This window comes from Agrobacterium sp. 10MFCol1.1 (genome assembly GCF_000381165.1).
In the GTDB taxonomy this organism is placed as follows: domain Bacteria; phylum Pseudomonadota; class Alphaproteobacteria; order Rhizobiales; family Rhizobiaceae; genus Agrobacterium; species Agrobacterium tumefaciens.
Genome location: NZ_KB906076.1, coordinates 1 through 411,302, shown reverse-complemented (window position 1 = coordinate 411,302; position 411,302 = coordinate 1). Strand labels below are relative to the sequence as shown.

Genomic DNA, 411,302 nt, shown 5'->3' with positions numbered 1-411,302 from the left:
TATCATGCCCTTCCCTCTCATCTGGCGAAGCCAAGGTGAATCTGATTGTAGCTTATGGCGCTGTCAACGGCTGACCATGACGCGACGAAAAGTGCTTTGGAGTGAGAAAGCTAAAGCCGAAGGGTGTGTTCCATCACCCGCCCCCTCCCTACCCTTGCAACCCGGCCCAGCCGGTCCGGTCGGGGGCTGATTGTTTGAGCCAGTGTCGCATTTCTAACTGGCTGGCAGAGCGACAGATGACATTTTAACTTTGCACGATTCGCGACATTTCAACCTTGCCGCCACATGTATGTAGCGGGGTACATTCTATTTTGAAGTGCGACTTACGAATGATGCCAATGGGTTGTCACTCGTAAGGAAAGCGCGATGGACCGTACCTCCTCTCATATTGATCTGGATGAACGACGCAAGATCACCCGCTGTACTGGCAATCAGCGCCCGGTATGTTCAGAGGCTGATTGGTCGTAACTACCGGCGCTGCCTCGATCAGACACAAGGCAATTGGTCGCCCGTCGAACAGTAAAATCGCGACCGGCGTCCGTGATTACGCCGCCCCGACGCGGTTGCCGATCGCAAGCAGTTCGGGCATTGGGAATGCGACCTGATCCAGTTCCGAAAGAAGTTTGGGAAAGCCAATGTGACATCACTCGTTGAACGTGCCAGCCGCTTTGCGATCTTTCTGCGCAACAACGATCGGCAGTCTCGACCGGTCATGAACGGCCTTGTGCAAGCACTTCAGGCCCTGCCCCACCTCGCCCGTCGTTGCATCACGTTCAACCGTGGTACGAAGTTGACCGACTGGCCTTACCTCCAGGCGAGCATAGGACCCAAACCTGATTCTGCGATCCACAATCGCCATGGCACAAAGGCACGGTCGAAAATTCCAACAGACGAGCCCGTAAATGGCTTTCGAGAGAGGTCGATCCGCTCTCCGTCAGAGATGCCGACGTTATCGAGATCTGCAATCGGCTCAAGACCACACCACGCAAGCGCTTGGGATTCCTACCTGGAACCCGCACTTGATGGGACGCGGACCGCACGCCCAGATGTCGGTCGCCGAAACTCAACCGGCATCGTTGGCCGGCGGCACTTGCGAAAGCAGGCGGGCCATTGCGTCCGTGATTGAATGATCATCATACGGCTTTGAAAAGAAACGGCTGCCCACCGGTAGACTGCTCTCCTCAAGGATTGCCGCGCCGGATGCGACTATCAGTTTCACAGGTGGCCATCGATCCCTGATATAGTGGGACAACTTGATACCGTCCATTGTCCCGGGCATCTGAACGTCGGTAAACACCAGATCGATGTCATTTCTCGACTCAAGGATGCGAATTGCCTCGTCGGCATTGCAAGCTTCCAAAGCTTCGTAGCCTGCGGCAAGAACCAGATCGGCTGCCCCCATTCGAATGATCGTGTTGTCTTCGACAATCAGGACGACCGCTTTACCATTTTTCATCGCTCACTCTGTGAATAGGAGTTGGAAGCTTCGACAGCTTCGGTAATGTCGCGCGTCTGAACCCTCGGGCTCATACGGCTGCTGACAGATCAATTCGTGAACCCGCATTTTCCCGGTGCCGTATTGTGACGACCGTGCCCGGATCGGCATCGCTTAGAAGGATTTCGCCCGTCAAATTCTTAACGAGCGCCTCCACTATGCCTGTTCCCAGTCCGGCCTTAGGTGCGCCACTTCCCGCCGGCATGCCGATGCCGTTATCGGAAATGGTCAGGGTCCAGTCTTTGTCTGAGGCACGATAGTCAATAAGGATCAGGCCGGTTCGCTCATTGGGAAAGGCGTGTTTAAGGGCGTTGATGACCAATTCCGTGACGATAAGGCCCAAGCTCACGGAAACGTCCGCCTCAACCGCGCTGTCATCTACGATCACCTGTATCGAAAGCCTATCAGGATCGGCGATCATAGACGCTCCGAGGCTTTGGCAAAGCTGGGTCAGATAGGCGCGGACTTGTACATCGCCGCTTTGGGCTGTGGCAAGCTGCCTTTGCACCGATGCGATCGACATGACCCGCAGATGGGCGTTGTGGAGATGCCCTCGTACCTCCTCCGACTGTACCCGACGCGCGCTCTGCATCAAAACACTTGCTATGATCTGGAGACTATTGGCGACCCTGTGCTGCACCTCCTGCAGCAGGATCGCTTTGTCGCGAACCAGATCGTCCTTCAATCGTGCCTCGGCGCGCGCCTCGGTGACGTCGGTTACGGACAACAGAAGGCGGATATGATCGATGTCGCCGTCATCAAGCGTCCGGGCATTGACCACCAGTTGGCGCGTCGCGTGATCTGGCCGCCTGAGTTCGATCTCGTAGGCTTCAATCTTGGCGCTTCCGGAAACCGTTGCTCGAAGCAGCGACGTGAGCTTGGGCATCGCCCATTCACCGTCTCCAATATCCCGGAGGGTTCTGCCTGAAATTGTAACAGGATCTATCGCGAACGTCCTGCAAAATGACGCGCTCGCTGCAATGACCGTCAGGTCATCGGTCAGGAAGAGCAAAGGTTCGCTGGAATATAACACGAGGGCAAGTGTGCTTGCCGCTTCGAAATGCACTGAAGGGATGTTCGGCATGGAGAGGCCCTCAAGGGCCGGAGACTCGCGAAGCAAGTCATGACTCGGCAAAACAGCCGAGAGGCCGCAAAGGCCAAATCGACAAACCAATTATAGCATGACTGATGGGCAATCCCGTCATACTAAATATGGCAACACAAATGATTTTGTCCTCAATGAAATGCCTCATGCTCTTTTCCGGACGAGGTTGAGTGATCCGGCCCGATAGGGAACGGTTTCGCATAGGTCTTCCTGCCGTCTTGAAAAGCTTAACTAGAGCGCTTGCAACGGTTTGATCGCTCGAATTCCGATGAATGCGCACCTGGTCCTCAATGATCGACAAACGAGATTTTCAAGGAACGATGATGACATACACTATCCAAATGCTGGATCATCACCCCGACTTGCTGCGGAGCGCTGCAGATTTGATGCAGGAAATGCAGGCTTATTATAAAGTGCCCTGCCCATCCTGCGATGAAGTTCTCCAAGGGTTGGTGGAAAGACCGGACGCTGCGGAAATCATTGTCGCGATCGACCAGGGGTGCGTGGTCGGATTTGCTGCATTCAGCGCCATCTATCCTGGCCCATACCTGCAACCAGGCCTCTTCCTCAAAGAGCTTTATGTCCGCAGCGCCTATCGTGGGCGCGGCATCGGGCGGGAACTCATTGCGCAGCTTGCACAGCTGGCACTGGAGCGCCGGCTGTCAAGAATAGACTGGACCGCAGATGCAAATGATCAGCACCTGCTGGGCTTCTATGACAACATTGGCGGAGAGCGAAAACCGGACAAGATTTTTTATCGGCTCGATGGTGATGCCCTGAAGCGTATCGCCTCCTGAGGTGGCGATGATCCCGAACAGGTCAGGGCCTATAAACTAGGCGAAAGTCCCGGATGACGGTATCTATCCTACTGCGCAAGATCGGAGGTTGGCCCAAACAGACGCCTGAAGCCGTCCCGACCCGACCCGAGTTTGGTCCTCCGTATGAAACCTTCCAGAAGATTCTTGGAATACCTGGACGCCAGATGAGCTGCACGCTCGCCTTGGATACTGGAAATCAGAGTGGTATGTCGTGGGTGGCACACGCCTTTTTTAGCGCCATCTGCATCGCCGCCACAGTCATCTTCTGGCTCGGCAAACGAGTCCTGAGCCTAATCTTTCGTTAGACCGGCCTCTTCGTACAGCCATTGTTCAAAAAGACGCATCGATTGGCTTGTGGGAATGTTGCCCGGCTTGGTGAACCAGTATCCATGGTCACTCCGGAAGCCAAACCCGCCGGGGTTGACAAGGCGGCCGGCAACAAGTTCATCGGCAATCAGGCCATGCGGGATAAGCGCCATCCCCTGCCCTGCCAGTGCCGCGCGGATAACCATTGTATAATAGCCGAAACGCATCGTGTGGCGAACCTCCAGCCCGTGCAATCCATTCGCCTGCACGAAGAATGGCCAATGGAACGGGGTCTGTGGATGCTCCAGCATGACACCGCGCGCCGCGGCTTCGATGGTCCCGGGATTGCCAAGCTTTTCCCAGTAGGATGCGGCGCTGACCAGGCGAATGTCATTGCCGAAAAGATATGTACCGTCCTCATCTGGAGCTGGACTCACTAGGAAGCGCACGCTTCCATCTGGAATCTCGGTCTGTGTTTTTGACACGAAGGTCGTAAACTGCACTTCGATTTCAGGATGGGCCTCAGTAAATTGAACAAAGCGCGGTAAGAGCCAGCGGTCGCCGAAGATCGGCGGCACCTGAAGACGAAGAACACGCGGCCCTGGTTTGAGGCGAGCGACCTTTAGAGCCGCATCTTCCATTGCCTTGATCGCGGTGCGGGCATGCTCGATGTAAATGGCGCCCAACTCGGTTGGAACCATGCCGTTCGGCGTGCGCTGGAAAGCCGGACCACCGATGAGTTCTTCCAATCCGATCAATTGCTTGCTGACTGCGCTTTGCGAGAGCGCGAGTGGCTCTGCGGCCGCACTTGTCGAGCCGCGTTCGGCCACGGCCAGAAGAACCTGTAGCGCCGTCATGGAGGGAAATTGCTTGCGGCCAGACATACGCGCACCTCGCCCTTTCAGTCGATTTCAGACTAATCCTCTGCGCTAAATCTGACTAGTCGTTTTTGTCATAGGCAAGCGAATTAACTTCGCTTGCCTTAATTCCTGGCAAATAGGAGCATTGCCTCAATATTAAACAAAAAAGGGAACTATCATGTCCGAGCCGACCCAGCTCTGGGGTGGACGCTTTAAGTCCGGCCCCTCGGAAGCACTTGCCAATCTTTCCCGCTCGCACCCCTCTTACTTCCGGCTTTACCGCGAGGACCTTGCCGGTTCGCGTGCCCATGCATCCGAATTGAAGCGCGCAGGCGTGCTGGATGAGGCAGAGTTCGCCACGATCCGTGAAACGCTCGACCATATCGAGACCGATGTTGCAAAAGGGAGCGAAAAACCTATCGCTGCCGATGAAGACATTCACACCTTCCTCGAACGCCTGCTGATGCAGCGTCTCGGCGTGCTGGGGGGCAAGCTGCGCGCCGGGCGCTCGCGCAACGACCAGACCTCCAACAATACCCGCCTGTATCTTCGCCGCATGGCGCGGGAGCTGTCCCGCGGCATTGTCGAAATCGAACTGGCGCTGGTCTCGCAAGCCGCACGGCACACGGAAACGGTGATGCCCGGTTTTACGCATCTGCAGCCTGCCCAACCCGTCGTGCTCGGCCATCATCTCATGGCGCATGCACAGAGCCTGCTTCGCGACCTGGAGCGCTTCGAGGATTTCGACCGGCGTTTCGACCGTTCGCCGCTGGGTGCCGCCGCACTGGCTGGTTCGGGCATCGCCTGCCGCCCCGATCTGTCGGCGATCGAGCTTGGTTATACTGCAGCCTGTGAGAATTCCATCGACGCGGTTTCGGCACGCGATCATGTGGCCGAATTCCTGTTCATCTGCTCGCTGGTGGCCATCAGCCTGTCACGCCTTGCGGAGGAAATCTGCATCTGGAGTTCCAAGCAGTTCAGCTGGGCCAGGCTGCATGATTCCTACTCAACCGGCTCCTCCATCATGCCGCAGAAAAAGAACCCGGATATCGCCGAACTGACCCGCGGCATGAGCGGCACGCTTATCGGCAACATCGCCGGTTTCCTGGCAACAATGAAGGCAATGCCGCTTGCCTACAATCGTGACCTCGCAGAAGACAAGCGCGCACTCTTTGAAAGCATCGACATTCTCGAACTCATCCTGCCTGCTTTCGCAGGCATGGTAGAAACGATGGAATTCGATGTGGTCAAGCTGCGCGACGAAGCGCCCAAGGGATTTACCCTGGCAACAGAGGTTGCGGACTGGCTTGTGTCGCAAAACGTTCCGTTCGCGCAGGCGCATGACATCACCGGCGCTGTGGTCCGCTATTGCGAAGAGCAAGGCCACGACCTTGGCAGTCTGAGCGAGGAAGACCTGCCCAGAATCGACGCGCGCCTCGCACCCGCTGTCCTCAAGGCGATCACATTGGAAGGCGCGCTTGCCAGCCGCACCGGCTTTGGGTCGACAGCGCCGGTCAGGGTCCGCGAGCAGATCGAACGCTTCACCGCTGCGCTGGAAGCAAGGAAGACATTCGCTGCCAGCACGCTGAATATTTCCGGCCACGACGCGGCCTCAAGACGCGAACGAGGTGCACGATGAGCATGTCCGACACCCATCCCGCACCCCACGACCAGAAATACGAGATCGCCCACCTGACGCTCGTTCCCAAACGCCATACAGGGCGCATGGTCGCGGCAGCACTCGTTCTTCTTGCTCTCGCAGCGCTTGTCCGTGCCTTTAGTGTTGGCCAGATCGAGTGGAGCTATGTTCGTGACTTCATCTTTGCACCGGCGATCCTGCAGGGGCTGCAGAGCACGCTGATCATGACCGTGGCCGCCATGACGCTCGGCATCGTGCTTGGTGTGATTATCGCCCTGATGCGCGTATCGGGAAATCCGGTACTCTCCTCAATCGCAGTTGGCTATGTCTGGATCTTCCGGGGCGCGCCAGCGCTGCTGCAACTGATGATCTGGTTCAACCTAGCGCTGATTTTCCCGACCATGGGTATTCCGGGCCTGTTCGAGGTCCGCACGGTTGACATCATGACACCGTTCGTTGCGGCCATGCTGGGCCTTGGTATCTCCCAAGGCGCCTATACGTCCGAAGTTGTGCGCAGCGGCCTCCTGTCTGTGGATAGCGGACAATATGAAGCAGCCCGCTCCATCGGCATGACTCAGATGATGATGTTGCGCCGCATCGTGCTTCCGCAGGCCATGCGCGTCATGGTTCCGCCGATAGGAAACGAGGTGATTGGCATGGTCAAGCTTACCTCGCTTGCAAGCGTCATCCAGTATTCGGAAATCCTGCACAATGCGCAGATCATCTACTTCGCCAACACCCGGGTGCTGGAATTGTTGCTGGTTGCCAGCTTCTGGTATCTCGCCGTCGTCTCCGTCCTGTCGGTGATCCAGCACTATATCGAGCAGTATTTCGGCCGCGGCAGCAAAGCCGTCAGCGCATCGATGTGAGGGGGATGAGATGAGCAAGGAAATCGTTGTAAAGGCCGTTGACGTCACCAAGCTTTATGGGACTTTCACGGCGCTTGACAAGGTCAGTCTGGAAATCGCCAAGGGAGAGGTCTGCTGCGTCATCGGCCCTTCCGGGTCGGGAAAGAGCACCTTTCTGCGTTGCATCAATCAGCTCGAAAAAATGAACGCCGGCGCAATCTGGGTCAATGATGAACTGGTCGGCTATCGCCGCGAAGGCAACAACCTGCACGAAATAAGCGATGTGGAAATGTCACGGCAGCGCCGCCGCGTCGGAATGGTATTCCAGCGCTTCAACCTGTTTCCGCACAAAACCGCGCTGGAAAACGTCATTGAAGGTCCGGTCCAGGTTCTGCGTGAGCCGGTAGCCGATGTCCGCAAGCGCGCACAAGATCTGCTCGTCCGCGTGGGATTGGGCGACAAGGCCGGACATTATCCCTCGCAATTGTCCGGCGGTCAGCAGCAGCGCGTGGCAATTGCCCGCGCGATGTGCATGCGCCCCGAACTGATCCTGTTCGACGAACCGACGTCCGCGCTTGACCCGGAACTCGTCTCGGAAGTCCTGGATGTGATGAAGGATCTCGCCGCAAGCGGCATGACCATGATCGTGGTGACGCACGAACTTGGCTTTGCCCGCAACGTTGCAAACACCGTCGCTTTCATGGAGGCGGGCAAAATGGTCGAGGTCGGTCCTGCTTCTGAAGTTCTCGGTACGCCGAAAAGCCCTCGTACGACGGAGTTTATCAGGGCTGTTCACAGCTGAAATCGATCGGGCCCGTCAGTCAGGCAGGCCCGCGCTACACGCCTAAGCCAACCCAGTCAGCTTATAAAAAGGGGAATTCACATGAAAACAGCTCTTATCACCGTCGCCGTCCTAGTCGCCTCTACGGTTGTGCATGCCGAAGGCTTGCCGGACCGCATCAAGTCTGCGGGCAAGGTTGTCGTCGCAAACCAGCCCAACTATCCGCCGATGGAATACAAGGACCCGGCGACCAACACGCTGGTGGGGATCGATATCGATCTTGGCGTGGCGCTTGGCAAGCAGCTTGGCACCACAGTCGAATGGGCTGATATCGGCTTCGAACAGATGATCTCGTCACTCCAGACGGGCCGCGTTGATCTCATTCACAGCGGCATGAGCGATCTTCCGAAGCGTCGCGATACGCTCGACTTTGTCGATTACATGAAATCCGGTGCGCAGTTCTACACCTCAGCGGCGCGCAAGGAGGAGTTCAAGACCCCGGCCGACTTCTGCGGCAAGACCGTGGGCATGAGCCGCCGGACGTCCTTCCCGGATGAAACTGCAAAATGGAGCGTGGCAAATTGCGAGGCCAAGGGGCTTGCCGCCATCAAGGTGGTCGGCACGGAGGGCTCGGCGGATGCGCGCGCTCAGCTGAAGCAGGGCCGCCTGGATGGTGCGGTTCAGGGCTCGGAAACCCTGCCCTACCTGCTGACACTGGAAAAGGACACCTATGCCATCGTCGGCGAGCCCATCACCACCGTTTACCAGGGTATCGCTTTCTCCAAGAAGGACACTGCATTGCGCGATGCCTATGCAGGCGCCCTCAAGGCGCTCATGATCTCAGGCGAGTACAAGGCGATCTTCGCAAAGCACGGACTGGAAGGCACGTTGCTGGACGGCATCTACATCAACGGTGAAGCTGCCAAATAAACGGCAGAACGTCGGTTACAAATTCACCCGGCCGCGTTGGTTTCGCGGCCGGAAGTTCTCCCGTGTTGATCTTGCGGGCCTTCCCTTGTTCCAGAGTTTCACTATGACCCGTCCTGTCGCCAACACGCCAATTGACAAGCTCGCGCAATTCGTCTCAGCGCTTGACCACGATGCCATCCCCGCCAGTGTGGTTGCAAAGGTGAAGGTTCACATCGCCGACACCCTGGCGGCCGCCATCGCCGGTGCCCGCTCCGGCGAATTTGCAATCACGCACCAGGCGATGCACCCGAAGGGCGCGACGCGACTTTGGGGGACAGGCCTATCCGGCTCGCCGCGAGATGCAGCGCTGATAAATGGTGTCGCGGCCCATGCCTTCGAACTGGATGATGCGGGCGGCTGCGATCATTCGGGCGCGGTGATCATGCCCGCCGTCTTTTCGGCACTGCATGAAGTGGCTCGGCCCGTGGACGGCAAGCGGATGATCGCCGCCGTTGTCGCCGGCTATGATGCGGGACGCCGCATCCTTGAAGCGACCGGCGGCTATGACGCCCACAATGGACTTGGTTGGCATTCCACCGGCACCTGTGGCACCGTTGCTGCTGCTGCTGCCGTCTCAAACCTGCTCGGACTCGATGCGTCGGCTACTCGAGACGCTATGACCCTGGCGACAAGTTTCTCCTCTGGTCTTTGGGCCTTTATTCATGACGGTTCGCAGGCAAAGAAGCTGCATGCCGGTCGGGCGGCGGAAGGCGGCCTGGTCGCAGCCTTGCTCGCCGCCAAAGGCTTTGCCGGACCCTCACGGGTGTTTGATGAGGTATGGGGTGGCTTCTTCACCTCGTTCAACAGGTCAGCCTGCGAGCCTGACCTCTTGTCGGAAGGGCTCGGCGATGTCTGGAAGGTCAACCGGGCGGTGCTAAAACCCTACGCGTCCTGCCGAGGCGCGCATTCCGCCGTCGATGCGCTCGACGACCTACTCGCCGAAACCGATCGCGCGCCTGAAGTGATCGCCCGGATCGGCCTTCGCATGAGCGGCATGCTGGCGAATATGTGTGGCGCAAAGGTCGCGGGCGCCATGGCGCCGACCCAGATGAGCCTGCCTTACGCGCTTGCCGCCCGATGCGCCTTCGGCACTGCGGGCCTTCAGGCCTATACAGAGGAGCGACGCAAGCATCTGGAGGTGCAGGCGATGATGGACCGCATCGACATTTACGTTGATCCATCGATGAATGCCATGGCAGAGCCTGTGGTGACACTGACCTTCCGTGATGGCCTTGTTGTCGAGCGGATGGTACCGCGCGCCACCGGCTCTGCCGAGCGACCAATGCCCGCTTCCGCCGTTGCAGCGAAATTCCGAGAACTGACTGCCATGAGCCTGCCGGAAGACCGGGTGGAGACTCTCTGGCAGATGCTCGGCAAGCTTGAGCAGATAAACGATTGTACGGAGATCGAGGCACAGATGTCCGGGCATGCCGAAACACGTCCCACCTTCCGCTGAAAGGCAGGTCCATGACCTTCGATATGACACCACGTCCCCTCAACCCGGCAGCGAAGGCACAGGAAATGACCTGGCCGAACGGCGCAAGGAGCGCGCTGTTCATCGGTTTTGATGTCGATGCCGAGACCGCCTGGATCGGCAATAATCCATCCAATGTCGATCGCATGGTCACCACCTCGCATGGTGGTTATGATGCCCGCGTCGGCATAGCCCGGATCCTTGGCCTGATGGACGAGCTTGGTCTGAAGGCCACTTTCTTCACACCCGGCTGGACAGCGCTTGCGCATCGGGCAGAATGCGAGGCCATGGTGGCAGCCGGCCACGAGATCGGTCATCACGGATATCTGCACACGCTGCCTGATCGCACCAGGCTCGATGATGCCATGGAGGAAATCGACCGCGGCTTCGAGGCATTGCAGTCGGCGCTCGGGGTTCGTCCTGTCGGCTACCGCGCACCATCTGGCGAAAATTTTCCCGAGCTCCTTGCCTACCTGAAAAAGTCAGGCATCCGCTATTCCAGTTCCTTCCGGGACGACATTTTGCCCTACCGTCACGCGGCAAGCGGTGGCGTTCCAGGCCCGGTCGAAATCCCTGTCAACTATGCGTTCGACGACTGGAATTTCGGCATGACCAGTCGAACCAGTCCGCGCGCGATCTTCGGGCGCGACACGATCCTGCCGCTCTGGATTGACGAGTTCGAGGCAACCCATGCCTGGGGCGGGGTGACCACGCTCGTTCTTCATCCGCAAGTATCCGGCCGACCGATGCGCTGGCACCTGCTGCGCGACTTTCTGAAGCATGTGATTGCCAAAGGCGATGTGTGGATCGCGACCGGCCGCGAAATCACCCACCATTTCGAGGCCCAGGAAGCGGCCCGTCTGTAAATTCCACTGATCAAAAAAGGAAATATGCCCATGGCTTTCGATGAAGATGCACTCATGCGCCTGCGCGCGCGTTATGGCGAAGGCCACGGCGGAACCATTCACGATCCCGAGTTCCGCGCCGTAGCCGACCGTATTTTTTCGGCAAGCGGTACACGCGCCGCGCCCTATAGCGGCATACCAACGTTGCTCGACGCCGCCTATCGGGCGATCGATCCCGTTCAGCCCGATGTTGATGATCTCGACGTCGCCTTGATCGGGGTACCGATGGACCTTGGCGTCACCAATCGGCCGGGTTCGCGCTTTGGGCCACGCGCCTTGCGATCAATCGAACGGGTCGGGCCTTACAATCATGTCCTCAAAACCGCGCCACTGTTCGAGATGAAGGTGGCTGATATCGGTGATGTGCCGTTTCGCAGCCGCTACCGACTTGAGATGAGCCATGAGGATATCGAGGCTTATTTCACAAGGGTCGTACAGGCAGGCGTCATCCCGCTCTCGGTTGGCGGCGACCATTCGATCACTCATCCGATCCTGAAAGCCGTCGGCCGGGACCGTCCCGTTGGCATGATTCACATTGATGCGCATTGCGACACCGGCGGTGCCTATGATCTTACCAAATTCCACCACGGCGGCCCATTCCGCAACGCGGTTCTCGACGGCGTGCTCGATCCCACCCGCGTGGTGCAGATCGGCATTCGCGGTGCGGCGGAGTATCTCTGGGAATTTTCCTACGAGAGCGGCATGACCGTGATCCATGCTGAAGATCTTGGCAGGATGGGCATTGACGCCATCATCGAAAAGGCGCGCGCAGTGGTTGGCGATGGCCCGACCTATTTGTCCTTCGATATCGATAGCCTCGATCCGGCCTTCGCGCCGGGCACTGGGACGCCAGAAATCGGGGGGCTCACCAGCCGGCAGGCGCTCGACATACTTCACGGACTGAAGGGCGTGAATTTCGTCGGTGGCGACGTCGTTGAGGTCGCTCCACAATATGACACAAACACCAATACCGCCCATATCGGCGCCCAAATGCTCTTTGAGATCCTTAGTTTGATCCGCCTCAGCCCGGCGATTGCCTCAGGCAAATGAAACTGCACCTAGGCGGTCTGCCAACCAACGCCTGAGAAAGCTTAAACGCCTTGAACCGTCGACCTGGACATTATCGGAGCCACAACGCGACACGAGGAGCAAGCCGCAGGACAAGATATTCCCGTGTGTATCACTGGGAATAGCTAGGAGCGTACGGTGGCCAGCTCACAGACGCGAAGTTCAAAAATACAGAGCCCGCTCGCGCGAGCGCGGGCTCTCCCGTTTCGACGTAGGTGGCCAGGATGCAGATAGTGACCTCATCAGGCTGCTAGCATGACGCGTGGCGGAAAATAGCTTTAATCGGCCAGACGTGGCGGTGAATAGATCGCATCCTCGTAATTTCGTGAGGGGTGGATGCCAAATACCTGCGCGACATCCTCGATGCAGAAGAGGCGGAACCCAATGGGCGGAGACGGTTTGCGAATGAGAGCCATACCACATGCTCTTCTCTCATGTCAGCCATTGATCCGCATCAATGTATTCCTTTGATCAATTTCACTACTTTAGAAACATCTTGAAAAATGGGATAGCTTTTTATGTCCAGAGCCTTCGACAAGCTCATCAAGAAGCTCGAAAAGCTAGAGGCACAAATGAGTATTGTGTGCGATCTGGAGATCCCTTCAGAAGCTCGACAGAAAATATTAAGTGACCTGCTCGAGCAGCACCGCTTGATTGGAAATGAGCTCATGGAAAATGGCTTTCGAGAAAAGCTGGACGGTAGCGAAGAACTTACTGCACGGATCTTTGGCAACGGCTCAGCCCTATCGAAGGGTGATCAGTGACCCTTACCGAAGCCGCACCGCCGGTGCTCTGCGCATCCCCGCTGGTCGGAATGACGTCTACGGCCGTCAAGGTTGTGCACTCGATTTCGCTGCCATTACTGCCAATGTGCTTCGGCGCCTGGCTCTCGCTTGCGACTGGACCCGTCCGCTTCTGGGCTACCTTGCTGCTGGCCACGGCTGGTACGAGCATATAGGGTGGTTTGCCAATCTTGCCGATTTCTTGCCTTGATCAGACCAATACGCGCCGCACCGTCCAACCTTGGAAACGAATGAAGCGGCTTAACGCTTCGGTCCCCCGCCTTTTCAGAACCGATCCTCATCCTGATCCAGGAGTTCGCGCAGGCTCACTGCCAGTTCGCGGGCAGTGTAGGGTTTTTTAAGCCAGCTTCCCTTCGCGGCCAAATGTCGCCCGGCAATGGCCGGCTCCGCATAACCCGACGTAAACAAGACCTTGATGTCCGGCCGCAAAGCACGGGCAAGTTCCGCAAGCTCGTCGCCCGCCATGCCACCTGGCATCACGATGTCTGAAAAAAGAAGTGCAATATCGGAATGATGCTCAAGCAGCTCGAGCGCCTCAACACCGTTGGCCGCTTCCACAACGCCGTAGCCCAGAGCGGCGAGCCTCATGACCGCGACGCGTCGGACGCGAGCATCGTCCTCCACAACGAGAATCCTCTCTCTGCCCCCGGATCCAATTGTGGCTGGGAAGTCCGTGATATCGTTCTCCGGCGGATTGGCGTTATCCAGAGCTGCTGGAAGAAAGATCCGGACAGTCGTCCCCTGCCCCGCCTCGCTGTAAATCTGAACGTTGCCACCCGACTGTTTGGCGAAGCCATAAACCATGCTCAATCCCAAGCCTGTGCCGGCTCCAACTTCCTTGGTGGTAAAAAAAGGTTCGAATGCCTTCTGTTTAACCTCCGGCGTCATACCCGCTCCCGTATCTGTGACGGATATCTGCACGTAGTTGCCAGGTTTTATACTTGGGTACATCTCTGCATAGTCTATATCAAGTTTGACGCGCGCAACCTCTATTATCAGCATTCCACCCTTTGGCATGGCATCGCGCGCATTGATAGCGAGGTTTAAAAGAGCGCTCTGCAGCTGCGAACTGTCCACCAGAGCCTCGGTCTCTGAACCCGCTATAATCGTTTTGAATTCGATCGCCTCACCAAGTGTTCTTCGCATCAAATCGGAAAACGCGCCTATGAGTTCGGCAATGTCAGACTGTCGCGGGTTGAGCGGCTGCCGACGGCCAAAGGCCAGAAGCTGGCTCGTCAATCTTGCACCGTCTTCAGCAGCACCCTGCGCTTCCCGAAGGAAATGCCGGATAGTCTTGTCGGTGAGCCTGCTTTCAGCCATTTCGAGGTTACCGCTTATGACGGTGAGAAGGTTGTTAAAGTCATGAGCCAGGCCGCCCGTCAGTTGACCGACCGCTTCCATTTTTTGCGCCTGGCGCAATTCCTCCTCGATTTTCTGTCGGCTGGTCAGATCGCGTATGAAGCCCGTAAAAATACGATCGCCGTTGGCGATTGCCTCCCCCACTGAAAGCTCCATGGGAAAACGCGAGCCATCCTTTCTTTGTCCGGTCACTACACGTCCATAGCCGATGACGCGTCTTTCCCCGGTCGACAAATAGCGTGCGATATATCCGTCATGCGCTGCCCGGTCCGGGTCCGGCATCAGCATCCTGACATTGTGGCCGACAACCTCATTTGTATCATAGCCGAAGAGCCGCTCAGCCGCAGCGCTGAAGGACGAAATGATACCTCCTTCGTCGATGACAACCATCGCGTCGGGAACAGTTTCCAAAATGGAAAGAAGGTGCGCCTCGCGCCGGGCCAGTTCGTCCTGCATTCTTTTCAAATCCGTCACATCATTGTTGGTCTGCACAATGACCGGTGGCTGCTCGCCACCAAACTCTACGAATACCCATCTCGTCGCGATCAGGAGCTTGTGACCGTCCTTATGGTAATGAACGACTTCGCCACTCCATGATCCCTGGTGGGAAACGCGTTGCCGCAGTTCAGGCAGCGGCAAAGGGAACTGGGTGGAAAGAAGATCGTGGACGATCTTTCCAATCGCCTCCATTCTATTCCATCCGTAAAGATGCTCGCAGCCTGTGGTCCAGCCCGTGATCTTTCCGTCCATTCCATGAACTACGATGCTGGCACCATCCAGCAGGGTGATAACGGACTGAAGCTGCAGCTTTCCTCCCTCTTCCGGTCGCAAAATTTCAGGCATCGTTATCTCGTTGAGCGACGCTTGCTAGTGGCGGTGCCGTCCACCATGAACGACCAGTTTCTGCCGCACGTCGGAATAATCATCACCGTCACCGGCTAATTGTGCAAGGAGAAGCGGCTTGTCGATCATGATTGTTTGACGCGCGCCAGCATTTTCAATCCGAAGGACGCCCCTGTTGATAAGCTTCGTGAAGGTGCGTGAAACGGTTTCGATCGTAAGCCCGAGATAATCGGCAACATCCTGACGACACATGGGGAGTTCGATCGTTTTTTCCCACTCTCCCCGCCGCGCTTTACGTTCCAGAAACGTCATAAGAAACGTGCACAGTCTTTCTTCAGCACTTTTGCATGACAGCAGCACCATCTGTTGTTGGGCGACAGCCATTTCGTCTGAAACCAGCGCAAACATTTCCAGTCGCAGGATTTGATTGTTGCCGACGGCTTTTTCGAAATGCCTGCAGGTAACCCTGCGCAGCGTTGCAGAGGACACTGCTTCCGCGCTGTAGATGTAACGGTTTCGGATAGATATGCCGAGAATATTGCCGGCAAAGAGAAAACCGGTGATGATACGGCGACCATCTGCTATAATTTTGAATATTCGCAATACGCCGTCCGTGACTTCGAAGACATGTTCGGCTTCGTCCCCTTCAATGAATAGCGACCGTCCGGCCGCCAGATGCTCTACAGGCTGATTGCGAAAAATATCCCGCAGGCAATGCACCTCATCTGCTGGTGTCAAAATCTGACGGGTAAGAGTGCGATATTCGCCTGTACTGTACATGATGACCTCCATCTCTTTGCGATGGAGTTAAACCAAGTAAAATAACTGGTTGATGCCGCAAGGATGACAAACAGTGTTAATCTGTGACAAATTGTAACGCGAGATCAGAGGATGGCACAGAAGAACGGCCATTTGCTTGTTGTCGATGATGATGCGCGGGTGCGCCAACTGCTTACGCGTTTTTTCGACGGAGAAGGATATCACGTCAGCGCAGCGGCTGACGGTGTCCAGATGAGGGCACATCTGAAACACAATGAAATCGATGCTATCCTCCTTGACCTCAATCTCCCGGGTGCTCAGGATGGTCTTGATCTCGCTCGAGAAGTCCGGCTGAATTCGGATGTGCCAATCATCATGCTCTCCGGCCGAGACGACGTGGTGGACCGCATCGTCGGTATTGAGATCGGCGCTGACGACTATATTGCCAAACCGTTCCATCTTCGCGAAGTGCATGCGAGGCTGAAGTCAATCCTGCGGCGCCGTCTGCCGCGCGGTTCGCCGCGCCGCAATGAAATTTTTTACTTCGATGGCTGGACGCTTGATGTGCCCTGCCGAAATCTCCTGTCGCGGGAAGGAACACAAATTGACCTGACGACAGGTGAATTTGACATGCTTGTCACCTTTGCCAAGAATCCTGGGCGTGTTCTGACCCGCGATTTTCTGTTGGAGGAGACGCGAGCACGCCGTCGGGAAGCATTCGACCGGTCCATCGACGCGCAGGTCGCGCGTCTGCGCCGGAAAATAGAAACAAACAGTAAGCATCCAAGCATCATCAAGTCCGTTCGCGGCGTCGGTTACGTCTTTTCCGCGTCGATGGAAGAGGCACCCTCATCGGCAGTACGAAGATCATAAATCAAGCCGTCACCCGAACCTGGTCGTTTGGATGGGTCGCTGACGAGCGACCAGCCTTTAGGTCCTGCAGGCCAGAAATGAATGCGCTGACATTTCAGCTCTCTGGCTTTTTCCTTGACCTCATCAAACAGCAGCCGCGAAACACCTTGTTCGTCAAACAGGCTGAAGGAAGCAAAGACCGGAACCTCCATTTGTGGGGATTGCCGGCGATCGGTGACAAATACAAAGCAGACGCCGCGTATCACTCCCGCCCTGTCGGTTACAGTGAGCCAATTGCGCCGTTTCTGATCAGTGTCGGTTTCAGCCTGCCATTCCTGAAACGAAACCGACGAGAAGAGATGCTGGATAACGGCATAAGCGCGAGCGACGTTGGAAAGGGTGAGCAAACCGACCTCGTAGTCTCCTGACATTTCTGATCTCCCAAGTAATCGTTCCGATCTTCCGGTACCGGGGATTTTTCACATTGATGGTGATCAACAGCCTTCGACGCATGCATGCATTTACTGGAACAACCACTTGGCGAAACCACCGTGGATTGCGCTATGTCAAGGCAAAGTGTGTGCGATCACCGATAGATTGGAATGGCTGAAGGATAACCGAGGAAGGCGCCTCGCCATTTTGACAATGCAATGGCTGGCAGAGCTGGCGATATGCCCACGGAGAGTCCGCATGAATGACCCCCTCCTTCTTACCTTCAATACCGGCTCCTCAACAGTGAAGATCGGTATTTTCAAACTGGAGCAGCAAACACCGAAACGTATCGGCAAGGCAGTGGTTGATATTTCCGATAGACCATTGACGCTCGATCTGGCGAAAGGACCGGCGCGTCTTAATCTACCCTTGAAAACCGGCGCTGATGACGATCTTGCCGCGCTGATGAAGGAGGTGTTTTGCACGCTGGCAGCCCACTTCGATCTCGACAATGTGGTGGCCGCCGGTCACCGTATCGTGCACGGCGGCAACCTTTTCGACGGTCCGGCCCGGATCAACGATCAAACCATGGAACGGATGCGATCACTCGTGGACATGGCGCCGCTGCATCAGCCGCAGGCGTTGCGACTGGTTCGGGCAGTGACGCACCTGCAACCGAAACTCTTGCAGACGGCCTCCTTCGACACGACTTTTCATTCAACGCAGACCGACCTTGTACGACGCTTCGCCATTCCCCGCGCCTTTCACGACCAGGGCATAAAGCGCTACGGCTTTCACGGGCTTTCCTTCCGTTACGTGGCGCGAGCTCTGACCGAAAGGGCGCCCGAGATCGCCGACGGAAAGGTAATAATCGCCCATCTCGGGAGCGGCGCAAGTCTTTGCGCCATCGAGCGCGGCAAAAGCTGTGATACGAGTATGGGCTTTTCCACCCTCGACGGCATTCCCATGGCGAAGCGTCCCGGTGCAATCGATCCAGGGGTGCTGCTTCATTTAATTGGGCCGCTGGGGAAAACGCGAGCAGAACTCGAAGATATACTTTACCACAGGTCCGGTCTTCTCGGCGTTTCGGGCCTTAGCGGCGACACCCGTGAGCTTCTCAAGGACAATAGTAGGCAAGCTCGCGAAGCGATCGAGCTTTTCATACTCAGGGTCGCCGGCGAGATCGGTCGTCTGACTTCAACACTTGGCGGGCTGAACGGGCTGGTCTTCACCGCCGGCATTGGCGAGAACCAGCCGGATATCCGCGCCGGGATCGCAAGCCGGCTGCTCTGGCTGGGCGCCGAGCTTGACGAGCACGCCAATCGGCGCAACGCGCTGGCGATCAGCACTCAGGCAAGCCGCATTGCCATCCATGTCATCCCCACAGACGAAGAGCAGATGATTGCCGAGGAGTGCCTCTCCATTTTCTCACCGGGCGGATGACGTCCTCCGCACGTCGCAAACTGAACTGAATTTCAAGGAGCAGTACCATGCAGCCCGAAAATGTTTCGATGACAACTTGCGAGATCACCTCTCAGGAACTCGCGCTTGTGGATCGCTACTGGCGCGCCGCCAATTACCTCTCAATCGGCCAGATATACCTGCTCGACAATCCGCTTCTGCGCGAGCCGCTGCGGGCAGAGCACATCAAGCCGCGCCTGCTCGGCCACTGGGGCACGACGCCTGGTCTAAATTTCATTTACACCCATCTCAACCGTGTCATCCGCAACCGCGATCTCGATATGATCTATGTCTGCGGTCCCGGTCATGGGGGCCCTGGCATGGTGGCAAGCACCTATCTCGAAGGAAGCTACAGCGAAATCTACCCGCAGATTTCCGAGGACGCTGCGGGCATGAGGAAACTTTTCAGGCAGTTCTCGTTTCCAGGCGGCATACCAAGCCATGCCGCTCCGGAAACACCCGGCTCCATTCACGAGGGCGGCGAGCTCGGTTATGCTCTGGTGCATGCCTATGGCGCGGCCTTTGACAATCCGGAGCTGATCGTCACCTGTGTTGTGGGTGATGGAGAGGCCGAGACCGGAGCGCTCGCGGCAAGCTGGCATTCCAGCAAATTCCTGAACCCCTCGCGCGACGGGGCGGTGCTGCCCATTCTGCATCTTAACGGCTACAAGATCGCCAGTCCAACCCTGCTCGCCCGCATGAGCGATACGGAACTCGACCATCTCTTCCGGGGTTACGGCTATGAGCCATTCTTTGTCGAAGGACATGAACCGGAAAAGATGCACCGGCAAATGGCGGCCGCTCTCGATCAGGCCATCGACCGCATCCGCGCCATTCAGGCTGATGCCCGTGGCGGGGGACTGGATGGCCTGCCGCGCTGGCCGATGATCTTATTGCGCAGTCCCAAGGGCTGGACAGGACCCAAGGAAGTAGACGGCAAGAAGGTCGAAGACTTCTGGCGTGCCCATCAGGTGCCGGTCGCCAATTGCCGCGAGAATGAAGGCCACCGCAGGATCCTCGAAGATTGGATGCGCAGTTACCATCCCGATGATCTTTTCGACGCGAACGGCCGGCTGAAAGAGGAGCTGCGCGCCCTTTCTCCGGTGGGCACACGGCGCATGGGTGCCAATCCGCATGCAAATGGTGGCATTTTGCGCAAGGAGCTTCGCGTACCGGATATCCGCGATTATGCGGTCCCGGTGGAAAAACGTGGCGCGCTTATGATCCAGACGACAGAAATCCTCGGCAGATATCTGCGCGATATTCTCAAGCTTAACCGTACTGACGCCAACTTCCGCATCTTCGGACCGGATGAAACGGAATCGAACCGCCTCGGAGCGGTCTTCGACGCCACAAGCCGGGTCTGGATGCAGGAAATCAAGCCTTACGATGTCCACCTGTCACGCGACGGACGGGTGATGGAGGTGCTTTCCGAACATCTGTGCCACGGCTGGCTGGAAGGTTATCTCCTCACCGGCCGGCATGGCTTCTTTTCCTGTTACGAAGCCTTTATCCACATTGTCGATTCAATGTTCAACCAGCATGCCAAGTGGCTGAAGGTCGCTCGTGAACTGCCTTGGCGCAAGCCGGTCTCCTCTCTAAACTATCTGCTCACCTCGCATGTCTGGCGGCAGGACCACAATGGCTTTTCCCATCAGGACCCTGGCTTCATCGACCTCGTCGCCAACAAGAAAGCCGATATCGTCCGCATCTATTTGCCGCCGGACGCCAACACCCTGCTCTGGGTCGGCGACCATTGTCTGAGGACATGGAACCGCATCAACGTCATCGTAGCCGGCAAGCAACCGGAACCACAATGGCTGACCATCGATGAGGCGGTGAAGCATTGCGAGGCCGGTATCGGCATATGGGACTGGGCTGGTAATGAGGATGGTGTCATAGCACCCGACGTCGTGATGGCCTGCGCCGGCGACGTGCCGACGATGGAAACGCTGGCCGCCGTGACCCTGCTACGGCAGGCGATACCCGAACTGAAGATCCGCGTCGTCAATGTCGTTGACCTGATGACGCTTCAATCGCAGGAACAACACCCGCACGGGCTGTCGGATGAGGAATTTGACCGCCTTTTCACCACAGATCGGCCGGTCATCTTCGCCTATCACGGCTATCCATATCTGATCCATCGGCTCACGTACAAGCGTACCAACCACCAAAATATCCATGTCCGCGGTTTCATCGAAGAGGGGACAACCACGACGCCCTTCGATATGACGGTTCTGAACGAACTCGACCGGTTCCACCTCGCCCTTTCGGCAATCGATCGTGTGCCAGGCCTCAGGAATAAGGCTGCAGGCGTTGTGGGAATGCTCGAGGCAAAACTTGCGGAACATACACGTTACGTCCGGGAATATGGCGAAGACATGCCAGAAATCCGCAACTGGACCTGGCAAGGCTGAGGTTGCGGGCAAGACAACGCCGCCCGCGCGACAGTCGGTATCATAGACAATTCCGTGACATCCATCGTGGAGGGCCATAATGCGCAATCACTCCCTTGCCGATATATTGAAGCGACTACGTCCAGCGCTAGTCGTCACCTCGCTCGGGGGACTTGCAACTGCCCTCATCGGGATGCTTGGTGGTTTCAATGTTGTCTACGATACCGCGCTGATAGCTACGACCATTCTTGTGATCCTTGCGCTTACGGGACAGATTTTCGTCAGCCTTCGGCGAAAGGAATTCGGACTCGATACGATCGCGCTGTTATCAATGAGCTCGGCATTGATTTTCGGCGAACATCTGGCTGCCGCCGTCGTCGCCCTGATGTATTCCGGCGGTCAATATCTGGAAAGCATCGCCGAAGGTCGCGCGCGGCGGGAGATGACTGCGCTTCTCCAGCGGGCACCCCGATTGGCAACGCGGCGCCGGGGCGAAAATCTGGAAGAAATCACCATCGAGGCGGTCGAAACTGGCGATCGGCTTGTTGTGCGAAGGGGCGACATTGTGCCTGCTGACGGTGCGCTTGCAGAAGACGCCGTTCTGGACGAGGCGGCACTCACCGGCGAAGCCTTACCCGTCAACAGAAAACGCGGACAGCCTGTCATGAGCGGGTCTGCCAATGCTGGCAACCTCTTCGAAATGATTGTCACCAAACCGGCAAGCGAAAGCACCTACGCCGGAATCATCCGGCTGGTCGAGGCTGCTCACAACAGCAAGGCACATATGTCGCGTCTGGCTGACCGCTACGCCCTTGCCTTTCTCCTGACGACGCTTTCGATAGCGGGTCTTGCATGGCTACTGACTGGTGATCCGGTTCGTGCGGTCGCCGTGCTGGTCGTGGCGACCCCATGCCCTCTCATCCTGGCCGTACCTATTGCCTGGACGGCAGGCATGTCGCGCTCAGCGAGTGTTGGGCTAATCGTAAAAGGGGCCGATATTCTTGAAAAGCTTGGGCAAGTGCGAACACTCATTCTTGACAAGACTGGAACTCTGACCGACGGTCGGCCGCATCTTGCAGTCATTAATGCATTAGCGGATGAAAACGATCTGCTCCGGCTGACTGCCTCTCTCGATCAGGGCTCCAACCATGCGGCGGCGCGCGCGGTGGTTGCGGTCGCCCTTGACCGCGGCCTTGCATTGACGCCGCCCACGCACGTGTCGGAAAAACCGGGCGAAGGGATTTCAGGTACGATTGGATGCACGCAGGTTTCCATAGGAGGGCTGAACTATATTGCTTCGAAGGTAGCCGATGTGCCAACTCTCGGTCAGGCCGAAGTGATGACCGCCGCGATTGCTGTCGATGGAAAATTTGCCGGCACACTGCTTTTTAGCGACGCGCTACGCGAGGGCGCTGGAGAAGCCCTGGTCGATCTTAAGCGGCTCGGGGTGAACCGAATGATTCTTGCGACCGGCGATCGTGCCGATGTGGCGCGTAGCGTAGCCAAGGATTTACCCCTCGATGAAATCCGGGCCGAACTTACGCCATTGCAAAAGATCGAACTGGTGCAAAAGGAAGTCCGCCAAGCGCCTACCATGATGGTTGGCGACGGGGTAAACGATGCGCCGGCACTCGCTGCGGCGGATATCGGACTGGCCATGGGCGTGCATGGATCGGCAGCAGCAGTTGAAGCAGCGGATGCGGTTCTGCTTGCCGAACGGCTGGAACGCATCGGCGACGGCGTACGAATCGCAAGAGACTGCCGGCGGATTGCGATGCAGAGCGTCGTGGCCGGAATCGGGCTATCCGTAGCCGCCATGACCGCTGCATCGTTCGGGTATCTCAGACCAGTCGAGGGCGCAATTGTCCAGGAAGTGATTGACGTCGCGGTCGTCCTTAATGCGTTGCGCGCCCTTCGAATAAGAAGATGGTTAATCCGAGCAAAGGCGCCCATAGTCGCGGTATAGTATTACACGCAAGCGTAATTCTCTCCGGCAGATCCGATAGCGCTATCGGGCGAAAAAGACCGGCAACTGGCATTCGTCCAATATCGATGCCGTGACGCCCCCGAAAATCCGCTCCCGCAGTCGCGAATGGCCATAGGCCCCCATGACGATAATGTCGCTACCGATCTCCCGTGCGCGCTGCTGGATAACGGCTTCGGTACTTCTTTCAGCACTCGCCAGTTGTTCGACGATGGTCTTAACGTTGTGGCGAGAAAGAAAGGTAGCGATATCTGCACCCGGTTCTCCGCCATTGAAGAGATAGGACCCATCCGGGTCAACCAGAACGATATGAACCGCATCCGCACGCACCAGCATAGGCAAAGCCTCCTTGGCCGCGCGTGCTGCCTCGGGCCGGGAATTCCAGGCCAGCAGCACTCTTTTGGGCTTCAGGCTTGTTCTGCCTTGAGTTGCCATAAACATCAGCGGGCTGCGAGCATCGAATATCGTTGCAGCCATTACCGTTTTACGAAGGTCGATATCTTTACGTATACCATTACCGGCGACGACGATATCGGCACACATGGCCCGCATGCAGAGATTGTTTTCAATGATAAAACGGTCTTCATAAAGTTGATCTACGTCGTAGGTGACGCCATTTATGTTGCAAAGGTTCTCCGCCTCCTTCCTGATTTTCATCAGTTCATCAATTTCGTTTTGCCGCTCCTCTAGCCAGACCGTCGTAACGGGATAGTCGGCGGTAACGGGCGAGAGCGCCGCGCCGAGGACGAGAATGGAGAGATGGCTGTCTAGTTCGCGAGCAAGGTCGATCGCCTGACTGATATCTGCCGCGGCATCATGTGCACCGATGACAGCAAGTATGGTTTTCACGGACATGGACATGGCTCCTTCATATTGATGATCAATTCGATGAGTAGAGTGTGCATAAAGGATTGCAGACCCGCGATGATCTTCGTCAATCACGAGTGAGAAATTCCAAATCCCCTATCGATCTTCACAACGTGCCTACCGTAACGATCTAGAGCCTGGAGAGGGTGAATAGTTCCGTTGATCCCTGTCAATGCGGATCTGATTGCAGTGCGGTTCAATCGAGACGCTCAATGAAGCGCCGCAAAATGTTGAAACGACGTCACGTCGCCGTTTCAACCGTCACTTTCTTCAACTTGAGGAGAAATATCATGGCTGTGGCCCAAACCAAACTTCCGGCGAAGACCGACGAAGCGCCGGTGAAACCGGCGGGAACTTTCTGGCCCCCACTCGAAACGCTTCGCTCCGAGATCGATCGCCTTTTCGACGGTTTCGTACCCACATCAAGGCATGCGCCCGACCGCTCCTTATTCGGCGGGGTTTTTCCAAGCCTGAAAGGATGGAGCGCCTCGCCGGCGGTCGACCTCGTCGAAAAAGATGAGGCCTACGAGGTCATTGCCGAATGCCCCGGCCTCGATGCAAAGAACATTGAGGTCAAGCTTTCAAACGGACTGTTGACGATCCGTGGTGAAAAGCAGGAAGACAAAGAAGACAAACAAAAAGAATATCATCTTTCAGAACGTCGCTACGGCTCCTTCCAGCGAAGCTTTTCCGTGCCGGTAAACGTCGATGTCGACAAGGTGGCGGCGACGTTTGAAAACGGCCTTCTCAAGATCAATCTGCCGAAAAGTGCAGAAGTAAAGAAGAACGAAAAGACGATCGAGATCAAGGCTGCCTGATTTCGACAAGGACAGCAAGATGACTTAAGGCGCGTACCGAGCGCGCCATTTTTCCAGTTCCGATTGTCCGTCACGACAAGAGGCTTTTCTCAATCTAGCTAATCGGGATTGAGGATATCTTTGTCGTGCGCGGCAGAGACGAGCTTTCTAAGCGTCTCCCGGCATCGCGCGCCGCCAAGGAACCGTTGGCTTCGATGCGGCGAGCAATTGCTACGTCGACCCGCTGCAGGAGGCATTGTCGATCCGACCAAGGTCGTGGAGGTCGCACTGGAAAGTGGGGTATAGGTCACCAGTATCCTTTTGCTGACCAATGCACAATGACGGAAACTCCCGAAGCGCTGGCGCCACAACTGCCCGCCCCGGTCGTTTAGGCGCGAGTGTTTGTGAGGTGGTCACATGTCATACAATCCCCGAATTACCTTCCATGGCGCAGCTGGCACGGTAACAGGCTCCTGCTTTCTTCTTGAAAGCGGCGACGAACGTGTGCTGATCGATTGCGGGCTGTTTCAGGGATCCAAAACGGAAAAAGAACTCAACTACCGACCCTTCCCATTCGCGCCTGTGGAATTAACGGCCGTCATTCTCACCCACGCCCACATAGACCATACAGGGCTCGTGCCGAAGCTCGTGAAGGAAGGGTACGGTGGTCCAATCTATAGTACCGCTGCGACACTTGATCTGTGTGCGGTTATGCTGCTGGATTCAGGCCATATCCAGGAAATGGAAGTCGATCAGCTCAATCGGCGGAACGAACGCCGTGGTCGAAAACCGGTTGAGCCGATCTATACAGCAACGGACGCGGCCGCTGCCCTCATCCAGATGCGTGCACACCCAATGGAACAGTGGATGGTGCTTTCGCCAGGATGTCGGTTCCGTTTCTGGAAGGCCGGACATCTTCTCGGCTCCGCCTCTGTTGAAATCGAAGTCGGAGACGGGCAGGATCGTCAGCGCATCCTATTCTCCGGCGATATAGGGCCGCAGCACAAACTTTTCCATACCGCTCCAGAGGGTCCGTCAGGGCTGGACTATCTGGTGTGCGAGAGCACTTATGGCGATGTTGACAGACATGATCCCTCCATAGCGCAAAGGCGGATAATGCTGCGCGACGAAGTTTGCCTTGCCGCGCGTCATCACAATGGCGCACTTCTCATTCCTTCGTTTGCCGTCGAACGCACGCAGGAGCTCCTGGCAGATCTTGTCAGCCTGCTGGACAGGGGCGCTATCGCCAAATGCCCGATAATTATAGATTCACCACTGGCAACGCGCGCTACCGAAGTGTTTATTCGTCATGCCCGTGAGCTTGAAAATGGCGATCTTCTCGTGCGTGCGCTCAGCTCCCGGCAAATTCGCTTCACGGAAACCGCAGAGCAATCCAAATCCATAGACAACTTGAAAGGTTTCCACATCGTGATTGCTGCAAGCGGCATGTGCGAGGCAGGCCGCATTCGCCATCGTCTGAAGAACTGGTTGTGGCGTGAGGAAGCGACGGTTCTGCTGGTCGGCTATCAGGCGTCAGGCACGTTGGGCCGGATTTTGGAGGAAAAGGCATCCAGGGTCCGTATCCAGGGTGAGGAGATCGTCGTGCGAGCGAGCATCCGCAAACTCGACGTCTATAGCGGTCACGCTGACGGGCCGGAGCTGGCGGCTTGGGTGGCTGCCCGGTTGCCTGTGAAACAGGGCGTTTTCCTCGTCCACGGCGAGCGCCCTGCCATTGCCGGTCTCAATACGCGTCTCGCGACAATGGACCCGTCGCTCAAAATCATCGAACCCGAGTTGGACACAACCTACCACCTCACATCCGATGGCACCCTTGCCACCTACACGCGGCAAGGATTGCCGCGGATTAAACCGGTACGGGTTGGATGCCGGGACTGGCGCAACGAGTTTCAATCTCTGATTCTGGACCTGCAGGACCAGCTGGAAAAGGCAGCCGACGAAAAACGAAGGGGCGTCATCCTCCGCAAGATAAGACGCACTCTTGATGAAGCTGGCCCGCAGAGTGCATCGGACTAAAAGGAAATCGTCCAGCGCGATCTCTTCTGGTTTCTTACTTAATTCCAGAGGCACGCCACTCACCATTTTACCGGAAATGCGCCACAAAAAGGAGCTTCCCGATAGGTGCGTTACGTGAGATTCGTTTCGATCAAAACCAGCGTTGCATCTCCTTCAAAAGGTTTGGCCACAAACCCTGCTCCTGCTCAAGCCGAACCGCATCATGATGCTCGCGACGTTCGATTGACTGCAATGTGCGGACGCCTTTTGCTCTGGCCTCATCGGCAACATACCGAAGCAACTCCGATGCAACGCCCCCTGTTCTTGTATTGCGCATTCACTGCAATGGCGACCTCCGCTTTCAACCCCGACGCATCACAGGCCATCATCGCCGACGCAATGAGGATATTTGTATCGCCAGCGAAAACCAGATAATTCTCTGTCGAACGATGGTCGAAGCGGGTCATCGCGACAAGACGTTCGTGACTTACTTTACCGATGCCGCCGAAAAAGCGGAAGCGGAAATCCTGCGGTGTTACAAGGGAGAACAATTCCCGCAGACGCTCCTCATCATTATGTGGCACAGAGCGATATGAAGGGACAGACCCGTCCGGGTGACCAGATCAACACCGTCCTCGACCAGGCCTTCTGCGCTGGACTGGCCAGATCTGCGTACATTTTCCTCTTCCGTTTGCATCTCGATAATGACCTTGAGCGCGTGGGTGCTGGCCGCACGGCTGAACGTGTCATAGGCACCAGGAATGTCGTCAAGCCTGAAATGATGAGTAATCAATTTCTTCACGTCGACCTTGCCGGACGCCAAGGTCCACAGCAGCATTGGGGTGGCAACGGTAACGACCAGCCGCGTGGTGCGGTGATCTCCTGGCAAAACTCGAATGTGGCGGGCACGCCAACGGCCTCGATCACAGGATCGACGCCCTTGCCGTCGGTCAGGTCAAGAATACGTGCTGCTGCGTCGGGATCAACGGCACTGATGGTCCGGGTCGCACCGACTTGTCTGGCCGTCTCAAGCCGGTGATCGTCTAGATCAACATAACAATCTCGGCAGGTGTATAGAATGGTGCCGTCAAGAGCGCTGCCAATCCGATCGGCACAACGCCGACGATCGCCATCGTATTGTCGGGTTGAACCTTGCCGTTGAGGACGCCGCATTTAAATTCCGTTGGAAGGATGTCACTTAACGTGACAAGGGCGTCTTCATCTGCACCTGGTGAGTTGGGATAAAGACCGCTCTCGGCATGCGGAATACGGACGTATTCTGCGTGCGTGCCATCGATCGTATTGCCCAATATCCAGCCGCCGGTGGCACAATGCGAATACGTTCCCCGTCGGCAACAGTTCACACTGGCCACACTACGAATTGCAGGAAATAAGCACCCGGTCGCACTTTTTGAATTGCGATACAGCAGAGCCCACATCCACGATGATACCGACACCCTCATGCCCAGGGATGTGGCCCAGTGCACACTTTGGAACGTCACCTTTGAGGATATGCAAGGTCAGTGCCGCAAATCGTCGTTCTAGTCATTCTCACCAGCGCATCGGTTGCGGTGCGAAGGGCGGGAATCGGCCTTTCGATGAGCGCCTTCTGACCTGGTCCTTGAAAAACGAGCGCTTTCATCTTCTTTTCCTCTTGATAAGAAGCTGCGCTGGTCGTCTGTCGGCGCCCGAATGCGCCAATTCCCTTTTTTTAGGTATTATCGCGCCAGAAAGAGCGGCCGCCTGGTGTTTTCGATCATAGTGCGCGTGACGCCGCCGAAAATACGTTCGCGCAGCCGGGAGTGGCCGTATGCGCCCATGACGATGAGACTTGACTGCAAGCGCTCCGCATAGGTTTCGATCGTCTCGGCTATCGTCCGGCCTTCGCTCTTTATGCTTTCAATCGAAGCACTAATCTGCTGATGAGATAGATACGATCGCAATCCTGGCGCCAGCTCCCGATCGTCGTCAGGATCGACGACAATGATCTCGACAGACCGCGCCCTTTTCAAAAAGGGAACGCTCGCCCGAACGGCCGCAGCTGTTTCCGGCGCATCAGACCAGGCAATCAGAACGGAGTTCTTGTCCCAAGAAAGGCTGCGCAAGGGATCGACCAAAATCGGTACACCGGCGTGAAAAAGAGCTCCGTCAAGGATGGCATCACGCACGCCAGGATCGTTTAGAATATCCGGGCCGATCGCAACAGCGTCGGCGAATTGCGCTCGATACCCGACAACATTGTCCAGATTGAATATTTCGGTATAGGCTTCCTCAATATCAAACGAAGAAATCTTGCCTTTCAGATAATTTTCGAGAGCAAATACTTGCCGTGCCAGCCTGTCTTGGTCGGCCTGCCGCTCGTCTAACCACGCTGCTGACACGCTCTCCATATGGGCACCGACGGGGGGTGGTGAAGCAATGCCGATCAACAGCACGGAAAGATGGCTTTCCATCGCATCGGCCAAATTGAAATCCATGTTTGACTCGGGCGAGGCAGGCTCACCTGTCGTGATCTGCAATAGCGTAGCGAAGCTCATTTTGTTCCTCCTGAACTTTCACTTCAGGATGAAGCAGTTGCGGTGAGATAGCCTTGATCCTCGTCAATGGACCATTCGATGAAATTCCGGTGGGAAAGGGTAACCTGTGAGCGACACCGCTAGCCAGCACGCGAAAATTCTGCCGTGCCCGCAGTCCTGCGGTGCAGGTGTGGCCTAGTGCAAGTCACCCGTACATTTTGGAAACGGTGCGACATGGAAAAGAAGCGCCAAAGTGCACACGGGTTAAAAAGTCACGCAATCATTCGCGACAAAATAAACGCCTGACGCCGCCAAAGCTGGACTTCCTGCAGCCTAAACCCTGTTCAGGCATCGACGTATGACTACAGAATTACCTTCCGATCGAATACACCACGCAAGGCTTGCACTCGATCGACAGCCGCTTCTTTTTGATCTTTCCATTTGATCTCATGCCTGAGATTATCCAGCCCTTCTCGACGTGGACTTCCGCCGCATCGTGAGAAATATCTGTGTTCCAGTTGATCGTGATGAACTTAAGCTTGGCGGGCTCATCATCAGCCGTCAGCTTCGCACTGACACTCGTTTCGGCAAAGGCCGCTAAGTATCAGCGGTCGCTTTACGCATTCTGCTTCAACTACCCAACTCGATCCGACACGTTGATGTTTGTCTCACGATGGAATGGTCTAGTTCGTCTATTGGTTCACCGAGCCTTCAACGTCCCTTACCGCATCGGCAAAGCATTTTTGCATTTTGTGCCGTATCAAATTACGTGTATCCGAAAGCCCGAGGATCGCCAGATCGCTTTCCAGTTTTTTCAAGACACCCTCGTCGCCCCGTGCAAAATCAGCTTCGATAATGTCCTCAAGACAACGCGCGATATCGCGACCGAGCAGCGTGGCCACCCAACTCGCCAGCATTTTGTCACGCCTAGCGCGAATTCTGAACGGTTTCTCAGCCATCAGGACATATTGCCTCTCTGCAGCTCTCTCGCGTTCATCGTAGATCGTCATGGTACGTTTCTCCCCAAATCGCGGCCTTCGTGATCACCCGAATCTGGCCGATTGCGCAGAAAGTGCGGCAGAAATCTCGACCCGTCGGCGCCCAAAGCAACAAACGCCCCATGTACTCGCCGACAAAACTGCTGCGGACAGGTCAGTGCACAAAATCCAGCGTCGCCTATTGCGACAAAACACGCTCCGGCTGGCCCTCTCTCGCCTCTCTACCACTCAAAGTCACGATATCCAGTGCGAAAAAGACGTGTGGAGAGGTTCCTCGACGAGGTTCAGATCGAGGTTTCAGGGCGCCGGGTTCCCACCAGTCAAAGTGTCCCGCAAGCAACTCCCAGGCATGTAAGCGTTCCCGAACTGGAGGGTCTTCGTCTGGCAACTCCCGAAAAGACGCGTCGACTATCACGCTCGCCCATTGATGCGCACCTTCCGGCGTGTCGATCTGCAAACAGGCACGCGGGTTTGACCGAAGGAATTCAAGTTTCTTTCCTGGCATTGTAAACGCGTAAAGGCTGTTTCCTGAATAGGCGTAATATATCGGAACAACGTAAGGGATATTATCCCTCGCACACGCCATTCGCGCCAGCCTCTGGACTGCGATCACGGCGAGACACTCGTTGTGCGTCATTTCTCGGACCAGCATCGCTTCCCTCCCGTACTCAGAAATGGAGCTTGCATCTGAAGATGTACAAACGTCGCTCCGCCACGCGGGAAATCCCGCGTCCGAAGTACTTTTTCCGTTTCTACATTTTCATCTCGGTGCAGCGTATCCATTAGTAAATAGAAATATCAGCCATCCGCCATTGACCTTTATCAATCGCAGAACCTTATGACGACGCAGAGCCCGTAAATCAGCACGGAACATTGACCCCTTTTTCTATCCGATTTTCGCCTCCTGTGGGCGATGAGGTTTGATCGCCGAGCGCTGGACGGGTTCCATAGTTGTGCCAGGTGCGTGCTGGCCACCCCAATCCAGCAGGATCAATTTGCGATATCGATTTGAGTTGTCCTTTGGCCACGATTGACCGGAGGAAGAACGCGCCACGCTCAGGTTAAACAGGGAGCCGAGTCTGCTGCCCTTTGGAGAAGCAACACTATTCACCGTGAAGCAGACCATCTGTTCAGCAAACAATTCCGAAATGCGTCGCGAATAACTGGGGTTTTATCGCAAACGCGGGTTCAGTTGATGTCGTCAGGAATAAATCCACCCGTCTGCCGCTGCCACAGCCGCGCGAAAAGACCATTGGTTTCAATTAACTCCCCCGGCGGGCCTTCCTCTATTATGCGGCCGTTTTCGAGCACGACGATGCGGTCCATGCTGGAGATGGTCGATAGGCGGTGGGCAATGGCGATAACCGTCTTGCCTTGCATCACAAGATCAAGTTTCTCCTGAATCGCGGCTTCGGATTCACTGTCGAGGGCCGAAGTTGCTTCATCGAGGATCAGGATCGGAGCGTTTTTCAGGAGAACGCGGGCGATCGCGACACGCTGGCGTTGGCCGCCGGACAGCTTGATGCCGCGGTCACCGACGTAAGCGTCGTAGCCCTTGCGGCCATCGCTATCGGAGAGTTCTGTTATGAAGGTGTCGGCAGCAGCCATTCTGGCGACATCTTCCACCTCCTGCGCGCTCGCCTCCGGCCGCCCATAGCGGATATTATCGCCGACCGAACGATGCAGCAGCGACACATCCTGGGCTATAACGCCAATCACGCGGCGCAGACTTGATTGTGTGACCGAGCGAATATCCTTGTCGTCGATCAGGATCGCGCCGTCCTGGATATCGTAGAAGCGCAGCAGGAGATTGGCGAGTGTGGTCTTGCCAGCCCCCGATAGCCCGACGAGTCCAACCTTTTCACCGGGACGGATCGTCAGCGAGAGATCATCGATAACCGGCTTGCCAGTCTTGTAGGCGAAACGGACGTTCTCGAAACGGATTTCGCCATGGCGAATGGTAAGATCCGCTGCGTCTGGACGATCGGTGATGGTGGGCGGTGTCGTCATGACGGGCATGGCGTCCTTGATCGTACCGACTGCCTGGAAGATCTGTTGGCCCATCTGTAGGAACGTGAAGGTGTGAGCAGACAGCCGGCTGAGGACGTAAACGGCAGCCGTGAATTCGCCGATCGTGACGAAACCATCGACAAGCCCGGTAAATCCGATCGAGAGTATCGCCAGCCAGTGCATCATGTTGAGGACAACGACAATGACCTCCGAGGTGCGGTAGATCCGCTGTTCACTTTGTTGGGCACTGATGGCCTTGGCAATAATGCCGCGGATAGCGCCCGCCTCGCTGTCTTCGGCGGCAAACTGCTTCACCATCTGCATATTGCCGTAGAGATCGGTGATCGCGCCAGAAATCAGGCTGCGCCGCTTGGCGGAACGGCGCGAGCGCTCGGTAAATACAGGTGCCAGCCTGATAGCGAGCAGAACGTTAAGCGTGATCCAGACGATGGTCGGCAAGGCGAGCTGCCAGGAGAGAGCGCTCAAGAGAATGACCGACCCAGCCATTTGCATCACGAAGCGCGGGATGGACTGGAAGGCCGATATGATCTGCTGCTGCACGGCAGAGGCCACCTGCTGCAGACGTGAGGCGACCTGACCAGCATAGAGATCATGGAAAAAGGCCAGATCCTGCCGCTCCACCGCCTTGTGGCCCTGCCACTGAATGGCGGCAGGCATACCAATGCCAAGCGTATGCGAGTTCAGCGTGTTGACGAGAAAGGAGCCAAGCGGGATTGCGGGAAAGAGCATCAGGCCAAGCAAGGTCAGAAGCAACCATTCATTGTGCAGGAAGGCGCTTGCGCCCTGTTGCGTCACGCCATCAACGATGACCGATAGCCCCCAAATAATCGTCAGATTCATGGCCTCGATTGCCATTGTGGAAAGGGCGAGCACGAGCAAGATGCCGCGGAACATCCGGATGAAGTGCAGGAGAACAGCCACCGGGCCTTTCGCGGGCAACGGCTGATAGGGGATGTCGAGGGGTTGGATCAGCGTTTCAAAGGGTCGATAGATCGTATCGGAAATCGACATCAGGGCTCGAACTCCAATTGAGGAAAGATCAGAGGGTCTCGGCATATTTTAGCATTTCTGCGACGGCATCAATTATGACCTCGTTCCCAAGCCGACGTCCGGCACGAGCCAACGCCACGAATCCAACACATCTCGGCCAGCAACTCCATCATACCGAAACATAAGTGACCGCTTTGGGATGCACCTCTGCCGGATCGAATGGGCGACCCGACGGTCCAAAACGGAAGTTATTTTCGCCTTGGGCCGGGACCGGACTGTCTGATTTATGGCGGCGAGAGTGAAATAGCTGCCGTCAAACGCGGTGAACACTTTGACTGCTTCTGAACGTAATTCCAACCGTTTAGGCGTCCAGCACTCTGCGTTCAGGCGCGCGATGACAACCTCTACGACCAAGATAACGGCGCTTTGCCGGCTTGCAATATCCGACCATTTCAGACGTTGTAGCCCTCCAAAAGATCGCCAATGGCAGACAGTACCTTTCCGTTTTCAGCGCCCTTCGGCGGCATATCGACAGCGACTTGATTTCAACATAGCAATGACGCCTGATCCAATTTCGAGATAGCTTGTTCAATGCGTGACAGCGACAAAACACTACGGCGGCGTCTCGTTTACGCCCTTCGTCCGCTGGCCGAGCGCGACACGCGCTTGATGCTCGAAAACGAAGATCCACCGTTCATCTCGGCCTTCGTCGCCCGTCACAGGGAAACCATTTCCGAGCTCAGCATGCCCGCAGCCGGCCTCGTCATCGTCATCGAAGGCCGCAAAGAAGTGCTGTGGGGCGCGAAACGCGATATCTACCACGCCGGCGACGCCTTCGTGCTGCCGGCCGGTGCGGAGGTTGATGTTGTGAATGAACCAGATGCCGACACTGGCGTCTATCGCGCCCTCTTCGTCCGCTTCTCTCGCACCCTGGTCATTGAGGCGGCACGCCTTTGGCCGCAACTCACCAAGCGCGACATACCCCTCGGCTCGCCCATCACGATCAGTCCGACGCTCTGCTCGGCAATCATCCATAGTGGTGAGGCGCTGGCGGGTACGCTCGACCTTTCCCGGCGCGTCGTAGATCACCGTGTTCTCGAGGTTCTGCTTATCCTGGCCGAACAGGGTGCGCTGCCATTGATGCCCAAATATGTCGACCGCTCAGTCACAGAAGCAGTGCGCCTCCTGATCCGCCACCGGCTCGATCACGCGTGGTCAACCGCCGCGGTCGCCGCGTCCCTGTCGATGTCAGAGGCCACCCTGCGGCGGCGACTACGGGACGAAAACCACTCACTACGTGCGCTGCTGCTCACCGAAAGAATGCATGCCGCTTACCTCATACTCTCGGATCGGGATGCCGATGTCGCCGACGCAATAGCCGCTACCGGCTACGCATCGCGTTCACACTTCTCGCGGCACTTCCAGGATGCCTTCGGACAGGCTCCTTCGACCGTTCGCAGGGCACGTAAAAAACCATTAGCCTGACCGCTTCAGGCTCATTGCTGATCAGATCGGGCCCACCCGCATTGGCATCGTTCCCTATGCTCGACTGAAATCAAACAGGCGAGACGAGATGAACAGGAATAAAAGAAGCATATGCGCCGCCATTGTGGCCGCCGCATTTTCGGCGACAGCGCCCATGGCCGCGGACTCCACGCTGTCCGTAAAGATCGAAGGGCTTGACGGTTATGGCCGGTTTTCAGATTCCGCCGCCTTCTGCCCGCCCGGAAAAGGGGCGAAGGACGTGAGCCCGGGGGTCTCATGGTCGGCAGGCCCAGAGGGCACCAGATCTTATGTGTTACTGATGACCGATCCGGACGTACCACTCGATTTTAGCCTCATCAATAAACCTGGCACCACGATTCCAGACGACGCGCCGCGGATCAACGTTTTCCACTGGGTTTTGGCCGATATTCCCGCCGGCATCATATCCATCGGCGAAGGTACGGAAAGCGATGGTCTCGTGCTGGGCGGCAAGCCGGTCGGATTGACACCACACGGACTGCGCGGCGCCAATGTCTATACGAGTTTTCTGGCCAAAACTGATGGCATGGCAGGCACCTATGGTGGTTACGACGGCCCCTGCCCGCCCATAAACGATCAGCGCGTTCACCGCTACATCCTTGAAGTGGTCGCGCTCGACGTTGTGACACTGGGCCTTGCGGGGCCGTTCACTGGCGAAGACGTGGAAAAAGCCATGGCTGGCCACATCCTTGCAAGCGGCAAGGCGACAGCGACATATTCATTGAACCCGAGCCTGATCCCCGCCGCCACGGCGAAGTAGATTACAATCCCAAAAGGTTCAGACACACCATGGCACCGATAAATGTTTCGTCCTTACCCGTCTTCAATCGGGATGCATCCGGCTACGACGCCCTTCGGCGCGGCCTTATTCCCTGTTTCGATACGTTTTACGGGACAGCGCTCGACTTGATCGACGACTGGCGGGACGCCGAGAAACTGCGTGTGCTCGATCTTGGCGCTGGCACTGGCCTTTTCACGGCAATGCTGCTGGCCCGCCACCCCGATGCCCAGATCCACCTCGTCGATGCCTCCGAAAAGATGCTCGAGCAGGCCCGGCAACGCTTCGATGGCAATCCGGCCATTACCTATGCCGTGGCCGACATGTCCGATACCGAACTCGGCGGTCCGTGGGATCTCATCATCTCAGCGCTGGCGATCCATCATCTGGAAGACGCCGCGAAAAAGCATCTCTTCGGTGAAATTCGGAGCGCCTTGTCGGAGGGTGGCCTGTTCGTCAACGCCGAGCAGGTCCTCGGCCATGATTGCGAGGTAGAGGCCCGTTACGCCCGTATCTGGCTGCAACAGGTCAGGAGGCTGGGCGTACCAGAAGAGGAAATCACCAAAGCGCTCGAGCGGATGTCCCACGATCGTTGCTCCCCTATCGAGAACCAGTTGCAATGGATGCACGATACGGGATTTTCCGAGGTGGACTGCAGCTTCAAAGCATGGCGTTTCGCGGTGCTCAGTGGTCGGCGTCAGGGCGAGCCGCAAGCCACTACGAACTTTTGAGATAGCAGCAAGACCTGGCATCAGCGGTTTATGAAATCTGCAGGGGTTCTATAACGGGCCCCTGGCAGTTTACAGTTCCAATGATGACTTATGGTGGGCTCTGCAGTGCAGTTGCATCTTCCAGAGGGTAAAGCGGCACTGAAGGGGCTGTGCCGGGCGCAATTGGCGCTGTCATGATGCATCATCTGAGAAAACGCAGTCACACTCATTGATAACCTGCGCACCATCGGCAACCACCGATCGTCCTCTTCGGCCGAGTGTTGGCAAGGCAGCCAAAGGCCGCCTTGCAAAGGCTTGTCACTTACCGGATCTCATCGCAAGGGCAAATAACCTAGCCTGCCGATCGGCGAACGCGCGCGGGTTGGCTGGTTTGTCCCCGTCAAGGATGCGGGCTTCGTCAAGCAAAAGCCACGCAGCATCCTCGCGAAACGCCTGATCGTCCATTGAAGCAATGTTTTTCACAAGTTCGCTCTGCCCATTGATCTCCAAGATCGGCTTCGACGTTGTTTGCAACCGCCCGGCGCCTTTCAGGAGTTTTTCGAGTTGGCGGTCGGGGCCATAATCCGACGCCACAAGGCAGACCGCACTTTCGGTCAACCGATCAGAAATACGCACGTCAGCGACCTCCTCACCAAGGGCGCTTCGCGCGAAATCGATGAAGGCTCCAACCTCGGGAGAAGCTTGCCGACCAGCCTCATCAGCGCCTCCCTCCCCGGCAACAGTGTTCAGATCGGCAAGACCTTGGGTGACAGATTTAAATGGCTTGCCTTCAAAATCTGGCACATTGGTCGGCCAAAAGTTATCGACACCATCTGTAAGCAGGAGGACTTCGATCCCTTTGGCCCGGAAACCCTCAAGGTGCGGCGACGATTTCAGCTGGTCCAAAGTGGAGCCGCTAATATAGTAGATCGCCGATTGTCCTTCCCTCATCGTGGCCAGGTAGTCAGCCAGGCTGCGTGTCGCCTCGCCCGATACGGTGCTGCGGAAGCGTGCCAGCTTCAGCAACTGTGAGCGCCGTTCGAAGTCCTCGTAGATGCCTTCCTTGAGAATAGCCCCGAACATATCCCAGAACTTGGCAAAGGTCTCGCCGTCGTGCTCGGCCATCTTCTCCAGCGCGGAAAGGATCCGGCTCGTCACGCCCTTTTTGATGGCCGCGAGGACCGGACTTTCCTGGATCATCTCGCGGGAGATGTTGAGCGGCAGATCCGAAGTATCAACGATGCCACGGACGAAGCGCAGATAGCGCGGTAGCAGTTCGGCATCATCGGTTATGAAGACGCGCTTCACATAGAGCTTCATCCGACCGTGTCGGTCCGGATCAAACACATCGAATGGCTGAGAACCGGGTATAAAGGCAAGAGTCGTATATTCGTGTCGGCCCTCAGCGCGGAAATGGACGTTACTCAGCGGCTCGTCGTACTGGCCTGAAACGCTCCGATAGAAATCGACATAATCCTGCTTGGATATTTCGTTCTTCTGCTTGATCCAGAGCGCTGCACCATCGGATACCTGTGAGGGCTCGGCACCCTCCTTCTCGACCAGACGGATAGGTACGGGGACGTGGCCGGACTGGTTTCGAATGATCTCCTCCACCGTCCATTTGCTCGTATATTTCTTTGCATCTTCCAAGAGATGTAACACGACGCGAGTACCGCGTGTCGGTGCTTGTCCCGGATCGACCGCAGCAATGTCATAGCTTCCTTTGCCGTCGGATGACCATTTCCAGGCCTCGTCCTTGCCGGCGCGGCGCGAGATTACTTCGACCCGGTGAGCGACCATGAACGATGAATAGAAGCCGACGCCGAACTGGCCGATCAGTTGCGCTTTCTCTCCAGCTTTGGCCGCCTCAAGCCGATCCATGAATGCTTTTGTCCCCGAGCGCGCGATCGTACCGAGCGCGTCGATCATCTCGTCGCGGTCCATGCCGATGCCGCTGTCTTCGACAACGAGTGTCTGCGCCTCTTCATTGAGCGTCACGAGAATTCCCGGCTGGATCCCATCGGCCGAGAGTTGCGGCTTGGAAATCGACTCATACCGCAGCTTTTCGCAGGCATCCGCCGCGTTCGAGATCAATTCGCGCAGGAATACATCTTTGTCCGAGTAGACCGAATGCACCATCATGTGCAGAAGTCGGCTGACATCGGCTTCGAATACGTGTTGCTCGGGCTGGCGCTCTTGTACGGTCGTCATTGATACCTCCATTGCACATAAATCGCCGGTCAAATGGTTTTTCCAGAGTCATATTTCAAGCGCTATCTACCGCTTGCGCCAGCGTTCCTGGATCGTCTTTCGACTAGATTGTTTCCGATTGTCAGTTTTCGTGAGCCTTTAAGATTGCGCCAACAACCTCCGCGCAAATAGTGCTGCGAAAAAGATGACATTCGGTAGCTTTTTACCGGTAAGTCAGCAGAGATATAACCGTTACCGACCGAAACTCCGGCGCAATGATGACTGGACACTCACGCGGTCCATAAATTCCCCCCTCAACTTCTGAGGTCTTGACCGCTTCATCGCCCAGCAACTCGATACAACGTTGTTTGCTGTTGTCCTCGTTGAAATGGCGAACAGCACCGATAACCTCGCCGTCCCGGAGAACGGGCGCCTGCCCCATCCTATCGTTCCACATTGCAGATGCCGTAAAGTTGGGCCGCAAATTCGTCTTGAAGCCCTGCCCGGCCATTGTCCGACAGCGTCAGAAATCGAAGCGCGGGAGGCGGCTCCCAGACACTCGATGTCTGACGCATTGCCGACATGTCACCAACCGCGATCTTTTCACCACTGCGAGCCTTAGAAATATCGAAACTGCCGCTTATCCTTCAGCGCCCGCGCCCAGAACGCGCGCGCCCTCCCGATAAGCCCGCTGTTCCGCAGCCATGGAGATTGAAGGCACCATAGCAGGTCAGACCGGTCATTGCGCTGACCTGGCGGCGCGTGGCGGGAGTAAAGATCCCCGCCATATGCCGCCCTGATGATCCATCAGAAAACTTTCGTCAATGAAACGGCGAATGTGCGTCCGCGTCCCTTGTAGTCAAACACGGCTTCATTGGCCAAAGCACCATAAAGCGCGTTGGCGCGCGCGCCCCATATGGTTGTGTAATCCTTGTCGAACAGGTTCATCACGCCGAAGCGAAGCGTTGTGTCCTGCGCTTCGAAGCGATAGGCACCCGTTAGATCGAACAGGGTGTAACCATCAATCTTCCGGCTGTCGTCGTCGCTGAGATTGAAGGCATGTTGCCCGGCCAGCTTGATGTTGAAGTTATCTTTCGTCCAGCCAATATAGCTGCCGAGCTTGGAAACACTGGCGGTACCGATGCTTTCCTTCTCCCAGTTACCGTCAGACTTGATTTCCGACTTCACCCAGTGACCGGATGCGCCAACATCAAACCCGTAATCCAGTGTCGCGCTGGCGCTGGCCTCTAGACCATAGACACGTCGCTCACGATCAACGACATCAACAGCCAGGGTCGTGCGGTTCAACTCGATGGATCGGTTGGAGAGCGAGTAATATGCCGCGGTCTGGAAGCTGAAGCTATCGTCATTGAAACGATAACCGACTTCAAAAGAGTTGGTCTTGATCGCCTGGAGTGCGGAGTCGGCAACATTGACGCTATCCAGGAGGACGTAACGGCCTCCGACAAGCCTATAGCTCCCGATCCCGTAATATTTTGCCGGGTCAGGAAGCTCGAAACCCTGGCCGAAATTGGCATAGATTTGCTGCGTATCGGTCAGCTCATAGGTCGCGCCGGCGTTAAACAGAGCCGCATCGTAGCTGACTTCCCCGCCGGGAATGGGATCCACAGAGGAGCCGACCCGGTTGAGAACGGCGACCTGCTGTGCCGCGCCGGCGAAGCTCGATACGTCGGTGGTGACATATTGATAACGCACACCACCATTGACCGTCAGCCGGTCCGTCGCCTCATAAGATCCCTGGATGAAACCGGCCAGGGTCGAGACATCGATGTCGGGATAAAGCCCGGTAATGCCGCGTGTCCTGAAGTCCATCGCACCGGTCGTCGCGACTGTCAGGAAATCGAACACGTTCTGTTTGGAACTCAGCGAATCCCGGTCGGCGTCGATGCCATATGTCACCTTAAGCTCGTCCAGCGGCTCCGAGATCATCGCTGCCTTCAGGCTATAGTAATCGGTATCCTGCGAGCTGCCACCGAAATAGACGAAGGGGGAGAAAATCGCACTACCGGGAAACGGGTGGAACCGGATTTCTTCCCGCCGGAAACTGCCCTGCAGAAGCAGTTCCTGCCCCAGGAAATCATTGTCGGTGTAAGTCGCGTTTACCATGGTTCGGCGCGTGCGCGGGTCGAAATCCGATCGGTATCCGTCCCGCGTTTCAACCAGGTTGGAATTGCGGATCCCGGCAAGGCCTGCGCCAAGATAAAGCCCGAATGGCGAATCCTGGGCGCTGTCATAAAACTGGCCGGACACCTCAAGGCGCCTGTCGTCATCAATCTGCAAACCGACACTACCCATGAAATCGATGCGCTTGTTGAATGCTGTGGAAGTCTGGGTAATATCGGGGGTGAGCATCGTGCCGGAGCCGTCGTAAAAGCCTCCCGTCTGGTTGCCGGCGATGGAGAAACGCGCATCCCAGTTTTCGCTGTTATAGGTCACGGCACCTGCACCGTTGCGGTCAAGGTCACGGGTACGGCCAAAGCCACTGCCAAGGCCCGCCGTCACTTCACCGCGCAAACCGTCCGGCGCATCTTTCCCCTTCTTCGTGATGATGTTGATGACACCACCTGTTGCATTGCCGCCATAGATTGCCGTCGCACCAGACAGAACCTCGACACGCTCGACATTGAAGGGATCGATTGCATCGAACTGGCGGCTCAGGGAGCGTGCCGAGTTCATCGAAACACCATCGATGAGAATGAGGGCCGTGCGTCCCCGCAGGTTCTGGCCATAGGCTGTGCGCGCACCTTCGCTGGCGGGATCGAAACTTGGAACTCTCTCAGCAAGAATCTGCTGAAGCGACTTGCCTGAACGGGCTTCGGCCTCGATGGCCTGTGCATCAACGACATAAATCGTTCGCGCCGTCCGCGAGATTTGCTGGGGTATACGGTTGCCACTTACAACGATCGGCTCCAGCACCGTAGAACCATTGTCTGACTGCGCGTTCTGAGACGTATCCTGCGCCTGAACGGCGTTGTTGCCGCTCCCGATTGCGACGACGATAGCCACAAGACTAACGCCGACATTCCATTTTCCGATCATGTCGCCCCCAATGCGCAAAAAATATCTTCCAAGTCGTGCCCCGGAAAATACAAGACTGTTTTGATCATGTTTTATGCGCTATGAAACCGCCGGGCTTGGATGGGAACGAACCCGATTTGGATAGATGCGAACATCAACAGCAAAGACAGGTTTGATTTTTCATGGAAGTAGTCCGCCCCCTGAAACTTGGAACCCTCTCGCTACCTGATCCAGAAAGCAGACTGGTCTGCCGCACAATCCTTCTGGACATGTTGGGAGAAGCAACGATCACCGTTGAAGACGGTGATCTGGCGGGTGTTACCGGCCTTGTCTGGAAACACGAAAACCTTTCTCTCGCAACCGTTTACCTGCCCAAAACACCCTTGCGACTGACAGCTCATGGGATCGGCAGGCCTGATATCGCGATGTTGCGTGCAACTGACGGAACCTTAATTGTCCATCATCGCAAGCACACTTTCGAACTGGAACCCCGTGATGTCATCATCCTTCCCACGGATATGGCATCGGAAATTATTTTGCCAGAAGGCGGGCGCCTCGACTGCGCCCATCTTCCCCATGCCGCCCTCACCCTTGCACGAAAGTCGATCGACCGGATCTTGTTGCGGCCCTTTTCAGCAGAATGCCTGCCATTGCAGTTGTTGACCCACTATGCAGGATATCTTCTTCAACAGGACCATCAGGACAAAGAGCATGCCACCATGATGGTGGCGCACTTCTACTCCCTGCTTCCCGTTCTCGCCCGATATGGGAACGAGGTTGCGCCTTCGGCAGTTCCGCAAAACCGCATTGAAGCGATCAAGGCGATGGTTGAGGAAAATCTTGCCGACGGTGCGTTTTCGATAGCTGATGTGGCACGCACCGAAGGCATCACACCGCGCGCGATCCAGAAACTTTTCAGTCGGACAGGCACGACCTTTTCGCGCTACGTGCTGGAGCGGCGGCTGGTGCTCGCCAAGAGCCTGATTCTTGCCGAGAACACCGCAACTCCGATCAGCCAGATCGTCTACAGCGTCGGTTTCAACGACCTGTCATATTTCAATCGCACCTTCCGCAGTCGTTACGGAATACGCCCTACAGACCTTCGCCGCATGACGGCGCCTGACGGGGCAAAAAACCTGTGAGGAATTAAGGCGTCTCGTGACACCGCTGCAAAGCGTTACTCCGGCCGCTTGTCATCATCGCCGTAACGACGCGCCTGAACCGCGTCCGATCCTTCCAAGGAACCAGACGGAAAGTCCCATTCCGACAAGCGAAAGAACTGTTGCCGTCGAAAACAGCGCGGAATAACCCATCCGGTCGGCAACCAGGCCGGCTGCGGATGCACCAACCATGTAGACGACCAGTTCGGCACAGGTGAGAATGGTAAAATCCGTTCCTGGCTGATCGTCCGAAGAGTTCTTCATGAAGAATGAATAGATGGCGACCAGCTCCATGTAGCGGATCAGCGTCTGGAATGCCGAGGCCGACATCGCCACCCACATGCCGGGCCAGACGCCGGACGCATTCAGGGTGAAGGCGAGGAAACACAAGCTTCTGAGGCCACCCAGCAGGATAAGCGTTGTCGTCAGGCCAACCTTGCGGATAATGGAGGCAGCGATACCCACGCCGATCAGGCCCGCAGTTGCCGCCGCTCCGCCAGAGAGGTAACCGATCCAGTCAGCCGGGACCTTGCTGTCAACCAGATAGGTGCCTTCCATCCCGCGCACGAGACCTTCGCTCGCCCGGTATGTCAGCGCAAATCCGAGGATCAGCCAGGCACTCGGACGGCGGAAGAAACCAGCAAGGCTTGCGCGTTTTTTTTCTTTGCCAACCGTGGGCGCTTCCGGCTGCATCGCGAGGGCTGCAAGAAGGGGCAGCAACGACAGCGCGGCTACCAGCAGTATCATCGTGCGCCATCCCGCGACATGAAACACCACCAGTGCCGCCGTCCCGCCAACGATTACGCCCAGCGCTACGGCACCCGCCTGCACGGCATTACCCAGCGAGCGCGTCTTGTCGGTCAGGCATCTTACGGCGTAGCCGTCGGTTGCAATATCCTGGATTGAGGAGACAAGCGTGATCGATATGCAGATTGCAAAAAGGACCGTGGCATCGCTCGGATCCACCAGCGTCATGGAAGCGATACCGGCGCTGACGAGAAGCTGGGTCGGCACAACCCAGCCGCGGCGATGGCCGAGCTTGGGTAACGGAGACCATCGATCCACCAACGGTGCGACCGCAAATTTCAGGATGAGCGGCAGCATCAGCAACGAAAACAGCCCGATAGATGTGCGCGATGCCCCACTCTCGCGCATGATCGGCGGCAGGGCCACCAAAAGCAGATACGTCGGTATCCCCTGAGCGAGGTAAAGACCGCCCAGCACATACATCAACCGCCGCTCGAACGTCGAAGTCGAAGTCGAAACGGTGTCGCCAGGAATCGCGTCGTCGATTTGGGCCATTGCAAGAACCGAATTCATGAGCCCGGAACACCACAGACCCAGGTAAGGTTTTCAGCGCTTCAAACGCCGGTCTGTCCCGGAGCGTAAACAGGAGTATTTTTTAATCGTCTTTATCTCACCGGCAAGCAAATGCTTGGATATGGGCGAACCCGAATAGGACAATTGCGAACAGCCGCTCGATGCGACAGAGCTGAAGCAACAAATGCAGCGGCCGGCTGCCACCCCCCTCGCAAGACTGGTTCAGGGAAATGGAGATGCCAGTTTTGTTGTTAGCGAAGAGGCCGACATATCGAAGCGGCGGGGATACGATAAAAACCGATTGCAGCCCCAGGGATCGATGATATCTCGGCGCGACCACCCCTTAAATGGACTTAACCGGGACTCCTCCAATGACGGACTTGGCTCTTATGCGCGCGGCCTTTCGGTAGGCCCGGGGCGTGAGTCCCATCTCCATCCGGAAATAGCGATTGAAGTTCGACAGGTTGTTGAAGCCCGCCTCGAAACAGATATCGGTGATCGATATTTCGGTCTCCGCGAGAAGGGTTCTTGCTCGCCAGACGCGGACGGATCGGCTGTAGTCAGAAAAGTTCATGCCGGTTAGACGCCGAAAGGCACGCGAGAAGGCGGACGGCTCGAAACCAACCATCACAGCCACTTCATGCATCTGCGCACCAGGATCCGATTGCAGGATCTGGATTGCCTGGTCGATCCGGCGGTGCCTGCGGTCCGACACCTGGTTATAGACCGCTATGAAGTGTTCGCTGGCGAGCAACCTCTTTTCGGTGGCCGCTTCGATTGCCTCCAGTATCTCTAAAAACAGCCCGAGCCCACCACGGTGTCCCACCGCGTGAAGCTCGAGAATCTTCGCTCCAATCAAGAGCGCGTCGGCGCCCAGAACCTCGATCCCCCGTTGGGCCAGAGGCTTCAGCCGGTGGAGCACTTCAAACTCTGGGCATACTGCGCGAATACCGATCAGGGCATCCGCGTCGAATTGCAGGACCATGTCTCGGCCTGGCAAAGCCGGTGCACCGGGTGTGATCCAGTTGTGCGGCAGATTTGTCCCGGTTAGCACCAGATGCCCGGGCCGAAACGGGCCGATATAGTCCCCCACATAAGCAAATCCTGAAGCGTCAGGGATGAAGTGAATCTCCCATTCGGGATGATAGTTCCAAATGCAGATCGGATTGGGATAGTCGTCCCTCCGGATCAGATAGGAAGCGCCTCCGGGTAAGACGATCTGCTCGCGCGTGGCGGTGAAAGTCTCAGAGACTGTTTGAGGAAAGTCTGATGCAATAGGCATTCAATTGCTCATGTTACAGCGCACAAATGTCAATATAATACCAGTTCTGTGACGGAGGCAAACTAGTACGCGCCCGTCGCTTGCGTAAATGTGGGCTGGTCGATGGCAAGGGAGTTGCCATTCAGGGAGGACATCATGACACTCAACGCTCTCCGCGCCGGTTGCGCGGTTATCGCCATATTTGCAGCATCCAGCGCTTTTGCCGCCGCACAATGCACCAGCGACGTGCGTGTCCTGGCGCAGCCGCGCGACGGACTGACCCTTCTCGAAAAATATGTCGATGAGTTCGAAGAGCTCTCCGGCGCAGGCTTCGAGATCAGTTATCTCAACGAGAACGATCGCCGCGCGAAGTCGCAGGCCGACGCCTCGACGGTCGGAAGCTTCAACGTCTATTATGTTGATGAAGCCAATCTGGCGCTTTTTGCCTCGTCTGGCTGGATCGTCCCGCTTGATGGCTTTTATCCATCCGAATACGACTACAAAGACTTCGACGCCGGTATGCGCGCAGCTGCGACCTACGACGGCAAAGAGTGGTTTGCACCGGTGCAGGGTGGCGGCGACCTGATGGTCTACCGCACCGACCTCCTAGAAAAGGCAGGCATCGCGTCGCCGAAGACCTGGGACGAATATTTCGCAGCCGTGCAGAAGCTGCATGATCCGGCCAACGGCGTCTACGGCACTGCGCTTCGCGGACAGCGCGGTTCAGGCGCCAACGTCTGGCGCTGGATGCCGTTCTTCAAAGCAAACGGTGGCGAGTGGTTCAAGGACGGCAAGCCGGCCTTCAATTCGGATGCCGCGGTAAAGGCGACCGAAACCTATCTCGAGCTCTTCAAATATTCGGCGCCGGGCACGCAGACCGGCTCTTGGGACGAGTCCACCGGCGCCTTCCGCTCCGGCAAGGTGGCGATCATCATCGAATCCGCACCCCTTGGCGGCATGTCCGTCGATAAGGCACAGAGCCAGGTTGCAGACAAGGTTGCGTTCTCCGTTCCGCCGTCGCCGCTGCCTGGGGCCGGCTACGCCCATGGTTTTGCAATCGCGTCCAAGGCCAACAAGACAGATGAGGAAAAGGCCTGTGCCGGTCTCTTTGTTGCCTGGGCAACATCCAAGGAACAGGAAGCCCGCCGCCTCGCCGCCGGCCAGCCGGGCGAGTTGACGCGCACAAGCACCTATCAGAGCCCGGAATACGCCAAGACCTTTGGCCAGAACCTTGCCGACGCCATGGCGGCGACCGGTCAAAAGACCACAGTCACCTTCTGGCAGGATCCGCGCTGGCAGGAATTGGGCAACCAGTGGGGCATCATGCTGGAAGAGCTGATCACCGGTAGCCGCACTGACATCAAGGCGACGCTGAACGACCTAGAAGCCTTCGCAGCCAAACTCTGACGCCTCCCAAGCCGTCTGACGGGCGCGTCTGATGACGCGCCCCCTTTTCCCAATCCGAGGATCTGCCATGCGCCGAGGCCGCTCGCTGCCTTACGTCTTTCTTGGGCCCAGTTTGGGTATCCTGATCATTCTGGCGCTCGTGCCGACGATCTACGCTATCAATATATCCCTGCAGAACCGGACCCTTTCGGCACCCGATGCAGACTATGTCTGGTTAGCCAATTATCTGGCGCTGTTTTCGGATGCCCGTTTCCTGAACGCGCTCTGGGTATCTTTCAAGTGGGAGGTTATCAGCGTCTCGTTGACCATGGTGACGGGGGTTGCGCTCGGGATTGCCATGTTCGAGGCAGCGAGCCCCCGTATGCGCAACGTCCTCTGCGTGCTCTTCATCATTCCCGTTCTCCTGCCACGCGTGTGCGCCGCATTTGTGTGGAAGTTCGCCTTTCATCCGCTCTACGGCGCGCTGACCTGGCCGGTCCGGGAGCTCACCGGCATCACGCCCGACATTCTGTCGACGCCGCTCGGCGCCCTCCTTGCTGTTGCTTTCGTCGACGTCTGGCAATGGGGCTTGTTCTTTTCAGTGATCATCTTGAAGCTTCTCGAATCCCTGCCGCCTCAGCCGCTGGAAGCCGCACGCATAGATCGGGCGACCCGCTTCGAAATCCATCGTTTCGTGACCCTGCCGATGCTGAAAGCACCCTTGATCAGTCTGCTGCTGGTCAAGGCGATCGAGAGTCTTCGCTCCTTCGACCTCGTTTACGTCATGACGCGCGGCGGTCCCGGCATCTCAACCGAGACGCTTGACATGTATGCCTATTCCCAAGGCTTCATAGAAGCTGGCAAGATCTCCTATGCGTCCTCCATGGCCGTCATCATGATGGTCCTGACCATCGTCACCTTTACCTTTACCTGGAAGAGGCTGAACCGATGAAGATCTCCACCTTTCTGCTCAGGCTTTTGTTGGTTCTTGCCGCTGCACTTGTCGTGCTGCCACTCCTATGGACCCTGCTAAACGCCTTCAAGACCAATGCCGATCTGCTGGTGTCAACGCCAAAGCTTATCTTCCAGCCTGTCTTCGACAATATGAGTTATGTGCTCAATCGCCGCTCGGTGGCGCGCGCACTTACCAATTCGTTGATCATCTGCTCGAGTGCGGTCGTGCTTGGCGCCGTGCTCGGTGTACCGGCGGCCTATGTGATTGCCCGGTTCAAGAACAGGATCACGGCGGAGGCGCAGTTCTTCGTTCTGTCACTGCGCTTTCTGCCGCCCGTCGCGATCGCTATTCCCATGCTGGTCATCTGGCTCGGTCTTGATCTCTATGACACCCGGCTGTCGTTGATCGTGACCTATCTCATTGTGACAGCCTCGATCACTATCTGGCTTTCCGTGCCGGCTTTCGAGCGTGTCAGCCTTCACGTTGAAGAAGCTGCCCGGGTGGATGGGCTTGGCCCTTATGCGACCTTCTTCCGCATCGCCCTGCCGATTGCCCGTTTCCAGGTCTTCGGCGCCATTGCCTTCTCCTTCGTCCTTGTCTGGAACGAGTTCCTGCTTGCCATGATGCTCACGACCTCGAAGGCAAAGACCCTGCCGATCATCGCGTCCGAGATGTCGCAGCTCGGCATGAATGTGCCCTGGGGTATTCTGAACGCCGCCGTCGTCCTGTTGTCGCTGCCACCTCTGATCCTGCTCGGAGTGCTTGCCGGTGGCCTCAACGCCGCATTTTCCAAGAAAACTGACCAAGGTTGACTGACCCATGAAAGCACTTGTCCTCGAACATGTCGGCGAACTTTCCCTGCGCGATATCGAAATTCCTCAAGAGTTGGGGCCGGATGACGTTCGCATTCGTATCCATACTGTTGGCGTCTGCGGCAGCGACGTGCATTATTACACCCATGGTCGCATCGGTGACTTCGTCGTGAACGCGCCCATGGTTCTCGGCCACGAGGCGGCTGGAACCGTCACCGAGACCGGCGCCAACGTCACCCATCTGAAGCCCGGCGACCGCGTCTGCATGGAACCGGGCATCCCCGATCCGAAATCGCGTGCGTCGCGGCTCGGCCTCTACAATGTTGATCCTGCCGTGACATTCTGGGCAACGCCGCCAGTGCACGGCGTCTTGTGCCCGGAGACAGTCCATCCGGCAAGTTTCACCTACAAGCTGCCTGACAATGTATCCTTCGCGGAAGGCGCGATGGTTGAACCATTTGCCGTGGGCATGCAGGCGGCCGCCCGGGCAAAGATCACGCCCGGCGATACGGCGGTTGTTACAGGCTGCGGAACCATCGGCATCATGGTGGCACTGGCTGCCCTTGCCGGCGGCTGCTCGCGAGTGCTGATCTCGGACATTTCCGCAACAAAGCTTAAACTGGCCGAAAGTTATGGCGGCATCACTGGTATCAACCTCAAGGAGGTCGATCTCATTGAGACCGTCAGCGAGGCGACAGAAGGCTGGGGAGCCGATATCGTCTTTGAATGCTCCGGCGCACCGGCCGCGGTCCGTGATCTCTTCAAGGTCGTGCGCCCGGGCGGGACAGTGGTTATCGTCGGCCTGCCGCCGGAACCCGTCGCGGTAGACCTTGCGGCGGCCTGCTTCCGCGAATGCCGTATTGAAACGGTTTTCCGCTACGCCAACGTGTTTGACCGTGCCCTGGCGCTGATCGCCGCAGGCAAGGTCGACCTGAAGCCATTGGTTTCCGGCACCTATGCCTTTGATCAATCGATCAAGGCCTTCGAAAGGGCGGCCGAAGGCCGGCCAGAGGACGTGAAGCTGCAGATCGTCGTGGACGGGGAGACGAAGTGATGGCCACTGTTGAGTGCCGGGGGATCAGGAAGGTCTATGGTTCGCTTGAGGTCATGCGGGATTTTGACCTGAAGATCGACAACCACGAATTCGTCGTCTTTCTCGGCCCGTCAGGCTGCGGAAAATCCACCATGCTGCGGATGATTGCCGGGCTTGAAGAGATTTCAGGCGGGGATCTGCTCATCGGTGGCGAGCGGATGAACGATCGCGATCCGGGTGACCGGGGCATCGCCATGGTGTTCCAGAACTACGCGCTTTACCCCCATATGAGCGTGCGGGACAATATCACTTTCGGTCTCGAGAGGGCCGGAATAGGAAAAGCCGCGATCGATCAGCGCCTGGCGCCTGTGGTCGACGCGCTCGGTCTTGGCGTCTATCTTGCGCGCAAGCCGACGGAACTGTCCGGCGGACAGCAGCAGCGTGTGGCCATCGCCCGCGCCATGATCAAGACCCCGGAGGTCTTCCTGTTTGACGAACCGCTTTCCAACCTTGATGCCAAGCTGCGCGGCAGCCTGCGGGTCGAGATCGCGCGCCTCCACCGCGACCTGAAAACGACAAGCATATATGTCACTCACGACCAACTCGAAGCCATGACGCTTGCCGACCGTATTGTCCTGATGAAGGACGGCCGTATTGAGCAAATGGGCACGCCCGAAGAAATTTATCAGGCGCCTCGGACAGTGTTTGCTGCCGGCTTCATAGGCACACCGAACATGAATTTCCTTCAGTTGCAGATGACGCAGGAGTGGCTCGGCGACAATCTTGTCAGGTTTACAGCTCCGGCAGGCCTACGCTCGGGTGAGGTTACCGTTGGAATTCGGCCCGGATCATTTCGCATAAACCAGGATGCTCAAGCCTTTCGCGGCACCGTCGAGCGGAACGAGTTCCACGGTGAGACACGTCTGATCTGCCTGAAAAACGACCGCCACGAGATCAATATTTCTGTTCCTGCAGACATAAGACCCGCCATCGGCGAGGTGCTTGGTGTTGAAGTGGCATCGTCTGACCTACACGTGTTTGATCCCGGCACCGGACTGAGGTTGATTTAGACCCACTCAGGTGGGACCTTCAATCACGTCGCGCAGGGCAACTGGACGGCTACAATCCGCCTGGCCTTTGGCAGATGGCCTGTGACCGGGGCCGCAAAACGTCATTCGATCCTGGTAGGGTCGGTTACCCTGAAGAGACGGGCAGCGCCAGGCATTTACCGACGAGCAGTTCATTGGGATATTGAAAGAGCAGGATAGCGACTGATATCAGCCGTAAACACGCAATATGCAGGCTGCGATTTATGACCGAACGGTTGCCATACCGAGCGGCCTTACCAGTGAGGTCGGCAAGCATGACCTAAACCTCCCGGGCGGTGAAAGACGGCCAATTGCCATGGCAAGAACCTTCTTCTGGTCCTGCTCTTATTTTCCTTACTGAGGCCAGCCCAGCGTGAAACGACGGAACCGACAGCCCGTGCCGGCGACGTCACTATAACCGCGATCACCCATCGTACAGCATTAATCACTATGAAGGATCAAGTGATCAACTGAGGCGGCAGAGAGATGAGGCCGCAGCAAAAATGCGGGCGGGCATACACGAAATGGATCGGCGGATGTACTGCCCGCTGTTGATCTACTCACGCCATCAAAAGAGCAAACGAAATATTCAGTTGAACTCTCGTGAGAGTTTCAATCCGGCGGCGCTTGCAATCATCGCCGCTGTCCGTTTCGGACACATCCTGACAACGGATCAGCATCCCCCGATTCAACGGCAGAAATGACCCCGTAGTTTTAGCGATCCGGCTGGTCGCTCAAATCTTTCTCATTCGACCAATAAATGGTCAAATCCCACAAATTGCATCGGACCAAAAGCGCGATTCTTGCAGGAAATCGAGATTGGCACGCTGTTTGCTTGTGACTGATTTGACCGTTTTGACTGATTTGACGGTTTATTCAAAATAGAAAAGGGGAACTCGATGGGTTCAGAATTCAGTCGTCGTCGCTTCCTGCAAGGATCCGCGGGCGCAGCCGCCGTCGCTGGCTACATGCAGATCAATCCTGACTTCTTCATCTCGCCGGCCTTCGCACAGGCCGGTAAGACCATGACGTTCCTGTCGGCCGAAAACATTACCGGCAACTGGGACCCGACCGCTCATACGACACTTTCTCAGAAGAATATCGAAGGTTTCGTCATGGGCTTTCTTACCCGCACGCCGATGAAACTCGACGATCCCGGCGCGGTCGTCTACGAACTGGCCACCGACATCAAGCTGCTTGACCCGCACCGGCTACAGATCAAGCTGCGCGAAGGCATCGTCTTCCATGATGGCAAGCCGTTCAAGGCGGAAGACGTCAAGGCAACCTTCGAATACGGCTCCAGGGCAGATCGTCCGGCGCAGTGGTATCCCGGCCCGACCGAGACGCTGACGATCGAAACACCGGACGATTACACCGTCATCGTCGACACATCCAAGGGCGGCTATCCGGCCCATCTCTTCATCTTTCTTGCGTCGTTCCTGCCGATCATGTCGGCCAAGGATGTCGCCGGCGGCCCCGGCGGCCCGCTCTCCCAGCGGCTCAACGGCACCGGTCCTTTTAAATTCGTCGAACAGCGCGGCAACGACACCGTGATGCAGGCCTATGACGGCTACTTCAAGGGCAAGCCGGCCATCCCTGGCATCAACTTCACCTTCACCGGCGATTCCACCACCCGTATGTTGTCGCTGATGAACGGCCAGGCTTCGATCGTTGAACGTCTGGAGCCTGAACAGGTTGACACGATCAAGGACAATCCGGCGATTTTCATCAACAAGGTCGTTTCCGTCGAGAACAAGTATCTTTGGTTCCGCTGCTCGAAACCGCCTTTCAACGATCCGCGTATCCGTCTTGCCGCCTGCCACTCGATTGATCGCGACATGATCATGGAACTGATGGGCTCGGCCGGCCATGCCTCGTCGAACTTCGTCTCGCCGGTCAAATTCGGCTATGTCGATCTGGCGAACTACCCGAAATTCGACCCCGAGAAGGCCCAGGCCCTGCTCGCCGAAGCCGGTTTCCCAAACGGCAAGGGCCTGCCGCCACTGGAATACATCACGTCCGTCGGCTTCTATCCGAAGACCAAGGAATATGGCGAGATGCTGACCGCCATGCTGCAGGAGCAGGGATTTAACGTCAGCCTGACCGTGCTTGAACCTGCGGCCTGGAACGAGCAACTGTATCATCGCCCCGGTGGCGGCCCGGGCCATATGGTCGATTGCGGCTGGTCGACAGCGTCTCCGGAACCGGATCTGGTCCTGCGCACCCATTTCCATTCCACCTCGCACCGCATCTGCGGCATCGAGGACAAGGAGATCGATGCCAGCCTCGACAAGGAACGTTCGGCACCGACGCTGGAAGAGCGCAAGAAGATCCTTCAGGAAGAGACCATGCCTCTCATCACCGCCAAGATGCCGGCACTCTCGCTGTTCACATCCGTGATGATCCACGCAATGCAGAAGGACTTTGAGGGCATGTACATCTATCCCGACGGGTCGATCGATGCCGCCAAACCTGCTGCCTGACCGTGATCAGCCACACGCCGCGATCAGGCGGCGTGTGGACTTGCCCGTGATTTTTCGAGCGGAGTGACTGAATGTTTGCCGTGAACTTCCTGATGCGACGCCTCATGCAGGGCGCCATCATCATATTCCTTGTGTCCTTGCTGATCTTTACCCTCTTGCGGGTGGTGCCGGGTGACCCGGTACGCCTTATGGCGGGCGGCATGGCGCCCGAAGCACTGATCGAAAAGATCGCAACCGACATGGGCCTTCGCGATCCCATACTGGTGCAATTCGGTCGCTACATGGGCGGTGTGGTTCGTGGCGATCTTGGCCAGTCCTTCGTGCGCCCGGCAAACGGCGCCTCGACCGGTGGCGCGACATTCAACGACTCAACTCGAGGCGAACGAGCAAAAGTCTTCGACCTGATTTTCGATGCACTTCCAATGACGCTTCAACTGGCGGCCGTGACGCTGGTGATTGCACTGATCTTCTCGGCAATCATCGGCATTGCCGGCGGGCTTGCGATCGGCAGATGGCCAGACAAGCTTGCCTTCTACATCTCATCGATATTCATCTCGCTGCCAAATTTCTGGCTTGGCATCGTTCTGGCATTGCTTTTCTCGGTGAAGCTCGGATGGCTTCCTGCCATTGGCTATCAGGGTTTTGCCTACACAATCCTGCCGGCAATCGTGCTGGCGGTCGAATTGTCTCCGGTGCTGATCCGCACGCTGGTCAGTTCCGTATCCAGCCAGATGATGGAGCCCTATGTGGCAGTCGGACGCGTACGTGGCCTGAGCCGTTCGCGGATCATCTCCAACCATGCCCTGCGCAACGCCTCGGTGCCGCTTCTCAACCTGCTCGGTGTGCAATTCTCCAGCCTGCTCGGCGGGGTCATCATCGTCGAATATATCTTCGATTATCCCGGGCTCGGCCTTCTGACCATCAACGCCGTGCTGCAGCGCGACTTTCCGTTGATCCAGGGTATCGCGATCGTCACGAGCGCCATCTTTGTACTGATCAACATTGTCGTCGATCTCGTCGCAACAACCATCGATCCGAGGCTTGAATACTGATGTCCATCACATCCGCACTCGACACCCCGATCATTTCGAAAATGGCAAGCCGCTCGATTGCGCGCCGCATATTCGATCGCGCCGCATCGACGCCCGGTTTTCGCATTGGCCTTGCGATCTTCCTGCTGCTTGCGATTGCCGCCGCACTTTATCCGGAAATCAGTGGCGTCGACCCGACCAAGATGGATGTGAAGGCCCGCCTTCTGCCGCCACTTTTCTTCGGCGACAACTGGAGCTGGGGCCACCCGCTTGGCACCGATCAGATTGGCCGCGACATGCTGGTGAGGTCGCTTGTCGGCCTGCGTTATTCTTTCCTGATCGGTATTGCATCGGTTGCAGTGACACTCATCATCGGCTGTGCCCTCGGCACGATCGCCGGTTACTTCGGCGGTCGTATCGACATGCTGATCATGCGTCTGACCGATGCGCAGCTGTCTATCCCGATGATCATTCTGGCGATCGCCGTTCTTGGCGTGTCGCGCCCGACAATTCCGGCCATCGTCCTGGTGCTTGGTCTCTCAAGCTGGCCGGTCTATGCGCGCATCATGCGCAGCATTGTGATGACGGAAAGGCAACGGGAATATGTGCGCGCTGCCAAACTTGGGGGCTCGACCGATTTCCGCATTATCGTCAGCCTGCTTCTGCCGCTGCTCCTGCCGCCGGTGATCTTCACCTCGGTGCTTGATGTAGCACGCATGATGATCTTTGAATCGACACTCGGCTTCCTCGGCCTGGGTGTCCAGCCGCCGACGCCGACCTTCGGCAATATCATTGCCGATGGCCGAAAGTATCTTCTGAACGCCTGGTGGATCGCTACCATGCCCGGCATTTTCCTCGGCCTCACTTTAACCAGCATCAATCTCATAGGCGCTTCGCTAGAACGGGCCCGCAACACCATTCACGGAGGGTCCGAGTGATGATCAAGCCGCTTCTTGAGCTGCAAAACCTCACCGTTAATGCCGGTCGCTCGGACAAGGCGAAGATTATTCTGGACAATATCTCCTTCAGCCTCGCGCCGCGAGAGATCGTCGGTGTGGTCGGGGCCAGCGGAGCCGGCAAGACGGTGCTGTCCAAGGCAGTCGTCAACTGGCTGGAACCGCCGCTTTCCGTGCGTTCCGGCAGCGTCCTTTTCGAAGGCAAGGATATTTACGGCATCTCCGAGAACGAGATGCGTACCCTGCGCCGCCGGGTCGCCTATGTCGGCGCCAACCCGATGGGTGCACTCGATCCGACGCTGCCGGTCGGCGTCCAGATCGTCGAGAAGCTGCGTGCGGTCGTTCCAGGAACCTCGCGGAAAGAGGCGGAAAAGCGCACGATCGAGCTTCTGGAGGCCGTCCGCATTCCCTCGGCCCGCAGCCGTTTCAGCGACTACCCTTCGCAGTTTTCCGGCGGCATGATGCAGCGCGCACTGATCGTTGATGCGTTGGTGACGAACCCGGCGCTGCTGATTGCAGATAACGTCACCCAGCCTCTCGACGTTACCGTCGCAGCCCAGGTCATCCGTCTGATGAAGGAACTGACCGATGGCTTCAATACCGCTGTGCTGTTCGTCTCCTCCTCACTTCCCGTTGCCCGCGAAGCCTGCAACCGGATTTTGGTGATGGAGAAAGGTCGCATCGTCGAGGAACAGGAAACCGAAAGGCTGATCGCCGCCCCTGCATATGCCTATACGAAGGAGCTTGTCGAACAGACGCCGAAGATCTGGATCGAAAAGACCGAGATGCCGCGTCTCAACGACAAACGCGACGTTGTCTTGAGCCTGCGCGATGCCTCACAGGTCTACAGGGTAAGGAAGAAGACCGGCTTCGGTGGCTTCCACCATGTGCGTGCGGTTCGCAACGTCACCTTCGATGTCCGGCGCGGCGACAGTTTCGCGATCGTCGGTGAATCCGGTTGTGGCAAGTCGACGCTGATGCGGCTTCTGAGCAGGCTGGAACTGCCGAGCTCCGGCCAGGTTCTATGCGGTGCCGACGATATTGCCATGCTCGGTGGCAAAGACCTTCTGACCTTCCGCAAGAAGCTGCAAATGGTACTGCAGGATCCGTTCGGCTCCCTGCCGCCACGCACATCGGTCGGGAAGATGCTGGAGGGGCCGCTTCGCACGCACGGATGGAAGGACAGTGCCAAAATTCGTGAGCGGGTGCTCAAGGTCATGGGCGAAGTCGGCCTCTCCGCCGATCTCTACGAGGAATTGCCGATCGGCCTGAGTGCCGGCCAGCGCCAGCGCATAAACGTTGCCCGTGCGCTGGTTCTGGAGCCTGAAATACTGATCATGGACGAAACGCTTTCTGCCCTGGACCAGACAGAACAGTTCAAGCTTCTCGATCTTTTCCAGAAGCTGCAGAAGGAATACGACCTCACTTACATCTTCATCTCGCACGACCTTGCGATGGTCCGCAAGGTCTGCAACCGGGTGGCGGTAATGTATCTCGGCGAGGTCTTCGAACTGGCTGATAACGAGCGGTTGTTCTTCGATCCTGGACATCCGTACACAATGGCGTTGCTCAGCGCGATGCCGACACTTGAAGAACGCCGCTACAAGGCGGAAGACTGCCTTCTGGAAGGTGAACCGCCAAGCCCGATCGATATTCCTCCAGGTTGCAGCTTCAAGTCGCGCTGTCCGCGTGCGATGGAGAGATGCGGCAGCCTGCAGCCCGCGCTTACCGCGCGTGGCAGCCAGGATTTCGCCGCCTGTCATCTCATCCAGCCATTGGCTCTCGATGACGCAACCCGTCAAATGGCTTTAGCCTGACCATGGTTGCGGCGCCACAGACGGGGCCGCAACGATCACTAGAATCCAGGGTGCATTCATGAGTTTCACCGAACATCGCCTCAAGCTTATCCTCGACATGCTGAAGCAAACCCAGCGCGTCAATGTGAGGGAGCTTGCCGATTATCTGCAGGTCAGCCAGGAGTCGATCCGGCGCGACCTCAAGGAACTTGAGATGCGCGGTTATGCCCGCCGCGTCTATGGCGGCGCGGTCCTTGACCAGCAGGAAAGCGATCAGCCGTTTACCGACCGACTGCGTGTCAGCTCACGCGAGAAAGCCAAGATCGGCGAGGCCGCAGCGTCGCTGGTCGAGGACGGCATGAAGGTGTTCATCGATACCGGCACCACAACGATTGCCTGCCTGAAACATATCGAGACGCGCAGGGACTTGACCGTTGTCAGCAATTCGCTGGCGGTCGCAGCCCACTTCTTCAATCTGCCGCAGGCAAGTGTGCGCGTTCTTGGCGGTCGCATGCGCCCAGATTATCAGGCGACATACGGCCATGAGACCGTGGCCGCGCTGAAGGAGCATTTCTTCGATCTCGCGATCATCGCCATCAGCGCCATTCACGCCGAACGCGGGTTCATGGATTTCGGCGAGGACGAGGCGATCCTGCGCCGCGTCGCCAAGGCCCAGGCAAAACGTTCGATCATTGTTGCCGACAGTTCCAAGTTTGGTCGCCTCGGCTCCATCCATACATTCGGCCTCAGCGAAATCGACGCGGTGGTGACCAGCGGCGTCATCGCGCGGGAATTTTCAGATCAATTCAATCAATCCAAAGTGGAAATCATACATGCCTGACGTCTCCTCCTCCCCTGTCCCGATCAATGCCGAGCGGCTCCAGATGCTGATGGAGACCCTCTCCACTTTTGGCGGCGGCCCCGATGGCTCGATGACCCGCCTGACGCTTTCCAGGGAAGACGGAATGGCGCGCGACTGGCTGGGGCACTGGTTTGCCGAAAACGGCTTCGAGCAGGCCGTGGACTCGATCGGCAACCAGTTCGGCAAGATGACCTTGGCGGGCGCAAATGCGCCCGTCGTCATGGTCGGCTCCCATATCGACAGCCAGCCGAACGGCGGTCGGTTCGACGGAGCGCTTGGCGTCATCGCCGCCTGTGAGGCGGTTTTGTCCGTCAGCGAACGTCTCAAGGCGGAAGGCAGGTTGTCCGCCTGCAACTTCCAGATCGTCAACTGGACCAATGAGGAAGGCGCCCGTTTCCAGCCGAGCCTGCTCGGCAGCAGCGTGTTTACCGGCGCCATTGACCTGGAATGGGCGCTCGAACGGGCCGACGGCGATGGCATTACGGTGCGCCAGTCGCTGGACGAGATCGGTTATGCTGGCAAGGAAAAGGTGGAAATTCCCGACGCATTGATCGAGCTGCATATAGAAGGTGACACGACGCTCAGCCGCGCCGGGGAGCGGTTCGGTATCTTCACGCGGTTCTGGGGCGCGACAAAATATCGCCTCGCCTTCCATGGACGCCAGGCACATACCGGCGCAACCCCGATGGCAGATCGCAAGGATGCGCTGCTTGCTGCTGCCTATCTGATCGCCGATCTCAAGCAGATATCGACCGAACACGGGCTGGACCTGCATACGTCGGTTGGCCGCCTGGAAGTCTTCCCCAATTCACCCAATGTCGTGCCGGCCGAAGCCGTGCTGTTCATCGAGCTGCGCTCGGGATCGCCAGACGTCCTGACGGAAGCGGAACGCAAGATGAAGATCAAGATCGAGGAAGCGGCGATGAAAGCCGGCGTCACCTCGGAGGTCCGCTCCATCGACCGCCGCAAGGCGGGAAGATTCGCGCCGGGCCTGGTGACGCTTGCGCAAAGTGCTGCGGCGCATCTCGGCCAGAGCGCCCGTCACCTCGATACGATCGGCGGCCATGATGCCGTTGCCGTCTCCGATGTCTGCCCGGCGGTGGTGCTGGCGGTTCAGAGCCGTGACGGCGTTATCCACCACCCGACCGAGTATACCTCGCCTGAAGATCAGGCCCTTGGCACGCAGATAGTGGCGGACATGCTTTACAAGATCGCCTGCGAAGGTTTGAAAGTTGTCGAACTCAGCGAGGCTGCCGAATGAAGAGATCGGGCTCTCCTCAATCACCGATGGAAGCCCGCGCGGAGAAGGCGCTTTCAGTCTTTTCCGCAGTGATTGGCGACACCCCTTCCTATGCGCCGGCGACGGCAGCTGTCGCATCGCCGTCCTATCATGCCGTCGAATCCCGCGGTTTCGTGGTCGCGTCGACAGACGGGGAGGCACGTTATTTCCTGCGTCTCGGTGCCGATGAGGTAACCGATCTCGTGGATGCCGAGACCGCAAATGCTGCGGCACACCGTTTTCACAGCCTTGGTCTTTCTCCTGAGCCGATTGGTTACGATGCCGGGACGGCCAGCATGCTGTTTGCCCGACTTGGCGACGGCTGGCGGGCGGCAAGGATCGACGATCTGATGCAGCCGCAAACTGTTGCCCGCCTGATCGAGATGCAGACGACGATCGCAGGGGGTGTTTCCACCGGCCGAACATGGTCAGTCTTCGACGGCATCGATCAGCTCTGGGCGATCGTGAGTGCCGGTGACACCAGCCTGCCCGGCGATGTCGAATGGATGCTCTCCTGGATGACGCCGATCCGCGAGGCAGTTTCAGCGGCCGGCCTGGACCTGAAACCGGCCCATGGTGATCCGCAGGCTTCGAACGTCATGCTGGGCCCTGACGGGAAAATGCAGCTCGTGGACTTCGACATGGCCGCCGACATCGACCCCTACTACCAGCTCGGCGTTCAGATGAACGAACTCTACCAGTTCGAAAGCCAGATGAGGCCGTTGCTGGAAATGCACGATGGAGGTTTCAGCGAAAGAAACTTCAACCGCTGCCGTGTCTATGCGGCGGCAGACGACCTCTACTGGGCGTTGCGCAGCCTCGTACTGGAGCTTCGTTCGCCGCCGCGGGGTGTCGAATTCCTGAAATATGCCGGCTGGCGGTTCCTGCGTTGCCGGATGCTGCTCGGCCAGCCGGATTTCGAGGCCAGGCTGAGAGCGCTCTAGGCATAAGAGAACGATAACGGGCTAGAAACAATAACGGGAACAAGCCTATGAATGAACTGGGAATGGCACGATCCGATGCCGAACGGGCAGTTGAGGCTGCAATCATCCAGGTACCACCTTGGGAAGGACGGCGGCTGCGCTACAGTCCAGTTTCCGGCGGAATCAGCAACACCAATTTCCGCATCGAGGTCGAAGGCGAAGAGCGTGGGTATTTTCTAAAGATCCCCGGCCGCGGCACCGAGATGTTCATTGATCGTAAGGCCGCTGCTGCCGCCAGCAAGCAGGCAGAAGTGATCGGAATCGGCCCGAAGACGTTCGACTATCTCGATCACCTCGACATCGAAATCGCCGAGTTCATCGACGGTCGCCGCGCCTCGACACATAGGGATTTTGCAGACCCGGCGATCCGCAACGAAGCGGTGCGCGTCTACCGGCAGTTTCACAATGCCCCTGCCCTGCCCCTGACAAAAACCGTCTTCGACATGATCGAGGAACATTTCGACCAAGTGCGCCAGCTTGACGGCCACTGGCCGCTCGACCACGACTGGCTCTTGCGCAACTACAGACAGGCGCGCGCCGCGCTTGAGGCATCCGGGCTCGATCTGGTTCCCTGTTTCAACGACCCGATGCCGGGCAACTTCCTGATCGGTGACGACAAGTCGATCAAGCTGATCGATTTCGAATATGCGTCGAACAATGAGAGGCTCTACGATCTCGCGATCTGGAGTGGCGAGATGTTCTATTCCGAGGCGACCGACTGCGAGATAATCGAGGAGTATTTCGGTCGTTACGACAAGGCGCATCACGCTCGCTTCATCGTCCACAAGGCACTCGCCGACATCAAGTGGAGCACCTGGGCGATGGTACAAAACCGGATATCGACCCTCGATTTCGACTTTTACAAGTACGGAATCTGGAAGCATATGCGCGCCCGCTCGATTATCCACGATCCCCGTTGGCCCTTGTTCCTGAAAGCCCTTTGATGCCAGTCACCGATATCAGCCCTCAAGAAGCTGCGACCTATATCACCTTCGCCGCGGAACTCGCCGACGCCGCGCGTCCGCTGGCGCTCTCCTATTTCCGGACCCCGCTCGACGTTATCTCAAAACTCGACGATAGCCCGGTGACAATCGCCGACCGGGCGATCGAAAAACATCTTCGCGAGATGATCGAGGCGCGCTTTCCCGATCACGGCATCCATGGTGAGGAGTTCGGCGTAAAGGAAGGTAACGCCTTTACATGGGTGCTGGACCCGATCGACGGCACCAAGAGCTTCATCACCGGTTTCCCGCTGTTTGGTACGCTTGTCTCACTGACATTTCAGGAAAAGCCATTCTGCGGTCTGATCGATATTCCGGCCACCGGCGAACGCTGGCAGGGCCGGCCGGGAGAGACACTCTTTGCTGGCAAGCCGGCCCACGCCAGCGGCTGCGAGAACCTCTCCAGCGCCCGTTTTTATACGACTTCGCCGGATATGTTTGTGGACATCGAAGCTGAAAGCTTCGAGCGTCTCTCCCGCAAAGCCAGGCTGCGGCGTTTCGGTGGAGACTGCTACATCTATGGTCTGATCGCTTCCGGCCATTGCGACATCGCTCTCGAGACGGGACTTCAACCTTACGACTACATGGCTCTCGTGCCCGTTGTGACGGGTGCCGGCGGATGCATTACGGACTGGCGGGGCAATGCGCTTTCGATCCATTCCGACGGACGGGTTCTGGCGTCGGCCACCCCGAGACTTCATGACGAAGCCCTGGCCCTCCTCAACCGGTGACGTGAACAAATGCCCTATACGACAACAATCGAGCAGACTGTCTTCCGCTTTGATGATCTGAAAATGCTGCTGGCGAAAGCAACCCCGGAGCGCTCCGGCGACCAGCTGGCCGGGGTTGCGGCGCAAGGCCCGGTCGAGCGCTTGGCAGCCCAGATGGCGCTGGCCGATCTCCCCTTGAAGGCATTTCTCGGCGAGGAGCTCATTTCGTCGGAGGATGACGAGGTTTCCCGACTGATCGCGCAACGGCACGATCCGGCAGCCTTTTCCGCAGTTTCCTCGCTTACTGTCGGTGAATTGCGCGAATGGCTGCTCAAGCCCGAGACGACGCTTGAGCGGCTGGAGGCGGTGACCTTCGGACTGACACCGGAAATGGTCGCGGCGGTGTCGAAGATCATGCGCCTGCAGGATATGATAGCTGTTTCTGCCAAGCGACGTGTCGTGACGCGATTCCGAAACACGATCGGGCTCGCCGGGCGGCTTTCCACTCGCAACCAGCCCAACCACCCGACCGATGACAGCCGCGGTATCATAGCGTCTGCCATCGACGGGCTGCTGATGGGGTCGGGAGATGCCGTGATTGGCGTCAATCCCGCGACCGATGCGACGGATGACTATATCCGCATCGTTTCCTTGCTCGACGAATTGCGGGAAAAGCTTGCGATCCCGACACAGACCTGTTGCCTTGGCCATGTAACGACGGCGATCCAGGCAATCGAACGCGGTGCGCCGGTCGATCTCGTCTTCCAGTCGGTGGCGGGATCGGAAAAGGCCAATCGCGGCTTCGGCGTCGATCTGGCGCTTCTAAAGGAGGCACATGAGGCGGGGCGGTCGCTTGGTCGTGGCATGCCGGGCGCAAACGTCATGTATTTCGAGACTGGGCAGGGCGCGGCGCTTTCGGCCGATGCGCATTTCGGCGTCGACCAGCAGACGATGGAGGCACGTGCCTATGCGGTGGCGCGCGAGTTCGATCCGCTGCTCGTCAACACGGTCGTCGGTTTCATCGGGCCGGAATACTTGTTCAACGGCAAGCAGATCATCCGTGCAGGCATCGAGGATCATTTCTGCGGCAAGCTCCTTGGCCTGCCGATGGGCGTCGACGTCTGCTACACCAACCATGCCGATGCTGATCAGGAAGACATGGATACGCTGTTGACGCTCCTCTGCGCAGCCAATGTCAATTTCGTCATCACCGTTCCCGGCGCCGACGATATCATGCTGAACTACCAGTCGTTATCGCATCACGATGCCGTCTATTGCCGCGAGACGCTGAAGCGGCCACCCGCACCAGAGTTCGAGAAATGGCTTTTCGAAATCGGCCTGACCGATCCAGATGGCGCGCTGGTCGGCGAGCCTGCCGCGCTTTCCAATTATGTCCGCAACAGCGCATTGATCGGAGCCTGACATGGAAAAGGTGCGAGAACCCACTGCTGCCGGAAAAAACCTCACTATCAAGGATATGACCGATGCGCGTGTTTCGCTCGGCCGTCATGGCGCGGGTCTTCCGACACGCGCTCAACTTGCCTTCCTTCTGGACCACGCGCGGGCACGCGAAGCGGTCTGGACGAGCGTCGACCGGCCCTCGCTGGCAGACAGGCTCGATCGTCTCGGCCTTCCGGCTGTCAATGTCGATAGCATGGCAAGTGACCGCAGCACCTATGTGCGGCGGCCGGATCTTGGCCGGCGGCTTGCGGCGGAATCTGAAAAACGGCTGAAACATGAGAGAACGATCAATGGCTATGATGTCGCAATTATCGTCGCGGACGGCCTGTCGTCCCACGCAATCGATCTCAATGCCGTGCCGTTGATCGAGGCGCTTGTTCCGAAGCTCGCTATCCTGAACCTGACGGCTGCACCAATTGTGCTGGCGAGCCAGGCGCGCGTCGCGCTCGGCGATCCTGCCGGTGAGGCATTAGGTGCAAAACTGACGATCGTGCTTGTCGGCGAACGTCCGGGACTTTCAGCTGCCGACAGCCTCGGTGCTTACATCACTTACGGTCCCAAGTCGGGAAACCTGGATTCCAGCCGAAATTGTGTCTCCAATATCAGGGATGGTGGTCTGCCGGTCTGCGAAGCTGCCGAGATCATTGCGACGCTGACCAGGGATATGATGCGGACCCGCGTCAGTGGCGTGGCGCTCAAGGCTGCCATGGTGGAGTTTCTCGAAAGACATGACAATTCTCTTCGAGCTAAAGACCTACTGACAATTTGAAGTCTTTGCGGTGCGAAGCCTTCGGGACGTGGCCCATCTGCTTTGGAGGGCTTGCGGCCTATCGTCGAAAGTACAGTCGATTGCCTTGTGTTGAGTACAGAGAGGCGGATGAAGGAAAGTAGACATCGCTCGCTGGAGCAAAAGGGTGTGTACGTATTCTCGATGCTCAGGCGAAAATGTGGAGGAATTTTGATCCCATGATTTTACATTTGCGAGTGTTTTCGGCTCTCCTCTATGTTGCAACCGGACAAGGAAACTGACATCATCGTTTTGCAGGCTTCAACGGGCCGCTAATATTCCATGAGCAGGGTAGCTCTCGACCGGAAACGGGCGGGAGCTTTTTTATTTTTTGGTGGGCGATGATGCATTCAGAAAGCTGGCGGGTCGGTGTGTTGTTCTCTGAGACGGGTGTGACCGGAGCCGTCGAAAAAACCCAGAGGTTTGCGACCTTGCTGGCGATTGACGAAATCAATGCGGCTGGCGGCGTCCTCGGCCGGATGATTGAGCCTGTCGCCTATGACCCTAAATCGACGCCCAATCTCTATAAGGAACTTGCGGTCAAGCTTTGCGACGAGGATCGGGTCCGGGTCGTTTTCGGTTGCCATATGTCTAGCACCCGCAAAGCCGTACTGCCCGTCATCGAAGCTCGAGAGGCCCTGCTATTCTATCCGACACTGTATGAGGGGTTTGAATACTCTCGGCACTGCATCTACACCGGGGCGGCACCCAACCAAAACTCCGTGCAGCTGGTCGACTTCCTCACCAAGCATTATGGAAAGCGGGTTTTCCTTGTGGGTTCGAACTACGTCTACCCTTACGAATCCAACCGGACGATCAGCGATCTCTTTCTTCAGCTGGGCGGTCAGGTGCTGGACGAAATATATGTTCCTCTCAACCTAAAGCCCGAAGATGTCGCCAAAATCATCCGGCATATTCGCGCGGCACGGCCGGATGTCATCTATTCGACGATCGTCGGCGACGGCATCATTCCCTTCTACACGGCGTTCAAAGAGGCGGGTTTTGATTCAGCGACGATGCCAATCGCCAGTCAGTCGACAAGCGAGGCCGACGTGATCCGGATGCGGCCGGAAGTGGCCGAGGGGCATATCACCGCGGCCCCGTTTTTCGCCTCTCTGGATACGCCTCGCGCGCGTGCCTTCGTCTTGGCTTACCAACAGCGATACGGCCAGCAGATGCTGCCGACCGCGCCGGCCGAAGCGGCCTATTTCCAGGTCTATCTCTATGCCGGAGCTTTGCAGCGGGCCGGTGGCGACGGGCTAGAGCAGCTTCTTCCAGCCCTTTACGAGGTCGAGTACGACGCTCCGCAGGGCGCTGTGAAGATAGACCGGCTGACGAACCACACCCATCTGTGGCCAAGGGTTGCAAAAGTAAATGCGCAAGGCAGCTATGACATCGTCCATGACCCGTCGCTGCGCGTGGCGCCAGATCCGTTCATGCGAGAATATCGCCCGGACCTGACGCAGCCGTTCCCACATCGTGTTCAGGTCTGAGAAGGAGCCACGATGTCTTTCGCCCTTCTTAGAGATTTGCGGGACCTCAAGGTTCTGGTGATTCATCCCCGGACATCCGAAGGAGAGTTTCTCGTTGATCACCTGCGCCGTATCGGTTGTACGGTCAGTTGCCTATGGCCGGTCCCTGCCGAGTTGCCACACGGCACGGATGTCGTCTTTCTTGCCATGGAAGACGAGGCGCGACCGGAAATCGAACGCCTGCTGAAGTGCCTCCCCAATCCCGCTCCGACCATGCTCGCCATCGTCGGTTACGAAAATCCCTCCACATTGCAGATCGTTCTGGAAAGCGGCGCGCTTGCCATTGTCGAGAGACCGATCAAGCCGTTCGGCCTGCTGACAAATCTCGCCATAGCGCGCAGTCTCTGGCTTGAGCGCCAAAGGCTCGTCAAGGAAGCCCGTAAATATAAGCGCAAGGTCTTGGGAGACCAGAAGCTTGCCCGGGCAAAGGCCATTCTTATGGCCAATCGCGGCACGAGCGAGAATGAGGCGTATCGTGAAATGCGCGAGCAAGCGATGGCTCGGCGGGTCCCAATCGATGAAATCGCCAATTCGATTATCAACGCTGAACAGCTCTTGCGCCCTTCCCAAAAACATGATTAGTTTTTGATGTGTTCCAGATGAACACCTCCGGCACATCCCTTCGTTTCGCGAAGCCATGTGCCGCTGTTGCACGCGGCGCAGCCGTGATGCGATGATGGCAAGGGTGCCCGCAGGCTGTGAAAAGCCTCGCGGGTTTTTTGTTATCTGCTGACAGTGAAGTCGGCCTTCCAGTATTTTTTCGGCATGAAAGCCTCGCCGTAGAGCCGGGCAGTGCCGTCGCGTGCGCCAATCAAAAAAAGGGGAACCAAGATGGTGTTCAACAGACGTGACTTTCTGAAAACCGCAGCCACCGCTTCAGCCGCACTCGCCTTGCCGGCGCTGGGCGGCCGGGCCTTTGCAGCCGATGCTATCAAGGTCGGTGCGCTCTACTCACAGACGGGCGGGCTTTCTGTCGCCGAGAAGCTTCTCGCCAACGGTGTCATGATGGCCGTGGCCGAAATCAACGCAGCCGGCGGCGTTCTTGGCCGCCAGGTGGAAGTCGTCGTCGAAGACGGCGCTTCCGATCCGAAGACCTTCAGCGAAAAAGCATCGAAACTGATCCTCAAGGACAAGATTTCCACCATCTTCGGCTGCCACACCTCTGCCAGCCGCAAGGCCGTGCTGCCGATCTTCGAACGGCGCGGCGCGATGCTGTTCTACCAGACGCACTATGAGGGCTTTGAGTGCTCGCGCAACGTCGTCTATTCCGGCGCCGTTCCAAACCAGCAGCTCTCCAACTACATTCCCTGGATTGTCGAGAAACTGGGCAAGAAGAAGTTCTTCATCGTTGGCTCCAACTATGTCTATCCGCGCGAGATGGCCAAGGTTTCCAAGAAACTGATCGAGGCGGCGGGCGCAGAATGGGTGGCGGACGAATATCTGGAACTTGGACACTCCGAATGGGCTGTCATGGTCAGCAAGATCAAGGAATCGGGCGCCGACGTGGTTCTTTCCAACGTGGTTGGCGACTCGATCATCGCCTTCTACCGCGAGTTCAAGAACCAGGGCCTCTCGCAGGAGGTTATCCCGATCTGCGCGACAGTGACCTCCGAAATAGAGATCGCCGCCATGGGCGCCGAATATGCGGCGGGCAGCTACACATCATTTCCATATTTTATGTCGATCGAAACGCCGGCCAACAAGAGCTTCATCGAACGCTTCAGGACCTTCGTCAACGATCCGAAGGCAGTGACATACCATTCGCTCGAGGCCGCCTATTTCCAGGTATTCCTGTGGAAGCAGGCAGTGGAGAAATCCGGCGATCTGTCCGCCGATGCTATCCGGGCTGGCATTCGTGGCCAGACCTATGACGCGCCCGGCGGCAAGGTGACCACCGACCCCGACAACCTGCATTGCTGGCTGACGCCGCGTATCGGCCAATGGCAGCCGGATGGACAAAGCAAGGTTGTCAACGCCTACCCAGCACCGATCAAACCGCTGCCCTATTCGGCCTATGGCGAGACGGAAAGCAATCTTTTCTGCACCAGCAACGGTCTCGACGCAGCAAAGCTCAAGGGCTGACCCCTTTTTCCGCGTCCTCCCGCCAGCCATGCCTGGCGGGACCATGTCTCGGCAAGGCGGATCTGCGTTTTTTCCTCTGCTCGGTGCCAACCCGATTTCGGGGCAGGCAAGGAGCAGGACAAAGTCTGGTCCGCCCTTCTCACGAACGGTGGCGTTATGCTCGACATTCTCTTTATCGGCCTCAGTCTCGGCTCAATCCTTCTTCTGGTGGCACTCGGTCTTGCCATCACCTACGGCGCCATGGGCGTCATCAACATGGCCCACGGCGAAATGGTCATGATCGGTGCCTACGTCGCCGTCCTCTCGGGCATCTGGCTGAAAACAGGCCTTCTGTTCGCAATTCCCCTGGCTTTTGTCGTGACCGCCCTGCTCGGCCTGGTGATCGAGCGGGTGGTGGTGCGCAGGCTTTACGGCCGCCTGCTCGACACGCTTCTTGCCACCTGGGGCATTGCCATCCTTTTGCAGCAGGCCGTAAGGCTCGAATTCGGCCTCAGCTTTTTCGGCATTCATATCGAGGGCCTGGGAGCCGGACTGCAAAACGTCGCCGTGCCTTCGTATCTGCAGGGCACCTTCAGGTTCGCCGGCGCCGACATCAACGCGTATCGCACCTTCATCATCGCGGTGACGGCCGCGTTGACGCTGGCGACATGGTTCATTCTCTACCGAACGACAGCGGGCATGCAGGTGCGCGCCATCATCCGTAATCCAAAAATGGCTGCCGCTTGCGGCATCGATGTGAAACGCATCAATGCCCTGACTTTCGCCTTCGGTTCCGGCCTTGCGGGCGTCGCCGGCGTAATGATGTCCGGCTTCAAGACCGTTTTCCCCGACATGGGCACGACGATGGTCGTTGACGGTTTCATGGTCGTGGTAACGGGCGGGGTCGGCAGCCTTTTCGGCACGGCCCTGTCGTCAGGGCTTCTGGGCGAAATCAATGCGCTGGTGGCGATTGGAACGAACGACATTCTGGCGCGCGCCGTCGTCTTCGGGGTCGTCATCCTCGTCATTCTCGTCAAGCCCAGCGGGCTATTCTCGTTCAAGGGGCGCTAACATGAGCATCGAACGAAAATTCCAGATCGCCGCCTATGTGCTTTTCATCGCGGTGATTTTTGCAGCGCCGGTTTTCGGTGACGAATTCTGGCTGAACCGCATTTCGAAATATCTGGTCTACGGCATGCTCGGCGTCGCCATTGCGCTTACATGGGGATATGCCGGCATTCTCAATCTCGGCCAGGGGCTGTTTTTTGGCCTGGGCGCCTACATGCTCGCCATGTCGCTGAAACTGTCGAGCCTGACCAGCCTGCAACAGGGCTCCGACAGGCCGGTTCCAGATTTCATGCTGTGGAATGCCGAGCCCGGCGCGCCGACGGAACTTTGCTGTATCAACAAGGGCTCCTTCCTCTGGCTTCCGTTTCAGAGCCAGTCCGTAGGTCTCGTGCTTGGCATCGTGCTTCCCGTCGTGATTGCCGGGGCACTCGGCATGCTGGTTTTCCGCAAGCGCATTTCCGGTGTCTTTGTCTCGATCATCACCCTGGCGCTTGTTCTGCTTGTGCGTCTCGTCATGGTCGATGCGCAACCGGTGACGAACGGCTTCAACGGCCTGACCGATCTTGGCTGGCTGACGATCGGCGGCATCGAATTCGACCCCTACAGCCGGGCAACCTATTATCTGTGCGCCGCATGCCTGTCCCTGACGCTCATCGGCGCGCGTCTCATCGTGGAGACCCGTGCAGGTATGATCCTACAGGCGATCCGCGACGATCAGCTTCGCGCCCGCTATCTTGGCTTCGACGTCTCGCTTTACCAAGTGTTCTTCTTTGTCATTTCTGCAGGCATCGCCGGCGTTGCCGGCATGCTCTATGTGGTCGTTGCGGAGTTCGCCTCGCCGACCTTCATGGACCTGTCTTTCTCGGTGACGATGGTCGTCTGGGCTGCCGTTGGCGGCCGTTCCTCCCTGCTCGGCGCCTGCATCGGCGCGATCCTGATCAACATGATCGAGGCCGAGGTCAGCGAGACCGAAGCGCTGGTCGAGGCCTGGAAAGCGATCATCGGCCTCATCTTCGTCCTTGTCGTCCTGTTCATGCCGCGGGGCCTTGGCGGCGTCGCGCACGATGTGCTGAGGCAGTTTATCCGCCGTGTCAAACCAGGCCCGGCATCCTCATCGTTACAGCAACAAAGCGAGGCATTGTAATATGAGTGCAATCGCATTGACCATCGACGGTCTCAGCGTCGATTTTGGCGGATTCAGAGCCGTCAACAATGTCAGCATTACCGTTCGCGATGGCGAGTTGCGTGTTTTGCTCGGCGCAAATGGCGCCGGAAAGACAACTTTGATGGACCTGGTCAGCGGCAAGACCCGCAGCACAAAAGGCAGGGTCTTCGTCTACGACACAGACATCACCAACTGGCCGGAACACAAGATCGCCCGCGCCGGGATCGGTCGAAAATTCCAGATCCCCAGCATTTTTCGCGATCTCACCGTGCGGCAGAATCTGGAGGTCGCCAATTGCCGCAATCCATCGGTGTTTGCCAATCTCCGGTTTGGATTTTCGCGCGCCGAAGCCAAACGCGTCGATGAGGTACTCGCCCTCACCGGCCTCGAAGCGGAGGAGAATGTGACTGCGGCTTATCTCAGTCATGGCCAGACGCAATGGCTGGAACTGGGCATGCTCATCGTCCAGGATCCCAAGGTTGTTCTGCTGGACGAGCCGACGGCGGGCATGACCCAGGCCGAAACGCGCAAGACGGCCCAGATCATCAAAAATCTCAAAGGCCGCCACACCATCCTTGTCGTCGAGCACGACATGGGGTTCGTCCGTGAAATCGCCGAACGCATCACCGTTCTGCATCTGGGAGAGGTTCTCGCCGAAGGAAGCGTCGAGGATATCGAGAGCAATCCGAAGGTCCGCGAGGCCTATCTCGGTTCGAAAGGAATATCCTGATGCTGACATTGAAAAACGTACACAGCTATTACGGCCGCAGCCATATCCTGCACGGCGTCACGCTTGATATCCCGGCGGGAAAGGTAACCAGCATTCTTGGCCGCAACGGTACCGGCAAGACGACCCTGTTGAAAACCCTGATGGCGCTGACCGACCGTATGACGGGCGAGATGCATCTGCAGGGGAAAGACATAGGCTCATCTTCGACGCATATGAGGGCACGGGCCGGGATCGCCTACGTCCCTCAGGGCCGGGAGATCATTCCCGATTTCACCATCCGCGAGAACATCCTGATGGGCGCCTTTGCGCGCACCGATCGCAAACGCGAAATTCCGGCACTGGTGCCGGAGCTTTTTCCATATCTGATGGCCAACCTCGATCGGCCCGGCGGTGTGCTTTCGGGCGGCCAGCAACAGCAGCTCGCCATCGCCCGCGCACTGGCCGCGGATCCGAAGGTACTGCTTCTCGATGAACCCAATGAAGGCATCCAGCCCTCTATCGTCGAGGAGATTGAAAAGATCATCATCCGGCTCAATCGCGAGATCGGCATGACGATCATCCTCGTCGAGCAGAACGTTGCATTTGCGCGGCATGCCTCTCACCACTTCGCCATGCTGGAGAAGGGAGGTGTGGTCGCGGCCGGCGCCATCGACGCGCTCTCCGACGCGCTGGTTCATAGGCATATGGCTGTTTGAAAAAACGCATCCTTTCATAAGACAATGGGAACAATCATGACACCGACACAAAGCTACACCGCCGCCGCTATCCAGTTCGAACCGACCATGTTCGAAAAGGCGCGCAATATCAGCCGGCTGAGCGCCCTTTGCGAGGAAGCGGCGCAGGCCGGCGCCCGCCTGATCGTCACCCCCGAAATGGGGACGACAGGCTATTGCTGGTTCGACAGGGCCGAGGTGAAGCCGTTCGTCGAGGCGATCCCCGGACCGACCACCGATGTTTTCCAGGCGATTGCCCGCAAACACGGCTGCTACATCGTCGTCGGCATGCCGGAAGTCGATCCGGCGAACGATCTCTATTACAATACGGCAGTTCTGATCGGTCCGGATGGCATCGTTGGTCGGCACCGCAAGTCGCATCCCTATATCGCCGAGCCAAAATGGGCCGCAAATGGCGACATCGTGCACGAGGTCTTCGAAACGGAGATCGGACGTATTTCAATGCTGGTGTGCATGGATCTGCATTTCTTCGAGACGGCGCGGCTGGAGGCTCTGGCCGGTGCCGACATCATATGCCACATCTCCAACTGGCTGCAGGAACGCGCGCCCGCTCCCTACTGGATCAACCGCGCCTTCGAAAATGCCTGCTATGTCATTGAAAGTAATCGGTGGGGTCTGGAAAGAACCGTGCAGTTTTCCGGGGGAAGTTGCCTGATCGAGCCCGACGGAACGGTTGCCGCATCCATCGACACAGGCGACGGAATTGCCTATGGCAAGGTCGATCTTGCCCGTGCCCGTCGCCGCGAGGTCTTAAGCGAACCGGTCTTCAAGACGCGCCGGCCCGAGCTCTACATGAACATGATGACCAACAGTTTCACCTGGAACCCTGGCGATTACTTCCGCCTCTATGGCTATCAGCCAATCCCGCGCGGACGCAGATCGCGTGCAGCCGTTGCCCAGTTCGCGCCAACCTCCGTCATTGCAGACAATATTGCCCACATAACAAGGCTCGCAAACGAGGCTAAGGCGACAACGGCGCCGGACATTCTGGTGTTCCCGGAACTGTCGCTGACCGGACTTGAGGCCCCGCAAACGCGGGCGGAGCCGCTGTCTGGTCCAACCGTATCCGCCTTCGTTCGCCTGGCCATGAAGCTCGGCTTTTATATCGTCGCCGGATTTGCCGAAGCTGACGAAGACAGGATCTATAACAGCGTGGTCCTTGCAGGGCCCGAGGGGCTGGTGGGCAGCTATCGCAAGACGCATCTGGGCGTCGCCGACAGTTGGGCAACGGCCGGCGACGAATGGAAAATCTACGACCTTGCCATTGGCCGGGTGGGCCTGGCGATTGGCCACGACGCGCTTTATCCGGAAGCCATCCGTTCGCTTTCACTTATGGGATGCGATCTTGTTGCCTGCCCTTCGGCGATCGCCGGCACCTTCACCGGTAGCCATGGCGGTACGAAAATCCCGCACAACTATCCGATCCCAAAGGGTGCCGATCCCTACCACTGGCATGCGCTTCGCGTTCGCGGCGGCGAAAACAACGTCTATTTCGCCTTCGCCAATGTGCTGGACCAGAAAAAGGGTTATCTGGGCAAGAGTGCGGTATTCGGGCCGGATTCCTTTGCTTTTCCACGTCAGGAATCGGCGATCCTGGATGAGGAGGGGATTGCCGCTGCGGCTGTCGATACCACCAATCTCGACACGCCATATCCGACGAACATCGTCCGGCGAAAAGACCTGGTCGTCATGCGTCAGCCGCATCACTATCAGCCTCTCGTCAAATGGCATCAGTAAAAGTCGGCACAATGTTGACATTCACGTTCACGCCCGTCCCGCAGATAATTGCGGGACGGGCTGCCGCGCAACGCTTTCAAAGCTCAAGTCCAAGCTCGGAGCGCGTGTCCTGGTGATTTCCGACGGTGGGGTCGTCAAGGCGGGACTTGATCAGCCGCCCCTCGCCAGCCTCGCTCAGACTGGCGCTGGAACATCAATTTTCACTGGCGTCATCGCCGATCCGCCGGAAACCGGCAAGTGGCTGCAGCGCAGTCCCTCGTTCCGCTCGAAACCCAGAAGTTGCGCCAATGACGTTCCCAGGTTGACCAACAGGGCAAAGATGCGGTTGCAGCAATTAGTATAACTCAAAAAACCTACGGAGACCGTTGGCCTCCGTAAGCCATTTTGTCAGTTGTCGCCCGTGCACAATGCCGGTCAGGCTCCGTATGGCACCCAAATGTTCTTCACCTGGATCGCCCTGCGCAGATAATCACGACCCTGCGCTTCGGTGCGATTTAGCCAATCGGGCTGACGGCCATTATTGACCCAGGTGGCCTTCAGGTTGCCTGCAGAAGCCCGCTCGACCATCGTGCTTCCCTCGGTCGAGCCGAAATACCAGACAGCCGCAACGTCATCATGCTCGGCCAGTGTCTTTGCAAGCAGATCGCTTTCGCCGGTCACAATGTTGATGACCCCGCCGGGCATATCAGACGTGTCCAGCACCTGGTAGAAATCACCGGCAATCAATGGATGGCGAGACGACGGGACCACCACAACGCGATTGCCCATGGCGATTGCAGGCAGCACCAGCGACACCAGCGACAGGAGGGGTGCCTCATCGGGGCAAACGATCCCGACGATGCCCCACGGCTCGTTCATGGCAAGCGTGACGTGACGTGACTTGGTGGAGTGCACAGCGCCATCGAACTTGTCTGCCTGGGCGGCATAATAGGAAATACGGCGCATTGATGCGTCGACTTCGTCCTTCGCCTTCTTTTCGCTGACACCGGTGCTATCGATGATGCGGGCGACAAATTCGTCACGCCGTGCATCGAGGTTCTCTGCAAGATAATAGAGCACTTGAGCACGGTTATGGGCGGTTGCGGAACTCCAGCTGCTTGCCTTGGACGCTGCTTCCACAGCATTGCGGATGTCCTTGCGGCTGCCTATTCCGGCCATGCCAATCACGGTGTTGCCCTTGCCGGTCACCGAATAACTGTAGCCACCGTCGGGGCGGGCTTGCTTGCCGCCGATATAGTTCTTCATGGTTCGATCAAGGCCATCGATCGCCATCTTGCTGTCAGCGTTCGGCAATGCAGATGGCGTGAAGGCTTCAGCGGGCTTAGTGACCGGCAGGCTCTTTTCCCAGTCTGCCGCCAGATATTCGTAAAGCCCCTCGCGCGCACCTTCGCGACCGAAGCCACTTTCGCGGTAGCCGCCAAAACCTGCACCGGCATCGAGCATGTTGGTGCAGTTGATCCAGACCACGCCTGCCTTGACGCGGGCGGCCAGATCAAGCGCTACATTGATGTTTTCCGACCAGATGGAGGCGGCGAGGCCGTAACGGGTATTGTTGGCCAGCGAAACAGCTTCATCCGGCGTGCGGAAGGTGGTCGCCGCGGCGATCGGGCCAAAGATTTCCACCTGGCAAACCGTCGATGCCTGATCGACTTCGGTGAAGAAGCCGGGAGCGACGTAATTGCCGGTGGCCGGCAACGGGTTGGAACTCTGCCAGAGTTCACCGCCCTCTTCCACGCCCTTGCGTACCAGATCCGTGATGCGTTTCACCTGCGTGGCCGAAACAATCGCGCCGACATCGGTCGACTTGTCGAGCGGATCGCCGACCCGCAGGGTTTCCAACCGCTTTTTCAGCCGTGCATAAAATTTATCGGCAATACCTTCCTGCACCAGCAGGCGGGAACCGGCGCAGCAGACTTCGCCCTGATTGAACCAGATCGCGTCAACAACACCTTCAACCGCCGCATCGAGATCTGCATCCTCGAAAACGATGAATGGTGACTTGCCGCCCAGTTCCAGCGACAGCTTTTTGCCCGAACCGGCAATCTGCTCGCGAATAACGCGACCGACCTTGGTGGAGCCGGTGAAGGCAACCTTGTCGATGCCGTCATGGCCGCAGATTGCAGCGCCTGTCGAGCCATCGCCCTGCACGATGTTGACGACACCGGCGGGAAGGCCGACCTCGTGGCAGATTTCCGCAAAGGCGACAGCGGTCAGCGGTGTCAGGTCGGCAGGCTTAAGTACCACGGTATTGCCGGCAGCAAGCGCTGGCGCGATCTTCCACGCCAGCATCAGCAGAGGGAAATTCCACGGGATCACCTGACCGCAAACACCGACCGGCGAGAAACCACGGAACTCGTCTTCCACCATTTCGGCCCATCCGGCGTGATGGTAAAAATGGCGGGCGACGAGTGGAATGTCGATATCGCGTGTTTCGCGAACCGGCTTGCCGTTATCCATCGTTTCCAGAACGGACAGGAAGCGCTCGCGCTTCTGTACATGTCGGGCAATGGCATAGAGGTAACGAGCGCGCTCGTGACCCGACAGCTTCGACCATTTTGCGAAGGCCGTGCGGGCGGCCTTGACCGCCTGATCGACGTCTTCCTCATTGCCGCGAATGATTTCCGCGAGCTTATCCCCGTTTGCGGGGTTTGACACGGAAATGGTCTCGCGGCCCTCCGGAGAAACGAACCGGCCGTTGATATAATGTCCAAACGAGCGTCCATGCGCGTCGAGCCACTGTTTCACATCACCATTGGCTTCGGGGGAAGGTCCATATTCCATGGTTTCCAAAATGTCCTTGATGGGTCGCATTTTTTCAGTCCTTATGCAGCAGCGTGATGGTGAGCGCTGGAATAGCGACCGGTTACGAAATGTTCGAGCTGGCGCTCGATATCGCCAAGCATCGAGCTGGCGCCGATGCGGAACAGGTCCGGTTCCAACCAGCGATTGCCCAGCTCCTCCTTCATCAGCGTCAGCCATGACAACGCGTCCTTCGCTGTCTTCAACCCGCCTGCAGGCTTGAAGCCGACCATCTGGCCAGTCAGTTCGCCGTAGTCGCGCAGCGCACGCACCATGGTCAGACTGACCGGCAGAGTGGCGTTGACTTCTTCTTTGCCGGTCGAGGTCTTGATGAAGTCCGAACCCGCCTGCATCGCCACCATCGAGGCGCGATAGACATTGGTCAGCGTATTGAGATCACCCGTCGCCAGGATAGCCTTCATATGGGCGTCGCCACAGGCTTCACGCATCGCGGCGATCTCGTCATAAAGTGCGGTCCAGTTCTGCGTCAGAACGAACTCGCGAGTAATAACGATATCGATCTCCTTAGCGCCCTGCTCGACGGCATAGCGGATTTCTGCCAGCCGCTGCGGTAGCGGAGTGAGGCCGGAGGGAAAGCCCGTCGCCACCGATGCGACCGGAATAGTCGTGCCTTCCAGTGCCTTGATGGCATGGGGCACCATGGTCGGATAGACGCAGACGGCACCGGTTGTGATACCGGCGTCAGCAAGACCGAGTGCCTCAAGAATATCGTCCCGAACCGGACGTCGCGCTTTCGCACACAGTCGGCGCACACGACCGGGCGTGTCGTCGCCGGACAGCGTTGTCAGATCGATGCAGGTAATCGCCTTGATCTGCCAGGCAACCTGATATTCCTTCTTGACCGAGCGCCGGGTGGTGATTGTTGCTGCCCGCCGTTCGGAGGCACTGCGATTGACCGATACATCTTCAAACCATTCCGGTTTGAGAGCCGTGCCGTTGTTTCTGGGGAATGCTTCGCTCATTTTCTGTCCATTCTTCTGGTCAGGCTGCGGCATTGGCATGTTCGCGGCAGAATGCCTCGAACTCTTCGATGCTGGCATAGGCCTTCTGTGTTCCGGGACGGGTGATGGAATGCGCCGCATAGAGAGATGCCTTCTTCAGTGAAGACACGACCTCTCCCGTTTCGGCATAAAAGCGGGCAAAGGAGCCAATAAAGGCGTCGCCAGCGCCGGTGGTGTCTTTCGGCGTTACCTTGACGGGCTCGATATTGACGATCTCATCTGACGTAATTACGCGCGCGCCACGTCCGCCCAGCGTCACGATGACGGTACGGATACCGCGTGCGATCAGGGAACGGGCGGCAGTGATGATTGCTTCGTCGGTCTCGGTCGGCAAGCCGGACAGTAATGCCAGCTCGCTCTCGTTCGGAACGAGGAACGTTACCTGGCGAATACGCTCCGGATCGAGATTGGCAGCGGCGGGCGCAGGATTGAGGATCGTCTCGATACCGTTTTGGGCCGCAAGTTCGATGGTGTGATAGACTGTCTCAACCGGCACTTCCATCTGCATGAGGATCAGACCGCACTGTTTCAGATCGGCGGCCGCCTTGTCGACCTCTGCCGGCAGAAGATCGGCATTGGCGCCCTTGACGATGAGGATCGAATTCTCGCCCGACTCCTCGACGAAAATCGGCGCGACGCCACTGGACTTGCCGGCAACCTTCACCACGTGACGCGTATCCACGCCGAAGCTCTCGAGATTGCGAATGGTATTGTCGCCGAAGACATCGTCACCGACCCGGGTGACCATCATGACATCAGCGCCAAGACGCGCCGCAGCCACCGCCTGATTGGCGCCCTTGCCGCCGCAACCCATTTCGAAGGCGGGAGCTTCGAGCGTCTCGCCCGGTCCGGGCATACGGTTCACATAGGTGATAAGGTCGACCATGTTGGAGCCTACGACCCCGATTTTCTTGCTCATGCCGAAATTCCCTGGATATCCTGTTTCAAAGGGCGCTGATCCTGGCGCCGAACTGATCGGCGGCAGCGCAATCGAGATAGCCGAGCCGTACCGGAAACGCCCTGCGTTCGCCCGGTGCCAGGCTCTGCACGTTGTTCTTGGCCTTCTCCGCCAGATAGCCCTCCGGCTCGCAGGTAGACGGCAGGGCAAATGCGGCAACTTGCGAATCCCCATTGACCAGGATCCAGCGCACCGTCTTCGGGAAGGCCGCAAGCGGATAGGAGATGGCAAAGCCATCGCCCTCACGCCGCTGCATCATCAGATGCGTAAGCCCCTCGCCGTCCGTCGGCAGGCCGTTAATGTAAAACACCTGTTCGGGGTCGTAACGTTGCGGCTCGTTAAGCACTTCCATGGCTGAAGGCTGCTTTGCCAGCGTCTCCAGCAGGGAAAGATAATCGGGGTTTGGCGTCACATGGCCGGGCACGGCCGTGCGCACCTTCACCTGCTCCGGCGTATACGGCACGGGCTGAACGATGCGTGCACCCTCGGCATAAGCAAAGTTCACATGGCACATATACATGAGGTCCATGGGCGCTGATGACAGGTTCTGGATATCCATGACCATGTCAAAAAGCGTGTCTTCAGCGTACAAAGTCACGCTGGGGCGGGCGAGATAATTGGCGCCGAAGCCCATGACATATTCAACTTCGCCTGTTACCCGAACATAGGCGCCGCGCGCGTCGTGGCCGACGACAAAACCGGCCTTGTCCATGGCGGCACAGGGCATTTCACCATGCAGGGGGTGATTGTCCTGTGGCGACGGGCAACCATTGCGCAGCATGCCGCTGTGGAATGCAAAGCACCCATAGGTCTCGACGATCGAACCGGCCGGTCGTGGCATGGCAAAGCGGCTTCCCATGGTCAGGTCGACGCCGTTGAACGCCACGCTCCAGATCATCTGCCCCATGAAGGGCAAGATGATGATCCGGCCGTGGCGATTGTCTAACTGCAGCGCCTCGATGCCGGTGGGATACCGGAAGGCTGTAATCTGCAACCCGCCCGTTGCCGCCAGAAGATACGGGACGTCTGTAAAGTCCTGCCTGCGGAGATGAAATTCCGTCGCCTGCATGAGATCACCTGCCGGGGTTGCGCCACGCATTGATGGCGATGACGAGAATGAGGAATGCCCCCCAGATGAAGTCGATAAGGTGGTTGGAGAACCGCATCATCTGGAAGCCGGAGGAAAGCAGCATGAGGGCGATCAGCGCGATGGCGATGCCAAGAACCCGCCCCTTCCCGCCTGCGGGATTGGTGCCGCCAAGTACCGCGATCAGCACCGCCTGCAACAGATAGGACGCACCGTAGTCGGATTTCGCTGCGTTGGTTCGGCCGGACAGAATGATCCCCGCCAGTGACGCCAGAACGCCGGTCAGCATGTAGGAATACAGCATCATGCGATCTTTGCGGATACCGGCAAACACCGCTGCCCGCGGATTGGTCCCGATCAGCATCAGGTTGATGCCAAGCGTCGAGCGCGTCAGCAGGATAGCCACGATGATGCACACGGCGACGAACAGCAGGAACGGAGTCGCGATGCCGAAGATTTTACCGTTACCGATCCAGTTCCATGCATCGGGAAAACCGACGATTGCCGGCCCGCCGGTCATCACCAGTGCCAGCCCCATCAAGACCTGGCCTGTGCCAAGCGTCGCAAGGATTGGCGTAATGCGCAGTTTCGCGACCAGCAGGCCGTTGACCAAACCGGCCAGCAAGCCGACTGCCATGGCGAGCAGGATGCCAAGACCGGTGTAGAACACCATGCCCGACGTAGAGGATTGCCCTGCCTGAACCATGGTGGAATGGAAATAGACGCCGGCGATGATACCCGCCAGATTGGCAATGCCCACCACGGAAAGATCGATGCCGCCGGTCAGCATGGCGATCATCATGGCGATGGAGAGGATCCCCAGTTCGGGCATGATATAGCTGATGGACTCGAAGTTGTAATAATTCAGGAACTTGCCGGGGTTCATCCAGGTCATCAGCGCGAAGACGATGACGGTGATCACAAGGAGCTGAAGGATGTTGTTGTCGTTGCCGAGAAGCCGGCGCATGTCGAACGAATTTTTCATGATGCGCTCTCCCGTTACGCTATGCTTTTGCGATCGCGCCATGCGGTGATGGCGGTGGCGACGATGATGATCAGGCCGACAACGACGCGCTGCCAGGTGGTATCCACCTTCATGATGATCAGTGAGTTTTTGACCATCACCAGCATGAACACGCCCATCAAGGTGCCGAGAACCGTGCCGCGTCCGCCAAAGATCGATGCCCCGCCCAGAACCACGGCCGCTATCACGTCGAGTTCGAGACCGACAAAGTCACGCGGGTTGGCAAGCCAGATCATCGATGAGTGCAGCAGCCCTGAGAAACCTGCCAGCGCACCGGCAACGCAGTAGACAAAGAAGATCGTCGCGCCCGTATTGAAGCCAACGCGCTTGGCCGCTTCGGGCGAGCCGCCATAGGCATAAACACTGCGCCCGATCATGGTGTATGTGAGGACGAGGTGGATAACCAATGCCAGACCCATATAGACCACAAACATCGCGGTCAGGCCGAAAGTCGATCCCGTGGCCGACGTCAGCGAGATGACGTCGGTTTTGCCGAACCCGATCAGTTCCTTTGGCATCTTGTTGATGTTGACGATGCTGGTGCCAACGAGGCCGAGAACCAGACCGCGCACGATCGATCCGGTTCCAAGCGTCACGATCAGCGGGATCATCCTAAAACGGTGGATAATGAAACCGTTGAACGCACCAAGAGCCAGCCCAATCAGCGTTGCCGCAACGAAAGGAACGAGCACGCCGTCGTAGCCGAGATAGACCATGGCGCGCACAGTCAGATACATCGCTGCAATGGCGAAGGCCGTGAACGAAACATCGATACCGCCGGAAATCATTACCAGCAGGACGCCGAGCGCCATAATGCCGATCACGACATTGGAACGCAGCAGCCCGAAAATGTTGTCCAGCGACCAGAATGCCGGGTTGATCGTACCAATAATGACCATGGCCGCCAGCAAGACGCCGGCTATAATAAACTCTGTGCTTCTGAAGAATTTCATGTTTTACGGCCCCTCAATTCAGCGTCTTGAGCCGGTCATTAACGGCGTCTTCGGTCATGCCTTCTCCGGACAATTCGTCAACGAAACGGCCGCGGTGCATAACCACCACGCGATTGCAGTTTTGCACCAGTTCCGGGACATCGTCGGAAATCATCAGCACGGACAGGCCTTCCTTTTCGGCCAGTTTGCGGATGATGTTATGAATCTGTGCTTTGGAACCAACATCGACACCGACGGTCGGGCCGTTCAGGATCAGCACTTTGGCGCCCGTCAGCAGCCAGCGGGCCAGAACCACGCGCTGTGCGTTGCCGCCGGACAGATGGTTGACCGGCGTGTGCGGTCCCGGCGCCACGATCTGCATGGCCGAGAACATATCGCGGGTCGTTTCGTCGGCCTTTTTACGATTGATGAAAAGACCGCGGACAAATTTCTCAATCGACGTGACAATGATATTGCGCTCGATCGATTGTGTCAGGAACAGGCCCTCGGTCAGGCGGTCCTCCGGCACATAGGCGACACCGCAGGCAATACCTTCCTGAACGGTCCTCGGGTGAACCTCGCGGCCTGCAAGGCGCACTGAACCTGTAAAGTCAGGGCGCATGCCAAACAGCGCCAGTGCAAGTTCGGTGCGACCCGAACCGATCAAGCCCGAAATACCGACGATTTCGCCCGGCCTAAGCGTCAGGTCGGCATTTTCCACCGAACCCGGAACCGAGAGATTGCGCACTTCCAGCACCGGCATGTCGGCGCCCTCCCGAGGAGCCCACTGGTAGCTGTGGGCAGTCAGTTCCTGCCCCGTCATCGCGCGTGTGATTGCTGGCTCGTCGAATTCGGCAATCGGTCCTTCGGCAACCTTCTTGCCGTTGCGGAAAATGGTCAGGCGCTCGCTGATTTCGAGCATCTCGCGCATCTTGTGGCTGACAAAGAGAACGGCAATGCCCTGCGCCTGAATATCGCGCACGATCTTGAACAGGGCATCGACCTCGTGGCGCGTTAGCGCCGTCGTCGGCTCATCCATGATGATCAGGCGCGCATCGGCCATGAGAGCGCGGGCGATCGCCACGATCTGCTTGCCCGACGTGGGCAGGCTTTCGACATCCGCATCAAGATCGATGCTCACGCCGAGGCGGTCCAACGCCTTTCGAGCCAGCTGACGAACCTGTCGCCAGTCGACCGTCTTGCGGCCTTCCATCAGGAAGGTATTGATCGCCAGGTTTTCGGCGACCGTCAGGTTACCGAACAGCGAAAAATCCTGGTAGATCACCTGAATACCGTGGTGAACGGATTTTACCGGATCGAGTTTGCCAACAGGCTTCCCGTCGATCAGAATCTCGCCGTCCTCGGGCGTGTAAACCCCAGACATGATTTTGATGACGGTGGATTTACCGGAACCGTTTTCACCGGCAAGGCAATGGATTTCTCCCGGGCGAATGCTCAGCGACACGTCGTCGAGCGCCTTCACGCCGCCAAACCGCTTGCCGATATGGCGCAGCTCGATCAGATTTTCAGTCATAATGGCCTCGTGCAAGGCTGGAAAACACGGGGTGTAAGGAGAGAGGGTTGCCCCTCCCTCCGTGGTTCGGATCAGAAGTCGTACTTGTCCATGTTTTCTTTGGTCACGCCGACCCAACCTGCGCCATAGAGCAGATGTGGCTTGGAGGCGTCAGGAACCAGCAGGCTTTCGTAACCGGGCAGGCCCATATTCAGGCCGGCCTTGATCTGCTCGTTCTTCTTCTCGAGAACCGCAACAGCCAGCATGTTCATGGCATAACCGGCAACGGCCGGATCCCAGAACTGAATGTACTGGATGTTATCGTTCTTGATGTATTCGCCGGCAACGGAAACCAGGCCCGTGCCCGAGAAGAAGACCTTGCCCGATAGACCGCCTTCGGCGATCAGGCGACCCGCGCCTGCCGATGTTGGCATCGGCGCGCCGAGAATACCGGTGATATCAGGATAGGCGGTCATCGCTTCCTTGAGTTTGGTGTAGTCGGTATTGGCGTCGTCATAGGTTTCCAGCCGCTCGGTCGCCTGCGACATTTCCGGGAAGTTGGCCTTCTGGTACTCGACGGCGCCATCGATCCATTCCATCTGCGACTTGGACGTCAGACTGCCAACGGTGGCGACATATTTGCCCTTGCCGCCCATGGATTTGCCGAGCTCCTTCATCAGGTTCGCGCCATAGGCCTTGTTGTCGAAGGCTTCGATGTCGAAATCGACGTTCTGGATATTGGAAGCCTCATGGCTGATGACGACAATGCCGCGATCGCGGGCTTTCTTGAGAACCGGTTCCACCGCTTCCACCGAGAACGGCACGATGGCGATGGCGTCAACGCCCTGCGCGATGAGATTTTCAACAATCTGTACCTGGGCGGCGGCATCGGCCTGACTTGGGCCAACCATCCAGACATCGTTTCCGGTATCGCCCTTGAACTGCTCGACGCCATCTCGCATGCGGTCAAACCACGCGATGCCATCCACCTTCACGACGGTCGCAATGGTGTATTTCTTGCCACTCGCCGCGGTGATCAATTCCTTGTTGACCTTCGATGTATCGACGGCGCTCTGCGCAAAGACAGCCGACGCCGAAAGCGTGGCAGCAAGCGCGATGGTTGCGAAAATCTTGTTCACGGATAACTCCTCCCTTTGAAACTGCACTGTGCCGGACCTATTCCAGTCGCAGCACCCGACAATGGTCGATCCCTAACGCCGGTACCCGCTCCTCACGCGTCCGACGCCTCCTCATTCTCCCGGAAAAGGCTTTCCCACGCCCCGGTAGATGGACCACGATGTGACCCAGAAACCTGTTGTTTTCCTCTCCCGATAATGCGAACTATTATGATACAATCCGATCATTATGTTTCGATCGTTTCATGTTTGTTGTTCTTCTGTCAAGCGTAGAGAGGGGCGATTGCAAGGAAACTAACACCGAAATATGAAGCGCAGGGACAAACCGAAAGCGGAGATAAGGTGAGCAGAATAAGTGCACACAATGCCAGGTTGGACGCGCTGGCCGGGCTGGTTCAGGAAACGGGTGTCCTGAGGCTGCGGGACGCAGCGTCCCGGCTTGGCGTATCCGAAATTACCATTCGCCGCGACATTGCCGCCGACGGTCAGCGGCTTAGCTGTCTTGGCGGCTACATCATTCCGGTTCAGGATGGAGCCATCAGCAGCGACTATGTGCTCGAGCAGGAGAAGGACAGCCATGCAACTGCCAAGGCGCGCGCCTGCACGCAGGCGGCAGCTCTAATCGAACCATATGACACTGTATTCATCGATTGCGGAACGACGATGCCGCATCTGGCGCGGCAAATTCCGGCAAACGCCCATGTCACGGTCATCTGCTATTCCCTCAATGTTGCAGAGGAACTGGCGAGCAGAACCGATGTCCGCCTGATCATGCTCGGGGGGGTCTATCATCCGGAAGCGGCTTCGTTTTCGGGTGATGAGGGTATCGAGGTGCTGAAGCGCATCAATATCAACAAGGCATTCTTGTCTGCCGGTGGCGTGGACGAACAGCATGGCGTCACCTGCTCACATTTTCATGAAGTGCCGATCAAGCAGATGGTTATGCAACGCTCGGTTCAAAAGCATCTGGTCGTGGACAGCAGCAAATTCAGAAAGGTGCGAGCCGCGCGCTACGCTGCCATAGGCGACTTCAACTCAGTTATTGCAGATCAGCCTTCACCCTGGGCTTGAGACAAACCTACAACGAGGGCTCCCAAATAAGCCTCGGGAGAGAGAGCTCAGCGATATCTTTCGCCCCACCAGCGCGAACATCACCGCAGTCCGGCCAGAAAGCCGGCAGAAACGCCCCTGCTGCTACACCATTCCTGCGTATCTTGATGGAAGATTTCAGCAATACGAAGGGAGAGGAAAGATCGGCTGATATTCATCAGACTTGTCTTTCATGCCTCGTAGCAAGTTGGCCGAGTGAACAAGTGCCATCAATTAGCTGTTTGACTTGAACGCGCTCAAACACCATCTGTGCGACATGCCGAAGCATGAAAAACATCACATCGAACTGATCAGAACATGGACCCTGCCGGCTACCGTGACAATGGGGTCGGCCGTTCGCGCCAAAGGCGTCCTTCAAGAAATACAGGCAAGGCTGCCCGCTCATACAAAAAAGTTGATCTCGCTCGAAGGAGTTGATCTCACCCTGGCGATGACGGCCAGTGAAAAGACCGCGTTCAATGCAGCAGCGACCATCGTCACAAAAGTGGTGACGGAGGCCGCTGCACTGCCGGTAATCCCGCGCGAAATCGAGGACATCCTGACTATCAAGACGAGCGAGCGGCATCGTTGGCTTGCCGACGGTCGCCTGCCGAGCGCGGGGACGCGAACGGTCAGACTGAACGGCCGCGCCCGTCAGATCACGTTCCATGTCTTTGACCCCAAGGTGGTCGAAGACCTTCTCGACCGTGGCGTTGTCGACGAATGGCGGGTGGAGGATGCAGAGGCGAAAGCCGAAAAGAGGCGGCGCGCGGCATATCAGGCGAAGCTGACGCGGTCGCTCAAGAAGAAGGTTGCGAAGCGGCCAACGACGTCTTCCGATGATCCGGCCTCGAAGCTCGGCGGCTGGGAGGAGTTCGACGTGGACGGACTGCTTCGTTAAGCACTTATGCCAGCACTCTTGGTATCACGCGCGATCACAGCACTTGGCCTGACATTTCATCGACAGGGTCAATGTTGCAGCGGTGATCTTTGCCGTGAAAGAACATTCGTCGGCAGGTTCAACGCCGGAGCATTTTAAGTTCATCGGTTTAGAAACAGGAATGTTGGGTTATACGCCGGCCTACGCTGTAAACTATGCCGCTCTGCGGATCGGCATTGAAAACCACGTATCTTCGCTGCGGGCAGACCAGGTCAAAGGAGGTTTTATGGCATTCAAGGATATCGGTCTTGCGTTGGACGTTGTCTTTGGTCACGACTGTGCGGTTTCGATCAAGGCTTTGGTTGCATCGGAAGCCGTTTCGCGTCGCCATCGCTCTTGCGGCTTCCAGGCTGACACCTACCGCATCCAGCTTGCTCACGTCGCGATCATGCACAAAATCAGGTACCTTGGTTAGTCCGCATCCGCTGATACTCAAGCACGCAGCCACTATCACTGAAAAACGGAACATTTTCTCTCACTTTTTGTGCTTGCCTGATGGCTTGCTCCGATACGCATTGGCACAAACCTCAAAGCAGCGGCTCGGCCAACATTCTTGGCCGTTCTTCCACAATTACCGCAATCGACACAAGGCGGTGGGAAGCGTTGTCACGGCCTCACCGCAAACTCGACGCCCGAAAGCTGACAATTATTTCCGGTAGACCGTGAGTACCCCATGAGGCTGATCACTGCAGGTGTTGCGCGCGCTCAAAGAAGCGGCCAAGAACGCGCCTGCCAGATATCCTGACAGACGGCAAGCAGGACTTTCTCCACCGCGCTGAACGGGGGACATGGTGGTCTTAGAACTTCATTCATGTTTGAAGTCCTCCCAACTGTGCTCGCAAGGCTGCGTTTTCGGTTTCTAATTGCAGCAGTTTTTCACGAAGAGGAGCGACTGCCTGTTCAACCTGCTGTTGGGTGTAGCGCGGAGTAATATGCTGGGGACAGTTCCAGTCGTACGCTTCAAGCCGAAGCCTGAAAATCCCCTCCGCGCGGCCTTTATATGTGGGGTCGGATACCAGATCGTTGAGCGTCGGGTCGGCATCAAGTGTCAGCCGATCTACATGAACATAGATTTTAAGCCTCGCCCTTCGCGCGTAATCCATCAGAAAAAGACAGGCCCGGTCATTGGCAGCCAGATTGCCGGTGCTGATGTACTGTCGGTTGCCGCGATAATCGGCAAAGGCCAGAGTTCGTTGATCAACGACTTTGAGAAAACCGGCATTGCCTCCACGATGTTGAACGTAGGGCCAGCCCGTTTCCGAGACCGATGCCATATAGAAGCTGTCACGTGCGGCGATGAAAGCGATCTCGTCTTCTGTGAGGGTATCGGAGGGACGGCTATCATTACCCAACCAGATCTGGTCCACGCCCATGGCAGACTGAGCGGCTCTGACGCTTGGCGTCACGGCGACTTCAAGGAAATGATATGGCATGTCTCAATCCCCTGTTAACGCAGGCTCGCACCGCTGTCTCCCGGTGTGAGCCTGAGTTGTCTTATAGCAAGCCCGATTTTTTTGCGATGCTATATCCTTCAGATCTGGCGTAGACGTTAGTCCTGCCAGCCCTAGCCTGCAACTTGCCAACACATCTCGCCGCGATCAGCGACGATCCGACCAAGGCCCGGGAGAGACGATCAACATAAAGCTCGGCATTGGGGTAGTTGTTTCTTACCACCAGGGACCAGTCCACCCATGTGGTTCTGGATCGTTCATGGCTAAAGCACCCGGTCTCCAGGCCAGGCTGGGAAGCCTTCACGCCATCTCAGGCTGCGCGGATCCCATTCCCGGCGCGATAAGCGGCGCGGAAGACTTTGAATGCGGGTGGGAAGCATTAAGTCGCCGAGCCACAATGTCATGGTTGAGCCACAGAACTGGACCGGAGGGTTCGGAAGATTCACCGAAGATTAGCTGCCCTGTTGCCGCCACAACGAGACTGCTCAACAGATCGCTGATCATCACCTTGCTATCCCGATGCATCTGGGTGATTTCGTTGGACGTGCCGATGGTGAGATCAGCCTGCGCCTGGCTGTTTGCCATGGGCCATGCCGAAAAGTCATAGAACGGACGCATGACATCGCTGGCCTGCATGGCGGCGATCTTGCCGAAGACGTCTTCCATCGTTAGGCCATCTACCAGCAGCTGCTGGCAGGCCTGCCACTGTTCATCTGCCCATTGGCCGCCGTTTTCTTTCTTCAACGCAAGCAGCAGCGGTATCAGGGGCAGCTCGATACCGGTGAACACGTCGGACGAATTGGTCCGGATTTCGGGGCAATTGTAAACTGTTGCCTTGATCCCTTTAGCCCAGGCTTCCTCTGCAATGCCTTCGAGCCGCATCTTCGCGTAACCCTGGGTGTAGTTGGTGTAGGTCTGCCAACGATAACTTCCGTCGATGAGGACCGCCGATCCGTGATAACCATAGGCCGTATATCGCACTTGACCGCCTGAGGCTTCAACGCGCTCGCGGATCGCCGCGCTGAAATCGATGAGATGGCGAAAGGTGTTTGCGGAGACGTCGTCAAAATTCTGCAGGATGAGTTTTCCCATGTCACTGTCGAGCAGGGTCTGCGAGGACATGTGGCGGGTTCCGGTTCCCTTGTAGATCCGATTGGCGATGACCAGGAACACCTTCGCCTTCGGGATGCCGCCTGCCATTGTGTGGGCGAAGAAAACATTGCGGCCATCGGCGATCATACCGTCGAGAACGGTCATGACTTTCGAAAGCGATTCCGTAAAACGCGCATTGGCAATGTCGCGGCATTGCCTGACATAGTCCCAGTCGAGCTTGTCGTGCTCCCAGCTCTCAAGCGTCATTTTTGCCAGGAGATCGGTGGGAGTCGGCCCGTCTGCGGGCGCATCGCGATCGAAACCCGCCATAAGAGGTATGTTGATGATCCTGCCGCCAAGCTGGGCCTCCGCCGAAGACAGTTCATCGGCGTCGAGCGGCCGCAGTGTGTTGTTCTCGTCACGCCGCCCGACGGTGATCCCCACAATCTCCATTCCAGCCCGTCTCGCTTCGTCGAGCAAGCCGGTGGCGTATCCGCGGCCGAACAGTTCGCCGAAGAGTACGAAAACGTCGCCTTTACGGAAGACCGTGTTTTCAGAAAGGCGATTCAATGCAACCGGATTTTCCATGCTGTCAACTCTTTAAAGTTTGTCATCGAACACTGGCTCGTACAAGTTTTGCAAAGACATGACCGCATTGGCACGGAATGGGAACTCATTTTCGGTGACCGTTCATTTCAAAACGTGAAGTCGGTCTCTGTTCGCCCTACAATACAGGGGATGCCGAGGCCGGGGGATCGGCGCGCCGATACCAAAAAGAGCTCGCTGGAAACATCGCGCCTCTCCAGTGGCGCACCACGCCGAATCTTGTCGCGTCGAAGACTGTTCAGACTGCCTTCTCGCAAGTTTGCAAGAAGACCGGTATCGACAAAATATGCACCAACGACCAGGCTTACGACAAAGATAGGCATCCTCGTTATCAATTGTCGCCAGTCGAACGCTCTCGGATCAGCTCGATGAAGGCACGCAGTTTGGCTGGCATGTGTCGCCGTTGCGAGAAATAAAGGCTAAGTCCCGGATATTCGGGAGACCAGTCTTCCAAAACAGGAATGAGATCGCCTGAGGCAATATGGGGCGCAAGTGCATGTTCACCCAGATAGGCGAGCCCAAATCCGGCAAGAGCGGCCTCCAGAATAAGGTCAGACCCATCAAATGTCAGATGGCCGCTGACATCGATCAAGTGTGTTTCCCCGTGCTTCTCAAACTCCCAGCGATAGAGTCTCCCGCTTGTCATGCGCATCTGGATACAGACGTGCCGGGCGAGATCGGCTGGGACGACAAGCTTTGAACGGCCGTCGAAGTAGCGCGGCGAGCCGACGACGAAAGACCGCATTTTCGGAATGATCGGTACGGCCACCATGTCGGGCGAGATAGCCTCGGCGAGACGAATGCCCGCATCGAAACCTTTGCCGATCACATCCACGAGCGCATTTTCGGTCACGATCTCGATGTCGACATCCGGGTATCGACGGCTGTACTCGAGGATGAGCGGCTGCAGCAGAATGCGCGCCGCGCCCGGCGCCATATTCAGCCGGAGTCTCCCGGAGGGCCGATCTGAATGTTCACCGACATTTTCGATCGCCTTCTCGAGCGTCTGCAGGGCAGGTGCGATTTCAGATAGGAATTGCTCACCGGCTGCAGACAAGGACACGCTACGCGTGGTGCGGTTGAAAAGCCTGACGGCAAGGCGCTCCTCAAGTGCGGCGATCGCATGGCTCAAAGCCGATGACGACATACCGAGTTCGCGCGCGGCAGCCCGGAATCCACCGTGACGCGCGACGCCGGCAACCGCTTCAAGCTCGATCAGGCTTGCCCTCATTGCGCAATCCAGTTCATCAGGCTGTCCGATTTTGTCCTACTACACGCAACACTTACCGCATGCCATTTTTGCTGTGAAGCCATCACAGGAGAAGAAACATGCACATCATCGATCGGATCTATATCAACGGGGCGTTTGTCACGCCGCACGGCGATCAATGGGCGCCGCTTTTCAATCCGGCAACCGAGGACCAGATCGGCAGCGTGCGGCTCGCAGATGAGCGGGACGCCGACCGCGCAGTTGCTGCCGCCAAACGCGCTTTCCCAGCCTTTTCGAATACGACCAGAAAAGAGCGGATCGACATGCTGAACCGGCTGCATGCCGCGGTGTCCGCCCGAACCGACGATCTGGCGTCCGCCATGCGTGAAGAATACGGTGCGCCATCGGGCTTCATCGGCTTTTCAGCGTCACGCGCAGGCAGCGTCTTTCTCGACATGGCAAGAACGCTGAAGGACTACGAGTTCCAACGCCGCATGGGCAGCGCCGATGTCGAGATGCGACCCTCGGGTGTTGCCGTGGCGATCACGCCCTGGAACAGCAATTACAGTTTTATCTGCGGCAAGCTCTCCGCCGCCATTGCAGCCGGAGCAACGATGGTGATCAAACCTTCGGAGATGAGCGCCCTACAGACGCAGGTGATCACTGAATGTCTGCACGCGGCCGGTCTTCCCGATGGCATTTTCAATATCGTCACCGGGTATGGAGGCGTCGTTGGTGCGGCACTGACGGCTCACCGCGACGTGTCCAAGATCACCTTCACCGGTTCCACTGCCACAGGTCGCGGCATTGTTCAGGCGGCCGCGGCCACTATGAAGCGCGTCACAATGGAACTTGGCGGCAAAAGCCCCAGCATCATTCTGGACGATGCCGATCTTGAGGTCGCCATCCCGCAGGTGCTGGTGGCAGGGTTCCGCAACAGCGGTCAGGCCTGCATTGCCGGAACCCGCATTCTTGCTCCAGAAAGCAGGTTCGGTGAAATCGAGGAACGGCTAAGCCACACCATCAAAGACTTCAGGTCGGGAGAACCGGCCGACGAACAGGTTCAGGTTGGTCCGATGGTCAGCCAGAAGCAGTGGGATCGCGTGCAAAGCTATATTCGCCTGGGACAGGAGGAAGGCGCCAGACTGCTGGCAGGCGGCGAAGGTCGTCCGGAAGGGCTGCAGCGCGGCTGGTTCGTCAAGCCCACCATCTTTACCGGCGTCCGCAACGACATGCGCATCGCGCGCGAGGAGATATTCGGCCCCGTGCTATCGCTGATCTCCTACCGCGACGAGGAAGACGCCATCACGATCGCGAACGACACCGATTACGGCCTGCAGGCGCACGTCTTTTCTTCCGACGTCGCGCGGGCAAAACGCGTCGCAAACCAGATCGAGGCAGGCCGCGTGTTCATCAACGATGCGCCGCATGACCCAATGGTACCATTCGGCGGATTCAAGCAATCCGGCTTCGGGCGGGAATTCGGCGTCTTTGGGCTCGAGGCCTTTCTCGAACCCCGTGCCGTACTGTCGTGACATTTAAAGGCCACGCAACTTTTTAGCTGCGTGGCCTGATGCCACATACCGTCGAGCGAACCCTGTTGGGCGGCCATTGTTGCACCTGGCGTAATGATGAAGTGTGAAGCGCGATCGTTCTCATCACCACGTAATAATAGCAATCTGCAGGTGCGGATCGGGAATTGACCCGAACGATACTCGCAGGAGCGCACAATGAAACTCTATCATCATCCTTTGTCGGGCCACTCGCATCGGGCCCGTCTGTTCCTTTCACTGATCAACCTGCCGCATGAGCTGGTTGAGGTGGACCTCATGTCCGGCGCGCACAAGACGCCCGATTTCCTCAAGATGAACCCGTTTGGCCAGGTTCCGGTTCTCGACGACGACGGCGAATACGTATCGGATTCTAACGCGATCCTGGTCTACCTTGCCAAGAAAGCCGGACGCACGGACTGGCTGCCCGATGACCTGAAGAGCGCCGCAGCGGTCCAACGCTGGCTGTCGGTAGCTGCCGGCGAGATCGCTTATGGTCCGGCGGCGGCCCGCCTGGTCACCGTCTTTGGTGCCAAGTTCAATCCGGACGAAGTCATTGGTCGCGCCCATGCGGTCCTTGGAAAGCTCGAAACTCAGCTTTCCGACCGAGAATGGCTGGTAGGCGAACGCCCGACGATCGCTGACGTCGCAATCTACAGCTACGTGGCCCGCGCCCCTGAAGGCAACGTGGATCTCTCCACTTATCCTGCGGTCAACAGGCTGCTTCGTCGTATCGAAGCGCTTCCGGGCTTCGTGGACTTTATCGGGACTCCGGTTGGCCTTGCCGCCTGATCCGCATTCGGGTGCGCGCCGAAGCGTGCCCGATCCCTTCTTAGGAGAGCTGACATGACCGACACTTTGACAAAACTGCCGACATGGCACGAAGGCGAGAAGTTCATCCAGGAAAAAGTCGGTGTCGCCGAGCGTATGGAGGTCGTCGGCCAGCGGGTCGTTCGCGATTTCATGCCGGATCAGCATCGGGACTTCTATGCCCAGCTCCCGTTCATCGTCCTTGGCAGTGTGGATGGCCATGATGACGCCTGGGCCACCTTTGTCGAGGGCCCACCCGGCTTCATGTCCTCTCCTACGCCGACCACGCTCGATATCCGCTCTACCTTGGAGCCAAGCGACCCCGCCAGCGAAGGAATGGCAGACGGCAAACCGATCGGCCTGCTCGGCATCGAGATGCACACGCGTCGCCGCAATCGCATGAACGGCTTTGTCTCCACCGCAGCGAACGGTTATCGGATCGATGTGGATCAGAGCTTCGGCAACTGCCCGCGCTACATACAATTGCGGGATTTCCAATTCGAGAGGGCACCCGGCCAACCAAGCCAGAACCAGCGTGAAGACCTGTCCGAGCTTGACGACCTTGCTCGCTCCACGATCACGGCTGCGGACGCGTTCTTCGTTGCCTCCTTTGTCGACCGCGAAGACAGGCGCCAGGTTGATGTTTCGCATCGCGGCGGGAATGCTGGCTTCGTCCGCGTTGGCGATGATGACGTTCTGACAATTCCCGATTTCGACGGAAACCTTTTCTTCTCGACACTGGGGAATATTCTGCTGAACAAGAAAGCAGGTCTGCTCTTCGTAGACTTCGCGACGGGCGATGTGCTGCAGATGACAGGCGAAGCCGACGTCATCCTGGAATCACCCGAGATTGCGGCCTTCCAGGGCGCGGAACGGCTCTGGACGTTCAGGCCAACCCGGATCGTCCGGAGACCGAATGCACTCGCACTCCGCTGGGCATTCCAGAAGGATGGATGGTCGCCGAATTCTCTGATGACCGGGAACTGGGCGCAGGCAGCAGACCGGATGCGTGCCACCGGACTTTCAGACACGTGGCGGCCGATGACGGTCACCAGGATCGTCGAGGAAAGCACGACGATCCGCTCGATCCATCTCCAGCCAAGCGACGGCGCGGGGTTGCTGCCGCATGCTGCCGGGCAGCACCTCCCGATCCGGCTGGTGCTACCGGGAAGCGAGCGGCCTGTTATCAGGACCTACACCCTGTCTGTCGCACCGTCCGATGGCATCTACCGCATCAGTGTCAAACGCGATGGGCTCGTGTCGCAGTTTCTGCACGACAGCATCTCCGTTGGCGACGTGATTGAGGCGCGGCCCCCCGCAGGGGGGTTCGGTGTTGACGCCCGTGCCACGCGCCCTGCAGTGCTCCTTGCCGGTGGTGTCGGCATCACGCCGCTGCTCGCCATGCTCCGTCATGTCGTCTACGAGGGAATTCGCAAACAGCGCATCCGGCCGATCACGTTGTTCCACGCTGCCCGCACGAAGGCCGAGCGACCTTTCGACAAGGAGATCGCCGAACTCGTGGCTGCGGCCAAGGGCGTGGTCCGGTTAGTGCGGGTTCTCAGCGACATCGGCGATGCCACAGAGGGCTCCGACTACGATACTGCCGGCCGTATCGACATGGCTATGCTCACCAAGCATCTGCCGTTCAACGACTACGACTTCTATCTGTGTGGTCCGCCGCAGTTTACGCAGGCGCTCTATGACGGTTTACGCGGCTACAACATAGCAGACGATCGTATCCACGCGGAAGCGTTCGGACCCTCGTCGCTGGTTCGGTCTGTAGAGGCCAAAGATGCCAGGGCCACCCCTTTGCGTGCGCTGCCGTCCGACAAGCCGGTGCCTGTCATATTCACGAACTCGCTGAAGGAGGCCCGCTGGGTACCCGGCTCCGGAACGCTGCTGGAACTTGCAGAAGCACGCGGTCTTCAGCCCGAGTTCAGTTGCCGCGAAGGCAATTGCGGTACGTGCAAAACAAAACTCGTCAAAGGCGCTGTGACGTACCTGAAGGAGCCGACAGCGAAGGTTGACGATGACGAGGTCCTCCTTTGCTGTGCCATTCCAGCAAGCCAGGAAGGCGGCATCCAGATCGCCGTCTAAACCAACATTACTACGCCTGACGCAACAGTCCCTTCCTGCTTTTCGACGTTCAACAACAACCGGTTACCAATCATCTTGAGGATCCGAGAGCGACGTCTCTCAAAACCATTAAAGGAGAATACCATGTCACGCATTCCTACCCCCGCCACGATTGAGGAGGCGCCCGAAGCCTCACGGCCGACCCTGGAGACCATCCAGAAGCAGATCGGCTCCGTGCCGAATATCTTCCGCCTCGTCTCCAACAGCCCAGCGGCCCTCAACGGCCTCGCCTCGTTGCAGGGTGCGCTCGGCAAGGGCAAGCTTGCACCCGCCACTCGGGAAAGGATCGCCCTGGCTATGGCCGAAGCCAACGGTTGTGACTACTGCCTTTCCGCGCACACCTTCACCGGAGCGAAGTTCGCCAAGCTCGATAAAGCGGAGATCGCTTCGAACCGCCGCGGAACATCGAAGGACGCCAAGGCTGCGGCAGCCGTCGAATTCGCCCGCGCCCTGACGACCGCGCGTGGCTCGGTGGCACCTGGGGAAATCGTAAAAGTTCGGGACGCCGGCTACAGCGACGCGGAAATCGTCGAGATCATTGCGCATGTCGCGCTCAATACCTTTACAAACTACGTCAACGAAGCCCTCGATACCGAGATCGATTTCCCGCGTATCGATCGTCTTGCGGCATGACATTCAGGACGGGGTGACACGAGAGCCGTCATCCTTCCCTCCCCCTTACGAAACCTGGAGCCATCACAATGTCCCGTCCCCCGCTTCCCCCTTTCACTGAACAGAGCGCCATCGAAAAGGTCCGCCTTGCGGAAGATGGCTGGAACAGCCGCGATCCTGCCAGGGTAGCGCTCGCCTACACGGTGGATACTCGCTGGCGCAACCGTGCCGAATTCGTAACGAGCCGCGCTGAAGCCGAGGCCTTTCTGTGCCGCAAGTGGAACAGGGAACTCGACTACCGCCTGATCAAGGAACTCTGGGCATTCACGGGCAACAGGATCGCGGTGCGCTACGCCTACGAATATCACGATGACAGCGGCCAGTGGTTCCGGGCCTACGGGAACGAGAATTGGGAGTTTGCCGAAGACGGCCTGATGCGGGCGCGTCACGCCAGCATCAACGAACACCCCATCGCTGAAGCCGACCGCAGGTTTCACTGGCCGCTCGGCCGAAGGCCTGACGACCATCCCGGTCTCAGCGACTTCGGCTTTTGAGCCGGGCGTCGGTCCGTTGGCCTCGTCAATGCCGTCGTTCAAACTCAACGAGCGAGTTCGAGTGTCCGTTGAACTCGCTCTTACCGCATCGAGCGGCGACCTGTCGTGCAAGCGCAAGCAGGAAGACGATAGCCGTGCGCTTGGGCTGACGGGTGCGGAAATCGATCTGGCACGCCGTGGCCTGAGCTTCGATCTGAAAATAGCGAGGGCCATAGCGTTTGCGCTCGCGATCAATGAGCACACACGTGCACGTGCAAGCGCCGCTGGCCTTTGTGAGCGAAGCTGCGTCGAAATCGAGCACCTTGCTGCTGCCAACCGACAGGTCGCTGGCAGCTAATCCATGCCGCGGACGGCTTGCGGTCTTGTCGTCCAGGATTCTACTATGGTCACCGTACCGAGGGCATGGGGGACCGGATGGATCGTTGGCAGGCAATGCGGATTTTCGTGAAAGTAGCGGAGACCGAAAGTTTCGCAGATACCGCCCGCCAGATGCACATGAGTGCTCCTGCCGTCACACGGTCTGTTGCAGCCCTGGAAGATATCATCGGAGCACGCCTGTTCGTGCGAACGACCCGTTCGGTAAAAATGACCGAGGCGGGTGCCCGGTATTTCGAGGACTGCCGCAAGATTTTGTCAGACATTGCTGAAGCAGAGGCGGCAGCGGGAGGCTCCTACGCTACACCGACAGGCACCCTGTCCGTAACTGCTTCGGTCATGTTCGGGCAGATGTATGTGCTGCCCGTCGTGACGGGCTTTCTGGACGCATTTCCGACCATGAAGGCGCGAACCCTGTTTATCGACCGGCCTGTCAATATTGTCGATGAAGGCATCGATGTCGCTGTCCGCATAGGTCACCTCCCCGACTCCGGCCTCTCCGCCATAAAGGTCGGGAGCGTCAGGCGTGTGGTATGTGGTTCACCGGCATACTTTGACCGACATGGCATTCCGACAACGCCATCCGACCTCAGGGATCATCGCATCGCGGCGTCCACCAGCGCCTGGGCCTCCCCTGAATGGCGCTTTTCCGATGATTTCCGCGTGACGATAGACGCTGCTCTTCAATGCAACACCAACGAAGCGGCCATAACCTCCGCACGCGAGGGCTGGGGACTGACGCGCGTGCTGAACTACCAGATTGGCCCTGACCTTATGGCGGGCGACCTTCAGATCGTGCTCAGCGAGTTTGAAGAGCCGCCCCTGCCTATCCACATCATGCATCCAGAGGGTCGGAATGCACCCGCAAAAGTGCGGGCTTTCGTTGACATGGCAGTTGCCCGCCTGCGTGAGAACCGTCTCCTGAACTGATCCGGGCGCAGCGGGCAGATCAAAAACCAATCAGAATCTTGCCGATGGCCTTGCCGCTTTCCTGCAGTTCATGGGCCTCGGCAATCTGATCAAGCCCGAGCGTTACGGCGATCTTGGGAACGTAGGCTCCCGAAGCCGCGCAGGCCGAGACTTCCTCGACAGCATCGCGCATCGCTGTTTCCGGCATCGTATAGACGTAGACGAAACGGAAAGAAAAGCCACCAACGAGCGCCGGAAAGAACGGGATCGAGAGCCTGGCTTGCGGCGATCCCGTGGAGTAAGCCGACACGCCCCCGTCACGCGCAAGGCAGGCGATTGCCGTGTCGATGTTGGCGGAGATGTCCACGTCGACAATACGGTCGACGCCGTGACCATCGGTCGCCGACCTTATTTTCACAGCAACATCACCGGAATGCCTGTTGACGACGAGATCGGCTCCGGCTGCGCGGGCAACGTCTGCCTGTTCGTCGCGGCTCACTGTTGCCGCCACCCACGCCCCTGCCCACTTTGCAAGAAGAATCGCGGCGTTACCGACCGCACCGGCGCCACCGTGCACGAGGACCCGCTTACCTCGCAGGTTTGTATCGGCAAACAGGCATCGATGCGCCGTCATCGCGGGGACGCCGAACGACGCACCGACCCCGAAGGGGACGTTGTCGGCCAGCCTGACTGCCTGCCTCGACGGCACCACGACGAATTCCGCAGCCGTCCCGAACGCCCTCCCCGTCTGGGCCATGTAGACCCACACCCGCTCGCCTATACGTTCCTGCGACACGCCGGGGCCGACACTGTCGATGACGCCCGACCCGTCCTGATGCGGAACGATTCTGGGAAATGGCATGGCCTTACCGCCGAAGCCGACACGCGTCTTGATGTCCGAAGGATTGATGCCCGAGACCACGATCCTGACCCGGACTTCCCCCGCCCCGGGCTGGGGATCGGGAAGCTCGCCAACGGTCAATACTTCTCTCGCAGTTCCTTGCCGTTCGTAGAACGCAGCTCGCATAACACACCTCTCCTAAATGTGGCTTCCATCTGGGCGTGACACAGGCAAACTTGCAAGTAGGCAACAGTTTTGCCTATAGGAATAAAAAGTACACTAATGGAGAACTGAATGGCTGTTGGCCCAAAATGCCCGGTAGAAGTTACCGTCGATGTCACGGGCGGCAAGTGGAAGCCGATGATCATCTATCGTCTACTCGACGGTCCATACCGGTTTGGAGAGCTGCGCCGCCTGGTCGGCGATCCGAGCCAGCGCTCGCTCACGATGCAGCTCCGCGAACTCGAGGCCGACGGGATCGTGAGCCGCGAGGTCTTCGCCGAGGTCCCTCCGCGCGTCGAATATTCCCTCACCGAATTCGGAAAAACGCTGGCCCCCGTGCTGATGGCGATGCGCGACTGGGGAATTTCCTTCCAAGGTCGCTGTCAATCCACGAAGGCATGACCGGTCGTCCGCGTCAGGGACCGGGCTTTGCCGCGAAGCGCTGCACTAAGAAGTCGATTAGCACTCTGACCTTCCGGGACACGTGCGATCCTGGCGGACGCACGATGTAAACGCCGATCTCCGGCAGGCCGTAGTCCGACATAATCGGCACAAGGGTCCCTGCGGCAACATAGCTTTCCGCGATCACAACCGGCAGTGCAGCGATGCCCAGTCCGGCTGCCGTCCCTTCGGCAATGCCAAGGGCACTATCCGCCTTGAACCTTCCCTGCGCATTGATGACGATGGTTCGGCTGCCATCGGACACCTTCCAGCTCTCGGTGCCCTGCAGGATCGCCTGATGGTCAAGCAGATCGGAAGGCTTTCGCGGGACGCCATGCTTCCGGAGGTATTCGGGGTTGGCAAACAATCCAGCCGCGAATGCACCGATCTTCCTCGCCGTCAGGTTCGAGTCCTGCAGATAACCGACACGTATCCCGCAATCAAAGCCTTCCGCCACCAGATCGACGTAACGGTCGCTGTAGTGCGCATGGAGCTGCAACAGCGGATGCTGGCGGGCCAGTTCGGCGAGCGCTGGCGCAAAATGCCGCGGACCGAAGGATGACGGAACGGCGACGCGCAGCCGTCCCCGAAGCTCCCCGGTCGGCGCCATCTCCTCGCGCGCAACCTCCATTTCTAGGCACATGCGCGCGGCATGCTCGCGAAACGACGCTCCAGCCTCCGTCAGCGATGCACCTCGTGTGGTCCGGGCGAGGAGCTGGACGCCCAGCTCGCTCTCGAGACGAACGAGGCGACGGCTGACGATGGATTTCGGCAATCCGAGACGTCGCGCCGCAACCGTGATCCCGCCGCCATCGGCGACCTCAACGAAAGTCTGCATATCTTCGAAGCTGACCATTATTGCGTTCCATTTTCCGTTCCACAGAGTGGCTCATCCTAGAGCTACCGTGCCGTCTATCGCAACGCTAAATTCCACTCATCGAGCGGACCTAAATCCAACCCGACAGCCGCCGACAACGCAAAAAGGAATACGACAATGCATAAGGACGTCTTTACTCCCGAGAATTCCGCCATGCTGCTGATCGACCATCAGATCGGCACGATGGCCTGGACCCACTCCCACGACATCAACCTAGTCAAGCAGAACGCACTCAAGCTCGCCCGGATCGCCAAAGCCGCCAACATCCCGACCATCCTGACGTCCAGCATGGAAGAACAAATCCAGGGGCCGCTGATTCCGGAACTCAAGGAAATCCTGCCCGAGGCGTTCGAAGCCCGCATCAAGCGCCCGGGTATCGTCAACGCCATGCACCACGACGGCTTCAACCAGGCCGTCAAGGCGATCGGCCGCAACAAGCTGTTCGTCGCAGGCGTGACCACGGAAATCTGCGTCACCTTTCCGGTCCTCCAGATGCTTGACGAAGGTTACGAGGTGCAGGTCTCGGCGGACGCATCCGCCTCTTACACCAAATACGGCGACGATATCGCCCTGAGGCGCATGGAAAAGGCAGGCGCAATTATCACCACTGTCGACCAGATCATCTCGGAACTCGCCGTCGACTGGACGACCCCGCTCGGCCAGAAGCTCGTCGGTATCCTGAACTACCACTGACAGCGCAAGTCGCTGCGTTCGGCGCGGGCGACTGTCGCCCGCGCCCGAGATCGAAGGAAACAGTCCAATGACCATCACCAAAATCCCTGCAGGACTTATGCGCGGCAATATCGGCCAGGGCTTCGGCGTCGAGATCATGTATCCGGGGCTGTCACTGACAACCGACGACAGCGGGATCGGTCCCATCGGCAGGATTGACCGCGCCCAGGTTCAGCCGGGTCATCTCATAGGCATGCATCCGCACAAGGACGACGAAATACTGACCTACATGCGCGGCGGCGAGATGCTCCACCGAGACACCGTCGGAAACGAGAAAAAGCTCGACAAGACACGTTTCATGATGATGAACGCCGGCCATCACTTCCAGCATGAAGAGCTTATGCTTGGGGAAACACCCGTCCGGGCCCTACAGATTTTCCTGCGGCCTAACGCTCAAAATCTTGAGCCAATGGTGCAGTTTCATGATTTCGTCGATGAATTCAGTGACGATAGCTGGAGACTGATTGCAGGGCCACGAAAAGCGCCATTGACGGTAAGATCCGATGTCTGGGTCTTTGACGTGCGCCTCAGCGCAGGCACGACGCTGAGATTGCCAACCCCTGATAACTCAGGGTTGGCTGGCCTGCTCTTTGTCTTCAAGGGGAAAATTCGATTTGGAAACGAGACGGTCTCCGACGGAGAGAGCGTGTTCGTGACCTCGTTCGAACAACATCCAACGGCATTGACCGAGACCGATATCGTCTTGTTCTCGTTCGATACCGACGTCCAGGTATTTCGTGGCGGCATGTTCAGCGGCAACCAGAAACGGGGCCGCTGAAGTCATTGCTCGAGCGGCGCAAACGTGAACCAGGGCTTTCTCGCGCCAACTCTCTTCCAACGTTTCGGTGTCTCCCACCGATGGTGTTTTTATGCATAGCAAAGGGCACCACTAGATCGGTATCATCGCCAGCGCCTTCCGTGGCCATCCTCGATGAACGGAAGAGCAGTTCTGGCTAATCGTCGCTACCCTCCCAATCTTCATAGCGATCGCTGATGCGGATCACGAAGACCGTAGCATCCGGGCGAACACAAGGCGCGTGCCATTGGAAACACGCAACTGAGGAGGGTTTGCTTCAGTGCTTAAGGTTGATCCAGTCTTCGGAAGAATAGCCTTCTTCCCCGGGGACGCAATCGACATCATCTTGTTTGTGACCTGACCTCCGCAGATTACTCCCGAAAGAGCCACGCGCACACGGCGAAGTCAGCTTCCGGCCTGTGCAAATTACGGTGCCAACCGTCGCCAAACGCTGCGCGCTGCGGCGCTGCGACGGGCGCCATTGGCAGTCCGGGCTCAGACACTCCCGCGCCTACGCCCTTGATTCTCCTGAGGTCGCGCCCTAGATGTTTTAGAAAGTCCGGAGGAAACATGCATCAGGTTTTAAGTCAAAAAGCAGAAACTGGCGTCAAGGGACTTGATGATGTTCTTTCCGGTGGCTTTACGCGCAGGCATGTCTTTTTACTTGAGGGCTCTCCAGGGACTGGCAAAACAACGATTGCTTTGCAGTTCCTTATTGAAGGAGAAATACGCGGCGAGCGATGCCTTTACATCAGCCTGTCGGAAACGGACGAAGAATTGCGCGATTGCGCCAGATCGCATGGCATGGAGATTGGTAGCGGGATCGAGATATTTGAACTCGTCCCCCCGGAAAGCCTTCTCGACGCCGAACAACAGCAAAGCCTGCTCTACTCCTCAGATCTCGAGTTGGGTGAAACGACAAAACTGATTTTCCAAGCCTTTGAGCGGATCAAACCTCAACGCGTCGTAATTGATAGTCTCTCTGAAATTCGCCTTCTAGCGCAGAGTTCGTTGCGATACCGCAGACAAATCCTCGCATTGAAACACTTCTTCGCTCGCTCCGATGCAACGGTGCTGCTGCTTGATGACATGACGTCGGAAAATTTTGACAAGACGGTCCATAGCGTAGTCCACGGTGTCATTCATCTCGAACAGCTTGCTCCCGATTACGGCTCCGAGCGGCGTCGGTTGAGAGTGATCAAGTATCGCGGTCAGTCGTTTCGCGGCGGCTATCATGATTTCACTATCAAGACTGGTGGCGTTGCAGTTTTTCCGCGCCTTCGCGCGATTGAGCACAGAACCGAATTCGAACGAACGACCCTCTCGAGCGGTCTTTCCCAATTCGACGGCCTGCTCGGTGGGGGCGTGGAGCGTGGATCAAGCACTCTCCTCATCGGCCCTGCTGGAACCGGAAAGAGCCTGTTTGCTCTGCAGTTCGTCAACGCCGCAGTCGAGCGTGGGGAAAGGGCTGCGGTCTTCATTTTCGATGAGGAACTTGGTCTCCTTTACGCCCGCACCAGATCAATGGGTATCGACTTGGAGAAGCTGCAGGCAGATGGGCACGTCCACATCGAGCAACTCGATGCCGCCGAACTATCACCGGGGGAATTTGCACAGCGCGTGCGCGACCGGGTATCAACTTTCGATGCCAAGACAGTGGTGATCGACAGCATCAATGGCTACCAGGCTTCTATGCCGGAAGAGAATGCTCTCATCTTGCACATGCACGAACTGCTACAGTACCTCAACAGGCAGGGAGCCAATACATTCCTGACGGTCGCCCAGCATGGCCTCGTCGGGGACATGAAATCGCCCGTCGATGTCACTTATCTGGCAGATAGCGTCATCCTTCTGAGATATTTCGAGGCGCTCGGAAAAGTGCGTCGCGCCGTATCAGTGATCAAGAAGCGCACAGGCCCTCACGAAGACACGATCCGTGAGTTCAGAATATCCGGCAACGGACTGACCCTCGGAGAACCACTTTCCGACTTCCAGGGCATCCTTCGCGGCGTTCCAAACTTTGTCGGCGATCAACACCCGCTTCTTCCTCTCAACGGGGAGGGTAGCAAGAATTCCTAACGGCGACACACGCGCACTTGTCTATGCTCCGATCGGCCGCGATGCGCAAATTGCAGCGTCACTCCTGAAGGAAGCTGGTATATCTTCCACCACCGTGGCTGATATTGCGTCGTTTGTCGCAGGCCTGGGGGACAACATCGCCTTCGCTGTGGTGACCGAGGAGGCGTTTCGTTCAGCGGACCTGAAAGGGATTTTTGCTTGGATCGCAGCGCAGCCCAGTTGGTCTGACTTGCCATTCATTATCCTGACAAACCGCGGCGGAGGACCTGAACGCAACCCGACTGCGGCGAGGCTCTCTGAGGTTCTGGGAAATGTGAGCTTTGTCGAGCGACCTTTTCATGCGACGACTTTCATAAGCGTTGCCCGGTCGGCCATGCGCGGTCGCCGGCGGCAGTTCGATGCCCGGGCCAGAATGGAAGCACTCGATGAAGGCGAGCGTCGCCTCCAGACGGCCCTTGCCGCCGGCCGACTTGGCGCGTGGGAGCTCGATCTTGCAACCAATGAACTGACCACTTCGGCAACATGTCGATTAATTTTTGGCCGCGGTCCCGACGAAGAGTTTTCCTATGCGGACCTCTTAGCATCGATCCATCCTGATGACTTCGAGCGCATGCAGTTGGCTGTTCGTGCAACGATCGAAACGGGCGCCGACTACGCGATAGAATACCGAACGGTCTGGAATGACGGGTCTACCCACTGGGTGGAGATCCGTGCCCAGCTCTACAGGGACCGCACTGGCAAGGCCATCAAGCTTGTTGGCGTATCGGCCGACATAACCTCACGTCTGAAAGCGGAAGAGCATCAACGGCAGTTGAATGAGGTTCTGGAAGAGCGCGTCGCGGAGCGAACGCGTGAACTGGAAGAAGCATATGCTACTGTCATGGAAGAGGTAAGCCAACGAGAACGAGCTGAGCAACAGTTGCGCCAGTCCCAGAAGATGGAAGCGATCGGCCAACTCACCGGCGGCGTGGCGCACGATTTCAACAACCTCCTGATGGCCGTCCTTGGCAATCTCGAGTTACTGCGAAAATACGTTGGCAATGACGCAAGGGCAGTCCGTCTCATCGAGGGTGCCCAACAGGGCGCAAAACGTGGCGCTTCCCTCACCCAGCGGCTTCTCGCTTTCTCGCGCCGGCAGGACCTACGCATTGACCCGGTCGATATGCGAGCGCTGGTTGCCGGAATGGAAGACCTTCTGAAAAGATCCGTCGGCTCAACAGTGGTGATCAAAACTGACGTGCCAGATCACCTTCCTCTGGTCTCGGCTGACGCCAACCAGGTCGAGCTCGCGCTCCTCAATCTCGTTGTCAATGCCCGTGATGCCATGCCTGACGGAGGCGAGATCGTTATCGGGCTGCACGATGTCCATCAGAACGTCCAGGCCGGTGAGCTTGCGGCAGGCAATTACGTCGTCCTCTCGGTCGTCGACCAGGGCCACGGAATGGATCGTGACACGCTGCTAAAGGCCATCGAGCCGTTTTTTTCGACCAAGGAACTTGGAAAAGGCACCGGTCTTGGTCTTTCCATGATCCATGGCCTGGCGTCCCAGTTGAAAGGCGATCTCAAGCTGACAAGCGAGCTGGGTAAGGGCACAAGGGCGGAACTGTGGATTCCAATCTCAACATCCGAAATCACAAATGACTCCGCAGCGATTGAGGTCTCGGCTGGCGCGACCGCGAGCGCCTCAGGACCGAAACGAATACTGCTGGTGGATGACGACCCTCTCATAGCGATGAGCTCAGCCGATATGCTGATGGACCTCGGTCACGATGTCGTTGAAGCGCATTCGGGGAAAGAGGCACTGGAAAATCTGGGAGACGGAACCGGCTTTGACCTCCTGATCACCGACTATTCAATGCCCGGCATGACCGGCGGAGATCTGGCGATTGCAGTGCGCCATATTGTCCCAAAGCTTCCGATACTCATCGCCTCGGGCTATGCAGAACTGCCGCCTGGAGTTGATCTTGACGTTGCACGGCTTGGCAAGCCTTATACGCAGGATCAGCTGGAGCGGGAGCTTCATAAGCTGTTTAACGATCCGACGTAAACGCCGCCGTCTGGTCTCTTACCCCAGACAATTCTTATTCCGAAATGAAATACCCGGTCTCGAATATAATCGGGATATCCGTTTCGCGCGCGCGGAGCCTGGCAAAATATTGCCGCTTGCGTCCTCCCCATTTGATAACTTATGTTGGCAATGTTCTCAGGGCGGGGTGCAATTCCCCACCGGCGGTATCGGGATTTTCCCGGAGCCCGCGAGCGCTTCCGGTCTCCAAAGCCGGAAGGTCAGCAGATCCGGTGAGAGGCCGGAGCCGACGGTATAGTCCGGATGGAAGAGGACAAGGCAAAAGACGCCCGCATGCAGCGGGCTTCGCATTGCATTGTTCGCCCAAGGGATATTTGGCGCTTCTTGAAGCGCGAAAATGCCGCGAAACGGCATAACCCTTGAAAGGCTTGAAAGAAAATGACCATTGCTAAAATTGAAGACGCAATCGAAGCCATATCGCGTGGCGAGATGGTAATTGTCGTTGACGACGAAGACCGCGAAAACGAAGGCGATATCATCGCCGCGTCCGACAGCATAACCCCGCAGCAGATCGCATTCATGATGAACCATGCGCGCGGGCTGATCTGCGTCGCCATGCCGGGAGAGCGCCTCGACGCGCTCGACATTCCGCTGATGGTGTCGCGCAATACCGAATCCCTCAAGACAGCCTTCACCGTCTCCGTGGACTATATTCCCGGCACCACGACAGGCATTTCCGCTGCCGACCGGGCAAAGACCGTGCGTGCGCTGGTATCGGAAGGCTCGCGTCCCGAAGACTTCGCCCGCCCCGGCCATATCTTCCCGCTACGCGCCAACCCTGCAGGCGTGCTCGGCCGCACCGGCCACACGGAAGCCGCCGTCGATCTGTGCCGCCTGGCAGGCAAGTACCCCTGCGGCACCATCTGCGAAGTCGCCAATGACGACGGCACCATGGCCCGCCTGCCCCAGCTCGAAATCTTCGCCGAACGCCACGGTCTGCTCGTCGTGACGATCAAGGACCTCGTTGCCTATCTGAAGGGCGAGGTTGTCGAGGAAGTGGCACAGAAGCAGGTTGCCTAGTCTTCACGCGCCTGTGCGGTGAATAAAAAACGCCCGGCGAAAGCCGGGCGTAAAATCAAAAGGCAGACCACCTTACCTCTTGCACGTGGTCATCAATTCGGGCGGCGCTGCCGCGCAAACCCTACCAGCAGCAGAACCCGCCATCTACCAAAAGGTCCACGCCCGTCACGAAGCTCGCCGCATCTGACAGCAGGAAGATCGCCGGGCCGACCATTTCATCGACGCCCGCCATGCGCTGCATCGGGGTCTGCTCTTCGAACAGTTTCGTCTGGTGCACCATTTCCGGCCGCGTGTTCATCGGCGTCGCGGTGTAACCCGGCGAGATGGTGTTGACGCGGATGCCGCGCTCCACCCATTCCATCGCCATGGATTTGGACATGTGGATGACGCCAGCCTTAGATGCATTGTAGTGGCACTGCATCAGGCCGCGATTGACGATGACGCCGGACATGGAGGCAATGTTGACGATTGCGCCGCGACCGTTCTTCAGCATGGCATTGGCTTGCGCCTGGCAGGAGAGGAACACACCCTTCAGGTTGATGTCCATCATCGTCTGGAACTGGCTTTCCTCCATTTCCTCGGCAGGATTGGCGTTCGCGATGCCGGCGGCATTGACGGCAAGCGAGAGAGCACCGAGTTCGGCCTGCGTGCGTGCTACCGCTTCGCTCAGCGCCTGCTTGCTGGTAACATCGGCGGCGATTTGGATCGACTTGCGACCAGCCCTGGCAATGAAATCGGCCGTCTGCGCCAGGCCGTCATCGGTGCGGCGGTCAAGCAGCGCGACATCGGCACCGGACTGGGCAAGCCCCATGGCGATCCGCTGACCGATGCCGGAACCGGCACCGGTGACGAACGCCACCTGGCCGGAAAGATCGAAGAGTTTCGGCGCGTTGAGCGTGATGGTGGACATTCTCTATTTCCTTCTTCAGATGGTTGCCAGTTCCATGACCGAGACGTCGTTGGCCTCGTCGCGATTGAGGATTCCGGCCTGTTTTCCCTGTGCAAGAACGAGGATACGGTTTGAAACGCCCAGCACCTCTTCCAGATCGGAACTGACGACGATGACGGCAACGCCGCTTTTGGCCAGACCGACGATAATATCGTAAATGCCAGCCCGCGCGCCGACATCGATGCCGCGCGTCGGCTCGTCCAGCACAACCACGCGCGGGTTACGTGCAAGCCATTTGGCGATGACGACCTTCTGCTGGTTGCCGCCGGAGAGATCCGAGGCAGGCTGTTCGCTGCGGCCCTTCACGCCGAATTTGGCAATTGCCTCCTTCGTAAAAGCACGCTTGATGCTAGGCGTTATCCAGCCGGTGCCGACACGGTCGAGATTGGCGTAGATCAGGTTTTCACCGATCTCATGCTCAACAACCAGCCCCTGAAGCTTGCGGTCTTCCGGCACCATGACGATGCCCTTCGCAATCGCATCCGCCGGGCTTTTCAGCGTCAGTACCTGTCCATCGAGCAAAACCTCGCCCGCACTGGTCGGATCGGCACCGGAAATGGCACGCACCAGTTCGGTACGCCCCGCGCCGATCAGTCCGGCAATTCCAAGAATTTCGCCTGCACGCACGCCGAAACTGATGTCGCGGAAAGAATTGCCCGTGCCAGTCAGCCCCTTGACCTCTAGCACCGTTTTTTCCTGCGGTTCGGGCAGCGCCGGGAACAGGCGTTCCAGCGACCGGCCGACCATGCTTTCGACGATGGTGCGCACCGGTGTCGCGCTGTCTTCAAATTCATGCACCCGCTCACCGTCGCGCAGCACGACGATGCGGTCGGTGATCTGCCTGATCTCTTCCATGCGGTGGGAAATATAGATGATGCCTACGCCCTCTGCGCGCAGCTTGCGAACCTGCTCGAACAGGGCCTGGGTTTCTGCACCGCCAAGGGCCGCCGTCGGCTCGTCGAGGATCAGGAGCTTGGCATCGAGCGCCAGCGCCTTGGCGATTTCGATCAGTTGCTGGTTCGCGGTCGAAAGGCCCGCCACCTTGCGGGTTGCGGGAATATGCAGATTGAGACGCGCCAGCTGCTGCTGCGCCCTTCGCACCATTTCGGCGCGGTCGACGATGCCGTTCTTCATCGGCCAGCGGCCGATGAAGACGTTTTCGGCGATGGAAAGCTCCGGCAGAAGCTTCAGCTCCTGATGGATGAGTACAATGCCCTTGTCTATCGCCTCACGCGGCGAAGCGGGCGTATAGGGCTGGCCAAGCCAGGTCATCTTTCCTTCGGACGGCTCGCGGGAACCGGCGATGATGCCAGACAGGGTGGACTTGCCCGCCCCGTTTTCACCCAGCAACGCCACGACTTCACCCGGATAGACGTCGAGATCGACGCTTTTCAGAACCTCGAGCGGGCCATAACGTTTGCTGATGCCACGGAGCGAAAGAACCGGCTCGCGCATGACGGGACCTCCTGGGAAACACGCGTGGCAGCGATGCGCCACGGCTTTGCGTCCGAATTGCCTGAAAACGAACAGATGACGCCCCCGCGCATCCGGCTGGAGTGCGCGGGGGCGGATGCATCAGGGGTGGTTGGCAATGAAGCCGTCGACGTTTTCCTTCGTCGTCAGCGTCGCCTCGGAGAGCTGCACGGCCGGAACCTTCTCTCCGCCGACGATCTTGACGGCCATCTCGACAGCCGTGCGGCCCATTTTCTGGGTCTGCTGCGTCGCTGTCACGTCAAAGACGCCGTTCTTCAGCGCCTCAAGCGCTGCCGTGTCGCCATCGAAGCCGCCAACGACGATCTTCTGCGAGGGGTTGGCGACCTTGATCGCCTGTGCCGCGCCGAGCGCCAGACCGTCTGCCTGGGCAAAGACGATGGAAACATCAGGATTGGCCTGCAGCATGTTCTGCATGATCTGGAAGCCTTCATCCTGGCTCCACATGTTGGACCACTGTTCGGCAACGATCTTCACGCCGGAATTGGCCTTGACCGATTCCATGCAGCCCTTGGTGCGGTCGACTTCCGGTGTCGTGCCCTTCTGGCCATGAATGATGACCATCTTGCCCGAGCCGCCTGCCTGCTTGATGATGTAGTCGCAGACCGACTTGGCGGAAGCGACGGAATCGGTGGCGAGGAAGGTATCGCCCGGTGCGCCGTCGGCATTGCGGTCGATGTTGATGACGGGCACACCGGCCGCCTTGGCAAGCTTGACCGGAACGGTCGCCGCAGCGGCACCAGCCGGAATATAGATTAGCGCGTCGATGTTCTGCGTCAGGAGATCCTGGATCTGGTTGACCTGCGTCGGACCGTCGCCCTTGGCATCGACGGTGACGACGGTGATGCCGCGCGTCTTGGCTTCGGCTTCGACGGCCTGCTTGATCTGGTTGAAGAAGTTCGCCTGAAGATTGGCAACGGCAAGGCCGATCTTCTTGACTTCGGCGGCGTTGGCCGAACCGAGTGACAGGGCGAGAAGGGCGGCGGATGTCAGCAGAATGCGTGAAAATTTCATGATTATTCCTCCATTTGTTGATTTTTGACCTTCGGGCAGATCAAACCTCCTCCCCTTCGGCCGCTTTTCACGCCTCCCATACCGGGAGGGTCGTCTATTGCGCGGACGGCTCATCGCCCTCCGCAGGCAAATTCAGCTTCTGCGCCGGCGCAATGTTTCAGCGCCCACGGCCAGCACGATAACCACACCGATGATGACCTGTTGCAGAAAGGGTGAAACATTGAGCAGGTTGAGGCCGTTGCGCAGCACGCCGATGATGAGCACGCCGATCAGCGTTCCGCCGATGCCGCCGGCACCGCCCGAAAGCGAGGTCCCGCCGATGACGACAGCCGCGATCGTATCCAGCTCGTAGCCAAAACCGCTGGAGGGCTGCACCGAGTCGAGACGGGCTGCAAGAACGATACCCGCCAGACCGGCAAGAACCGCACAGGCAACATAGACGCAGATCGTCACCAAGGCGACGTTGATGCCGGCAAGTCGCGCCACTTCCGGGTTGCCGCCAACCGCATAGACGGTGCGGCCTTCGGAGCGGAAGCGCAGGAAAAGAAACGACACCAGAACAACGACCAGCATCAGCAGCACGGTCGCCGTCAGCACGCCGAAATGGCGGTCGATGGCCAGCATCATGAACCAGTCAGGGAAACCGACGATCTGCTGACCGTCCGTGATCATATTGGCAAGGCCACGCGCCACCGACATCATGGCAAGCGTCGCGATGAAGGCCGGAACCCGGAAGGCGGTGACGAGAACGCCTACGACAAGGCCGCAGGCTGCGGATGCGATGAGCGCCAGCATGATGGCCATGCCCATGGGCATGCCCGCGACATTGGCTGTCCAGCCCATGATCATCATCGAAAGCGCCAGCACCGAACCGACGGACAGATCGATGCCGCCGAGCAGAATGACGAAGGTCATGCCAACGGCCATGATGCCGAGCACGGTGATCTGGTCGAGGATGTTGAGACCGTTTCGAAGCGACAGAAAATTTTCGCTGGTGAAGGTCAGGAAGACACACAGCAGCAGCAGGCCCAAAAGAGGTCCGGTCGCACCGCTTAGCCAGGCAAGCGGGCTTCTGGTGTGCGTAACCCCCTCATTGCGTTCAAGCACGGACATGGCTCCTCCAAGTGGCTATCTTGCATTTTTTAAACCGATTAGAATAATTATTCATGCTCGGTGAAACATGCATATGCCAGTTGAGAGAAACTTGTCAATAGGCTTGGAGGGCGGGACGGGCCTTGCGGGTGATGGGATGGCTTCACACCTGCGCCTCTCATCCCGTTCCGGTGCGCATCGCGGGAATCCAGCGCAAGCGCGCCTGCGTGGCAAGGAGAGCCCTTTCAGCCAAAGGACTTAGGCTGAGCAGGTTCCTTTTACGGACCGAGGAATGAGGCGGGGAGGCGCGCTTCATCATTGGTGAAAATGAAGCGGCAGAAATAATCGGCACGGATTGAAACAGGACAATTCACAATTCCGGCTTGACAGAAACGCCACGTCTGCAATTATATAAATAGCTGTATAAATATTCACACGCATGTTTTGAAGAGGATCCCATGCAGCCCACAGAGCTAGAGCGCATTGCGCGCCAGATTCGCCTTCGCGACGTCCAGGCTGTTTTCGAAGCGGGTGCCGGCCATATCGGCGGAGAAATGTCGGCGATCGACATCATGACCGCCCTTTATTTCCGCGTATTGCGCATCTGGCCGGACGAACCGAAGAACCCTGCCCGCGACCGTTTCGTGCTGTCGAAAGGCCACACCGCCTGCGCGCTTTATGTGACGCTCGCCAAACGTGGCTTTATCCCGGAAGAGGAAATCTCGACCTTCCTACAACCCAATTCCCGCCTCAATGGCCACCCCAACTGCAACAAGGTGCCGGGGGTCGAGACCAATACCGGCCCGCTTGGCCACGGGCTTCCAGTTGCCGTCGGAATGGCCAAGGCGGCCAAGCTTTCGGGAGCGGATTACCATACCTATGTCATGACCGGTGATGGCGAGATGCAGGAGGGCTCCAACTGGGAAGCCATCATGTCCGCCGCGCAGTTCGAGCTTAACAATCTGACGCTTATCATCGACCATAACCGTTTCCAGCAGGGTGCTGCGATCTCGGAAACCAACGACGTCGCGCCGCTTCGCCCGAAGCTTGAAGCATTCGGCTGGGAGGTGAGCGAAATCAACGGCAACGCGATGGAAGAGATCGTTCCGGCGCTCGAACATCGTGGCGAGCGCCCGCATTGCATCGTCGCGCACACCAATAAGGGTCACGGCATTTCGTTCATGCAGGACCGCGTCGACTGGCACCACAAGGTTCCAAGCAAGGAACAATACGAAATTGCCGTCAAAGAACTTTCGGAGGCATTGTAATGAACGCGCCCGTAACCGCCGCCAAACTCTATGATTGCCGCGACGCCTTCGCCGAAACGCTGGAAGCGCTGGCCGCTGCAAACGACAGGGTCGTGGCCGTCTGCAACGATTCAGTCGGCTCCTCGAAGCTCGGCGGCTTCAAGTCGAAATTCCCTGAGCGCCTCGTCAATGTCGGCATTGCCGAACAGAACATGGTGGGCGTCGGCGCCGGCCTTGCCAATGGCGGCCAGCTTCCCTTCGTCTGCGGCGCATCTTGTTTTCTGACCGGTCGCGCGCTGGAACAGATCAAGGCAGACCTCGCCTATTCCAACGCCAATGTGAAGCTCATCGGCATCTCCTCGGGCATGGCCTATGGCGAACTGGGTCCGACGCATCACTCGATCGAGGATTTCGCCTGGACCCGCGTTCTGCCAAACCTGCCGGTGATTGCCCCCTGCGACCGCATCGAAACGGCCGCCGCCGTCAAATGGGCTGCGGACTATGCCGGCCCCTGCTTCCTGCGCCTGTCGCGCGTCGGCGTGCCGGACCTTCTGCCTGATGACCACGTCTTTGAACTCGGCCGCGCCAACCTGCTTCGCGAAGGTTCCGACATAACGTTGATCGCCAATGGCACGCTGACACACCGCATCGTCAAGGCCGCCGATATTCTGGCCGGTCGTGGCATCAAGGCGCGTGTGCTTAACATGGCAACCGTGCGCCCGATCGACGAGGCGGCCATCATTGCCGCAGCGAAGGAAACCGGCGCAATCCTGACGGCTGAGGAACATTCGATCTTCGGCGGTCTCGGCTCTGCCATCGCCGAAGTTGTCGTCGATCATGCCCCCGTGCCGATGAAGCGCCTCGGCGTTCCGGGCGTCTTTGCCCATACCGGCTCGGCAGAATGGCTGCTCGATGAGTTTGGCATGGCACCCGCGGCCATCGCGGAGGCTGCAGCCGCGCTGCTCAAGAGAAAGTAAGTCTCCTCCCAGGGTCGTCGCGTGTCTTCGGATGCGCGGCGACACCCTTTGCAATATCGTCGTTTAATCACCGCAAGGCTGAAACGAAAAAACTGCCGACGAAAGAACTCAAGTGATGCGCGCCATTCTGTCCATCGATCAGGGCACCACCAATTCCAAGGCCATTCTCGTTTCTGAAACAGGAGAATTGCTGGCGCGCGGTTCATCGCCGGTCGGCATCACCTATCCGCAGCCCGGCTGGGTCGAGCAGGATCCGAACCGTATCTGGGCCTCGGTGCGCGAAGCGATTTCCGCCTGCCTGTCTTCGGCACCCTCTGCCGTCAACATTGAAGCCATCGCCATTTCCAACCAGCGCGAATCGGTGACGATCTGGGACGGCGAAACAGGCGAGCCGCTTGGCCCGGTCTTGAGCTGGCAATGCCGTCGCACCGCGCAGGAATGCACCGATCTCATCAGCAAGGGCCATTCCGAACGTGTCATGGCGCTGACCGGCCTGCCTATTGACCCGATGTTTCCCGGCGCCAAGATGCGCTGGCTGTTGGAGCGTGCGCCGAAGGGCCGCAACCTTCGCCTCGGCACCATCGATAGTTGGCTGATCCACTGCCTGACCGGCGGCAAGGTGCATGCCTGCGACGCCTCCAATGCGGCCCGAAGCCAGGTGCTCGATCTCAACCGGCAGGTGTGGAGCGAAGAGCTTTGTGACCTTTTTGGCATCGACATCAACGCCCTGCCCGACCCGCGCGACAGCAGCGGCGACTTCGGCGTGACATCAGGTGTTCCCGGCATCAAGGACGGCACGCCTATTCTGGCTGCCGTCGGCGACAGCCACGCCGCCCTCTTCGGCCACGGCGCCTTCAATCCCGGTGACGGCAAGGTGACGTTCGGCACCGGCTCATCGGTGATGACGACCCTGCCGCATTTCATCGCGCCAGAGCGCGGCATCACCACGACAGTTGCCTGGAGGCTTCACGGCAAGCCGACTTTCGCCTTCGAGGGCAATATTCTTGTGTCTGCCGCCTCCCTGCCGTGGATGACGGACATCCTCGGCCTGCCAGATGTCGCATCTCTTGTGGAGCTTGCCGCGACCGCTGAACCAGATGGCCCCGGTTTCGTCCCGGCCTTTGTCGGCCTCGGCGCGCCCTATTGGGATTCCAATTGCCGCGCGCTATTTTCGCAGATCAATTTCAGCACAAGTCGCGCGCAGATGGCCCGCGCCGTTACCGATTCCATCGCCTTTCAGGTTTATGACGTCTTCTCGACCATGCGCGCGCAGTCGCCCTCCGGCTTCGGACAGCTGTTCGTGGATGGCGGGCCGAGCCAGAACCGTTTCCTCATGCAATGCGTCGCCGACATGCTGGACCACCCCGTCATCCAGCGTGACGCGCCGGAAGCCTCCGCACTTGGCGCGGCCTATCTTGCCGGCCTCGCCCTCGGTCTGTGGAGCGATCTCGACGCCATCGCTGCGCTCAACAGTCACGGCAACGCCATCGCGCCTTCGTCCAGTGACGGCAGGCAACGGCTTGCCGTCTGGCGCGACGCGATTGCGCGCTCGACGTTACCTGTGACGTCGGGTAAGGGTGAATAAAAATTCACCCTGGAGGGCTTATGGGCAGGATCAACGAACTTCGGATGATATCCCGCGTGGCGCAGATGTATTTCAGCGAGCACAGGCGGCAGGCGGAGATTGCCGAACATCTCAATCTTTCGCAGGCCACCGTCTCGCGCATGCTGAAGCGTGCCGAAACGGAAGGTATCGTGCGCACCAGCATCATTCCGCCGCCCGGTACCTATAGCGATCTTGAAGCACAGCTTCGCGAACGCTTCGACCTGCCGGAAGCCATTGTCGTCGATTGCAGCGAGGATCGCGACGGCGCGATCATGGCCCGCATCGGCGAGGCTGCCGCGCATTTTCTCGAGGTGACGCTGTCGCAAAACGAGATCATCGGCGTTTCCAGCTGGAGCCAGACGATCTTCAAGATGGTGGAAAACATCCATCCGCTGAAGGGCGCCAAAGCGCGTTACATCGTCCAGACGCTGGGCGGCATGGGCGATCCTTCCGTGCAGACGCACGCGACCCAGATCACCACCCGGCTGGCGCGGCTGACGGAGGCCGAACCGAAATTGCTGCCGGTCCCCGGCGTCGCCACCTCTCGTGAGGCGAAGCTTTTGATGCTGGCCGATCCCTTCGTGCGCGAAACAATTGATCTTTTCGGTTCGATCACGCTCGCCATCGTCGGTGTCGGTGCCGTCGAGCCATCGGAGCTTCTTGCCCGCTCGGGCAATATCTTTTCCGCCAAGGAGCTTGCCGATCTCGCACAGGCGGGCGCCGTGGGCGATATTTCGCTCAGGTTCTTCGACAAGGATGGCAAGCCCGTCAAGACGCCGCTCGATGACCGGGTCATAGGCCTTCCGCTGGAGAACCTCTCCAATGTCGACCGCGTCATTGCACTCGCCGGCGGCTCGAAAAAAACCGAGGCGATCGCCGGTGCGCTCAGAACCGGCGTGATCGATGTCCTTGTCACCGACAAATTCACCGCCGAACGACTGGTCGGCACATAAACATAGCCATTATCCCATAAGGAGGAGACATGAGGCGCTTTGAAGGTCAATCCGTATTCGTGACCGGAGGCAACAAGGGCATCGGTTACGGCATCGCCCGCCGTTTTGCCGAGGAAGGCGCGAAAGTCGCCATCGCCTCTGTCGACAAGGACACCAATGACGCCGCCAAAAAGCTGGCGGACGAAACCGGCTCAGTCACCCATGGCGTGATCCTCGATGTGCGCGATGCGGCGGCGGTGCGCGAGGCCTATGGCGCAGCCGAAGAGGCAATCGGTCCGCTTTCCATCTCCGTCCAGAACGCCGGCGTCATCACCATCTCCAAGATCGAGGAGCTGACGCAGGAACAGTGGGATTTCAACCTCGATGTCAACACCAAGGGCGCGTTCCTGTGCTGCCAGGAGGCGATCCGCCGCTTCCGCGCAAGTGGCACCAAGGGCCGCCTGGTTAACACCGCCTCCGGCCAGGCCCGTCAGGGTTTTATCTATACCCCCCACTATGCCGCTTCAAAATTCGGCGTCGTCGGCCTCACGCAAAGCCTGGCCAAGGAACTGGCGCCCGAAGGCATCACCGTCAACGCCATTTGCCCCGGCATCATCCACACCGAAATGTGGGATTATAACGACCGAGTCTGGGGCCAGATGCTCGGTGACTACAAGCCCGGCGAACTCATGGCCGAATGGGTGCGCAACATTCCAATGCGCCGCGCAGGAACACCAGCCGAAGTGGCAGCCTTGGTGGCGTTTCTCGCCTCCGAGGATGCGGCCTACATCACCGGCCAGACAATTAATGTCGATGGCGGGCTGATCATGTCGTAGCACTCAACCAATCGATGACGGCATCTGCGTTCTTCTCTGGCGGATGGACCGGGTAAAAGACATGCTTGATAACGCCCGTTTCGATAATCATCGTGAGCCTCTTGAGCAGTGTCAGGCCTCCAGCCTGGAAAGTTGGAAGGCGGAGGGCTGACACCAGAAGGAGTGAATGATCGGAAAGCAGAGGAAACGGCAGGTGAAGCCGCTCTGCTGCCTCTCGCTGATACTCCGTGGTCTGCGTAGAAAGGCCAAACAGACGCGTTGCTCCCAATGCCTTCAGTTCAGCGAAATGATCACGAAAGGCACAGGACTGTGGTGTACATCCCCTCGCGCCGGGTATTGCGTCCCATCCGTCAATCACCTTGCCTCCGGGCGGGCTTGTCCGGGGGTAAGCATAGACCACGGTTAACCCCGGCTCACGCAGATCGACTACCTTGCCATCCGTCGCAACCAAGCCAATGCCAGGCAACTCCATCCCGGGTAAATGCCTGGCTGCTCCGTCGTCACGTGGGGTAGCTAATTGCTCATCCACGCCGGGTTCAATCATTGCCACCTCGTTGCTCTTCCTGTCTGTCGACGTTGCGAAGTTAGCCGATTTTCATACTACCGCAATGTGTTGTGCGCAGGTGCAAAGGTGCCGTAGCGATTCGCGCCTTCAGCCTTGATGGAATACGAACGCCACGCCTTCATTCAATTTGACAAAGTCACCGATTGCCAAATCTCTGGCCAATAGAGATGGCGGCAGCCGATAAAACGGAAACTAATTTTCCCGCTGATCCTTGCCTGCGTCGATACCGAATCCGCACTCTCGCAGTGCCTGAACGCCTTGAACAGAATCGAACCATTGATCGTACTACTGTAGAGCTATCGCCTTCAAAGCTATCATCTACGCCAGCAGGGTGCCTGCCAGTCGAACGACGAATATAATCGCCCGCTGGAGGTTCAGATCGACCACGCTGACATGGCCGAAGGGGCAATGTGTGGCAAAGCGCACGGTAAGCTTGCAATCGCACGGATGATGCCGGTCAGGATGAGAGATCTCGGTGCGATTGGGAAGACACAGGCCAACTGCCAATCAATAAATGCTTTGGGCGGCGCTATGCAAATTGCAGCAGCGTGGTCATGTTGCGATCGAAATACAGGAGAGGAGAGCGACCCTTATTGCCCTTCGCGAAATGAACGTTACACACAAAAATCGTGTGCGTTCCCGATTGAAGCACCTCGTGAACTGAACAGCTGAAATGCGCGCATGCGCCTTCCAGCAAGGGCTGCCCCAGTTCGTCCGATGTCCATTCTCCCAGTTCGAAGCGCTTCTCTGGCGGCACTTTTCCACCAAATGCCGTCGCGATTTCACTATGCTCGTTCGAGAGGAGGTTCAGGCTTAGCCGCCCATTGTCTAGAATGGCCGCGTGCGCCGATGCCTTTGTATTCACGCAGACCAGCAGCCTTGGCGGCTCCTGGCAGACCGAGCAAGCTGCGGTGACGGTCAGGCCTGCACGTCCTGCGCTGCCGTCTGTTGTCACAACCTGCACCGCAGCTGCCATCATCGCCATGGCATCTTTGAAACTCAGTGCATCCGCTCGCGTTAGAGTATTTACCAACATTTTTCCATCCATGGATGAGGGACAAACGAGGACCCGAACAAAGCCGGGTCCGTGATGCCTTACTCGGCAGCGTCGAGGGACTGCCCGCTAAATGCGCTTCGATAGGAAGCGCCAGGATGATTTTCAGGGAGAAGCGATCCCCGCCCGAAAAGCTTTTCGCGGAGCGTTCCTTCCGCATATTCGCTTTGCGCAAGACCGCGTCGTTGAAGTACCGGCGTGACGTGATCGATAAAATCGACGAACGTGTCAGGGTGAAGTTGGCATATCATGTTAATGCCATCGACACCGGCATCCTGCCACTGCTCCAATTCATCCCCGATGGATTCGGGAGTTCCCACGATACGACAATTGTAGGAGAGCGCGTTTGCCAGATCCTTGACAGTCGCCTTCTCGCCCTCGGGCTTGCCCATCTCGATCATACGGGCATAACCCTGCAATCCATCCAGACCCGACTCGTCGATCGGCTTGTCAGGCTCCATGTGTGAAAGATCGACTCCCATGTCGCGGCTGACATGTGCGGCCAGACCCTCATAGCTGACCCATTCGTCAATTTCCCTCGCCTTGCGTTCTGCTTCCTCCATCGTGCTGCCGACAACGAAGGACAGTCCCTGGATGAACTTGAGATCGTCAGGGCCCCGCCCTGCCTGGCTGGCCACTTGCTTGGTGCCGGCGATGCCGATACGGGCTCCGTTCACATTTGGATAGAGCACGAATGTCCCTTCGGCATGCTGCGCCGCAAACTTGCTTCCCCGCTTCGAGGCGCCTGCCTGATATAACATCGGCGTGCGCTGTGGCGAGGGGCTCACGAGATGCGGCCCCTGCACCCTGTAGCGCTCACCCTGATGGTTGATGCGGTGCACCTTGGTATGGTCGCTGAAGACGCCGCTTTCGCGGTCCGCAATCATTGCATCTGCGTCCCAGGAGCCCTCCCAGAGCTTATAAAGCACGTCCATATATTCATCCGCCCAGTCATAGCGCTGATCGTGGGGAACGATCTTGTCGAAACCGAAATTCCGTGCTGAGTTGTCGGTCACGCTCGTGACGATGTTCCAGCCGATGCGGCCGCCGCTGATGTGATCAAGGGTCGATGCCTTCTTGGCAAACGCGAATGGGTGTTCGGAAAGAAGAGAACTCGTAAAGACAAGCCCCAGATCCGTCGTCACGCCCGCCAGAGCAGCGCAGAGAGTGAAGGTGTCGTTGCAAGGCATGTGAAGGCCTTGCTGGAAGTATGCATCCCACTTCCCGTCATAGGCGGGATCGATGCCCAGGATATCGGCAAAGAAGATGGCGTCGAATTTGCCCTGCTCCAGCTTCTTGACGAGGTTGGCCCATGTTGCGAAATCGTTGAAATTGGCCAGCTCATTTTTCGGATGTCGCCACGTCCCGTGGTAGATGTGCGAAGGGACGTTCATGGTAAAGCAATTGAATATCAGACGCTTGCGCATAGCTTCTCCTGTTTGTTGTCTTTGTTCCCGGAAACAAGCCTATGCCGCAACGCAACATGCGTCTTGGCTCACAGTGAACAGTTTCTGTGCGCAAAGTGACACTGGCCATAATGGCATTCATCTCTTCATGCCCGAAGACTGCGGAATGACCCCGGTTCGGGTCGATCGTGCCAGCAGACGAAGATTGCTTGGCATGTTTTTTGCGTCATCATTGCGACAATCGTCACTGACGGAGGCGCTGGAAATGACTGTCTGGAACGCAACCGAATTGCCGCAGAAGGACCGTTTCCCTTTCTGGAAAGAGGTGCTCTGCCAGGAATACGTCGCTTTGAACTCGACAACAGAAGGCCATGCCCCGTTTTTCGGCCACGTTCGTGCCAAGCTGCTAAACTCGATCAACGTCACGACAATTTCGTCGAGCAGGCAAAAAATTCATCGCCGCAGGCAGGAAATCAGCCGAATGCCCGAACAGGTGTACTTCCTCAATCTACAAGTGGAAGGTCACTGCCGGATGATGCAGAACGGCAGGGAAGCGCTCTTGCAGCACGGTGATTTCTCGATCGTCGATTCGACCGAGCCATATGTCAACGATTACTGCAGCGACAGTTGGACCCAGCATTCGTTCCGCATTCCCAAGGCAATTCTGCAGCCTCCTCTGAAGCAACCCGACAGACTGATGGCCACTAAAATAAGCAGCAGTGATCCACTTGCGGGACTTGCGACCGACTATCTGTCATCGATTGCGATGAATGCCGAGCATCTCGACGCCGTCGCGTCCTTATCCATCACCAACCATCTGGTGGAACTGGTTGCGCTGGTTCTCGGCGTATCCGATCGCGAGCGAGACCGAGCGAGGGGGACATTGCGCAATCAGCTCGCTTTTTCCCTGATCAACTACATCACTTCGCATGCGGCAGACCCGGCACTGACACCGGCGAAGGCAGCCGAACATTTCCGCATTTCGGTTCGCTATGTTCACCGACTGCTGGAAGACAGCGGCGAGACATTCAGCCAGTTCTTGCTTCGGCAAAGGTTGCAAAAATGCGCGGACGATCTGCGTACCAAAGGTGGCAGCTCTATTGGAGAGATCGCTTTCCGATGGGGATTCAATGACCTCTCGCATTTCAGCCGATCGTTTCGGAACCAGTTCGGTGTCGCGCCACGCGAATATCGAGTGCAGTAGTGTAAAGCAAGCAGCACCCGTTTGACGTAGACGGGTTCGTGGACGGTGGATAGCGACGGACTTACATGGCAAGCGACTTGTCTTGCGCCTTGAAAGGATCAAAACCATCAAATCCTCAGTTGAGTGGTAATGAATGTGTAAATTCTCTAATCTGGCGACGACCTGCTCTTCGGAATTGCCGGCTTGAACAGGCGGTCTTGCCAGCTTTGCATCAAGAGGCGGACATCCGTCGAAGCCGTCAGGATGATCCGCGCCGTGACCTTATAGCCATTCGTAAGTCTCCCAGCGTTTGTCGCGATGGGCGCGGTGGCGGCGAACGGCTGCCATCCGCAGGTTCAGACTATCAAAAAACTAAACAGTGAGCTCTCTTCGGACGATCTCAGCTCCTGCGCTCAAGGAATTCAGCTTGTCTCTTGCCACACGACGAGACAGGGGGGCCATGCCGCAATTGGTGCAGGGGCAAAGTTTATCTGCGTCGACAAACTTAAGCGCCTTGCGCAGCGTTGCAGCGACTTCCTCCGGGGTTTCGATGGTATTGCTTGCCACATCGATGGCCCCGACCATCACTTTCTTACCTCGAACAAGTTCCAGAAGATCCATTGGGACATGAGAATTGTGGCATTCGAGGGAGATCATACCGATGCCGGATTTCTGCAGCCTGGGGAGAGTTTCCTCATACTGCCGCCATTCTGACCCGAGTGTCTTTTTCCAATCCGTATTGGCCTTTATGCCGTAACCGTAGCAGATATGGACGGCGGTCTCGCACTTCAGCCCTTCAATTGCCCTGTCCAAAGTGGCAACACCCCAGTCATTCACATCGTCAAAGAAAACGTTGAAGGCAGGTTCGTCGAACTGGATGATATCGACGCCGGCAGCCTCCAATTCCTTTGCTTCCTCGTTGAGTATCCCGGCAAATTCCCAGGCAAGCTTTTCACGGCTCTTATAATGGCCGTCAAAGAGAGTATCGATCATCGTCATCGGACCCGGCAAAGCCCATTTGATGGGTTGTTTTGTCTGCTGGCGCAAAAACTTGGCGTCTTCGACGAACACGGACTTCTGGCGAGACACGGCGCCGACGACTGTCGGGACACTCGCATCGTAGCGATCGCGAATTCTGACCGTCTCGCGTTTTGCAAAATCGACCCCGTCGAGGTGCTCGATGAAAGTAGTGACGAAATGTTGGCGTGTTTGCTCGCCATCACTGACGATGTCGATGCCGGCCTGTTGCTGATCGTCCAGTGAAAGGCGCAGGGCATCTCTCTTGCCTTCCAGTAATTCCTCGCCCTCCAGCTTCCAGGGCGACCACAGTTTTTCGGGCTGCGCAAGCCAGGAGGGTTTCGGCAGGCTGCCAGCGGTCGATGTGGGGAGAAGTTTCTTCACGATGGGACCTCTTCTAAGTGATGCTCAGGCGGGGCGGTGAGCAAACAATTGCTCAAGGACGGCGCGGTATGGCTTGATGAAGTGTTTTTCGGTGAACTTACCCTGATCCACCGCCAAGCGATTTCGTTCGTCGCGATCGTAAATGACCCGGGTCAGCGAATAGTCCTGGTGCTTCAGGTTGGGCTGGTAAAATGTCCCGGCTGCTGCGTTCGCATTGTAGATTTCGGGGCGATAAATTCTCTGGAACGTTTCCATCGTGCTGATGACGCCGATTAGCTCAATATTGGAGTAGTCGCCCAGCAAGTCCCCAACAAAGTAGAAGGCCAACGGCGCAACGCTGCCTGCAGGCATGAAGTAGCGAACCTGCAATCCCATTTTCCCGAAATACTGGTCGGTGGACGAGAACCCATTCTGCCGGTATTCGACGCCCATGACGGGGTGATGATTTTCGGTCCGGTAATAGGTCTTGCTGGTCGAGGCGCTGATGCAAATGACCGGCGGCTTGCGAAAGTGCGAGCGGTAGGCATCCGACCGCAGAAAAGACTTGAACAGGTTTCCATGCAGGTCGCCGAAGTCGGCCGGAATGCTGAAGGCAGGAACGCTTTTGTTATGCTCCGGCAGCACAATGCTGAAGTCGTAGTCTCGCACATAGGAGGAGAAGTTATTCCCCACAATGCCGTCGATACGTTCACTGGTTTTGTGATCGATGATCGTCGTCTTCAGTATCTCGATGAGGGGAAATTTTTCACCTGCGACATCGAAGCTCATATCGACCGAAATGATCTCCAACTCGACCGAGTATCGGTCCGATTTGGGATTATCCCAGTGAGCGAGGGCGTTGAAGCGGCTGTCGATCATGCGCATGACATTGCGCAGGTTTTCCTGCCGCTTTTCGCCCCTGGCCAGATTGGCGAAATTGGTGGTGATGCGCGTATTTTCTGAAGGACGATAGTCCTCATCGAAGGGTACGCTCGTGATCGTAAAAATGCAGGTCTGAGACATGTTGTGCCCCTATAAAGTTGGGGGCATGGGTCTGCGGACGCATAGCAAGACAGGCCGCGACAATGCAGCCTTTGCTACGGCACACTGGGACACCCCGCCCGTGGACGTTATTTCACCAAAGGCAGGTCTCCTGGCTCACGGATCATCACTTCCGTCCGTCTTCCCGGGGTAAACCAGTGACATATTGGACTTCAGCTCGCCGCTTACAGTTGCGGGGGCAGCGTCGGCTTTTCCGCATGACACGGAGCACCGACTTCCCTCTTAGCCCCGGCACGTTGCGTGCAACGACTGGGGAACCTTAGGCGCGACTACCATATTGTAAGCCACGTCATCGGTCAACATCATATAACGATATCTTTATGTCCTTAAGTCTGCGTTTCCATCGCCGGTTCCGACCGAATAGGTTGCATTCGGCGTTGTCAGGCGATTCTCACATACGCGGACCTGGCCGTGGCAAACTAAAGATGAATCGTCGACTGTCGGTTCGATTCCGACAAGCGCAGGTAAGCATGCGTGATGACAGCTTCCGGGAAATAGTAGACGTCTTGCGCCACGCAGTTGAAAGGATCAGACCACACCACGAACAGTTCCTGGCGCGGGAGCAGCCTGGTGAAACCGGAGGCGCGCATGATTTCGGCTGCCACAGGCGTTTCAACGAAGCGGCCCCGCTGGAGGTTGGGATGCTATTCGGACATGCCCTACTGTGCCGGCGCAGCGCTATTTAAGGGATCGGCGTTTGAATTAAATAGCGAATGAGCGAAGGCAAGCACCCTTAAATAGCGGGCCGATAACATCACGGACGCGTATCCGCGACAGCATCGCCGAATCTGTGCTCGGTCCTTCGGACCGCCGCATGTCGTTGAAGGTGCACAGGAAGTTCCGATCCGCACCGGGCATCTGACAGGTCTGGCAGTGGGCGGTATTCGGCTTCGTTGATCGTACCGTTAGGCTTGAACCACTGGAACTGCCAGTCGGCAGTCAACGTTGCGGTTTTACGCTTTTCGCCGCTTTCAGCAGCGTCATGCGTCCCAGTTTTCAATCTCCGGCGCAACGGCCTGGAGCAATATCCGTCTGCTGCCGCCGAGACGAACGATTATCCCTCACAAAGACGAATACAACCGCTTTTTCTAAGAAAAGGGTTCCAGCCTTTCGCTGCAAGGATTGCCCAGGCAGTAGCCCCGACATGCGGCAACCTGAAATATTTGAAGTCGGCAAATGTCGAGGTCGGCCCGATCATCAGCCCGGTCGTCAGTTCGTCCCCGACTGTCGCGTAGATCAGGTTATCGGGAGATATTTGTGCGGCGATGGTGGCAAGCAGCGCCTCGGCCCGCTCGGCATCGCCGACCTGCTGAAATGCCAGCGCGGCCTGGGCCGTACCTTCCAGCCACACACCATCCTGATCGTCGTTAAAATCAAAACCTCCCGCAACCGCATAATGCCGATCAACCCAATGCAGAACACGCCCACTGCGGCCCCGAAACTCCGGCACGGCGAGAATGGGCCAGAGCTCGGAATCTATTCCGGACTGGCTCGAGTTGGGTGTGTCGCTTCCGGGTAGGCTGCCGACGTAAAACCGTCCCTGCTGCTCATTCCACATCGCATCAAGAAATTTGCCTGTTTTGTCCCGCATCGCCTGCCAGGCGCGCGCTCCCTCAATTTCGGCGAGCCAACCCGCAACGGCATACACATCGAGATTATGTTCCGTCGATTTCCACTCGAGTTTGGCCGGTGCAGGCTCATGACCGAATGTGCCACCTGTGTAGCCGATATCGCGGACGCCCGCCGTATGCGCATCGATCCAGCGCATGAGTTTGGTCGCTGCCTGCACATAGGACGGATTGCTTAATCGTTCACTGGCAGTGAGAAGCGCAAGTGCCGCCCAGGCCAGGTTGCCCGTTGCGCTGCCCACCTGATAATCATCCTCGACCCACGTCTTGCTGGCCTCACTCCAGAAACCGGGCAAAAGCATAGCATCGTTTTCGTTCGCAACGGGGCCGGAACGGTAAGCGTTGCGCAGGCGGCCATCGCTGTAATAGCGATCGTTGTTGACGGCGAGCAGCAGCGCATCGGCAACCCTTTTTGCTTCGGCATCGTTGCCACAGGAAAAAAGGGCAATCGTCGCCAGGGCATTGTCATAGGTGAAACCCGCATTTGAAAGAGCGGGATCAAGCGCTTTACCGCCCGGTGCAGGCTCAAAGCTCCGAAATACGAAGGGGGTGGTGGATTTGTCCATCTTCCCAACGAGACCCGCGCACAAGCTAACAGCAAGGCGGTCGCGAACTGATCCGGAACCGGTGCGCCCATCGCCAGCAGCGACCACTCCTGTTGTGAAGCAGGTCATGAGAACTGTCGCGATGATCGATTTGACAGACATGAGTTTCCCGTTTGGTGGGCGCTTTTCCAAATAACCCCGCCTCTAGCTTGCGGTTTACGTCGAGCACGGTCCCGGGTTTGGCGCGAATTGTTTTAGCTGAAGGCCCTTGCGAGTAGCATCTGCATGGACTTCAGGAGGTCGCCCTGTTCCGCGACATTTTCGGGCGCATTGCGGAAAAGCAGCCTCAAGATTGCACGATGCTGGTCGGCAGTAGGGGTGAGAGTGAATTTGCCGGGCGTTTGCGAGACTTTCGTTGCATCGATCTGCAGCCAGCCCACCTCGGGCACGTACAGGGACTCTGCCTCGGCGTAAGACCGGTTGAAATCCGCCAGGGTCGCGGTTTCGGTCGAAAGCGCCACGATCCGCACCGCCTTCACCTCGCTTGCGCATTGCAAACGGCCTTCGAGATCCACGCCGATCGGCTCTTCCTTGTCTACACGTGGTAATTCAATGCAGCAGATGAGGCTGGTGAAGGCAATCACCATGGCGACCGCCGACCAGATGAGGTTGAGACAATCTCGCGCCGAAAATTCTACAGGGGCGTCCCATGCGTAAACGGCGAGCAGAACTGAAACCGCGGAGGTGACGGTGACGATTGCGAAAAATAGCGCTGTGGGGCCGTGAATGCGCACCTGTGACCGGTCACCACCTTTCTCCGTGACTTTAAAGGGACGTCCGAAGGGTTTGCGCATAGCCTGAAACAACGTGATGGTGATGGGAACAGCGGTCAGCGCATGCGTCACTTCGGTGAACAGCGGTAGGGTGCGTTTTCCCGATATCCAGGTGGAGTAGGCCCAAAACAAAGCCAGTGACGACAGTCCAAATTTCATGAACATCAGCTCGTCGGCCTGGAGGGCGGAAACGCCTGTGAGCCAGTAGATCGATGGTGCCAGCAACAGGCAGAGGATGAAAGGCTTCGACAGCCAGCAAAACAGCCCGTGCAGATAATGCAGCCTTTGTGTCAGCGTGAACTTGCCGCGCCACAATGGTCCCGTCCGCAGAAGGCCGATCTGAATGGTGCCCAGGCACCACCGCGTGCGTTGCGTGATATATTCTGGCAGGCCCTCAGCCGATAGACCGACACTGAGTTTTTCGTTGAGCCAGCGTGTGACGTAACCTCGCTCCATCAGGCGGTAGGTCAGCAGCATATCTTCGGAAAGTGCATCATGCGGAAACCCGCCGAGCTCGTTGACCGCCGCCCGCCGCACGACAAAACTCGTCCCGACGCAGAAAGCGCAACCGACCGCGTCCTTGGCCGGCTGGAATACATCAAAGAATACACGTTGATCATCGACGAAGGAATTGCGGATGCCGAGGTTGTGCTGGATGGGGTCGCAATTGAAGTAAAATTGCGGTGTCTGCACAACTGCCACCTTGGGATCGGCGAAAAGACCGGTTACGCGACGAAGGAAGTTGGCCTGTGGCGCGAAGTCCGCATCCAGAACCATGATGAAATCGGAAACCTGTGGCAGCGCATTGGTGTGTTCAAGTGCATTGTTCAGATTTCCCGCCTTGGCATGTCTATTGTCTGGGCGCGTCACATAATTGACGCCGACCGTCTCGCAATACTGCCGCACTTCCGGCCTGCGCGTGTCGTCGCAGACAAAAACACGCAGCTGCGGATATTGCATGGCCTGGGCCGCGATAACCGACTTCTCAAGGACGTTTAAAGGTTCGTTGTAGGTGCAGATAAAGACGTCGACGAGTGGCGCATCGGAATTAGTTGCAATCGCGGCTTCCCCTCTATCAGCCAGGAAAGTCCAGTCCGTCCGCCTCGTCAGGATCAGGATCGAGCCGATGGCGTAAAGAACGGAGATCAGCTCGAAGGTGAAATAAATGTAGTTCCATGCAGTCTCCAGAGAAAGCTCGAAGGGCGGCAGCGTATCGGTGGCGCGCCAAAATATGTAAAGGCCAAGAGACAGCAGCATAATCGCACTGAAGGCCAACCGGTCCAGGACCCTGCGCGGGTCGGCCAGTATGGTAAACAGGATCGCGCAAAGGGCGATGACAAGATTGACGTAGAGTACCGACTGGACATCGCCATCAGGGCTGAAATACATCGACTTATCCTCATGGTTGGTCAGGCGCGCGGCACGCCGCGCGTGAATGAGGTTGCTTCGAGTGTCTTAAACAGGTGGTGGGTCGCCCTGCGGGTTTGCATCGCACTCCCGCAGGGGCCCGTCCAATCCATGCGGGTGTCAGGATTGGGTGCGCGGTGCCTTTCCGGTGGCATCCGTATTGCCGAAAGGGTGCTGGGTGATGATATCGGGCTGATGTGCCCGGCCAGGCACGTCCGGCCGCTGTTGGGGCCACTCGATACCAGTGTGTGCGGATAGCGTATCACGCGACGTTTCGATCAGTGCCCATGCGGCCTGCCTGACATCCGACAATTCGCTGACGGAGGTCTTTGCAAACTGGAACAGGCTGGCTGATGCTTCATGCACATAATTCCGGGTTTTGCCGAGCCACTCGCGCCGCAGGCTCACACTCACCCACGTGCCGACCGAACAGGCGCCGTTCTCGGTCAATTTTTCCTGTGCCCTGCTGTCCATGCGAATATAGGCGTAGAGCTCTCGCCGCTCTGTTGGTGGAAAGGGCACGGCATAATCGAGGTCGACACGTTCGGTAGTACGTGGCACCAGGCGCTCCACCACCCCATCGGATTCTTCCGCCCAGGCATCGGAACTCACCTTCACCCGAGAGCCGACGGAAAGCGCCTGTGCCTGACGCTCTGAAAAAATCGCCACGACGAAAGCGTTGCGGCAGTCAAGCGCCTCCGCCAGCGTGTCGCCTGCAACCACTTCACGGCCGGTCGCAGCCACGGGCTTGTAGAGCGTTGTGCCCGGTGGAATGGAAAGATCGGCGCGGGTCAGTCTTTCAATACGTGCGCTCTCCGCAGATGCCAGCGTTTCGAGCTCGCTTTTGCGCGTCTGCATGGTGGTCATCTGCATCCGGATCTGCAGCAGATCTGCGGACCGTGTGCGAATTTCCTGCTGAAGATTTTGCAGCGATTGCAAATCGGAGCCGATATAGATGCCTTGGCGCGCGAAGTTCATTTCCTTGGTGAGTTTGTCAACGGCGACTTTGGCAGCTTGCAGCTTTGTATCTTCAAGTTGTATTGTGTCCGCTATATCCTCTCCGATTCCAGAATACATCCCCTTCGCCATCAGCTTCTGTTTTCGCGTGGCTTCCGCTTTTGCAATTCGGGTCGAATAGGTCACCATCTGCAAGGCTGCATTGGCTGCCTGTAGGTCAGATTCGGTTCTTTGCAGTAACGCCGCCTGCTGACTGGCAAGATCCTTGTTCAAATCGTCGATGCGGCTGGCATAGTCGCCAATAATTCCGTTCTTCTGGCGAAGTTCATTATCGAGTGCTGCCAATTGCACCTTCAGGCCGATGAGCGTGGTATTGTCGACCTTGTCGTTTTCAATAGCAGCCTTACCGTTCTTGTCGGATATCTTTACCACACCGCTGATCGGTGTCGTCAGCGGAATGACTGGTGCATTGATGAGGGCGCGGTTCGTCTGGGATGTGAAGACCGGCGGAAACACAGAAGATGAAAACACCGTGGCGACAACGCCAAGGACAGTATAGGAGGCCAGCTTCACCGACGCACTTTGGCGCACTTCTTTGTCTCTATTGCGGAACAGCATGATATCAACTCCTGTTTTGTTGAACAGCCTTTCCTCCCGCAGTATTAAAATAGTTCACCAAGTTTTTTTGCGACGCAACATCGTTAAGATTGCATTAATAAATTTTTCGAAATCGCCTAAAACATAGGCATCTGCCAGCGTTGAAATCGCAAAAACTCGTCCACGAAAAACTACAGAGCTAAATTTCAATCGTTTCGTATCAGCTGTGCCTTTTAAATGGCATCTGGTTATTATGCGGGCTCTCACCCGGTCGCCCAGGTTGCAACCTATAGGCGCGTCCGCCTACTTCAGGCAGCGGTGCGATTCCGATTTCCCATACCGGCTGTCGATACAGCCAGCGTCAACATGTCTGTGTTCGTGGTAAGTGGTTTGCTGGTTCGGATGATGCTGCCCGAAGGTCTGACGCAATCTTCGCGTGATCGCGTCGCAACAGGCTCCCAACCCTGCGACCATCGATCGGTTCATCGTGCAGGGGTAATCATCACAGAAGACTTGCTGCCGAAGGGACTGATTGCGACCTGAGTGTTGCCACAGGCTATCACTCTTCAAGCATTCCCCTTAGTCAGTTATCGGAGCGCAAGAGATATTTTTTGAGCTTTTTCTTTCATCGGCTTGGAGCGTCTGGCGAGGGGCCACTCAATAAACCTCTCGAAAATATAAGCTGCTAAAGCCACCACCACAGGGAACATCAGCCAAAGCGCCATGTACGCGACATCCGTCTTGTCTAAGCCGCCAATTCTTCGAATGATAGGTCGACCCTTCGACATGATGGACATGCGGCGACACAGCCAACATAGTGCCGAAAAAGAGCGGCGCGCCAGACAGAGGCTTAACAGCGGAGCGAGCCAACGGACGGGGCTGAAATACCGGTGAAGACCGAAGCTTTGCAGCAGTCAAGGGAGAGTTCTGAAAATGGTCCGTGCCGTGGTCAAAACAGGTTCGGCCTGCCTGCTGGCTCAGTTGAATGCCCCGCTACATTAACGAGTTGTACGACGCTGGAGGATTGGACTGATGAAAATGAGATTTCTCGGTGAGGCATTTTTCGCCTTGATGCTTTCCACCGCAGTCGCCTCCGCGCAGCAGGCGTCGGATACGGTGGCGCCCGAAAAAGCGACCGATATTGCGACTGCCAAACGCATCGAGGCAAAGAGCTTCATGGTAGCGGCGGCCAATCCGCTGGCGACTGAGGCAGGGCGTGATGTGATTGCCAGGGGCGGTAACGCCATCGATGCAATGGTGGCGGTGCAGGCCATGCTCGGCCTCGTTGAACCGCAGAGTTCCGGTCTCGGTGGGGGGGCCTTCCTCGTCTATTACGATGCAAAAAGCGGCAAGTTGACCACGTTTGACGGCCGCGAGACGGCGCCGATTGAAGCCACACCGAAGCTCTTCCTGGATGACAAGGGTCAACCGCTAAAATTCATGGACGGAGTGGTCGGCGGCCGCTCTGTTGGCACGCCGGGAACGGTGCGACTTCTGGAGGAAGCCCACAAACGCTATGGAAAGGCCGAATGGGCAAGCCTGCTGAAGCCGGCGGAAACGCTGGCTACAGAGGGCTTTAAGGTGTCACCGCGTCTTGCCTCCCTGATCGCGTCCGAGGGAGACCGGTTGAAGAAATATACAGAACCCCGGTCCTATTTCTTTGACACCTCCGGGGCCGCCCTGCGGGCCGGCGTTCCTTTGAAGAACCCGGCCTATGCCGAGACGCTTGCGGCGCTCGCCAAAGGCGGCGCCGATGCCTTTTACAAAGGGCGAATTGCCGAGGCGATTGTCAAGACTGTGCGCGAGGCGGCCGACAATCCCGGCGTGCTGTCGCTGGCCGATCTTTCCAACTATCGGGTCGTCGAGCGCGAGCCGGTCTGCTTTGCCTATCGTGCTCTTGACGTTTGCGGCATGGGGCCGCCGTCGTCGGGCGGAATCGCCATCGGCCAGATGCTTGGTCTGGTGGAGAATTTTGATCTCAAGGCGCTTGGGCCAAAAAATGTCGACAGTTGGCGCATTATCGGCGACGCCCAGCGTCTCGCCTTCGCCGACCGCGAGCGTTACGTCGCTGACACCGATTTCCTGCCGCTGCCGATCAAGGGCCTCTTGGACAAGACCTATTTGGGCGGGAGGGCAAAGCTGCTCGACGGCGATAAGGCGTTGACCAACGATGCCGTCAAGGCCGGCGAGCCGGAATGGGACCACGCGCTGCTTTTCGGCCGGGATGCGGCGATCGAGTTGCCCTCCACAAGCCATTTTGTCATCGTCGACAAGGACGGCAACGTGGTCTCGATGACGACAACGATCGAAAGCGGCTTCGGCTCGCGTCTGATGACGAACGGCTTCCTGCTCAATAATGAGTTGACGGACTTTTCCTTCAAGACCCATGATGGCGGTCTGCCGATCGCCAACCGCGTTGAGCCAGGCAAACGACCGCGCTCCTCCATGGCCCCGACGATCGTGATGAAGGGTGGCAAACCGCTGCTCGCCATCGGTTCGCCGGGCGGCAGCCAGATCATCGGCTATGTAGCGCAGGCACTAATCGCCTATATCGATTGGGGCATGCCTGTAGAGGCGATCGTCTCCCAGCCGCATCTCATCAACCGCTTCGGCACCTACGACATCGAGGCCGGTACAAGCGCGGAAGGTCTGGCAGGGCCACTGAAGACGCTGGGTTACGAGGTGAAACCGGGCGAGATGAATTCCGGTTTGCATGCCATCGAGATAACCGCCGAAGGTTTGATCGGCAGCGCGGATCCACGACGCGAGGGGGTGGCGGCAGGGGAGTGAAACGCTCCGCCAGCGGAAAGGGCATGAGAATAGGTCAACACGAAGGGTGTGTATCTCGCCAAGGGGCGCTAACACCTTGACAAGAACCTGCGGCCTCCGAATGCAAGTGTGGATAACGGTGCACAATCTCTTCCAGATTGCGCGGGAGAGGCTGACCGGTTTATCGGCAGCAATTACGTTCTTCCGGCTAACCACTACACGTGGGTTGCGACCACCGCTGTGTTTCACATACAGCCTGCAAACAGAAACTGACAGGCTGCGCTGTTCGAGCGCACGACACAAGAGGATATATGACCATGGCAACACCCCGACGACCGTCCAATCCGAAAGACGCAGCAGAGGCGCTATTCAAACCGGCAAAGAAGGTCGCAGCGCCAGCCGTTGAACGGCCTGCAATTCCTAACACCAAAGAGCTTGTATCATTGAAAATCGACAGTGATGTGCTCGCGCATTTTCAAGCCGACGGTCCGGGCTGGCAAGAGCGCATCAACGATACCTTGCGAGCCGCAATGAATGCGTCCAATTAAAGCTCTTGAAACGTACTGACCCCATGCCCCGTCAATAGCTGCCGCTTCTCGGCCTCGCGGCTCGTTGGGCAAGCGTGGCGCAATCATGCGCCATTCACAGTCAGCCCGGACCTCTGTCGAACCGAGAAGGCCTTCTCCGCGTTGAAGGCGCTCGTACCAGAGGTGGCCCAGTGAACTATCCCGCGACTGTGGGATAGCATCGAAAGGCCAGTTGATCTGGTCGAGCCACAAAAGCCTGGTCATATCGCAGGGCCTTTTCGACCACTCCGCGATTGAGGAGGAGTTACTTTGGCCAGTATTTGTTCACATACATCTGTGTCTCACGAAGCATGAAACGGGCACTGTCTTCGGCTCGGTCCTCCCAAGCGAAAACGCAATTTGAAAGGACACCGTCGAATTTCATGTCGGCAAGAGTTGAGAAGAATACTTCCCAGTTGATCTCACCTTGGCCGAAGTCGGTGTGTTGATGGACGCGCACCTTCGCTCCAGGCGGATTTACAATGTAGCGCAGTTGCGAAGACTTGTTATGGTCATAGGTGTCTGCGAGGCGCACATGTGCTAGAAGCCCCTCGGTCGCTCGCAGGTTAGCAACCATGTCGGGACCGTAGAAGAAGGTATGGGGCGCGATGAACGATGCCTTTACAGCCTTTGAATTGATCGTCTTGATGATATCGATGGCAGGGGCGATTTCCTCAATCCAGTCCTCTGGATGCGCTTCGAGCGAGAGGATCAGCCCTTCGCGCTCCAGAATTGGCACGAGGATATCCATCGCACGGAAAAACTGCCCCTCACACGTCTCCGGACGATGCAACCCACTGCGGTCATTCAGGCTTCGATCCGGGGATCCCCCTCGCCCAAACTCCGAGACCAACATCGGGCATTCCATCTCTGCCGCAATTTCGATGGCACGCTTCCAGTTCTCTATCGCCGTTTCCCACTCGTCTTGGTATGGGCTGGCCCAGCGGTACATTGGCTGCAGCGTTGCCAGGCCCACCCCATGGTCCTTGAGGGCCTTCTTGAAGCTCTTTACCCTCTCGGGATAAACCTTCGGACGCGTCCACCAGGAGAGAAAGTCCGGACGGGGTGAGAGCTCAACATAATCGTATCCCAGCTCGGCGGTCTTTCGGCAAATTTCCTCCAGAGATAAATGACGGATCATGTGCGGATCGAGTGCGTGTTTCATCAAAACCTCCTGATAATATAAATTCGCCCCTTCACGGGAGCGTCGATGCGGACAAGCATCGCTTGCTGGACCACGTCGCGTGGGTGGCAATCATTTATGGGGCTGCGCCAGTGGTGCTGCTCCCTCCATCGCGCTACCGATAGTCGACCCAGACCCCGCCGAGATCGGCAGAACGAACGCAGTTCTCAACCCAGCGAACGCCCTCAACCCCTGCAGCAATCCCCGGAAACCGAAGGCTCCCAAGGCGTTCGCCATCGTTTTCGTTGCGCGCCTCCATAGCGATAGCAAAGCGGTCGTAGAGGTTAGCCCAGGCCTCGAAGAGACCCTCGGGATGGCCTGCACCGATACGATCGTCGGCAAGTGCCTTTGCGTGCAGGTAGCCCATGCCACGCTCAAGAATGCGTACCGGCTCGCCCTGAACCTCAAATCGTAGCTGGTTTGGCTGCTCGTCCCACCATTCGATCGAAGCCTTTGATCCGACGACGCGCACCTTTTGTCCATGCATGGAACCCGCATTGATGGCGCTCGACCAGACGGTGCCAAACGCGCCATTGTCATATTCCATCAGGGTCATGGCGTTGTCTTCGAGCGGTGCACGCGTCTTGACGAAGCTCTGCCGGGTGCACAGAAGCCGTTTGATACGGAGGTCGGGCAGGATGACCTCGGAAATATAGAGCGGATGTGTACCGATATCGCCGAGCACATAACTTGGACCTGCGAATTTCGGATCGACGCGCCAGCGGGTCGCCGGGTTTTGAAGCTCGACAGCCTCGTTGTGAAACCCGTGGGCGAATTGCAGGTTGACCAGACGAATTTCCCCGAGCTCGCCGGCAGCAACGAGCTCGCGGGCATGCTCGATGACTTGGTGGCCGCTATAGCCGTAGGTCACGCCAACAATACGGCCGCGCTCTGCGGCGATACGCTGAAGATCCTCGGCCTCGGCCACCGTGAAGCACAGCGGCTTTTCACACACAACGTGCAGCCCGCTTTCCAGTGCAGCCTTGGTGATCTCGTAGTGGGTATTGTTGGGCGTTGCGATCGATACTGCCTCGATCCCATCCGGACGCTTTGCCTCCTCTGCGAAAAGCGCACGCCAGTCGGCGTAGCATCGCGAAGGCTCGAGCCCCAGTTCAACACCGAAGGCGCGGCCGCGCTCGGCATCGAGGTCGAAGGCGCCAGCGACCAGATCGAAGTAGCGATCACGCAGGGCGGCGCTGCGGTGAATATAACCGATCTGACTGCCGCGACCACCACCCACCATAGCCCAGCGAAGAGGTCGTTTTGTCTGACGCGTTCCGTAAATCATGAGGTTTCTATCCCGGATTGTTAGAAGCCAGCCGACTTGAGATAGTCACGGCTGAGTTTTACGTCGGCGAGGCTACCGCCCGCGTTGCGCGGATCACGCTCCTGCTCAACGGTGATAAAGCCTTCATAACCAAGCTCATCAAGAAGGGCGCGAATGGCGGGATAATCGATACAACCCTTGCCAATGGGACACATGACCCCCTGCGCGCAGGCTTCAAAGAAGCGAATGTGCTCGCCCATCACGCGTCCGAAGACGGCCCTGTCGATGTCCTTGAAGTGGATGTAGTCGAGACGGTCGGCGTATTTGCGCAGGGTTTGGACAGGGTCCATGCCGGCATACCAGGTATGGCCAGTGTCGAGGCAGAAACCGGCGACCTCCTTTGGTATGTCAATGGCGAGACGGGCAATCTCGTCCTCGAATTCGATGTAACCGCCGGCATGCGGATGAATGGTGGCGCGAACGCCATATTTCTCGCGGGCAAGAGCGGATATCGCCCTGATATTATCCATCATGCCGTTCCATGCCGCGTCATCGAGGCGGGGTGCCCTGTCGGAATGACCCGCCGCATAATCGCGTTCGTCGTGTCCCCAATCCATCACCGTCAGATAAGGTGCGGGAAATCGCTGGCCCGACGCCTTCGGCGGCGTCGGCAGACGGGTGATCAGAGCGCAAATCTCGTCCGTCTGGCGCAGCAGGCTATCGCGGTTTTCCTCAGCGACAAGATCATTGAAGATCGTTCCGGCGACGATATAGAGCCCTCGACTTGTCAGAGCCTGAGAAACCATGTCGATGTCCAGCGGAACATAACCATAGGGGCCAAGCTCCACTCCCCCATATCCGGCCGCCTTGACTTCATCGAATACCATTTCCCACGGCGGTAGGTTTGGATTGCGCACGTCATCGACGCCCCAGCAGCACGGTGCTGTGGTGACTGTTATACCCATAATATTCTGGTCCTTCCCTGGTGTCGCTCACTTGGTGGGCGACCCTCCCTGACGCAGAGATTTAGCTGGAGATCTCCGATTTACAAAGTTGGAATTTGATGGGATTCAATCAGAAAACCGGGCGGAGAGGTAAATGACTGCACGCAAGATAAGCATTTCGGATGTTGCAAAGGCAGCCGGAGTCTCGACCGCGACGGTGGATCGGGTTCTCAACAACCGTGGCGGCGTGCGTACCGACAAAGAAGACCGCATTTTGGCCACTGCACGGGCGCTCGGTATTGACCGGGCCCTAGATCGTACCCCTTCACGCGCGCTACGTGTCGCGGTCCTTATCCAACCGCCAGTCAACCCGTTTCACGCGTCTTTGCGCGAGGGTATCGATCTTGCATCGCGAATGTACGCAACACTGAACGTGCAATTCTTCGTCCATCACATCGATCCACGAAAGCCGGCGGCGATCGCCGCAGCCGTCCGCGATTGTCGCTCCTATGATGGCCTCGTCATCACCAGCCCTGACGATATCAGGGTTCGAGAAGCCGTAGCATTCCTTTCGCGCAATGTCCCGGTGGTTACTCTGGCGACCGACCTCGCAGATTGCGGGCGTGCCGCCTATGTGGGGCCGAACGACAGGCAGGCCGGTCGGGTGGCTGGCGACCTGATGGGCCTTTTCCTCGGACGGCAAGGCGGCCGCGTCGTCGTGGTTGCCGGCTCACGCGATATCACTGGCCATCGCGAACGGGAAGCCGGGTTTCGCGACATCATGACCGAGCGTTATCCTGAATGCAGTCTGGCCGTGGTTCTGGAGACCGGAGAAAATCAGGAGGAAGCAGGCCGTGTCGTAGAGATTGCATTTCGGGATGACCCGGGATTACGAGGCATATATCATCTGTCCGCGGGTGCTTTGCCGATTGTCAGTGCTCTGCAACGCCTTGGCCGAATCGACAATACGGTGGTCATCACCCACGAACTCACGCCCAATCGACGGATGCTGCTAAAATCCAGAAAGATCAACGCGGTTATCGACCAGAGACCCCTTTTGGAAGCACGCCTGGCAGTTGAGACCATCGCAAAGCTCCTCGGTAGAATGCCTGGAGAAGCGGTCTCTATCTCAACGGACATCCAGATCTTTCTCGCGGAGAATGCCTAGTGTGGTGTATCAGATTTTCCTTGATAAAGCTGGGTATAAGCAGAGCCGCACCGCCTTTGCCGACGACCTCTTGATGGGATCAGAAGAGGCGATCCGTTGTTGCAATTCAGGTTTGATTGAGCTTGAGCCATCAAACCATTCGCCGTCACATGGAACGACATATTCTCGGCGGAAAGGCGTGGGCAATTTGGGCGGGCGGCCGTCGTTGAGCATTTAGGACTTATCTTCTGCCATCCACTTCAAGCATCGCGGGGAGATAGAAGAATAGGAACTTTAGCTCGATCTAACTTGACAATTACCCTCTTGTTTTGCTGCCGCTTTGATGATTTAGACGCCAAGAAAGTGTTGGCAGCCGCAAGGCCACAAGAGGGTATAGAACATGATGAAACTTTTGATCTCCGGGACGATCGTTGGTCTGCTTGGGCTTGCGCCATTGACAGCACAGGCAGCCGCTACAAAGTACCCTCTGACCGTGGAAAATTGCGGTGTGAGCGTGACCTTTACCAAGGCACCTGAGCGTGCTGTTGCCCTTGGCCAGAATAGCGCAGAAATCTTGCTGTTGCTTGGCCTTCAAGACAAAATGGCCGGGACCGCGTTTTGGCCGAACAAGGTTCTTCCACAGGTCGCCGAGGCCAATGCCAAGGTGAAAGTTCTGACGGTCGAATTCCCGACATTCGAGTCGATCCTCGCACAAAACCCTGATTTCGTTGCCGCCGCACTGCCAAGCCTGTTGGGGCCGTCGAGCAAGGTTGCAAAGCGAGACGATTTCGAGAAAGTGGGAGTTCCCACTTATATTTCACCGAGCACCTGCGTAGCTGATGGCACGAAGCATGACAAATTCGGTTACGGCGATCGCTCGCAACTCTGGAACATGGATACTCTGTTTAAAGAGATCGAAGATCTCTCGCAAATCTTCGACGTCGCGGATAAGGGACAGGAAGTTATTGCTGATCTGAAAAATCGCGAAGCAACGCTGCGGGCAGATGCGCCAAAAGACAGGAAGAAGCTGTCCTACGTATTCTGGTTCTCCAGCCCATCACCTTCTGCTGATGCTTATGTCGGTGGCAAGAACAGCGCTTCCGGCTTTATCGCCGACCTTCTCGGCGGAACGAACGCCGTTACAAATGAGGCTGAATCTCCCGCTATCGGCTGGGAAAGCCTCATTGCCTCAAACCCGGACGTCATTGTTGTTACGCAGGTCGATCGTAATCGCTGGGAACTCGACAAAGCCCAAGAAAAGATAAAATTCCTCAATAGCGACCCCGCGACTAGCCAGATGACGGCGGTCAAGAACAAGGCTCTGGTCATCATGCCCGCCCAGGCTATGAACCCCAGCGTTCAAACCGTCTATGGTGCGGAACAAGTGGCACAGCAGTTGAAGGCACTTGGTCTCAAGTGAGCAAAGCCGTCTATTCAGGTAAAGTAAGCAATGCGGTGGTTGGACAAGCGATTTATTTTCTTGTTTGCCTCGCCGCCATCGCTCTTGTCGTTGGTATCAGCGTTGGGGTCGGTGACATGCCGATCCCATTGGCCACGACATATTTGACAATAAGCAACAAGCTCGGCTGGACCTCAGTAGAGATCAATCGCATACATGAGGCCATCATCTGGGAGTATCGCTTGAGCCGTTCGCTCGTTGCTGTATTCTGCGGTGCAGGCTTGGCACTTTGCGGCGCGATCATGCAATCAATCCTTCGCAATCCGTTGGCAGAGCCCTATGTTCTGGGCATTTCCGCCGGGGCCTCGACTGGCGCTGTGGCGGTTGTCATCCTGGGGATAGGAGCTGGCGCAATCTCTCTTTCCGCAGGCGCCTTCATAGGGGCCTTCGGAGCGTTCTTTCTGGTTGCGCTGCTCTCCAACGGCGCACGTGGGGGTGCTGACAGAACGATCCTTGCGGGCGTTGCAGCCTCGCAATTATTTAATGCCGCGACTTCTTATGTCGTGACCACGTCGGGCAATGCGCAACAGGCCAGAGACGTCATGTTCTGGCTACTGGGTAGCTTCGGTAGCGTGCGTTGGCCCGAATTCCAACTAGTTTCGATTGTGGTCAGTATTGGATTGGTTGTGTGCCTGTTTTATTCTCGGGTTTTGGATACTTTTGCATTCGGCGATGAAGCGGCAGCCTCGATGGGCGTCAATGTCGGCCGTATGCGGATCATTCTTTTTGCGCTGACAGCAATCATGACGGCGACCATCGTAAGCATGGTCGGGACGATTGGATTTGTCGGACTGGTTATTCCTCATGCTGCCCGCTTCGTGGTGGGTCCTCTGCATGCTAGGTTACTGCCAGCTTGTGCAGTCTCGGGTGCTATCTTCATGGTTCTTGCTGATATTGCGTCACGCAGTCTGATCCCTCAGCAGGTGCTGCCGATTGGCGTTGTGACCGCACTCGTCGGGGTCCCGTTTTTCTCTGTCATTTTATACAGGCTTCAGCGCGCACCATGAGTTTTATCGCCGACAATGTGGTCTGGAAGATTGGCTCCAAGACGATCCTAGATGGCATTTCCTTCGCTGCCGAACCCGGCAAGATGTTGGGTCTTCTGGGACCCAACGGCTCTGGAAAAACGTCGCTTCTTCGCTTGCTGAGTGGTCTCAAGCAACCTCACTCGGGTACGATAACCCTCGACAATATCAACATCTCGAAAATCCGCCGCCGGACAATTGCCCGGAGGGTGGCATTTATCGAGCAACATGCAACGACAAATGCCAATCTGAAGGTTATTGACGTCGTCAAACTCGGCCGCTTCCCCCATCGCTCGATGTTCTCGGGCTGGACCACTGAAGACGACGCCACGGTCACGGCCGCGCTTGAACGGACGCAGATGACGGCAAAGCGCAATGATCCCTGGCAGATCCTCTCGGGCGGGGAAAAGCAGCGGGCCCAGCTCGCGCGGGCGCTTGCGCAATCTCCAAGGGAACTCATTCTGGACGAGCCAACAAACCATCTCGATGTGCACCATCAGATCAGCCTTCTGCGTCTTGTCTCCGAGCTGCCAGTCACAAGTATCATTGCGCTTCATGACCTCAATCATGCCGCTATGTTCTGCGACCGGTTGCTTGTACTTCAGTCCGGCAAGATCGTGGCATCCGGTACACCTGAAGACGTTCTAACGAGCGAGTTGTTGCGAGACGTATTTTCTGTTGAAGCCGTCGTCGAACCGTCACCTTATCACTTGCGACCGCATATTCACTTCGCTCGATAATTTGGTGCCGCTCCAGCAGTTCTTAGCCTGCGCAGCTTGATTTTCGCGGCTCCAACTACTCTGGAAGCAAGACCTACTATTCATCTGCTCAATAAAATGGCTCTCTTCGCCTTGAAGGGAGTTGAACCTGAGGCCCAATTTCGTAGCCGTTGAATTTTCACGGATGCTCGCGTGTCTAGAGCCAGAGCGAATGATCGAGCGCTATCGCCACAATGCCGAGATTGGTACAGCGGATAGGCGTTCTCCAAATGGAACCACCTTGTGGTGATCGTAAAGGACCATGCCTGATACAAAGCGCTCGCCGCAAGCGTCGGCCAAAATTCGCAATCCAGAAAAATCGGAATTCTTGACGGATGCTGCCGCTTTTATCTCGATACCGACAATCTGCCCTCGTCTGTCTTCGATGACGATATCGACTCCATTCTGTTGCTTGTCACGAATGCTCTGCCAATATGTGCAGCAAGCGCGGCATTTTCGCAATCTGCTCGATTTGCGCTACATCGCGAACGTCGCATTGAACGATCGCTTGGATGTGATCTGCATACCAGTCCTGTCTGCGGCTCAACGTTTTGCGGCCCAATACCTCGGGATATCCACCGGCAAGGACGGCAGCCATCAAATCGTCGCCGACGATGGGTTCTCCATCCTTAGCTTGATTTTGAAAGGCGTCGCGCAAGAAGCTGCTTCCGGCGGCTCTGATTTCGCTCTGCGCAAGCGGAAGCAGTCGAACGACCTCCATTCCGCCTGCGAGCGAGTCTGCCACCCTTGGCAGCGTCATGAGATTAGCTGAACCAGTCAGAAGGAAACGTCCCGGACGCTGGTCGGTATTTACACTTTCCTTGATTGCCAACAACAGCTCGGTGGCGCGTTGAACTTCATCGATGACCGTTTGAAACTATGGTGATGACTAATTGAAAGTCAGTATGTGACCATTTGAAATCAACGTGGCTACTGATTGGAACGAGAGATCAAAAGTAGGTGGCATGACGCAAGCAAGAGCTTCCGCAGGCGCCGCCTCTCGCTGATTGATCACCAGAACTGATTCAGCTGAAACGCGCCGGGGGACCTGATCAAGAGGGAAGCGAAAGCAAATTCGTGTATCCTCTGATCACAACACAGCATTCTACAAATGAGAGGGAATGCAAACGCGCTGATAAGGACACGAACGCGACCCTCCGCTTTTATTATACCAAATCAATGGTTTACAGGTATTTTATTACTTGTATCGCTCGTGGAGCCCGCGCCGCTTCTGTTCCGTCACTAGCTGCTGACCGAGATGGCTTAGCGCGCACATTGGAATATTTGATCTGACAATCGCTTCGACCGCGATCAACCTGTCCGGTTCGCTTCTTATCGGCGAAGGGGACGATGGGAGCGAAGGACGGCGAGCGTGTCGGCTGCGTAAGCAGGAGGCCAGAACAGCGCCAATGCTTAAGGCGCAATATCCGATTGTACGCAGAGAGTGTCTAGGACTTCTCACGCAAACTCTTTTCAGCGGCGCTTCAACGACGCCACCAGCACGTAGAAAACAGGGACGAACATCACGGCGAGGACAGTTGCGGAAATCATACCGCCGAAAAGACCAGTTCCAATGGCATTTTGTGTTTCGGAACTTGCGCCTTTCGCGATGACGAGCGGCACGATGCCGAGCGTGAACGCGAGCGAGGTCATGACGATGGGCCGGAGTCGAAGCCGGGATGCCTCGATGACGGCGTCGATCAGCGATTGTCCATCTTGCTGTCTCTTTCGCGCAAACTCCACGATTAGCACCGCATTTTTTGCAGACAGGCCGATGAGCGTGATGAGACCGACTTTGAAGAACACGTCGTTTTCCAACCCTCGCAGATGGACGGCGATGACTGCACCGAGAATGCCGAGAGGCACGACCATCATGACGGACAGCGGGACCGTCCAGCTTTCGTAAAGCGCGGCGAGGACCAGGAAAACGATGAGGAACGAAAAGGCCATCAATATCGGCGCCTGCGCGCCCGACTGACGCTCCTGCAGCGACTGACCGGTCCATTCGACGGCGAAACCCTTGGGCAGCTTTGCCGCGAGCCGTTCCATTTCCTCCATCGCCTTACCGCTGGAGACGCCCGATGCGGCGGAGCCGGAGATGCTGGTGGAAGGGTAGCCATTATAGCGGGTGAACTGCAGCGGCATTGTCGACCATTCCGGTGTGACGATTTCCGAAAGGCGGACCATTTTGCCGGCATCGTTGCGGACATGAAGATTGAGCACGTCATCCACCTGCATGCGGCTTGAAGCCTTTGCCTGGACTATCACCTGCTGAAGGCGTCCATCATGCGGAAAATCGTTCACATAGGTCGAGCCGACGGCACCACCTAGCGTATCGGCAATGGTCGAGTAGGATACGCCGAGTACGCTCGCTTTCTGCCGATCGATGTTCAACGTGACGCTCGGGCCACGCGGAAGCCCATCAACGCGAACATCGCGCACAAGCTTGCTCTCACCCGCAAGCTGGGTGAGTTGGACAGCAGCTTTGGCAAGCGCTTCTGCACCGTGGTTGGAACGGTCCTGCAACCGCAATGCAAAGCCCGATGTCGTCCCAAGTTCATCGATTGCCGGTGGCTTGAGGCTGAAAATCTGTCCCTCCTTTGCCTTGGCCATCGCGACGGTCGCGGCGTTCACTTCTTCATCCACGCTTGTCTCTCGCGCACCCCATTCCTTCAGTGTGGTGAAAGACATGGCAGTGTTCGGTCCCGAGCCAGAAAAGCCGAAACCCGTGATGGTCAAATTATTGGCGATGTCCGGCCGGGTCTTCACGTGGTCTTCGAACAGATCGACGACAGCGCGGGTCCGCTCCGCCGTGGAATCCGCCGGTAATGTGTAGGATGTCATGAACGAGCCCTGGTCTTCATCCGGTACAAAGGCCGTCGACACCTTGGCGTAACCGTAGCCGACCGCAGCGATGATCGCGAGGTAGACCACCATGGTCCGCCCCGTCTTGCGCAGGAGGATTGCAACCCAGCCGGCGTAGCGCTCGGTCAGGCGTTCAAAGGCACGGTTAAACCAGCCGAAAAAGCCCTTTTTCTGATCATGATCGTGGCTGACCGGTTTCAGAAGGGTCGCACAGAGCGCGGGCGTCAGACTGAGCGCCAGGAAGGCTGAGAATAGAATTGAAACGGCCATCGAGACGGTGAACTGCCGATAGATCGCGCCAACCGAACCGGAGGCCATGCCCATTGGCAGGAAAACGGCCGTCAGAACAAGCGTGATGCCGATGACGGCACCGGATATTTCCGTCATCGCCTTGCGGGTCGCTTCAAGAGGCGAAAGTCCTTCTGTAGCCATCAGACGCTCGACGTTTTCCACGACGACGATGGCGTCGTCGACAATGATGCCGATTGCGAGAACCATGCCGAACATCGTCAGCGCGTTGATTGAATAACCGATCGCCAGCATGACCGCGAATGTGCCGAGAAGGGCGATAGGCGCGACGATGGCCGGAATGAGCGTGTAACGCAGATTTTGCAGGAACAGCAGCATGATCAGGAACACCAGGACCATGGCTTCCGCGAGCGTCTGAACCACCTTCTGGATGGAAACCTTAACGAATGGTGCCGTATCATAGGAAATGGCGTATTCCATCCCCTGCGGCATGGTAGTGGCAAGCTCCGCCAGACGCTCGCGTACGCCATTGGACGTGCTTACCGCGTTGGCGCCCGGCGTCATCTGAATGGCTGCCGCCGTTGCAGGTTTGCCACCGTCCAGGATGGAGAAGCTTGAGCTCTGGGAGCCCACTTCGATTGTCGAGACGTCGCCCAATGTCAGCCTGGAACCATCGGGATTGGAACGCAGGATGATCTGCGCAAATTGTTCCGGGGTCTGCAACTGGCCGCTCACATTCAGCGGTACGGTGACCTTCTGGCCCGGTACAGTTGGAGATTCACCGAGACGCCCTGGGGCAACCGGGACGTTCTGCTGCTGGATCGCCTGGGTCGCCTCAGCCATGGAGATGGAATGGGCCACGAGGCGGACGGGGTCGAGCCAGATGCGCATCGCCGCTTCCGAGCCGAATGACTGCACCCTGCCGACACCGCTAACGCGCTTTAGCTCGGGCGCAATATTGCGCACGAGATAATCGTCAAGGGCGAGCGCGTCGAGCGACCCGTCTTTCGATTTCAACGAAACGATCATCAAAAAACCGGACGATGCCGATTCCACGGTCAAGCCCGCGCGGCGAACCTGTTCCGGCAGGCGCGGCTCCACGGCCTTCAGCCTGTTCTGCACATCCACCTGGGCAAGCTCGGGATTGGTGCCCGGCTTGAAGGTGACCGTGATGTTTGCGGAACCGGAAGAGTCGGCCGACGAGTCGAAATAAAGGATATTCTTGGCGCTCGAAAGTTCGCGCTCGATCAGGCTGGTAACGCTGTCATTGATCGTCTTCGGCGTCGCACCAGTATAGGTGGCGTAGATCGAGACGCTGGGCGGCGCGATGACCGGAAAGCGCGAAACGGGAAGCTGGGGAATGGAGATGACACCTGCAATTACGATCAGGATTGCGATGACCCAGGCGAAAACCGGCCTGTTAATGAAAAACTGCGGCATGATCTGTCCGCTCCTTAGCTTTTTGTCTGTGGCGCGGCGGCGGAAAAGGGCAATGTCTCCAGCGGCTGCCCGTTTTCGACGCGATCCTGCCCCAGGACGACAACCGTCTCTCCAGCGGCAAGTCCTGATGTGACGATGTACTGACCGTCCGTTATCGGCCCCAACTCCACGGTTCGTCGGACACCGGTCTTGTCTTGTCCAATGACGATGATCTGGGGGCGACCGGCCGGATCTCGTGTAATGGCTTCCTGCGGCACGCGGATTGCCTCGCTATAGATGGCGCGTGGTACCATGGCGCGGATATACATGCCCGGAAGCAATTGCTCCTCCGGGTTGCTGACGAGGATGCGAATACCGAGGCTTCCCGTGGCGCTATCGACGGAAATATCCGAAAACAGGATCTTTCCGTCATGGGCAAAGGGTTTACCGGCAATCGTCGTGATCTTGACCGGCAGTTCGTCCGGATTCTGCGATCCTGCCTCCGCCGCCGTGTCGCGCAGCGCTTCGAGGCTCATTGCCGATTGGCGAACGTCCACATAGACCTGATCGATCTGCTGAATGACGGCGAGCGGTGTCGTCGCAGAAGCCGAGGCAAGCCCCCCTTCGCTCATGAAGGACTGGCCAATGAGGCCGCCAATGGGGCTCCGCAACGTGGCGTAGGAGAGCTCCAGCTTTCGCCGCGCCAGAATGGCCCTGGCTTCCGCCACATTTGCCTTTGCCTGCGCCAGAGCGGCCGTTGCATTGTTGAAGGACTCTGTGCTGGTGATCTCGCGTGACGACAGGGATTTCGCGCGCTCATATTTGACCTGCGCATTGAGGAGCTCTGCCTCAGTGCGAGCAAGCACGGCGGTTGCCGCGTCCACATCGGCGGCGAATGGTGCAGGGTCGATCTCGAAAAGTGGCGTGTCGGCTTTGACGAACGCCCCTTCGGTAAAGAGCTTCTTCTGGATGATGCCGCCCACCTGCGCCCGGATTTCCGCTGTTCGATAAGCTGATACCCTGCCCGGCAGCTCGTCATAAACGGTCACAGTCTCCGGCTTTACAGTCAGGACGCTGACGCGTGAAGGCGCCGCCACTTCGGGAGCGCTGCCTTCGCCCTGGCCGCTGTCGCTGCACGAACACAGAAGAATGATCGGCAGGCACAATGCGCCGAGTTTCCAGAAGCGTGATCCGCGTTGCATGTGTGTCCACCATTGAATTCTTGAAAAATCTCTTTGATGGCGGCCATGTAAGGTCTGAGCGTGGTGGCTTTGTGCAGGATTTGTTGAGGCTTCGTGGAGGCGGCGGTCTCAAACTCGACGGCGCCATCGTTCGGTGGCATGGAGGTGTCAAGGAGTGTGACGACGATGGCTGAACTAGTATTGATCGCTGAAGACGACATGGAAATTGCCGGCATACTCGAGGCCTAATTTGTCCGCGAGGGTTTCCGCACGGCGCATGCCCGCGACGGCAAGGTAGCCCTTGAACTCCACCGCTCGCTGAAACCCGATACCGTTCCTGGCTGACGTCACCATGCCGCCGCAGGATGGGTGGGTGGGAGGTTCTGGCGGAAATACAAAGACGCGGCTATACCCCCGTCATCATGGTCACCGCGCTCGACGAGGATGTCGACCGCCGTCAGGGGCTGCGCATCGGCGCCGACGATCACATCGTCAAACCGTTCCACCCCATCGAGGTCGTGACACGGGCGAAGGCGGTCCTCAGGAGTGCCGGGCTCGCTCAGGCGGGAGCCGTCGTCCGCGTCGGCAATCCGACCATCGATCTCGACGGCTACCAGGCAAAGATCGACAATGACGGCGAGACTATCCGCTTGTCGCTCACCTTGACCAAGTTCCGCCTGCTGACACATCTGGCGCGAGCGCCCCCACGGCGGCAAGATGCGATATGCGCCATCCGCCAAAGGCGGCGCGATGTTCGAGATATCGCTCGGTCAGCCGGTCTCCTGACCATTCTTACGCCGCGTGACCGAAGGACGTCGTCTCCACGCTTTCTCCACAATGCCTCCATGAAACGACAAGGGGCCCCCAATACGGTCCAGGATGCGGAAGTGGCAGCGGGTCCAGCCCGTTGTCAGCCTTGCGCGATCAAGTATTCTGATGGTGAAAACAATGACGGTGTCTGTCGACCCGAATAACGTCACGCCACCCTCCCCGCTGCGCGCGCGTCGGTGGTTCACTCTCATTGCGGTCATGCTGGCATTTACGCCCGTTGTGATCGACATGACGATCCTTCATATCGCCGTGCCATCGCTGACACTGGCGCTGCGGGCCTCGACCACGCAGGTGCTCTGGATCATCGACATCTATTCGCTCCTGATGGCCGGGTTGCTGGTACCCATGGGAACCCTTGCCGACAGGATCGGCCACAGGAAAATGCTGCTGACCGGCTTGTTCGTTTTCGGCGTTGCCTCCCTCGTGGCTGCGTTTTCGGTGACGCCTTGGATGTTGATCGCTGGGCGTGTCCTACTTGCCTTCGGTGCGTCGATGATCCTGCCTTGCGTTCTCGGCATTATCAGGCGCACTTTCGAAGACCCGGGTGAGCGCGCGATGGCGCTCGGTCTCTGGGGCACGGTCGGAGCCGCCGGTGCCGCAGTCGGTCCACTGGTCGGCGGCGCGCTTCTCGAGCATTTGTGGTGGGGATCCGTCTTCCTGATCAATATTCCCGTCGTGCTCGTCATCATGCCGATCATCGCTTTCATCCTGCCTAAAAAGGAAATGGTTTCTCCTGGCAAGTGGCAGATAAGCCAGGCTCTTTTGCTGATCGTCGGTCTTATAGGACTGGTCTATGCCGTCAAAATCGGTTTCGGTGGCAAGGAGCCCTTCGTAATCGTCGTACTCGCTCTTCTCATCGGCGCGACGGCTCTGACGATTTTCGTTCGCTCCCAGCTTTCCGTCTCGCAGCCAATGCTTGACGTAACTCTCTTTTCCCGCCCTGCGATCGTGACGGGTGTGGCGATGTCGATCGTCACGTCGGGGGCGTTGGCAGGTGTCGAACTAACCATTGCCCAGGAGATGCAGTTTGTTCTCGACAAGTCCCCGCTGCAGGCGGGCCTCTTCATGCTGCCCATCATGATTGCTGCCGCCGTCGGCGGTCCTTTCGCCGGTTTCCTGTCGAACCGGCTCGGGCTTCGCACGGTCGCTAGCGCATCCCTGTTGGTTGCCTCTCTGTGCCTTCTCGGGCTGGCGCGAATGGATTTCCATGACCCCGGCTTCATCGTGCCAGCATGCCTAATGCTGCTCGGACTATCGCTCAGCATCGGCCTCACTGCTTCATCGATCGCCATCATGGGAGCCGTGGAGGCTGAGAAGGCAGGGGCTGCCGGTTCGCTCGAGGCAACCGGTTACGAGCTGGGCGCCGGCCTCGGCATCACCTTCTTCGGCGTGGCGCTGTCGGCAATCTACATGGGTGCACTGGTTCTCCCGGCAGGGGTTCCGACAGAGCTCGCAGATGCCGCACGCCATTCGATCGGAGATACCTACGTTCTGGCAGGCAAGCTGCCCGGAAGCGTCGCTGCGGCACTGGTAACCGCCGGCAAGAGTGCCTTTTCGCAAGCGCATGCGGTTCTGTTGACAGCAGCGGGCACGACGATCGGCCTGCTTTCGGCAGCCGTATTCCTTGCCCTCAAAAACGTCAAGGCGGGCCATTGAGCCCGTCTTTCTCATTCGGCAGCGCCAATCTGGCGAGATGACCATTCCCATCTAGGAGACCATTGTGATGTCAGCCATAAACACAGACAATCTCAAGGCCGTTAAATATCCCCTTCCGATCCGCTGTCTTCACTGGATAAGAGCCGCTCTTATCATCGGGCTAATTGCATCGGGCTGGTATATGACGCGCCTGCCGGAAAGCGATATGACAACCGCTTCGATCTTCTATCCCAACCACAAGCAGTTCGGCATTCTCGTCTGGCTGCTTGCGCTTGTCCACCTTGCACTTCGCTCGCGTTACGCAACGAGCCTGCCCTCAGCGCCCTCGGCGCTTGCGCGGTGGGAGAGAACCCTCTCACATGCAGTCCACAAGCTTCTCATTCTCCTCACGCTCCTCGTTCCGCTGCTCGGCTATTCGCTCTCTAGCAGTTTTTCGCAGAGTGACGGTGTGCCATTTTTCTTCATTCCGCATCTGCCGGAACTGCTTCCCAAGAACGACAATGCTTTTTCCGTCTTCCAAACGTTGCACAGGTACGGCGCCTACGCCATTCTGGTGCTGATCGGACTTCACGTGCTGGGAGCGCTGAAACACCGGCTGATGGACAAGGGCGGTCCGACCGATGTTCTTCCCCGCATGGTTTGATTCGGGTCAGGAGCCGATCACAAGACGAGACATTGGCCAAACGGCGTCGGCAATCACCGGTAAATTGGATTATTGGCTCATCTCACCGACAAATTTGCTGATTAGGGTCAGCGTCCTGCACAGGCCATGTTTTTCTCGAATCTGAACATGCCACCGTCATTTGGATCAGTTTCGTCCGTATCGTGCGGGTCAGGATGCCGCGAATTGTAATATTCGACGATCTTGAACCCGCACTTATTGACGTAGAAGTGAATGTTGCGCTTTTCGAAATAGGGCGTGTGCGTCGTCCATATGCGTGTTTCAGGATACCGTCGCTCTATTTCTTTCCACGCTTTCTGGCCGACGCCACGACCATGCTCATCTGGTTCCACATAAAAGAAGGCGAGCTCATTTTCATGCGTCTTGTCGTCTATCGTGACGATGGCACCTCCCACCCACTTGCCGTCGGCGAGAACGCGAATAACGACAGAGCCGGGAGCCTGAAATGCGCCTTCAATGTCCTCGTCAGCCGGGATCTTCTCGCCCATCGACCCCATTTCCTCGGCGACGGAAAGCATGAAAGCGCGCTGCAAGGCCTTCTTGAAATCGGGCAAATCCGCCCCTTGCGCTATATCCAGCGTCAAATCGACCGAATTTCCATGTTTGCTCATTGAACTCTCTCTTTCACTAGGACGGCATGAGGCACGATATTGCCTCTTACTCTCTCGACAAAGCTTCGACCGGATCGAGCCGCGCCGCGTTGCGGGCGGGCAGGAAGCCGAAGGTGAGGCCAATCAGAAAAGCAACGACGCAGGATCCAAGCACCGCCTGCATGGAGATGATCATCGGCATCTCACCCTGTTTGTCGCCGATTATCGTTGCAATCGCAAACGCAAGGGCTACGCCGACGATCGAGCCGGCCAGGCAAATCAAAATCGCTTCGATCAGGAATTGCAGCAGAATGTCCAGGCGTCTTGCGCCCACGGCCATTCGAAGACCGATTTCGCGTGTCCTCTCCGTGACGGAAACGAGCATGATATTCATGACACCGATGCCGCCGACGATTAACGAAATCACTGCAACGGAAGAAATCAAAAGTGTGATCGTGCGGGAGGTTTTCTCAAGCGCCTTTCGCATCTGGTCACTGTTGAAGACATAGAAGTCCTTTGTCCCATGCCGGCGGGTAACCAGGTTTACGATCGCGCGTTCGGCGGCTGCGGTATCGATGCCATCTGCGACACGCACAGTCAGTCCGCCAAGACTGCTGGCAGTTCCAGACACCCTTCCTGCGAAGTTGAGATGGGAAACATAGATCTGCAACGTTCTATCGCCCGCAGCGCTTCTTGGCCGCTGGACAACGCCCACCACTGTCGCTGGCATGCGGTCGATCATAATGGTGCGCCCAAGCGGAACCCGGTTATTAGGGAACAGTGCCGCTGCCGTGCTGTCATCCAAAACAGCCTGCTGACCGAGCATCGACGGCCCCGCGGAGGAGAGGCCCTTGCCCGATAGCAGCTTCATGCCATTAATGGCAAAATAGTCGTGCCCGACGCCATTGATATTTGCGGTCAGGGAAGCATGGTCTGATCGCGCACGGGCCGAAGCATAGATGAGCGGCGTCACACCGCGCACATAGGATTGCGCCGAGATTGCTTCGGCATCAGCGATAACGAGAGACGTGATACTCGCCGCACGCTCGTCACCCCAATCGCGCCCCGGATAGATTGAGAGCGTGCTGGCGCCAAGTTCGCTCATCTGAGCCAGAACTTTCTCACGCGATCCTTCCCCCAGGCCCACAACACAAACGACGGCGGCGATGCCGATGATAATACCGAGCATCGTCAAGAACGTGCGGATGCGATAGGCTGCCATGGAGCGAAGCGCCATCGGAACCGCATAGGACAGGCGCTGCCTGAAGGCAGAAAACCGGCCGACCGGCGTTTCGTCGTGGGGTGGCAGTGTGATGCTTGCTTCCGGGACATCCCGTGTTCTTTGGTCGGAAACGATCCTGCCGTCATGGATCTCGATGATACGGTCCGCGTTGGCCGCAACCTGCATATCATGCGTGACCATGATGACGGTGTGCCCTTCACCGTGCAGCTCCTTAAGGATCTCAAGTACGTTCTCGCCGCTTTTACTGTCGAGTGCCCCGGTGGGCTCGTCTGCGAGAATGATTTCGCCGCCATTCATCAAGGCGCGGGCAATGGAGACACGCTGCTGCTGGCCTCCGGAAAGCTGCCCCGGGCGATGATCGAGACGCTCGCCAAGACCAAGACGATCCAGCAGTGTCCTCGCCCGACGATGGCGGGCAGCCGGGTCACGACCCGCATAAACGGCAGGAATTGCCACGTTCTCGACGGCTTTGAGCGGTCCGAGCAAATGATAACGCTGGAAGATGAAACCGAAATGCTCCCGTCGCAACGCCGCAAGCTCATCGGCAGTCAGCCCTGAAACACTCTTGCCGCCAATCACATAGTCCCCTTCGCTCGGCCGATCGAGACATCCGAGGATATTCATAAGCGTGGATTTACCCGAACCGCTGGCACCAACGATCGCGACAAGCTCACCCGCTTCGATCGTAAGGCTGACACCGTTAAGCGCGGTGATTTTTTCGTCCCCGGCCACAAACGAGCGGTAGACATTGTCGATCTGGATAAGCGGGGTCACATCGTCACCATGTCTGCGTTGGACGATGTTTCGCCTTTCGACGGTATGATGACCTTATCGCCAACCGAAAGTCCGTCGATGATCTGGTTGTTGATCTTATCCGTCAGCCCGACCGTAACCAGCTTCTCGACTGCGACGCCGGATGCCTGACGCACACGGACATGATAGCGGCCGTCCTTATCGCGATCCGTGAGGGCCGACCAGGGCACGAGAGGGACGTTTTCTGCCTTGCCGACGATAATTCTAACAGACGCTGTCATCATGGGCCTGAGGCGGCCATCCGCATTGGGGGTGTTGAACAGGCCGTTATAATAAACCGCCTGCGCACCCTGAACCGCCGCTGACGTACCGGTGCTGGTCGCGGAATCTGCTGCGATTGTCGTGGGCGCCGGTTCGATCTGCTCAAGTTTCGCCGAGATCGGACTGTCAGGATAACCCATGATTGTGAAGCGGACGTCCTGCCCGACCCGAACCCGCCCAATATCGGTTTCCGAAACCTGAACTTTCACACGCATCGTGTCCAGTTGCGCCAGAGAAACGATTGTCGGTGCGGCCTGAACGGCGTTCAGGGTCTGCCCCGCCTTGGTGACGACGGCAACGACCGTGCCGTCGATCGGAGCACGCACTTTCGTGTAGCCGAGATTGACCTCGGCATTCTCAACCTCGACCGAAGCCTGAAGGATCTGCGCGTCGAGCGCCTCGACTTCGGCCTGCAAGGCGCGAAACGCCGCTTCCGCCGTTTCCCGGTTGGCGGTCGAAACAATGTTCGCGCTATTGAGCGTTTTCTGCCTGTTGTAAGCAAGTTCAGCCTGATGCCGATGGATGTCCCGCGCGCGCCGCTGTGCTTTCAGGTTCGCAAGGGCGGCACTGGCAATCCGCAGGCCGTTTGCCTGCGGTGTCGAATCGACTTCGCCGATCAAATCGCCCTGCTTCACCTTCTGCCCGAGTTCGACATGCAGGTTTTTCAGCTGCCCCGACACCTGGGCTCCCACATTGACCAAACGGGAGGGCTCGAGGACGGCGCTAGCGACAACCGCTTCTTCGACGGCTCCCTGAACAACCGGCATGACGATTTCTTCCTTATCATCCGTCTCGGAGAAAACCGTCCGCGCCGAGGCCCCGCCTATCACCAAAACTGCGATGACGGCGCCAATGATGAGACCATTCTTTCTGGTGATTTTGCGTTTCATTGTCGTCTGACTCATGGTGTTGCGGCTTGCTGAACGCTCGTCCGCAAATGGTCGTTAATCTGCGAGCCGGTCGTATGCCAGGCAAGAACCACCTCAAGGATAGAAAAGACGATGCAGACAACGAGAAGTTTTCGTTCGGTCATGGAGCGTCTGCCCAGATCTGGCTTGGGCAGGGGTCGCACAGCAACCCATCCGCCTGAGCGCCGTCTCACCAATTGGGATCCCAACCGGGCGGCGGCACATCGTCTTCCCATGCAAAGTCATCCCAGGTGTCGATGTCGCTATAGAAATCCTGGTCGGCGTAATGATCGGACCAATAGGTGCCAATATTGAAGGAAACCGTTGGGACGACGGGCTCATGCATCACATGAGCGTAAGCCGGCACCCGGAGCCTTCGTGCTTCGTAGTCGATAGTGATGTAAGCGCCCGAAACCCAGCCCCGGCGCCGCGAGGCCTCTACGTCGCACCAACGATTGCCTTTCGTGCAGCCGACGACTTTCAGGGGTAAGCCTTCCGGCAAGATACCCATGGAGGGATAATGTGTGCTCGGACCCGCCCGCATGTTGATTTCGGCAGCGGCATATGAACCAGCCAGCGCGGTAGTGTTTCCAAGGATGGCTGCGCCGGTAATTGCCGCCGCGAGAATGAGCGCGTTTCGCATCGAAAACCTCATAGAATTCGGCCGGCACGTCCGCGCCGACAACTTAGAGCAGAGATTGCTCGTGAGTGTCACTAACCAAGTCCAAGTCCAGATTACGTGGAGGAAACGTCGATAATCGGTAGCCTTAAACGAATGACGGGGTGCCGAAGCACCCCCATCATTCCATGCCCTGCGGCACCTTCTTCAGGCTTTCGCCGAAACGCCGAACTCCGCGACAGCGGGAACGCCGTTGCGAATGTCAGTCGTGTGTGACCCTCAGTCTCGGGCTTCTTCTCGACGAGGTAGCTGGAGTTCGATACTGAAACCGCGTCCCTCGGTAGGCAGAATGACTGCGTCACCTCCATGGGCTTGCATGATCGCCTTCACGATGGGCAGACCCAGGCCTGAACCGCCGGAAACACGATTACGGGAATCATCAGCTCGCCAAAAACGCTCAAAGGCGCGGTTCTGGTTGTCATCAGCGAGGCCTGGACCCGTATCGGTGCATCGGAAATACACATAGTTCCTGTCCTGCCAAGTCTCGATATACACGGTGGAATTTGGGGCGTAGCGCCGGCAATTATCGAGGAGAGCCACAATTGCTTGACGTAATCTGGGCTTGTCTGCCAGGGTTACAGCGGGGTTCAGCCGCCTCACGACGAGGCTGCCCGCGATTGAAAGCTCGTCTTCCATCGAATCGGCAGCGGCAGCTACGTCGGATGCGAGATCGAGCCGTGAATATTGCAGATCGAGTTGGCCGGCATTGCTGAGTGCGAGTGTCCGCAACTCCTCTACGATGCCGCCGAGGTCATCAACATGAGCGATGAGACGAAGATAGAGCTGGGGACTTGGCTGGAACGCGCCGTCGAGCAGACCCTGCAATCTGCCCCGCAAGATGGTCAGTGGGGTTCGCAATTCATGGGCTATTGCGGAGTTCGAATATTTGAGTTCGGTCTCTGCCCGCTCCAACCGTTCCGCCATCAAGTTAAAATCCGCGACAAGTTCACCCGCTTCGCCAAAGCTGCGGCGGGGAAGCACGGCACGTGCCGAAAAATCACCACGGGCAATCGTCCTTGCCGCACTCGCAACAGACTTCAGCGGCTCCGTAACGTATCGCGCCAACCTCCAGCCCAGGATCGAGGCGGTCAATATACCTATCCCAAGCAGCAGCCCCAGCGTGACCGTATCTCCAATCTGCCAGGCGCTGTCATATTCTCCCTCGGGATAAAGCCAATCATAGATGAAGAAAAAATAGGCCACCAGGCCGCCATAGACAACGACGAAGGCCAATAGTGTCAGCAACACCATCGCCCGCACGAGTCCTGCGTTCAGATTAGTGCGTTTAGATGTCATCAATCCGGTACCCTACGCCACGCACACCCGTCAGAACGCCCCCGGCGCCCGCGGCAGTGAGTTTGCGCCTTAGATTGCTGACGTGGCTGTCAACTGTTCGGTCCAGCGCCTCGCCTTCTGGAAGACAGGCATCGACGAGTTCTGATCGCTCGAACACGCGGTTGGGTGACGCCGCCATATGCGCCAAAATTCTAAACTCGGTGCGCGTCAGATCGAGGGTCACGTGATCGGATCCCTTTTCAACCACCGCACGATGGGCCTGTGGATCGACGCGGAGCGGCCCAACACGCAACACGTGGTCTGGACTGCGACCCGCCACCCGCCGAAGCACCGCCTTGGCACGTGCAACGACCTCAAGGGGATTGAACGGTTTGACGACATAGTCGTCGGCGCCAATGCGCAAAGCCTGCAGCTTGTCCAGATCGTCGGCAAGTGCCGTCACCATGATGACAGGCGTATCGGAAACTCGCCTGATGGCGGCAAGTACCTCGTACCCGTCCTGACGCGGCAGCTTGATATCCAGCACGACCAGATCCGGCCGAAGGCGCTGATGATGGCCCAATCCAACTGCGCCGTCACCTGCGGTAACGACGCGGAAGCCTTCGCGCGCGAAATAGGTCTCAATAATGTCGGATATTTCCGGGTCGTCTTCTATGATGAGGATGAGGGCATTGTTCATAGATTGTCTTTCGATAGGCAATTTGTGCAGGCGTTGACATAAAGCATTCGGTTCAACGTGCTGAGGTCGCGATCGCATTCCGGCGTCGGTATTCTGCTTGCAATTGGACCAACTTATTCAAGTGCGTCAATCGGTGATATTGCCGACGGGTGACCGCTCCACCGAACACGAAGATTTTCTCCACGATTTCTCGACAGACGAGGCGCATTTGCCTTTTCGCCAGCACGGCACCGGCAAACGGCACCGTTCCGTTTCCCGACGTGCTGGTTTTGACGGAGAGCATTTCGGACATGAAAAAACCAACAATCGAACAATCGTCGGTGAAATCGCTATTTTATCGAGCGGATATCTCAGCAGTGTCTGGTCATTTGGCTGCTCATGGCCACACATATCGCGTTTCCAGACCTTCTGACGTCGCATGTGCAGGGATGGCGCGCTGATGCACGCCTACTGCGATTTTGATGGTACGATAGCCACGATCGACGTCACGGATGCCGTTCTCGAGCGGTTCGCCGCCCCCGAGTGGCGCGATATCGAAGCAGCCTGGGAAGCAGGGCGCATCGATGCGCGGCAATGCATGAGTGCACAAATCACGCTCATCCAAGCGGCCATCAACCAAATAGATGAATTTCTCGACACGGTCGAAATCGATCCTGAATTCCCTGAATTCGTCCGCTGGTGTTTGAGAAATTCGATCCCCGTAACCGTCGTCAGCGACGGGGTCGATCGTTTCATTCACCGCGTCCTGTCCAATCACGGTCTCGATCATCTCGACATCATCGCCAATCACCTCTGTGTCGAAAACAACGGCAACCGCTTCCACTATCGATTGGAAGCTCCGTTTACGCAGTCCGCATGCAAAGCCGGATCGGGCGTCTGCAAATGTGCCATCGTGGCATCACATACGCCCCATATCTACGTCGGCGACGGCCGCAGCGACTTTTGCGTCTCGGCAAATGCCGACCTGCTTTTTGCCAAGCACAAACTCGCCACGCATTGCGCGAGCATTTCGATTCCGTTCGTTTCCTACACGACTTTCAAGGACGTCCAGACAGAGGCCGCGACCCAGCTGCCGCACATCCGTACTGCAAACACAGCGGCCTCTCACCTCTCAAAAACTGCCTAATCAGGAACATGAAAATGCATTCTCTTATCAAGCCGATTGACGGCCAGGACGACATCATATCCGAAGACGAACTCCGTGCTCTGGAGGAGACCTATTGCTCCCACGGAGACACGGTCCACTACACGGATCGCCCCAAATTCTTCACGGGATGCGATGGATCCTTCATGTATGACGGGACAGGTACGGCCTTCCTCGATCTGCAGATGTGGTACTCTGCGGTCAATTTCGGATACCGCAACCCCCGCCTTAATGCTGCAGCCCATCGCCAGCTTGACACCCTACCCCAGGTCGCCTCGCAATATCTCCATCGTGAGAAGGTCGAACTGGCGACGATGATCGCCCAGGACGCGGAAAGAAAGTTCGGTCGGAAGGGTCGCGTGCATTTCAACGTCGGCGGTTCGCAGGCCGTCGAGGACTCGCTGAAGCTTGTCCGAAACTATTCGGGCGGAAAAAGCCTGATGTTTGCTTTCGAGGGCGGTTATCATGGTCGCACGCTGGGCGCCACGTCCATCACCTCGTCTTATCGTTACCGTCGCCGTTACGGGCATTTTGGCGAACGCGCCCAGTTTGTCGAGTTTCCCTATCACTTTCGCGGCCCGAAGGGCATGTCGAAAGAGGAGTATGGCCACTACTGCGTCCAGAAATTCGCCCGCCTGTTCGAGAGCGAATATAACGGGGTTTGGGATCCGAAAGCCGGCAAGTCCGAATATGCGGCATTCTACATCGAGCCCATTCAGGGCACAGGCGGCTACGTCATTCCGCCGATGAACTTCTTCGTGGAACTGAAGAAGGTGCTCGATGAGCATGGCATTCTTCTTGTTGTCGACGAAATCCAGATGGGTGTTTACCGCACGGGTAAACTCTGGTCGATCGAACATTTCGGCGTCTCCCCTGACGTTCTGGTATTCGGCAAGGCGATCACGAACGGTCTCAACCCGCTTTCCGGCATCTGGGCACGCGAAGAGATGATCAATCCGACAATTTTCCCACCCGGTTCCACGCACTCCACCTTCGCCAGCAACCCGATGGGAACGGCTGTAGCTCTCGAAACACTGAAAATGGCCGAGGAAGAAAATATCGGCGCCAGTGTCATGGCAAAGGGCGCCGCCTTCCTTGATGGCTTGCAGCAGTTGCAGCGCAAACACGCGATCGTCGGCGAAGTGGATGGGCTCGGCCTTGCTCTCCGGATGGAAATTTGCCGCGACGACAGCTTCACGCCTGACAAAGCCACGCTCGACTGGATGTCGGATGAGGGCATGAAGGGCGACATGATCGTCAACGGGCGCAACTACGGCCTGGTGCTCGATGTTGGCGGTTACCACAAGAACGTCATCACGTTCGCGCCGAACCTCAACATCACTTTCGACGAGATCAATCTCGCGATTGAGCTGCTTGACCAGCTTCTGACCCGCGCTGAACGGAGATAACCTCGTGGACACGCTTCTGCTCCATCTCGATGATGCCCTCCATCTGCAGCCAACCTTTGTGGATGCCGCACTTTCGGTGGGCGCACGCGAGGTTGACGAACGACGCTGTGGGAGCGCCGTTCGTCTCTGGAGTAGGAGAGAGTCGCTCGATCTGTTGAAACCCAGTTTAGCGCGCCCCGCCGGCGCGCACGCGTCCCCTCGACTGTGTTTCCTTGGATCGGGCGACTTTCATCATGTCTCAGCGTTGCTGATTGCCGAGGCGGCAGAAACCTTCGATGGACCTCTCACCGTCATCCATGTCGACAATCATCCTGACTGGGTCAATTTCGACAACGGTCTCCATTGTGGCTCATGGGTGAACGAGGTCGCAGAACATCCAAATGTTCAAAAGATCATCACGCTTGGTGTCTGCAGCGACGACCTGCAATCGCCGGAGCGGAAGGGTGCTAACCTTGGCAATCTCGCTAACGGCAAGGTTGAGCTCTACCCTTACGACCACCTGCCAAGTCGCGTCAAACGCGGCTATGGTGAAAGCGTCAGCTACATCCAGTCGGGCGGCCATCTCATCTGGTCGACCATGAAAAAGATGGGCCTCACGGCATTCAGGGAGCAGCTGCTGTCGAGGATATTCACGTCCAATGTCTACATCACCATAGACAAGGATTGCCTGTCCCTGGACGACGCCATCACCAACTGGGATCAGGGCCGATTGCGGCTTTCCACGATCCTTGAGCTACTCAGCGACATCGCAGAGCGACATCGCATCGTGGGGGCAGATGTCATCGGGGACTATTCGACACCGATGTACACCGGCTCGCTGCTCACACGACTTTTAAAGCAGGGGGAAATCCTGATCGACCAGCCTCTGCGCGCTCCGGATGCGATGATGACCCGCGATCGCAACACCATCACCAACCTTACTCTTTTAAGATCATTTTCGGAAATATTGGCATGATGGACGGGCTGAATAATACGATGCTTGCTCTAATCCTGTTCTGCGTGCTGACGGAGGCCGGCAGGGAAATCTGCTTCAAATTCGCTTCCGCCAAAGACCGGGGCAATATTTACCTGCATCCCTTTACCTTAACCGGAATCGTGTTCTGGGGCGTAGAGCTTGTCGCCTGGACCTATGTCCTTGCGCGCGTACCGCTCTCCATCGCATTCCCGCTGATGGCCTCGAGCTATGCCGTAATCACCATCTTCAGCGCCATCCTTTTCAGGGAAAAGATCGGTCTGCGTCATTCCATCGGTGTTGCGCTTGTGTCCGGCGGCGTCATCTGCGTAGGAGTATCAGGACTATGACGTTTTCTTTCGCTGGGTCACAATCCAGTCTATCCCGCCCCTGCCCGCACGTTCCGGCAGACGAAAAGACGAAAGTGTTCAATCCGTCAAACGACGGTCTTTCCTTTTTCGAAGAGGGTTCGAATGGCAAGGCCGTGATGCTCGTGCACGGCATGAGCGGTGCTCCTGCCGAAATGCGTCTGGTGGCGCGACAATTCAGCCGCAGGGGTTATTCGGTTTTCGCCCCACTACTCGCCGGGCACGGGCGTGGGAAAGCTGCCTTGCGGCGCTCCCGCTTTGAAGACTGGCTCGACAGCACCACGATCGCCGCAGACTGGCTGGCGACGAGAAGCGACACCGTCTTTTCGGCCGGCATTTGCGTTGGTGGAAAGCTCTCGCTTCTCGCGTCCCATATGCAATCGTCCCCGATCAAGTCGGTCGCACTCTACTCACCCTGCTTCCACTACGACGGCTGGAATGTTCCGCGCTATTACGCGATCCTTTCACCGCATATCAGATGGATAAAGTTGATACCCTTCATCGACCGTCTCAATTTCAGCGAGACGCCTTCCCTCGGAATCAAGGACGACCGCCTAAGGCGCATCATTGCGGGTATGGAAAACGAAGGCGTTCTCAGCCATTTCCCCGGGCGGGGTCTCGTCGAAATGAACCGACTTGGCCATTACCTCAAGAAGCATCTGCCCGCGATCACCACCCCATCGCTCATCATCCATTCAACCGAAGATGATCTCAGTGGCCCGGACCACGCCCGCTATATCGCCGCGAAGCTGGGCGGCCCAAGAGCGCTGCAGTGGTTGAACGACAGCTATCACATGATCCACGTGGACAGAGAACATCGCAAGGTCGCCGATCTCTCCGCCCGGTTCTTCGAGACGAAACATGCTTTTAGAAACCCGATTTGAGATTGGCGACGGGGCGGGCCTCAATTCCCGAAACCTCGAATTCCTGATCCATGACACGCTTGCGACCATCGACAGGCATGCGTGGGACGCATGCTTTAAAGCAGAGATTGAACGCTACGATTATTTGCTGGCAGTCGAACAGGCAGGACTTGTCGGTTTCGAATGGCGATATGCGACGATCAGTTATTTTGGGGTCGTCGTTGCTGCTGCTCCGATTTTTCTGTGCGATTACCGTCTGGAAACGACGCTGGAAAGAGGACGGCTAACGTCCCTTGTCGAAAGCATCCGCAAAAGAATCCCACGGTTTTTGTCGCTCCGGCTTGCCTGTATCGGGTCTCCCTGTACGGAGTGCGCGAGCGTCGGAATGCATCCGGATATTCCCGGTATTTGGGAAGCTGATCTGATGACCCACCTGTTGGGGTGCACGGAACGATGGGCGCAGATGTCGGGATACGGCCTGTTCGCGCTGAAAGACGTGCCGATGCCTCTCGGCCCCGCACTGTCTGCAGCGATCCACCGGCGCAAGTTCGTCGCCATGCCCGGCTTGCCAACCGCATCGTTGCGCGTCGACTTTCCTGATATGGAGACCTATCTTGCCGGATTGTCGTCTTCGACACGCAAGGACATGCGCCGCAAATGCCGTGCAGCCTCAGAGGTAAAAGTGGAGAGGGTCAAGGACCTCGGTGACATGTTGCCCCGCTTTCTCGAACTTTATCACGATACCCGTAATCGAAGTGAGTGGCAGTTCGAAGAATTGACGTCGGACTACTTCACCGGTGTCCTGGCAAATCTGCCCGCGAATGCGTTCTGCACGGTCTATCGCGTTGGAGAAGACATTCTCGCCTTCAACCTACTTTTGCACGACCGCGACCGGCTCATCGATAAATTCTTCTGCATGGATAACATCAGTGGCAAGCCATACAATCTCTATTATCTCAGCTGGTTCGAGAACATCCGTTTTTGCCTCGAGCATGGGCTCACCCGATATCAAAGCGGGCAGGCCTATTACCAGAACAAGCTCCGCCTCGGCAGTATGCTAACGGCGAACTCCATGTTTTTCAGGCACCGAAACCTTGCTCTTCACACCGTGCTGAGGTGGGTTTCACCGCTTTTCAGTTCCGATGGATTGGAGAAACAATGAAGGATCTCCCGACGCTTTGGCTCTCCATCCCGCTCTTGAATACGCTGCAGCAGATATTTCTCAAACAGAGCGCGGTTCATGCTTCAGGCGAGTTCGGCATCGAGTGGATCGTGAAACTTGGTTCATCGCCCTGGTTCCTTTTTGCCATCATTGCCGAAATCGTCTGTTTCGTCCTGTGGCTGCGTGTCCTTGCGCAGACTGACCTGTCGAAAGCGTTTCCTCTTTCCGCGGTAAGCTATGTTTTCGTGCTCGCAAGCGCGTGGCTTCTCTATTCCGAACCGGTCTCCGCTCTTCAGCTGGGCGGTAGTGCGCTGATCATTGCGGGTGCTTGGTGTGTTTCGACGGCACCGGAGGAAAGGTCGATACCTACGTCCTCGACCAAATCTGCACAGTGACTGCGCGAAATCTTGAGCCTGCAATGGTCTTGGGAGGCGTGATGGATGCGACGACATCCATTAGAATTGTCGGATCGGCGACCGGCAATAGGGATCAACGACGATTTTTCCGGGTAATGCGTGTTTCATGTGGTCCAAAATGTATAGGGTGCTTCTTGATGGCTGTGATCATTCACAGTCGAGCAGCAATGTGATCTTGAAGCGGCATCGCTGGGTTGTCTTTGCCCTCGTCCTGTCGTCCTGCCATCAAGGGGGCCCGACCTTTTCGGACATCGCACCTTCGGAGTTGCCGCCGCAATTTTCGCCGATGAGCGGGCAGCGACCCAGCCCCAAAAGCGAGGCTTGGTGGCTGGCGCTTAACGACAGTCAACTCAATAGTATCGTGGCGCGTGTCCAGCAAGGTAATCTGACCGTGGCGCAGGCCCGCGAGAGGCTGGCTGCTGCCGCCGCCATCTCACACTCTGCGTCTTCCGGCCTCCGGCCCAGTGTCGGCCTCTCAGGGTCTGCAACCGGTTCCAGCACCAGAACAAAGGTGGACGACATTTCCCGCCGTCCAGCCCAGTTCAATCTTGAGACCGGATGGGAAATCGCTCTTTTCGGGCAAGACAAGCTGGCCCAGCATTCCGCCGATCTGGACGGATACATGGCAGCTGAAGACGTTAATGCGGCAAAGCTCTCCGTCGTCGCGGAGGCCGCAACAAGCTATGTTCGCTTGCGGGCATTGCAGCACCAGCGGCAAAATGCCGATCTGCTCTGGTCCGCCAAAGCAAAGGCCAGGGATATAACGACCGTGCGATCCCGCAGCGGATTGGCAACAAAGCTCGAAGCACAGTCAGCAACCGACGATACCGCCGCTATGGCGCAACAAAAACGTGTCCTCAATAATGCTATTGCAGACGAAATCCAGCGCGTTGCCGTGCTTCAGGGCGCAGCGGAAGACGATGCAGCACTGTCGGCAATAAAACCGCAACCCGTAGCGAGCAAAGCACCGGTGACGACGGTCCCGGCCGATATACTTCGGCAGCGTCCGGATGTCCGAAGGGCTGAATTTGCAGTCCTTAAGGCGGGAGCCGAGGTGGGAATTGCGAAATCCGATCTTTATCCGAAACTCCATCTTTCGGGAATGATTGGCATTGGGTCACCCGTCTCCGGGTCCATCTTCGGCGTTATGGGCGGCCCCTCCTTGCAAATGCCAATTTTCGACTATGGAAAGCGGCTTGATGTCGTGGAGGCGAAAAAAGCGCAATTGCGTGAAGCCGTCGTAGCCTACCGACAGGCGGTCCTTGTCGCGCACGGCGAAGCCTCCTCGGCCCTGCGTGCGTTTCTTGCCGCGCGGCTCGAAACTGCCCGTGTAAGATCAGTCCACTCGACTGCTGAAAAGTCCGTTGCTGAGGCCCAATTGCTGTCGCGCGAAGGATTGTCGGACGCGTCCGTACTTGTGACCCGGCACCTCGCCGCCGCACAAATCCGACGTCAACTCACCGAAGCCATCAAAGACGAAGCGGAAGCGCTGATCGTCTTCGCAAGAGCGACGGGCGGAAGTCTGGGCGCGGAGGCACAGAGTGTTGCAACCTCCCCCGACAAGCGGAGGAAAAACGGATCATGACGATCTCGATTGCGCGCAAGACCTTGATCCACGAATGGCGTCGTTTTTTACCCGCCACGGTCGCGATCGCCTTTTCAGGCGTCCTGATGACAGTTCAGGGCGCATTGCTGCTGGGCATCGTGGGAGCAAACGGTCTTTATGTTACGCAATCCACCGCCCAATATTGGGTGGGTTTTCCCGGAACACAGAGCGTCGACCTTGGACGCGCAATCCCGGCCAGTGTGGCGACAAATCTCTATGCCGAGCCGGCAATTTCGCATGTAGAACCGGTCCTGTTCGGCTCAGGCGACTGGCGAGGCACTCACGGTGGCGGCGGTGTCAGCGTTACGGTGCTCGGCATCAATACCGCAAATGACGCTGAGGCGCTCGCGCGCATCGTTCCCGGTTCGCTGCGAAACCAATTGAACGAGCCCGGCACAGTTGTCGTTGATATTGCGGACGCATCGAAACTTTCCACGAAAAAGGGCGGCGTTGCCGAGGTTAACGGGCGCTCGGTGCGGATCGTCGGCTATATCGACGGCCTTCGTGGCCTGGGAGGCGTCAATGTCGTGGCCTCACGGGAAACCGCCCGAAATCTCGATCACAGCCTGCCCAGCGACGGCGGCGCCACCTATTTCCTCTATGATCTAAAGCCGGGCACAAACGGCGCCGCCATTCAGGCGCGACTTAACAGCAGCACCGACATACGCCGCTTCGAGGTCTGGTCGGCCGAAGAACTCGCATCGATGACGACGATGTACATGCTGCTAGATTCGGGTGCGGGAATTGCGTTCATTTTCGCAACCTTGATTGCAGTCATGATCGGTGCGGTCATAACCAGCCAGACTCTGATGGGTGCGGTGGCAGGAACAGTTCCTCAATATGCGACGCTTAGAGCCCTCGGCGTACCCTTCGACCGGCTGCGCTTCATCGTTATCGAACAGGCGGGCTGGGTTGGCCTTTTCGGCTTCGTCATCAGCCTGTTTCTGAGTGTCGCAATCGCCTTAATGGCAGCGTTTTACCGCGTTCCTTTCGAATTGCGCTTCAGTATCGTCGCCTCGGCCTCAACGGTGGTGCTTCTTGTCGCGGCTGTTGCCTGTCTTTTGGCAATACATCGTTTGCGCGACACCGATCCCGCCACGCTTTTGAGGTGAACTATGTTACCTGTCCTTAGCGCGCGTAATCTCGGTAAATCTTTTACGATACACAACATTCATATGCAGGCGTTGTCGAATGTGTCAGTGGACATTTTCGCAGGCGAATTCACGCTGCTGATCGGGCCGTCCGGCTGTGGCAAGAGCACGCTGCTTGCCATCCTCAGCGGTATGACAAAGGCAGACGAAGGGTCCGTCAGCGCCGGGGATGTCATGCTTTCGTGCTTGAGCGATGAAGCGCGGGATGAATTCCGTCTGAAGAATTGCGGGTTTGTTTTTCAGGGTTTCAATCTTTTCCCGGGCCTGACGGCGGTCGAGCAGGTGCAGATACCTCTCGACTACATGTCTGTTCCGGCAGCTGAGGCCCGGAAGCGGGCTATCGACGCATTGGCAAGTGTGGGCTTGTCAAAGAGAAGTCATCTGCGGCCGGCGGAAATGTCCGGCGGTGAAAAACAGCGGGTCGCGATTGCCCGCGCCATTGTCAAAAAACCTGCCATTCTGTTCGCAGACGAACCGACGAGCGCCCTCGACAGCGAAAACGGGCGCAACATCGTCGAGATTCTCCAATCCATAGCAAAAGACTTCGGTTCGGCGGTGCTGTGTGTTTCGCACGACATGCGTCTCGTCAAGCAGGCTGATCGTGTCCTCCAGATGGAAGACGGACGCTTGCTCAGGGACGTCCGCCCCTTCCCTGGTAAAAATTCCACAGGATCTTGAAAACATGAAATTTCCCCCTCGTATCAAACGTCCGGCAGTGACTACAACTTCCGCTGGCTTAATCGGCTTGTCGCTCCTGTATTTCACAGCACTGTCCCCGAATGCGGAGGAAGACACCGACCGCCCGGATCTTGTCGGCCCACCCATCCTGGCCGCCGCGAGGGGGGTGGTGGATATTCCAGGAGGGCTTTTGCGGGTAACCTCCCCTCGCGACGGCATCGTCGCATCCTTGCTGGTGCACGAAGGCGATCAGGTCAAGACGGGGGACGTCATGGCAATGCTCGATTCAGACCAGGAGTCGTTATCGGCAAAGATTGCATCGGAGGAAGCCTTACAAGCTGAAGAGCAACATAATCTTCTGCAAATGAAATTGAAAAATTCTGCTCGCCAGGCCGACAGGGTTAAACGCGCCGCGGCGGGAAATGCCGTCTCGGATCAAGCCCTCGATGAAGCACTGACGGCCAGGGACAATCTCACCGGAGAACTGAAGGTAGCCGCCTCGGTTCTCGCTGCCGCCAAGATGCGACGCGATATTGCCGCCCGTGAAGTCGAAATACGAACGATCCGCGCTCCCGTCGATGGTTTCATTATCAGGCAGGGAATTAAGGTCGGGGAGTTTGCCGCGGCGAGCGGCTCGACAGAGATGTTCACCATCCTGCCGGAAGGCCAAAAGATTGTAAGGGCGGAAATTCCCGAGCAGTTCCTCGATAATGTGAAGCCCGGTGTGCCTGTTGAGGTGCTTGCGGAAGACAGAAATGGGCAGGCATATCAGGGCCGTATCAGCCGCATTTCCCCCGTCTTAATGCAGTCAACCGGGATGCCTGGCGAACGCAATGACATCCGTACCGCAACCTCGATCGTGATGGTAAGTCGCGACGCTCCGTTCCGGGTGGGGCAGCGGGTCATTATTCGCGTCTATAAATAGAAATAGGGGGAAGTGCCTTACCGAAAGGGATGAAACAGATGAAGTTCTGTCCGATGGGCCCGAGTCGTTCGACGAATTACTCAAATATTAGAACTGAAACTTTCTGAAATACAGTGGATTTACATTTGCACACGGCGATGGTCGTCAATGGCTTCGTTAGGGACGCCGAATGAAAACACGTCACTCTCTCGACTAAGCAGTCCTTAAAAATAAAGAGGAAAACGGCCATGGCCGCTCGATAGTGCCCGAAATATTACGGCGATAAAAAAAGGCCACAGCACTAGAAATATGATTAGCGCGAGCCTGACAGTGGCAGCGATATCTTTCAGCAACCTGAAATAGGGTCGCAGGATTACATCAGCTCGCTTGAAAAAACACATACTATTTCCACTCTGTCGCTACGATTTTGCTCATCCAACAGTTTCGTGGAGTTTCGGTAGAGAAAGCCCATAGGAAAGGTCGAAGAGCCAAGCCTGTTCGATAGGAGTGCGTGGCGTGCAGCGAAGTGTTTAGCTGATTACCGTATTTTTTTGGAATTCAACTTCCAACGGACTGTCACTTAAGAAAATTGACGTGTCATCAAATGCATTTTTCGCGCAGAAGGCGTTACCGAACAGTAATCGTTGGTTTTCCTGGGATAACAGCGATGAGCGGGCTGATTTTGAACTCCATCAAGCTGTCGAATCCGCCTGGTCGTGCGATTTGCTGACGCTCACCGACCACCCTGTGCGCTCGCGCGATCTTAAATTCGTGTGTGGACTTCCAGAGGATCGCGATTGCCGGATGGTCTGCATATGGCCGCGCAGCCATCAGCGCTTTACCGCAAGTACAACGTTCTCAACAAAGCTTTACGTTGCGGTACTCCTCCCAGATGATCAGCAGAGTGACGCCTGGCCTCTTGAGCTCGTTAGCGAGTTCGGTCTTTGCCGGCATCGAGATCTCTACGTTGTGCGCGATCCATTTCATGCCAAAGGTGACCAGGGGTTATGCTTCAGTTCCTAAAACCGGCCGATCTTCGATCGGAATAGTGGCTGGCTTCACGTCGGGATCCGCAACTATCCACGATGACACATCGGCCCCGACCAAGCTTGATCGTTCCATCGCGGAGCTTCTGGCGGGGACTAGATGTCGTGGACGGTATTAGTTGACCGGCAGAGACCGCCGAAACGATCACCCGCACCGACGTGTTTGCTATCCGGCGGCGTTCAACAGACGTGATGACTTCAATCGGATGCTTCGTCACAGGACTATCCCTGATGTTATCACCAGGACATCCGACGTTCAGGCTCGCCTCACAAGGCGGCTTCACCGTGCGCTTATCCTTGGCCTGAGCAATCACTGCGCGTGAAATCGGAACGGAGGGAACGCGCCTGATCTCCGGAATCGCCCAGAAGAATCGAGGGGGATTTTATAACGGGACGAGCCTGGTGAATCGCTGGATAGAAGGGCACGAAGGGCAGCAGAAAGGCCGCCTAATTTGCTGCCGCCCCCCTCGTGCCGATTTCATCAGAGCGTTTGAGCAAGCGCGAGAGCGTCCGCTCCAGCAGGAAACCTAAGGCGGTTCTCGGTATCGTGAACGGCCTGCCAAATTGCTTCTGCAACATCGCTTTCCGCGGTGGTCAGAGCGGGATGCGCAAACGCCTCGAGGATCGGCTGTGCGAAGTCTGCATAGCTGCCGGGAAGGAGTTCCGAGACAGGAACGATGGCATTTGCGCCGAACCTCGTGGTCGGCGCGTAACCAGGCTCCACAAGCTTCACCCTTACGCCGAAATAGCTCAACTCATGCGCGAGCGACGCCGAGAAGCCTTCAATAGCCTGTTTGGTGGCAGTATAGGCTGCCGCCAGTGGGAATGCCCCCAAGGCGACGCTCGATGTCACATTGATGATGGTTCCGGAGCGTCGCTCGCGCAACTGCGGAATTACGGCCTGACACATCGCCATGACACCGATCGTGTTGGTCTCCAAAAGCTGTCGAATGAGGGACATTGGCATCGCCTCGAACGCACCAACGCCGCCAACGCCGGCATTGTTCACCAGCACGTCAATTGGACCGGCAGACTCGATGAGGCTGGCGATGCTGTCGGGGCTGGTGACATCGAGCGGCAGCACGCGCAGCCGGTCAGTTTTAGCAAAGAGTGACGGATCCGGACGCCGCATAGTGGCGAGAACGTCCCACCCGCGAGAAAGGAAGTGTTCGGCAGTAGCCTTGCCGTAGCCGGACGATGTGCCGGTAATGAGAATGGTCTTTGTCATATCAGTCTCCTTGGTTGCGGTCAGATAGTGATAGACGGAGTCTTTAAGACGATCTATAATTCAGAGTCCGAGTTAATTTATGAGTCGTCCAAAATGGATCCTTTAAGTGATCTCATCACGCTACTTCGGCCCAGAGCCGCGATAGCGAAGCCCATCTCCGGGCGCGGCCAATGGGGCGTTCGCTACAGATCGTATGACGCACCTGGATTTACGCTGGTCCTGACTGGTGAAGCATGGCTCACACTAGGTGATCGAGAACCCCTACCGATCAACGAAGGCGACTTTCTCCTTTTGCCGACTACGCCCGCGTTCTCCCTGTGTAGCAAACCTGGAGCTCCCTGCATTACTGCTGAACCTCTGGCTGAAGCTGTTCGCCACGGCGACCAAGAAGGAAAGCCAGATTTCGTTGCGCTGGGCGGGAGTTTCTCTATCGAGAGTGCCAACGCCCCGCTGCTGCTCGCGCTGCTGCCGAATGCAATTTATATTCCCGCTTCGGCGGGGCGCGGGACGCGATTTGGCCGCTTAATCGAATTGCTGTCTGAGGAGTGCGTTACCGAACATCCCGGCAAGGAACTTATTGTCCAACGCTTGCTGGAGACACTGCTGATAGAGACATTGAGGTGGGACATTATCGGTAACAACACTGCCTCGGCGGGTTTGCTGAACGGGCTGCGCGATCCAGCCATGGCCCGGGTCCTGCGTGCCATTCACGAAGACGTTCGGAGAAGGTGGACGGTAGCGGATATGGCAGGAATAGCTGGCAAGTCGAGATCGGGTTTCGCCGCGCGATTTAACGAGATTCTCGGGTGCGCACCAATTGAGTATCTGGCGCGATGGCGCATCGCTATCGCCAAGCAGGCCTTGCTGAGCGGTGCAAAGTCGCTCGACCGGATCGCGGATGAAATAGGCTACGAATCCGCAAGCGCCTTTAGCACAGCGTTCAGCAAAAGGCTTGGTTGCCCTCCTGGCAGGTTCGCTAGAAGGCCGGAGCTCAGTGCCAACCCCTAGTATGCCTGTAATCTTATGATGCCACCCGATACAGGTCGCCAACGGTAATAGTTCATATGACTGCTGTAGGCGCGTAGCGGAAGACCTCTTCTAGTGAATCGACGGCATGACGTGCATTGGCTCAAGGCGATCATCACACGATGGAATAAAGGGCAATACTGGCGGGTATCAGTCAGTGAGGGTTAGAACGATCTTACCGCGAGTCCGACTGGCCTCAGATAGTGCAAGCGCCTGCCTGATCTTCGCCAAGGGTAGAACGGTATCGACGTGCGCCACCACTTTCCCAGCTTCGACCAGTTCCGCGATCGAAGCCAAGTTCCGCGCGCTCGGAACTGTAAACGACCGCTTGACGCTGACACCATAGCGCGCGGCTTCGTCGTTGGGGAAGGCTACGACCGTAATCATAAAGCCGCCTCTCTTCAGCGTTTTGAAAGCACGCTCGAACGTCTCGCCGCCCATTGTGTCGAGTACGATATCGACGTCGCGTGCTGCGTCTTCAAACGGTCGGATCGTGTAGTCAATGAACTCGTCAGCACCCAAAGCACGAACGAATTCCTCGTTGCGGCCTGAAGCTACCGCCGTAACATGCGCCCCTTTTGCTTTTGCGAATTGCACAGCTAGGGAACCCACACCGCCTGAACTGTTTGTAATGAGAAGACGTTGTCCAACCGATAATACTGCTTCATCAAAGAGCGCCTGCCAAGCCGTGGAGCCTGCCAGTGGAAGGGCTGCTGCACGGAGGACGTCAATGGTGTCAGGCACTCGCACAAGATTTGATGCTTTGGCGACCGCATATTCGGCAAAAGCGCCAGTGCGTACCATGCCGAAAACGGCCTCACCTTGTCGAAAGCTTTCGACGTCAGCACCGAGCTTCTCGATCGAGCCCACAAGTTCTTCTCCGAGGTGAATCGGCAGGGTCATCCCCATGCGCTTGCCCGCTCCCCTGCAAATTTTCCAGTCGATCGGGTTCACCCCTGCCGCGTGAACCTTCACCAAGACCTCGCCGACTCCTGGCTCTGGCCGATCAACCTCGGCGATCTCCACAACGTCGTTTGAGCCATACTCACGAATGACAGCAGCTTTCATCGTCACATCTCCAAAATATTGACCATCTTTCTAATATACGTGTAGTTTATCGATGTGATGCCATTCCGCATCGCGGACAGGCCATTCGATATGCACCATTCTTTCAATATCCATCGCATTACGAAACCGCGCGGTTCAGCACTGCCGCTGCATTCTCATGATGAAGCGCAACTTACCTACGCTGCTTCTGGAATGATCCAGCTCCATACGGATAAAGGTGTCTGGCTTGTGCCTCCTCAACTTGTTGCATGGATTCCGGCAGGTGTTCCACATCGCCTGGACATCATGACGGACGCCGAGCTTTGGATGGTAAACTGTCAACCCTCTGCGATCGCGACTTGGGCTCCGTCGAATTTTCCCGATCGGGTCTTTGCATCGATGGTAACGCCGCTGCTGCGCTCCTTGCTCGTCGCAGCGATGGAAGAAGACCACGTGACGGAAAGGGCAGAGCTGGTAGTGAGGCTGGTACTTCTCGAATTGAGTGCAGTATCAGATGCGCCGACCTACCTTCCCTTGCCCAAGAACCCTGTCGCAAAGCGTGTGGCTGAGATCGCTCTTGGTGATCGTTGCAATCGCATGGACTTAAACGAGTTGGCATCGCGCGCCGCAACCTCGGTTCGTACAGCAAGCCGTCTGTTCCCGCGTGAGACAGGAATGACCTTGAAAGCTTGGAGGCAACGAGCTCGGATAGTAAGAACCATGGAACAACTTGCTCAGGGAAAGGCGATCGCCGACGTGGCGAGCGATGCAGGCTTCTCAAGCACTGCGTCGTTTTCCTGCGCGTTCAGACAAGTCACCTCAACAACACCCGGTGCATTCGTTTGCCATCCTCAGTATTAGACGCGATGACACAAGTGAACGTGACCGCCTCTGGCGCGAAGCGTCGGCGGTCAGCAAAAGCATTCAGCGGCTGGAAAAGCAGCTCGGCGTTTCGCTTTTTGCGCGTACGACACGTTCCCTGGCCCTGACGACCGAGGGGCGCGATCTTCATGAGCGTGCGCTCAGGCTGCTGCACGACGCCGAAGATATAGAGCAGGCGGCAAAAGCAGCGCGCACCGAGCCCGCTGGCACTTTACGGATTGCAGGTTCTGGCCGATTATGCGGTGGGACGGCACAACATCACGGCGCTGTGGCCCGAGAGCCGGCGGTCAAACCCGGCCGTCCGCGCTTTCCTCGACACTTAGTGAATTTGTCCTGACAATGGCAGCGAATGTCTGCTTCTGGGGCGACGCTGACTAGGCAGCAGTTGCCAAAAGCGGGCGTGAGGACAGATGACAACCCGTCGACAAATTCCCCAGATTTCTACAAGCGGCATTAAGCAGCCACCTTATCAAGCTCCAACAGTGCCTCCGAGGGGAGCTCTATCCTGGCAGCGGCGAGGTTTTCTTGCAGATGTCCCCGTGACGACGTGCCAGGGATCAGGAGAATGTTCGGCGATCGCTGGAGAAGCCAGGCAAGCGCAACCTGAATCGGCGTGGCGTTGAGCCGGGCGGCCACGTCAGACAGGGTAGAGGATTGCAGCGGCGAGAAGCCGCCAAGAGGAAAGAACGGCACATAGGCAACCCCTCGGGAGGCGAGTGTGTCGATTAAGGTTTCGTCCTGCCGATGCGCAAGATTGTACTGATTCTGGACGCAAGCGATGTCGGTGATCTTTCCGGCGTCCTCGATTTGCTTCGCCGTGACGTTAGACAGTCCGATATGCCGGATCAGTCCCTGTTGCTTTAAACCCGCCAGAACCTCAAGAGGCTCGTCCAGTGAGCCTTCCGCGGGGCCGTGCACGTCGAACATAGCGCGCAGGTTGACCACATCGAGCACATCCACTCCGAGATTGCGGAGGTTGTCATGAACGGCCCGTGTCAGCTCCGCGCGCGAGAACGCCGGATACCACGAAGCGTCCGCGCCCCTGCCTGCGCCGACCTTGGTGACGATCACAAGGTCGTTGTCATAGGGATGCAAAGCTTCGCGGATTATCTCGTTTGTAACATGCGGGCCATAGAAATCGCTGGTGTCGATGTGGTTGACGCCGCTTTCCACCGCCTCGCGCAGGACGGCTATGGCCTCCGGACGATCGCTCGGAGGCCCGAAAACGCCCTTGCCTGCAAGCTGCATCGCGCCATAGCCCAGCCGGCGCACCGTATGATCGCCAAGCGTGAAGGTTCCTGAAGTTGCAATAGTGCTCATGGTCCATCTCCTTGTGTTCCTACAAAATAGACAGGTGGCATATACGCTACAAGAAGCTATAATCCGGACAGGTTGTCCGTGAGGACGGACAATTGTTTTTTGTGTTTGGAGAGCAGGGTGTCGGATTTACCGGATCTGAATGCGTTTTTACTGGTGGCTAGATCCAAAGGTTTTCGGCAGGCCGCGCGCGAAAGTGGAGTCAGCTCCTCGGCGTTGAGCGATGCGGTGAAGCGTCTCGAAGAAGACCTTGGGGTACGACTATTCAATCGCACAACCCGCAGCGTGCTCCTGACGGATGCAGGACGTCTCTTGCTAGAGCGCACCGGACCCGCATTCGCAGAGGTGGCATCGGCACTCGACGAGGTGAAAAGCAGCCGCGGCCGCACCTCGGGGGATCTCAGACTCAATGTTCCGATGAGTGCTGCAAGGCTGGTCCTGCCTCCGATCGTGCCGCCGTTCCTAAAGGCCTATCCGGAAATAAGGCTGGAAATCGTGACCGATGAGAATTTCGTCGACATCATAAAGAGCGGCTGCGACGCAGGCATCCGTTATGACGAACGGCTCGAGCAGGATATGGTGGCTTTGCCGATCGGACCGCGCCAGCAGCGCTATGCCCTTGCCGCATCGCCGGGTTACCTTGCAAGAAGAGGCAAACCGCAACATCCACAAGACCTGCTTTCGCATGATTGTATTTTAGGCCGGTTTTCGGGGCGCGCGCTTCCCTCCTGGGAATTCGAACGCGATGGGGAAGAAATCGCCATAAATCCTAAAGGTAGCCTCGTTGTTCAGTTCGGCGGCGGCACCGATCTTGGTATCGACGCAGCCATTGCCGGTTCTGGCATCATTTATATTTTTGAAGACTGGCTAAGGCCACACTTCGATAGAGGAGATCTGGTACCGGTGATGGAAGAGTGGTGGCTGCGGTTTTCCGGCCCGTTCCTCTATTATTCCGGACGGCGGCTTGTGCCCGCGCCTTTGCGCGCATTTATCGATTTCGTGAGACAATCGCACAAAGATGCAGCGAAATCCTTGCAGCCCGGCCCGTGAATTCAAAGTCCTTAGCTCTGTTTCTTGCCGCCGGCATTGGTCGATCCATCGTGCATATCGCGATAACACGCATCATGCATCGGACTAGAGCGACTATTCAGACATGGGCACGTCTTGCAGTAATCCAGTCCGTTAATCAGATATCGGATGCAACAGATGCGGCGGAGACGCTTTGGCTTGCCCTCGTATTGACGGTAGAGGATGGGTCTGAAAAGCGGATTACGTGAGCCATCTGCCATGTGAGGCGATTCAAGCAGTTCCAGCGCATCGGCCACGCCCGCATCGGGGAACTGGTTTTCCATGGCGTAACTGCGCGCGATGGCTTCGAACATGTTTCCCGCGTTTGACCAAAGGACATTGCGAGACAGTCCGCTCACATCCGAAACAGTTCGGATAACTCCCTCGATATTGCCACTGAACAAAAAGTCGAAACGGTCTTGTGCTGATTTCGCTTGAACCGGGCGACCAAAACCAGACAGGCCAAGCGAAACGATCTCCCCTTCTTCGCTGATGTCCATGCTCAAGTCTGCCGGTGTAAGAGGCATGCGCCAATCCAGCAGCATCGCAGCTGTAGCAATCGGTCTCATTACCTTGGCGAAGTACCGCTTCGACCACTCGCCAGCAACGGCGGCAAGGGGCGCGCTCGGCCCATGTCGGCGACCGTAATTGCCGAGTATCACTAAGAGATTATCGTGCTCCAGCAATTCAATGAAGGTCAGGTCGGTGCGCCGCCTGCGCCGGAAGAAATCTCTCCACTGCGAGTGTGCCGGTTGCCGCAGCAATTCGCCAAGAACCTCTGACCTTCGCATACGCTCCCGCCCGCCTAAACGAACCGGGAGACGATCTGGCGAGTCAGATGCTGCAACGAGGCGGTGGAACCGAACGGCCAGGAGGGTGTGCCAGTCAAACGGACATTTCCTTGCGCAACGACAGGCAGCATAGGCCAGAGCGAAGCGTGGAGAAGATCAGCCGGAACGGACTCGCCAAGGATGAACAAGGTGCTGTCGCTATCGAGAGACGCAAGTCCTTCCAGATCGATTGTCGTAAAGCCGAAGGATTGCGCCGGCATTTCAATGCCATCGGCAAAACCGATTTTCCTGAGAAGGCTCGAAATTGCGGCGTTGGGTGCAAAGACCCGTAACCGCGGAACGCCAGGTAATGGTTGCGCGACAACCAGCTTGCGGCCTGCCTGCCAGGCATCGCGCAATTTCAGGTTTTCGATATCATCATCGAAACGTGCGAGGAGCCTTTCGACATCATCCGATCGGGAAAGTGCTGCGCCCGCCTGACGGGCGCTCTGATAGACGCTTACCAACATGTCACCGTCGTTTTCCTGATCGTCGATCAGGTGAACCGGAGCGATCTTACCGAGCGCACGGGCGATGGACGCGTGCCGGTAGTGAGACGTCAAGATGAGGTCAGGTTGCAATTTGCGGATCGCTTCCAGGCTTGGCTGCTGTCGTCGTCCAACGTCAACGGCGTCCGAAAGGCCTTCATTTGCGACATTGACCCATGTTCTGTAGCCGGAGATTTCCGTGCACCCAACGGGCGATATTCCAAGGCAAAGGGCAATCTCGGTGGCAGTCCAATCGAGCGTGACCAGGCGTGAAGATCCTGAGGCGGCGAGTGCCACTGGCGCAGCCATTAAAGCCACCGCGCCGCTCAAGAACGATCGTCTGCGAATACCAGCTACCACTTCACGCTCACTGTTCCGACAACGGTCAAACCCTGCCCGTAATAGCACTGCGTGGGGGTGTTGCAACCGGCGACGTAGGTCTTGTCGCCGAGATTGTACCCGTTAAGCTGGAACGAGTAGCGATCATGTTCGTAACGGGCAAATGCATCCACCAGCGTATAACCAGGAACGAAGAATGAGTTCGCCGTATCCCCGGCAGTCTTGCCGATGCGACGGACACCTGCACCAAGCGTCAATTTGCCGTTCCAGCTATCTGGCATCGGCAGATCATAGCTCACGAACAGCGATTGCTGCTGCTTTGGAACGGTATACGGCATCTTCCCGATCTGGGCTGGCGTCTGGCTCTCGGTTACCACAGGATCCTGCCAACTCGCCGCCGCAGTAAGGTTGAGGCTGTCCCAAAGCGTGGCGTTGGCCTCCAGTTCGATCCCACGAACGCGCACTTCGTCAGTCTGGTAATAAACGCTTGCAACACGATTGACGACATTCTGTTGCGTTGCCTCGAACCCGGACAGGGTCAGGCTGAAATCGTCCCCCTGTGGCGCGAATTTCACACCGACTTCCTTCAACTCGCCTTTGGTTGGCTTCAGCGGCGTTGGCGTCAATGTCAGCACCGGGGAGAAGGACGTTGAATATAGCGCGTAGGGTACAAGGCCGTTATCGAAGACATAAGCGGCACCAACCCTGCCCGTGAAAGCTGAATCGTCCTGCCGGTATCGGGTGGTAAGACCGCTGGCAAGAGCGGTGCTGTCGGAGTCGTTACTGACATAGTCTTGGCGACCGCCAACGGTCAGACGAAGGCCGCCGAGTTCCATTTGATCCTGCAGATAAAAACCAACCTGACGCTGTGTCTGATCAAGGTGTGTCGTCAGTGCTGCCGGCTGTACGCCAATGCCGTAACCCGGGTTGAACAGGTCGAGAGTGGGGCCACTGCGTGATCCTGTCCTGTTGACGAGGTTTTGCCACTGCACATCGATACCGCCGAGAAGCGTATGGCTGATTGGCCCACTGTCGAACCTGTACTCAAGATTGGTGTCCAACGCCACGGCGTTGAGCGTTGGCTGCGCATTGTAGACGAGGCGTGAAAGCGTGCGCTGGTTAGCGGAAAGACCATTGCCGAAAAGGTTTTGATAATTGACGTCCAGGTATGAGTACCGGAAATTCTGGCGCAGAACGAGATCGTCGTTAAATGCGTGTTCCAGCCGATATCCGATATAGGCCGTTTCCTTGTCGTAGATCGCCAGCGAGGGATCTCCGTCCGAAAAGCTGCGCGGTATCGTTAAACCGAGACGATTGGGATAGATGCTCCCGACGGCAGGAATAAGCGAGGGCACCTGGCCGGCGTCATCCTTCATGTAAGCGCCATATACCGTGAGACTGGTATCTTCATCCGGCGACCACCTGACCGTCGGGCTTATGGCGAAACGGTCGTTTTTTCCGAAATCGTTCATTGTTTCGCTGTCGCGGATAATGCCTTCCAAGCGATAGGTAAGATCGGAATCCGCACCGAGAGGGCCGGTTACATCAAACCCTGCTTCCTTCTGTTTGTAACTTCCGAAACGGGTGTAGACTTCTCCGCCAGCTGTCTCTGATGGATCCTTGCTGATCATGTTGACAACGCCGCCGACATTCGTTTGGCCGAAAAGCGCGGAACTTGGTCCGCGCAGCACTTCCACCCGATTAAGGAAGTAAGGCTCCACGCGAAAGCCAGCATAGCCGCCTGTCTGGTTTGCAATCTGTGGCACGCGCAAGCCGTCGAGATAAAGATCGGCGCCAAAGCCGCGAATGCTGAAGTAATCGGAACGGGGATCGTTGCCGTAGCGTTGGCCGTTGACATTCGCGCTATAGAGCAAGCTGTCCGCCACCGTCTGTACGGCTCGATCTGTCATGGCGCCGCGGGTCACGACGGAGACAGATTGCGGTGTCTCGGCTATCGCCGTCGTGATCTTGGTGGCTGAAGCCGACTGCGTTGCTACGTAGCCACGTTGTTCGACACGGGCCCCTTTTGTCGCCGCTGTCCCCTGGACAACGATCGGCTGAAGCACGGTGGAAGCATTTGTCTCTTGTGCCTCAGCCGTTCCCTTCTGGGGGACGAGCGCGCTCAACGCAACGCCCGACACGAAAAACAGGAGCCGCTTTCTGGTGTCGTGGCCGGTTGATGTGCGAAGGCGAAGGACGGTGTTCTGCATTCGAGGACCTGTGATAGGAATACTGCGCGAAGGGTACCCCGGACTGTCCGCAGTGTTTGCCAAATCCCGCACGCTTGGCCGCTTAACTAGACTTTTTTTATCAGCATTGTCAGGTCAAAATCGAGCTTTTCCGGGCCATTTAGTGGCCTTATCTGGCTGAATCGTAGTTTTCTGTTTTGTCGGGCCAATCTTTCCTTTTGAAATATGGACGCTGCGCGATTATGGCTCTCTGCGTTGGATGCGGTCGTGAGACTGCTATGAGAAATCCCATCGCCTGGAACCATGATGAAACAGCCGCAAAGGGCAGCCGACCTTCAAAATGTGCCGCGGCCCGTCGCTGCCATGGCACGGACCTACGAGCAAAGCGTCGATTTTGGCTGGCACAGCCATCGCCGAGGCCAATTGTTACAGATCATCGACGGATTCATGACCGCCCGTACCCCCGACACCTCATTTATCATCCCCTGTGGCTACGGTTTGCTGATTACCCCGGAGATACCGCACGCGGTTCATTCACACGGGCGGGTCTCCATGCAGTCGGTCTACATCGAACCGGATCCAGGCGTCGCCATGCCATGGGAGCCGACGCGTGTCATCTCAACCTCCACACTCCTTTCGGCAACGGTTGGGGCGTTTTTGAACGAACCGACCCTTTATGACGAAAATGGCCGCGGCGGACATCTCGCGGCACTGATGCTCGAGGAGATCGCAAATGCGCAGGAAGGCCCGTTTGCGCTTCCAATGCCAAGTGACAAGCGATTGCAACGGCTGTGTCGGGATCTTTCTGAAACACCGTCGCTCGATCTCGATATAGATCGCTGGGCAGACAATCTCGGCATGAGCAGGCGCACCATGACCCGGAAATTCCGAATTCAGACCGGCATGAGTTTCGCCGAATGGCGGCGTCGCTTGCGCATGGCGCATGTCATGCGCCGCCAGGCCGAGGGAGCGCGCCTGGAGGAGGCAGCGGCGGACGTCGGTTATCGCAGCTTGTCCTCTCTTCGCAAGGCCATGCGTGAGGTGGCAGGATGAACAGGCCGCCGAGCAAACAGAGGACGCAGGCCATCGCGGCTCAGGCGTTTGGTCTCAGCGTCGTCTATGATCAGGCTCAAGCGCTCCGAAAGGTCGATGCCGTTGCGCTTGAAGGCCGGATTACCGTCATATGCGGCGCGAACGGCTCCGGTAAAAGCACGCTTCTCAAATGCCTCGCCGGACTCGAGAACCCGACGGAAGGCGAAATCCGCTTGTCCGGGCAGCCGCTCAACGCGTTGTCGCGACGCACCGTCGCCCGCCAGGTTGCCGTCCTGAGCCAGACACCAGAGGTTCCCATCGGCCTGAGCGTCGAAGAACTCGTTGAACAAGGCCGTTATCCTCACCGTCCCTGGCTTGGTCGACTGTCGACACGGGACCGCAGGATTATCGAAAGCGCCATTTTTCGCGTCGGCCTTCAAAATTTGCGTGCGAGGCAACTCACGACCCTGTCCGGCGGTGAAAGGCAGCGAGCTTGGTTGGCGATGGCTCTGGCGCAGGAGCCGCGCATCCTTTTTCTTGATGAGCCCACGAGCTTTCTCGACATCAGACACCAGGCCGAATTGCTGACCCTCCTGCGCAAACTCAACACAGAGGAAGGTCTTACGATCATCGCGGTGCTTCATGACCTCAATCAAGTCATGGATATCTCCCATGACGTCGTCCTGATGCAAAAGGGTCAGGTTCTTGCGGCTGGGCCGACGCATCAGGTGCTGCGGACTGACCTGTTGCAGCAAGCCTTTGAGTGCCACGTCGATCTCGTGCCACATCCAGATGGAAGCGGGCGAACCTACTGCATGGTCGACTGGATCGGCGCCGGCAACCGGCAAAGCCGTCAGGCCTTGGCTCAAATATGAATTTGTCTTGCCTCCCCCTTCGTCGATTTGCTCCAGCCCTTGTCTGGTCCGTCGGCGTGGTCCTTCTGCTGGTCCTGGCAGCGCTGGAATTGAGAGTGGGAAGCAGGCTGGTCGGCTTGAGGGATGTGTTTCTTTTTCCGACAGGCCCTGAGACGCTCGCGCAGGCAATTTTGGAAACAACTCGGGCGCCCCGTCTGGTCGCAGCGATATCAACTGGCGCCGCGCTTGCGCTAGCAGGTTCGGTTCTTCAGACCGTCTTGAGGAACCCTTTGGCGGCTCCGGATATACTGTCTGTAACCAGTGGCGCGCAGCTTTTCCTCGTCGTATCGACCTTGCTGCTTCCCTTGTCTCTGCCGCCCATCGTAGTGACGAGCGCCGGCGGCCTTGCTGGCGCGGCCGCGTGCCTTGCACTGGCCGGCGGCTTTCAAGCCCCGCCGGGCCGGCTGGCTCTTTCCGGTGTCGCCGTGTCGCTTTGTTTTTCCGCGGTGTCATCGGCAATCGTGCTTATTGCTGACGAACGGGCGTCCGGTCTGTTACTCTGGTCGTCCGGCATTCTGGACCAGACCGGATGGTCCAGAACCGCAACAGCAACCCCGTTGGTGCTCCTGTCCTTCGTGGCGCTCATCGTGATGGCGCGCGCCCTCGACTTGCTGGGACTGGGCGACAAGGCTTCGGCTAGTCTTGGGGTAACACGGGCCGTCACGCTTTTCGGTCTGCTCATCGGCGTTCTTCTTTGCGGCTGCGCCGTAACCATTGCAGGGCCCATCGGCTTCATCGGTCTTGCAGTCCCGAACGTATTGCGCGCATTAGGTATAAGCCGGCATCACCGCCACCTGCCGCTTTCAGCGGTTTGGGGAGCAATCACCCTCCTCCTTGCAGATGTCGTCACGCAATCTCTGGCGCGCAATGGCACGACCATACCTACAGGCGTTGCGATTGCCTGCCTCGGTGCACCTGTCATGCTATTCCTGCTGCGCAGGGCAAAGATAGGGGGGGAGCGCCGCATAGGTTTGCCCATAGGCATTGCGCCCCCACCTTTCCTCCTCGCCGTTGGAGCCCTTGTCACCTTGGGCCTGATGACGATGGCGGCAAGTCTCGCGACAGGCGACGGAATATCATCGACACTCGCAGAGCTGACAGGAAACCTCGACCTGCGCGCGCCTCGCCTTCTTGTCGCACTCGGCTGTGGCGCGTTGCTCGCTGCTGCTGGCACGGTCCTACAGGCGGTGACGCGCAACCCGCTGTGCGGGCCAGAGACGCTGGGCCTTACACAGGGAGCAGCGTTGTTTAGCCTCGTCGCACTCCTGCTGGGACTTTCACCAGCAACGCCAACTTTCCAGGTCGTCGCTCTGTTGGGGGCCATCACCGTGCTTTTGCTGCTCCGGTTGCTGGCGCCGAAGAATTCTCCGGAAAAATTGGTTCTGGCTGGTGTCGCAATCGCCGCAAGCCTGGGCGCGGTCGCAACAATCATTGTCGTGGAGGCGCGCTTGCAAACGGCTCAGGCACTTTCTTGGCTCGTCGGCTCGACGCACGCCCGCGGCTACGCCGACGCCTCCATGCTGATGCCGTGGGTTTTTGCATTGTCGGCTATAGGCCTGTTGTTCAGTCGCCATCTCGACGCCTTTTTGCTTGGGGACGAAAAGGCCCGCTCACTGGGCCTGGCGACGGGAACCGCGAGCAAATACGCGATGGTCTATGCCGCCTGTGCGGTGGCGATCGCCGTTTCTTCCATCGGGGCCGTCAGTTTCGTTGCCCTGCTCGCACCGCACGCGGCTCGACTTCTTACCGGAGCACGCCACGAAAAAAATCTCCCTATCGCAATGATGCTGGGCGCTGTTATGCTGGCTTTTGCCGACACCGTCGGTCGCAGCATTATCGCGCCGCTCGAACTTCCGGCAGGCATCATCACCGCTATTATCGGCGCACCCGCCTTCATGATCCTGCTGCGTTCCGGATTGAGGTCACGGTTGTCTTGATCGCACGAAGTAGCGCGGAACCCCAACACGATTGTTTGCAGGTGTTCGCTCTTATGAGACCAACGGATCACGCAGCATCGGGCCAACAGACCCAGCGACAATGCTGATCATTTCTTCGGCAAGGGGTGGGGGCGATCGATGTCTTCACGCTGTGAAAAATGAGATGAGCTCACGCGCCAGTTCAACAGGGGCCTCTTCAGCCATGTGATGTCCGCTCTCTATTCCCCGGCCCGAAACGGGAAGGCTCGACCAGGGCTGCCATACCGCCGGCACATCGCCATACAACATTTCCAGATCGTCCTGCAGTGACCACAGGACATGAAGCGGGCATGTCAGTCTTTTTCCGGAATTTCGATCATCAAGATCGTGGAGATGGTCTATGTGAACACCCGCGCGATAGTCACCCAGCATTCCCCGGACAGTCGCTGGGTCTTCAACAGCCGAGCGGAAGTCCGCGAAGTTTCCCTTTCCCATGGAAGCCTCGCTGCCGCCATACCAGGCCAAGGGATCAGAAAGAATGGCCCGCTCGGGTTTGTCGTGTTGAGCAAAGAAGAACCAATGCCACCAATGCGTGGCAAAGCTAACATTGCATCGCTCCAGCGCTTCCAGGATCGGAACCCCATCAAGGATTGCGAGCTTCTCAACCCTTTCAGGGTGGTCCATCGCAGTACGAAATGCGGTGTAACTGCCGCGGTCGTGGCCCGCCAGAAAGAACCGGTTGAAGCCGAGATGTTCCATGAGAGCGACACAGTCACGAGCCTTGGCCCGCTTTGACGACGCTTCATGATCATACGGGTTAGCCGGTTTGCCAGACTTCCCGAAACCTCGCAGATCGGGGCAAACAACCGTGAACTTCTCGGCCAGGATGGGGGCCACCTTGTACCAGGTTGTGTGTGTTCTCGGATGTCCGTGCAGCAGAAGAAGCGGTGGACCACTTCCGCCATGGCGAACCCGGAGCGTTGTTTCCGGAACCGTGATCATTTCCAGCTTGAAATTTTCAAACATCGCGCTTCCCCTGAAATCGTTGAGTGAACGGTCTCTGCGACGACCGGTTCCGCCTCAGCCTGCCGTTAGACCCTGCGCTTCGGCATTGCCTTAGAACTCGGCTTTGGTAGCGATCAGGGTGTGATGGCGGAGGGCAATGGGAGAGGAGGTGCCGCCTGGTCCCGCTTTTGCTCAATCGAAACGGTCGCCGTCCTTCCCGCGACCAGCCGAACCGTCGCCGGAGCCTCATCGATCTCGATCCGCACCGGGATTCGCTGGGCAAGTCGAACCCATGAGAATGTCGGCGTCACGCTTGCCAGCGAACCCGCACTATCGCTTCGTTCCCGATCCTCGATCCCCGCAGCAATTCCCGCGACATGCCCGGTGACCGATTGGGCTTCACCCATGATATTGATCGTAACTGGATCACCGATATGGATTCTCGGTAGCTTTGTCTCTTCAAAATACCCTGCAAGATAGATGGATTCTTTTTCCACCAGGACGCCCACCGCAGTTCCAGCCAGGACATAGTTACCCCGGCGCAGGGAAAAGTTCGTAATTGCCCCGGACGCCGGCGCTCTCACGATTGTCCGCTCAAGGTTCAGCTTTGCCAGATCCCGCGCGACCAGTGCAGATCGATAGGCGGCCTCTGCCTGATACATCCGGCTTTCCGCTTGCTGTCGCTCCTTCAGGCTGGCTGCTTCCTTTGAGGCAAGCAATTGATACCGCTCAAAATCGGTTTTCGCCATCTCCGCAGCCGCCCTGCTACCCGTTACCTTCGCTTCTGCCTCGCGCAGCGCGAGGCAGAAGCGATCCGTTTCAATGCGAAACAGCGGCGTTCCTTTTTCCACCTGCGCATTGTCTGATATCAGAACCTCGGCGACAGGCCCGGAAACATCTGGTGCCAATCGGATGATATCAGCGCGGACATGGGCGTCACGGGTCCATGGCGCCTCCATGTAGAAAGACCACAAGTGCCAGCCCAGAATCGCAGCACATGCCGTCATCGACAGGGTTAGAAGCACTTGACCCGTGGTGAGCGTCAGATTTTTCATGTCATTGAAACCAGTTGATAGCGGCAGAAAATCCGCCGACAAGGGTAATGTACAGCGCAAGGTTAAACAGTGAGCGGTGCCAAACCATACGGTAGAATGCGATCTTGCCGAGAAGCGATGTGAGAAGGCGCAGGGCTGCATACGCAAACAATGCGTGCGCCGCGAGCGAGGGCAGAAAGACGCCATAGAGTTCGACCTGCTCCGTCACGCGGGCTTCCTCCCCGCCCCGGCTGTTGGGTAAACGGGAGCGTAAGCGTCCGGAGCAATGCAGAGGCGAAGTGCAACGGCGCGCATCAGAAGCTCGGTATCCATCGCGGTGGCGGCCGCGGGGGAAAGGATCATACCATCCAGCGCCTGCACCGCCTTTTCCACGGAGCCCTCACCTTTAGCGGCACGGGCACCGTACAGGGCTGCGACCGCCTGAAAGGCCGGTTTGGCGGCGAGCCGGATACCGTTCGAAGCCTTGGGCACAAGCTCCTGCATTGCAAGCAGATGCAGCCCTGCCCGGACCTCCCTCAAGAGGTCGCAGTCGCCAATTTCCAAGACCGCTGGTCGTTTTGCCATTCGTAAGGCCAACAGACCGGCAACGTCGATCATGCGATGGTGGGTGACCAGGACGTCGGATTGCTTGCCAACCGCGATGCTTACGACATGTTTCCGGATAACAGAAAAAAGCCTTCTGTCATTTGTCTCGCTTCGCACGGATCGAAGGAGGCTGCAAACCGTGATCGTCCAGACCATTGCGAGTATGGTGGCCGCTGCGGCATTGACGAAGCTGATGAAGTCTGTCGCTGGATAGGCCTGAAGGGTAAGAAGCAGCGGAAAATTTATGCAAAGACCCATGCCGACGAGGGCAAGCGAAGGCACTGCGAGACATAGGCCCGCCGGCATCAGAAACAGTCCCAAAACAGCGGCGAGCGACGCAAAACCGTCGACTGCCGGAAGGATCGCAAAGCCGTAGATGAATGCCGCAATCGCCGCACCGATCGTCACATTGACAAACTTGCGCATGGCAGGGACCGGATCATCCATGGTGGCGAGGAGGCAACAAAGGACGCCCGATATCTGGGCGAAGGTAACCCCGTCGGACCAGCCGGTTGCGATCCAGAAGAAGAGGGAAGTGACAAGGCATGCTGCAACCGTCAGCGATGACAGCAAAGCCATTCCGATATCCCGATGCAGTGCAGGCATTCTGTCGGACGCGCCAGCCGCTCTACGTCCGCCCTCATCTTCAATGGATTTTCGAAGAGTGAGGCACTCGTCAGAGAGCCGAACAACAGCCCGCAGATCTCGGGCAAATCTGACGAGAAGAAGTTCTTCCCATGTCGGAGGCGAGGTGGAGAAGGCGAGCGCATCGATCGTGGAGGAGGAGCCTCTCGGTCTCGAATCCATCTCGGCGATTATCGCCAATGCCTTTTCACGACCACCCGGGTCAAACCTGCCCAGTGATCGTCGCAAATCCTCCAGTTCGCTCAGTAGCGGCAGAAAGGAAAGCATCCGGTGCTGCAGCGACCTTACCAGTGCCACTCTGCTTTGGTATCTGGATCCGTCATATTGAAGATGAACCGCGAACGACCGCAGATCGGCAGCCTCTGCCGCCAGGGCGTGGCGTTCCATCCGGCTTTGGTTTCCGTCCTTTTTTCCGGTTGCTGTGGCTTCGAAAAGCTCCTGCGCCCTGGCCATCCATCCATCGATCCGGTTGAGAAGGGTCGTCCCCACGTGAACCGGAAAAACAACGTGACTGACAATCGACGCGCAGATGATTGCGAGGCCGATCTCCTCGGTGCGGGAAACGACAATATCGAAGGTGTTTACCGGAGCGTTGACGAGCGGCAGTCCTGCAAGAAGCACGGTATAGCCCGCCAACAGGCAAATATAACTACGCGGTGTGCGATCAAGGAGACTGACGAAGGTACACCCGGAGACCCACAGGACGATCGCGCCGGAAAGAAGTATAGGTTCGTTCACAAGATTCGGGACCATGAGGATCGTTGCACCACCGCCGATGATTGTGCCCAGCAGCCGATATGCCGATTTTGACGAGATCGCGCCGGACAGGGGATGAGCGACGATGTAGACGGTTGCAACCGCCCAGGACGGCCGGTTGAGATCGAAGCAAATGGCTGCAAGATATGCCGCCATCGCCGCAAGAAATGTTTTCAGCGAAAAGATGACGTTCCCGCTGGTGACAACTGGCCGGGAACTCACACCTCATCCCCCGGCAGTGTGGCCTTGCGCTCGATGCCTTTTTCATCAGTGGTAACATTGTCTGCGAGGCCGTAGGTCGCTGGCGACACATAGAAAAAGAATGGTGCAGCGAGGCAGGCGTGTAGATAGGCTTCGGCAGCGTCATCGCGTACAACAGTCGACATGGCCGGAGGCTGGCGGGCAAGTAATGCTCGGGCTTTCGAAAAAAGAATGCCTGTAATCCTTTTCAGAACAGCGGCACGATCCGGCCTTGTCCCCATCAGGGATGGGGGCAGGATGCAGAGCCTGCGAGGTCCTTTCGAGGTCAGACGAATTTCGGTCCGGACGATATCCGACCACCAGCGGTCGTTGTGTTTTTGAAGTGCCATGATCACCCTCCAGCTTCTTGCGAGATGACCCTATCGACAAACCGATCGGACGAATTTAGATATTCCCTCTAATGATCACTAAATACCCCCAGCCACCACTATCCCTGTCCGGTGCCCTCGCCGACCATGATGTCGAAAGCTCTTCATCGCGCGTTCGCGCTGTGAGGATCGACGTGTCTCAGAATGAACGCGAGGCTCCCGAACACCAGCACCGTAAGGGCCAGCTTGTCATGCCGCTGCTGGGAGGCGTGACTTGTCGCGTCCCAAGCGGCATGTGGATGGTTCCGCCTCATTGTGGCGTCTGGGTTCCAGGGGGCATGCTTCACAGCAATGTGGCCACCGCCAACGCACGTTTGTTTTTCCTGTTCATCGAGCCGGGGGCTGCCGATCTGCCGAACCGGTGCTGCACGCTTTCCCTGTCTCCGCTCGTCAGGGAACTGATCATCGAGATGGCCGACCAATCGGCTGCCGCGACTGCTGACTTAGAGCTCATGGAAACGCTGCTTCTGTCGGCATTGTCGCGGATGCCGGTCGAGCATCTTCACCTCCCGCTGACGGACGAGCCCCGGCTTGCACGCATTGCATCCGAGCTGGCAGACGATCCATCCAATCGCAGTACGATGGCGCAATGGGCAAAACGAGTGGCGATGAGTGAGAATTCGCTCGCCCGTCTCGTTCAAAGCGAAACGGGCCTTACCTTCGGCCGCTGGCGACAACAATTGCAGGTGATTGTCGCAATCCGAAGCCTTGCAGCGGGGGCAACGGTGCAGCAGGTTTCGGGGGATCTTGGATATCAATCCGTCTCTGCATTCATAACCATGTTCAAGAAAGCGCTTGGCACATCGCCTGCCCGATATCTGGGAAACTTCGACCGCTGAACGTTAGAAGGTACAGCGACACCTGAAAGGAAATCGGCCGGCTGGCGAAGCTTCCTCCCAATGGACACTCTCCTACCGCAATGGTTTTTACGACCCGCCTCCCACGTGCCGCCATGCGCGCATTTCTCGATTACATGAGAAGCTATAACGGTCAAACGAAGGGCGCGCTAGAACGCCGCGACATTGTCGATCAGCTGATCGACCAGCGACTGGACCGCTGCGCTTCTTACCCACGCCACATGCGGCGTCAGGATGATGTTCGGCAAATCAAGCAGACGCATGAGTGGACGATAGTATGCGGCAGTTCGGTGATGACAACGTCGAAGCCAGGCCCGCACAATCGCCACATTATCGGCGCTGGTTTTTAGAATGACGACCTCTCCAGACGATCACCGCAAAAGTTGCTGGGCCAACACCTGCGTTCGGGACATTTTGCATTTTTTCAATATCCGCCCGCTCAATAACCTCCGGTGAGAAAAATCGTTTCGCCCGTCATGAAACTACATGCCTCCGACGCCAGAAAGACAGCTGCCCCCACCATCTCTTCCGGTCGTCCGGCCCGCCCCATCCAGTTCAGTGCGCTTACATATTCATTCCAGCCCTCCGGATCCTCAACGCGGCGGTGAGCGTTGCGGTCCGTATCGATGAGGCCAGGAGCGAGAGTATTGAGCAACACGTTGTCGCGGGCATAATCTCTAGCCTGACTTTGAATTAAATTGTGCTGTGCGGCCTTCGTCGCCGCATAGGCGGTAACGACGCTTTTGGGCCTTAGCTGATTGACTGATCCTATGGAGACGATCCTGCCCCATTTCCGAGCCGACATTCGCGGCAGTGCCGTCTGCAGCATGTCGACCGTCGAGCCCAGATTGACCGCCAGTTGAAACGCCAGATCACCTGGCGTCAGCGCCGATAGAGGGGCATTGATCTGGGCACTGGCGTTGATAACAAGGATATCGAGTGGTGCGATCGCCTCTGCTCGCTCAATAAGATCCCGACCAGCCCCGACTTCGGAGAGATCGCCTGCCAGATGATCCGCCGCTCCCCCGTGCGTAACAATCCGCTCATGTACAGCCGCTGTGGCGCCCGGCTTGACGCCATGCAGGATGACATGGGCACCTGCCCCAGCCAGCCCTTCGGCAATCGCCGCTCCTATCCCACGGCTTGAACCGGTAACAAGCGCCACGCGGCCCTTCAGGCCAAAAATGTTTTCAAGGTTCATCCTTTATCCTTCGAACAATGAGACATGCGCACCGGAAACTCCCGGACGGCAGGAAAACAGTCCACCTGACAGAGGCGCGTCGGCGAGTGTCGAGGCCGGCAGGCGGGTGCGGGCGCTGGTGATGAACAGCGTCGACAGATCCGGGCCACCAAAGGCGATGCTGGTGGGACGGGGCACCGGCATCTCAATTACCTGGTCGAGCTTCCCGTTTGGAAGATAACGGCGCACGGACCAGCCATCCCAGATCGCACACCAGACCCCTCCTTCCGCGTCCACCGCAAGACCGTCCGGCCGGCCGTCAGCGACGGGAATGCGTGCGAATTCGCGGCATCCCGACAGCGTTCCGGTCGCGGGATCGCAATCATAGGCGTGGATGAGGCCAGGTACCGTGTCAACAAAGTAGAAGGTTTTCCCATCCGCGCTCCAGCCGAGGCCGTTGGAGACGATGATGCCGCCTTCCTTGCGTTCGAATGCGCCATCGGTGCTGATACGATAAAGCGCACCCGTGGGCTTGGAGGCGTCAATCCTCATCGATCCCACCCATATCGCGCCGTCAGGCCCGCATTTGGCATCATTCAAGCGGTTGTCGACGATGCCTGCCTCCGGGCTGACGAAGGGTGTGAGGCGACCTGATGCAAAATCCAGCCATTCGATCCCATCCTGAGACGCCACCAGCAGACGCCCACCGCGAACCGGAATGACCGCGCTGACCAACTTCCCGGTCTCGCAGGTTTCGTTCCGGCCACTCGCTGGATCAAACCGGTGGACAGCGGGATGCAGAATATCGACCCAGTAGAGCGTATTTTCGCCATCGTGCCACACTGGACTCTCGCCAAGCTGTGCGCCCCACGGTAAGACGCAACTCAGCTCGGCACTCGGACGGCCGGTGACAGACCGGGGCCTGGGCCTGGAACTAATGGCGACAGCCCCAGCCGCACCCGTGATACGGCGGGCGGCAGCAATCAATTCGCGCCCGGCTGGATGGATATTGGAGGAACTGAGCCGCGATGATGGGCCAAGCGCAACAAGCACGCCGATCGGCGTATTGTCGCGACCCATGACAGGCGCGGCTGCCGAATTTACACCTGGCAAGTGCTCCTCATAAGAAATCGAATAACCACGTGCCCGGGTCAACGTCAGGTCGGCCTGGAGCGCATCGAGCGTGGTGATGGTTTTCGGGGTCTGCACATCCAGCGTCACACGGTCCAAGAGGGCACGGCCGACGGCGGGGTCCTGAAAGGCGAGCAGTGCCTTGCCGGGTGCCGTGCAATGCAGGGGGACGCGGCGCCCCACCTCGACGCGCACAGAAAGGCCATTCGGCGAACGTTCGGCCAGATATTGCGTCATCGTGCCGTCAAGCCGGCACAGCGCAACCGTTTCCCCCAGTTCGGCCGCCAGCCGCTCGAGTTCCGGGGTCGCCGCCGAGACAAGATCGAAACTCTCCCAGACCCTATGGGACATTTCCAGAAAACGCTGGCCCAGAACATAAGTGCCACGGGCCGCATCCTGACGGACGAGACCATAGGCGATAAGGGTGCGCAGGATGCGTGCAAAGGTCGGCTTCGGCAGGCCGGAGGCGCGCAACAACTCGGCAAAACGTAGCGGTTCCTGCGCGTCGGCAACCATATCGAGCAGGGTCAGCCCTTTGGCCAGCGCCGCCGTGCCGCCCGGCGTCTCGGGCTTCATCGCCTCTGCTCCTTCGCGCGTCGCTCCAGCCTTGCGGCCGCCGCTTCGTCCAGCATCCGGTCCATCGTCCATTCTGCTTCAAACCCCAAAGTGTTTCTGATCCGCTCGTTGGACGTATGGTAATAAACGCCGTCGCCGGGAAAATCGACTGTCACGATGGGAAGGCCGGTCAGCGCCGCAATCTTCGGCAGAAGCTTGGCGAAATCGGCCGGTTCATCGGAACCGAGATTGAAGGTGCCACCCGCCGCCTCGGGGTGATCGAGAGCGAGCAGAATTCCCGCCACCATGTCTCGCGTATCGGTAATGTGCATACGGAATGGACGGCCGTTTTTGTTGCGCGACAGAATGTGCGACGGCTCACCGATATCTCGGGACTGGAGCAATTCGGCGATAGCAACGTTTCCGAAATTCTGCTGCTGGCGAAAGCGTGGCCGTAAGAAAAACCGGGGACCGGAAAAGAAACTCTCTTCGTCCAGCAGTTCCGCCGCATCCTGCGTATGCGAAAACCGCAGGATCACCGTTTCCATGGTGCCGCTTCGCTGGTGAAAGCGCACCAGCTCTTCGCCCAAAAGCTTGGTCAGGCCATAGGGCGAATTGGGGCAAAGCGGATGATCCTCGGTGACCGGCAGGAATTCCGGTCGGTTTTCCGGATAGACCTCGCCTGAGGAAGCGAACACGAAACGCCGCAGGCCAGATGCTGAAGCGGCATCCAGAAGCCGGCGCGTACCCTCGACATTGACAGCGAACATACGATCGCGATCTGCCGGAGCCCAGGACATGAAGGCTCCCAGATGCAGGACGGCGCTCACGCCCTTCAGAGCTTCGGACAGTGCCTGCGCATCCTCCAGCGACCCGACGACTTCCTCGCCGCCGGTTCCCGATGGCCTGAGATCAAAACCGCGAACGGTGCGGCCCTGTGCGCGCAAGGCGGCGACAGCGGCACGGCCGACCCGGCCCGCCGATCCGGTGACGAGGATCATAGCCGTTCTCCGGTCTTTGCATCGAAGAGATAAAGCTTGGCCGGATCGAACCCGAGCCGGAGTGCCTCGTTTCCAGGAAGATTGCCGGTATGCGAGACGCGCGCGATCAGACCCTTGGACTTGCCCTCCTCGCCATCGGCCACCCTTGCGCCTTCCGCGTCGAAATAGACGTATTTTTCCGATCCGAGGCTTTCCACCAGCGTCGGGTGAACATCGAAGGTGACAGGAGCATCGCCGAGAACGAGATGTTCCGGCCGCAGACCGACGATCACGCTGCCTTGGCGATCAGCCGCGCCCGGCACGGAAACATGTTGTCCAAACAGGGTAACAGTGCCGTCACGCAGTTGCGTATTGAGGAAGTTCATGCCCGGCGAGCCGATGAAACCGGCAACGAAAAGATTGGCCGGGTTGTTGAACAGTTCGTCCGGTGCGGCAATCTGCTGGATGATGCCGCCCTGCATGATCACGACCCGGTCCGCCATGGTCATGGCTTCGACCTGGTCATGCGTCACATAAACGGTAGTGACCCCGATGCGTTTGTGCAAAGCGCCGATTTCGGCACGCATATGGACACGCAGCTTGGCATCGAGGTTGGACAGCGGCTCGTCCATGAGGAAGGCTTGCGGCTGGCGCACGATCGCTCGTCCCAGAGCCACGCGCTGCCGCTGACCGCCTGACAGATCCTTGGGCTTGCGATCCAGATAGGGCGTCACTTCCAGAATGCGCGCCGCATCGTCGACCCGACGGTCAATCTCATGCCTGTCCGTGCCGCGCATCTTCAGCCCGAAGCCGATGTTCTGGCGAACCGTCAGATGCGGATAGAGCGCATAATTCTGAAACACCATGGCTATATCGCGGTCCCCGGGCGCCAGATCCGTGACTTCATTGTCGCCGATAAAGATCTGCCCTTCGCTTGCCGGTTCGAGACCAGCAAGGATTTTCAACATCGTCGACTTGCCGCAACCGGAAGGTCCAACCAGCACCACGAACTCGCCGTTCTCGATCTCAAGCGAAAAGGGCCTGAGCACGTTGAGCGCGCCATAGGACTTGCTGACGTTGCGAATGGAAATATTGGCCATGCTTATTTCTCCGCGCCAGCGGTCAAACCGCCGACCAAATAACGTTCAAGGAACAGATAGATTGCGATGATCGGCAGCGCGATGAACACCGATGCGGCGGAGATGTCGTTCCAATAGGTGACATATTCGCCCTGCATCGTGGTGATGCCGAGATTGGCGGTCCAGTTGTCCGGCGAGTTAACCAGAAAGGTGCGCGCATAGGCGTAATCGGCCCAGCTGAGCACAAAGGCGTAAAGCGCGGTGGCGGCAAGCCCCGGTGTTGCGATGGGAAGCACGACACGCACCATGGCGCCGATCGGCGAGCAGCCATCGACCATGGCAGCCTGTTCCAGTTCCTTGGGGATCGTGTCGAAATAACCCTTCAGCATCCAGGTTGCGAAGGGAATGATCATGGTCGAATGTGCAAGCACAAGCGTCCATAGACTGCCGATCAAACCGAAGCTCGAAAAGATCGAAAACAGCGGGATGACGAGTAGCGTGGCGGGCAACATCTTGGCTGTGAGAACGAACATTCCCATGGTAGCGCCACCCCGCATCGAATAGCGGGACAGGGCGTAACCGGCGCTGACCGAAACCAGCATCGACAGCGCAACCGAGCCGACAGCCGCAAGCATCGAATTCCACAGCCATAGAAGGATCGGCTTTGCCGCCCAGACACGGGCAAAAATGTCCCATTGCGGATCGTCCGGCCAGAAAGTGGGTGGCAGGCGGTAGAGTTCGTCGGTGGTGGAAAGGGCGGTAACCAGCAGCCAGTAGACCGGGAACAGGATCATCACAAGCGTAAAGATCACCGTCGCGTAGAGGGCAAGGCTCTGTGCAAAGCTACGTTTCATCAAAGCCTCCTCAGTAGATTGATTTCGAGCGCCGGCCGAGCATCAGCAGGCTGGCAATGATGCAGATCACCAGCGTCAGCACGCCGACGGCGGCGGCGCGACCGAAGTTGTGATACTGGAAGGCCTGGTCGTAGGTCATGATCGACAGCGTCTGGGTTGAACGCAGCGGGCCGCCGCCGGTCAGAACCTTGATGATGGAAAAGTCGCGGAATACCCACAACAGGGTCAGCACCAGCGTGACCCCGAGAACCGGCATCAGCAACGGCATGGTGATCCAGCGGAAACGCTGCCAGACACTGGCGCCATCCACCTTGGCAGCGGCGTAATAATCGGTGGGAATGGACTGCAGACCGGCCAGACACATGATCGACACGAAAGGAAAGCCCTTCCACACCATGGTGATGGCAACGGCCCAGAAGGCGGCCGTGGAACTGCTGACCCAGGGGATCATCTGGTCGGTGAAACCGAGCTTGATCGCCAGCCAACCCAACAGGCCGAAGGACGTGTCGAACATCCACGCAAAGATGACGACCGCGATGATTTCCGGCACCGCCCAGGGCAGCGCCATTCCCAGCCGCGCGACGGTGCGGCCCTTGAAGCGATTATTGGCGAGAAGCGCCGTGCTGAGGCCGACTGCGACGCTGCCGGCGGTTACGACGATAACCAGCTTCAGCGTCACCCAGCAGGCCAGCCAGAATTCCGGCGAGGAGAACAACCATGTATAATTGCTCAGCGAAAACGGCCGGCTGGCACCGCCAAGCCTTGGTATCTTGACCTGCTGGAACGACAGGTCGATGGCCAAAACGAGCGGCCAGACGATGATGGCGGCAACCATCAGGACTGCGGGCGCGATCAGAATATAGCCGAGGAGATGTTGCCGGCTGGGGCGCGCAAGATCGAAGAACTTGCGACGCCCAGCCCGAACGGGTTCGGTCATGGATGGTCCTCCTGCCGGATGCGGATGATGGCCATGGCCCTTTCCGGGCCATGGCAAGACAACGGGATCAACCCTTGATGGCTTCGGCCTTTGCCTGCATGGTTTTCGCCACCGCCGCCGGATCGAGATCCTGAATGATCATCCGCTGGCTTTCTTCCATCACCATCTTGCTGAACTCGTTGTAGAAGAGCTCAAGTCCGGTCGGAATGCGGTCGATCCCCGCCTCGGACGCGGCCTTCATCGTCTCGATCAGCACCGGAAAATGCGGGATGGTCTTTTCAACACCCGAGACGTCGGCCTTCGGGCTTGGCGGGGTGTTGCCGCCAAGGGTGGCATAGCTGCGCTGGAATTCCGGTGACATCGTCAACTTGATGAAATCCCAGACCAATGCCTTCTGGTCGTCGGGAATATCGGCCGGCATGGCGAGTACATTGGACGAACCGCCAAGCGGCGGATGAAGCGGCGGTGCGGCGTAAATGATGTCAGTCTTGGCCGAACCTTTTTCGGTGGTGCCGTAAAGCCAGGGGCCGTCCAGCCGCATGGCCATCTTGCCATCGGCAAACAGCTTGCGCACGTCGCTGGCGCTCATGTCGACCGGGCTGATCCCGCTCTTCATCACGGTTTTCCAGCGTGAAAGACCCTCCACCATCTGCGGCGTATCGATGGTGATATTGCCGTCCTTGTCGGTCCAGTAGGCGCCAGCGTCGAGGATGTAGTTCAGCATCTCCGTCAGATATTGACCCGGACCGCCTTTCGTTTCATGGCCTGTGCCGAACTGGTCGATAATGCCGTCGCCGTTCAAATCCTTGGTCGTCGCCTTCGCAGCGGCCAGAAACTCGTCATAGGTCTTCGGAACCGCGACGCCCGCTTCTTCGAGAAGCTTCTTGTTGTAGGCCATGACGAAACCGAAATAGTTGGTCATGATGCAGACTGTTTCGCCATTCCATTCGCATTTCTGCTGGCCGGCCCAGCCGGTCATGTCGATGTCGTCCTTCTTCAGCCAGGGGTCGAGCGGCTCCAACCATCCACTATCGGCAAACATTTGAAATTCGAAGGACGCCAGATGCACGATCTGCGGCGGCTGGTTGGCCGCAAAAAGCGTCGTCATCGTGTCGGCATAGGAGCTGCGCTCGGCCTTGGTGAATTCGATTTTCACGCCCGGATGCTGTTTTTCGAAGGCGGCAATGGCCGAATGCCACCATTCGCCAGTGCCGGCATCGTCCGTCTGCCAGGAAATGAATTTCAGAACGGTATCGGCCTTGGCCGGGGCAAGGCTGCCCATTGTCATCAAAACGGCGGTCGCGGTGCCGAGCGCCAATCGGCTTATTGTTTTGTTCATGGCTTCCTCCTCCAAAAAACCAGTTCAGATACGTTCAATCAGACCGAGTGCCGCCTCCGACGGCCTTACCCCAAGTCCGGGTCCGGACGGCAGGTGATACCTGCCCTCCCGGCAATCCATGTCGCCTTCCAGCAGGTGACGGTTCGGCTCGAAGATCGAATGCTGGAATTCGTGACCTTTGAGCGTTGGCAATGTCGACGACGCCTGCAGGCTGGCGGCAAGAAATATGCCGGCGCCAACGGTGGCGTGCGGGATGACATCGATGCCGTGCTCGGAAGCAAGAGCACCGATACGGATGAAATTGGTGATACCCTTATGGCCCATTTCCGGCTGCACGATCGCAATGCGGCAGCGCTCGACGCGGGCGCGCATATCCCAATGGGTGCGCCATTCCTCACCAACTGCAATCGGCACTTCGGTATTCTTCGAAACCTTCTCCAGACCGGCAATGTCCTCCGTCCAGACCGGAGCCTCTGCGAACCAAGGGTCGAAGGGCTGCATTTCGGCAATCAGTTCCAGCGCCCGTTCCGGCGTCTGGTTCCAGTGCATGTCGGCGGCAATCTTTGCATCGGGTCCAAGTACCTTCCGGAGATTCGCCATTTCGGCCGCCGGGCCATCGTCTGCCACCGGCGTTGCGAACTTGAAGGCGTTGAAACCGCGGTCCTGCCAGTATTTCGCCAATTCCCCGCGGGCCTTGAGCGTCTTTTCAGGCAGGCCTGAAACATAGGCCGGAAACGTATCCACGCCGCCGCCGAGCAGGTCGCGAACGGACTTGCCGGCTTCCTGTCCGGCAATATCCCATAGCGCAATATCGAGCGCGGCGAGCGCATCCACGTAGAAGCCGCCAGTATAACCGCGCACCCGCATCATGTCGTAAAGGTCGTCATAGATCGCCGAAGGGTTCGAAGCATCGCGGCCGATCACGAAACCGGCGAGAAGATCGTTGATGAGAGCGCCGACCGCGCCGGGGGCGACGATACCGTAGGTCTCACCCCAGCCCACGACGCCAGCCTCGGTCGTCATGCGCACCAGGACGCTGCGGTCGAAGGTCGGGTAAACCGTCCGATTTCCCTTGCGCACGATATAGCCGTTGGGATTGACCACCTCACCTTCACGCAAGGCGCCGAGATAAGGCACCTTCCGCGGCTGGGTCAGGGTGAAGACTTCGACGCTTGCGATGGGGCTGTTCATGCGGCCTCCACGGCAACAAGGCCTAGTTCGACCAGATTGGCGTCGATATCGGCAATGGCCGCCGCATCAAGCTCGGGTGTCGGCGCACGCACACCGACGCCTTCGATCACGCCGCGGCGGGCCAGCACATATTTGGTCAGCCGCATGCGATAGACCGCCTGCAGCACCAGAAGAGGCAGGGTGCGAACATAAATCCGACGAGCCTCCTCCTGCCGCCCGGCAACAAGCGCCCGATCGATGGCAACATGTTCCTCGGCGATCTCCAGCGCCGGCATTGCGGCCGTAGCACCTCGGGCATATTCGTCGAGAATGTAACGCGCGCCGCCCCCACCGATGACGCCCTTCAATGTTGAAGGCGCATGGGCGACGATGTGGCTGATGGCCGGGCCGGCAGGAAGCGTCTCTTCCTTGACATAGGTCACCTGCGGCAACGCCCGCACGATCTCCACGATCGCCTGCGGCGAAAGGTCGGAGCCGCGCGGGGCGGGCGCGTTCTGCAGAATGATTTCAACTTCGGGCAACGCCTCGACGATCCTGCCGAGGAATTCAATCAGCGCTGGCGCATCCGTGCCGACCGACTTGGGCACCTGCACCATCAGGTGGCGGATGCCAAGCGCCGATGCCGCCCGCCCGTGCTCAACCACATCACGCCAGTCGGCCGCACTTGCCCCGGCCACGACCGGCACCCGCCCGGCTACCACATCCACGACAATTTTCAGCAACGCCGCACGCTCGGCGGCGTTCAAAGTCTCCACCTCGCTGGCGAAACCGGGAAACACGACACCATCGACGCCCTTGTCGAGCGCAAAGACCACCAGTCGCTTCATACCCGCTTCGTCAATGCCGCCATCAGCCAGAAACGGCGTAGGCAGAACAGGCAAAATCCCCTTAAGGCCAGCCACCATCTTTCTCCTCCCGATTAAGTATCATATTTTGATACCTTGAATTCACTAATTGACACTATATAGACTTGCGACCTATGACAAGCCCCAAGATGAAATGAACGAGGAGGTTCAAGACATGGCAGCACCGGCGACATCGATCATCGTTGATTGGGGAACGACATCATTGAGGGCGGCGCTCGTTGATGAAGGCGGCGAAGAACTCGACCATCTGGAAACCGCCGACGGTATTTCGAGCCTTGGCAAGGGTGAGCACGAGGCGGCGCTGATGGATGCGCTCGCACCCTGGTTCTCACGCCATGGCGCCTTGCCCGTCGCCGCACTCGGAATGATCACCAGCCGCAACGGCTGGGTCGAGGTCGCTTATGTGCCGTGCCCGGCCGGCCCGGCGGAACTTGCCGCCGGCACGGTGCGCAGGTCGCTGCCGAACGGGTCCGATCTCGTCTTCCTGCCCGGTCTGACCGACCCCGCCCGCCAGCCCTTCCCGGACGTGATGCGCGGCGAAGAAACCCAGATCGTCGGCCACGGCCTTGGCGAAGACGCCACCCTCATCATCCCTGGAACACACAGCAAATGGGCGCGGGTGACGGCGGGAAGGATCGATGGCTTCCAGACATTCGTCACCGGTGAAATCTTCAACCTGCTTATCAATCACTCCTTCATCGCGCGCGGTTCCACGCAGCCGCCGGTCGATGATCAGGAGGCCTATCGCTGGGGTCTGACAGAGGCAAAACGATCCGCCACCATGCTGTCGCTGCTGTTTTCGGCGCGAACCGGCGGGCTTGCGGGCCGGCTTTCGCCGGATCAGTTGCGATCCTATGTGCGAGGACTGGTCATCGGGCAGGAGTTTCGGCAAGCCCGCGAGGCCGGATGGTATGCGGAAGGAGACGAGGCAGCTATCGTCGGCAATGACGGGCTGAACGATCTCTATCTGGTTGCCGCCGATGTGTTCGGGCTCAAGACATCCATGGGTGCGGATGACGCCCTCACAAAAGGCGCTCTGACTGTCCTGCAGCAAGCGCTTTTATAACCCTTGCCGATCGCCGGTTGCCGAAATGGCGGCATCCGGCTTTCAAGACAATCTTTAGGGCCAATCATGTACGACTTCCCAGCCAATATCGGCACCAGCCGCCACGAAAATGATATCATTGCCGTTCTGGCCCGCATTCAGCGCATCGGCCTTCCAGACAATCCGATCGCCTTTTATGGCTCATCCTCGTTTCGAATCTGGAGCTCCGTCACCGAGGATCTCGGCTCGCTGGATATCGTCAATCTGGGATTTGGCGGTGGCACTTACCTCTCTGCCAGCCACTACCTCGACCGGCTCCTGGTTCCCTTGAAGCCAGGTAGAGTGGTGCTTTATTTCGGCGAAAACGATATTGCCAGCGACGGCCTCAAGGCGCAGACGACGCTTGCGCACCTGCAGGATTTGCGCGATCGCATCTCTCGAGCGCTACCGCAGGCGGACGTCTTTGTTCTGGCGATCAAGCCCAGTCCGGCGCGCTGGATATACCGCCATGAATTCGATCTCTTCAACCAGACGGCGCGCGACTGGTGCAACGGCCGCGAACACACGACATGGCTTGATCCGAACGCCGGTCTCATTGGTGAAAATGGCCTGCCGATGTTCCGTTATTATTTACCCGATCTGGTTCACCTGAATGCGGCAGGCTACGCGGTCTGGTCGGAAGCGCTTAGAAAAAGTTGGGTCTGTTGAACTAAGACAAGGGGTATCTTTATCTTTGGCTCTTGAAAGGAGTCGAACTGTCCCCAGCATTGTTCACAGGCTGATTTCCATTGGGTTTATAGAGCACGTCCGTTGAACGCGGAATCGCGTTTAGGCCTCCCTTACTGGCGGAATTCTGATTCCAGCGATCCGATTGGCGATTTGGTCGCAAGCAACATGGCCCGAGCTTTCAGCGACGATCTGCGTAGCCGCGTTCTAGCTGCGTCACGGGATGGCATATCGGCACGCTCAGCAGCGTCCAGATTTGGGATTTGTATTTTGACAGCCATCGCGTGGATTGCAAGCGCGCAGGAAAGCCGGCTGACCCGGCGAAACAGGGACGACTCCGTCCGCCGAGGCGGCCTCTATCCGGCACTGAAGGATCTTAGTTGAGCCTACCCGCCCTAAGGCGACAGCCAACAATGTGCACAGGCTGAAAGACGCAGTCTCGACCACCGACGAGGAAACGGTACACCTCGACTGCGACTCCAGAACCGCAGCCAGGTTTTTTCGGGCCATCGTCGAGGCTTATTTGCGCTTCCGCCGCAAGTCGTCGCCATGGATGCCAAAGTGCTGGATGATCATATCGACATTACGGCGGTGCGATTTAAAATAAATATCAAACAGATCACCGAAGACAGGAACACTGCCCACAAGAGCATCCATGGCGATGTTGCCAACCATTCGCGCAAGCTTTTCCTGCGGCACACCAAGGCGGCGCGCTTCATTGACGATATAGAGGCCGACAATCGCGCCCGCACCATCACCAATCAGTGGCAGCAAACCTATGATGGAATCTGCACCAAAACGGATTCCCGTGCCAGGAATGCGGATCGCTGTGTCCATCATACGAGCGATGCCCGACAGCCGCCGCAGACGGCGGAGCCGCTCAGCACCATCCACGAAGTCGTCCGATGTGCCGTGGGCGTTCCACGTTCTCGCTGTCATACAATCGTGCTCCATAAAAGAGATATGCCTCAGCCTAATATGAATGGGGATGTGGAGAGTTGCGTTCAAGAGCGTTGCGCAAGCTATCTGCATCCATTGAAACCGAACCAGTTACGCTCGATCGCCTCGATACTGCCTATGTGACAGCACCAATCGCCCGGCATCGCTCAGGCCCTACACCCCTTTTTCGATTCCGATAGGCCACAGTAATTTTTAAGCAATATTCTCCCTTACATTGGCGCTACTACAGGACTGCTAGGTCGAGAGAAAGATGTAAGGCACGCCCTTGCATCTTTAACGTCTTTCGCGAGTTAAAGCTGATCTTCATAAAGCAGATGCGGACATGGCACATTTTTTTTGAGTTCATCTGTGCATCTAAAGGCGGACTGCTGATGGACACTGGCGCTTTAACAACAAACGACATCGGAAAACTTATGGCCGTTTCTCATCAAGGTCCGCTGGCTAACACCAGGCTTTCTGGACGAACGATTCTCATTCTGATTGGCGTCGCGGTCATCCTGCACGTGGGTCAGGAAATCTTCGTGCCATTAGCCTTGGCTCTCCTCCTGACATTCACTCTGGCACCTATTGTCTCCTTTCTCCGAAAACACTCTGTGCCCAAGATTGCCGCCGTTATTTTGGCGGTCGCCTCAGCCTTTATGGCAATTGCGCTGTTCAGTTTCGTCGTCGCCACGCAGGTGACAAATCTTGCCGAAAACATCCCGACATATCAGCGCAATATCGTCACCAAGGTTCAGGCGCTCAGCCAAGCAGGATCAGGCAATGGTGTGCTCGAACATCTGAGCAAGGTTGTCGAGCGTGTCGGCGCCGAGTTGCAGACACGCGCCGTCGAAAGTCAGGACGAGCAGTCGACCGCACCAACCATGCGAGAACCGATGCCCGTTGAAATCGTCACGCGATCCCATCCGGTCGAGACACTTGGCAATTTCATTCTTCCGCTTATCAGCCCGTTTGCAACGGCAGGTTTGGTCATCGTTCTTGTGATTTTCATGTTGATCGAGCGCGAGGACCTTCGCGACAGGTTCATCAGGCTGGTTGGACTTGGTGACCTGCATCGCACGACGGCAGCGCTGCAGGACGCTGGAAAACGGGTTGGGAAATACCTTCTGATGCAATTGGTGGTAAATGCCCTTTACGCCTTTCCCATCACCATTGGGCTTTGGGTGCTTGGCATTCCGAACGCGATCCTGTGGGGTCTGCTGACGCTGGTTCTGCGTTTCGTGCCCTATATTGGTCCCGTTATCGGAATGGTATTGCCGCTGTTCCTCGCCCTTGCAATCTCTCCCGGCTGGTCGTTGGTCGCATGGGTCGCGGCACTTTTCATCATCACCGAACTGATCAGCAATAACGTCGTTGAACCTTGGCTTTATGGTAGCCACACCGGCTTGTCTCCGATGGCGATCATCGTCTCCGCAATCTTCTGGTCCTGGCTCTGGGGACCGCTGGGGTTAATGCTGTCGACACCTCTCACGGTGTGTCTGGTCGTTCTTGGCAGATATGTCCCCGAGTTCAGTTTTCTGGACGTTCTGCTCGGAAATGAACCAGTCCTCCAACCGCAGGAAAAGCTTTACCAGCGGCTGCTCTCCGGTGACCCCAACGAAGCGACTGACAACGCCGAAGAGTTTCTCGAAGAGGAATATCTCATCGACTACTACGAAAAAGTTGGTCTTCCTGCCTTGATCCTGGGCGAAGCGGACCGCCAGCGCGGCGTGATGACAGAGGCTCAGATCGCGCTTCTTGCCTCCAGCGCCCATGCCCTCATTGAAAATCTAGCAGAGATTGCGAGCGAAGAGGAAAACGAGGGAATGTCGGAAGACGAACAGACTTCCGCGCCAGAGACCAAAGAGACAATCGCGCTACCGGACGGTAAAGGCAGATCCATTCTATCCCTGGGAGGCAGAGGGGCCATGGACGACGCAGCGTCTGCGATGTTATCGCAAGTTCTCTTGGTTCAGGGTGCGCAGATCAGACAAGCAGACTATACAAGGATTGAAGGGCGAGATTTGAAGGCTCTGGTGGCTGACGATATCGACACCGTTGTCGTTACGTTTCTCAATGAGAACTCGAAATCGCACGCACGACAGATCGTCCGTCGTTTGAAGCGTGTAAGACCTTCTCTTCGTGTCGGCATATTGTTGCCGATGGGAGAGGGCGGGCGCGAAGCGCTAATCGACCCTCAAGACATAAGCGCTGACTTCGTTGCCGCTTCGCTGACGCAGGCCGTCGTGTCGGCCCTGAACGACACAGGCCCTGTGGCCTTGAAAAGCCCCGTGAGAAAAGTGGCGCGCCAGCGCCGAGTGCCGCCGGTGGCTGCCTGAACGCAGCCACGAGAAGTCTGTCGATGTTACCAAGGGGCACGCATCTCGTCTGATAACGCATAGGACCACCCGAAAGCTTCAGCCCCTGGACTTGCGCACGCTCATCACCGCACAAACCTGCATTCTGGAAAAAGCACGATGCATCGATACAAAGATTGAAAACGTCACGCGTCTCTAGGTATCTACGGCGAACTAAGAGTAGTCAGGTCTAAAGCTTGACAGTTGCGACATCAAAAGCGGCCTGCGGTTGTGAGACCTTTCAGCTTGGAGTCTCCCCTTGCTGAAACTTGGATTGGAGCCACTGATGTATGGATGACGTTCCCGCCAACAGTGAACCGCCGTCCTTTACAACACCGCCGCTAAGCGAGGTAACAAGCGCTCCGGCTTCCTGGGCAATGATCTTGCCAGCCGCATAGTCGTAATGGCTAAGGCCGTCTTCGAAATAGCCATTTAGCCTGCCCGCGCCAACATAGGCGAGATCAAGTGCGGCCGAGCCGAGTCGGCGGATGCCTGCTGTCTCGTTGGTGATGGTATCCAGGGCCCGGAAGAAACTACTGCGGTCCATCGACTTCAACTGTCCGTGGATCGGCATGGATAGAGATATGATGGATTCTTCCGGCATTTTCTCTTCCAACCGTGTCAGTTCCTTACCGTTCATCCGGGCACCCTGCCCTCGAACTGCCGTGAACATCTCGTCCCGCAATGGGTCAAGGACGACGCCCAGTATTTCGCCATCGTCGTCGCAAAGAGCGATGCTGACAGCAAAATAGGGAATGCCCCAGATGAAGTTGCTGGTTCCGTCGAGCGGGTCTACCACCCAGCGGCGGCGTGCGTCTGGCTTGCGCGTACCGGTTTCTTCACCCACGAAACCGTAGCGATCGCCTGCCCTTGCCAGAACTGCGGCAATAGCCTCCTCGGCAGCAAGATCGGCCTTGGACGCATAATCACCCAAAGCTTTTCGTTGAACACTATCGCGGGACATGGCGCCGAAATGCGTCTTCAGTTCAGCGCCTCCGGCAAGTGCGGCGGACAAAGCAAGCTGCATCAGTTCGTCAAGCGACAGGTCCGCCATCTCATACTCCCGAGGGTAGAAAAGTTATCGTCTCGAAATCCACACCGACGCGCGAGTCGAGATCGAGTGCGTGTCGTGTTTCCACCGAGATGGTCGCACCGTTCTCAAGTCGAAGGCTCTGCGTCCAGGCCTTGCCCATGAAGCGGCGATCTTTCACCTTTGCGTTGACGAGAGCGCTGCCGTTTTCGCGGGTCATTACCTGTTCGGGACGCACGACAAGTGTGCCCTTACCGCGGTGGCCGCTTCCTGTGATAGGAAGTCTCGATCCGTCAGCCATCTGGAAGCCGGCCTCATCAAATTCGCCCTCCAGAAAGTTTGCGCTGCCGACGAACTCGGCAACGAAGCGGTTCGCCGGTCGCGAATAAATTGTTTCGGGATCTGCAAGCTGCTGCACGATTCCATTCTGCATCACGGCGATCCGGTCCGACATTTCGAGGGCTTCTTCCTGATCATGCGTCACATAGATTGCTGTCAGACCGAGCCTCTTCTGCAGACTGCGCAGTTCATGGCGAAGAGCCACGCGAAGACGCGCATCAAGGTTGGACATGGGCTCGTCCATGAGAAGCAGCGGCGGGTTGATGACGAGTGCACGCGCCAGCGCGATGCGCTGCTGCATACCCCCACTCATTTCTGCGGGATAGCGCTTCTCGACGCCGTGAAGCTCGACCTGGGCCAGTGCGGCCCGAACCCTTTCAGCAACTTCGCTCTTCGGAACCTTACGCAGTTTGAGCCCGTAAGCGACATTGTCGAACACGGTCTGGTTTGGCCATAGCGCATAGTTCTGGAAGACGAAGCCGATATTTCTGTCCCAGGCGGCGAGCGAGGTCACGTTCTGCCCGTTGAACAGGATTTTTCCGCCATCGATTGGGTGGAAACCTGCAATGGCGCGCAAAAGTGTCGTCTTGCCGCAACCGGACGGCCCTAGCAGCGTGAAGAATTCGCCGGGCCTGATCGTGAGGCTGATGTCTTTCAGAACTGCATGATTGCCAAAGGTCTTGGAGACGGCGTCGATGACGACCTCGCAGCCTTGGGTTGGAGTTTTGGAAGATGAGGTTTCAACCACCGGATTTTCCTCGAATTTGGCCGTAGCGGACAATGAAATAGAGAGGGATGTAAATGATCAGCATCAGCAGGATGGTCTGTGCTGCGGAGACACCGAAATCGGCATCGACAAGCGTGTTCTCGAAGATCACGGCTGTCATCGGCTTCCACGGCGGACGATAGAGAACGATGGTAGACGACAGCTCCGTGACGATGTGAAGGAAGGTGAGCGTTGCACCGGTTACCGCACCCGCCAGAACCAGAGGTGCCGTTATGGTGAAGAAGACCCTGAATGGACGCGCTCCAAGACTGATTGCGGCCTCTTCGAGAGCCGGGTGAACGCGCCTCAGGGCCGCCTCCGACGCCTTCACCGTAAAAGGCAGGTTACGAATGAGATAGGCAAGGAGAAGGATGAACCAGGTGCCGGTCAGTTGCAGCGGCGCCTTGTTGAACATCATGATGAGACCGATACCAAGCACTGTGCCGGGAATGACGTAGGGCATCATGACGGTGAGGCTGAGAACGGGGGCGATGATCTTGTAGCGCTTGCGTATAATCACATATGCAATCCCCAACCCGATTGCTGTTGCCGCCAGCGTGCCTGCAATACCAAGCGACAAGGTCACCCAAGCCGGCCCCATCCCGGTGAACCACATAGTGGCGTAGTTTTCCAGCGTAAAGTTCGCCCTGGGTAGGCCGACCCGCCATTCCATGAAGCTGGAAACCAGAACCGTCAGGTGTGGCGTGAATGCCATGAGAAGGGCAATGATGACCGCGCCAAGCACTGTGACATGAGCAAGAGGCGATAGCGGCTTGCGTTCCAGCGCCCGCGACGACACCACGGCAAAACCGCGTCGCGCCAAATAGATTTGCTGCGCCATGAGGAACAGGCTCGAGATGGTGATGAGCACAATCGATCCTGTGGCCGCAAGCGCCGGATTGCGTCCTGCCTCACTCAGGAAGGACGTATAGATCAGAACCGGCAGTGCGTTGACATCGAGGCCAATGATGCGCGGGGTTCCGAAGTCAGACAGGGCTGCCATCGTTGCCAGATAGAGACCGGTGATGATGCCGGGAAGTGCCAGCGGAATTTCGACCGTCATGCGCACACGAGGCGGCTTGGCACCAAGGCTTTCCGCTGCCTCGATATGGCCAGCGTCCAAACTCTGAAACGAGCTGTGACTGAGCAGAAAGATGATTGGAAAGACGAGCCAGGTGATGACCCAAATGACGCCATGCAAGCCGACAATCGAGACATCGAGGCCGAGATAGTTGGTCAGAACGCCGTTTCGTCCCAGGAGCAAGCGCCAGGCGTACGCCCCCAGAAATGGTGGAGACACGGACGCCATAGTGACAAGAAAGACGATAGCAGTGCTGCCCGCGACCCGGTAACGTGCGATAAGATAAGCCAGCGATACGCCGATCAAAGCGGCAAGTCCGGTGGACGTCAACGCGATCAGCAGGCTGTTTACCGTGGCGGAAAGGGTTTCCGAGCGTGTAAAGAAATCGGTATAATGGACAGCAGAGAGCGACAGGGATTTGTTTTCGAAGGTGATGTAGGCGTTCGCGGCATGTGAGAGCAGGACGGCGTTGAGCGACTGCGCGTTGATATCTAAAGGCGCTGGTGCAGTTGTCGCGAATAGCCCCCGGGGCGCCTGCTGCGAAAGCGTGAACCGAGCCGAGCCCAGATCGAGTTCAAGTAAACCTGCCTCGTCCTTACCAACCGAAATCGGCTCTTGCGAAGAGAGGCGCAGCGTTCGGTCATCCTGGACGTCTACAGTCAGACTGTCAGTCGAACTCAGCGTTATCGCAACGCCGTCAGAAAGTTTAGCAACGCTGTATCGGGCGGTCATTTCCGGGACGAATTGCAAGCCGTCTTTATTATGCAGAAGAGTGAAACGGCCGCCCTCCTCCAGGAGGGAGGCGGCCATGAGGCGAACCTGCGGGACAACAATCGTCAGGCCGCAGAGCACGAGCGCGACGATTGAAAATATCAGCCAATTGTCGCGCAGCACCTTCATTTTCCGCGAAGCTCCTGAAAGCGAGCCACGACCACAGGGCGCGGATCGACAGCGGATACGATCGTGAGCGTAGCCATGTCAGGCAGAGCGGCGGGAGGCGTTACATCCTTGCGTGCCGAGCGTCGAACGGTGGCGTCGCGCACGATTTCATGCGCCGTCTTGCTGCCGAGGAAATCGATGAAGCTCTTGGCGTCTTCGATGTGCTGCGCGCCCTTGACTATGGCTTGCGCATCGATCTGGCCGGTAACCGCATCGGTCGGATAGACGATTTCGATCGGCAGACCTTGAGCCTTCCACTTGGCACCCAGATCCTCGTTAATCCAGCCAACTGCTGCTTCACCGTCGCGTACGGCGTTGAAGGCGTCATCTGAACCGGGAGCAATGCGCGCACCCTTGGCCATTTGACCGACGAAATCCCAACCGAAATTGCCAGCAAGAGCGGAAAGAATGACATAGCCGGTGCCGGATTTTGCAGGGTCTGGAATAATCAGGCCACCGTTCTTTGCGAAGTCCTGTGAGACGAGATCTTTCTGCGTCTTGGGTATGGAGCCGGCCTCGACGCGTTTGGTGCTGACGACCAGCGGCTGCAGCAGCACCGTGAACGGATGCCAGATGTGATTGGGATCGGTCGTCACCATGTCGGCGTCGGACTTGCTTTCGAACGATTGGAAGAGCGATGCATTTTCTTCGAAGGTCTGCGTCGGTCCGCCCCACATGACGTCTGCCGAGGAATTGCCACCTTCTGCACGCAGGCGCTCAATCAGCTCGCCAGTACCGCCGCGCACGACAGTCACCTTCACATCCGGATTTTCCTTGGCAAAAGCATCGAGGATGGGAGCAGATGTCGCCTCCCCATGAGCGGTGTAGACCACCAGTTCTCCGGCATTCGCAACACTGATGATCGACGCCGACGCCAACGCGCCCGCTATGATACGCCGCAAGGTCCATTTCAGCATGACTATGTTCCCTTTTTAAAGTCACTGAGAAGAAGGCGACCCTATTAATCCATTTACCAGATTAAAAATCAAGCCGCCTTTTCTGCGGAATTACGGTCGTTGCGTTACAGTATTATGACTGAAGGCTAAGATTATCTGCATTGCGAACTGCTTGACGCCCATAGGCTGGGCTGATAAATTCCATTTAATTTATTAAATAGGAATTGGCCCCGATGAGCTTGATGGGCAGCAATCACACATATTCCGGCCGCTACAACCGTCGCCTCGTTTTCGATCTGATCCGATCTGGCAATGGCATAAGCCGGCGTGACCTTGTTGATGTGACAGGCTTGAAGCCGCAGACCATGTCCAATATCTGCAAGGACCTCATAGACCGTTCAGTGGTTGTGGAAACCATCCAACAAGAGGGCGCGCGCGGTGCGCCGCAAAAGAAGATGTGGGTCAGAGCCGAGGCCGGTTGCTGCCTGGGTATTCACGTGGATCGCGACGGGCTTCTGGGCATCGTCTGCGATCTGGCGGGGCGGGAGTTGGGTCGCGAAACCGCATCCGCATCGCTCGAAGATCCATCCGACACCATCCGTGCCATCGCCGATATGACACAGCGTCTGCGGTCGGTTACCGTGGATCGTCCCGCCTGGGGCATCGGCATCGCGATGCCCACGTTGCAGGAGGCGGAATTCGAACATCCCGTCGGCCCGCCGGGTTGGGATGCGTGGAGCCGTATGCCAGTGGCGGAAGCCATCGAAGATGCGTGTGGCCTCCCCACCATCATCGAGAATGACGCCACAGCCGCAGCAGTTGCCGAACTGAGGGTGGGAAGTGCGGGAGGACTGAGCCACTACGTCCATATTTTCGTCGGGCACGGACTTGGGGCAGGCATTATCAATGACAGCATGCCGCTCCAGGGATTTTGGAACAATGCCGGAGAAATCGGTCTCCTGACATGGCCGGCGGAACTTGCCAATCCAGATGCGGGGAAACAGACACCGTTTTCGATCGACGAGCTTGCAGCGATGCTGTCGTGCGAAAGCAGGGAGATTGCGCGGCCTGGGGCATTGGAGAAACTTTACGCTCAACGCGACAGTATTCTGATGCGATGGCTCGATCTCAATTCGAAGCGTCTGCGGTTGCTGGTGTCGCTGCTTGAAAACATCATGGACCCGCAGACCATCGTGGTTGGAGGGCACTTTCCACCAGCGCTCATCAATTCCCTGATCGACCGGGCCTATCCCCTTTTGCCGTCAGTCAGCGCCCGAAGCCACCGCGAAATTCCCCGGCTGTGTGCTGGCGCTCTAGGGCCGGAGGCCGCGGCGATCGGCGCTGCCATGCTACCTGTGATTGCCCATGGCAGCCCAGACTTCAGGCGCCTCTCATCCATGCGCGGACGCAGCCAGACGATCGATTTCGAAAGACGCTTCGATCGGGTCGCAGGCGCGCCAACGGATGACGACACGTCATCCTGATTTACATGACTCTTGCCGACAGGACTAAAACATGAAAATCGCAATTGCCGGACTCGGCTTTCGGCTCGCCAATGTCATTGCCTCCTTCCGCAAGGCCTGCCCTGAACTGGAAATTGTCGGCTTGATGGACCCGCAGCCTGCTGGCCTTCCAGCCATTCAGTCGGCAGGCATGGCGGCGCCGCGACGTTTCGAAACCATCGAGGCTATGCTGACGCAGACGAAGCCGGATCTTCTTATGGTCGGCTCGCCCAATCTTTTCCATCTGGAACATATCACCGCCGGATTGCGCGCAGGCGTGCGGGTTTTCACGGAGAAGCCGGTGGTGATCGACGAAAACCAGACGATGACGATGGCGCGTCTGCTTGCCGAATATGGCGATGAAAGCGTTATCGTGGGGCTAGTTCTGCGGTACTCTGACCTTTATCGGGATCTGCGCGCAGCGCAGACGCAAGGTCAAATCGGCGCCATCACGTCGATTGAGGCATCCGAGCATATTGCACCCTACCACGGAGCATTCTTCATGCGGGACTGGCGACGGCATACGCGCTATGCCGGGCCGTTTATCTTGGAGAAATGCTGCCACGATCTCGACCTCTATGGCAGCGTTGTTGGGCAGCGGGCGATGGCCGTTGCCAGCTTCGGCGGCCGAAAGTCGTTTATCGCGGAAAACAAACCGGATCAGTTCTCCGTGTTTCAACAGCGGGAATTCTATAAAAAGCCGAGCGGCTGGCTAGAGGGTGGCGCGGTGTTTGAGAGTGACGGCGATATTATCGACTATCAGACCGCGATTATCGAATATAATGGCGGGGCGACGATGACGTTTCATACCAATCTCAACGTTCCAGATCAGTTTCGCCGCTTCTGCGTGATCGGTAGCAAGGGAATGGCCGAAGGCGATTTCATCCGCAATCGCTTCGAGGTGCACTCTGCAATAACAGGCGAAAAGCTAGTCGAGCGGCGTTACGAGGGGCACGAAAGCGATCACTATGGCGCAGATGATCAGATGGCCTCGGATATCTACAGGCATCTGACCGAGGCCTCTCCGCTGCCCGTCAATATCGTCTCAGCCTTGGAAGCGGGGCTCGTGGCAATCAAGATTGATGAGGCACGCCGTGTCCGGCGCACCATCGAACTTGCTGAAACCTGGCAGCGCTTCGATGACGCGCTTCGCACCCCGTATGTGGCTGCCTGAGGCCGCGAATATGACCATGCCAGCGTCTTTATCATCCGTTACCATCCGCAAAGCCCGACCGTCCGATGAGACGGCGATCCTCGACATATGTGTGCGCACTTCAGATCAAGGCAAAGACGGATCACAATACTACTCTGACCCGAGACTTCCCGGACTTTTATGGGCGCTGCCCTATGTTCGCTTCTGCGCAGAAACTGCATTCGTGCTGACGAAGGATGACGTCGTCATGGGCTACTGTGTCGCCGCACCCGATACGATTGCCTATGAAAATTGGCTCGAGGCCGCATGGTGGCCGTCCTTGCAGGAAGAGCTCCGCGATTTCGAAACACGGACAGTAGATGATGAGAACGTTCTTTCCTATATTCGAAGCGCAAGAAAGACCCCGGCTGAGGTCACGCGGCCCTACCCCGCCCATCTGCATATCAATCTTCTTCCTGAGATCCAAAATGGCGGCCATGGGTCGTCGCTGCTGCGACATCAACTGGATTCTTTGACGAGGTCTGACGTAAGAGGCGTCCATCTAGGCGTTAATCAGTATAACGAAAAGGTCGTAGCATTTTACGCCAAATTCGGCTTTGTGGAAATTGACCGGACACCATCGATCGTGATGGCGAAGCGACTGATTGAATGAAATGCTTAAAGCGCGTCGCGATCTCTAACGTCGCTCTTCAAGCTGTAGCGCCTTTTGTTTTCTTTTGTCGAAGCTCTAGGATAACCAAAACTTTTCCAGAAATGATTTTCATGACGAGCTGGCTTTTATAGTCCACTCCGTTTTGCGACAAAGCGTCTTTTCGCCTTGAAGGCAGTCGAGCCGTGAAACTCGCTATTCAAAAATCGGCCTGTTGATAGGATACGAACGCCGCTCATCCTTCCTGGCATCAACGGTGTATTAAAGTTAGAGGACTGAACTGATGGGGCTGTCTAATCGCAGCTGGGGCGTCAAGATTGAATTTGTCTGAAGATCGCTGCCGGGTGCATGGTAGTCTTCGCGGTCGACATCAGTCGCCGCATGATGGAGCCACGCAGCACGAGCCTTCGATGTGGACGACGCATTCAGCTGCGAAAGCGATGCAACCCCATCAACGGAATGGCACGGCTCACGTCCCGGCAGGGCCGCTTCAAGCGCTCAGTTATTGAGCGCTATCAGGTACTATTTGGTCATGCCCGCAGTCGGATTGAAGAACTCTCCGGTTTTCAGCATGGTGTGCACGGTGACAGCTAGCTTTCGCGCGACAGCCACGGCAGCTCTTTTAAAAGCTGATCCCCTCTCGCAGCTGAAGCCCCCGTGTTCGCAATGAACTCTGTTTGGAACTGCGCGTGAGAACGACCGAAGCCGCTTCGTATAAGAGCCCGCGCAAATGGCGGTCTCTGAACCGCACCGGAGGTCGGTTCCGAGTTTTTGAGAGCTGTCGTTCTGGCACATCTTCTCTCGTCTCGCTGCATAAGTGGATACAGGGGACGACTCATCAATCGGAAGGCTCACGATCAACTGTCAGATCTGACAAACTCTGCCGAAATATTGGATGGGAATAGATGGGGAAATGGAATTTCTAAAGACGGCGACTGTCCGGATCACGCCCGAAATCCTGTCTCTAGTCGCTGAAATTGACGAATTCAAAGGTGCTCGGCGTGCGGTCGGCCAGATCGCGCCTGAGCGGTTGTCCAGCTTGAGACACGGCGTCGATGCCACCCAACACCACACAACTTGGCAATTCCGTTGAAAAGCCCGAATGACACTCCGTGAGCCGTAAGATCGCGCAAACGATGCGGTTTTTTGATTACGGCCTCGGTTTTTGTGGAAACCTTATCAGAGGTTTAGTATAAAGCTGGCCTACAGCGCGTGCTGCGTGCGCTGCGGGTTCCCCCGAAATCCACGGAGACTAAGATCAACTTCCAGCTAAGGGAGCGTGAACCTGTGTCTTCGACATCAAATCCAGGTCGCATTAATTCCACACTTCGCAAGTTTCTCGACAATGAGGCCTCAGGTGGCCTTGTTCTTATGGCCGTCGCGCTTTTGGCGATCATCACGGCCAACTCACCTTTGGCTGAGGATTACTTCCATATCTTGTACGTCTACATCGGGCCTCTCAACCTCCAGCACTGGATCAACGACGCCCTGATGGCTGTGTTTTTCCTGATGGTTGGACTCGAGATCAAACGTGAAATGCTGGACGGCCAACTCTCCACCTGGAGCCGCAGGGTCCTGCCCGGTGCTGCCGCTGCAGGCGGCATGCTGTTTCCGGCGCTCTTCTATGTTCTTTTAAACCGCGACAACCCGGCAGGACTTCAGGGATGGGCGATCCCAACCGCGACCGACATTGCATTCGCTCTCGGTGTCCTCTCACTGTTCGGATCACGTGTTCCGGCGTCGCTGAAGATTTTCCTTGCGGCGCTTGCTATCATTGACGACCTCGGAGCGGTCATCGTTATTGCTCTGTTCTACACGGCAGATCTGAACCTTACTGCTCTCATTGGCGCTGCTCTCGTTTGGGGTAATCTCTTCATTTTCAACAAGATGAAGGTGAAGGTACTGTGGCCGTATCTGGTGGTGGGAGCTGTACTTTGGCTGCTCGTCTTTGCCTCAGGCGTTCATGCGACGCTTGCTGGCGTCATGCTGGCATTGACGATCCCTTTGAAGCTTACCCCTGGCACGCCAGAAGCAACGCCAGAAGAATCCCCACTCCATCGCCTTGAGCATGCGCTGCACAAGCCTGTTGCGTTCATCATCGTGCCGATCTTCGGCTTCGCTAATGCTGGCGTTTCGCTCTCCGGCCTTAGCTTGTCGGTATTCAGCGAGCCGCTGACAATGGGAGTTGCAGGTGGTCTCGTGCTCGGCAAGCTAGTCGGAGTACTTGGCGTCGTCACATTACTGGTCAAGCTTGGGCTTGCACAACTTCCTGCGCAGGCGAGCTGGGGTCAGGTTACGGGCACTGCTCTTTTGTGCGGTATTGGCTTCACGATGTCTTTGTTTATTGGCTTGCTCGCCTTCAACGATCCCTCTGTTCAGGATCACGTGAAGATCGGCATCCTGATGGGATCACTTGTCTCAGGTGTCGCTGGGGCGATTATTCTCACTCTATCGAGCAGGCGTCAACCGGCTGAAAACCAGCTGAGTTGCTAGACAATCAAGTGACGGCTTAACGGAAATATTACCTGCGTCTCGGGCCTCTGACCCGAAAAGGGTCAAGCCGGCATTGAGCGCCGAGATCGAATTTCGCGCCTCAACTGCTTACGGCAAACTGAAGCGTACCTCCTGCAAAGGCTTGCAGGAGGCGCCGGACAATGCCGATTTTTGCAGGCTGAATTAGCGGTAAGGTCCGAGCAGGCTTAACAAGCTTTATTTGGTCGCAACGGCGCAAGTGCTTGTCTGGCGTGCTGCCTGTTTCGTGGACACTGGAATTAAGGTGTTTCTAACGGAGTTGGAGCCCGCGAATACAATGAAAAAATTCAGTCGCGGCACGCGCCCGGAAAGGCGATCATGATGCGTCCAGGACCGGCAACAGTCGGGCAAGGACAGTCCGATCAAGCGCGGCCAAGATCGTCGCTTCCGGCCGTTTGGCAGGCAGATCTCGAACAACCTGTTGCCTTCACGCAGCGGCGGTGACGCCATCTCGAAAGCTGCCACAGGCGGTGGCCGGTTGACCCGGAACCACCTGAAATATCTGATAGGTCAATATATCGGCTCATTTCGATGATTGTGACCTTACATCAGAGTTGACAATAGGCTGACGTCCTTCACGTGCCCAGTGCTATGCTCTATCCCTGCAATCACCTCCGACATGCTCGACTTGCCGCGCGAACTATTGTTAGGTGATGGTGCGTCAGAGCGAATGTGTCGGAGGGCCGCATGAGACTCAGAAACCAGATCCTTGCGCTGGCCATAGGGCCTCTAGTGCTTGCGATCATCATCATCACGGCACTCATAACATGGCAGTCAATGACGCTGGCGCGCACCAGTATCGACGCGTTTGAACGAAACATGCTTGCTGCTAAGGAGGCGGAACTCCTCAACCTCACCAATCTTGCCCTATCTGCTATCCGCTCCGTTTATGACAAGGCCGGGCCTGGTGACGACGCAGCAAAGGAAGAGGTCAAGCGCATTTTGATGGACCTTGACTACGGCACGGACGGCTATTTTTTCGTCTATGATTATGACGGGTTGAACGTCGTTCATCCGCGGCAAAATTTCCGTCCGGGTAATAATTGGCTGGATCTTTATGATCCTGACGGCAATCGGGTCATCTACGACCTGATCCTCAAGGCAAAAGAAGGCGGGGGGCTTGTTCAGTACAAGTGGGAGAAACCGTCGACCCGGAAAACGGCCGACAAGCTGTCCTTTGCGGCCGGTCTCGACAAGTGGCGCTGGATGATCGGGACAGGAGTTTATCTGGATGACGTTTTTGCAGCGACCGCGGCGGCCAAGGAAGAATTGCGCCATTCCATCACCTGGAATTTTCTGATCGTTGCGCTGTTTGCAGTTCCTGCCGTGCTGTTGGTGTTTGCCACCTGCATGCTGCTCAATCTGCGCCAGCAGAGGATGGCGGATGGTCGGCTCAAGGAATTGATGCAGCGGGTGATTGATACACAGGAGGAGGAGCGCCTGCGCATTGCCCGGGAATTGCATGACGGCATCTCTCAAAATCTTGTCGGCGTGCGTTTCGCAATCGATCTTGCACGGCGCAAGGTGACGCCGGACAATGTCGGTGCTGTAGAGGCTATCGGCAAAGGGGCGGCCGCACTGACCGAGGCGATCAAGGAGGTACGTCGTATTTCACACGACCTGCGCCCACGTGTTCTCGATGACCTGGGATTGACCGCGGCTTTAGAAGCACTGATTTCAAGCTTTTCCGAACGCACCGGTATCGCGGCAACGCTGGAATCGGTGGCCTTCAAGCACATGCTAGTTCCGGAAGCCCGTGTCGCCCTTTATCGTGTCGCGCAGGAGGCGCTGACCAATATTGAGCGTCATTCGAATGCGACGCGGGTCACCATCAGGTTCTCCAGCCGGGATGAACGCGTGCAGATGATCGTCAGCGACAATGGCCGCGGATTTCCGGCCACCCGCGAAGAGAGCGAAATGGCGACCGACAAGGGGCTTGGCTTGCGAAACATGCAGGAACGCATGACCCATTTCGGGGGCAGGCTTGATGTGGAAAGCTCTGCCAAGGGAACGGTTCTGCGAGCGGTCCTGCCCATGACGGCTATGAAGGACCGCGGCCACCGTGTGCAGGAGGCTGCGGAATGAACGATCATCCTATCCGGGTTCTTCTTGTCGACAACCATCCTCTCATCCTCGACGGGTTGAAGGCGGTGCTCGAAACGTACGAGCACATCACTGTCGTTGGAACCGCAGTGTCTGCCGTGGCGGGTATTGACGCGGCTGTGGCCACGCAACCCCATGTGGTGCTGATGGACATCAACATGCCCCAGATCAATGGCATCGATGCACTCGAACTGTTCAAGGAGAAACAGCTTTCAGCGCGGGTGCTGATGCTGTCGATGCATGATAGCCGGGAATATATTTCGACCTCGGTGATGTATGGTGCCGCCGGCTATATCCTGAAAGATGTGGCTACCGAGGAAATAGTGGCAGCCATCGGCACCGTTGCGGCGGGTGGCACCTATTTCTCGTCAGGAGTCCGGGACGTGCTGATGGAGAGCGCCACTGGCAGGTTGAAGGAACTCACCACCCGCGAGCAGGACGTTCTGCTACTGATTGCAAGGGGAAAAAGCAACCGCGACGCCGCTGTGGCGCTGGATATCGCCGAGAGCACGATGGAAACCCATCGCAAGAACATCAAGCGGAAACTGGATATTGCGACGACCGCCGGTCTTATTCGCTATGCGATAGACCACGGGCTCATCAAGGAATAGCGCGATGGGATCGAGGCCCCGCGAATGTTGTCACCCGGGGGCCTCGACATCAGTTATGCCAGCTTATTTGCCGGCAGTCTGCATCGCATAGCCATAGCTGTCATAGGTATATTCGGCGACGCGGAACCATTCATAGCTCTCGTCGCGGAATTTCTTCCAGCCGGGATATATTTTGGCCCATGCGGGATGTTTCTGCGTATACTCGTCATAGAGTTCGAAGGTTGCCTTATAGGCGGCGTCGAGCACGTCCCGGGGTAACGGGCGAAGCTGCGTGCCCTTCGAAACGAGCGAGCGGATCGCATCCTTGTTCTTGACGTCGTAGAGAGCCTGCATGTTGATGTTGGCCGCCTTGCAGGCGGTGTCAAGCGCTGCCTTGTATTCGTCAGGCAGGGCCGCATATTGATCCTTGTTGACGAAGAAGTGAATCGTCAGACCACCCTCCCAGAACGCTGGATAATAATAATAGGGCGCGATCTGGTAGAAACCGAGCTTTTCGTCGTCATAAGGGCCGACCCACTCCGCAGCATCGATGGTACCACGTTCCAGTGCTGGATAAATGTCGCCGCCCGGAAGCTGCTGTGGAACGGCGCCAAGCCTCGCAAGCACCTGCCCGGCGACCCCGGCAATTCGCATCTTGAGGCCCTTGATATCCTCAATGCTTTTTATCTCCTTGCGATACCAGCCCCCCATCTGGGCGCCCGTCGCACCACCAGGAATTCCGATGACGCCGTAGTCGGACAGAAATTCATTATAGGCCTCGTTGCCGCCGCCATGGTAAAGCCATGCGTTCTGCTGACGGGCATTCAGACCGAAGGGGATGGTCGAGCCGATGGCGAATGTCGGATCCTTGCCTGTGAAATAATATCCGCAGGTATGGGAAATTTCCACCGTGTTGGCCTTAACGGCATCGATGGCCTGTGCGCCGGGAACAATCTCTCCGGCCTGAAAGACCTGGATGTCGAACTTGCCACCCGTCATGGCCCTCAAGGCATTCGCCATGACAACGGCACCGCCGTAAATCGTGTCGAGATTGTTCGGAAAACCTGACGTCAAACGCCAGCGAACGTTCGGTGACGATTGAGCTATTGCCGGTGTTGCAAGCGTCGAAGCAGCCGCTGCCGCTCCCGCAAGCACACCGCCCGACAAGAATTGTCTGCGGCCTGGATTATCCTTCATAGTTTTACCTCCTCCTGTTGAATACGGGTGGCGTGGTCGGGCGCTTGCCTGCCCGATCAATCGTCACGGTGTGCTTGGCTTGCCGAAGCTCGGTGCCGTGTTGCCGGGCGCGAGGAACGGGTTGGCGAAAGGATCGGCGTCCGTTCCCGCGCCGGGCATGGGTACGTTGATATGAACGGCAGAAGGATCGGCCACCTTGGCGCCCGACTTGTAGTGCATCACGATGCCGGGGAACGCGATGATGATGATGACCATGGCGAGCTGGATGAAAAGATAGGGAATGGCGCCGAGATAGATCTGGCTCGATGTGATTGGCTGGATCGTCTGCCCGGTGATGCGATCCTTGTAGGCCCTTGTCGGCGCGACGGACCGCAAAAAGAACAGCGAAAAGCCGAAGGGCGGGTGCATGAATGAGGTCTGCATATTGACCGCTAGCATGACGCCGAACCAGATCAGATCTATGCCAAGCGCATCCGCGACCGGAGCCAGAAGCGGGATGATAATGAAGGCCAGCTCGAAATAATCAAGAAAGAAGGCCAAAAAGAAAACCAGCAGATTTGCGACGATCAGGAATCCGATCTCGCCGCCCGGAACCGATGTCATCAGATGCTCGACCCAGACATGGCCGTTCACGCCATAGAAAGTCAGGGAGAAGACTCGCGCGCCGAGCAAGATGAGCAGGACGAAGGACGACAGTTTTGCCGTCGCGTATAGCGACTGCTGAATGAGGCCCAAGTTGAGCTTGCCATTGGCGAGCGCAAGGGCGAGTGCGCCCACCGCTCCCATGGCGCCACCTTCCGTGGGCGTGGCGATGCCGAGGAAGATCGTACCAAGCACGAGGAATATCAGGACGAGCGGCGGAACCAGCGAGGTGATCACCTTCAAAAGCAATTTGCTGCCCCGCAGGGTGCGTGCCTCCAAAGGCAGTGCAGGCACTTTTGCCGGACTGATGATCGAGGTCACGATGATGTAGAGCGTGTAGGCACCAACGAGCAAGAGACCCGGAACGAGGGCGCCTTTGTACATGTCCCCTACCGAGCGACCGAGCTGGTCCGCCAGCACAATCAAGACGAGGCTTGGCGGTATGATCTGCGCCAGCGTGCCGGAAGCTGCGATTGTGCCGGCGGCGATTTTACGGTCGTAACCGTAACGCAACATGATCGGAAGAGAGATGAGGCCCATCGAAATGACCGAGGCGGCGACAACGCCGGTGGTGGCCGCCAGAATAGCGCCAACGAAAATCACCGCGAAGGCAATGCCGCCACGTACTGGTCCAAACAGCTGGCCGATCGTATCCAAAAGGTCTTCCGCCATGCCGCTCTTTTCAAGGATCAGGCCCATGAAAGTGAAGAAGGGGATGGCGAGCAACGTCTCGTTGGACATCTGACCGAATATGCGATCGGGAATGGCCTGAAACAGGGTTGCCGGTAGCAGGCCGAGTTCGATGCCGATGAAACCGAAGAAAAAGCCGACAAAAGCCAGAGCAAAGGCCACCGGATAACCCAGCAGGAGCACGATGATGAGCGCCGCGAACATGATCGGGGCGAGATTTTCCGCAAGGAATGCCATTGTTATTTTTCCTTCGATCAGAGCATTGCCGCTTCGGCGTCCGCCGCTGCAACCGGATCAGGAATATCGCCGCGCAGGATAGCGACGCGCTTGATGAGTTCTGACACTCCCTGCAAGGAGAGCAGGCTGAAGCCGATCGGTATCAGTGCCCAGACCGGCCATTGGATTAGGCCGCCCGTATTATTTGATACTTCACCGGAGGCGAACTTCTGCAGGAAGACCGGCCAGGAGAGGTAGACCGTGATGAGGCAGAAAGGCAGGAGGAAGAAGATCGTCCCGAGAATGTCGACCCACAGTTGCCCTTTGCGCGGAAGATTTCCGTAGACTAGGTCAACCTTCACATGCTCGTTGTTAAGAAGCGTGTAGGCGGCAGCAATGAGGAACACCGCAGAGAACAAATACCACTGTGATTCAAGCCAGGCGTTTGAGCTCATAGAAAACGCCTTGCGCATGATCGCGTTGATGGCGCTAATGAAAATAGCCGCTAGAAGCAGCCAGGAAATTGCTTTGCCAATTGCTGAATTGGCAGCATCAATGGCGCGCGAAACGGCCAGTAGAAGTTTCATGATATCCTCCCCGGACGCGGCCGCGTACTCCTCAATACACATGCTGCCGCTATCGTTCGGGCAAGATATCAATGGCGGCTTCTCGCTCAAGGGCTGTCGTCTGTTAACTTCTTCAGGCATACCGAGAACTGGGTATGCAGGTTCAAACAGAGCAAAAATACAGTGGCATTCCGTGAAGAAACACCGTGTCCAGGCCTGTAGCTTTAATTGCACTCGAGGCAGCCCTGCTGGCGAATCTTCACCTTCAGCCATGTCGAGTGGAATCTGCGATGTCACTTGATTGGGTCCCCGCATCGGGCAATTTTAGGCCGCTTGGCGATGACCCTGTTGATGAACGACTGGCCCGGGATCAGCGACCTGTGTAAGAAGTACGTCGGGGCCGGATTTCCAAATGCGAGATCCAAGATAACTTTGGGCCTCAACAAGAGGGCGTCGATGGCACACCCCAGGCGGCTCGAACTCTAGCGCGGGTAGACGCTGTGATTGGTTCGATGTCGCACGTTGTTAAAGGGGTACGAACCCACCGCACGTCATTTGTTGTCAGACTTTCTGGAGCAGTTCCATTGGCTTAGAAACACAGTGGAATGGACTCAAACGAAAATTATTGATGAATTTCGTTTAGGTGTTCAGCGCGTTATTGAGGTCGTGCAAACCGACCATCAGCATCATGGGATCGGACGGAGAAGACAGGAAGCCGACGGCTTCGTAGAAGGCTCGTGCGTCATCAGAAATCGCATGGACCAGCACGCCGCGGATCCCGAGCACTTCAGCGGCATTCAGCAGGCGCAAACCCGCGTCGCGCACCAATGCCCTGCCGATACCACGCCCTTGACAGGATTGATCAATGGCGAGGCGGCCAAGCACTGCAACTGGGATTGGATCAGGCATATTGCGCCGAAAGCGACCAGGCACTTCCGGCGGTTTCACGGAGCCAGAGGCCAGGGCGTAGTACGCGATGACGCGGCTCTCGTCGCAAACGACAAAGGTCCGCGACGCGCCGCCTGCTTGATTGGCCCGGGCACGGCGCCGAAGCCAGTCGTCCAGTTCAGGTACTCCAGAATTGAATTCGGCCAGTTCGTGATGATCGGCCAGGGGGACTGGTGCGCTGAGAGTCACGCCTCATCCCAGGGCGCTTTGGTCGACATCGTGCGCTTTAGACGCTCATTGGGCTGAGCAGGCGCATCGAGACGGGCAAGATATTCGGCATAAATTTCGGGGCTTACCGTGACGATTGTACGGTCGAGCAGCACCTCCTCCGCACGGCGCTCGGAAGCTTCCAACATGAAATCTGTGCGCGTTTTGCCGAGCAACTCTGCGGCGCGATCGATCAAGTTGCGAGTGGCAGGTTTAATGCGCATATTCAGCGGCACACTTGCGTCCGGGCTCTTACCCGTGTGTGAGGTCGGCATGGGAAACTCCTATCCAAGCCCATTTATATAGCGTAACGACATTATCTTTACAAGCATCGTAAAGACAATGTCGTTACATTCGCCTGCGGACGAGCGCACGACAGACTCCGGCTTGAAGCATAACCTCATGGGATGTTGTCACGTTAAGTTACCTAGGCCGAGAAAGGCAGCGGCTCGAATTTTCAAGCGATGCAGGCAGCAACTTTCGATCTATCGAACGCTTCGAGGCGGTAGCGAATTGTTTTTGCGGCGCGGCGGCGGGCGGAAACAGAAAAGCGATGTGGGTAGCGCAGTGCATAGAAACGAACCGTTGCAATACTCCGGGCGATCGGCGACCCTGCAGGGTTCGTTCTCGTTTCGAAACGGCATATGGCTGTTCTCGGCCCGATTGTTGAAGCTCTTGTGCGACCAATTGTTAAGGCCGGCAGCCACGTCCGCATTTGCCGCACTCGTAGGAGCGCAGCTTGTCAGTGATGATCCGCTAGGGAGCAAAACTACAGCGCTTCATCAAAGACACGAGTAGGCGCTCGGCCTCCCTTTTGTCACGTCGCTTCTGTAAAATTTCTTCGAGAACGACGCCATCCTCATCGACTGCGCGCCCAATCCAAAACGTTGGCAACGGCAAGCCGGTTAGCGTGACAACACCTCTTGACGGGCTAAGGCCACTAGGCGCTGCAGGAGGCATACGCCGCCGCTCGGAAGACGTTGATCGCCAGGGGATATCCTTGAGATAGGAACGCATAACCTTACTGATTGTGCAGGATTCAGGACAGGCGGAGCGCCCGGAATAGCCGTTATGTGCGTGAGGCACCTACGCCCCTGTCAACTTTCAATAGAAAGCCTGATACACCCAGACAGTCGTTGACCCGGCGAGATCGTTTCGACGCCGCGGCCATTTCGCTCTGGTTCCGGTAAGCCAAGCGCTCCGGCGACCATGGAAACGGGTTCAAGACAAAGATAGCGGTCCATACGGTGGGCAGCGAGATTGCTAAAAACGGGATCCGCCTCGAGCAACAGTGAAAAACTGCCAAAACCGATGCGCGCATATGACCAGTCGGTGAAGTGCAAGGTGTATCCCGTCGTAGAAGGAATGGCAGGTTTCGAGCGGGGCACCGCTTGCTGGCCGGTTGGCACGTTCTGCACATCGAGGGGATATTGCAGTTTGGCATCGGTGCTGGCGTCGCAGCCCAGTTCTGCCGAAAAATAGGGATGCCAGCCAAGCGAAACCGGCACAGGCCGGTTTTCCAGATTGGTTATCGACAATTCCACCGTCAAACGGTTGCTTTCAAGCATAAAAGATTGTTTAGCGCGGAAGGAGAATGGCCACTCAGCATCCGCCTTATAGTCAAGCACCAGCGTGCACTGATCGGCCGCCAGGCTGGAAATATCCCACGATCGTCGGTGAGCAGGTCCGTGCATGGCATCAGGCGAAAGGACGGGATGTGGAAGAAGGTCGTGGCGGATATCCGCGTGAACGAATGAGCTGCCATATAACCTGTTGTGGTAAGGAATGAGCGGATAGGCACCTGCCCTCGGCCAGTTGAACGGGTCAAAAGACTCCCCCGCTGTCGGCACCAGGATATCGCCGTGATCCTCGTGGTGCAGATGCGTCATCCTTCCACCCCAGGAAGGGCGGAGGCGGGCCGAAAGCTGCCTGAAGGCAATCGTAACCGTTTCAGGCAAAAGCATATGAGCCATCAGGCCGTTTCGGCACGCGTCGCTGCCAGTGAACATAGCCATCTTCCTGCATGGCCTTTTCATCCATCTCGACTCCCCAACCCGGTCGGTCCGGCCTCAGTTCCAGGTATCCATCCTTTGGCAGATAAGGGTCGACAACATAGCGCGTTTCATCCTCGCGTTTTTCGAGGTCAGTGCCACCATAAACATAGCATTGCCCCTTCGGCAGCCTGTATTCAAGAATACGGAAATTCTGCTGGGCGGCGGAGAAATGCACGTTGACGGCGGTGGCGAGCGGTCCCATCGGGTTGTGCGGCGCGATGCTGACGAAATGCGCCTCTGCCAGCGTGGCGATGCGGCGCATTTCGGAAATACCACCGACAACGCAGATGTCGGGTTGAATGATATCGGCGCCCCGGACTTGCAGAAGACGCAGGAAGTCATTGCGGTTGTAAAGACTTTCACCCGTTGCCAGCGTGCAGTTCAGCCCCTGCTTCAGGTCTCCCCACATCTCGATATTTTCCGGACGCAACGGCTCTTCGAAAAATAGCGGATCGTAAGGGGCAAGCGCATTACCCAGTTGACGAGCGGCAGCAGGCTCGAAAATCTTGGCATGCGCGTCGAAGGCAATATCGTAGTCGGGCCGCACGGTTTCGCGAAGCGAGCGGAAATATTCGGCCGAACTGCGCACCACCTCACCCCAGCGATGGGCGTGAATATCGACGCGCCATGGGCTTAGCTTGAAGGCTGTGAATCCCCAGTCTTCGTTGAGACGATCGAATTCTTCCCTTGCCGCCGGCGCATCCGGTGCCGTGTAGACGCCGGCGTAAACCTTGATACGATCACGCACTTCGCCGCCCAAAAGCTTGTACACAGGCACGCCTGCCGCCTTGGCGGCAAGGTCCCAGAGGCAATGGTCAAGCGCTGAGATTGCCGAAAGACCAAGTGCTCCGGGCGGAAAGCGGTTTTGTTGGAGGAGGAGATTGTAGAGATACTCGACCCGAGTCGGATCCTGTCCGGCAAGGAAGCCGTAGAGATAATCCAGAACCGGGGGCAATGCGAGATCGGGGCCGTGATTGTAGCATTCGCCCCAGCCGGCCAAACCGTCATCGGTATCGAGAGCGACGATAACGCGGGGGCGGTCCTTGTCGCGGGTAACGAATACCCGCATGCGATCGATTTTCATGCTTTGGTCTTCCTCTTGAATTGCGAGAAGCAACAGCCGCGCTGTTATCTGGCAGCAGCTCCGTTCTTGATCTCGGGCGGCTCGACGTAGCGGAACCTTCTCGTGCGGTCGCGGTCGCGCGGATCCGGGCGCGGAATGGCCGACAGAAGTGCCTGCGTATAAGGGTGATCCGGTGCGTTGCAGACTTTTTCGGCGTCTCCCACCTCAACAAGCTTGCCGCGATACATCACTCCGACGCGGTCGCACATGTATCTGATGACGCCGATGTCATGGCTGATGAAGATGTAAGCCAGGCCAAGTTCGTCCTGCAGCCGCATGAGCAGGTCCAGCACCTGGAAACGCACCGAAACATCGAGCGCCGACGTCGCCTCATCCGCAACGATGATGCGCGGCCGGAGCGTGATGGCGCGGGCGATACCGATGCGCTGGCGCTGGCCGCCGGAAAAGGCGTGCGGATAACGCTCACGTCCGGCAGGGTCCAGACCCACCTGCTCCATCAGGGCGCAGACGCGCTCATCCAGCTCCTTGCCTTTCGCAATGCCGTTGACCAGCAGCGGCTCGCCGATGACCTGTGCCACCGTCATGCGCGGATTGAGCGAACCGAACGGATCCTGAAAAACCATGCGCAACTCACGCCGCGCCGCTTTCAGCTCCGCACCTTCGATTTTGGCAAGATCGACCACCGTGCCATCCGCCCGGCGATAGCGCATCTCGCCCCCGGTCGGATCGTAGAGGCGCATGATCGAGCGGCCCATGGTGGTCTTGCCGGAGCCGCTTTCGCCGACGATGCCGAGCGTTTCGCCCGGAAGCAGCTTGATCGACACGCCATCCAGCGCCTTCATCTCACCGAAGTGCATCGAGAGGTCGTTCACTTCTAGGATAGGCGCCGCGGCAAGATCGAGCGGCGGGCGGGCAAGCCGGATTTCCGCCTTCTGCTCAAGCTTCAGAACCGAGCCGATCAGCATGCGCGTATAGGGGTCTTGTGGATTGTGGAATATCTCATCGACAGTGCCATATTCCTTGGCGACGCCGTGATGCATGACCAGCACGTCATCGGCAATCTGCGCCACCACGCCCATGTCGTGGGTGATGAACAGCACCGCCATGCCATGCGCCTTTTGCAGCCGCGATATCAGGTCGAGGATTTCGGCCTGCGTCGTGACGTCCAGCGCGGTAGTCGGTTCGTCGGCGATCAACAGTTGCGGTTTGCAGGCCAGCGCCATGGCGATCATGGCGCGCTGGCGCATGCCGCCGGAATATTGGAAGGCATAACGATCCAGCGCCTTTTCGGGGTTGGGAATTTCCACCTGTCGCAGCAGCTCGATGGCTTCCGCCCGTGCCTGCGCCTTGCTCATCTTCAAGTGCAGCCGCAGAACTTCGGTGATCTGATCACCGACGGTGTGCACTGGCGACAGCGACGACATCGGCTCCTGAAAAATCATCGCGATGTCTGCGCCGCGCACCGAGCGGATGGCCCGGCTGCGCGGATCGAGCTTTGCGAGATCCAACGACGTGCCGTCGGCACGGTTGAGGATGATCGACCCGGAAGCGATGTAACCGGGGCTGTCGATGATCTGCAGGATCGAGCGGGCGGTGACGGATTTGCCCGAACCGCTTTCGCCCACAACGCAGAGCGTCTTGCCGGGATCGATGGAAAAAGACAGATCGTTTACCGCGCGGAAAATGCCGTTTCGCACGGGAAATTCGGTTACTAGATTGCGGACGTCAAGCAGTGGTCGGTCTGGCTTCATGGAGAGAATATCGCTCATCCGGGGCCTCACTTGTTATAGGGGTCGGCTGCGTCACGCAGACCGTCACCGAGCAGATTGAGCGCCATGACGGCAACGACAACAGCTACGCCGGGCAGGAACAGCCACGGCGCGGTTGCGATCGAGCGTATATTCTGCGCCTCGCGAAGCAGCACGCCCCAGGAAATGGTCGGCGGCTGGAGGCCAAGACCGAGGAAGGACAGCGAGGTTTCCGCAAGGATCATCGCCGGAACCGCAAGTGTGACCGAGGCGATGATGTGGCTCGAAAAACTCGGCAGCATATGGCGGAAAATGATGCGCCCTTCCGGCACGCCATCCAGCCGGGCCGCCGCCACGAATTCTTCCGTCCTCAATGACAGGAACCTGCCGCGCACGACGCGGGCAAGCTGCGCCCAGCCGGTCAAGGACAGGATGATGGTGATCATCATATATTGCAGCGTTGCCGGCCAACCCTGCGGCAGGGCAGCGGCAAGCGCCAGCCAGATGGGAATGGTCGGCAGCGACAAAACGAAGTCGATGACGCGCTGCATGACAAAATCGATGCGGCCGCCGTAATAACCGGAGATACCGCCCAGAACGACACCGAGAAGCAGCGAGAAAAACACGCCGACGAGACCGATGGACAGCGAAATTTGCGAGCCCTGTATTACCCGGCTGAAAACATCACGGCCAAGGCGATCCGCGCCGAAAAGGAAGAGCGGTCGGGTCTTGTCGGTCGAGGCCAGCAGATGGATATCCGTGGTGAACAGGCCAAGCACCGAATATTCGTAGCCGCGACCGAATAGCTGGATCGGGATTTTCTTGGCCGTATCTTCGACGAACACCGCCGCCAGCGTTTCAGGATCGCGCGTCAGCTTCAGCGGATAATAGTGCAGACCAAGCGAGAGGCCGTCCGTCGTATCGATGAAATGCACACGTTGCGGCGGATGGAAGGTGGCGCGCGCATTCTGCAGAACCGGATCGTTGATGGCGAAGAAACCTGGAAAAAGCGCGACGATATACATTGCGATGGTGACGAACAGGGCGGCCATGGCCAACCTGTGGCGCTTGAACGCCCACCAGATCAGTTGCCATTGCGAGGCGACGGCAGCGCGGTCCGGCCGGGTATTGGTGGTGATGGCGATATCGCTCATGGCGCCCTCCTATTCGAGACGGATGCGCGGATCGACCAGCGCAAGAAGGATGTCGCTGATGAGTGATCCGATCAACGTCAATCCGCAGATCAAAAGCACAAAAGCGCCGGCGAGATACATGTCCTGCGCCATCAGCGACTGCAAAAGCAGCGGCGCGGCCGTCGGCAGATTGAGCACGATAGCAACCACAACCGAGCCTGAAATGAGATTGGGCAACAGCCATGCAATCGTGGAAATGAATGGGTTGAGCGCAATTCTCAAAGGATATTTCGTCAGCAGCCGAAACTCGGACAATCCCTTTGCGCGCGCGGTGGTCACGTAGGGTTTGGGTAATTCGTCCAGCATGTTTGCGCGCATGACGCGGATGAGGCTTGCCGTGGAGGACACCGCGAGGATCGCAACTGGTAGCCAGATGTGGGCCATCAGATCCATCATCTTGGCGATGCTCCACGAGGCAGTCTCGTACTCCGCCGAAAACAGCCCTCCGACATCGGCCCCAAATTCCACCGCCGCGAGATACATCAGCACCAGCGCCAGAAGGAATGACGGTATGGAAAGGCCGAAAAAGGAGAAGGCGGTAAAAAGATAATCGCCGATCGAATATTTGCGCACGGCGGAGAAGACGCCAATCGGAAGTGCGATGGCCCAGGTTGCGAGAAGGCTTGCTATGGCCAGAACCAGCGTCAGCGCCATGCGCTCCCAGATGAGGCCGGAAACGGGCTGCTGCCATTCGAACGAAATGCCAAAATCGCCGCGACTGATGATGCCCCATATCCATTTGAGATATTGCACGATCATCGGGTCATCGAGGCCGAAGCGCTCTCGCAGTTGCGCCGCCGTATTGTGGTCTATGACTTCGTTGGACGCAGCAAGCGTGGCGATGTAAGTCGTCACATAGTCACCGGGTGGTAGCTGGATCAGTACAAAGGCAAGAAAACTGACGGCGAACAGGGACGGTATCATCCACAGCAGGCGTTTTACGATAAATAGCAGCATGACGTTCTCGCAATCACGTTTTACCACACGCGCCGCCATCCACTACGAGACGGCTTGCGGGTGGTCGAAGCAACCTGAGAGGCGCCGCCGCATTGATGAAGCGGCGCCCATGTGGCGGTGTCAGCTTGTGAAGGTGAACTGTTGCGGCAACGCCGGGCCGGGGTTGGGCCATGACCAGCTGTCGGGTTCTTTCTCCGGCACGTTGCGAAGGTTGTTGCGGATGATACCGAAACCACCAACGGCAAGGCAAAGACCGATCGTCTCGAACTCGTCGGCCGCGATATCGAAGATTTCCTTCATCTTCTCGCCTCGCTTGACAAGGTCGGCCGTCGAACGCGCTTCATCGAACAGTTTGAAGCGCTTCTTCTGGCTTTCCGGCGGCTCTTCCCCCTTCTGCCCGTTGGATGTGTACCAAAGCGCCCACGGAATGGCGTAGCGTGACCCCTGCGGGTGGAACGCGAAGAAGTCACGCGGGTCGAGCATCGGATCGAGACCGCCCGGACCCGGCCAGACCGCCGCATCATGGGCGTTATCATCGCCGCGTGTGTAGTACAGCGCGCGTTCGATGGTGTTGACCTTGATATCGACGCCGATTTGCGCCCACTGCGCCTTCACCAGTTCCAGCGCATCGACCAGATCGGGATAGAGTGTCGGGATCACATCGATCGAGAAGAAAATCGGCTGGCCGTCGGGCCGGAGCCGCATGCCGTTGCCGTTCTTTTTGTCGTAGCCGGCCTTGTCGAGAAGATCGTTCGCCTTGGCGACATCGTATTCGGTGTTCTGACGCGCCAGCTTTTCGTGATACCAGGGATGTGTCGGGCGCGGCCCGGCCTGATAGCCCTCGCTCTGGCCGAAATAGACGATGTCGATGATTTCCTGGCGGTTGAGCGCGATGGACAGCGCCTGACGGAACGACTTGTCGCCGAACATCTTGCGCATCTCAGGGTCTTTGTGGGTGATGTTGAGGTAGATCTGGCACTGCTGCGCAGCCGATGGCACCAGCGTCAACAGACGATAATCGCCCTTTTTCATGTTCTGCGACAGCGTCGGCTTGTTGGCGAGAACGCTGATATGGCGTTCCTGAATGTCGATCTTGCCGGAGATGACGTTCAGCATCAGCGATTCGACATCCTGCGAAATGCCGAAATTGACTTCGTTGATATAGGGAAGCTGGTTGCCTTCCGTATCGACCTGCCAGAAGTAAGGATTGCGTGTCATGACCACACGGGTCGCGCCGCCGGAATAGGGTTCCTTGACCACCCACGGGTCGAGCGTCGGCTTGTCGACATTCGACCAGCGCGACGGAATTTCGATGTCGCCGCACTTGGCGCGGAACAGTTCCGTCCAGCTAGACACGCCAGCCGCCTTGACGTCGGCATCGAGCGCCGTGTTGTATTTCGGCAGAAACTTGCTGCAATAATGCTTGGCAAACAGCGTCGGATGCTGGCCGAGCGGCGTGGCGAGGTTTTCCAGATAGAGCGCGTTTGGCGCTGCGAATTTGAACCTGACCGTGAAATCATCGACTTTCTCGACATCGACCGCCTTACCGGCGACGGAGAGCTGCGCCGGGGTAGCGCTGTAAAGCTCCTTGTTCTTGATGCAGTCCTCGATGGCGAACACCACGTCATCTGCGGTAAAGGGATGTCCATCAGACCATTTCGCGCCCTGCAACAGATGGAAGGTGAACTGCGAGGCGTCGTCATTGACCTCCCATTTCTCGGCAAGGTTGGGCAGAACTTCGGTGAAATCCATGTTCCAGCGCACCAGCCCCTGGTTGCCGACCATGCGCAGGATGCCGTTATGGTCCGACGAACCGCGCAGGCCGCGGCGCAATGTGCCGCCATAGGTGCCGACCTTTTCATGCGGCGTCACCACCATCGGGTTTTTTGGCAGACGTTCCGCCAACGGCGGCAGTTTGCCGTCTTTTACCAAGGCTGCCAGCTCCGGCGCTTCCTTGCCGGCAGCAGCCAGGGCCGAGCTCCCGATGACGGACACGGCGGCGACGCCGCCAAGCCCAGCCATAAAGGTTCGGCGCGTCACGCCCAGTGAAAATTTATCGCCATCGCGCATCGACTATCCTCCCAAAAAATCACCGGCAGCGACACAGCTTTCACCGAACCGCAACAGCCTCCCGGCCAGCCAGCACACCGATCCTCCACCGGCAGGCAGACCATATGGGCGTTTTCAGATGATTACAAGTATTGACAGATTTTTACATATTTTTTATTCGTAGACCGGTTTTCACGATCAGGTTTGAGGAAAGAACCGGCACGACAGTAACCACGTTCACGAAAACCCCGGTATTTCTGTTGCGATTGAAATGCAGGAAACCCATTAACTTCAGCGATTTGCAACGGAAGGGCTGCTGATGGACAATCAAACCGCATCCGCCGCCGCTCGAGGCGAGACTCGCTTGAGCGACATCATCTACGAAAAGATCATCGGAATGATTTCTGATGGGCGGTTTCCCGTGAACGAGCGATTGCCGTCGGAGCAAAATCTGGCTTCCCTGTTCGGGGCTTCCCGGCCTGTGGTGCGCGAAGCGCTGGAGCGGCTGCGCAACGACGGGCTTATCGTTTCGCAGAAAGGTTCCGGCTCCTATGTGCGCCAGCAGCCGGATTCATCCGTGTTGCAGCAGGTTCCTGTCGGCTCGCTTGCCGATGTGCAGCGTTTCTTCGAGTTCCGGTCCGGCCTTGAGTCTGCAGCCGCCGAACTTGCAGCACGCAGTTGGCAGGCTGCCGACAAAGCCCGCATCGAACAGGCCATTACCGCGCTGGAACAGTGTCTTGCGCGCAACGATCTTGGCGCGGAGGAGGACTTTGCCCTGCACGAAGCCATTGCGAAAGCGAGCCATAACCAGTTCCACATCACCGTGCGGATCTGGTTCAAACCGCATTTCGCGATCGGCCAGTCGGTGACACGCAGCCTCAGTCTCAAGCGTACGCCGCAACATGTGCGCGAGGTACAGAACGAACATACGGCAATCGTGGAAGCGATTTTTGCGCGCCAGGAACAGGCCGCGCATGACGCAATGAAAGATCACATCCTAAAGGCCCGTGCCCGCATGTTTCAGGGCGTCGGCAGCTAGAACCGTTTTTTCAACATTTCAAAAGGCGAGCCATACAGGGCAAGGGAAAATAATCAGTGATCCAGCCACGCATCATAGAGCCGAAACTCCGCTCTCTCATCGACACGCCGTTGAAGGTCGGCGAATCACCGGCATGGGATGAGCGTACCGGGAATCTGTGGTTCGTCGACATTCTCGCCCCCGCCATTTTCTGCCTGCATCCGGGCGGCAAACTCGAAAGATACGAAATGCCCGCCCAGGTGGGGTGCCTCGGTCTTTGCGACAATGGCCTTGTTGTGGCGGGCCTCAAGACGGGCGTGCACCTTCTAGACCCCGCAAACGGCGCGCTCGAACTGCTGTGCGATCCGGACGAAGGACGAGCAGACAGCCGTCTCAACGACGGCAAGGTCGGCCCCGATGGCCATTTCTGGGTGGGAACCCGCGACGAGGCTGCCGTGCAGACAGGAAATGCCCGCCTCTATCGTATCGCGCCAGATGGCGGCGTCGAGCTTGTCATCAATGGCGATATGTTCACATCGAACGGGCTTGCCTGGAATCTGGACGGAACGCGCATGTATCATTCCGATAGCAGCGGTCTGATGTATCAGGCGTTCGATTTCGATGTCGCGACGGGCAGGCTCGGTCCAGCCGAACGCCTGCACGATTTCGCACCCGACGAAGGCAGGCCTGATGGCGCGGCGACCGATTGCGAAGGCTGTTACTGGAGCGCCGGCGTTCAGGCCGGGCGTCTCAACCGCTTTTCGCCGGAGGGCGAACTCTTTGAGATATACAGGTTGCCGTTCAAAGGGCCGACCATGCCATGTTTCGGCGGCCCGGACCTCAAAACGATCTATCTGACGAGTCTTGTGACCGAAACGAACGGAACAACCACCCCAGGTACGCTTGTTGCGTTTGATGTGCCTGTCGCGGGCGTAGCCGTTCACAAATTTTCTATCTGAAGATGCCCTTTGATTTTTAAGGAAACCAGTTGATGACGACATTCGATTTCCGCCAGGCTCTGCACGGTATTTCCGGCGTCCCCGTAACGGCTTACGAGACAGACGGGGAAGTCGATATAGCTGTCACCATCGAAGCCTATGCCCGTGTAGCAAAGGCGGGCATCCACAATATCGTTGCTGCGGGCAATACCGGCGAGTTTTACGCGTTGACGCCCGCTGAAATTTTCAAGGTCTACGAAGCTGCGATTGAAGGGGTGAACGGGCAAGCCCCCGTTACTGCAGCGATTGGACGCTCACAGCGGGAGGCCCTGTCCATGGCGCGTCGGGCCAGGGAGATGGGCGCGTCTGCGGTCATGTCCCACCAGCCGGTTGACCCGTTCGCAGCGCCGCAATCACAGATCGACTATTTTATCGGCCTGGCTGAAGGTAGCGAATTGCCTCTCGTAGCCTATGTCCGCGCCGACGGGTTCTCGGTCAATGACATGGTCAGACTATCGAGCCATCCGAATGTCGCAGGCATAAAGTTCGCGACGACGGATATTATGCTTCTGTCGCGTGCGATCGCCGCTTCCGATCCTGACGGCTCACTTTACGTGTGTGGACTGGCAGAAAGCTGGGCTCCCGCCTTCTGCGCCGTCGGAGCCCGCGGTTTCACATCCGGTCTCGTCAATGTCGCACCGCAATTTTCCCTGCAAGTTCATGATGCACTGATGGCCGGCGATTTCTCGACCGCACGTAAGATCGTTGAAAAGATCGAGTTGTTCGAACGGCTGCGGACACGATACCGGAACGGCGCCAATGTGACTGTGGTAAAGGAAGCGATGCAGATACAGGGCCTTGCGGTTGGCCCAGTTCGAGCACCAGGACTCGCCCGTCTGGACGACGAGGATCGTGCAACACTTGAAGTTCTGCTTGCCAGTTGGCAATGACAGAAGCCCCATTCCCAACTGTGGAGACACACTACGATGCCGATGATGGCACCCAACCCATCTGCGGAATTATGCGCCTAACCGGCTCGGTTGCGATGAACAAACAATGCCTTGCGTCACGCCATTTCCTAATACATCTCGCTGCGAGAGGCGCTTATTATCTCTAAGTCACCTTTGAAAGCGCTTCAGAATATATGACCTTACGATACCCAGATGAACATTATGGTTATCTGGACCAGGGATTGATCACTTTCACCCCGGCAGCCTCGAAAGGGCTTGTATCGCGAGTTGAGATCGTGAGGCCATTTGCAGCCGCTGTGGCTGCAATGTAGCCATCGGCCGTGCCGATCGCTTTCCCAGACGCTCGAGTGCGTGCCATCAGTTCAGAGTAGAACTGAGAAGTAGTCAGATCGAAGGACAGGATGCGGCCGGAAAAGTGTGGCAGCACCTCGCCCTCGAGACGGTCGCGGAGGATAGTTTGCCGTCTGCCTGAAGGCATAGCAGCAATTCCGAAGCGAAGTTCCGCAATCGTTATTGCGGAGATGAACAGCGTTTCGACAGCTTGGGCGTCCAACCAGGCAATCACCGCCTCGTCCGGAACCGGTTTCCAAGGTTCGGATATGACGTTGGTGTCAAGCAAGATCATTCGAAGGTCATCGGCTTAGCAGGTGTCTTGTCGCGACTTTTCTGAAGAGCTTCAACGTCGCTGTTGGAAAGCTCGGCGTCGCGACCAATGGCCGCTAGCAAGGAACCGAGCTGAATACGTTCCGGAGGACGAACAGCCGCTTCAATAATGGCACGGATCTCGGCCTCCGTGCTCCGGCCATGATGAGCCGCTCGCACCCTCAGAGCGCGATGTGTTTCTTCAGAAAGGTTACGAATGGTGACTGCCGGCATTGATATCATCCTTGGAAAAATGATCTCTTTGATATCAAAATACCAAGAGTGATGCTAAAATTCAAGAGTATTGAGTTTCAGCAGGATTTGACCCGTTTTTCCATTTCGCGGCCGACAATCCGTCGAGAATACCGCAACCACGAGCTATCGTCTTCTCGGGAAGATCTATGCACGCCTTGCGAGAATGATTGTCGAGCGGGCGGGGTTTTCAGCGAGACATGAGCGTGACCCGAAATTTTCCATACTGGCCATTTCCAAATGGCCAATTTCCAAGAAAACAGTGCTTCCCCCGGTGAGGCTGGCTATCGCGCATGCTGTCCGTGTGATCGAGATTGGACGTGTCTGATGTTGCCCTAGGGGTCTTCCGCGTCCATATAGTTCTAATGACGCATGATTCGAAAATATTCGTAGGTCTTCGATCCGCTCGCAAACGCTCGCCATCGCCCAGCCAAGCCACAGGCCCAAAATGCCAATGGGACGGGTGTGAAAAGAGCGGTACTCACCGTGCGCCGGTGGGATCGGGTGCAGAAGGTCTTTACCTCTTATTCTGCCTTGAGCATGTGACTGACTACAACAAGGGTTATAGTTTTACGACGCCACCCTCCAATGCCGACGTCGCCCGTTACCAGAAAGAAGCGACGACGGGTGCGCGCCCGACCTGGGGTAAGAGGGTGAGCGCGGCGACTGAAACTCCGTTACCGTCTTCAGTTCGTTCAGGCTCGGCAAAAACGCTAAATGCTCGCAAAGCCGATCGGCAGGGGCAATCGCGGATCGGCGCCCAACAGAGAAAGCTCAAGGTACTGGAAGCCAAAGCTTTCGAAACACTCGGCCTTTCTTCCCAAGCGACATCCCAAGAAATCAAGAGCCGCTATAAGGAGAGGCTCAAAATGCACCATCCCGACGCCAATGACGGAGACCGCAATTCTGAGGATGCACTTCGAAGCTCGATCGAAGCGTATCGAATCCTTAAATTGAACGGTTTTTGCTAAAGCCTGTTTAAAGGGGGCTTACGATCCCTGCCTTGAAGGGATCAGAACCACTGAGCCGTTCCAACGCACAGATGAGATGATCACTCGGACCTCAATCCAAGCCAACATTTCTCAAATGCATTCAAGGAGCATCTCTGTCATTCGCCCAGGAGCTACGAGCAGACAAGTGCTCCGTTGCACGACATCGCTCTTGGTAGTGGGTCGTCGGCATGGTTTGTGTTTGTCGCTATTCGACCGCAAAAGCGAAGACACCGAGATAGCCTATTGGACAAACTCTGCCTTGAGGAGAATGGCCGTCATCACCACTTAAATGGCCGAAAGACACAGGGATAACGATGTCCATGTTGTCACTACGCAACCGTGCGACACTCTGATTACCAATATTCAGTCCCTCAGAACGGTGAGGCTCCATCAGTTTTGGTGGAGCGCGCGTCGATGCTTCCCCGCAAGGGCGCCCAGCCTGTCGGTGGTTGGGACTTCGGCTTTTGTCTCGGCACGCCGGGTGCTTGAGGGCCAACTCTCGGTCCCCGATCATTTATCCAGAAAGATGGCTTTCTTTCATCCTTAGCGTTACAACGACTCCGCCCTCTACCCAGTTATAGTCGATTGATCCACCGAGTTGTCCAGAGACTGTCCTGTGCAACATCTTACTGCCGTAACCGTCTGACGACCTAGGCGACTGGGCAGGGTCGCCTCCGTGTTCGCTCCAGACGATCTCGACCTCGTCTTCGATTACAGAACCGGATATGTCGAGCAATCCCGCATTATTCGACAAGGCACCATATTTGAGCGAATTCGTTGCCAACTCGTGTATCACGAGTGCCAGGCTGGTTGCAGCCTTCTCTCCTAGTCCCATCCGCGGCACAGCAACGCGGATGCGACCTGCAAAAGCTCCGACGTCGTCGTAAGGGGCAAGCAGCACAGCAAAGAGGTCACCGAGCAATGCCGATCTCCCCTGGCCATCGGGGAGCGGGCGCACCAGTTCGTGGGCCCTGCCAAGGGCCGTCAGTCGCTCAGTCAACTGCTTTGCCATTTCCTCTTTTGTTTCGGTCGTCCGCGAGGTGATATTTGTTAATCCAGAGGCCAGAGCCAGAATGTTCTTAACGCGATGGCTCATCTCGCCGGCGAGGAGTTCATGCCCTTCCTCCGCCTGCTTGCGGCCCGTGACGTCAAGAAAGATGCCTGTCATTTTTTCGGTTGCAGCGTCGCCCTCGTTGCCCTGGCCTCGAGCGGAAATCCAACGAACGTCGGAGGCGTTCGTGAGAATGCGGAAATCAATTTCAAACGGGCCGTCGATGGCGCGGGTTGCGACGAACGCCGCCCTGACGCGGTCTCGGTCGGCGGGATGCACCTTGGCGGAAAGATGCTCGAAAGTGAGGTCTACCTCGCCGCAAATGTCCCAGAGTTCGTAAGCCTTGGCATCCATCACAAACGTGTCGTCATCGACGATCCAGGCCCAGAGCGCGACCCCGGCCGACTGGATAGCACGCCTGAGCTCGGCTGTACTCCATTCAGGTTGTGATGTGCCTTTGCTCAATTTCAAATGTCTCCCACCCCATACAAAAGCTCGCGTCGATCTAGAACCAGCTGGCCAGCGAAGCGTTATTAATGTTCTACGTAGGGTGTGCTCTATTGGGATGGAAGTGGAATGGCATTAATTTCGGACCGGTATCGGGACATATTTGTTGGCGATGGAGAGATGGCGCAGATGATGCGGCGCCATGATTGGGCGGATAGTACACTTGGTTGTCCGGACGAGTGGCCCGAAGCGCTGAAGGTCGCAATTCGGCTGTTGCTCACCTCAAAATTTGAAATGTGGCTTGGCTGGGGTCCAGACATCGCCTTTTTCTATAACGACGCCTATAGGCCGACCTTGGGAAATAAGCACCCCAACGCGCTTGCTGTGCCGACAAAGATATTATGGTCTGAAATCTGGAATGATATCGAAGGGCGCTTGGAAACCGTTTATTCAAGCGGAGAGGCAACCTGGGACCGCGCGCTGCTCTTGCTTCTCGAACGCGACGGGTATCCGGAAGAAACGTATCATACCTTCTCTTACAGTCCGCTGATCGGAGACAGTGGCAAGGTCGAGGGCGTCTTCTGCGCGGTCACGGAAGAAACCGAGCGGGTCATCAGTGAACGCCGCCTGGCAACTATGCGCACCCTGGCGTCTGGCCTTGCCGTGGCCGACACCGAGGTCGAAGTCTTCAACGCTTCACGCAAAGCGCTTAACGACAACCCTCAGGATCTTCCCTTCTGCGCACTTTATGTTTTTGACGAGAACGGCAATGCGATGCGCCGGTGGGTTTGCGGCACAGCTGAAGACGACACTTTATTGCCCGTAACAATAAACCGTGCTGTGGGTATCTGGAACCTTGAACGCGCCTGGCAAAAACAGGCCATGGATCTGATAGAGTTGTCGGCCACAGACGTCATCCCGTCGGGGCCCTGGCAAAGAGCGCCATCTCAGGCTGCGGTCATTCCTTTGGTCGGACAAGCCAGCGACCAACCCAAGGGGGTAATGATCACCGGGCTCAATCCGCATCGGGCGGTCAGCGACGATTACCTGGATTTCCTTAAATTGATTGCCGGCCAGATCACCTCGCGCTTGGCGAGCGCCGAAGCGTTCGAAACAGAACGTCGACGGGCAGCGGCGCTTGCAGAGGCTGCTGAGATCCGGGAAAAAGCAGCGTTGGCACTCGAGCAGCTCAATCGTCAACTCTCCTCAGAAGTGGAACTTCGGACCGCGGAGCGAGATCGGATGCGCGCCCTGTTCCAGCAAGCCCCAAGTTTCATGTGCATCCTCAGCGGGCCTGAACACACGTTCGAGCTGGTCAACGATGCCTATAATCAACTTGTCGGGCATCGCGAGCTCCTTGGCCTCAGCGTCAGAGAGGCGCTGCCTGAGATTGCCGGGCAAGGCTTCTTCGAATTGCTCGACGGTGTTTTTCGATCGGGCACGCCGTATATAGGTCGATATGTGCCTGTTTTCCTTGAACGGGATGGCAAGGAGCAGCCGGATCAGCGCTTCGTACATTTGATCTACCAGCCAATTTTTGATCTTAACGGATCAGTGACCGGGATTTTCGTTGATGGCTTCGATGTTACGGACCAAAAGCGTGCTGAGGATCAGCTTCAGAGCCTTAACCACACCCTTGAGGAAAAAGTCGAGCAGCGCACTATTGAACTGAGAACTGCGCTTCTGAAGCTAGAGAAAGAAACTGTCGAGCGCGAAACCGCACAGATCGCGTTGAGGCAGGCGCAAAAGATGGAAGCGCTGGGTAACCTCACAGGCGGCGTGGCGCACGACTTCAACAATCTTCTCCAGGTCGTGAGCGGCAACCTGCAGCTTCTCTCCAAAGATATCGACGGCAATAGGCGGGCAGAACAACGCCTGCATAACGCCTTGGCCGGCGTTGCCCGCGGCGCAAAGCTGGCATCGCAACTTTTGGCCTTCGGCCGCCGTCAGCCGCTCGAGCCCAAAGTCGTCAATGTTCGAAAACTCATCCAGAATATGGACGATATGCTGCGCCGGGCACTGGGCGAAGAGATAGAACTCGAAACCGTTGTCTCCGGCGGGTTATGGAATACGCTGATCGATCCGAGTCAGCTGGAGAACGCCATCCTTAACCTGGCAATCAATTCGAGGGACGCGATGGAAGGCCGCGGACGATTGACAATCGAGACCGGAAATGCGGTTCTCGACGACAATTACGCCCGTTCGCACGACGATGTCCGTCCCGGACAATATGTACTCGTTGCAGTGACCGATACGGGGTCAGGAATATCGCCAGATATCATCGAGCATGTCCTGGAACCGTTCTTCAGCACGAAAACGGACGGGAAGGGAAGCGGCCTCGGTTTGTCGATGGTTTACGGCTTTCTTAAGCAGTCCGGCGGCCACCTCAAAATCTACAGCGAGGTCGGGCATGGGACGACCATGAAACTCTATATGCCGCGCACGGTGCAGGTCGAAGACAGCCTGAGTGATCCAGAGGCCATTGCGGTGACGGGTGGCACTGAAACTGTTCTCGTGGTGGAAGACGATGACGGCGTTAGGGAAACATCGGTGGCGCTGCTGACGGACCTTGGTTACCGCGTCCTCCAAGCGAGAGACGCACAGTCCGCATTCGCCGTCGTCAGCAGTGGCGTTCAGATCGACCTGCTGTTCACGGACGTCGTGATGCCGGGCCCGATGCGCAGCACAGATCTTGCGAGGAAGGCCAAGGCTCAGTTCCCAGGCATGGCCGTGTTATTTACCTCAGGCTACACCGAAAATTCGATCGTCCACGGCGGCCGGTTGGACGCTGGTGTCGAGTTGCTATCCAAACCCTACACGCGCGAGGCACTGGCCCGCAAAGTCCGCCACGTCCTGAACAACGCGCAGCAACACAGGATTGCCTTGCAACGGATGGAGCGCCAGGAGCCCGCGCCTGCACCCGAGCAGGAGCCGCGTGATAGCCGCCCAACGGTGTCTGCAAAACCGCATGTCCTTATCGTTGAGGATGAGCCGCTTATCCTGATGTCGACGGTCGACATGGTAGAGGAGCTTGGTCACACGGTGCATGAGGCCAACTCAGCGGAAGATGCCCTCAGCGTCCTTGAGACCAACAGGATCGACATGTTGCTGACAGATGTCGGTCTGCCCGGCATGTCCGGGATCGAACTTGCAAGGCATGTAAGGGAACGCTGGCCAAACGTGCGGATCGTTTTCGCAAGCGGTGACGACAACGCCAAGACAGCCTCGGGCATTTCCGATGCGCAGCAATTATCCAAGCCTTTCAGTATCGATGGGCTGCGACAGGTGTTGGGTAAGGCCGATCGGACCTTGTGACCGCAATTTGGCTGGCATGGCTCGCGCACGGGTATATCCACGTTTGCCATCGCGCTGTTTGGCGATGGCAGCCTGCCACTTGCGCAAGGTTGAGTATCCAGTCCCACCTGCGCTGTTGACCGCCGGGTCATCACGATTGTGGAACTGGATCTGTGGAGATACCTTGATGCCCCCTGGGCAAGCGAGGCCACGGCACCCTTCGCCGGTTAATGGGCCTTCCGGTTTTTATCCGAAGTCGACGCCCGCGCGGCGTAAGTCACAGCTCGACCGACAAGAACCGCGCGGCATAGAACACCACCAGCTCGATCCGGATCAGCCGTCCGCCGCGGGGCACGAGATCACTAGAGGCTGACGCCCTCCAGTTTCGCGATCAGCGTGTTGCGATCCTCAACCGATTTCAATCGCACCGTTAGAGCTTCGCTCTTAACCGGTACCTGGGGCGGCAGAGAGACGGCAATGCCGGGAATATTTTCGGCAGCCCACCGCCTGAAACGAGGCAACTTGTTGGGGCCGCTGATAGGAAGGGTGTGAATATATCTGAAAGTCATGACTGCTTCTTTCCGAATGCGGGCAATGCCATGGCACAGGCGGCCAGATTTGCTCCGCAGTTTTCGTGTCGGGTTGCGAGAAACCTGACGCCAATGTCGCGGTCGCAACTATTGGCGCCAGGCAATCAGCGTCCGGCACTAACCCTTCGGATAGGAAAGACGTAACGCATGGTGAGCGCGAAACCCGTTAACTCCATCGTCGGCATATCAGACACCAGAACCCTGCCGCTCGCTCAACCCCAGGATCAGGCGGCCAGAGTGACGGCGGGCATGCCAGCACCCCGGCTCTGCATCGAGCTTCCGTACAAAATCGGCAAGCGCGATATCACCCAGCCTGTCCGCCGCCGCTTGTGGAGAAAACCATCGTCTTTTTCGGTGCGCTTTTTCGCGCCAGTGGGTCAAAGTGCCACGCACGTTCATACCGAATATCGTGACACAGCAGACAAGCTGAGGCCCATCGTTGAGGGTCTTGATGTATCTGTATGTCATTACCGGAGCCGGGGACATGTCGCCAATAATTCCTGCCACCTTGAACGCATGTCGCGAGGCCATGACGAGGGGCGGACATGCTTTCACGAGCGGGCCATTGGGCACGATCCAGCGCTCGCGCTCACGGTCCGTGACAAGCAGCACCTTGCGCTCGCCGTCGCGCCCGATCCGCCAGGGAAGTACTCCGACCTGCTGCAACTGACCTCTGTCATCAGGTGACGAGACGATCCGGCTTGCTGTCGTAGCGCCTGTCATTGTCCTGCGGTCTCCGCAAGCCAGCGAAAGGGCAGCCGGAACTCGTTGCGCTTGCAACTATGAGGCTTGCGTGCGGCTCTCAGTGGAACAGAGGTTTCACACCAAGGGCACCGGGCCGCGGCACCCGGCAGTTGACGGTTGCAGGCAGGGCAGACTGGAAGGGGGCGAGGGTGGGACATTGAAACGCTCCATGGCTACGTCGCGCGAGCGACGCATTACGAACCGCACTTTCAATTGCGTGGTTCCCGGAGCGGCTGGGTCTATGGCGGCGTTAAAGGTTCAGTGCTGCCAGCTCCGGGTTAGGGAACGTGCCTGATCAATAAGCCTGAAAAATACGGATTTCATGGTCGTTTTCATGATGCTTATCTGGGCAAGGATCGCGTTGCCTGCAAGGTGACCTTTTGCCGCACGACAGGAATGATGTCGGACCATTCGCGCCAAATCGTACGTGAACGAACCTCGTGACATCCACTCAGCGGCAACAAGCTCTGCGTCACTTTATAGCCTTACTGTCAGACCCAGAGCTTTTCGCTTGAACGCGCGGACGACGGTCGAGACATTGATGGAGGTTTTGCAGACGTAGCTGTTATCGAACAACAGACCTGACCGGTCGTTGCACAGGACTGACGATTCGAGCGCCTGCTCAGCTAGGTTGCGCCCCCACTCGTTGTGGAAGAACGTGCTTCCATCGGTAAAGCCAAGCCCGGTGCTCTGGTATGTCGGTCGAGCTTGTAGCGATCTTACGGCGGCAAGATAAGCGGCATCATTGTCCGACCTGCGTCCAGCTATCAATGCTTTTCCCAGAGATTTCCGATCGATGCTGGGACGCCTCCAAATAATGAAGCGGTTCTCAACCAGATCAATGTACTCATCGAGACCAGCAACGGGGATCGAGTGGGCGGCGACAGGTTGATAGAACATGAATGGATCGCTCTCTTCGGCGGCCGCATTCGCCCGGAAACACATAACCGCTTCGAGCGATGCCACTATCTCCGGCCAGGCTTTAAGGACGGAGGACATCACCTGAGGGTCGACTCCAGCCTTCCGCCAGAGTGCATGTATTAAAGCCAGAGCAATCCACCGTGGCTCGCCTGTCGTCTCGTTAGCCGCGTTAGCAATCGGTGCAAGGCAGGCCTCGTCCTCACATAGGATAGCGGCTACGTCAGCCAGAGTAGCATGATCAAGACCAAAATTGGTCTTGGCAAGCAGGGCAGGAAACAAGGTGGTAACCTCTGAAAAACGCCTTGTTCTCAACAAAGAGAACAAAGACCAGTGGAGCGACTGAATTGGCGAACGACCCGATCGCACGCGTGCGATCGGGTGACGCTCCTGCTTTGAGGGGCAGCGGCTCCGGTCTGGCTTGAGGTCCAATAATCATCACCGATGCGTTCCTCCGGGACAGCATGAGTCGAGCTGGGCCGCCGCTCGTGATCGCCTAGATGACCCCTAACGCGTCCATAGCTTCCGCGACCCGAACAAATCCGGCGATGTTTGCACCAAGGACGTAATCGCCCGGCGCGCCATATTCCTCGGCTGTTTCCGCGCAGACATCATGGATCGCACTCATGATGTCTGCGAGGCGCGCCTCCGTTTGCTCAAACGTCCAGCTGTCACGGGAAGCGTTCTGTTGCATTTCCAAAGCAGACGTGGCGACCCCTCCTGCATTAGCGGCCTTGCCAGGCGCGAACATGACGCCTGCCGCCTGAAACAACCTTACAGCCTCGGGAGTCGACGGCATATTTGCACCTTCTCCCACCGCGATGACGTTGTTTCTGACGAGCGTCTTTGCGTCTTTACCAGTCAGTTCGTTCTGCGTTGCACAGGGCATAGCCACGTCACAGGGGACATCCCAGATTGATCCTCCCTCTACAAAGCAAGCGTCCGACCCCTTGAGCTTCACGTATTCCGAGATGCGTCCTCGGCGGACCTCCTTGATCTCCTTGACCAGGGCGAAATCAATCCCGCTTTCATCAACGACATAACCGTTTGAATCGGAGCAAGCGACAATCTTCCCGCCGAACTCGCTTACTTTTTCCATTGTATAAATTGCAACGTTGCCCGAACCAGAAACCGATACACGCTTTTCTGAAAAGTCCATTCCTTTGGAGGCCAGCATCCTGCGCACAAAGTAGCTCGCCCCATAACCTGTCGCTTCTTTGCGAGCGCGCGAACCGCCATAGAACAGGGCTTTCCCGGTCAGGACACCCGCCTCAAATCGATTGGTGAGCCTCTTGTACTGGCCAAACATATAGCCAATCTCACGACCGCCGACACCGATGTCGCCAGCGGGAACATCGGTGTATTCGCCAATATGTCTATGAAGCTCAGTCATGAACGACTGACAAAAGCGCATAATTTCGCCATCAGATCGTCCGCGCGGATTGAAGTCGGATCCGCCCTTCCCTCCCCCGATGGGCATACCGGTCAAGGCGTTCTTGAACGTCTGTTCGAATCCGAGGAACTTGATGATACCGACGTTGACCGAGGGATGAAACCGAATGCCGCCCTTATAGGGACCCAAAGCAGAATTGAACTGCACGCGGAATCCGCGATTGATTTGGACCTGACCGTTGTCATCCACCCAAGGTACACGAAAGATGATCTGCCTCTCCGGTTCACAAATCCGCTCGATGAGGGCGTTTTCCGCATAACGCGGATGTTTAGCAATGACTCTTCCAAGGCTCTCGAGGACTTCGCGCACGGCCTGGTGGAACTTGAACTCTCCTGCGTTTCGGCGCAAGACTTCGTTGAGAATGGGTTCGAGTTTTTCGTCGACGTGAACCATCAAATACTCCGTTTTTTTAATAGCTTAAGGAAGATCGGCATGGGCAAGGCAGCCTGATCACTGCCGGCGAGGGTGACTGCCTTGACTCGTCAGACATAGGGGTTCTTTGACCTCACTCGCTCGGACATCATCGCCTGGAAGTTCGACAGCAGGATTATGCATCCGCCGATGACGACCCAGGCGTCTACGCCTTCTCCGTAAGCGTAGAACCCGACGACCGCAGCCATGGGTACACGCAAAAAATCGATAGGCATGATGACAGATGCATCGAGGCGCTTAAGCGCCTGTGCCTGGCAGTAATGCGCACTCAAGGCACCAACGCCGGCAACCATCATCCACGGAATATCGGACAGGCTGACGTCCCTCCAGTCCGTCAACGCGGCCAGCAGTCCCAGCGGCAGTTGAATGAGGATCATCCAGACCACGATGATTGCTGGTGAGCATTCTTTCGTGAGCTGCTTGACGAGAATTAAGGAAAGCCCATAGCCGGCGGCCGCCAGCAGCACTAAACCAGCAGCCGGATCAATGACGCCGAATCCTGGACGCACTATCACCAGAACACCGATGAAACCGCCAAGGGTTGCGAGAAGCCGCGGCCCGGTTAGCTGCTCCTTGAGAAAAAGCCAGGCGAAAAATGCGACCCAGATCGGCATCGTAAATTCGAGTGCAAAGACCGAGGCCAGTGGGAGAGAGACCACGCCGATGGTCCAGAAATACTGGGCGGTGAAGTGAACGACGTTTCGGGCGAGATGCCTTGGAAACAGTTTCTTCTGAAGGATCTGCGGCAGGAGTGACCGTCCCACCAGCAAAATTACGCCGAGACCGACGAGAGCCCGGAAAAACAGTACCTGTCTGATCGACAAGGTCGATGCGAGCTCGCGAGACCCGACAGCCATGCTTATGAAGGACGCCATGCTCAGCGCCATCCAGCCAAGTCCCTGCGCAAAACCTGCCCGCCCCCGCATTCCAGTAAAATGTGTGTCTTTTTCCATGATTGCTCCGGACAGCTTGTGCTGCCGCGATAAGGGAAGCCTTGGTCCACTTTTGTTGGCCAAACATCTGAAGCACCATACGAAACAGATGTTGTTGGTGCGTTCAAAGGGCGGAGGAACGTGCGCAAGCAAGCGCAGACATCCGGTCCTGCAGACCTTTCTTGCGTCGATATCATCGCGTTCAGAGGTGGCTGAAGGCTTCCGCGGCTGCTCGTCGTAAACCGGCACGGCCGACCCGGACGACAGTCAATTGATTTCTGTGTCCATCGCGAGAATTCCACTCCCCGCGCTGCCCGGGCTTAAGGCCCAAGAGCGCCACGCCAACAGGCGTCAATACAGACAAGCGGCCCGCGTCTGCCAGCACTTCATTCGGGAGAACAAGGGTAACCTGACGTTGCTGCCCCTCTACATCATACGAGACAGTTGATCCTAGGCAGACCGTGTCGAGCGAGACCTGTTCGTCTGCCAAGACCCAGGAGTTTTCCAGCTTCTCACTCAAGTCGGGGCCGACGTCGAAATCATTGGTCAGGGCCACGAGCGTCAGGCGGCTAAGTGTGTGAAAGTCTGTTGCCCCGATTATGGGCATGGTTTGGCTGAGTGAAGACATGTTTATTGTGACCTGCGCAACAACCCCATCGCTAGAGGAAGGGCGTTGACTTGTTTGAAGAGAGACTTGCCGCAGATGGTAAGGCGAACGTGTTGACGTAGCCACTCTGGATCCGGCAGGCGACAGTGGCCGGACCCGGTTACGATCCTGCGATGGGGCAGACCCTGAAAGCGCTCACTGCGCGTCTTTTGCTCTCATTCAACATCAACCTAGCATTTATGGAAGGTGCCATGAAGTCAAGGGCACTTGCCGAGATCAAAAGCGCCGGGCAGCGTCTCACGGAGCGCTTCTTGACTTCCCCCTCAGGCATGCCATGATTAGGGCACCATGTTGAAAATTGGCAATTCACATAAATTTCGCCTCTGCCGAGAGTATCCCGTCGAAGGATACTAGCCCGGGACGTAGACTGCTGTCGCGCGTCTGAACCCGGGCTTTGATCCTGCGGGATTGCGCGACCTCACCCTCCACAAGCAGTCTTTTTAAAACGCAGCTATTCGGCCGCGGTACGAGGCATATGAAATGAACACCACTGATTACACAAAGCCGTCCATCATCGTCCGGCAGACTGACCACGCTCGTCTGACCGCTCTTGCACTCGCGGCACCGGGGCGCGACCTCGACGATGCCGAGAAGTTGCTTATCGAACTTGAGCGTGCTGATGTCGTAGAGGATGACCAGTTCCCCGCAGACGCAGTGGCGGTCGGATCGACGGTATCCTACCTGACGGAAGGCGGAGCCAGAAGGACGGTAACTCTTTGTTACCCCGGCCTCGCCGACATCGAACGCTCAATGGTCAGCGTGCTGACCCCGATTGGAGCTGCTCTTCTTGGTCTTTCTCCCGGACAGCAGATCGAGTGGAAGGGCCGTGACGGGCATACACACAAGTTGACCGTCCTTGAGGTGACGGCCGACCTAAAGGTCAACGCCTCTTAAGACCCTCATTCCGGATGATACGAAAACCCGTTTACAAATTGACGGCGACCGTCCGCAATCCACCGATTGACGAGGTCACAATTCAAACGTCGCGAGGTAATCGCGACTAGTGCGATCCCAATCGATGCCAGAGAGCTTCATCTTCCACTCCCTTGATCGGCCATCTGTCCCTGAATGAGCCGGCAAGCTTCGATCCATGCATATCGCCTTGCGTTTCAACGTCAAATGAACATCACCTGAATATCTGAATGAGCTACTAGAAGCGCAATCGTTTCGGCACCCATCGCCTCTCTCTCGAAGTTGTTCGAGGAGCAGGTGGCGGCTCAGATGGTTATGCTTGACTGATGTCACACATCCTGCAACGCCATCGCCACGCCGAAAAACGAGGCGGATAAATGCCATGGACGATCCAGCGCCTAAAGTTCGCCCTTCCGGTGTTGAGATGGGCTGACCCCAAATGCTTTTTTGAAGCTCTGGGTGAAGGCACTTTGGGTTGCAAATCCCCACGTCCGAGAAATCTCCTTTACGGACCGATCCTTATTCCGATCGATCTCATCGCGAGCTTTTTGAAGGCGCAGAGCAAGCTGATACTCACTTATTGTTTGTCCCACGCAGTTCAAAAAGGAATATTGCAAAGAACGAACACTGACCCCGCTCAGGCCCGCCAAGAGTTCAGGAGAGCTTCTAGCCGCTGGGTGCGCATGGATATAATCAATCGCTCGACGGACCTGTCGTGGAGCAATGACGGGCACAGGCGCCTCAAGTTTTTGCGTGTAGTTGTTCGGATAGTTTAGAAGAAAACTGTCAACGATCAGATTACCCATACTCGGAGACTGCTTATTCAATGACCTGGCGATTCCTTGTAACGGTGAACCGTTCAGCATTTGAACAAGAGCCGGAAGCCCTTCGAGTTTGCCATGATCCAGAGCGCGTTTGCTAAATTCGATCGGCTGAACCACAGGCCGATCGAGCAATATCGACATGCGTCTTGATAATAGAGCGTCTGAGATAACGACTGTTGAATGTTCGCTACCATCAAGGACATCCACGCTATCGGCGTGCCGGTAGCCAATGACCTGATTAGCCGCAATCGATAGCCTTTCACCCCGGAAGTCATATTCGGTCGCTCCCTTGCTCGCGAAATTAAACAGAACAGCGTCGAACATCGCAATGGGAGTAACGCGATACGAACCTATGGTCGCCGACCATTCGAAGAATACTTCATCGATTACGGCCAGTTGACCGGTGACCCCGTAGTTGTCGTGTGAGCCCAGTGGCATGACAGCGACGGGAGCATACGCCTCACTCAGATACTCTTCGACTTCCCCAATATCTCTCGACGAGATCTTGAGCTTTTTGTACAGCCCGTCCGACATTTCCCGCACATCCCAACACAGGTTGACGTGATAAAAAGCGCATTAGGTACCAACTCAGATCACCTGAAATGGCATCATATGTCCCTATAATAACCAACGGTGCGGCATCATTTAGATCTGGGAATCAACCGAGGGTATTGCTCCATTTCGGTCGTAATCAGTCATGCTTGCAATCAGCCTCTGCGTTGCGGAAGACGTTCTCAATGTCTAGTGAACGGTTCAGAGGACATTTGTCCGGCACGCTGGCAATAGTCGCAAAAAAATTGCACCTCAGAAACACACCTGCACTTTACAGGTGGCTCATCGGCTTCACGCGCCTTTTGAGAGTGAGAGTTGTCGACTATTCTTAATTATAAACATTGGCGCCTTACCGGTCGCGGCTCTAAACCTCTAAAAAAGGTTCACGTCGAATGGCTTAGCCAAGAATTATGGCCTAAACGTCCGCGACATAAAGTGGTTTGGATACGGATTTGATACAGAGATGTCTGGATGAGCAATCAATTATTTCGGCCTCCAAGCTTTTAGCGGCGATGGAAAACCCGAAAAGGCTCGCAATACTGCGGATTCTCGTTGACGCCGAAATTCCGGTTGGTGAGCTGGCACACCGGGTTGGCCTCAGCCAATCAGCCTTGTCGCAACACCTCGCCAAGCTGCGCAATGCAAACGTCGTACAAACCCGCCGTGAAGCGCAGGTGATCTACTATTTCAGCCATTCCGATGCCGTGCGGCGTATTTTAGCTACTTTGGAAGCGATTTTCCGCGAGCAGCCGCCTGTGTCTCCGGCTGCTGCGCCAAGCGGGCGATAAATTCGCCCCGGCGCATGAAGCTGGTAACGTTATGGATGGCTTCACTGGATTGGACTGGCTGGCCAGTCAAGATTCCTCGCCGCTTTAGACTGTTTTCTTGATGTATTGTAAGCGGTTGTCCGACCGCATATTGTCCGCTGTCGCCTGATCTGTGATCGACACTCCATGGATGAGTGACAACGAGGATCTTGCAGGCATACGTCAGAGTTGCCTTAAGGTGTACTACGCTTATCGACTTACACGGTTACCGTGCTGCTTTCGGCGCTCTTTACGGAGACACACCCAACAAGAAACATCAGGACCACAATCCGCACCTCGGAACTCCGTGAGTCGCTCAGTTTGCTATTCCGTGGCTCTACACTCACTCCTGAAATACACCTCAGACAGCCGAAAGTTCCCTTTGTGTCGCCTGCACTGAGCAACGATATCGATACTCGCGTTCAAAAAAGCCACGATGTCGGCCCGGTCCAGGCCTGCGCCGCCCTCCGACTCCTTAACAAGCAGGACCAGTTGCTCAAAAGCCAATTCGGCCGAGTTCGCATGGACCGTGGTTATTGAGCCAGGATGGCCCGAATTCACGTTCCGGATATAATAAAAGGCCGTCCCATCGCGAAGCTCCTGAAGCAGAATCCTATCCGGCCGCATACGAAGGCAGGATTCGAGAAGCTCTTTCGGTCCGGCGCGCGAGAGCCCCTGCCCTCCTTTCGAGTAGAACAAGCGCACGTGGTTCGGTTGTGAGATAACGAGCTCGGGAGTGTCCTCGATTGAAATGACCCTCTCGTTTTCGGGAATATGCTTGATCAATGCTTTGGAAAGTGTCGTTTTCGCCGAACCTGTGGCGCCAGAAATGATGATGTTTTTTCGAGCGATGACGGCCTGCCGCAGGAAATCCTTAAAACGGCCGGCACGATATGTTTCACACAGTTCCTCATCCTGCGCGGAGGAGGAGGTACTGGTCGCTGCGCACGCTGTCTGGAAAAATCCCTTTTCCTCCAGATCATCAAGACTGAAGTCGACCGAGGAAGGCTTGCGGATTGTCATGCTGACAGTGTCATTGATGGTCGCCGGGGGGATGACGATCTGGATTCGTTCGTTCCCGGGTAGCGTCGCCGACAATATTGGACGCGTCTCATCAATCGACTGATGGGAAAAACTTGCGACTGCCCGGGCGAGACGCATGAGCTTTTCGAAGGTCAGCTCCGGCATTTCATAGGTCCGCCACCCACCGGGACCTTCCGTCAACACCTGCCCGGGCCGATTGACAATCACCTCTAGGAGAGACCTGTCCTGAAGGAATGTCGAAAACGGCTTCAACAGCTCGCTGACGACAGCCGATTCCTGCCTCTCTGACATTTCGCGCCCTATTTCGTTAGGAGCGTCGATCGTGGCGCGAAATCCCCCAGGACTGCACGATCGAAAACGCGGTTTCTGGGTTCGGTCACCCTAAGACCGTAGATGCCGGAAAAGTCGAGATCGCGAGCGACAAAGATCGAAACCGGTTCACCTTGGTGCTTATTGAGTGTCGGCGGGAGATTGATGGACTGCTCGACCGCGATGGCGGCCGCCTGTTGACTGGCACTCGTTGTTTTTTGCGCGTCGACATCGCTGTCCTGCAGCCGACTGCTTGCATAGTTCGTCGCGTCCCCGACAATGGAAAGCAGAAGAGCGCTGCCGAACCGCTCCCACCAATGGGTGTCGACATGGCCGTCGACACCGGCACGACCAAGTGCGTCGGTTGCTGGTGATGCGAGAGTGACGATAACGCCCTTCGGCGTTTTCGCGCGATTCCAGAGAATGAACAGGCGCTTTTGCCCGCGCTGAAGCCCTCCACGATATTCGCCGACAACCTGCGTGCCCTTTTCCATCAAGACCACCCTGCCATTGTCAGAGAGAACATCGCGGTTGATCACACAAGTGGTAAATCCCGGCTGGTCGGATGCTAACGCGGTTTCAAGAACGCAGGGAATGGTCGTTCCCATCGCGACGATGAAATTGCGGTTTCCGAGTGTACCGGCCCTTGAGCCTTCAAGCCGCGTTGGCCGCAGCAGGCCATCGAAACGATGCTGCTCATTGTTTTGCTGGTTCTGAACAGACATATTGTTGTCGAGCGGCACGAAATTGCTGTTGTCGGAAGGATAAGAGCTGTCGCTTTCCCTCAGCTCTTTCCGATTCCTCTGCCCTCCACTGAAGGCCATCACGGGGGCGCGACGGGCGGAATCGAGCAGCTTGTCCTGCACTTCAATGACCGGTTCGACGACAGGCGTTGGCAATTTTACTTCAGGGAGCGCCTGGTCCGGTTCAACTTTCTCTTTTGCGGCCTCGAAGGGGGTCGTCTGACGAATAATGATCCGTTCGGGCTGAAGATTTTCATCCCTTCCCTTCTTTCCCGTCGTCGACCAAAGCGCGAAGCTGACAAACGCGATGATCGCAATGGCAACAGCGCCGCGTTTCAAGAGAGGGCTGTTGTCGATCTGACGACTGGTGACGGTTTCGGCACGCTCTCCGGGGATGCGATCCTCGTCTTCCTGAGTCATGACTGTTCCCTTCCCTATCGCCCGGTAACGTCGCGCTTCACGACGCGCTCCACCGAAGGAGACGTTGTGTTGGTGTCAGGATTGATACCGACGCGGTCGTAGGCTTCGTTGAAGACGCAGAGCACATCCTTGCCCCGACGCAAGATGAACTTGCGGCTGATCGCGTGCACCATCACTAGATCTCCATCGACCGACTTCGGAACAAGGCTTTCGGAACCGTCGGAGTTCTCCATATAGATAGCGGGCATTTCCTGGTTACCCACAAAGGCGAACGTTGTAATCTTGCCGTTGTCGTAGACGCTTTGCGGCTCCAGTGCCTGCGATCCCTGAGAAGAATAGCGCCAGTTTCGAGGGCCATAGGCTTCGTGAAGCGCCAGCACATTGTCGGCGTCCTTCGCCTGGGCCGCGAGAGCCCTCGACGCTGCCTGCTGGCGGCGAAGCTCGGCGTCATCGCCTGGATACCTGTACTTCACGTAGAAGTAGGTGTTTTGGCCAGCCTCTACGGAGCCATCGCGCGCCGTCAGTTCCATCTGGTAGCTGCGGGTCGAGCCATCCCTGCGCGTCGTAACCACGGAAATATTCGTCACCGGCTGGCTCTCGCGTGGCTTCAGGAACAGGATGTTGCCGGCCGGCGCAACTTCCCAGGCGACGCTATTGCCGAGCGCGACATGGGCGATTTCCTCGTCCGCCGCGAACTCGACCTGTACGGATGACCGCAGAGTGCCGACCACCCGCGTGATGTTGTAGGGTTGGTAGTTCACGAACCGGACACGACTGTCTTGCGAGGCACCTCGGGGTATCTCAAGCGCAAACGCCGGCGACATCGAAAGGGTCACGATGAGTGCAGGAATTCGAGGGATGCGCATCATCTCACCTCCTCCGGATCAGCGCGATACTCGCTGACGACGAAGCCGAGCGGGTTTACGAGCCGGTCCGTCGAGGACATCGGAGCGTTCGCGTAGGAATAGGTGATCGACGCAACCCAATGGGTCGTTCGTACTTCCTCGCCACGCGTGATGGTTCGCATGTAGCGTACGGAAACGACATTCTGATTGATGAGGGAGATTGAAGCGATATCGATCCTTGCTGTAGCCCCGCGACCATAAGTATTCTGGGGCGATTGCGGGTTGCTGCCACGGTAGAGGGCCGCGAAACGCGTTTGCTCCGCTTGCGTCGACAAGAGGGCGATGGTGCGGAAATTTTCCTGTGCTTCACTCCAGACGTAACCCTCGCGGGCCCGGACATATTTTGCAGCGAAATATTTCGTCACCGCCTCATCGTAGGTGCCAGCCGTCGATGTCAGCGCTGACACGACGTCGACAATGCCGGTCGAATTGTCGACGCGCACCACAAAGGGTTCAACCGTCTTGAGGGGTGTGAGACACGCGACCGCGAAGACGGCTACAGCGGCGACAATGCCTGAAACTATGGCGATCGACCAGGCAATCCTGTTCGATCGCTCGACCTGGATCATCCGGTCCTGGTCGAAACGACGTGCTTTGTCGAAGTAGCTCTTGAGATTATCTGTCGTCACCATGTTTCATCCCTCACAGCGGCGATAGGAACCGTCGATGTCCAGATGCGCAAAAGCGGAAGTCTCGCTGGCCTCTTCTACGAAAGGTGTGAGGGACGTGGACGAACTCGTGTTGGATTGCTGCTGTTTCAGCTTGCTGCCGCCCTCCCAGTCCCACATCGAGCGGTTCAATGGGCGGCGCGAATAGCCGTCGCAGTTCGGCAATGGGTAGGTCATCGAAGCGCAGCCGACAAGCGTGGCTGAGAAGGCGAGTAACAGGGCAGGCTTAATCATTCAGTAGGCCTTTATCTAATGTTCTGGAATGGGTGTCATACGCCGGCATTTCTTGATCCGAAGGCGCGGCGGGCAAACCGAGCACCGCGACCGATCATCCGGCCGGTGTGGGAGGCTGCTCTGGCCAGCATGCCTTCATGCGCATCGCGTGCGGTCGTGTAACCATAGACCAGCGAGGCGCCGCCAGCCGCCAGCGCCGATGCAATGCCAGGTAGCTGGTAGAATATGTACAGGGCAGCTATCCCGATGGCACAAAAAGCAATAGGGCGCATAAGGACGTCGCTGTAGCTGTCGATTGCGGTGAAGGTCGAGTCCAGGCAGGAGATCAAAAGCGAACCGACGGCAACGACAAGGACCTGAAGGATCACGAAGTTTGCGAGCTGCCCGATCCAGGACTCGGTAAAACGGCGCGTCGATTGAAACATGGCAAGCGCAATGAAAATCGGCCCGATCGCCAGGACGATCGCCAGCGCCAACCGTGCATAAAGGGAAACAACATAACCGATCCCCGCCACCAGAAAGCTGACGCCGATCACCATGATGCCGCCCACACCTGTGACGATGTCAATCGGCCAGGAAGCCCTGGTCCAGATATCGGTCGCAGAGGCCTGGCCCTTGTCGAGCAGACTGTCAAAGGTGCTGGCACTCGGCGCCGTACCTGCATTCAGCGCCTGAGCGATCTCGCGTGGCAAAACATCGAAGAAGATGTTTGCGACATAGGTCTGATATTCGCCGGCGTCCTTCACCAGCATCACTATGATCGCGAGCTTCATCGCGCGGAAAGCGAAGTCAAGGATAGGTTCCTGGACCGAGCCCCGAAGGATGAGATAGCCGTAGAGGACGACGTAGAGGGTCACTGCCACCGTCAACGGACCAGCGACCCATTCTGCTATGTTCGACGTCCCATCCGAGACGAAAGTCTCCAACGGCCGCTTGAACTGACCGTCGATAAACTCAAACACCTGGTACATTTGGTCAGCCTCCCAATGCCTTGCGCATGTTCTGGAGCCGGAGCTTAACCTCGGCCGCTTCCGCGTTCTGGCAATTGGGCGTCTGGCGCAATGCACCCGGGTTGTTGCGGCACTCGGTAATCGTACGGGACAGCAATTCGGTGTCGGCGACGAACTCGTCCACCGTATGAGTTCGCTCCGCCTCTTGCGAACAAGCCGACAAGAGCACCAGGGAAAGGACGATGAGGGTGCACTTCACTTTAGCGCCGCCTTCATATTGTCCATCCGTTGGCGCCAGTCCTCCGCCTTGCGCTGTTCGTCGACCTGGTTCTGCGCCTGCTGCACCATCCTCAGCCCCTCCATCCGCAGGACGTCGGTCTGAAGAAATGCCTGTTCGGCCTGCAGCCGAGCCTGCAGATCGGCAATCTCTTTGGCGTCGCCAGCCGTGGAAATCTTTCCCCGCAGCTGATCAATCCCGTCGATGCGCTTGGTCGCGGCATCGTAGATTTGCTCACCAAGGCTCATTTGCCCGGCATTCTTGTTCTGAAGCCGGTACAATTCCTGAGCGTAGAAATCATCGGCGTCAGTGCGGTAGGTCGAGTTACCTTCCAGAAACCTTGAGGCGGAATCACCGAACACGCCGGTGCCGTTGCCTTTGAGCAATCCCTCGATGGCAGCGAAGTCGGAGGGAAGCGCCTTGCGGATCACCGGATCGTTGAGAACGTTGGCGACATCCGCCATATCGGTCAGCTTGTTGAGCGAGCCATAAAGCTGCCGAGCCTGGCCGATCTGCTCATTGAGCGCGTCGAGTTGCGACTTGAGCTGCGCGATGCTCTCGATCTGCTTGGCAATCGCAGCCTGATCGTTGACAGGAATCCCCTGCCCTAACACGCCTTCAGCGGCAAGCATGAGCACCGCGCTGAGCAGTACGCCATGAAGTCGATAGGAAGTCATCAGCTAGCACTCCTTCGCTGTTGGAAAATGGGAAGCCAGTTCTCGACGTCGTCTCCAACCTCCGCGCGGATCGCGTCGAGAAGTTCGACATTGGCGGTCCGGCCGGAGAGGATGGCGAGCTCGTCATCGAAGCCGTTGAGATCGAGCTCGGCAACGACGCTGTTGTGTCCTTGCTTCAACACGAACCTCCGGCTTTCAACGGAAAGCTCGCGCGCTATCAATTCGTATTCGCGCTCGGTGAGCTTGAATCCATCGACATAGTCGGCATGGTTGCCGCGCGAGTTGGGCAGGAAGATCTGTGTCGGGCATTGCTCGATGATCGTGTGCGCGATTGGCGAGTTCAGCGCGTCGCGCGGGCTTTGCGTGGCAAACAGCATCAACCCATTTTGTTTGCGGATGGTCTTCAGCTTGTTTTGCGCAAGATCGCGGAACCCCTCGTCCTGTAGCGCCTTCCAGAATTCGTCGATGACGATGATGATCCGGCGGCCATCGATCACCTGCTCGACGCGATGGAAGAGATAGGCCATCAGCGGTATGCGAATTTCCTCGTTGTCGAGGAAGTCGGTCATGTCGTAGCCGATGAACTTCCCTGATCCGCCGAAATCGCCAAATCCGATATCTTCGATGACATTGTCGAAGACCCAGCCGAGCGGCCCTCCCTCCTCCCACCGGCGGAGCCTCGCCGCGATACCTTCCGGATCCGTATTGTTGAGGAAAGCCCGCAGCGCCCCTATTGTCCGTCGCTCAGCGGGCAGGTCGGCAAGGCCGTCGATCGCGCCGGAGATGTCGCGAAGTTCTGTGACAGTCAGTTCCCGCGCCCCTGAACCCACAAGCTTGCCGATCCAGCGCGCCAGGAACACTTTGTTCTCCGGCGTCAGGTTGAGGGCCTTTAAGGGAGCGCAGCCGGTGGGGACCCCGTTCTTCAGCGGCAGGTAGGTGCCTCCGGCGGCGCGCACATAAAGGTCCGCGCCGCGATCCTTGTCGAAGAACACCACGTGCGGGTCGTGTTTCTCGAGCTGTGACAGCATGAAATTGACAATCACGGTTTTGCCCGCGCCCGACGGACCGCACATGAAGGTGTTGCCCAGATCGCCATAATGGAGATTGAAGTAGTAGGGCGAGCCTGAAGCGGTCTTGAGCAGGGCGACGGCGGGTCCCCACTCATTGCCGTCCTTCTGTCCGATCGGATAGGAATGGAACGGTGACAATGCTGCGAAGTTCTTCGAGCTGATCGCGCCTGAGCGCGCGCGGTAACGAAAATTGCCCGGAAGTTGCGCCCACCATGCCGCTTCGAGACCAAGATCCTCGCGCGCAACGACAGCCCCGCCATTGGTCAGGCTGGCGCGAACCTTTGCCAGATTGTCGGTTAATTCCTTTAACGTGGTCGCAAAGACGGAGAGTGTCAGGTGATGCTCGCCGATCACGAAGCGGTTGGACTCCAGGTCGTCCATCGCATCGTCAAGTTCATCGATTTGCGAAGCCGCCTTGTCGCCGCTGCTCACCAACTGGTTTTGCTTACGCCCCATGATGACGCGAGCGTCCGCCTTCGACACAAAGCAGAACGACTGTGAGAGAATGAGCTCAAACGGACTGTTTAGAACTCCGTCCAGCATGCCTGTCCTGGTGCGGGCTGGATATTCCTTGAAGCTCAGCATGCCGGCAAAGCGGCTTTCTGCCTCATGCCGGATCTCGATCGTTTCCCGACCTATGATTACGCGATCAGAGTAAATTGCCGAGGCGACGCGACCTTCGGTAAGCGGCACACGCTCACGCCTCCCGCCGACGAGCTGGTGCAGCACCTCGCTCGGTTCAGAGAAGAGCATGCCTTCCTGTTCGTAAAGAGAAAGGACCCGTGGCTCAAAGCGCCTCAAGCCCGCCACTACGTTGACGACTTTGTCCTTAAGCTGTTTCAGAGCCTCTTCATCCAGCTCCATATCGAGTCGTTTTGACCGTCGAAGGTACGACAGCAGCTTGCCCGCCTTGTCTGCAGGGCCACGCGCTGGCGACCAAAGGACGGTCAGATAGAGATCGTTGCGGAAAAGGTGCTCGCGCGCCATGCGTTCCCGGTATTTCTCGTTGAGCGAGGCTGAGAATGGCGTTGCGAACGTTCCGCCCGGATAGTCGCTGTCCCTGCGCCGAATGAGATGGGTCCAGATCGCGAGCCGCTCATCGGCTATATTTCGATAGAGCGTGTTGAGGTCGCGATGGAGCGCGTTGATGTCGAGCAGATCAGCAGTTTCGAACGATACGCCTGCGAGCGCGACAATGACCATGAGTGTCCGGGACTCGAGCGCGATTGTCGTCTCGTCGATGTGCCGCACGTAAGGGATAAAAGCCTCTGGCGTGAGTTCGCGTGATCTAAGCGTGGCGATGTCAGGCAATTCCAATATCCCTTTCGTCGAATCGGCGTGTCAGTCTCAGAGGGGAAAGTGTTGCCCCGCCCCAATAGGCACCGTTGCGTGAACGGCCGCGTGTCTCGACCCAGGCGAGCAGGATGCGGAACATGTTGTGATCGTGCTTGACGAGCGCTTTGAAGATGAGATGGAAAACGATGCCGACGAACGCGTAGGCGATAGATCCGGCGACGATGTAGAGGATCGTCGTGACCATGATGTTGAGGCCCATCGCCTCCATCGTGACACCGGCAATCATCGCGGGACGCGTACACGCGATGAAGAGTGTGTCTTCTTCGAGAACCGTTTGTCCGCCCACCATCCTCAGGCTCCGACGATGGTGTTGACGAGTTCGGTGGCGCCAAAGATGCCGCCAATTCCGATGATCCAGAAGCCCGCTCGCCTCAGGTCCATGTAACCAAACATCCAGGCGATGCAGATGACGATGACCGCAATCACGGCGAGAAGCTTCGCAATGTTTCCCGTCAACATGTCGACGATGTTCTGCAGGACGGTTTCGATGCCGGCGGCTTGCGCGAAGGCGGGCTCAACCATCGTCACTATAATGGCGACAGCCATGACGGACGAAGCGACGACGGGTCTGATCCGGGAACTTATTATCATTCACTCTGCTCCAATTCCAATTGATTGTCTTGAAACACCAGGACGGATGAACGGCTTCGGGTCTTGAAGACGTCCCACGCGGACGACGCCGAGATCGCGTGTGCTTCCCCCGGAGTATTTTCCGCCACCACTTCGGCAACGACATCTGCTTGGGAAGAATTCGCCGACACGTTTGTCTGCGACCCTTTTCCCGTGTCGCCGATTGTAAATCGAGCCACTGTCGGTCCGAGCCGTTCGATTTCGCGGCGGACCTGATCGCCATAGTTGACTACGCCCCCGACCGACGGATCGTCACGTCCATAGCAGGATTGCAGCACCTGCTCGGCCCTGGGACTGTCAGCACCCACCTTCACCGAGAGGCAGCAATAGCCGTCGAATGGCGTCGCTGGAGCCTTCAGGTTAAGGCAGCGAGCGACAGCGGCTGGTATCGAGAGGTTCAATCTGCGCAGTTGTTCCGGCCCGACCCCGTCGGGACCAATGTGTATGTCATGGCATGTTGCCTCCGAGGATGCGGCGACTTCGATTGCATCGGCGTTGGTCGCAGGTTGCCGCCCGAGCGGTGCACGGCTGTTGATCCTGATGGTGAACGGAGCGAACCGGCTTTCGGGGCTGACCACACCCGCAAGAGCCTCCGATGCAACGAAGGGTGCGCAGGTTTGCGCAAGATCTGAGAAGACAACGGGCATGTCAGAACCACACCCTCTGCGTGCCGACGCCCTCAATCGTCACATCGACGTATCGAGGTTTCTCGCGCACCAGGGGTCGCGCCACGGTATTGGCCAGGCATTGGTATCGCCCGTCTACCCTTTGCCACCTCGGTGACGTGACAGAGCCCTTGTTCGGATCGCCACCGTCTCGATCTCGCCGGCAAAAGCTGTCGCTCACGGCTTGCAGTGACGTGGAAATGCACGTCGCGTCACGTCCCCTTGGACCGTAGCCAGCAGATAAGCGGTAGCCGGCGTTGCAGTAATATGGTTCGTAAAGAGGGCGAGAGGTCTGAAAACCTACGCCCGCGCAAGTTGGAAACGAACGCCCTTTTGCCAACCACCTCCAAAGCTTCTCGACGGGCGGCCTGCATTCGCCATACTGGGTCGGACCGCCGGGATTGGATAAGCACAGGATAACCTGGCACCCCCATTCGTCGGCACGAGCGCTTCGCTCCGAAATGGTATAGAGTGAAACGAACCCTGACGCTGCGATGATCATTCGAAAGAAAAGGCCCTTCATGCCCCCTACCCTCCGTCTTTCTAAATGTCCGCCTCAACTGAACGGCGACTCGTCTCAATTATTTGACTATGCAAATAATAGATAGTTAAAACGATGGCAAGCAATTTAAGTGAAAGATGGCAGAGTCAGGCCTTGTCCGTATTTGCGGTGCGTGAAATCCTGGAGAAGCCGATCGACGGTGAATCGGCGCAGTCGCGCATCAAACAGATCGGCATGATGAATATTCTCTATCTGATGCACCAGGCGCATCAGAAGTTAACGCTTTCAAATGTGATTGATATTACCGGAATGACGCGTGGTGGGGTGATCGAAACCATTGAACTCTTGGTCCGGCGGGGCATCCTTACGGAAACGCTGGGAAGAAACTCAATGGGACGAGGAACGGCTCGACAGTTTGAGTTTTCCCCGCAGGTTTTTGCCGCGCTTGGTGGTGCCGCGGCGACCGGAAATGCGTGATTTTACCAAGTATATTTTATACAGTATTTAATGTGGACGCCGTTTTAGATTAAAGGGTCGGCATGTGCCGTACCGCTCACCAGCATTGTCGCGGAAGATTTTCGCTGCCGAGGCATACTGCCGAGTTCGTTCCAGGGGTCTGTGCCTGGTACAGCAGCCTCGACTGACCCTCTGCCACAGCGATGGCGCGAGGCAGGCCATCAAGCATTTGGCTGGGGTGACTGATCACGGCGATACGCCAATCCTGTAGTTTTGTCGGGAAGAGTGCGGAACGGATGGTCTGTAGCGAGGTTATTCTCTGACAGAAACAAGCAGGGTCGGCCATCTGGGCTCGAGCTGCTCACCAAGGAGATCAACATGAACCTTCCGCAGAACACGGTCGTTGCCGTTGCCGATGGCGAAAAGCTTAGCCTTTTTCGGAACGACGGAGATGCGGCGACTGTCAATCTGACAGCGTTGCCAGATCCGGCGATCGACAGCTCGAAGATCTCTTCCGGCGCCCGACATTCCAGTAGCTCGGCTAATCCCGACGATAGCCAGCAAGACGAAGACGGGTTTGGTGCAGGTGTTACGGATATGCTGAACAAGCAGGTGCTTGAGGGCAAGATTAAAAGTCTGGTGATTATCGCGGCACCGCGCACACTGGGTGAGATGCGCAAGGGCTACCATAAGTCGTTGTCGGACGTTCTTATTGGAGAACTGGATAAAGATCTGACTGGCCATTCTGTACAGGATATCGAGAAAGCACTCGCTGTCGCTTAAATCCTTCATCTAAACGGCGTGATCGGCCCCGCCATCCCCGGCGGGGTTTTTGTTTGGCGCTCGTTGGGAATGTAGAGAATCGGCAACAATGTAGTGTTGCCAAATTTTGCTAAACTGCTCCTGACAGGAACGACGCCACGACTTTTTGCTTACGTCTTATTTCAGGAGATGGCGGGACTGATCTGAATAGCCGGTACGGAGGCGCAAAGCTGAAGTCACTCCCGAGTTGGTCCAAAGGGAAAAGAATGTGGCATGCACTCCAACCGTGGGGGCGAAGAGACCACAATTGCGCAACTGCGTCTGAGCGAGGGAACAAACCGGACGAAATCTCCGTTGCTCGTCATAATTGTTTATTTGGAGGCGTGTCATGAAACTCAAGCTGGCTCTAAGCGTGATTCTCGGCGTTACCTTCACGGCAGCAGTCGCGGAAGCACGTACTCAATGGCATCTTTACGGTACGGTTCCGGTGACGGGTGACTACGTACGTGAGATCGCCTATCGTTCAGCACTCGACAGATGCAGTTTTGAATCTTACCCATCACACCACCCCGTCGGTATTTATGGAGGTGCATATAGCTCTCCCGAAATGCGCAGATGCATGTACCGTATGGGTTTCATCTTGGAAAATGGTGAGCCTCTCGCATACCCCGCGAGGAAGGCAAAGTACCTGCTAAGGTAACAAGACGCCAAAATATATTGAAGCGACTGACGGTCACCGTTTCAATCACGATGAACTTGATACGTTTACGGCCCCGGTTCCTCATGAAAGAGGAGCCATTTTGGTTTGCCGAGTGAATCGCGTATTGAAATCCGGCTTCCGAATATCGACTTTCAGGATAACCTGGAGGTCGAAATGATCTACATTGTCATCGCGTTATGCGCGCTCGTCACAGCATTCTTTGCTTGCCGGTACTATGCCGCCAAGATTCTGCTTGTCGAACACGATATCGACAAAGCTATCACACGGAAATTTGAGTCGAGTGGGAAGGCTATTGAGCTCGCGAAACTTCGAGAAGAAAACGCAGTGATGCGAAACCTTTTGCTCGACCTTCTGGAAAACGAAGTGGCTTTTCCGGTGCAGCAGGCAACGGTATCAGTCGACGACTTATTCAGGATGAAAGCAACCAAGATCCAAAGGTATCGCGAGATACTGGCCGAATCCCGGCACGTCTTGCAGCAGCGTGAGGCCAGTTGCGTTTCCGGGCTCTCCAGCTCACTTAAGAGTACCGAGCGCAGGATGTGAGATTCAACATACACTCAGAGAAAAACTGCAAGAAACCGAGCAACGGGGATGACGGAAAAGCCGACGGCGACCCTTCTTGCGGCAGAGCGTCTCCTGTCGGCCGATACTGTTGAAAAACTCTTTCGATGATCTAGCCGGGCGAATGTTGCGGCAGTTTCGCCATCCGGGGCCCGCTCATCGTCGTCTTGCAATCGTAATGATCTCGGGGCTCTTCTCCGTAAAAGGTCCTGACTGGAAGTCGCCGTACCGCTGCTCTATGGCAAACCCATGCTTAGCCAGGAGCGCCGCAAGCTCGTCCGCGTGATTGAAGCGCAAGGTACTTTCACTGCTCAAAGGCAGGCTTGGATGGTCGCCGGAGAAGTCGTGCCTGAAGGATATCGTGCGTCCGTCGAACTCTGACGTGACGGTCGTGACGATCTTCACCAAGCTATGATCGTTCAAATAGACCAAGGCAGGACGATCAGGTGTCCATTGTTGCCACGGGCGAGTTAAGGGATTTCGACTCTCAAAAGCAAAAAGTCCACCGTCAGCCAGGCTGTCTCGTATGTCTGAGAGGAATTGACCCACAGCCTTATCGGCATTGATGGCTTGGAAGGCATGGCCAGTCATGACAGCCAGCTCGAACTTGCTGTTCCATTCAGGCTGGGGAAGCGTGCCTAGTACCCAATCGATATTCGGTAAAGCCCGAGCACGAGATAGGACTCCTACGCCTGGGTCGATCCCACACAGGTCGCCGAGGTGCCCAGCCTCTCTGGCCTCGTGTAGAAGTGAGCCTGTTCCACATCCTATATCAAGCACTGAACCTGCGTTCATGATGATGGGAAGGTAGAAGTCGAAATCGTCGCGAGTTGAGCGTGGATGCCAAGCATCATATATCTCTGACAGAAAGAGGTCGTTATAAAAGCGGTCACTACTCAAGCGGGCCTCCGAATGTCAGATTAACTGGTGTAACATACGCACCGGACCAGCCTTCACAACGATCCAGTTCAACCGCCACTCTATTTGTCGGACCAGGCGTTGTCGGCACCCGGACGCCGTGATTCAATCGTTGCATTGATTTGCGGAGGATTGAGTCATGATGGGATGCCAGACAGCTCCAGCGCAGCTTTTCTACGACTTCTGCCTTGATGATCACGTTCCGGCAGACCACCTGCTGCGCGGGATTGACCACCATCTCGAACTCGACAGTGTCCGGGCACAATTGAAACCTTTCTACAGCGCCACCGGTCGCCCCTCCATTGATCCCGAGCTCATGATGCGAATGCTGATCATCGGCTATTCCATGGGTATCCGCTCGGAACGCCGACTGTGCGAGGAGGTCCATCTTAATCTCGCCTATCGCTGGTTCTGCCGCCTTGGTCTGGACGGAAAGGTCCCGGATCATTCCAGCTTCTCGAAGAACCGCCACGGCCGGTTCCGGCAAAGCGATATCCTGCGGCACATGTTCGAGACGGTAGTGGAACGCTGCCTCGCTCAAGGGTTGGTTCGCGCGGAAGGATTTGCAGTCGATGCCAGCCTTATTGCTGCGGATGCCAACAAGCAGCGTTCGGTCCCAGGAGCTGAGTGGGAAGCAAAGGAAGACGCTGGCCGCTCGGTCCAGGAGTATCTGGCTGTTCTCGATGATGCCGCTTTCGGTGCTGCGTCGCCCATTACACCGAAGTTCATCTCCCCGTTTGATCCGGCCGCCCAATGGACCGGTGCTCACAAAGGCCATGCCTTCTTCGCCTACGCCACCAATTACCTGATCGACAACGATCATGGTGTCATTGTCGATGTGGAGGCGACGCGTGCGATCCGCCAGGCAGAAGTCGGAGCATCCCGCACAATGCTCGAAAGGACCGAGAACCGCTTCGGCTTGAAGCCGGACTATCTGGCTGCTGACAGCGCTTACGGTTCCGCCGACAACTTGGCATGGCTGGTCAAGGACAAGAAAATTGCGCCGCACATTCCGGCCTTTGATAAGTCGAAGAGGACGGATGGCACCTTCTCCCGCTCGGACTTCTCATGGGAAGGCGAAAATGACCGCTACATCTGCCCGGCAGGTAAGGAGTTGAAGCAGTTCCATCGAACCTATGCGACGCCTCGATCAGGGATCACGGCGGCGGGCACACGGCTTTACCGCGCCAGCAAGAAAGATTGTGATCGCTGCGAACTGAAGTCTCGCTGCTGCCCGAGTATGCCGATGCGCAAAGTGCCGCGCGATCTCAACGAAGATGCCCGTGATGTCGCCCGAGCGATTGCTACGACACCTGACTACGTGCAGTCACGGCATCGCCGAAAAAAGGTCGAGATGCTTTTTGCACACCTCAAGCGCATCCTGTGGATGGCGCGATTGAGACTTCGAGGACCGTGCGGCGCACGCGATGAATTCCTGCTTGCAGCAACCGCACAAAACCTCGGGAGGCTGGCCAAACTCAGGCCACCACACATCGCCATTGCCGCCTGAGGGCGGCGTTAATCGACACCTCGCGCTGTGACGCGAGGCGTTATCGCATATCTGCTCCGTCTGAAGACCTGAAAGGGCGGATGAGCCGCCAATCCAGCGAGTTTTTCAACGAAATCCGCCCGAAGGAGAAATTGAGATGCGGAACCGGTCGGCCCGCATCCCATAATCGCTGAATGCGTCTCACCAACTCTTTTGCACAAGTTCGCCTGATGGAGCGCAAGCGTAGAACCCTGCTGTCGGTCCATATGCGTGCGTCGTTGCTAGAGCGAATGCGGGGCGTGCGCCATCTTCAGGTGAGTGCCCCGGTCCGTTGCCTGTCATATCAGTCGATGTCAGGCCGGGGTCTACCGCATTCACTTTGATCCCTTCCCGATCAAGCTCCTTCGCAAGCTTGACGGTCAACATGTTCAGTGCAGTCTTTGAGGCGCAGTATCCGCCAAAACCGACCGTCCATGTTTCGCTCCGCATGTCCAAGGCATCCGTCAACGAACTGAGGCCGCTGCTCATCATTACGATCCGGGCCGCCTTCGATTTGCGCAACAACGGCAAGAAGGCTTGAGTGACGCGCATCACCCCGAAAACGTTGGTGTTGAACATTTGCTGAATCTCGTCAATTGACTCCTTGGCAAGAGAGGGAGGCGAACCAAACATGAGCCCGGCGTTGTTGACCAAAACGTCGAGATGCCCGACTTCACTCTCGATAGTTTTGGCGGCACTGGACGCGCTCGCCTCGTCCGTAACATCGAGTTGCACTGCACGGGCGTCAACCCCGTTTTCTCTCAGTTCGAAAGCTGCCATCTCACCCCGTGACATATCTCGGCACCCCAGCCAGACCGTGTGTCCGGCTGCGCCAAGCTGCCGTGCGATGGCGAGGCCAATACCCTTGTTTGCTCCTGTGACGAGTGCAGTGGGCGGTGTGTGGGTCATGATGACGTCCCTGATCATTTCGATGTCAGAGACATACTACGATATTCGTAATATTCAACCTTCGTATTTTGCGATCTGTTGGGTAATCCTCAGAAATTCGGTTTGGTCAACGGTATCAAGCGCCCGCAGCATCGCTTTGCAGGAGGCTCGATATCCATCGATATAGCCTGCGACCACTTGCTGCCCCTTGTCCGTGATCGTCAAAGCCACCGACCTGCGGTTTGCCTCTGGCCGCTGCCGTTCAATCATCTCCCGACGGACCAGCCGGTCGGCCGAAGACGACATTGTCGTCAGCGCGACCTGAAGATGCCGAGCTACATCCCCCAGATTACACTCGGGATGCTCATCAATGAAAAGGAGCGCCTGAATGTCGAGGGGGTTAAGCGAGTTTTGCATAACGGCCGCTGCCTCCGCGACCTTGAAACGACGGGTAAAGCGCTCAAAGGCGGTAGCAAGTTTTTCGATTTGTTCGGGTGTAGGTTCTGTCATTCCTGGTATTAAGCATTTCTGCTCGGAGGAAGTAAGCCATATACCTTAGAACAGGCATTCCTTGAATTTATGCGATGACCCCAATTGGCGCGAAGCGGAAGACCGCAGTTGGCCCGTAGTGGTCATTGAGCTTGGCTAATATACAGGTATCGATTTACGATGCGCCCGCTGCTCTGGAGCCGTTTTTGGTAGACCTCCATTCGGTCATGGACTTTTTCCGCGACTTTCTGCGACGGTATATTTTCGGGGCTTATTATGCTGACCACCCTGCCCAGGCCAAGGGTGTTCAGCGCATGGCCCCGACAAGCTGTCGCAGCCTCCGTAGCAAAGCCGTTCCCCCAGAAGCCACGCCACAGATGATACCCAATTTCCGGTTCGGTGCCTTCAGGGGTCTCTTGGAGAGTAATCCCACAGTCGCCGATGACCTGTCCAGAAGAAGGGTCAACTACTGCCCAAAGGCCGAAGCCGTGCTTGAGGTAGCTGTCGAATGAAAGCTCCTGAAACCAAGTCCGGATTTCCGATGACGACTTGGTGCTTGGATAGAATTTCATGCATACATGGTCGGCGTAAATCTTGCTCAACGCGTCTAGGTCTTGTTTCTCGACTTCCCTAAGAAGCAGTCGCTTAGTCCTCATAATAGTTGACAAGCAAACCTCTCATCTCGCCCGTCGGACACTCTGCCAAAAGGTTGACTCTTGTGCCATTGCCCCTTGACCTCAACTCTAGTTGAGGTTGTACGAATTTTAAGGCGGTCGCGGCCCATCGAACGCGACCACGTCAAAGGAGGGCGTCTTGGTCACATATTTTCGCTACTCAAAACCCAAATATTCCGTCAGAACACGCCTGGTTGGAGCCGTATTGTTGCAGTTACTTGGCACCGGATTGTTAGCGTTCATCTTTTGCCATCTGGACACGCTTACGGCGAAGCCAACGATAACTCTCGGTCAGTTTTTGCCATGCTTGGTTGGGGGCGTCGCTGGGTTTCATTCTGTGGCTTTTCGTCGGCCAGCAACAGACGGCCAGCTTAGCCTTGTCGCAACATCGTTCTTGGCATTTGGAACCTTTTATTGGCTGGCGTCCTATTCATTGCCTGATCTTTTGCTAGCAAGATTGATATCGGGATTTGGACTGGGCGTGGTTGTTGCAAGAGCCTTCCGGCGCGGCTTTCTTGAAAATCCGGTAGTTCCCCGCGTCCGATAGATTCCCGACCGCACTTGGTGCTTTGCATTAGGGCAGTTCCCCGCCCGAAGCGGACATCAGGTCAGCTTGCATTCCTATCTTTCAGCCAAAGCCCGAATTCCTGAACGACTGCGACAACTTTACCCAGACGGCGTCCTTCTTCGGTGAGCGCATACTCCACCTTTACGGGAACTGTTGGGTAAACGGTTCTGGCAATCAAGCTGGCGTCCTCCAATGCACGGAGGTCTAGGCTCAGCATCCTTTGAGAAATGCCCGGTATGAGCCTCCTGAGTTCGTTGAACCGTTTTGGACCATCGATGAGATAGGATGCGATTAGCAAACGCCATCTTCCGCCCAGCAGATGCATTGCGAGCTCAACGGAACAACCGGTGACGGTGTCCTTCAAATTCGCACCTCCTGAAAACCGGTATAATTTATGTACCTAGATGACATTATTTTGCGTTCTTACATTTCTCTACCGCGTCAACTAAGTGGATTTTGGTCCTCGTGCAACATGCCGCGAGGTACTGAAATCCAGGAGACGATTAATGAAACTCTACTACATGCCCGCCGCTTGCTCGCTCTCACCACACATCGTTGCCAACGAACTGGAGTTGGATATCGAATTTGTCAGGGTGAACTTCAAAGATCATAAGACTGAAGGGGGCCAAGATTATTACGACATCAATCCCAATGGCTACATTCCGGCCCTGGACGTGGGGAACGGCGCGATGCTTTTCGAGGGGCCAGCCATCGTCCAATACATGGCCGATCTGAAGCCTCAATCCGGCCTCGCTCCCGCCAACGGCACTTTCGAGCGTTACAAGCTGCAGGAGATGCTGAGTTTCCTATCGACCGAAATCCACAAGGGCTTCATTCCACTTCTTTATGCGAAACAGGCGGGTGCATATCTCGAAACAGCAACGCCGAAGCTGGAAAAGCGCTACGCATGGATCGACAATTTGCTGGCATCGCAGCGTTTTTTGATGGGCGAGAATTTCACGGTCGCCGATGCATATCTGTTCGCTCTCACAAGCTGGGGACAAGCGTCATGGCTGAAGTCATACTATGGTGCAGATATCCATTTCGACGATCTTCTCAACCTCAGAGGCTGGTATGAACGCGTAAAAGAACGGGATGCGGTGAAGCAGTCCATACTTGAAGAAGGCTTATCGCTGAGCTGAGTTCATCATTCTTTCCAGCACGCTATATGTCCGCAATTGGCGCTTCCGCGCCAAGTCGGCCGTTGGCCCATAGCAGATGTTGACAGAGGTGTTTTGCCACACTGTACTGGCTGCCATCGCAGATGAATGCAGCCACAAGGTAAGCCAGATGCAAATTAGGAATGCCTCGAAAGAGGATGCGCTCCGGTGCGTGGAGCTTGTCGAAGCAAGACGCAAAGAATACGAGAACTACGAGCCGCGCTTTTGGAAGAAAGCCGCTAACTCAGCTGCTTCGACTCTTTCATGGTTTGAAAAACTGTTCTCTGATGAGCACAACGTGTCTCTTGTCGCCGTTGAGAACACACTGATCGTCGGTTTTCTTATCGCGCGAGAGTTTCCAACTCCGCAAGTATACGATCCGGGTGGGGCGACCGCTTTGATCGATGACTTCTGCGTTGCTGCTAAAGATCGTTGGCACGATGCGGGTGCAGCATTGTTACAGCGCGCAAAATCGGAGCTAAATCGGCGGGGGTTCGCACAAGTTGCGGTAGTTGGCGCTCAACGGGATGCCGCCAAAACTGCGTTATTGAGCCAAGCCAACCTTTCATTAGCTTCGACATGGTGGACATCAGAAGTGTAGCATTTCCCGAAATTGCGGGCATTCCTTAACTCAACGGCACCCAGCCATAAGTTGGACTCTCTGTTGCCGGAACGGCCGCTTCTGGTGCACTCTCGCCAAATTGGCCGCCGCCCCGAGCGGCCTCAAACCTCATCTTTTAAAGAACAGGCTCGAAAACACAGTTGACCACGCCAACGTTTGCCACGAACTTGCAAAGCTCAGACATGGACGGAGTTATGTGATGGTGCGGTCGGTCATCGAGTTGCGGAACGTCGCCGGCACTGAGGCAGCGATGGGTTGGGCTGGCGGCCATACGGTGGTCATCGATCGGCCGGAAGGCAAGGCCGGGGGATTGGGTCTCGGTTTCAATGGCGGCCAAATGCTCGCTCTAGCAATAGGAGGCTGCTACTGTAATGACCTACGCTATGTCGCCCATGAACGTGGCGTGAAAATCGAACAAATTGCCGTAACAGTGACACTTGACCTAGAGGGTGTACCGCTGGTCGCCACCAAAGCCGTGCTATCTGTAAAGTGCGAGACATCGGACGGCTCCGATCCGAAAGCCTTGATCGATCATGCGTGGTCGGTGTGCACAGTCGCCAACTCCCTCAATCGCGGGATCCCGACGATAATACAGGTCGCATGACCGTTTTTGGCGCTTTTCAGCCTTTTCGCGGTACCTGCTACAGATTGAGTTGAGGCCGAAACATCTTCGCTGTCGTCCTACGGTCAATCGTCCCCAATAGACTTTGAGTCCGTCTCGGATGGCGTGGGCAAGATGTGAGGCACCGCTGCGAGAATGACCAAGACGATCGCGGTCGATAAGACGGCCGTTACCTCCATTCCCAGGCCGGCCATTACACCAATCGCGGCTGTCGCCCAGATACTGGCCGCTGTGGTGAGCCCTTCTACCTCCCGCTGCGCCGAGCGGATTATGATAGCACCCGCGCCGAGGAAGCCTATTCCTTGAACGACACCCTGCAGTACCCGTGACAGATCGCCGATCTGCATGCCGCTCTGCAGTGGACCTAAAACGAAAAGTGCAGCACCTACGGCAACCAACATGTGAGTCCGCAAGCCAGCACTTCTGCCCTTGCTCTCGCGTTCGAACCCGAGAACCCCACCGAGTACCGCCGCGATCACAAGGCGCACAGTGATGCGAGTTATGGCCGACGCGTCTGGAACATCAGAGAATTCTTTGACTAACGTCCCCCAAACTTCGTCTCCCACGGTCGCATCCTTATGTCGTTCGCAAATTTGGCATGTAAACGAGGTGCCATACAAACGCTGCGTTGGCAACTTCACTGCCGCCATCGTCACCCGTGAGGGTAACTTTCGTGCCGATAGGGGGAATAACAGCCGTCTCGCACCGTCAATTGCCGCGGGATGCCTTCCCCCAACCGTCCAGCGGAGCGATTGCTCGTGCGAGCGCAAGCAGCAAGCACCGGGATGTAAAGCCATGTCTGCATTTAGGTACGGGCAAACACGGTGTCTGTGACTGGAATGAAGGCGCGAAGCGGAAGACGACCTTCGGCCCGGAGAGGAAGTCGAGCTCGGTCCTGAACGTCCATTGACAACTGACCCTGTTTGGAGTGGCAAATAATCGCTACTTTATGGGCTCAATTTGGAAAGCGTCCGATAAGATGGAACAATCGCAATACAGCACCGCGTCCCGTTTGCCGACAGTAGAAGAGTACCTGCATCTTCGTTCTGTCGCCGGGCTAAGTGCGTTTTCGCCAGAGGCTGCCCGGTTAGGGCTAACGGGTACGGTTTACTCGGTCGTTGTCATGCATCGAGGCGCGGCAATCGGGATGGGGCGATTGATCGGCGATGGAGGCTGCTTTTTCCAGGTTGTCGACATCGCTGTTCATCCCGACCATCAGGGACGAGGACTGGGGAAAACCATCATGCAGACAATCATGTCGTATGTCTCGCGAAAGCTGCCCGTCTCGGCCTATGTCAGTCTGATCGCCGACGTTCCGGCGAACAAACTCTACGAAAAATTTGGCTTCAAAGAAACTGCTCCGCGATCGCTGGGAATGGCATATCGGGTTACTTCGGCTGAACCTTGAAACGAGCTTGCAAGACGGCCGCAATTGGCGCAAAGCGGAAGACGGCAGTCGGCCCTAAGCGGACGACCATCAATGAATAGTCGCCATCGGTGCGAACACGCGGGTAAGGAAATCGCGGAGAATGGGAGTGACCTGATCGCGGGGAAGCCGATGACCGCCATCAAGCGCGTGAAAACGTACAGGGACCCCCGACCTTGCAAGAGCCTCGGAAAATCGTTCAGCCTGATCGACCGATGCACGATCATCATATTTGCCGTGGAGAAGTAGGGTTTCTGATCGGATGCTATGAGCATGATAGAGTGCGGATCTATCCAGGAAGGCCTCGTCTGAGATACCTGCTTCGTTTCGGATAGCCTCTTGCAGGCCTCGTGCACTTGTCTTGTAGGCGTCTCTCAAGTCATAGACGCCTCCAGTCAGTATGATCGCTTTGAGATCGGCCACCTTGGTTGCCACCATGGCAGAGGCGACAGCCCCACGGCTGTTGCCATAAAGTACGATACGCTCTGGATCGACTGATGGCTGCCGCTTGAGGAAATCCAACGCCGCGACAATCGCTTTCTGTGTCGACGGTCCGCAGAAATCCGCTGGTCCGTCCGATGTGCCGAAACCAGGCTGCGATACGGCGGCCGCTGTTATGCCGAGGCGCGAGGAGAACCGGACGAGCGATCCATCTTCGACCGCTTCCTGTCCACCTAAAAGAAGTCCTCCCTGATTACCGTGAACGAACAGTATCGCTCCGTTTCGTCGATCCGAAGCACGCGCCTGGAATAGCTGAACACGAGCGCCATCGCCCCGATCTATGGTGTGTTCTGTTACCTCAGCCATGGCGGTCACCCCGTTGCAACTGCGGGTGAGGATACGGCGGGATGTCCTACCGTCAAGGTCCCCAAATGGCGCTTCTGCGACATGACAGCCTTGGTCCGATTGCGAACATTACGAGATGGCGAGCCCGGCGCTAGGCGATTTTGAGAGCGTCAAGGTCACCATTACTCAGAGATGCTAAATTGGCTTCAATCTTCTCGATTGGCCAGTCCCACCAAGCAATATGAAGCAGGACATCTATCACCTCAGCGGGATAACGCATTCTAATCACGGTAGCGGGATTGCCGCCAACCACGGCGTAAGGCGGGATATCGCGAGCAACGACCGAGGCTGCGGCCACGATAGCACCCGCGCCAATGCGCACACCAGGCATGATAGCCGCGTTGTGGCCGATCCAAACGTCATGACCGACGACCGTGTCTTTGACCGGCAGTTCCTTGTAGCCAAACGTCTCGGGCTTGAAGATTCGAAATGGATAAGTTGTGAAACCAGTCATCGGATGATTGGCCGAGCTGGTTATGAAGTAGCAACCCTTAGCAATCTGTACAAATTTGCCGATCAGCAGCCGCTCGCGACATGTGTGACCGAGATAAGGGGCAAGTATCTGGGCTGTCTCTTCTGGGGTTCCAGAATGCGTGAAGTAGCTGTATTCGCCGACCTCGATACGAGGATGGTCGACGACGTTCTTTAGATACACCGTGTCCGAATAAACCCTGCCGTCAGGCAGGGTGATAGGATGGATTGCGTCGGGATCGAGGAGCGACATGGTGAACCTTTTACTGCCCATTCCGACGCTACACGAGGTCGGGCGCGTTGAGTAGGCTAGATTGACGTGATCGGAATGACGATATCCCTTCCAAGCCACGGAAGCCACCGTGCCGCCTTTATCGCTGCCATGAATGGTTTTTATAATGGCTTGGCGAGTGTTTGTGCGCCAATGACCGCTTTTGGCGCACAGGTGACGTTTTACGCCGCTGCGAAGCGTTGCCTGCTTTCAGGCGCGTCCCATGATGGCCTCTGTGACCGACACGAAGGCGCTTTGCCGACTGGGCGGAGCCGACCCCATTACCGCCGTTCACTATGCGGGCTGACTTCCCGGAAGCAATCATCGCGGGGGGGGGGGGCCTTAGCTGTAAAGGTAACGACGCATGCAATAGAGCAGCGTTGCCATTTCCGCGTTCTCGCGCAAGTCGATCGCGCGCCTGAAGAGGAACCGATGGGTCGCCTCGTCGACGCCATTGGTTAGCTCGCATTCAAAGGTGAACCGATGCGTCTGTGAGGATCGGCTGGTTTAGCGAACGAAAGCTTCCGTGAACTTAATGCGGGCCAACGACCGATTGAAGCCGCTTTGCCAGCTTGCCAGACCCGATCCCATTCTGGCCGTTTGGCGCCAGAACGCCAACGCCCAAAAGCCGCCGCGAGCAGCTAATCCAAAAGCTTGCCTTGCGCTCCGTCCTTATGCCGCGCTCGCAGCTTCCCCAAGATCTCGTGTGAGAAACATGACGGTCGCCAAATCGAACGTTCCTCTGGGAAACTCTCCCAGATTGTGCCACTCGACACGAGCATCGGCGGGCGTGCCCTGGAAAGTGGCCTCAGTATTGGCCGAGAGGGCCGAAGCGCTGTAGGGAATTAAGATCCTCTGCCTCATTTTCGTGGTTTGCTCTGGGCCGGCGGTGAGCCGAACTTGCGGGAATAGGCGCGGGAAAATGCGGCGGCGCTGCCGAAGCCGACCCAGGCGGCGACCGATTTGACACTTCGTCCGGCGCGCAGTTCTGCTCGTCCGAGCGCCAGGCGCCAGCCATTCATGTAGGCGATAGGCGACTGGGCAACGGTTTGCGTGAAGGTGGAAATGAATTGTCCGCGCGACATATCCGCTATGGCGGCAAGGTCCGCAATCCGCCAATTTCGCGCCGGATTGTCATGTATGGCCACAAGGCTGGGATGCAGTGCGGGGTGCGCCAGACCCGCCAGTAATCCCGCATCGACCGTGCCGATCGCTATTGCCTTGCGGATCGCAAGCACGACGATGATCTCGCATAGACGCGCCTCGATAGTACCGCCACCACAGCGGGCGACCTCGACCTCGGCCACCATCAGTTGACACAAACCGCGCAATTCCGGTTCGTTGGCCAGTGAAAGGCACAATTCGTCTGGCAGTGCACCGACCAACGGATTGGCACTACCGCCAAAATCCACTGTGGCGCCAGCGCATATAGCTGCGCCATCCGGCAGCGACACCGTGGATCTGGCGCGATAAAGCAGATGGGTCGGTTCACCTGCGCCATGGACATTGATGATCAGGAGGTTAGCGGCTTCAGCACAATCGCAACGTGATGCGCCAAGATGAAAGGCTTTCAGGAAAGCCGTCAACCGATCATGTTTTCGCCCGGAATCTGAACTTTCAGTCATGTATTTCCTCCCTTTCCTGATCGCAAATCTTGTATCCTCCCTGAGCGAAGCACGCCAGCACGTCTAAACAGACAAGAGACAGCATGACACAGGATTCTGCAGCCAAATTTGACGCCTCCCGCGCAGGGGAATACGCACGACAGAGCAGGATAGCGCTGGCCGGATATGACGCCTGCCACGAGCATTCCGCCTGCATGCTGTCGGCAGCTCTGGGCGAAGGAACGGGGGCACGGGTTCTGGTTGTCGGGGCCGGCGGTACGGCGGGCGAAATCATCGCCGCCGCTCGGCTGGAACCGCAATGGTCCTTTGTCGCCGTCGATCCTTCAGCACCGATGCTCAACCTTGCACGCGATCATCTGGTCAGGGCCGAAGTGTCTGACCGGGTGGAGACCGTCCTCGGAACCGTCTCCGATCTGGATAGAGCTCCATCGTTTGACGCCGCAATCATGATCGGCGTGCTGCACCATTTGCCAGGGAACGCCGCAAAGCAGGATGTTCTGGCGCAGATTGCAATGCGGCTGTATCCTGACGCGCCCCTGATTGTGGCGGGGAATTATCGGGCGTATGCGTCGCAGCCCCTGCTCATGGCAGCATGGGCAGCACGCTGGCGTATGAACGGCGCCGGGCCAGAAGAGGTCCAGGCCAAAATGGGCAAGATTCTGCAGGGTGCGGAGCCACCCCGATCGGAAGACGAGGTCATTTCATTGCTGGAAGGCGTTGGTTTCAACGAACCGCTTCGGTTTTTTGCAAGCCTGTTTTGGGGAGCATGGCTGGCCCGACACGTGGGGAACGCTAAGTGAGCGCCATAATCTGCTCGATTTGCAGACAGTTTGGATCAAAGAGACAAGTTTACTATAAGCCATCCGGTATTACCTAATTGTCAGCCCGAACCCCGATGGCTCAACGTAACGCCGGGGCGAAAAACGTCGTATGAGCACACTCGCACAGCTAGAGGATAGCTTTCAGGCCTTGAAGCGACAACAAGAGCGACCTGAACGAAGCCGTATATCCCGAAAAGGTCGATGCGCCGAAATACACGGTCCCGCTCGGCTCGGTGCCTTTGGCTCATATGATAAAAATCGGCGAGATTGCATGCAACCTCGCCGTATCTGGCCGTTGACTTGCGCGTTCTATTTACGCGTAAAATTCGGGAGCCTTCTTGAAGTTCGCCCAGGCGTCAGGGTCATGGCCGGTGACGACTGTTGCATCATGCTTTTCGGCATAGGTGCGGAGCTTCTGAACAGAACGGACCGTGTCAACGGTCGAGGCAAGGAAGCCAGGCAAAGCCTTCTCTTCCCAGTGGTCCAGTGTGTAGGCAGCATCGATCGTCAGGAGAAGCGGTTTGCTGTTTGGCAGGCGCACCAGGAAGGACTGGTGGCCGGGCGCATGACCGGGCGTGAAGATCGTGGTGAGCGTGCCGTCGCCGTAAACATCGTAATAATCGTCCTGCGCACCGTTGAGGAACTGCCACTTCAGACCCGGCTTGTCGAAGTCCTTGCGGATATAGCCGCCGCCAGCAAACCAGTCGGGCGTAAAGGCATATTCATATTCAGAGCGCTGCACGATGTGGGTTGCGTTGGGGAAGCGACCGATGGCGCCGGTATGATCGAGATGCAGGTGCGACTGCACAACATATTTGACATCGGCCGGATCGAAACCAAGCGCCTTGATCTGGTCAACGCAGCCCTGGTCCTTGTCCAGTACTGGCCAATAGACATCGCAGATGCCGCCCCAATGGCCACGCGGATCTGTTGCAACTTCAATCGCGTTGCCGCCGTCGATCACGGTGTGCCCAGCAGGATGGGTAATCAGGAAAAACGGAACGGGGATCTCATAGTCCGCACCGTTCCCCTGGTTCATCTTGATGTTGTGTACCTTGCATTTCAGCGTACCCGACTGAAGCATGTAAAGTCTGATATCGGTCACTCGTTTTCCTCCCTTGGGACTGAAGATATTGCTGTAAGAAATGGGTCAGAACGCCTCGCGGTAGAGCGCAAGCGCATCCTCTTCGCGGACTTCGACCGGATTGTTGACCAACAGACGGCTCTGTTTCATTGCGTCGGACGCAAGCATGGCGAGCGTGTTGTCCGTCACGCCGACATCGCGCAGACGTCGCGGCGCGCCGCTTTCGTCCATCAGCGTTTCCATATGCTGAACGAACGCATCCGAACGGGTTGCCGCATCCCCTTCACCCGGAACACCCAGCACGTCGGCAAGCTCCGCATAAAGCGACGCGGCAGCCTTCGCGTTAAAGCGTAAAACCGGCCCCAGCATCAGGGCATTGGAAAGCCCGTGTGGCACGTGATAATGGCCGCCCAGCGGATAAGCGAGCGCGTGGACGGCGGCCACCGGTGAGTTGGCGAAAGCCTGACCTGCCAATGTCGCACCCAACAGCATGCCTTCACGGGCTTTCCGGTCGGTGCCGTCCTTGCAGGCGGCGATCAGATTTGCACCGAGCAGACGTAGTGCCTCGCGCGCCAGAGCATCTGATAGCGGGTTCTTCTTGTGTTTGCTGGTGTAAGCCTCGATGGCATGCACCATGGCATCGATACCGGTGGCAGCCGTATGGACCTGCGGCAGTCCCACCGTCAGTTCAGCATCCAGAAGAACGAAATCAGCGTAAAGCTGCGGAGAAACAACCCCCATCTTGGTGGTTTCTCCCGTGGTGATGATGGAGATGTTTGTGACTTCCGAACCGGTACCGGCCGTGGTCGGCACCAGCACGAGCGGCAGGCGTGATCCTTTTACGTTGCCGATCCCGTACATGTCGGCAAGCGTCTGGTCGGAAATCAGAAGGACAGCCACAAGCTTGGCGATGTCGAGCGATGAGCCCCCGCCAAGACCGATGACGATATCGACTCCGATCTGCCTTGCGGACTCGACGCAGTCGGCAACGATGTGCTCTGGCGGATCAGCAACGACCTTGTCGAAGATGGTGACGTTAAAGCCGCTCGCCGCAAGAGCGTCAGCAATCGGCTTGATGAGGCCGGCCTTGATGAGACCTGCATCGGTAATCAGCAGCGCCTTGCGCGCCTGAAACCTGCCGGAAAGAATCTCTCCGAGGCGCTGGGCGCCACCCCAGGCAACCTGCATGGAGGGAACGGTGCGGAATTCGAAAGGGTTGATGGTCATCTGATCCTCCCAGCGTGATCTCAGCCGAAGGCCGAGCACAAATATTTGATTTCAAGATATTCATCGATGCCGTAGTGCGAGCCTTCGCGGCCCAAGCCGGACTGCTTCACGCCACCGAATGGTGCGACTTCGTTGGAGATGAGGCCTGTATTGTGGCCCACCATGCCGTATTCGAGCGCTTCTGCGACACGCCATGTCCGGCGGACATTCTCGGTGTAGAAATAGGCCGCCAGACCAAATTCGGTGTCGTTCGCCATGGCGACCGCTTCGTCTTCCGTCCCGAACCGAAAGAGCGGGGCGACGGGTCCAAAGGTCTCCTCACGGGCAACCTTCATGGCCTGAGTTGCACCAGTAAGAACCGTTGGTTCGTAAAATGTGCCTCCAAGAGCATGGCGCTTTCCACCGGTGGCGATCTTTGCTCCCTTGCCAATGGCATCAGCAACGTGATCCTCGACCTTTGCCACGGCATCCTGGTCGATCAGTGGACCGATCAGAACACCAGGTTCCGTGCCCTCACCGACGGACAGGCTTTCGACCCTTTTGACCAGCTTTTCCGCGAATGCGTCGTAAACACCATCCTGGACATAGATCCGGTTGGAGCACACGCAGGTCTGTCCGGCATTGCGGTATTTCGACACGATCGCGCCCTCAACGGCCGCATCCAGATCGGCATCATCAAAGACGATGAACGGCGCATTGCCACCAAGTTCCAGCGACAGTTTCTTGATCGTCGGGGCCGATTGCGCCATCAGCAGACGACCGACTTCGGTCGATCCGGTAAAGGAGATCTTTCGCACCGTGTCGCTTTCGGTAAACACCTTGCCGATATCGCGTGCGGCGCCCGTCACCACCTGGAAGACACCGGCGGGAACGCCCGCTTCTTCGGCGAGAACACCCAGAGCAAGTGCGGTGAGTGGCGTCTGTTCAGCCGGTTTGACGATCATCGTGCAGCCTGCGGCAAGTGCCGGGGCCGCCTTGCGGGTGATCATCGCGGCCGGGAAGTTCCATGGCGTGATCGCGGCGCAGACGCCGATCGGCTGCTTCAGGATGGTAATGCGCTTGTCGGTGGTCGGCGAAGGAATGGTATCACCATAAACACGTTTGGCTTCCTCCGCGAACCATTCCACGAAAGATGCCGCATAAAGGGCTTCGCCCTTTGCTTCCGCAAACGGCTTTCCCTGCTCGGCAGTCATCAACGCACCAAGATCGTCAGCGTTCGCTACCATGAGATCAAACCATCGACGCAATATGGCAGCGCGGTCCTTCGCAGCACGGCGGCTCCACTCGGAAAATGCCTTGCCTGCTGACTCGACTGCAGCTTCAACCTCATCTGCCGACAATGAAGGAACGTGACCGATGATCATCGAGTTGGCGGGATTTTCCACCGCAATCGTCTTGCCATCCGCAGCTTTCAGCCAGCGACCATTCACCAGGCAGGCATCACGCAACAGCGCCGCATTTTTTAGCTTGATCATCGACCTCTCCCGCACTAGAGTTCAACTAATTGAACTTGAATCATTAGAATGAACTATGGGCCAAAGCGGCCAAGTGTGTCAAGGAAGGTGCATGGCTGAAGATCAACAATCGTCGCAAATATCAGACACTGTACCGGCACTCAGACGCGCCGTGCGTATTCTGGATCTTGTGGCAGGCTCGCCGCGGGACCTGACAGCCGCCGAGCTGACACGATTTCTGGATTTGCCCAAAAGCAGCGCGCATGGCTTGCTTGCGGTGATGACTGAGCTTGATCTTCTGGCGCGATCTGCCGATGGAACCCTGCGTATTGGACCCCACTCGCTCAGATGGGCGAACGGCTTTCTGTCGCACCTCGATATCGTATCGACATTCAACGACCATCTCGCCCAGCGCCATGACCTCGATCCCTACACGGTGACCCTCACCGTCCGCGAGGGTGGCGAAGTCGTTTACATCGGCTGTCGCAACTCGGCTCAGCCGCTTGGACACACGTTTCGGATCGGTATGCGTCTGCCGGCGCCATTTACGGCCACCGGGAAGATCCTCCTCTCCGATCTGGGGCCCGGTGAATTGAGGATGCTGTTCTCTCAGTTTCCACAGCCTCTGACATCAAGGAGCGTTGCTGGCCTTTCGCAGCTTGAAGAGGAACTGGCTCTGACGCGCGCTCGCGGCTACTCCATCGACGATGGTCAGATCCGCGAAGGTATGCTTTGCATTGGCGCAGCGATACGCGATTACTCGGGAGCCGCATCTGCCGGCATTGCAATCAGTCTGATCCGCAGCGAAGCCAGCGACGAAAAAATCGCTAGCCTTGGTGAGGAGCTTCGCACCACAGCCAACGCGCTTTCTGAAAAGCTTGGGTACCGATCGCAGAAAGACTAGTCGTAGCCTGTAGGGGTATGGTCGATGGCGACAAGACCAGCTTTGCTGTATGCGCCAGTGCACCGGTACCCCAGCTAGCCCCGTGCCGAGTATGGCTGCGCCGGGCGCAGTTCGGGTCGAGAACATAAAAGAAATCATCGATGTATTGAGCACCAAGGGAAAAGACCTCGGCCCGCAGATGCACGATCCACCGCGTTGCCTTATTCCTGGCTGGGACGAAGCCGAACAATGGGTTGTCATCACAGGTCATTGCCCTCCGGTACGGTGCGAAAACCTCGTGCGTGTCTCCACGAACTTGCCAATAATTTCTCGGCAATTGCAGTGCCAGAAGGCAGATGTACGTTCCCGACCCGGGGAAACCTGGCAAGAGTGGAAACGACGCTTATCGTTAGATCGAGGAACTCGAGACGACTCCTTCGGAGCGTGTCCTAGGTGTCTCGCCGGACCGTATAAGGCGGCGTCTTTAAGCTCGGGACCTGTTGCAGCCGATATCTCGTCTGGGACAGTGGGACAGGCTAATATCCGGTCATCTCCAGATAACCTTGTCCTGAGGTGCTTCCATCAAACTCTATTGGCCCCTCCCAGTAGGGGGTTGACGTCGCCATCCAGGCTTTCTCGTTCAGCGGCTTCGTCTTTATGTCTAGGCCACGGCTGGGTATCTTCACGCTCCATTCGACCGGAATGCTCTTTCCGTTGATATCCGCGGTCCGCAACGGACTGAGCAAGACGTCTTTCGGATCGACGGGAGACGGCCTGCCATCGGCGGAAATCCAGTTGGCGGAGATGTAGCCGCTTTTGTCGTCACGCAGACGGAAGGCCATGAGTTTTTCGCCGGATGCAAGGTGAAGGGAAAACCAGTCCCATCCCGTCTGGCTCGAGGCTAGCGGTTGCGACGACCATTCCCGATCGAGCCACGCCTCGCCCGTTACCTCATGGGCTTCACCATCAAGAAAGACGCTGCCGCTGACACTGTAGAATGGCTGGGAGTAATAATAGCTTGCCTGGCCCTCTGCCGATTTAGCCGAGTAGCCGTTGTCCCCCTGACGCACCAAAGGCCCGTGGGCCTGAAGTTTCAGACGATATCGGAAGCTCTCGCCATTGGCGTTCAAATCGATCTGATCGAGGTCGTCCCGTGCATCGTCAGTCCCTGCCTTCATTTGCCAATTGTCAATCCAGGCGTCGAAGGGTTCGCCTTTGACCCCCGCCTGTCCCACGCCTCCCCGCGCCAGCCGTTCGGCAACATGGTGACGGCTGGCAGTCGTCACGGCTGCGTGGCCAATCCAAATTTGAGGGTCGGACCATCCGGGGCGCTCGACAGGTTCAAGCGCAGAACGAAAGAGTGTCCATTGGACGCCCATGCGCTGTCCATCGGCCGTCTGCAGATTTGCAGTAACGTACCACCACTCGATCCTGAAACCGGGATGTGCCTTGTGGTCTTTTGGAAAGACGATTTCAACGCCGCGTGTGGGAATGCTGAAGCCTTCGGCATTTGACCCGAGGCCCGCAAAGCCTTGCCCCATGACCGGCGTGGGCAAGGAAGTGCATGAAGCGCAAAGGAGCAGGAGGACGGCTTTAGCGTTCACTGGCGAATATCCTCAGAAGATCGGCCGGCGCGGTTTTAGCAAGCCGTCGAACAGGGATCAGGACCGAAAGGATGGCGGCGAGCAGGGCAACAAGACCCAGCCTCAGCCAGTCTAGCGGAAACAGGATCAGCGGCAGTCGCCATCCAAAAGCCTCCACATTGATGATTGCCAGCAAAACCCAGGCCAGTCCCAGCCCGACAGGAATGGCGGCAATGAATGTCACAAGCCATAGAGCAAGAGTTCGCAGGACCTCCAGCATCGCAAGGTCGCGGCGACGAAGTCCAAGTGCCCAGACAGGAGCAAGCTGCGGCAGTCGAAGTGAAGCGAGCGTAAGCTGGCTCGAAAACATGGCAAAACCCGCCACCGCGAGCGTGAGCACATTCAGCGCGCCGGTGACCGCAAACGTCTGTTCGAAGATTGCAGCAGACTGCCGTTTCAGCGAGGCCTGGTCTACAATACTGGCTTCGGGCAGGCCGAACTCCGTCATGAGGCGTTGTCTGAAGCCCGCAACCTCCTCTGGCTCCATGCGAAGGCCGTATCTCAGCTTTTCAATGTCCGGGTAGTGCTGGACGAGGGCATCAAGACCAATGATGATCTCGCCCCTCGGATTGCCATAGTCGGAAAACACCCCGACGACCCGGGCTTTCCAGCCACCTGGCATTTCTATCTCTGCGCCGGGCGACGCCTTTCCTGACCTCCAGAACTGTTCGTTGACCAGTGCACCCTTCCCGCTCGCAATCTCGTCCCATGTTGCGGGCCCGCCCGAAATCAACGGCCAATGGTCCCTGTATGTCGCATCATCGGCGACGCCGAAGATGCGGACCTTCTGCCCCGAAATTTCCCCTTCCGTACTCCAGATGGGTAGAACCGCCCTTGCATGGTGTGGAAACCACTGCCGCAGACGCGCAGCTTCAGCCTCGTCACGGGCCGTCACATAGACCTCTGCGGCCAGGCGCTGATCGAGCCATCCCACAAAGGTTTGCCTGAAGCTTGAGACCATGGTGCCGACCCCGATATTGGCCGACAAAGCGAGCAGCAATGCCATCAGCGCCAGGGAAAGACCCGGCAGCTGCTGGCGCGTATCGGCGAAAAACCAGCGGGTCAGTCCGTGTCCGGAGATGTGTTCGGCCACTCTCATGCACAGTGCCAACAATATTGGAAGAATGAGTGCAGCGCCCAGAAGAAGCGCTGCAAGCACTGCGAAACCTGAAATGAGACCGCCGCCCAGCAGCACAAGCGCGCCGGATACAAAAAGCATAACCATCCCGGCGGCCGCCTGATGGAGGAGGCTTTTCGTGGACACCATCGCCCACGCCCTGCCCTGTGCCGTGGACAGTATCGGCATCCGCCGGACGCGGAGGAGATGTTGAAGCGAGGAAAGCCCGGTCCCCACCAGCGCCATTGCAAGGCCGGCGATCCACCATTCAGGCCGCAGCGAGAGTGAACCGGCAACACTGGCCCCGTAAAGACCACGCAGGGTCGCGGCCACGCCCGGCAATAGAGCCGATGCGACAACGTAGCCGACAACAATGCCCAGCGCTCCAGATACCAGCGCAAAGAGCGCGGTTTCGATAACCAGCATCGTGGTCAGGGAGCGAAGCGAGACCCCGAGCGACCGAATGGTCCTGAACGTGCCACGCCGTTGCTCGAACGACAGGCCCGTTGCGGAATAAACGATGAAGAGACCGACAACGAAGGCAAGAAAACCAAAAGCCGTCAGGTTGAGATGAAAACTGTCCGTGAGGCTTGCGACGTCGGGCCTGCTTTGTGCCTGTTCGAGGGAAAGTTCAGGGGCTATGTTTCCGATCGTCGGAAGATCGGGGTCTTGCGATGGCGAAACGATAAGCCGGCTCAGTTCACCATTGCGTTTCAACAGGCGGTCAGCCGTGGAAATATCGACAAATGCCGCGCCGTCGGGGAGATCCGCTCGTGCCTTAAGGGAAAGGCCAGAGGTATCTTTCAATGTGGCAGCCGTTGCAGCAGAAACGATCATCTGTCCGGGCGTCTGGATGAATTCCACCAGCCCGGACGGATCAGATGGTGCAGGCACCATTCCGTCGGACGGCATGGTCAGGGGGTCGATGCCGATAAGCCTGATACGCGTCGTACCAAACCTGTAATCGCCTTCAATGATCGGAGAGACGTGCAAACCTGCCCTTCGAAGCCGGGCATATGTTTGCGAGGAAATTCTGCCGCCGTCCTTTGCCACCAGTTGATCCAGCTGGTTTTGCGCCAGGACCGAGGCCGCCCGGTCATAACTTGCTCTGGCTTCGGCATTGATTGCCTGGACCGCGCACCAGAGGCCGGTTGCAAGCGTGACGCCGACAATGAGGGTGAGAAGCTGAAGCGGTCGGTAGCGCCAGTGTGAGAGCAGCGCCCGGAAGGCGGTCCAGTTCATTGCGAAACCTTCCCGCCGCTCAGCGCGATACGCCGATCGAGTTTTACCGCCAGCCGGCTGGAATGGGTCACCAGGAGGAGTGTGATCTGCGCGGACTTTGTCAGTCTCAACATAATATCGATGACGATATCAGCCGTCGCCTCGTCGAGATTACCTGTCGGCTCATCGGCAAGAATGAGGGGCGGTCTTGCCGCAAGCGTACGTCCGATCGCCACCCTTTGCTGCTGACCGCCGGAGAGCTGTTCGGGATAGCGTGCAAGCAGCTCTCCGATCCCCAGCGCCTCGACCAGGCTTTTTTCCCAGACCGGGTCGAAACGGCCCGCCAGCCGGGCGTGAAACGAGATATTGGATCCGACATCGAGGCTCGGAATGAGATTGAACTGCTGGAAGATTAAGCCCACCTCCCGGCGTCGGAAGCTCGCTCGACCGGCCTCGTCGAGATCGGTTATTTTCCGACCCCTCACCGTGATGATGCCACTGTCGGGCAAATCAAGGCCGCCGGCCAGATGCAAAAGCGTACTCTTTCCGCTGCCGGATTCCCCCGTCAGGGCAAGACTTTCGCCGGCTTCAAGTGAAAGGTCGACGCCGTTCAGGACCGGGATAATGCCTTCGGCTGTCTGGTAGGATTTCTTGATGCCGGAAAGTGAAAGGACCATGGCTCTTCGATCTCTGCTTCGTCCTATATGGACCGATATGCTGGCGGATCTCAACCGGTTTAGATACCGATATTCGACGCGCAGCCTAAACGACCGCACCGTTTCTGCCTGTAAAGTCGCCCTCCCCTCTGGCGTCTCCCCCCTCCCGTTCCGAGCGTGAGATGGCACCCGACACAAAAAACACTCGCCGTAGCCTTCCGAGGCAAAACTCCTCAAAACTTTGAAGTATCCATGTCAGTCGCGGGCATCCGATCACTTTGGCTCACATGACAGGCGCATACAGGCTTCACCCTGTTGAAGAATTGTCCTATGCTGTGGAAACATGACAGGCGGTGTGCATCCGGACGGCGAGGGTCGCCAAGGCAATGTCCGGCCACAAGCAACTTCTAAACTCGGCCGGACTCTCATTGGAGAGTCGTCATGTCGGAACAATCTTTTGCAACGCCGTCCTTGCCGTTCGTACGTGTAGAAACCTGCGACGGAATACACGCCGCTGTCGCCTTTGAGGTGATGCGTGATCAGTATGGGGTTTATGCTGCGACAGCAGCGGCATGGTGCGCCATCGAAGCACGTGGCGACGGTAAGGATGACCATTATCGTTTCTGGTTTGGTCTTTTTTGCGATCTTCGCAAGGCGTCCCCGGTCTTCTCTCTTCAGTTGCCACCAGCCTTCAAAATTCCAGGAATTTCTGAGCGCACCGGAATTCCGTCCGCGGAGAACAGGTGTGACTGCCTCTCGGTCTTGCTCAAATCCCGGCATGTCGGAAACGCAATTATTCGCGAAATACGATCAATAATAAAAAACTAATATTGGATTTGGCGCGGCAGCGTAGCCAATGTCTGCCAGCAAATTGCGAAAAATCAATCCATTACGAGGGCGAACGATGAAACGTGGAATCCTGTTTGTTACATTTGTAGCTGCAACCGGCCTGGTCAGATCTGCAGACGCAGAGCAGTTGATCGTCAACAGCTATGGTGGACCTTACGAAGATATCATCCGGGATCGGATCATCGAGCCCTTCGAAAAAGAATTCGGCGTGAAGGTTATCTACGACGCGGTTGGATCCGCGTCGCAAGAATCAATATCCCCGCATCGATCCTGCGGTCCTATCCCGGTATCGGTCGGGTGATCATCGGCTCGCTGATCAACGCGATGATCGAAGCGGATGGTGCGTTCACGAGGCGAGCGTTGTTCATTTTGGACGAAGTCGATCTGCTTGGCTACATGCGCGTGCTTGAAGAGGCTCGCGATCGCGGTCGCAAGTATGGCGTCAGCATGATGCTGATGTACCAGTCCGTCGGGCAACTGGAACGGCACTTCGGAAAGGACGGCGCGGTCTCATGGATCGACGGCTGCGCTTTCGCGAGCTACGCAGCAATCAAGGCACTGGATACCGCCCGCAACGTCTCAGCCCAATGTGGAGAAATGACTGTCGAAGTCAAAGGCAGTTCTCGCAATCTCGGCTGGGGTGCGAAAAACAGTGCATCGCGTAAATCCGAAAGCATCAATTTCCAGCGCCGGCCGCTCATTATGCCGCACGAAATCACCCAATCGATGCGCAAGGACGAGCAGATCATTATCGTCCAGGGCCACAGTCCGATCCGCTGCGGACGGGCGATCTATTTCAGGCGGAAGGACATGGATATGCACGCCAGGCCCAACAGGTTTGCCAAGCTGGGACCTTGACGGCTCAGGCGTTTTCTTGCGGACCGTATTCGGCTTCTATTGGCCATTTCGTTGCCTTCATCAGCGCCAGTGCCGCGTCGATCGCCTTCTAGCGCTTCGATCAGGTCGTTGTGTCTCGTTGAAGGATGGGCATGGACACCGAAGAATTGACGATGTGCTAGCTCAACCCGTCCTAGTGCCTCTCCAGCGTAGATGACAGATGCTCCTGTATCGTAGTCGTCGCGGCCGCCGCTTCCTCAAAGGGTGCCATTTGATCCTCCTTTTTCGAAAACATGCGATACCTGAACATGGACCGACTGACGATTGGAAGCGAAGACAGCTCGCCATCTGATTTACCGGCTGTGCTCACCTCGACGATCGCGCCCGGGCGTATCGTTCAGACCGGGAAGCTTGATCCCGTGAGGATGATCGGACACTGCCGAAACCGCAACAGGCATCCATCACAGAAATGAATCGGAAGCGACCTTTCGATTCATAAGTCTCGTTGGACCAGATCGCGAGCATCGCCGATCATGCGGGGATGGGAACACACCACTACCAGCTTTATTGCCAGAGGATCGACGCCAACAGGAACATGGCCCGATATTACGCGCTCGCGATCCGGCCAACCCTTTTTGGCGAAATAGCCGTCGTGCGAAGCTGGGGACGGATCGGCAAGGCTGGCGGGGAGATGACCGAGGTGTTCGGCAATGAGAATGATGCGATATCGCGCTTCCTCGAACTGGTACTGCAGAAGCGCAAAAGGGGCTATCAACCGGCAAGAAGCTGTGGAAACCCCTGCAGGAGCGCCACTTTAAGGACAACGCCGCATGACAACGTAACGATCGCCTGAAAGGGTTTTCCCGTCTTCAACGAGGAAACCGTCATGACCACAACTAATGAAATCGCCGAAAAGATCGCATCCGAACAGAACCTGACCAAAGCCCAGGCGAAATCGATCGTCGAAACCGTCTTCGCGTCGATCACGACGGCAGCCACGTCCGGAGCGGAAACATCTATCCCGGGATTCGGCAAGTTCAAGATCAAGGATACCCCGGAGCGTGAGGCTCGCAATCCGGCAACCGGCGCCACCATCAAGGTTGCCGCTGCGAAGAAGCTTACGTTTCAGCCTGCCAAAGCACTGAAAGATGTGCTGAACAAGTGAGCCGCACCGCGGTAAGCGGGGTCATCAGGGGGGAGCCGCCAAAGGCAGACGGCGCAGCGTCATCGGCGCTGCTTGCCATCACGCTTAAGCTGATCTCGATCTCGATGGCAATCGGACGGTGGTGGCAGCATTGCGGGTGTATGCCACCCTCAGAAGGGCGGCACGGCGTCAACGGAACCGTCCTGCTCGGCCATGATAACTGCCAGTTCGGCCAGAGCCAGTTCCAGCTCTGCGGCAATCTGGCGACGCTCGTCTGGGTGGCAATGGTTCATCTCGGCGCGCAGTTCTTCGATATGTTGTTCCAGTAGCATCGTCATCTCCTTGACGTTTGAGAAAGATGACGCCGCGGGGCGTGAGGAAATGACGGGGTCAGGGATCGCGTCGGCGACCGCCAGAGGCGGCGAGTGGGGTGCCGGTTTTGTTGAAGCGCAGGGAACCGGAGCGGAAGCAAAATCGGGGGGCCACGCGAAGTCCTTGAGGCCGGCATTTGCTCGCGGCACGATTGGTCACTCTGAGCAGACCCCGCCTCTCCGTATCGCGACCAGAAGAAGAAGCGGGCTAGATGCCCGGTTCCTTGTTGGTTTGAACAAGGGAAAAGCCCCGCCGTTTCCGGCAGGGCTTCGTCTTTGATCAGGCGTCGCGCTTCGGGCGGTTCCAGACCAACGTATAGTCGCCTTCCCTCTCGGTCGGCCAAAGTGCCGCATTGATCGGGGCCGGAAAGCTCGGATCGTCGAGCTTGACCGAGATGTAGGGCTCTCCGTCGCCGGAAACCTGGCTCCAGGCGGCGCCGACTTCGGCCGCTCCAGACATGATCCGGAAGTCGGGAGCGTCGCGGGATGTGCGTTCGATCGGGTTCAGGCGGGCCTTCATGGAGACCGTCAGAGTGCGTACGTGGCCGAGGATGGTGTTGCCGTTGGTGGTGAATTCGCCGATGATTGCCATTGTCGTGATCCTTTCGGTTTGATCGGGCCGCGACCATCGCGTCCTCGATGACTGTCGATTTGATCGGGGACGATCGGACCGCATCCTTAAGGGACCGGAATGCAATGGAGGGCGGCGGGAGACGGCTTTCTTGGACCGCGAGGAATGCGAACGCAGGTCGCAGGGGAAGAAAGGGGGCGATGCCGTTGCGGGAGAACGATCGAGGCGCAGCCGATCTTCGATCGGACATGTCAAATCGAGGCCGCGTTGGCCGCGCCCACTTCCTATGCCCGAATGGATGGCAGCAATGGCCACATCGATCGTTTGGGCATTGCCGGGCCAATGCGACAAGTCCGGTGAGCGTCGCCGAACTTTCCTTCTCGATGGCGGCTCCGGTTTTCAATCTGGCACATGTCGCCCATGCTTGCTCGTATCCGCAAGAATGACCTGTTGCTGATGCAGGACGCATAAGGGCCAGTCGCAGCAAAACTGGCTCGCGCCCGCACGGAACAAGATCGCCTTCGCTTTCCTCCCGAACGGTCAATCCGCGCTGCCCGGATTCAGATTTTGGGAGCAGTACCAAAGGACGCTCTAAAAAGAGAGGGGCGCTATTACACTGCCTCCCTCGTCGCGCAGGCATCCGCCCTTGGCTGAAGACCGTGGAGATAATTGACCGCCCGCTGCGCATGCGCGGCCGCCTGGAAAATTGCCCGTTTGTCGTTGGCCAGCACCGAGAGCCATGACTGCAGATAGGACGCGTGATCCGGCCGCGGCTCAAGTTCCGGCGCGATACCGAGGTCAGCGCAGAGGAAGCAACTGCCAAGTTCGGCAATGAGTTCTTCCCGCGCTCGCTCCGTCCGGTCCTTGGCATAGCGCGACAGGTCGCGTCCCACGCGATGTTCTGCCGCCGTCCAGTGGGTCGCCTCATGGCTGAGGACTGCCGCATACCCGGCGGCATCGCGGAAGGCTTCGAACGGTGGCATCTGGATATAGTCCATGGCCGGAGAATAGTATGCCTGGTTGCCGCCGTGCCGAATGACTGCGCCGGTATTGCGGAAGAACTCGTCGGCGTGACCGATGCGCTCGATCGGGCTCAGGAGCGGTTCGGGTACGCCATGATAGTGGTCAGGCAGGCCGTCGATCTGCGCTACGTTGAACACCGTGTACGATTTAAGGAACGGAATATCGCGCTCCACCTCGCCGCCATTACTGTCGGTCTCCGACTTGGTGAAGCGGCTTGCATAGATGACCGTCGTTCCGGTCTCGCCCTTGCGAACAGCTCCATCCAGCTGCAAGGCCTGTTTGAACGTCATCCATGTCGGCGAGACATAGCCCCTCGCTGTGCTCTCCGACCACAACAGCAGCACGTTGAGACCGCTATAGGCTTCGCCGTTGTGGCGCAGCGGCCGGGTGATCCGTCCGGTCGTATTTGCGGCCGACCAGGGCTTCATCCACGGACGGACGCCTTTTTCCAGATCCGCAACGATCATGTCGGTGATCCGCGCATAGAGATCGGCGCGCTCGCCCTGCCCTTTTCTTTTCATATCCTTGAACCTCCGTTTTCGGAGCTCGCGACCATCGCGACCCCGTCACGTCGGTCAAAAGCCGGGCAGATCAGGGATGAGCGCACGCGGAACGCGCCGTAACAACGTGAAGGAGGGCGAAGCCCTTGCGCGAGACCCTCGGCCCGGCAGACCGAAGGCGGGACGGGGTAGCAATGGACAGATTACCGATCTTCATCCGCAGCCAAGGCGAGGGCTTCGCCAGCAAGACCACTTTCTGCCGCACGGCAGCGGACGGAATCTTAGCAACGGCGCGGTTGAGGTTGGGACCTTCTGTCGACGCATTGAAGTCGCGTCCCGTCGTAGATTCGAGGTGGTGGCCGGCACAGGCCCTCGTGACTTCGAGCTGACGAGAACAGGATACCTTCGTCGACGTGAACAAAGGCGGGGCCGGAGCCCCGCCGTGATGGATGTTATTCGAAGGCTGACAGCTGGACTGCTGCCGCCTTGCGGTCGAGCGTCTGGCCGGGATTTTCGACCGGCCGGTCGAAGGGTTTCCATGTTTCGCCCACCACCTGCTCATAGGCTGCGACAGCGCCGACGGCCGCCATTCTGAGCGCATGTGCCTGGATGCCCATGTCGGCTGCGAATTCGCGCTTGCGCTGGGCGGCGCTCTCATAGCCGACCGGACCGTCGAGATCCTCGTCGCGGGCATCCGCAGCGCTCTTGGCGGTGGCGTTCCGCGCCTCGGTGACGGCGCGGGAGTAGAACTGACCGGCGCCATGGGCCGATCCGACATAGGCCCCGACGATGCGCTGCAGATGGATCTGCATCGCCCGGTCGCCAAGGCCATCGGAAAGTGCGGTGGCGGTTTCGACGATCAGGCGCTCGTGCATGTCACGGATGCCATCGCTGTCGACAATGGCGGTCCCGAAGCTTTCGGCGATCCGAAGCGCCTGTGCTTCATCGGGGCATGAAAGGCGGACCATTTCTAGGGTGGCGCCTCTGCGCAGCGGCACGACGCGGGCGGATTGGCGGATTGATTGACGGGATTGGGTTGCTGACTTTGCCATGGTGGTCTCCTTTGCTTCGCCGAAGTGTCGCCCCCCTGGCCGTTCTGTCCTTCGGTGCGGTCGAAAGGAACAGGCGCAATCCGGGCGGATCAGGGCCCGGGCAGGCCAGATCGAGCGAAGCAGGCAGGCGGTCAAGCAGGGGTGACAAGCCCTTGCGAAGCCCGCGTGCCTGCTTTGTCGAGAGCGGCATGACCGGCCGCCCCGCGGCGCGACAGCGGCCTTGAACCGAACGGGCGCCGGTTCAGACGCCACGAAACCGAAGGACGGAACGGCCAGAGGCAAACCTCGGATGCCGAAGCTGAGAGGAAACCACGCTAGACCTGCGCCAGGCCGCGCCGATCCAACGTCCAAGCCGCAGCTTGCCCAGTCATCACAACCGCCGACGTCACTATCGGCTCGTGGTCCCGTTTGGCCTGGGCCACCCGGCAGATGTGCACGGGCACGCAATGATGCGATTGCATCCTCCTGTCGCGCGAGCGTTCACGAAAGTCCATCGACGGAGGAATTATGCCGCATAACCGAGACAATCGTCCGCAGTGCGCGACCAAATATCTTCCAGCTTCTCGTCGTGCGTCATCACAAGGGAGGGCCTGGATTCGCGTTCGATGACAGCGCTTTGCATGCGTTCGGGCGAGCTCTTGTCGGCCAGGTCGCAATAACCGCGGAAGTGCCAGAGGCACCCGTCGACCGGCAGAGAGAAGAGGATGCTGGTGGCCAAACGGGTCGGGAATTCGCGCATGGCGAATATCCCGGCCTTGATCGAGAGCGGCGGCAGTATCTCAAACGTGTAGTCGTGGGATGCGTCGGCGATCTCGAACCATTCGCCACTGTAGAGCGCGCTGTCGTCCCACTCCCATACATGCTCAGCCTCGTTCGGTAATGATCGCGCTGATGTGGCACCCATGGCTGCACGCCAACTCTACTGTTTTCCAAAAAAATGCTGCTGGGGCCCTCGAGGGACGCCAAGCGGCGCGGCTCCCGGGATAGCGAAAAATCACTGAAAATTCCGACTTTTTATCTTCAGCGTATCGATATGGAGATCGGGTGTGAACATGTCCCGCGGGACAACAGGCTTTTGTCGATCACGCGAATCCGGCCCGCCGCCGCCGTGGGCAAACTCGTCGCCCCGCCCCGCCGGCAGCCTGAACCCGGTATCCCGATCAGCCAGACCGACAAGGTCCGCTGACAGGTCGAAGAGTTGCTGCGCGACAAGATGCACGACCTCCCCTTCCCGCTGAATCCGCCCATTGATCGCCATCATCGAGGATCCGAGCACCACCCGCCGGCGCTTCTCGAACAGTGACGGCCAAACGACGATGTTGCCAGGGCCTGTTTCGTCCTCGATGGTGATGAACATGACGCCCTTTGCCGATCCCGGCTTCTGGCGCACCAGCACCAGACCTGCAGTATAAACCCATCGCCCATCCCGAGCATTCATCGCCTCCGCACAGGGGATGATATTGCGTGCCGACAGGTCCCTGCGCAGGAACGCAACCGGATGCTGCCGTAGCGTCAAGCCCGTATGGCTGTAATCTTCGATGACGTTGTGCCCGTCCGTCATCTGCCGAAGGGCGACCTCCGGCTCCTGCTGCTCAGCAATTGCCTCCATCTCGCGCTCAGTCGCGGCGGCAAACAACGGCAATGGCTCATCACGCAGCGCCTTGATGGCCCAAAGCGCGTCGCGCCTCTCGAGTTTGAGCGATGGCAGAAAGGCATCGGCCTCTGCCAGCTGGACAAGGGCCTCCGTCGGCACGCTGGACCGGCGCCACATGTCATCGACGGATAAGAAAGGACTATTCATGCGTGCCGTCACGATCCGCGCTGCGTCGGCGACAGCCAGTCCCTTTACCTGCCGAAACCCAAGCCGGACAGCATGCCGATCGATGCTGCCGATCTTTTCCAGCGTGCAGTCCCAGCGCGAGCGGTTGACGCACACAGGTCGCACCTCGACGCCATGCTTGATCGCATCACCGACGATCTGGGCTGGAGCATAAAAACCCATCGGCTGACTGTTCAAAAGCGCCGCGCAAAAGACATCCGGATAATGGCATTTGATGTAGTTCGATGCATAGGCGATCAGCGCAAAAGATGCCGCGTGACTTTCCGGAAAACCGTAGGAGCCAAAGCCTTCAAGCTGCGAGAAGGTCTTTTCGGCAAACTCGGCTGAATATCCGTTCTTGACCATCCCGGAGACGAGTTTCTCTTTGAAGCGTGAGACCCCGCCGGTGAACTTGAAGGTAGCCATCGACTTGCGCAGCTGGTCGGCCTCGCCACCGGTAAAACCGGCGCAGACCATGGCGACGCGCATGGCGCTCTCCTGAAATAGCGGCACGCCCAGCGTCTTGCCGAGCACGGCCTCAAGCTCGGGTGTGGGATACTCTACCGGCTCCTTGCCTTCGCGGCGGCGAAGATAGGGATGCACCATGTCGCCCTGGATAGGACCGGGCCGGACGATCGCCACCTGCACGACCAGATCGTAGAAGGTGCGGGGTTTCAGGCGCGGCAACATCGCCATCTGGGCGCGGCTTTCGATCTGGAAGGTCCCGAGAGTATCGGCTTTTCTGATCATTGCGTAGGTGGCTGCGTCCTCCTGCTGGATCGTAGACAGATCGAGATCCTCGCCCTTTTCCTCACGGATGAGATGAAACGCCTTTGCCATGCAGGTGAGCATGCCGAGTGCGAGTACATCTACCTTCATGAACTTCAGCGCCTCGACATCGTCCTTGTCCCATTCGATGATCTGGCGGTCCTTCATCGTTGCCGGCTCGATCGGCACGAGATCGTCCAGCCGGTCATGGGTGAGGACAAATCCTCCTGGATGCTGGCCAAGGTGGCGCGGCGCCCCCATCAGCTGCTGCGCCAGTTTCAGGGTGAGCGCTAAGCGCCGGTCGTCGGGGTTGAGGTTGAGTTCCCGGATATTTCGGTCGGGCACCTCCTCCGACCAGGACCACATGCCCGATGACAGCGCCTTGATAACATCTTCCGGCAGGCCGAGCGCCTTGCCGACATCGCGGATCGCTCCCTTGGCACGATACCGCGTAACGGTGGCGCAGAGGGCTGCCTTGTCATGTCGGTAGGTCTTGTAGATCCATTGGATGACCTCCTCGCGCCGTTCATGCTCGAAGTCGACATCGATATCCGGCGGTTCGTCGCGCTCCTGGCTGACAAAGCGCTCGAAGAGCAGATCATTGGTCGAGGGATCGATAGAGGTAATGCCAAGAATATAGCAGACGGCGCTGTTGGCCGCCGATCCCCTGCCCTGGCAGAGAATACCCTGGCTTCTCGCAAAGCGCACGATCGAAAACACCGTCAGAAAATACGGTGCATATTTCATGGTGCGGATGAGATCGAGCTCGTGCCGCACGGTCTTCAACACATCCGGCGGCGGCCCCTCGGGATAGCGGTTTGGCACACACTCCCAAACGTAATGCTCGAGCGATCCCTGAGCATCCTTGCCCGGCACAATGGCTTCCTCCGGGTACTGGTAGGTCAGCTCCTCAAGCGAGAACTTGCAACGACGCACGATCTCCATGCTTCGTGCCAGGGCCTCCGGATAGCGCGGAAATAGGCGAGCCATTTCTTCCGGAGGCTTCAGATATCGGTCGGCATGACGCTCGCGCTCGAAGCCGACATCGTCGATCGTAGTATTGTGCCTGATGCAGGTAACGATGTCTTGCAACTGCCGCCGACCCGGCTCATGAAACAGCACGTCATTGGTGACGACGGTTTTGACCCTGAACCGTGCCGCCATGTTGGAAATCTCATGGAGCCGCATCTGGTCGTTGGGTCGCCGGCGCAGGCACAGCGATACATAGGCTCGATCACCAAAAACGTGCGCCAACTTGCGAAGCTGTGCTGCGCATGTGGCGTCCGGCAGATCCGGCACCAGAATGCCGATCATGCCTTCCGAGTAAGCCATGACATCGTCCCAGTGCAAAATGCAGTTGTTCTTGCCGCCGCGCGACTTGCCAAGCGTGATGAGCCGGGTCAGCCGCGAATATGCCGGACGATCCATCGGATAGACCAGCAACGACATACCGTCGGCGAGGTCGAGGCGACAGCCAACGACGAGGCGGAGACCCGTCGCGCGGGATGCTTCAAGGGCGCGGACGATGCCTGCGAGCGAATTACGATCGACGACGCCGATCGCACTGATCCCAAGGAGTTTTGCAGTATCAAACAACTCCTGCGCCGACGAAGCACCACGCAGAAACGAAAAATGTGTCGTGACCTGGAGCTCGGCATAGCTCATGCGAATATCCCGTGGCAGAACCAGCGGTGTGACCCGGTTTCCGGATCAATACCGTCGCCGGAGCGGAACACCCAAAGACGCTCACCGGATTCGTCCTCGATGACAAAGTAGTCGCGCACGGCGTCCATTTCGGCATCTCGCTGCCACCATTCCCCGAAAATGCGTTCCGGGCCGTCGGCACATTTGACCTTGCGGCGTTTGCCACGCCAGACGATGGAGACTGGGGGCCGGTCCGGCATCAGCGCGATCGCCTCGATCAACTCAGGTCTCGGCAAGAGACGAACGGGGCGGCGCCAATGGCTGACCCAGGCAACGGCGATCGGTTCGGCGACGGGGCTGATGCGCTGGACAGAGCGTTCCGGCACATCGGAGGCGACCGGTGCGACGCGATAGACCCTCTGCCCCCGGTTTCCATAGAGGTCGATCAGCGGCGTGACATCGGTGACGTCATCCTCGACCAGAGCAGAGGCTTTCTGAGCCTCCTCGAGAGGCTCGGCTATCACGGCGAGCAGGATCAGCTTTTCGATCCCGAAGCCCGGCTCGATCTTTTCCGTCCGGTCCCGAAACAGTTTTGTCAGCCAGGCGACATCTCGGGCGGGCCTGGCGGTTCCGGCGCGGATGGCCTGTCTCGTGCCATCGACCTTCTCGACGATCAGGTCGGCACGGCGAATGCCAAGCCCGCGCTTCTGGAGTTCGTCAACGAGTTGGACGACCAGACGGCCAACATATTTATTGATTGTTTCGACTGCCCCGATCGGTTCGGCAAAGGCCTTGGAGACTTCAACCAGCTCTGCGGTCCGGATGGGCTCGATCGGCTCGGCGACACGACAGAGCATCTGGTCGAGACGGCGACCGACCTCCGGACCGAAGCGCAATGTCAGCGGGGCCCGCGGGGTGTTGGCAAGCTCGCCGATTGTCTGGAAACCGAGAATGCGCAGATCAGAGACGATCTTTGACGGCAGGCGCAGAAGCGAAATCGGCAGTTTTTCGACGGCACGGGCCGTCTCGCCCGGAGGAACGACAATCGTTTCGCGATTGATGGCGCGGGCGCAAGCATGGGCAGCACCCCAGCTGTCGGCAACCGCCACGCGCGCCGTCAGTTTTCGGGCAAGAAACTGGTTGGCGATCTTCGTCACCATCGGCAGTTCACCACCCTGCAGATGATCGGCGCCTTCCGTATCCATGACGATACCATCAATCCCGTCGACGGCGACGATCGGCGAATAGATCGTCAGCGCCCAGAGCGTGATGCGCTCGAGCGCGGCTCGATCGGCTTGCGGATCTGCGTCAACCAGCATCAGGCCTCGAAACACCGACTGCGCCTTTGCCGCCGCCATGCCGGCATGCACGCCCGCCTTTCTGGCAGCCGCATCGGCGGCAGACACCCATCGCTTCGAACCGCTTCTCGCGATCACGGCGATTGGCTGTTCAGGCGGAATAGACGGATCGGCCCGACGAATGCGATCCGTCGGCAGATCCGGAAGATAGATCGAGACGACCCTTGTCATCGCACGCCCTCACGAGAAACTCAGCACACTCACCCGCTTTCACGCGCATCAATTCCAGAAACCATTGAGGCCTGCCCACCCCCGGTACCGGCAACTCCTCTGACGGCATCACGCTGACACGCCATCGCGTGGTCGAGGCCGTCGGCTGCCCAAAGTCATTGGCCTCCGTCTGTCGCCGCCATCGGCGGACCGCGAGCGCCATGGTCCCGGTTCGCTCGGCTGCAAGCTGCAGGCGGCGGGAACTGACCATAGGCAGGCGAACAAGTTCACCGACGACGGCACCAAGTCCGCCGAAGGAAAGGCCCTCCTCCATATTGGCCAGCACATCCTCTTCCTTGTCGGATTCAACAAAGATGACGCGGTCGGGATGCAGACCCACATGGGAAAGAGCTGGAAAAAAAAGATCCGGCCGCGTCAGACACCAGATGACGGGGCCTTTTGTTCGTGCGGCAATGCCGGCAACACAAAGGGCGGCCGCTGCACCATCGACAGTACCGGAGCCACCGCCTGCAAACTCGTGCAGCGCGCCATAGGCGAGGCCCCCGCCAGGCAAGGCCGCATCGATCTCGGAAACGCCAAAAGAAAGTGTTCCGGCCCGCTTCGCGGATACCCCTTCCATCGACGCGATGCGGTCTCGCAAGTCGCAAATCACCCTCTGACGGGCAGCAGTCATCGTTCACGGCTCCCTTCAAGGTCGCGTTCAAAAGATCGACATTATGTCGTACGGGCTACATGTTCATTTTTTGTTCTCGTAATGCAAAAGAGTCAAGCACCACATGGTTGAGGAATATTATCCCAGTATTAGCAAAGTCGAAGATTCGAAAAGGATTCAAGGAGGTAAGGGAAAACAGAAATTTTTGCAGCCCTTGCGTCCGTCGGGTTCAAAACGGTGGATAGCGGGGATAGATGAACGGCGTCACAATCTTCTTAAGGTTTTCGTGCTGAACTCGTTTGCATGACGAAGCCACCGAGATCAAAGCCGCTCCTTCGTGATACCGAAGCTCCGCTACGGTCAAAGCCGCGTCGGAAGCGCAATCCCGCACAGCCACAGCTGCTGTTTGATCCGATGCCCGATCGCGTCGAGCCGGCGCTCGCCCAATTGAAGGCACACCCTCCACAAGGCGACCAATGGAGCTGGGAGCTGAAATGGGATGGTTATCGCCTGGCTATCCATATCGAGCCGACAGGGGTCCGCATCCTCACGCGTGGTGGCCATGACTGGACGCACCGGTTTCCGGCGATCGAGCAGGCTGCCCGGGCGCTTGGCCCGGCAACGATGATCATTGATGGCGAGGCGGTTGTGCTTGACGATGAAGGGCGGCCGGATTTCGGGCTGCTGCAGAAATCGTTGGGTGCGTCTGGAAAGACGGCTGGCAACCGAGCTTCGGACGCCATCCTCTACGCGTTCGATCTTATTTATCTCGACGGCCATGACCTGCGCAACGTGGAGTACCGTTCGCGCCGGCATCTTCTCGAGGATACGCTGAAGGGGCACAACGGCGCGATCCGCCTTTCGGAAACCATTGACGCCAATCCCGCGATCCTGCTGGAACACGTTGGCAGCCTTGGTCTCGAGGGCATTGTCGGCAAGCAATTGGATCAACCCTATCGCTCCGGCCGGACCGGCGACTGGGTCAAGATCAAGTGCGTTAAGAGCGAAGCCTTCATGGTTGTTGGCTACGAGCCATCGACGGCATCTCCCGACGGCTTCGGCTCTCTGGTGCTTGCTGCCTATCGCGGTGACGAGCTCGTTCATGTCGGGAACGTCGGGACGGGCTTCAGGCAAGCCGAGATGAACAGGCTGCGCAAGATGATCGACAGGCTGCGCTGGAATCGGAAACAGCCGCCTGTTCCATATGCCGAAAAGGCAGACATCGTTTGGGTCGAGCCGACTTTGATTGCCGAGATCGAGTTTCGGGCCTGGACGGCGGACGGCAAGCTACGCCATGCTTCCTACAAGGGATTGCGGGAACGACAAGACAATGCCGACGTTTACAGGCTCCAGTAGCGAAGTAGGAGCGATGCCGTGAACACACCGCATCTGCTTCACGCGGAGGGCTTTCCAGCATGTGCAACCTTTATCGGATGGAAGACAAGGACTGGGTCTCGAAATGGGCTCAGGACGCCGAAAGCCTGATCAACCTGATGCCAGCCTATCAGATGAACCCCGACCAAATGGGGCCGATCGTGCGCAACACGGCGGAAGGCAAGAAGCAGCTTGTGCATGCGCGATGGGGATTACCGTCCCCTCGCTTCGCCTTGGAGAAAGCGGCCAAAGCCAAGGCCGAGAAGCTCGCGGCCAAGGGCAAGCCATTTGATCTCGAGGAGCTGATCCGCATGGAGGCCGACCGCGGCACGACAAACGTGCGTAAGCTCAATTTCCCGCACTGGACGCGATGGTTCGACGTCGAACACAGATGCCTTGTCCCAGTCACCAGCTTCGCCGAACCGGATCCGGCGAGCAGAGAGGAAGGCGGCAATGTGCCCAATGCCTGGTTTGCCCGCGATGACGAGAAATCTTTGATGTTTTTTGCCGGCATCCATGTGCCGCAATGGAAGAGCGTCCGAAAGGTTCGGGACGGGCTCACGACCGACGATCTCTATGGTTTTCTGACCACAGACCCCAACGATCTCGTTAAACCGATCCATGAGAAAGCCATGCCGGTTCTGTTGCTGACGAAGGAGGACACGGACATCTGGATGCGGGCGCCGTGGGACGAGGCAAAACATCTTGTCCGCCCGCTTCAGGACGATGCGTTGATTATTTCGTCGCGAGAACCGTACGGGTCCACCGTCGTGTCGAAATCGGGCGAACCGGTTGACCAAGACTGATTTGTGTAGTGTCTGATCAGGCGGCACTGCGCCGAGAGGCCGTGGCTGCTCCTATCCCTTTGCTGGCACCTGTTACAAGGACGATAGATCGAGACGGCATTTGTGAAGAACTCCCTTAAATAGCTGCTAGCTAGACAGGTCGTGGAGATCGGTAGTGATCGCCGCACCGACTGAGAACTCCGAAAACCGGACATCCAGTCCGCCCCGCTCAGGCGTACATGCAGTCAACCCAACGAAATAATGGGAAACTTTAGGAAACGGAGCAAGCCGCAGCAACGGCCAAATGCTCCCATTGGAGGATGCCTGAATACGCATCGTTCCTTCCTTCAATGTGATCCGGATATAGAAATCTTCAAGCTCCTTGAAGGGCTGGGACACTGACCAGTCGGATTTTCCATCGGTGATGACTGTGCTGAGAAACCGTTCGCCATCTGTAAACTCAACGCCTGACTTCACCCATCGATTTTCATCAATGCGCACCATAAGACCGGCCTGATCGTAGAGAGACCGGAATTCGCCTTGGACGCGGACACTCGCTGTGAAACCATCCACGACCGTTAGGCCTAGGAAATGGCCACTGTCGCGCGTGAAGCCGTAATGTGTTTCACGCCAGAAGTCAGTGTTTGCTTCGGTGGTTAAAGAGAGACCCGTCTCGGTGGCTTCCCACACTACAGGTTTATTCAGCCACTCAGCTTCTTTGAGATTAACGTCCACGGCACTGTCTCCGGAATTGCCCTTACATCACTGCTGGTGGGGCTATTGCCCGACTCAACGGATACCCGTGATCATAAACTCGGTAAAGTGAGTGTTGGCCTGCTGCCGGTTTCGTGGACACCAAGTTACGGTGCTTCCAATGAAACTGGAGTGCATAAATGCAACGAAGGGAGTCCAGCCGCGAGTACAAGCTTGAGGCAGTGAAGTTGGTTAGGGAGCGTGAGGTCACACCCTCACCGAAGCGCTCGGCAAAAATCTTTCGATGGCAGTTGGTAGCACTACAGACAAAGCGCCTGATGGACAGATGCAATGCGATCCGTCGAGCCGTACACGGCAGATCACCGATCACCCGAGGGGAACGGCTATGAACTCGACGGGAAACGGTCCCACAGTGGGGACATATAGAGTCCGTTGACCCGGCGGACGCAGTGACAACGATCGCATCGGTGGCATCATGCATCGATTCAACGTTCAAACTGGCCGGGATCCGGTCGGAAGTCAAAACTGGGCTCGCATGGCGCTGATTCCACTTCGGAAATCACACCAATTGAATCCGAAACATCATCGAGAATGGGTCAGTGCCCAAAAAGATCCCCACGGCCATAGTCGCGACGCGCTGCGTGAAGGACAATGTATTGCGAAGATTGCCAGACATGTTCGTCACCGCCCTCTGGCATAAACTATGCCACGCAAACGATTTCCGATTGCGTGGCATAGTCCTTGATTGGCGGCGGGGATATCCCCCGCCGATGCTCATGTCGTTGACCGATCGCCGATCAAAACTCCTGCCAGTCGTCCTTTGACGTATCGACAGCAGCGTTACCGGAGAATGCGGATGCAAGCTTGCGGCCAAGCGCGCGTACGGGGGATGCCACGTATCTGTCGTTGCCGCCGGCATTGCGAACCGGAGCGGGCTGGCTCTTCTGCTGATAGGCGGTATCGGCGAGCTTGAACTGCGCGAGAAGCTGGTTGAGCGAAGCTACCTCCTTGGCCAGATTGTGGCTGGCGGCGTTGGTCTCTTCCACCATGGCAGCATTTTTCTGCGTGTCCTGGTCCATCTGGTTGACCGCGGTATTGATCTGCTGGAGGCCGGAGGATTGCTCCTGCGCGGATTCCACGATGGAAACGACGTGCCGGTTGATTTCCTGCACTTCCGATACGATCGTCGCCAGTGCCTTGCCGGTGTCGCCCACCAGCTGAACGCCCTGCTGCACCTGATCGTTCGAGGTGGTGATCAGCGCCTTGATTTCCTTGGCCGCATTGGCGGAGCGTTGCGCCAGTTCGCGCACTTCCTGCGCGACGACGGCAAAACCCTTGCCCGCCTCACCCGCACGCGCAGCTTCCACGCCGGCATTGAGCGCCAGAAGGTTCGTCTGGAAGGCGATTTCGTCGATCACGCCGATGATGTTGCTGATCTCGTTGGCGGATTTGGAGATCTGCTCCATGGCGACCACGGCGCGGCGTACCACTTCGCCGGATTGTTCGGCACCTGCCTTGGCGCGGCTGACGATCAGGCCGGCCTCCTGCGCGCGCTTGGTGGAATCCTTCACTGTCGTGGTGATCTCTTCCAGAGCGGCAGCGGTTTCCTCAACGGCTGCTGCCTGCTGTTCGGTACGCTTGGCCAGATCGTCGGCGGCCGATTTGATCTCGTTTGCGCCCGCGCCGATGCCACCGGCATTCTGCGCAACCCGGGTCAATGCCGATTGCAGCTTTTCGGCGGACATGTTGAAGTCGTTACGAACGCCGTCGAGTGTCGCCGTGAACGGCTGGCCGATGCGGTAGGACACATCGCCATCCGAAAGCTTCGAAAGACCGGTTGCAAGATTGTCGACGGCAAATTTGACGTCGGCAGCTTCCTTGGCCTTCTGCTGCTCGCGCGCGATGCGTTCCTTTTCCGAAAGGCTGCGATTGGCTTCTGTTTCCTGTTCAAGGCGGATGCGCTCGATCGCACTCTCGCGGAACACCTGAACGGCAACCGCCATCTGGCCGACTTCGTCCTTGCGGTCCATGCCATCGATCTCGGCTGCCGTATCGCCGCCTGCCAGCGACACCATACGCTCCCGCAGGCGGGCAATCGGCGTTGTGATGCCACGCGAGGCCACGAACAGCGCGAGAATGATGCCGGCTGCAAAGCTGATGCCAACCACAACAAGCGAGGTCAGGATCGTGGAATTCGTCTGGTCACTCAGATCGTCGCTGCCTTTTGCAACACCCTTGGCAAGCTTGTCCAGCAACGAGCCTATTTCGTTTCCGGCCGCGCGAATTTGCCCATCAGCCTTCAGGAGTTCCGCCGCGGACTCCTGATTACGATTAGCGGAGCCAAGCTCGACGGCCTTATCCGTGCTTGTGATGATGCTCTGAGATTGTTTGAGCAGTTTGTCGATTGTGGCCGTCTCTTCCGGGAATATGGCCTTGACGTTGTTCAATCGCGAGATCAGTTCGCCTTTGTCGGCGTTATACTCGCCTTTGGCGATGGCGAAATCCGGAATGGAGGTGTCATATGCCATTACCTGATAAGCACCGTAAGCCACCGCCTGAAGATTGCGGTTGGCACGAGAAAGCTCGACAAGCGCGGCATTATCGCCGGCAATGAATTCTGAATAGAGCGTGTCCGCGTTTTTGTAACGGGCGGACATATATACTGTTGCACCCAGACCGATGATGCAGAGCGGTAGAATGAGCGACAGAATTTTGGTGCGGATACTGGCATTCTGGAGAAATGACACGGATAACCTCAGGGCATGAATACCGCTCCTTCCCCGTGCCGGAGGTGTTCGGCAAGACTGACATTGCACGTCGCGTAACCTCGATCATCAAGGCTTCGGTAGCCGCATCATCGGCTCTGATCGCAACTGCATCATGCATGCGCCGAAAAACGCCGGCCTGCCCCCTCAAATACGGGCAGGTCACCATTCCGCGGGCGAAACGACAGCCCCGCCAAAAGGCGGAAACGCCGGGCCGCATTTCGCAAAACACGGACTAGAACCGATTGTTCCACGGCCGTGCTTCGCTCGTTTTCTTGCGATTAGTTATAGTTAAATACTTTACAATTTCTTCATGCCCAAACGGGCGCAGGAGATACCAATATCTGAAAGATCAGCGTGCGATTAGCCATCCCACCGCGCATAAGCCCGACTTATGGGATGGTGATGCAGGCCACATTCACATATGGGCAGCGCAAGGCTTAAAGAAACCTGCGAACAAGGGCTGTACGGCGGTTACGAGTGTACGCTTCGATGAAGCTGCAGGCGCGCTCGTTTCAAACTGTCCAGCAAATGCTGCGCCATCGCGTGTCGTCAAGGACGTCGCCGCCGAATGCATCAACTCTTTGAAATCGTCCAGGCCCACGTCGTCGGCGCGCATGACTGAACGGATCAGTGGATCTGCGAAAATCTCGGCGAGCGTCATCTCGTCTATCGTCTGTCTCATCTCAGTCTCCTTTCGATAATTCCTAAGCTGTGAAAGCGGGCGATTGCTTGACGGGCTCGCGCCAAGGTGTTACCGGTAAGTAACGTTTGTGATAGTTACCGATCGGTAACACGCATGTCAACACCGCTTGAGGGTAAAAAGTAAACTCATGAAATCCGAGACATCTGATCGTGCTTCTGAGCAGAAAATCGCACCTCGTGACCGGATTGTGTCAACGGCCTGCCAACTGTTTCGTGAACATGGGATACGCGGCATTGGTGTTGATGCCATTGCCGAAGCCGCCTCAACCAACAAGATGACGTTATACCGACATTTTGGTTCCAAGGACGATCTTGTGTGTGAAGCGCTCAAGCACAGTTCTCGAACGCTCAATAAAGCCTGGGAAGATCTCGAAAAAGAGAACCCGGGCGACCCGAGGGCTCAGCTCGCGGCATGGGTTAAAGCGCGCGCACAATGTCTTTCCAGCGAGCCCTATGGATGCGATTTGGCCAATGCTGCGGTAGAGTTGAAAGAGCAAGGGCACCCTGCACATGCGATAATAGAAACGTTGAAGATGGAACAGCATTCCCGGCTTGCCGATCTTTGTCGTTCGACAGGTGTAAGCGATCCCGAACTTTTGGCTGATACGCTATCCATGCTGTTAGAGGGAGCACGCGTCAGCAAACTTGCCGCTGGCAAAGAAGGTCCGTCAATGCGGTTTACGCGTGCGTGTGAAGCGGCGATGGTCTCGTTTGGTCTAGGCGCACAGGCTTCTGCCTGATCCTGGTGGTGCAAGAATGAAGTGCCACTGAAAGAGCAAAGGTGCATGTTGATCGGCCAACTTAGAGTAACCTTCGCGATAAGCGTTCTCTTCCGGATTGAGGGGCGGTTGACCAGTTTATCAGCAGCAATTGCGTTGTTTCGGCTGCCCACCAAATGTGGGGTGCGACCACCGCTGTTTTGACATACAGCCTGAAAGTAGAAATTGACCGGCTGCGCTGTTCAAACCGGCGCAGAAGGTCGCAGCTCCAGCCGTTGAACGGTCCGCAATCTCCAACACCAAGGAGCTTGTATCCTTGACAATCGACAGTGATGTCCTTTCGCATTTTCAGGCGGACGTTCCGAGCTGGCAAGAGCGCATCAACGATACCTTGCGAGCCGCAATGAATGTGTCCCATCAAGCACTTGAACGGATTTGAGCCGTTGGCGCGTTATTGCTTAAAGGTATTCTCGCGATGCCATCTCAGAAATTGTGGATGCGGGCGTTCGTGAACACCTGCCGGTACGATCGCTCTTCCGGTCTTGTTGATAAGACCTTGGATGCTGCCGCGGTCGTTCGCTTGACGCGAAACCAGGACCTCAAGATCGTCCGACAAGCCGATAAGGCCGCGATCGAACATCCAGTGTGCCGTGCCAGAGAGCGCGATGCCATTCGACAGAATATCCGGGCCGTCCGCTTCAACCGGGCGAATATGGGCGGCATCAACCTCCGCGCGGCCGCCGCCATTGATCAGCTTCAAGCCTGTTATCGCGCATCGTTTGTCGTAGGCCTGCAAGATCAGTCGGCGAAACAGGCGATCGCGAACGATACGCGATGAAAGCTGTGTGACCCGCACCCTTTCCTCTTCGAACATAAATGGAGCTTGAATGCCGCCCGAGAATCCGGCGCCAGTTGGCGTGTCTATTGCCTCGCCCGATCGCGGCAGTTCCGGTTGATCCTCTGCCAGGCCAATTGACAAGATACGATTGAAGTCTGCGGCTGAGATCGGCCGCACGGCTGCTTGCGCCCTTCCCGAAATTCGCCCCGCGTCGTTGAGCACTCCCCGCTCGATCACGCCATCTGGCCCGCTGAAAGGAACAGCGTTGACGAAATCGAGATAGCTGCCGGGTTCGATCAGAGCCAGATGCATACCGGACGCTTTGGGGTCTGGAATGACCTGTGCGACCTTGGCGACCGCGAAATATCCGCGCGTCGCCGCAACCTTTCGAGGCTCGTAGTATATGACCCAATCTCCAACGCAGGCTTGGACGCGGCCAAGATACTGGCTCGGAAACTGATATTGCTCAGCCGGACTGTCGTCGTAGATCGAATCTGTGCGGTGAATGAAAACCCCGAATCCCATATTCGATCTCTACCATGGTGATCGCGACACAAATAGGCAGATCGGTCATTATGCATGTCCTCAAGAGAATCGTGGTTTACACGCGTTATGCAACAGATCAACAAGATCTCGCTTGGATCGAAACCCAGCCCGATCTCGGAAAGCAATTCGTTCCGCAACAAGGCTGGCATTTGGCCGAAACTTTCGTCGACGCCTATGTAAGCGGTTCGTCTTTCGAGACGCGGCCTGGGCTCCAGGCCGCTTTGGCGGTGGCGAAGACCGGCGCCTATAGCGTGTTTCTCTGCCTTACTCTTGATCGCCTTTCCCGCGACGTTGAGCACAGTGCCCAAATTCTCAAGATCCTGCAGTTTCATGATGTTGATTTATGGAAGGTTCACGGCGCCGCGGCGGTGTCATCGATGGAACTTGGATTGAGGGCGGTTCTCAGGCAGGAAGTGCTCGAACAAGTTCGCTACCGCGTGCGCGCAGGCATGAAGACCATTGCCAAACAGGGGCGGGTGCCAGGCGGTATCTTTTACGGCTACAGAGTGCGACGTGAGTTCGATGATAGTGGGGAGCCGGTTCGCGGCCTGCGTTCGATTGACATTTAGGATGTCGCGCTCCTCGGTGGCGCGAGCCAGTTCCTTCTTCAGCCGCTTGATCTCATCAGCCTCGTCGCTGCCTTGACGTTCAACGAAGCAAACTCTTCTTCCATTCGTAAAGCGAATGCTGACTGACGCCGAGCCGCTGCGAAACCTCCGCAACCGGATAGCCTCGCTCTGTGATCTGACGCACCGCGTCACGCTTAAACTCTTCGCTGAAATTCGATTTCCTCATGGATTGGGAAAGAAGGTGTCTGCAAATCTAGGGTTATTCGCTGTATCGTCATCGGTCGGGCGCAGATGTCAGCGACCCAATGTAGAGCCGGTGTCCCCGGCAGGTCCTGCACGCGTTAGACTTGTGGCGTGGAAAATCCCTCTGCCTGCTTGGTTTCGCCCCCTCCGATCCTCGCCTTGAGCCATACAAGCGCGTCATCCAGGAAAGTGAAGACCACAGGAATGACCAGAAGGCTTAGGAAGGTGGAGGTAATCAATCCGCCTATGACAACGATACCCATGGGTTGGCGAAAGCTTGAGTCTCCCGAGACGAGACTCAATGCTGCGGGCAGCATGCCGCCGGCCATAGCGATGGTGGTCATGATAATGGGTCGTACTCGCTTGTGGCAGGCATCGACAAGAGCGTCGTAGCGAGACATGCCGGCACGTCGTGCCTCAATGGCGTACTCCACGAGAAGGATCGAGTTTTTCGAGACAATTCCCATCAGTAGGATCAGACCGATAACAGCAGGCATTGAAAAGCTCGTACCTGTCAGCACCAAGGGCAGCAGAGCGCCGCCAAGCGCCAGCGGCAGAGTCATCAAAATAGTCACAGGCTGGAGGAAATCATGAAACAGAAGGACCAGAACGGCATAGATACAGAAAATGCCGATCGCCATGGATGTGCCGAAACTACTGAACAGCTCACTCTGACGTTTTAATTCGCCCTGCTCCACGAACTTCACGCCCTGCGGCAGGTTTTTATAGCCGGGCAACTGTGCGGCTTCTGCGGTCACGTCGGAAAGGTTCCTGCCATTTAACTCGACAGTCAGCGAGACGTTGCGCGATCGGTCAAGCCGATCGATCTGACTGGGGCTGGAGCCAATCGAGATGTCGGCGATAGCACCCAGCGAGATCTTGCTTTCTTTACCATCGACTGGGATCAGCGAGATAGCATCCAACGACTGACGGCTTGCGGTGTCGAGCATCACGCGAATGGCGACCTGGCGTTCGGGCAGATTAAGCTTCGACAGAGCTGTATCATACGCACCAGCAGTCGCCACGCGAATGGCTTCGGCGATGGCCTTGGACGTCACACCAAGAGAGGCCGCCTGCGCAAGGTCGGGTTTTATGGTGACCTCCGGAGTCTGCATGGCCGCGGATGAAGTGACATTGCCGATCCCAGGAAGCGTGCGCAAATCAGTTTCAAGGCTTGCCGCCGCCTGTTCAAGAAGGTCAGAATTGTCGCCTGCAAGCGTCAGCGTGAGCTTTGTCCCATTGCCTCCGGAGCCTATTTCCAGGCGAACGCCGGGCAACAGCTCCAAGGCTTTTCGCAAATCATTTTCGATCTCCGACTGCTTTATATCCCGGTCGTCAATCGGCGTTAGATTGACGACGATTGTCGCACTGTTAGTGCTTGAATTTGACGTACTGTTCATCCCGCCCGTGGACGCTGTTCCGGTTGCCTGAAACACCGAGGCGACGTGGTCTACGCCTGCGATGATTTCGGATGCTTTTCGCGCCGCCTCGTCAGTCGCTTCAATCGTCGATCCATATGGCGTGGTGAGGGTAATTTGCGTTTGACTGTCATCGGAGGCCGGGAAAAAGCCCGTCGACAAATGAGACAACAGAAGGATCGTGAATGCCAGAAACCCGACCGTCCCAAGCACTGGAATCCAGCGGCGGCGCAACGCACCCTTTACCAGCCAGAGGTAGCTCCGCATCAGGCGGCCGTCCTCTTCGTGTGTCTTGCCACTGGCCTTCATCATATACGCTGCCATCATTGGCGTTAGCAATCGCGCAACCAGAAGCGAGGCGAGAACGGCAACTGACGCAGTAATACCGAACTGCTTGAAAATGATGCCCGGAATGCCGCCCATGAAAGCTGTTGGAAGGAAGACCGCGACCAAGGTAAACGTCGTGGCAATAACAGCCATGCCGATTTCGTCAGCTGCCTCCATCGCCGCCTCGAAGGGGCTTTTACCCATGTTGAGGTGTCGCTCGATATTTTCTATCTCGACAATGGCGTCATCCACAAGAATCCCGACCACAAGTGAAATCGCCAGCAGTGTAATTGTGTTCAACGTATAGCCAAGCAGGTACATCACGAGAAAAGTCGGTATGATCGACAGCGGCAAGGCAACAGCCGCGAGAAGCGTCGCACGCCAGTCGCGCAGAAACAGCCACACGACGAAAACGGCGATGAGCGCGCCCTCATAGACCATGTGCATCGAGGATTCGTAGTTTTGCTCGGTGGGTACGATGGTGTTGTAGGCTTCTTCGATTGTCACGCCCGGATTGGCCGCAGCAAATACCGTCATCGCGTCGCGAACTTTCTCGGTAACCGCCGTATCAGAATAGCCTTTTGAACGCTTGATCTGAGCGGCAATCGCGGGTTTGCCATTCAGGTAGGCAAGTGAGGTAAGATCGTTGTGGGTATCTGTTACCGTTCCGAGTTCGTCCAGTCGAACCCAACTCCCGGCAGGTAAGGGTATGGGCAATGATCGGAGCTGTTCTACACTGTTTGCCGTTGCAAGCGTCCGGACAGACTGACTTTCGCCGCCGATTCTGCCCTTGCCACCAGACAGATCGGACTGCACCGCTTCGACCTGGCTGTTGACATCATTCGCGGTCAAACCAAGGCCATCAAGGAGATTTGCGTTGAGCTCTACCCTGACTTCTCTATCGACCCCGCCAAGGCGACTGACTTCACCAACACCGTCCACAGCCATCAGCGCCCGCGACAGATCGTTGTCGATGAACCAAGAAAGCTCAGCAGAATCCAATTTGTCTGAATGCACGACATAGGTGATGAGTGGCGAGGCGTTCAACGACTGTTTCGAAACGGTCGGCGCGTTCATTTCTTCCGGCAGGTCGCTCTTTGCCTCGTCGACAGCACTCTTGACCTCATCCAGTGCTTCCTGGGTGTCCTTTCCAACCTGGAAGGCAACCGAGATGCTAACAGAACCATCCGTGATCGTTGTTGTGACGGAGTCCAGCTTGGAAAGGCCCGTCAGTTCATCCTCGATCTTGCGAGCCACTTCCGTTTCGAGCTGAGACGCTGACGCCCCATCCAGCGAAGCACTGATCTCGATCGTTGGAAGGTCCATATCGGGGAAATTCTGGACGTCGAGGCGATTGAAAGCCCACAGACCACAGGCGGTCAACAGGACGAAAAGCAGAACGGGCGGGACGGGATTGCGGATGGACCATGAGGAGAAATTCACTTTGCTTCCTCCTTTTTGGCAATCGTGGTGCCGTCGGACACTCGCACAACCGAGCCATCTGCGAGGAAAGCACCACCTGCTGTGACGACTTTGTCCGCCTTTTCGATACCAGAAACAATCTCGACACGGTCGCCCTGTCGGCGACCTGTCTCGACGCGCTTCCGGGCAACGGTCACCTTCTCAGCCTCATTCAAAATGAAGACATAGGAAAACCCGTCCCGGAGCGTGACGGCTGTCGCTGGCACTGTCAGCGCATCGGCGTGGTCGAACTCGAAGTAGCCGCTGGCGAGTATGCCGGTCTTCGGGGTTTGCATTCCTGCCTCGGGCTGGAGGGTCACGTAAACCGTGACCCGACCATTATTTGTCGACGTAGTGGGTGAAACCAACCTAACCTTGCCACTAATATTGCCGTCAGGGGTCGGTATAACTGCTTTCGTTTCTTGCTTTACTTCGGCCAACCGCTTTACCGGCAACTCCGCTTGCCATTCGACCCTGCTTTGCCGGATGAGCTTGAACAGTTCGTCACCGGCATTCACGACGTTACCGAGAGATGCAGAACGCGCAGATATGATCCCGTCATCGACGGCGTAAACCTTTGTCCGGTCCAGTGTCAGTTGCGAAGATGCCAACGCAGCTTTCGCAGAGAGGACGTCGGCTTTCGCCTTGCGCTCGCTGATCAGATACTCTGTCGTTTGCTGCTTCGACAATGCACCGGACCCCGTCAGTCCTCGGGCGCGATCCGCATCCGCAACCGCTTGATCGAGCGCCGCTTCCTGCTTTTCGACCGTCGCTTGCTGCTGTTCCAAATCCGCCTGCGCCGTATCAGCGGAGAACTGCACCAGCAGGTCTCCCTTTTTAACCGTCGCACCGATATCTGCTTTGACGTCGATGATTTTAAAGCCGCTAACCTCAGCGGCGATGACCGCTTCATCCCATGCGGCAAGTCGACCACTCGCAGGAATAGTCACCGGCCAGTTCAAGAGCTGGGGGTTGGAGACGCTCACGGTCAAAGCTGCAGCTTGAGAGTCGGTCTGTGCGGCGTCTTCGCTACGGGCCGACTGCGGCATGAAAGTTACGGCAAGGGCCATGGCGAGAGAGGAAAAAGCGGATCTACGCATCAGTGTGTTCCAGTCATAAGGGTATTCGAGACGCCAGCCGGAGCGGACCAACCGCCTCCCAGGGACTTGTAGAGCGCGATCCAGTATCGGACCGCGTCGCGCCTGATTTCGATGAGGGTGATGGCGGCAGACTGTGCCGAGCGACGCGCCTCTTCCCGGTCGAGGATGCTGACGCCACCAGATTTCCAATTCTCATCGACCGAGCGGAAATAGCTTTGATAGTTATCAGCGGCCATCTTGGCATCGCCGATACGCTTCAAAGCCGTGTTGACGCGAATGAGGGCTGTTTCCACGTCTGCGACAGCCGTCAAGACGCCGGACTTGTAACTTGCGACAGCAACATCGTAATCCGCCACTGCACTTCTGACGGCAGCCCTTTTGGTGCCGCCATCAAAGAGCGGTATCGACAATGCAGGACCAAAGGACCACGGTATCGATCTGCCGGTTACGGTGGATTCGCTGATTGAAATGGATCCACTCAAGCTGAGACTTGGATAGAGGTCGGCCTTTGCCGCGCCAACATCCGAAACCGTTGCTGCGACCTCAGCTTCCAGCGCATTGACGTCAGGCCGTTGCCTCAAAACGTCCGCCGGTACAGAGGCGATCCGCAACGATGAAGGCTGTGGAATGCTACTTTTCCCCTGGTCCAGCAATTTTCTGATCACCACTTCATCGGTAGCAGTCAGTTGGACCAGTGACTTGATGATGATTTCGCAGTCACCACGTTGGGCGGTCAAATTTGACGAGGATGTCGCCGCACTTGCGCGGGAGAGCGCCAAATCGGCAGTTGACGTGAAGCCGGACTGTGCTGACTTTTCAGTGGCGCGCAGTGTCTCTTTCTGCGACGCGAGCTCGTCGCGGTAAAGCTTTTCCAACTGGCGACACGCGCGATACTGGACGTAGTAATCACCGACCTCGGCTGCGACGGAAATCCGTGCGTCATGCCATGACCAGACCTTGCCTCTGGCTCTCGAAGCCGCAGCCTGTGTTTCTTTCTTAGTCTTGCCGAACAAATCAAGTTCCCAGGCTGCGTCGAGACCACCACTTTTGTTCGTTCCGGCTACAATCTTATTGAGGTCATCGCCATTGTTGCCCTCGCGCAATGCAGAGGCAGATCCATCCAGCGACGGGAAGAGGCCCGCACGTGCGCTATCCAGCGTCGCACGCGCCTTGTCGATATTGCCGACGGCTTCTTGAACGGTCGGATTTTCCCGTTCCGCCAGTGTTAGCAATTTCGTCAGCGAAGGATCTTTAAAGCTTGCCCACCACGCGACGAGATCAGTAGGGCGTCCTCCATGCGGCAACGTCGCGTGCCAATAGGCTGAGACGACAGAATTTGAAGGTTTGAGGGTGCCAAGGGCGGTACAACCGCTGAGTACCGCCAACGTGGCGAGGACGGAACCTGAAAAGAAGACTATACGCATGATCCGGGCTGCCTTTAAGCTGTCGGCTGCACTATAGGGATCGCGATGTTAATGTCGGTCAAGAACGTGTTAAGTTATGTAAAACTGCTGTATTTACGGGCGTCATGCCTTAAACAATTCAAGCATCGACGCGACGGATGCAAGACATGCCTAAGGTGCTTTTAATCGATGATGACATCGAGCTTACAAATCTGCTCTGCGAATACCTGACCGAAGAAGGGTTCGCGGTTGACACCACAGACGACGGCAGAACCGGTGTCGTTGCAGCAACAACGACACCGGTCGATCTTATTGTCCTCGACATCATGATGCCCCGTATGAACGGCCTCGATGTGTTGCGGAAAATCCGGCAGGTTAGCGATGTCCCGGTTCTGATGTTGACGGCCCGCGGTGATGACATTGATCGTATTTCCGGGCTTAATCTTGGCGCGGACGACTATGTCGCCAAACCCTGTTCGCCGGGAGAACTGGCCGCTCGAATCCGCGCGATTCTTCGTCGATCTAGCCGAAGCGAACGGGATGGTGGGCTGGAGGTGCTGAAAACGGGCGCGCTGACGCTATATCCTTCAACCCGTAGAGCCGAGTGGTCCGGTACCCAGCTCGAACTGACCGGCACCGAGTTCAGTCTGCTCGAGGTGCTTGTCCGTTCTTCCGGCCAGTTGGTTTCCAAACAGGATATCTCGTTGCGCGCCTTCGGCAAGCCACTGACCGCATTTGATCGCCGCATCGATGTCCATATCAGCAGTATCCGCCAAAAGCTCGGAACCCGCGAAGACGGGCAGCCGTGGATTCAGGCTGTAAGAGGCCGCGGCTATCAGCTGTTAGAGGGCTAGTGATGCATCGACTATTCTGGAAATTTTTCAGCGTGGTCTGGCTTGCCATGGCAGGGTCGATAGCACTGCTGTTTGCAATTAGCACCATGTTCCAATCCCCTTTTGAAGAAGAAGTCGCCAACCGCGAACACAAGCTTGCCCTGGAAACAACGGCCCAGGTCCTGCAATCAGATGGATATGACGCTGCAAAGAAGCTGGTGCCAGCCATGCAGCGTACCGGTCGCGAATTATCCATTCGCATCAGCCCGGTTGGTCCAGCATTCGACTGTGGGGTTAAGGCGGGACATGATCTAATTGTGAACGCGGTGAGCGACGGGAATTGCTACGAGGTTCAGATCGCCGGCTCGCCCCAGGGTGTTATTTCAAAAACCTGGCCGCGGACAGTGCCGTGGTTAGCCGCCCTCATGGCAGCGGCGGCAGCTGCCTACTGGCTCGCCCGGTACTTTATCACCCCCGTGGAGCAGCTTCGATACGGGTTGCGAGCCATAGCCAATGGCCAACTCGATGTTCGAATAGCGCATACAATTGGCAGCAAGCGCGACGAAGTTGCCTCTCTGGCGCACGACCTCGACATTACGGCAGCACGCCTTCAGGAACTCCAGATTGCACAGCAACAGTTGTTTCACGATGTCTCTCACGAGATACGTTCACCCCTTTCAAGATTACAGGCGGCTATCGGCGTCTTGCAACAAAACCCGGCGCGGTTGACCGCAATGATCGAGCGAATGGGAAGAGAAGTCGAACGCTTAGATGAATTGGTCGGGGGAATTCTAACTCTGGCGAGGCTTTCGGAACGAAACGCTCCGCGCTTTGATCGACAAACGCTGGATGTTGTCGATCTCGTGAGGGAGATTGTCGAGGATGCGAGTTTCGAAGGTCAGTCACGCGATATTACGGTTCAATATGAAGGCGTCGACACATTCGTTGCTTCCGTCAACGGTGAATTGATTTACCGGGCGCTAGAAAACGTAATCCGCAATGCAATTGCCTACACAAGAGACAAGACATCTGTTCTCGTCACTTCGGAAGTACACGGTCAGCAACTTTCACTCTCCATCCAGGATGCGGGACCTGGCGTACCGGACGCGGAACTAGACGCTATTTTCCAACCGTTCTCACAGAGCTCCACCGTCACGACGCGCTCGGGCTTTGGCCTCGGCCTCGCCATCACCCGCCGCGCTGCCGAATGGCATGGCGGTTGCGCAACGGCCACCAATACGCCGTCAGGTGGACTACGCGTGGAAATCGTGATCCCTGCGAGTTCCCGAGATTCTAGGGCGGTGATTTAACCGCCCATCGTCGCTATTGGATGGAAGCTGCTGCTGTTTCTCTTCCCCGGTCAAGATGAACTTCGCCACCCCTACAATTTACCCAGCTTTACACGACGTCTAAAGCGCTTAACGTCTGGCTCTCTATGGATGTCTGTGGATTCACCTGCAGGGTATAGCCCTGTGTTGTCGGGTTCAGATATGGGAGGACCTGCGGATCATTGACGAAAATGTCGATATCGAAGCTTTCACGATGGTTTATCTGGAGCATAAGGGCGGTGTCACCGCCGGATGGTTTTGGTTATTGAGAGCTCCTGCTTCGGTTCGGCTTTTTCATCTTCCCGTGTTTCCCGCCTCGTTTGCCCGCCACATCCACAAGCCGCCGAAACGTAGGACACTCCATATGGGAGGGCGCCGGGCAATCGGCGACATGGCGGAGCGTAGCGCGTAGCGCCGTCAGTTCGCGGATTTTTTGGTCAATTTCGTCGGCCTTGGCGTGGATCACGTCACGCGAGATGTTTGGCGTTCCGTTCTTGCTGAACATCCCACCGATCTCCTCGAGCGAAAAGCCCGCCGATTTGCCCATTGCAATCAGTTTAAGCTGCAACAGCACTTCAGGCGGAAACTGTCGCCGCAATCCATGGCGGGAAATTGAGGAAATCAGTCCGGCTTCCTCGTAATAGCGCAGCGCCGAGGGCTTCATCCCACTCTTTGCCGCGACCTCTCCAATATCCAGAAATTTCATGCTTGACCTCAAGTCGGCTTGAAGTGGCAGCCTGCTCTCGAACGAATATCGAAGCAAGTAGGTGAGACGGTGGAACAGACAAAATCATTCGCATTGGAAAAGGAAAAAACCGGAATAACGGTCACATTGGCGCTCGCGATGCTGCTGGCCTCGCTCGGCACTAGCATCGCCAATATCGCACTGCCGGCGCTGGTTGACGCCTTCGCCGCACCATTTTTGCAGGTTCAGGCGGTGGTCGTGGCCTATCTCGCAGCCATGACCGTGTCCGTGGTGATCGCAGGTCGACTTGGGGACAGCCGCGGGCTGAAGCCGATGCTGGTGGTCGGTCTCGCCGTATTTGCCATCGCCTCACTGCTGTGCGCCATTGCACCGAACCTGTCGTTGCTGATCGGCGCGCGGGCGCTTCAGGGCGTAGGCGCGGCATTCCTGATGACGCTCGCCATGGCGCTGATGCGCCAGACCGCAAACGAAGCGCGTGTCGGACGCGCCATGGGCCTGCTCGGCACGGTGTCGGCGCTGGGCACCGCGCTCGGCCCTTCGCTCGGCGGGCTGCTGATACCGGTCGCGGGATGGCGCGGCATCTTCTGGGTGCAGGTGCCGCTGGCGGTTCTGGCCCTAGTGCTGGCAATCAGGCTGCTTCCGGCCGGTCCTGCCAAGGCAAAGGCGCTGTCTGTCACCCTTTGGTCGGTCATGACCCGGAACCTTGTTACCAATCTCCTCGTCAATATCGTGGTCGCTGCGGTCATGATGACGACGCTCGTGGTCGGTCCCTTCTATCTCGTCATCGCACTAGGCCTTACGGCGACACAGGTCGGCTTCGTCATGGCGGTCGGCCCGGTCATTTCCATCTTCAGCGGCGTTCCGTCCGGGCGGATGGTCGACGCTTGGGGCAGTGGCCGCATCCTCGCCATCGGCCTTGCCCTGCTGGCCGCCGGATCGTTCCTGCTGGCGCTTCTGCCAAATCGGATTGGCGTCACCGGTTATGTGATCTCCATCATCGTGCTGACGCCCGGCTATCAACTCTTCCAGGCCGCCAACAACACCGCCGCCCTGGCCGAGGTCTCCAAGGACCGCCGCGGCACGGTGTCGGGCTTGATCAGCCTGTCGCGCAATATCGGTTTGATTGCCGGTGCGTCTGCCATGGGGGCGGTCTTTGCCTTCGGCGTGGGGATGGAAGAGTTCGCACGCGCAACCGCGTCGGCCATCGCCTCCGGAATGCGGTTGACCTTCCTGCTGGCGGGCGGAATGATGCTCGTTGCAATCGGGATTGCGATCAGACATAGCAACCCCATTCCTCCGCCTTGAGGTCGCTGGGAGAAGTGACAGCCGTCGGAAACGAAGTAACCGGCTTTGCCGTCGGCGACCGTGTCATGGGGATGTCGGCGGCGGGGCCTATGCCCAGTGTGCGCGGCTCGATAGCGGGATGGCGGCTGCCATTCCGACCGGGATGTCCTTCATCGAGGCGGCCGCAGTCATGGAAAGCTTCGTCACGGGCTGGGAGCCTCTTGCACATCTCGGACAAACCGCAAAAAAGCGAGACCGTTCTCATTCATGCTGCTGCAGGCGGCTTCGGATCGGCGGCAGTCCAGCCCGCCAAAGCGGCAGGAGCAACCGAGCTAGCCACCGCTTTGGCGGGCAACATCGGGAACGTGCTTTCGCAGGGCGCCGAAGCCGTGTTCGATTATCAGCGGTCGGACTTCGAGGCGGAGGTCGTCGATGCGACGGCATCCTGTGGGGTCGATCTGATCATCGACTTTGTCGGCGGGTCCTACCTCGTCCGCAACATTCGTAGTCTTGCTCCTGGTGGTCGGCTTGTCCAAGTGGGCCTGTTGGGGCGAGATGACAACGCCATCATTCCGCTCGGGACTGTCCTTCACAATCACTTGCAATTGCTGGGCACGGCCATGAAATCCAGATCTCGCTCAGAAAAGAGAGCTATGATCCGCCGGTTCAGGGACGATGTGCTGCCAATGATGGGCAAAGAACTTCAGCCCGTTGTCGGGGCACTGTATCCGCTCTCAGCTACATCGGATGCCGATCGCCGGATGGAAGCCGGCGGAGTGTTCGGCAAGATTGTTCTTGACGATTTTCATGGGTGATGCCGGATACGCGGGGAGCTCTTGGACTGAGTGGAACTCGCGAATTGCATCGCGATAAGCCAAAAGATCGACCGCCGGTGAGTTTTGCCCAGCAGACTTTTGCACGAGGAAAGATGCCGGAGTGGTGGAGAGGGCCGCTGTGAACAGCCCTACCCCTGGAGCGCTGAATTTACAGCGTCCAGCCTCCGTCGATTGTCAGGCTCGATCCTGTCATGAAAGACGTGTCGGGACCCGTAAGATAGGCCACCATTCCCGCAATTTCTTTGGGGTCGGCAACGCGCTTCAAGGGGCTGCGGTCAGACAACATCTCAATGGCGCCGGCGTTCATGTCAGTGTCCGTTGGACCAGGTTGGATGTTGTTGACGGTGATGCGCCGCGGAGCCAGATCAAGGGCCAAGCCTTTCACCATCGCTGCGACCGCAGCCTTGGAGAATTGGTAGACGCTTGCTCCCGCCATTCCAGTCCGTTCCGCCGTGTTCGACCCGATCGTTATGACGCGGCCGCCATCCTTCATGTGCGGCACTGTGGACTGGATGGACAAGAAAACGCCGCGGATGTTGATGTCGATCATTAGATCGAGCTCTTCGAGAGTGACAGCATCCACCCTGTTGAGCCGCAAAATCCCTGCATTGACAACGACGGCGTCGATTGGCCCGAAGATGTCGACAGTCTTTGCCACCGCGCCACGAATGGCGGCAGCATCTGCGCTATTGGCCTGGATGGCCACCGCGCGGCGCCCACTCTTCTCGATCTCGTTCACGAGCGCCTGTGCGCTGTCCGGTCGCGAAACATATGTGAAGGCGACATCGTAGCCGTCTTTTGAAAGTCTTTCGACCGCAGCCGCGCCGATACCACGGGCACCTCCAAATACGAGGGCGGTCTTTCGTTCGTCGATTGTCATGGGATTCTCCTTTTATTGACAGATCAGTCCATAATTGAGCAAATCAAAAGCCTCCTTGTTGCGGAGGCCGCGTTATGGTTTTAGACGCTGTGTTGCAAATCGTGCCATCGCCTTCAGATCGAGAGCTTTTGCGCCGCCACGCGCAGCCACCTGCAGGCCGGTCATCGTCATCAGAATGAACGCGGTAGTTTCTTCAGCGTCGAGAACGGGATTGATTTCCCCCGAACGCTGGCCCTCCAACACTCTCTCCAATATGCGTCGACCTAACGCCGCACTGGCAGAGTTGCGGCGCGAATTAAGGTCCGGGTCTGTCACGCCAAACTCGCCAACTGATCCAACCCCCATGCACCCCAGCGCCCGCTCGCAATCGTCTTCCGACACAAGACCGGAAAGCAGGTCTTCGATGCCTTTTATAGGCGATGTCGGGCCGCTCAACCTCATGACATGCCCAGTGTTTGTCCGTTGCTGATAGGTATCCAGCGCTTCCAGATAAAGAGTACGTTTGTCGCCAAAGGCGCCGTAGAGGCTTTGTCTGCCGATGCCCATCGCCACACGCAGATCATCGGTAGAGGTCGCGGCAAATCCCTTTGCCCAGAACACCCTCAGGGCTTTCTCCAACGCTGCGTCGCGGTCAAATTCTCTCGGTCTTGCCATGCGGACGACGTACCAATTATTGATTGATCAGTCAATAATTAAATTCCCACCATGCGGCGGGGATATTCCGGGGCAAGTGCAACATGTTCGGGCGTCGATGAGAGTGCGAGCTTCCTGACTATGGCAGGCCCCGGCCGCCGGAGCGCGGTTTTCTGTCATATTCCGAATTTTGAGCGGTCTACGTGATCCCGGATTGACATCGAAGTTAATCGTGGATATTTTATATCCACGATTAGGAGATGCACCATGAAACTGAGCGAAGGCGTCGAGCAGGCCATTCACTGCACGGCATTCCTGGCGGGGCTGTCCGAAGACGGCGTCCTGTCGGCGGCAGCACTGGCTGAACTCCACGGCGTATCGACGAGCTACCTCCTCAAGCATCTGCAGGCGCTTTCCGGCGCCGGGATCGTCGCAACGACGCCGGGTCCGAAGGGTGGATATCGGCTGGCCAAGGCGCCAAAGGACATCACGATGCTCGACATCGTCCTCGCGGTCGAAGGACCAGCGCCCGCCTTCCGGTGCGCCGAGATCCGCCAGCGCGGGCCGAATCCACTTCCGGCGCGCTACTTCACTAAGCCCTGCCAAATCAACGCCGCGATGCTGAAAGCCGAGAAGGCCTATCGCGCAGAACTCGCCAAGGTGTCCGTCGCGGACCTTCTGGCGGACCTTGGTGCAGCCGACGACGGTGGCATCGCCGCCCGGGGATGCGCCTTCCTTGAACTCCACGAACGCAAGACGGGCAATCGCGCCTCGTCATAGGAGATAGCACCATGACCAAGATGAAAAAGGTCGTCGTCATCGGCGGCACGGGCCTGATCGGCTCGAAGGCAGTGAAGCTGCTACAGGACGCCGGCCACGAAGCCGTCGTCGCAAGCTCCCGCAACGGGATTAATGCCTACACGGGCGAAGGACTGGCCGAGGCGCTTGCGGGCGCCGACGCCGTCATCGACGTGTCGAACATGATGTCTTTCGATAAGGCCGTCATCACCGACTTCTTCGACAAGTCGAGCCGAAACCTGACACGTGCCGAACAAGCCGCGGGCGTGCGCCATCACGTCGTCCTCTCGATCGTCAACGCGGACCGCCTCGCCGCGAACTCATACATGGCCGGCAAACTCGCCCAAGAATACGCCGTCGCAGCATCGGGCCAGGCCTACACCATTGTGCGCGCGACACAGTTCCACGAATTCACGGAGACACTGGTGGGCGCCTACTCGGCCGACGGCGCAGTGAAAGTCCCGGATATCGACTTCCAGCCGATCGCGGCCGACGACGTCGCCGCTGCTTTGGTGGAAGCCGCGCTCGGGGAGCCGAAGAACGGATCCGTCGATCTTGCCGGGCCCGAACGGGGACCGTTCGAATCCTTCATCGGGACCTATCTCGACGCCAAGGGCGACGCTCGCCCGGTCAACGCCGACGCCGCCGTTGACTACTTCGGCGCTCCCGTTGTCGCCGGCTCACTGGTTCCCGACGGAGACTACGTCAAGGGTGCGATCACGATCGCCGAGTGGCTCAGAACATAGGAGGGAAACAATCATGAAGACCATCCTCCATGCCGCTTCAGCCCTTGCGGTCTCTCTGGCCACAGCTTCCGCTCATGACGTTGCCAAGCCTGGACTTGCATATGACACGAAGGACGCGAAGGTGACGCTGGTTTACGAGCATCCCCTCCCGGACGTTCCCGGAAAGAGCGTGAAGGGCGTCCTCGTCGAGTACGGCCCCGGCGGCTACAGTTCCGCTCATACGCATGCAAAATCCGCCTTGATCTATGCGACGGTTCTCGAAGGCGCCATCCAAAGCGCCGTGAACGGTGGCGAGACGAAGACCTTCATCGCCGGGCAGAACTTCACCGAGCTGCCGGGCGACCGCCACGACGTCAGCGCCAACGCCAGCAAGACCGAGCCGGCGAAGCTGCTTGCCGTCTTCGTCGTCGATACCGATGACACCGCCCTGACGACGCCGCGAAAGCCGTAGCGCTACCTACCAGACCTACCCCCCTCACCTAGCACAAGCAACGACGGTTTCTCCGGCGAACGGAGAACCGTGTCCACGAGAAAGGAAAACAAAATGTCCCGCATGAACTGGTCCGAAGTCGCCCCCGAGGGTGCCAAGGCGCTCTTCGGCGTCCATCACTACGTCACCAAGAAAACGAACTTGCCTGAGGAGCTGATTCATCTCGTCTTCCTGCGCGTGTCGCAGATCAACGGCTGCGCCCATTGCATCGACATGCATAGTCGCGATCTGCGCAAGACGATGTCCGTCGATAAGATCACGCTTGTTCCTGTCTGGGATGAGGTGCCTCACCTGTTTAGCGACCAGGAACGAGCAGCACTGGCCTGGGCTGAAGAAGTCACGAATGTCAGCCAGACCCACGCCTCGGACGAGGCCTATGCCGCCGCAGCCGCAGCTTTCGAACCGAAGGACCTCGTCGATCTGACGATCACGATCGCTGCGATGAACGCGTTCAATCGTCTCGGAGCGCCATTCCGGCTTCCGGTTGCAGCCAAGGCGTGATCGCGCTAACAGTGCAACCGCATAGGCACCTCCCTGCCGGGCCGTCGAGGTCCGACAGGGTGTTTCGACCTGCAGATGCGACCATCCCGGTCGCCATCTCCCAGACACGGAAGGCATTATCCGGATCGAACACTTCAGAGTGTTTATGAAGGTGAGCCGCTGTTTTACTCCTGCGTGGAACCGACTGACCACGATGTAGCAGGCCTTCGACTGACCGAAGGCCTCGCCTGACAACACCGCAAATCACTCGTGTGCCGATATGCGCTCAGCCTCGACGATCACCTACTGACAAGCCCGTTAAATGCTCAGAAAGCAGCCAGAGCCGTTCAGCAGCCTGTGGATCCATGGCCCAAGGCGCCACACCTCTGGTCCCATCCGTCTCCGCCTGCGGCAGGGCGACTTCGCAATCTTCGCAGTAGACGCCACCAATACCGTTGAGTTCGGGTCGCGTTGCTGCCCAGACGCTTGTTGCTGCCCCTTGTTCCGGCGTCTTGAGATCACGCGATGGATCGACTCGACGATTGCCATCCTCATCGTAGACATCAAAAGAGTTGATCTCGTCTTCGGTAAGATGGCGGGCGAGATCGGTCAGGATGATGCCCGGGTGCAAGGAAAATGACCGTACGCCACACCCTGCTCCAAGCCGATCAAGTTCAAGCGCAAACAGAGCATTTGCCGTCTTCGCCTGGCCATAGGCCTGCCACTTGTCATAAGGGCGAGCCTTGAAATCAATGTCGTCGAAATCGACTGGACCGATTTGATGGCCGCGCGATGACACAGAGACCACCCGCGCGTTGCCAGCCTTGACCAGCGCAGGCCACAGGCCTGCAACCAACCGGAAATGGCCGAGATGATTGGTGGCAAACTGGCTCTCGTGCCCAGCCTGATCCCGGGCAAGCGGCGTCGCCATGATGCCGGCGCTGTTGACCAGGATTGAGATGGGCATGCCCGCCGCAACGATCCTGTCAACAAAGGCGGCAACCGATGCGGGATCCGCAAGATCCATCGCTTCGATAACAACATTGTCGATACCGGCAAGTGTGCGTTCAGCCTTTTCGCGATTGCGAGCCGGTACGATGACACGAGCGCCGGCACCAGCGAGCGCCCGCGTCGTCTCGACGCCGAGACCGGAATAGCCGCCGGTGACAATCGCCGTCTTGCCGGAAAGGTCGATACCCTCGGTGACCTCGCGTGCCGTGCTGGATGCGCTGAAACGAGATCCAATAGGTTTCTGTTCGGACATGTTGTTACTCCTTCATTTGTGGCTCTGGTGTCCGTCCCCTATATCGGGTAGCTTCTCGGAGTCCCCAGCCTGCAGGATCCGGATTTCTGTCGTGATCGTCCAAAACATCCAGGATCCCCTGTCCGACGTGCTCAGCGCCATCGATGCGCGTGCGCTGTTCTCCGTGCGTTTTGCAGCCGGAGGCGCGTGGTCTGTTGCTTTTCCACCACCGGGCTACCTCAAGTTCAACGCAGTCCGTGAAGGCGTTGCCTGGCTGATCTCGGAGGGAGAGGCACCGTTGCGCATTGAAGCCGGCGATTGTCTTGTGGTCAGCGGCAAGGCGTTTACGCTTTGCAGCGATCCCAACGTGACGCCGATAGCGGCGGCAGAGGTATTCGCCGGGGGTAATCTCGATGTCTCAGTGGGCGATGGTCGGGATTTCGTGCTCCTAGGCGGCAGCGTCAACCTCGATACCGTCGATGGCTCACTCCTCACCGACGCCCTGCCGCCTGTTGTAGTGATTGACCACGAAGAGGCCGGACCGATTGGCTGGCTGCTCGAACAGTTGGACCTGGAGTGGAACAGCGTAGCACCGGGTGCTCGCGTCGCCTGCAACGACCTGCTGCGTCTGGTGTTTATCCATGTCCTGCGTGCCTATATGGCGCGCCAGACATCACAGCATCCCGGCTGGCTCGCCGGCCTTGCGGATGCTCGTCTGGCGCCGGCACTGCGGGCCATCCACGCCGATCCATCGCGCCGCTGGACGGTAGAAGCACTGGCGTCTCTTGCCGGCCAGTCCCGCTCCGGATTTGCCGAAAGATTTCGTGCCACCGTCGGAGCACCGCCGATCGACTATCTCGCGAACTGGAGGATGCGGCTTGCCGCCGCCCGGCTGCGGCGTGGCAACGAGCCACTGCCACGGATTGCACAGTCGCTCGGCTATGGATCCGACAGCGCTTTTGCCGCCAGCTTCCGCCGCGCCATCGGCCAATCGCCGGCGCGTTACCGTTCCCTTTATCGCGACAAGATGCAGAGTGAGGTTGTCAAGTCGTGACTGCTGGTTTGCCACTAGCCGGTCTGGTGCGCAGGCAGATGCAACGTTGCAGCAAGTCCTCATTGTTTGCGACCGCTTTCAATTTGGACATACTCCGCATCATACGCCTTGACAGGAATCGAACCCAGAACCGGCAAACCGAAGAACCTATCACGCTGATTCTACCGCAAAAACACTCTCTATGATCGTCGAAGCTATCGGTCGTTTAAAGAACCGCAGACGTGGAGAGCTTCCCATGAGGCTGCTTAAACGGATCGGCTTTCGTTTGGATCGAGCCATTCACGCTGCTCATTGTTAGTGCTTTGACGGCCAACTGTTCAACTTTTTACCCTTATTTATCCCAGGCCCGAGGACCGGCGGTGCTAGTCCTTTTTCCAGAGGCGCTGATGTGGATCGGCACCCAATTTGGAAAAGGAAAGCATCATGAAAAAGCATCTGCTCGCCACTGTCGCACTTCTCATGGCCATCTCTCCCGTTGCGGCTGAAGCCCGCTGCGTGCCGAACACCCCAGTCATCGCCGCGAAAGCCGTTCCCGTCATTCAGTACAAAAACATGACGATAGATGGCGTAAAAGTCTTTTATCGTGAAGCCGGCCCCAAAGACGCACCGGCGCTACTGCTTCTGCACGGATTTCCGACCTCGTCCCATATGTTCCGCAACCTCATTCCGCTACTTGCAGACCGCTACCGCGTGATCGCGCCTGACTATCCCGGCTACGGTCAGAGTGATGCGCCCGACCACACCAAATTTTCCTACACATTCGAGAACCTGACCAACGTCGTCGACAAGCTGACGGAAAAAGTCGGCGCCGATCGCTACAGCATGTATGTGATGGATTACGGCGCACCGATCGGATACCGGCTCGCGCTCAAACATCCCGAGCGGGTTGAAACCCTGATCGTGCAGAATGGCAACGCCTATACCGAAGGCCTCGCCGCGTTCTGGGATCCGATCAAGGCCTATTGGGCCGAGAAGACGCCGGAACGCCGGGAAGCGCTCGCCGGTCTGGTTACGCTCGAAACCACGAAATTCCAGTATACCGACGGAATGGGCGATGTCTCACATATCAGCCCCGACAACTGGGTCGTCGATCAGGCCTTGCTCGACCGGCCGGGCAACAAGGACATCCAGCTGGATCTCCTGGGCGACTACGGCAGCAATGTACCGCTTTACCCGCAATTCCAGGCCTTCTTCCGCGACAACCAGCCGCCAACGCTGATCGTCTGGGGCAAGAACGACAAGATCTTTCCGGAACCTGGCGCGCACCCCTATCTTCGCGATCTCCCGAATGCCGAGATGCACATTCTCGATAGCGGCCATTTCGCCCTCGAAGACAAGCTCGATGTGATGGCGCCGCTCATCCGGGATTTCCTCGACCGCAAGGTTTGCAACTGATCGATAGCCAATCCGTTCCGCGGGGCCAGCGGCCCCGCAACTTCCCCCATCAAAGGAAAAGATCATGACCAATCCCGTTTCGGGCACCCAGACAGCTGGTGCGCCGTCCCTCTCGATCGTCCTCGTGCACGGCGCATTTGTCGATGGCTCCGGATGGCAACAGGTCCATGGCGAACTTGTCGACCGCGGCTTTGAAGTGCTCGTCGCTCAACACCCGACGACCTCGCTTGAAGGCGACGTTGCCGTGACCGAGCGCCTGATTGCCGCAGCTCGCCACCCGGTTCTCCTGGTGGGCCACAGCTACGGTGGAGCCGTCATCACCGAGGCTGGCGTCAACCCGAAAGTCCAGGCTTTGGCCTACATCGCGGCTTTCGTGCCGGATGCGGGCGAATCCGTCGCCGCTCTGAACGAAGCTCCGGAAGAGCCCGGCGAAACGAAGGCACCGTTGCTGCCGCCGCAGGACGGCTACCTCGTTGTCGATCCTGCCAGCTTTCCGGAAGCATTTGCCGCCGATGTCGACATCACGACCACGCGCTTCATGGCGGCGGCGCAACTGCCCTGGGGCCTTGCAGCGGTCATAGCACCCCTTACCCACGCAGCTTGGAAGACCAAACCCAGCTTCTATCTCGTCGCTTCCGCCGACAGGATGGTGCCGCCTAGCGCGCAGCGCCGCATGGCAAAGCGTGCGAGTGCTGCGATCACCGAGATCGACAGCAGTCACGCCGCGATGCTGTCGCACCCGCAGGACGTCGCGGCGTTCATCGCAGCCGCCGCCTTGGCCGCAACGCCGACCGAAGGTGCCGGACAATGACCCGGCCCGTCACCCATCACCGAACCACCAGCGTTGAAGGCGTGGAAATTTTCTACCGCGAGGCTGGAGAGAAAGGCGCCCCGGTCGTAGTGTTGCTGCACGGCTTTCCAAGCTCTTCGCACATGTACCGCAACCTCATCCCAGCGCTTGCCAACCACTATCATGTGATTGCGCCCGACCTCCCGGGGTTCGGTCTGTCGGCAATGCCGTCTTCCAGCGAATTCGAATACAGCTTTGCCACTTTCTCGGATGTCATCGCCGGTCTCCTCGAACAGCTGGGCGCCGAACGCTACGCGCTCTATGTCATGGATTATGGCGCGCCAACCGGGTTTCGTCTGGCGCTCGCGCATCCGGATCGGGTGACCGCCCTGATCGTCCAGAACGGCAACGCCTATGAAGACGGCATGGGGGATTTCTGGGGAGTGACGCGGGCTTACTGGGCCGACAACGGCCCGGTAAACCGCGACGCGCTGCGGCCTTTTCTATCGCTTGACGGGACACGTTTCCAATATCTCACTGGCACAAAAGATGAGACGCGGATCGATCCGGCGGCATGGTTATACGATCAATTCTTCCTCGACCGCCCGGGCAGCACGGACATCCAGCTGGACATCATCTACGACTATAGGACCAATGTCGGGCTCTACCCCGACTTCCACTCCTATTTCCGCGCCCATCAGCCGCCGGCCCTGATCCTGTGGGGCGAAAATGATCCCATCTTCCTGCCGGAAGGCGCACGCGCCTTCCTCCGCGACCTGCCCGAAGCCGAGCTTCATTTTTTTGATACCGGACATTTCGCCCTGGAGGACAAGGCGGACGAGATGATCCCGGTCATGCACGACTTCCTCGCCCGAAACCTGATCCGTTAATTGGAACCCAAGAAAAGGAAAATGACCATGTATAACAGCAAATCCAAGCCGAGCGTCCTTCCCACCGGCGGCGGCGCAGCCCTCATCGATCCCTCCGACGCGCTGATCCTGCTTCTCGACCACCAGTCGGGGCTGTTCCAGACGGTCAAGGACATATCCGTGTCTGATCTGCGCCGGAATGTGGAGATGATCGCCAGGCTCGCCACTCTCTTGAACATCCCGGTGATCACCACTGCTTCGGAACCTGCCGGCACCAATGGTCCACTGATGCCCGAGATCCATGAATTGGCGCCGCACGCCGACTATGTGCCGCGCAAGGGAGAAGTAAACGCCTGGGACAATGACGATTTCGTCGCAACCGTTCGCGCAACCGGCCGCAAAACTCTCATCATGGCAGGCGTCTGGACCAGTGTCTGTGTGATGTTTCCGGCGCTCGATGCCCGCGCTGCTGGCTACGATGTCTATGCGGTGCTTGATGCCTCGGGGGATCCGAGCGAAATGGCCTCGCGGATTTCACTTGCCCGCTTCGTGCAGGGCGGCGTCAAGCCGACATCTACCAATGCATTGCTGTCTGAGCTTCACCGCACCTGGGCGCGTCCCGAGGCTGCCGAGCTTGGCAAGCTCTACGGACTTGCCGCACCGAACTATGCCGCCGTGGCCGAGAGCTATGCCCGCGCGCAGCAGGCCGCTAGAGAGGCAATCTAGTACTTTATGCATCCGACGCCCTGCGAACAGACCACACTTTAGGGAGATATGATATGAGTTACGGTTTCATGGATATCGCGATCACGCCTTCAGTTCGCAGGGCGCAAGCGGAAATGGGAGCGGATCATTTCTGGTCCGACTTCAAGGGACACCGCGAATTCGACCGGTTCACGGCACAGGAGACTGCATTCATCGCACAACGCGACAGCTTCTACATGGCCTCCGTTTCGGAAACAGGCTGGCCTTACGTTCAGCATAGAGGCGGGCCTGCCGGCTTTCTCAAGGTCCTCGACGATCGCACCCTCGCCTTCGTCGATTACCGCGGCAATCGCCAATATATCACCACCGGCAATCTGACAGAAAACGACCGGACATGCCTGTTCCTGATCGACTACCCCGCGCGCACCCGGCTGAAGATCTATGCCCGTGCCGAGAAGCTGGCCCTTGACGCCGATCCGCTACTTACCGAGGCCATCACCGATGGTGCTTATGGAGCCAAGGCTGAACGCATTTTCAGGTTGAAGCTCGAGGCGTTCGACTGGAACTGTCCGCAGCATATCGTGCCGCGTTACACCGAAGCCGAATTTTTGGCCGCGTCGCGACATCTTCTGGACAAGGTCGCTCAGCTTGAGCAGGAAAATGCGTCACTGCGGGAGCGCCTCGACTTGCGACGAAAAGACTGAGCACAAACCCAGGGTGAGTGCAGCAAGGTCAACCAAAGTCCGTTGCATCGATGGCAAGCCGGGTCCGTTTGGTAGCAGCACCTGCACCCATGGCGCGGGCACGATCCAATGACGTCTGGAAATAGCGCATCGCCTTGTCGGGCCGACTGTTTCCGGCTGCAATCATTCCCGCAACGCGCCAAAGATCCGGATGCCACCAACGCTCTTCACGTATGCCAGTTTCTGCAAGCACGGCGCGCAGACTATCCTCCGCAAGCTGCAGTTCGCCTGCGGCAAGATATGCCTCCGCCAACAGGCTCCGGTAGAAGGGGACGCGAGCACGCCAGTTCCCCCGAAGCAATCCGTTGATACTGTCTTGCATCAGGGTAAAGCCTGCCTGCTCACCTCGAGAGGACTGGATAGCACCGGCGAAAAACTTGGCTGTCCCCTCGTAAATGCCGACGCTTTCTCGCCGGCTGACGTCGGCCAGTTGGTGCTGAAGCCGCGAAGCAGTTTCGAGATCACCCTCCACGAAAGCGATCGGAAGGGCCGCAAGCGAAATTGCATTGCCCAAGGAGATCATGTGATCGAGATCGGCGGCACGATCGATCGCCTGACCGGCCAGCCGGGAGGCACGATCAGGATCACCCTGTAACCAAGACAGAAATGCCTGAGAGAAACGAATACCGGCAGGCAAATCGACCTGGAACCTGGACAAGCCATGCCCTTCCTCCAGGTGACCCCAATCATCCATCAGCGCCTCCAGGTCGGCCGATGCCGAATTGAACTCGCCTGCATAGATCTTGATATGCGCTAAAAGTCGTTTGCCGTCGGGCGCCGTCGACCAGTCCAGAGCCTTTGCTGCCGCAAACTCGTTCATGCTGCGCAATGCCGTGCGGGGCCGGCCGGAATAGGCCAGAAAAACGGCCTGTCCGCACACCGATCGTATTTCAAATTCCGCGTCGAGCGACCCGTTCGCATGAAAGATGCTTTCGCGCCAAGCATCATCGGTTTGCGGGTGCATGTGGCGCGCCAGTGTCATGGCCCAGGCCCGAGCCGTGGAGAGCTTGGCTCGGCCCAGTGGCGCGAGCCCCATGAGGGCAGCGCTGTTTGACCCGGCAAGGTCGATGGCCTCCAGCATTTCCCTAAACGCCGATAGTTCTTGCCACAGCGGCAAGGCAGCGACCACCAATTCGACACCCAAAGCCGCATCGCCTGCGGGATCAAACGCCCAACCGATGGCCGCGCGAACGTCGTCGATCTGCCTCCGATATTTGCCGAGCCATTCGCGAGATGTCTGCGACGACCAATCCCGTTCGGCAATCTGCAGCTTGTCCTTTGTTCGAACGGCAAAATGTCGTCTTGCCTTCTCTCTGTAGAGGGAACCTGAAAGACGCCGCGCGGCATAGGCACCCGTGCTTTCGGCAAGTCTGTAATGCACAGTCCCGCCGTCGTATTCCGCTGATACCAGCGACTTTGCCACGAGCTGCGACAGTGCGTCTCGCCCGGTCATCGGCTCCAGGGCGCCGGCGAAATACATCGCCTCCACGTCGTCGGAGTTGAAACGGCCGGAAAATACCGAAAGCAGACCGAGCAAGACCGCCTCACGGTCAGGAAGAAGCCGATAGCTCCAGTCGAGCGTCGCCTCCAAGGATTGGTGGCGCAAGGGTGCATCCCTTGCTCCCCGGTTCATCGTATCAAAGCCATCCCTGAAGAGGTCATCGAGCGCAGAGGGTGCAAGAACACTGGCCGTACCGGCGGCCAGTTCGATGGCAAGTGCCAAGCCGTCCAGCCGTGAGCAGATCGAAACAACACTGCGGACATATTCATCAGTAGGCTTTATATCGCCTAAGCCGTACGCCTTTGAAATGAACAGCTGGATTGCCGGAAACTGTAGCGCGTCGCTGATGGACATTGTCGTCGTCTGGTGCGGATAAGCCAATCCTGAGAGAAAATGAATCTGCTCGTGCCGCGTCCGTAACGGCTCGCGGCTGGTCGCAATGATCCGCGCCGAAGGAACGTCCGCGGATATCCGCTCAACGATCGTCGCGGCCATCGCGACAACGTGCTCGCAATTGTCGATGATGAGAAGCAGCCGGTTGCTGCGAAGGACGTCGATCACGCCTGCGATGGGATCATCAAACCCAAGCGACACGCCGAGGGCAGACGCGATCGCCGGAACCACAAATCGCGGGTCGCTCAGCGTCGAGAGATCCGCAAAGGCGATGGCTTCGTTTGCCCCGCAGGATTGCTCAGCAACCGTAACCGCGAGAGACGTTTTTCCCGCGCCGCCTGGCCCGACGATGGTGACGTAACCCGCTTGATCAAGCTTTTCCGAGATCTGCCGGGTCGCTTCATCGCGGCCGAGGAGCGGCCGACCCTGGGGTGCCGCGATATGATGGCTTGTGCTGGCAACCACTTGCCGAGCTGGCGCCGGGCGATCGCTTTCCAAGGCGGCCACGAACTTGTAACCTCGCCCAGCAATGGTTGCGATGTACTCCATGGAAGGATCAAGTTCGGCTAGCGAGCGTCGAAGGTTGCCGACATTGACCTTCAGGTTATGGTCGTGGACGATATAATCTGGCCATACATGCGCAAACAGATCGGCTTTGCTGACAACCTCGCCCGCCCGCGCCACGAGCAGGGTCAGAATGTCGAAACCTCGCCCGCCGAGGCCGACGGGTTGCCCCTTGTACAGAAGGGATTGAGCTTCTGGCAGAAAACGGAAATCTCCAAACTGGAAAGCGGTCTGTTTCGACAATGTCTGTATCCCGAGATCGTGTGACACCCTGCTCTCACAATTCAAAAAATTTAACGATATACCGCGCTGGCCAGTTTTCAAGGCGTATGGAGAAAGGTTGCACCGCAGGCTGGCTCAAGATGAAGGTTGCCAGGCCTCTTCGCAGATCTTCGATGGTGTTGGAAGATCGTCTAGCTCGCTCAAAATCGCTCCACGACAAAGTCGGCGCAAATCCTCATCAACGGCATTTCTGGCCCAGACGGGCGTGCAGGATTCGCCGATGAAATTGTTCTATTTTTAATCCGACGGTTCCGTTATCTGCTTTCGGCGAAGTGTCGGCCATTGGAGTACTCTCTTGGATTCTTGTTCTTCTGATCAGCCCTGCCTCACGCAGGAGGATGCCATTGAGGCCAAAGCTTTCATTGATCTGCACAAGGCCGCCCGCGGCCGATTGACGGACGAGGAGCGGTTCGCATGCGTTTCCATGAATGGTGGATGCACGATCTCACTACCGAGCGCGCCTGCGATCGGCCTCAACCGTATCCTTGGCCTCACCACACGTGAAGATCTCGACAAGGCCTACAGCTGGATGAGGGGAAAGACGGGGAACCGGTTCTTACAGGTCAATGCCGACACTGCATCGGACGAGCTGACACAGTGGATCGAGACGAAGGGGTTGGTTGCCTACGGACCTGGATGGGCGAAGCTTCGGCGATCCACGGACACGGTCCCTCTTCCATCGCCAGGCACCGTGAAAACACGAAAAGTTCGGCCCGACGAAGCCGAGGTATTCGGCGCCATGATGTGTGCCGGTTTTGGCTTTCCGGAAAGCCTCACTGCTCTATGGGCAGCAATCGTGGGACGCGACGGATGGTCTTGTTTCTACGCGTTGGATGGAGACACACCCGTGGGAACAGGAGCGATGTTCGCTTCAGGATCCTTCGCGTGGCTCGGCGGTGGAACGACCGTGCCGAGCTTTCGAAATAGAGGTTCACAAAAGGCCCTAATTCAAGCTCGTCTAAAGGAAGGCGCAGACCGTGGCGTGTCGACTTTCGTGGTAGAGACCGAAGTGCCATCGGCCGAAAAGGCCAACATCTCGAACGCCAATTTAGCGAAAATGGGTTTCGTGCATATCTATAATCGCAGCAACTTCATTTTATGACACTTGCTGTCAAGAGAGGACCAAGGTCGTGCATTAGCAATATGATTTGGTTCGTCAGCTTAGTGCGACTGACTCTACGGATATTTATGGGGCCACTACATTGCAAGGTTATGCCTTGGCTCTTGAGGGGATTTCAACCATTGGCACGCTTCTTTCTTCCCGATGCAGTCGGTCCGTAGGACGGCTCTATGGAGGTCGACATCATAGGAGCCAGCGCTGGGTGTTTTCTCGTATAAATATGTCCGAAGAGTTCGGCAGCGAATGCTCTTCCCTCAACTCGGCTATCTCTCGGCCATATGAAGCGGCACCTCTACCTACGCTTTACCCTGGGCCACAGCTCCAATAAGATTCGAAAACACCCCCTCGGCCTCGGAAGCGGAGCAGTTTCCCCGTGTAACAGCGCTTGTCAACGCGTCTCCTGCCGCAACCAATGCCGCGCAGGCCAATGCCAGCGATTCCGGCTGAAAGCTTGAGTGAGGCCGTAAAACATCCATGAACATTTCGATCACAGCATCGACTAGCTCTTGGTACACGTTGGCTTTCTCCTCGCTTCCTGCAAGCGCTGCGCCGACAGCATGAAATTCGTCACCTTGGTCGGTTCCGCAGGCCAGATAAGTTTTAGCCAAAGCCAATATAGTCTCTTTCGCCGGTCGATTTCCCTGAGCCATAAGTGTGCGAAACGCGGCAATGCGTTCGGTGTCTATCCAACGATAGAGTTCAATTAACAAACCCGTTCTGGTCTCGAAGTGCTCGTAGGTCACAGGTTTGGAAACGCCCGCCCGCACTGCCAGGTGACCTAGTGTCAGCCGATCAGCACCTTCTTCCCGAACGATCAGGCGCGCCGTCTCTAGTAGCTGCTGACGCCTCTCGGACTTCGAAAGTCGGCCTTTAGTCCTATTGTCGATGGCAGCTTTTTGCTTTTCCACTTGCATACCTACTTTTAGTAACCTACCATGTGTAGGAATCAGTAAACCACAGGTATCGTGATGTTACAAGCTTCTGGAAGTCTCCACGACCCAATACTTATTATCGGCGGCGCCGGCGAGGTTGGGCGATGGGCCACACGCTTCTTGCGTGAGCAATATCCTGATGTACCAATCCTCATTGGCGGTCGCGACGAGCAACGCGCGATACGAGCAGCAGCAGCTGTCGACGGCGCGTCTGCGGTGGTAGTGGACCTCACTGCCTCTGACCTGGGGCTAGGCGAGCAACGTGTCTCGGCGGTCGCAACGCTCTTTACGGACAAAACCGGGGCAGCTCTCCGCTGGGCCCAACAATTGGGCGTTGGGCACGTCAACATCTCACCAAGCATAAGCGAGCTGGGCTTGGAAACTGCTACATTCATGCAGAGACCTACCGCCGCGCCAGTCGTCCTTGGTACAGAATGGCTCGTTGGTGCGACAAGCGTACCGTCACTCTTGTTCGCCCGAGAATTTGGTCGTCTGGAAAACATTCATATCGAGGCAGTGCTCGATGAACAGGATGCGTTCGGACCTGCAGCGAATGCAGATCTTGAGCGCCAGATGTATGCGGGTGCTGCCGCTCTTTTGAGAACGGTTGGCGCGTGGCGATGGTACCATGGCGCCGAGACCAGATCGAAGGTGCGCGCAATCGACGGCACCGAGTTGGACGCGAACGTGTTTTCGCCAAACGACGTCTTGTTGTTGGCAAACGCAACCGGCGCTCCTGATATTCGGTTCGACCTGGCCATTGGAATGAGCTCCACCCGCCGGAATGGCGGACCGGTATCGACTGAAATCATTATCAACCTTTCGGGCCTGGATCACGCCGGGCAGCAGCTTCGGAAACGTCACGCGATCGCTCACCCCGGGGGGCAGATGCCGCTAACGGGTCTGGGTGTCGCGCTCGTTCTTGAACGCTTGGCTGGTCTCGCGGGCGATACGCCCCGACCGGGCCTCTATTTCCCAGCCCAGCTCATCGACCACTCCACATACTTTGATCGGCTTCGCGCATCAGGCGGTGAAGTCATTGAATTGTAGCCGATCCAACACGCGCTGCAAGGCTCGGATCAAGCATAACCTGGAGCAGAAAATGAACCACACTCATAAAGCATCAGCCGCCACGGATCATCCCGTACACCATTCGCAAATCGAGGCCAACGGAGCCTCTTTCCATGTGGTTGAACAAGGCCGCGGTCCAGTAGTGCTCTTCTTGCACGGATTTCCAGACACTGTGGAAACGTGGCGTAGCCAGATGCAAGTTGTCGCAGAAAACGGATACCGCGCGATCGCGCTCGACATGAGGGGTTTCGGCGACAGCTATGCCCCGAACGATCCCGCACTTTACAGCGGGGCCCTAATTGTTGGCGACCTGATTGGCATCCTTGATGCGTTGCAGGTGCCTACCGCAACCATCATATCCCATGACTGGGGTGCCGACCACGGACAACGGGCGATGGTCATGCGACCGGATCGTTTCAACGGCATCATAACGCTCGGCATCCCGTTCCTGCCGCGTGGCGAGCTGAGTACATGGGACTTGCTACGCAGTCGCGGTCTCGGCGATCTCTATTATGCTTTCGACATGATGAAGCCGGAGACGGATGACCGTATCCGTGATGCCAGCAAGACTATTCCGAGTGCACTTTATTGGCTCTCGGGCGAACCCGCCGAAGGAACCGGCTGGGACCCCATCGACGCAAAGCGGAATATGTTTCGACCTGCCCCTGACGTGCTGCCGACTTGGGCCGATCCAGCCTATGTGAAGCACAACATCGACACGTTCCAGCGAACGGGATTCAGAGGCGGTCTGAACCAGTACCGTGGCGTGCAGGCGACGTTTGAGCATCTCGCCGCGTACAAGGACGTACTGATCAAGCAGCCATCGCTTTATATTTGGGGCGATGCAGATGGGTTGTGCCGACTGTTCCACCCGGTCCCACCAACCGTGGAAGAGATGCGCAAGACAGCGCCCGGGCTCGTCGATGTCGTGCGCCTGGAAGGTGTAGGTCACTGGCCTCATCATGAGGCCCGCGAACGCGTGAATGCCGAAATCATCAAATTCCTGAACGGCCTGAATGCCGCCGCTTCAGCAACTGTCTAATCGATCAAGGAACATAGAACCATGATACTTTCTCACGCACTTCGTACAGGCGATCTTGCTTCGGTCAAAGAAGCTATCGACGCCGGGGCGGACGTTAACGCTAGAGGCCCCGATGGTCTCACGCCGTTGATGATCGCGTCTGCGCTTGGGCAGGCACAAGCTGTTGCTTTGCTCCTTACCGCCGGCGCGGACGTGCTGACGGCGGACCCTCGAATGGGAGCAACGGCAATCCACAAAGCGGCACAGTCCGGCAGCGCCGACGTGATCGGGATTCTGCTTGACCACGGAGCCTTCATCAATCAGCAATCGCCAGTTCTTGGCAATACCGCATTGATGGATGCCGTGCTTCACAAGCACGAAGCTGTTGTGCGGGTTTTGCTGTCGCGCCGCGCGCGCACCACGATACGGAATTACTGGCAACAGACCGCGCTCGACATCGCCAAGTATGACGACCTGAAAGCAATCGCAGCGCTGATTGAGGAAAGAGATGAGGCGGATGAAAAGCACATCGCCAGCTTGTCGATCATCTCATCAGTCAAGGCCGGAAATATTGAGGAGGTGAAGCGGCTGATCGCAGATGGCGCGGATTTTGAGGTTCGGGTGCCGATAACCGGGACGTTCGATGACGACTACACGCCTCTCGGTCTTGCAGTTCGCGAAGGTCATGCCGAAATCGTGCGCCTATTGCTGGATGCTGGGGCAGATCCTCGCCGCACCATCGGTCTCATGCGCGGTTCGCCACTTCACGATGCTGCCTATTTTGGGAAGGCGGATCACATCGATATTCTGACGTCAGCAGCAAAACAGGGGGACACACAGATTGAGCTCGATGCGCAGGGTCCTTACAATGGCCTGACCGCTTTGCACGATGCTGTTTGGCATGGATACGTAGATGCAGTTGCATCCCTTGTGCGCGCTGGTGCTCGCCGTGATCTGAAAACTCACTCGGGCCTAACACCATTGAGCCTCGCTACTCTCTACGGCTATGAACCGATCGTTGAAATGCTGAGCAGCGACAGTCAGCAGACTGGATCCCAACCAGAAATCCGTTGAGTTAACTCGTTGAGCTCTCAAGGGCGCGGCGATGGAAATTAAAGACTGATCCGTAGTGCAATGGTGTGATCTCGGTTTGATGGCCAAACTGCGCAAATTTCGCTCATTTAGCTACCGCACATCAACAATTTGCGTTAGCATCCGGGATGGTCGAACGCGTAGGGGACGGGTCAAAAGAGCCGCCATAGCTAGTCTCTGGCAGCCCACATGAAAAACGTTTCTCGCTGTTCTCCCGCTTTGACCGCGTCCAGATAGCGGGTCTTCCAGACATCCCCAATGAACGTATCCATCGTCGTGGGCAATTTCGGACGATACTCGTGCTCCCCATGGAACCTTACGATGCCACTGTTCAAAGCGTCAGCACTGAGGGTGTCGTCCTGCCATTTCTCCAGCGTCCCGAACCGTGCCAGAAATTCAGCCTCGACGTCTTTACGGGTCGTTTCGATGTATCGGTAATCCACCGGCTTGCCGATCTTCTTGCCAACGATTTCGGCCAGTTCGTTCATCGAGACATCTTCCGAGCCTACTTCGAGGTATACGCGGTGTCTGCCCCTCGGATTGGTCAATTCCTTGGCCGCCAGCCACGCAATGTCGTCGGTCGCCACCCAGGGCATCTTCAAATCGGGTTTGCAGAACCAGGCAATTCGACCGTATTTGGCAACCGGCCCCGTCCACGCCGATACGTCGTCCATGAACCAAGCGGCGCGCAGGTGGACCAAATCGATGTTGCCGAGTTCGTTTAACTTTTCGTCCAGATCGTGGAAGCATTCGAAATGGCCCGTTTTCCCCTTCACGTCCGAACCCATGGCCGTCAGGCTCACGGCCAGGTTGACAGAGGATTTTTTGAGCGCATCGACAAAGCGCTTGGCAACAGCGGGGTAATGCCCCTCGATGTTGTTCCAATCGGTCTTCACCATCAGGAACGCAGCATCGGCACCCTGGAAAAACTGGTCAAGGTCTCCCTCTCCGGTGTCAAAGCTTCCCAGAAATGGCTCTGCGCCGAGCGCGACCAGCGCGCCCAGCGCGGGGCCACCTCGCGACAATGCTCTAACCTGATGCCCGGCCTTCAGTAAGTTCCGGGTAAGTTTAGCGCCAACTCGTCCCGTGGCACCGACGACAGAAATTCGCATGACAGTCTCCTTGCGGTTGTTGATCGCCGATTAGTAGACTATTGCTGTGCGTACGAATTTGGAGATAGTGCCAAATGATCTCGAAATCGGGCCAATCCGCAAAACTGCTGCGTTCCTGCTACGATGACATTGATCTCGACCAGTCGGATCGTCCGGCCTTCGCTGTTCGCCTCGACTTCAATGACTATGAGGCTGAAGTACCCCAGCACCAGCACAAGGAAGGGCAGCTCATCTTGGCCCTGCATGGGGCCGTCACCTGCAAGACGGAAAATGGCATCTGGATTGTCCCACCAGACTGCGGAGTCTGGATACCCGGCGGCGTGCCCCACAGCAACCAGGTGACGTCCAACGCACGCCTGTCCTATCTGTTCGTTCAACCAGGCGCAGCGACACTGCCTCATGAGTGCTGTACTTTGTCTGTGTCACCGATGCTCCGCGAGATGATCCTCCGACTGGCGGATGTACCCGTCAATTCTCCTCCGGACAATCATGTCGGCCGTATGGTGCAGGTCTTGCTGGACGAACTCGCGCAAATGCCGATACAGGGGCTGGATTTGCCCGCCTCCAGCCATCCCAAAATCGCCGCGATCACCGCTGCCCTGATAGCGGAGCCGAGCGATCGTCGCACCCTCTTGGATTGGGCGACACACGTTGCCATGAGTGAGCGATCCTTGAAGCGGCTGATGGTCCAGGAAACGGGACTTACCTTCGGCCGATGGCGGCGGCAACTGCATCTGGTCATCGCGTTGCGCGAACTGGCCAGCGGCGCGACGGTCCAGAGGGTATCGAGCGACTTGGGATACGAATCCCCTACCGCCTTTATCGTCATGTTCAAGAAGGCATTGGGAACAACACCGACCCGCTACTTCGCGAGGTGATTTTCCGAGTAGTCGAATTTCTCAACACTGGTCGGCCCTTGCAGCACGTGCCGTGACTACAATGGGCCTACTACGGACGATGGATCTTGCGTCGTCCCGCTCAGGAACAAGGTCGAAAAAGGGCTCGACCTCACCCAGCCGATCAGAGAGGCGACGGTAGCGCTGGGATCCGGGATCGACAACCCCCCTTTGTATCAATCATTTGGATTTTCGGCGTTGAAGCTATTGAGAGGATGCGCGTTACTTCTAAGTGCATGTCCCCAAAACACCAATACCCACGCCTTGAACGGATACGAATCAACCATCCGTGAAACATGAAGATGTTAGCCGCACGCGATGAGTCGTGGATTTTCGCACCAAATGGTGCTATATGAGCTACTCATTTACGGGGGCTGGAACATGCGATCAACCATAAATATCGACGACAATCTTATGGAACGGGCCAAGTCCCTCACGGGCACCAAGGAAACAGCAGCTCTCGTGCGGCAAGCGCTGGAGACACTCGTGCGTGTGGAATCCGGCAAACGGCTGATCGCGCTTGGCGGCTCTATGCCTGAGGCTGAAGCGTCGCCTCGCCGACGGAGCGACGTGGCAAAGTGATCCTGGTAGACACCTCGATCTGGATAAATCATTTTCGATACGATGACTCAGAACTACGAAAAATCATCAATGATGACCAGTTGCTCTGCCACCCATTCGTTGTAGGCGAATTGGCGCTCGGCAGCTTAAGAGAGCGGGCTGCAGTTTTAGAATTCCTAGCAGCTCAACGCGAGGCGCTAATCGCGACCCATGCAGAAGTAATGACGATCATTGATCGTCATTCGATATTCAGCATGGGGATTGGTTACACAGATGCGCATTTACTTACTTCAACGTTGCTCGACCGGCGATCAAGCTTGTGGACAAGAGATAAGCGCCTAGCGGCCGCAGCACAAAAAGTTGGTGCGGCACTTTACACGCACGCGCAAGCCTCTCATTAGCCCAGCAACGCAGGACGCCCAGCAATATTGTGGCTCTTGAACGGATTCGAACCGTCGTCCACGCGTCGTGGATTGGCTAAGCATTTGCGACGCAATTCACTCACACTCGCTGGCGCCGCCCTAACTTGGTTTTGCTGGCTAATCGGAATGATGCGCACCGAAAGAATGATCGACCGAACGGCGGTATAGCTAAGGTCGCCAAGTTGCGTAGAAATCAGCGCGGAGACGTAGAGGAAGGCGCTGCGGATACCGATGGCTTGTGATCGCACACCGCTTTCAAAAGCGAGATTGTCGTCGCTTGAGCAGTTTTCGAAATACCCGCAATATCCTTCTCTATACTGAAGCTTCCCCATAACTGTGCTAGCGAGGCCTGCATCCATTCTCTCGGCGACTGCCAATGCAGCGGCGGCCCTGTTTTTGAATGGCAAGAGAGCTTCGAGAACGTATCCATCGCCGCATGCCTTGGCGATGCACGCGATATCGAACATGTCACGTGGCTGAAGAGAGGATCCTCGATAGTGAACCTTCTTCGCGATGATTTCGCCCGGGGTCTCAAGGTCAACTTGGATTCCACGTACTGCGACACGGGATGTTGGATCGTTGGTCAGACTTGGAGCACAAATGAAGTCAATTTCACCGATGCCCGCGAACACGATTTTCAACGCATGCGTCCCGTCCGAAACATATTCATCTGGGTTCACCTGCAGGGTATAGCCCTGTGTTGTCGGGTTCAGATATGGGAGGACCTGCGGATCATCGACGAAAATGTCGATATCGAAGCTTTCACGATGGTTTATCTGGAGCATAAGGGCGGTGCCACCCCCGAAAGTCCAGCTATCGAGGAGTTTAAAAGAAGAGTTCGCCTGATTGATAATTGACGCAGCCTGGTCGAAAAGGCTTTCCCATTGGCTCATCAGGACAACCCTCAGGCGGCTAGGGCGAGGGGATATCCAGCTAGCTGCGAGAATTTCTGGGCAATCTCGGATGCTGTACCGTGGTCGATTTCCATCTCATCCAGAAACTGGTGCTGGAGCTCGGCTTTCACTTCGGAATAGAATGAGAATGCCGAAGCATCGAAATTCTCAACGCTCGCAAAATCCGAAATCTTCGAAGCGAGTTGCTCAGCCGAAAGGCTCGTCCCGTAAGGGGCGTTCACCGTCGACAGTACCTTAATCGCAACGCTAGACATCGTTATCACCACCAATTTTCAATAAGTTATGTAATACATACCCGCCAAAAACGCAAGAAACACAGCAGACGCAGGCATGCAACGGCATTAATCCGGCTTATTCCAGTTCTTGTCACAAGAGCAGACGAAGCTGCGGCGTTTTTCTTCCCGGTGCATGTCTACTACACCGGGAAGAGGCATTTTGCGGCTCAGAGGCCGGCGCGCGCAAAACCGTGTTCAACGAGCCGGTCGATTACCTCAGGATAGCTGACGCCGCTTGCCGCCATCGCCTTCGCATACATGCTGATATCGGTGAACCCCGGAATGGTGTTCACCTCGTTGACCAAAAAAGCCATGTCCTCGGTCAGGAAGAAATCGACGCGCGCCATACCGTCGCAACCGAGCGCCCGGAAGGCGAGTGCTGCCGTCTCGCGGATCTTCGTCTCAACCTCTGGCGGAAGCTCTGCCGGAACCGTCAGCGCCGCGCCATCGTCGTCGATATATTTCGCATCGTAGCTATAGAAGCCATGGCTTTCGGCCGGGATGATCTCACCCGGGCGAGAGACGAACAGGCCACCCTTGGCGTCCTCGAGCACGCTGCACTCGATCTCGCGGCCGCGGATGAATTCCTCGGCAAGCAGCTTGCGGTCATGCTTGAAGCCCTCCGCGAGCGCCGGCGCAAATTCCTGGTTGCCGGAAACCTTGCGCACGCCGACCGAAGACCCCTGACGCGCCGGCTTAACGAACAGCGGCAAACCCAACGCGATCTCAAGCGTGTCGAAGGACGGCACCCGATCCGCATGCACGGTAACAGCACGCGCCACCGGTAACCCCGCCGCCCGCAGCAGCTGCTTGGCGATATCCTTGTCAAGCGCTGTCGCTGAACCCAGGATGCCGCAGCCAACCAGTGGCACGCGGGCCACCTCCGCCAGTCCCTGCACGGAACCATCCTCGCCGAAAATACCATGCAGAACCGGGAACAGAATATCGATCTTCCCGGCATCGCTCATCCTGCCGCCGTCGATGGCGATCATCCGCCCACGCCCGCCGGGCACCAATGCGATTTCGGTGCCGTTTGCCGGCCTGGCGAGCACGCCATTTTCGAAATGGCTGAGCAGCCACTCGCCTTCCCGCGTCACGAAGATCGGCACCGCCTCGTATTTCGAGGGCTCCAGTGCCCCCACGACATTCGTCGCCGACATGACGGAGACGTCGTGTTCGGCCGAGCGGCCGCCGAAGAGAACGGCGATGCGCAGCTTGCCGCGGGAAGATGTCATGAAAACCCCCAAAATAATCTCGTGTCTAAATAGTCTAAATAGATGTCAGAAGCCGATCGCGATGCCGCGATTGGCAAAGAAGCGGTCGAATATGGCAAGCGGTAGCAGCACATCCGCCTGGCTCGCAGCATCATGACCGGATGGATTGTGGAAACGGACCGTATCAGCCGAGGCTGCCGTCACCAGAATGAGATGCCCGCCTTTTGAGGGCGGCATGCGTTCCGGCCAGCGTATGCCGCTATTGACCGAGGCGATGAAGAACGGGCGTTCAGCGAGCAGACCGGGGATGCTCTCTGTTGCGACACCCGTCATCGTTTCTGCCGAGAGCCCGAAGCGCTCGCCCACATAGGTCACGAAGGGCGCATAGATCAGTCCCTTGATCGAAGCATCCAGCTCGTTGACGACATAGCCGCCATAGGCGGTGCAGGCACGGGCGAGAGCAAGCGTCGGAAGCAGGTCGCCGCGCGCTGCCAGGATCATCTTCAGGCAGGCCATGCCGCAGACATTGACCGCCCAGCGCGCGTATTCCTCGATCGTCTCGGCACCCGATTGCCGCCAGAGCGGATCGCGCAGCAGCGCCGCAGATCCTTCGGCAAGCACGGGCAATGTCATCTCCGGTGTTTCCCACTGACTGAAATAAGGAACGACGCCTGTTGATAAGGGCATGGCAAAAATCTCCTGAGCGGTATACTCGTATACGAGGTTGCTTGGCATGATCAAGATGATTGCTGTCTCGGAGAAGGTTGGCCATGAACGATTTCGTCGCAATAAATGTTGAAACCATCCGGCCGGAGACCGTGGCGGATCGTATCGCAAGGGTTCTGAGGGAAGCGATTTCCGGTGGAGAGCTTCGCGGTGGCGTCGCGCTCCGACAAGACGAGCTGGCCGCACGATTTGGGTTCAGCCGCATGCCTGTGCGTGATGCCTTGAGGCTTCTGGAAAGCGAGGGCCTCGTAACCATTCACCCGACAAAGGGGGCCTTCGTGGCAAGAATAGATGCCAAGGAGATTGCGGAGATCTATTCCATTCGCTCGCTACTGGAGACGGAAGCCTTGCGCCTATCATATGTAGGGCTGACGACAGCCGATTTGGACAGGGCGGCAACACTTCTCGCCCAGATCGACGCTGAGAAGGATGTGGGACGTTGGGGGACGCTGAATAAGCAGTTCCACATGACACTTTACGGCGCCTGCCAAAATGAGCGGCTCATCGGCCTTATCGCTACCCACCACGATGCAGCCGACCGCTACGTACGTGTATTGCTATCCAGCTTGGACTATGAGCAGCAATCGCAGGAGGAGCACCGTGCTCTGCTAAAGGCTTGCAGAGATCGGAATATCGACGCTGCAAGTGCAATTTTGCAGCGTCATTTGCTTGAAGGAAGTCGCAAGCTCAGCACGGCCGCCCAGTCGAGCTAAGGCGGCTCGCCGGTTCAGCGTTCGAGACGGGCGAAAGTACGCTTGACTTAGGAGATTCGCTGCCGTTGAGACGGGTAACAGGTACATTTTTTGCTCTTGATGAGAGGTGAACTGCTGACCCGCACACCGCGGAAGTAGGAATCTACCCTGACAGACCGTTGCGTTATCACGACCTCTTCGGAAGTTTCGACTTAAAACTATCTTTCGCTTCGGCTGAAAGTGGACAATGAGTGATTTTAGCTTAACGTCGCGAACGCATCGGGCGGGCTCAAGGTGGATTAGGCGTGGGCTTCTTCGGGACATTTGATAGGCTGCATCACGGTTTTCAACCTCAGCCGGATTGTCACCAATAGGTTGGGGGCCATCGCCCGCGCGGATTATCTCATGCCAGCTGGAACGATGTAACAATGCATGTGCTTCTTTAGAGTGATACGGTGCCAGCCGTCCTGGACCTCGTACCCCCCGGTGATCGATGACAATATTTACCGTCCGACACGTCACGTCCTATCGTTATAAACGGCCGGTTGCGTTCGGAGAGCACAGACTTTTGTTCAGACCGAGAGACAGTTTCGATCAGACGCTGCTGAGCTCCCGACTCCTCATCGACCCGGAACCGGACTATCTTCGTTGGATCCATGATGTGTTCGGAAACTGCGTCGCAGTTATCGGCTTTGCTCAACCCTCACGTGAGCTCCGCTTCGAAACCGTCATTCGCCTTGACCATACACCCTATGTCGCAATTGATCTGCAAATCGATCAGGACGCTTTGACTTACCCGTTTTCATATGATCCAGACGAAGCGCTGGATCTGGAACGAACCATCCAGCGCCATTACGCTGATCCACATGATCAGGTCGGTAAATGGGCGCGCCAATTCGTGCGAGCCGGGCAACCCACTGAAACCGGGCACCTGCTGATGACGTTGTGCTACGCCATCCATGAAAGTTTCATCTATGCCCGACGACAAGAGCATGGAACGCAAGCGCCGACCGAGACGCTGCAGCTTCGAAAGGGAACCTGCCGCGACTTCGCGCTACTTATGATGGAGGCCGCTCGATCACTTGGGTTCGCGGCCAGGTTCGTCACGGGCTATATCTACGTTCCAGACCGAGACGGATCCACCACCCTTGGCGGCGGTTCCACCCATGCGTGGTGCCAGATCTATTTGCCAGGCGCCGGTTGGGCTGAGTTCGACCCAACCAACGGTATCGTGGGCAACCATGATCTTATCCGTGTTGGGGTGGCGCGGGATCCGAAGCAGGCAGTTCCTTTGTCGGGAAGTTACGACGGAACAGCCGCTGACTACGAGGGCATGTCAGTCCAAGTCAACGTCACAACGGATGATCGCATCGAAACTGTGCTCAACTGATCGGAACGCATTGCCTATCCCGGCGTTTGCCGCCCAAGCTAGTATCACGGCAATTCGCCGGCGCAACGGAATTTTATGATGAAGATACCTCGACCGGGTGAACCGACACTTCTTCGCGCCTGCGCCGAGCATGCACGATGTTGATTAGTGATAATGTGTGCTCCTATCCGAGCGGCGACACACGAGCTAACAAACTTGGCAATAGCAGCTTTCCCTCACGGTAGGTGTACGGCGAGCCTCAGAAATCGATTCCCCTATCTGTAGGTTGCGTTGAGTTTCACATGCTGCTGGAAAACGCGTCTGAATTCGCGGTAACTCTCAAACCCAAGAGAGATCGCCAACCGAACCACCGTCGACTGGGTGACGGAACAACATACAGCAAGGGAATTTGCTGTCCCGAAGGCGACGACTTCCGGGCAGGCGACAGCGGTTCGCGCCACTCTCTCTTGATGGCTCGATAGCCTCAAGCTTTTGACCGCAAGCATGTTTCTCAAATCAAATACTGTTTTGGGCTTCTGAACTGTTGATTTCGTTGCCATGACGATTGTCTTTCGCCCCGCCGATGCGTTTCTGAGTGGCTGATTTTTCCAATACCTATGTGATGGCAGGAGCAATATCGGCCCCTGCCATCTATGCCTTCAACTCACAGGAACCGGCTGTTTTTTCGACACGGATTCAATCGCAGCAAGTGCAATCGCCAGAGCGTTGCGAGCATCAGCTCCTGTTGGTGCATTCTGAACAACGCCGTTACGAACCGCATCGACAAAGCAAGCAAGCTGCGCCGTATAGGCCTGAACGAAGTGGTCCGTATCGCGCCGCCATGTGTCGTTGGATACGCCAGTAGCGTCGAACAGCGTCATGCTAGAACGTCGTACGTCGCCCATCGCAACCATTCCGCCGGAGCCGAATACTTCGCCGCGAATATCGTAGCCGTACATTGCAGAGAAGTTTGCTTCCGCAACCGCGATCGAGCCGTTGTCAAAACGAATATTGACGACGGCGGTATCGAGGAAGCCTGTATTGCGTGCGTCCGAGCGAACCAGCGCATCTGCCATTGCAAACACTTCGACAGGCTTTGCGCCGGGGTTCAACCAAAGCAGGGTGTCGAAGTCGTGGATCAACGTTTCATAAAAGATGGTCCACAAAGGAATCCTGTCTGGGTCGCCGCCGAACGGACCAGGATCACGCGTTAGCGACCGGATGAGTTGAACTGCGCCGACCTTTCCGGCATCGATCGCTTCGCGGCCTTCGGCAAATGCCTGGTCCCAGCGACGATTAAAACCGACCTGCAGCGGAACGCCTGCGGCCTTGGCGGCTGCAATGCCGCGGTCCGCATCTTCAAGCGTGAGCGCCATTGGCTTCTCGCAGAAAATCGCTTTGCCGGCCTCCGCAGCCTGCACGAGGATATTGGTGTGAAAGCGTGCGGGTGTCGCAATGATGACCGCATCCAGACCGGGGTTAGAAAGCATTTCTGCAACGTCGGTGTAAGAAGCGTCGGCGCCCAGGCTCTCCGCAAGCTTTGTAGCGGCGACGGGGGCGGGGTCGGCGACGGCTATCAGCTCCGCGTCCACAAGCCTTTTTGCGACGCTCTCACCATGAAACGAACCGATGCGCCCTGCCCCGATAAGTCCGACGTTGACTGTTTTGACCTTGGTCATGATTTTTAGTCCTGTTTTTGAAATCAGAGAGTGAAGGCTTCGCGGAAGGCAGCAAGCGCGGTGTCGGCATCTCCGGATGCCCATGCTTCCATCCCGATCGGGCCGGAGTAGCCCATGTGGCTCAGGGCTCTTGCGATCCCCTTCCAGTTCACTTCGCCGGTGCCCGGCTCAAATCGCCCGGGTACATCGGCCACCTGAATCTCACCGATCCACGGCAGGCTGCTTCGGCAAAGTTCGATCAGGTTCCCCTCACCGATCTGCGCGTGGTAGAGGTCCAGGTTCAAACGCAGGCGCGGGTGGTCGATGCTCGATACGAGTGCCAACGTGTCTTCGGCGCGCCCGAACGGAACGCCGGGGTGATCGACGGGAAGATTGAGGTTTTCCAGCGTGAAAACCACGTTTTCTTCTTCCGCGAGGTCGACGATTCGGCGTAGCGTATCCTGAGCCTTCAGCCACATGGCTCCCGTGACGACATCGACAGGCTGAATCGGTAGTCCACGATCCCCGAGGCCAGTGCCGTGAAGGTTGAGGCGCTGCACGCCAAGGCGTTTACCGATCTGAGCTGTTTCGCGCGCGGTTCTCAAAAGTTCGGCTGCACCTTCTTCATCCGTAAGGCGCCCGGTCAGGTAACCGTTCATAATTGTGAAGGTCGCACCTGTGGCTTCGAGCTTGGCGATGTCGTGCTCTGGCCAATTCCAGAGGCCCACGCCAAATCCCTGCTCCTTCAATCGGGAAGCGCGCCATTCGATAGGCTTGTCCCGCCACAGCATCTCCGCGCAGGCGGCTAACGGAAACGGGGTGTTATTCGTACTGCTCATTTGGGGTGGTTCCCTGGATTTTGGATATGACTGTCCCAAGGCCCGGCGAACGCGCCGGGCCAAAATTCATGTTTCCAAGTGTCTTCAGATGGTGCCGCCCAGCTCCGCGGAGATCGACTGGAGTTCTTTGCCGCCGGCCATCAGGTTCTGCAGGCCATCGAGGCTGATTTCATGTTTGGCAAATGTGCCAAGCGTCTTTCCCCTGTTCAGAGCTGTAAAACGGTTGCCGACGGCAAAAGCGTGTCTGACGTTGTGGGTAATGAAAATCACGCCCAGACCTTTGCGACGAACCTGATCGATGTACTTTAGGACCATCGAGGTTTGTGCAACACCGAGTGCAGATGTCGGTTCATCGAGAATGAGGACTTTCGCCCCGAAATACACGGCGCGTGCGATCGCCACGCATTGACGTTCGCCACCGGAGAGCGTGCCGACGGCCTGCCCGGGTTCACGAACATCGATGCCAATTCTCTTCATTTCTTCGCTGGTCACGCGATCCGCGAATTCCATGTCCATGTATTTGAACGGACCGAAACCCTTCAACGGCTCGCGACCCATGAAGAAGTTTCTAGTGACAGACATCAGCGGGATCATCGCCAGATCCTGGTAGACGGTAGCAATCCCCGCATCGAGCGCATCTCTTGGCCCGGTAAAGAGATGTTGTTTCCCCTCGACGAGGAAGTCGCCGGATGTCGGTCTGTGAACGCCGGAAAGAGTATTGATCAGAGTTGATTTTCCGGCTCCGTTATCTCCGAGGAGGCACAGAACCTCTCCTGCGTGAACACTCAGCGAAACGCCGTTGAGTGCGATAATCGAGCCGAAGTGCTTTACGAGGTTCTTGACCTCGACGAGTGGTGTCTGGCTCGTGCTCATCAGCGTTCTCCCGTCACACGCTTGCGAATGATGTTGTTGAAAATAACCGCAATCAGCAGCATCCCGCCGAGGAAGACGAGGTACCAATCCTGGTCGATTGACGTGTAGGTGAGACCGATCAAGACCATGCCGAAGACGATCGATCCGAAGAACGCACCGATTGCCGAACCATATCCTCCAGTCAGGAGACATCCGCCGATGACGGCCGCAATGATGGCTTCGAACTCCTTCTGAAATCCCCGTCGTGCGTCCGTTGAACCCGCATCAAGCACGGTGAGGATCGCGACAAGAGTGGCGCACATGGCGGTAACAATGAAGAGGGTCGTCTTTACGCGCGCGACGGGAACACCCGACTTGCGAGCTGACTTCGGGTCGCCTCCGGATGCAAAGATCCAGTTTCCAAACCTCGTGCGCAGCAGAACCCAGGTCGCGACGAGTGCAATCAGCACAAACCAGAGGATTTCTACGGGGATACCGGGGACTTTCGGCGTCCCATTGGGGAAGGTCTCGATGACGCCTGCACTGCCAAGCCACGTGAAGAGGCCCGGGAAGGCATCGCCTGAAAACAGCGGCGCAAGGGGACTGTCCGCCACAGCTTCCCTCATGCCGCGAAGCTGTGTTGAACCGCCGCTCGCCCACTTCAGTCCGACGAGCGTGAGGCCACGAAGAATGAAGAGAAACGCAAGCGTTACTATGAACGATGGAAGTCCGGTGCGCATGGTGAGCTGGGCGTTGGTGACACCGATGACCACGGCGAAAGCAAGCGCGATCAGGATCGCGACGCTGAGCGGCAGATTAAGGACCACAAGGGCCGTGCCAAAAACTAGCCCTGCGAACGCGACCATCGAGCCGATCGACAGATCGAATTCGCCGCCGATCATCAAGAGTGCCGCGCCAAACGCAAGAATCCCCAGTTGAGCAGCTGGCGCCATGAAGTTTACAACGCCTGCAAGTGTGAACATGGCAGGGTTTGCGGTCAGCATGAAGAATGTTGTGACGAGCACCAGTCCTGCGACTGCGCCGAGTTCCGGACGTCGCGCGAGCGCGGTCAAAGTCGAAACCTTTTTCAGGCGCTCGTCGGATCGAGTCGGGGACCCGTTCTGTTCGTTGGCCAGCGTCATGGTCGTACCTCAGATGTCAGTTGTTTACGTGCGCCATCGGCTGCCGTTCACGCTTCACGCGGATCGGATGTCGGGCGATGAGGGCAGCCCCCGCTGGAGGTGCGGGAGCTGCCGGATGGGTCTCGCTCAGCGGATACCCTGGGAGGATTTCTCGATCACCGAAGCGGCGGTATCCTTCTCGACAAAGCTCGGACCCGAGGCAACGTTTCCAGCAGGAATCGTGCCATATCTTGCATTCAGCGCGAGGAATGTGACTGGCAGATATCCCTGGAGATAGGGTTGCTGATCCACGGCAAAAAGCGCCTTGCCTTCCGAAACAGCCTTCAGGAAATTGGCCGAGAGATCGAAAGAAGCGACCTTGACCTTGTCGCCATTGCCCATCTTCTCGACAACAGCAACCGCTCGCTCACCGACGAGCGGTGCCGACAGGCCAAGCACGACATCGACAGAAGAATCCGAGGTTAAAGCAGCCTGGATCTTTGATTCAATTTCCGCCGGGTCGGCGGAAGTCGGCAGGACCGTTACCTTTCCACCTTCGAAGCCCTTGGCGGTACCTGCGCAGCGCTGGTCAAGGGCGGCATTTCCCACCTCCTGGTTTACGCACAGCACATGCTTCATGCCCAGAGACTTGAGTTTTTCGCCGACCTTGGCCCCTGCGGTAAGTTCGTCCTGGCCAACATGAAGCTTGATGCCAAGCTTTTCCGTTGCGGCAATGCCGGAGTTCATGGAAATGACGGGGATACCGGCCGCGATGGCCTTGGCAATCGCCGGGCCTAGCGCATCCGGATCGGGATTGGAAATTACAATGCCCGCGGGGTTTTGATTGACTGCGGCCTCAATGAGCTGAGCCATTGCGACCATATCGAAGGTCTCGGGTGCCCGGTAGTCAACCTTGGCATTGATGTCCTTGCCGGCCTGCATCATTCCGTTTTTCACGATCGACCAGAAGGGGTCAGAAGCTTGTCCATGAGTGACGGCGATGATGCTGGGCTGCTCCTCGGCTTTGACGCCAACCGACCAAGCGCCAATCAGTGACACGGCAATAGCCGCAGAAGCGAAATTCTTCCAAATGGATTTCATTTTTTCCTCCTCAATGTCACCCACTCCTCTGAGTGACGAATTCGAATGCTACCGGGTGCAAATGTGTTTGCTACCGGGTGCAAGCAGGTGCATGTTATGTCAGAATGCGTTAAAAGCAAGCATTCATTTCACTGAGTCAAAAATATGGAATTTATGTTCCATTACCGGAGAGTTTATGCGGAAGAGAGCAACGGCTAAACAGGTGGCAGATGCGGCGGGAGTCTCCAAGTGGACCGTGATACGCGCTTTCACACCGGGAGCATCGATTACCGACGAAAGCAAGCGGAAGGTCCTGGAGACCGCTGCAGCTTTGAACTACACGCCGAACCTTCTTGCACGAAGCCTTGCCACCAACTCGACGGGGCAGATCGCTGTCTTCGTGGATGACTTTTCCAACCCGCAAAAGCTCCCTTTCCTTGAGGCGCTTACCGAGAAGCTCCAGGCCGCAGGCCTGGTCGTGATGCTGATCAATATCAATAGCCACTTCAACCATGTGAACGCACTTCTCCATGCAGACCAGCGTCAGGTCGATGCCATCATTCTGTTTGGTACAGCGTTTCGCGACGAAACCCTGACAGACCTGCAGCACGGACGCGGCATGCCGCCTATGTTCGTGCTTGCACGTGACAGTCAGATCGACGGCGTGCCAGCTGTTGTCTGCGACGCGGAACTTGCTCTCAGGGAGATCGTCGACCACCTTCATGCGCAGGGATACAAACGCCCGGGCTTCATGAGCGGTGCTGCCGCTTTGTCCACGGCTTTAAAAAGAAGCCATTACTTCACGGAGTTCTGGGCAGAAAAAGGCATCCAAAACATCGTCCAAATGAGCGCGGAAAAATACAGTCTGGACGCTGGTGCGGCCTCGGTGAGGAAGTACTTAAGCGAGACTTCACCGCAAGATCGCGTCGATGTGCTAATGTGCGAAAACGACATTCTGGCGATGGGCGCAATGGATGAGATCCGAGCAAACTTTCGCCTTCAAGTTCCTGAAGATATTGCGATAGTGGGTTTCGACAACTACGAGATATCCGGTTCGTTCGGATACGGCATTACCACCTATGAGCAACCGCGCGACGAAATGATTGATGCAATTCTGAGTATGATCAAGGGGAGTTCGGCTTTGAAGACGGTAACTCTTCGGGGAGAGCTTGTCGTTCGACGCTCAACTTAAACGCTGCGACTTCGCATGCCGCGTCTCTAAAAAGTTCGATTGCCGCGACCGAGGTAGCTCTGAGTACATCAATCTTGGCCACTCTGAGTGGCATCGTGTCCGAGGGCTATGCGAGCAAGGAGAACCTTGCCCTAAAATTTTTATACGGAATGCACGCGCCACTGAAATCCTTGTCGACAATTTGCTAAGCTCGATCAACGGAGCGACCTTCTGGCGTTCGCTGCACGGATCCTGCCGATGTTGAGTACCGACTTCCGCCGAGCACCGTTGCTGGGCCGGCACACGTCCGAGGAAGTGTGTGATCTCAACCCTTCAAACTGGACCGTTTTTGGTTAGAGTTTTCCGGTACATTTCCTGGCTGAGAAAGGAACGGAAGACGATGAAAGCATCGCAGTTTTCGGACGCACAGAAGGCGTTCATTTTGAAACCGGGTGATGAGGGAGTGTCGGTGGCGGAGATCTGCCGGAAAGCAGGATCAGGCAGGCGACCTATTTCAACTGGAAGAAAAAATACGCGGGCATGCTGCCGCCGGAGATGGAGAAGCTGAAGCAACTCTAGGACGAGAATGCGGTGTGGAAGAGGATCGTCGCGGACCTGACGCTGGATCGAGAGATGTTGCAGGATGTCATTCGGCGAAATGTATGGTCCGCCCTGTCATTGCAATGATTTCAAGTTCTGGCGATAGCAGTTTTCGTTAATGTATCCGGCCTCTCGCGAGTGGACTGCTGTTGCAGCCAGGCCCTGATGAGATCCGCACACGACCAACTGGCGACCGGCAAGAAACTCAGGGTACTCACGGTGGTCGACACCTTCTCGCGCTATCTGCCGGTGCTTGATCCAACGTCACAGCTATCGAGGTGAAGATGTCTTGCAAACCTTGGAACGGGTGCCGACGCATTCGATCAGCCGGCAAGCCCTTTTCTGGAACGCACCCCGAGACTTAATCCCCACACTCGACAGCACGCTTAACGTTACGCCAACCATGTCCGCGATATGAGAGGTGATGTAAAGGATCTTATAAACACCACCCTGTAGGCTTTGACGTAAGGCAGGCAGAGCAATGCAGATCGATTTACAAACCCTTTGGTATTTAACCGTCGGAACGCTCCTGGTGTCAGCGTCGCTTCTCCTTTGGGAAAGGCAGGCTCATCCAGGTCGCGCACGCGTGCTCGGTGTTCTAGCCGCGGCACTCTTCGCGTTCATTCTCGGCTGCGTGCTTGCAATGAACCGCAGCCACTTTCCGGTCGCGCTCGGCATGGGGGCGATCAACATCCTAATGATGTTGGGCTACCTTCTGGTCTTTAACGCCATCGCCGGCCTCGACGGTCACCGGTATCTCTGGTCGTCCGTCGCAACGCTAAGCTTCCTAGCCATCGCCTGGGCGATCGCTGGCACGCACTTCCCGGCCGCCTTCTGGAACCATGTCTCGTCTATCCCCATCGCGCTGACCTGCGGCCTGACGGCATGGACACTTTTGCGCAGCCGCACGGTCCAGCGATTGCGCTCACGTCCGATCGCAGTATCGATCTCGGCCGTCCATGCCTTGTTCTACCTTGGCCGAGCGTTCATTGCCCCTGTTCTCCTTGAACGGTACGGGCAAGATATAATCTCCATGGTCGGGAAGGCGACGATGTACGAGGCCGTCTTGTACTCGGTAGCGATGCCGATGTCCTTTCTGATGATTATTCGAGAGGAGGAAAAGCTCCATCTGCTCCGAATGTCACAAACCGATCAGTTGACCGGGCTTGCAAACCGTCACGCCTTTTTTGAGCAGGCATCTCGGATCCTCCGGGAGCGGCATGGTGACCCGGTCTCACTGCTCGCCTTCGACCTCGACCACTTCAAGGCGATCAACGACCGTCATGGACATCAAACCGGAGATAAGGTTTTGCAGCTGTTCGCCGAAACCGCCCGCGAAGAAGCGGGGCCCGACGCGCTTATTGTCCGGCTGGGCGGTGAGGAATTCGCTGCGCTTCTACCACGGTGCGACCATTCCCAAGCTCTCAGTCGCGGCTTGGCGATCGCAAGCCGGTTCGCCAAAGCAGCCGCTCGGGCAGAGGGCTTGGAAACCCATGCCACCGTTAGTATCGGCGTTGCGGCACCAGACTGCCACGACCTCGCGGGGATGCTAGCAAGCGCCGATGGCGCGCTGTACCGCGCGAAAGCCCTTGGGCGGAATCGCGTTGAGACCGCACGGCCAAACGAATTGCCGCTGCACCCACAAGCCGATCCCTTGCGTCGTCAGTTGCGAGTAGTGGCGACGGGGGCGTCCTAATTCGATGTAGCGCTTTTGGGCGAGGGCGCTCTTGAAACGAATCGAACCCTCGACACGAATTTCGGCTAGAACGCTGCCATGTCATGATGCATTTGGATTGAAATTCGGTCTCTATTGACCGGCATCAATTCAGTTTTTCTAGGGCTTGTCGGTGGATAACTTCGTTGGCACTCGCGAGGCAGAGATTGCCCGACAAGAGAGTAAGCGGTCGACCCTGCCAATCTGTGATGCAGCCTCCCGCTCCAGTCACTATGGGCACCAGTGCACAGTAGTCGTAAGGATCGAGACCGCCGTCGATGCTGATGTCGATGCTACCGTCTGCGACGCGGCCGTACGCCATGCAGCTTCCGCCATAGACGCACCACCTTGTCGACTGGCGGAGGCGATCGACACTGCCCTTTTCGTTGGACTGAAATGGTTCTGGATTTCCATTAGCCATAAACGCATCAGCGAGAACGGCCGTCGAGGCAGTCCGGACGGCTTTACCGTTCAGCGTCGTATTCTGACCCACCTGTCCCAACCAGCGATCACCAGTCACAGGATTGTCGATGAGACCAAGGATCGGCGTACCGCCGCGTGTCAGCGAAATCAGCGTGCCGTAAACAGCCAGGCCACCAATAAACGCCTTCGTGCCGTCGATTGGATCGATGACCCAAACAAACTCCTCGTCCAAGCCTTCAGCGCCAAACTCTTCTCCCAGTACTCCGTGAGCGGGGAAGCGGTCCGCGATACGTTCTCGGATGATCCGCTCCACTGCACGATCCGTCTCGGTCACCGGGCTGGAATCAGATTTCGCAACGGGGCGACGCTGGCCGGCCGCCGCCGTGCGAACGATCTCCCGTGCTACATCAGCGGCTTCATTGGCGAAGTTGGTGAAAAGGTCGAGGGGTTGGTCAAGCATGGGCGGGTGCCTTCCTCATTTTGTTTTGTGTGTCTGCGGTCGGGCGCATATGCCGGGACAGGCGGGCTTCAAGCGCCCTTACGAGACGCGACAGCATCCAGGCGACGCATAGATAGATGAGAGCCGCGGATATGAAGACCTCGTAGGGTGCGTAGGTGCGGGCGACGATTGTGTTCGCCGTGCCGGTCAGTTCCATGATCGTGATGGTGCTTGCGAGCGAGGTCGCTTTCATCATGCTGATCATTTCGTTGCCATAGGCGGGCATGCCGATCCTGAATGCTTGGGGAAGAACGACGAGGCGGTAGATTAGAGACGGGCGCATGCCCAAAGCGACGGCCGCCTCGCTTTGCCCGGAAGGGATGGCCAGAATGGCGCCGCGCAGAATGTTCGCTGTGTAGGCCGCAGTGTGAAGAGCGAGCGTCAGCAGTGCGCAGAACCAAGCTTCACGAAGGACCGGCCAGAAAATGCTGCTGCGAATGATCTGGAACTGGGATAGCCCATAGTAGACGAGGAAAACCTGTACCAAGAGCGGCGTTCCTCGAAAGAACGTGATGTAACCCATCACAGGAAACCGCAATATCGGACGACCATTAGCTGCGATAATTCCGAGCGGCAAAGCCAACAGGCCCCCGAATGCAAGGGTTAGGAGGAGCAATTGCACCGTGATCAACGCACCGTATAGCAGCGCGGGAATGCTCTCGAACATCAAAGACCAGTTCATGCTGCGGACCTCCGTTCGCCGCGGAGCAGCCTGCCTTCGAACCAGGCGATGAGGCGTGTATTTGCCATTGTCAGAGCGAGATAGATCATGGCGGCGGTCATGTAGAACGTGAACGGCTGGCGGGTAACGGACGTGGCCATCTGCGAGAGGCCCATCAGTTCATGGAGGCCGACGATGGAAATGAGCGACGTGTCCTTAATCAGCGAAATCCAGTTGTTGCCGAGGCCCGGCAGGGCAAACCTCAATAGAAGCGGCAAGCGGATCTTGAAAAACATTACGAACCAGCCGAGCCCGAGTGAGTGGCCCGCCTCGATCACGCCAATCGGAACGGATTGCCAGGCGCCACGGAGGACTTCTGCCGCATAGCCACCAAAAACAAGGCTCAGCGCGAAGACGCCTGCCTGTAGCGGTGGCACCTCGACGAAGCCAAAGTCGGCGACGAAGAGATTTATGGCCTTCGTCAGCGCGACCGTGCCGCCAAAATATACAATCAGGATAACCAGCAGCTCAGGCGTGCCACGCATTATCAGACTGAAGCCACGTCCAAGAGAGGCTATGGCCCGATTTGGCGACATCTGTGCCAACGCACCCAGCATGCCCCAACACAAGCCAACAAGAAGGGAGAGCAACGCAACCTTCATGGTCAAAAGGGTACCGTGAGCGATTTCGTCCGCCCATCCCTGCAGGAAGTCTATAATCGCCTCCATGAAGAACGGAGCCGTATGAGGGCACCATTCAGTTGCCGTCGTGAGGTTTACTTGGCGGATACCGGAAGGACGCTGAACGACCAATATTTGTCGTTGATTGCCTTGAAGCTGCCGTCCTTGAACATGGTGTTCAGCGCACCGTCGATCTTTGTCAGAAGATCCGTGTCGGCCTTGCGAAGACCGATACCGACCCCGGGACCAAAATAGGACACGTCGTCGATTTCCGGCCCGACGAAGCCATAGTCCTTGCCTTCCGGCTTGCTGAGGAAGTCGTTGTCGAGCTTGATGGGGCCGGCGAAGATCAGATCGACGCGGCCGGCTTCAAGATCAAGGATCATGTTGTCGACTTTGTCGTACTCGGAAACGGTCGCCTGCGGATACTTATCCGAGATATACTTGCCATACGTTGAGGACCGCTGCAGACCGATGGTCTTGCCAGCGACGCCATTCGGGTTTGGTTCACCGGAGTCAGTCACCGGCTTTGCATCCGTAGTCTTTGGCCCGACGAAGCGGGCGGCAGAAGAGCGATAGGGGACCGAGAAATTGATGCTTTTCAGTCGCTCCGCGGTGATGGACATCGATGCAGAGATGAGATCGTATTTGCCGGCGAGCAAGCCGGGGATCATGCCGTCCCACGCTTGGCAAATAATTTCGACATCGCTGCCAATGTGTTTCCCGACGGCGCGCGCGACATCGACGTCGAAGCCCTTAATTTCGCCGTTAGCGTCCTGATAGCCGAAGGGCGGATAGGTGCAGTCGCTCGCAACCTTCAGAGTGGCGGCTTGCGATGGAACGGCGCCTATCAGAAGGCCGGCGACCGTAAGTGCGATGATCTTTTTCATGGGACCTTCCTTGTCACAGTGCTGCTGCTTATTGGTTTGAAAAGTCGCGGCCACCGGAGTGTGCGGAAGCCGCCAGTGTCAATTGGCTCTCAAGACTGATAGTCTGCGGCGGCTCATCCGGAGCCGGCAAATGCGATGGACTGGTCATGGTTAGCAATCGGACCTTCAGTCTTGCCTCGCTTAACAACCGGCCTTCGGGAGAAAAGATGTCTCGAAAGCAAAGCGAGCTAAAGTACCAATTCACATAAATCGATGGTGCCAGATTATGGGAGGTCCGAGGAGTTGGCGCTCTTCTCCAAGAACCGTCTCGTAACGCGCTCCATCCGCTGAACTGCACCGGCAACACGATCGACAGAGAGGTTTCCAAATCCCGCAACAAGCCCGAAAACGTCCTTACGCTCGATACAATAAGAGGAAAGAGGCGGAGTATCGATCCATGCCCCGCGCAACAGACGCGAAAGCTCGACGTCATCGAATGGCTCTCGCGCCATGAGCGTCAAATGAAGGCCCGCATCGAGAACTGGAACATCGAACACATCTCCAAGCTTTTCGTTCAGGGCCGTCATCATTGCGGCAGCGCGGTCCCTGTAGAGGGCACGGGTTCGCCGGAGATGCGATGCAAGTTCTCCGCTCGCCATAAAGTCTGCGACGGTATGCTGGTGGGTGAGGGGCGCGTAGCAGGAAAGAGTATCTTGCACAGCCGTGAAGGCAGCGATCAATTCACGGGGCACGACAAGATAGGCCAGTCGCAGTCCGGGAGCGAGCACCCGATTGAAGGAACTAACATGGATGACCCGCTCACCACCCCTGCGGGCGGCGAGCGGTACGATCGGCGCCCCGCGCCATCGTATCTCGCTGTTGAAATCGTCCTCGAAAATCCAGCGATCAGCGGCATTCGCCCAGGCGAGAAGTTGCTCTACGGCTTGTTCCGACATGGTTGCACCCGCGGGAAACTGTCCGACTGGCGACACAAGGATCATCCGAGCATCTGAGGCATGGCGGGCGATGTCGTCGACCCTCAACCCGTCGGAGGAAACGGGCACTGGTGCAAGCCGTAGTCCCGCCGATCGCAGGGTCGATAACAAGGTCGCATAGGCGGGATCTTCTACACCGACGACGTCACCGGCGTCGAGCAGCACTTGCGCGACGAGATTGGCCGCCTGGAGCGTGCTTCCCACAACAATGATTTGATCTGCCTCGCACCGAATGCCGCGCGCTTCGCTGAGATAGATCGCGAGTTGCTGTCGCAACACGGCGAGGCCGCCGCCCTCGCCATAGCCGAGGTCGGAGACGGCGAACCGACGCCAATAGTTGGCAGCGATCCTTCCGAACTGTTTATAGGGGAAGATATCGAGCGCGGGCATACCGGGACTAAGATCGAATTTGTCCTGACGCGACCAACTCCAATGTCGAATCGATGCCTCCCTCCCCCGCGCCGACAGTGCAACCGGTGAGGTAACCGGAATCTGGCCCCGCTCGCCGCCGGGGCGAACCGAGTCCTCGGGAAGGCTCTCCTCGACATAGAATCCAGAGCTCGGACGACGCCTGATATAGCCCTCTGCAGCTAGGCGATCATAAGCGTTGTTGACGGTGTTTCTCGATACGCCAAGATCCTTCGCCATCGATCGACTCGCTGGAAGGCGCGCGCCGCGTGCGAGCTGCCCATTGACGATCAATCGGCGCAGTTGGATGAACAGTTGTTCCTGCAGTGTCGGCCCATAGGAATTTGCACGCAAGACCATGGTCCACACCGGGTAATTGAACTGTTTCGCAGCTTTCATCGAGAAACTCCTCTCCGGCATACCGCACCACCGCTATCGCCGAGCGTGTGAGGTTCACAAGTTAATGTTCCGACGTCAGAGAGAGCGACCTCTATGTCGTTTGCCGCGCTGCTAAGACCTATCAGCGAAGAGTGTTGCTTACTCACGCCTTGACTGCGCAATATATTGCTCATATCATCTTTTAAAGTAGTCATGTTCTAGGCTCAACACATACTAGCGCAGTTTCCCGTCCCGAGCGGCCAATCCACCAAAGCCCATGCGGTTAACCGTTGAGGTCATGTCAGGGAGTACATTTCATTTTCTGATTGGGAAGCCGTTCGAATGATTGTCCGAAAACCATCGATCAATCTACGCCGTCCTTGGCGGCTGACACAAATACAAACTGCACAAACGGATGGGCGGAACCAGGTGTTGTCTGCTCAGCCCAAACCAAGCTTGAAGGGGAAGCAATGTCAAACTCGGCAGTCAACATCTCAGGTATGAACAAGTGGTACGGCGATTTCCACGTTTTGCGCGATATCGACCTCAAAGTCGTGGAGGGAGAGCGCATCGTCATCGCCGGCCCTTCCGGGTCGGGCAAGTCAACCATGATCCGCTGCATCAACCGTCTCGAGGAGCACCAGTCGGGCAGCATCGTCGTTGATGGTATCGAGCTCACCAATGATCTGAAGAAGATCGATGAGGTGCGTCGTGAAGTTGGCATGGTGTTTCAGCACTTCAACCTCTTCCCGCATCTGACAATCCTTGAGAACTGTACACTGGCGCCGATCTGGGTTCGCAAGATGCCCAAGAAGGAAGCCGAAGAAGTGGCGATGCACTATCTAAAGCGCGTCAAGATCCCCGAGCAGGCAAACAAGTACCCCGGTCAGCTTTCCGGCGGTCAGCAGCAGCGCGTGGCGATTGCCCGCTCGCTCTGCATGAAGCCGAAAATCATGCTGTTCGACGAGCCGACCTCGGCGCTCGACCCGGAAATGGTCAAGGAAGTGCTCGACACCATGGTCAGCCTCGCCGAAGACGGCATGACGATGCTGTGCGTGACCCACGAAATGGGCTTTGCCCGCCAGGTGGCCAACCGCGTGATCTTCATGGACCAAGGTCAGATCGTCGAGCAGAACGCTCCGCAGGAGTTCTTCGACAATCCGCAGCATGAGCGCACCAAGCTCTTCCTCAGCCAGATCCTGCACTGATCGTGCCTCATTGAGTGTGTCGTTGGCTGTCAGGCTTGGACCAGCCTGCCAGCCAGTTTGCCAATGGAATCCCGATCAACATTAGCGAAAGCGAACCGTAAATAAGACTCGTTGCCAGCGCCGAAAAAGCTGCCTGGAATCGTGATGACACCTGCCGTTCTCGCAAGTCGTTCGCCGACGACCATCGCACTCTCATCCGAAAACGGGTGTCTGACGAATGCGAAATAGGCACCCATGGAGGCAATCTCCCATCCTGGAAGTTGGTCGAAGACCCGCCTCAATGCCTGTGCGCGACGAGCAATTTCCACCGTGTTTCCGAAGCGCCATTCTCTAAGCTTGGGCCATGCCTGAGCGACTGCATCTTGCGCGGCCCTCGGCGCACATATCTGCATGTTATCCATGACCTTGGTGATCTCAACGAGAAGGTTTGACGATGCCGTAATAGCTCCCAGCCGATGGCCTGGAATGCAAAGAGATTTCGAAAAACTGTAGAGTGAAACCAGTCTGTCTTGCCAATCGTGTTCAGACAAAAGCGTGTGCGGGCTGCCGGAGTCTTCCGTTAGAAAATCTCGATAGGTTTCGTCCAGGATCAGCCAGGCATTATATCGACGGCAAAGATCGTAAACCGCCAGCAGCAGATCCGCAGGGTAGACCGCACCCGTAGGATTGTTTGGGCTAACGAGAGCGAGGACCTTGGCTCCGCCAGACAGCGCAGCTTCTACGGAGGCTATCTCGGGGAGGAAGCCCTTATCGCGATCGCAGGCGACAGGAACACATTCAATGCCCAGCATGGAAAGTGTCGTATCGTGGTTGAAATAGAAAGGGTTTGTCAGAGCAACGCGGGTTCCGGGAGCGGCCAAGGCGATAATTGTTGCCATGAATGCCTGGTTGCAGCCCGCCGTGATCGAAACATTTCCGGGGCCGACGCGCGCTCCGTAAGATTCTGACATGTGTTTGGCGTAGACCTCACGCAGCAAATACTCGCCTTCTATTGCTCCGTAGCCCGTCATGTCCTGACGAGCAGCAGTTTCACCAAGAAGCCGAAGCATCTCGGGATGAGTGGGGTAACCCGGCACGGCCTGTGACAGATCTATTAACACACCATGCGCGCCGTCATACGACTTCCCCCAGGCAATGACAGAAGGGATGGGCGGGCTTGGCAAGCGGGAAACAAGTCTATTTGGTGAAGGCTGGGACATGATGAGATCTCCTTCAGGTCACGAGTCGGCGTTTCGGATGAGAGGGGCGATCGCGGGTCTTCTGCTGAGGTAATGCGTCTGTATCGATCCGAGGGTCAAAGGAAGCGGGAGCAAGTGGATCACGACACGACATTCCTAACGAACTTCGTAACTGCCGTACTTCGATTCACGTAAGAATAATTCTGGGCTGAGCTATAGATGGCGAAGCTTCCTGCGGGATACTCTGTCTCTTCACCGCTCAGAACAAGCGTCAGCGCGCCTTCCGTGACGACCAGCATCTCGTGCCAGCCCTGCGGATCGGGTTCGGCATCGTATCTGTCCCCGGCCTCCAAAGACCACATCCACAACTGTGTTTCCTGTCCGGCAGGAGCTGTTCCAAGGAGAACACCCTTGCTTTCCGGTCCTTCCCCGCGCCAGGTCACCTCGTTGATGTCGCAAGACGATTGCCGATCGGGATCTCTAACGAGATCCACAAATCCGACGCCCATAGCGGCTGCCAGCTTGTCCAGGCTCGACAGGCTGATGTTCGCGTCTCCTGCCTCAACGGCGGTGATCATTCGTCGACTTATACCCGCTGCTGTCGCCAGTGCGCCTTGGCTCAGACCCGCCGCTTGCCGCAACCTGCGAAGGTTTCCAGACACATGCGCCAAAACATCGCCCCGCTCTTGACTGCGCAATATATTGCTCATAAGGTCCTTCTACTCTTAACGGGCAGATAGAGCAACAGCGATTTCCACCGTGCGTCCACCATGGCGCGCGACAGGTTCGTCGTGCCTTCCTGTCGCCCATCTAACGTGGAGGTAACTGATGACGCAACCGATCGTGCTCGGCGAAACCGAGATCAACCAGCTTCTGCCCAAAGTCGACATCCGAGCCGTGCTCGAGCGCATGTTCCGCTCTCTTGCCGAGGGGAATGCCGTCCAGCCGCCGCAGACGCTGAGCTTGTTTCCGAAGGACGCCGGCGACTTCATCACGTATCTGGGCGTCTTCTCGGACGAGAAGGTATTCGGGGCGAAGCTGTCACCATACATCCCAGGCTCCGGCGGCGCGCTGGTCACCGCCTGGACGCTGCTGATGTCGATGGAGACAGGCACGCCCGTCCTGCTTTGCGATTCCAAGAAGCTCACCACGGAGCGCACCGCTGCAACCTCAATCATTGCAGCCGACACGCTTGCTCCGAAGGACGCTTCTGTCCTGACTGTCGTCGGATGCGGTCCGGTCGGCCTCGCACATCTTCGCTACGCTGAGGGCATTCGCAATTGGTCAGAAGTGCGCTTGGCTTCGCCGGACGTATTGACCAGAAACGACTTACCCTCACACACGAAAAGTGGCGTCGCGATCACCAAGATCGCCGACGCGAACGCGGCGGTCAAGGGCGCCGACGTCGTTCTTCTTTGCACATCCTCGGGCACTCCCGTGATCAATGCAGCAAGCCTGTCGAAGGCCGCTGTCGTCACGTCGATCAGCACGAATGTCGCCAACGCACACGAAGTCGATCCGTCCGCACTCCAGGGTTTCGACGTCTATTGCGACTACCGCGAAACGACGCCCTCCTCAGCAGGAGACATGAAGCTTGCCACAGCAGCGGGCACATGGTCGCCGGAAGCATTGTTTGGAGACCTGCCGGAACTGATGGCCGGTCGGGCAAAGGCACCGAGCCGCGAGCGCCCAGCCTTCTTCCGTTCCATCGGGCTTGGTCTCGAAGACGTCGCAGCCGCCGTCGCGCTGCTCTCCGCAGCGCGCGTCTGAACACCCCCATCTCAAGGAGAATGACATGAAAATCCGCGACTTCGGCGTCGAAATCTGGATGAACAAGTACGAGACAAAGTGTGAGCTGAATCTCGCCGAGACCTGCGTCGAGTCGCTCACGGTCGCGGAACTTCTCGACATGTCCGGCATCAACGATATCGGCCAGCAGCTCGGACCCCTGAAGCTGACCTACGGAGAGATCGAGGGCAGCGTCCGGCTGCGCACGCTGGTCGCCGACCTTTACGAAAACCAGAAGGTTGAGAATGTCGTCATCACCCACGGGGCGATCGGCGCGAACGCGCTGGTTCACCAGACCTTGGTGGAGCGTGGCGACCGCGTTATCTCGGTCCTTCCGACTTACCAGCAGCACTATTCGATCCCTGAAAGCATCGGTGCGGACACGCAAATCCTGAAGCTGACCGAGAAGACCGGATTCCTTCCCGATCTCGAGGAACTAAAGAAGCTCGCGACGCCCGGCACGAAACTTATCGCGATCAACAATCCCAACAATCCGACCGGCTCGCTTATGGACCGGGCCTACCTGGAAAAAATCGTCGAGATCGCGCGCGCCTGCGGTGCGTGGATCCTTTGCGACGAGGTGTACCGCGGCACGGACCAGGAGGGCGAGCTTGGAATGACGGCCTCCATCGCCGACCTCTACGAAAAGGGCATCAGCACTGCGAGCATGTCCAAGACCTACTCGCTTGCAGGCCTCCGCCTTGGCTGGATCGTAGCGCCACAGGAGCTCATCCATGCCGTCTGCATCCACCGCGACTACAACACGATCTCGGTCGGCATGCTTGACGACCACTTCGCGGCTATCGCGCTTGAGAACAAGGAAAAGATCCTCGACCGCAGCCACCGTATCACCCGCACCAACCTCGCAATCCTGTCCGAGTGGGTGGATAGCGAACCGCTGATCTCATGGGTAAAGCCCAAGTCCGGAACGACCGCGCTGCTGAAGTACGATCTGCCAATGTCGTCCGAGGAGTTCTGCCTGCGTCTCCTTGAGCGGACGGGTGTGATGCTGACGCCTGGTAGCGCAATGGACATGGAAGGTTATCTGCGCATCGGTTACTCGAACGGAGAAGAAATCCTTCGCGAGGGCCTCGGCCGCCTCTCGCAGTTCCTTAAGGAAGCCTCCGCCTCCGCTGCCTGATCCACGCAATCTTGGAATTCCTGCGCTCGATTCGGGGCGCGAGGATGTCTTCGTTATCAAAAAAGGGGAATCACATGAAACGACTGACAATTGCTCTTGCTCTTTCGCTTCTTGCAACGGCGGCGTCTTCCGCCGACCTGCGCGTCGGCACGAGCGCCGACTATCCACCATGGGAATCCGTCGATGGAAGCGGAAATATCGTCGGCTTCGACAAGGACGTCGGCGATGAAATCTGCAAGCGGATCGGGGCGACCTGCAACTGGCAGAACCAGGCCTATGACGGTCTTCTGCCCGGCCTGCAGATCGGCAAGTTCGATCTCGTGATTTCGGGCATCTCGATCAATGACGAACGCTCGAAGAAAGTCGACTTCTCCGTGGCTTACGCCGATGCGCCGAACTCGATCGTCGTTGCGGCGGGTAGCCAGGCGGCTTCGGACAAGACAGCCGCCGATCTGACCAAGACGCTCGCGAAATCCGCTATCGGCGTTCAGACCGGCACCACCCACGAGCAGGTGGTGCGGGCTCACTTCCCGGATGCCGACGTACGCGTCTACGACCGTCCCGACCAGATTGCCGACGACCTGCTTGCCGGACGCATCGATGCCGGCCTGATGGAAAGATCCGCCTGGGAGCCGCTCGTCAAGGAGCGCGGCAAGGACAAGCTAGTCTATGCCGGGCCGTTGCTTACGGGTTCGGACTTCTCCGAATTCGGAAAAGGCCAGGGCGTTGCCATGGCCAAGGGCAAGAACGAGCTCAAGGGCAAGGTGGACGGCGCCGTCGAAGCGATGCTGAGCGACGGGACCGTGAAGACCATCTCCGAAAAGTGGTTCGGATACGACGTTTCCAAGAAGTAACGCGTTGAGGGAGGCGGCTATTCAGCCGCTTCCCGTAAAGGAGGAAGCATGCGCGTGCCACCCGATCTTCTAGCCGCGGCGGCGAAAGACCTCGCGGATCTGGTGTCCATCCCATCTGTCAGCGCCCGTGGGGAAGGACTCGACGCCTGTGCCGACGCGGTCGAGGCGCTGCTGCAGGATGCAGGATTCCACACGGAGCAGCATCCCGGCGACGTCGGCCCCTTCGTCGTCGGCGAAACCGGCGACGGCCCGTTTACCCTCATCGTATACAATCATTACGACGTGCAGCCCGAGGATCCCGTCGATCTCTGGACCGACGCGCCCTTCGTTCTCTCGGAGCGTGGTGGACGACTCTACGGGCGCGGCGTTGCGGACGACAAAGGCGAGTTCGTCAGCCGCCTTGCCGGATGGCGTGCCTTTCGTACCCGCCGTCCCGATCCGCTGCCCTACAAGCTGATATGGATCGTCGAGGGCGAGGAGGAGATCGGCAGTCCGTCCCTGACAAGCTTCCTCAAAACAAGGTTTCCAGACACAAAGGCAGATCTCTGCTGGTGGGAATATGGCGAGGTCGACAGAACGGGTCGCCCTATCGTCCTGATGGGATTCAAGGGCGTGCTTGCGGTCGAGCTGGTATGCCAGACAGCGCGTGCCGACCTCCATTCCAGCCTCGGAGCGATCTTCGACAACCCACTATGGCGGCTCGCGTCGGCGGTCTCCTCTCTTCGGAACGCGTCCGGGCGCATCCTGATCAATGGCTTCTACGATGACATCGTCGCCCCGGAGCCTTACAGCCGGGAGCTGACGGCCACGGCACCGTTTCCTCTGGAAGACCTCCAAGCCGAAACGGGTGGGCGCCGCCTGCTCGAGGGCATCGATGCCACCACTTTCTATGAGCACCTTAACTTCGAACCCTGTCTGAATGTGAACGGATTTCACGGGGGCTACGGCGGAGAGGGTGCGAAGACTGTCCTGCCGTGCAGCGGCGTCGTAAAACTGGATTTTAGACTCGCGCCTGGCCAGCATCCCGTCCGCATAGCGGAACTCGTCCGCGTCCATCTGGACACGCTCGGCTTTGACGACATCGAACTGAAGGTTCTCGATGCCGAGGTTCTGGGTGTGCGAAGCGACCCATCGCACGTGGCTGTCGGCCTCGGTGCGGCCCTCCTGGAAAAGTGGTTCGGCGGCCCTGCCATCATACAGCCGAGCTCGGCAGCGTCCGGGCTGGCGCATCCCTTCGTCCATACGTTCGGCGCCACACTGTTTGGGGCTGGCCTCACGCACCATGGAGCGATGCTGCATTCGCCTGACGAGAACATCATCGTGGAGCAGTTTGAAAACATGATCGGGTTCTCGGCCGATTTCTTCGCCGGTCTGGCGGAGCATGTCGGCAAGCAGTTTCTGGAGGCTGGCAATGTTTGAAGCAATCCAACAATATCAGGGGCAACTTCTTCAGGGACTTGTCACGACGCTTAGTGTTGCGGTCGGAAGCTTCGTCGTCGGATTTCTAATCGCCGCCGTCCTCGCGCCGCTGGCAATTTACGGCAAGCCGTTCGTCCGGCGGCTAGTGATGGGATACGTCGGGCTGATCCGAGGCCTTCCGGAACTTCTCGTTATCTTCCTGATCTTCTACGGCGGCACGGTCCTGCTCACGAAGATTACGGGTCAATATGTCGAAGTCAACGCCCTAAGCGCAGGCATTGCATCGCTGTCGATTGTCGCCGCCGCCTATCTTACCGAAATCCTCCGAGGAGCGTTGCTCAGCGTTTCGGCTGGCCAGTGGGAGGCGGCACTGTCGCTTGGTTTACGCAGGCCACGCGCCTTCCGACTGGTGGTGCTCCCTCAGATGATGGCGCGCGCCCTGCCCGGCCTCGGGAACCAGTGGCTCGTCATCCTCAAGGAGAGCGCCCTCGTTTCTGTCGTCGGCCTCGAGGAACTTATGCGTAAGTCCGTCGTCGCGGCGGGCGCAACGCACGAGCCTCTCGCGTTCTATCTCACCGCCGCCGCTCTCTACGTCATGGTGACGGGCGTCTCCACGCTCTTACTGAAGGCGTACGAGGTCAAGCTGTCTCCGCATTTAAGGTGAAGCCATGTTATCGCTCGATCTCTTCGCCCCTGCATTCATGGCCGTCAAGAACGGTTTTCTCCTGACGATTATGATCACGCTCGCAAGTTTCGCGTTGGGACAAGTGCTCGCGCTGCCGCTGGCATTGGCTCTCACGTCGGAGAAAAGGTATCTGCGCCTGCCCTTCGCCACCTACACGTTCCTTATTCGCGGCAGTCCTTTGCTCGTGCAGCTCTTCATCGTCTATTATGGCCTAGGTCAGATCGAGGCGGTTCGCAGCAGCTTTCTGTGGCCGGTTCTACGAAGCCCTGTGAACTGCGCTATCATTGCTATCGGTCTAAACTCGGCCGCCTATTCGGCAGAGCTTCTGGCTGGTGCCGTTCGGCAGATCCCGATTGGCCAGTGGGAGGCCGGACGCGCGCTCGGACTTCATCGCGCCGTGCTGCTCCTGAAGGTCATTATCCCTCAGGCCTACAGGTCCGTGCTTCCAGCCATCGGAAACGAACTTGTCCTCGTGATGAAGGGCTCCACCTTGGCGAGCGCGGTGACGGTGATGGAGATGACCGGCGCTGCCCGCGTGTTCGTCGCCCGGACGTATGCGCCCTTCGAGACCTTCCTAATCGCCGGAGCGATCTACCTGCTCATGGGCGCGGTGTTTGGCCGTCTGTTCAGAACAATCGAGGCCCGCGTCGCTATTCCAGGACGCTGAGGCCCTGCCAGGGAGAAGTCAATGCTTTGCAAAATCGTCGGGATACCGCTTCAAGTCGGTGCCTCGCAGCTTAGTTGCGAAATGGGACCAAGCGCCATCAGGGTCGCGGGTCTATCAGAGGCTCTTCGCGAGCTCGGCCATGAACGAGAGCGGGCTGGTCGCCAGTCTCGACCTCGTCGAACTTAATCCGTTTCTCGACGAGCGCGGCCGCACCGCAAAGCTTCTCGTCGATCTCACCGCGAGCGTCATGGGACGCACCGTCCTGGACCGGCCTACAAGGAGCTACTGATGCCCACACCGCAGAACCTAAACATAGTCCCTTTCGTCAGCGTCGAGAACATGATGGACCTCGTCCTTTCTGTTGGCGTGGAGACATTCCTCCTCGAACTAAGCGCGTACGTCGAAGAAGACTTCGCGCGATGGGAGAGCTTCGACAAGACGCCGCGCATCGCCTCCCATTCGCATGACGGCGTCATCGAACTGATGCCGACCAGTGACGGCAAGCTCTACGGCTTCAAGTATGTCAACGGACATCCGAAGAACACGAAATCCGGGCGGCAGACGGTAACGGCGTTCGGCGTGCTCGCCGACGTCGACAACGGATATCCGGTTCTGCTGACGGAAATGACGATTTTGACGGCGCTGCGCACCGCTGCGACGTCGGCCGTCGCCGCAAAGCATCTCGCCCCTAAAAGCGCTCGCACCATGGCCATCATCGGCAACGGCGCACAGAGCGAGTTCCAGGCCTTCGCGTTCAAGGCGCTGCTCGGCGTCGATCATCTAAAGCTTTACGACATCGACCCGTTCGCAACCGAAAGATGCGCTCGAAACCTAGAGCCCTTCGGGTTCCGGATCGACACGTGCCGCACGGCAGAAGAGGCCGTCGAAGGCGCGCAGATCGTCACCACTGTCACTGCCGACAAAAAGAACAGCACGATCCTCAGCGACAACATGGTCGGACCTGGAATTCATATCAACGCGGTCGGCGGAGACTGCCCCGGCAAGACCGAACTCCATCGCGACATCCTCCTGCGCTCTGACATCTTCGTCGAATTCCCGCCGCAGACCCGGATCGAAGGCGAAATTCAGCAACTTCCCGAGGATCATCCGGTTCACGAGCTATGGAAGGTGGTCGCAGGCACAGAGAGCGGTCGCGCTTCAGAAACGCAGATCACCCTGTTCGACAGCGTCGGGTTTGCCACGGAGGACTTCTCGGCGCTAAGGTACGTTCGCGATAAACTATCCGCCGATTCACGATTCCAGAACCTAGACCTGCTTGCCGACCCCGACGAGCCGCGCGACCTCTTCGGCATGCTGATGCGCCATCAAGCTCGCGCCACGCAGGCGGTCGCTTGACGGACAAAAGCATATTGGGCGAACAACCCGGCGCAGGACCTGCGCCGGCCGTTCGAGGTGCCCTTGCGCGTTGGACGTCATCCTTCGCGCTTCTGAACGTACCCAAGGCGGCTGGGCCGATAGCGTTCTCTCTCCTGTCGCTACCGCTCACTGGCGACCCCACGAGCGGCGCCGCGATCATGCTTGCGATGACTGGCGCGCAACTTGCCGGCGCGGTCCCCGCTACAAGGCTCGGGCGAAACTGGAACGCAGTCGTGTTCTTCAAGGTGCTGCTTATGTTGCGCACAGCGGCTCTCGGCGGCATGGTGGCGCTTGCCCTCGCGAAAGCCCCTTTTGTCCTGCTGGTATCCGTCGCCGCACTCGCCGGCCTGGTAGACGGGGCAGCTTTCAGTTTCCTGCGGTCGATATTGCGGTACCTGATCGCTGACCGGCAGATCGTCCGCGCACTCGCCGTCGGTTCGACGTTGAACGAGGTCACATTTGCGGCGGCGCCTGTCGCGGCTTCAGCTCTGTCGACGATATCTCCGTCTCTAGCAGTTCTTGTGGCGGTGATTGTCGGCGCAGCACCATTGCTGCTCATCCCAAGCATTCCGGCTGCAGTCATTCCTAAGATGGACCGGACCCTGCAGCCGCGAGGCATGCCCCGTTCCGGATTATGGTTGCTCTGTTCCTGCGCCAGTGGTGCAGCCGTCGGAGCGATAGAGGTCGGCGCTGTCGCAATTGCGATACGCTTCGGCTTCGAGCCCGAGCTCGCCGTCATATTCACGGTTGCTCTATGCCTTGCCTCGATCTCTGGCGGGGCCTGGATCAGCTTCACCAACAGGATGATCCGCCGGGAGCGCGTCGCCCTACTGCTGCTATCGATGGCGGCTGGATCGGCGATGGTTGCCTTGGAGCATTCCGTCGTAGCGACGGTCGTTGGATGTCTCCTCGTCGGAGCCGTCATGGCACCGCTGAGCACTTACTATTCCGTCGCGATCGAAGGGTTGGCGCCACCCGACAAATGGGCAGAAGCCTTCGCGCTGCTGAGGACGGCGAATTCATTTGGCCTAGTGCTTGCCACCGCGATGTTGACCTGGGCCCCGCTTGAATATGGGCTTGCGCTCGGAGCGGCTTTTTCGACGGTAGCCTTCATGGCAGCAACTGGAGCAATTATGGCTGCGCACAGAGATCACCGATAGCCCGCAATTCCGGCGAACTCGACCACTGCGCCTCCAACGATCAGACTGCGCGACCCCTGGATCCAGGTCCGCTTATATTCATGCGTTTGTCGCATAAATCTTATGAGGGATCGTCGTTTGTGACGTGCGTGTGTTCCCCCTAAATTTTGAATTCAAGAGCTCAAGAGAGCCAGGGAACCAAAAACTGAGGATGCCAATGCCGACAGATAGTTCTGGCGACTACACCCATCTAACGATCGTCAAACCGGTCAAATACGCCAATCACCTCGGAGCCGCTATCATTTTGATCGCTCTGGCGTTCGTTGGTAACGCCTTCTGGAAGGGCGACATCGCATGGAGTTACGTCTCGGCCAACCTTCTCGAGAACAAGGTTGTCAGCGGCGTGGGGAACACCATCATCATGACGATCTGCGCGATGCTGTTGGGCATTGCGCTGGGAGTGATCGCGGCCCTCATGAGAATGTCGGACAACGTCGTGCTGCGTAGCGTGGCGGTGGGTTACATCTGGCTCTTCCGCGGTACGCCGGCGCTGCTGCAGCTCCTTCTTTGGTTCAATCTCGCCCTTATTTTCCCGACGATTAGTCTGTTCGGTCTGTTTCCGGTCCGGACCGTGGATGTGATGACGCCGTTCGTCGCCGCACTCATCGGATTGGGTCTCCAGCAGGGAGCCTACACAGCGGAGGTGGTTCGTGCAGGCGTGCTATCGGTCGACAGAGGGCAGACGGAAGCGGCGCAATCTGTCGGCATGACGAAGCTGAGAGCAATGTTCAGCATCGTACTACCGCAGGCTATGCGTGTGATCGTTCCGCCCATCGGAAACGAAACTATCGGAATGGTCAAGCTTACGTCCCTCGCAAGCGTCATACAGTTTCCCGAAGTCCTTCGAAGCGTCGAGGATGTCTACTACGTCAACTCGAGAGTCATCGAACTCCTGATCGTCGCTGCGATCTGGTACATGATCATCGTAACTGTGCTCAGTATTGGCCAACTCTATGTGGAGCGACATTTCTCGCAGGGATGGGGGCGCAGGTCGCAATCGGAACAGGTTACGGATGCCTCTCCAATCACGGAGGAACGGCAATGAGCGCGTTGATCACCGTTTCCAACCTTCAAAAGTATTTTGGCGATTTCCATGTTCTCAAGGACATCAACTTCGAGATCACCAAGGGCGAAGTCGTGTGTGTAATTGGCCCCTCCGGTTCGGGCAAAAGCACATTCCTGCGATGCATCAACCAGTTAGAAAAGATCGATGGCGGAGCGATCGTGATTGGTGATGAAATCGTGGGCTACCGTCGAAAGGGCGATAAGCTCTATCCTCTGGTGGACAGGGAAATCGCGAGGCAGCGCCGCCGTGTTGGGATGGTATTCCAAAGGTTTCACCTGTTTCCCCACAAGACGGTTCTTCAGAACGTTATTGAAGGGCCGATAAAAGTCCAGCGGCGCGATCCCACCACCTGCCGAACGGAAGCAATGGCTTTGCTCGAGCGTGTCGGAATGGCATCGAAAGCAAACGCTTACCCCAGCGAGTTGTCCGGAGGCCAGCAGCAGCGCGTTGCAATCGCTCGTGCGCTTGCCATGAAGCCGGAAGCGATGCTGTTCGACGAGCCGACGTCTGCGCTTGATCCGGAGTTGGTTGGCGAGGTCCTGAGCACAATGAAGCAGCTCGCGACAAGTGGCACAACCATGATTGTGGTTACGCACGAAATTGGCTTCTGCCGAGAGGTCGCTGACCGGGTCCTGTTCATGGATCATGGTCGTATCGTCGAAGAAGGTACACCTACAGAAATTCTGACGAATCCGCAGAATCCCAGAGTCAGATCATTTGTCTCTGCGGTGCTTTAAGAAGAAAAATCCAGAGGAGATAAGAATGAAGGCAACGTTATTTCTCGCCGTAGCTTTGGCAGCCTCGGTCGCGTCTTTCGCCCATGCTGCAGACGTAAAACTGATCAATCCTGGCGAACTTCGTGTTCTCACGAACCCGATCTATCCGCCGATGGAATTCGTAGATCCAAAATCAGGCACAATGGCCGGGTTCGATATTGATCTCGCGACCGCGATTGCCAAGAAACTCAACCTTAATCCATTGTTCGTGGCATCGTCATTCCAGGAGCTTCAAAGCAGCCTCCAAACAGGACGTGGCGACATCATCGTGTCTGGAATGAGCGACAATCCGAAGCGGCAGGAAGCCATGGATTTCGTTGATTACATCACTAGCGGCCCTATTTTCTTCACCAGCAAGGCAAATGCCGCCAGCTATAAGTCTAACGAAGACGTCTGCGGCAAGAAGGTTTCGGGAAGCCGCACCGGCACCTTCCCGGATAATGTCGCAAAGTGGAGTGAGGCAAACTGCGTTGCAAAAGGAAAACCTGCGGTTCAGTTCGACGGTTCAGCCGACTCGAACGCTGCGCGTCTCGGCATGAAACAAGGCCGGTATGATGTGGTCGTCCAAGGGATCGAAACTATCGCATACCAGATGAGCGTGGAGCCGGACACTTACGTTCTTATCGGTGACCCGATCCTGAACAACGACGTGTTCGGCATGGGTTTCAAGAAGGACAACCCGGGCCTGCGCGACGCTGTCGCGGGCGCGCTCGACGAATTGATCAAGGACGGCACCTACGATCAGCTCCTCAAGAAGTGGGGGCTCATCCACAATGCGGTCCCCAAAGCCGTCGTTAACGGCGTCAAATAAACACAACAGCGCGTCGCCATAACGGCGGCGCGCACGTTTCCCCACATAACGAAGTCATTTTTGATGTTGAATCTCGATCCGATTCCGACAGAAAGCCCCTGTGTGCGCTGGCCGAACAACTATCGGTCGTCCGTTGCGCTGGCGTTCGATGTCGATGGCCCTACCGGCGATGCCATGCTCGACGGCACTTTGCTTCAGAACCCGCGCTATTTCACGGAGGGAGCCTTCGGTCCCTGGCGAGCACTGCCACGCCTTCTTGATCTTCTGGACGAGCATCATCTGACGGCAACATTCTTCATCCCCACTTGGGTTGTCAACAATTGGACGGAGCTATGTATCGAGATCGTTCGGGCGGGGCATGAAGTGGGATACCACGGCCATATTCACGAGTGTTTCATCGACCTGACGGTCCAAGAGCAACAGGCAGTGATGACGACGTCTCGCGAGATTTTCCAGACGAAACTGGGCGTCACTCCAACCGGCTTTCGGACCCCTTCTGGGGATTGGTCTCGCGATACTGCAGATATTCTTGCCGACTTCGGGGTGACGTATTCGAGTTCGATGCGTGGGGACGACAGACCCTATTTCCATACAAAGCAAAACGGCGATCGGGGCCTTGTTGAGATTCCTGGCCGCTGGGACATCGACGACTACACCGCCCTCGCCTATTTTGAGGACCCTGACTTCCCCTCCGGGCAGGATCGGATTTCCGACTACGAACAGGTCGCCTGCAATTGGATCCGCGAGTTCGAGGGTTTTCATTCTGAAGGCCTGTGCTGGACGACCATTCTTCACCCGAAGGTCTGTGCAAAACCGGGACGCCTTGAAATCCTCAACAGGCTCTTTGCAGCTATCCGCAGTCACGATGACGTATGGGCAACCACTTGCGGAGAAATCGCTCGCTGGTGGATCCACCAGACAGACAGGGAAAATGAGCTATGAGGATCCCGGCTTATCGTTGGCCTGAGGCAAAAAGATGCGCCGTTGCAGTGCAAGTCATTTTCGACGACGGCCTTGATGCGGTGCTGAAGGCACCGGATCTCGTCAATAGAGCTAAGAGCTTTTCGGTTTGGGAATATGGGGCAAAGCGCGGGGTTGAGCGACTGCTGGCAACCCTTCAAAATTCGCAGGTTGCCGCCACGTGGTTCGTTCCGGGGGTCGTAGCGCAGAAACATGGAAAGCTTCTTCGCGACATTGCAGGGGATGGTCACGAGCTTGCAGCCCGGGGATGGGCGTTCGAGCTATACGAGACCCTGTCAGAGCGAGAGTCCTTAGATTGTTTGCAGAGATCGTCGCAAGTCCTTCGGGAGCTGGGCGGCGCAGAACCCAGCGGCTTTCGACTACCCGCCGGCAACTGGCCAGTGGGGTTTGATCGGCTACTCCTCCAAGCCGGCTTCGAGTGGTCCGCCAGCCTTAATGGAGACGATCGCCCGTACTCTCATTCGTCAGGTCTCGTTGAAATCCCGGTGCATCTGGAGCTTGAAGACCGTCCCTACTTTCAGTTCAACTTCAATCCACCTTTCCCGAAGGGGCTTAGTCGTCTCCCAAGCTACGACAGCGTCTTGCGGAATTGGAAGGCGGAGTTCGACGCCTATCGCAAATACGGACTGTGTTTCGTCCTTCAGATACGACCGGAGATGATCGCAACGCCTGGACGAATTTTCATCCTGCAAGAGTTCTTGGCTCATGTTCTATCCTTCGACGATGTGTGGGTAGCAAGAAGCGCGGACATCGCGCGCTGGCACCTTCGGCACGCTCTACCGGTTGAGGCCCGCCACCCCATTGAGGTCTATCGCTCCTATCGTCGGGAGAATGGTCTCCATGACTAGAAACTATCTTCGAGAACTCGCCTCACTGGTGCGCGGTACGACGTTCGCCGACCTCCCTCAAACAACTGTCGAGAAAGCGAAACTCCACCTCCTCGATACGCTCGGCGCGGGTATTGCGGGGGCTGGATCGGATGAGACCCGGAAGGCCTTATGCGTCATTCACTCCCCTTCGGCCGGCGGCAGTTCGCATGTATGGGGCAGACAAGAAAAGGTCTCTCCCCGCGACGCTGCTTTCCTGAACGGCGTGTCTGCGCATGCGTATGAACTCGACGATTGCGGCGGCTGCGATCATTCTGGAGCAGTTGTGGTGCCAGCACTTCTGGCTATTCTCCCGACCCTGACGAGCGCGTTGTCGGGTAAGGATCTGCTGTTAAGTATGGTGATGGGCTACGAAGTAGGCCGACGTATTCTCGAAGCTTGCGGCGGTTACGAGGTTCACAACGGTCTTGGCTGGCACTCCACTGGAACCTGCGGAGCGTTCGGAGCAGCCGCCGGAGCCAGCGTACTTCTTGGTCTCGACGAGAAAAAGCTTGCTTCCTCAATGGGTATTGCCTGCTCATTTGCGGGCGGCACATGGGCCTTCATCCATGATGGAAGCCAAACGAAAAAGCTTCACTCCGGTCGCGCGGCAGAGGGCGGGGTCATGGCTGCCCTGCTTGCCAATACATCCTTCACTGGCCCCACACAGGTCCTGCAACCACACAGTTGGGGAAGCTACTTATCCGCTTTCGGTCAAGACAAGGGCGACCCTGACCTTCTCACAAGCGAATATGGCGAGCGATGGCGTCTCGACCGTTGCTCGATCAAACCTTACGCCACATGTCGTGGCACGCACTCTGCAATAGACGCCGTTGAGAAAATGCTGGGACAGAATTCGCTCACGTCGTCGAACGTCGCGTTGATCGAAGCGAGGATGAGCAAATTCCAGGCCGGTATGTGTGGGGCCACCTCTGTCCATACTCGTGCTCAAGCACAGATGAGCCTGCCTTATGCGGTCGCAGCGAAGCTCGCCTTCGGTCGCGTGTTCCTTGAGGAACTGGAGGAGCAGGCCTTCAGAAGCAGAGAGGCCCTGTCTTGGTTGGACAGGACGACAGTCAACGTCGATCCTGACATGGCCGACGACGCAGAACCCGAAATAACGCTGGTGACCACGACTGGAGGCAGGTTCTCGATGACTGTCGAAGAGCCATTAGGGGGCCCGTGTGCGCCTCTTTCACGGTCTCTCATCATCGACAAGTTCAACGCACTCACTCAACGACAACTCAATCAGGATCAAGCTCGGCAGGTGATTGATTACGTTCTGGATACCGACGCGCATCAGGACGTTCGCACCCTGCCCTCCCTTCTGGCTCAGGCGTAAGCCGCCCAAATAGACGATAACGAAAGGCAATCAGATGAAAGCTCAGGCCCCAACCACATGGTCGCCATTGTTCAAGGAAGCTCTGGCCAATGACTTCCGGGACTTCCAGGAGTGCCTCGATCAGGACAAGCGCATCGCCCTTTACGATGTCGAGGGATCACGTGCCCATGCCAACATGCTGGCGAAGTGCGGCATCATTTCCCACGAAGACAACGATGCCATACAGTCTGGTCTTGTGACGATCGCCGAAGAGATGAAGGCCGGTACGTTCGAATGGAAGAAAGAACTCGAAGACGTTCACATGAATGTCGAGGCAAGACTGACCGCGCTTGTCGGCGATGCAGGAAAGCGACTTCACACGGCCCGCTCCCGCAATGATCAGAATTCCACGGACGTCAAGCTCTACGCCCGTGCCGAACTGGACCAGCTTGCCGGCGAGTTGCGGCAGTTGATTGCAGCATTCCTCAACCTTGCGCGACAGCATGTTGACACGATTATGCCTGGCTTCACCCATCTCCAGGTGGCCCAACCGATTACCTTTGGGCATCATCTCATGGCTTACGTGGAGATGTTTCTGAGGGACATCGAACGTGTCGAGCAGGCAAGGGAGCGTCTCAACGTTTCGCCGCTCGGCGCGGCGGCGCTTGCCGGTACTGGTTTTCCGATCGATCCTGAATATTCGGCCAAGATTCTCGGCTTCCGCTCCGTCTGCAGAAATTCTCTCGATGCCGTTTCCGATCGCGACTACATCGTCGATATCACTGCTGCTGGCGCACTGATCATGGGCCATCTTTCGCGTTTTGCGGAAGAGGTTATCATGTGGTGTACCCCGCTCTTCGACTTCATCGAAGTCGGAGACGCGTTCTGCACCGGTTCGTCTATCATGCCACAGAAGAGGAACCCGGATCTTGCCGAACTCATTCGCGGCAAGGCGGCGAGAATGATAGGCAATCTTGCGTTTGCCGCGTCACTCATCAAGAGCCAGCCTCTCGCCTTCAACAAGGACATGCAGGAATGCAAGCCCCCGCTTACGGACACCTTGGAAAACGTCCGAGGTGCCGTCACGGTGACCGCCCAGATGATCGCCAGTATCACGGTCAAAAAGGCCAAGATGCTGGCTGCTGCAGGGCAAGGCTACTCGACTGCCACCGATCTTGCGGACTATCTCGTACGAGCCGGCCTGCCGTTCCGCGACGCACACCATATCGTGGCGGCTATCGTAGGGGCAGCACGCGAGCGGGATTACGAGTCCCTCGCAGACTTTAGCCTTACCGACCTTCAAAGTTTCTCGGACGTTATCAAGCAGGACGTTCAGGCAGTCCTTACGGTGGAAGGTTCGGTTGCAAGCCGCGCCGGCATAGGCGGCACATCGCCCGAGCGCGTCAGGAAAGCCATCCAAGAAGTCACCAACCTCCTTAGCTGAACCTGCGTTTCATAGCGGGCGGAGATCGTTTAGGATTCTCGCCAGCTCCACATGATACGAAAGGCCATGCCTTGGACTTGAGATTCGATGCGAACCGACTGCCTCCGCTGCAGACTCTGCAAGCCTTCTCCGTCGTAGCGGCGACGGGAAGCTTTACCGCGGCCGCAGAACAGTTGAACCTCAGTCAGAGCGCGGTGAGCCGACAGATCCAACAGCTCGAACATTACTTCGGGTGTGTCCTCTTTGAACGACACACCCGGATGGTCTCAATCACCGAGCGTGGCATGACCATACTCCCCATTGTTGAAGGTCTTCTGTCTTCGTTCAAAAACTCGATCGAGGCCAGCAGGATCGGCACTCGGTCGATAACCGTGCGGATCACCCCGACATTTACACGCAGGTGGTTGCTTCCACGTCTGGCCGATCTGAAGCAACTCTATCCTGACCTCAGCATCAATATCGACACCGCATGGTTCCAGAAACCGACGTTCGGGCTCGGTGACGTTGACGTCTTCATAACCTACGGTAACGGCTTCTGGCCCGGTATGGACGTTATTCATCTGATGGAAGAGCGGTTGACTCCCATGTGCAGCCCCTACATCGCGTCAGACCTTGCGAATGACGACGATCTTTCGTCTTTGGGAAAACAGACACTTATCCACTCAAATCCCCGCCAAAGCGACTGGACTCTTTGGCTTCAGGCGCAAGGAGCGTATTCCTTCCAGGCCTCATCTCACCAGGTTTTCGATACACAGGATTTCGCACTTACGGCGGCCGCCAGTGGCCTCGGCGTAGCTATGGGCGACCTAACGCTGTTCCGTCAGGACATTGAGGATCGGAAGCTCGTCACACCCTACTCCAAAGTGGTCGAAACTGGTTACGGATATTATGCCCTTTATCCTGCCCGAGACGAAGCGCGAGCTAAAGTCGGAGATTTTGCAAACTGGCTGCAGTCAGCCTGCCAACCGCACTTGTGAAGTTTTAGGGTTACGTTTGAACCTGGCCCATTTTGCTAACGTCTGGGACCTTATGTCATTTACAGTAGTAGCGCTTCCGAAAGGGGGCCCGTAAATCAACACGGTAGGCCCGCACGCCCCTCAGATCAAATGCCTGCGATGGCTTAGATCCACATTGCCTCGCTGTTGAACGGATTCGAACCAGCAACCCTATCGGTTTTGGTGGGCTATGAAACTGCTAACGAGTTACGCAAAAACACCAATTGCTAATTCGCGCACGTGCCGAGGATCGGCGACATCAGCTTGATGTGGGCATCAATCCGTTCCAGCACTCTATCGGGTAGAACAGCTCGTTCAGGCAGAGACCACCAAGACTGGTTGACGCGCTCGACGGTCTCCGTAACAGCCTTCAGCACAGCAGCTTCAGGCAGTCGCGCACGATGCGCGAAGACTTTCCATCGCTGGGCGTTCATTGCCTTGAACGGCCTTTCACCGGCCAGCGACAGTGCCATAGCGTCCGACGGAATGTATGGGACTGTCGAGAGTACATCATAGACTGGGGCGAGTGCCGGCTTGTTGCCCTTCCCATAATAAATCAGCGACCAATTCTTGAGGTGCATGTCGCCATTGCCTGTCAGCACAGCCAAAGCCAGTCGTCGGACGAACTCGAGGGCTGCCGCTGAAGAAACGGCGATCCCAATAGCCACAGCGATATCATGATATGCGGCCCCCTCATATTTTTGAGACGGATAGACGCCGAATACCTGAGCGAAATCTTCGATATGGATGCGTTCACCACCGGCAACCCGATCGAAACGTTTGACGAGGAGGACTTTGCCGTCGGACAACGTTTCAAACTCCTCCGGAATACCCTCGAACTGCGATTGCTCCACGAGCTCGCGTTCCGGCACGTCCATGCCAATCGCTTCGGCCAATGCGAGATTTGCAAATTCGTTTTCCGAGACAGCGGGAAATGATGTTGATGGAAACTTGGCTATATATGAACCCTGCTCGTCGCCTAAGGGGATCGTCAGACCGCCGCCCTTGCCTGTGTTTTTGATGACGGAGAGTTTCATCTGCACACCGGCGAGCGAAAACCGGGCCTTCGGTCTCGGGGGTGTCAAACCCTCATTACAAACAATGCTGCCTTCGCTCGGCACAATTCGGACAGCCCCCGGCAGATCCGATCCGAGTGTTGCAAGCAGGTTGAAATCATTTCCTGCTCGCACGCTGCCTGAATGGTGCTTCTCCATCGCCTCGCGCAGTTTATCCTCTGGAAGAAGGTTCGCAAAGAACGATGGCAAAGCCCTTGCGACAGGCTTCGGGTCCTTCCGCAAACCCCCATGTGCCGCGCGAAATGACAAACTGAGCACTGGGAAACCACCCGTCTGTCGATAGCTCTCCTCAAAGCTGAACGCGTTGAAGTCTCCCCGGCGTCCTCACGATCACGCCGACCTTCAGGTCATTCAGCAGCACGTCCAGTGAGGTTATATATATTGGATCAAGAGGCGCATCAGACAATGCAATCACCATCAGGACTGGCGACGAAAGCAGCAAGGTCATCTTCGGCGCCACCTGGCTGCAGTAAAGCTTCAACCGCCGGGACCATCGCTTGAGGGATGAGCATCAGTTCCAGACCAAGCGCACGACCAATGTTGATCAGAGTGGTCGTACGGGCAGCGCTGGCTCCAGCCTCAATCTCGCGGTACCGCGGACGCGATATGCCCGCCATATTCGCAACCTGCTCCTGGGTGAGGCCCAAAGTCTTGCGCGACGTCTTGAGCAGCCGCCCTATGTCCTGAAGAGCCTCCGGATCCGACTTCATATGATACCTTAACGATTCATCTTTCCCATTATGATATGTTTACGTATCTCACAGCATCTGCTCACGCCAAACGAAATGCCGCCAATAGGGATCATATGAGGCTAAAAGATCTTCTTACAGATCAATTTTGTTTCCTCCACTGAGACAATCTGGGCACCGAAACTGGAAGCACACCCGAAATACACCCTTCATTAAATGTCCGCTCCTATCCGCCTGGCAACATGCCTGCCTGTTGATAGCTTTGGATCATCGTGTCGAACAGCGAGATGTCGGACCTGCTGCGGGCAAGGAGCTGCGCTCCCGCGATCGCGGCGAAGATTGATCTTGCCCGCGCATCGCTTCCCTTCTCATCCGTCAGGCCGGCATCGAGCAGCCGCTCCGCTAGCCAGGCGATATTGACGTCAGCGAAGGTCTGCACCTCTGTCCTGACCTGTTGAGGAAGATCATCATACTCCGCGCCGAGGAAGCTACCGAGGCACAGGCGATTGCCGTTCTCCAGCGACATCCGGAACGTCTCCGGATACTTTCGGAGAGCAGCCTTCGGATCGCCTTTTATGTCGGCGACTTCTTCGAGCCACGCCTTCGTGTCCTGCCAGTAGCGCTTTGCGATCGCGGCTGCGAGATCGGCCTTGCTTGGAAAGTGGTGATAGATGCTGGCCGCCTTGATGCCGACTTCGGCCGCTAGCTCGCGCATGTTGAGCCCCCCATAGCCGTGCGCTTGGGCGCTTAAACGCCCTGCGGCCAGTATGGCTTCCCTCGCATTCCCGGACATAATTCCCAAACTCCGTTTTTATCCTAACAAATGTTAGATAGGGGTTGACGGGCGATTTGTAAAGCGCTAGCTCTGCACTGCCTACCAACTGTTAGTTAGAGAGACCGCCATGAGCAACGAACTGATTTACTCCGATGCCACCAAGCTGGCAGAACTCATTCGCGATAGAGACGTATCGCCTGTCGAAGTGGTGCAAGCCCATCTCGACCGCATCCAGGCAGTCGACCCCCAGGTCAATGCGATCGTGACTGTCGCGGAAGGTGCGCTTGAAGCGGCCCGTAAAGCTGAAGCCGCAGTTCGTGCTGGTGAGGAACTGAGGCCACTGCATGGCGTCCCCTTCACCGTCAAGGATTCGATCGACACCGCCGGTGTCCTCACTCAGCGTGGTTCACCTATCTTCAAGGGCCGCACGCCCGATCGCGATGCGACAAGCGTCGAACGCATGAAGAAGGCAGGCGGCATCCTTCTCGCCAAGACCAACCTCCCGGAATTCTCTTATTGGATCGAGAGCGACAACCTGCTGTCCGGGCGTTCCAACAATCCATGGGATCTGGAACGCACGCCAGGCGGTTCGAGTGGCGGTGAATCCGCAGCCATTGCTGCAGGCATGTCGCCGATCGGCCTGGGAACTGACCTTGCAATCTCCGTCCGCGGGCCCGCTGCGCAGACGGGCATCACCTCGATGAAAGCGACCCATGGGCGCGTGCCAATGACCGGTATCTGGCCACGTGCGCCGCGTCGCTTCTGGCACGTTGGTCCAATGGCTCGTTCGGTGCGTGACATCGCACTGGCCTTCTCGCAGCTCGCAGGAGCCGATGGACAGGACGCTTTCGCCTCAAGTGCCGTTCCCTTCGACGCTGGCATTGGCCGACAGCCATATCGCCAGCTTCGCGTGGGTTGGATGGTCGGACCTGGATTCGGCCCTGTCGATCCGGAAGTTGCCGCCACCGTCAAGGCTGCTGCCGAGGCGCTGAAAGACCTGGGTGTCTCGGTCGAGCATGTCGGCATCCCCGCACTGGAAAAGGACTTCGCGCTTGACGTCTTTAACCGTCTCCACGTCATGGAAATGAAGCCCGCCTTCCGCGAGGCGACCGCTGGTCGTCGGGAAGACGAGCTTTACAAGATGGCAAAAACAATGCTGTCCCTGCCCGACACTTCGATGGACGATTATATCGACGCCGAACAGGCCGCCGAGCGCCTGCGTGATGGCTATGCTGATTACTTCTCACGCTACGATGCGCTCATCACCCACGTATTGCCAATTCCCGCCCATAAGCATGGCGTCGAGGAATTTGTGATCGATGGCCAGACAGTCGACGCAACTTACCTCCAAGGCGCTACCGTGCCTCTTAATATCACGGGTCTGCCAGGCGTCTCGATGCGATTTGGAACAAGCAAGGAAGGATTGCCGATCAACGTCCAGATCGTCGGCACGTGGCAGGCTGAATCGACTATCCTTCACATCGCATCCCTGCTTGAAAACGTCAGCCCGACACGGGCGATGCGGCCTCAGCTCTGAATGCTACTAACTATTCGGCACGGCGTTCTTAAGTGGGAAGGCCGTGTTCCTTCGCCAGATCGGCGATTAGATTAGGATTGCCTTTAGGGGCGTTCGCCTTGAATAGATTCGAACCAAAGTCCACCGCCTCTGATACACTAAGCTGCTGTAACTTTTATGCTCAGCGTGGAAAGGTTCGTTCGCGACATATAGGTTCCATCATCGCTTTACGGCAACACATTTCACCTCAGCGAGGAGTCCCCGGTGCGCGAGCTCCGAGACACCTATCCGGGTCCACGCATAGGTTCCCTTCGGAAACACCTCGTTTTTTACTGTCCGGAACACGTCCATGTGCTTGGACATTTCGACGTGATAGCTTGTCATTTCCACGATGTCATCGAACGTGCAATGAGCGGCTTCGAGGACAATCCGCAAATTGTCCCACATAGCTCTGAATTGCTCTAAAGGATCGTGAATAATCTTGAGATCCTTGGTCCGCCCGACTTGGCCGACGACGTAAATTGTATCTCCGACTTTAACCGCGGGAGCATAGCCTGCTCGACTGACGATCTCCTGCATCTCGTCGGGTATAATGATCTCTCGATCCATAGTGGTCCTCGCAATCTTTGCTGGTTGCTAGCGGCACTGATACGAGCGTCGCGAATTTTCAAGCGCTGCTGGATGAAAAAGTTGAAACGACCAGCGACGTCGGACAGTCCTTCACTTCGCCCGCGGGAGTGACATCTGTACATGGCGTCAGGCCAGTTCAGCCGATGACGCTCTTCATCGTTGAGCCAGGGACGGCTGCGTTTTGCACGGCTCGCTCCCAGGCGCAGGTACATGTCTCGAAACAGCTGCGCCACGTCCCCAGACGGGACGCAGCTAGCAAGTTCATCGAGACAAGCGGCTTTTGCAGAATGCATGCCGCTACTTGGCAGCTTTGGCTGCTTCCTCGATAACCTTTGCGACTGCAGCCGCCTGAGAGATGTAGATAGCGTGGCTGCCCTCTACCTCTGTCACCGTTGAACCGGCACGCTTGTACATCCAGCGCTCCAAGTCGGGGTTTATCGTCATATCGTCCTTCGCTACAATTGCGTAGCTGGGCTTCTCGTGCCAAGCTGCGGCCAAAACCGGTGTATCGGTGGCGACGACGGCGACAGGCATTTGCGACCGGGCCATGAACTCGACTTGATCCTTGGGCAGATCTGCCCCGAAATCCGCAGCGAACTTTGCCCGGTCGATAAGAAGGAACCCATCCTTCGACGGCTTAATGTCCTTGGTGGGTGACGGCATAGACTGGAGCAATTGTGCCGTGCTTTCACCTTTTTCAGGTTGGAGCGCTGCGACATAAACAAGTGCCTTGACCTTGGGATCATCACCTGCTGCCGTGATGATCGTGCCTCCGTAGCTGTGACCGACGAGAACGACATCTCCGTCCTGCTGATCGACTACGCGCATCGTGGCTGCGATGTCCTGGTCGAGGCTTGTCAGCGGCTGCTGGACAATGCTGACATTGTAGCCGTCGCGGGTCAGGATGTCATAAACGCCGCGCCAGCCCGAACCATCCACGAGCGCGCCATGGACAAGGACGATGTTGCGCGCGTCCGCTAAGGCTGGGGCTGGTACGGCAACGGAAGACAAAAGCGCGGCAACGAGGCAAACGGCCACTTTACTGAAGTTCGACATGGTCGGTAGTTCCTTGAGTTTTGTGCGTGGATTAACTGAGGCTTTGAAAGCGCTGAAGGACATGTCTCTCCTCTATCCAGGGAGGGACGGACGTGATCGCTTGCGCTTACTGCTTGACGACAATTGGCGCCTTGATCGGCACGCGTTCATAGAGGTCGATAATGTCCTGGTTGAGCAGCCGCACACAGCCGGACGAAACGGCCTTGCCAATCGAGCGCCATTGCGGATTGCCGTGCAGACGATAGAGTGTGTCCTGGCCGCCGGAGAAGATGTAGAGCGCTCGCGCACCGAGCGGATTTTTCAGGCCCTGCTCCATGCCGCCGTTCTCGATCGAATATTTGGCGAGCTCCGGCTGACGCGCGACCATTTCGTTCGGCGGTTTCCAACGAGGCCATTTCTGACGCCACTGAATGATGCCGTTGCCCTGCCAGGCAAAGCCATCGCGCCCGATCCCGACACCATAGCGCATCGCGGTCCCGCCCGGCTGGACGAGATAGAGGAAGCGGGAGGGAGTGTCGACGACGATCGTGCCGGGCGCCTCGCCAGTCGGGTCGAGGACCTGCTGGCGATAGTAGCGCGGATCGATCTGCTTGTAGGGAACCGCCGGGATTAGAAAGTCGCCATCCTCGACAGGACCGTACATGACAGCCAGTTCGGCATCTGTCGGCGCAGGAGCGATGTGGACAGGGCCGATCGGATCCTGGAGAGGCGCCGACCGTCGCCCCACCATCCGGCCCGTGCCGGGGGTGGAAACGCACCCTGCCAGGGCCGAGGTCGCAGCCATCGCCGAAAGCGACAGGAGGCTGCGACGGGATAACGAGGTATCAAAGCTCACGCTCATTCCTCGTCCTGCCATCTGCGCAGATCCGTCTGGTCATGATAGGCCATACGGTCAGGCGTGGTGATAAACTCAATCATCGTGCCCCACGGCGTGCGGCAATAGCAGACCTTGTTTCCAGGACCTTTTTCGGTTGCGTAGGGAATAGCGCGTGGTGCCGTGAGGGCTGTTCCGCCGGCCTTCTCAAAGCGCTCTACCGATGCGTCGATGTCGTGGGTATAGACACCAAAATGGGTAATGCCGAAGTCGCTCGGTGTAACCGGTTGCGCTTGCTTGGGACCGTGCATTTCGAAGAGCTCGATGTCAGGCCCGGTACCGATCTTGACCATCGCCTGCGCACGCACGACCGTTCCGGGGTAAGCACCAGTGGCCCGCTCGAACTCGGGTCCCTGCCTGGCCGGATCCTGCGGCCCGAACGATTGGTAGATCACCTGGCCGCCAAAAGCTTCCACCAGGAACGATTTTGCTGCCTCGATATCGGGCACTGTGATGCCGATGTGATTGACGCCGCGAATTTGAGGTGCAGTCATGACAGTTTTCCTTTCATGTTGAATCGATGAACGCGATCGGGCTCAATTTGCCCTGATCGCAGAATTCATTTGGCCTTGAGGAAATCGATGAGAGCAGCGGCCACTTCATCGGGGCGCTCGTCCGCCACATAGTGACTGCAGCGGGCAATCGAGCCGCCCGTGACATCAGTGGCGAACTCCTTGAGCATCGGGACCATATGAGCACCGAAACGCTGCGCCCCGCCGAGACCTAAAACGGGTATCTCAAGCGGTCGCTTCTTGTACTCAAGCGCGGCCGCATGGTCGGCGGTCAGTGTGCGGTACCATTCCATGCCACCGCGCGTGCGACCAGGAAGTGCCATTGCTTTCGCATAGATGCCGATGTCTTCAGGATTAAAGGTGCTGTGATCGTAAAACCGCTCCGCCATGAAGGCCGAAACATAGTCATGTTCGCGGCCATAAATCAGGCGTTCCGGCAGATCCCGATTAGCATGGAACGCGAAGTGCCAGATCTTTGCCGTCGTCGCCTCCCACTGGCTCCAGCCAGGAAGCGGAACATCGAGGACAGCAAGGTGAGTAACCGAATCTCGATAGATAGCGGCCTGCGGCAATGCGACCATTCCGCCAATGTCATGGCCACACACGGCATAGCGTTCATGCCCAAGGGCGAGCATTACTTCGTGCGCGTCGCGCGCCATCGTCGCCTTGTCATAGCCGTCAAGCGGGCAGTCGGAAAAACCCGCACCGCGCAGATCAATCGCCACCACGCTAAATTGTTCGGCCAGCAGCGGCATGACGTGGTGCCATTCCCACCAGGTTTCCGGCCAACCGTGAAGCAGAAGGATCGGCGGGCCGGAGCCCCCCGTGACGGCATTGATCTTGATGCCATTGACCGGCACCAGCTGCTGGGCAAACCCTTCCAATGTTGGGATCATAACTCTTTCCCATCGATGTTGATGTTAAACAGAGCTAACGACCAGCTCAGGGCTGATCGAAATCGGTCGCGATCGAGATGTCGCGCCAGGTGTCGATATCACGGCGAAACGAAGCCAACTTCCGCTCAGCGATCGAATGCGCAGCGGGACCGAGCGGCAGATGAAGCGGAGCGTCATCCGTATCGACTGCCTGCAGGATCACCGCGATCGCCTTATCGGGATCGCCCGCCTGATTGCCGTCGTTGGTTTCGCGATAGTGCCTGCGCGAACTCGCGGCGTATTCCGGCATCTCCTTGGCCGCCATCGTGATCGAACGTCCAAGGAAGTCGGTGCGAAATGGCCCAGGCTCGACGATCAGCACGCGGATGCCGAACGGCTTCAGCTCGCCGGAGAGTGCTTCGGAAACCCCTTCAACCGCAAACTTGGCTGCATTGTAATATGCTGCGCCGCCGCTGCCCGCGATCCCTGCGCCGGACGACATGTTGACAATCACTCCGCCCGAACGTCGCAGGATGGGCAAGGCCGCCTTGGTGGTTTCGATCAACCCGAAGACGTTCACCTCGAACATCGGTCGATATTCTTCAGGGGTGCCTTCCTCTATCGCGCCGAACAGACCGTAGCCTGCATTGTTTACAAGCACGTCAAACCCGCCAAATGTCTCTACCGCCTTTGCGACCGCAGCCTCGGCCGCCGCCGCATCTGTCACGTCGAGCGGCAAGGTGATCATACGGCCGTCGAATGGCCGAGCCATTTCTTCGATTGAGTTGACGTTGCGGGCAGTAGCGACAACATGATCGCCCCGCTGTGCTGCAGCGATCGCGAGCCGTTGTCCGAAGCCGCTCGAGCAGCCTGTGATGAACCAAGTTCTCATGACGTTTCTCCGCTTGTTTTCGAAATATGACTTGAATCTATATGTTTAGATTTGTACTTGAAGTGACAGTTTTGTATTTTCAATGTTCATTTCTGTAAGGGCTTGGCCGTGGAATGGAGTGACGTAAAAATCTTCCTTGCGATTGCGCGATCCGGAACGCTCGGCGGCGCTGCACGTGCTCTTCATACAAGCCATCCCACAGTCGGCAGACGGCTGCGTGCCCTTGAGGAGGCGATCGGCCACACGCTCTTCCAGCGGACCGCGGACGGTCTCGTGCTGACCGAGGAGGGCCATGGGGTCATAGCCCTGGCCGAGCAGATGGAAGAAGGCGCGCTTGCCATGGAGCGCCGGCTCGCCGGGCAGGAGCAAAATCTCAAAGGCAATCTGCGCATCTCATCAGCAGACTGGTTCGGGGCTTATGTCCTGCCTCCCATTTTGGCAGAATTCTCGAAAGCCTACCCCAATGTAGACGTCGAAATCCTGACCGGCACTCGCCTGTTCAACCTCGCCCAAAGGGAGGCCGACGTCGCCTTTCGCATCGTTCCGTTCGACACTGCAGATGTCATTCAACGGCGGCTCTTCAGGCTCGAATACGACGTCTATATCGCCGAGGAGTCGCCTGACCCTAAATATGGCGACGGGACAGGTTTCCGGCTGATCACCCACGATACTTCGACAGGGCAATTCCCCGACATAGCCTGGCTCGCCGAGAGTTTCCCGAACGCGAGACCCGTGCTGCGATCAAACAACCGAAACGTCCAGGCACGAATGTGCAAGCAGGGCGTTGGGATCGCCGTCCTGCCCCGCGTCGTGGGCAATCAGATCCCGGGTATCCGCAGACTGGAACTACCTAAGCCCCCGCCGGCGCGAGACATCTGGATGGGATATCACCGGGACCTGCGACGTCTTCAGCGTCTTCGGGCGTTTATCGCGACCGTCTCGTACCACCTCACAAATACCGCTGCATGGTAAGCCGCCCAAAGAAGATCGATTTCCCCACCGATCCACGGCTGCGGTAGCACAGGCGCGACAGACAACTTACTTCTTGGCCGCAATCTCCCTATGCCGCTCCACCACAGCACCCACGATCATTGACATCAGCCCTTCGACAAAGTGCCCACTGAGGCCAACATCACTAGCGATGCTCATCAGTCGATCCAATTGGCGTCGCTCTCGCTCATTATCGATTGCCGGCAACGCCTGCTTAGCTTTCAAGTGGCCGACTTGCTCGGTACAGCGAAAGCGTTCGGCCAGAATATAGAGGAGAGCTGAATCCAGGTTGTCGATGGTCCTCCGATAGGAAGCAAGTTGCCCTGCCGCATCATCTGTCATCATTTGAATATCTTCCAAGCGGTTTCATTGGCGCGAGGTAGCGCTTACGAGATGGGTTGCGTCCTGCGACGCGACAGGGCGATCGACAGCCAAATTGCCGAAACCAGAAAGTAGAATGCCCCGACGGCAGCGTAGCCCGCAACCGTTGAGATAGAAGGTTCCTTCGGCATTTGCGCTTGAAAGATGAAGAGTGCGCCGACCAAAGAGGATTGGCCACCGCTCAAAATCATCGCCCACTGACCTCCACTCGTTTTCCAACGCCGTACGGCAGTTCCAAGCTGCAACAGCCCCGAAAAAATCGCCCATAGACCGAAAGCGCCGAGAACCCAGTTCATGTTCATTGTCAACGCCAGGATCACGGCTATCGTCATAATCGAGCTCGCTGCGACGTTGATCGCTTGGCTCCGGTTGGCGGCAAGACCACCGCTCCTTGCGGCATCGATAACGTTCGCGATTGCATCCCAAGCGGGATAGATGATCAGCAGTGCGGCAGCCACCGCAAAGGAATGTCGTCCGGCAGTCAACGCAGCCGCGACCCACAGCACTGAGAAGGCCGCCCTGGTAAAGTAATACTGCTTGAGCCACTGGTCGTTGCCGCGCGGGGCACGGGAGGTCTGGTTGTGCGACATTGTTTTCTTCCACTTTGTGAACTGGTTGATTGATGGTTTGCGCTAGCGTCGTCAGATGAAGACGACATGCTTGCCGAAGAGGGTGTTCTCGTCCCATTCAGTAGGGCCGATCCGATGGCTTTCGCCGGAGAGTTTCCCGGCTGACCTCTCGGAACTATCGAGGTCATGCGAGCCGCCTTGAGAGGAAACCTTTGCCCCGCCGCAGTAGGAACCCTTGATGCGCATGCTTTTCTCGAAGGCATCGCTGATCGCCTCTTTGCGCCTCGCCGCCCATCGGCCGTCAGGATCCGAGAGGATCGAACTGGTTTGGTTGATTTCGACCTGTCGTGAAGGGTGCAATTGATGAAATCGGCATCACATTCTGGACTTTGCGTCGGCTCATGGATTGTTTTCCTGTGGTTCGCCATTTGTTGGCCTTAGATGCCGGCGTACCATTCGTAGCCGCGATCTTCCCAATAGCCGCCGTTCCCGCCCCACAGGCCGGCGAAGCTGTCGACCAGTTCGATGCGCATGATGTACTTGGCCTGTTTGTACCCCAGTTGCCGCTCGACCCTGAGACGCAAGGGCGCGCCGTGACCGACGCTAAGGTCCTCGCCGTTCATCTCGTAGGCGAGGATGGTTTGCGGATGAACCGCGTCGATGAGATCGATGCTCTCGTAATAGCGGCCGCTTTCGTCGAGCGTCTTTTCGAGCTCGTCGGCACAATGCAGGACGACATATCGCGCCGTCGGCTTGACGCCGGTAAGGCGCAACAGATGGGCGAGCGGAACGCCTCTCCACTTGGCGATGGCGCTCCAGCCTTCGACGCAGTCATGGCGGGTGATCTGGGTGCGGGAAGGAAGCGCCTTCAGATCTATGAGCGAAATCTCTCGAGGCCGATCAACAAGACCGTCGATCTTCAGTCGCCAGTTTGCGAAGTGACCTTCCAACAGTTCCGCATATTCATCGCTGTCGGGAGCACTCGTTCCATTGACACGGAAGGAGGGGGAAATGTCCTTTTCGTCAAACTCGCGCGCCAGTGAATCGCGCCCCTGAAGCAGTCTCTGGGCTTTCATGGTCAGATGCTCAGCTGAGCGAAGGACTTTTGCGACGTCTGCGTTCTGGTCCAAGAGGTCGCAACCCGAGAGAGTAAGGGCGCTGGCCCCGAGCGTGCCGCCGATGAGAAAGCGGCGTCGGGTGAAAAGCTTGCTCATGATTTCGGGCCTTTCTCCTGGATCGCATAACGTCCGGTGATCATCGAGCGGATGTTGTTCCAGGTCCCGGAAAGGACCACCATTGCCACGTGCACGATGACGAAGATGACAAGCGCCGACGCTGTGATGAAATGGATCGTGCGCGCGGACTGGCGTCCGCCGAAAATATCGACAAGGGACGGCAGAGCGGCATCGACGCCCGGCGACATTGTCAAACCTGTCAGCACCATCAGCGGCAGCAGAACGACAATGACCGCCAGATAGGTGAGCTTTTGAAGCGCGTTGTAGTGTTTGGCCTCCTCCCCTTCCGGAAAGCGGAGCCGAGCGTGGTCGAGGATTTCGCGGCCGAGGTGGCGCGGCGAGATCTCATGGGGCTTTGGCGCGAGGTCTTTGCGGAAATGTCCGCTCAGCACGCTGAAGCCGAGATAGACAATGCCGTTGATCACAAACAGCCAGGCGACGAAGAAATGCCAGCGACGTCCGGCCGCAAGATCCTGGAATGAAGGGATGGTTGCCCAGGAGGGAAAAGCGCGTGAGACTTGTTCGCCATCAGCCTGAGAAACGCCAAGCAGGCCCGTCGTGGGGATCTCCAGCCCGGCAATACGAACGAAACCGCGCGGCTGACCACCGCCATCATCTGAGCCGATTGTCAGGATGGCGGGATCGCCGTTCGCGCCATAATGACCCCAATAAAGCTCCGGGTGGGCATTGAAGATCTGAAGCCCGCTCAAAAGAAGGAAGCCCAGGCAAAGCACGTTCAGCCAGTGCGTAAGCCGAGTCACAACGGAGTGGCGGCGGATAAAGATCGTCCGAGGGTATTGAACATTGTCATTGGAAGCGTCTGCGCTCATCTCAGCGTCTTTCATCTGTGCATTAGCGGCTGCACACCAAGCAGCGTCGATCTGTAGTCACGGGCCGAAGCAGTAAGGCGGCTGCTCCGGCCAGTGACGGCGTGGTCTTCACATGGGTGGAACCACGCCATTCTTGCCGACGACCACCTGATGGGCGATGGGGCCTGTTGCAGTCTTTTCGGCGGTGATGAAGACAACGGCGCCAGGAACGAGATCATCCTTGGTGGCCGCGGCGATGGTCACGACCGGTGTCCCATCCGGAATGGCGATCTTCTTTTCCTTGCCATGATAGGTCACGGTGACAGTCCGGCCATCGACGCCTTTAACGGCATCCGCGACCGTCGCATTGGTCATGCTGCTGTCGGGCTTCAGATCCCAACCGTAGCTCCCCTCGCCTGTGCCTTTCATTGCCGGCGGAAAAATGAGGACCTCAAGCGCACCATCGCCGCCGTCGGCCTTTGGCAATGATGCGATACCCACAAAATCGCCCGGCTTGATGTCGGTGACCTTTGCGTTGGCAACGCTGGCGACTTTCCAGTCGTTGGCAAGGGCCACGTCGACAGTCTCGCCTTCGCGGGTCTTCACCTTGAGCGTTGACGCCTGGTAGTCGACGATGCTGCCGCGGACATGGATCGGCGCGGCTTTCTTATCTTCGGCAGATGCGGGTGCCGAAAGGACAGTTACAGAAAGGATGCTGGTCAGCCCGAGGGCCAAGGCTGGGAAAGTATTTCTCATTTTTATCTTCCTACTAGTTGGTAGTTTCGATGGACGCGATTGACCCGAGTAGCCTTGCCACGCAGGATTAGTGAGACACCGTCGGCGTGAGACGATTGAGGGTAGGTTCGAGTATCATTGAGAACACTTCCGGCTTCCCATTGGCTCTCGCCGAAAGCATTGCCCCGTAGACGGTTGCCAGAAATGTTTCGGCTTCAACATGCGGCGCACTGGTAAGGGTCAGTTCGCCCTGCTTGGAACCGCGCTCCATGACCGATGCCAGCCACGAGGAGATGAAGCGAAAAAAGTTCGTCACCTCGGTTGCGACTTCCGTGGGGAGGGATGGCAGTTCACTGGCAAGCATAGCACAGACACAGTAGGGTCTGCTGGCATCCTCAATGCATGCAGCCCAGTGGTTTGCATAAGCCTTGAGGATGTCCAGAGCATTCGGAACCTTCTGCTCAAGGACTGCCACGCTTGCCTGGCCATCCTCCCGATAACGCTTGACCAGCTCACGCACCAGATCGACCTTGCTGGGAAAATGATGATGAATGCTTGCTTTGCGGATACCGACAATCTCCGAGATATCGGCGTAGCTGAAGCCATTGTAGCCGCTGCTTATCAGAAGGTGTCGGGTGGACGCCAGAATGTCGTCCGAGGTGGTCGAAAGATTGCTCATGCAGCTTGTCTACCTTCTAGTAGGCAGATCGTCAACAGCAAATTTTGGGTGTGCGTTAGCCGTCCGTGGAGACAGTCACGCCCTTCCAAGCTTCGATTTCCTGGGTCAGGCGTTCGATCCGCGCCGTTACATGTTTGAGCGCATCGCTGCCAAGGAGAAGTTGCGGCGGGGGATTGTCAGATTCGATGAGGGTCAGCACCGCGTCGGCGAGCTTTTGCGGATTTCCAAGCTGCTTGCCGCTCACTGCCTGACGCGCCTGGCGGATCGGATCAAACAGGGTATCATAGTCAGCAATGGAACGCTCTGTGCGGACCATGGAACGGCCTGCCCAGTCCGTCCGAAACGAGCCGGGGCAAAGGGTTGTTACGTGCACACTGAACGGCTTCATTTCCGAACGCATGACCTCTGAAATACCCTGCAACGCGAACTTGCTGCCGCAGTAATAGGCGATGCCGGGCATGGTGATCATGCCGCCCATCGACGTGACGTTGACGATAAAGCCGCTTCGGCGCTCACGGAACCTCGGGAGAAACGCCTTGGCGACTGCAACGGCGCCAAACACGTTCACGTCGAACTGGCGGCGCATCTCCTCGATCGGCGATTCCTCAAGCACACCCTCGTGCCCGTATCCCGCGTTGTTGATCAGCACATCGACCGGACCGTGATCGTCCTCCGCTTGCTGAACCACGCTTGGGATGAGATCGAATTCGGTGACGTCGCAAAGGAGCGGGTGAAGCCGCGGTAGCGTCTTCGCAAGCGCTTCACGCGAAGCTTCGGATCGGACAGTCCCGATGACGGTATGACCGGCTTCGATTGCGGCAGTGGCGATCGCCAGCCCAAACCCCGAGTTCGCCCCTGTGATGAAGAAGGTCTTTGGCGACATATCTGAAACTCCTTGATTAATCTTGCATGTGACAGATAATCTGGAGACCGCTCGGGTTCGATTGCGAATCCTCTTAGAGTTTTGCCAATTCCTATGAACTGTAAAATGCCGCCCTCTACACATGACCAGTGTGCCGCCTTGGCCGGACAACTCGCTCCTCGTCTTGGCTACAACCAGACCGGGCTCGGTTGTATCCGTATCCTACGCACGGAAGCAGTGCTGAATGACATTCCGGTTCTTTATAAGCCGGGTGCCGTGTTCGTATTGCAGGGGAGCAAATACGGCATTCTGGACGGGGAAATCTACCTCTACGACGAAGACCACTATCTTGCCGTTTCGGTGCCCGTTCCCTTTAGGATGACATCTACAGCCAGTGCACGGCGGCCACTGCTCGCGGTCTATTTAGAGTTCGATATGCAGATGGCGGCCGAGATCGCCACGCAGCTCGAAAAACTCGCCGGTCCTGCACGCGTCAAGCCAAAAGGGCTCTGCTCGAGCAGGATGGACAGCAGTATCGAAGACGTCCTGCTGCGCTTGCTGACGGTGATTGGCAGTCCGGTTGAGGTCGCCGTCCTTGGCGGCTCCATCCTGCGTGAGCTGCATTACCGGGTCATGTCGGGGCCGCAAGGCGGCGCAGTGATCGCCGCCTTGCAGCGGAAAGGGACGTCGGGAAAACTGGTCGAGAGCCTGGCATGGCTGCGCAAAAACTACGGCTCTGAAATCACCGTCGCGGACCTGGCCAGAGCGGTGGGCATGAGCGTTCCTTCCTACCATGTCCATTTCAAGGAGCTGACAGGCTCAAGTCCCATGCAATATGTGAAGGCGATGCGGCTCCATGAAGCGAGACTGATGATCGCCCGCCAGACTGCAACAATTGCAGAGGTGGCGGCGTCAGTGGGCTATGTCAGCCCGGCGCAATTCAGCCGCGACTTCAGACGGCATTTCGGGCGTACCGCATCGGAAGAAGCGAAGTGGGTCCGGCATCACCTGGGCGAACAGGTCTGACCATTGCCCCTCACCTTTCGCACGATCGATCGACCGTCAGAACAAAACATGTCATTGTAAAGCAGCTTGAAGGGCGGCTTTGCAATGAATGAGGGTCGTGTCGAAGACGGCAACGCCTACGTTTTCCTGGTTTAACAGCATACCCACCTCGGTACAGCCGAGGATAAGACAGTCGCAGCCTTTGTCGACCAGACGCTGCGCAATCCGTTCATAGGTCAAGCGGCTCTCCTCGCGAACGATGTCGCGGCACAGCTCTTCATAGATAATACGATGGGTTTCAGCTCGATCATCAGCTTCAGGGATCGTTGGCGACAGCCCCTGAGCGATGAGGCGGTCGGTGTAGAAGGTCTGCTCCATGGTGAAGGCCGTTGCCATCAAACCCGGTCTCCGGAAACCGCGGTCGGCGATAGCGGTTGCAGTTGCGTCCGCGATGTGCACAAACGGGATCGACACCCCGCCCACGATCGTGTCCACCACCTTGTGCATGGTATTCGTCGCCAGGATGAGGAGGTCGGCACCTCCGCGCTGCAGCGCGATAGCGTGTTCATTGAGGATTCGGCCCGCGGCGTGCCAGTCAGAGGATGCCTGCAACTTCTCGATTTCGTCGAAGTCGACAGACCGTATGAGAAGCTCGGGAGAATGAAGTCCTCCCAGGCTCTCGCGGGTAAGCCTGCAGAGTTCTCGGTAATAAATCTGGGTTGACGTCGCGGACATTCCGCCAAGTATGCCGATGGTCTTCAAATGTTTCTCCATGTTCATACGTTAGGTCTGTTACCGCTCAACGGGCGCTTGCGCAGAAACCAGGCCACCCATATTTGCTACCTTGGTACGATTGCAACTCAGGAAAACCACCAACGGAGTGGAGAAATTCCTGGATGATGGCCGCCGCCCGCTTCGCCAAATTTACGCGCACAGTGCAGCGGAGGGAACTCCGCAGCCCATGCGCGCCCAAAATTCCCCGTTATCACCTGCAGGACAGAGCGGCGAGGCACAGCCTCGTATCAATGCTCAGGCACTGATGCCGCCGTCGACGAGAATGCCTGAGCCGGTGATGTAGGCTGCACCGGGCCCCGCGAGAAAGGCGACCGCCTCAGCGACTTCTCTGGTTTTACCATATCGAGCAATCGACAGGTTTGGCAGAATAGCGGCTGCAAGCGCGCCATCGGCAGGGTTCATGTCAGTATCAATCGGACCTGGTCGAACCAGATTGACGGTAATTTCCCGAGAGCCCAGCTCACGTGCGAGACCGCGCGTGAAGCTTTCCAGCGCGGACTTGGTCGCGGCATAGACCGCGATCCCCGCGAACGGGACAGCCAGACCCGCATTGCTGCCGGTACTGATGATGCGACCTCCGTTGGGGATGTATTTCAGCGCTGCCTGGGTGATCAGAAAGACGCCGCGAACATTGACGTTCAGCTGAAGATCAATCTCCTCAAGTGGCTGCGTGGAGAAATCACTTGCGAAAAGGACACCGGCATTATTGACGAGAATATCAAGGCCGCCGAGCTCAGCGACAGTTTGTTCGACGGTAGCCATGGCGGCTGCTGTGCTCGCGGCATCGGCATGGATGGCGATCGCATTTCGACCCATGGCGCGGATCTTGGCAACGAGAGCTTCCGCTTTCTCGACCGACTTCTCATAGGTGATCGCAACGTCGGCACCATCCTCGGCCAGTTTTAGCGCAATTGCCGCACCGATACCGCGTGCCGCACCGGTGACCAGCGCGCGCCTGCCGGAAAGAGGTAGTGTGGAGATGTTGTTCATGGAGAGTACCTCTGAATGTCTCTGTTTTGCTCGGGAGTTTCACGCCGTTTCCGCGCGATCGGCTGATGATGCGCCGCTCATCGACGCAACGGTTGGGTGGATGTCAGGCTGACCGAAAGCCATCCCGCGATGAGAAGACAAATGGCAATTGCAACGGCTGCAACGCTGTATGCTCGGCCAATGGATTGAACGTCTGTGGCCGACCCCAAGATCGAGAAGAACAATCCGCCAACGATTGCGGCTGCCAACGCACCGCCAATCTGAAACATCGAATTGACCAGACCAGAGGCCAATCCTGACTGCGTCCGGTCCACCCTTTGCACGATGCTCTTCACCAGGTTTGGAAGGGCGATCCCCTGCCCCGCACCGATAAGAAAAAGCCCAGCAAAAAGGAATTGTGGAAGGCCATTCGAAATCAAGGCCGCCGTTTCAAACAACCCTGCAGCTTGCAGCACCATGCCGGCGCCTGCGGAAAATCTTCCGAAGACGCGGAGGATGCGCTCACTTGCAAAAGGACCAAGGACGAAGCCGACGGCCGCAGGAAGGATCGCCAGCCCGGCCTCGAAAGGCGTCAGACCAAGGCCACCCTGCTGATAGACCGAGAATATCAGCCAGAAGGCCGCAAGCGAGTAGAAGAACAATGCAGCCAGTAGCCCGCGCATTAGTCCACGGTTTTGCAGCAGGCTAGGTGCAAGAATCGGATCTATCCCCGTCGACTCCAGGTGTTTCTCATGCCGCCAGAACAGGAGGAAAAACGGGAGGGACGTTGCAAGCATCAGGATTAGCCAGATCGGCCACCCCTGCTCCCGCCCCTCGATCAGCGGCGCAATCAGCGCAGATAGCGCAATCGCGATCAACAATGCTCCGCCAAGATCCAGTTTGCTTGGGCGCTCAGATCGGGTTTCCCGCAACATGATGAAGGCCGACGGCACAGCGACCGCGATAACCGGCAAGTTGATGAGGAAGATGGCTCTCCATCCAAGTCCAAGGATATCAAGCGCAATCAACGCACCACCAAGAAACAGACCAACCATCGATGCCACCCCGAATGTCAGGGCATAAAAGCTGAGGGCTTTTGATTTTTCGTGGTCTGGGAAAATCGCATTGATGGAAGCCAAGGCTTGCGGTGCCATGATTGCCGCTGCAAACCCCTGAAGGATACGGCCGGCGACCAACGCGGCTGGAGACCAGGCAAACCCGCATAAGGCAGACGCGGCTGCAAACCCGACCATTCCAGCCAGAAAGACATTTCGTCGACCATAGAGATCTCCAAGCCTGCCCCCAGTGATCAGCATCACAGCATAGGTGGTGGCGTAACCGGAGATAATCAGCTGCATCGTTGACGCAGAGGCCCTGAAATCCTCCCGGATCGAGGGCAGCGCCACATTGACGATGAAGAAGTCGAGCGGTGGCAAAAAGGCGCCGGTCAAAAGGATGACCAGTGCCATCCATCGACGTGGATCGAGTTTGTCATCGGGATTGCTGGTGTCTCTCATAGGTGTCTCCACATCGACCAAAAAATCGATCGACGGTTTGCAATTTTAAGTATTTGGAACTATTTGGTTCCAAATTTGGGTCAGCCAAGTGCCTTCAGTGCCAGTTCGACGATGGCCCTCGTCTCAGCGCGATCCGCTCCTGCCTTGGCCAGGACCCGCATGCCCTGGATCTGACACACGAAGAACCTGGCGAGCGTTCGTTCATCCAGCCCTGGATCGATTTCGCCCAAGGCCTGGGCCCTTATGATCGCCGCCGCATAAAGATCTTGCAACCGTCTGAACAGCCGGGAAATACGTGGTGCGACCTCTTTATCCTCTGGAAGCATTTCGACAGCTGCAAAGACGACAAAGCATCCACGCAGACCTTCCGTTCCCGATGCTTGATCCACTTGTTGAGAAAAAGCGTCCCGAATTGCGGCTTTGGGCGACGGATTCGAATGCAGCGTTTCACCGACCGAGCGAACGGCGTCCTCGATGTAAGCGTCAAGGGCACGCAGATAGACGCCTCGCTTGTCGACGAACGCCTTATAAAAGCTACCTCTGGAAAGCTCCATACCCTCAAGCAGGTCGGGAAGTGATGCATCGTGATATCCACGATCCCAAAATACCTGCATTGCTTTTCGAACTGCTTCATCGAGTTCAAATTCTCGAGGGCGACCAACGGACGCGGATATTTGAGTGCGCTTGACCATGGAGTCAATATGGAACCATTCAGTCCACAATACAAGCGATATTTTCGGAATGTTGCGCCAAGCGTTCGGCACCCAAGTTAGTTATAGACGCCGATCGACGGGATAATCCCGAGAGAATTCCCTGACCGCCATCAAAATCGGCATAAGCCCGTGGCCTGCTGAACTCAGCGAGTATTCGACTCGAGGTGGCTGCTCTTGAAAGTCAAGTCGGCTTATGAGGCCGTCATTTTCCAATTCCCTGAGATGTTGCGTTAGCATCTTCTGGGATATCCCGGGTATGTCTCTCATGAACTGCGATGCCCGCAATGATGGTTCGGCGAACAATCGGAAAAGGATCGGCAGTTTCCAACGTCCTGTGATCATCCGAAGCACCCTACTGACATGAGAGACAGATCCGTCGGCTCCGAGGCATGTCGCCCTGTCCTCGACAGGCACTTTAAAGTGCGTAATTGCCTGTTTCATCAACGAACCTCATATCTGCAGGAGACGATAACACGGATGGAATATCATGGACTTACAACTCCAAAACAAGGTTGCACTGGTCACGGGAAGCAGTAAGGGGATTGGCGAGGGCGTGGCCAGAGGCCTTGCAAAGGAAGGGGCAACGATCCTTGTCCACGGTCGCGACAGAATGAAAACAGAGGAGGTCGCCCATGATATCATATCCTCTGGAGGTCATGCTTTCGCGGTATTCGGCGATCTGACAGTGCCGGATCAAGTCGATCGTCTGGTTCGTGATTCAAAGGCTGCAGCAGGGTCGATCGACATCCTGGTCAACAATGCCGGCGGATCTGCCCCGGCGGAGGATTGGACCTCGACAAGCTCTGAAACGTGGGCCGCTGTCTATGACAGGAACGTGCTCGCATCTGTGAGGATCATCTCGCTCGTTCTGCCCGCAATGAAAGCGTCGCGGTGGGGTCGGATCATAAACATCTCAAGCCTGGCGGCCCTGATGCCGCCTGCAAGTCGACCGGACTACTCTGCCGCCAAAGCAGCCATGATCGCGATGACGGCGTCGCTCGCAAAAGACGTTGCTGCATACGGCATCACCGCAAACACCGTTTCGCCTGGAACGGTGCATAGCATCAGTTTGGATACCGCATTCCGTAAGAAAGCCATTGAGAGGGGGATGGCCATCGACGCCCCCTGGAATGACATAGAGAGAGAAATCCTGCCAATGTTTGCTCAGGTGCCCCTTGGAAGGGTCGGAACCCTCGAGGAGATTGCGGATGCGATTGCGTTTCTCTCGAGCCCCCGTGCCGGCTATATCACAGGAGCAAACCTCCGACTTGACGGAGGAATGTGGCCAGGGATGTAGCAGGACAACACAGGGGGGCTGCGCCAAACCTGTCTGGGTTCCCCACCTCAGTTCCAGTTTGCCATGACGAACCGGTGGATCTCCGCTTCGAGTTCCTGGTCTTCCGGTGTCCCACCCATGAAGCCACCATGGGGCATGGCTTCAAAGACGTGCAATTCTGTTTCCACGCCAGCTTTTCGCAAGGCTCGATGCATCCTCACCGTGTTCGATAGGAACAGGTCACGCGTGCCGGTCTGCAAAAATGTCGGCGGAAGGCCCGCCAAATCGCCGAAGAGCGGCGATAAATAGGGATTGGAAAGATCAGCACCACCAGCATAGAGCAGGTTGTTTGATCTGAGCGGGCGCGGCAGAACGAGATCAATCATCTGGTTTGTTTGGAAACTGTCGCCCGATTCGGTGAGGTCAACCTGTGGCGAGAGCAAGACTAATCTGCCGGGCATTGGCATGCCTTCATCTCTCGCCCGCAGCAGCATGGCGGTCGCCAGATTGCCGCCTGCGGATCGACCCAAGATGACCACCTTGTCGGGGGAATGACCAGTTAAGACATGGTGATACGTGGCCAAGCAGTCATCAAGAGCAGCCGGATATGGATGCTCAGGCGGCATCCGGTAATCAACGCCGTAGCATCGAACGACATGCTGGTGCGCCTGGCGACGCGCACTGACGCGGCAGGCCTCACCGCCTCCGAACACCAATGCGCCGCCATGCAGGTCGATCAGTGCGCCACGAGCATCAAATTGTCCGTGCGGCGTCGCGACATGGATCGTTGCTTGTTCGACTACAATTGTCTCGACTGTGGACTGCAAACTCCCGGCAAGATCTTTTGCCGCGGCGGCGTAATGCGCATCTACTGCGGCTTTCATATTCATCCAGCCGGAAAAGTCCTCCGGAGAGGGCATTTCATACTGCGCATTGATGGGACTGCCGTCCTTGTCGACCAGGCGCGACAGTGACGCTTGCGCTTCGACGCTAATGGACTGTGGGGGGTGAATTGTCCGTGAAGGGATGGCTGCGCTGCGTGTGAAATCGCTCATTTCTTGCTCTGTCATTGGTCGAATATCGACATGTCTGTGTTTCGGCATGGAATATTGACGGTTCTGGCGGGGTGGGATGCGGACGAAACTTGGACCACCAGGAGGTAGGTCATGTATTCTTATTCCGACAGACCTCGATCCTAAACCGAAAAATGGCGTCCTAGCCCCACAACCCCTACAACAATGTGGAGTAGCAATCGCCACCCGATCACGGCTAGAATATCCGTTCAGAAGAATCGATGGTGAGGCCATGAAATCGGATATCGGACATCTTCCGCAGACGAAGCAGCGCGAACTGGAAAGGGTCGTCCGGATCATCCACGAAGAATTCGCCGGCATTGTGGAGCGCTCGAAGTCCGAAGCCAAGAAAGACGGGCGGATTTATAAAATCATCCTGTTCGGTTCTTACGCTCGTGGCACCTGGGTGGACGAGCCGCACACATCGAAAGGTTATCGATCGGATTTCGACATCCTCGTCATCGTCAGCAACAAGGAACTGGCCGAATCCAAATACTGGGACAAGCCCATCGACCGGCTGATGTGGGATAAGGAGATCGAGACACCTGTCGGTCTTATCGCGCATGGCGCCCGCGAGATCAGTAACTTTTTGCATGACGGCCAGGCCTTTTTCGTCGATATCGCTCGCGAGGGTATTGTTCTCTACGAGTTCGATGACCGACCGCTCGCCGAGCCAAAGTCCCTTACCCCTGCCAATGCCCTCAGAGTGGCGGAGGAGCATTTCCGCAGGCATTTTCCTGATGCTCAAACCTTCATCAAGTTGGCAGGTTATGCCCTCAAGGATAACAATGCCAACATCGCCGCCTTCCAACTTCATCAGGCGGTCGAGACGGCCTACAACTGCTACCTGCTGACAGTAACAAACTATTCACCTGCGTCACACAACCTCAAATTCCTCCGAGGCCTTTCAGAGGATCGTGATCGGCGGCTGGTCGACATCTGGCCACGCGACCATCACCGTTTTACCGCATGGTACAATGTTCTCAACGAGGCCTACGTCAAGGCGCGCTATTCGAAGCGTTTCGAAATTTCCGAAGAGGCACTCGCCTGGCTTCAGGAGCGAACCGCAGAACTTCACGACCTTATCGAGGCGCTCTGCCGCGAGCACATAAACAGACTGCAGCAGGTAGCGAAGTCCTGACGGCGCTAATGCAACGGCTGACGAGATAGCACAACCGCCTGGTTTTGGCCGGTTTCGCTCTTGAAGGGATTAGAACTGACGACCCGTGTTTCGGCCACGCAACAACGACGATTCGTCGGTCTTGCGCTCACATAATCTCGCCTCCGCCCAAACGTCATTCATTCAGACGATCCACCAAACGCTTCATCAGATCCATTCGTTCGTGAAAAATCGCTACGATGAGGGCGGGCGCATCCTCTCGAGGCAGACAAAAGACGTAGTGGTGCTGGCATCGTGCCATCCTTAACGCCGGATAAAGCGCGCTCATATCCTTGAACGAACCTCTGCCCTCGGCAAGGGATGCGATACCTTGCTCCAAACCATAGACGTATCGGCGTACCTGCGCAGCACCCCATTGCGTGCGTGTGTAGCGTATTACCGAACGTAGATCGTCTTCCGCCTCCGCGGTAAGAATATAGGCAGTCAAGCACGACCCTCGGAAATCTCCTCGTCAAGGATCTCACCTATGGTTTTAGTCGACAGTCTTCCGGCAAGCCCCTCATTGACGCGCATGTTCATCAAAGTCTTCAACTCCTCCCAGGCTCGCTCTGCGTCTGCGTCACCGGGGAAGAGGCGCTCAAGCGCATACTGCTTGATTGTCTTGCCTTGCAATGCTGCCAGCGCCTTCAGGCTTTGATGTTGTTGATCCGTTATGTCGATCGTCAATCGGCTCATCTAACGCACTCCTAAACTGAGAAAACCCACATTAACACATATGTAGTTTTGTAGCCACCACTGATGCTTGTCCGATGTCGTTTGGAGGGCTTTGCTATTTCGGAGACTCTGATTCTCCTACCTTCCTCCGCTCAAGCACAATCCCTACCGATCAATGGACGTGTGCGTATTAAGCACTTAAGCGGAATCGAACCTGCGACCTGCCAATCAGACATAATAGCTAACTGAATTATTGTTTGATTTAACGTACGTGTATTGGTAGTGCGGCGTAATCGCCTGTCATGGAAATACTCAATGCGCGGCGGCGGTGGGACTATGAACAGCGCGGATCTGGAAGAGCGACCAGATCAACAGGTACGGGCGAGTAGCCCCACCCGCGTGCCCGCGACGTAAGCCGCGAGGGTCGACTGCGTTGAAGCGGTCGCCACCAATATCGCGAGCGATCTCGGTAAAAGCGGGCATAACAAGATCAGTCCCGACGATGCCTAAGACAATCGCCCCCAGGTCTAGATCTGCTTCTCTCTGACCGCCGCAAGCGTTGCGACCTCACCCTTAAGTGCGAGGCAAGCTCTCGGCCAAGCGCCCTTGTCCGCGCCGAGCGCGGTCTGAAGCCAGGCGAGCGTAAGACGTCGGGTCGCTTCCAGCACGTCTGGTGCTTCAGTGTCTGTTTCCTTTGCGTCGAGAGCTGCAATTCCGCCAAGACCATGACCGACCCCGTGCATCATCAGCATTTCTTTAGCGCCCGATGCATCATGGAATGCATCTGCATGCCACTCAGGACCACGGGTTGTAAAATGCGGATTGTCCATATCACCGCAAACGACGAGGCTGCGTGTCGAGAGCGTCGAGAAATCGACGTCGAAAAACGGAAAACGGGCAGCACTCTCAGGCGTCATGTCCTTGCCGACGCGGCCCGGTGTCGTCAGGAGAACGCCGGCCGAGATTCTTGGATCGGAAAAATCCTCACCATCCACCTGCGCGCCGAGCAGGAGCCCAACGGTGTGGCCGCCAAAGGAATGACCGACCGCGCCGATGCGTGAATGATCCATCCGGCCAGCAACGGCTGGCGCCTCCCGTTCAATTTCGGTCAACTGGTCAAGGATCGCCCTCATCTCATTGACACGCTCGCGCCAGAAGAATGGCGTGCCGGATGAATTTGACGGCAGGCCACCGACGCGAGAACTCGCATGCGTCGGCTGGATCACCACGAACCCTCTCTCGGCCCAAAACTGGACAAGAGGAGCGTAACCGTCCTTTGACGGAATGTAGTTGGATGGGCCGTAGCCATGCGACAGCAGCACGATCGGAACCTTGGCCCCCGTAGCGGGGGCGGTCAGACGCAGTTCCAATGGCTGGCGGCCGTGCATCGAAAGACGGATCGGCGTGTAGGCTACGGTGAGAGCGGCCTCAGGTGTCGGAATATGCATCGCGAGATTGATCAGATTATTCATGGGTCTGGACCTTCAAAGGTTGATTTGGGTGATGATGTTATGCGAGCGAATGACCGGCTTCGCGATATGAGGTTTCCGCGTCCGCTCCGGCCGGGATCTTCATTGGCGCATCGCTCTCTGTCACAGACCTCCAGACAGCCTCTGCGACCTCATCCGGCGTCGTGACTTCAGTCCCGGATCTCAACTTCGTCAGGTAGTCTTGGACGAAGGCTTGGTAAGGCTCGGGGATTTCCATGCCCATGCGCGAGACAGCATTCTTACCGAAGCCGGTCGTCGGTGCAGAGCCAGGTAGGACGAGTTTAGCGCGGATGCCAAACAGCGCCGCCTCGAGCGCGAGGCTCTCCGTGAAGGCATTGAGCGCTGCCTTGCTGGCGCTATAAACCGAAAGCGCGGGCAACGGCCTTATCGTGACGGCCGAGCTGACGTTAACGATGACGCCTGAGCGACGGGACCGCATCTGCGGAAGGACAGCTTTTGACATCGCCATCGCACCGAAGACGTTTGTCTCGAACAGTTCGCGAATATTCGACATCTCCGTGCCTTCAAGCACATTGAGCAGGCCGACCCCGGCATTGTTGACCAGAGCATCGATCGTGCCGGCGGTTTCGACCGCCTCAGCAATGCTGTCCGCGCTGGTGACATCCAGCTGCAGGATTTCGAGCCTGTCGTTCGAAGGAAGAAGGTCGCTTCGCGGCGTGCGCATGGTTGCGACGACGTCCCACCCGGTGTTCAAGAATTTTTGTGCGATAGCGAGGCCGAAACCGGACGAGCAACCGGTGATGAGGATCTTTGACATGTTCCGTCTCCTGACATTTAACAAGGCTGAAGATGGACCTGATCAACCGGACATGCTATATATGCATGTCCGAGATTGTTTAGCGGAAGTCCGAATTGATGACCGATCCGGTTGCCGAAGTTGTTTCCTTGTTGAAGCCGAGCCCGTCGATATCAAAGCTGGTGACGGGCGGCGGTCGGTGGCTCGTTGAGCGTACGGACGTCGGAAGCCCCTTCTACTGCGCCGTGGTCGAAGGCCGTTGCCTTATGACGATTGCCGATCGTGAGCCAATGGTGCTCACTGGGGGTGACTTCGTCCTCGTCCCAAAGATCTTCTCATTCACGATGAGCAGCATGGAGCCGCCACCGCGCGGCGCACTTCCCCAACGTCTGGAAACCAGCCCCGGCGTCTTTCGCCTGGGCGACCCGGAAGCGCCGGCGGAGATTAAGGCACTGGTCGGGCATTGTACTTTCGGCTCGGATGACAAAGCCCTTCTCGTATCTCTGCTGCCTGAAGTCATCCAAGTTCATGGTGAAGAGCGAGTGATCGCTCTCGTCCGAATGATCAACGAGGAGACGAGGGCTGATCGTGCCGCGCGCGAAATGGTCCTCCACCGATTGCTCGATGTGTTGTTCATCGACGCGTTACGATCGGCAGCAAGCGCCAAGGCGCCGCCGGGTCTCCTGCGTGGCATGGCCGATCCGCTGCTGGCGCCGACCTTGCGCCGGATACACGCAGATCCAGGTCGTAGCATGACGGTGGAGACGCTTGCTCAGGAGGCTGCCATGTCTCGCTCGACCTTCTTCGATCGTTTCCGCAAGGAAGTTGGTGTAGCACCGATGGAATACGCAACGGGATGGCGTATGGCACTGGCAAAGGAGTTCCTCCGCGAGGATATACCCATAGCGGACATTGCCGAGCGCGTCGGCTATGGATCGACCAGCGCTTTCAGCGTCGCCTTCAATCGGCATGTGGGAATGCCGCCCGGCGTCTATTCGCGGGCAGTTGGTGCGGCTTAACGCTTCCGAACCTTACCCGCCGATATAGGCGGCCAGCGGCCCTGTGGCGATTGGGCCGTCAACGATCAGAACGATCTACTCGCACGCCTCTTCGGACTTCAAAAGGTTAACAAAGCTTGAAGGCAGGCCCCGCTTTGGCGGTCATGCTGACTTCACTGAAAGTTTGCAACAGGCACGACACACCCCTAGCAGTCGTGGCGACAACGGGCTGGGTGCGTCTTGCCGAGCACCCATAGATTTTTCTAATTTCCGGTCCGCTCGACCCGGACCAGTTGCGAGTTGGTTCCGGCCGGCCGACCTGTAGGAAACGACCTTTGTCGCTGCGGAAGACGGGGCTATCTCGAGCCCAGTCTTCCCATCGCTCAATCCGGGGGCAATCCTAGGAGTAGTTGACCGGGAGCCAGTCATAATTGGTGCTATCTGTACGCACGTGGCCGATTCCGGGAAACGCAATATGGGCGCCCGCCACCAGATATTTACCGTCCACCGCCTGTTTGAATGCAAGGTCGCGGGCAGCAACGGCGGCCTTCTGTTCGATATCGAATTCTATGGCGATGCCGGGCTCATCGAATTGCAGGATATCGCCATGGGTGATGTCGCCCCAGAAAACGATCTTCTGGCCTTCGCTTTCCAGCGTGATGGCGATGTGACCCGGCGTATGTCCCGCATAAAGAATCGAGCCCAGACCCGGGACGGGTGCTTGGTTATCTCCGAAGGTTTCAAATTTTCCAGCTCGCACGTAAGGCGTCACGCACTGGTCTGCCTCGCCAAAATGCTGCTTGACGATGCCGGTCGCCGCTTTGGCGTTTTCCGGGCTCAGCCAGAATTTCGCCTCCCGCTCATTGACCCGTAATGTGGCGTTAGGGAAAGTGCGTTTGCCTTCGCTCATCAACCCACCGGAATGATCGGTATGAATATGGGTGAGGATGACATCGTCAATGTCACCGACCTTGTATCCGGAAGCCTCGATGTTGGACACGAGCTTGCCGAGCGATGGGCCCAAATAGGTACCGGTGCCTGCGTCGATCAGCACCAGTCTTTCGCCGGTGTTGACCAGGAATGCGTTGACGGAAGTTGGTACGATTTCCGGCAGAAAAGCATCATTCAGAGCGTCCTGCGCGTGTTCTTCGCTAGTGTTGGTGTAGAGCTTGGCGAGCGGCAGGGCAACTGTGCCGTCCGACAGGGCCGTGACCTCTACGGAGCCGATCTTCAGCCGGTAGAAACCCGGTGCCTGAACAGCGGCAAAAGGCGCCTTGGCGAAGACGATTGATGGCGCGACAAAGGGCGCTGCGACTAAGCCAGTCAGAGCGCTTTTGAGAATGGAACGACGAAATGGCATGGGTTTGCTCCTTACGTTGTGGTGCGGAACGGCTTGCAAGTTCCTGCCCATCAGCTAAGGATGCGCTAGTCAGCAATCAAATCGATACAACTCATGCAGGTCATCGATCATTTCAATCTTCGTTCCTTCGACCTCAATCTTCTCGTCGCCTTCGATGCGATGATGGAAGAGATGAGTGTAACGCGTGCAGCACAACGATTGAAAATCCAGCAGCCCGCCATGAGTCATAACATAGCCACCCTGCGCACGCTGTTTCAGGATGAGCTGTTCATCCGTGTCGGGCAGGTGATGAAGCCGACGGCGCGGGCGCTCAATTTGTCTGGCCCGGTGCGGCAGGCTCTGCGACAGGCGCAAGCGGCGATGTTGATGACGGATGCCTTCGATCCGGCAACCGAGCGGCGTACATTCAGGCTGGGGCTGTCCAGCGAGGTGGAACTATTGTTGCTGCCTGACCTGACCGCTCGGTTGCGCGATATCGCGCCGGGCATTCGTATTCTGGCTCGTGGCGGCGATGCACTGGAGATCGAGGCGATGCTGGATTCAGGCGTCGTCGACCTGTCTGTGGGATGCAGCTATCTCCCGGACTCACGGCACCATTGCGAACCGCTTTATCAATCCAGCGTATTGTGCTGTTTCAATCCGCAATTGCTAACGCTTATCAACCCGGTGAGCATGGATGCCTATTTGGCCGCACAACATGCGGTGATCTCGCAGACCGACAGCCTGCATGGCTGCGTCAAGGATGCTCTGGAGCATGCGGGTGTAGAGCTGGAAGTGGTGGCGGCGGCTCCCGATTTCATGTCGATATTGGCCACGGCGCGTTCGTCTGCGGTGATTGCCACCGTATCTTCGCGCATCGCGCTTCGTTATGGGCCGCTGTTGGGACTTGAGGTCAGCCCGGTGCCACTGGCACTTTCTTTTCCACCCGTAGCAATGGTTTGGCCGCTTCATATGGAAAGCGATCTTGGCTGCGCATGGTTGCGGCAACAAATCCGTCAGGCGATGCTAAGAACAAATGGGAGCAACGCCGCGGATATTACGGCGTGACGGGCGTGGCGATCAGCATGTGTCTGAAGTCCTAACACCTTGAACGGAATCGAACCGCTGAATTCGATACATGCTCACTAACTCTCTGAAATATATGCCTTCTCTGCAACGTCCTCGACTGTGGGGCAGGCGTCACGTTGCGCTGAAAGCGATCTATATCATGAATCTGGCTCGACTGTCGGCAGCTCCATCATGACCCCGGGAAGATCAGATTTAGCGCCCCCTACTGCGCGCGCCGGGACACCGGCAACCGACGTATGGTCTTCAATCGCCGAAACCACGACACTGCCCGTACCGACCTTGGCGCCGATACCTGGATGACGATCGCCGGCATCTTTATAGGTCCCTCCAAGCGTCCCAAACCAGCCAGCCGAGCTTCCTCCTTAAAAGCGAAGAACACACAGCGCATCAGAGATGGCTCGTCGCGTGGATGAATAATCTGGCACTCAGAAAGCGTAGCCAGCGCCCTTCCATTGCGCAGATAAGATCTAGAAACAATGCTAATTCTCGACTAGAGTGCGCTTAAGCATCGATACAACCATTCAAAGCAACTACATTTCCCAGATTTGCAGCAAAACACTGATTTCTCGCGACTGAAAAGTAAATCTCGCGCACATACGTTTGCCACGCTACGGCACATTTATCAACTAACATAGATTTGGAAATTTATATCACACAACTAGTTTTGGGGGATTATTCAATGACGGATGAGGCCGCAATCGAGCAATACCTGATCTCAAGAGAAGATGAAGAAGACAAGGCCGATAGCCAGCGGCCTTGGGAGCAAGTTGCTCCGTTGGTGCGACCAGCGCTCATGGCAAGCAACGGTAAGCTGGCGATCATCGTAGGCCATAGTCGGTCGTCGCCTGGAGCATGGGGGGTCGCTCCGATTAGCCAGTACGAGTACCCTTTCAACAAAGCGCTTGCCGAGGGAGAAATTTCTGCGGCTGCGGCACGCAGGGGCGTCGAGATAGGAATTTTTTATCGCGACGGGCACGGCGTCGAAGGAGCATACCGACAGGTCAACGCTTACCAGCCTGACGCGGCGTTCGAATTGCATTTTAATGCCTTGAGTTCCAGCTCAAGTGGGACGCTGACGTTGTATGGGTCGTCCAATCGTCACTCCCAACGACTGGCAAAATCGATCCAAAGGGAAATGCTCAAGACGTTCGGCCTTGCTGATCACGGCCTCGTATTTCGCAAAAAAGGCGATGGCGGAAGGGGCAGCGACAACGTCAATAGCGCCAACTGCCCGTCAGCGTTGCTTGAACCATTCTTCGGAAGCAATCCGGAGGACAGCAAAGTCGGCAACGCAAAGAGGGCCGCGTATGCCGATGCGATAATTACGGCGTTTCTTTCATTCAACAAAGCCGCTGCGCTCAAAACCTTTTCTGCGCCGCTCTTTGACGATGACCCGTCCTATGACGCAACCCTAGATCCGCCAGACATTGAAAGCATCAACGCTGTCAATATGGGGGTCGACGGAGCAGGCGACCTGGAAGCCGACTGGGTCTCCTCGCCTGCTCCTATGGCGACGTGGACCACAATTGCATTCGACATGTCCAAGGCGCTTAGTTTTCTGAACGCTTGCATGAACTCGAAGCCCAGGGTGGTCTATGGGTACGGCGCGAAAATCCGTGCCGGAGAAGTCCCCGGCCGCGATTTCATATCGGTCGACTGCAGCGGTCTGGTTAGGGAACTGGTTCGACGCGCGACTGATCTAAACGGAAAGTTTCCAGACGGGTCGTTTATTCAGCACGAATGGGTCCGCGATCGCCATTTCAAGCAACTGGATCGCAGTGAAGGCAAACTGACGGACGGCGTCGTCAGAATTGCCTTCATGAAACCCAACGACTCGCCAAATGGTATTGGCCACGTGGCAATTGTCCATGATGGTTACACGCTCGAATCTCACGGAGGCGTAGGACCGAACCGCCGGATCTGGGATGGAGCGGGGTGGCAAGGGAAAAGCTACCTTTACGCTCTCACTTCAACTGCAACATCTTAAACACCGCTCGCCTGTCAATTGAGACTTCAGAGCACATTGGGAGGAGAAATGAAGAAGATCACCTATGAGCAACTTCGTGACATGGTTATGGATCCTGATGTCAGCGAGCAGACGATCGCCTCATATCTGGCAGCGTCCAAATCGGAAGGTACGGCTTTTCATCCGATCATCAAACCTGATCCGAAAAAGGTCGAGATGTCTGAAGGTGCAAGCTTCGAAGTGGCAAGTTCGCTTGATTGGGCAAACCGGTTTTGTCGGGAGCGCCGGCGTCGCATTTTCAATTCACGCGTCGACACCGCGCGTAAACCGGTTCTGGTGAGCGAAGGCGACAGCTGGTACCAGTTTCCATTTCTCTTGGACGATGTCGTGGACCAACTCGGTCCCGATTACGTCATTTCAAGCCTTGACGCCGCAGGCGATACAGCCCGCAACATGGTCTATGGCTCAAAAGAGTACATGCCCGAATTGTTGCGTCTAAAGAACAAAAAGGTCAAAGGCTTCCTGTTTTCAGCAGCGGGCAATGACGTTATCGGGTCGGATGAATACGGGGAATCCGTGTTATTGCAACTTCTCAAGGACCACTCACCCGGCAAATCTGCCGACTGGCACATCGACTACAAGAAACTCTCAAAAGTTCTCCAATTTCTCGAAACGGCCTATAGCGAAGTTATCAGCACGATAAGAAAGGATCGCGACTTCGCCAAGCTTCCTATTATTATCCATGGATACGACTACGCGATACCCGGTGGATATCCGGGCGATCCACGCAATCCGTCCTGGGCCAAGAAGGACCAGTGGCTCGGCGGTCCAATGAAAAAGAAGAAGATTACGGATCATGGCCTTCAATGCGAGATCATCAAGCTTCTAATCAATGCCCTGTACGAGATGCTTGGGAATATCGCTGGAGATTCAAGAAAGACCTATGTCTACGTCGCCGACATAAGAGGCAAGGTCCCACAGAACGCATGGGCAGACGAGATCCACCCGACCAGCAGCGGTTTCGCAGAAGTCGCCAAAGAGTTCAGGAGGACGTTTAAAAAGGCTGGCATCAAATGAAAGCAACGCCAGATATGCTATTCGAAAAATCAGTGCCAGCACAGTCCAAGTGGACCCACCTCTGCAGGGTCGAGGCTGGCCGCCAATACAAAATCCTTGCAAGCGGAACGTGGACGGATTGGTTCATCGACACTGACGCAAATGGCTATGACCGGTTCTGGTTGAGACCGTTTGCCGCAATGAAGAGAGCGCCAAAAGAGAAGTGGTTAGCACTGATCGGCGCACTCGACAAAGACGAGGAGACAGCATTCCTGATCGGGAGCGCAAAGCCATGGACAGCCCCAAAAAGCGGTGAGCTTTGGTGTTTTGCCAACGATATGCCCTCTAAATACCGCAACAACAAAGGCGCCATCACTGTCGTTGGGATCGCGATTAAATGATGGCCAGCGCTTCTCCGATCGCTCGAACGCTGCAGAAATTTGCTGCCTGTTGAGATAGGTAAGACGCGAGCATTGGTTGGTGAGGAGTGTGGCCCTGTTAGAGAGGGCCACAGCGTTAATTTTTATCTCCTTCACAGGTTCAGGCGCATGTCGTCGCCTTCAAATTTCAACCTTCTGGCGATTCGTCTTTTGAATCATCGAGATTGACATCTCGATACGTCGAAGTTGCTTACGAAGGGGCGCGCATGAGGGATATGCGTCTTCCAGCTTTCGCTTCAGAAGCTCAGTAAGTCCACGGTGAAGGCCGTCTTGCGATGACGGCCTTCTGACTGCCAGTCCTAGTGGTAACACTAGGAGTAGTCATATGACGAAGCATGCAATTGAGGTGATCACGTCCGTAGGGCGCCGTCGGCGCTGGTCACGCGAAGATAAAGAGCGGCTCGTCGCTGCCTGCTTTGAGCCAGACGCGGTCATCTCCGAGATTGCCCGCGCGGCTGGTATCCATGTCAGCCAGTTGTTTCGTTGGCGCAAAGAGCTGTGCCGGCTCGACGAGCCGCAGACCGAGACGGGAACCGTGTTCGTGCCGGTGATCGTGTCCGAGGCCATTTCATCAGTCTCTCCCATTCAGCCGGGAGCGCCGACCACACCCCATCCTCGTCGGAAGCGCAGCGATGTGACAATCGAGCTTGGACGGGGTCGGCGCGTCCGCGTGGATAGCGACATCGATACTGAAGCGCTTGGCCGTATTCTCGACTGCGTGCTGGGGTTAAGATGATCCCGGTTCCGAGTGGTGTGAAGGTCTGGCTGGCCACGGGCTATACGGACATGCGCAAGGGCTTCCCCGGTCTGTCGTTGATGGTGCAGGAGGCGCTGAAGCGTGACCCGATGTGTGGGCACTTGTTCGTATTCCGCGGCCGCGGCGGTGGCCTGATCAAGGTGATCTGGCATGACGGCCAAGGCGCTTGCCTGTTCACGAAGAAGCTGGAGCGTGGCCGCTTCATCTGGCCATCTGCGGCCGATGGCACGGTGGTGATCACACCTGCGCAGCTCGGTTATCTGCTGGAAGGTATCGACTGGCGGATGCCGCAAAAGACCTGGCGGCCGACGTCGGCCGGATGAGCAAAAACACTGGAATGACAGGCTCGAATATGATTCCATCCTGTCATGAGCAATACGACTGAAGAGCTTCCGGACGACCTTGCCAGTGCCCTTGCACTGCTGGCCCAGGAACGCGCTCGACGCGTTGCAGCCGAAGCAGAAGCGGCAACCGCCAAGGCAGAAGCCGCCAGTGCAAAGGCACTCGTATCGCATTCCGAGGCGCTGATCGCACGGCTGAAGCTGGAGATCGACAAGGTTCGCCGTGAACTCTACGGCAGCCGGTCCGAGCGCAAGGCGCGGCTCCTGGAGCAGTTGGAACTGCAGCTCGAGGAGTTGGAAACGGACGCCGGTGAAGATGAACTGGTGGCGGAGATCGCAGCCAAAGCTTCAACCGTCAAAGCCTTCGAGCGCAGGCGTCCGTCACGCAAGCCCTTTCCCGAACATCTGCCACGCGAGCGCATCGTCATCGCCGCTCCCGCCAATTGCGCCTGCTGCGGATCGGCCAAATTGTCGAAGCTTGGCGAGGACATCACCGAGACACTGGAGGTCATCCCGCGCCAGTGGAAGGTCATCCAGACGGTGCGGGAGAAGTTTACCTGTCGCGAGTGCGAGAAGATCACGCAGCCACCAGCACCCTTCCATGTAACGCCACGCGGCTTTGCCGGGCCAAACCTGCTGGCGATGATCCTGTTCGAGAAGTTTGCCCAGCACCAGCCGCTCAATCGTCAAAGCGAACGCTATGCTCGCGAGGGCGTCGACCTTAGTTTATCGACGCTTGCAGATCAGGTCGGAGCTTGCGCCGCG

The 411,302-nt window shown here is 57.4% G+C and carries 383 protein-coding genes, 13 pseudogenes and 2 riboswitches; of the genes and pseudogenes, 193 read left to right on the top strand and 203 right to left on the bottom strand.

All coding sequences use genetic code 11. The features are described from left to right. Window positions 1-550 precede the first annotated feature (550 nt). Window positions 551-1,023, top strand: a pseudogene (locus tag F617_RS28880) (IS30 family transposase); the annotation flags it as partial. 40 nt (window positions 1,024-1,063) lie between these two features. Here F617_RS28880 and F617_RS0115330 read toward each other — a convergent pair. Then, window positions 1,064-1,456 carry a response regulator gene (locus F617_RS0115330; RefSeq protein ID WP_019565920.1) on the bottom strand — a complete coding sequence of 131 codons (393 nt, stop codon included), beginning with the start codon at window positions 1,454-1,456 and terminating at the stop codon, window positions 1,064-1,066. Between the two features lie 70 nt (window positions 1,457-1,526). After that, a complete protein-coding gene (locus F617_RS0115325; RefSeq protein WP_019565919.1) occupies window positions 1,527-2,579 on the bottom strand; it encodes a sensor histidine kinase in 1,053 nt (350 codons plus the stop codon). Between the two features lie 341 nt (window positions 2,580-2,920). Between F617_RS0115325 and F617_RS0115320 the strand changes: the two genes are divergently transcribed. After that, window positions 2,921-3,397, top strand: coding sequence for a GNAT family N-acetyltransferase (locus tag F617_RS0115320; protein ID WP_026330884.1), 477 nt, complete (start codon window positions 2,921-2,923; stop codon window positions 3,395-3,397). Window positions 3,398-3,708: 311 nt separating this feature from the next. Here F617_RS0115320 and F617_RS0115310 read toward each other — a convergent pair whose 3' ends face one another. Continuing rightward, window positions 3,709-4,608 carry a LysR family transcriptional regulator gene (locus F617_RS0115310; RefSeq protein WP_003516887.1) on the bottom strand — a complete coding sequence of 300 codons (900 nt, stop codon included), beginning with the start codon at window positions 4,606-4,608 and terminating at the stop codon, window positions 3,709-3,711. A gap of 154 nt (window positions 4,609-4,762) precedes the next feature. Here F617_RS0115310 and argH (F617_RS0115305) point away from each other — a divergent pair, with 154 nt between their 5' ends. The 8 genes from argH (F617_RS0115305) to F617_RS0115265 all read left to right on the top strand — a co-directional run bounded on the left by argH (F617_RS0115305) (window position 4,763) and on the right by F617_RS0115265 (window position 13,032). Continuing rightward, window positions 4,763-6,223 (top strand): argininosuccinate lyase, encoded by a 1,461-nt coding sequence (argH, locus tag F617_RS0115305; protein WP_019565916.1) that lies wholly within the window; start codon window positions 4,763-4,765, stop codon window positions 6,221-6,223. Then, window positions 6,220-7,092, top strand: a complete 873-nt coding sequence (locus F617_RS0115300; RefSeq protein WP_003516889.1) for an amino acid ABC transporter permease — start codon at window positions 6,220-6,222, stop codon at window positions 7,090-7,092. Before argH (F617_RS0115305) ends, F617_RS0115300 begins: the two co-directional genes overlap by 4 nt. A 10-nt stretch (window positions 7,093-7,102) precedes the next feature. After that, complete coding sequence (locus tag F617_RS0115295; protein ID WP_019565915.1) at window positions 7,103-7,873, top strand: amino acid ABC transporter ATP-binding protein; 771 nt, start codon at window positions 7,103-7,105, stop codon at window positions 7,871-7,873. An 81-nt stretch (window positions 7,874-7,954) separates the two neighbouring features. Then, on the top strand, window positions 7,955-8,782 hold the full coding sequence (locus tag F617_RS0115290; protein WP_019565914.1) for an ABC transporter substrate-binding protein: 828 nt from the start codon (window positions 7,955-7,957) through the stop codon (window positions 8,780-8,782). Between the two features lie 103 nt (window positions 8,783-8,885). Then, window positions 8,886-10,277 carry an MmgE/PrpD family protein gene (locus tag F617_RS0115285; RefSeq protein WP_026330883.1) on the top strand — a complete coding sequence of 464 codons (1,392 nt, stop codon included), beginning with the start codon at window positions 8,886-8,888 and terminating at the stop codon, window positions 10,275-10,277. Window positions 10,278-10,288: 11 nt separating this feature from the next. Then, window positions 10,289-11,161 (top strand): polysaccharide deacetylase, encoded by an 873-nt coding sequence (locus F617_RS0115280; protein WP_019565912.1) that lies wholly within the window; start codon window positions 10,289-10,291, stop codon window positions 11,159-11,161. 30 nt (window positions 11,162-11,191) lie between these two features. Further along, window positions 11,192-12,250, top strand: a complete 1,059-nt coding sequence (gene speB, locus F617_RS0115275; RefSeq protein ID WP_019565911.1) for an agmatinase — start codon at window positions 11,192-11,194, stop codon at window positions 12,248-12,250. Between the two features lie 536 nt (window positions 12,251-12,786). After that, on the top strand, window positions 12,787-13,032 hold the full coding sequence (locus F617_RS0115265; protein ID WP_003516900.1) for a hypothetical protein: 246 nt from the start codon (window positions 12,787-12,789) through the stop codon (window positions 13,030-13,032). 303 nt (window positions 13,033-13,335) lie between these two features. Here the strand turns inward: F617_RS0115265 and F617_RS0115260 are convergent, their stop codons facing one another. Continuing rightward, window positions 13,336-15,273 (bottom strand): PAS domain-containing sensor histidine kinase, encoded by a 1,938-nt coding sequence (locus F617_RS0115260; protein WP_019565910.1) that lies wholly within the window; start codon window positions 15,271-15,273, stop codon window positions 13,336-13,338. A gap of 24 nt (window positions 15,274-15,297) precedes the next feature. Beyond that, complete coding sequence (locus F617_RS0115255; protein WP_051093869.1) at window positions 15,298-16,053, bottom strand: helix-turn-helix domain-containing protein; 756 nt, start codon at window positions 16,051-16,053, stop codon at window positions 15,298-15,300. Window positions 16,054-16,164: 111 nt separating this feature from the next. Here F617_RS0115255 and F617_RS0115250 point away from each other — a divergent pair, with 111 nt between their 5' ends. After that, complete coding sequence (locus F617_RS0115250; protein WP_019565908.1) at window positions 16,165-16,905, top strand: response regulator; 741 nt, start codon at window positions 16,165-16,167, stop codon at window positions 16,903-16,905. Here the strand turns inward: F617_RS0115250 and F617_RS0115245 are convergent. Further along, the gene (locus F617_RS0115245) at window positions 16,848-17,291 is read right to left on the bottom strand and encodes a hypothetical protein (protein WP_155846271.1); all 444 of its coding nucleotides are present in this window, start codon (window positions 17,289-17,291) and stop codon (window positions 16,848-16,850) included. The two genes, F617_RS0115250 and F617_RS0115245, sit on opposite strands and share 58 nt — an antisense overlap. A 283-nt stretch (window positions 17,292-17,574) precedes the next feature. Between F617_RS0115245 and F617_RS0115240 the strand changes: the two genes are divergently transcribed. The 3 genes from F617_RS0115240 (at window position 17,575) to F617_RS0115230 (ending at window position 23,139) form a co-directional block, all read left to right on the top strand. Continuing rightward, window positions 17,575-18,759 carry an acetate/propionate family kinase gene (locus tag F617_RS0115240; protein WP_019565906.1) on the top strand — a complete coding sequence of 395 codons (1,185 nt, stop codon included), beginning with the start codon at window positions 17,575-17,577 and terminating at the stop codon, window positions 18,757-18,759. A 47-nt stretch (window positions 18,760-18,806) separates the two neighbouring features. Continuing rightward, complete coding sequence (locus tag F617_RS0115235; protein WP_019565905.1) at window positions 18,807-21,194, top strand: phosphoketolase; 2,388 nt, start codon at window positions 18,807-18,809, stop codon at window positions 21,192-21,194. Between the two features lie 172 nt (window positions 21,195-21,366). After that, a complete protein-coding gene (locus F617_RS0115230) occupies window positions 21,367-23,139 on the top strand; it encodes a heavy metal translocating P-type ATPase (protein WP_019565904.1) in 1,773 nt (590 codons plus the stop codon). Window positions 23,140-23,181: 42 nt separating this feature from the next. Here F617_RS0115230 and F617_RS0115225 read toward each other — a convergent pair whose 3' ends face one another. Further along, window positions 23,182-24,012, bottom strand: a complete 831-nt coding sequence (locus tag F617_RS0115225; RefSeq protein ID WP_236742563.1) for a universal stress protein — start codon at window positions 24,010-24,012, stop codon at window positions 23,182-23,184. 302 nt (window positions 24,013-24,314) lie between these two features. Between F617_RS0115225 and F617_RS0115220 the strand changes: the two genes are divergently transcribed. Both F617_RS0115220 and F617_RS0115215 read left to right on the top strand, forming a co-directional pair. Next, the gene (locus F617_RS0115220) at window positions 24,315-24,842 is read left to right on the top strand and encodes an Hsp20/alpha crystallin family protein (RefSeq protein ID WP_019565902.1); all 528 of its coding nucleotides are present in this window, start codon (window positions 24,315-24,317) and stop codon (window positions 24,840-24,842) included. A 396-nt stretch (window positions 24,843-25,238) separates the two neighbouring features. Continuing rightward, entirely contained in the window at window positions 25,239-26,855 is a 1,617-nt protein-coding gene (locus tag F617_RS0115215) for an MBL fold metallo-hydrolase (RefSeq protein WP_019565901.1), read from the top strand. Between the two features lie 257 nt (window positions 26,856-27,112). Here F617_RS0115215 and F617_RS27545 read toward each other — a convergent pair whose 3' ends face one another. The 9 genes from F617_RS27545 to F617_RS0115180 form a co-directional block, all read right to left on the bottom strand. Further along, complete coding sequence (locus F617_RS27545; RefSeq protein WP_051093863.1) at window positions 27,113-27,385, bottom strand: hypothetical protein; 273 nt, start codon at window positions 27,383-27,385, stop codon at window positions 27,113-27,115. Further along, complete coding sequence (locus F617_RS29115; RefSeq protein ID WP_305879423.1) at window positions 27,370-27,636, bottom strand: hypothetical protein; 267 nt, start codon at window positions 27,634-27,636, stop codon at window positions 27,370-27,372. The genes F617_RS27545 and F617_RS29115 overlap by 16 nt, the downstream gene beginning before the upstream one ends. Then, on the bottom strand, window positions 27,633-27,830 hold the full coding sequence (locus F617_RS29110; protein ID WP_305879424.1) for a hypothetical protein: 198 nt from the start codon (window positions 27,828-27,830) through the stop codon (window positions 27,633-27,635). The genes F617_RS29115 and F617_RS29110 overlap by 4 nt, the downstream gene beginning before the upstream one ends. A 47-nt stretch (window positions 27,831-27,877) precedes the next feature. Next, window positions 27,878-28,144 (bottom strand): hypothetical protein, encoded by a 267-nt coding sequence (locus F617_RS29105; RefSeq protein WP_019565900.1) that lies wholly within the window; start codon window positions 28,142-28,144, stop codon window positions 27,878-27,880. 64 nt (window positions 28,145-28,208) lie between these two features. Next, window positions 28,209-28,352, bottom strand: coding sequence for an alcohol dehydrogenase catalytic domain-containing protein (locus tag F617_RS29100; RefSeq protein ID WP_305879422.1), 144 nt, complete (start codon window positions 28,350-28,352; stop codon window positions 28,209-28,211). 200 nt (window positions 28,353-28,552) lie between these two features. Then, the gene (locus tag F617_RS0115195; protein WP_026330881.1) at window positions 28,553-29,371 is read right to left on the bottom strand and encodes a universal stress protein; all 819 of its coding nucleotides are present in this window, start codon (window positions 29,369-29,371) and stop codon (window positions 28,553-28,555) included. A 671-nt stretch (window positions 29,372-30,042) separates the two neighbouring features. Continuing rightward, window positions 30,043-30,360, bottom strand: a complete 318-nt coding sequence (locus F617_RS0115190; RefSeq protein ID WP_019565897.1) for an ATPase inhibitor subunit zeta — start codon at window positions 30,358-30,360, stop codon at window positions 30,043-30,045. A gap of 166 nt (window positions 30,361-30,526) precedes the next feature. Then, entirely contained in the window at window positions 30,527-30,985 is a 459-nt protein-coding gene (locus tag F617_RS0115185; RefSeq protein WP_256379945.1) for a pyridoxamine 5'-phosphate oxidase family protein, read from the bottom strand. A 551-nt stretch (window positions 30,986-31,536) separates the two neighbouring features. After that, window positions 31,537-33,390, bottom strand: a complete 1,854-nt coding sequence (locus F617_RS0115180; protein WP_019565895.1) for an ABC transporter ATP-binding protein — start codon at window positions 33,388-33,390, stop codon at window positions 31,537-31,539. A 570-nt stretch (window positions 33,391-33,960) separates the two neighbouring features. Between F617_RS0115180 and F617_RS0115175 the strand changes: the two genes are divergently transcribed. The 3 genes from F617_RS0115175 to F617_RS0115165 all read left to right on the top strand — a co-directional run bounded on the left by F617_RS0115175 (window position 33,961) and on the right by F617_RS0115165 (window position 36,402). Beyond that, a complete protein-coding gene (locus F617_RS0115175; RefSeq protein ID WP_019565894.1) occupies window positions 33,961-34,854 on the top strand; it encodes an AraC family transcriptional regulator in 894 nt (297 codons plus the stop codon). Window positions 34,855-35,008: 154 nt separating this feature from the next. After that, window positions 35,009-35,653, top strand: coding sequence for a YbhB/YbcL family Raf kinase inhibitor-like protein (locus tag F617_RS0115170; protein WP_236759222.1), 645 nt, complete (start codon window positions 35,009-35,011; stop codon window positions 35,651-35,653). A 29-nt stretch (window positions 35,654-35,682) separates the two neighbouring features. After that, window positions 35,683-36,402 carry a class I SAM-dependent methyltransferase gene (locus F617_RS0115165; RefSeq protein WP_019565892.1) on the top strand — a complete coding sequence of 240 codons (720 nt, stop codon included), beginning with the start codon at window positions 35,683-35,685 and terminating at the stop codon, window positions 36,400-36,402. Between the two features lie 297 nt (window positions 36,403-36,699). Here F617_RS0115165 and htpG read toward each other — a convergent pair whose 3' ends face one another. The 3 genes from htpG to F617_RS0115150 all read right to left on the bottom strand — a co-directional run bounded on the left by htpG (window position 36,700) and on the right by F617_RS0115150 (window position 41,631). Further along, entirely contained in the window at window positions 36,700-38,592 is a 1,893-nt protein-coding gene (gene htpG, locus F617_RS0115160) for a molecular chaperone HtpG (protein ID WP_026330880.1), read from the bottom strand. A gap of 202 nt (window positions 38,593-38,794) precedes the next feature. Beyond that, window positions 38,795-39,013, bottom strand: coding sequence for a DUF4172 domain-containing protein (locus F617_RS0115155; RefSeq protein WP_034502169.1), 219 nt, complete (start codon window positions 39,011-39,013; stop codon window positions 38,795-38,797). 365 nt (window positions 39,014-39,378) lie between these two features. Continuing rightward, entirely contained in the window at window positions 39,379-41,631 is a 2,253-nt protein-coding gene (locus F617_RS0115150) for a TonB-dependent receptor (RefSeq protein WP_019565890.1), read from the bottom strand. A gap of 161 nt (window positions 41,632-41,792) precedes the next feature. On the opposite strand from F617_RS0115150, the gene F617_RS0115145 reads away from it, so the two are divergent. Next, window positions 41,793-42,752, top strand: coding sequence for an AraC family transcriptional regulator (locus F617_RS0115145; RefSeq protein WP_026330878.1), 960 nt, complete (start codon window positions 41,793-41,795; stop codon window positions 42,750-42,752). 54 nt (window positions 42,753-42,806) lie between these two features. On the opposite strand, the gene F617_RS0115140 is transcribed toward F617_RS0115145, so the two are convergent. Together F617_RS0115140 and F617_RS0115135 are read right to left on the bottom strand one after the other, a co-directional pair. After that, a complete protein-coding gene (locus tag F617_RS0115140) occupies window positions 42,807-44,090 on the bottom strand; it encodes a RhtX/FptX family siderophore transporter (protein ID WP_019565888.1) in 1,284 nt (427 codons plus the stop codon). A 343-nt stretch (window positions 44,091-44,433) separates the two neighbouring features. Then, a complete protein-coding gene (locus F617_RS0115135) occupies window positions 44,434-45,372 on the bottom strand; it encodes an AraC family transcriptional regulator (RefSeq protein WP_019565887.1) in 939 nt (312 codons plus the stop codon). A 135-nt stretch (window positions 45,373-45,507) separates the two neighbouring features. On the opposite strand from F617_RS0115135, the gene F617_RS0115130 reads away from it, so the two are divergent. From F617_RS0115130 to F617_RS0115005, 24 genes are all read left to right on the top strand, one after another. After that, window positions 45,508-46,758: a sugar ABC transporter substrate-binding protein gene (locus tag F617_RS0115130; protein WP_019565886.1), complete on the top strand. Its 1,251-nt coding sequence runs from the start codon at window positions 45,508-45,510 to the stop codon at window positions 46,756-46,758. Between the two features lie 67 nt (window positions 46,759-46,825). Next, window positions 46,826-47,689: a carbohydrate ABC transporter permease gene (locus tag F617_RS0115125; RefSeq protein ID WP_003516941.1), complete on the top strand. Its 864-nt coding sequence runs from the start codon at window positions 46,826-46,828 to the stop codon at window positions 47,687-47,689. Next, window positions 47,686-48,504, top strand: a complete 819-nt coding sequence (locus F617_RS0115120; RefSeq protein WP_003516943.1) for a carbohydrate ABC transporter permease — start codon at window positions 47,686-47,688, stop codon at window positions 48,502-48,504. Before F617_RS0115125 ends, F617_RS0115120 begins: the two co-directional genes overlap by 4 nt. 7 nt (window positions 48,505-48,511) lie before the next feature. Continuing rightward, complete coding sequence (locus F617_RS0115115; protein ID WP_019565885.1) at window positions 48,512-49,558, top strand: NAD(P)-dependent alcohol dehydrogenase; 1,047 nt, start codon at window positions 48,512-48,514, stop codon at window positions 49,556-49,558. Beyond that, window positions 49,558-50,607, top strand: coding sequence for an ABC transporter ATP-binding protein (locus F617_RS0115110; RefSeq protein WP_003516945.1), 1,050 nt, complete (start codon window positions 49,558-49,560; stop codon window positions 50,605-50,607). The genes F617_RS0115115 and F617_RS0115110 overlap by 1 nt, the downstream gene beginning before the upstream one ends. A 917-nt stretch (window positions 50,608-51,524) precedes the next feature. Further along, complete coding sequence (locus F617_RS0115100; protein WP_019565883.1) at window positions 51,525-53,108, top strand: ABC transporter substrate-binding protein; 1,584 nt, start codon at window positions 51,525-51,527, stop codon at window positions 53,106-53,108. A gap of 71 nt (window positions 53,109-53,179) precedes the next feature. Beyond that, window positions 53,180-54,160, top strand: a complete 981-nt coding sequence (locus F617_RS0115095; protein WP_013637573.1) for an ABC transporter permease — start codon at window positions 53,180-53,182, stop codon at window positions 54,158-54,160. Next, entirely contained in the window at window positions 54,160-55,077 is a 918-nt protein-coding gene (locus F617_RS0115090; protein WP_003516951.1) for an ABC transporter permease, read from the top strand. Before F617_RS0115095 ends, F617_RS0115090 begins: the two co-directional genes overlap by 1 nt. Next, window positions 55,077-56,912, top strand: coding sequence for an ABC transporter ATP-binding protein (locus tag F617_RS0115085; protein WP_019565882.1), 1,836 nt, complete (start codon window positions 55,077-55,079; stop codon window positions 56,910-56,912). The genes F617_RS0115090 and F617_RS0115085 overlap by 1 nt, the downstream gene beginning before the upstream one ends. Before the next feature lie 58 nt (window positions 56,913-56,970). After that, entirely contained in the window at window positions 56,971-57,732 is a 762-nt protein-coding gene (locus F617_RS0115080) for a DeoR/GlpR family DNA-binding transcription regulator (RefSeq protein WP_003516955.1), read from the top strand. Continuing rightward, a complete protein-coding gene (locus tag F617_RS0115075; protein WP_019565881.1) occupies window positions 57,725-59,014 on the top strand; it encodes a Zn-dependent hydrolase in 1,290 nt (429 codons plus the stop codon). The genes F617_RS0115080 and F617_RS0115075 overlap by 8 nt, the downstream gene beginning before the upstream one ends. Beyond that, window positions 59,011-59,976 carry a phosphotransferase gene (locus tag F617_RS0115070; RefSeq protein ID WP_026330876.1) on the top strand — a complete coding sequence of 322 codons (966 nt, stop codon included), beginning with the start codon at window positions 59,011-59,013 and terminating at the stop codon, window positions 59,974-59,976. The genes F617_RS0115075 and F617_RS0115070 overlap by 4 nt, the downstream gene beginning before the upstream one ends. A gap of 47 nt (window positions 59,977-60,023) precedes the next feature. Further along, the gene (locus tag F617_RS0115065) at window positions 60,024-60,959 is read left to right on the top strand and encodes a choline/ethanolamine kinase family protein (protein WP_019565879.1); all 936 of its coding nucleotides are present in this window, start codon (window positions 60,024-60,026) and stop codon (window positions 60,957-60,959) included. Then, window positions 60,959-61,747: a histidinol-phosphatase gene (gene hisN, locus F617_RS0115060; RefSeq protein ID WP_019565878.1), complete on the top strand. Its 789-nt coding sequence runs from the start codon at window positions 60,959-60,961 to the stop codon at window positions 61,745-61,747. The genes F617_RS0115065 and hisN (F617_RS0115060) overlap by 1 nt, the downstream gene beginning before the upstream one ends. A gap of 9 nt (window positions 61,748-61,756) precedes the next feature. Next, window positions 61,757-63,148, top strand: coding sequence for an ethanolamine ammonia-lyase subunit EutB (locus F617_RS0115055; RefSeq protein ID WP_019565877.1), 1,392 nt, complete (start codon window positions 61,757-61,759; stop codon window positions 63,146-63,148). Between the two features lies 1 nt (window position 63,149). Continuing rightward, window positions 63,150-63,956, top strand: a complete 807-nt coding sequence (gene eutC, locus F617_RS0115050; protein ID WP_019565876.1) for an ethanolamine ammonia-lyase subunit EutC — start codon at window positions 63,150-63,152, stop codon at window positions 63,954-63,956. Between the two features lie 359 nt (window positions 63,957-64,315). Next, complete coding sequence (locus F617_RS0115045) at window positions 64,316-65,467, top strand: transporter substrate-binding domain-containing protein (protein WP_019565875.1); 1,152 nt, start codon at window positions 64,316-64,318, stop codon at window positions 65,465-65,467. Window positions 65,468-65,479: 12 nt separating this feature from the next. Further along, a complete protein-coding gene (locus F617_RS0115040; protein WP_003516987.1) occupies window positions 65,480-66,088 on the top strand; it encodes an ANTAR domain-containing response regulator in 609 nt (202 codons plus the stop codon). 249 nt (window positions 66,089-66,337) lie between these two features. Then, window positions 66,338-67,588, top strand: coding sequence for a transporter substrate-binding domain-containing protein (locus F617_RS0115030; protein WP_003516989.1), 1,251 nt, complete (start codon window positions 66,338-66,340; stop codon window positions 67,586-67,588). A gap of 156 nt (window positions 67,589-67,744) precedes the next feature. Further along, window positions 67,745-68,638 (top strand): urea ABC transporter permease subunit UrtB, encoded by an 894-nt coding sequence (gene urtB / locus F617_RS0115025; protein ID WP_019565873.1) that lies wholly within the window; start codon window positions 67,745-67,747, stop codon window positions 68,636-68,638. Window position 68,639: 1 nt separating this feature from the next. Next, on the top strand, window positions 68,640-69,779 hold the full coding sequence (gene urtC, locus F617_RS0115020) for an urea ABC transporter permease subunit UrtC (RefSeq protein WP_013637551.1): 1,140 nt from the start codon (window positions 68,640-68,642) through the stop codon (window positions 69,777-69,779). A gap of 1 nt (window position 69,780) precedes the next feature. Further along, window positions 69,781-70,530, top strand: coding sequence for an urea ABC transporter ATP-binding protein UrtD (gene urtD, locus F617_RS0115015; RefSeq protein WP_003516994.1), 750 nt, complete (start codon window positions 69,781-69,783; stop codon window positions 70,528-70,530). After that, window positions 70,530-71,225, top strand: coding sequence for an urea ABC transporter ATP-binding subunit UrtE (urtE, locus tag F617_RS0115010; RefSeq protein WP_003516996.1), 696 nt, complete (start codon window positions 70,530-70,532; stop codon window positions 71,223-71,225). Before urtD ends, urtE begins: the two co-directional genes overlap by 1 nt. 24 nt (window positions 71,226-71,249) lie before the next feature. Then, window positions 71,250-73,001, top strand: a complete 1,752-nt coding sequence (locus F617_RS0115005; protein ID WP_019565872.1) for a nitrilase-related carbon-nitrogen hydrolase — start codon at window positions 71,250-71,252, stop codon at window positions 72,999-73,001. Between the two features lie 414 nt (window positions 73,002-73,415). On the opposite strand, the gene F617_RS0115000 is transcribed toward F617_RS0115005, so the two are convergent. The 8 genes from F617_RS0115000 to F617_RS0114965 all read right to left on the bottom strand — a co-directional run bounded on the left by F617_RS0115000 (window position 73,416) and on the right by F617_RS0114965 (window position 83,475). Continuing rightward, window positions 73,416-75,812 carry an aldehyde dehydrogenase family protein gene (locus F617_RS0115000; RefSeq protein ID WP_019565871.1) on the bottom strand — a complete coding sequence of 799 codons (2,397 nt, stop codon included), beginning with the start codon at window positions 75,810-75,812 and terminating at the stop codon, window positions 73,416-73,418. A gap of 11 nt (window positions 75,813-75,823) precedes the next feature. Beyond that, window positions 75,824-76,783 carry a deoxyribose-phosphate aldolase gene (gene deoC, locus F617_RS0114995; protein ID WP_026330875.1) on the bottom strand — a complete coding sequence of 320 codons (960 nt, stop codon included), beginning with the start codon at window positions 76,781-76,783 and terminating at the stop codon, window positions 75,824-75,826. 19 nt (window positions 76,784-76,802) lie between these two features. Further along, window positions 76,803-77,741 carry a ribokinase gene (gene rbsK / locus F617_RS0114990; protein WP_019565869.1) on the bottom strand — a complete coding sequence of 313 codons (939 nt, stop codon included), beginning with the start codon at window positions 77,739-77,741 and terminating at the stop codon, window positions 76,803-76,805. Between the two features lie 25 nt (window positions 77,742-77,766). Beyond that, window positions 77,767-78,849 (bottom strand): aldose 1-epimerase family protein, encoded by a 1,083-nt coding sequence (locus F617_RS0114985; protein WP_019565868.1) that lies wholly within the window; start codon window positions 78,847-78,849, stop codon window positions 77,767-77,769. Window positions 78,850-78,853: 4 nt separating this feature from the next. Further along, on the bottom strand, window positions 78,854-79,852 hold the full coding sequence (locus tag F617_RS0114980) for an ABC transporter permease (protein ID WP_003517006.1): 999 nt from the start codon (window positions 79,850-79,852) through the stop codon (window positions 78,854-78,856). Window positions 79,853-79,866: 14 nt separating this feature from the next. Then, entirely contained in the window at window positions 79,867-80,844 is a 978-nt protein-coding gene (locus F617_RS0114975) for an ABC transporter permease (protein ID WP_003517007.1), read from the bottom strand. Between the two features lie 13 nt (window positions 80,845-80,857). Further along, the gene (locus F617_RS0114970) at window positions 80,858-82,357 is read right to left on the bottom strand and encodes a sugar ABC transporter ATP-binding protein (RefSeq protein ID WP_019565867.1); all 1,500 of its coding nucleotides are present in this window, start codon (window positions 82,355-82,357) and stop codon (window positions 80,858-80,860) included. Between the two features lie 71 nt (window positions 82,358-82,428). Then, window positions 82,429-83,475, bottom strand: a complete 1,047-nt coding sequence (locus tag F617_RS0114965; protein WP_003517012.1) for an autoinducer 2 ABC transporter substrate-binding protein — start codon at window positions 83,473-83,475, stop codon at window positions 82,429-82,431. 339 nt (window positions 83,476-83,814) lie between these two features. On the opposite strand from F617_RS0114965, the gene F617_RS0114960 reads away from it, so the two are divergent. The 3 genes from F617_RS0114960 (at window position 83,815) to F617_RS0114950 (ending at window position 85,916) form a co-directional block, all read left to right on the top strand. Beyond that, window positions 83,815-84,543: a DeoR/GlpR family DNA-binding transcription regulator gene (locus F617_RS0114960; protein ID WP_013637539.1), complete on the top strand. Its 729-nt coding sequence runs from the start codon at window positions 83,815-83,817 to the stop codon at window positions 84,541-84,543. A 295-nt stretch (window positions 84,544-84,838) separates the two neighbouring features. Beyond that, window positions 84,839-85,462, top strand: a complete 624-nt coding sequence (locus F617_RS0114955; RefSeq protein WP_026330874.1) for a hypothetical protein — start codon at window positions 84,839-84,841, stop codon at window positions 85,460-85,462. A gap of 94 nt (window positions 85,463-85,556) precedes the next feature. After that, window positions 85,557-85,916 (top strand): hypothetical protein, encoded by a 360-nt coding sequence (locus tag F617_RS0114950; protein ID WP_245260807.1) that lies wholly within the window; start codon window positions 85,557-85,559, stop codon window positions 85,914-85,916. A gap of 394 nt (window positions 85,917-86,310) precedes the next feature. On the opposite strand, the gene F617_RS0114945 is transcribed toward F617_RS0114950, so the two are convergent. The 3 genes from F617_RS0114945 to F617_RS0114935 all read right to left on the bottom strand — a co-directional run bounded on the left by F617_RS0114945 (window position 86,311) and on the right by F617_RS0114935 (window position 89,881). After that, window positions 86,311-86,934, bottom strand: coding sequence for a pyridoxamine 5'-phosphate oxidase family protein (locus F617_RS0114945; RefSeq protein WP_003517021.1), 624 nt, complete (start codon window positions 86,932-86,934; stop codon window positions 86,311-86,313). 318 nt (window positions 86,935-87,252) lie between these two features. Further along, window positions 87,253-88,632, bottom strand: coding sequence for a hypothetical protein (locus F617_RS0114940; RefSeq protein ID WP_019565864.1), 1,380 nt, complete (start codon window positions 88,630-88,632; stop codon window positions 87,253-87,255). A 349-nt stretch (window positions 88,633-88,981) separates the two neighbouring features. Further along, complete coding sequence (locus F617_RS0114935; protein ID WP_003517025.1) at window positions 88,982-89,881, bottom strand: LysR family transcriptional regulator; 900 nt, start codon at window positions 89,879-89,881, stop codon at window positions 88,982-88,984. A gap of 98 nt (window positions 89,882-89,979) precedes the next feature. On the opposite strand from F617_RS0114935, the gene F617_RS0114930 reads away from it, so the two are divergent. The 7 genes from F617_RS0114930 to F617_RS0114900 all read left to right on the top strand — a co-directional run bounded on the left by F617_RS0114930 (window position 89,980) and on the right by F617_RS0114900 (window position 96,827). Continuing rightward, window positions 89,980-91,395, top strand: a complete 1,416-nt coding sequence (locus F617_RS0114930) for an aldehyde dehydrogenase family protein (RefSeq protein WP_003517028.1) — start codon at window positions 89,980-89,982, stop codon at window positions 91,393-91,395. A 195-nt stretch (window positions 91,396-91,590) separates the two neighbouring features. Next, window positions 91,591-92,202: a glutathione S-transferase family protein gene (locus F617_RS0114925; protein ID WP_003517029.1), complete on the top strand. Its 612-nt coding sequence runs from the start codon at window positions 91,591-91,593 to the stop codon at window positions 92,200-92,202. 54 nt (window positions 92,203-92,256) lie between these two features. Next, the gene (locus tag F617_RS0114920; RefSeq protein ID WP_019565863.1) at window positions 92,257-94,317 is read left to right on the top strand and encodes a pyridoxamine 5'-phosphate oxidase family protein; all 2,061 of its coding nucleotides are present in this window, start codon (window positions 92,257-92,259) and stop codon (window positions 94,315-94,317) included. A 123-nt stretch (window positions 94,318-94,440) separates the two neighbouring features. Next, a complete protein-coding gene (locus F617_RS0114915; RefSeq protein WP_019565862.1) occupies window positions 94,441-94,989 on the top strand; it encodes a carboxymuconolactone decarboxylase family protein in 549 nt (182 codons plus the stop codon). Between the two features lie 68 nt (window positions 94,990-95,057). Further along, window positions 95,058-95,522, top strand: coding sequence for a DUF1348 family protein (locus F617_RS0114910; protein WP_019565861.1), 465 nt, complete (start codon window positions 95,058-95,060; stop codon window positions 95,520-95,522). 61 nt (window positions 95,523-95,583) lie between these two features. Beyond that, entirely contained in the window at window positions 95,584-95,859 is a 276-nt protein-coding gene (locus tag F617_RS0114905) for a hypothetical protein (protein WP_019565860.1), read from the top strand. 77 nt (window positions 95,860-95,936) lie between these two features. Further along, window positions 95,937-96,827, top strand: a complete 891-nt coding sequence (locus F617_RS0114900; RefSeq protein ID WP_003517041.1) for a LysR family transcriptional regulator — start codon at window positions 95,937-95,939, stop codon at window positions 96,825-96,827. A 19-nt stretch (window positions 96,828-96,846) separates the two neighbouring features. On the opposite strand, the gene F617_RS0114895 is transcribed toward F617_RS0114900, so the two are convergent. Further along, the gene (locus F617_RS0114895) at window positions 96,847-97,833 is read right to left on the bottom strand and encodes an NADPH:quinone reductase (protein ID WP_026330873.1); all 987 of its coding nucleotides are present in this window, start codon (window positions 97,831-97,833) and stop codon (window positions 96,847-96,849) included. Window positions 97,834-97,941: 108 nt separating this feature from the next. On the opposite strand from F617_RS0114895, the gene F617_RS0114890 reads away from it, so the two are divergent. Beyond that, window positions 97,942-98,271: a helix-turn-helix domain-containing protein gene (locus F617_RS0114890; RefSeq protein ID WP_019565858.1), complete on the top strand. Its 330-nt coding sequence runs from the start codon at window positions 97,942-97,944 to the stop codon at window positions 98,269-98,271. 13 nt (window positions 98,272-98,284) lie between these two features. On the opposite strand, the gene F617_RS0114885 is transcribed toward F617_RS0114890, so the two are convergent. Continuing rightward, a complete protein-coding gene (locus tag F617_RS0114885) occupies window positions 98,285-99,166 on the bottom strand; it encodes a LysR family transcriptional regulator (RefSeq protein ID WP_019565857.1) in 882 nt (293 codons plus the stop codon). Between the two features lie 138 nt (window positions 99,167-99,304). On the opposite strand from F617_RS0114885, the gene F617_RS0114880 reads away from it, so the two are divergent. The 5 genes from F617_RS0114880 (at window position 99,305) to ribB (ending at window position 105,900) form a co-directional block, all read left to right on the top strand. Further along, window positions 99,305-99,880, top strand: a complete 576-nt coding sequence (locus tag F617_RS0114880) for an isochorismatase family protein (RefSeq protein WP_019565856.1) — start codon at window positions 99,305-99,307, stop codon at window positions 99,878-99,880. A 67-nt stretch (window positions 99,881-99,947) separates the two neighbouring features. Beyond that, the gene (locus F617_RS0114875) at window positions 99,948-100,697 is read left to right on the top strand and encodes a pirin family protein (RefSeq protein ID WP_019565855.1); all 750 of its coding nucleotides are present in this window, start codon (window positions 99,948-99,950) and stop codon (window positions 100,695-100,697) included. A 588-nt stretch (window positions 100,698-101,285) separates the two neighbouring features. Further along, entirely contained in the window at window positions 101,286-102,794 is a 1,509-nt protein-coding gene (locus tag F617_RS0114870; protein ID WP_013637528.1) for an ATPase domain-containing protein, read from the top strand. Continuing rightward, window positions 102,736-104,841 carry a hybrid sensor histidine kinase/response regulator gene (locus F617_RS0114865; RefSeq protein ID WP_051093862.1) on the top strand — a complete coding sequence of 702 codons (2,106 nt, stop codon included), beginning with the start codon at window positions 102,736-102,738 and terminating at the stop codon, window positions 104,839-104,841. Before F617_RS0114870 ends, F617_RS0114865 begins: the two co-directional genes overlap by 59 nt. Before the next feature lie 148 nt (window positions 104,842-104,989). After that, window positions 104,990-105,139: riboswitch (FMN riboswitch) on the top strand. 119 nt (window positions 105,140-105,258) lie between these two features. Continuing rightward, on the top strand, window positions 105,259-105,900 hold the full coding sequence (ribB, locus tag F617_RS0114855) for a 3,4-dihydroxy-2-butanone-4-phosphate synthase (RefSeq protein WP_013637525.1): 642 nt from the start codon (window positions 105,259-105,261) through the stop codon (window positions 105,898-105,900). Window positions 105,901-106,021: 121 nt separating this feature from the next. Here ribB and F617_RS0114850 read toward each other — a convergent pair whose 3' ends face one another. The 4 genes from F617_RS0114850 to F617_RS0114835 all read right to left on the bottom strand — a co-directional run bounded on the left by F617_RS0114850 (window position 106,022) and on the right by F617_RS0114835 (window position 110,467). Next, complete coding sequence (locus F617_RS0114850; RefSeq protein WP_019565852.1) at window positions 106,022-106,810, bottom strand: SDR family oxidoreductase; 789 nt, start codon at window positions 106,808-106,810, stop codon at window positions 106,022-106,024. A 15-nt stretch (window positions 106,811-106,825) separates the two neighbouring features. Further along, window positions 106,826-108,304, bottom strand: coding sequence for a sugar ABC transporter ATP-binding protein (locus F617_RS0114845; protein ID WP_019565851.1), 1,479 nt, complete (start codon window positions 108,302-108,304; stop codon window positions 106,826-106,828). A 120-nt stretch (window positions 108,305-108,424) separates the two neighbouring features. Next, window positions 108,425-109,354, bottom strand: coding sequence for a sugar ABC transporter substrate-binding protein (locus tag F617_RS0114840; protein ID WP_003517083.1), 930 nt, complete (start codon window positions 109,352-109,354; stop codon window positions 108,425-108,427). A 132-nt stretch (window positions 109,355-109,486) separates the two neighbouring features. Beyond that, window positions 109,487-110,467 (bottom strand): ABC transporter permease, encoded by a 981-nt coding sequence (locus F617_RS0114835; protein ID WP_003517084.1) that lies wholly within the window; start codon window positions 110,465-110,467, stop codon window positions 109,487-109,489. A gap of 437 nt (window positions 110,468-110,904) precedes the next feature. Here F617_RS0114835 and F617_RS0114830 point away from each other — a divergent pair, with 437 nt between their 5' ends. From F617_RS0114830 to F617_RS0114810, 5 genes are all read left to right on the top strand, one after another. Then, window positions 110,905-111,714, top strand: coding sequence for a transketolase (locus F617_RS0114830; RefSeq protein WP_003517086.1), 810 nt, complete (start codon window positions 110,905-110,907; stop codon window positions 111,712-111,714). Continuing rightward, window positions 111,714-112,670, top strand: coding sequence for a transketolase family protein (locus F617_RS0114825; RefSeq protein ID WP_019565850.1), 957 nt, complete (start codon window positions 111,714-111,716; stop codon window positions 112,668-112,670). Before F617_RS0114830 ends, F617_RS0114825 begins: the two co-directional genes overlap by 1 nt. 115 nt (window positions 112,671-112,785) lie before the next feature. Beyond that, the gene (locus F617_RS0114820; protein WP_019565849.1) at window positions 112,786-114,255 is read left to right on the top strand and encodes an FGGY family carbohydrate kinase; all 1,470 of its coding nucleotides are present in this window, start codon (window positions 112,786-112,788) and stop codon (window positions 114,253-114,255) included. 20 nt (window positions 114,256-114,275) lie between these two features. After that, window positions 114,276-115,229, top strand: coding sequence for a sugar-binding transcriptional regulator (locus F617_RS0114815; RefSeq protein ID WP_019565848.1), 954 nt, complete (start codon window positions 114,276-114,278; stop codon window positions 115,227-115,229). Window positions 115,230-115,258: 29 nt separating this feature from the next. Beyond that, on the top strand, window positions 115,259-116,044 hold the full coding sequence (locus F617_RS0114810) for an SDR family oxidoreductase (protein WP_003517095.1): 786 nt from the start codon (window positions 115,259-115,261) through the stop codon (window positions 116,042-116,044). Here the strand turns inward: F617_RS0114810 and F617_RS0114805 are convergent. The 3 genes from F617_RS0114805 to F617_RS0114795 form a co-directional block, all read right to left on the bottom strand. Beyond that, window positions 116,034-116,588 carry a peroxiredoxin gene (locus tag F617_RS0114805; protein ID WP_019565847.1) on the bottom strand — a complete coding sequence of 185 codons (555 nt, stop codon included), beginning with the start codon at window positions 116,586-116,588 and terminating at the stop codon, window positions 116,034-116,036. The two genes, F617_RS0114810 and F617_RS0114805, sit on opposite strands and share 11 nt — an antisense overlap. A gap of 550 nt (window positions 116,589-117,138) precedes the next feature. Continuing rightward, window positions 117,139-117,645 carry a flavin reductase family protein gene (locus tag F617_RS0114800; protein WP_034502163.1) on the bottom strand — a complete coding sequence of 169 codons (507 nt, stop codon included), beginning with the start codon at window positions 117,643-117,645 and terminating at the stop codon, window positions 117,139-117,141. A gap of 59 nt (window positions 117,646-117,704) precedes the next feature. Then, window positions 117,705-119,090, bottom strand: a complete 1,386-nt coding sequence (locus F617_RS0114795) for an LLM class flavin-dependent oxidoreductase (RefSeq protein WP_019565845.1) — start codon at window positions 119,088-119,090, stop codon at window positions 117,705-117,707. Window positions 119,091-119,235: 145 nt separating this feature from the next. Here F617_RS0114795 and F617_RS0114790 point away from each other — a divergent pair, with 145 nt between their 5' ends. Further along, window positions 119,236-120,273, top strand: a complete 1,038-nt coding sequence (locus tag F617_RS0114790; protein ID WP_245260806.1) for a helix-turn-helix domain-containing protein — start codon at window positions 119,236-119,238, stop codon at window positions 120,271-120,273. A gap of 351 nt (window positions 120,274-120,624) precedes the next feature. Here the strand turns inward: F617_RS0114790 and F617_RS0114785 are convergent, their stop codons facing one another. The 6 genes from F617_RS0114785 to F617_RS0114760 form a co-directional block, all read right to left on the bottom strand. Then, a complete protein-coding gene (locus tag F617_RS0114785) occupies window positions 120,625-121,653 on the bottom strand; it encodes a methionine synthase (protein ID WP_019565843.1) in 1,029 nt (342 codons plus the stop codon). Between the two features lie 24 nt (window positions 121,654-121,677). Next, a complete protein-coding gene (locus tag F617_RS0114780) occupies window positions 121,678-122,655 on the bottom strand; it encodes a DUF1852 domain-containing protein (RefSeq protein WP_019565842.1) in 978 nt (325 codons plus the stop codon). Window positions 122,656-122,757: 102 nt separating this feature from the next. Continuing rightward, window positions 122,758-122,971, bottom strand: a riboswitch (cobalamin riboswitch). 142 nt (window positions 122,972-123,113) lie between these two features. Further along, entirely contained in the window at window positions 123,114-123,299 is a 186-nt protein-coding gene (locus tag F617_RS0114775) for a hypothetical protein (protein WP_019565841.1), read from the bottom strand. Window positions 123,300-123,748: 449 nt separating this feature from the next. Beyond that, the gene (locus tag F617_RS0114770; RefSeq protein ID WP_019565840.1) at window positions 123,749-125,029 is read right to left on the bottom strand and encodes a hypothetical protein; all 1,281 of its coding nucleotides are present in this window, start codon (window positions 125,027-125,029) and stop codon (window positions 123,749-123,751) included. Window positions 125,030-125,121: 92 nt separating this feature from the next. After that, window positions 125,122-127,089: a glycosyltransferase family 2 protein gene (locus F617_RS0114765; RefSeq protein ID WP_019565839.1), complete on the bottom strand. Its 1,968-nt coding sequence runs from the start codon at window positions 127,087-127,089 to the stop codon at window positions 125,122-125,124. 138 nt (window positions 127,090-127,227) lie between these two features. Continuing rightward, window positions 127,228-128,682, bottom strand: coding sequence for a hypothetical protein (locus F617_RS0114760; protein ID WP_019565838.1), 1,455 nt, complete (start codon window positions 128,680-128,682; stop codon window positions 127,228-127,230). A gap of 1,011 nt (window positions 128,683-129,693) precedes the next feature. On the opposite strand from F617_RS0114760, the gene ggt reads away from it, so the two are divergent. After that, window positions 129,694-131,451, top strand: a complete 1,758-nt coding sequence (ggt, locus tag F617_RS0114750) for a gamma-glutamyltransferase (protein ID WP_019565836.1) — start codon at window positions 129,694-129,696, stop codon at window positions 131,449-131,451. 296 nt (window positions 131,452-131,747) lie between these two features. Then, entirely contained in the window at window positions 131,748-131,978 is a 231-nt protein-coding gene (locus tag F617_RS27095; RefSeq protein WP_013637508.1) for a BrnA antitoxin family protein, read from the top strand. 283 nt (window positions 131,979-132,261) lie between these two features. Here the strand turns inward: F617_RS27095 and F617_RS0114740 are convergent, their stop codons facing one another. The 3 genes from F617_RS0114740 to F617_RS0114730 form a co-directional block, all read right to left on the bottom strand. Then, window positions 132,262-133,161: a sugar phosphate isomerase/epimerase family protein gene (locus F617_RS0114740; RefSeq protein ID WP_019565834.1), complete on the bottom strand. Its 900-nt coding sequence runs from the start codon at window positions 133,159-133,161 to the stop codon at window positions 132,262-132,264. Window positions 133,162-133,294: 133 nt separating this feature from the next. Continuing rightward, window positions 133,295-134,467: a Gfo/Idh/MocA family protein gene (locus F617_RS0114735; protein ID WP_026330871.1), complete on the bottom strand. Its 1,173-nt coding sequence runs from the start codon at window positions 134,465-134,467 to the stop codon at window positions 133,295-133,297. A gap of 20 nt (window positions 134,468-134,487) precedes the next feature. Further along, window positions 134,488-135,411, bottom strand: a complete 924-nt coding sequence (locus tag F617_RS0114730; protein WP_026330870.1) for a sugar phosphate isomerase/epimerase — start codon at window positions 135,409-135,411, stop codon at window positions 134,488-134,490. A gap of 133 nt (window positions 135,412-135,544) precedes the next feature. Between F617_RS0114730 and F617_RS0114725 the strand changes: the two genes are divergently transcribed. The 4 genes from F617_RS0114725 to F617_RS0114710 all read left to right on the top strand — a co-directional run bounded on the left by F617_RS0114725 (window position 135,545) and on the right by F617_RS0114710 (window position 139,761). Further along, window positions 135,545-136,558 (top strand): LacI family DNA-binding transcriptional regulator, encoded by a 1,014-nt coding sequence (locus tag F617_RS0114725; protein WP_019565831.1) that lies wholly within the window; start codon window positions 135,545-135,547, stop codon window positions 136,556-136,558. A gap of 379 nt (window positions 136,559-136,937) precedes the next feature. Continuing rightward, complete coding sequence (locus F617_RS0114720) at window positions 136,938-137,957, top strand: ABC transporter substrate-binding protein (RefSeq protein WP_019565830.1); 1,020 nt, start codon at window positions 136,938-136,940, stop codon at window positions 137,955-137,957. Between the two features lie 35 nt (window positions 137,958-137,992). Then, a complete protein-coding gene (locus tag F617_RS0114715; RefSeq protein WP_034502209.1) occupies window positions 137,993-139,003 on the top strand; it encodes an iron ABC transporter permease in 1,011 nt (336 codons plus the stop codon). Further along, a complete protein-coding gene (locus F617_RS0114710; protein WP_019565828.1) occupies window positions 139,000-139,761 on the top strand; it encodes an ABC transporter ATP-binding protein in 762 nt (253 codons plus the stop codon). Before F617_RS0114715 ends, F617_RS0114710 begins: the two co-directional genes overlap by 4 nt. Before the next feature lie 433 nt (window positions 139,762-140,194). On the opposite strand, the gene F617_RS28875 is transcribed toward F617_RS0114710, so the two are convergent. The 3 genes from F617_RS28875 to F617_RS0114695 all read right to left on the bottom strand — a co-directional run bounded on the left by F617_RS28875 (window position 140,195) and on the right by F617_RS0114695 (window position 145,514). Further along, window positions 140,195-140,611, bottom strand: coding sequence for an AAA family ATPase (locus F617_RS28875; RefSeq protein ID WP_245260805.1), 417 nt, complete (start codon window positions 140,609-140,611; stop codon window positions 140,195-140,197). Between the two features lie 641 nt (window positions 140,612-141,252). Further along, complete coding sequence (locus tag F617_RS0114700; protein WP_019565826.1) at window positions 141,253-144,333, bottom strand: multidrug efflux RND transporter permease subunit; 3,081 nt, start codon at window positions 144,331-144,333, stop codon at window positions 141,253-141,255. A gap of 14 nt (window positions 144,334-144,347) precedes the next feature. After that, complete coding sequence (locus F617_RS0114695; RefSeq protein ID WP_013637497.1) at window positions 144,348-145,514, bottom strand: efflux RND transporter periplasmic adaptor subunit; 1,167 nt, start codon at window positions 145,512-145,514, stop codon at window positions 144,348-144,350. A 344-nt stretch (window positions 145,515-145,858) separates the two neighbouring features. On the opposite strand from F617_RS0114695, the gene F617_RS28870 reads away from it, so the two are divergent. The 3 genes from F617_RS28870 (at window position 145,859) to F617_RS0114680 (ending at window position 148,623) form a co-directional block, all read left to right on the top strand. Beyond that, window positions 145,859-146,467, top strand: coding sequence for a response regulator transcription factor (locus F617_RS28870; RefSeq protein ID WP_245260804.1), 609 nt, complete (start codon window positions 145,859-145,861; stop codon window positions 146,465-146,467). Beyond that, window positions 146,442-147,980, top strand: coding sequence for an MFS transporter (locus F617_RS0114685; RefSeq protein ID WP_019565821.1), 1,539 nt, complete (start codon window positions 146,442-146,444; stop codon window positions 147,978-147,980). Before F617_RS28870 ends, F617_RS0114685 begins: the two co-directional genes overlap by 26 nt. Before the next feature lie 67 nt (window positions 147,981-148,047). After that, entirely contained in the window at window positions 148,048-148,623 is a 576-nt protein-coding gene (locus F617_RS0114680) for a cytochrome b (RefSeq protein WP_019565820.1), read from the top strand. Window positions 148,624-148,730: 107 nt separating this feature from the next. On the opposite strand, the gene F617_RS0114675 is transcribed toward F617_RS0114680, so the two are convergent. The 7 genes from F617_RS0114675 to F617_RS0114645 all read right to left on the bottom strand — a co-directional run bounded on the left by F617_RS0114675 (window position 148,731) and on the right by F617_RS0114645 (window position 155,131). Further along, window positions 148,731-149,273, bottom strand: a complete 543-nt coding sequence (locus F617_RS0114675) for a GNAT family N-acetyltransferase (RefSeq protein ID WP_013637492.1) — start codon at window positions 149,271-149,273, stop codon at window positions 148,731-148,733. A gap of 46 nt (window positions 149,274-149,319) precedes the next feature. Further along, the gene (locus F617_RS0114670; protein WP_019565819.1) at window positions 149,320-151,269 is read right to left on the bottom strand and encodes a MacB family efflux pump subunit; all 1,950 of its coding nucleotides are present in this window, start codon (window positions 151,267-151,269) and stop codon (window positions 149,320-149,322) included. Further along, window positions 151,266-152,459: an efflux RND transporter periplasmic adaptor subunit gene (locus F617_RS0114665; RefSeq protein ID WP_019565818.1), complete on the bottom strand. Its 1,194-nt coding sequence runs from the start codon at window positions 152,457-152,459 to the stop codon at window positions 151,266-151,268. The genes F617_RS0114670 and F617_RS0114665 overlap by 4 nt, the downstream gene beginning before the upstream one ends. A gap of 11 nt (window positions 152,460-152,470) precedes the next feature. Beyond that, window positions 152,471-152,602 (bottom strand): hypothetical protein, encoded by a 132-nt coding sequence (locus F617_RS29050; RefSeq protein ID WP_019565817.1) that lies wholly within the window; start codon window positions 152,600-152,602, stop codon window positions 152,471-152,473. A gap of 65 nt (window positions 152,603-152,667) precedes the next feature. Then, window positions 152,668-153,120, bottom strand: coding sequence for an SH3 domain-containing protein (locus tag F617_RS0114655; protein WP_019565816.1), 453 nt, complete (start codon window positions 153,118-153,120; stop codon window positions 152,668-152,670). A 255-nt stretch (window positions 153,121-153,375) separates the two neighbouring features. Continuing rightward, window positions 153,376-154,452: an ATP-binding protein gene (locus F617_RS0114650; protein WP_034502160.1), complete on the bottom strand. Its 1,077-nt coding sequence runs from the start codon at window positions 154,450-154,452 to the stop codon at window positions 153,376-153,378. After that, on the bottom strand, window positions 154,442-155,131 hold the full coding sequence (locus F617_RS0114645) for a response regulator (RefSeq protein ID WP_019565814.1): 690 nt from the start codon (window positions 155,129-155,131) through the stop codon (window positions 154,442-154,444). Before F617_RS0114645 ends, F617_RS0114650 begins: the two co-directional genes overlap by 11 nt. Window positions 155,132-155,228: 97 nt before the next feature. Between F617_RS0114645 and F617_RS27950 the strand changes: the two genes are divergently transcribed. The 13 genes from F617_RS27950 (at window position 155,229) to F617_RS28395 (ending at window position 166,807) form a co-directional block, all read left to right on the top strand. Further along, window positions 155,229-155,543 carry a hypothetical protein gene (locus tag F617_RS27950; RefSeq protein ID WP_155846269.1) on the top strand — a complete coding sequence of 105 codons (315 nt, stop codon included), beginning with the start codon at window positions 155,229-155,231 and terminating at the stop codon, window positions 155,541-155,543. Window positions 155,544-155,570: 27 nt separating this feature from the next. Beyond that, on the top strand, window positions 155,571-156,257 hold the full coding sequence (locus F617_RS0114640; RefSeq protein ID WP_019565813.1) for an MtnX-like HAD-IB family phosphatase: 687 nt from the start codon (window positions 155,571-155,573) through the stop codon (window positions 156,255-156,257). Between the two features lie 14 nt (window positions 156,258-156,271). Then, window positions 156,272-157,684, top strand: a complete 1,413-nt coding sequence (locus tag F617_RS0114635) for an aspartate aminotransferase family protein (protein ID WP_026330866.1) — start codon at window positions 156,272-156,274, stop codon at window positions 157,682-157,684. Between the two features lie 4 nt (window positions 157,685-157,688). Continuing rightward, window positions 157,689-158,639, top strand: coding sequence for an arginase family protein (locus F617_RS0114630; protein WP_026330865.1), 951 nt, complete (start codon window positions 157,689-157,691; stop codon window positions 158,637-158,639). Continuing rightward, on the top strand, window positions 158,636-158,986 hold the full coding sequence (locus F617_RS0114625) for an EamA family transporter (RefSeq protein WP_013637481.1): 351 nt from the start codon (window positions 158,636-158,638) through the stop codon (window positions 158,984-158,986). Before F617_RS0114630 ends, F617_RS0114625 begins: the two co-directional genes overlap by 4 nt. Next, the gene (locus F617_RS0114620) at window positions 158,983-159,888 is read left to right on the top strand and encodes a carboxylesterase (protein ID WP_013637480.1); all 906 of its coding nucleotides are present in this window, start codon (window positions 158,983-158,985) and stop codon (window positions 159,886-159,888) included. Before F617_RS0114625 ends, F617_RS0114620 begins: the two co-directional genes overlap by 4 nt. Then, window positions 159,866-161,029 (top strand): GNAT family N-acetyltransferase, encoded by a 1,164-nt coding sequence (locus F617_RS0114615; RefSeq protein ID WP_019565809.1) that lies wholly within the window; start codon window positions 159,866-159,868, stop codon window positions 161,027-161,029. The genes F617_RS0114620 and F617_RS0114615 overlap by 23 nt, the downstream gene beginning before the upstream one ends. Then, a complete protein-coding gene (locus F617_RS0114610) occupies window positions 161,026-161,424 on the top strand; it encodes an EamA family transporter (protein WP_019565808.1) in 399 nt (132 codons plus the stop codon). The genes F617_RS0114615 and F617_RS0114610 overlap by 4 nt, the downstream gene beginning before the upstream one ends. A gap of 307 nt (window positions 161,425-161,731) precedes the next feature. Further along, entirely contained in the window at window positions 161,732-163,030 is a 1,299-nt protein-coding gene (locus tag F617_RS0114605; protein ID WP_245260801.1) for a TolC family protein, read from the top strand. Then, a complete protein-coding gene (locus F617_RS0114600; protein WP_013637476.1) occupies window positions 163,027-164,163 on the top strand; it encodes an ABC transporter permease in 1,137 nt (378 codons plus the stop codon). The genes F617_RS0114605 and F617_RS0114600 overlap by 4 nt, the downstream gene beginning before the upstream one ends. A 3-nt stretch (window positions 164,164-164,166) precedes the next feature. Further along, window positions 164,167-164,880: an ABC transporter ATP-binding protein gene (locus F617_RS0114595; RefSeq protein WP_013637475.1), complete on the top strand. Its 714-nt coding sequence runs from the start codon at window positions 164,167-164,169 to the stop codon at window positions 164,878-164,880. Between the two features lie 4 nt (window positions 164,881-164,884). After that, window positions 164,885-165,805, top strand: a complete 921-nt coding sequence (locus F617_RS0114590) for an HlyD family secretion protein (RefSeq protein ID WP_019565805.1) — start codon at window positions 164,885-164,887, stop codon at window positions 165,803-165,805. 573 nt (window positions 165,806-166,378) lie between these two features. Beyond that, window positions 166,379-166,807 (top strand): hypothetical protein, encoded by a 429-nt coding sequence (locus F617_RS28395; protein WP_155846268.1) that lies wholly within the window; start codon window positions 166,379-166,381, stop codon window positions 166,805-166,807. Between the two features lie 504 nt (window positions 166,808-167,311). Here F617_RS28395 and F617_RS0114570 read toward each other — a convergent pair. Then, entirely contained in the window at window positions 167,312-168,058 is a 747-nt protein-coding gene (locus F617_RS0114570; RefSeq protein ID WP_019565801.1) for an SDR family oxidoreductase, read from the bottom strand. A gap of 93 nt (window positions 168,059-168,151) precedes the next feature. Here F617_RS0114570 and F617_RS0114565 point away from each other — a divergent pair, with 93 nt between their 5' ends. Then, window positions 168,152-169,066: an AraC family transcriptional regulator gene (locus tag F617_RS0114565; RefSeq protein WP_013637468.1), complete on the top strand. Its 915-nt coding sequence runs from the start codon at window positions 168,152-168,154 to the stop codon at window positions 169,064-169,066. Between the two features lie 168 nt (window positions 169,067-169,234). Here F617_RS0114565 and F617_RS0114560 read toward each other — a convergent pair whose 3' ends face one another. Next, window positions 169,235-170,152 (bottom strand): NADP-dependent oxidoreductase, encoded by a 918-nt coding sequence (locus tag F617_RS0114560; RefSeq protein WP_019565799.1) that lies wholly within the window; start codon window positions 170,150-170,152, stop codon window positions 169,235-169,237. 90 nt (window positions 170,153-170,242) lie between these two features. On the opposite strand from F617_RS0114560, the gene F617_RS0114555 reads away from it, so the two are divergent. Next, complete coding sequence (locus F617_RS0114555) at window positions 170,243-170,992, top strand: helix-turn-helix transcriptional regulator (protein WP_026330863.1); 750 nt, start codon at window positions 170,243-170,245, stop codon at window positions 170,990-170,992. 43 nt (window positions 170,993-171,035) lie between these two features. Then, a pseudogene (locus F617_RS27945) lies at window positions 171,036-171,242 on the top strand (LysR family transcriptional regulator); the annotation flags it as partial. A gap of 224 nt (window positions 171,243-171,466) precedes the next feature. On the opposite strand, the gene F617_RS0114550 reads toward F617_RS27945, so the two are convergent. Next, window positions 171,467-172,333 (bottom strand): aldo/keto reductase family oxidoreductase, encoded by an 867-nt coding sequence (locus F617_RS0114550; protein WP_019565797.1) that lies wholly within the window; start codon window positions 172,331-172,333, stop codon window positions 171,467-171,469. A gap of 117 nt (window positions 172,334-172,450) precedes the next feature. On the opposite strand from F617_RS0114550, the gene F617_RS0114545 reads away from it, so the two are divergent. Continuing rightward, the gene (locus F617_RS0114545; RefSeq protein ID WP_019565796.1) at window positions 172,451-173,380 is read left to right on the top strand and encodes a LysR family transcriptional regulator; all 930 of its coding nucleotides are present in this window, start codon (window positions 172,451-172,453) and stop codon (window positions 173,378-173,380) included. An 11-nt stretch (window positions 173,381-173,391) separates the two neighbouring features. Here F617_RS0114545 and fhuF read toward each other — a convergent pair whose 3' ends face one another. The 3 genes from fhuF to F617_RS0114530 are packed head-to-tail and all read right to left on the bottom strand — an operon-like array spanning window position 173,392 to window position 177,265. Beyond that, window positions 173,392-174,189: a siderophore-iron reductase FhuF gene (gene fhuF, locus F617_RS27080; RefSeq protein WP_081626734.1), complete on the bottom strand. Its 798-nt coding sequence runs from the start codon at window positions 174,187-174,189 to the stop codon at window positions 173,392-173,394. A gap of 14 nt (window positions 174,190-174,203) precedes the next feature. Then, window positions 174,204-175,025 (bottom strand): iron-siderophore ABC transporter substrate-binding protein, encoded by an 822-nt coding sequence (locus tag F617_RS0114535; RefSeq protein ID WP_019565794.1) that lies wholly within the window; start codon window positions 175,023-175,025, stop codon window positions 174,204-174,206. Between the two features lie 44 nt (window positions 175,026-175,069). Next, window positions 175,070-177,265, bottom strand: coding sequence for a TonB-dependent siderophore receptor (locus tag F617_RS0114530; protein ID WP_019565793.1), 2,196 nt, complete (start codon window positions 177,263-177,265; stop codon window positions 175,070-175,072). Between the two features lie 285 nt (window positions 177,266-177,550). Between F617_RS0114530 and F617_RS0114525 the strand changes: the two genes are divergently transcribed. From F617_RS0114525 to F617_RS0114515, 3 genes are read left to right on the top strand one after another with little or no spacing between them, the layout of a single operon-like run. Then, on the top strand, window positions 177,551-178,297 hold the full coding sequence (locus F617_RS0114525; protein WP_034502199.1) for a helix-turn-helix domain-containing protein: 747 nt from the start codon (window positions 177,551-177,553) through the stop codon (window positions 178,295-178,297). Beyond that, entirely contained in the window at window positions 178,294-179,151 is an 858-nt protein-coding gene (locus tag F617_RS0114520; RefSeq protein ID WP_019565791.1) for an ABC transporter ATP-binding protein, read from the top strand. The genes F617_RS0114525 and F617_RS0114520 overlap by 4 nt, the downstream gene beginning before the upstream one ends. Beyond that, window positions 179,148-181,127 (top strand): iron ABC transporter permease, encoded by a 1,980-nt coding sequence (locus F617_RS0114515; protein WP_051093861.1) that lies wholly within the window; start codon window positions 179,148-179,150, stop codon window positions 181,125-181,127. Before F617_RS0114520 ends, F617_RS0114515 begins: the two co-directional genes overlap by 4 nt. Window positions 181,128-181,271: 144 nt before the next feature. Here the strand turns inward: F617_RS0114515 and F617_RS0114510 are convergent, their stop codons facing one another. From F617_RS0114510 to F617_RS0114490, 5 genes are all read right to left on the bottom strand, one after another. Then, window positions 181,272-182,132, bottom strand: coding sequence for an alpha/beta fold hydrolase (locus tag F617_RS0114510; RefSeq protein ID WP_019565789.1), 861 nt, complete (start codon window positions 182,130-182,132; stop codon window positions 181,272-181,274). A gap of 113 nt (window positions 182,133-182,245) precedes the next feature. Beyond that, window positions 182,246-183,166 carry an HlyD family secretion protein gene (locus tag F617_RS0114505; protein ID WP_019565788.1) on the bottom strand — a complete coding sequence of 307 codons (921 nt, stop codon included), beginning with the start codon at window positions 183,164-183,166 and terminating at the stop codon, window positions 182,246-182,248. A 1-nt stretch (window position 183,167) separates the two neighbouring features. Next, window positions 183,168-183,374 carry a DUF1656 domain-containing protein gene (locus F617_RS0114500; protein WP_019565787.1) on the bottom strand — a complete coding sequence of 69 codons (207 nt, stop codon included), beginning with the start codon at window positions 183,372-183,374 and terminating at the stop codon, window positions 183,168-183,170. Then, window positions 183,371-185,374: an FUSC family protein gene (locus tag F617_RS0114495; protein ID WP_026330862.1), complete on the bottom strand. Its 2,004-nt coding sequence runs from the start codon at window positions 185,372-185,374 to the stop codon at window positions 183,371-183,373. The genes F617_RS0114500 and F617_RS0114495 overlap by 4 nt, the downstream gene beginning before the upstream one ends. Then, on the bottom strand, window positions 185,371-185,742 hold the full coding sequence (locus tag F617_RS0114490) for a hypothetical protein (protein ID WP_019565785.1): 372 nt from the start codon (window positions 185,740-185,742) through the stop codon (window positions 185,371-185,373). Before F617_RS0114490 ends, F617_RS0114495 begins: the two co-directional genes overlap by 4 nt. A 71-nt stretch (window positions 185,743-185,813) precedes the next feature. Between F617_RS0114490 and F617_RS0114485 the strand changes: the two genes are divergently transcribed. Next, the gene (locus F617_RS0114485; protein ID WP_051093860.1) at window positions 185,814-186,620 is read left to right on the top strand and encodes a helix-turn-helix domain-containing protein; all 807 of its coding nucleotides are present in this window, start codon (window positions 185,814-185,816) and stop codon (window positions 186,618-186,620) included. 457 nt (window positions 186,621-187,077) lie between these two features. Here F617_RS0114485 and F617_RS0114475 read toward each other — a convergent pair whose 3' ends face one another. The 9 genes from F617_RS0114475 to F617_RS0114435 form a co-directional block, all read right to left on the bottom strand. After that, window positions 187,078-187,839 (bottom strand): SDR family NAD(P)-dependent oxidoreductase, encoded by a 762-nt coding sequence (locus F617_RS0114475; RefSeq protein ID WP_019565782.1) that lies wholly within the window; start codon window positions 187,837-187,839, stop codon window positions 187,078-187,080. Window positions 187,840-187,842: 3 nt separating this feature from the next. Beyond that, window positions 187,843-189,525 (bottom strand): SMP-30/gluconolactonase/LRE family protein, encoded by a 1,683-nt coding sequence (locus tag F617_RS0114470; RefSeq protein ID WP_019565781.1) that lies wholly within the window; start codon window positions 189,523-189,525, stop codon window positions 187,843-187,845. Further along, window positions 189,522-190,505 carry an NAD(P)-dependent oxidoreductase gene (locus tag F617_RS0114465; RefSeq protein WP_019565780.1) on the bottom strand — a complete coding sequence of 328 codons (984 nt, stop codon included), beginning with the start codon at window positions 190,503-190,505 and terminating at the stop codon, window positions 189,522-189,524. Before F617_RS0114465 ends, F617_RS0114470 begins: the two co-directional genes overlap by 4 nt. Further along, window positions 190,502-191,584, bottom strand: coding sequence for an ABC transporter ATP-binding protein (locus tag F617_RS0114460; RefSeq protein WP_019565779.1), 1,083 nt, complete (start codon window positions 191,582-191,584; stop codon window positions 190,502-190,504). The genes F617_RS0114465 and F617_RS0114460 overlap by 4 nt, the downstream gene beginning before the upstream one ends. A 2-nt stretch (window positions 191,585-191,586) precedes the next feature. Then, window positions 191,587-192,417: a carbohydrate ABC transporter permease gene (locus F617_RS0114455; RefSeq protein ID WP_003492168.1), complete on the bottom strand. Its 831-nt coding sequence runs from the start codon at window positions 192,415-192,417 to the stop codon at window positions 191,587-191,589. Between the two features lie 10 nt (window positions 192,418-192,427). Then, the gene (locus F617_RS0114450) at window positions 192,428-193,354 is read right to left on the bottom strand and encodes a carbohydrate ABC transporter permease (protein ID WP_019565778.1); all 927 of its coding nucleotides are present in this window, start codon (window positions 193,352-193,354) and stop codon (window positions 192,428-192,430) included. 67 nt (window positions 193,355-193,421) lie between these two features. Then, entirely contained in the window at window positions 193,422-194,693 is a 1,272-nt protein-coding gene (locus F617_RS0114445; RefSeq protein ID WP_019565777.1) for a sugar ABC transporter substrate-binding protein, read from the bottom strand. A 24-nt stretch (window positions 194,694-194,717) separates the two neighbouring features. Further along, the gene (locus tag F617_RS0114440) at window positions 194,718-195,884 is read right to left on the bottom strand and encodes a mandelate racemase/muconate lactonizing enzyme family protein (RefSeq protein ID WP_019565776.1); all 1,167 of its coding nucleotides are present in this window, start codon (window positions 195,882-195,884) and stop codon (window positions 194,718-194,720) included. Then, a complete protein-coding gene (locus tag F617_RS0114435; RefSeq protein WP_003517164.1) occupies window positions 195,881-196,789 on the bottom strand; it encodes a dihydrodipicolinate synthase family protein in 909 nt (302 codons plus the stop codon). The genes F617_RS0114440 and F617_RS0114435 overlap by 4 nt, the downstream gene beginning before the upstream one ends. Before the next feature lie 115 nt (window positions 196,790-196,904). Between F617_RS0114435 and F617_RS0114430 the strand changes: the two genes are divergently transcribed. The 3 genes and pseudogenes from F617_RS0114430 to F617_RS28865 all read left to right on the top strand — a co-directional run. Then, window positions 196,905-197,816 carry a 2-dehydro-3-deoxygalactonokinase gene (locus F617_RS0114430; RefSeq protein WP_026330860.1) on the top strand — a complete coding sequence of 304 codons (912 nt, stop codon included), beginning with the start codon at window positions 196,905-196,907 and terminating at the stop codon, window positions 197,814-197,816. Between the two features lie 66 nt (window positions 197,817-197,882). Further along, window positions 197,883-198,503 carry a GDSL-type esterase/lipase family protein gene (locus tag F617_RS0114425; RefSeq protein ID WP_019565774.1) on the top strand — a complete coding sequence of 207 codons (621 nt, stop codon included), beginning with the start codon at window positions 197,883-197,885 and terminating at the stop codon, window positions 198,501-198,503. Window positions 198,504-198,689: 186 nt separating this feature from the next. After that, window positions 198,690-198,856, top strand: a pseudogene (locus tag F617_RS28865) (IS630 family transposase); the annotation flags it as partial. A gap of 184 nt (window positions 198,857-199,040) precedes the next feature. Here F617_RS28865 and F617_RS0114420 read toward each other — a convergent pair. Next, window positions 199,041-199,460 carry a DUF4112 domain-containing protein gene (locus F617_RS0114420; protein WP_019565773.1) on the bottom strand — a complete coding sequence of 140 codons (420 nt, stop codon included), beginning with the start codon at window positions 199,458-199,460 and terminating at the stop codon, window positions 199,041-199,043. Window positions 199,461-199,894: 434 nt separating this feature from the next. Here F617_RS0114420 and F617_RS0114415 point away from each other — a divergent pair, with 434 nt between their 5' ends. Beyond that, entirely contained in the window at window positions 199,895-201,799 is a 1,905-nt protein-coding gene (locus tag F617_RS0114415) for an AI-2E family transporter (protein WP_019565772.1), read from the top strand. Between the two features lie 259 nt (window positions 201,800-202,058). Here F617_RS0114415 and F617_RS0114410 read toward each other — a convergent pair whose 3' ends face one another. The 4 genes from F617_RS0114410 to F617_RS0114395 are packed head-to-tail and all read right to left on the bottom strand — an operon-like array spanning window position 202,059 to window position 206,889. Next, window positions 202,059-202,871: an inositol monophosphatase family protein gene (locus F617_RS0114410; protein WP_019565771.1), complete on the bottom strand. Its 813-nt coding sequence runs from the start codon at window positions 202,869-202,871 to the stop codon at window positions 202,059-202,061. 1 nt (window position 202,872) lies between these two features. Further along, window positions 202,873-203,934, bottom strand: a complete 1,062-nt coding sequence (locus F617_RS0114405) for an ABC transporter ATP-binding protein (RefSeq protein WP_019565770.1) — start codon at window positions 203,932-203,934, stop codon at window positions 202,873-202,875. Further along, window positions 203,927-205,933 (bottom strand): iron ABC transporter permease, encoded by a 2,007-nt coding sequence (locus tag F617_RS0114400; protein ID WP_019565769.1) that lies wholly within the window; start codon window positions 205,931-205,933, stop codon window positions 203,927-203,929. The genes F617_RS0114405 and F617_RS0114400 overlap by 8 nt, the downstream gene beginning before the upstream one ends. Then, the gene (locus tag F617_RS0114395) at window positions 205,930-206,889 is read right to left on the bottom strand and encodes an extracellular solute-binding protein (RefSeq protein ID WP_019565768.1); all 960 of its coding nucleotides are present in this window, start codon (window positions 206,887-206,889) and stop codon (window positions 205,930-205,932) included. The genes F617_RS0114400 and F617_RS0114395 overlap by 4 nt, the downstream gene beginning before the upstream one ends. Before the next feature lie 212 nt (window positions 206,890-207,101). Between F617_RS0114395 and F617_RS0114390 the strand changes: the two genes are divergently transcribed. From F617_RS0114390 to F617_RS0114380, 3 genes are read left to right on the top strand one after another with little or no spacing between them, the layout of a single operon-like run. Then, window positions 207,102-208,352 carry an ROK family protein gene (locus tag F617_RS0114390; RefSeq protein ID WP_013637441.1) on the top strand — a complete coding sequence of 417 codons (1,251 nt, stop codon included), beginning with the start codon at window positions 207,102-207,104 and terminating at the stop codon, window positions 208,350-208,352. A gap of 31 nt (window positions 208,353-208,383) precedes the next feature. Continuing rightward, on the top strand, window positions 208,384-209,544 hold the full coding sequence (locus tag F617_RS0114385; protein WP_019565766.1) for a Gfo/Idh/MocA family protein: 1,161 nt from the start codon (window positions 208,384-208,386) through the stop codon (window positions 209,542-209,544). Then, the gene (locus tag F617_RS0114380; protein WP_081626732.1) at window positions 209,510-210,175 is read left to right on the top strand and encodes a GNAT family N-acetyltransferase; all 666 of its coding nucleotides are present in this window, start codon (window positions 209,510-209,512) and stop codon (window positions 210,173-210,175) included. The genes F617_RS0114385 and F617_RS0114380 overlap by 35 nt, the downstream gene beginning before the upstream one ends. Before the next feature lie 519 nt (window positions 210,176-210,694). On the opposite strand, the pseudogene F617_RS28860 reads toward F617_RS0114380, so the two are convergent. Next, window positions 210,695-210,911, bottom strand: a pseudogene (locus F617_RS28860) (IS110 family transposase); the annotation flags it as partial. A 548-nt stretch (window positions 210,912-211,459) separates the two neighbouring features. Between F617_RS28860 and nhaA the strand changes: the two are divergent. From nhaA to F617_RS0114355, 3 genes are all read left to right on the top strand, one after another. Next, window positions 211,460-212,665, top strand: coding sequence for a Na+/H+ antiporter NhaA (gene nhaA / locus F617_RS0114370; protein ID WP_026330857.1), 1,206 nt, complete (start codon window positions 211,460-211,462; stop codon window positions 212,663-212,665). A 726-nt stretch (window positions 212,666-213,391) separates the two neighbouring features. After that, complete coding sequence (locus F617_RS0114360; protein WP_019565761.1) at window positions 213,392-214,789, top strand: cache domain-containing protein; 1,398 nt, start codon at window positions 213,392-213,394, stop codon at window positions 214,787-214,789. Then, on the top strand, window positions 214,786-215,418 hold the full coding sequence (locus tag F617_RS0114355) for a response regulator transcription factor (protein ID WP_019565760.1): 633 nt from the start codon (window positions 214,786-214,788) through the stop codon (window positions 215,416-215,418). The genes F617_RS0114360 and F617_RS0114355 overlap by 4 nt, the downstream gene beginning before the upstream one ends. 63 nt (window positions 215,419-215,481) lie before the next feature. Here F617_RS0114355 and F617_RS0114350 read toward each other — a convergent pair whose 3' ends face one another. From F617_RS0114350 to F617_RS0114295, 11 genes are all read right to left on the bottom strand, one after another. Next, the gene (locus F617_RS0114350) at window positions 215,482-216,594 is read right to left on the bottom strand and encodes a TRAP transporter substrate-binding protein (protein ID WP_019565759.1); all 1,113 of its coding nucleotides are present in this window, start codon (window positions 216,592-216,594) and stop codon (window positions 215,482-215,484) included. Window positions 216,595-216,657: 63 nt separating this feature from the next. Further along, complete coding sequence (locus F617_RS0114345; RefSeq protein WP_019565758.1) at window positions 216,658-218,163, bottom strand: TRAP transporter large permease subunit; 1,506 nt, start codon at window positions 218,161-218,163, stop codon at window positions 216,658-216,660. 17 nt (window positions 218,164-218,180) lie between these two features. Further along, the gene (locus F617_RS0114340; protein ID WP_019565757.1) at window positions 218,181-218,729 is read right to left on the bottom strand and encodes a TRAP transporter small permease subunit; all 549 of its coding nucleotides are present in this window, start codon (window positions 218,727-218,729) and stop codon (window positions 218,181-218,183) included. Between the two features lie 618 nt (window positions 218,730-219,347). Continuing rightward, window positions 219,348-219,845 (bottom strand): GNAT family N-acetyltransferase, encoded by a 498-nt coding sequence (locus F617_RS0114330; protein WP_019565755.1) that lies wholly within the window; start codon window positions 219,843-219,845, stop codon window positions 219,348-219,350. Continuing rightward, on the bottom strand, window positions 219,842-220,138 hold the full coding sequence (locus tag F617_RS0114325; protein WP_019565754.1) for a DUF1778 domain-containing protein: 297 nt from the start codon (window positions 220,136-220,138) through the stop codon (window positions 219,842-219,844). Before F617_RS0114325 ends, F617_RS0114330 begins: the two co-directional genes overlap by 4 nt. A gap of 822 nt (window positions 220,139-220,960) precedes the next feature. Then, entirely contained in the window at window positions 220,961-221,827 is an 867-nt protein-coding gene (locus F617_RS0114320; protein WP_019565753.1) for a galactose mutarotase, read from the bottom strand. Next, window positions 221,814-223,001, bottom strand: a complete 1,188-nt coding sequence (locus F617_RS0114315; RefSeq protein ID WP_019565752.1) for a galactarate dehydratase — start codon at window positions 222,999-223,001, stop codon at window positions 221,814-221,816. The genes F617_RS0114320 and F617_RS0114315 overlap by 14 nt, the downstream gene beginning before the upstream one ends. Window positions 223,002-223,045: 44 nt before the next feature. Continuing rightward, entirely contained in the window at window positions 223,046-224,770 is a 1,725-nt protein-coding gene (locus F617_RS0114310) for an ABC transporter ATP-binding protein (RefSeq protein ID WP_019565751.1), read from the bottom strand. 8 nt (window positions 224,771-224,778) lie between these two features. Beyond that, window positions 224,779-225,903, bottom strand: coding sequence for an ABC transporter permease (locus F617_RS0114305; RefSeq protein ID WP_019565750.1), 1,125 nt, complete (start codon window positions 225,901-225,903; stop codon window positions 224,779-224,781). A gap of 9 nt (window positions 225,904-225,912) precedes the next feature. After that, a complete protein-coding gene (locus F617_RS0114300) occupies window positions 225,913-226,899 on the bottom strand; it encodes an ABC transporter permease (RefSeq protein WP_019565749.1) in 987 nt (328 codons plus the stop codon). 120 nt (window positions 226,900-227,019) lie between these two features. Further along, the gene (locus F617_RS0114295; RefSeq protein ID WP_019565748.1) at window positions 227,020-228,969 is read right to left on the bottom strand and encodes an ABC transporter substrate-binding protein; all 1,950 of its coding nucleotides are present in this window, start codon (window positions 228,967-228,969) and stop codon (window positions 227,020-227,022) included. 298 nt (window positions 228,970-229,267) lie between these two features. Between F617_RS0114295 and F617_RS0114285 the strand changes: the two genes are divergently transcribed. Genes F617_RS0114285 through F617_RS0114275 form a run of 3 tightly spaced genes read left to right on the top strand, consistent with a single transcriptional unit; the run spans window position 229,268 to window position 231,854 of the window. After that, window positions 229,268-229,987: a FadR/GntR family transcriptional regulator gene (locus F617_RS0114285; RefSeq protein ID WP_003517195.1), complete on the top strand. Its 720-nt coding sequence runs from the start codon at window positions 229,268-229,270 to the stop codon at window positions 229,985-229,987. A 56-nt stretch (window positions 229,988-230,043) separates the two neighbouring features. Next, complete coding sequence (locus tag F617_RS0114280) at window positions 230,044-230,925, top strand: SMP-30/gluconolactonase/LRE family protein (RefSeq protein ID WP_019565746.1); 882 nt, start codon at window positions 230,044-230,046, stop codon at window positions 230,923-230,925. Between the two features lie 32 nt (window positions 230,926-230,957). Beyond that, complete coding sequence (locus F617_RS0114275; protein ID WP_019565745.1) at window positions 230,958-231,854, top strand: dihydrodipicolinate synthase family protein; 897 nt, start codon at window positions 230,958-230,960, stop codon at window positions 231,852-231,854. Window positions 231,855-232,080: 226 nt separating this feature from the next. On the opposite strand, the gene F617_RS0114270 is transcribed toward F617_RS0114275, so the two are convergent. Both F617_RS0114270 and F617_RS0114265 read right to left on the bottom strand, forming a co-directional pair. Next, complete coding sequence (locus F617_RS0114270) at window positions 232,081-232,500, bottom strand: type II toxin-antitoxin system VapC family toxin (RefSeq protein WP_019565744.1); 420 nt, start codon at window positions 232,498-232,500, stop codon at window positions 232,081-232,083. After that, a complete protein-coding gene (locus F617_RS0114265) occupies window positions 232,497-232,751 on the bottom strand; it encodes a plasmid stabilization protein (protein ID WP_003517203.1) in 255 nt (84 codons plus the stop codon). Before F617_RS0114265 ends, F617_RS0114270 begins: the two co-directional genes overlap by 4 nt. A gap of 383 nt (window positions 232,752-233,134) precedes the next feature. Here F617_RS0114265 and F617_RS0114255 point away from each other — a divergent pair, with 383 nt between their 5' ends. Further along, window positions 233,135-233,740 (top strand): J domain-containing protein, encoded by a 606-nt coding sequence (locus F617_RS0114255; RefSeq protein ID WP_003517207.1) that lies wholly within the window; start codon window positions 233,135-233,137, stop codon window positions 233,738-233,740. Window positions 233,741-234,275: 535 nt separating this feature from the next. On the opposite strand, the gene F617_RS0114250 is transcribed toward F617_RS0114255, so the two are convergent. Further along, a complete protein-coding gene (locus tag F617_RS0114250; RefSeq protein ID WP_019565741.1) occupies window positions 234,276-235,283 on the bottom strand; it encodes a sensor histidine kinase in 1,008 nt (335 codons plus the stop codon). 156 nt (window positions 235,284-235,439) lie between these two features. Between F617_RS0114250 and F617_RS0114245 the strand changes: the two genes are divergently transcribed. Further along, window positions 235,440-238,574 carry a response regulator gene (locus F617_RS0114245; protein ID WP_019565740.1) on the top strand — a complete coding sequence of 1,045 codons (3,135 nt, stop codon included), beginning with the start codon at window positions 235,440-235,442 and terminating at the stop codon, window positions 238,572-238,574. A 341-nt stretch (window positions 238,575-238,915) separates the two neighbouring features. On the opposite strand, the gene F617_RS0114240 is transcribed toward F617_RS0114245, so the two are convergent. The 6 genes from F617_RS0114240 to F617_RS0114215 form a co-directional block, all read right to left on the bottom strand. Further along, entirely contained in the window at window positions 238,916-239,122 is a 207-nt protein-coding gene (locus tag F617_RS0114240) for a hypothetical protein (protein ID WP_019565739.1), read from the bottom strand. Window positions 239,123-239,329: 207 nt separating this feature from the next. Beyond that, window positions 239,330-239,866: an NUDIX hydrolase gene (locus F617_RS0114235; RefSeq protein WP_019565738.1), complete on the bottom strand. Its 537-nt coding sequence runs from the start codon at window positions 239,864-239,866 to the stop codon at window positions 239,330-239,332. A gap of 498 nt (window positions 239,867-240,364) precedes the next feature. Then, window positions 240,365-240,889: a hypothetical protein gene (locus F617_RS0114230; protein WP_245260799.1), complete on the bottom strand. Its 525-nt coding sequence runs from the start codon at window positions 240,887-240,889 to the stop codon at window positions 240,365-240,367. A 412-nt stretch (window positions 240,890-241,301) separates the two neighbouring features. Further along, complete coding sequence (gene gdhA, locus F617_RS0114225) at window positions 241,302-242,651, bottom strand: NADP-specific glutamate dehydrogenase (RefSeq protein WP_019565736.1); 1,350 nt, start codon at window positions 242,649-242,651, stop codon at window positions 241,302-241,304. 89 nt (window positions 242,652-242,740) lie between these two features. Then, on the bottom strand, window positions 242,741-243,643 hold the full coding sequence (locus tag F617_RS0114220; RefSeq protein ID WP_196811686.1) for a DMT family transporter: 903 nt from the start codon (window positions 243,641-243,643) through the stop codon (window positions 242,741-242,743). A gap of 181 nt (window positions 243,644-243,824) precedes the next feature. After that, the gene (locus F617_RS0114215; protein ID WP_026330856.1) at window positions 243,825-244,250 is read right to left on the bottom strand and encodes a GreA/GreB family elongation factor; all 426 of its coding nucleotides are present in this window, start codon (window positions 244,248-244,250) and stop codon (window positions 243,825-243,827) included. A 519-nt stretch (window positions 244,251-244,769) separates the two neighbouring features. Here F617_RS0114215 and rnk point away from each other — a divergent pair. Then, window positions 244,770-245,183, top strand: coding sequence for a nucleoside diphosphate kinase regulator (gene rnk / locus F617_RS0114205; protein ID WP_019565732.1), 414 nt, complete (start codon window positions 244,770-244,772; stop codon window positions 245,181-245,183). A 416-nt stretch (window positions 245,184-245,599) separates the two neighbouring features. Here rnk and F617_RS0114200 read toward each other — a convergent pair whose 3' ends face one another. Next, window positions 245,600-246,559 carry an AraC family transcriptional regulator gene (locus F617_RS0114200; protein ID WP_019565731.1) on the bottom strand — a complete coding sequence of 320 codons (960 nt, stop codon included), beginning with the start codon at window positions 246,557-246,559 and terminating at the stop codon, window positions 245,600-245,602. Window positions 246,560-247,044: 485 nt separating this feature from the next. Between F617_RS0114200 and F617_RS0114195 the strand changes: the two genes are divergently transcribed. Beyond that, the gene (locus F617_RS0114195) at window positions 247,045-247,365 is read left to right on the top strand and encodes a helix-turn-helix transcriptional regulator (protein WP_025591476.1); all 321 of its coding nucleotides are present in this window, start codon (window positions 247,045-247,047) and stop codon (window positions 247,363-247,365) included. Window positions 247,366-247,707: 342 nt separating this feature from the next. Here the strand turns inward: F617_RS0114195 and virB11 are convergent, their stop codons facing one another. From virB11 to F617_RS28855, 13 genes are read right to left on the bottom strand one after another with little or no spacing between them, the layout of a single operon-like run. After that, window positions 247,708-248,718 (bottom strand): P-type DNA transfer ATPase VirB11, encoded by a 1,011-nt coding sequence (gene virB11 / locus F617_RS0114190; RefSeq protein ID WP_019565730.1) that lies wholly within the window; start codon window positions 248,716-248,718, stop codon window positions 247,708-247,710. Between the two features lie 8 nt (window positions 248,719-248,726). Then, window positions 248,727-249,899, bottom strand: a complete 1,173-nt coding sequence (gene virB10, locus F617_RS0114185; RefSeq protein ID WP_019565729.1) for a type IV secretion system protein VirB10 — start codon at window positions 249,897-249,899, stop codon at window positions 248,727-248,729. A 14-nt stretch (window positions 249,900-249,913) separates the two neighbouring features. Then, window positions 249,914-250,768: a P-type conjugative transfer protein VirB9 gene (gene virB9, locus F617_RS0114180; protein WP_019565728.1), complete on the bottom strand. Its 855-nt coding sequence runs from the start codon at window positions 250,766-250,768 to the stop codon at window positions 249,914-249,916. Then, window positions 250,765-251,436 (bottom strand): virB8 family protein, encoded by a 672-nt coding sequence (locus tag F617_RS0114175; RefSeq protein ID WP_003517248.1) that lies wholly within the window; start codon window positions 251,434-251,436, stop codon window positions 250,765-250,767. The genes virB9 and F617_RS0114175 overlap by 4 nt, the downstream gene beginning before the upstream one ends. 3 nt (window positions 251,437-251,439) lie before the next feature. After that, window positions 251,440-251,706 carry a hypothetical protein gene (locus F617_RS0114170; protein WP_003517250.1) on the bottom strand — a complete coding sequence of 89 codons (267 nt, stop codon included), beginning with the start codon at window positions 251,704-251,706 and terminating at the stop codon, window positions 251,440-251,442. Between the two features lie 35 nt (window positions 251,707-251,741). Continuing rightward, window positions 251,742-252,677 carry a type IV secretion system protein gene (locus F617_RS0114165; protein ID WP_019565727.1) on the bottom strand — a complete coding sequence of 312 codons (936 nt, stop codon included), beginning with the start codon at window positions 252,675-252,677 and terminating at the stop codon, window positions 251,742-251,744. 4 nt (window positions 252,678-252,681) lie between these two features. Further along, window positions 252,682-252,915, bottom strand: a complete 234-nt coding sequence (locus F617_RS0114160; protein WP_003517253.1) for an EexN family lipoprotein — start codon at window positions 252,913-252,915, stop codon at window positions 252,682-252,684. Next, window positions 252,912-253,610 (bottom strand): P-type DNA transfer protein VirB5, encoded by a 699-nt coding sequence (gene virB5, locus F617_RS0114155; RefSeq protein ID WP_019565726.1) that lies wholly within the window; start codon window positions 253,608-253,610, stop codon window positions 252,912-252,914. The genes F617_RS0114160 and virB5 overlap by 4 nt, the downstream gene beginning before the upstream one ends. Then, complete coding sequence (locus F617_RS0114150) at window positions 253,610-255,991, bottom strand: VirB4 family type IV secretion/conjugal transfer ATPase (RefSeq protein ID WP_026330854.1); 2,382 nt, start codon at window positions 255,989-255,991, stop codon at window positions 253,610-253,612. The genes virB5 and F617_RS0114150 overlap by 1 nt, the downstream gene beginning before the upstream one ends. Continuing rightward, window positions 255,984-256,325 carry a type IV secretion system protein VirB3 gene (locus F617_RS0114145; RefSeq protein WP_019565724.1) on the bottom strand — a complete coding sequence of 114 codons (342 nt, stop codon included), beginning with the start codon at window positions 256,323-256,325 and terminating at the stop codon, window positions 255,984-255,986. The genes F617_RS0114150 and F617_RS0114145 overlap by 8 nt, the downstream gene beginning before the upstream one ends. A gap of 2 nt (window positions 256,326-256,327) precedes the next feature. Beyond that, a complete protein-coding gene (locus tag F617_RS0114140) occupies window positions 256,328-256,627 on the bottom strand; it encodes a TrbC/VirB2 family protein (protein WP_019565723.1) in 300 nt (99 codons plus the stop codon). Next, a complete protein-coding gene (locus tag F617_RS0114135; RefSeq protein WP_019565722.1) occupies window positions 256,624-257,313 on the bottom strand; it encodes a VirB1 type IV secretion protein in 690 nt (229 codons plus the stop codon). The genes F617_RS0114140 and F617_RS0114135 overlap by 4 nt, the downstream gene beginning before the upstream one ends. 1 nt (window position 257,314) lies before the next feature. Then, complete coding sequence (locus tag F617_RS28855) at window positions 257,315-257,854, bottom strand: hypothetical protein (protein ID WP_034502150.1); 540 nt, start codon at window positions 257,852-257,854, stop codon at window positions 257,315-257,317. 93 nt (window positions 257,855-257,947) lie between these two features. On the opposite strand from F617_RS28855, the gene F617_RS0114130 reads away from it, so the two are divergent. The 4 genes from F617_RS0114130 (at window position 257,948) to F617_RS0114120 (ending at window position 260,315) form a co-directional block, all read left to right on the top strand. Further along, window positions 257,948-258,310 carry a transcriptional regulator gene (locus F617_RS0114130; RefSeq protein ID WP_013637404.1) on the top strand — a complete coding sequence of 121 codons (363 nt, stop codon included), beginning with the start codon at window positions 257,948-257,950 and terminating at the stop codon, window positions 258,308-258,310. Window positions 258,311-258,667: 357 nt separating this feature from the next. Continuing rightward, window positions 258,668-259,072 (top strand): host attachment protein, encoded by a 405-nt coding sequence (locus F617_RS0114125; protein ID WP_019565720.1) that lies wholly within the window; start codon window positions 258,668-258,670, stop codon window positions 259,070-259,072. Between the two features lie 367 nt (window positions 259,073-259,439). Further along, a complete protein-coding gene (locus F617_RS27070) occupies window positions 259,440-259,751 on the top strand; it encodes a hypothetical protein (RefSeq protein WP_034502146.1) in 312 nt (103 codons plus the stop codon). Window positions 259,752-259,925: 174 nt separating this feature from the next. Further along, complete coding sequence (locus F617_RS0114120) at window positions 259,926-260,315, top strand: hypothetical protein (RefSeq protein ID WP_026330853.1); 390 nt, start codon at window positions 259,926-259,928, stop codon at window positions 260,313-260,315. 174 nt (window positions 260,316-260,489) lie between these two features. On the opposite strand, the gene F617_RS0114115 is transcribed toward F617_RS0114120, so the two are convergent. Next, complete coding sequence (locus tag F617_RS0114115; protein WP_019565718.1) at window positions 260,490-261,233, bottom strand: trans-aconitate 2-methyltransferase; 744 nt, start codon at window positions 261,231-261,233, stop codon at window positions 260,490-260,492. Between the two features lie 157 nt (window positions 261,234-261,390). Here F617_RS0114115 and F617_RS0114110 point away from each other — a divergent pair, with 157 nt between their 5' ends. Beyond that, window positions 261,391-262,761 carry an IS1182 family transposase gene (locus F617_RS0114110; RefSeq protein ID WP_019565717.1) on the top strand — a complete coding sequence of 457 codons (1,371 nt, stop codon included), beginning with the start codon at window positions 261,391-261,393 and terminating at the stop codon, window positions 262,759-262,761. Window positions 262,762-262,941: 180 nt separating this feature from the next. Here F617_RS0114110 and F617_RS0114105 read toward each other — a convergent pair whose 3' ends face one another. The 4 genes from F617_RS0114105 to F617_RS0114090 form a co-directional block, all read right to left on the bottom strand. Continuing rightward, entirely contained in the window at window positions 262,942-263,688 is a 747-nt protein-coding gene (locus F617_RS0114105; protein WP_076846174.1) for an SDR family oxidoreductase, read from the bottom strand. Between the two features lie 54 nt (window positions 263,689-263,742). Beyond that, window positions 263,743-264,177 (bottom strand): MarR family winged helix-turn-helix transcriptional regulator, encoded by a 435-nt coding sequence (locus F617_RS0114100; protein ID WP_010974414.1) that lies wholly within the window; start codon window positions 264,175-264,177, stop codon window positions 263,743-263,745. Between the two features lie 122 nt (window positions 264,178-264,299). Then, window positions 264,300-264,812 (bottom strand): GNAT family N-acetyltransferase, encoded by a 513-nt coding sequence (locus tag F617_RS0114095; RefSeq protein ID WP_019565715.1) that lies wholly within the window; start codon window positions 264,810-264,812, stop codon window positions 264,300-264,302. 626 nt (window positions 264,813-265,438) lie between these two features. Further along, on the bottom strand, window positions 265,439-265,762 hold the full coding sequence (locus F617_RS0114090; RefSeq protein ID WP_003517287.1) for a helix-turn-helix domain-containing protein: 324 nt from the start codon (window positions 265,760-265,762) through the stop codon (window positions 265,439-265,441). A gap of 142 nt (window positions 265,763-265,904) precedes the next feature. Here F617_RS0114090 and F617_RS0114085 point away from each other — a divergent pair, with 142 nt between their 5' ends. The 3 genes from F617_RS0114085 to F617_RS0114075 all read left to right on the top strand — a co-directional run bounded on the left by F617_RS0114085 (window position 265,905) and on the right by F617_RS0114075 (window position 267,784). Continuing rightward, window positions 265,905-266,540, top strand: coding sequence for a glutathione binding-like protein (locus F617_RS0114085; protein WP_003517288.1), 636 nt, complete (start codon window positions 265,905-265,907; stop codon window positions 266,538-266,540). A 190-nt stretch (window positions 266,541-266,730) separates the two neighbouring features. Further along, window positions 266,731-267,159: a GNAT family N-acetyltransferase gene (locus tag F617_RS0114080; RefSeq protein WP_245260797.1), complete on the top strand. Its 429-nt coding sequence runs from the start codon at window positions 266,731-266,733 to the stop codon at window positions 267,157-267,159. 220 nt (window positions 267,160-267,379) lie between these two features. Next, window positions 267,380-267,784 carry an OsmC family protein gene (locus F617_RS0114075; RefSeq protein WP_003517291.1) on the top strand — a complete coding sequence of 135 codons (405 nt, stop codon included), beginning with the start codon at window positions 267,380-267,382 and terminating at the stop codon, window positions 267,782-267,784. 83 nt (window positions 267,785-267,867) lie between these two features. On the opposite strand, the gene F617_RS0114070 is transcribed toward F617_RS0114075, so the two are convergent. After that, window positions 267,868-268,452, bottom strand: coding sequence for an MgtC/SapB family protein (locus F617_RS0114070; protein WP_019565712.1), 585 nt, complete (start codon window positions 268,450-268,452; stop codon window positions 267,868-267,870). Between the two features lie 329 nt (window positions 268,453-268,781). Here F617_RS0114070 and F617_RS0114065 point away from each other — a divergent pair, with 329 nt between their 5' ends. Further along, the gene (locus F617_RS0114065) at window positions 268,782-269,210 is read left to right on the top strand and encodes a GNAT family N-acetyltransferase (protein ID WP_026330850.1); all 429 of its coding nucleotides are present in this window, start codon (window positions 268,782-268,784) and stop codon (window positions 269,208-269,210) included. Window positions 269,211-269,279: 69 nt separating this feature from the next. On the opposite strand, the gene F617_RS0114060 is transcribed toward F617_RS0114065, so the two are convergent. The 3 genes from F617_RS0114060 to F617_RS0114045 form a co-directional block, all read right to left on the bottom strand. Further along, complete coding sequence (locus F617_RS0114060) at window positions 269,280-270,035, bottom strand: S9 family peptidase (RefSeq protein WP_003517297.1); 756 nt, start codon at window positions 270,033-270,035, stop codon at window positions 269,280-269,282. Window positions 270,036-270,165: 130 nt separating this feature from the next. Continuing rightward, entirely contained in the window at window positions 270,166-270,798 is a 633-nt protein-coding gene (locus F617_RS0114055) for a CatB-related O-acetyltransferase (protein ID WP_019565710.1), read from the bottom strand. An 878-nt stretch (window positions 270,799-271,676) separates the two neighbouring features. Further along, window positions 271,677-272,441 (bottom strand): AraC family transcriptional regulator, encoded by a 765-nt coding sequence (locus F617_RS0114045; protein ID WP_019565709.1) that lies wholly within the window; start codon window positions 272,439-272,441, stop codon window positions 271,677-271,679. An 83-nt stretch (window positions 272,442-272,524) separates the two neighbouring features. On the opposite strand from F617_RS0114045, the gene F617_RS0114040 reads away from it, so the two are divergent. Then, window positions 272,525-273,241 carry a class I SAM-dependent methyltransferase gene (locus tag F617_RS0114040; protein ID WP_019565707.1) on the top strand — a complete coding sequence of 239 codons (717 nt, stop codon included), beginning with the start codon at window positions 272,525-272,527 and terminating at the stop codon, window positions 273,239-273,241. 334 nt (window positions 273,242-273,575) lie between these two features. On the opposite strand, the gene attM is transcribed toward F617_RS0114040, so the two are convergent. Genes attM through F617_RS0114025 form a run of 3 tightly spaced genes read right to left on the bottom strand, consistent with a single transcriptional unit; the run spans window position 273,576 to window position 277,048 of the window. Beyond that, complete coding sequence (gene attM / locus F617_RS0114035) at window positions 273,576-274,367, bottom strand: N-acyl homoserine lactonase AttM (protein WP_019565706.1); 792 nt, start codon at window positions 274,365-274,367, stop codon at window positions 273,576-273,578. 45 nt (window positions 274,368-274,412) lie between these two features. Continuing rightward, the gene (locus F617_RS0114030) at window positions 274,413-275,573 is read right to left on the bottom strand and encodes an iron-containing alcohol dehydrogenase (protein WP_019565705.1); all 1,161 of its coding nucleotides are present in this window, start codon (window positions 275,571-275,573) and stop codon (window positions 274,413-274,415) included. Window positions 275,574-275,593: 20 nt separating this feature from the next. Next, entirely contained in the window at window positions 275,594-277,048 is a 1,455-nt protein-coding gene (locus F617_RS0114025; RefSeq protein WP_019565704.1) for an NAD-dependent succinate-semialdehyde dehydrogenase, read from the bottom strand. A gap of 55 nt (window positions 277,049-277,103) precedes the next feature. Between F617_RS0114025 and blcR the strand changes: the two genes are divergently transcribed. Then, window positions 277,104-277,931 carry an IclR family transcriptional regulator BlcR gene (gene blcR / locus F617_RS0114020; RefSeq protein ID WP_081626729.1) on the top strand — a complete coding sequence of 276 codons (828 nt, stop codon included), beginning with the start codon at window positions 277,104-277,106 and terminating at the stop codon, window positions 277,929-277,931. Between the two features lie 515 nt (window positions 277,932-278,446). On the opposite strand, the gene F617_RS0114015 is transcribed toward blcR, so the two are convergent. From F617_RS0114015 to F617_RS0114005, 3 genes are read right to left on the bottom strand one after another with little or no spacing between them, the layout of a single operon-like run. Then, window positions 278,447-279,514 (bottom strand): lipocalin-like domain-containing protein, encoded by a 1,068-nt coding sequence (locus tag F617_RS0114015; RefSeq protein ID WP_019565702.1) that lies wholly within the window; start codon window positions 279,512-279,514, stop codon window positions 278,447-278,449. Continuing rightward, the gene (locus F617_RS28725; protein WP_019565701.1) at window positions 279,504-281,912 is read right to left on the bottom strand and encodes an ABC transporter permease; all 2,409 of its coding nucleotides are present in this window, start codon (window positions 281,910-281,912) and stop codon (window positions 279,504-279,506) included. The genes F617_RS0114015 and F617_RS28725 overlap by 11 nt, the downstream gene beginning before the upstream one ends. Beyond that, window positions 281,909-282,568, bottom strand: a complete 660-nt coding sequence (locus F617_RS0114005) for an ABC transporter ATP-binding protein (protein WP_019565700.1) — start codon at window positions 282,566-282,568, stop codon at window positions 281,909-281,911. Before F617_RS0114005 ends, F617_RS28725 begins: the two co-directional genes overlap by 4 nt. Window positions 282,569-282,988: 420 nt before the next feature. Between F617_RS0114005 and F617_RS27055 the strand changes: the two genes are divergently transcribed. From F617_RS27055 to F617_RS0113980, 5 genes and pseudogenes are all read left to right on the top strand, one after another. Then, window positions 282,989-283,375 carry a hypothetical protein gene (locus F617_RS27055; protein WP_034502139.1) on the top strand — a complete coding sequence of 129 codons (387 nt, stop codon included), beginning with the start codon at window positions 282,989-282,991 and terminating at the stop codon, window positions 283,373-283,375. A 76-nt stretch (window positions 283,376-283,451) separates the two neighbouring features. Then, a pseudogene (locus F617_RS0114000) lies at window positions 283,452-283,646 on the top strand (ABC transporter substrate-binding protein); the annotation flags it as partial. After that, window positions 283,646-284,254: pseudogene (locus F617_RS0113995) on the top strand (type IV secretory system conjugative DNA transfer family protein); the annotation flags it as partial. The pseudogenes F617_RS0114000 and F617_RS0113995, both read left to right, overlap by 1 nt. A 520-nt stretch (window positions 284,255-284,774) precedes the next feature. Beyond that, window positions 284,775-285,086, top strand: coding sequence for a WGR domain-containing protein (locus tag F617_RS0113985; RefSeq protein ID WP_026330849.1), 312 nt, complete (start codon window positions 284,775-284,777; stop codon window positions 285,084-285,086). A 33-nt stretch (window positions 285,087-285,119) separates the two neighbouring features. Beyond that, window positions 285,120-285,398 carry an HU family DNA-binding protein gene (locus F617_RS0113980; RefSeq protein ID WP_003517400.1) on the top strand — a complete coding sequence of 93 codons (279 nt, stop codon included), beginning with the start codon at window positions 285,120-285,122 and terminating at the stop codon, window positions 285,396-285,398. Window positions 285,399-285,547: 149 nt separating this feature from the next. Here F617_RS0113980 and F617_RS28720 read toward each other — a convergent pair whose 3' ends face one another. The 8 genes from F617_RS28720 to F617_RS0113935 form a co-directional block, all read right to left on the bottom strand. Then, window positions 285,548-285,709 carry a hypothetical protein gene (locus F617_RS28720; RefSeq protein WP_019565695.1) on the bottom strand — a complete coding sequence of 54 codons (162 nt, stop codon included), beginning with the start codon at window positions 285,707-285,709 and terminating at the stop codon, window positions 285,548-285,550. 319 nt (window positions 285,710-286,028) lie between these two features. Continuing rightward, window positions 286,029-286,340, bottom strand: a complete 312-nt coding sequence (locus tag F617_RS28715; protein ID WP_003517402.1) for a DUF736 domain-containing protein — start codon at window positions 286,338-286,340, stop codon at window positions 286,029-286,031. A gap of 590 nt (window positions 286,341-286,930) precedes the next feature. After that, window positions 286,931-287,863, bottom strand: a complete 933-nt coding sequence (locus tag F617_RS0113960) for an ArdC family protein (RefSeq protein ID WP_019565693.1) — start codon at window positions 287,861-287,863, stop codon at window positions 286,931-286,933. Window positions 287,864-288,294: 431 nt separating this feature from the next. Beyond that, window positions 288,295-288,894, bottom strand: a complete 600-nt coding sequence (locus F617_RS0113955) for a hypothetical protein (protein ID WP_025591403.1) — start codon at window positions 288,892-288,894, stop codon at window positions 288,295-288,297. A gap of 505 nt (window positions 288,895-289,399) precedes the next feature. After that, window positions 289,400-289,798: a DUF1419 domain-containing protein gene (locus tag F617_RS0113950; protein WP_019565691.1), complete on the bottom strand. Its 399-nt coding sequence runs from the start codon at window positions 289,796-289,798 to the stop codon at window positions 289,400-289,402. Window positions 289,799-289,888: 90 nt separating this feature from the next. Beyond that, the gene (locus F617_RS0113945; RefSeq protein ID WP_019565690.1) at window positions 289,889-293,146 is read right to left on the bottom strand and encodes an error-prone DNA polymerase; all 3,258 of its coding nucleotides are present in this window, start codon (window positions 293,144-293,146) and stop codon (window positions 289,889-289,891) included. Beyond that, on the bottom strand, window positions 293,143-294,654 hold the full coding sequence (locus F617_RS0113940; RefSeq protein WP_019565689.1) for a DNA polymerase Y family protein: 1,512 nt from the start codon (window positions 294,652-294,654) through the stop codon (window positions 293,143-293,145). The genes F617_RS0113945 and F617_RS0113940 overlap by 4 nt, the downstream gene beginning before the upstream one ends. Then, window positions 294,575-295,327, bottom strand: a complete 753-nt coding sequence (locus F617_RS0113935) for an ImuA family protein (RefSeq protein ID WP_026330848.1) — start codon at window positions 295,325-295,327, stop codon at window positions 294,575-294,577. Before F617_RS0113935 ends, F617_RS0113940 begins: the two co-directional genes overlap by 80 nt. Before the next feature lie 282 nt (window positions 295,328-295,609). Here F617_RS0113935 and ligD point away from each other — a divergent pair, with 282 nt between their 5' ends. Continuing rightward, the gene (gene ligD / locus F617_RS0113930) at window positions 295,610-296,662 is read left to right on the top strand and encodes a non-homologous end-joining DNA ligase (RefSeq protein WP_019565687.1); all 1,053 of its coding nucleotides are present in this window, start codon (window positions 295,610-295,612) and stop codon (window positions 296,660-296,662) included. Between the two features lie 59 nt (window positions 296,663-296,721). Next, window positions 296,722-297,486, top strand: coding sequence for an SOS response-associated peptidase family protein (locus F617_RS0113925; protein WP_019565686.1), 765 nt, complete (start codon window positions 296,722-296,724; stop codon window positions 297,484-297,486). 126 nt (window positions 297,487-297,612) lie between these two features. On the opposite strand, the gene F617_RS0113920 is transcribed toward F617_RS0113925, so the two are convergent. From F617_RS0113920 to F617_RS0113905, 4 genes and pseudogenes are all read right to left on the bottom strand, one after another. Beyond that, the gene (locus F617_RS0113920; RefSeq protein ID WP_019565685.1) at window positions 297,613-298,200 is read right to left on the bottom strand and encodes a DUF1349 domain-containing protein; all 588 of its coding nucleotides are present in this window, start codon (window positions 298,198-298,200) and stop codon (window positions 297,613-297,615) included. Between the two features lie 334 nt (window positions 298,201-298,534). Then, window positions 298,535-298,660: pseudogene (locus tag F617_RS29160) on the bottom strand (hypothetical protein); the annotation flags it as partial. Between the two features lie 316 nt (window positions 298,661-298,976). Then, window positions 298,977-300,926 carry a methyl-accepting chemotaxis protein gene (locus F617_RS0113915; RefSeq protein WP_019565684.1) on the bottom strand — a complete coding sequence of 650 codons (1,950 nt, stop codon included), beginning with the start codon at window positions 300,924-300,926 and terminating at the stop codon, window positions 298,977-298,979. Between the two features lie 436 nt (window positions 300,927-301,362). Next, entirely contained in the window at window positions 301,363-301,629 is a 267-nt protein-coding gene (locus tag F617_RS0113905; RefSeq protein ID WP_003517422.1) for a hypothetical protein, read from the bottom strand. A 148-nt stretch (window positions 301,630-301,777) separates the two neighbouring features. Between F617_RS0113905 and F617_RS0113900 the strand changes: the two genes are divergently transcribed. Continuing rightward, on the top strand, window positions 301,778-302,389 hold the full coding sequence (locus F617_RS0113900; RefSeq protein ID WP_019565683.1) for a TetR/AcrR family transcriptional regulator: 612 nt from the start codon (window positions 301,778-301,780) through the stop codon (window positions 302,387-302,389). 217 nt (window positions 302,390-302,606) lie between these two features. After that, the gene (locus tag F617_RS27890) at window positions 302,607-302,807 is read left to right on the top strand and encodes a BrnA antitoxin family protein (RefSeq protein ID WP_081626725.1); all 201 of its coding nucleotides are present in this window, start codon (window positions 302,607-302,609) and stop codon (window positions 302,805-302,807) included. Window positions 302,808-302,819: 12 nt separating this feature from the next. Here F617_RS27890 and F617_RS0113895 read toward each other — a convergent pair whose 3' ends face one another. Continuing rightward, window positions 302,820-303,731 (bottom strand): HNH endonuclease, encoded by a 912-nt coding sequence (locus F617_RS0113895; RefSeq protein ID WP_019565682.1) that lies wholly within the window; start codon window positions 303,729-303,731, stop codon window positions 302,820-302,822. A gap of 14 nt (window positions 303,732-303,745) precedes the next feature. Here F617_RS0113895 and F617_RS27050 point away from each other — a divergent pair, with 14 nt between their 5' ends. Next, window positions 303,746-304,321 carry a recombinase family protein gene (locus tag F617_RS27050; protein WP_019565681.1) on the top strand — a complete coding sequence of 192 codons (576 nt, stop codon included), beginning with the start codon at window positions 303,746-303,748 and terminating at the stop codon, window positions 304,319-304,321. Between the two features lie 99 nt (window positions 304,322-304,420). Here F617_RS27050 and F617_RS29155 read toward each other — a convergent pair. From F617_RS29155 to F617_RS0113870, 4 genes and pseudogenes are all read right to left on the bottom strand, one after another. Beyond that, window positions 304,421-304,547 (bottom strand): annotated as a pseudogene (locus F617_RS29155) (transposase); the annotation flags it as partial. Between the two features lie 115 nt (window positions 304,548-304,662). Further along, window positions 304,663-307,752, bottom strand: a complete 3,090-nt coding sequence (locus tag F617_RS0113880; protein ID WP_019565679.1) for an efflux RND transporter permease subunit — start codon at window positions 307,750-307,752, stop codon at window positions 304,663-304,665. Continuing rightward, window positions 307,749-308,870, bottom strand: a complete 1,122-nt coding sequence (locus F617_RS0113875) for an efflux RND transporter periplasmic adaptor subunit (RefSeq protein ID WP_019565678.1) — start codon at window positions 308,868-308,870, stop codon at window positions 307,749-307,751. The genes F617_RS0113880 and F617_RS0113875 overlap by 4 nt, the downstream gene beginning before the upstream one ends. Beyond that, window positions 308,870-310,294: an efflux transporter outer membrane subunit gene (locus tag F617_RS0113870; RefSeq protein WP_026330847.1), complete on the bottom strand. Its 1,425-nt coding sequence runs from the start codon at window positions 310,292-310,294 to the stop codon at window positions 308,870-308,872. Before F617_RS0113870 ends, F617_RS0113875 begins: the two co-directional genes overlap by 1 nt. Before the next feature lie 146 nt (window positions 310,295-310,440). Between F617_RS0113870 and F617_RS0113865 the strand changes: the two genes are divergently transcribed. Then, on the top strand, window positions 310,441-311,127 hold the full coding sequence (locus F617_RS0113865; protein WP_019565676.1) for a response regulator transcription factor: 687 nt from the start codon (window positions 310,441-310,443) through the stop codon (window positions 311,125-311,127). Window positions 311,128-311,129: 2 nt separating this feature from the next. Next, window positions 311,130-312,416 carry a HAMP domain-containing sensor histidine kinase gene (locus tag F617_RS0113860; protein WP_026330846.1) on the top strand — a complete coding sequence of 429 codons (1,287 nt, stop codon included), beginning with the start codon at window positions 311,130-311,132 and terminating at the stop codon, window positions 312,414-312,416. A gap of 280 nt (window positions 312,417-312,696) precedes the next feature. Here the strand turns inward: F617_RS0113860 and F617_RS0113850 are convergent, their stop codons facing one another. Continuing rightward, window positions 312,697-313,140, bottom strand: a complete 444-nt coding sequence (locus F617_RS0113850; RefSeq protein ID WP_019565673.1) for a helix-turn-helix domain-containing protein — start codon at window positions 313,138-313,140, stop codon at window positions 312,697-312,699. A gap of 69 nt (window positions 313,141-313,209) precedes the next feature. Here F617_RS0113850 and F617_RS0113845 point away from each other — a divergent pair, with 69 nt between their 5' ends. Both F617_RS0113845 and F617_RS0113840 read left to right on the top strand, forming a co-directional pair. Continuing rightward, entirely contained in the window at window positions 313,210-314,445 is a 1,236-nt protein-coding gene (locus F617_RS0113845; RefSeq protein WP_019565672.1) for an MFS transporter, read from the top strand. Between the two features lie 200 nt (window positions 314,446-314,645). After that, window positions 314,646-315,239 carry a zinc-binding dehydrogenase gene (locus F617_RS0113840; protein WP_019565671.1) on the top strand — a complete coding sequence of 198 codons (594 nt, stop codon included), beginning with the start codon at window positions 314,646-314,648 and terminating at the stop codon, window positions 315,237-315,239. 169 nt (window positions 315,240-315,408) lie between these two features. On the opposite strand, the gene F617_RS0113835 is transcribed toward F617_RS0113840, so the two are convergent. Together F617_RS0113835 and F617_RS0113830 are read right to left on the bottom strand one after the other, a co-directional pair. After that, window positions 315,409-316,140: an SDR family NAD(P)-dependent oxidoreductase gene (locus tag F617_RS0113835; RefSeq protein WP_019565670.1), complete on the bottom strand. Its 732-nt coding sequence runs from the start codon at window positions 316,138-316,140 to the stop codon at window positions 315,409-315,411. Between the two features lie 72 nt (window positions 316,141-316,212). Continuing rightward, the gene (locus F617_RS0113830) at window positions 316,213-316,758 is read right to left on the bottom strand and encodes a TetR/AcrR family transcriptional regulator (protein WP_245260795.1); all 546 of its coding nucleotides are present in this window, start codon (window positions 316,756-316,758) and stop codon (window positions 316,213-316,215) included. A gap of 282 nt (window positions 316,759-317,040) precedes the next feature. On the opposite strand from F617_RS0113830, the gene F617_RS0113825 reads away from it, so the two are divergent. The 4 genes from F617_RS0113825 (at window position 317,041) to F617_RS0113810 (ending at window position 319,308) form a co-directional block, all read left to right on the top strand. Then, the gene (locus tag F617_RS0113825) at window positions 317,041-317,553 is read left to right on the top strand and encodes an Rrf2 family transcriptional regulator (protein WP_019565668.1); all 513 of its coding nucleotides are present in this window, start codon (window positions 317,041-317,043) and stop codon (window positions 317,551-317,553) included. 11 nt (window positions 317,554-317,564) lie between these two features. Further along, on the top strand, window positions 317,565-318,317 hold the full coding sequence (locus F617_RS0113820) for an SDR family oxidoreductase (protein ID WP_019565667.1): 753 nt from the start codon (window positions 317,565-317,567) through the stop codon (window positions 318,315-318,317). Window positions 318,318-318,330: 13 nt separating this feature from the next. After that, window positions 318,331-318,768, top strand: coding sequence for a cupin domain-containing protein (locus tag F617_RS0113815; RefSeq protein ID WP_003517453.1), 438 nt, complete (start codon window positions 318,331-318,333; stop codon window positions 318,766-318,768). Window positions 318,769-318,861: 93 nt separating this feature from the next. Next, the gene (locus F617_RS0113810; protein ID WP_003517456.1) at window positions 318,862-319,308 is read left to right on the top strand and encodes a carboxymuconolactone decarboxylase family protein; all 447 of its coding nucleotides are present in this window, start codon (window positions 318,862-318,864) and stop codon (window positions 319,306-319,308) included. 265 nt (window positions 319,309-319,573) lie between these two features. Here F617_RS0113810 and F617_RS0113805 read toward each other — a convergent pair whose 3' ends face one another. Next, on the bottom strand, window positions 319,574-320,551 hold the full coding sequence (locus F617_RS0113805; RefSeq protein WP_019565666.1) for an oxidoreductase: 978 nt from the start codon (window positions 320,549-320,551) through the stop codon (window positions 319,574-319,576). 91 nt (window positions 320,552-320,642) lie between these two features. Here F617_RS0113805 and F617_RS0113800 point away from each other — a divergent pair, with 91 nt between their 5' ends. From F617_RS0113800 to F617_RS0113775, 6 genes are all read left to right on the top strand, one after another. Then, window positions 320,643-321,584, top strand: coding sequence for an AraC family transcriptional regulator (locus F617_RS0113800; protein ID WP_019565665.1), 942 nt, complete (start codon window positions 320,643-320,645; stop codon window positions 321,582-321,584). Window positions 321,585-322,007: 423 nt separating this feature from the next. After that, window positions 322,008-322,979, top strand: coding sequence for an alpha/beta fold hydrolase (locus F617_RS0113795; protein ID WP_019565664.1), 972 nt, complete (start codon window positions 322,008-322,010; stop codon window positions 322,977-322,979). 64 nt (window positions 322,980-323,043) lie between these two features. Continuing rightward, window positions 323,044-323,790 (top strand): alpha/beta fold hydrolase, encoded by a 747-nt coding sequence (locus F617_RS0113790; RefSeq protein ID WP_019565663.1) that lies wholly within the window; start codon window positions 323,044-323,046, stop codon window positions 323,788-323,790. Further along, entirely contained in the window at window positions 323,787-324,659 is an 873-nt protein-coding gene (locus tag F617_RS0113785) for an alpha/beta fold hydrolase (protein WP_019565662.1), read from the top strand. The genes F617_RS0113790 and F617_RS0113785 overlap by 4 nt, the downstream gene beginning before the upstream one ends. A 27-nt stretch (window positions 324,660-324,686) precedes the next feature. After that, the gene (locus F617_RS0113780; protein ID WP_019565661.1) at window positions 324,687-325,364 is read left to right on the top strand and encodes an isochorismatase family protein; all 678 of its coding nucleotides are present in this window, start codon (window positions 324,687-324,689) and stop codon (window positions 325,362-325,364) included. A gap of 53 nt (window positions 325,365-325,417) precedes the next feature. Then, window positions 325,418-326,047: a pyridoxamine 5'-phosphate oxidase family protein gene (locus F617_RS0113775; protein WP_019565660.1), complete on the top strand. Its 630-nt coding sequence runs from the start codon at window positions 325,418-325,420 to the stop codon at window positions 326,045-326,047. A gap of 28 nt (window positions 326,048-326,075) precedes the next feature. Here F617_RS0113775 and F617_RS0113770 read toward each other — a convergent pair whose 3' ends face one another. Next, the gene (locus F617_RS0113770; protein ID WP_019565659.1) at window positions 326,076-328,787 is read right to left on the bottom strand and encodes a winged helix-turn-helix domain-containing protein; all 2,712 of its coding nucleotides are present in this window, start codon (window positions 328,785-328,787) and stop codon (window positions 326,076-326,078) included. A 334-nt stretch (window positions 328,788-329,121) separates the two neighbouring features. Between F617_RS0113770 and F617_RS0113765 the strand changes: the two genes are divergently transcribed. Then, window positions 329,122-329,928, top strand: coding sequence for a GNAT family N-acetyltransferase (locus tag F617_RS0113765; RefSeq protein WP_019565658.1), 807 nt, complete (start codon window positions 329,122-329,124; stop codon window positions 329,926-329,928). 314 nt (window positions 329,929-330,242) lie between these two features. Here F617_RS0113765 and F617_RS0113760 read toward each other — a convergent pair whose 3' ends face one another. After that, on the bottom strand, window positions 330,243-330,860 hold the full coding sequence (locus F617_RS0113760) for a TetR/AcrR family transcriptional regulator (protein ID WP_019565657.1): 618 nt from the start codon (window positions 330,858-330,860) through the stop codon (window positions 330,243-330,245). 54 nt (window positions 330,861-330,914) lie between these two features. Here F617_RS0113760 and F617_RS0113755 point away from each other — a divergent pair, with 54 nt between their 5' ends. The 3 genes from F617_RS0113755 to F617_RS0113745 are packed head-to-tail and all read left to right on the top strand — an operon-like array spanning window position 330,915 to window position 334,044. After that, window positions 330,915-331,928 (top strand): hypothetical protein, encoded by a 1,014-nt coding sequence (locus F617_RS0113755; RefSeq protein WP_019565656.1) that lies wholly within the window; start codon window positions 330,915-330,917, stop codon window positions 331,926-331,928. Between the two features lie 52 nt (window positions 331,929-331,980). After that, window positions 331,981-332,991 carry an alpha/beta fold hydrolase gene (locus tag F617_RS0113750; protein ID WP_026330844.1) on the top strand — a complete coding sequence of 337 codons (1,011 nt, stop codon included), beginning with the start codon at window positions 331,981-331,983 and terminating at the stop codon, window positions 332,989-332,991. Between the two features lie 21 nt (window positions 332,992-333,012). Then, window positions 333,013-334,044, top strand: coding sequence for an ankyrin repeat domain-containing protein (locus tag F617_RS0113745; RefSeq protein WP_019565654.1), 1,032 nt, complete (start codon window positions 333,013-333,015; stop codon window positions 334,042-334,044). Between the two features lie 188 nt (window positions 334,045-334,232). On the opposite strand, the gene F617_RS0113740 is transcribed toward F617_RS0113745, so the two are convergent. After that, window positions 334,233-335,174 carry an NmrA family NAD(P)-binding protein gene (locus F617_RS0113740; protein ID WP_026330843.1) on the bottom strand — a complete coding sequence of 314 codons (942 nt, stop codon included), beginning with the start codon at window positions 335,172-335,174 and terminating at the stop codon, window positions 334,233-334,235. Window positions 335,175-335,248: 74 nt separating this feature from the next. Between F617_RS0113740 and F617_RS0113735 the strand changes: the two genes are divergently transcribed. The 3 genes from F617_RS0113735 to F617_RS0113725 all read left to right on the top strand — a co-directional run bounded on the left by F617_RS0113735 (window position 335,249) and on the right by F617_RS0113725 (window position 337,032). After that, complete coding sequence (locus tag F617_RS0113735) at window positions 335,249-336,052, top strand: helix-turn-helix transcriptional regulator (protein ID WP_019565652.1); 804 nt, start codon at window positions 335,249-335,251, stop codon at window positions 336,050-336,052. A 399-nt stretch (window positions 336,053-336,451) separates the two neighbouring features. Then, window positions 336,452-336,652, top strand: a complete 201-nt coding sequence (locus F617_RS0113730; RefSeq protein WP_013637280.1) for a type II toxin-antitoxin system VapB family antitoxin — start codon at window positions 336,452-336,454, stop codon at window positions 336,650-336,652. Continuing rightward, window positions 336,649-337,032, top strand: coding sequence for a type II toxin-antitoxin system VapC family toxin (locus F617_RS0113725; RefSeq protein WP_019565650.1), 384 nt, complete (start codon window positions 336,649-336,651; stop codon window positions 337,030-337,032). Before F617_RS0113730 ends, F617_RS0113725 begins: the two co-directional genes overlap by 4 nt. Here the strand turns inward: F617_RS0113725 and F617_RS27040 are convergent. The 4 genes from F617_RS27040 to F617_RS0113705 all read right to left on the bottom strand — a co-directional run bounded on the left by F617_RS27040 (window position 337,029) and on the right by F617_RS0113705 (window position 340,143). Then, complete coding sequence (locus F617_RS27040; protein ID WP_019565649.1) at window positions 337,029-337,946, bottom strand: nucleotidyl transferase AbiEii/AbiGii toxin family protein; 918 nt, start codon at window positions 337,944-337,946, stop codon at window positions 337,029-337,031. The genes F617_RS0113725 and F617_RS27040 overlap by 4 nt on opposite strands. A gap of 11 nt (window positions 337,947-337,957) precedes the next feature. Next, window positions 337,958-338,221, bottom strand: a complete 264-nt coding sequence (locus F617_RS0113715) for a hypothetical protein (protein WP_019565648.1) — start codon at window positions 338,219-338,221, stop codon at window positions 337,958-337,960. A 188-nt stretch (window positions 338,222-338,409) separates the two neighbouring features. Then, on the bottom strand, window positions 338,410-339,477 hold the full coding sequence (locus tag F617_RS0113710) for a D-alanine--D-alanine ligase family protein (protein WP_019565647.1): 1,068 nt from the start codon (window positions 339,475-339,477) through the stop codon (window positions 338,410-338,412). 45 nt (window positions 339,478-339,522) lie between these two features. Continuing rightward, window positions 339,523-340,143 carry a C39 family peptidase gene (locus tag F617_RS0113705; protein ID WP_025591215.1) on the bottom strand — a complete coding sequence of 207 codons (621 nt, stop codon included), beginning with the start codon at window positions 340,141-340,143 and terminating at the stop codon, window positions 339,523-339,525. Window positions 340,144-340,226: 83 nt separating this feature from the next. Between F617_RS0113705 and F617_RS0113700 the strand changes: the two genes are divergently transcribed. After that, window positions 340,227-340,895, top strand: coding sequence for a GntR family transcriptional regulator (locus F617_RS0113700; protein WP_019565646.1), 669 nt, complete (start codon window positions 340,227-340,229; stop codon window positions 340,893-340,895). A 472-nt stretch (window positions 340,896-341,367) separates the two neighbouring features. Continuing rightward, entirely contained in the window at window positions 341,368-342,264 is an 897-nt protein-coding gene (locus tag F617_RS0113695; protein WP_026330842.1) for a transglutaminase family protein, read from the top strand. Between the two features lie 638 nt (window positions 342,265-342,902). Here the strand turns inward: F617_RS0113695 and F617_RS0113690 are convergent. From F617_RS0113690 to F617_RS0113670, 5 genes are all read right to left on the bottom strand, one after another. Beyond that, complete coding sequence (locus F617_RS0113690; protein WP_019565644.1) at window positions 342,903-343,922, bottom strand: Gfo/Idh/MocA family oxidoreductase; 1,020 nt, start codon at window positions 343,920-343,922, stop codon at window positions 342,903-342,905. A gap of 23 nt (window positions 343,923-343,945) precedes the next feature. After that, on the bottom strand, window positions 343,946-344,740 hold the full coding sequence (locus tag F617_RS0113685) for a TIM barrel protein (protein ID WP_026330841.1): 795 nt from the start codon (window positions 344,738-344,740) through the stop codon (window positions 343,946-343,948). 84 nt (window positions 344,741-344,824) lie between these two features. After that, window positions 344,825-345,613 carry an ATP-binding cassette domain-containing protein gene (locus F617_RS0113680; RefSeq protein WP_019565642.1) on the bottom strand — a complete coding sequence of 263 codons (789 nt, stop codon included), beginning with the start codon at window positions 345,611-345,613 and terminating at the stop codon, window positions 344,825-344,827. After that, window positions 345,613-346,734, bottom strand: coding sequence for an ABC transporter permease (locus F617_RS0113675; RefSeq protein WP_019565641.1), 1,122 nt, complete (start codon window positions 346,732-346,734; stop codon window positions 345,613-345,615). Before F617_RS0113675 ends, F617_RS0113680 begins: the two co-directional genes overlap by 1 nt. 126 nt (window positions 346,735-346,860) lie before the next feature. Further along, on the bottom strand, window positions 346,861-347,814 hold the full coding sequence (locus F617_RS0113670) for a sugar ABC transporter substrate-binding protein (protein WP_019565640.1): 954 nt from the start codon (window positions 347,812-347,814) through the stop codon (window positions 346,861-346,863). A 175-nt stretch (window positions 347,815-347,989) separates the two neighbouring features. Here F617_RS0113670 and F617_RS0113665 point away from each other — a divergent pair, with 175 nt between their 5' ends. The 4 genes and pseudogenes from F617_RS0113665 to F617_RS0113660 all read left to right on the top strand — a co-directional run bounded on the left by F617_RS0113665 (window position 347,990) and on the right by F617_RS0113660 (window position 351,260). Further along, entirely contained in the window at window positions 347,990-348,985 is a 996-nt protein-coding gene (locus F617_RS0113665; protein WP_019565639.1) for a LacI family DNA-binding transcriptional regulator, read from the top strand. Window positions 348,986-349,364: 379 nt separating this feature from the next. Further along, window positions 349,365-349,612 (top strand): annotated as a pseudogene (locus F617_RS27870) (transposase); the annotation flags it as partial. Between the two features lie 126 nt (window positions 349,613-349,738). Further along, window positions 349,739-349,874: pseudogene (locus F617_RS28380) on the top strand (IS3 family transposase); the annotation flags it as partial. Window positions 349,875-350,045: 171 nt separating this feature from the next. After that, on the top strand, window positions 350,046-351,260 hold the full coding sequence (locus tag F617_RS0113660; RefSeq protein ID WP_019565638.1) for a diguanylate cyclase: 1,215 nt from the start codon (window positions 350,046-350,048) through the stop codon (window positions 351,258-351,260). A gap of 124 nt (window positions 351,261-351,384) precedes the next feature. Here F617_RS0113660 and hisN (F617_RS0113655) read toward each other — a convergent pair whose 3' ends face one another. The 5 genes from hisN (F617_RS0113655) to F617_RS27025 form a co-directional block, all read right to left on the bottom strand. Continuing rightward, entirely contained in the window at window positions 351,385-352,161 is a 777-nt protein-coding gene (gene hisN / locus F617_RS0113655; RefSeq protein ID WP_019565637.1) for a histidinol-phosphatase, read from the bottom strand. Then, on the bottom strand, window positions 352,154-352,882 hold the full coding sequence (locus tag F617_RS27030) for an ABC transporter permease (protein ID WP_019565636.1): 729 nt from the start codon (window positions 352,880-352,882) through the stop codon (window positions 352,154-352,156). The genes hisN (F617_RS0113655) and F617_RS27030 overlap by 8 nt, the downstream gene beginning before the upstream one ends. After that, window positions 352,879-353,589 carry an ABC transporter permease gene (locus tag F617_RS0113645; protein ID WP_019565635.1) on the bottom strand — a complete coding sequence of 237 codons (711 nt, stop codon included), beginning with the start codon at window positions 353,587-353,589 and terminating at the stop codon, window positions 352,879-352,881. The genes F617_RS27030 and F617_RS0113645 overlap by 4 nt, the downstream gene beginning before the upstream one ends. Before the next feature lie 47 nt (window positions 353,590-353,636). Further along, the gene (locus F617_RS0113640) at window positions 353,637-354,431 is read right to left on the bottom strand and encodes a transporter substrate-binding domain-containing protein (protein ID WP_019565634.1); all 795 of its coding nucleotides are present in this window, start codon (window positions 354,429-354,431) and stop codon (window positions 353,637-353,639) included. Window positions 354,432-354,694: 263 nt separating this feature from the next. Continuing rightward, window positions 354,695-356,212, bottom strand: coding sequence for a PLP-dependent aminotransferase family protein (locus F617_RS27025; protein ID WP_019565633.1), 1,518 nt, complete (start codon window positions 356,210-356,212; stop codon window positions 354,695-354,697). 449 nt (window positions 356,213-356,661) lie between these two features. Between F617_RS27025 and F617_RS0113630 the strand changes: the two genes are divergently transcribed. Further along, complete coding sequence (locus F617_RS0113630) at window positions 356,662-357,399, top strand: amino acid ABC transporter ATP-binding protein (protein ID WP_019565632.1); 738 nt, start codon at window positions 356,662-356,664, stop codon at window positions 357,397-357,399. Window positions 357,400-357,428: 29 nt separating this feature from the next. Here F617_RS0113630 and F617_RS0113625 read toward each other — a convergent pair whose 3' ends face one another. Together F617_RS0113625 and F617_RS0113620 are read right to left on the bottom strand one after the other, a co-directional pair. Then, entirely contained in the window at window positions 357,429-358,598 is a 1,170-nt protein-coding gene (locus F617_RS0113625) for an aminotransferase (RefSeq protein ID WP_026330838.1), read from the bottom strand. Window positions 358,599-358,717: 119 nt separating this feature from the next. Then, entirely contained in the window at window positions 358,718-359,287 is a 570-nt protein-coding gene (locus tag F617_RS0113620; protein WP_019565630.1) for a helix-turn-helix domain-containing protein, read from the bottom strand. A 118-nt stretch (window positions 359,288-359,405) separates the two neighbouring features. Between F617_RS0113620 and F617_RS0113615 the strand changes: the two genes are divergently transcribed. From F617_RS0113615 to F617_RS0113535, 17 genes and pseudogenes are all read left to right on the top strand, one after another. Next, window positions 359,406-360,347 carry an ornithine cyclodeaminase family protein gene (locus tag F617_RS0113615; protein WP_019565629.1) on the top strand — a complete coding sequence of 314 codons (942 nt, stop codon included), beginning with the start codon at window positions 359,406-359,408 and terminating at the stop codon, window positions 360,345-360,347. Window positions 360,348-360,372: 25 nt separating this feature from the next. After that, window positions 360,373-361,506: an aminotransferase gene (locus F617_RS0113610; protein WP_019565628.1), complete on the top strand. Its 1,134-nt coding sequence runs from the start codon at window positions 360,373-360,375 to the stop codon at window positions 361,504-361,506. 74 nt (window positions 361,507-361,580) lie between these two features. Next, window positions 361,581-362,360 (top strand): ABC transporter substrate-binding protein, encoded by a 780-nt coding sequence (locus tag F617_RS0113605; RefSeq protein WP_019565627.1) that lies wholly within the window; start codon window positions 361,581-361,583, stop codon window positions 362,358-362,360. Between the two features lie 48 nt (window positions 362,361-362,408). Then, window positions 362,409-363,779 carry a M20/M25/M40 family metallo-hydrolase gene (locus F617_RS0113600; RefSeq protein ID WP_019565626.1) on the top strand — a complete coding sequence of 457 codons (1,371 nt, stop codon included), beginning with the start codon at window positions 362,409-362,411 and terminating at the stop codon, window positions 363,777-363,779. Continuing rightward, window positions 363,772-364,443 carry an ABC transporter permease subunit gene (locus F617_RS0113595; RefSeq protein ID WP_019565625.1) on the top strand — a complete coding sequence of 224 codons (672 nt, stop codon included), beginning with the start codon at window positions 363,772-363,774 and terminating at the stop codon, window positions 364,441-364,443. The genes F617_RS0113600 and F617_RS0113595 overlap by 8 nt, the downstream gene beginning before the upstream one ends. A gap of 4 nt (window positions 364,444-364,447) precedes the next feature. Next, window positions 364,448-365,131 carry an ABC transporter permease gene (locus F617_RS0113590; RefSeq protein WP_019565624.1) on the top strand — a complete coding sequence of 228 codons (684 nt, stop codon included), beginning with the start codon at window positions 364,448-364,450 and terminating at the stop codon, window positions 365,129-365,131. Window positions 365,132-365,276: 145 nt separating this feature from the next. Next, window positions 365,277-365,420: pseudogene (locus F617_RS29150) on the top strand (arginase family protein); the annotation flags it as partial. Next, window positions 365,420-366,487: an ornithine cyclodeaminase gene (locus tag F617_RS0113580; RefSeq protein ID WP_026330837.1), complete on the top strand. Its 1,068-nt coding sequence runs from the start codon at window positions 365,420-365,422 to the stop codon at window positions 366,485-366,487. The pseudogene F617_RS29150 and the gene F617_RS0113580, both read left to right, overlap by 1 nt. Continuing rightward, on the top strand, window positions 366,484-367,668 hold the full coding sequence (locus F617_RS27020; RefSeq protein ID WP_019565621.1) for an MFS transporter: 1,185 nt from the start codon (window positions 366,484-366,486) through the stop codon (window positions 367,666-367,668). The genes F617_RS0113580 and F617_RS27020 overlap by 4 nt, the downstream gene beginning before the upstream one ends. 196 nt (window positions 367,669-367,864) lie before the next feature. After that, the gene (locus tag F617_RS0113570; RefSeq protein WP_019565620.1) at window positions 367,865-368,752 is read left to right on the top strand and encodes an amino acid ABC transporter permease; all 888 of its coding nucleotides are present in this window, start codon (window positions 367,865-367,867) and stop codon (window positions 368,750-368,752) included. Continuing rightward, on the top strand, window positions 368,749-369,510 hold the full coding sequence (locus F617_RS0113565) for an amino acid ABC transporter ATP-binding protein (RefSeq protein WP_019565619.1): 762 nt from the start codon (window positions 368,749-368,751) through the stop codon (window positions 369,508-369,510). Before F617_RS0113570 ends, F617_RS0113565 begins: the two co-directional genes overlap by 4 nt. 25 nt (window positions 369,511-369,535) lie before the next feature. After that, window positions 369,536-370,360, top strand: a complete 825-nt coding sequence (locus F617_RS0113560; RefSeq protein ID WP_019565618.1) for an ABC transporter substrate-binding protein — start codon at window positions 369,536-369,538, stop codon at window positions 370,358-370,360. A gap of 63 nt (window positions 370,361-370,423) precedes the next feature. After that, entirely contained in the window at window positions 370,424-371,302 is an 879-nt protein-coding gene (locus F617_RS0113555) for a polysaccharide deacetylase (RefSeq protein WP_019565617.1), read from the top strand. Beyond that, a complete protein-coding gene (locus F617_RS0113550; protein WP_019565616.1) occupies window positions 371,299-372,189 on the top strand; it encodes a polysaccharide deacetylase family protein in 891 nt (296 codons plus the stop codon). Before F617_RS0113555 ends, F617_RS0113550 begins: the two co-directional genes overlap by 4 nt. Then, window positions 372,182-373,549: an MmgE/PrpD family protein gene (locus F617_RS0113545; protein WP_019565615.1), complete on the top strand. Its 1,368-nt coding sequence runs from the start codon at window positions 372,182-372,184 to the stop codon at window positions 373,547-373,549. Before F617_RS0113550 ends, F617_RS0113545 begins: the two co-directional genes overlap by 8 nt. Before the next feature lie 34 nt (window positions 373,550-373,583). Beyond that, window positions 373,584-374,972, top strand: coding sequence for an argininosuccinate lyase (argH, locus tag F617_RS0113540; RefSeq protein ID WP_026330835.1), 1,389 nt, complete (start codon window positions 373,584-373,586; stop codon window positions 374,970-374,972). Window positions 374,973-375,043: 71 nt separating this feature from the next. Further along, window positions 375,044-375,949, top strand: coding sequence for a LysR substrate-binding domain-containing protein (locus F617_RS0113535; RefSeq protein ID WP_019565613.1), 906 nt, complete (start codon window positions 375,044-375,046; stop codon window positions 375,947-375,949). A gap of 245 nt (window positions 375,950-376,194) precedes the next feature. On the opposite strand, the pseudogene F617_RS27015 reads toward F617_RS0113535, so the two are convergent. From F617_RS27015 to F617_RS0113520, 3 genes and pseudogenes are all read right to left on the bottom strand, one after another. After that, window positions 376,195-377,461: pseudogene (locus tag F617_RS27015) on the bottom strand (type II toxin-antitoxin system HipA family toxin). Next, the gene (locus F617_RS0113525; protein WP_019565611.1) at window positions 377,442-377,753 is read right to left on the bottom strand and encodes a helix-turn-helix domain-containing protein; all 312 of its coding nucleotides are present in this window, start codon (window positions 377,751-377,753) and stop codon (window positions 377,442-377,444) included. The pseudogene F617_RS27015 and the gene F617_RS0113525 overlap by 20 nt, the downstream one beginning before the upstream one ends. Before the next feature lie 205 nt (window positions 377,754-377,958). Then, complete coding sequence (locus tag F617_RS0113520; RefSeq protein ID WP_026330834.1) at window positions 377,959-378,525, bottom strand: TetR/AcrR family transcriptional regulator; 567 nt, start codon at window positions 378,523-378,525, stop codon at window positions 377,959-377,961. A gap of 109 nt (window positions 378,526-378,634) precedes the next feature. On the opposite strand from F617_RS0113520, the gene F617_RS0113515 reads away from it, so the two are divergent. Beyond that, complete coding sequence (locus F617_RS0113515; protein ID WP_019565609.1) at window positions 378,635-380,044, top strand: amidase; 1,410 nt, start codon at window positions 378,635-378,637, stop codon at window positions 380,042-380,044. Window positions 380,045-380,242: 198 nt separating this feature from the next. On the opposite strand, the gene F617_RS0113510 is transcribed toward F617_RS0113515, so the two are convergent. The 6 genes from F617_RS0113510 to F617_RS0113485 all read right to left on the bottom strand — a co-directional run bounded on the left by F617_RS0113510 (window position 380,243) and on the right by F617_RS0113485 (window position 384,862). Beyond that, on the bottom strand, window positions 380,243-380,632 hold the full coding sequence (locus F617_RS0113510) for a RidA family protein (RefSeq protein ID WP_019565608.1): 390 nt from the start codon (window positions 380,630-380,632) through the stop codon (window positions 380,243-380,245). 318 nt (window positions 380,633-380,950) lie between these two features. After that, window positions 380,951-381,709, bottom strand: a complete 759-nt coding sequence (locus tag F617_RS0113505) for an alpha/beta fold hydrolase (RefSeq protein ID WP_026330833.1) — start codon at window positions 381,707-381,709, stop codon at window positions 380,951-380,953. Between the two features lie 106 nt (window positions 381,710-381,815). Next, the gene (locus F617_RS0113500) at window positions 381,816-382,550 is read right to left on the bottom strand and encodes a L,D-transpeptidase (RefSeq protein WP_019565606.1); all 735 of its coding nucleotides are present in this window, start codon (window positions 382,548-382,550) and stop codon (window positions 381,816-381,818) included. Further along, a complete protein-coding gene (locus tag F617_RS0113495) occupies window positions 382,547-383,077 on the bottom strand; it encodes a VOC family protein (RefSeq protein ID WP_019565605.1) in 531 nt (176 codons plus the stop codon). The genes F617_RS0113500 and F617_RS0113495 overlap by 4 nt, the downstream gene beginning before the upstream one ends. A 65-nt stretch (window positions 383,078-383,142) precedes the next feature. After that, entirely contained in the window at window positions 383,143-383,991 is an 849-nt protein-coding gene (locus F617_RS0113490; protein ID WP_019565604.1) for an alpha/beta fold hydrolase, read from the bottom strand. Window positions 383,992-384,037: 46 nt separating this feature from the next. Next, on the bottom strand, window positions 384,038-384,862 hold the full coding sequence (locus tag F617_RS0113485) for an oxidoreductase (protein ID WP_019565603.1): 825 nt from the start codon (window positions 384,860-384,862) through the stop codon (window positions 384,038-384,040). A 108-nt stretch (window positions 384,863-384,970) separates the two neighbouring features. Here F617_RS0113485 and F617_RS0113480 point away from each other — a divergent pair, with 108 nt between their 5' ends. Continuing rightward, the gene (locus tag F617_RS0113480; protein WP_026330831.1) at window positions 384,971-385,834 is read left to right on the top strand and encodes a LysR family transcriptional regulator; all 864 of its coding nucleotides are present in this window, start codon (window positions 384,971-384,973) and stop codon (window positions 385,832-385,834) included. Window positions 385,835-385,900: 66 nt separating this feature from the next. On the opposite strand, the gene F617_RS0113475 is transcribed toward F617_RS0113480, so the two are convergent. From F617_RS0113475 to F617_RS0113440, 8 genes are all read right to left on the bottom strand, one after another. After that, entirely contained in the window at window positions 385,901-386,197 is a 297-nt protein-coding gene (locus F617_RS0113475; protein WP_019565600.1) for a chorismate mutase, read from the bottom strand. Between the two features lie 41 nt (window positions 386,198-386,238). Continuing rightward, on the bottom strand, window positions 386,239-386,823 hold the full coding sequence (locus F617_RS0113470; protein ID WP_019565599.1) for a hypothetical protein: 585 nt from the start codon (window positions 386,821-386,823) through the stop codon (window positions 386,239-386,241). Window positions 386,824-386,874: 51 nt separating this feature from the next. Further along, complete coding sequence (locus F617_RS28850) at window positions 386,875-387,048, bottom strand: hypothetical protein (protein WP_245260793.1); 174 nt, start codon at window positions 387,046-387,048, stop codon at window positions 386,875-386,877. 191 nt (window positions 387,049-387,239) lie between these two features. Next, complete coding sequence (locus F617_RS0113460; RefSeq protein WP_019565597.1) at window positions 387,240-388,016, bottom strand: molybdopterin-binding protein; 777 nt, start codon at window positions 388,014-388,016, stop codon at window positions 387,240-387,242. Further along, window positions 388,013-388,867 (bottom strand): cytochrome b/b6 domain-containing protein, encoded by an 855-nt coding sequence (locus F617_RS0113455; protein ID WP_019565596.1) that lies wholly within the window; start codon window positions 388,865-388,867, stop codon window positions 388,013-388,015. The genes F617_RS0113460 and F617_RS0113455 overlap by 4 nt, the downstream gene beginning before the upstream one ends. 108 nt (window positions 388,868-388,975) lie before the next feature. Next, on the bottom strand, window positions 388,976-389,602 hold the full coding sequence (locus F617_RS0113450) for a hypothetical protein (RefSeq protein ID WP_019565595.1): 627 nt from the start codon (window positions 389,600-389,602) through the stop codon (window positions 388,976-388,978). A 67-nt stretch (window positions 389,603-389,669) separates the two neighbouring features. Then, window positions 389,670-390,260: a TetR/AcrR family transcriptional regulator gene (locus F617_RS0113445; RefSeq protein WP_019565594.1), complete on the bottom strand. Its 591-nt coding sequence runs from the start codon at window positions 390,258-390,260 to the stop codon at window positions 389,670-389,672. A gap of 55 nt (window positions 390,261-390,315) precedes the next feature. Further along, window positions 390,316-391,143, bottom strand: a complete 828-nt coding sequence (locus tag F617_RS0113440) for an oxidoreductase (protein ID WP_019565593.1) — start codon at window positions 391,141-391,143, stop codon at window positions 390,316-390,318. Between the two features lie 93 nt (window positions 391,144-391,236). On the opposite strand from F617_RS0113440, the gene F617_RS0113435 reads away from it, so the two are divergent. Then, on the top strand, window positions 391,237-392,148 hold the full coding sequence (locus tag F617_RS0113435) for an AraC family transcriptional regulator (protein ID WP_051093859.1): 912 nt from the start codon (window positions 391,237-391,239) through the stop codon (window positions 392,146-392,148). Window positions 392,149-392,199: 51 nt separating this feature from the next. Here the strand turns inward: F617_RS0113435 and F617_RS0113430 are convergent, their stop codons facing one another. The 5 genes from F617_RS0113430 to F617_RS0113405 form a co-directional block, all read right to left on the bottom strand. After that, window positions 392,200-392,889 carry an aspartate/glutamate racemase family protein gene (locus F617_RS0113430; RefSeq protein ID WP_019565591.1) on the bottom strand — a complete coding sequence of 230 codons (690 nt, stop codon included), beginning with the start codon at window positions 392,887-392,889 and terminating at the stop codon, window positions 392,200-392,202. 267 nt (window positions 392,890-393,156) lie between these two features. After that, the gene (locus tag F617_RS0113420; RefSeq protein WP_019565589.1) at window positions 393,157-393,912 is read right to left on the bottom strand and encodes an SDR family oxidoreductase; all 756 of its coding nucleotides are present in this window, start codon (window positions 393,910-393,912) and stop codon (window positions 393,157-393,159) included. Window positions 393,913-393,989: 77 nt separating this feature from the next. Continuing rightward, window positions 393,990-395,408 carry an MFS transporter gene (locus tag F617_RS0113415; RefSeq protein ID WP_019565588.1) on the bottom strand — a complete coding sequence of 473 codons (1,419 nt, stop codon included), beginning with the start codon at window positions 395,406-395,408 and terminating at the stop codon, window positions 393,990-393,992. A gap of 80 nt (window positions 395,409-395,488) precedes the next feature. Beyond that, the gene (locus F617_RS0113410; RefSeq protein ID WP_019565587.1) at window positions 395,489-396,022 is read right to left on the bottom strand and encodes a TetR family transcriptional regulator C-terminal domain-containing protein; all 534 of its coding nucleotides are present in this window, start codon (window positions 396,020-396,022) and stop codon (window positions 395,489-395,491) included. A gap of 159 nt (window positions 396,023-396,181) precedes the next feature. Continuing rightward, window positions 396,182-396,562 carry a helix-turn-helix domain-containing protein gene (locus F617_RS0113405; protein ID WP_019565586.1) on the bottom strand — a complete coding sequence of 127 codons (381 nt, stop codon included), beginning with the start codon at window positions 396,560-396,562 and terminating at the stop codon, window positions 396,182-396,184. Between the two features lie 46 nt (window positions 396,563-396,608). Between F617_RS0113405 and F617_RS0113400 the strand changes: the two genes are divergently transcribed. Beyond that, window positions 396,609-397,418: an SDR family NAD(P)-dependent oxidoreductase gene (locus F617_RS0113400; protein ID WP_019565585.1), complete on the top strand. Its 810-nt coding sequence runs from the start codon at window positions 396,609-396,611 to the stop codon at window positions 397,416-397,418. Between the two features lie 47 nt (window positions 397,419-397,465). Here F617_RS0113400 and F617_RS0113395 read toward each other — a convergent pair whose 3' ends face one another. Further along, window positions 397,466-398,452 (bottom strand): alpha/beta hydrolase, encoded by a 987-nt coding sequence (locus F617_RS0113395; RefSeq protein ID WP_019565584.1) that lies wholly within the window; start codon window positions 398,450-398,452, stop codon window positions 397,466-397,468. A 250-nt stretch (window positions 398,453-398,702) separates the two neighbouring features. Here F617_RS0113395 and F617_RS0113390 point away from each other — a divergent pair, with 250 nt between their 5' ends. Beyond that, the gene (locus F617_RS0113390) at window positions 398,703-399,611 is read left to right on the top strand and encodes a nucleotidyltransferase and HEPN domain-containing protein (protein WP_019565583.1); all 909 of its coding nucleotides are present in this window, start codon (window positions 398,703-398,705) and stop codon (window positions 399,609-399,611) included. A 154-nt stretch (window positions 399,612-399,765) separates the two neighbouring features. On the opposite strand, the gene F617_RS0113385 is transcribed toward F617_RS0113390, so the two are convergent. The 4 genes from F617_RS0113385 to F617_RS0113370 all read right to left on the bottom strand — a co-directional run bounded on the left by F617_RS0113385 (window position 399,766) and on the right by F617_RS0113370 (window position 402,572). Then, on the bottom strand, window positions 399,766-400,077 hold the full coding sequence (locus F617_RS0113385; protein ID WP_019565582.1) for a type II toxin-antitoxin system RelE/ParE family toxin: 312 nt from the start codon (window positions 400,075-400,077) through the stop codon (window positions 399,766-399,768). Continuing rightward, window positions 400,074-400,325, bottom strand: coding sequence for an antitoxin (locus F617_RS0113380; RefSeq protein ID WP_019565581.1), 252 nt, complete (start codon window positions 400,323-400,325; stop codon window positions 400,074-400,076). The genes F617_RS0113385 and F617_RS0113380 overlap by 4 nt, the downstream gene beginning before the upstream one ends. A 506-nt stretch (window positions 400,326-400,831) precedes the next feature. Next, window positions 400,832-401,776: a dienelactone hydrolase gene (locus F617_RS0113375; protein WP_019565580.1), complete on the bottom strand. Its 945-nt coding sequence runs from the start codon at window positions 401,774-401,776 to the stop codon at window positions 400,832-400,834. Between the two features lie 37 nt (window positions 401,777-401,813). After that, a complete protein-coding gene (locus F617_RS0113370; RefSeq protein WP_019565579.1) occupies window positions 401,814-402,572 on the bottom strand; it encodes an SDR family oxidoreductase in 759 nt (252 codons plus the stop codon). Between the two features lie 98 nt (window positions 402,573-402,670). Between F617_RS0113370 and F617_RS0113365 the strand changes: the two genes are divergently transcribed. Together F617_RS0113365 and F617_RS28370 are read left to right on the top strand one after the other, a co-directional pair. Next, window positions 402,671-403,570, top strand: a complete 900-nt coding sequence (locus F617_RS0113365; protein ID WP_019565578.1) for an AraC family transcriptional regulator — start codon at window positions 402,671-402,673, stop codon at window positions 403,568-403,570. A 45-nt stretch (window positions 403,571-403,615) separates the two neighbouring features. Beyond that, a pseudogene (locus tag F617_RS28370) lies at window positions 403,616-403,690 on the top strand (IS6 family transposase); the annotation flags it as partial. Between the two features lie 259 nt (window positions 403,691-403,949). On the opposite strand, the gene F617_RS0113360 reads toward F617_RS28370, so the two are convergent. Continuing rightward, window positions 403,950-404,909, bottom strand: a complete 960-nt coding sequence (locus F617_RS0113360; protein WP_019565577.1) for an MBL fold metallo-hydrolase — start codon at window positions 404,907-404,909, stop codon at window positions 403,950-403,952. A gap of 93 nt (window positions 404,910-405,002) precedes the next feature. Between F617_RS0113360 and F617_RS0113355 the strand changes: the two genes are divergently transcribed. From F617_RS0113355 to F617_RS0113325, 7 genes are all read left to right on the top strand, one after another. Then, window positions 405,003-405,956 (top strand): LysR family transcriptional regulator, encoded by a 954-nt coding sequence (locus F617_RS0113355; RefSeq protein WP_019565576.1) that lies wholly within the window; start codon window positions 405,003-405,005, stop codon window positions 405,954-405,956. A gap of 700 nt (window positions 405,957-406,656) precedes the next feature. Beyond that, window positions 406,657-407,964 (top strand): N-acetylmuramoyl-L-alanine amidase, encoded by a 1,308-nt coding sequence (locus F617_RS0113350; RefSeq protein ID WP_019565575.1) that lies wholly within the window; start codon window positions 406,657-406,659, stop codon window positions 407,962-407,964. A gap of 48 nt (window positions 407,965-408,012) precedes the next feature. Then, entirely contained in the window at window positions 408,013-409,020 is a 1,008-nt protein-coding gene (locus F617_RS0113345; RefSeq protein WP_019565574.1) for a hypothetical protein, read from the top strand. Beyond that, on the top strand, window positions 409,017-409,400 hold the full coding sequence (locus tag F617_RS0113340; RefSeq protein ID WP_019565573.1) for a hypothetical protein: 384 nt from the start codon (window positions 409,017-409,019) through the stop codon (window positions 409,398-409,400). Before F617_RS0113345 ends, F617_RS0113340 begins: the two co-directional genes overlap by 4 nt. Window positions 409,401-409,764: 364 nt before the next feature. Next, complete coding sequence (locus tag F617_RS0113335) at window positions 409,765-410,175, top strand: transposase (protein ID WP_019565572.1); 411 nt, start codon at window positions 409,765-409,767, stop codon at window positions 410,173-410,175. Continuing rightward, a complete protein-coding gene (gene tnpB / locus F617_RS0113330) occupies window positions 410,172-410,519 on the top strand; it encodes an IS66 family insertion sequence element accessory protein TnpB (protein WP_019565571.1) in 348 nt (115 codons plus the stop codon). The genes F617_RS0113335 and tnpB overlap by 4 nt, the downstream gene beginning before the upstream one ends. 45 nt (window positions 410,520-410,564) lie before the next feature. Continuing rightward, the coding region (locus F617_RS0113325; protein ID WP_019565570.1) for an IS66 family transposase zinc-finger binding domain-containing protein at window positions 410,565-411,302 on the top strand (738 nt) is incomplete at its 3' end.

Bases quoted from the DNA above. Each gene is read 5' to 3' on its own strand.
- F617_RS0113685 (WP_026330841.1), bottom strand. From the start codon at position 344,740: ATGAGCAGTACGAATAACACCCCGTTTCCGTTAGCCGCCTGCGCGGAG.
- F617_RS0114740 (WP_019565834.1), bottom strand. From the start codon at position 133,161: ATGAAACACGCACTCGATCCGCACATGATCCGTCATTTATCTCTGGAG.
- F617_RS0114510 (WP_019565789.1), bottom strand. From the start codon at position 182,132: ATGTTTGAAAATTTCAAGCTGGAAATGATCACGGTTCCGGAAACAACG.
- F617_RS0114910 (WP_019565861.1), top strand. From the start codon at position 95,058: ATGTCCCGTCCCCCGCTTCCCCCTTTCACTGAACAGAGCGCCATCGAA.
- F617_RS0114800 (WP_034502163.1), bottom strand. From the start codon at position 117,645: ATGTTGGTAAATACTCTAACGCGAGCGGATGCACTGAGTTTCAAAGAT.
- F617_RS0114065 (WP_026330850.1), top strand. From the start codon at position 268,782: ATGGAACAATCGCAATACAGCACCGCGTCCCGTTTGCCGACAGTAGAA.
- F617_RS0114305 (WP_019565750.1), bottom strand. From the start codon at position 225,903: ATGAGCGATATCGCCATCACCACCAATACCCGGCCGGACCGCGCTGCC.
- F617_RS28725 (WP_019565701.1), bottom strand. From the start codon at position 281,912: ATGAACTGGACCGCCTTCCGGGCGCTGCTCTCACACTGGCGCTACCGA.
- F617_RS0114940 (WP_019565864.1), bottom strand. From the start codon at position 88,632: ATGGAAAATCCGGTTGCATTGAATCGCCTTTCTGAAAACACGGTCTTC.
- F617_RS0114060 (WP_003517297.1), bottom strand. From the start codon at position 270,035: ATGGCTGAGGTAACAGAACACACCATAGATCGGGGCGATGGCGCTCGT.
- F617_RS0113440 (WP_019565593.1), bottom strand. From the start codon at position 391,143: ATGTCGCCAAAGACCTTCTTCATCACAGGGGCGAACTCGGGGTTTGGG.
- F617_RS0113925 (WP_019565686.1), top strand. From the start codon at position 296,722: ATGTGCAACCTTTATCGGATGGAAGACAAGGACTGGGTCTCGAAATGG.
- fhuF (WP_081626734.1), bottom strand. From the start codon at position 174,189: ATGCGAAGGTCAGAGGTTCTTGGCGAATTGCTGCGGCAACCGGCACAC.
- F617_RS0114685 (WP_019565821.1), top strand. From the start codon at position 146,442: ATGACGGTGTCTGTCGACCCGAATAACGTCACGCCACCCTCCCCGCTG.
- F617_RS0115295 (WP_019565915.1), top strand. From the start codon at position 7,103: ATGAGCAAGGAAATCGTTGTAAAGGCCGTTGACGTCACCAAGCTTTAT.
- F617_RS0115235 (WP_019565905.1), top strand. From the start codon at position 18,807: ATGCAGCCCGAAAATGTTTCGATGACAACTTGCGAGATCACCTCTCAG.
- F617_RS0113410 (WP_019565587.1), bottom strand. From the start codon at position 396,022: ATGCAGGTATTTTGGGATCGTGGATATCACGATGCATCACTTCCCGAC.
- F617_RS0114600 (WP_013637476.1), top strand. From the start codon at position 163,027: ATGACGATCTCGATTGCGCGCAAGACCTTGATCCACGAATGGCGTCGT.
- F617_RS0115000 (WP_019565871.1), bottom strand. From the start codon at position 75,812: ATGCGACCCATCAAGGACATTTTGGAAACCATGGAATATGGACCTTCC.
- speB (WP_019565911.1), top strand. From the start codon at position 11,192: ATGGCTTTCGATGAAGATGCACTCATGCGCCTGCGCGCGCGTTATGGC.
- F617_RS0113710 (WP_019565647.1), bottom strand. From the start codon at position 339,477: ATGACATCTTCCCGCGGCAAGCTGCGCATCGCCGTTCTCTTCGGCGGC.
- argH (WP_026330835.1), top strand. From the start codon at position 373,584: ATGAAAGCTCAGGCCCCAACCACATGGTCGCCATTGTTCAAGGAAGCT.
- F617_RS0115055 (WP_019565877.1), top strand. From the start codon at position 61,757: ATGCCCTATACGACAACAATCGAGCAGACTGTCTTCCGCTTTGATGAT.
- F617_RS0114445 (WP_019565777.1), bottom strand. From the start codon at position 194,693: ATGAACAAAACAATAAGCCGATTGGCGCTCGGCACCGCGACCGCCGTT.
- F617_RS0115070 (WP_026330876.1), top strand. From the start codon at position 59,011: ATGAAGAGATCGGGCTCTCCTCAATCACCGATGGAAGCCCGCGCGGAG.
- F617_RS0113790 (WP_019565663.1), top strand. From the start codon at position 323,044: ATGACCAATCCCGTTTCGGGCACCCAGACAGCTGGTGCGCCGTCCCTC.
- F617_RS0113610 (WP_019565628.1), top strand. From the start codon at position 360,373: ATGAAAATCCGCGACTTCGGCGTCGAAATCTGGATGAACAAGTACGAG.
- F617_RS0114030 (WP_019565705.1), bottom strand. From the start codon at position 275,573: ATGACCATCAACCCTTTCGAATTCCGCACCGTTCCCTCCATGCAGGTT.
- F617_RS0114590 (WP_019565805.1), top strand. From the start codon at position 164,885: ATGAAATTTCCCCCTCGTATCAAACGTCCGGCAGTGACTACAACTTCC.
- F617_RS0114360 (WP_019565761.1), top strand. From the start codon at position 213,392: ATGAGACTCAGAAACCAGATCCTTGCGCTGGCCATAGGGCCTCTAGTG.
- F617_RS0114935 (WP_003517025.1), bottom strand. From the start codon at position 89,881: ATGAGGGCAAGCCTGATCGAGCTTGAAGCGGTTGCCGGCGTCGCGCGT.
- F617_RS0113400 (WP_019565585.1), top strand. From the start codon at position 396,609: ATGGACTTACAACTCCAAAACAAGGTTGCACTGGTCACGGGAAGCAGT.
- F617_RS0114145 (WP_019565724.1), bottom strand. From the start codon at position 256,325: ATGGTGGGCGGACAAACGGTTCTCGAAGAAGACACACTCTTCATCGCG.
- F617_RS0114255 (WP_003517207.1), top strand. From the start codon at position 233,135: ATGACGCATGATTCGAAAATATTCGTAGGTCTTCGATCCGCTCGCAAA.
- F617_RS28855 (WP_034502150.1), bottom strand. From the start codon at position 257,854: ATGAAGGGCCTTTTCTTTCGAATGATCATCGCAGCGTCAGGGTTCGTT.
- F617_RS0114555 (WP_026330863.1), top strand. From the start codon at position 170,243: ATGCACCATTCTTTCAATATCCATCGCATTACGAAACCGCGCGGTTCA.
- F617_RS0114350 (WP_019565759.1), bottom strand. From the start codon at position 216,594: ATGAAGGATAATCCAGGCCGCAGACAATTCTTGTCGGGCGGTGTGCTT.
- F617_RS0114875 (WP_019565855.1), top strand. From the start codon at position 99,948: ATGACCATCACCAAAATCCCTGCAGGACTTATGCGCGGCAATATCGGC.
- gdhA (WP_019565736.1), bottom strand. From the start codon at position 242,651: ATGGTTCACGTCGACGAAAAACTCGAACCCATTCTCAACGAAGTCTTG.
- F617_RS0114175 (WP_003517248.1), bottom strand. From the start codon at position 251,436: ATGGTGACGACAGATAATCTCAAGAGCTACTTCGACAAAGCACGTCGT.
- F617_RS0114680 (WP_019565820.1), top strand. From the start codon at position 148,048: ATGTCAGCCATAAACACAGACAATCTCAAGGCCGTTAAATATCCCCTT.
- F617_RS0113500 (WP_019565606.1), bottom strand. From the start codon at position 382,550: ATGAGCGTGAGCTTTGATACCTCGTTATCCCGTCGCAGCCTCCTGTCG.
- F617_RS0113760 (WP_019565657.1), bottom strand. From the start codon at position 330,860: ATGCAAGTGGAAAAGCAAAAAGCTGCCATCGACAATAGGACTAAAGGC.
- F617_RS0115095 (WP_013637573.1), top strand. From the start codon at position 53,180: ATGTTTGCCGTGAACTTCCTGATGCGACGCCTCATGCAGGGCGCCATC.
- F617_RS0114420 (WP_019565773.1), bottom strand. From the start codon at position 199,460: ATGACAGCGAGAACGTGGAACGCCCACGGCACATCGGACGACTTCGTG.
- F617_RS0113415 (WP_019565588.1), bottom strand. From the start codon at position 395,408: ATGAGAGACACCAGCAATCCCGATGACAAACTCGATCCACGTCGATGG.
- urtE (WP_003516996.1), top strand. From the start codon at position 70,530: ATGCTGACATTGAAAAACGTACACAGCTATTACGGCCGCAGCCATATC.
- F617_RS0115085 (WP_019565882.1), top strand. From the start codon at position 55,077: ATGATCAAGCCGCTTCTTGAGCTGCAAAACCTCACCGTTAATGCCGGT.
- F617_RS0113390 (WP_019565583.1), top strand. From the start codon at position 398,703: ATGAAATCGGATATCGGACATCTTCCGCAGACGAAGCAGCGCGAACTG.
- F617_RS0113955 (WP_025591403.1), bottom strand. From the start codon at position 288,894: ATGGCAAAGTCAGCAACCCAATCCCGTCAATCAATCCGCCAATCCGCC.
- F617_RS0114765 (WP_019565839.1), bottom strand. From the start codon at position 127,089: ATGTATTTCAGCCCTGATGGCGATGTCCAGTCGGTACTCTACGTCAAT.
- F617_RS0113595 (WP_019565625.1), top strand. From the start codon at position 363,772: ATGTTTGAAGCAATCCAACAATATCAGGGGCAACTTCTTCAGGGACTT.
- F617_RS0115310 (WP_003516887.1), bottom strand. From the start codon at position 4,608: ATGTCTGGCCGCAAGCAATTTCCCTCCATGACGGCGCTACAGGTTCTT.
- F617_RS0114120 (WP_026330853.1), top strand. From the start codon at position 259,926: ATGATCTACATTGTCATCGCGTTATGCGCGCTCGTCACAGCATTCTTT.
- F617_RS0114435 (WP_003517164.1), bottom strand. From the start codon at position 196,789: ATGGTGGCTGGCCTTAAGGGGATTTTGCCTGTTCTGCCTACGCCGTTT.
- F617_RS0114810 (WP_003517095.1), top strand. From the start codon at position 115,259: ATGAGGCGCTTTGAAGGTCAATCCGTATTCGTGACCGGAGGCAACAAG.
- F617_RS0115100 (WP_019565883.1), top strand. From the start codon at position 51,525: ATGGGTTCAGAATTCAGTCGTCGTCGCTTCCTGCAAGGATCCGCGGGC.
- F617_RS0114830 (WP_003517086.1), top strand. From the start codon at position 110,905: ATGCAGCCCACAGAGCTAGAGCGCATTGCGCGCCAGATTCGCCTTCGC.
- argH (WP_019565916.1), top strand. From the start codon at position 4,763: ATGTCCGAGCCGACCCAGCTCTGGGGTGGACGCTTTAAGTCCGGCCCC.
- F617_RS0114130 (WP_013637404.1), top strand. From the start codon at position 257,948: ATGGCAAGCAATTTAAGTGAAAGATGGCAGAGTCAGGCCTTGTCCGTA.
- F617_RS0113795 (WP_019565664.1), top strand. From the start codon at position 322,008: ATGAAAAAGCATCTGCTCGCCACTGTCGCACTTCTCATGGCCATCTCT.
- F617_RS0114400 (WP_019565769.1), bottom strand. From the start codon at position 205,933: ATGAAGGTGCTGCGCGACAATTGGCTGATATTTTCAATCGTCGCGCTC.
- virB9 (WP_019565728.1), bottom strand. From the start codon at position 250,768: ATGATGCGCATCCCTCGAATTCCTGCACTCATCGTGACCCTTTCGATG.
- F617_RS0115260 (WP_019565910.1), bottom strand. From the start codon at position 15,273: ATGCCTGAAATTTTGCGACCGGAAGAGGGAGGAAAGCTGCAGCTTCAG.
- F617_RS0115290 (WP_019565914.1), top strand. From the start codon at position 7,955: ATGAAAACAGCTCTTATCACCGTCGCCGTCCTAGTCGCCTCTACGGTT.
- F617_RS0113660 (WP_019565638.1), top strand. From the start codon at position 350,046: ATGCAGATCGATTTACAAACCCTTTGGTATTTAACCGTCGGAACGCTC.
- F617_RS0114815 (WP_019565848.1), top strand. From the start codon at position 114,276: ATGGGCAGGATCAACGAACTTCGGATGATATCCCGCGTGGCGCAGATG.
- htpG (WP_026330880.1), bottom strand. From the start codon at position 38,592: ATGACGACCGTACAAGAGCGCCAGCCCGAGCAACACGTATTCGAAGCC.
- F617_RS0114805 (WP_019565847.1), bottom strand. From the start codon at position 116,588: ATGATTGAACCCGGCGTGGATGAGCAATTAGCTACCCCACGTGACGAC.
- F617_RS0114075 (WP_003517291.1), top strand. From the start codon at position 267,380: ATGGTGCGGTCGGTCATCGAGTTGCGGAACGTCGCCGGCACTGAGGCA.
- blcR (WP_081626729.1), top strand. From the start codon at position 277,104: ATGGGCCAAAGCGGCCAAGTGTGTCAAGGAAGGTGCATGGCTGAAGAT.
- F617_RS0113420 (WP_019565589.1), bottom strand. From the start codon at position 393,912: ATGAACAACATCTCCACACTACCTCTTTCCGGCAGGCGCGCGCTGGTC.
- F617_RS0115140 (WP_019565888.1), bottom strand. From the start codon at position 44,090: ATGAATTCGGTTCTTGCAATGGCCCAAATCGACGACGCGATTCCTGGC.
- F617_RS0114700 (WP_019565826.1), bottom strand. From the start codon at position 144,333: ATGCCGCAGTTTTTCATTAACAGGCCGGTTTTCGCCTGGGTCATCGCA.
- F617_RS0114025 (WP_019565704.1), bottom strand. From the start codon at position 277,048: ATGATCAAGCTAAAAAATGCGGCGCTGTTGCGTGATGCCTGCCTGGTG.
- F617_RS0115330 (WP_019565920.1), bottom strand. From the start codon at position 1,456: ATGAAAAATGGTAAAGCGGTCGTCCTGATTGTCGAAGACAACACGATC.
- F617_RS0115190 (WP_019565897.1), bottom strand. From the start codon at position 30,360: ATGACGATCTACGATGAACGCGAGAGAGCTGCAGAGAGGCAATATGTC.
- F617_RS0113495 (WP_019565605.1), bottom strand. From the start codon at position 383,077: ATGACTGCACCTCAAATTCGCGGCGTCAATCACATCGGCATCACAGTG.
- F617_RS0115185 (WP_256379945.1), bottom strand. From the start codon at position 30,985: ATGACGCACAACGAGTGTCTCGCCGTGATCGCAGTCCAGAGGCTGGCG.
- F617_RS0113850 (WP_019565673.1), bottom strand. From the start codon at position 313,140: ATGAAATTTCTGGATATTGGAGAGGTCGCGGCAAAGAGTGGGATGAAG.
- F617_RS0114200 (WP_019565731.1), bottom strand. From the start codon at position 246,559: ATGTCGGACGGGCTGTACAAAAAGCTCAAGATCTCGTCGAGAGATATT.
- F617_RS0114885 (WP_019565857.1), bottom strand. From the start codon at position 99,166: ATGGTCAGCTTCGAAGATATGCAGACTTTCGTTGAGGTCGCCGATGGC.
- deoC (WP_026330875.1), bottom strand. From the start codon at position 76,783: ATGAGCGAAGCATTCCCCAGAAACAACGGCACGGCTCTCAAACCGGAA.
- F617_RS0113365 (WP_019565578.1), top strand. From the start codon at position 402,671: ATGACCGATCCGGTTGCCGAAGTTGTTTCCTTGTTGAAGCCGAGCCCG.
- ggt (WP_019565836.1), top strand. From the start codon at position 129,694: ATGAAAATGAGATTTCTCGGTGAGGCATTTTTCGCCTTGATGCTTTCC.
- F617_RS0113605 (WP_019565627.1), top strand. From the start codon at position 361,581: ATGAAACGACTGACAATTGCTCTTGCTCTTTCGCTTCTTGCAACGGCG.
- F617_RS0115225 (WP_236742563.1), bottom strand. From the start codon at position 24,012: ATGTCCGTGAAAACCATACTTGCTGTCATCGGTGCACATGATGCCGCG.
- F617_RS0115300 (WP_003516889.1), top strand. From the start codon at position 6,220: ATGAGCATGTCCGACACCCATCCCGCACCCCACGACCAGAAATACGAG.
- F617_RS0114605 (WP_245260801.1), top strand. From the start codon at position 161,732: ATGAGCGGGCAGCGACCCAGCCCCAAAAGCGAGGCTTGGTGGCTGGCG.
- F617_RS27055 (WP_034502139.1), top strand. From the start codon at position 282,989: ATGTCGGAACAATCTTTTGCAACGCCGTCCTTGCCGTTCGTACGTGTA.
- F617_RS0114245 (WP_019565740.1), top strand. From the start codon at position 235,440: ATGGCGCAGATGATGCGGCGCCATGATTGGGCGGATAGTACACTTGGT.
- F617_RS0114840 (WP_003517083.1), bottom strand. From the start codon at position 109,354: ATGAAATTTTCACGCATTCTGCTGACATCCGCCGCCCTTCTCGCCCTG.
- F617_RS0114315 (WP_019565752.1), bottom strand. From the start codon at position 223,001: ATGAAAATCGATCGCATGCGGGTATTCGTTACCCGCGACAAGGACCGC.
- virB10 (WP_019565729.1), bottom strand. From the start codon at position 249,899: ATGACTCAGGAAGACGAGGATCGCATCCCCGGAGAGCGTGCCGAAACC.
- F617_RS0115255 (WP_051093869.1), bottom strand. From the start codon at position 16,053: ATGTACAGTACAGGCGAATATCGCACTCTTACCCGTCAGATTTTGACA.
- F617_RS0114170 (WP_003517250.1), bottom strand. From the start codon at position 251,706: ATGATTAAGCCTGCCCTGTTACTCGCCTTCTCAGCCACGCTTGTCGGC.
- F617_RS0114955 (WP_026330874.1), top strand. From the start codon at position 84,839: ATGCCGAAGCATGAAAAACATCACATCGAACTGATCAGAACATGGACC.
- F617_RS0114410 (WP_019565771.1), bottom strand. From the start codon at position 202,871: ATGGCGGACCTGTCGCTTGACGAACTGATGCAGCTTGCTTTGTCCGCC.
- F617_RS0114645 (WP_019565814.1), bottom strand. From the start codon at position 155,131: ATGAACAATGCCCTCATCCTCATCATAGAAGACGACCCGGAAATATCC.
- F617_RS0113340 (WP_019565573.1), top strand. From the start codon at position 409,017: ATGAAAGCAACGCCAGATATGCTATTCGAAAAATCAGTGCCAGCACAG.
- F617_RS0115030 (WP_003516989.1), top strand. From the start codon at position 66,338: ATGGTGTTCAACAGACGTGACTTTCTGAAAACCGCAGCCACCGCTTCA.
- F617_RS0113350 (WP_019565575.1), top strand. From the start codon at position 406,657: ATGACGGATGAGGCCGCAATCGAGCAATACCTGATCTCAAGAGAAGAT.
- F617_RS0115090 (WP_003516951.1), top strand. From the start codon at position 54,160: ATGTCCATCACATCCGCACTCGACACCCCGATCATTTCGAAAATGGCA.
- F617_RS0113875 (WP_019565678.1), bottom strand. From the start codon at position 308,870: ATGCGTAGATCCGCTTTTTCCTCTCTCGCCATGGCCCTTGCCGTAACT.
- F617_RS0113815 (WP_003517453.1), top strand. From the start codon at position 318,331: ATGAAGACCATCCTCCATGCCGCTTCAGCCCTTGCGGTCTCTCTGGCC.
- F617_RS0113645 (WP_019565635.1), bottom strand. From the start codon at position 353,589: ATGGAGGCGATTATAGACTTCCTGCAGGGATGGGCGGACGAAATCGCT.
- F617_RS0115005 (WP_019565872.1), top strand. From the start codon at position 71,250: ATGGGAACAATCATGACACCGACACAAAGCTACACCGCCGCCGCTATC.
- F617_RS0114140 (WP_019565723.1), bottom strand. From the start codon at position 256,627: ATGATAATAAGTTCCCGGATCAGACCCGTCGTCGCTTCGTCCGTCATG.
- F617_RS0114310 (WP_019565751.1), bottom strand. From the start codon at position 224,770: ATGAGCGATATTCTCTCCATGAAGCCAGACCGACCACTGCTTGACGTC.
- F617_RS0114635 (WP_026330866.1), top strand. From the start codon at position 156,272: ATGCATTCTCTTATCAAGCCGATTGACGGCCAGGACGACATCATATCC.
- F617_RS0114475 (WP_019565782.1), bottom strand. From the start codon at position 187,839: ATGAACCTTGAAAACATTTTTGGCCTGAAGGGCCGCGTGGCGCTTGTT.
- F617_RS0114780 (WP_019565842.1), bottom strand. From the start codon at position 122,655: ATGTCTCAGACCTGCATTTTTACGATCACGAGCGTACCCTTCGATGAG.
- F617_RS0113950 (WP_019565691.1), bottom strand. From the start codon at position 289,798: ATGGGTGCCACATCAGCGCGATCATTACCGAACGAGGCTGAGCATGTA.
- F617_RS0114415 (WP_019565772.1), top strand. From the start codon at position 199,895: ATGGCCGTTTCTCATCAAGGTCCGCTGGCTAACACCAGGCTTTCTGGA.
- F617_RS0113520 (WP_026330834.1), bottom strand. From the start codon at position 378,525: ATGTCCGGGAATGCGAGGGAAGCCATACTGGCCGCAGGGCGTTTAAGC.
- F617_RS0113550 (WP_019565616.1), top strand. From the start codon at position 371,299: ATGAGGATCCCGGCTTATCGTTGGCCTGAGGCAAAAAGATGCGCCGTT.
- F617_RS0114675 (WP_013637492.1), bottom strand. From the start codon at position 149,273: ATGAGCAAACATGGAAATTCGGTCGATTTGACGCTGGATATAGCGCAA.
- F617_RS0113335 (WP_019565572.1), top strand. From the start codon at position 409,765: ATGACGAAGCATGCAATTGAGGTGATCACGTCCGTAGGGCGCCGTCGG.
- F617_RS0114095 (WP_019565715.1), bottom strand. From the start codon at position 264,812: ATGAGGACTAAGCGACTGCTTCTTAGGGAAGTCGAGAAACAAGACCTA.
- F617_RS0113740 (WP_026330843.1), bottom strand. From the start codon at position 335,174: ATGCGAATTTCTGTCGTCGGTGCCACGGGACGAGTTGGCGCTAAACTT.
- F617_RS0113805 (WP_019565666.1), bottom strand. From the start codon at position 320,551: ATGTCCGAACAGAAACCTATTGGATCTCGTTTCAGCGCATCCAGCACG.
- F617_RS0115075 (WP_019565881.1), top strand. From the start codon at position 57,725: ATGCCTGACGTCTCCTCCTCCCCTGTCCCGATCAATGCCGAGCGGCTC.
- F617_RS0115155 (WP_034502169.1), bottom strand. From the start codon at position 39,013: ATGGGGCAGGCGCCCGTTCTCCGGGACGGCGAGGTTATCGGTGCTGTT.
- F617_RS0115195 (WP_026330881.1), bottom strand. From the start codon at position 29,371: ATGAGCTTCGCTACGCTATTGCAGATCACGACAGGTGAGCCTGCCTCG.
- F617_RS0113630 (WP_019565632.1), top strand. From the start codon at position 356,662: ATGTCAAACTCGGCAGTCAACATCTCAGGTATGAACAAGTGGTACGGC.
- F617_RS0115110 (WP_003516945.1), top strand. From the start codon at position 49,558: ATGGCCACTGTTGAGTGCCGGGGGATCAGGAAGGTCTATGGTTCGCTT.
- F617_RS0113505 (WP_026330833.1), bottom strand. From the start codon at position 381,709: ATGTCGAACTTCAGTAAAGTGGCCGTTTGCCTCGTTGCCGCGCTTTTG.
- F617_RS0114345 (WP_019565758.1), bottom strand. From the start codon at position 218,163: ATGGCATTCCTTGCGGAAAATCTCGCCCCGATCATGTTCGCGGCGCTC.
- F617_RS0114390 (WP_013637441.1), top strand. From the start codon at position 207,102: ATGAGCTTGATGGGCAGCAATCACACATATTCCGGCCGCTACAACCGT.
- F617_RS0114610 (WP_019565808.1), top strand. From the start codon at position 161,026: ATGAAGGATCTCCCGACGCTTTGGCTCTCCATCCCGCTCTTGAATACG.
- F617_RS0113945 (WP_019565690.1), bottom strand. From the start codon at position 293,146: ATGAGCTATGCCGAGCTCCAGGTCACGACACATTTTTCGTTTCTGCGT.
- F617_RS0114770 (WP_019565840.1), bottom strand. From the start codon at position 125,029: ATGTCTGTCAAATCGATCATCGCGACAGTTCTCATGACCTGCTTCACA.
- F617_RS0114125 (WP_019565720.1), top strand. From the start codon at position 258,668: ATGAACCTTCCGCAGAACACGGTCGTTGCCGTTGCCGATGGCGAAAAG.
- F617_RS0114925 (WP_003517029.1), top strand. From the start codon at position 91,591: ATGAAACTCTATCATCATCCTTTGTCGGGCCACTCGCATCGGGCCCGT.
- F617_RS0115215 (WP_019565901.1), top strand. From the start codon at position 25,239: ATGTCATACAATCCCCGAATTACCTTCCATGGCGCAGCTGGCACGGTA.
- F617_RS0113475 (WP_019565600.1), bottom strand. From the start codon at position 386,197: ATGATGACAGATGATGCGGCAGGGCAACTTGCTTCCTATCGGAGGACC.
- F617_RS27030 (WP_019565636.1), bottom strand. From the start codon at position 352,882: ATGAACTGGTCTTTGATGTTCGAGAGCATTCCCGCGCTGCTATACGGT.
- F617_RS0115040 (WP_003516987.1), top strand. From the start codon at position 65,480: ATGTCTTTCGCCCTTCTTAGAGATTTGCGGGACCTCAAGGTTCTGGTG.
- F617_RS0114570 (WP_019565801.1), bottom strand. From the start codon at position 168,058: ATGACAAAGACCATTCTCATTACCGGCACATCGTCCGGCTACGGCAAG.
- F617_RS27070 (WP_034502146.1), top strand. From the start codon at position 259,440: ATGAAACTCAAGCTGGCTCTAAGCGTGATTCTCGGCGTTACCTTCACG.
- F617_RS0114725 (WP_019565831.1), top strand. From the start codon at position 135,545: ATGACTGCACGCAAGATAAGCATTTCGGATGTTGCAAAGGCAGCCGGA.
- F617_RS0114535 (WP_019565794.1), bottom strand. From the start codon at position 175,025: ATGGCTGCGCCAGTGGCACTCGCCGCCTCAGGATCTTCACGCCTGGTC.
- F617_RS0114870 (WP_013637528.1), top strand. From the start codon at position 101,286: ATGCATCAGGTTTTAAGTCAAAAAGCAGAAACTGGCGTCAAGGGACTT.
- F617_RS0115280 (WP_019565912.1), top strand. From the start codon at position 10,289: ATGACCTTCGATATGACACCACGTCCCCTCAACCCGGCAGCGAAGGCA.
- F617_RS0115175 (WP_019565894.1), top strand. From the start codon at position 33,961: ATGCGTGACAGCGACAAAACACTACGGCGGCGTCTCGTTTACGCCCTT.
- F617_RS0113570 (WP_019565620.1), top strand. From the start codon at position 367,865: ATGCCGACAGATAGTTCTGGCGACTACACCCATCTAACGATCGTCAAA.
- F617_RS0114515 (WP_051093861.1), top strand. From the start codon at position 179,148: ATGAATTTGTCTTGCCTCCCCCTTCGTCGATTTGCTCCAGCCCTTGTC.
- F617_RS0113640 (WP_019565634.1), bottom strand. From the start codon at position 354,431: ATGAAAAAGATCATCGCACTTACGGTCGCCGGCCTTCTGATAGGCGCC.
- urtD (WP_003516994.1), top strand. From the start codon at position 69,781: ATGAGTGCAATCGCATTGACCATCGACGGTCTCAGCGTCGATTTTGGC.
- F617_RS0114895 (WP_026330873.1), bottom strand. From the start codon at position 97,833: ATGCGAGCTGCGTTCTACGAACGGCAAGGAACTGCGAGAGAAGTATTG.
- F617_RS0113865 (WP_019565676.1), top strand. From the start codon at position 310,441: ATGCCTAAGGTGCTTTTAATCGATGATGACATCGAGCTTACAAATCTG.
- F617_RS0114710 (WP_019565828.1), top strand. From the start codon at position 139,000: ATGAGTTTTATCGCCGACAATGTGGTCTGGAAGATTGGCTCCAAGACG.
- F617_RS0114040 (WP_019565707.1), top strand. From the start codon at position 272,525: ATGACACAGGATTCTGCAGCCAAATTTGACGCCTCCCGCGCAGGGGAA.
- F617_RS0114820 (WP_019565849.1), top strand. From the start codon at position 112,786: ATGCGCGCCATTCTGTCCATCGATCAGGGCACCACCAATTCCAAGGCC.
- F617_RS0114450 (WP_019565778.1), bottom strand. From the start codon at position 193,354: ATGACCGAACCCGTTCGGGCTGGGCGTCGCAAGTTCTTCGATCTTGCG.
- F617_RS0113395 (WP_019565584.1), bottom strand. From the start codon at position 398,452: ATGAGCGATTTCACACGCAGCGCAGCCATCCCTTCACGGACAATTCAC.
- hisN (WP_019565878.1), top strand. From the start codon at position 60,959: ATGCCAGTCACCGATATCAGCCCTCAAGAAGCTGCGACCTATATCACC.
- F617_RS0114265 (WP_003517203.1), bottom strand. From the start codon at position 232,751: ATGCCGGCAGTCACCATTCGTAACCTTTCTGAAGAAACACATCGCGCT.
- F617_RS0113690 (WP_019565644.1), bottom strand. From the start codon at position 343,922: ATGACCAAGGTCAAAACAGTCAACGTCGGACTTATCGGGGCAGGGCGC.
- F617_RS0114275 (WP_019565745.1), top strand. From the start codon at position 230,958: ATGACGACATTCGATTTCCGCCAGGCTCTGCACGGTATTTCCGGCGTC.
- F617_RS0113590 (WP_019565624.1), top strand. From the start codon at position 364,448: ATGTTATCGCTCGATCTCTTCGCCCCTGCATTCATGGCCGTCAAGAAC.
- F617_RS0113750 (WP_026330844.1), top strand. From the start codon at position 331,981: ATGAACCACACTCATAAAGCATCAGCCGCCACGGATCATCCCGTACAC.
- virB11 (WP_019565730.1), bottom strand. From the start codon at position 248,718: ATGTCAGAGAGGCAGGAATCGGCTGTCGTCAGCGAGCTGTTGAAGCCG.
- F617_RS0113935 (WP_026330848.1), bottom strand. From the start codon at position 295,327: ATGACTGCTGCCCGTCAGAGGGTGATTTGCGACTTGCGAGACCGCATC.
- F617_RS0113905 (WP_003517422.1), bottom strand. From the start codon at position 301,629: ATGAGACAGACGATAGACGAGATGACGCTCGCCGAGATTTTCGCAGAT.
- F617_RS28720 (WP_019565695.1), bottom strand. From the start codon at position 285,709: ATGCTACTGGAACAACATATCGAAGAACTGCGCGCCGAGATGAACCAT.
- F617_RS0113895 (WP_019565682.1), bottom strand. From the start codon at position 303,731: ATGGGATTCGGGGTTTTCATTCACCGCACAGATTCGATCTACGACGAC.
- F617_RS0114085 (WP_003517288.1), top strand. From the start codon at position 265,905: ATGAAACTCTACTACATGCCCGCCGCTTGCTCGCTCTCACCACACATC.
- F617_RS0114270 (WP_019565744.1), bottom strand. From the start codon at position 232,500: ATGATCTTGCTTGACACCAACGTCATATCCGAACCTTGGAAACCGGTT.
- F617_RS0114890 (WP_019565858.1), top strand. From the start codon at position 97,942: ATGGCTGTTGGCCCAAAATGCCCGGTAGAAGTTACCGTCGATGTCACG.
- F617_RS0114665 (WP_019565818.1), bottom strand. From the start codon at position 152,459: ATGAAACGCAAAATCACCAGAAAGAATGGTCTCATCATTGGCGCCGTC.
- F617_RS0113820 (WP_019565667.1), top strand. From the start codon at position 317,565: ATGACCAAGATGAAAAAGGTCGTCGTCATCGGCGGCACGGGCCTGATC.
- virB5 (WP_019565726.1), bottom strand. From the start codon at position 253,610: ATGACTTCCTATCGACTTCATGGCGTACTGCTCAGCGCGGTGCTCATG.
- F617_RS0114720 (WP_019565830.1), top strand. From the start codon at position 136,938: ATGATGAAACTTTTGATCTCCGGGACGATCGTTGGTCTGCTTGGGCTT.
- F617_RS0114790 (WP_245260806.1), top strand. From the start codon at position 119,236: ATGACCCCGGTTCGGGTCGATCGTGCCAGCAGACGAAGATTGCTTGGC.
- F617_RS0115165 (WP_019565892.1), top strand. From the start codon at position 35,683: ATGGCACCGATAAATGTTTCGTCCTTACCCGTCTTCAATCGGGATGCA.
- F617_RS0113545 (WP_019565615.1), top strand. From the start codon at position 372,182: ATGACTAGAAACTATCTTCGAGAACTCGCCTCACTGGTGCGCGGTACG.
- F617_RS0113810 (WP_003517456.1), top strand. From the start codon at position 318,862: ATGTCCCGCATGAACTGGTCCGAAGTCGCCCCCGAGGGTGCCAAGGCG.
- F617_RS0113900 (WP_019565683.1), top strand. From the start codon at position 301,778: ATGAAATCCGAGACATCTGATCGTGCTTCTGAGCAGAAAATCGCACCT.
- F617_RS0113405 (WP_019565586.1), bottom strand. From the start codon at position 396,562: ATGAAACAGGCAATTACGCACTTTAAAGTGCCTGTCGAGGACAGGGCG.
- F617_RS0113735 (WP_019565652.1), top strand. From the start codon at position 335,249: ATGATCTCGAAATCGGGCCAATCCGCAAAACTGCTGCGTTCCTGCTAC.
- F617_RS0115265 (WP_003516900.1), top strand. From the start codon at position 12,787: ATGTCCAGAGCCTTCGACAAGCTCATCAAGAAGCTCGAAAAGCTAGAG.
- F617_RS0114295 (WP_019565748.1), bottom strand. From the start codon at position 228,969: ATGCGCGATGGCGATAAATTTTCACTGGGCGTGACGCGCCGAACCTTT.
- F617_RS0114165 (WP_019565727.1), bottom strand. From the start codon at position 252,677: ATGTACCAGGTGTTTGAGTTTATCGACGGTCAGTTCAAGCGGCCGTTG.
- F617_RS0114440 (WP_019565776.1), bottom strand. From the start codon at position 195,884: ATGAACAGCCCCATCGCAAGCGTCGAAGTCTTCACCCTGACCCAGCCG.
- F617_RS0114425 (WP_019565774.1), top strand. From the start codon at position 197,883: ATGTACGACTTCCCAGCCAATATCGGCACCAGCCGCCACGAAAATGAT.
- F617_RS0113745 (WP_019565654.1), top strand. From the start codon at position 333,013: ATGATACTTTCTCACGCACTTCGTACAGGCGATCTTGCTTCGGTCAAA.
- F617_RS0114835 (WP_003517084.1), bottom strand. From the start codon at position 110,467: ATGTCCGTGCTTGAACGCAATGAGGGGGTTACGCACACCAGAAGCCCG.
- F617_RS0115120 (WP_003516943.1), top strand. From the start codon at position 47,686: ATGAAGATCTCCACCTTTCTGCTCAGGCTTTTGTTGGTTCTTGCCGCT.
- F617_RS0113375 (WP_019565580.1), bottom strand. From the start codon at position 401,776: ATGAATAATCTGATCAATCTCGCGATGCATATTCCGACACCTGAGGCC.
- F617_RS0114850 (WP_019565852.1), bottom strand. From the start codon at position 106,810: ATGTCCACCATCACGCTCAACGCGCCGAAACTCTTCGATCTTTCCGGC.
- urtC (WP_013637551.1), top strand. From the start codon at position 68,640: ATGAGCATCGAACGAAAATTCCAGATCGCCGCCTATGTGCTTTTCATC.
- F617_RS27040 (WP_019565649.1), bottom strand. From the start codon at position 337,946: ATGAGCCAATGGGAAAGCCTTTTCGACCAGGCTGCGTCAATTATCAAT.
- F617_RS0113835 (WP_019565670.1), bottom strand. From the start codon at position 316,140: ATGACAATCGACGAACGAAAGACCGCCCTCGTATTTGGAGGTGCCCGT.
- F617_RS27025 (WP_019565633.1), bottom strand. From the start codon at position 356,212: ATGAAAGCTGCGAAACAGTTCAATTACCCGGTGTGGACCATGGTCTTG.
- F617_RS0114325 (WP_019565754.1), bottom strand. From the start codon at position 220,138: ATGCCGACCTCACACACGGGTAAGAGCCCGGACGCAAGTGTGCCGCTG.
- F617_RS0113825 (WP_019565668.1), top strand. From the start codon at position 317,041: ATGAAACTGAGCGAAGGCGTCGAGCAGGCCATTCACTGCACGGCATTC.
- F617_RS0113980 (WP_003517400.1), top strand. From the start codon at position 285,120: ATGACCACAACTAATGAAATCGCCGAAAAGATCGCATCCGAACAGAAC.
- F617_RS0114920 (WP_019565863.1), top strand. From the start codon at position 92,257: ATGACCGACACTTTGACAAAACTGCCGACATGGCACGAAGGCGAGAAG.
- F617_RS0114490 (WP_019565785.1), bottom strand. From the start codon at position 185,742: ATGGCACTTCAAAAACACAACGACCGCTGGTGGTCGGATATCGTCCGG.
- F617_RS0114900 (WP_003517041.1), top strand. From the start codon at position 95,937: ATGGATCGTTGGCAGGCAATGCGGATTTTCGTGAAAGTAGCGGAGACC.
- F617_RS0114045 (WP_019565709.1), bottom strand. From the start codon at position 272,441: ATGACTGAAAGTTCAGATTCCGGGCGAAAACATGATCGGTTGACGGCT.
- F617_RS29050 (WP_019565817.1), bottom strand. From the start codon at position 152,602: ATGACCGAACGAAAACTTCTCGTTGTCTGCATCGTCTTTTCTATCCTT.
- F617_RS0113780 (WP_019565661.1), top strand. From the start codon at position 324,687: ATGTATAACAGCAAATCCAAGCCGAGCGTCCTTCCCACCGGCGGCGGC.
- F617_RS0114640 (WP_019565813.1), top strand. From the start codon at position 155,571: ATGCACGCCTACTGCGATTTTGATGGTACGATAGCCACGATCGACGTC.
- F617_RS0114135 (WP_019565722.1), bottom strand. From the start codon at position 257,313: ATGCCCGTTGTCTTCTCAGATCTTGCGCAAACCTGCGCACCCTTCGTT.
- F617_RS0113470 (WP_019565599.1), bottom strand. From the start codon at position 386,823: ATGTCGCACAACCAGACCTCCCGTGCCCCGCGCGGCAACGACCAGTGG.
- F617_RS0114385 (WP_019565766.1), top strand. From the start codon at position 208,384: ATGAAAATCGCAATTGCCGGACTCGGCTTTCGGCTCGCCAATGTCATT.
- F617_RS0114650 (WP_034502160.1), bottom strand. From the start codon at position 154,452: ATGACATCTAAACGCACTAATCTGAACGCAGGACTCGTGCGGGCGATG.
- F617_RS0115150 (WP_019565890.1), bottom strand. From the start codon at position 41,631: ATGATCGGAAAATGGAATGTCGGCGTTAGTCTTGTGGCTATCGTCGTC.
- F617_RS0114520 (WP_019565791.1), top strand. From the start codon at position 178,294: ATGAACAGGCCGCCGAGCAAACAGAGGACGCAGGCCATCGCGGCTCAG.
- F617_RS0114485 (WP_051093860.1), top strand. From the start codon at position 185,814: ATGATCACTAAATACCCCCAGCCACCACTATCCCTGTCCGGTGCCCTC.
- F617_RS0114845 (WP_019565851.1), bottom strand. From the start codon at position 108,304: ATGCGCGAGCCGGTTCTTTCGCTCCGTGGCATCAGCAAACGTTATGGC.
- F617_RS0113360 (WP_019565577.1), bottom strand. From the start codon at position 404,909: ATGCCATTTCGTCGTTCCATTCTCAAAAGCGCTCTGACTGGCTTAGTC.
- F617_RS0115325 (WP_019565919.1), bottom strand. From the start codon at position 2,579: ATGCCGAACATCCCTTCAGTGCATTTCGAAGCGGCAAGCACACTTGCC.
- F617_RS0114100 (WP_010974414.1), bottom strand. From the start codon at position 264,177: ATGACAGAACCTACACCCGAACAAATCGAAAAACTTGCTACCGCCTTT.
- ligD (WP_019565687.1), top strand. From the start codon at position 295,610: ATGACGAAGCCACCGAGATCAAAGCCGCTCCTTCGTGATACCGAAGCT.
- F617_RS0114380 (WP_081626732.1), top strand. From the start codon at position 209,510: ATGACGCGCTTCGCACCCCGTATGTGGCTGCCTGAGGCCGCGAATATG.
- F617_RS0113380 (WP_019565581.1), bottom strand. From the start codon at position 400,325: ATGAGCCGATTGACGATCGACATAACGGATCAACAACATCAAAGCCTG.
- F617_RS0114550 (WP_019565797.1), bottom strand. From the start codon at position 172,333: ATGAGCACTATTGCAACTTCAGGAACCTTCACGCTTGGCGATCATACG.
- F617_RS0114215 (WP_026330856.1), bottom strand. From the start codon at position 244,250: ATGTCTTCACTCAGCCAAACCATGCCCATAATCGGGGCAACAGACTTT.
- F617_RS0114455 (WP_003492168.1), bottom strand. From the start codon at position 192,417: ATGAAACGTAGCTTTGCACAGAGCCTTGCCCTCTACGCGACGGTGATC.
- F617_RS0114110 (WP_019565717.1), top strand. From the start codon at position 261,391: ATGATGGGATGCCAGACAGCTCCAGCGCAGCTTTTCTACGACTTCTGC.
- tnpB (WP_019565571.1), top strand. From the start codon at position 410,172: ATGATCCCGGTTCCGAGTGGTGTGAAGGTCTGGCTGGCCACGGGCTAT.
- F617_RS0114735 (WP_026330871.1), bottom strand. From the start codon at position 134,467: ATGATTTACGGAACGCGTCAGACAAAACGACCTCTTCGCTGGGCTATG.
- F617_RS0114985 (WP_019565868.1), bottom strand. From the start codon at position 78,849: ATGCAGGCGACGGAATTTCATCTCCGCAGGCAGGACTTTACAGACGTC.
- F617_RS0114220 (WP_196811686.1), bottom strand. From the start codon at position 243,643: ATGGAAAAAGACACACATTTTACTGGAATGCGGGGGCGGGCAGGTTTT.
- ribB (WP_013637525.1), top strand. From the start codon at position 105,259: ATGACCATTGCTAAAATTGAAGACGCAATCGAAGCCATATCGCGTGGC.
- F617_RS0114655 (WP_019565816.1), bottom strand. From the start codon at position 153,120: ATGCGAAACGCGCTCATTCTCGCGGCGGCAATTACCGGCGCAGCCATC.
- F617_RS0114620 (WP_013637480.1), top strand. From the start codon at position 158,983: ATGACGTTTTCTTTCGCTGGGTCACAATCCAGTCTATCCCGCCCCTGC.
- F617_RS0114525 (WP_034502199.1), top strand. From the start codon at position 177,551: ATGAAACAGCCGCAAAGGGCAGCCGACCTTCAAAATGTGCCGCGGCCC.
- F617_RS0115170 (WP_236759222.1), top strand. From the start codon at position 35,009: ATGGCCGCGGACTCCACGCTGTCCGTAAAGATCGAAGGGCTTGACGGT.
- F617_RS0113445 (WP_019565594.1), bottom strand. From the start codon at position 390,260: ATGAGCAATCTTTCGACCACCTCGGACGACATTCTGGCGTCCACCCGA.
- F617_RS0114300 (WP_019565749.1), bottom strand. From the start codon at position 226,899: ATGCTGCTATTTATCGTAAAACGCCTGCTGTGGATGATACCGTCCCTG.
- F617_RS0113510 (WP_019565608.1), bottom strand. From the start codon at position 380,632: ATGGATCGAGAGATCATTATACCCGACGAGATGCAGGAGATCGTCAGT.
- F617_RS0113705 (WP_025591215.1), bottom strand. From the start codon at position 340,143: ATGCCCTTATCAACAGGCGTCGTTCCTTATTTCAGTCAGTGGGAAACA.
- F617_RS0114240 (WP_019565739.1), bottom strand. From the start codon at position 239,122: ATGACTTTCAGATATATTCACACCCTTCCTATCAGCGGCCCCAACAAG.
- F617_RS0115080 (WP_003516955.1), top strand. From the start codon at position 56,971: ATGAGTTTCACCGAACATCGCCTCAAGCTTATCCTCGACATGCTGAAG.
- F617_RS0113450 (WP_019565595.1), bottom strand. From the start codon at position 389,602: ATGAGAAATACTTTCCCAGCCTTGGCCCTCGGGCTGACCAGCATCCTT.
- rbsK (WP_019565869.1), bottom strand. From the start codon at position 77,741: ATGAGCAAGAAAATCGGGGTCGTAGGCTCCAACATGGTCGACCTTATC.
- F617_RS0114880 (WP_019565856.1), top strand. From the start codon at position 99,305: ATGCATAAGGACGTCTTTACTCCCGAGAATTCCGCCATGCTGCTGATC.
- F617_RS0113870 (WP_026330847.1), bottom strand. From the start codon at position 310,294: ATGCGTATAGTCTTCTTTTCAGGTTCCGTCCTCGCCACGTTGGCGGTA.
- F617_RS0115285 (WP_026330883.1), top strand. From the start codon at position 8,886: ATGACCCGTCCTGTCGCCAACACGCCAATTGACAAGCTCGCGCAATTC.
- F617_RS0113600 (WP_019565626.1), top strand. From the start codon at position 362,409: ATGCGCGTGCCACCCGATCTTCTAGCCGCGGCGGCGAAAGACCTCGCG.
- F617_RS0113490 (WP_019565604.1), bottom strand. From the start codon at position 383,991: ATGATCCCAACATTGGAAGGGTTTGCCCAGCAGCTGGTGCCGGTCAAT.
- F617_RS27050 (WP_019565681.1), top strand. From the start codon at position 303,746: ATGGTGATCGCGACACAAATAGGCAGATCGGTCATTATGCATGTCCTC.
- F617_RS0113785 (WP_019565662.1), top strand. From the start codon at position 323,787: ATGACCCGGCCCGTCACCCATCACCGAACCACCAGCGTTGAAGGCGTG.
- F617_RS0114625 (WP_013637481.1), top strand. From the start codon at position 158,636: ATGATGGACGGGCTGAATAATACGATGCTTGCTCTAATCCTGTTCTGC.
- F617_RS0113860 (WP_026330846.1), top strand. From the start codon at position 311,130: ATGCATCGACTATTCTGGAAATTTTTCAGCGTGGTCTGGCTTGCCATG.
- F617_RS0114970 (WP_019565867.1), bottom strand. From the start codon at position 82,357: ATGACTGAAAATCTGATCGAGCTGCGCCATATCGGCAAGCGGTTTGGC.
- F617_RS0115135 (WP_019565887.1), bottom strand. From the start codon at position 45,372: ATGCCTATTGCATCAGACTTTCCTCAAACAGTCTCTGAGACTTTCACC.
- F617_RS0114355 (WP_019565760.1), top strand. From the start codon at position 214,786: ATGAACGATCATCCTATCCGGGTTCTTCTTGTCGACAACCATCCTCTC.
- F617_RS27095 (WP_013637508.1), top strand. From the start codon at position 131,748: ATGGCAACACCCCGACGACCGTCCAATCCGAAAGACGCAGCAGAGGCG.
- F617_RS0115125 (WP_003516941.1), top strand. From the start codon at position 46,826: ATGCGCCGAGGCCGCTCGCTGCCTTACGTCTTTCTTGGGCCCAGTTTG.
- F617_RS0114825 (WP_019565850.1), top strand. From the start codon at position 111,714: ATGAACGCGCCCGTAACCGCCGCCAAACTCTATGATTGCCGCGACGCC.
- F617_RS0114930 (WP_003517028.1), top strand. From the start codon at position 89,980: ATGCACATCATCGATCGGATCTATATCAACGGGGCGTTTGTCACGCCG.
- F617_RS0114235 (WP_019565738.1), bottom strand. From the start codon at position 239,866: ATGACAGGCGCTACGACAGCAAGCCGGATCGTCTCGTCACCTGATGAC.
- F617_RS0114470 (WP_019565781.1), bottom strand. From the start codon at position 189,525: ATGAAGCCCGAGACGCCGGGCGGCACGGCGGCGCTGGCCAAAGGGCTG.
- F617_RS0114760 (WP_019565838.1), bottom strand. From the start codon at position 128,682: ATGCTGTTCCGCAATAGAGACAAAGAAGTGCGCCAAAGTGCGTCGGTG.
- F617_RS0113715 (WP_019565648.1), bottom strand. From the start codon at position 338,221: ATGTCTAGCGTTGCGATTAAGGTACTGTCGACGGTGAACGCCCCTTAC.
- F617_RS0113730 (WP_013637280.1), top strand. From the start codon at position 336,452: ATGCGATCAACCATAAATATCGACGACAATCTTATGGAACGGGCCAAG.
- F617_RS0113555 (WP_019565617.1), top strand. From the start codon at position 370,424: ATGTTGAATCTCGATCCGATTCCGACAGAAAGCCCCTGTGTGCGCTGG.
- F617_RS0114055 (WP_019565710.1), bottom strand. From the start codon at position 270,798: ATGTCGCTCCTCGATCCCGACGCAATCCATCCTATCACCCTGCCTGAC.
- F617_RS0113345 (WP_019565574.1), top strand. From the start codon at position 408,013: ATGAAGAAGATCACCTATGAGCAACTTCGTGACATGGTTATGGATCCT.
- F617_RS0115230 (WP_019565904.1), top strand. From the start codon at position 21,367: ATGCTTGGTGGTTTCAATGTTGTCTACGATACCGCGCTGATAGCTACG.
- F617_RS0115320 (WP_026330884.1), top strand. From the start codon at position 2,921: ATGATGACATACACTATCCAAATGCTGGATCATCACCCCGACTTGCTG.
- F617_RS0114795 (WP_019565845.1), bottom strand. From the start codon at position 119,090: ATGCGCAAGCGTCTGATATTCAATTGCTTTACCATGAACGTCCCTTCG.
- F617_RS0113775 (WP_019565660.1), top strand. From the start codon at position 325,418: ATGAGTTACGGTTTCATGGATATCGCGATCACGCCTTCAGTTCGCAGG.
- F617_RS0113680 (WP_019565642.1), bottom strand. From the start codon at position 345,613: ATGAGCACGAGCCAGACACCACTCGTCGAGGTCAAGAACCTCGTAAAG.
- F617_RS0113515 (WP_019565609.1), top strand. From the start codon at position 378,635: ATGAGCAACGAACTGATTTACTCCGATGCCACCAAGCTGGCAGAACTC.
- F617_RS0114460 (WP_019565779.1), bottom strand. From the start codon at position 191,584: ATGGCCAATATTTCCATTCGCAACGTCAGCAAGTCCTATGGCGCGCTC.
- F617_RS0113485 (WP_019565603.1), bottom strand. From the start codon at position 384,862: ATGAGAACTTGGTTCATCACAGGCTGCTCGAGCGGCTTCGGACAACGG.
- F617_RS0114530 (WP_019565793.1), bottom strand. From the start codon at position 177,265: ATGCAGAACACCGTCCTTCGCCTTCGCACATCAACCGGCCACGACACC.
- F617_RS0113355 (WP_019565576.1), top strand. From the start codon at position 405,003: ATGCAGGTCATCGATCATTTCAATCTTCGTTCCTTCGACCTCAATCTT.
- urtB (WP_019565873.1), top strand. From the start codon at position 67,745: ATGCTCGACATTCTCTTTATCGGCCTCAGTCTCGGCTCAATCCTTCTT.
- F617_RS0113960 (WP_019565693.1), bottom strand. From the start codon at position 287,863: ATGAAAAGAAAAGGGCAGGGCGAGCGCGCCGATCTCTATGCGCGGATC.
- F617_RS0114505 (WP_019565788.1), bottom strand. From the start codon at position 183,166: ATGAAAAATCTGACGCTCACCACGGGTCAAGTGCTTCTAACCCTGTCG.
- eutC (WP_019565876.1), top strand. From the start codon at position 63,150: ATGGAAAAGGTGCGAGAACCCACTGCTGCCGGAAAAAACCTCACTATC.
- F617_RS0114730 (WP_026330870.1), bottom strand. From the start codon at position 135,411: ATGGGTATAACAGTCACCACAGCACCGTGCTGCTGGGGCGTCGATGAC.
- F617_RS0115220 (WP_019565902.1), top strand. From the start codon at position 24,315: ATGGCTGTGGCCCAAACCAAACTTCCGGCGAAGACCGACGAAGCGCCG.
- F617_RS0114560 (WP_019565799.1), bottom strand. From the start codon at position 170,152: ATGAAAGCTGCTGTCATTCGTGAGTATGGCTCAAACGACGTTGTGGAG.
- F617_RS0113755 (WP_019565656.1), top strand. From the start codon at position 330,915: ATGTTACAAGCTTCTGGAAGTCTCCACGACCCAATACTTATTATCGGC.
- F617_RS0113670 (WP_019565640.1), bottom strand. From the start codon at position 347,814: ATGAAATCCATTTGGAAGAATTTCGCTTCTGCGGCTATTGCCGTGTCA.
- F617_RS0113560 (WP_019565618.1), top strand. From the start codon at position 369,536: ATGAAGGCAACGTTATTTCTCGCCGTAGCTTTGGCAGCCTCGGTCGCG.
- F617_RS0114285 (WP_003517195.1), top strand. From the start codon at position 229,268: ATGGACAATCAAACCGCATCCGCCGCCGCTCGAGGCGAGACTCGCTTG.
- F617_RS0114395 (WP_019565768.1), bottom strand. From the start codon at position 206,889: ATGCTGAAATGGACCTTGCGGCGTATCATAGCGGGCGCGTTGGCGTCG.
- hisN (WP_019565637.1), bottom strand. From the start codon at position 352,161: ATGCTTGACCAACCCCTCGACCTTTTCACCAACTTCGCCAATGAAGCC.
- F617_RS0114695 (WP_013637497.1), bottom strand. From the start codon at position 145,514: ATGCAACGCGGATCACGCTTCTGGAAACTCGGCGCATTGTGCCTGCCG.
- F617_RS0114465 (WP_019565780.1), bottom strand. From the start codon at position 190,505: ATGATCCTCGTCACCGGATCGGCGGGCCGGGTCGGCCGTGCCGCTGTC.
- F617_RS0114945 (WP_003517021.1), bottom strand. From the start codon at position 86,934: ATGCCATATCATTTCCTTGAAGTCGCCGTGACGCCAAGCGTCAGAGCC.
- F617_RS0113460 (WP_019565597.1), bottom strand. From the start codon at position 388,016: ATGAGCAAGCTTTTCACCCGACGCCGCTTTCTCATCGGCGGCACGCTC.
- F617_RS0114430 (WP_026330860.1), top strand. From the start codon at position 196,905: ATGGCAGCACCGGCGACATCGATCATCGTTGATTGGGGAACGACATCA.
- F617_RS0114595 (WP_013637475.1), top strand. From the start codon at position 164,167: ATGTTACCTGTCCTTAGCGCGCGTAATCTCGGTAAATCTTTTACGATA.
- rnk (WP_019565732.1), top strand. From the start codon at position 244,770: ATGAACACCACTGATTACACAAAGCCGTCCATCATCGTCCGGCAGACT.
- F617_RS0113525 (WP_019565611.1), bottom strand. From the start codon at position 377,753: ATGAAGTCGGATCCGGAGGCTCTTCAGGACATAGGGCGGCTGCTCAAG.
- F617_RS0114615 (WP_019565809.1), top strand. From the start codon at position 159,866: ATGCTTTTAGAAACCCGATTTGAGATTGGCGACGGGGCGGGCCTCAAT.
- F617_RS0114980 (WP_003517006.1), bottom strand. From the start codon at position 79,852: ATGAAAAATTCGTTCGACATGCGCCGGCTTCTCGGCAACGACAACAAC.
- F617_RS0115115 (WP_019565885.1), top strand. From the start codon at position 48,512: ATGAAAGCACTTGTCCTCGAACATGTCGGCGAACTTTCCCTGCGCGAT.
- F617_RS0114340 (WP_019565757.1), bottom strand. From the start codon at position 218,729: ATGAAACTTCTACTGGCCGTTTCGCGCGCCATTGATGCTGCCAATTCA.
- F617_RS0113625 (WP_026330838.1), bottom strand. From the start codon at position 358,598: ATGTCCCAGCCTTCACCAAATAGACTTGTTTCCCGCTTGCCAAGCCCG.
- F617_RS0115065 (WP_019565879.1), top strand. From the start codon at position 60,024: ATGAATGAACTGGGAATGGCACGATCCGATGCCGAACGGGCAGTTGAG.
- F617_RS0113370 (WP_019565579.1), bottom strand. From the start codon at position 402,572: ATGTCAAAGATCCTCATCACCGGTTGCTCGTCCGGTTTCGGCCTCGCT.
- F617_RS0115180 (WP_019565895.1), bottom strand. From the start codon at position 33,390: ATGTCGATTTCCGATACGATCTATCGACCCTTTGAAACGCTGATCCAA.
- F617_RS0113435 (WP_051093859.1), top strand. From the start codon at position 391,237: ATGAACTGTAAAATGCCGCCCTCTACACATGACCAGTGTGCCGCCTTG.
- F617_RS0113675 (WP_019565641.1), bottom strand. From the start codon at position 346,734: ATGACGCTGGCCAACGAACAGAACGGGTCCCCGACTCGATCCGACGAG.
- F617_RS0113695 (WP_026330842.1), top strand. From the start codon at position 341,368: ATGACAATATTTACCGTCCGACACGTCACGTCCTATCGTTATAAACGG.
- F617_RS0113565 (WP_019565619.1), top strand. From the start codon at position 368,749: ATGAGCGCGTTGATCACCGTTTCCAACCTTCAAAAGTATTTTGGCGAT.
- F617_RS0113620 (WP_019565630.1), bottom strand. From the start codon at position 359,287: ATGAGCAATATATTGCGCAGTCAAGAGCGGGGCGATGTTTTGGCGCAT.
- F617_RS0113580 (WP_026330837.1), top strand. From the start codon at position 365,420: ATGCCCACACCGCAGAACCTAAACATAGTCCCTTTCGTCAGCGTCGAG.
- F617_RS0114105 (WP_076846174.1), bottom strand. From the start codon at position 263,688: ATGACCCACACACCGCCCACTGCACTCGTCACAGGAGCAAACAAGGGT.
- F617_RS0114320 (WP_019565753.1), bottom strand. From the start codon at position 221,827: ATGCTTTTGCCTGAAACGGTTACGATTGCCTTCAGGCAGCTTTCGGCC.
- F617_RS0114005 (WP_019565700.1), bottom strand. From the start codon at position 282,568: ATGGTCCTTTCACTTTCCGGCATCAAGAAATCCTACCAGACAGCCGAA.
- F617_RS0113985 (WP_026330849.1), top strand. From the start codon at position 284,775: ATGGGAACACACCACTACCAGCTTTATTGCCAGAGGATCGACGCCAAC.
- F617_RS28715 (WP_003517402.1), bottom strand. From the start codon at position 286,340: ATGGCAATCATCGGCGAATTCACCACCAACGGCAACACCATCCTCGGC.
- F617_RS0115130 (WP_019565886.1), top strand. From the start codon at position 45,508: ATGACACTCAACGCTCTCCGCGCCGGTTGCGCGGTTATCGCCATATTT.
- F617_RS28870 (WP_245260804.1), top strand. From the start codon at position 145,859: ATGGGTGGGTGGGAGGTTCTGGCGGAAATACAAAGACGCGGCTATACC.
- F617_RS0113940 (WP_019565689.1), bottom strand. From the start codon at position 294,654: ATGACAAGGGTCGTCTCGATCTATCTTCCGGATCTGCCGACGGATCGC.
- F617_RS0115045 (WP_019565875.1), top strand. From the start codon at position 64,316: ATGATGCATTCAGAAAGCTGGCGGGTCGGTGTGTTGTTCTCTGAGACG.
- F617_RS0113615 (WP_019565629.1), top strand. From the start codon at position 359,406: ATGACGCAACCGATCGTGCTCGGCGAAACCGAGATCAACCAGCTTCTG.
- F617_RS0115145 (WP_026330878.1), top strand. From the start codon at position 41,793: ATGGAAGTAGTCCGCCCCCTGAAACTTGGAACCCTCTCGCTACCTGAT.
- F617_RS28850 (WP_245260793.1), bottom strand. From the start codon at position 387,048: ATGCGCATCAAGGGTTCCTACTGCGGCGGGGCAAAGGTTTCCTCTCAA.
- F617_RS0113665 (WP_019565639.1), top strand. From the start codon at position 347,990: ATGCGGAAGAGAGCAACGGCTAAACAGGTGGCAGATGCGGCGGGAGTC.
- F617_RS0114070 (WP_019565712.1), bottom strand. From the start codon at position 268,452: ATGGCGGCAGTGAAGTTGCCAACGCAGCGTTTGTATGGCACCTCGTTT.
- F617_RS0113455 (WP_019565596.1), bottom strand. From the start codon at position 388,867: ATGAGCGCAGACGCTTCCAATGACAATGTTCAATACCCTCGGACGATC.
- F617_RS0114565 (WP_013637468.1), top strand. From the start codon at position 168,152: ATGGATCCTTTAAGTGATCTCATCACGCTACTTCGGCCCAGAGCCGCG.
- F617_RS0114915 (WP_019565862.1), top strand. From the start codon at position 94,441: ATGTCACGCATTCCTACCCCCGCCACGATTGAGGAGGCGCCCGAAGCC.
- F617_RS0115250 (WP_019565908.1), top strand. From the start codon at position 16,165: ATGGCACAGAAGAACGGCCATTTGCTTGTTGTCGATGATGATGCGCGG.
- F617_RS0115240 (WP_019565906.1), top strand. From the start codon at position 17,575: ATGAATGACCCCCTCCTTCTTACCTTCAATACCGGCTCCTCAACAGTG.
- F617_RS0113700 (WP_019565646.1), top strand. From the start codon at position 340,227: ATGAACGATTTCGTCGCAATAAATGTTGAAACCATCCGGCCGGAGACC.
- F617_RS0114975 (WP_003517007.1), bottom strand. From the start codon at position 80,844: ATGAAATTCTTCAGAAGCACAGAGTTTATTATAGCCGGCGTCTTGCTG.